At 72.2% G+C, this 451,154-nt stretch carries 406 protein-coding genes, 6 pseudogenes and 1 riboswitch (2 of these 413 cut by a window edge); of the genes and pseudogenes, 181 read left to right on the top strand and 231 right to left on the bottom strand.

Annotation, left to right across the window (positions count from 1 at the left end):
• The 8 genes from ACRRSS_RS16760 to ACRRSS_RS16725 all read right to left on the bottom strand — a co-directional run.
• Positions 1-71 carry the beginning of an alpha-hydroxy-acid oxidizing protein gene (locus tag ACRRSS_RS16760; protein WP_435971942.1) on the bottom strand. 1,102 nt of this gene lie to the left of the window's left edge, so the window shows 71 of its 1,173 coding nt (coding positions 1-71); the start codon lies at positions 69-71; its stop codon lies off the left edge, out of view.
• Positions 72-229: 158 nt separating this feature from the next.
• Entirely contained in the window at positions 230-1,300 is a 1,071-nt protein-coding gene (locus ACRRSS_RS16755; RefSeq protein WP_435971941.1) for a hypothetical protein, read from the bottom strand.
• A 315-nt stretch (positions 1,301-1,615) separates the two neighbouring features.
• The gene (locus ACRRSS_RS16750; RefSeq protein WP_435971940.1) at positions 1,616-2,290 is read right to left on the bottom strand and encodes a GntR family transcriptional regulator; all 675 of its coding nucleotides are present in this window, start codon (positions 2,288-2,290) and stop codon (positions 1,616-1,618) included.
• Between the two features lie 47 nt (positions 2,291-2,337).
• The gene (locus ACRRSS_RS16745) at positions 2,338-3,723 is read right to left on the bottom strand and encodes an aldehyde dehydrogenase family protein (protein WP_435971939.1); all 1,386 of its coding nucleotides are present in this window, start codon (positions 3,721-3,723) and stop codon (positions 2,338-2,340) included.
• A gap of 243 nt (positions 3,724-3,966) precedes the next feature.
• Entirely contained in the window at positions 3,967-4,875 is a 909-nt protein-coding gene (locus ACRRSS_RS16740) for a dihydrodipicolinate synthase family protein (RefSeq protein WP_435971938.1), read from the bottom strand.
• Between the two features lie 87 nt (positions 4,876-4,962).
• Positions 4,963-6,453 carry an NAD(P)/FAD-dependent oxidoreductase gene (locus ACRRSS_RS16735; protein ID WP_435971937.1) on the bottom strand — a complete coding sequence of 497 codons (1,491 nt, stop codon included), beginning with the start codon at positions 6,451-6,453 and terminating at the stop codon, positions 4,963-4,965.
• A complete protein-coding gene (locus ACRRSS_RS16730; protein WP_435971936.1) occupies positions 6,434-6,748 on the bottom strand; it encodes a (2Fe-2S)-binding protein in 315 nt (104 codons plus the stop codon). Before ACRRSS_RS16730 ends, ACRRSS_RS16735 begins: the two co-directional genes overlap by 20 nt.
• Positions 6,749-6,798: 50 nt before the next feature.
• Complete coding sequence (locus tag ACRRSS_RS16725; protein ID WP_435971935.1) at positions 6,799-7,992, bottom strand: NAD(P)/FAD-dependent oxidoreductase; 1,194 nt, start codon at positions 7,990-7,992, stop codon at positions 6,799-6,801.
• A gap of 200 nt (positions 7,993-8,192) precedes the next feature.
• Between ACRRSS_RS16725 and ACRRSS_RS16720 the strand changes: the two genes are divergently transcribed.
• The 5 genes from ACRRSS_RS16720 (at position 8,193) to ACRRSS_RS16700 (ending at position 13,900) form a co-directional block, all read left to right on the top strand.
• Complete coding sequence (locus tag ACRRSS_RS16720; RefSeq protein ID WP_435971934.1) at positions 8,193-9,938, top strand: ABC transporter substrate-binding protein; 1,746 nt, start codon at positions 8,193-8,195, stop codon at positions 9,936-9,938.
• 14 nt (positions 9,939-9,952) lie between these two features.
• The gene (locus ACRRSS_RS16715) at positions 9,953-10,897 is read left to right on the top strand and encodes an ABC transporter permease (RefSeq protein ID WP_435971933.1); all 945 of its coding nucleotides are present in this window, start codon (positions 9,953-9,955) and stop codon (positions 10,895-10,897) included.
• Complete coding sequence (locus ACRRSS_RS16710; protein WP_435971932.1) at positions 10,894-11,880, top strand: ABC transporter permease; 987 nt, start codon at positions 10,894-10,896, stop codon at positions 11,878-11,880. The genes ACRRSS_RS16715 and ACRRSS_RS16710 overlap by 4 nt, the downstream gene beginning before the upstream one ends.
• Complete coding sequence (locus ACRRSS_RS16705; protein WP_435971931.1) at positions 11,880-12,884, top strand: ABC transporter ATP-binding protein; 1,005 nt, start codon at positions 11,880-11,882, stop codon at positions 12,882-12,884. The genes ACRRSS_RS16710 and ACRRSS_RS16705 overlap by 1 nt, the downstream gene beginning before the upstream one ends.
• 80 nt (positions 12,885-12,964) lie before the next feature.
• Entirely contained in the window at positions 12,965-13,900 is a 936-nt protein-coding gene (locus tag ACRRSS_RS16700) for an ABC transporter ATP-binding protein (RefSeq protein WP_435975348.1), read from the top strand.
• Between the two features lie 55 nt (positions 13,901-13,955).
• Here ACRRSS_RS16700 and ACRRSS_RS16695 read toward each other — a convergent pair whose 3' ends face one another.
• The 10 genes from ACRRSS_RS16695 to ACRRSS_RS16650 all read right to left on the bottom strand — a co-directional run bounded on the left by ACRRSS_RS16695 (position 13,956) and on the right by ACRRSS_RS16650 (position 27,129).
• Positions 13,956-14,891 carry an ornithine cyclodeaminase family protein gene (locus tag ACRRSS_RS16695; protein WP_435971930.1) on the bottom strand — a complete coding sequence of 312 codons (936 nt, stop codon included), beginning with the start codon at positions 14,889-14,891 and terminating at the stop codon, positions 13,956-13,958.
• Positions 14,888-15,904 carry a proline racemase family protein gene (locus tag ACRRSS_RS16690; protein WP_435971929.1) on the bottom strand — a complete coding sequence of 339 codons (1,017 nt, stop codon included), beginning with the start codon at positions 15,902-15,904 and terminating at the stop codon, positions 14,888-14,890. The genes ACRRSS_RS16695 and ACRRSS_RS16690 overlap by 4 nt, the downstream gene beginning before the upstream one ends.
• 128 nt (positions 15,905-16,032) lie before the next feature.
• Complete coding sequence (locus tag ACRRSS_RS16685) at positions 16,033-18,402, bottom strand: collagenase (RefSeq protein ID WP_435971928.1); 2,370 nt, start codon at positions 18,400-18,402, stop codon at positions 16,033-16,035.
• 228 nt (positions 18,403-18,630) lie between these two features.
• Complete coding sequence (locus ACRRSS_RS16680; RefSeq protein WP_435971927.1) at positions 18,631-19,677, bottom strand: LacI family DNA-binding transcriptional regulator; 1,047 nt, start codon at positions 19,675-19,677, stop codon at positions 18,631-18,633.
• Positions 19,678-19,742: 65 nt separating this feature from the next.
• Positions 19,743-21,704 (bottom strand): glycoside hydrolase family 36 protein, encoded by a 1,962-nt coding sequence (locus ACRRSS_RS16675; RefSeq protein ID WP_435971926.1) that lies wholly within the window; start codon positions 21,702-21,704, stop codon positions 19,743-19,745.
• A 5-nt stretch (positions 21,705-21,709) separates the two neighbouring features.
• Positions 21,710-22,525, bottom strand: coding sequence for a carbohydrate ABC transporter permease (locus ACRRSS_RS16670; RefSeq protein WP_435971925.1), 816 nt, complete (start codon positions 22,523-22,525; stop codon positions 21,710-21,712).
• A complete protein-coding gene (locus ACRRSS_RS16665) occupies positions 22,522-23,496 on the bottom strand; it encodes a carbohydrate ABC transporter permease (RefSeq protein WP_435971924.1) in 975 nt (324 codons plus the stop codon). Before ACRRSS_RS16665 ends, ACRRSS_RS16670 begins: the two co-directional genes overlap by 4 nt.
• 2 nt (positions 23,497-23,498) lie before the next feature.
• Positions 23,499-24,830: an extracellular solute-binding protein gene (locus ACRRSS_RS16660; RefSeq protein WP_435971923.1), complete on the bottom strand. Its 1,332-nt coding sequence runs from the start codon at positions 24,828-24,830 to the stop codon at positions 23,499-23,501.
• Entirely contained in the window at positions 24,815-25,981 is a 1,167-nt protein-coding gene (locus ACRRSS_RS16655; RefSeq protein ID WP_435971922.1) for an aminotransferase class V-fold PLP-dependent enzyme, read from the bottom strand. The genes ACRRSS_RS16660 and ACRRSS_RS16655 overlap by 16 nt, the downstream gene beginning before the upstream one ends.
• Positions 25,982-26,361: 380 nt before the next feature.
• Positions 26,362-27,129: an NPP1 family protein gene (locus ACRRSS_RS16650; protein ID WP_435971921.1), complete on the bottom strand. Its 768-nt coding sequence runs from the start codon at positions 27,127-27,129 to the stop codon at positions 26,362-26,364.
• 448 nt (positions 27,130-27,577) lie between these two features.
• On the opposite strand from ACRRSS_RS16650, the gene mgt reads away from it, so the two are divergent.
• From mgt to ACRRSS_RS16635, 3 genes are all read left to right on the top strand, one after another.
• A complete protein-coding gene (gene mgt / locus ACRRSS_RS16645; RefSeq protein WP_435971920.1) occupies positions 27,578-28,774 on the top strand; it encodes a macrolide-inactivating glycosyltransferase in 1,197 nt (398 codons plus the stop codon).
• Between the two features lie 380 nt (positions 28,775-29,154).
• The gene (locus ACRRSS_RS16640) at positions 29,155-29,724 is read left to right on the top strand and encodes a PadR family transcriptional regulator (protein WP_435971919.1); all 570 of its coding nucleotides are present in this window, start codon (positions 29,155-29,157) and stop codon (positions 29,722-29,724) included.
• Complete coding sequence (locus ACRRSS_RS16635; RefSeq protein ID WP_435971918.1) at positions 29,721-31,487, top strand: sulfatase; 1,767 nt, start codon at positions 29,721-29,723, stop codon at positions 31,485-31,487. Before ACRRSS_RS16640 ends, ACRRSS_RS16635 begins: the two co-directional genes overlap by 4 nt.
• 318 nt (positions 31,488-31,805) lie before the next feature.
• On the opposite strand, the gene secD is transcribed toward ACRRSS_RS16635, so the two are convergent.
• Positions 31,806-34,106: a protein translocase subunit SecD gene (secD, locus tag ACRRSS_RS16630; protein ID WP_435971917.1), complete on the bottom strand. Its 2,301-nt coding sequence runs from the start codon at positions 34,104-34,106 to the stop codon at positions 31,806-31,808.
• Between the two features lie 951 nt (positions 34,107-35,057).
• On the opposite strand from secD, the gene ACRRSS_RS16625 reads away from it, so the two are divergent.
• The 8 genes from ACRRSS_RS16625 to ACRRSS_RS16590 all read left to right on the top strand — a co-directional run bounded on the left by ACRRSS_RS16625 (position 35,058) and on the right by ACRRSS_RS16590 (position 43,699).
• Entirely contained in the window at positions 35,058-35,726 is a 669-nt protein-coding gene (locus ACRRSS_RS16625) for a lysophospholipid acyltransferase family protein (protein WP_435971916.1), read from the top strand.
• Between the two features lie 165 nt (positions 35,727-35,891).
• Positions 35,892-36,695, top strand: a complete 804-nt coding sequence (locus ACRRSS_RS16620) for a cupin domain-containing protein (RefSeq protein ID WP_435971915.1) — start codon at positions 35,892-35,894, stop codon at positions 36,693-36,695.
• Complete coding sequence (locus tag ACRRSS_RS16615) at positions 36,692-37,750, top strand: hypothetical protein (protein WP_435971914.1); 1,059 nt, start codon at positions 36,692-36,694, stop codon at positions 37,748-37,750. Before ACRRSS_RS16620 ends, ACRRSS_RS16615 begins: the two co-directional genes overlap by 4 nt.
• Positions 37,747-38,850, top strand: a complete 1,104-nt coding sequence (locus ACRRSS_RS16610; protein ID WP_435971913.1) for a hypothetical protein — start codon at positions 37,747-37,749, stop codon at positions 38,848-38,850. Before ACRRSS_RS16615 ends, ACRRSS_RS16610 begins: the two co-directional genes overlap by 4 nt.
• A complete protein-coding gene (locus ACRRSS_RS16605; RefSeq protein ID WP_435971912.1) occupies positions 38,847-39,785 on the top strand; it encodes a hypothetical protein in 939 nt (312 codons plus the stop codon). Before ACRRSS_RS16610 ends, ACRRSS_RS16605 begins: the two co-directional genes overlap by 4 nt.
• A gap of 43 nt (positions 39,786-39,828) precedes the next feature.
• A complete protein-coding gene (locus ACRRSS_RS16600) occupies positions 39,829-40,374 on the top strand; it encodes a hypothetical protein (protein WP_435971911.1) in 546 nt (181 codons plus the stop codon).
• A gap of 63 nt (positions 40,375-40,437) precedes the next feature.
• Positions 40,438-42,213: an asparagine synthetase B family protein gene (locus tag ACRRSS_RS16595; protein ID WP_435971910.1), complete on the top strand. Its 1,776-nt coding sequence runs from the start codon at positions 40,438-40,440 to the stop codon at positions 42,211-42,213.
• Positions 42,214-42,325: 112 nt separating this feature from the next.
• The gene (locus ACRRSS_RS16590; protein WP_435971909.1) at positions 42,326-43,699 is read left to right on the top strand and encodes an aldehyde dehydrogenase family protein; all 1,374 of its coding nucleotides are present in this window, start codon (positions 42,326-42,328) and stop codon (positions 43,697-43,699) included.
• Between the two features lie 15 nt (positions 43,700-43,714).
• Here ACRRSS_RS16590 and ACRRSS_RS16585 read toward each other — a convergent pair whose 3' ends face one another.
• The 7 genes from ACRRSS_RS16585 to ACRRSS_RS16555 form a co-directional block, all read right to left on the bottom strand.
• Positions 43,715-44,182 (bottom strand): NUDIX domain-containing protein, encoded by a 468-nt coding sequence (locus ACRRSS_RS16585; protein WP_435971908.1) that lies wholly within the window; start codon positions 44,180-44,182, stop codon positions 43,715-43,717.
• An 84-nt stretch (positions 44,183-44,266) separates the two neighbouring features.
• Complete coding sequence (locus tag ACRRSS_RS16580) at positions 44,267-45,190, bottom strand: glutaminase (RefSeq protein ID WP_435971907.1); 924 nt, start codon at positions 45,188-45,190, stop codon at positions 44,267-44,269.
• Positions 45,187-46,281: an enoyl-CoA hydratase/isomerase family protein gene (locus tag ACRRSS_RS16575; protein ID WP_435971906.1), complete on the bottom strand. Its 1,095-nt coding sequence runs from the start codon at positions 46,279-46,281 to the stop codon at positions 45,187-45,189. Before ACRRSS_RS16575 ends, ACRRSS_RS16580 begins: the two co-directional genes overlap by 4 nt.
• Before the next feature lie 351 nt (positions 46,282-46,632).
• Positions 46,633-47,316 carry a GNAT family N-acetyltransferase gene (locus tag ACRRSS_RS16570; RefSeq protein ID WP_435971905.1) on the bottom strand — a complete coding sequence of 228 codons (684 nt, stop codon included), beginning with the start codon at positions 47,314-47,316 and terminating at the stop codon, positions 46,633-46,635.
• A 287-nt stretch (positions 47,317-47,603) separates the two neighbouring features.
• A complete protein-coding gene (locus ACRRSS_RS16565; RefSeq protein ID WP_435971904.1) occupies positions 47,604-48,320 on the bottom strand; it encodes a ribonuclease H family protein in 717 nt (238 codons plus the stop codon).
• Between the two features lie 125 nt (positions 48,321-48,445).
• On the bottom strand, positions 48,446-49,360 hold the full coding sequence (locus ACRRSS_RS16560) for an AAA family ATPase (protein ID WP_435971903.1): 915 nt from the start codon (positions 49,358-49,360) through the stop codon (positions 48,446-48,448).
• 2 nt (positions 49,361-49,362) lie between these two features.
• Positions 49,363-50,571: an RNA ligase gene (locus ACRRSS_RS16555; RefSeq protein WP_435971902.1), complete on the bottom strand. Its 1,209-nt coding sequence runs from the start codon at positions 50,569-50,571 to the stop codon at positions 49,363-49,365.
• A 189-nt stretch (positions 50,572-50,760) separates the two neighbouring features.
• Here ACRRSS_RS16555 and ACRRSS_RS16550 point away from each other — a divergent pair, with 189 nt between their 5' ends.
• From ACRRSS_RS16550 to ACRRSS_RS16540, 3 genes are all read left to right on the top strand, one after another.
• Complete coding sequence (locus ACRRSS_RS16550; RefSeq protein ID WP_435971900.1) at positions 50,761-51,072, top strand: hypothetical protein; 312 nt, start codon at positions 50,761-50,763, stop codon at positions 51,070-51,072.
• Between the two features lie 136 nt (positions 51,073-51,208).
• Positions 51,209-51,790, top strand: a complete 582-nt coding sequence (locus tag ACRRSS_RS16545; protein ID WP_435971899.1) for a dienelactone hydrolase family protein — start codon at positions 51,209-51,211, stop codon at positions 51,788-51,790.
• Between the two features lie 210 nt (positions 51,791-52,000).
• Positions 52,001-53,158, top strand: coding sequence for a hypothetical protein (locus ACRRSS_RS16540; protein ID WP_435971898.1), 1,158 nt, complete (start codon positions 52,001-52,003; stop codon positions 53,156-53,158).
• Positions 53,159-53,164: 6 nt separating this feature from the next.
• On the opposite strand, the gene ACRRSS_RS16535 is transcribed toward ACRRSS_RS16540, so the two are convergent.
• Positions 53,165-53,734 carry an NADPH-dependent FMN reductase gene (locus ACRRSS_RS16535; RefSeq protein WP_435971897.1) on the bottom strand — a complete coding sequence of 190 codons (570 nt, stop codon included), beginning with the start codon at positions 53,732-53,734 and terminating at the stop codon, positions 53,165-53,167.
• 107 nt (positions 53,735-53,841) lie between these two features.
• Positions 53,842-55,422 (bottom strand): aspartate:alanine exchanger family transporter, encoded by a 1,581-nt coding sequence (locus ACRRSS_RS16530; protein ID WP_435971896.1) that lies wholly within the window; start codon positions 55,420-55,422, stop codon positions 53,842-53,844.
• Between the two features lie 58 nt (positions 55,423-55,480).
• Between ACRRSS_RS16530 and ACRRSS_RS16525 the strand changes: the two genes are divergently transcribed.
• A complete protein-coding gene (locus ACRRSS_RS16525; RefSeq protein ID WP_435971895.1) occupies positions 55,481-56,863 on the top strand; it encodes an NAD(P)/FAD-dependent oxidoreductase in 1,383 nt (460 codons plus the stop codon).
• A gap of 64 nt (positions 56,864-56,927) precedes the next feature.
• On the opposite strand, the gene ACRRSS_RS16520 is transcribed toward ACRRSS_RS16525, so the two are convergent.
• Entirely contained in the window at positions 56,928-57,737 is an 810-nt protein-coding gene (locus tag ACRRSS_RS16520; RefSeq protein WP_435971894.1) for a L,D-transpeptidase family protein, read from the bottom strand.
• A gap of 254 nt (positions 57,738-57,991) precedes the next feature.
• Here ACRRSS_RS16520 and ACRRSS_RS16515 point away from each other — a divergent pair, with 254 nt between their 5' ends.
• Positions 57,992-59,071 carry an NAD(P)H-dependent amine dehydrogenase family protein gene (locus ACRRSS_RS16515; RefSeq protein ID WP_435971893.1) on the top strand — a complete coding sequence of 360 codons (1,080 nt, stop codon included), beginning with the start codon at positions 57,992-57,994 and terminating at the stop codon, positions 59,069-59,071.
• Entirely contained in the window at positions 59,068-59,556 is a 489-nt protein-coding gene (locus tag ACRRSS_RS16510) for a carboxymuconolactone decarboxylase family protein (RefSeq protein ID WP_435971892.1), read from the top strand. Before ACRRSS_RS16515 ends, ACRRSS_RS16510 begins: the two co-directional genes overlap by 4 nt.
• Positions 59,557-59,752: 196 nt before the next feature.
• Here the strand turns inward: ACRRSS_RS16510 and ACRRSS_RS16505 are convergent, their stop codons facing one another.
• Complete coding sequence (locus ACRRSS_RS16505; protein WP_435971891.1) at positions 59,753-61,399, bottom strand: GMC oxidoreductase; 1,647 nt, start codon at positions 61,397-61,399, stop codon at positions 59,753-59,755.
• 181 nt (positions 61,400-61,580) lie between these two features.
• Positions 61,581-62,696 (bottom strand): asparaginase, encoded by a 1,116-nt coding sequence (locus ACRRSS_RS16500; protein WP_435971890.1) that lies wholly within the window; start codon positions 62,694-62,696, stop codon positions 61,581-61,583.
• Positions 62,697-62,814: 118 nt separating this feature from the next.
• Between ACRRSS_RS16500 and ACRRSS_RS16495 the strand changes: the two genes are divergently transcribed.
• The 6 genes from ACRRSS_RS16495 (at position 62,815) to thpD (ACRRSS_RS16470) (ending at position 67,887) form a co-directional block, all read left to right on the top strand.
• Entirely contained in the window at positions 62,815-63,279 is a 465-nt protein-coding gene (locus ACRRSS_RS16495; RefSeq protein WP_435971889.1) for an Lrp/AsnC family transcriptional regulator, read from the top strand.
• Positions 63,280-63,478: 199 nt separating this feature from the next.
• Positions 63,479-64,282, top strand: coding sequence for an endonuclease I family protein (locus ACRRSS_RS16490; protein ID WP_435971888.1), 804 nt, complete (start codon positions 63,479-63,481; stop codon positions 64,280-64,282).
• 332 nt (positions 64,283-64,614) lie between these two features.
• Entirely contained in the window at positions 64,615-65,133 is a 519-nt protein-coding gene (gene ectA, locus ACRRSS_RS16485; RefSeq protein ID WP_435971887.1) for a diaminobutyrate acetyltransferase, read from the top strand.
• Positions 65,134-65,185: 52 nt separating this feature from the next.
• Complete coding sequence (ectB, locus tag ACRRSS_RS16480; RefSeq protein ID WP_435971886.1) at positions 65,186-66,457, top strand: diaminobutyrate--2-oxoglutarate transaminase; 1,272 nt, start codon at positions 65,186-65,188, stop codon at positions 66,455-66,457.
• A gap of 59 nt (positions 66,458-66,516) precedes the next feature.
• Positions 66,517-66,936, top strand: coding sequence for an ectoine synthase (locus ACRRSS_RS16475; RefSeq protein WP_435971885.1), 420 nt, complete (start codon positions 66,517-66,519; stop codon positions 66,934-66,936).
• A gap of 54 nt (positions 66,937-66,990) precedes the next feature.
• Positions 66,991-67,887: an ectoine hydroxylase gene (gene thpD, locus ACRRSS_RS16470; RefSeq protein ID WP_435971884.1), complete on the top strand. Its 897-nt coding sequence runs from the start codon at positions 66,991-66,993 to the stop codon at positions 67,885-67,887.
• 79 nt (positions 67,888-67,966) lie between these two features.
• Here the strand turns inward: thpD (ACRRSS_RS16470) and ACRRSS_RS16465 are convergent, their stop codons facing one another.
• Positions 67,967-68,851, bottom strand: coding sequence for an RNA polymerase sigma factor SigF (locus tag ACRRSS_RS16465; RefSeq protein WP_435971883.1), 885 nt, complete (start codon positions 68,849-68,851; stop codon positions 67,967-67,969).
• Between the two features lie 190 nt (positions 68,852-69,041).
• Here ACRRSS_RS16465 and ACRRSS_RS16460 point away from each other — a divergent pair, with 190 nt between their 5' ends.
• Positions 69,042-69,467: an ATP-binding protein gene (locus ACRRSS_RS16460; RefSeq protein ID WP_435971882.1), complete on the top strand. Its 426-nt coding sequence runs from the start codon at positions 69,042-69,044 to the stop codon at positions 69,465-69,467.
• Between the two features lie 127 nt (positions 69,468-69,594).
• Here ACRRSS_RS16460 and ACRRSS_RS16455 read toward each other — a convergent pair whose 3' ends face one another.
• Positions 69,595-69,819 (bottom strand): DUF6458 family protein, encoded by a 225-nt coding sequence (locus ACRRSS_RS16455; protein ID WP_435971881.1) that lies wholly within the window; start codon positions 69,817-69,819, stop codon positions 69,595-69,597.
• A 103-nt stretch (positions 69,820-69,922) separates the two neighbouring features.
• A complete protein-coding gene (locus tag ACRRSS_RS16450; protein WP_435971880.1) occupies positions 69,923-70,531 on the bottom strand; it encodes an HPP family protein in 609 nt (202 codons plus the stop codon).
• Between the two features lie 204 nt (positions 70,532-70,735).
• Between ACRRSS_RS16450 and ACRRSS_RS16445 the strand changes: the two genes are divergently transcribed.
• From ACRRSS_RS16445 to ACRRSS_RS16435, 3 genes are all read left to right on the top strand, one after another.
• Positions 70,736-71,002 carry a DUF6296 family protein gene (locus ACRRSS_RS16445; protein WP_435971879.1) on the top strand — a complete coding sequence of 89 codons (267 nt, stop codon included), beginning with the start codon at positions 70,736-70,738 and terminating at the stop codon, positions 71,000-71,002.
• A 483-nt stretch (positions 71,003-71,485) separates the two neighbouring features.
• Entirely contained in the window at positions 71,486-72,202 is a 717-nt protein-coding gene (locus ACRRSS_RS16440) for a flavodoxin family protein (protein ID WP_435971878.1), read from the top strand.
• 582 nt (positions 72,203-72,784) lie between these two features.
• A complete protein-coding gene (locus ACRRSS_RS16435; RefSeq protein ID WP_435971877.1) occupies positions 72,785-74,077 on the top strand; it encodes a cellulase family glycosylhydrolase in 1,293 nt (430 codons plus the stop codon).
• A gap of 59 nt (positions 74,078-74,136) precedes the next feature.
• Here ACRRSS_RS16435 and ACRRSS_RS16430 read toward each other — a convergent pair whose 3' ends face one another.
• On the bottom strand, positions 74,137-74,637 hold the full coding sequence (locus ACRRSS_RS16430) for a hypothetical protein (RefSeq protein ID WP_435971876.1): 501 nt from the start codon (positions 74,635-74,637) through the stop codon (positions 74,137-74,139).
• A 143-nt stretch (positions 74,638-74,780) separates the two neighbouring features.
• Between ACRRSS_RS16430 and ACRRSS_RS16425 the strand changes: the two genes are divergently transcribed.
• Positions 74,781-75,812: a LacI family DNA-binding transcriptional regulator gene (locus ACRRSS_RS16425; protein WP_435975347.1), complete on the top strand. Its 1,032-nt coding sequence runs from the start codon at positions 74,781-74,783 to the stop codon at positions 75,810-75,812.
• A 74-nt stretch (positions 75,813-75,886) separates the two neighbouring features.
• Here ACRRSS_RS16425 and ACRRSS_RS16420 read toward each other — a convergent pair whose 3' ends face one another.
• The 3 genes from ACRRSS_RS16420 to ACRRSS_RS16410 all read right to left on the bottom strand — a co-directional run bounded on the left by ACRRSS_RS16420 (position 75,887) and on the right by ACRRSS_RS16410 (position 79,180).
• Positions 75,887-76,762 carry a carbohydrate ABC transporter permease gene (locus ACRRSS_RS16420; protein ID WP_435971875.1) on the bottom strand — a complete coding sequence of 292 codons (876 nt, stop codon included), beginning with the start codon at positions 76,760-76,762 and terminating at the stop codon, positions 75,887-75,889.
• The gene (locus ACRRSS_RS16415) at positions 76,759-77,775 is read right to left on the bottom strand and encodes a carbohydrate ABC transporter permease (protein WP_435971874.1); all 1,017 of its coding nucleotides are present in this window, start codon (positions 77,773-77,775) and stop codon (positions 76,759-76,761) included. Before ACRRSS_RS16415 ends, ACRRSS_RS16420 begins: the two co-directional genes overlap by 4 nt.
• Positions 77,776-77,854: 79 nt before the next feature.
• Entirely contained in the window at positions 77,855-79,180 is a 1,326-nt protein-coding gene (locus tag ACRRSS_RS16410) for an ABC transporter substrate-binding protein (RefSeq protein ID WP_435971873.1), read from the bottom strand.
• 275 nt (positions 79,181-79,455) lie between these two features.
• On the opposite strand from ACRRSS_RS16410, the gene ACRRSS_RS16405 reads away from it, so the two are divergent.
• Both ACRRSS_RS16405 and ACRRSS_RS16400 read left to right on the top strand, forming a co-directional pair.
• Positions 79,456-81,855 (top strand): glycoside hydrolase family 2 protein, encoded by a 2,400-nt coding sequence (locus tag ACRRSS_RS16405; RefSeq protein WP_435971872.1) that lies wholly within the window; start codon positions 79,456-79,458, stop codon positions 81,853-81,855.
• Positions 81,852-82,898: a LacI family DNA-binding transcriptional regulator gene (locus ACRRSS_RS16400; protein ID WP_435971871.1), complete on the top strand. Its 1,047-nt coding sequence runs from the start codon at positions 81,852-81,854 to the stop codon at positions 82,896-82,898. Before ACRRSS_RS16405 ends, ACRRSS_RS16400 begins: the two co-directional genes overlap by 4 nt.
• Before the next feature lie 164 nt (positions 82,899-83,062).
• Here ACRRSS_RS16400 and ACRRSS_RS16395 read toward each other — a convergent pair whose 3' ends face one another.
• The 4 genes from ACRRSS_RS16395 to ACRRSS_RS16380 form a co-directional block, all read right to left on the bottom strand.
• Positions 83,063-84,370: a cellulase family glycosylhydrolase gene (locus ACRRSS_RS16395; protein ID WP_435971870.1), complete on the bottom strand. Its 1,308-nt coding sequence runs from the start codon at positions 84,368-84,370 to the stop codon at positions 83,063-83,065.
• Between the two features lie 338 nt (positions 84,371-84,708).
• Complete coding sequence (gene manA, locus ACRRSS_RS16390) at positions 84,709-85,899, bottom strand: mannose-6-phosphate isomerase, class I (protein WP_435971869.1); 1,191 nt, start codon at positions 85,897-85,899, stop codon at positions 84,709-84,711.
• A gap of 130 nt (positions 85,900-86,029) precedes the next feature.
• Positions 86,030-87,055: an ROK family protein gene (locus ACRRSS_RS16385; RefSeq protein ID WP_435971868.1), complete on the bottom strand. Its 1,026-nt coding sequence runs from the start codon at positions 87,053-87,055 to the stop codon at positions 86,030-86,032.
• Between the two features lie 835 nt (positions 87,056-87,890).
• Positions 87,891-88,451, bottom strand: coding sequence for a TetR/AcrR family transcriptional regulator (locus tag ACRRSS_RS16380; RefSeq protein WP_435971867.1), 561 nt, complete (start codon positions 88,449-88,451; stop codon positions 87,891-87,893).
• Between the two features lie 117 nt (positions 88,452-88,568).
• Between ACRRSS_RS16380 and ACRRSS_RS16375 the strand changes: the two genes are divergently transcribed.
• From ACRRSS_RS16375 to ACRRSS_RS16365, 3 genes are all read left to right on the top strand, one after another.
• Positions 88,569-89,261 (top strand): SDR family oxidoreductase, encoded by a 693-nt coding sequence (locus tag ACRRSS_RS16375; protein WP_435971866.1) that lies wholly within the window; start codon positions 88,569-88,571, stop codon positions 89,259-89,261.
• Positions 89,262-89,538: 277 nt separating this feature from the next.
• Positions 89,539-90,543 carry an NADP-dependent oxidoreductase gene (locus ACRRSS_RS16370; RefSeq protein WP_435971865.1) on the top strand — a complete coding sequence of 335 codons (1,005 nt, stop codon included), beginning with the start codon at positions 89,539-89,541 and terminating at the stop codon, positions 90,541-90,543.
• Between the two features lie 89 nt (positions 90,544-90,632).
• Entirely contained in the window at positions 90,633-91,256 is a 624-nt protein-coding gene (locus ACRRSS_RS16365; protein ID WP_435971864.1) for an alpha/beta fold hydrolase, read from the top strand.
• 6 nt (positions 91,257-91,262) lie between these two features.
• On the opposite strand, the gene ACRRSS_RS16360 is transcribed toward ACRRSS_RS16365, so the two are convergent.
• The 6 genes from ACRRSS_RS16360 to ACRRSS_RS16335 form a co-directional block, all read right to left on the bottom strand.
• Complete coding sequence (locus tag ACRRSS_RS16360; protein WP_435971863.1) at positions 91,263-91,679, bottom strand: (R)-mandelonitrile lyase; 417 nt, start codon at positions 91,677-91,679, stop codon at positions 91,263-91,265.
• 182 nt (positions 91,680-91,861) lie between these two features.
• A complete protein-coding gene (locus tag ACRRSS_RS16355; protein ID WP_435971862.1) occupies positions 91,862-92,638 on the bottom strand; it encodes an SDR family NAD(P)-dependent oxidoreductase in 777 nt (258 codons plus the stop codon).
• Positions 92,639-92,679: 41 nt separating this feature from the next.
• Positions 92,680-93,942, bottom strand: a complete 1,263-nt coding sequence (locus ACRRSS_RS16350) for an MFS transporter (protein WP_435971861.1) — start codon at positions 93,940-93,942, stop codon at positions 92,680-92,682.
• Positions 93,943-93,980: 38 nt separating this feature from the next.
• The gene (locus ACRRSS_RS16345; protein ID WP_435971860.1) at positions 93,981-94,508 is read right to left on the bottom strand and encodes a cyclophilin-like fold protein; all 528 of its coding nucleotides are present in this window, start codon (positions 94,506-94,508) and stop codon (positions 93,981-93,983) included.
• Between the two features lie 16 nt (positions 94,509-94,524).
• Positions 94,525-94,671: a hypothetical protein gene (locus ACRRSS_RS16340; RefSeq protein ID WP_435971859.1), complete on the bottom strand. Its 147-nt coding sequence runs from the start codon at positions 94,669-94,671 to the stop codon at positions 94,525-94,527.
• 42 nt (positions 94,672-94,713) lie between these two features.
• Positions 94,714-95,730, bottom strand: a complete 1,017-nt coding sequence (locus ACRRSS_RS16335; protein WP_435971858.1) for a zinc-dependent alcohol dehydrogenase family protein — start codon at positions 95,728-95,730, stop codon at positions 94,714-94,716.
• A gap of 215 nt (positions 95,731-95,945) precedes the next feature.
• Here ACRRSS_RS16335 and ACRRSS_RS16330 point away from each other — a divergent pair, with 215 nt between their 5' ends.
• The 4 genes from ACRRSS_RS16330 (at position 95,946) to ACRRSS_RS16315 (ending at position 100,926) form a co-directional block, all read left to right on the top strand.
• The gene (locus tag ACRRSS_RS16330) at positions 95,946-96,875 is read left to right on the top strand and encodes a helix-turn-helix transcriptional regulator (protein ID WP_435971857.1); all 930 of its coding nucleotides are present in this window, start codon (positions 95,946-95,948) and stop codon (positions 96,873-96,875) included.
• A gap of 714 nt (positions 96,876-97,589) precedes the next feature.
• On the top strand, positions 97,590-98,570 hold the full coding sequence (locus ACRRSS_RS16325) for an acetylxylan esterase (RefSeq protein ID WP_435971856.1): 981 nt from the start codon (positions 97,590-97,592) through the stop codon (positions 98,568-98,570).
• A gap of 242 nt (positions 98,571-98,812) precedes the next feature.
• On the top strand, positions 98,813-100,087 hold the full coding sequence (locus tag ACRRSS_RS16320; protein ID WP_435971855.1) for a VWA domain-containing protein: 1,275 nt from the start codon (positions 98,813-98,815) through the stop codon (positions 100,085-100,087).
• A complete protein-coding gene (locus ACRRSS_RS16315) occupies positions 100,087-100,926 on the top strand; it encodes a hypothetical protein (RefSeq protein ID WP_435971854.1) in 840 nt (279 codons plus the stop codon). The genes ACRRSS_RS16320 and ACRRSS_RS16315 overlap by 1 nt, the downstream gene beginning before the upstream one ends.
• Positions 100,927-101,097: 171 nt before the next feature.
• Here ACRRSS_RS16315 and ACRRSS_RS16310 read toward each other — a convergent pair whose 3' ends face one another.
• A complete protein-coding gene (locus ACRRSS_RS16310; protein ID WP_435971853.1) occupies positions 101,098-102,327 on the bottom strand; it encodes an MFS transporter in 1,230 nt (409 codons plus the stop codon).
• A gap of 63 nt (positions 102,328-102,390) precedes the next feature.
• On the opposite strand from ACRRSS_RS16310, the gene ACRRSS_RS16305 reads away from it, so the two are divergent.
• On the top strand, positions 102,391-102,783 hold the full coding sequence (locus ACRRSS_RS16305; RefSeq protein WP_435971852.1) for a MerR family transcriptional regulator: 393 nt from the start codon (positions 102,391-102,393) through the stop codon (positions 102,781-102,783).
• Positions 102,784-102,840: 57 nt separating this feature from the next.
• Here the strand turns inward: ACRRSS_RS16305 and ACRRSS_RS16300 are convergent, their stop codons facing one another.
• The 3 genes from ACRRSS_RS16300 to ACRRSS_RS16290 all read right to left on the bottom strand — a co-directional run bounded on the left by ACRRSS_RS16300 (position 102,841) and on the right by ACRRSS_RS16290 (position 106,191).
• On the bottom strand, positions 102,841-103,320 hold the full coding sequence (locus ACRRSS_RS16300; protein ID WP_435971851.1) for a (2Fe-2S)-binding protein: 480 nt from the start codon (positions 103,318-103,320) through the stop codon (positions 102,841-102,843).
• Positions 103,321-103,343: 23 nt separating this feature from the next.
• Positions 103,344-105,731 carry a molybdopterin cofactor-binding domain-containing protein gene (locus ACRRSS_RS16295; RefSeq protein WP_435971850.1) on the bottom strand — a complete coding sequence of 796 codons (2,388 nt, stop codon included), beginning with the start codon at positions 105,729-105,731 and terminating at the stop codon, positions 103,344-103,346.
• Positions 105,732-105,837: 106 nt separating this feature from the next.
• Positions 105,838-106,191 carry a hypothetical protein gene (locus ACRRSS_RS16290; RefSeq protein ID WP_435971849.1) on the bottom strand — a complete coding sequence of 118 codons (354 nt, stop codon included), beginning with the start codon at positions 106,189-106,191 and terminating at the stop codon, positions 105,838-105,840.
• A gap of 242 nt (positions 106,192-106,433) precedes the next feature.
• On the opposite strand from ACRRSS_RS16290, the gene ACRRSS_RS16285 reads away from it, so the two are divergent.
• Complete coding sequence (locus ACRRSS_RS16285) at positions 106,434-106,871, top strand: OsmC family protein (protein ID WP_435971848.1); 438 nt, start codon at positions 106,434-106,436, stop codon at positions 106,869-106,871.
• A gap of 45 nt (positions 106,872-106,916) precedes the next feature.
• Here the strand turns inward: ACRRSS_RS16285 and ACRRSS_RS16280 are convergent, their stop codons facing one another.
• Positions 106,917-107,609: an RraA family protein gene (locus tag ACRRSS_RS16280; protein ID WP_435971847.1), complete on the bottom strand. Its 693-nt coding sequence runs from the start codon at positions 107,607-107,609 to the stop codon at positions 106,917-106,919.
• A 118-nt stretch (positions 107,610-107,727) separates the two neighbouring features.
• Here ACRRSS_RS16280 and ACRRSS_RS16275 point away from each other — a divergent pair, with 118 nt between their 5' ends.
• Positions 107,728-109,224, top strand: coding sequence for an APC family permease (locus ACRRSS_RS16275; RefSeq protein ID WP_435971846.1), 1,497 nt, complete (start codon positions 107,728-107,730; stop codon positions 109,222-109,224).
• 1 nt (position 109,225) lies between these two features.
• Positions 109,226-109,642, top strand: a complete 417-nt coding sequence (locus tag ACRRSS_RS16270; RefSeq protein ID WP_351903064.1) for a universal stress protein — start codon at positions 109,226-109,228, stop codon at positions 109,640-109,642.
• A 7-nt stretch (positions 109,643-109,649) separates the two neighbouring features.
• On the opposite strand, the gene ACRRSS_RS16265 is transcribed toward ACRRSS_RS16270, so the two are convergent.
• The 3 genes from ACRRSS_RS16265 to ACRRSS_RS16255 all read right to left on the bottom strand — a co-directional run bounded on the left by ACRRSS_RS16265 (position 109,650) and on the right by ACRRSS_RS16255 (position 115,046).
• Entirely contained in the window at positions 109,650-111,887 is a 2,238-nt protein-coding gene (locus ACRRSS_RS16265; RefSeq protein WP_435971845.1) for a sulfatase-like hydrolase/transferase, read from the bottom strand.
• Positions 111,888-112,213: 326 nt separating this feature from the next.
• Complete coding sequence (locus tag ACRRSS_RS16260; RefSeq protein WP_435971844.1) at positions 112,214-113,659, bottom strand: carboxylesterase/lipase family protein; 1,446 nt, start codon at positions 113,657-113,659, stop codon at positions 112,214-112,216.
• Between the two features lie 151 nt (positions 113,660-113,810).
• Positions 113,811-115,046, bottom strand: coding sequence for an MFS transporter (locus ACRRSS_RS16255; RefSeq protein WP_435971843.1), 1,236 nt, complete (start codon positions 115,044-115,046; stop codon positions 113,811-113,813).
• A gap of 409 nt (positions 115,047-115,455) precedes the next feature.
• On the opposite strand from ACRRSS_RS16255, the gene ACRRSS_RS16250 reads away from it, so the two are divergent.
• Complete coding sequence (locus ACRRSS_RS16250) at positions 115,456-115,821, top strand: hypothetical protein (RefSeq protein WP_351903076.1); 366 nt, start codon at positions 115,456-115,458, stop codon at positions 115,819-115,821.
• Here the strand turns inward: ACRRSS_RS16250 and ACRRSS_RS16245 are convergent.
• The 9 genes from ACRRSS_RS16245 to ACRRSS_RS16205 all read right to left on the bottom strand — a co-directional run bounded on the left by ACRRSS_RS16245 (position 115,812) and on the right by ACRRSS_RS16205 (position 126,621).
• Complete coding sequence (locus ACRRSS_RS16245; RefSeq protein WP_435971842.1) at positions 115,812-116,228, bottom strand: DUF4440 domain-containing protein; 417 nt, start codon at positions 116,226-116,228, stop codon at positions 115,812-115,814. The genes ACRRSS_RS16250 and ACRRSS_RS16245 overlap by 10 nt on opposite strands.
• 68 nt (positions 116,229-116,296) lie before the next feature.
• On the bottom strand, positions 116,297-118,642 hold the full coding sequence (locus ACRRSS_RS16240; RefSeq protein WP_435971841.1) for an arylsulfatase: 2,346 nt from the start codon (positions 118,640-118,642) through the stop codon (positions 116,297-116,299).
• Positions 118,639-119,457 carry a formylglycine-generating enzyme family protein gene (locus ACRRSS_RS16235; RefSeq protein WP_435975346.1) on the bottom strand — a complete coding sequence of 273 codons (819 nt, stop codon included), beginning with the start codon at positions 119,455-119,457 and terminating at the stop codon, positions 118,639-118,641. Before ACRRSS_RS16235 ends, ACRRSS_RS16240 begins: the two co-directional genes overlap by 4 nt.
• Before the next feature lie 107 nt (positions 119,458-119,564).
• On the bottom strand, positions 119,565-121,526 hold the full coding sequence (locus tag ACRRSS_RS16230) for a dipeptide ABC transporter ATP-binding protein (protein ID WP_435971840.1): 1,962 nt from the start codon (positions 121,524-121,526) through the stop codon (positions 119,565-119,567).
• The gene (locus ACRRSS_RS16225) at positions 121,523-122,398 is read right to left on the bottom strand and encodes an ABC transporter permease (RefSeq protein ID WP_435971839.1); all 876 of its coding nucleotides are present in this window, start codon (positions 122,396-122,398) and stop codon (positions 121,523-121,525) included. The genes ACRRSS_RS16230 and ACRRSS_RS16225 overlap by 4 nt, the downstream gene beginning before the upstream one ends.
• A gap of 2 nt (positions 122,399-122,400) precedes the next feature.
• On the bottom strand, positions 122,401-123,345 hold the full coding sequence (locus tag ACRRSS_RS16220; protein ID WP_435971838.1) for an ABC transporter permease: 945 nt from the start codon (positions 123,343-123,345) through the stop codon (positions 122,401-122,403).
• Position 123,346: 1 nt separating this feature from the next.
• A complete protein-coding gene (locus ACRRSS_RS16215; protein ID WP_435971837.1) occupies positions 123,347-124,939 on the bottom strand; it encodes an ABC transporter substrate-binding protein in 1,593 nt (530 codons plus the stop codon).
• 301 nt (positions 124,940-125,240) lie between these two features.
• Positions 125,241-125,312: a putative leader peptide gene (locus ACRRSS_RS16210; protein WP_327166350.1), complete on the bottom strand. Its 72-nt coding sequence runs from the start codon at positions 125,310-125,312 to the stop codon at positions 125,241-125,243.
• A 76-nt stretch (positions 125,313-125,388) separates the two neighbouring features.
• Positions 125,389-126,621: an ROK family protein gene (locus ACRRSS_RS16205; RefSeq protein ID WP_435971836.1), complete on the bottom strand. Its 1,233-nt coding sequence runs from the start codon at positions 126,619-126,621 to the stop codon at positions 125,389-125,391.
• Between the two features lie 674 nt (positions 126,622-127,295).
• On the opposite strand from ACRRSS_RS16205, the gene ACRRSS_RS16200 reads away from it, so the two are divergent.
• Entirely contained in the window at positions 127,296-128,240 is a 945-nt protein-coding gene (locus tag ACRRSS_RS16200) for a TauD/TfdA dioxygenase family protein (RefSeq protein WP_435971835.1), read from the top strand.
• A 153-nt stretch (positions 128,241-128,393) separates the two neighbouring features.
• Here the strand turns inward: ACRRSS_RS16200 and ACRRSS_RS16195 are convergent, their stop codons facing one another.
• Positions 128,394-128,765: a cupin domain-containing protein gene (locus tag ACRRSS_RS16195; protein ID WP_435971834.1), complete on the bottom strand. Its 372-nt coding sequence runs from the start codon at positions 128,763-128,765 to the stop codon at positions 128,394-128,396.
• A gap of 372 nt (positions 128,766-129,137) precedes the next feature.
• Between ACRRSS_RS16195 and ACRRSS_RS16190 the strand changes: the two genes are divergently transcribed.
• The 3 genes from ACRRSS_RS16190 (at position 129,138) to ACRRSS_RS16180 (ending at position 131,583) form a co-directional block, all read left to right on the top strand.
• Positions 129,138-129,497, top strand: a complete 360-nt coding sequence (locus tag ACRRSS_RS16190; RefSeq protein WP_435971833.1) for an SPW repeat protein — start codon at positions 129,138-129,140, stop codon at positions 129,495-129,497.
• A 189-nt stretch (positions 129,498-129,686) separates the two neighbouring features.
• On the top strand, positions 129,687-130,040 hold the full coding sequence (locus ACRRSS_RS16185; RefSeq protein ID WP_435971832.1) for a DUF805 domain-containing protein: 354 nt from the start codon (positions 129,687-129,689) through the stop codon (positions 130,038-130,040).
• A gap of 253 nt (positions 130,041-130,293) precedes the next feature.
• Positions 130,294-131,583 (top strand): ATP-binding protein, encoded by a 1,290-nt coding sequence (locus ACRRSS_RS16180; protein WP_435971831.1) that lies wholly within the window; start codon positions 130,294-130,296, stop codon positions 131,581-131,583.
• Here ACRRSS_RS16180 and ACRRSS_RS16175 read toward each other — a convergent pair.
• The gene (locus ACRRSS_RS16175) at positions 131,561-132,499 is read right to left on the bottom strand and encodes a carbohydrate kinase family protein (protein ID WP_435971830.1); all 939 of its coding nucleotides are present in this window, start codon (positions 132,497-132,499) and stop codon (positions 131,561-131,563) included. The two genes, ACRRSS_RS16180 and ACRRSS_RS16175, sit on opposite strands and share 23 nt — an antisense overlap.
• 107 nt (positions 132,500-132,606) lie before the next feature.
• On the opposite strand from ACRRSS_RS16175, the gene ACRRSS_RS16170 reads away from it, so the two are divergent.
• Positions 132,607-133,185 carry a YdeI/OmpD-associated family protein gene (locus tag ACRRSS_RS16170; RefSeq protein WP_435971829.1) on the top strand — a complete coding sequence of 193 codons (579 nt, stop codon included), beginning with the start codon at positions 132,607-132,609 and terminating at the stop codon, positions 133,183-133,185.
• Between the two features lie 19 nt (positions 133,186-133,204).
• On the opposite strand, the gene ACRRSS_RS16165 is transcribed toward ACRRSS_RS16170, so the two are convergent.
• Positions 133,205-133,765: a GNAT family N-acetyltransferase gene (locus tag ACRRSS_RS16165; RefSeq protein WP_435971828.1), complete on the bottom strand. Its 561-nt coding sequence runs from the start codon at positions 133,763-133,765 to the stop codon at positions 133,205-133,207.
• Between the two features lie 121 nt (positions 133,766-133,886).
• Here ACRRSS_RS16165 and ACRRSS_RS16160 point away from each other — a divergent pair, with 121 nt between their 5' ends.
• Positions 133,887-134,543 carry an NADPH-dependent F420 reductase gene (locus tag ACRRSS_RS16160; RefSeq protein WP_435971827.1) on the top strand — a complete coding sequence of 219 codons (657 nt, stop codon included), beginning with the start codon at positions 133,887-133,889 and terminating at the stop codon, positions 134,541-134,543.
• A gap of 80 nt (positions 134,544-134,623) precedes the next feature.
• Here ACRRSS_RS16160 and ACRRSS_RS16155 read toward each other — a convergent pair whose 3' ends face one another.
• Positions 134,624-134,749, bottom strand: a complete 126-nt coding sequence (locus tag ACRRSS_RS16155; RefSeq protein ID WP_435971826.1) for a hypothetical protein — start codon at positions 134,747-134,749, stop codon at positions 134,624-134,626.
• Between the two features lie 39 nt (positions 134,750-134,788).
• Entirely contained in the window at positions 134,789-135,970 is a 1,182-nt protein-coding gene (locus ACRRSS_RS16150) for a hypothetical protein (RefSeq protein WP_435971825.1), read from the bottom strand.
• Positions 135,971-136,152: 182 nt separating this feature from the next.
• Between ACRRSS_RS16150 and ACRRSS_RS16145 the strand changes: the two genes are divergently transcribed.
• Positions 136,153-137,622: a PP2C family protein-serine/threonine phosphatase gene (locus ACRRSS_RS16145; protein WP_435971824.1), complete on the top strand. Its 1,470-nt coding sequence runs from the start codon at positions 136,153-136,155 to the stop codon at positions 137,620-137,622.
• Between the two features lie 183 nt (positions 137,623-137,805).
• Here ACRRSS_RS16145 and ACRRSS_RS16140 read toward each other — a convergent pair whose 3' ends face one another.
• Positions 137,806-139,299 (bottom strand): DNA-binding protein NsdB, encoded by a 1,494-nt coding sequence (locus tag ACRRSS_RS16140; RefSeq protein WP_435971823.1) that lies wholly within the window; start codon positions 139,297-139,299, stop codon positions 137,806-137,808.
• A 233-nt stretch (positions 139,300-139,532) separates the two neighbouring features.
• Here ACRRSS_RS16140 and ACRRSS_RS16135 point away from each other — a divergent pair, with 233 nt between their 5' ends.
• The 3 genes from ACRRSS_RS16135 (at position 139,533) to ACRRSS_RS16125 (ending at position 145,283) form a co-directional block, all read left to right on the top strand.
• The gene (locus tag ACRRSS_RS16135) at positions 139,533-140,660 is read left to right on the top strand and encodes an aminoglycoside phosphotransferase family protein (RefSeq protein ID WP_435971822.1); all 1,128 of its coding nucleotides are present in this window, start codon (positions 139,533-139,535) and stop codon (positions 140,658-140,660) included.
• Positions 140,661-141,004: 344 nt separating this feature from the next.
• Positions 141,005-142,924, top strand: a complete 1,920-nt coding sequence (locus ACRRSS_RS16130) for an N-acetylmuramoyl-L-alanine amidase (protein ID WP_435971821.1) — start codon at positions 141,005-141,007, stop codon at positions 142,922-142,924.
• Between the two features lie 160 nt (positions 142,925-143,084).
• On the top strand, positions 143,085-145,283 hold the full coding sequence (locus ACRRSS_RS16125; RefSeq protein ID WP_435971820.1) for a terpene synthase family protein: 2,199 nt from the start codon (positions 143,085-143,087) through the stop codon (positions 145,281-145,283).
• Between the two features lie 75 nt (positions 145,284-145,358).
• On the opposite strand, the gene ACRRSS_RS16120 is transcribed toward ACRRSS_RS16125, so the two are convergent.
• The 7 genes from ACRRSS_RS16120 to ACRRSS_RS16090 form a co-directional block, all read right to left on the bottom strand.
• A complete protein-coding gene (locus ACRRSS_RS16120) occupies positions 145,359-145,724 on the bottom strand; it encodes an RNA-binding S4 domain-containing protein (RefSeq protein WP_435971819.1) in 366 nt (121 codons plus the stop codon).
• 17 nt (positions 145,725-145,741) lie between these two features.
• A complete protein-coding gene (locus ACRRSS_RS16115) occupies positions 145,742-146,242 on the bottom strand; it encodes a hypothetical protein (RefSeq protein ID WP_351903148.1) in 501 nt (166 codons plus the stop codon).
• Between the two features lie 167 nt (positions 146,243-146,409).
• Positions 146,410-146,802, bottom strand: a complete 393-nt coding sequence (locus ACRRSS_RS16110) for an ACT domain-containing protein (RefSeq protein ID WP_435971818.1) — start codon at positions 146,800-146,802, stop codon at positions 146,410-146,412.
• Positions 146,803-146,836: 34 nt separating this feature from the next.
• Entirely contained in the window at positions 146,837-148,003 is a 1,167-nt protein-coding gene (locus ACRRSS_RS16105) for a thiolase domain-containing protein (RefSeq protein WP_435971817.1), read from the bottom strand.
• A complete protein-coding gene (locus tag ACRRSS_RS16100; protein WP_435971816.1) occupies positions 147,996-149,054 on the bottom strand; it encodes a thiolase domain-containing protein in 1,059 nt (352 codons plus the stop codon). Before ACRRSS_RS16100 ends, ACRRSS_RS16105 begins: the two co-directional genes overlap by 8 nt.
• Positions 149,051-150,010, bottom strand: coding sequence for a Zn-ribbon domain-containing OB-fold protein (locus tag ACRRSS_RS16095; RefSeq protein WP_435971815.1), 960 nt, complete (start codon positions 150,008-150,010; stop codon positions 149,051-149,053). The genes ACRRSS_RS16100 and ACRRSS_RS16095 overlap by 4 nt, the downstream gene beginning before the upstream one ends.
• A gap of 138 nt (positions 150,011-150,148) precedes the next feature.
• The gene (locus tag ACRRSS_RS16090; protein WP_435971814.1) at positions 150,149-150,949 is read right to left on the bottom strand and encodes a crotonase/enoyl-CoA hydratase family protein; all 801 of its coding nucleotides are present in this window, start codon (positions 150,947-150,949) and stop codon (positions 150,149-150,151) included.
• A gap of 185 nt (positions 150,950-151,134) precedes the next feature.
• Between ACRRSS_RS16090 and ACRRSS_RS16085 the strand changes: the two genes are divergently transcribed.
• Together ACRRSS_RS16085 and ACRRSS_RS16080 are read left to right on the top strand one after the other, a co-directional pair.
• Positions 151,135-152,811, top strand: coding sequence for an acyl-CoA synthetase (locus ACRRSS_RS16085; RefSeq protein ID WP_435971813.1), 1,677 nt, complete (start codon positions 151,135-151,137; stop codon positions 152,809-152,811).
• A 258-nt stretch (positions 152,812-153,069) separates the two neighbouring features.
• Positions 153,070-153,900 (top strand): pentapeptide repeat-containing protein, encoded by an 831-nt coding sequence (locus ACRRSS_RS16080; RefSeq protein WP_435971812.1) that lies wholly within the window; start codon positions 153,070-153,072, stop codon positions 153,898-153,900.
• A gap of 38 nt (positions 153,901-153,938) precedes the next feature.
• On the opposite strand, the gene ACRRSS_RS16075 is transcribed toward ACRRSS_RS16080, so the two are convergent.
• The gene (locus ACRRSS_RS16075) at positions 153,939-154,805 is read right to left on the bottom strand and encodes a GNAT family N-acetyltransferase (RefSeq protein ID WP_435971811.1); all 867 of its coding nucleotides are present in this window, start codon (positions 154,803-154,805) and stop codon (positions 153,939-153,941) included.
• Positions 154,806-155,002: 197 nt separating this feature from the next.
• Between ACRRSS_RS16075 and ACRRSS_RS16070 the strand changes: the two genes are divergently transcribed.
• From ACRRSS_RS16070 to ACRRSS_RS16055, 4 genes are all read left to right on the top strand, one after another.
• Entirely contained in the window at positions 155,003-156,142 is a 1,140-nt protein-coding gene (locus ACRRSS_RS16070; protein ID WP_435971901.1) for an AMP-binding protein, read from the top strand.
• Positions 156,143-156,465: 323 nt separating this feature from the next.
• The gene (locus ACRRSS_RS16065; RefSeq protein ID WP_435971900.1) at positions 156,466-156,777 is read left to right on the top strand and encodes a hypothetical protein; all 312 of its coding nucleotides are present in this window, start codon (positions 156,466-156,468) and stop codon (positions 156,775-156,777) included.
• 136 nt (positions 156,778-156,913) lie between these two features.
• The gene (locus ACRRSS_RS16060) at positions 156,914-157,495 is read left to right on the top strand and encodes a dienelactone hydrolase family protein (RefSeq protein WP_435971899.1); all 582 of its coding nucleotides are present in this window, start codon (positions 156,914-156,916) and stop codon (positions 157,493-157,495) included.
• A gap of 210 nt (positions 157,496-157,705) precedes the next feature.
• Entirely contained in the window at positions 157,706-158,863 is a 1,158-nt protein-coding gene (locus tag ACRRSS_RS16055) for a hypothetical protein (RefSeq protein WP_435971898.1), read from the top strand.
• 6 nt (positions 158,864-158,869) lie between these two features.
• Here the strand turns inward: ACRRSS_RS16055 and ACRRSS_RS16050 are convergent, their stop codons facing one another.
• A complete protein-coding gene (locus ACRRSS_RS16050; protein WP_435971897.1) occupies positions 158,870-159,439 on the bottom strand; it encodes an NADPH-dependent FMN reductase in 570 nt (189 codons plus the stop codon).
• 107 nt (positions 159,440-159,546) lie between these two features.
• Positions 159,547-161,127 carry an aspartate:alanine exchanger family transporter gene (locus tag ACRRSS_RS16045; protein WP_435971896.1) on the bottom strand — a complete coding sequence of 527 codons (1,581 nt, stop codon included), beginning with the start codon at positions 161,125-161,127 and terminating at the stop codon, positions 159,547-159,549.
• A gap of 58 nt (positions 161,128-161,185) precedes the next feature.
• Between ACRRSS_RS16045 and ACRRSS_RS16040 the strand changes: the two genes are divergently transcribed.
• On the top strand, positions 161,186-162,568 hold the full coding sequence (locus tag ACRRSS_RS16040; protein ID WP_435971895.1) for an NAD(P)/FAD-dependent oxidoreductase: 1,383 nt from the start codon (positions 161,186-161,188) through the stop codon (positions 162,566-162,568).
• 27 nt (positions 162,569-162,595) lie between these two features.
• Here the strand turns inward: ACRRSS_RS16040 and ACRRSS_RS16035 are convergent, their stop codons facing one another.
• A complete protein-coding gene (locus ACRRSS_RS16035) occupies positions 162,596-163,405 on the bottom strand; it encodes a L,D-transpeptidase family protein (protein ID WP_435971894.1) in 810 nt (269 codons plus the stop codon).
• Between the two features lie 254 nt (positions 163,406-163,659).
• On the opposite strand from ACRRSS_RS16035, the gene ACRRSS_RS16030 reads away from it, so the two are divergent.
• Together ACRRSS_RS16030 and ACRRSS_RS16025 are read left to right on the top strand one after the other, a co-directional pair.
• The gene (locus ACRRSS_RS16030; RefSeq protein WP_435971893.1) at positions 163,660-164,739 is read left to right on the top strand and encodes an NAD(P)H-dependent amine dehydrogenase family protein; all 1,080 of its coding nucleotides are present in this window, start codon (positions 163,660-163,662) and stop codon (positions 164,737-164,739) included.
• Entirely contained in the window at positions 164,736-165,224 is a 489-nt protein-coding gene (locus ACRRSS_RS16025; protein WP_435971892.1) for a carboxymuconolactone decarboxylase family protein, read from the top strand. Before ACRRSS_RS16030 ends, ACRRSS_RS16025 begins: the two co-directional genes overlap by 4 nt.
• A 196-nt stretch (positions 165,225-165,420) precedes the next feature.
• Here ACRRSS_RS16025 and ACRRSS_RS16020 read toward each other — a convergent pair whose 3' ends face one another.
• Complete coding sequence (locus tag ACRRSS_RS16020) at positions 165,421-167,067, bottom strand: GMC oxidoreductase (protein WP_435971891.1); 1,647 nt, start codon at positions 167,065-167,067, stop codon at positions 165,421-165,423.
• A 181-nt stretch (positions 167,068-167,248) separates the two neighbouring features.
• Positions 167,249-168,364, bottom strand: coding sequence for an asparaginase (locus ACRRSS_RS16015; protein ID WP_435971890.1), 1,116 nt, complete (start codon positions 168,362-168,364; stop codon positions 167,249-167,251).
• Between the two features lie 118 nt (positions 168,365-168,482).
• Between ACRRSS_RS16015 and ACRRSS_RS16010 the strand changes: the two genes are divergently transcribed.
• The 6 genes from ACRRSS_RS16010 to thpD (ACRRSS_RS15985) all read left to right on the top strand — a co-directional run bounded on the left by ACRRSS_RS16010 (position 168,483) and on the right by thpD (ACRRSS_RS15985) (position 173,555).
• Positions 168,483-168,947, top strand: a complete 465-nt coding sequence (locus ACRRSS_RS16010) for an Lrp/AsnC family transcriptional regulator (RefSeq protein WP_435971889.1) — start codon at positions 168,483-168,485, stop codon at positions 168,945-168,947.
• Between the two features lie 199 nt (positions 168,948-169,146).
• On the top strand, positions 169,147-169,950 hold the full coding sequence (locus ACRRSS_RS16005) for an endonuclease I family protein (protein ID WP_435971888.1): 804 nt from the start codon (positions 169,147-169,149) through the stop codon (positions 169,948-169,950).
• A gap of 332 nt (positions 169,951-170,282) precedes the next feature.
• Positions 170,283-170,801: a diaminobutyrate acetyltransferase gene (gene ectA / locus ACRRSS_RS16000; protein WP_435971887.1), complete on the top strand. Its 519-nt coding sequence runs from the start codon at positions 170,283-170,285 to the stop codon at positions 170,799-170,801.
• 52 nt (positions 170,802-170,853) lie between these two features.
• Positions 170,854-172,125, top strand: a complete 1,272-nt coding sequence (gene ectB / locus ACRRSS_RS15995; protein WP_435971886.1) for a diaminobutyrate--2-oxoglutarate transaminase — start codon at positions 170,854-170,856, stop codon at positions 172,123-172,125.
• A gap of 59 nt (positions 172,126-172,184) precedes the next feature.
• Positions 172,185-172,604 (top strand): ectoine synthase, encoded by a 420-nt coding sequence (locus ACRRSS_RS15990; RefSeq protein WP_435971885.1) that lies wholly within the window; start codon positions 172,185-172,187, stop codon positions 172,602-172,604.
• Between the two features lie 54 nt (positions 172,605-172,658).
• Positions 172,659-173,555: an ectoine hydroxylase gene (thpD, locus tag ACRRSS_RS15985; protein WP_435971884.1), complete on the top strand. Its 897-nt coding sequence runs from the start codon at positions 172,659-172,661 to the stop codon at positions 173,553-173,555.
• Between the two features lie 79 nt (positions 173,556-173,634).
• Here the strand turns inward: thpD (ACRRSS_RS15985) and ACRRSS_RS15980 are convergent, their stop codons facing one another.
• Positions 173,635-174,519, bottom strand: coding sequence for an RNA polymerase sigma factor SigF (locus ACRRSS_RS15980; protein WP_435971883.1), 885 nt, complete (start codon positions 174,517-174,519; stop codon positions 173,635-173,637).
• 190 nt (positions 174,520-174,709) lie between these two features.
• On the opposite strand from ACRRSS_RS15980, the gene ACRRSS_RS15975 reads away from it, so the two are divergent.
• Positions 174,710-175,135, top strand: coding sequence for an ATP-binding protein (locus ACRRSS_RS15975; RefSeq protein ID WP_435971882.1), 426 nt, complete (start codon positions 174,710-174,712; stop codon positions 175,133-175,135).
• A 127-nt stretch (positions 175,136-175,262) separates the two neighbouring features.
• On the opposite strand, the gene ACRRSS_RS15970 is transcribed toward ACRRSS_RS15975, so the two are convergent.
• Both ACRRSS_RS15970 and ACRRSS_RS15965 read right to left on the bottom strand, forming a co-directional pair.
• Positions 175,263-175,487, bottom strand: coding sequence for a DUF6458 family protein (locus ACRRSS_RS15970; protein ID WP_435971881.1), 225 nt, complete (start codon positions 175,485-175,487; stop codon positions 175,263-175,265).
• A 103-nt stretch (positions 175,488-175,590) separates the two neighbouring features.
• Entirely contained in the window at positions 175,591-176,199 is a 609-nt protein-coding gene (locus tag ACRRSS_RS15965) for an HPP family protein (protein ID WP_435971880.1), read from the bottom strand.
• Between the two features lie 204 nt (positions 176,200-176,403).
• Between ACRRSS_RS15965 and ACRRSS_RS15960 the strand changes: the two genes are divergently transcribed.
• The 3 genes from ACRRSS_RS15960 to ACRRSS_RS15950 all read left to right on the top strand — a co-directional run bounded on the left by ACRRSS_RS15960 (position 176,404) and on the right by ACRRSS_RS15950 (position 179,745).
• Positions 176,404-176,670 carry a DUF6296 family protein gene (locus ACRRSS_RS15960; protein ID WP_435971879.1) on the top strand — a complete coding sequence of 89 codons (267 nt, stop codon included), beginning with the start codon at positions 176,404-176,406 and terminating at the stop codon, positions 176,668-176,670.
• 483 nt (positions 176,671-177,153) lie between these two features.
• Positions 177,154-177,870, top strand: coding sequence for a flavodoxin family protein (locus tag ACRRSS_RS15955; RefSeq protein WP_435971878.1), 717 nt, complete (start codon positions 177,154-177,156; stop codon positions 177,868-177,870).
• 582 nt (positions 177,871-178,452) lie between these two features.
• Complete coding sequence (locus tag ACRRSS_RS15950; protein ID WP_435971877.1) at positions 178,453-179,745, top strand: cellulase family glycosylhydrolase; 1,293 nt, start codon at positions 178,453-178,455, stop codon at positions 179,743-179,745.
• A gap of 59 nt (positions 179,746-179,804) precedes the next feature.
• Here the strand turns inward: ACRRSS_RS15950 and ACRRSS_RS15945 are convergent, their stop codons facing one another.
• The gene (locus ACRRSS_RS15945; RefSeq protein WP_435971876.1) at positions 179,805-180,305 is read right to left on the bottom strand and encodes a hypothetical protein; all 501 of its coding nucleotides are present in this window, start codon (positions 180,303-180,305) and stop codon (positions 179,805-179,807) included.
• Positions 180,306-180,448: 143 nt separating this feature from the next.
• Here ACRRSS_RS15945 and ACRRSS_RS15940 point away from each other — a divergent pair, with 143 nt between their 5' ends.
• A complete protein-coding gene (locus tag ACRRSS_RS15940) occupies positions 180,449-181,480 on the top strand; it encodes a LacI family DNA-binding transcriptional regulator (RefSeq protein ID WP_435975347.1) in 1,032 nt (343 codons plus the stop codon).
• Positions 181,481-181,554: 74 nt separating this feature from the next.
• Here the strand turns inward: ACRRSS_RS15940 and ACRRSS_RS15935 are convergent, their stop codons facing one another.
• The 3 genes from ACRRSS_RS15935 to ACRRSS_RS15925 form a co-directional block, all read right to left on the bottom strand.
• On the bottom strand, positions 181,555-182,430 hold the full coding sequence (locus ACRRSS_RS15935) for a carbohydrate ABC transporter permease (RefSeq protein WP_435971875.1): 876 nt from the start codon (positions 182,428-182,430) through the stop codon (positions 181,555-181,557).
• On the bottom strand, positions 182,427-183,443 hold the full coding sequence (locus tag ACRRSS_RS15930) for a carbohydrate ABC transporter permease (protein WP_435971874.1): 1,017 nt from the start codon (positions 183,441-183,443) through the stop codon (positions 182,427-182,429). Before ACRRSS_RS15930 ends, ACRRSS_RS15935 begins: the two co-directional genes overlap by 4 nt.
• A 79-nt stretch (positions 183,444-183,522) precedes the next feature.
• Entirely contained in the window at positions 183,523-184,848 is a 1,326-nt protein-coding gene (locus ACRRSS_RS15925; protein WP_435971873.1) for an ABC transporter substrate-binding protein, read from the bottom strand.
• Positions 184,849-185,123: 275 nt separating this feature from the next.
• Between ACRRSS_RS15925 and ACRRSS_RS15920 the strand changes: the two genes are divergently transcribed.
• Both ACRRSS_RS15920 and ACRRSS_RS15915 read left to right on the top strand, forming a co-directional pair.
• Entirely contained in the window at positions 185,124-187,523 is a 2,400-nt protein-coding gene (locus ACRRSS_RS15920; RefSeq protein ID WP_435971872.1) for a glycoside hydrolase family 2 protein, read from the top strand.
• Positions 187,520-188,566 (top strand): LacI family DNA-binding transcriptional regulator, encoded by a 1,047-nt coding sequence (locus tag ACRRSS_RS15915; protein ID WP_435971871.1) that lies wholly within the window; start codon positions 187,520-187,522, stop codon positions 188,564-188,566. Before ACRRSS_RS15920 ends, ACRRSS_RS15915 begins: the two co-directional genes overlap by 4 nt.
• A gap of 164 nt (positions 188,567-188,730) precedes the next feature.
• Here the strand turns inward: ACRRSS_RS15915 and ACRRSS_RS15910 are convergent, their stop codons facing one another.
• From ACRRSS_RS15910 to ACRRSS_RS15895, 4 genes are all read right to left on the bottom strand, one after another.
• Entirely contained in the window at positions 188,731-190,038 is a 1,308-nt protein-coding gene (locus tag ACRRSS_RS15910) for a cellulase family glycosylhydrolase (RefSeq protein WP_435971870.1), read from the bottom strand.
• Between the two features lie 338 nt (positions 190,039-190,376).
• Positions 190,377-191,567 carry a mannose-6-phosphate isomerase, class I gene (gene manA / locus ACRRSS_RS15905; protein ID WP_435971869.1) on the bottom strand — a complete coding sequence of 397 codons (1,191 nt, stop codon included), beginning with the start codon at positions 191,565-191,567 and terminating at the stop codon, positions 190,377-190,379.
• A gap of 130 nt (positions 191,568-191,697) precedes the next feature.
• A complete protein-coding gene (locus tag ACRRSS_RS15900; RefSeq protein ID WP_435971868.1) occupies positions 191,698-192,723 on the bottom strand; it encodes an ROK family protein in 1,026 nt (341 codons plus the stop codon).
• A gap of 835 nt (positions 192,724-193,558) precedes the next feature.
• Positions 193,559-194,119, bottom strand: a complete 561-nt coding sequence (locus ACRRSS_RS15895) for a TetR/AcrR family transcriptional regulator (protein ID WP_435971867.1) — start codon at positions 194,117-194,119, stop codon at positions 193,559-193,561.
• A gap of 117 nt (positions 194,120-194,236) precedes the next feature.
• Between ACRRSS_RS15895 and ACRRSS_RS15890 the strand changes: the two genes are divergently transcribed.
• The 3 genes from ACRRSS_RS15890 (at position 194,237) to ACRRSS_RS15880 (ending at position 196,924) form a co-directional block, all read left to right on the top strand.
• Positions 194,237-194,929, top strand: coding sequence for an SDR family oxidoreductase (locus ACRRSS_RS15890; protein WP_435971866.1), 693 nt, complete (start codon positions 194,237-194,239; stop codon positions 194,927-194,929).
• Positions 194,930-195,206: 277 nt separating this feature from the next.
• Positions 195,207-196,211, top strand: a complete 1,005-nt coding sequence (locus tag ACRRSS_RS15885; protein WP_435971865.1) for an NADP-dependent oxidoreductase — start codon at positions 195,207-195,209, stop codon at positions 196,209-196,211.
• An 89-nt stretch (positions 196,212-196,300) separates the two neighbouring features.
• Positions 196,301-196,924: an alpha/beta fold hydrolase gene (locus tag ACRRSS_RS15880; protein WP_435971864.1), complete on the top strand. Its 624-nt coding sequence runs from the start codon at positions 196,301-196,303 to the stop codon at positions 196,922-196,924.
• Positions 196,925-196,930: 6 nt separating this feature from the next.
• Here the strand turns inward: ACRRSS_RS15880 and ACRRSS_RS15875 are convergent, their stop codons facing one another.
• From ACRRSS_RS15875 to ACRRSS_RS15850, 6 genes are all read right to left on the bottom strand, one after another.
• Positions 196,931-197,347: a (R)-mandelonitrile lyase gene (locus ACRRSS_RS15875; RefSeq protein WP_435971863.1), complete on the bottom strand. Its 417-nt coding sequence runs from the start codon at positions 197,345-197,347 to the stop codon at positions 196,931-196,933.
• A gap of 182 nt (positions 197,348-197,529) precedes the next feature.
• Complete coding sequence (locus ACRRSS_RS15870; RefSeq protein ID WP_435971862.1) at positions 197,530-198,306, bottom strand: SDR family NAD(P)-dependent oxidoreductase; 777 nt, start codon at positions 198,304-198,306, stop codon at positions 197,530-197,532.
• 41 nt (positions 198,307-198,347) lie between these two features.
• Complete coding sequence (locus tag ACRRSS_RS15865) at positions 198,348-199,610, bottom strand: MFS transporter (protein WP_435971861.1); 1,263 nt, start codon at positions 199,608-199,610, stop codon at positions 198,348-198,350.
• Positions 199,611-199,648: 38 nt separating this feature from the next.
• The gene (locus ACRRSS_RS15860; RefSeq protein ID WP_435971860.1) at positions 199,649-200,176 is read right to left on the bottom strand and encodes a cyclophilin-like fold protein; all 528 of its coding nucleotides are present in this window, start codon (positions 200,174-200,176) and stop codon (positions 199,649-199,651) included.
• A gap of 16 nt (positions 200,177-200,192) precedes the next feature.
• Entirely contained in the window at positions 200,193-200,339 is a 147-nt protein-coding gene (locus tag ACRRSS_RS15855; RefSeq protein ID WP_435971859.1) for a hypothetical protein, read from the bottom strand.
• A 42-nt stretch (positions 200,340-200,381) separates the two neighbouring features.
• Complete coding sequence (locus ACRRSS_RS15850; protein WP_435971858.1) at positions 200,382-201,398, bottom strand: zinc-dependent alcohol dehydrogenase family protein; 1,017 nt, start codon at positions 201,396-201,398, stop codon at positions 200,382-200,384.
• A gap of 215 nt (positions 201,399-201,613) precedes the next feature.
• On the opposite strand from ACRRSS_RS15850, the gene ACRRSS_RS15845 reads away from it, so the two are divergent.
• From ACRRSS_RS15845 to ACRRSS_RS15830, 4 genes are all read left to right on the top strand, one after another.
• Entirely contained in the window at positions 201,614-202,543 is a 930-nt protein-coding gene (locus ACRRSS_RS15845) for a helix-turn-helix transcriptional regulator (protein WP_435971857.1), read from the top strand.
• Positions 202,544-203,257: 714 nt separating this feature from the next.
• Complete coding sequence (locus ACRRSS_RS15840) at positions 203,258-204,238, top strand: acetylxylan esterase (protein ID WP_435971856.1); 981 nt, start codon at positions 203,258-203,260, stop codon at positions 204,236-204,238.
• 242 nt (positions 204,239-204,480) lie between these two features.
• Entirely contained in the window at positions 204,481-205,755 is a 1,275-nt protein-coding gene (locus ACRRSS_RS15835) for a VWA domain-containing protein (RefSeq protein ID WP_435971855.1), read from the top strand.
• The gene (locus ACRRSS_RS15830; RefSeq protein WP_435971854.1) at positions 205,755-206,594 is read left to right on the top strand and encodes a hypothetical protein; all 840 of its coding nucleotides are present in this window, start codon (positions 205,755-205,757) and stop codon (positions 206,592-206,594) included. The genes ACRRSS_RS15835 and ACRRSS_RS15830 overlap by 1 nt, the downstream gene beginning before the upstream one ends.
• Before the next feature lie 171 nt (positions 206,595-206,765).
• Here ACRRSS_RS15830 and ACRRSS_RS15825 read toward each other — a convergent pair whose 3' ends face one another.
• Entirely contained in the window at positions 206,766-207,995 is a 1,230-nt protein-coding gene (locus ACRRSS_RS15825) for an MFS transporter (RefSeq protein WP_435971853.1), read from the bottom strand.
• 63 nt (positions 207,996-208,058) lie between these two features.
• Between ACRRSS_RS15825 and ACRRSS_RS15820 the strand changes: the two genes are divergently transcribed.
• Positions 208,059-208,451, top strand: coding sequence for a MerR family transcriptional regulator (locus ACRRSS_RS15820; protein WP_435971852.1), 393 nt, complete (start codon positions 208,059-208,061; stop codon positions 208,449-208,451).
• A 57-nt stretch (positions 208,452-208,508) separates the two neighbouring features.
• Here the strand turns inward: ACRRSS_RS15820 and ACRRSS_RS15815 are convergent, their stop codons facing one another.
• From ACRRSS_RS15815 to ACRRSS_RS15805, 3 genes are all read right to left on the bottom strand, one after another.
• Entirely contained in the window at positions 208,509-208,988 is a 480-nt protein-coding gene (locus ACRRSS_RS15815; protein ID WP_435971851.1) for a (2Fe-2S)-binding protein, read from the bottom strand.
• Between the two features lie 23 nt (positions 208,989-209,011).
• Positions 209,012-211,399 (bottom strand): molybdopterin cofactor-binding domain-containing protein, encoded by a 2,388-nt coding sequence (locus ACRRSS_RS15810; RefSeq protein ID WP_435971850.1) that lies wholly within the window; start codon positions 211,397-211,399, stop codon positions 209,012-209,014.
• Between the two features lie 106 nt (positions 211,400-211,505).
• The gene (locus ACRRSS_RS15805) at positions 211,506-211,859 is read right to left on the bottom strand and encodes a hypothetical protein (protein ID WP_435971849.1); all 354 of its coding nucleotides are present in this window, start codon (positions 211,857-211,859) and stop codon (positions 211,506-211,508) included.
• Between the two features lie 242 nt (positions 211,860-212,101).
• On the opposite strand from ACRRSS_RS15805, the gene ACRRSS_RS15800 reads away from it, so the two are divergent.
• Positions 212,102-212,539, top strand: coding sequence for an OsmC family protein (locus tag ACRRSS_RS15800; RefSeq protein WP_435971848.1), 438 nt, complete (start codon positions 212,102-212,104; stop codon positions 212,537-212,539).
• A 45-nt stretch (positions 212,540-212,584) separates the two neighbouring features.
• Here the strand turns inward: ACRRSS_RS15800 and ACRRSS_RS15795 are convergent, their stop codons facing one another.
• Complete coding sequence (locus tag ACRRSS_RS15795; protein ID WP_435971847.1) at positions 212,585-213,277, bottom strand: RraA family protein; 693 nt, start codon at positions 213,275-213,277, stop codon at positions 212,585-212,587.
• A gap of 118 nt (positions 213,278-213,395) precedes the next feature.
• Between ACRRSS_RS15795 and ACRRSS_RS15790 the strand changes: the two genes are divergently transcribed.
• Both ACRRSS_RS15790 and ACRRSS_RS15785 read left to right on the top strand, forming a co-directional pair.
• Positions 213,396-214,892: an APC family permease gene (locus tag ACRRSS_RS15790; protein ID WP_435971846.1), complete on the top strand. Its 1,497-nt coding sequence runs from the start codon at positions 213,396-213,398 to the stop codon at positions 214,890-214,892.
• Between the two features lies 1 nt (position 214,893).
• A complete protein-coding gene (locus ACRRSS_RS15785; RefSeq protein ID WP_351903064.1) occupies positions 214,894-215,310 on the top strand; it encodes a universal stress protein in 417 nt (138 codons plus the stop codon).
• Between the two features lie 7 nt (positions 215,311-215,317).
• Here the strand turns inward: ACRRSS_RS15785 and ACRRSS_RS15780 are convergent, their stop codons facing one another.
• The 3 genes from ACRRSS_RS15780 to ACRRSS_RS15770 form a co-directional block, all read right to left on the bottom strand.
• Positions 215,318-217,555, bottom strand: a complete 2,238-nt coding sequence (locus ACRRSS_RS15780) for a sulfatase-like hydrolase/transferase (RefSeq protein WP_435971845.1) — start codon at positions 217,553-217,555, stop codon at positions 215,318-215,320.
• Positions 217,556-217,881: 326 nt separating this feature from the next.
• Positions 217,882-219,327, bottom strand: a complete 1,446-nt coding sequence (locus ACRRSS_RS15775) for a carboxylesterase/lipase family protein (RefSeq protein ID WP_435971844.1) — start codon at positions 219,325-219,327, stop codon at positions 217,882-217,884.
• A gap of 151 nt (positions 219,328-219,478) precedes the next feature.
• Entirely contained in the window at positions 219,479-220,714 is a 1,236-nt protein-coding gene (locus ACRRSS_RS15770; protein WP_435971843.1) for an MFS transporter, read from the bottom strand.
• A gap of 409 nt (positions 220,715-221,123) precedes the next feature.
• Here ACRRSS_RS15770 and ACRRSS_RS15765 point away from each other — a divergent pair, with 409 nt between their 5' ends.
• On the top strand, positions 221,124-221,489 hold the full coding sequence (locus ACRRSS_RS15765; protein WP_351903076.1) for a hypothetical protein: 366 nt from the start codon (positions 221,124-221,126) through the stop codon (positions 221,487-221,489).
• On the opposite strand, the gene ACRRSS_RS15760 is transcribed toward ACRRSS_RS15765, so the two are convergent.
• The 9 genes from ACRRSS_RS15760 to ACRRSS_RS15720 all read right to left on the bottom strand — a co-directional run bounded on the left by ACRRSS_RS15760 (position 221,480) and on the right by ACRRSS_RS15720 (position 232,289).
• Entirely contained in the window at positions 221,480-221,896 is a 417-nt protein-coding gene (locus tag ACRRSS_RS15760; protein WP_435971842.1) for a DUF4440 domain-containing protein, read from the bottom strand. The genes ACRRSS_RS15765 and ACRRSS_RS15760 overlap by 10 nt on opposite strands.
• A 68-nt stretch (positions 221,897-221,964) precedes the next feature.
• Positions 221,965-224,310, bottom strand: a complete 2,346-nt coding sequence (locus ACRRSS_RS15755) for an arylsulfatase (protein ID WP_435971841.1) — start codon at positions 224,308-224,310, stop codon at positions 221,965-221,967.
• On the bottom strand, positions 224,307-225,125 hold the full coding sequence (locus tag ACRRSS_RS15750; protein WP_435975346.1) for a formylglycine-generating enzyme family protein: 819 nt from the start codon (positions 225,123-225,125) through the stop codon (positions 224,307-224,309). The genes ACRRSS_RS15755 and ACRRSS_RS15750 overlap by 4 nt, the downstream gene beginning before the upstream one ends.
• A 107-nt stretch (positions 225,126-225,232) precedes the next feature.
• The gene (locus ACRRSS_RS15745; RefSeq protein ID WP_435971840.1) at positions 225,233-227,194 is read right to left on the bottom strand and encodes a dipeptide ABC transporter ATP-binding protein; all 1,962 of its coding nucleotides are present in this window, start codon (positions 227,192-227,194) and stop codon (positions 225,233-225,235) included.
• The gene (locus tag ACRRSS_RS15740; RefSeq protein WP_435971839.1) at positions 227,191-228,066 is read right to left on the bottom strand and encodes an ABC transporter permease; all 876 of its coding nucleotides are present in this window, start codon (positions 228,064-228,066) and stop codon (positions 227,191-227,193) included. The genes ACRRSS_RS15745 and ACRRSS_RS15740 overlap by 4 nt, the downstream gene beginning before the upstream one ends.
• Before the next feature lie 2 nt (positions 228,067-228,068).
• Positions 228,069-229,013 carry an ABC transporter permease gene (locus tag ACRRSS_RS15735; RefSeq protein WP_435971838.1) on the bottom strand — a complete coding sequence of 315 codons (945 nt, stop codon included), beginning with the start codon at positions 229,011-229,013 and terminating at the stop codon, positions 228,069-228,071.
• 1 nt (position 229,014) lies between these two features.
• Entirely contained in the window at positions 229,015-230,607 is a 1,593-nt protein-coding gene (locus tag ACRRSS_RS15730) for an ABC transporter substrate-binding protein (RefSeq protein WP_435971837.1), read from the bottom strand.
• 301 nt (positions 230,608-230,908) lie between these two features.
• Positions 230,909-230,980, bottom strand: coding sequence for a putative leader peptide (locus ACRRSS_RS15725; RefSeq protein ID WP_327166350.1), 72 nt, complete (start codon positions 230,978-230,980; stop codon positions 230,909-230,911).
• A gap of 76 nt (positions 230,981-231,056) precedes the next feature.
• Positions 231,057-232,289: an ROK family protein gene (locus ACRRSS_RS15720; RefSeq protein ID WP_435971836.1), complete on the bottom strand. Its 1,233-nt coding sequence runs from the start codon at positions 232,287-232,289 to the stop codon at positions 231,057-231,059.
• 674 nt (positions 232,290-232,963) lie between these two features.
• Between ACRRSS_RS15720 and ACRRSS_RS15715 the strand changes: the two genes are divergently transcribed.
• Entirely contained in the window at positions 232,964-233,908 is a 945-nt protein-coding gene (locus ACRRSS_RS15715; RefSeq protein WP_435971835.1) for a TauD/TfdA dioxygenase family protein, read from the top strand.
• Between the two features lie 153 nt (positions 233,909-234,061).
• Here ACRRSS_RS15715 and ACRRSS_RS15710 read toward each other — a convergent pair whose 3' ends face one another.
• The gene (locus ACRRSS_RS15710; protein WP_435971834.1) at positions 234,062-234,433 is read right to left on the bottom strand and encodes a cupin domain-containing protein; all 372 of its coding nucleotides are present in this window, start codon (positions 234,431-234,433) and stop codon (positions 234,062-234,064) included.
• Between the two features lie 372 nt (positions 234,434-234,805).
• Here ACRRSS_RS15710 and ACRRSS_RS15705 point away from each other — a divergent pair, with 372 nt between their 5' ends.
• The 3 genes from ACRRSS_RS15705 (at position 234,806) to ACRRSS_RS15695 (ending at position 237,251) form a co-directional block, all read left to right on the top strand.
• Entirely contained in the window at positions 234,806-235,165 is a 360-nt protein-coding gene (locus ACRRSS_RS15705) for an SPW repeat protein (protein WP_435971833.1), read from the top strand.
• Positions 235,166-235,354: 189 nt separating this feature from the next.
• Positions 235,355-235,708: a DUF805 domain-containing protein gene (locus ACRRSS_RS15700; protein WP_435971832.1), complete on the top strand. Its 354-nt coding sequence runs from the start codon at positions 235,355-235,357 to the stop codon at positions 235,706-235,708.
• A 253-nt stretch (positions 235,709-235,961) separates the two neighbouring features.
• On the top strand, positions 235,962-237,251 hold the full coding sequence (locus ACRRSS_RS15695) for an ATP-binding protein (RefSeq protein ID WP_435971831.1): 1,290 nt from the start codon (positions 235,962-235,964) through the stop codon (positions 237,249-237,251).
• On the opposite strand, the gene ACRRSS_RS15690 is transcribed toward ACRRSS_RS15695, so the two are convergent.
• Positions 237,229-238,167 (bottom strand): carbohydrate kinase family protein, encoded by a 939-nt coding sequence (locus ACRRSS_RS15690; RefSeq protein ID WP_435971830.1) that lies wholly within the window; start codon positions 238,165-238,167, stop codon positions 237,229-237,231. The two genes, ACRRSS_RS15695 and ACRRSS_RS15690, sit on opposite strands and share 23 nt — an antisense overlap.
• Positions 238,168-238,274: 107 nt before the next feature.
• Here ACRRSS_RS15690 and ACRRSS_RS15685 point away from each other — a divergent pair, with 107 nt between their 5' ends.
• Positions 238,275-238,853, top strand: a complete 579-nt coding sequence (locus ACRRSS_RS15685) for a YdeI/OmpD-associated family protein (RefSeq protein WP_435971829.1) — start codon at positions 238,275-238,277, stop codon at positions 238,851-238,853.
• A gap of 19 nt (positions 238,854-238,872) precedes the next feature.
• Here ACRRSS_RS15685 and ACRRSS_RS15680 read toward each other — a convergent pair whose 3' ends face one another.
• On the bottom strand, positions 238,873-239,433 hold the full coding sequence (locus ACRRSS_RS15680; protein WP_435971828.1) for a GNAT family N-acetyltransferase: 561 nt from the start codon (positions 239,431-239,433) through the stop codon (positions 238,873-238,875).
• 121 nt (positions 239,434-239,554) lie between these two features.
• Here ACRRSS_RS15680 and ACRRSS_RS15675 point away from each other — a divergent pair, with 121 nt between their 5' ends.
• Positions 239,555-240,211, top strand: a complete 657-nt coding sequence (locus ACRRSS_RS15675; RefSeq protein WP_435971827.1) for an NADPH-dependent F420 reductase — start codon at positions 239,555-239,557, stop codon at positions 240,209-240,211.
• 80 nt (positions 240,212-240,291) lie between these two features.
• On the opposite strand, the gene ACRRSS_RS15670 is transcribed toward ACRRSS_RS15675, so the two are convergent.
• Complete coding sequence (locus ACRRSS_RS15670) at positions 240,292-240,417, bottom strand: hypothetical protein (protein ID WP_435971826.1); 126 nt, start codon at positions 240,415-240,417, stop codon at positions 240,292-240,294.
• A gap of 39 nt (positions 240,418-240,456) precedes the next feature.
• Positions 240,457-241,638, bottom strand: coding sequence for a hypothetical protein (locus ACRRSS_RS15665; RefSeq protein ID WP_435971825.1), 1,182 nt, complete (start codon positions 241,636-241,638; stop codon positions 240,457-240,459).
• Positions 241,639-241,820: 182 nt separating this feature from the next.
• Between ACRRSS_RS15665 and ACRRSS_RS15660 the strand changes: the two genes are divergently transcribed.
• Positions 241,821-243,290, top strand: a complete 1,470-nt coding sequence (locus ACRRSS_RS15660) for a PP2C family protein-serine/threonine phosphatase (protein WP_435971824.1) — start codon at positions 241,821-241,823, stop codon at positions 243,288-243,290.
• Positions 243,291-243,473: 183 nt separating this feature from the next.
• On the opposite strand, the gene ACRRSS_RS15655 is transcribed toward ACRRSS_RS15660, so the two are convergent.
• The gene (locus tag ACRRSS_RS15655) at positions 243,474-244,967 is read right to left on the bottom strand and encodes a DNA-binding protein NsdB (RefSeq protein WP_435971823.1); all 1,494 of its coding nucleotides are present in this window, start codon (positions 244,965-244,967) and stop codon (positions 243,474-243,476) included.
• A 233-nt stretch (positions 244,968-245,200) separates the two neighbouring features.
• Here ACRRSS_RS15655 and ACRRSS_RS15650 point away from each other — a divergent pair, with 233 nt between their 5' ends.
• From ACRRSS_RS15650 to ACRRSS_RS15640, 3 genes are all read left to right on the top strand, one after another.
• A complete protein-coding gene (locus ACRRSS_RS15650) occupies positions 245,201-246,328 on the top strand; it encodes an aminoglycoside phosphotransferase family protein (protein WP_435971822.1) in 1,128 nt (375 codons plus the stop codon).
• Between the two features lie 344 nt (positions 246,329-246,672).
• Positions 246,673-248,592 carry an N-acetylmuramoyl-L-alanine amidase gene (locus tag ACRRSS_RS15645; RefSeq protein ID WP_435971821.1) on the top strand — a complete coding sequence of 640 codons (1,920 nt, stop codon included), beginning with the start codon at positions 246,673-246,675 and terminating at the stop codon, positions 248,590-248,592.
• 160 nt (positions 248,593-248,752) lie between these two features.
• Positions 248,753-250,951, top strand: coding sequence for a terpene synthase family protein (locus tag ACRRSS_RS15640; protein WP_435971820.1), 2,199 nt, complete (start codon positions 248,753-248,755; stop codon positions 250,949-250,951).
• Between the two features lie 75 nt (positions 250,952-251,026).
• Here the strand turns inward: ACRRSS_RS15640 and ACRRSS_RS15635 are convergent, their stop codons facing one another.
• The 7 genes from ACRRSS_RS15635 to ACRRSS_RS15605 all read right to left on the bottom strand — a co-directional run bounded on the left by ACRRSS_RS15635 (position 251,027) and on the right by ACRRSS_RS15605 (position 256,617).
• On the bottom strand, positions 251,027-251,392 hold the full coding sequence (locus tag ACRRSS_RS15635; protein WP_435971819.1) for an RNA-binding S4 domain-containing protein: 366 nt from the start codon (positions 251,390-251,392) through the stop codon (positions 251,027-251,029).
• 17 nt (positions 251,393-251,409) lie between these two features.
• Positions 251,410-251,910 carry a hypothetical protein gene (locus tag ACRRSS_RS15630; RefSeq protein WP_351903148.1) on the bottom strand — a complete coding sequence of 167 codons (501 nt, stop codon included), beginning with the start codon at positions 251,908-251,910 and terminating at the stop codon, positions 251,410-251,412.
• Between the two features lie 167 nt (positions 251,911-252,077).
• Positions 252,078-252,470: an ACT domain-containing protein gene (locus ACRRSS_RS15625; protein ID WP_435971818.1), complete on the bottom strand. Its 393-nt coding sequence runs from the start codon at positions 252,468-252,470 to the stop codon at positions 252,078-252,080.
• Positions 252,471-252,504: 34 nt separating this feature from the next.
• On the bottom strand, positions 252,505-253,671 hold the full coding sequence (locus ACRRSS_RS15620) for a thiolase domain-containing protein (protein ID WP_435971817.1): 1,167 nt from the start codon (positions 253,669-253,671) through the stop codon (positions 252,505-252,507).
• Positions 253,664-254,722, bottom strand: a complete 1,059-nt coding sequence (locus tag ACRRSS_RS15615) for a thiolase domain-containing protein (RefSeq protein ID WP_435971816.1) — start codon at positions 254,720-254,722, stop codon at positions 253,664-253,666. The genes ACRRSS_RS15620 and ACRRSS_RS15615 overlap by 8 nt, the downstream gene beginning before the upstream one ends.
• Entirely contained in the window at positions 254,719-255,678 is a 960-nt protein-coding gene (locus tag ACRRSS_RS15610; RefSeq protein WP_435971815.1) for a Zn-ribbon domain-containing OB-fold protein, read from the bottom strand. Before ACRRSS_RS15610 ends, ACRRSS_RS15615 begins: the two co-directional genes overlap by 4 nt.
• Positions 255,679-255,816: 138 nt before the next feature.
• Entirely contained in the window at positions 255,817-256,617 is an 801-nt protein-coding gene (locus ACRRSS_RS15605) for a crotonase/enoyl-CoA hydratase family protein (RefSeq protein ID WP_435971814.1), read from the bottom strand.
• A gap of 185 nt (positions 256,618-256,802) precedes the next feature.
• On the opposite strand from ACRRSS_RS15605, the gene ACRRSS_RS15600 reads away from it, so the two are divergent.
• Both ACRRSS_RS15600 and ACRRSS_RS15595 read left to right on the top strand, forming a co-directional pair.
• Complete coding sequence (locus tag ACRRSS_RS15600; RefSeq protein ID WP_435971813.1) at positions 256,803-258,479, top strand: acyl-CoA synthetase; 1,677 nt, start codon at positions 256,803-256,805, stop codon at positions 258,477-258,479.
• Positions 258,480-258,737: 258 nt separating this feature from the next.
• The gene (locus tag ACRRSS_RS15595) at positions 258,738-259,568 is read left to right on the top strand and encodes a pentapeptide repeat-containing protein (RefSeq protein WP_435971812.1); all 831 of its coding nucleotides are present in this window, start codon (positions 258,738-258,740) and stop codon (positions 259,566-259,568) included.
• Positions 259,569-259,606: 38 nt separating this feature from the next.
• Here ACRRSS_RS15595 and ACRRSS_RS15590 read toward each other — a convergent pair whose 3' ends face one another.
• On the bottom strand, positions 259,607-260,473 hold the full coding sequence (locus tag ACRRSS_RS15590) for a GNAT family N-acetyltransferase (protein WP_435971811.1): 867 nt from the start codon (positions 260,471-260,473) through the stop codon (positions 259,607-259,609).
• A gap of 197 nt (positions 260,474-260,670) precedes the next feature.
• Between ACRRSS_RS15590 and paaK the strand changes: the two genes are divergently transcribed.
• Entirely contained in the window at positions 260,671-261,963 is a 1,293-nt protein-coding gene (paaK, locus tag ACRRSS_RS15585) for a phenylacetate--CoA ligase PaaK (protein WP_435971810.1), read from the top strand.
• Positions 261,964-262,077: 114 nt separating this feature from the next.
• Here the strand turns inward: paaK and ACRRSS_RS15580 are convergent, their stop codons facing one another.
• The 5 genes from ACRRSS_RS15580 to ACRRSS_RS15560 all read right to left on the bottom strand — a co-directional run bounded on the left by ACRRSS_RS15580 (position 262,078) and on the right by ACRRSS_RS15560 (position 268,186).
• Complete coding sequence (locus ACRRSS_RS15580; RefSeq protein ID WP_435971809.1) at positions 262,078-263,607, bottom strand: fatty acyl-CoA synthetase; 1,530 nt, start codon at positions 263,605-263,607, stop codon at positions 262,078-262,080.
• 147 nt (positions 263,608-263,754) lie between these two features.
• Positions 263,755-264,852: a calcium:proton antiporter gene (locus ACRRSS_RS15575; RefSeq protein WP_435971808.1), complete on the bottom strand. Its 1,098-nt coding sequence runs from the start codon at positions 264,850-264,852 to the stop codon at positions 263,755-263,757.
• A 42-nt stretch (positions 264,853-264,894) separates the two neighbouring features.
• Positions 264,895-265,299, bottom strand: coding sequence for a MarR family winged helix-turn-helix transcriptional regulator (locus ACRRSS_RS15570; RefSeq protein WP_435975345.1), 405 nt, complete (start codon positions 265,297-265,299; stop codon positions 264,895-264,897).
• A gap of 215 nt (positions 265,300-265,514) precedes the next feature.
• On the bottom strand, positions 265,515-267,065 hold the full coding sequence (locus ACRRSS_RS15565) for an acyl-CoA synthetase (protein ID WP_435971807.1): 1,551 nt from the start codon (positions 267,063-267,065) through the stop codon (positions 265,515-265,517).
• A complete protein-coding gene (locus ACRRSS_RS15560) occupies positions 267,062-268,186 on the bottom strand; it encodes an NAD(P)H-dependent flavin oxidoreductase (RefSeq protein ID WP_435971806.1) in 1,125 nt (374 codons plus the stop codon). Before ACRRSS_RS15560 ends, ACRRSS_RS15565 begins: the two co-directional genes overlap by 4 nt.
• Before the next feature lie 116 nt (positions 268,187-268,302).
• On the opposite strand from ACRRSS_RS15560, the gene ACRRSS_RS15555 reads away from it, so the two are divergent.
• Both ACRRSS_RS15555 and ACRRSS_RS15550 read left to right on the top strand, forming a co-directional pair.
• A complete protein-coding gene (locus tag ACRRSS_RS15555) occupies positions 268,303-270,192 on the top strand; it encodes a serine hydrolase (protein ID WP_435971805.1) in 1,890 nt (629 codons plus the stop codon).
• Between the two features lie 242 nt (positions 270,193-270,434).
• Positions 270,435-272,474, top strand: coding sequence for an exo-alpha-sialidase (locus ACRRSS_RS15550; protein ID WP_435971804.1), 2,040 nt, complete (start codon positions 270,435-270,437; stop codon positions 272,472-272,474).
• A gap of 76 nt (positions 272,475-272,550) precedes the next feature.
• On the opposite strand, the gene ACRRSS_RS15545 is transcribed toward ACRRSS_RS15550, so the two are convergent.
• The 7 genes from ACRRSS_RS15545 to ACRRSS_RS15515 form a co-directional block, all read right to left on the bottom strand.
• Positions 272,551-273,459: a LysR family transcriptional regulator gene (locus tag ACRRSS_RS15545; protein WP_435971803.1), complete on the bottom strand. Its 909-nt coding sequence runs from the start codon at positions 273,457-273,459 to the stop codon at positions 272,551-272,553.
• A gap of 37 nt (positions 273,460-273,496) precedes the next feature.
• Complete coding sequence (locus tag ACRRSS_RS15540; RefSeq protein ID WP_435971802.1) at positions 273,497-274,696, bottom strand: glycine C-acetyltransferase; 1,200 nt, start codon at positions 274,694-274,696, stop codon at positions 273,497-273,499.
• Positions 274,697-274,699: 3 nt separating this feature from the next.
• A complete protein-coding gene (gene tdh, locus ACRRSS_RS15535; RefSeq protein WP_435971801.1) occupies positions 274,700-275,734 on the bottom strand; it encodes an L-threonine 3-dehydrogenase in 1,035 nt (344 codons plus the stop codon).
• A gap of 292 nt (positions 275,735-276,026) precedes the next feature.
• Positions 276,027-277,595, bottom strand: a complete 1,569-nt coding sequence (locus tag ACRRSS_RS15530) for a phytoene desaturase family protein (RefSeq protein ID WP_435971800.1) — start codon at positions 277,593-277,595, stop codon at positions 276,027-276,029.
• A 46-nt stretch (positions 277,596-277,641) separates the two neighbouring features.
• A complete protein-coding gene (locus ACRRSS_RS15525; protein WP_435971799.1) occupies positions 277,642-279,900 on the bottom strand; it encodes a tetratricopeptide repeat protein in 2,259 nt (752 codons plus the stop codon).
• Positions 279,882-280,790: an oxygenase MpaB family protein gene (locus ACRRSS_RS15520; RefSeq protein WP_435971798.1), complete on the bottom strand. Its 909-nt coding sequence runs from the start codon at positions 280,788-280,790 to the stop codon at positions 279,882-279,884. The genes ACRRSS_RS15525 and ACRRSS_RS15520 overlap by 19 nt, the downstream gene beginning before the upstream one ends.
• Positions 280,791-280,862: 72 nt before the next feature.
• On the bottom strand, positions 280,863-281,270 hold the full coding sequence (locus ACRRSS_RS15515) for a MerR family transcriptional regulator (protein ID WP_435971797.1): 408 nt from the start codon (positions 281,268-281,270) through the stop codon (positions 280,863-280,865).
• A gap of 50 nt (positions 281,271-281,320) precedes the next feature.
• Here ACRRSS_RS15515 and ACRRSS_RS15510 point away from each other — a divergent pair, with 50 nt between their 5' ends.
• A complete protein-coding gene (locus ACRRSS_RS15510) occupies positions 281,321-282,214 on the top strand; it encodes an NAD(P)-dependent oxidoreductase (RefSeq protein WP_435971796.1) in 894 nt (297 codons plus the stop codon).
• 43 nt (positions 282,215-282,257) lie between these two features.
• Here ACRRSS_RS15510 and ACRRSS_RS15505 read toward each other — a convergent pair whose 3' ends face one another.
• Positions 282,258-283,628: an FAD-binding oxidoreductase gene (locus tag ACRRSS_RS15505; protein WP_435971795.1), complete on the bottom strand. Its 1,371-nt coding sequence runs from the start codon at positions 283,626-283,628 to the stop codon at positions 282,258-282,260.
• A 250-nt stretch (positions 283,629-283,878) separates the two neighbouring features.
• Between ACRRSS_RS15505 and ACRRSS_RS15500 the strand changes: the two genes are divergently transcribed.
• Positions 283,879-284,160 carry a pyrimidine/purine nucleoside phosphorylase gene (locus ACRRSS_RS15500; RefSeq protein WP_435971794.1) on the top strand — a complete coding sequence of 94 codons (282 nt, stop codon included), beginning with the start codon at positions 283,879-283,881 and terminating at the stop codon, positions 284,158-284,160.
• A gap of 34 nt (positions 284,161-284,194) precedes the next feature.
• Here the strand turns inward: ACRRSS_RS15500 and ACRRSS_RS15495 are convergent, their stop codons facing one another.
• Entirely contained in the window at positions 284,195-285,385 is a 1,191-nt protein-coding gene (locus ACRRSS_RS15495; protein WP_435971793.1) for an acyl-CoA dehydrogenase family protein, read from the bottom strand.
• Between the two features lie 197 nt (positions 285,386-285,582).
• Positions 285,583-285,783: a hypothetical protein gene (locus ACRRSS_RS15490; RefSeq protein WP_435971792.1), complete on the bottom strand. Its 201-nt coding sequence runs from the start codon at positions 285,781-285,783 to the stop codon at positions 285,583-285,585.
• A 348-nt stretch (positions 285,784-286,131) separates the two neighbouring features.
• Here ACRRSS_RS15490 and ACRRSS_RS15485 point away from each other — a divergent pair, with 348 nt between their 5' ends.
• The gene (locus tag ACRRSS_RS15485) at positions 286,132-288,216 is read left to right on the top strand and encodes a SpoIIE family protein phosphatase (RefSeq protein ID WP_435971791.1); all 2,085 of its coding nucleotides are present in this window, start codon (positions 286,132-286,134) and stop codon (positions 288,214-288,216) included.
• 10 nt (positions 288,217-288,226) lie between these two features.
• The gene (locus tag ACRRSS_RS15480; protein WP_435971790.1) at positions 288,227-289,252 is read left to right on the top strand and encodes a PHP domain-containing protein; all 1,026 of its coding nucleotides are present in this window, start codon (positions 288,227-288,229) and stop codon (positions 289,250-289,252) included.
• Between the two features lie 141 nt (positions 289,253-289,393).
• Here ACRRSS_RS15480 and ACRRSS_RS15475 read toward each other — a convergent pair whose 3' ends face one another.
• Positions 289,394-290,791, bottom strand: a complete 1,398-nt coding sequence (locus tag ACRRSS_RS15475; protein WP_435971789.1) for an NADP-dependent succinic semialdehyde dehydrogenase — start codon at positions 290,789-290,791, stop codon at positions 289,394-289,396.
• Between the two features lie 143 nt (positions 290,792-290,934).
• Entirely contained in the window at positions 290,935-291,603 is a 669-nt protein-coding gene (locus ACRRSS_RS15470; RefSeq protein WP_435971788.1) for a ThuA domain-containing protein, read from the bottom strand.
• Positions 291,604-291,879: 276 nt separating this feature from the next.
• On the opposite strand from ACRRSS_RS15470, the gene ACRRSS_RS15465 reads away from it, so the two are divergent.
• Positions 291,880-292,686 (top strand): class II aldolase/adducin family protein, encoded by an 807-nt coding sequence (locus ACRRSS_RS15465; RefSeq protein ID WP_435971787.1) that lies wholly within the window; start codon positions 291,880-291,882, stop codon positions 292,684-292,686.
• On the opposite strand, the gene ACRRSS_RS15460 is transcribed toward ACRRSS_RS15465, so the two are convergent.
• Entirely contained in the window at positions 292,650-293,303 is a 654-nt protein-coding gene (locus tag ACRRSS_RS15460; protein ID WP_351903247.1) for a TetR/AcrR family transcriptional regulator, read from the bottom strand. The genes ACRRSS_RS15465 and ACRRSS_RS15460 overlap by 37 nt on opposite strands.
• Positions 293,304-293,405: 102 nt before the next feature.
• Between ACRRSS_RS15460 and ACRRSS_RS15455 the strand changes: the two genes are divergently transcribed.
• From ACRRSS_RS15455 to ACRRSS_RS15440, 4 genes are all read left to right on the top strand, one after another.
• Complete coding sequence (locus tag ACRRSS_RS15455) at positions 293,406-296,045, top strand: FHA domain-containing protein (RefSeq protein ID WP_435971786.1); 2,640 nt, start codon at positions 293,406-293,408, stop codon at positions 296,043-296,045.
• Positions 296,046-296,049: 4 nt separating this feature from the next.
• Positions 296,050-296,874 carry a hypothetical protein gene (locus tag ACRRSS_RS15450; RefSeq protein ID WP_435971785.1) on the top strand — a complete coding sequence of 275 codons (825 nt, stop codon included), beginning with the start codon at positions 296,050-296,052 and terminating at the stop codon, positions 296,872-296,874.
• Positions 296,874-297,863, top strand: a complete 990-nt coding sequence (locus tag ACRRSS_RS15445) for a serine/threonine-protein kinase (RefSeq protein WP_435971784.1) — start codon at positions 296,874-296,876, stop codon at positions 297,861-297,863. The genes ACRRSS_RS15450 and ACRRSS_RS15445 overlap by 1 nt, the downstream gene beginning before the upstream one ends.
• Before the next feature lie 187 nt (positions 297,864-298,050).
• Complete coding sequence (locus ACRRSS_RS15440) at positions 298,051-298,209, top strand: hypothetical protein (protein ID WP_435971783.1); 159 nt, start codon at positions 298,051-298,053, stop codon at positions 298,207-298,209.
• Positions 298,210-298,236: 27 nt separating this feature from the next.
• Here the strand turns inward: ACRRSS_RS15440 and ACRRSS_RS15435 are convergent, their stop codons facing one another.
• Positions 298,237-299,586: a streptophobe family protein gene (locus ACRRSS_RS15435; protein WP_435971782.1), complete on the bottom strand. Its 1,350-nt coding sequence runs from the start codon at positions 299,584-299,586 to the stop codon at positions 298,237-298,239.
• A gap of 110 nt (positions 299,587-299,696) precedes the next feature.
• Between ACRRSS_RS15435 and ACRRSS_RS15430 the strand changes: the two genes are divergently transcribed.
• Entirely contained in the window at positions 299,697-301,133 is a 1,437-nt protein-coding gene (locus tag ACRRSS_RS15430) for a DUF6777 domain-containing protein (RefSeq protein ID WP_435971781.1), read from the top strand.
• On the opposite strand, the gene ACRRSS_RS15425 is transcribed toward ACRRSS_RS15430, so the two are convergent.
• On the bottom strand, positions 301,118-301,375 hold the full coding sequence (locus tag ACRRSS_RS15425; protein WP_435971780.1) for a hypothetical protein: 258 nt from the start codon (positions 301,373-301,375) through the stop codon (positions 301,118-301,120). The genes ACRRSS_RS15430 and ACRRSS_RS15425 overlap by 16 nt on opposite strands.
• Before the next feature lie 101 nt (positions 301,376-301,476).
• Here ACRRSS_RS15425 and ACRRSS_RS15420 point away from each other — a divergent pair, with 101 nt between their 5' ends.
• Entirely contained in the window at positions 301,477-302,946 is a 1,470-nt protein-coding gene (locus ACRRSS_RS15420) for a PLP-dependent aminotransferase family protein (protein WP_435971779.1), read from the top strand.
• A gap of 74 nt (positions 302,947-303,020) precedes the next feature.
• Positions 303,021-303,524, top strand: a complete 504-nt coding sequence (locus tag ACRRSS_RS15415) for an FBP domain-containing protein (protein WP_435971778.1) — start codon at positions 303,021-303,023, stop codon at positions 303,522-303,524.
• Between the two features lie 120 nt (positions 303,525-303,644).
• Here the strand turns inward: ACRRSS_RS15415 and ACRRSS_RS15410 are convergent, their stop codons facing one another.
• Positions 303,645-304,847: an acyl-CoA dehydrogenase family protein gene (locus ACRRSS_RS15410; protein ID WP_435971777.1), complete on the bottom strand. Its 1,203-nt coding sequence runs from the start codon at positions 304,845-304,847 to the stop codon at positions 303,645-303,647.
• A gap of 136 nt (positions 304,848-304,983) precedes the next feature.
• On the opposite strand from ACRRSS_RS15410, the gene ACRRSS_RS15405 reads away from it, so the two are divergent.
• The 6 genes from ACRRSS_RS15405 (at position 304,984) to ACRRSS_RS15380 (ending at position 311,228) form a co-directional block, all read left to right on the top strand.
• Positions 304,984-306,171 carry a CaiB/BaiF CoA transferase family protein gene (locus ACRRSS_RS15405; protein ID WP_435971776.1) on the top strand — a complete coding sequence of 396 codons (1,188 nt, stop codon included), beginning with the start codon at positions 304,984-304,986 and terminating at the stop codon, positions 306,169-306,171.
• A gap of 82 nt (positions 306,172-306,253) precedes the next feature.
• Positions 306,254-306,937, top strand: coding sequence for a GntR family transcriptional regulator (locus tag ACRRSS_RS15400; protein ID WP_435971775.1), 684 nt, complete (start codon positions 306,254-306,256; stop codon positions 306,935-306,937).
• Positions 306,938-306,979: 42 nt separating this feature from the next.
• A complete protein-coding gene (locus ACRRSS_RS15395; protein ID WP_435971774.1) occupies positions 306,980-307,558 on the top strand; it encodes an exonuclease domain-containing protein in 579 nt (192 codons plus the stop codon).
• Between the two features lie 55 nt (positions 307,559-307,613).
• Positions 307,614-308,207 carry a TetR/AcrR family transcriptional regulator gene (locus ACRRSS_RS15390; protein WP_435971773.1) on the top strand — a complete coding sequence of 198 codons (594 nt, stop codon included), beginning with the start codon at positions 307,614-307,616 and terminating at the stop codon, positions 308,205-308,207.
• A 158-nt stretch (positions 308,208-308,365) separates the two neighbouring features.
• Positions 308,366-310,432, top strand: coding sequence for a galactose-binding domain-containing protein (locus ACRRSS_RS15385; protein ID WP_435971772.1), 2,067 nt, complete (start codon positions 308,366-308,368; stop codon positions 310,430-310,432).
• 136 nt (positions 310,433-310,568) lie between these two features.
• A complete protein-coding gene (locus ACRRSS_RS15380) occupies positions 310,569-311,228 on the top strand; it encodes a CBS domain-containing protein (protein WP_435971771.1) in 660 nt (219 codons plus the stop codon).
• Positions 311,229-311,374: 146 nt separating this feature from the next.
• Here the strand turns inward: ACRRSS_RS15380 and ACRRSS_RS15375 are convergent, their stop codons facing one another.
• From ACRRSS_RS15375 to ACRRSS_RS15365, 3 genes are all read right to left on the bottom strand, one after another.
• A complete protein-coding gene (locus ACRRSS_RS15375) occupies positions 311,375-311,674 on the bottom strand; it encodes a DUF1876 domain-containing protein (RefSeq protein ID WP_435971770.1) in 300 nt (99 codons plus the stop codon).
• A gap of 499 nt (positions 311,675-312,173) precedes the next feature.
• Positions 312,174-313,517: a diaminopimelate decarboxylase gene (gene lysA, locus ACRRSS_RS15370; protein WP_435975344.1), complete on the bottom strand. Its 1,344-nt coding sequence runs from the start codon at positions 313,515-313,517 to the stop codon at positions 312,174-312,176.
• 29 nt (positions 313,518-313,546) lie between these two features.
• Positions 313,547-314,059 carry an SAV_915 family protein gene (locus ACRRSS_RS15365; protein WP_435971769.1) on the bottom strand — a complete coding sequence of 171 codons (513 nt, stop codon included), beginning with the start codon at positions 314,057-314,059 and terminating at the stop codon, positions 313,547-313,549.
• Between the two features lie 504 nt (positions 314,060-314,563).
• On the opposite strand from ACRRSS_RS15365, the gene ACRRSS_RS15360 reads away from it, so the two are divergent.
• On the top strand, positions 314,564-315,259 hold the full coding sequence (locus ACRRSS_RS15360) for a type 1 glutamine amidotransferase domain-containing protein (protein WP_435971768.1): 696 nt from the start codon (positions 314,564-314,566) through the stop codon (positions 315,257-315,259).
• 110 nt (positions 315,260-315,369) lie between these two features.
• Positions 315,370-316,320 carry a LysR family transcriptional regulator gene (locus tag ACRRSS_RS15355; RefSeq protein ID WP_435971767.1) on the top strand — a complete coding sequence of 317 codons (951 nt, stop codon included), beginning with the start codon at positions 315,370-315,372 and terminating at the stop codon, positions 316,318-316,320.
• A 51-nt stretch (positions 316,321-316,371) separates the two neighbouring features.
• On the opposite strand, the gene ACRRSS_RS15350 is transcribed toward ACRRSS_RS15355, so the two are convergent.
• Positions 316,372-317,655, bottom strand: coding sequence for a preprotein translocase subunit SecY (locus tag ACRRSS_RS15350; protein WP_435971766.1), 1,284 nt, complete (start codon positions 317,653-317,655; stop codon positions 316,372-316,374).
• Positions 317,656-318,072: 417 nt separating this feature from the next.
• On the opposite strand from ACRRSS_RS15350, the gene ACRRSS_RS15345 reads away from it, so the two are divergent.
• The 7 genes from ACRRSS_RS15345 (at position 318,073) to ACRRSS_RS15315 (ending at position 326,087) form a co-directional block, all read left to right on the top strand.
• A complete protein-coding gene (locus ACRRSS_RS15345; protein ID WP_435975343.1) occupies positions 318,073-319,299 on the top strand; it encodes a cytochrome P450 in 1,227 nt (408 codons plus the stop codon).
• Positions 319,300-319,302: 3 nt separating this feature from the next.
• Positions 319,303-319,518, top strand: a complete 216-nt coding sequence (locus tag ACRRSS_RS15340; protein WP_435971765.1) for a ferredoxin — start codon at positions 319,303-319,305, stop codon at positions 319,516-319,518.
• Between the two features lie 177 nt (positions 319,519-319,695).
• Entirely contained in the window at positions 319,696-321,084 is a 1,389-nt protein-coding gene (locus tag ACRRSS_RS15335; RefSeq protein WP_435971764.1) for an AMP-binding protein, read from the top strand.
• A gap of 363 nt (positions 321,085-321,447) precedes the next feature.
• Complete coding sequence (locus ACRRSS_RS15330) at positions 321,448-322,302, top strand: helix-turn-helix domain-containing protein (RefSeq protein WP_435971763.1); 855 nt, start codon at positions 321,448-321,450, stop codon at positions 322,300-322,302.
• A 446-nt stretch (positions 322,303-322,748) separates the two neighbouring features.
• Entirely contained in the window at positions 322,749-324,062 is a 1,314-nt protein-coding gene (locus ACRRSS_RS15325; protein WP_435971762.1) for an ice-binding family protein, read from the top strand.
• A gap of 326 nt (positions 324,063-324,388) precedes the next feature.
• Positions 324,389-324,919, top strand: coding sequence for a DUF5819 family protein (locus ACRRSS_RS15320; protein ID WP_435975342.1), 531 nt, complete (start codon positions 324,389-324,391; stop codon positions 324,917-324,919).
• On the top strand, positions 324,909-326,087 hold the full coding sequence (locus tag ACRRSS_RS15315; protein WP_435971761.1) for an HTTM domain-containing protein: 1,179 nt from the start codon (positions 324,909-324,911) through the stop codon (positions 326,085-326,087). The genes ACRRSS_RS15320 and ACRRSS_RS15315 overlap by 11 nt, the downstream gene beginning before the upstream one ends.
• Before the next feature lie 55 nt (positions 326,088-326,142).
• Here ACRRSS_RS15315 and ACRRSS_RS15310 read toward each other — a convergent pair whose 3' ends face one another.
• Positions 326,143-326,910 (bottom strand): SDR family NAD(P)-dependent oxidoreductase, encoded by a 768-nt coding sequence (locus tag ACRRSS_RS15310; protein WP_435971760.1) that lies wholly within the window; start codon positions 326,908-326,910, stop codon positions 326,143-326,145.
• Positions 326,911-327,062: 152 nt separating this feature from the next.
• Positions 327,063-327,986: an NADP-dependent oxidoreductase gene (locus ACRRSS_RS15305; RefSeq protein ID WP_435971759.1), complete on the bottom strand. Its 924-nt coding sequence runs from the start codon at positions 327,984-327,986 to the stop codon at positions 327,063-327,065.
• Positions 327,987-328,133: 147 nt separating this feature from the next.
• On the opposite strand from ACRRSS_RS15305, the gene ACRRSS_RS15300 reads away from it, so the two are divergent.
• Positions 328,134-329,168: a GlxA family transcriptional regulator gene (locus ACRRSS_RS15300; protein WP_435971758.1), complete on the top strand. Its 1,035-nt coding sequence runs from the start codon at positions 328,134-328,136 to the stop codon at positions 329,166-329,168.
• A 111-nt stretch (positions 329,169-329,279) separates the two neighbouring features.
• Here ACRRSS_RS15300 and ACRRSS_RS15295 read toward each other — a convergent pair whose 3' ends face one another.
• From ACRRSS_RS15295 to ACRRSS_RS15285, 3 genes and pseudogenes are all read right to left on the bottom strand, one after another.
• On the bottom strand, positions 329,280-329,711 hold the full coding sequence (locus ACRRSS_RS15295) for a subtilase-type protease inhibitor (protein WP_435975341.1): 432 nt from the start codon (positions 329,709-329,711) through the stop codon (positions 329,280-329,282).
• Between the two features lie 385 nt (positions 329,712-330,096).
• Positions 330,097-330,357: pseudogene (locus ACRRSS_RS15290) on the bottom strand (DUF4394 domain-containing protein); the annotation flags it as partial.
• A gap of 233 nt (positions 330,358-330,590) precedes the next feature.
• A complete protein-coding gene (locus ACRRSS_RS15285) occupies positions 330,591-331,043 on the bottom strand; it encodes a MerR family transcriptional regulator (protein ID WP_435971757.1) in 453 nt (150 codons plus the stop codon).
• Between the two features lie 95 nt (positions 331,044-331,138).
• Here ACRRSS_RS15285 and ACRRSS_RS15280 point away from each other — a divergent pair, with 95 nt between their 5' ends.
• Positions 331,139-331,966 carry an oxidoreductase gene (locus tag ACRRSS_RS15280; protein WP_435971756.1) on the top strand — a complete coding sequence of 276 codons (828 nt, stop codon included), beginning with the start codon at positions 331,139-331,141 and terminating at the stop codon, positions 331,964-331,966.
• Positions 331,967-332,161: 195 nt separating this feature from the next.
• Here ACRRSS_RS15280 and ACRRSS_RS15275 read toward each other — a convergent pair whose 3' ends face one another.
• From ACRRSS_RS15275 to ACRRSS_RS15260, 4 genes are all read right to left on the bottom strand, one after another.
• On the bottom strand, positions 332,162-332,809 hold the full coding sequence (locus ACRRSS_RS15275) for a fasciclin domain-containing protein (RefSeq protein ID WP_435971755.1): 648 nt from the start codon (positions 332,807-332,809) through the stop codon (positions 332,162-332,164).
• Between the two features lie 88 nt (positions 332,810-332,897).
• Positions 332,898-334,484: a sulfite oxidase gene (locus ACRRSS_RS15270; protein ID WP_435971754.1), complete on the bottom strand. Its 1,587-nt coding sequence runs from the start codon at positions 334,482-334,484 to the stop codon at positions 332,898-332,900.
• Positions 334,485-334,550: 66 nt separating this feature from the next.
• A complete protein-coding gene (locus ACRRSS_RS15265) occupies positions 334,551-335,876 on the bottom strand; it encodes an MMPL family transporter (protein WP_435971753.1) in 1,326 nt (441 codons plus the stop codon).
• 264 nt (positions 335,877-336,140) lie between these two features.
• Entirely contained in the window at positions 336,141-336,380 is a 240-nt protein-coding gene (locus ACRRSS_RS15260; RefSeq protein ID WP_435971752.1) for a chaplin, read from the bottom strand.
• A gap of 389 nt (positions 336,381-336,769) precedes the next feature.
• On the opposite strand from ACRRSS_RS15260, the pseudogene ACRRSS_RS15255 reads away from it, so the two are divergent.
• Positions 336,770-336,895, top strand: a pseudogene (locus tag ACRRSS_RS15255) (RNA polymerase subunit sigma); the annotation flags it as partial.
• On the top strand, positions 336,892-337,248 hold the full coding sequence (locus tag ACRRSS_RS15250; protein WP_435971751.1) for a hypothetical protein: 357 nt from the start codon (positions 336,892-336,894) through the stop codon (positions 337,246-337,248). The pseudogene ACRRSS_RS15255 and the gene ACRRSS_RS15250, both read left to right, overlap by 4 nt.
• Positions 337,249-337,379: 131 nt before the next feature.
• Here ACRRSS_RS15250 and ACRRSS_RS15245 read toward each other — a convergent pair whose 3' ends face one another.
• Together ACRRSS_RS15245 and ACRRSS_RS15240 are read right to left on the bottom strand one after the other, a co-directional pair.
• Positions 337,380-337,988 carry a GNAT family N-acetyltransferase gene (locus ACRRSS_RS15245; protein WP_435971750.1) on the bottom strand — a complete coding sequence of 203 codons (609 nt, stop codon included), beginning with the start codon at positions 337,986-337,988 and terminating at the stop codon, positions 337,380-337,382.
• Between the two features lie 47 nt (positions 337,989-338,035).
• Entirely contained in the window at positions 338,036-338,932 is an 897-nt protein-coding gene (locus ACRRSS_RS15240) for an alpha/beta fold hydrolase (protein WP_435971749.1), read from the bottom strand.
• Positions 338,933-339,106: 174 nt separating this feature from the next.
• On the opposite strand from ACRRSS_RS15240, the gene ACRRSS_RS15235 reads away from it, so the two are divergent.
• Positions 339,107-339,334: a hypothetical protein gene (locus ACRRSS_RS15235; protein ID WP_435975522.1), complete on the top strand. Its 228-nt coding sequence runs from the start codon at positions 339,107-339,109 to the stop codon at positions 339,332-339,334.
• A 142-nt stretch (positions 339,335-339,476) separates the two neighbouring features.
• Positions 339,477-340,055, top strand: coding sequence for a fasciclin domain-containing protein (locus tag ACRRSS_RS15230; RefSeq protein ID WP_435971748.1), 579 nt, complete (start codon positions 339,477-339,479; stop codon positions 340,053-340,055).
• A gap of 62 nt (positions 340,056-340,117) precedes the next feature.
• On the opposite strand, the gene ACRRSS_RS15225 is transcribed toward ACRRSS_RS15230, so the two are convergent.
• The 6 genes from ACRRSS_RS15225 to ACRRSS_RS15200 all read right to left on the bottom strand — a co-directional run bounded on the left by ACRRSS_RS15225 (position 340,118) and on the right by ACRRSS_RS15200 (position 346,444).
• The gene (locus tag ACRRSS_RS15225; protein ID WP_435971747.1) at positions 340,118-341,002 is read right to left on the bottom strand and encodes a MurR/RpiR family transcriptional regulator; all 885 of its coding nucleotides are present in this window, start codon (positions 341,000-341,002) and stop codon (positions 340,118-340,120) included.
• Positions 341,003-341,120: 118 nt separating this feature from the next.
• Positions 341,121-342,410: a cyanophycinase gene (locus tag ACRRSS_RS15220; RefSeq protein ID WP_435971746.1), complete on the bottom strand. Its 1,290-nt coding sequence runs from the start codon at positions 342,408-342,410 to the stop codon at positions 341,121-341,123.
• Positions 342,411-342,562: 152 nt separating this feature from the next.
• Positions 342,563-343,777 (bottom strand): M20 family metallopeptidase, encoded by a 1,215-nt coding sequence (locus ACRRSS_RS15215; protein WP_435971745.1) that lies wholly within the window; start codon positions 343,775-343,777, stop codon positions 342,563-342,565.
• Positions 343,774-344,526, bottom strand: coding sequence for an amino acid ABC transporter ATP-binding protein (locus ACRRSS_RS15210; RefSeq protein WP_435975340.1), 753 nt, complete (start codon positions 344,524-344,526; stop codon positions 343,774-343,776). Before ACRRSS_RS15210 ends, ACRRSS_RS15215 begins: the two co-directional genes overlap by 4 nt.
• An 8-nt stretch (positions 344,527-344,534) precedes the next feature.
• Positions 344,535-345,497 carry an amino acid ABC transporter permease gene (locus ACRRSS_RS15205; protein WP_435971744.1) on the bottom strand — a complete coding sequence of 321 codons (963 nt, stop codon included), beginning with the start codon at positions 345,495-345,497 and terminating at the stop codon, positions 344,535-344,537.
• Between the two features lie 2 nt (positions 345,498-345,499).
• A complete protein-coding gene (locus ACRRSS_RS15200; protein ID WP_435971743.1) occupies positions 345,500-346,444 on the bottom strand; it encodes an ABC transporter substrate-binding protein in 945 nt (314 codons plus the stop codon).
• A gap of 342 nt (positions 346,445-346,786) precedes the next feature.
• On the opposite strand from ACRRSS_RS15200, the gene ACRRSS_RS15195 reads away from it, so the two are divergent.
• A complete protein-coding gene (locus tag ACRRSS_RS15195) occupies positions 346,787-348,217 on the top strand; it encodes a pre-peptidase C-terminal domain-containing protein (RefSeq protein WP_435971742.1) in 1,431 nt (476 codons plus the stop codon).
• 90 nt (positions 348,218-348,307) lie between these two features.
• On the opposite strand, the gene ACRRSS_RS15190 is transcribed toward ACRRSS_RS15195, so the two are convergent.
• Positions 348,308-349,705, bottom strand: coding sequence for an aspartate ammonia-lyase (locus tag ACRRSS_RS15190; RefSeq protein ID WP_435971741.1), 1,398 nt, complete (start codon positions 349,703-349,705; stop codon positions 348,308-348,310).
• A gap of 337 nt (positions 349,706-350,042) precedes the next feature.
• On the opposite strand from ACRRSS_RS15190, the gene ACRRSS_RS15185 reads away from it, so the two are divergent.
• The 3 genes from ACRRSS_RS15185 to ACRRSS_RS15175 all read left to right on the top strand — a co-directional run bounded on the left by ACRRSS_RS15185 (position 350,043) and on the right by ACRRSS_RS15175 (position 353,377).
• Entirely contained in the window at positions 350,043-350,921 is an 879-nt protein-coding gene (locus tag ACRRSS_RS15185; protein ID WP_435971740.1) for a MurR/RpiR family transcriptional regulator, read from the top strand.
• A gap of 595 nt (positions 350,922-351,516) precedes the next feature.
• A complete protein-coding gene (locus ACRRSS_RS15180) occupies positions 351,517-352,512 on the top strand; it encodes a MerR family transcriptional regulator (RefSeq protein ID WP_435975339.1) in 996 nt (331 codons plus the stop codon).
• Positions 352,513-352,729: 217 nt separating this feature from the next.
• Entirely contained in the window at positions 352,730-353,377 is a 648-nt protein-coding gene (locus ACRRSS_RS15175) for an RNA polymerase sigma factor (RefSeq protein WP_435971739.1), read from the top strand.
• A 74-nt stretch (positions 353,378-353,451) separates the two neighbouring features.
• Here the strand turns inward: ACRRSS_RS15175 and ACRRSS_RS15170 are convergent, their stop codons facing one another.
• A complete protein-coding gene (locus tag ACRRSS_RS15170; RefSeq protein WP_435971738.1) occupies positions 353,452-353,835 on the bottom strand; it encodes a DUF6479 family protein in 384 nt (127 codons plus the stop codon).
• 366 nt (positions 353,836-354,201) lie between these two features.
• On the opposite strand from ACRRSS_RS15170, the gene ACRRSS_RS15165 reads away from it, so the two are divergent.
• Entirely contained in the window at positions 354,202-354,444 is a 243-nt protein-coding gene (locus tag ACRRSS_RS15165) for a hypothetical protein (protein WP_435971737.1), read from the top strand.
• 274 nt (positions 354,445-354,718) lie between these two features.
• On the opposite strand, the pseudogene ACRRSS_RS15160 reads toward ACRRSS_RS15165, so the two are convergent.
• Both ACRRSS_RS15160 and ACRRSS_RS15155 read right to left on the bottom strand, forming a co-directional pair.
• Positions 354,719-354,886: pseudogene (locus ACRRSS_RS15160) on the bottom strand (deoxyribodipyrimidine photo-lyase); the annotation flags it as partial.
• Between the two features lie 130 nt (positions 354,887-355,016).
• The gene (locus ACRRSS_RS15155) at positions 355,017-357,113 is read right to left on the bottom strand and encodes a glycosyltransferase (protein ID WP_435971736.1); all 2,097 of its coding nucleotides are present in this window, start codon (positions 357,111-357,113) and stop codon (positions 355,017-355,019) included.
• A gap of 272 nt (positions 357,114-357,385) precedes the next feature.
• On the opposite strand from ACRRSS_RS15155, the gene ACRRSS_RS15150 reads away from it, so the two are divergent.
• The 3 genes from ACRRSS_RS15150 (at position 357,386) to ACRRSS_RS15140 (ending at position 360,151) form a co-directional block, all read left to right on the top strand.
• Complete coding sequence (locus ACRRSS_RS15150) at positions 357,386-358,738, top strand: glycosyltransferase (RefSeq protein ID WP_435971735.1); 1,353 nt, start codon at positions 357,386-357,388, stop codon at positions 358,736-358,738.
• Positions 358,739-358,954: 216 nt separating this feature from the next.
• Complete coding sequence (locus ACRRSS_RS15145; protein WP_435971734.1) at positions 358,955-359,470, top strand: SigE family RNA polymerase sigma factor; 516 nt, start codon at positions 358,955-358,957, stop codon at positions 359,468-359,470.
• A 3-nt stretch (positions 359,471-359,473) separates the two neighbouring features.
• A complete protein-coding gene (locus tag ACRRSS_RS15140) occupies positions 359,474-360,151 on the top strand; it encodes a hypothetical protein (RefSeq protein WP_435971733.1) in 678 nt (225 codons plus the stop codon).
• Between the two features lie 240 nt (positions 360,152-360,391).
• On the opposite strand, the gene ACRRSS_RS15135 is transcribed toward ACRRSS_RS15140, so the two are convergent.
• Complete coding sequence (locus ACRRSS_RS15135; protein ID WP_435971732.1) at positions 360,392-360,676, bottom strand: hypothetical protein; 285 nt, start codon at positions 360,674-360,676, stop codon at positions 360,392-360,394.
• A gap of 38 nt (positions 360,677-360,714) precedes the next feature.
• Positions 360,715-361,032 carry a hypothetical protein gene (locus ACRRSS_RS15130; protein ID WP_435971731.1) on the bottom strand — a complete coding sequence of 106 codons (318 nt, stop codon included), beginning with the start codon at positions 361,030-361,032 and terminating at the stop codon, positions 360,715-360,717.
• A 300-nt stretch (positions 361,033-361,332) separates the two neighbouring features.
• Between ACRRSS_RS15130 and ACRRSS_RS15125 the strand changes: the two genes are divergently transcribed.
• Positions 361,333-361,740, top strand: coding sequence for a hypothetical protein (locus ACRRSS_RS15125; protein WP_435971730.1), 408 nt, complete (start codon positions 361,333-361,335; stop codon positions 361,738-361,740).
• Between the two features lie 186 nt (positions 361,741-361,926).
• Complete coding sequence (locus ACRRSS_RS15120; RefSeq protein ID WP_435971729.1) at positions 361,927-364,473, top strand: NACHT domain-containing protein; 2,547 nt, start codon at positions 361,927-361,929, stop codon at positions 364,471-364,473.
• Between the two features lie 340 nt (positions 364,474-364,813).
• Here ACRRSS_RS15120 and ACRRSS_RS15115 read toward each other — a convergent pair whose 3' ends face one another.
• From ACRRSS_RS15115 to ACRRSS_RS15105, 3 genes and pseudogenes are all read right to left on the bottom strand, one after another.
• Positions 364,814-364,999, bottom strand: coding sequence for a hypothetical protein (locus tag ACRRSS_RS15115; protein WP_435971728.1), 186 nt, complete (start codon positions 364,997-364,999; stop codon positions 364,814-364,816).
• 245 nt (positions 365,000-365,244) lie between these two features.
• A pseudogene (locus ACRRSS_RS15110) lies at positions 365,245-365,460 on the bottom strand (hypothetical protein); the annotation flags it as partial.
• 182 nt (positions 365,461-365,642) lie between these two features.
• Positions 365,643-365,981, bottom strand: coding sequence for a MerR family transcriptional regulator (locus ACRRSS_RS15105; protein WP_435971727.1), 339 nt, complete (start codon positions 365,979-365,981; stop codon positions 365,643-365,645).
• 923 nt (positions 365,982-366,904) lie between these two features.
• On the opposite strand from ACRRSS_RS15105, the gene ACRRSS_RS15100 reads away from it, so the two are divergent.
• Together ACRRSS_RS15100 and ACRRSS_RS15095 are read left to right on the top strand one after the other, a co-directional pair.
• Positions 366,905-367,294, top strand: a complete 390-nt coding sequence (locus ACRRSS_RS15100; protein ID WP_435971726.1) for an ATP-binding protein — start codon at positions 366,905-366,907, stop codon at positions 367,292-367,294.
• Between the two features lie 351 nt (positions 367,295-367,645).
• Positions 367,646-368,005, top strand: a complete 360-nt coding sequence (locus ACRRSS_RS15095) for a hypothetical protein (RefSeq protein WP_435971725.1) — start codon at positions 367,646-367,648, stop codon at positions 368,003-368,005.
• A 74-nt stretch (positions 368,006-368,079) separates the two neighbouring features.
• Here ACRRSS_RS15095 and ACRRSS_RS15090 read toward each other — a convergent pair.
• The 13 genes and pseudogenes from ACRRSS_RS15090 to ACRRSS_RS15030 all read right to left on the bottom strand — a co-directional run.
• Positions 368,080-368,968, bottom strand: a pseudogene (locus ACRRSS_RS15090) (transposase); the annotation flags it as partial.
• A 479-nt stretch (positions 368,969-369,447) separates the two neighbouring features.
• Positions 369,448-370,959 (bottom strand): DEAD/DEAH box helicase, encoded by a 1,512-nt coding sequence (locus ACRRSS_RS15085; RefSeq protein WP_435971724.1) that lies wholly within the window; start codon positions 370,957-370,959, stop codon positions 369,448-369,450.
• A 249-nt stretch (positions 370,960-371,208) separates the two neighbouring features.
• The gene (locus ACRRSS_RS15080; RefSeq protein ID WP_435971723.1) at positions 371,209-371,412 is read right to left on the bottom strand and encodes a cold-shock protein; all 204 of its coding nucleotides are present in this window, start codon (positions 371,410-371,412) and stop codon (positions 371,209-371,211) included.
• Positions 371,413-372,037: 625 nt separating this feature from the next.
• Positions 372,038-372,310 carry a hypothetical protein gene (locus ACRRSS_RS15075; protein ID WP_435971722.1) on the bottom strand — a complete coding sequence of 91 codons (273 nt, stop codon included), beginning with the start codon at positions 372,308-372,310 and terminating at the stop codon, positions 372,038-372,040.
• Positions 372,311-372,715: 405 nt separating this feature from the next.
• On the bottom strand, positions 372,716-372,961 hold the full coding sequence (locus ACRRSS_RS15070) for a hypothetical protein (RefSeq protein WP_435971721.1): 246 nt from the start codon (positions 372,959-372,961) through the stop codon (positions 372,716-372,718).
• A 4-nt stretch (positions 372,962-372,965) separates the two neighbouring features.
• Positions 372,966-373,517, bottom strand: a complete 552-nt coding sequence (locus ACRRSS_RS15065) for a DUF5994 family protein (RefSeq protein ID WP_435971720.1) — start codon at positions 373,515-373,517, stop codon at positions 372,966-372,968.
• Between the two features lie 555 nt (positions 373,518-374,072).
• Positions 374,073-374,426, bottom strand: coding sequence for an STAS domain-containing protein (locus ACRRSS_RS15060; protein ID WP_435971719.1), 354 nt, complete (start codon positions 374,424-374,426; stop codon positions 374,073-374,075).
• Positions 374,423-375,727, bottom strand: a complete 1,305-nt coding sequence (locus ACRRSS_RS15055; RefSeq protein ID WP_435975338.1) for a PP2C family protein-serine/threonine phosphatase — start codon at positions 375,725-375,727, stop codon at positions 374,423-374,425. Before ACRRSS_RS15055 ends, ACRRSS_RS15060 begins: the two co-directional genes overlap by 4 nt.
• A complete protein-coding gene (locus ACRRSS_RS15050; protein WP_435971718.1) occupies positions 375,727-376,530 on the bottom strand; it encodes an alpha/beta fold hydrolase in 804 nt (267 codons plus the stop codon). Before ACRRSS_RS15050 ends, ACRRSS_RS15055 begins: the two co-directional genes overlap by 1 nt.
• 179 nt (positions 376,531-376,709) lie before the next feature.
• Complete coding sequence (locus ACRRSS_RS15045; RefSeq protein WP_435971717.1) at positions 376,710-377,108, bottom strand: STAS domain-containing protein; 399 nt, start codon at positions 377,106-377,108, stop codon at positions 376,710-376,712.
• Positions 377,068-378,135 (bottom strand): cobalamin B12-binding domain-containing protein, encoded by a 1,068-nt coding sequence (locus ACRRSS_RS15040; RefSeq protein ID WP_435975337.1) that lies wholly within the window; start codon positions 378,133-378,135, stop codon positions 377,068-377,070. Before ACRRSS_RS15040 ends, ACRRSS_RS15045 begins: the two co-directional genes overlap by 41 nt.
• 62 nt (positions 378,136-378,197) lie before the next feature.
• Positions 378,198-379,886 (bottom strand): SpoIIE family protein phosphatase, encoded by a 1,689-nt coding sequence (locus ACRRSS_RS15035; RefSeq protein WP_435971716.1) that lies wholly within the window; start codon positions 379,884-379,886, stop codon positions 378,198-378,200.
• Positions 379,887-380,085: 199 nt separating this feature from the next.
• Positions 380,086-381,276, bottom strand: a complete 1,191-nt coding sequence (locus ACRRSS_RS15030; protein WP_435971715.1) for a PP2C family protein-serine/threonine phosphatase — start codon at positions 381,274-381,276, stop codon at positions 380,086-380,088.
• A gap of 130 nt (positions 381,277-381,406) precedes the next feature.
• Here ACRRSS_RS15030 and ACRRSS_RS15025 point away from each other — a divergent pair, with 130 nt between their 5' ends.
• A complete protein-coding gene (locus ACRRSS_RS15025; protein WP_435971714.1) occupies positions 381,407-381,862 on the top strand; it encodes a MarR family transcriptional regulator in 456 nt (151 codons plus the stop codon).
• 485 nt (positions 381,863-382,347) lie between these two features.
• On the opposite strand, the gene ACRRSS_RS15020 is transcribed toward ACRRSS_RS15025, so the two are convergent.
• From ACRRSS_RS15020 to rhaI, 6 genes and pseudogenes are all read right to left on the bottom strand, one after another.
• Positions 382,348-382,980, bottom strand: coding sequence for a LutC/YkgG family protein (locus ACRRSS_RS15020; RefSeq protein ID WP_435971713.1), 633 nt, complete (start codon positions 382,978-382,980; stop codon positions 382,348-382,350).
• Positions 382,977-384,382: pseudogene (locus ACRRSS_RS15015) on the bottom strand (lactate utilization protein B). The gene ACRRSS_RS15020 and the pseudogene ACRRSS_RS15015 overlap by 4 nt, the downstream one beginning before the upstream one ends.
• On the bottom strand, positions 384,379-385,134 hold the full coding sequence (locus ACRRSS_RS15010) for a (Fe-S)-binding protein (RefSeq protein WP_435971712.1): 756 nt from the start codon (positions 385,132-385,134) through the stop codon (positions 384,379-384,381). The pseudogene ACRRSS_RS15015 and the gene ACRRSS_RS15010 overlap by 4 nt, the downstream one beginning before the upstream one ends.
• Before the next feature lie 74 nt (positions 385,135-385,208).
• The gene (locus tag ACRRSS_RS15005) at positions 385,209-386,672 is read right to left on the bottom strand and encodes a rhamnulokinase (protein WP_435971711.1); all 1,464 of its coding nucleotides are present in this window, start codon (positions 386,670-386,672) and stop codon (positions 385,209-385,211) included.
• A complete protein-coding gene (locus tag ACRRSS_RS15000) occupies positions 386,669-388,714 on the bottom strand; it encodes a bifunctional aldolase/short-chain dehydrogenase (protein WP_435971710.1) in 2,046 nt (681 codons plus the stop codon). The genes ACRRSS_RS15005 and ACRRSS_RS15000 overlap by 4 nt, the downstream gene beginning before the upstream one ends.
• Positions 388,715-388,790: 76 nt before the next feature.
• Positions 388,791-389,960 carry an L-rhamnose isomerase gene (rhaI, locus tag ACRRSS_RS14995; protein WP_435971709.1) on the bottom strand — a complete coding sequence of 390 codons (1,170 nt, stop codon included), beginning with the start codon at positions 389,958-389,960 and terminating at the stop codon, positions 388,791-388,793.
• Between the two features lie 180 nt (positions 389,961-390,140).
• On the opposite strand from rhaI, the gene ACRRSS_RS14990 reads away from it, so the two are divergent.
• Positions 390,141-391,151: a LacI family DNA-binding transcriptional regulator gene (locus ACRRSS_RS14990; RefSeq protein ID WP_435971708.1), complete on the top strand. Its 1,011-nt coding sequence runs from the start codon at positions 390,141-390,143 to the stop codon at positions 391,149-391,151.
• A 16-nt stretch (positions 391,152-391,167) separates the two neighbouring features.
• Here the strand turns inward: ACRRSS_RS14990 and ACRRSS_RS14985 are convergent, their stop codons facing one another.
• The 14 genes from ACRRSS_RS14985 to ACRRSS_RS14920 all read right to left on the bottom strand — a co-directional run bounded on the left by ACRRSS_RS14985 (position 391,168) and on the right by ACRRSS_RS14920 (position 404,196).
• Positions 391,168-391,614 carry a MarR family winged helix-turn-helix transcriptional regulator gene (locus tag ACRRSS_RS14985; RefSeq protein WP_435971707.1) on the bottom strand — a complete coding sequence of 149 codons (447 nt, stop codon included), beginning with the start codon at positions 391,612-391,614 and terminating at the stop codon, positions 391,168-391,170.
• 88 nt (positions 391,615-391,702) lie between these two features.
• Positions 391,703-392,566, bottom strand: a complete 864-nt coding sequence (locus ACRRSS_RS14980; RefSeq protein ID WP_435971706.1) for a fumarylacetoacetate hydrolase family protein — start codon at positions 392,564-392,566, stop codon at positions 391,703-391,705.
• Between the two features lie 39 nt (positions 392,567-392,605).
• Positions 392,606-393,643 carry a cupin domain-containing protein gene (locus ACRRSS_RS14975; RefSeq protein ID WP_435971705.1) on the bottom strand — a complete coding sequence of 346 codons (1,038 nt, stop codon included), beginning with the start codon at positions 393,641-393,643 and terminating at the stop codon, positions 392,606-392,608.
• 23 nt (positions 393,644-393,666) lie between these two features.
• Entirely contained in the window at positions 393,667-394,893 is a 1,227-nt protein-coding gene (locus ACRRSS_RS14970; protein ID WP_435971704.1) for an FAD-dependent monooxygenase, read from the bottom strand.
• A gap of 131 nt (positions 394,894-395,024) precedes the next feature.
• Positions 395,025-395,675 carry a CoA transferase subunit B gene (locus tag ACRRSS_RS14965; protein WP_435971703.1) on the bottom strand — a complete coding sequence of 217 codons (651 nt, stop codon included), beginning with the start codon at positions 395,673-395,675 and terminating at the stop codon, positions 395,025-395,027.
• Entirely contained in the window at positions 395,675-396,430 is a 756-nt protein-coding gene (locus ACRRSS_RS14960; protein ID WP_435971702.1) for a CoA transferase subunit A, read from the bottom strand. Before ACRRSS_RS14960 ends, ACRRSS_RS14965 begins: the two co-directional genes overlap by 1 nt.
• A 16-nt stretch (positions 396,431-396,446) precedes the next feature.
• A complete protein-coding gene (locus tag ACRRSS_RS14955; RefSeq protein WP_435971701.1) occupies positions 396,447-397,229 on the bottom strand; it encodes an SDR family NAD(P)-dependent oxidoreductase in 783 nt (260 codons plus the stop codon).
• On the bottom strand, positions 397,226-397,972 hold the full coding sequence (locus ACRRSS_RS14950) for an SDR family NAD(P)-dependent oxidoreductase (RefSeq protein WP_435971700.1): 747 nt from the start codon (positions 397,970-397,972) through the stop codon (positions 397,226-397,228). Before ACRRSS_RS14950 ends, ACRRSS_RS14955 begins: the two co-directional genes overlap by 4 nt.
• Positions 397,969-398,940 (bottom strand): fumarylacetoacetate hydrolase family protein, encoded by a 972-nt coding sequence (locus ACRRSS_RS14945; RefSeq protein ID WP_435971699.1) that lies wholly within the window; start codon positions 398,938-398,940, stop codon positions 397,969-397,971. Before ACRRSS_RS14945 ends, ACRRSS_RS14950 begins: the two co-directional genes overlap by 4 nt.
• Positions 398,941-399,119: 179 nt before the next feature.
• Entirely contained in the window at positions 399,120-400,061 is a 942-nt protein-coding gene (locus tag ACRRSS_RS14940; protein ID WP_435971698.1) for a VOC family protein, read from the bottom strand.
• Positions 400,062-400,074: 13 nt separating this feature from the next.
• Complete coding sequence (locus tag ACRRSS_RS14935) at positions 400,075-401,079, bottom strand: amidohydrolase family protein (RefSeq protein ID WP_435971697.1); 1,005 nt, start codon at positions 401,077-401,079, stop codon at positions 400,075-400,077.
• Entirely contained in the window at positions 401,076-402,206 is a 1,131-nt protein-coding gene (locus tag ACRRSS_RS14930; protein ID WP_435971696.1) for an FAD-dependent oxidoreductase, read from the bottom strand. Before ACRRSS_RS14930 ends, ACRRSS_RS14935 begins: the two co-directional genes overlap by 4 nt.
• A gap of 38 nt (positions 402,207-402,244) precedes the next feature.
• Positions 402,245-403,201: a cyclase family protein gene (locus ACRRSS_RS14925; protein ID WP_435971695.1), complete on the bottom strand. Its 957-nt coding sequence runs from the start codon at positions 403,199-403,201 to the stop codon at positions 402,245-402,247.
• Positions 403,198-404,196 (bottom strand): fumarylacetoacetate hydrolase family protein, encoded by a 999-nt coding sequence (locus tag ACRRSS_RS14920; protein ID WP_435971694.1) that lies wholly within the window; start codon positions 404,194-404,196, stop codon positions 403,198-403,200. The genes ACRRSS_RS14925 and ACRRSS_RS14920 overlap by 4 nt, the downstream gene beginning before the upstream one ends.
• 128 nt (positions 404,197-404,324) lie before the next feature.
• Between ACRRSS_RS14920 and ACRRSS_RS14915 the strand changes: the two genes are divergently transcribed.
• Positions 404,325-405,239 carry a LysR family transcriptional regulator gene (locus ACRRSS_RS14915; protein WP_435975336.1) on the top strand — a complete coding sequence of 305 codons (915 nt, stop codon included), beginning with the start codon at positions 404,325-404,327 and terminating at the stop codon, positions 405,237-405,239.
• A 234-nt stretch (positions 405,240-405,473) separates the two neighbouring features.
• The gene (locus ACRRSS_RS14910; RefSeq protein WP_435971693.1) at positions 405,474-406,706 is read left to right on the top strand and encodes an MFS transporter; all 1,233 of its coding nucleotides are present in this window, start codon (positions 405,474-405,476) and stop codon (positions 406,704-406,706) included.
• 199 nt (positions 406,707-406,905) lie between these two features.
• On the opposite strand, the gene ACRRSS_RS14905 is transcribed toward ACRRSS_RS14910, so the two are convergent.
• Positions 406,906-407,955 carry a LacI family DNA-binding transcriptional regulator gene (locus ACRRSS_RS14905; protein WP_435971692.1) on the bottom strand — a complete coding sequence of 350 codons (1,050 nt, stop codon included), beginning with the start codon at positions 407,953-407,955 and terminating at the stop codon, positions 406,906-406,908.
• Between the two features lie 249 nt (positions 407,956-408,204).
• Between ACRRSS_RS14905 and ACRRSS_RS14900 the strand changes: the two genes are divergently transcribed.
• The 5 genes from ACRRSS_RS14900 (at position 408,205) to ACRRSS_RS14880 (ending at position 416,970) form a co-directional block, all read left to right on the top strand.
• A complete protein-coding gene (locus ACRRSS_RS14900; protein WP_435971691.1) occupies positions 408,205-409,515 on the top strand; it encodes an ABC transporter substrate-binding protein in 1,311 nt (436 codons plus the stop codon).
• Positions 409,516-409,602: 87 nt separating this feature from the next.
• Positions 409,603-410,487, top strand: coding sequence for a carbohydrate ABC transporter permease (locus ACRRSS_RS14895; RefSeq protein WP_435971690.1), 885 nt, complete (start codon positions 409,603-409,605; stop codon positions 410,485-410,487).
• A gap of 5 nt (positions 410,488-410,492) precedes the next feature.
• Positions 410,493-411,392, top strand: coding sequence for a carbohydrate ABC transporter permease (locus ACRRSS_RS14890; protein WP_435971689.1), 900 nt, complete (start codon positions 410,493-410,495; stop codon positions 411,390-411,392).
• A gap of 44 nt (positions 411,393-411,436) precedes the next feature.
• Positions 411,437-414,016, top strand: coding sequence for a family 78 glycoside hydrolase catalytic domain (locus tag ACRRSS_RS14885; protein ID WP_435971688.1), 2,580 nt, complete (start codon positions 411,437-411,439; stop codon positions 414,014-414,016).
• A gap of 446 nt (positions 414,017-414,462) precedes the next feature.
• Positions 414,463-416,970, top strand: coding sequence for a glycoside hydrolase family 3 protein (locus ACRRSS_RS14880; RefSeq protein WP_435971687.1), 2,508 nt, complete (start codon positions 414,463-414,465; stop codon positions 416,968-416,970).
• A 183-nt stretch (positions 416,971-417,153) separates the two neighbouring features.
• Here the strand turns inward: ACRRSS_RS14880 and ACRRSS_RS14875 are convergent, their stop codons facing one another.
• Together ACRRSS_RS14875 and ACRRSS_RS14870 are read right to left on the bottom strand one after the other, a co-directional pair.
• Entirely contained in the window at positions 417,154-417,492 is a 339-nt protein-coding gene (locus tag ACRRSS_RS14875; RefSeq protein WP_435971686.1) for a MerR family transcriptional regulator, read from the bottom strand.
• Between the two features lie 688 nt (positions 417,493-418,180).
• Positions 418,181-418,828: a type III effector protein gene (locus tag ACRRSS_RS14870; protein ID WP_435971685.1), complete on the bottom strand. Its 648-nt coding sequence runs from the start codon at positions 418,826-418,828 to the stop codon at positions 418,181-418,183.
• Between the two features lie 133 nt (positions 418,829-418,961).
• Between ACRRSS_RS14870 and ACRRSS_RS14865 the strand changes: the two genes are divergently transcribed.
• From ACRRSS_RS14865 to ACRRSS_RS14855, 3 genes are all read left to right on the top strand, one after another.
• The gene (locus ACRRSS_RS14865; RefSeq protein ID WP_435971684.1) at positions 418,962-419,396 is read left to right on the top strand and encodes an Hsp20/alpha crystallin family protein; all 435 of its coding nucleotides are present in this window, start codon (positions 418,962-418,964) and stop codon (positions 419,394-419,396) included.
• A gap of 91 nt (positions 419,397-419,487) precedes the next feature.
• The gene (locus ACRRSS_RS14860; RefSeq protein WP_435971683.1) at positions 419,488-419,901 is read left to right on the top strand and encodes a DUF2267 domain-containing protein; all 414 of its coding nucleotides are present in this window, start codon (positions 419,488-419,490) and stop codon (positions 419,899-419,901) included.
• Positions 419,902-420,007: 106 nt separating this feature from the next.
• Positions 420,008-420,466: a DUF2267 domain-containing protein gene (locus ACRRSS_RS14855; protein ID WP_435975335.1), complete on the top strand. Its 459-nt coding sequence runs from the start codon at positions 420,008-420,010 to the stop codon at positions 420,464-420,466.
• 44 nt (positions 420,467-420,510) lie between these two features.
• Here the strand turns inward: ACRRSS_RS14855 and ACRRSS_RS14850 are convergent, their stop codons facing one another.
• A complete protein-coding gene (locus ACRRSS_RS14850; protein ID WP_435975334.1) occupies positions 420,511-422,466 on the bottom strand; it encodes an amino acid transporter in 1,956 nt (651 codons plus the stop codon).
• A 746-nt stretch (positions 422,467-423,212) separates the two neighbouring features.
• Between ACRRSS_RS14850 and ACRRSS_RS14845 the strand changes: the two genes are divergently transcribed.
• The gene (locus tag ACRRSS_RS14845) at positions 423,213-424,253 is read left to right on the top strand and encodes a magnesium and cobalt transport protein CorA (protein WP_435971682.1); all 1,041 of its coding nucleotides are present in this window, start codon (positions 423,213-423,215) and stop codon (positions 424,251-424,253) included.
• 121 nt (positions 424,254-424,374) lie between these two features.
• On the opposite strand, the gene ACRRSS_RS14840 is transcribed toward ACRRSS_RS14845, so the two are convergent.
• On the bottom strand, positions 424,375-424,548 hold the full coding sequence (locus ACRRSS_RS14840) for a CsbD family protein (protein WP_435971681.1): 174 nt from the start codon (positions 424,546-424,548) through the stop codon (positions 424,375-424,377).
• Positions 424,549-424,782: 234 nt separating this feature from the next.
• On the opposite strand from ACRRSS_RS14840, the gene ACRRSS_RS14835 reads away from it, so the two are divergent.
• Positions 424,783-424,944 carry a DUF5670 family protein gene (locus ACRRSS_RS14835; RefSeq protein WP_327166277.1) on the top strand — a complete coding sequence of 54 codons (162 nt, stop codon included), beginning with the start codon at positions 424,783-424,785 and terminating at the stop codon, positions 424,942-424,944.
• Positions 424,945-425,100: 156 nt separating this feature from the next.
• Complete coding sequence (locus tag ACRRSS_RS14830; RefSeq protein ID WP_435971680.1) at positions 425,101-426,318, top strand: phospholipase D-like domain-containing protein; 1,218 nt, start codon at positions 425,101-425,103, stop codon at positions 426,316-426,318.
• 157 nt (positions 426,319-426,475) lie between these two features.
• Here the strand turns inward: ACRRSS_RS14830 and ACRRSS_RS14825 are convergent, their stop codons facing one another.
• Positions 426,476-426,997, bottom strand: a complete 522-nt coding sequence (locus ACRRSS_RS14825; RefSeq protein ID WP_435971679.1) for a DUF6328 family protein — start codon at positions 426,995-426,997, stop codon at positions 426,476-426,478.
• A gap of 116 nt (positions 426,998-427,113) precedes the next feature.
• Positions 427,114-427,821 carry a class I SAM-dependent methyltransferase gene (locus ACRRSS_RS14820; RefSeq protein WP_435971678.1) on the bottom strand — a complete coding sequence of 236 codons (708 nt, stop codon included), beginning with the start codon at positions 427,819-427,821 and terminating at the stop codon, positions 427,114-427,116.
• 262 nt (positions 427,822-428,083) lie between these two features.
• Here ACRRSS_RS14820 and ACRRSS_RS14815 point away from each other — a divergent pair, with 262 nt between their 5' ends.
• From ACRRSS_RS14815 to ACRRSS_RS14800, 4 genes are read left to right on the top strand one after another with little or no spacing between them, the layout of a single operon-like run.
• Complete coding sequence (locus tag ACRRSS_RS14815) at positions 428,084-429,277, top strand: polyprenyl synthetase family protein (RefSeq protein ID WP_435971677.1); 1,194 nt, start codon at positions 428,084-428,086, stop codon at positions 429,275-429,277.
• Positions 429,274-430,818, top strand: a complete 1,545-nt coding sequence (locus ACRRSS_RS14810; protein WP_435971676.1) for a phytoene desaturase — start codon at positions 429,274-429,276, stop codon at positions 430,816-430,818. Before ACRRSS_RS14815 ends, ACRRSS_RS14810 begins: the two co-directional genes overlap by 4 nt.
• The gene (locus ACRRSS_RS14805) at positions 430,815-431,876 is read left to right on the top strand and encodes a phytoene/squalene synthase family protein (RefSeq protein WP_435971675.1); all 1,062 of its coding nucleotides are present in this window, start codon (positions 430,815-430,817) and stop codon (positions 431,874-431,876) included. The genes ACRRSS_RS14810 and ACRRSS_RS14805 overlap by 4 nt, the downstream gene beginning before the upstream one ends.
• Positions 431,873-432,865, top strand: coding sequence for a DUF5914 domain-containing protein (locus ACRRSS_RS14800; protein WP_435971674.1), 993 nt, complete (start codon positions 431,873-431,875; stop codon positions 432,863-432,865). Before ACRRSS_RS14805 ends, ACRRSS_RS14800 begins: the two co-directional genes overlap by 4 nt.
• Positions 432,866-432,926: 61 nt before the next feature.
• On the opposite strand, the gene ACRRSS_RS14795 is transcribed toward ACRRSS_RS14800, so the two are convergent.
• The 7 genes from ACRRSS_RS14795 to ACRRSS_RS14765 form a co-directional block, all read right to left on the bottom strand.
• Positions 432,927-434,486 (bottom strand): FAD-dependent oxidoreductase, encoded by a 1,560-nt coding sequence (locus ACRRSS_RS14795; RefSeq protein ID WP_435971673.1) that lies wholly within the window; start codon positions 434,484-434,486, stop codon positions 432,927-432,929.
• Positions 434,487-434,527: 41 nt separating this feature from the next.
• The gene (locus ACRRSS_RS14790) at positions 434,528-435,703 is read right to left on the bottom strand and encodes a lycopene cyclase family protein (RefSeq protein ID WP_435971672.1); all 1,176 of its coding nucleotides are present in this window, start codon (positions 435,701-435,703) and stop codon (positions 434,528-434,530) included.
• Positions 435,704-435,848: 145 nt separating this feature from the next.
• On the bottom strand, positions 435,849-436,640 hold the full coding sequence (locus tag ACRRSS_RS14785; protein WP_435971239.1) for an ABC transporter permease: 792 nt from the start codon (positions 436,638-436,640) through the stop codon (positions 435,849-435,851).
• A complete protein-coding gene (locus ACRRSS_RS14780; protein ID WP_435971671.1) occupies positions 436,637-437,794 on the bottom strand; it encodes an ATP-binding cassette domain-containing protein in 1,158 nt (385 codons plus the stop codon). Before ACRRSS_RS14780 ends, ACRRSS_RS14785 begins: the two co-directional genes overlap by 4 nt.
• Positions 437,795-438,099: 305 nt before the next feature.
• Entirely contained in the window at positions 438,100-438,426 is a 327-nt protein-coding gene (locus ACRRSS_RS14775) for a DUF1048 domain-containing protein (RefSeq protein WP_435971670.1), read from the bottom strand.
• 1 nt (position 438,427) lies between these two features.
• Positions 438,428-438,784, bottom strand: a complete 357-nt coding sequence (locus tag ACRRSS_RS14770) for a DUF1048 domain-containing protein (protein WP_435971669.1) — start codon at positions 438,782-438,784, stop codon at positions 438,428-438,430.
• Positions 438,781-439,107: a PadR family transcriptional regulator gene (locus ACRRSS_RS14765; RefSeq protein ID WP_248511387.1), complete on the bottom strand. Its 327-nt coding sequence runs from the start codon at positions 439,105-439,107 to the stop codon at positions 438,781-438,783. The genes ACRRSS_RS14770 and ACRRSS_RS14765 overlap by 4 nt, the downstream gene beginning before the upstream one ends.
• Before the next feature lie 378 nt (positions 439,108-439,485).
• On the opposite strand from ACRRSS_RS14765, the gene dhaK reads away from it, so the two are divergent.
• The 10 genes from dhaK (at position 439,486) to ACRRSS_RS14715 (ending at position 449,272) form a co-directional block, all read left to right on the top strand.
• The gene (gene dhaK / locus ACRRSS_RS14760; protein WP_435971668.1) at positions 439,486-440,478 is read left to right on the top strand and encodes a dihydroxyacetone kinase subunit DhaK; all 993 of its coding nucleotides are present in this window, start codon (positions 439,486-439,488) and stop codon (positions 440,476-440,478) included.
• A gap of 26 nt (positions 440,479-440,504) precedes the next feature.
• Positions 440,505-441,215 carry a dihydroxyacetone kinase subunit DhaL gene (gene dhaL / locus ACRRSS_RS14755; RefSeq protein WP_435971667.1) on the top strand — a complete coding sequence of 237 codons (711 nt, stop codon included), beginning with the start codon at positions 440,505-440,507 and terminating at the stop codon, positions 441,213-441,215.
• Positions 441,212-441,658 (top strand): PTS-dependent dihydroxyacetone kinase phosphotransferase subunit DhaM, encoded by a 447-nt coding sequence (locus ACRRSS_RS14750; RefSeq protein ID WP_435971666.1) that lies wholly within the window; start codon positions 441,212-441,214, stop codon positions 441,656-441,658. The genes dhaL and ACRRSS_RS14750 overlap by 4 nt, the downstream gene beginning before the upstream one ends.
• A gap of 112 nt (positions 441,659-441,770) precedes the next feature.
• A riboswitch (cobalamin riboswitch) is annotated at positions 441,771-441,977 on the top strand.
• Positions 441,978-442,006: 29 nt separating this feature from the next.
• Entirely contained in the window at positions 442,007-442,705 is a 699-nt protein-coding gene (locus ACRRSS_RS14745) for an energy-coupling factor ABC transporter permease (RefSeq protein ID WP_435971665.1), read from the top strand.
• Positions 442,702-443,238 carry an energy-coupling factor ABC transporter substrate-binding protein gene (locus ACRRSS_RS14740; RefSeq protein ID WP_435971664.1) on the top strand — a complete coding sequence of 179 codons (537 nt, stop codon included), beginning with the start codon at positions 442,702-442,704 and terminating at the stop codon, positions 443,236-443,238. Before ACRRSS_RS14745 ends, ACRRSS_RS14740 begins: the two co-directional genes overlap by 4 nt.
• Before the next feature lie 6 nt (positions 443,239-443,244).
• Positions 443,245-443,994 carry a cobalt ECF transporter T component CbiQ gene (gene cbiQ / locus ACRRSS_RS14735; protein ID WP_435971663.1) on the top strand — a complete coding sequence of 250 codons (750 nt, stop codon included), beginning with the start codon at positions 443,245-443,247 and terminating at the stop codon, positions 443,992-443,994.
• The gene (locus ACRRSS_RS14730) at positions 443,991-444,866 is read left to right on the top strand and encodes an energy-coupling factor ABC transporter ATP-binding protein (protein ID WP_435971662.1); all 876 of its coding nucleotides are present in this window, start codon (positions 443,991-443,993) and stop codon (positions 444,864-444,866) included. Before cbiQ ends, ACRRSS_RS14730 begins: the two co-directional genes overlap by 4 nt.
• 215 nt (positions 444,867-445,081) lie before the next feature.
• Entirely contained in the window at positions 445,082-447,097 is a 2,016-nt protein-coding gene (locus ACRRSS_RS14725; protein WP_435971661.1) for an FAD-dependent oxidoreductase, read from the top strand.
• Between the two features lie 95 nt (positions 447,098-447,192).
• The gene (locus tag ACRRSS_RS14720) at positions 447,193-447,729 is read left to right on the top strand and encodes a PadR family transcriptional regulator (RefSeq protein WP_435971660.1); all 537 of its coding nucleotides are present in this window, start codon (positions 447,193-447,195) and stop codon (positions 447,727-447,729) included.
• Between the two features lie 151 nt (positions 447,730-447,880).
• Positions 447,881-449,272 (top strand): FAD-dependent oxidoreductase, encoded by a 1,392-nt coding sequence (locus tag ACRRSS_RS14715; RefSeq protein WP_435971659.1) that lies wholly within the window; start codon positions 447,881-447,883, stop codon positions 449,270-449,272.
• A 96-nt stretch (positions 449,273-449,368) separates the two neighbouring features.
• Here the strand turns inward: ACRRSS_RS14715 and ACRRSS_RS14710 are convergent, their stop codons facing one another.
• Positions 449,369-450,709 (bottom strand): DUF2252 domain-containing protein, encoded by a 1,341-nt coding sequence (locus tag ACRRSS_RS14710; RefSeq protein WP_435971658.1) that lies wholly within the window; start codon positions 450,707-450,709, stop codon positions 449,369-449,371.
• A 185-nt stretch (positions 450,710-450,894) separates the two neighbouring features.
• On the opposite strand from ACRRSS_RS14710, the gene ACRRSS_RS14705 reads away from it, so the two are divergent.
• Positions 450,895-451,154, top strand: partial view of a GntR family transcriptional regulator gene (locus ACRRSS_RS14705; RefSeq protein ID WP_435971657.1) — the 5' end (the start) only. The gene runs 496 nt beyond the window's last position; the window shows 260 of its 756 coding nt (coding positions 1-260); its start codon is at positions 450,895-450,897; its stop codon lies off the right edge, out of view.

Genomic DNA, 451,154 nt, shown 5'->3' with positions numbered 1-451,154 from the left:
AGTGTCGGAAGGACACCGGAGAGTCCGTCGAAGTAGATCTCGTGCTGGTAGTCGCCGTACTGCTGGGGCATGGGAGGACTCGTCCCTTCCGGTTCCTGTCGGCCACCTGTCGGAGCCCTCGGAGCGCTCCGCGTGGTGCCCCCCATCGTGCCCGTCACGCGCGCGCGTGACCATGGAACGGCGGCCGGGAATCGGAACGGAGTGCGGTATCCGGCGGGACGGGGAACGGCTACGAGCGCGTCGCCGTCCCGCACCCGCCGTCGGCGCTCCCCACGCCCTCGGAGATCGGCGTGCTGCGGTCGTACGGGTCGACGGTCTCCCCGCCGGTCGAGCGGTCGGCGCCGCGTTCCGCACCGAACTCCGGGAGGAAGTAGCCGCTGTGGTCGTCGCAGCCGCCGTTGGTCATGTCGACCTTGTACGAGACGAGCGAGAAGGTTCCGGGCTCGGTGATGATCTTCGAAGGGTCGTCCCAGCTCATCACCACCTCGCGCCGCACGACGGTGCGCACTACCTCGTCGCTGCCCGCCTCCGCCCGGACCACCGGATACACGGAGGTGACGTCGGCGGTCACCTCCAGGGCGCCGCGCTCACCTTCCCGGTACGTGAGGCGGCCCCGGGTCTTCACGACGTCGCCGACCACGCGCGCGTGGGAGGCATCGAACCGGCTGAAGAGGAGCAGCGGGTCGTTCTCCGCACTCGGCGTGCGGAACGCGGCCGTCAGATACGTCTTCATGTCCGGCTGGTGCGGGTTGATCAGGGCGATGGCCCGGGTGGGGCGTTCACCGCGCAGCACGGCCGGGTCGAGGCCGGCCGCGGCGAGGAAGTCGCGGCTCTTCCGCAGGGACCGTGCCACCTGCGCCTTGTCCATCCAGCCGGTCGCCTGGGCGGCCGGGACCGTGATCCCGGCCGTACCGTCGGCCCAACGGGCCGCGGGTGAGCCCTTGAACGGGTCGTCGAGCGTGGGGCGTCCGCCCGGCTCCACGGGCGGCGCCTGGGTCGGCCGCCCCGACTCCTGGGCGAGCGGCGGCCCCGGCCGCCCCTCCCCGCCGGAGGAGCCGATCATGTCCCACGGGTCGAAGGCCGCCACCAGCAGGGCCACCGCGGCGAGCAGCCCGACCACGTACCAGCCCTTCCCCCGCCGGGGCGGGGGCGGTGTGTACGTACGCCAGCCCTGTTCCCCGGCAGGTTGGTCACCCAGCCGTCCCGCCACCGTCCGGGCCCGCGCCGACGGCTCCTTCGGCGCGTCCGGCACCCCGTCCACGGAGTCCCGCAGGAACTGCTCCCAGACGTCGTCCGGCACGGACGATCCATCCTTCTCCCCACCCGTGCGCACTGCTCGCCGCTCCCCGTCCCCGTCGTCGGACCGGCCCCTCCCCAGGGCCTTCTCATGATCGTATAGCGGCTCCCGAGCTGGGGGGACCGCCAGGACCGCCGGGGTCGCCGGGGTCGCCGGGGTCCAGGAGGACGGACGGTGAAGGTGTGGTCGACGGTCGCGTACGCGGGGTTGACGGGTTCCCTCCACGGCCACGGAAAGGCCGGTCGGATGTGACATTGCATCGATGCGCGGCCGTCGTCCGTCCACCGAAGGAAACCCGCCCCCCTCCGTAGTCCGGCGCTACCGCTCCCGCTTGCCCTCGGCCCACAGGGAGCGGACATGGCCCAGGTGCCGCGTCATGCACTGCTCGGCGCCCTCGGCGTCGCCGGCGATCATCAGGTCGAGCAGTTCCAGGTGCTCCTCCGCCGACGGGACGAGATCGCCGCTCCGGTCCAGGGCGGTGAGGCCGTACAGGCGCGACCGCTTGCGCAGGTCGCCGACGGTCTCGACGAGCCGTTCGTTGCCGGCGAGGCCGAGCAGCGTGAGGTGGAACAGCCGGTCGGCCTCCAGGTAGCCGATCAGGTCGTGCTCGCGGGCCGCGCGCACGATCTCCTCGGCGACCGGGCGGAGCGCCTCCAGGTCCTCGCGGGACGCGATCCCGGTGACCCTGCCGACCGTCGGGATCTCGATGAGGGCACGGATCTCGGTGTACTGGTCGAGGTCGCGCTCGTCGACCTCGGTGACCCGGAACCCCTTGTTGCGCACGGGCTCGACGAGTCCCTCTCGGGCCAGGTCGAGCATCGCCTCGCGGACGGGGGTGGCGGAGATGCCGAAGTCCTCGGCGAGGGTCGGCGCGGAGTACACCACCCCGGGACGCAGCTCTCCGGAGATCAGGGCGGCGCGCAGGGCATGGGCGACCTGGTCGCGGAGCCGTTCCCGGGAGGCGTTGAGGTCGCGGTGGGTCAGGTGCCCCATGACGGTGGTGATCCCTTCGGTCCGGTTGACATCACCACCGTACGATGTCACGTCGCGGCACCCGCCGGTGCCAGGGTGTACGTCCGGCCGGAGGTGTAGAACTCCAGGGCCGCCCGGCCCTGCTCGCGGGGCCCGTGGCCGGACTGTTTGGCGCCGCCGAACGGCAGGTGGAAGTCGACACCGGTGGACGGGGCGTTGATCCGGATCATCCCGGTGTCGAGCAGGTCGAGGCCGTTCAGGGCCGCGTTCAGGTCGGCCGTGTGCACCGAGGTGACGAGGCCGTACGGTACGGAGTTGGTGATCCGGATCGCGTGCGCGAGGTCGTCGGCGGCCAGCAGGGACGCGACCGGCCCGAAGACCTCCTCACGCAGGAGCGGATGCCCCGGGGCGACCTTCTCGACCAGGGTCGGGGCCGCGTACCAGCCGGGCCGGTCGGGCACCGTGCCGCCCGCGAGGACGGAGAGCCCCTGGCAGGCGTCGGCCACCTTGTCGCGGGCGCTCTCGTGGATGAGCGGCCCGCACACGGTGGCCGGATCCGCGGGATCGCCGACGGGGACGGCCCGCAGGGCTTCGGAGAGCGCCTCACGCAAGGGGTCGAGCGCGGTGCCGACCGCGACGACGCGGCTGGTGGCGGTGCACTTCTGGCCCGCGTACCCCGCGACGGAGGCGGCGATGTGCGCGGCCGCCTGCCCGATGTCCGCGTCGGGCAGGACGAGCGCGGCGTTGAGCCCGCCCATCTCGGCCTGGACGGGGATGCCCCGGGCGGTCGCGGCACGGACCACCGCCCGTCCGACGGGGGTGGAGCCGGTGAAGGAGACGACGTCGGCGGCGGAGACGAGCGCGTTGCCCTCGGTCGCCCCACCGGGCAGCACGGTGAACACCGCCTCCGGCAGCTCCCGCCGTACGATCTCCGCCAGCCGCCGGGCGCACGCCGTGGCCTCGGGGGCGGGCTTGAGGACGACGGTGTTCCCCGCCGCGAGGGCCGGGGCCGCCTTCCAGGTCGGGATGGCGAAGGGGAAGTTCCAGGGGGTGATCAGTCCGGCCACGCCGTGGGGTCGCCGCCGGGTGAGCAGCAGTCCGGGCCCCGCCGCGGTCTCGTGGACGGCGCCGGTGGCCTCGAACGGGGCCTGGGCGTAGTACCGCCAGATCGCCGCGGTGCGGGCCACCTCGGCCCGGGCCTCGGCAAGCGGCTTGCCGACCTCGCGCACGGCGAGCGCGGCCAGTTCCTCGGCCGCGGCCTCGATGCCGGAGGCGATCGCACCGAGGCCCGCCGAACGGGCGGCGGCTCCGCCGAGGAGCCAGCCGGGCTGGGCGGCCCGGGCGCGTTCGACGGTGTCGACGGCCGCGAAGGCGCCGGGCGCGGGGATCCGCAGGATGACGTCGGCCGGGTCGGCCGGGTTGCGGGAGGTGACGGTGGGAAGGGCGTCGGTCACAGGAGGAAGCCTCCGGGTAAGGGGTCGTACGGGTCGGGAGATACGGCGCGGAGGCCGACGCGCGGGCGGTGGACAGGAGCCCGACGCGCGGGGCGGTGGACGGGGGCGACGCCCGGGGCGGTGGACCGGGGGGGGCGACGCCGAGGCCGGCCCTGGTCTCCCGCCGCGCGCGGCCTCGCGCGCGGCTGCCTCGGTGGGGGCTCGCGTGCGCGGCCGGCTCGGTGCGGGCTCGCGCGGGTGTGGTCAGCGGTGGCCGTCGGCGACGGCCTTCTCGGTGGCGGTGCGTACGCCGCTCTCGATCGCTCCGGTGAGCGGGTGCCGGGGCGGACGGGTCGGGCCGCCCCGGCGGCCCGCGATGTCCATGGAGAGCTTGATGGACTGGACGAACTCCGTCTTGGAGTCCCAGCGGAGCAGGGAGTGCAGGGACCTGTACAGCGGCACGGCGGTGGCGAGGTCTCCCGCGACCGCGGCCTGGTAGAGCTCGGAGCAGCTCACGGGGAGGGCGTTGGGGTAGCCGGCGATCCAGCCGACCGCACCGGCGACGGCGAGCTCCAGAAGGACGTCGTCCGCGCCGATCAGCAGGTCGAGCTCCGGGGCGAGTTCGGCGATCTCGTAGGCGCGGCGGACGTCTCCGCTGAACTCCTTGACGGCGACGATGCTGCCGTCGGCGTGCAGGCGGGCCAGCAGGCCGGGGGTGAGGTCGACCTTGGTGTCGACGGGGTTGTTGTACGCGACGACCGGGATGCCGACGCCCGCCACCTCGGTGTAGTGGGCGCGGACGGCCCTCTCGTCGGCGCGGTAGGTGTTGGGCGGCAGGAGGAGGACGGAGCCGCAGCCGGCCTCGGCGGCCTGCTCGGCCCAGCGGCGGGACTCGGCGCTGCCGTAGGCGGCGACGCCGGGCATGACGCGGGCGCCGTCGCCGGCGGCTTCGACGGCGGTACGGACGACCTGGGCGCGCTCCTCGTCGGTGAGGGTCTGGTACTCGCCGAGGGAGCCGTTCGGCACGACGCCGTCGCAGCCGTTGGCGAGGAGCCAGGCGACGTGCTCGGCGTAGGCGTCGTGGTCGACGCTCAGGTCGTCCCGGAAGGGCAGGGTGGTGGCGACCATGATGCCGCGCCAGGGGCGGGTGGTGTTCCAGGTGGTGTCGGTCATGGCGACGGACCTTTCTGTAGAATGTGACATTTTATAGTTGCGTAAAGGGAGCTGCCGTGGCGTGGCCTTCTCCCCGTCGGCCCCGCTCTAGGGGGCGTCCTGGTGCCGCTCGCCGCTCGGGTCGACCGGATCGCCGAGCGCGGCGAGCGTCCCCAGGGGGACGGGCACGGCGAACGGACGCCGTTCGGCGGGCGGTTCGGCGGGGCCGCCGCGCGCCGCGAGGCATGCCACCGCCGTCCCGCACATCCGCCCCTGGCACCAGCCCATGCCGGCCCGCGTGAGGAGTTTGACCGTCCGCGCGTCGTGGGCACCGAGGTCGGCGGCCGCCTCGCGCACCCGCCCCGCGGTCACCTCCTCGCAGCGGCACACGTCCGTGTCGTCGTCCAGCCACCCGGGCCACCCGGGGCCGGGCGCGTGGGCCGCCGCCATCACGTCGGCGAAGGCGCGCATACGGTCCCGGCGGCGGCGCAGCCCGCCGGTCCCGCCGGTGGACTCCGCCCGGCGGCCCCGCAGCCGGGCGGCGATCGCGCGTCCCGCCAGCTCCCCTTCGGTCCGGGCGAGTCCGGCGCCTCCCACGCCACCGGTCTCGCCCGCCGCCCACAGTCCGGGTACCGAGGTCTCCTGGTCGCCGTCCACGGCGAGCCCCAGGGTCCCGTCCGGCAGCGGACGGGTGGCGCAGCCGAGGGCGGTGGCCAGCTCGATCTGGGGGACGAGGCCGTGCCCGACGGCCAGCGCGTCGCAGGCGATCCGGCGGCCCGTCCCGGGCACGGGCCGCCAGTCACGGTCGAGCCGGGTGACGGTGACGGCCGCCACCCGGTCGGTGCCGTGCACCTCGGTGACCGCGCTGCCCGGCAGCACCCGCACGCGGTGCCGGAGCAGTGCGGCCCCGTGTGTCAGGGCCTCGGCCGCCTTCGCGGGGTTGGTGACGAGCGCGCGGGGGCTGCGGGCGTACCGCAGATAGCCGGCTGCCTCGACCACGGCGGGCACCTTCGCCCCCGCCGCCGCGAGCGAGGAGGCGACGGCGAGCAGGAGGGGGCCGCTGCCGGCCACGACGATGCGGCGCCCGGGGAGCACGAGCCCGGACTTGAGCATGGCCTGCGCTCCCCCGGCGCCGACGACGCCGGGCAGGGTCCAGCCGGGGAAGGGCAGTTGGCGCTCGTACGCACCCGTGGCGAGCAGCAGGGTCCGGGCCCGGACCAGGGCGGGCCGTTCGGCGGTTCCGTCGGCGCCGGTGACCGCGTGCACCGCCCAGGTCCCGTCCGCTTCGCGTACCACCGACCACACGTGGTGCCCGGAGAGACGGGTGATGCCGCTCGCCGCCAGGCGACGGCGCAGATCGGAGAAGGCGGACCAGTCGTGATGAAGGGCCTCGGGCCGTACGGCTCCGAGCGCGGGCGCCGGATGCCGGTAGAACTGCCCGCCGGAGTGGGCGGAGGAGTCCAGCAACGCCACGGAGAGGCCGAGTTCGGAGGCGGCGACGGCGCCGGCGAGCCCGGCGGAGCCGGCGCCCACGACGGCGAGGTCGTACGGCTCGCCCGCCGCGCGCGCTCCGTCCGGCTCAGACGGCGAGGCGGCCATGGCCGTGTCCTTCCTGGGTGGTGATCGCGTCGCCGGGCCGGGCGGGGACCAGACAGGCACGGCGGTTGGGTTCGCCGTTGACGGTGGCCAGGCAGTCGTAGCACTGGCCGATGCCGCAGAAGACACCGCGCGGCCGGCCACCGTCCCGGGTGGTGCGCCAGGCGAGGATGCCGGCGCCCCACAGGGCGGCGGCGACGGTCTGTCCGGGCAGGGCGCTGACGCTCCGGCCGTCGAAGGTGATCTCGAACGGCGGATCGGGCTGTGCGCCGACCAGGTCGGCGGGGGTGCGGGCCACGGGCCCTCCTCTCGTGACGGTGACGGGGACGCTGACGGTACGGGCGCGCCTCAGCGCTCGGACGCGGCGGGGCTTCCGGGGGCGGTGGGGCTCTCGGGGGCGGCGAACCGGTCCGGACGGAACGGATCGATGTCGAGGGGCGGCCGGTCGCCGGTCAGGCAGGCCGCGATGATCCGCCCGGTCGCCGGTGCGAGCCCGATGCCCGCGCCTTCGTGTCCGCAGGCGTGCAGCAGTCCGGGGACGCGCGGGTCGGGACCGATCGCGGGCAGGTGGTCCGGCAGGTAGGGGCGGAATCCGAGGTAGGTCCGCATGGCGCGCACGGCGGCGAGGGCCGGGAACAGGGCGGTGGCTCCGGCCGCGAGGCGGCGCAGCACCTCGGTGGAGAGGCTCCGGTCGAAGCCGACCCGTTCGCGGCTGGCGCCGATCAGGACGGGCCCGGCCGGGGTGCCCTCGACGACCGCCGAGGTCTGCAGGGCCGCGGAGCCGCTGGCCACGTCGGCCACGTAGTCGGCGGCGTACACCTTGTGGCGGACCACGCGGGGCAGCGGTTCGGTGACGAGGACGAAGCCCCTGCGGGGCAGGACGGGCAGGTGCACGCCGGCGAGTCCGGCGAGGGCGCCGCCCCAGGTTCCGGCGGCGTTGACGACGTACGGGGCGTGGAGTTCCCCCGCGGTGGTCCGTACGCCGCGGATCTCTCCGGACGCGCCGGTGAGCAGGCCGACGACCTCCTCCCCCAGGCGCGGCCTGACGCGGTCGCCGCCGGTGCGCAGCAGGTGGGCGGCGGCGTGGGCGGGCATCACCTGGGCGTCCTGGGGGTAGCGGTAGCCGCCCGCCAGGCCGTGGGCGAGGTGGGGCTCCAGGTCGTGGAGCCGGTCCCCCGGTACCTCTTGGGCGGTGACGCCCGCCTTCTCCTGACGGGCCGCGAACTCCCGCAGGGCTCCCATCCCGGCCTCGTCCGCCGCGACGACGAGGCCGCCCTTGGCTTCGTACTCGACCCGCTCCTGGAGCTCTTCGGCGAGTTCCCGCCACAACGAGGTGGAGAGCAGGGCGAGTTCGAGCTCGGGTCCCGGTTCCTTGTCGGAGACCAGGAGGTTGCCCTCCCCGGCGCCCGTGGTTCCGCCGGAGACGGAACCACGGTCGACGACGGTGACGGTGAGGCCGGCGAGGGCGGCGTAGTGGGCACAGGCCGCGCCGACGACGCCGGCGCCGACGACGATGAGGTCCGAGGGTTTTCTCGTGGGCACAGCAGTAATATTTCACATGGCACTGAACCTTGCCAAGACCCCGAAGCGGAGCATTCCAGTCGACGGGAGGCCCACCTGGCGCCGCCCGGACACGGATGCGTAACGGAGGCCACGACACCTTGTCAGTGCAATTTCACATTACTATGTTACAGGTCACATTCCAGCCCTGGCTGTCCGACCGCTCTCTCGGAGTGACCTTCATGAACAAGCGCACGCGCACCCTGGCCACCGCCCTGGTGACGACCCTGGCCCTCGGCGCGACCGGCTGTGCCGGCGGCACGACGTCCGACAGCTCCACCCGGGACCGCGAGAACCCCGCGATCTCCAACAACGGCGCGGTCGTCGGCGGCACCCCGCAGAAGGGCGGCACCCTCACCATCCTGTCCAACCAGGACTTCACCCACCTCGACCCGGCCCGCAACTGGGTGATGGGCGACATGGACTTCGGCACGCGGCTGCTCTACCGCACCCTCCTCACGTACAAGGCCGAACCGGGCGCGAAGGGCGGGGAGCTCACCACCGACCTGGCCGAGGACCTCGGCGTCTCCTCCAACGGCGCCAGGACCTGGACCTTCAGGCTCAAGCCGGGGCTGAAGTACGAGGACGGCACCCCGATCACCGCCCAGGACGTCAAGTACAACGTGGAGCGGTCCTTCTCCCCGGACCTGCCCGGCGGCCCCGACTACGCCGCCCGCTACCTCGTCGGCGCCGAGGGCTACAAGGGCCCGGCGCAGGGTGGGCACCTCGACTCCGTGAAGACCCCGGACGAGCGCACGATCGTCTTCGAACTCCGCAAGCCCTTCGCCGAGTTCTCCTACGCGACCACGCTGCCGACCTTCAGCCCCGTCCCCAAGTCCCGGGACCAGGGACCGCGGTACGACAACCGGCCCTTCTCCTCCGGGCCGTACAAGATCGAGACGTACGCCCGGGACAAGCAGATCGTCCTCGTGCGCAACACCCACTGGAGCGCCTCCACGGACACCGTCCGCAAGGCGTACCCGGACCGGATCGTCGTCACGATGGGCCTCAAGGCCAACCAGGTCGACGACCGCCTCATCGCCTCCACCGGCCCCGACGCCTCCGCGGTGGCCTGGGCCTCGCTCCGCCCCGAGTCCACCCCCAAGGTGCTCACCGAGCCCGGCGTCAGGGCGCGCCTCCTCGCCGAGTCGACCAACTGCACCGAGATGGTGCAGATGCACACCGGCCGCGCGCCGTTCGACGACGTCAGGGTCCGCCGGGCCGTGCAGTACGCCCTGGACCGCGAGGCCCTTCTCACCGCCTCCGGCGGTCCCGCGCTCAACGACCCCGCCAGCGCGCTCATGCCCGGCTCCCTCTTCGGCGGCAAGCAGCCCGACACGCTGAGGATCCCGCTCACCGGCGACGTCGAGAAGGCCAAGCAGCTCCTGAAGGAGGCGGGCAAGGCCGACGGCATCACCACCAGCATCACCGTCTCCACCGGCGACAAGGCCATCGGCGAGGCGATCCAGCAGTCCCTGGGCCGTGCCGGGATCAAGGTCACCATCGAGACCGTCGACCCGTCCGCCTTCTACGACACGATCGGCGACACCAAGAACCGCACGGACCTCACGTACACCGGCTGGTGTCCGGACTTCCCCTCCGGCTCGACCTTCCTCCCCTTCGTCTTCGACGGCCGCTACATCAAGGAGAAGGGCAACTCCGGCAACCACTCTCTCTTCCGTGACGACGCCACGATGAAGCGCATGGACGAGATCGCCGCGATGACCGACGCCCGGCGGGCGAACAAGGCGTGGCAGGAGCTCGACGCCCAGATCCTCGCCAAGGCCCCGACCGCGCCCGGCGTCGTCGAGCGCAAGCCCCTGCTGATCGGCACCAACATCGCCGGCGCCTACGGCCACACCTCCTTCGGCGGACAGATCGACTACGCGACGGTCGGCCTCAAGGACCCCGCGAAGAGCGCGAGCTGAAGGAAGCCGCCCCGATGACCACCACGTCCACCACCACGCCCACGGCGCCGCCCGCGCGAACGGGCGGCGGTCCGTGGCAGCTCGTCCGCGCGGAGCTGCGCCGCCGCACCTCCGTGAAGCTGTCGCTCGCCGTCGTCGCCTTCTTCGCGCTCATGACCGTGGCCGCCCCGCTGATCAGCTCGCTGGGCGGCTGGGGCCCCGAGGAGTTCGACAAGAGCGCCGTCGACCCGTACCTGGGCGGCCTGCCCATCGGACCGCTCGGCGGCGTCTCGGCCGAGCACTGGCTCGGCGTCGAACCCGTCACCGGCCGCGACCTGTTCGCCAGGGTCGTGCACGGGGCCCAGGTCTCCCTGCTCATCGCCTTCTCGGCGACGGCGATCGTCGTCGTCGCCGGGACGGCGGCCGGCATCGCCGCCGGCTACTTCGGCGGCCGCACCGACACGGTGCTGTCCCGGCTGATGGACCTCACCATGTCCTTCCCCTCCCTCATCTTCATGATCGCGATGATGTCGGTGGCCCGGGACGTCAACCGGATCGTCCTGATGACGGCCGTCATCGGTCTCTTCGGCTGGCCCGGCATCGCCCGGGTCGTCCGCGGGCAGACCCTCTCCCTCAAGCACCGCGAGTACGTCGACGCCGCCCGCGTCGGCGGCTCGGGCCCCTGGCGGATCCTCGCCCGCGACATCCTGCCGGGGGTCGCCGGGCCGGTCATCGCGTACACGACGCTGATCGTCCCCGGGATGATCGCCACCGAGGCCGCCCTCAGCTACCTCGGCGTGGGCGTCCGGCCACCCACCCCGTCCTGGGGCCAGATGATCGCCGAGAGCGTGGCCTACTACGACACGGATCCCATGTACTTCCTCGTCCCGAGCCTCTGTCTCTTCCTCACCGTGCTCGCGTTCACCCTCCTCGGCGACGCGCTGCGCGACATCCTCGACCCGAGAGGCAGCGGCACGTGATCCTCTACCTCGGCCGCCGGCTCCTGGGCGTGCTCGGCGTCCTCGTCGCCATCGCCGCCGTCACCTTCACCATCTTCTACGTCCTCCCCTCCGACCCGGCGGCCGCCGCCTGCGGCAAGTCGTGCAGCACCGAACGCCTGGAGGCGATCCGCGCCCACATGGGCCTCGACGCCCCGCTGTGGCGGCAGTTCACCGACTTCGTCACCGGCATCTTCACCGGGCGCACCATGGGCAGCGGCCAGTACGCCCTGCACTGCGGCTTCCCGTGCCTCGGCTACTCGTACGAGAACAGCCAGAACGTCTGGGACCTGCTCGTGGACCGGCTGCCCGTCTCCGCCTCGCTCGCCCTCGGGGCCGCCGCCCTCTGGCTGCTCCTCGGGCTCTCGGCGGGGGTCACCGCCGCCCTCCACAAGGACACCCTCACCGACCGCGCCCTGATGGTCGGCGCCGTCGCCGCCGCCTCACTGCCCGTCTACTTCACGTCGGTACTGCTGATCTTCGGGCTGATCCGGGTCACCGGACTGCTGCCCTACCCGCAGTACGTGGCGTTCGGCGCCGACCCGCTCGCCTGGGCCGTCAACCTGCTGCTCCCCTGGCTGGCGCTCGCCGTCCTGTACGCCGCGATGTACGCCCGGCAGAGCCGGGGCGCGATGATCGAGAGCATGGCGGAGCCGTACATCCGCACCGCCCGCGCCAAGGGCCTGCCGCGCCGCACGGTCGTGGTCAAGCACGGGCTGCGCGCGGGCGTGACCCCGATCCTGACCATCTTCGGGATGGACCTCGGCGGGCTGCTGGCGGGCGCCGTGATCACCGAGTCCATCTTCGGACTGCCCGGCATCGGACGCCTCTTCTACGGGGCCCTGTCCACCGGGGACCAGCCGGTCATCCTCGGGGTCACCCTGCTCGCCGCCACCTTCATCGTCGTCGCCAACCTGGTCGTCGACCTGCTGTACGCCGTCGTCGACCCGCGAGTGAGGTACTGATGGCCGCCCCCGCCCCCCTCCTCTCGGTACGGGACCTGACGGTCACGTTCCCCACCCGCCACGGGCCCGTGCGGGCCGTCGACTCGCTCGCCTTCGACGTGCCGCCCGGGCGCACCCTGGGCCTCGTCGGCGAGTCCGGCTCGGGCAAGTCCGTGACCTCGCTCGCCGTCATGGGCCTGCACACCGGCGCCGAGGTCACCGGCTCCGTCACCCTCGGCGGGCGCGAGCTGATCGGTCTCCCCGAACGCGAGCTCAACGGGCTGCGCGGCCGGCGGATGGCCATGATCTTCCAGGACCCGCTGTCCAGCCTGCATCCGTACTACAGCGTCGGGGAACAGATCGCCGAGCACCACCGGGTCCACTTCGGCTCCCGCCGCGCGGCCGCCCGCGAACGGGCCGTGGAGGCGCTCGGCGAGGTCGGCATCCCCGAACCGCGCCGCCGGGTCCGCGAGTACCCCCACCAGTTCTCCGGCGGCATGCGTCAGCGCGTGATGATCGCGATGGCCCTGGTCTGCGAACCCGACCTCCTCATCGCCGACGAACCCACCACCGCCCTGGACGTCACCGTCCAGGCCCAGATCCTGGAGCTGATCGCCCGGATCCAGCAGGAGCGCGGGCTCGCGGTCGTCATGATCACCCACGATCTGGGCGTGGTCGCCCGCGTCGCCCACGAGGTCCTCGTGATGTACGGCGGACGGGCCGCCGAACACGCCCCGGTGGACGCCCTCTTCACCTCCCCGGCCCATCCCTACACCCGTGGCCTGCTCGACTCGCTGCCCCGGCTCGACGACCGGGACGACGGCCCGCTGCGGGCGATACCGGGCAGCCCGCCGTCCCTGCTCGAACCGGCGCCGGGCTGCGCGTTCGCACCCCGCTGCCCCCGCGCGGCCGTCGGCTCCGCGGAGGAGCGGGCGCGCTGCGCGGGCGAGCGCCCGCTCCTCCGCGGCCCGGACGGGCATCCGGCCGCCTGCCACTTCCCCGCGTACGAAGGGGTCGCCCCGTGACCACGACCACCTCCACCACGACGTCGTGCCCGGACACCGACGGCACCTCCGTGCCCCTGCTCTCCGTTCGGGACCTGACGATGACCTTCCCCGGGCGGCGCGCCCGCTCGGCACCGGTCCGGGCCGTGGACGGCGTCGGCTTCGACGTGGCCGCCGGCGAGACCCTGGGCCTCGTCGGCGAGTCCGGCTGCGGCAAGTCCACCACCGGCCGCATGATCGTGCGGCTCCTCGAACCGACCTCCGGTTCCGTCACGTACGACGGGCGGGACATCAGCCATCTGTCGCAGCGGGAGCTGAAACCGCTCCGCCGCGACCTGCAGATGGTGTTCCAGGACCCGCACTCCTCCCTGAACCCCCGGCAGACCGTGGCCCGGATCATCTCCGACCCCCTGCTGGTCCAGGGGAGTTCGGCGTCCGGGGCGCGCAAGCGGGCCGCGGAGCTGATGGAGCTCGTCGGACTCATCCCGGAGCACGTCGACCGCTATCCGCACGAGTTCTCCGGCGGCCAGGCCCAGCGCATCGGGATCGCGCGCGCCCTGGCCACCGGCCCCCGGCTCGTCGTCGCCGACGAACCCGTCTCCGCGCTCGACGTCTCCGTCCAGGCCCAGATCGTCAACCTCATGGAACGGCTCCAGCGCGAACTCGGCCTCGCCTACCTCTTCATCGCCCACGACCTCTCGGTCGTCAGACGGGTCTGCGACCGGGTCGCCGTGATGTACCTGGGGCGAATCGTGGAGATCGGCGTGAAGGAGCGGGTGTACGCGGCGCCCGCGCACCCGTACACCCGGGCGCTGCTGTCCGCCGTACCCCTGCCCGACCCGGCGGCCGAACGGGCCCGGGAGCGGATCACCCTGCTCGGCGATCCGCCGAGCCCGGCCGCTCCCCCGCCCGGCTGCACCTTCCACCCGCGCTGTCCCAAGGCGCGGGAGGTCTGCCGGACGGAGGCGCCGCCGCTGAGGATCGCCGCACCGGGAGAGGCCCGACAGGTCGCCTGCCACTTCCCCGAGACCGGCTGACGGCACGCCGAACGCCCCGGTCCCGCGCGCGCGGGGCCGGGGCGTTCGGCGTCGTTCAGCCGGCGAGGGCCGCCCGGTACAGGGCCACGGCGACGGCCAGGTCCTCCCAGGCCATGCCCACGCTCTTGAAGAACCGGGGGCGTTCGGCCGACGGGGTGCGGACGCCGGTCACGAGCTCGGCGAGGTTGCCCGCGATGTGGTCCTCCTCGATCGCCCCTTCGGCCGTCGGGACGAGCAGGTCGCCGGCCTCGCGCAGGGCCGCGGTGCGCGCCTCGACGTAGACCTCGGAGCGGACCACGAGCGCGGTGTCCGTCTCGCGGGCGGTCGGCTCGTGCGAGCCGACCGCGACGACGGCGGCTCCGGGGGCCACCAGGGTTCCGTCGAAGAGCGGTGTGCGGGCGGTGGTGCAGCAGACGACGAGGTCGGCCTTGCCCACGTCGTCGGGTGTGCCGGGGCGCGCGAGGGCGCCGAGCGTCCGCGCGTACCCCGCGAGGGCGCGTACCCCGGCCGGGTTGCGCCCGACGACGATCACCTCGGCGAGTTCGCGGACGGCGAGGACGGCCTCCAGATGTCCGTACGCCTGGGGTCCGGTGCCGAAGAGGACGAGGCGCAGCGGCCGGTCGCCCGGGGTGAGATGGCGGACGGCGAGCGCGGAGACGGCCGGGGTGCGCAGTTCGGTGAGGGCCGCGCCGTCGAGGAGGGCGAGCGGCCGCAGGTCGGAGCCGTCGAGCAGCAGGTAGGAGCCGGTGATGCGGGCCAGGCCGCGGGCCGGGTTCCCGGGGGCCACGCCGGCGATCTTCACGCCGACGTGGGCGGCGGTGGCCGCGGGCATGAGGAGGAGTTCGCCGGCGGGAACGGGCACGGCGGTGCGGGGCGGTCCGGCCTCGGGGTCGAGCCCGGCGCGCAGGACCTCGGCGAGGACGTCGGTCGCCGCCGCCGGGCCCAGCAGGCGCGCCGTGGTCGTGGCGTCGATCCGGAGCGGCCCGGTCACAGGAGGAACCCCGTCCCCAGGTCGTCGTGGGGGTCGAGGAGGAAGGTGTGGGTGCCGGTGCGGTACGCCGGGCCCGTGACCTCGGTGACTCCGCCGTCGAGCAGACGGCCGGTGAAGACGGTGCCGGCCACGGACTCGTGCGTCAGGGTGTCCCCCGGGCCGAGGCGCCCGTCCTCGCCGAGCAGGGCGAGGCGTGCGGAGGTGCCGGAGCCGCAGGGCGAGCGGTCGACCTGTCCGTCGGCGAAGACGGTGACGTTGCGCTGGCGGGGGCCGGTGGGGGTGTCGGGCAGCTCTTCGTACAGGACGACGCCGTACACCCCGGAGAGACGTGGGTCCTCGGCGTGCAGGGTGGCCGGGTGGCCGGCGAGCGCGGCACGGATGTCCTGTCCGGCGCGGAGGAGCGCGGGGAGGGAGGCCGGGGACGTGTCGAGGCCGAGGGTGCCGGCGGCGACGGAGGCGTAGCAGGCGCCGGAGTGGGCGAGGTCGACCTCGACGGCGCCGAAGGAGGTGGTGACCGGGACCTTGCGCGCGGCCACGCGGGTCGGGACGTTGCGGAAGGTGACGCCGGTGGTGCGCCCGGCCGAGCGGTGGACGGTGGCGGTGACGCGCCCCGAGGGCACGTCGATACGGACGGCGGCGGACCCGTCGGCCGGGGCCGGGACGCGTCCGGTGTCGACGGCCCAGGCTCCGAGCGCCATCGTGCCGTGCCCACAGGCGGTGGAGTACCCGTCCTTGTGCCAGAACAGCACGCCGAGGTGGGCGCCGTCGTCGTCGGGCGGCACGACGAAGCCCCCGTACATGCCCGCGTGCCCGCGGGGCTCCTGGACGAGAAGTCGGCGCAGCTCGTCGAGGGGTCCGGGGCGCGGGTCCGTGCCGCCGGGGCCGAGGGCGGTGGCGCGGCGCTCGGCGACGGTGTCGCCGGGGATCGGGGGGAGGTCCTCGTCGACGATCCTGAAGGGTTCGCCCGCGGCGTGATAGTCGCTGGTGCGGACGGAGTGCGGGGTGGTGCTCACGACGTACGGCCTCCGGTGGGCGGGTTCGGGGGAACGCGCGGGAAGGCTCCCGGGGACGGGGTCCCCGGGAGCGGCGGAAGCCGGGCCGGCCCCTCCCCCGTGGGTGGGGCCGGCCCGGACGGTAGGGGTCAGCTGCGCAGGGGGCCCTCACAGCTGAAGCTCGACGTGCCCGCGACCTTGTTGGTCCAGATCTCGACGGGGCCGAAGGAGCAGTTCATGTCGGCCAGGTTGTTCGAGGCGGCGCCCGCGCGGTCGAGGATGAAGTAGTCGACCGTCTCGGACATGTCCTTGAAGTTCTGGTCGGCGCTGGCCCAGTTGGACAGGTTCGCGGTGATGCGGCCGGTGCAGGTGAACCGGCGCTTGCCCGGGTCGCCGTTCTCGACGCAGTCGGGGGTGTTGTAGGTGGCGGTGGCGAAGGCGGACTTCACGTTCGCGAGCGCGGAGTCGCGCAGCTGGGCGTTGGGCGTGTAGGTGGTGTTCGGGACGTGGAGTTCGTCGACCTTGGCGATCTGGGTGTCGAGGAAACGGTCGTATTCGCGCTGGAGGTTGGCGTCGGAGCCGAGCCGGTTGCGCCAGGCGTCGTACGCCTGGACGTCGTTGGCCCGCAGGTGCGTGTACATCTCGCGGAGCAGCGACGGCTTCTGGATCCAGAGGAACTCGAAGAAGGTGCCGGCGTAGCTGTAGAAGCGGAAGCCGTCGCCGGCGTAGGTGGCGTTGAGGATCTGGTTCAGGTTCATCCGGGGGCCGCCGCCCGCGGTGTCGCCGATGATGCCGCGGACGAGGGACTTGCGGACGGCGATGCCGTTGTCGCGGGTGGCTCCGTCGAAGAACTCGGCCGTGCCCTCGTCCATGAACGTGGTGCGGTCGTTCTGGTACCAGGGGCCCTCGCCGAAGAAGCCGTGGACGGCGTACCGGCCGTTGAGGTAGTGGGTGTACTCGTGGCGGAAGAGCTCTTCCAGCGTGAGGGAGGAGTCCTGCGGGACGCGCCGCTGGTAGGTGTAGAAGGTGGCGCCGCGCTCGATGTAGATGCCGCCGTTGTTGGTGTCCATGCCGGTCAGGACGGGATGGTAGTTCTCGTAGTCCGCGCGGGAGGCGTACAGCACGATGTTCAGTGAGGTGTTGGGGTCGCCCGCGAGCGGCTGCTCGGTGCCGAGCACCCGGTGGAAGTGCGCCTTGACCTGCTTGCTCGCGTAGTAGAGCTGGTCGACGGTGGCGCGGTCGAGCCCGGTGCGGACCTTGATGGCCCCGTTGTCGTAGGTGTACGTGTACGGGAAGATCTGCCGCTCGATGTCGTCCTTGCACACGCCGTACGGCCGGCAGGCCTCGTAGAAGTTGAGCCACTCGACGACCTTGGCCCACTGCTGGCTGCCGCTGCCGAAGGTGCTCACGACCGTCCCGAGGAGGCCGCCGAGTCCGGCGACGATCTCCGTCTTCACGCTCGCGACCTGGCCGAAGCGGCCGTACTCGCCGAGGGCGTCACGGGCGACCCAGGCGTTGGCGGTGCCCTTGAGGTGTCCGTAGGTCGCGAAGGCCTTGAAGGCGGCGCGGTACGCCGGGTCGGCGGCGACGGCCGCGTGGAAGGCGGTGTCCTGGTTGCCGGGGTAGACGCCGAGGTAGTTCACCGAGAGCGCGGCGAGCGCGGCCCCGGCCCAGCCGGCGTCGAGGTGGGTGGCGGGGTGGGACGGGCCCATGGTGGCCAGGACCCGCTTGACCAGGCCCAGCTGGTGGTGGCGCAGGCCGGGGCCGCTCGCGGCGTAGAGGGCCTCGCGGAGGGTGTTCGCGTTGCTCTTGGTGACGTCGAAGGTGCGGGCGGCGTTGCCGAAGGCGGTGACGGCCTGGGTGATCGCGTTCACGGTGGGCGCGTCGGTGGTGTCGATCTCGCCGCGCGAGAAGTCGTGGTACACGACGGCGTGCAGGTACGTGAACATCTCCTCCAGATGGGAGGAGTTCCGGCCGTCGTGGGCGGCGGCCAGGCTCGATATGCGACGGGCGACGGCCTGGACGTGGCCGTCGGACATCACGGGGGCGAGGCGGGCGTCCCAGGTCCAGATGAGGCCGCTCAGACAGCCCTCGGCGGTGACCGCGGGGTCGGCGAGGAAGTCCGCGAACCGCTCGGGGGCGAGACCGGTGATGCCGTCGAGCGTGCAGGGCACGCCCGCCGCGGTGGTGCCGGCGGTCGCGGCGAGGGTCCGCGCGGTGGCCGGGGTGGCGGCGGCCTTGGCCTTGGCCTTGCCGGGAACGCGGCCGGTGGCGAGGCCGCCCGGCGCCGGGGCCGGTCCGAAGGTCTTGGCGGGGGCGGTGGCGAGGTGCTCGACCTCGTCGAACGGGTTGGCCTCGGGTCCGGCCTGCGGGCCGGCGGCGCCGGCCGCGGGGGCCGCCGGTGCGGCCCGGTCCTCGGCGTCGGCGGCGGAGACGGCGGTCTGGCCGGCGGAGGCCAGGAGGGTCACGGCGATGGCGGAGGCGAGCAGGGACGAGCGCACACGTCTGTGGAGGGACAACAGAACTCCTGCTGTTGAGGGGGGTGGGGGCGGGGATCTGCACAGCAACTGCGGTGGTTCGTACGGCGTATGACCGCGGTTCATCTCACCGTGTGCGCTGTAACATAGTAATGTGAAATTGCACTGACAACCCCTCTGGCACCCCCAGTTCCCCCGAGGACACCGCGCCCCTCCCGCAAGGAGGGGCAAACCACCCCAAGTGGACCGGACTTCGACCGCCTGACGGGTTCACACCCGCCCGACGGCCCCCTTCTCCGGAGTGCTGTCGCGCACGATCTGCTCCGCGGCGAGCAGCAGGCCGCTCCCCGGGGCGGCGGCCCGGTCCTCGACGGCGGTGACCAGCCGGTCGACGAGGGCGTGGGCGATGGCCGCCAGGGGCAGGCGCACGCTCGTGAGCGCGGGCTGCAACAGGGTGCAGAGCGGCAGGTCGTTGAAGCCGGTGACGGCGACGTCCTCACCGACGGTGAGACCCGCCGCGCGGACGGCCTGGTAGGCGGTCAGGGCGAGCCAGTCGCTCGCGCAGACCAGCGCCGTCGGAGGGTCACCTCCGGCGAGCAGTCGCCGCAGGGCCCGGGAGAGCGCGGCCGGGTCGTCGTCGGGCACGCCGACCTCGAAGGCGCCGTCCGGGGCGGCGGCCCCCGCGTGGAGGAATCCGGCTCTGCGGTCGGCGAGCCAGGGCAGGCGCGCGGCGGAGTTGACGTAACAGATCCGGCGGTGGCCCTGGGCGAGCAGCCGTCCGACCAGCTCCGCGGTGGCGGCGGCGGAATCGATGTCGACCCAGTTCTGCGGACGCCCGGGGGCGATGCGGCCGAAGGCGGCGAAGGGGAACCCGGCCTCGGTGAGCACGTCGACACGCGGATCGTCGTGGACCACGTCGGAGAGGACGAAGCCGTCGACCTGGCGGGCCGCGATCAGGCCGTTGAAGGACTTCGCCACCGCTCCGGCGCCCTGCCGGGGGTCGCAGCGGAACAGCAGGACGCGGTGGCCGACGGCGTCGGCGGCGGTCACGAGCGCCTGGAGGAAGCCGCCCATCAAGGGGTTGGGATCGGCGGGATTGTCGGCGGGGGCCGGATAGCCGATCACCCTGCGGGTGCCCGTGCGCAGGCTGCGGGCGGACTGGTCGGGCTGGTAGCCGAGTTCGTCGATGGCGGCGGTGACCCGGGCGAGGGTGGTGGCACGCAGCCGGTGGGGGGCGTTCAGCGCGTTCGAGACGGTCTGCCGGGAGACTCCGGCCGTGCGTGCGACGTCCTCGATGGTCACCTGTCGTGCGGTCATCGCTCCTCCGCGGGCGGTGGTCGGCGGGCTGGGGGCGGCCGGCGTCCTCCCCCAGCCCCCGGTCGTCAGCGTTCGCGGGTCAGGGTGAGAAGGCCACCGGTCGGCACGGTCACCGGGTTCACCCCTGCGACGACGTCGAGCACGGTCTCGGACAGGATCTCACCACGGCAGTCCTGGACACGGACGTGGGCCCGTTCCGGCCGCACCGCTGTCAGGAGCACCTCGGGGTCACCGTCCGCGTTGGCGACGAGCAGGGTCGCCGGGCCGTTCGCGCCGTCCCGGTCCGGGAGGGCGACGGGGAACGGCCCGTAGCGCGCGACCACGGTGGTGTCGTGGTCGCGGGCGCGGACCAGCGGGTAGCCGAGGTCCGGCCGCGCGGGTTCCAGGGTGCCGAGCTGGAGGACGTCGGCGTACCGGCGGAAGACACCGAGCCAGAAGCGCAGGGCGGCCAGCTGGTCGGGCGTCTGCGCGGCGAGGTCGACGGAGATCTGCGGCACCGAGAACAGGGCGTTGACGAGATGGACGGCGACGGCCTCGGGGGTCTCGGCCGCGTGCCACATGATCATGTCGGCGTGGACGGCGAGCGGGCCCGCGGTGAGCCGGCAGTCCACGGTGCGCTGGCGGTTCTCGGCGGGGCTCAGCGGGCAGTCGACGGCGCGGACCATCGAGGCGTACGGCCACAGCCCGGGGCCGACGTACGGCTGACGGTGTTCGACGATCACGTCCGGGCGGGTGCGGCGCAGCCGGGAGTCGAGGTCGGCGAGCAGTCGGCGCACCCCCTCGTGGACGGTCGCGTGGTCGGCGCCGGGCGGTGCGGGCGGCGGGTCGGCGACGGCGAAGCGGTCGAGGAAGTCGAGCTTCACCCCGTCCATGTCCCACTCCTCGACGGCGCGGCAGATCTTCTCGATCAGATACGTGCGGACCTCGGGGTGCCGAGGGTCGAGCACGGCCGCGTCCAGGTGGGGTTCCTCGCGCAGGATCACGTCCTTGAAGCGGTCCCAGGCGTCGTTGTGCCGGCCGATGAACGGCACGGCGTACCACAGGAGGTAGGCGAGGCCCAGCCGGTGGACCTCGGCGACGTGGCCCGCGAGGTCGGGGAAGGCCTCCGGGTTGGGCTCCCAGTCGCCGCAGTGGCCGTAGCCGCGGGCGCGGTCGGTGGTCTGCCAGCCGTCGTCGACGATGACGCTCCCGCACCCCACGGCCGCGGCGAGGGCGGCCTGGCGTTCGACGGCGGCACGGTCGACGTTCTGGTGGAGGCTGTACCAGGTGGAGTAGGCGGGCGTCCGCGCGGTGGGGGCGACGCCGGGGTGGCGCAGGCCCTCGGCCCACCACGCGGTGACGGCGTCCAGGGTGGCGGCGAAGTGCCGGCCGCTGAGGTCGATGCGCAGCCGCAGTGGCGGCCCGTCCGGGGTCAGGTCCTGCTCGACGGAGAAGAGGAACTCGCCACTCTCCTCCACCACACCTGCGCCGACGCGCACGGGGGCCGCCGTCTCCCCGGCGGCGGCGGTGCACAGGGCCCGGTCGTCGGCGCCGACGAGGCTGGCGACGGGGGCGCCCAGGGCGAGCGAGACGGTTCTGGGGGCGGCCCACGAGGGGGGCAGCCAGCGGGAGGCGTCGGTGTCCGGGGTCCAGTAGGCGGTGGCCCCGACGCAGGAGATCCGCCATTCGGCGCGGACGGTGGCCGTCGCCGCCGTCCTGACCTCGACGAGGGCCACGCCGTCGTCGACCGGGGTGACGGAGGTCTCCCAGCCTTCCTCTCCGGGGCCTGTGAGGTGGACGGCGAGCGGGGTTCCCGCGGAGTCGAGCAGACCGGTGGCGACGCGCCGGTGACCGGGGAGGTCGGAGGGGAGGTCGGCGGCGTCGCGGGGGCCGGTGGTGCCGGCCGGGGCGTTCGGGCGCCAGACGGGGACGGGCTGCCGCACCGGGTCGTCGAGCGGGGTGTCGTCGAGCGGGGTGGTGGCGTCCGGGAGGGGCTCGTGCGGTGCGGCGTCGTGGGGAGCGGGCTCGTGCGGGGCGGGCTCGGTCACGGGGGTCACTCCTTGGTGGCACCGGCCAGCAGGCCGGAGATGAACTGGCGTTGCAGGACGAGGAAGAGGGCCATCACCGGGACGGCGGCGATGGCGCTGGCGAGCAGCACCTGCGCGTAGTTGGTCGTCGAGAGGCCCTGGAGCGTGGCGGTGGCCACGGGCAGCGTGTACATCTCGGGGCTGCGCAGCGCGATCAGCGGCCAGACGAACTGGTTCCAGCCACCGAGGAAGACGAACAGCGCGAGCGCCGCGATGATCGGCCGGTTGACGGGGATGACGATCCGCCACAGAACCCGTAGCTCGCCCGCGCCGTCGACACGGGCCGCGTCCAGGAGTTCGTCGGGCATGGCGCGCAGTGCCTGCCGCATCAGGAAGATGCCGAACGGCGTGACGAGGCCGGGCAGGATGACGGACTGGTACGAGTCGATCAGGCCCAGGTCCATCATCATCTGGAAGATCGGGATCAGCATCACCGTGTCGGGGATGACCAGGGTGCTGAGCAGCAGCACGAAGAACAGGTTGCGTCCGCGGAACTCGAACTTGGCGAAGGCGTACCCGGCCAGGACGGAGACGGCGACCGCGCCGACGGTCTGGACCCCCGCCACCAGGACGGTGTTGAACAGGACCCTGGTGAGTCCGATGGACTCCTGGAGCCCCTGGAGGTTCTCCATGAGATGGCCACCGGGCAGCAGCTTCGGCGGCCAGGAGAACACGTCCTTGTCGTCCTGCGTGGCGGCGATGGCCAGCCAGTAGAAGGGAGCGACGCAGAGCCCGAAGGCGCCCGCGAGCAGCAGCGTGAGCAGGGGACCCCGTAGCCTCACCGGCGCTCCCCCATCAGACGGACCTGCAGGATGCCGAGGAGCGACACGATCAGCGCGAGCGCGTAGGCGAGGGCGGAGGCGTATCCGAAGTCGAAGTACGTGAAGCCGTTGTCGTACAGGTACATGGTGACCGTCAGGGTGGCGTTGTCGGGGCCGCCGCCGGTGAGGACGTACGGCTCGTCGAAGAGCTGGAGGGTTCCGATGGTGGAGAGCACCACCGTGAGGAGGAGGATCGGCCGCAGCTGGGGAAGGGTGATGGCGAAGAACCGGCGGACCGGGCCGGCGCCGTCGACCATGGCGGCCTCGTACAGCTCCTTGGGGATGCCCTGCAGTCCGGCGAGGTACATCACCGCGTTGTATCCGGTGTAGTGCCAGGTCAGGACGAGGACGATGGCGACGCGGGCCCAGAACGGACTGCCGAGCCAGTTCACCCGGTCGACGCCGAAGAGCGAGAGGACCCAGTTCAGGAGTCCGGCGTCGCGGTTGAGGATCACGGAGAACATGACGCCGGCGGCGACCAGGCCGGTCAGCGAGGGGACGAAGACGCCCAGCCGCCAGAGCGCCCGGAGCCGGACCTTGGTCGAGTTGAGGCCGAGGGCGACGAGCAGGGCGAGTCCGAGCATCAGCGGCACCTGGACGACCAGGATCAGCGCCGTGTTCTTCAGCGCGGTCCAGAAGAGCGGATCGTCCAGCAGACGGCGGTAGTTGGCGAGTCCGGCGAAACGCCGGTCGTCGCCGTTGCCGGTGGTGAGGCTGATCCAGAACGAGGCGGCGATGGGGTACGCCTTGAACGTCGCGAACCCCAGGACGGCGGGCAGGATCAGCAGGTACGGAACGGAGCCTCGGGTCAGCAGCCGGCGCCGGCCGGGGCGGGCGGCACGGCGGCGCCCGCGGGCGCCGCGCGGGGCCGGTACACCCCTACCACCGACGGTGCCGACGGCCGAGGCGCGTTCGGACGGGGCGAGGGACATGGTCAGGCCGCCTGCTGCCGACCGGTCTGCCGGGCCAGCTGCCCGGCGGCGGCCTTGAGGGCCTCGGCCGGGTCGGCGCCCTTGACGAGGACCTGACTCTGGGCGTCGCTGGCGAGCTTGAGGGCCCGGCTGTAGTCGCCGGTGAAGTTGGTCGCGCCGGACTCGGAGTCGAGCGAGTCGACGAAGGACCGCAGCACCTTCTGACCGCCGTAGAAGGGGTGCGGCGCACTGAACCTGGGGTCCTCGTACGCCTTCCTGAGCGCGGGGAAGACGCCTCCGGAGGTGAACATCCGGTTGATCTCGGCGGGCTTGGTGAGGGCGTACTCGATGAAGCGCCAGGCGGCCTTGCGACGCTTGCTGGTGGCGGAGACGGCCAGGTACGTGGAGTTGACGATGGCGCTGCGGCCGCCGCCGGGGACGGCGGCGGGCGGCTGCATGACACGCCACTTGCCGCTCTGCGCGGGGAACTTGGTGGCCAGGTACTCGACGGCCCAGGCGGGGTACGGGGCCGTGGCGAGCTTGCCCTGGCCGACGAGGCGCTTCCATGTGCCCTGGCCGGCGGTGTCGGCGAGCAGGCCGGCGTCGTTGAGCCGCTTGATCACGGTGAGGGCCTGGACGGCCTCGGGGGAGCCGAGTGTGACCCTGCCCTCGGCGTCGAAGTAGAAGGCGCCCTGGAGCTGCATCAGGTTCTGGAAGAAGTCCATGTCCTGGGTGGTGCCGGGTTTGTCGAGCCCGAGGAGCTGGGCTCCGGTGGCGGCGAGGACCTTCGGTCCGGCGGCTATCAGGTCGTCCCAGCTGCTGATGCCGGCGGGGTCGACGCCGGCCTTCTCGAAGTAGTCGTGGCGGTAGAACAGCCCCAGCGGGTTGACCTCCCACGGAAGGGCGTGCGCGGCGCCGTCCTTGCCCGTGCCGGTCGGCCACAGCCCCCGGGCGAAGGCCTCCTCGTGCCGGTCGGCGCCGAGCCGCGACAGATCGGCGAGGCCCTCGGGGAATTTCTCCAGGTAGCCGGGGAGGTAGTCCACCCCCAGGTGCAGGACGTCGGCGAGGCCCTTGCCGCCCGAGGCGAGACCGACCGTGATCTTGTCCCAGATGGCCGGGTTGCCGACGTCCTGGACGTCGACCTGGATGCCGGGGTTGTCCCGCTCGAAGGAGGGGACGACGCCCCGCAGGGCCTCGGCCGCGGTGGTCCAGCTCCACACGGTGATGCGGCCGCTGTCGCCGTCGCCGCCGGCGGAGTCGCCGCCCGATCCGCCGCCACAGGCGGTCAGGCCGAGACCGGCGGCGGAAGCGGTGGCGAGGTGGAGCAGCCGGCGGCGGCTCAGTCTGTGGGACACGTCGACTCCTGGAAGTGGGTGGTGCGGTGGGTGAGGGTGTGCAGCGCGTCGGCGAGCAGCTCCGCCGCGGCGGGTGGGGTGGAGGCATGGGGAGAGAGTCGGATCCAGGCACCGCGGCGCGTGGTGATGACGCCGGCCTCTTCGAGGGTGCGGTGGACGACGGCCGGGTCGTGGCCCGGCAGCCGGAAGGTGCCGATGCCGGCCCGCTCGGCGGGACCGAGCCCGTCGAGGAGGACGTCGGCGCCCGCGCCGCGCGCACGGTCGAGCAGTTCGGCGAGGGTCGCGCGGATCCTGGCTCCGACGGCGGCCGGCCCGCCCCCGTCGAGCAGGTCCTCGACGGCGGCACCCAGGGCCGCGGCGGCCGGGAAGTCCGGATTGGTGGCGAGGTGGGCGGCGGCACCGGGCAGCGGCGGAGCCGGGAACGGCTGGGCGAAGGGGTCCTCGACTCCGGCCCAGCCGCCGAGTCCGGGGACGAGGCGGTCGGCGCACCGGTCGCGGATCAGCAGGAACGCGGCGCCCCAGCCGGCCCGCAGCCACTTCTGGCCGCCGCTGACGAGGACGTCGGCGGCGTCCGCTTCCAGCGGGACCGCGCCGAGCCCCTGGATGGCGTCCACGATCAGCAGCCGGCCGGGCCCGAGGACCTCCTTGAGCTGGGCGAGCGGTGCCACATGACCGGTGAGCGAGTCGACGGCGCTGACCGCGAGGGCAGTGACGTCAGGAGTGAGGTGGCGGCGGAGCTGGGCGGGCGTGATGTGCCGCTGCCCGTCGGGGTCGACGAAGCGAACGGCCGGACCACCGCGGTCCGCGAAGCGGAGCCAGGGGTACTGGTTGGCGGGGAACTCCCCCGCCGGGACCAGGACGGTCCCGGGGCCGGAGAGCGCGGCCGCCACGGTGAACAGGCCGTTGCTGGTGGACGGGGCGATGGCGATCTCGTGCGGACGGGCGCCGAGGAGCCTGGCCGCCGACGCGCGAGCGGCGTCGGCCAGGGCGAACAGCCCGTGGAGGTCGGCCGGATCGGACCGGGCGGCCGACGCGGTCGCGGCGGCGAACGCGGCGGCCGCGGCCCGGGAGAGCGGGCCGACCCTGGCGTGGTCGAGATAACCCGTCGTCGGACCGTGGCGGTCCGGTTCGACATGGATTTGATCGTTCAAATTGCATCCCTCAAGAGACCAGGGACATGGCAACCCTGGAATTTGAAGGTTCACATTAGAGAGGCGAATGCGCCCCGGCAAGAGAAAAGTCGAAACCGGTCGCACAACTCCGGTCCCGGCGACCGCTGGACGGGCGGGACAGAGGGTACGGACGGACGGTACGGACGGACGGTACGGACGGTACGGACGGTACGGACGGTACGGACGGACGGACGGTACGGACGGTACGGACGGTACGGACGGACGGACGGTACGGACGGTACGGACGGTACGGACGGTACGGACGGTACGGACGGACGGACGGTACGGACGGACGGACGGACGGGAAGGGACCGGAAAGACGGGCGGGCGGGCGTCAACACCCGCCCGCCCGGGGCCGGTCAGGCGTACGGGTCGAAGGGAATCCCGGACGGCTTGGCCTTGGCCAGGTGAGGGGCGAAGTTCCCGTCCTTCAGGCCGAACGACGCGCTGCCGAAGTCGGCCCGGCTGAGCTTGTCGCGGAGTCCGGCCGGGTAGCCGTTCCAGCCGACCAGGCTGGGGAACTGCCAGGCGTGCTGGTGGTTCTCCGGCGGTTCGTCATTGGTGTTGGCGGGCCGGAAGCAGTGCGTGCCGATGCCGTCCTTGTGGTAGACGACCTTGGGGTGGGTGCCGTCCCAGCGGATCGAGTCCCGGCCGTAGGTGTTGAACTTGCCGTGGGCGGACGTGGAGACGTACTGCGCCTGGTTGTTCTGCACCCAGACCACGACGTGCTCCCAGTCGTGGCGGTGCCCCCCGAGGCCACTGCCGGCCACGGCCTGGTCCTTCTCGAAGTAGAGCCCGTAGATGATCGCGCACCAGCCGTTGTTGCACTTCGCGCGGGCGTAGCCGTTGGTCTGGGTGAGGTCCCAGGAGTCACGGCACTGGCCGTTGACGGCGCCGGACGGGTTGAGACCGCCGTTGATCGTGCCGTCGGGTCCGATCGCGGGCGTGGGGTAACAGCCGTCGGTGTCGTAGTCGAAGGCGGGCTGGAAGGTCTGCTCCAGGCCGTCGGCGTTGGCCGGCAGGGCGGGGGGCGGCGCCGCGAAGGCGCTGGCGGGCAGGGCGATGATCAACGTGAGGGCGCCGGCGAGGGCGAGCGCGCCCCGGGTGGCGTACGCCTGTGGATTCACTGAGTCCCCTGGGTCGAGCGGCGTGAGCGAGTGACAGGCGCCATCTTGGCATGCACAGTTCACGATCGAGAGGGCTCGATCGTGAACTCGACACAACGCCACGGCGACCGACCGACACCCCCCCGCGTCCGGGGCCGCCGAGTGCGGCTCGCGAGCCGGGCGGGTGTCGGGTGTCGGGCTAAGGACGTCAGGTGTCGGGCATCGGACGTCGGAAGCCAGACGCCGCCGGGCGTCAGGCATCAGGCATCAGGCGTGCATCGATGGAGAGCCGGCGGCTATCCGACCGGGGGCTGATCCGGAGGTCGACGGAGATGGCCGGAGAGGACGGCCGGGGAGCGGCCGGGGAGCGGCCGGGGTTGGCCCGGGCGGCCGGGAGGCGGCCCGGGGGCGACCAGGAGGTCCCGGAATCCAATAGACGAGACGTCTCGTCTCATCTAAGGTGGTCGCCATGACCACCACCGCGTCCCCCGCACACATCGCCATGTTCTCCATCGCCGCCCACGGCCACGTGAACCCCAGCCTGGAGGTCATCCGGGAGCTCGTGGCCCGTGGCCACCGCGTCAGCTACGCCGTGCCCGCATCCTTCGCCGAGAAGGTCGCGGAGACCGGGGCCACGCCCGTCGTCTACACCTCGACACTGCCGACCGACGACGACCCGGACGCCTGGGGCACGGAACTGATCGACAACATCGAGCCTTTTCTCGCCGACGCCGTGCAGGCGCTGCCGCAGCTCGCCGAGGCCTTCGACAAGGACCGACCCGACCTCGTGCTCCACGACATCACCGCCTATCCGGCCCCCGTCCTCGCCCACACCTGGGGTGTCCCCGCCCTCTCGCTCTGGCCGAACCTCGTGCCGTGGGAGGGGTACGAGGAGGAGGTCGCCGAGCCGATGTTCGCCGAGCTCAAGGCCTCGCCGCGCGGCAAGGCGTACTACGCGCGGTTCGAGGCGTGGCTCTCCGAGCACGGGGTGGACACCCACCCCGACCGGCTCATCGCCCGGCCGCGCCGCGCGGTCGTCCTCATTCCCAGGGCGCTCCAGCCGCACGCCGACCGGGTCGACGAATCCGTCTACACCTTCGTCGGCGCCTGCCAGGGCGAGCGCGCCGAGCAGGGCGAGTGGCGGCGACCGGCCGGCGCGGAGAAGGTGGTCCTGGTCTCGCTGGGCTCCTCCTTCACCAAGCAGCCGGACTTCTACCGGGCCTGCGTGGAGGCGTTCCGCACCCTCCCGGAGTGGCACGTCGTCCTCCAGATCGGGAAGTTCGTCGACCCGGCCACCCTCGGCGAGCTGCCGGACAACGTCGAAGTGCACTCCTGGGTACCCCAGTTGGCGATCCTCCGGCAGGCCGACGCCTTCATCACCCACGCGGGCGCGGGAGGCAGCCAGGAGGGCCTGGCCACCGCGACACCGATGGTGGCCGTCCCGCAGGCAGTCGACCAGTTCGGGAACGCGGACATGCTGCGGTCGCTGGGCGTGGCGCGGCACCTGCCGATGGAGGAGGTCACCGCGGAGCGGCTGCGCGAGGACGTGCTCGCGCTGGTCGGCGACCCCGAGGTGGCGCGCCGGGCCCGGGAGATCCGGGCTTCCATGGCCGCCGAGGGCGGCACCCCGCGCGCCGCCGACCTGATCGAGGCCGAGCTGGCCTGACCTCGGCGCCTCCCCTGCCCCAGCCCGGACCCCGGTGCCCGGGGTCCGACGGAATCCCCGTCGGACCCCGGGCACCGCCGCGTTCGGCCCCGCTGGCGACACCTCGGTTGGGACCGCTCCCGTCGGGTGAACGTCGTCGACAGGGACCGTCACGCCGGTGAACACCGCCGGCGGAGACCGCCCGTCAGTGAACGGCCTGACTATGACCGGCCCGGCGGTGAGCGGCCTGGTCGTGGGCGCGCCCCGGCGGTGACCGGCCCGATTGTGAACGCCTTGATAAGCCACGGGCGGACTCGTTGACCGCCTCCGCGCCGCGTCGATATGAATCGAGCCGCATAAGTGATTCTGCACATAGGGCCGCAGAGAGGTGACCAGGAGGCGTGACCGTGGAGTACGGGCTGCTCGCCCTGCTGTCGTTCCGGCCCCTCTCCGGCTACGACATCCTCAAGTGGGTCGAATCCGAGGGCCAGTTCATCCGCTCGCGGATCCATCACAGCCAGATCTACCGGCTCCTCGGCCGAATGGTCGCGGACGGACTGGTCGCCTACCGGGTCGATCCGCGCGAAGGCCGGCCGGACGCCAAGGTGTACCGGCTGACGGAGGTCGGCCGGGAGGCGCTGCTCACCTGGGTGCGTTCCCCGTACGACCCGCCGAGCCGGTTCCAGGACCCGGACTTCCTCACGCGGTTCGCGTTCGCGGTGCCTCTGGACCGGGAGGCGGCCGTCCGGCTGATCGAGACCGAACTCGCCCATCGGCGCGAGCAGATCGCCCGCAACCGGAACCGGGACCGGACCCTGCTCTTCGTGGATCCACTGCCCGAGGTGGACCAGGAGCTCACCCGGGAGGTCTTCGAGGAGATGCACCGGTTCGGGGCCGCCTCGGTCGACCGGTGGGTGGAGTGGCTGGAGCGGACGCACACGTTCCTTACCGAAGGGAAGTCCGTCCGATGAGGGCGATCATGGTGATGTTCGACAGTCTCAACCGGCGCATGCTGCCGCCCTACGGAGGTGACTGGACACACGCCCCGAACTTCGCGCGGCTCGCCGCCCGTACGGTGACCTTCGACTGGGCCTACGCGGGGTCGATGCCGTGCATGCCGGCCCGCCGCGAGCTGCACACCGGGCGGTACAACTTCCTGCACCGCGGCTGGGGACCGCTCGAACCGTTCGACGACTCGATGCCCGAACTCCTCAAGCAGAACGGCGTGTACACGCATCTGGCCAGCGACCATCCGCACTACTGGGAGGACGGCGGCGCCACGTACCACGGCCGCTACAACTCCTGGGAGTTCTTCCGCGGGCAGGAGGGCGATCCCTGGAAGGGGCAGGTGGCCGACCCGGAGCTCCCCGAGGACCTGAAGCGGATGCGTTCCGCGGTGTACCGGCAGGACTGGGTGAACCGCCCGCACATGGCGACCGAGGACCGTCACCCGCAGACCCTCACCTTCGACGCCGGGCTGGAGTTCATCCGTACCAACCAGGCCGAGGACCGCTGGTTCGTGCAGATCGAGACCTTCGACCCGCACGAGCCGTTCTTCAGCCACCAGCGGTACAAGGACCTCTACCCGCACGCGTACGAGGGGCCGCACTTCGACTGGCCCGACTACAAGCGGGTCGTCGAGACGGACGAGCAGGTGGCGCACGCCGGGTACGAGTACGCGGCCCTGCTCTCCATGTGCGACCACTCGCTCGGACGGGTCCTCGACGCCATGGACGAGCACGGGCTCTGGGACGACACCCTCCTGATCGTCAACACCGACCACGGTCTGCTGCTCGGAGAGAAGGGCTGGTGGGGCAAGTCGGTCCAGCCCTGGTACAACGAGCTGGTCCATCTGCCGCTGTTCGTCTGGGACCCGCGCTCCGGCGGCGCGGGCGAGCGCCGCGACACCCTCGTGCAGACCGTCGACCTGGCGCCCACGCTCCTGGAGTTCTTCGGCGTCGAGCGCCCGGCCGACATGCAGGGGGCTCCGCTGCCCGTCGCCGTCGGCGCACCCGCCGGCCGCGAGGCGGGGCTGTTCGGTATCCACGGCGGGCACGTGAACATCACCGACGGCCGGTACGTGTACATGCGCGCCCCCGTCGCCGCCTCCAACACCCCGCTGGAGGAGCACACCCTGATGCCGACGCACATGCGGGGCCGGTTCACGCCCGCCGAGTTGACGGGCCTGGAGCTCGCCGAGCCCTTCGGCTTCACCAAGGGCGTTCGCACCCTGCGGATGCCGGGGCGGACCTTCGTCAACCCGTTCCAGCACGGCACACTCCTCTTCGATCTGGAGACGGACCCCGAGCAGCTGGACCCGCTCGTCGACGACGCCCTCGAGCTGCGGCTCGCGACGCTGCTCGTGGAGCTGATGCGGAGCACCGAGGCGCCGCCCAGCCAGTACGAGCGGCTCGGTCTGCCCGCCGAGGGTCCGGTGACCGACGCCCATCTGCTGGTACGGGCCCAGCGCGAGCAGGCTCGGCGGGCCTCGCTGCCGCTGCCGCGCGCCGAGGAGTTCCCGGAGGGGCGCCTCTCCCTGCGGACGCCGGTCGCGGCGCTGATGGGCGATCCGGTGGCGGTGGAGATCCTCACGCGGCACCTGCCGGGGATCGCGGACTCGGAGCTCCTGCAGTTCCTCGGGCCCACGCCGCTGATCGACGTCGCCGCGATGGCGGGCGGCCTGCTGCCCGTCGAGAAGCTGCGGCTGGTCGCCGAGGAGCTCGCGAAGCTCTGACGCCGAGGATCCCGCGCAAGCGCACGGACCCCGTGGGCCGCGCAGCGCACGAGTCCACGAGCCCACGATGCTTCGCAGCGGAGGGCCGGTACGAAGGAAAGAGGTGAGGCGCGTCCGAGCGGTTTCGTCGGCGACTGGGCCGCCCGGCGCAGTCCGCGCCACGGTCTGGTCGCCGTCCTCCAGGGGCCCGGTTCGCCTTCGTCGGCGCCGCGTTCCGGACCTGCGCCGGGAACGGGCCCTGGGAGCCTCGGCGGCCTGATGCCCCGCGCCGGACGGCGGCCCGTCCCCCGGGAACGGGGGCAGGCCGCCGTGGCGTGGTCAGACGACGGCGCCGGTGCCCGCCCGCCGCCGTGGGACGGCGGCGGGAGCCGGTGCCGGGCGGCGGTTCTCCAGGGCGACGGCCAGCGGCATCGCGGTGAAGACGGTGGACGCCATCCCGAGCACGACCCCCGCGAGCAGCGCGACGGAGAAGTCGGTGAGGGAGTCGCCGCCCAGGACGGCGAGTGCCACCAGGACGAAGAGGGCGCCCATGCCCGTGTTGACGGTACGCGGGAGGGTCTGGGCGACGGCCCGGTCGGCGAGGTCCGCGAGCGGGACGCCCCCGCCGCGGCGGCGCAGCTCCCGCAGCCGGTCGAGGACGACGACGGAGTCGTTGACCGAGTAGCCGACGACGGTGAGGAGCGCGGCCAGGAAGACGCTGTCCACCGGCTTGCCGGACCAGGCGAAGAGGCCGATGACGAGCAGTACGTCCTGGGTCATGGCCGCCACCGCCGCCGTCGCGTACGTCCACCGGAACCGCACCGTCAGGTAGAGGAGCTGGGCCGCCACCGCGAGGCCGAGCGCGAGGAGGGCGTGGGTGCGGAGCTCCCCTCCGAGGCTCGGGCCGATCAGGTCGTCGCGCTCCACCTCCACCGGGCCCGCGACCTTCGTGAGCGCCTGCCGGATCTCGCCCTGTTCGGCGTCGCCCGTCTCCCGGACGCGTACCGACACGTCTCCGCCGTCGGCGGCGCCCGTGGTCTGCACGACCGCGTCCGGGAAGCCCGCCGCCGCGATCGCCGACCGGGCCGCGTCGGCGTCGACGGGGCGTTCCGCCGTGTACTGGACGACCCGGCCGCCGGTGAACTCGACCCCGAACTCCAGCCCGCGTACGCCGATTCCGGCGAGGGCCACCATGAGGAGGGCGGCGCAGGAGAGCAGCCAGCGGCGCCGGTGGGCCATCAGGCGCGGGACGCGCCGGGTCAGCCGGGTCCGCAGCCGGCCGAGCCCCGCCATGCCGGTGACCGCGGGCCGTCGGCGCACCGCGGGCAGGCGCAGTGCCAGGTCGGCGAGGAGCCGGGTGACCACCATCGCGGTGAGGAGCGAGGTGACGACGCCGACCGCCAGCGTCACGCCGAAGCCCTTGACCGGGCCGGTGGCGAAGACGAAGAGGAGGCCGGCCGCGAGCAGGGTGGTGATGTGGGAGTCGGCGACCGCGCTCCACACCTTCCCGAACGCGGTCGTCAGCGGTCGCCGCAGATCGCGCCCGCTTGTCCGGCCCAGGGCCGCGTACTCCTCCCTCGCGCGTTCGAAGACCAGGACGTTCGCGTCGACGGCGATGCCGATCGCCAGGACGAAACCGGCCAGACCGGGAAGGGTGAGTGTGGCCCCGAGGGCGACCACCGCCGCGTACGAGATCAGCCCGTACAGGAGGAGGGCGGCGGTCGCGAGGACGCCGAGGAGCCGGTAGACCACCATGACGAAGAGTCCGGTGCAGGCGAGGCCGATCACGGCGGCCAGGGCGCTCGCCCGGATCGCCTCGGCGCCGAGGGTCGGGCCCACGGTGCTCTGCTCGATCGTCGTCACCGGGACGGGCAGCGCGCCGCCCTGCACGAGGGCCGCGAGATCGCGCGCCTCGTGGGCGGAGAACCCTCCGGTGATCTGCGCGGTGCCGCCCCCGATGCCCGTGCCGCAGGGGACGCCGGACTGCATTCCGGGTGCGGAGACGATGCGGTCGTCGAGCACGATGGCGACCCTGCGCGCCGGATCTCCGGGGGCCGCGCAGGCGGCGTCCCCGGTCAGCCGTGCCCAGGTGTCGGCGGCGCGGTCGCGGAAGGAGAGGTCGACCGTCCAGCCGCGGCCGTTCGTGGTGTCGAGCACGGCTTCGGCGCTCTTGACGCCGTCACCGGTGAGCGCGGGTGCCGCCAGGGTGAGGTGGCCGCCGGGGGCGTCGGGGTCGGCGAGGACGCGCGTCCCGTCCTGGGCGGCGGGACCGGCGGGAGCCGGGGCCGCGCCGGTGACGGCGTGGAAGGTGAGCTGCGCGGTGCGGCCGATGACCTCGGCGGCCTGGCGCGGGTCGTTCAGTCCGGGGAGTTCGACGACGATGCGCCGTTCGCCGGAGCGGGCGAGTGAGGGTTCGGCGACGCCGAGGCCGTCGACCCGCTTGCGGAGCACCTCCACGGCCCGGTCGGTGGCGGCGGCGTCGGCGCGGGCGGTGGGCCCGTCCTCGGTCTGGAGGACGATGCGGGTCCCGCCGCGGAGGTCGAGTCCGAGACGGGGCGGGGTGGTCAGGGTGATCCAGAGGGAGAGCGCGACGACGGCGAGCGCGAGGAGCGCGCGCCAGAGCGCGGAACGAGAGGACATGGGTACGGACAACTCCACAGGCAGCGCACGGAGACGGCGGGCACCCCTCGCGGGGGCGGGCGCCGTCCGTGCCGGACGTACGGTCGGACACGCGTCGGTGACCGGTCCGGGGCATGCCGATGGCCCGGACGGCGACGCGGGAGAACGTCAGCTGTGCCGGGTGGCGGGAGGGCCGCGGGGATCGCGCGGGGACCGCGGGCCGCCGGGCGGCGCACGCTCGCGGCGGGGGTCGCCGGCGAGGAGGCCGCGCGCGGGTACGGAGAGGTCGGCGGGAAGGACGCCCGTGGTCACGGGTGTCACCGGGATCCGCACGGGGTTCTCGGCGGCGGGGAGGCGTACGACGGCGGTGGGCGCGAAGTGCGGCTCGGGCGACGTGGCGCGGTGCGGGGCACCGGGGGTGGTGGGGGCGGCCGGGGTCGAGGGCCCAGGAGTCGAGGACCCAGGAATCGAGGATCCCGGAGTCGAGGACCCAGGAATCGAGGGCCCCGGGGTGGAGGAAGCCGGGTTCGGGGTCGGGATCGTCGTCCGGATCGGTGTCGGCGCCGTGGCCCCTACCGGAGCCGGGACCGGGAGGCCCGCCACCCCTGTCGCCTGCGCCGCCGGTGCCGGGAGCACGAGGAGGGACCAGATCGCGCAGAGCACCGCGGGCAGGAGGGTCGCGAGTCGTCGCGCCGAACGTCCCACCGTCCCGCCCCTCCCCCTCGGTTCCGCCGGCCCCGGTCCCGGCCACCGGCGGAGACGCTGCCCCGTCGGCACCCAGCCCGGGGGTGTCTTGTCGATCACCCCGCGAGCCCAGCCTAGACCGGCCGGGGACGCTTCCCGCCACCGCGTACCCGCTCACCCCGCACGGTTGGGTACGGGAGCTGAGTACGCGTGCTCATGTGAGGTGCCGCGCGGTCTCGCACGATGAACGGGTCAGCTCGTCGTCCTCGGCTCCAGGGGGGCCCTCCCGTGCTCAGCCGCATCGCCGCCCACGTCGTCCCGTTCTTCGGGCGGCTGACCGTCACCACCGATCCCGGGGCCCGCCTCGAACCCGGCAGCATCCTGGTCGTGAACCACACCTCGACGGCCGACCCGGCGCTCGTCCTCGCCGCGCTCCGCCGGCGGTTGGCCGTCGAGCCCGTCCTGCTCGCGACCGCCGGGCTCTGGCGGATCCCCCTGCTCGGGCGGGCCCTGACCCGCGAGGGATACGTGCCCGTCCACCGGAACTCGGCCCGCGCGGCGGCCGCCCTCGACCACGCGGCGGTCGCGCTCGCCTCGGGGCGGCACGTGATGATGTACGCCGAGGGCCGCATCCCGTCGCGTCCGGACGCCGCCGAGAACCCGCCGGAGGCGTTCCGCACCGGGCTCGCGCGACTGGCCGGGGTGACCGGTGCGCCGGTCGTGCCGATCGGCCAGGCCGGTGCCCGCCGGATCACGTCGGGCGGGCGGGCGAAGCAGATCGCCGGGGTGCTCACGGCGCCCCTCCGCCGCCCCTGCCTGCACGTCCACATCGGGACCCCGATCCGGCTGCCCGACGACGTGACCGCCGCGACGGCGCTGGCCCACGGGGCGGTGACCGAGGCGTGGCGGACGGCCGCCGGGGCGCTCGGCGAACCGGCGGCGCACCGGACGTCCTGAACGGCGCGGTGGCGACCCGGGTGCGCGAGGCGCGTCCGGAAGCGACCGGCGTTCACCTCGGGGACCCCCCGGAGTCACGCCCAGGACTCCCGTAGTTGCCGAACGGCGATCTACCATGCGGTGGTTGTACGTGAACGCGTGCGACGGGCGTCAGGGGGAGGCGCGATGGCGGAACGAGCCGTGCGACCGCAGGACCGGATACCGGAGGACATGCCGAAGGGGGTCCCACGCGACCTGCCGGGCGGAGTGGAGCTGTACCACCTGAGGCCCGACGGCGGCATCCTGCTCGCCGACCGTGAGGGGCGCAGGGAGCTGGGACCGGAGCGGGAGTTCCTGCGGTTCATCGACGACGGGCAGTTCGCCCACTACCTGGTGGGGGACGCGGCGACCTCGCCCGAGCGGCCGTCCAACGCCACCGTCAAACTCGGGGTCGTGGGCCCGCGCAGCGCCTTCACGCCGCACGCGCACGGCGGCGAGCACTTCGTCCTGAGCCTGGGGCACGCCGCCTGCGGGCTCTACGACGCGGCCCGCGGACGCGTCACGGACGTGCCGCTCACGCCGGGCACGCTGATCCGGATCCCGGAGATGATGCCGCACTCCTTCGCCAACCGGGGCGACGCGCCGCTGACCATCCTCGCCGCGAACACCGGGTACGGGATCGACCACGAGGACTACGCGATCACCGCGGCCGAGGCCGAGCGACGCGCGCGGGCACCCCTCGGCGCCCCGAACGGCACGGGAGGACCGAGCGGTCCGGGCGGACCAGCGGGCCCGGGCGGCTCCGGCGGCACGGCCGCCCTGACCGCCGGGGCACTGACCGACTCCCGCACCGACTACCGGGCCCTGGCCGCCGCGCTCCGCGACATCGAGCACGCCCAGCGGACCCACGGCATCGCCGCCACCACGGTCCGGGAACGGCTGGCGTCCCGACTGCGCCGGGTGGCCGCCGCCCTGGAGGTGCCCCGGTGATCTGCCCGCACTGCGAGCGCAACCTGCTCCGCAGGGAACGCACCGGCAACCGCTGCTCCCACTGCAAGCGCGCCTACGCGCTGGACCCCAAGACCAACCCGCTCGGTCTCAACGACCTCCGGGTACGCCGGATCACCACCGCCCTGACCGAGGAGGGCCGGATCCGGATCGTCCCGGACCAGCTCTGGTACGCCCTGTCCCGCAAGCGCCTCCGCGACGGGGTGTACGCGCAGGGTTGTCTGGGCGCGGTGGTCGTGGTGGGCATCATGGCCACCGTCGCGGCGCTCGTCGCCGAGACCCCGTACCCGCTGCTCGTCACCGCCGCCATGGTCCTCACCGGCCTGGGGATCGGCCTCGCCCGCGCGTCGGGCGCGGGCAGGGGCCTCCCGCCCGTCACCCGCGAGGCCTTCCCGACGCAGGTGCTCGCCGCGTGGCGGACGGTGTACGGGACCCTGCCGCCCGGAGTGCTCGACACCGAGAGGTCCGCCGGCGGCACGGCGGCCGCGACCGGTGCGGCCGGCCCGACCGGGGTACTGGTCTGCCCCGACCGTGCCGTCGTCGCCTTCCTGGTCGCCGACGGACTGCCCGCCCGCTACGGCCTGGCCCTGGCCCGTACCCCGGAGGAGGCCCTCGCGGTCCCGTCCGGGGGTCCGGTGCTGGTGCTCCGCGACATCGACGCGGACGGCGAACTGCTCGTACGGCGGCTCAGAGACGCCCTGCCCGGCCGTACGGTCGTCGACGCCGGGCCGTCCCTGCGCACGGTGCGGTCCCTGCCGCAGGCCGTTCCCTACCGGGACCCGCGGCGGAGGCCCGATGCGGAGGCCGTGCGCCTCCTCGCCGGGCTCGGCACGTTCACGCCCGAGGAACTGAAGTGGCTCGGGCGGGGCTGGCGGTTCCCGCTCGTCGGTCTGCCGCCGGGCCGGCTGCTCGCCGTCGTCGAGCGGGTCGCCGCACAGGTCACCCGCGGGCTCGACCCCGACCGGCGGCGCGCCGCCGAACTCGGCTTCCTGACCTGGCCGGACGCGCCGGGCCCCGACCCGGTGGGTGACCGGTGATCTGCCCGCACTGCGCCGCCCGTCTGGCGGCCAAGGAGCGCACCGGGCAGGTGTGCGTGCACTGCACCCGCCGCTTCGCGCTGGACCCGAGGAGCCACGGCCGGGGCATGAACGACCTGCGGATCCGGCGGATCGCCGCGTCCGCCACCGACGGCGGGCGGCTGAAGGTGACCGTCACCCAGCTCTGGTACCTCGCCCGCACGTCCAGCCACGCCTACGGCCCGTCGCGCGCGTACGGCATCCGGGGCGTCGTCCGGTGGCTCGTCGCCCTGCCCGTCATCGCCCTCCTGGCCCTCTGCGTCGTCCTCGTCGACGGTCGGTGGGCGGCGTTGAGCGGTGCCGCCGCCGTCGCCGTCCTCGGAGCGGCCACGTTCATGAGGCACACGCCCGCGCGGCCGGGCGGCTCGTCCGTCTCCCCGCCCGAGCACGTGTTCAGGGGGCTGATGGCCGGCCGCTGGCGGACCGCGTACGGACAGCTGCCGCCGGGAGTGGTGGACGACGGCCCGCACGCCCGGCCGTCCCGCGAGCCCGTCGTGGGCGACCCCACGGCGGTCGTCCTCTGCACCGACCACGCGGTCGCCGTGTTCCTCCGGGTCAACGGCGTTCCCGCGCGGCTCAAGGTCCTCCTGGTCGAGGCCGAACCTGCGACGGCGCACGACGCGTTGGCGAACGTTCCCGACCGGCTCCCGGTGGTGGTCCTGCACGACGCGAGCGCCCTGGGGGTGCTGCTGGCCCCGCTGTTGCGGCTCGCCCACCCGGGCAGGGTCGTGGTGGACGCGGGACTGCCGGTCGCCGCGGTCCGTCGCAGGGATCGTGCCGTGCGCCGGTTCTCGGCCGTGCCCGCCGTCGACGCCGAACAGCTCCGTTCCGTCGCGGGCCTGCCCGAGGAGGACGCGGCCTGGCTGGCCGAGGGGTTCTGGAGCCCGCTCGCCGCCGTCCCGCCGCTCCGCCTCGAATCCGTCGTCACGGCGGCGGTGGGGCGGGCGCTCACCGCCCGGCCCGCCGGTCCACGGGCCACCGACGGCTTCCTGACCTGGCCGGCCGAGGCGCGGGCACCGGTCGGCGACACGTCCCGAACGAAAGGCACCCCGGCCGGATGAGCCAGCGACCCCTCCCGCCCCGGCGCACCGGCCGGACCGCCCGCCCCGGCACCCGCGCACCGACCGGGCTCACCGGGCTGAGCGACCGGGCCGTGACCGCGCTGACCGGCCGGGCGATCACCGTGGCCGCGGCGCGCGCCGCCGCACCCGGCGGGCTGCGCTTCACCGAGCGCCAGCTCTACTACGAGACCTGCCGGGTGCTGTCGCCCGGCCCGGCCCTCCTCCGCCGGATCCCCGGTACCCCGGCCCCGGTGCTCCGTCTACCCGTGTTCACCCGCGCACTGGAGGCGCGCGGCCGGGAGACCGTACCGGGACTGCTCCCACCGCCGCCCGCCCCCCGGCAGCGGACCGACGGCTCCCGGGCCGACACCTCGGAGCCCGACCTCTACGACTACGGGCTGCCCCGCCTGCTCCTCTGCCAGGACCGCTCGATCGCCGGGATGCTGCTCGCCAACCACGTGCACCTGGAGGCGGGCTGCCCGGTCCTCGCCGCCTCCGACGCCCTGCCCCTGGACCCGCGGCTGGTCGCCGCCCTGGAGCGGGCCGGCGGCGCCACCGTGCACGTCCTGCACGACGCGAGCCCGTCCGGGGTCGCGCTCCCCGCCCGCGTCCGGGCCGGTCTGGGGGCGGTGCCCGGTGTCCGGGTGGTCTCCCTGGGCCTGGTGCCCCGGCACGCGGCCGCCCTGCGCCTGGCTTCCGGGCGCGGCCCGGCACCCGGTCACGCCGTACTCGCCGCCCGGCCCGCCGCGCTGCGGACCCGGGAGGCTCAGTGGCTGGCGAGCGGAAGGTTCGCGCAGGTCGCGGCCGTGCCCCCGGCCCGCCTCGTGCGGACGGTCCTGCGCCTGACCAAGGGGCCCCGACCGCCCCGCGACACCCTCTGGAGCGGCCTGCGCGGACTGCGCGGGACCGGCTTCATGACCTGGCCCGCCGCGTGACCCGTCCCGGCGCCCCCTTCCACACACCCGAGGTACGCACACCATGATCCGTCCCGAAGAGATCGGCTACACGGACGAACTGCTCGCCGACGGCACCGTCCACCGCACCTACGAGGACGGCCTGGAGGAGTGGCGGCGCCGCACCCCCGGCCGGCCGCAGCTCGTGGGCTGGCACGACAACCGCGGCGGCTCGGGCACCGACGAGCTGATCGGCGACCGCATCATCAAACGGAGCCTCGCCGACGGCACCGCCACCTACGCCCGGGACATCGGCTACGGCCGCACCCTGTGGGCGCGCGGCGAGCGGGTCCTGGTCAACCGCAGCTCCTTCGGCGGCCGGATGGGCGCGCTGCTCACCGGCCTGGGAGTGGCGACGCTCGCCATCACCGCCGCCCAGCTGCCGCCGCTGAGCATGTCCCCCGAGCAGGAGGAGGCCCTGCGGCAGCAGCAGGCACAGGCCCAGTCCTCCTCCGGGGGTGACGGCGGCGGTGGCACGGCCACCGGTGACGACGGCTTAGGCGACGGGGACGACTGGGACGCGAACTGGGACGGCGACGAGGACGCCTGGAGCGACGACGACTTCGGCTGAGCCGGGCACCCGGCGACACCGCACCCCGACACACCCGGAGAACACGAGGAGAAGGAGCCGTACGTGGCACGACTCTGCGCCTGTCTGGCCGCCACCACCGGGCAGGCCCGTGCCCATCTCGACGCGATGGGAGCCCTCGGGCCCGGTCACGTCCCGGCCGGGGTCGCCGGCGCCGATCTCTCGCTGCTCGCCGGTGAACACGGCAGCGCCCGGGGCCCGTTCACCGCGTACGGGCGCACGGCGGTCGGAGAGGTCACCCTGCACAACCGGCCGGTGCTGCTCGCCGCCCTCGCGGAGCGGGCCTCTCCCCCGCCGCCCGGCTGCTCGGACGGCGAACTCCTCCTGCGTTCCTGGGCGTTGTTCGGGGACGCGGGGGTGGCGCGGGCCGAGGGCATGTTCGTCCTGGCCGTGCTCGACGGCCAGGACCTGGTGCTGATCCGCGACCACGTCGGCGCCCGCACCCTGTTCTACGCGCGGGCCGAAGGGGCCTGGGCCGCCTCCACCTCGCTGCGCGCCCTGCGCCGCTGGCCCGCGCTCGGCACCTCGATGGACCTGTCCGCCGTCCGCTCCTTCCTCACCTTCGCCTATCTCCCCGGGGAGGAGACCCTGCTGACCGGCGTACGGGAGCTGCTGCCCGGCCGGGTGCTCCGGCTGCGCCGCGACGGGACGTCCACCGAGACCGTCCACTGGGAGCCCCGGGAGCGGATCGAACAGCCCGTACCGGAGGACCCCGGCGGACATGTCCTGCGGCTGCGGGCCCTGTTGGAGCGGGCGACGGCGAGCCGCCTGCCCGACGCCGAGCCGGCCGCCGTGCTGCTCTCCGGCGGGATCGACAGCTCTCTCGTCACGGCGCTCGCGGCGAAACTCCACGGTCACCCGGTGCACACGTACTCCATCAGCTTCGGCGACGACCTGCCCAACGAGCTGGGCTACTCGGGCCTGGTGGCCACCCACTGCCACACCCGTCACCGGGTCCTGAACGTCTCGGGCGAGGCCGTCGCCGCCCGGCTCGCCGAGGCGGCCGCGCTGCTCGACAGCCCCGTCGGGGACCCGCTGACCGTGCCGAACCTGATGCTGGCCGAGGCCGTGGCCGCCGACGGCGCCTCCGTCGTCCTCAACGGCGAGGGCGGGGACCCCGTCTTCGGCGGGCCGAAGAACCTCCCCATGCTGGTCCAGGAGATGCAGCGGACGCCGGGCGCGCCCTGGGACGAGGACCGGGCGACCGCGTACCTGCGCTCGTACCGCAAATGCTGGACCGACCTTCCGGACCTGCTGACGGCACCGGCCCTGGAGGCCCTGCGGGACGCCCCACCCCTGGAACGGCACGTGGCGCCGTACCTGACGGCCGACGGCGGCGGCCCGTACCGGATGGGGCACCTCCTTAACCAGCTGCTCCACTGCAACCTGCGCACCAAGGGCGCCCACCACATCCTCACCAAGGTGGAACGGCTGACCTCCTCGCAGGGGGTGGAGGGCCGTTCCCCGCTCTTCGACCGGTCGGTCGTCGACCACGCCTTCGCGACCCCGCCCTCCTTCAAGCTCCGTGGCACGGCGGAGAAGTGGATCCTCAAGGAGGCGGTCCGGGACCTGCTCCCGGACACCGTGGTCGACCGTCCCAAGAGCGGGATGCGGGTCCCGGTCCAGCAGTGGCTGACGGGCCCGCTCCGTGACCTCGGCCAGGACCTCCTGCTCGGCCCCCGGTCCCGGCAGCGCGGGCTGTTCCGGCCGGAGACCGTCCGCGCCTGGCTGCGGGGCGAGGGCGCCCTGCTGCCCCGGCAGGGAGGCAAGTTGTGGCTGGTGCTCACCCTGGAGCTCTGGCTGCGGTCGTACGACGTGTGAACCACGCCCGGCGGACCGGACCGCCTGTACGCCGATCCACCCGTCCGCCGCGCCGCACCTCGGCTCCACCGATGCGGCGGCGCACCGAACCGTCGCTCCGTGAAAGGCCGTCATGAGCACCAGCTCCCCCACGCCTCCCGTCGACCTCACCGACCCCCGGACCGGCGCGCCGCGCGGCACCTCCGTCCGGTCCCGGCTGCCCGAGGTCCGGGCCGCCGTGTCCGCCGCCCGGTCCGCGCTCCCCGGCTGGCGCGCGCTGACCCCCAGGGACCGCGGGCGCCGTCTCGACCGGCTCGCGGGCCTGGTCGAGGAGCACGCGGCGGAGTACGCGGCCCGTGAACGGGCCGGGACGGGCAAGCCCGAGACGGAGGCGGTGGGCGAGATCGAGCAGGTCGTGGACCTGTTCCGGTTCTACGCGACGGCGGCCAGGACCCGCACCGCCCCGGCCGCGGGAAGTCTGGTCGAGGGCCACGAGAGCTGGGTGCGCTGGGAACCGGTCGGCGTGGTCGGCGCGGTGGTGCCCTGGAACTATCCGCTCCTCATGGCGGCCTGGCGCTGCGCGCCGGCCCTCGCCGCCGGGAACACGGTGGTGGCGAAGCCGGCCGAGACGACCCCGGACAGCCTCCTGCTCCTCGCCGAGCACGCCGGGTCGGCGCTCGGCGCGGACGTGCTCCGGTGCGTTCCGGGCGACCGGGAGACCGGCCGGCTCCTGGTCGAATCCGCGGTGGACATGGTGGCGTTCACCGGCAGCGGGCACGCGGGGGCGGACGTGGCCGGGCGCGCGGGGACCCGACGGGTCAGCCTGGAGCTGGGCGGGAACGCTCCCGCGATCGTCCTCCCCGACGCGCCCGCCGACACCTGGACGTCCCTCGCGGACGCCGTCACGTACAACGCCGGGCAGAGCTGCGCCGCCCCGGCCAGGGTGATCACCCTGGCCGAGAACCACGAGGCCGCCGTCGAGGGGCTGGCAGCCGCGCTGGCGGCCCGAGTGGCCGGCCGTGACTTCGGGCCGCTGAACAACCCGGACCAGGCGGAGCGTTACGACCGTCTGGTGGCCTCGTCGGGAGCCAGGCGGAACCTCGTCGCGGAGATCGCCCCGGCGCCGGGTGAGGAGGCCGGGCACTGGCGGCCCGCCCGTCTGCTCGCGGACGTCCCGGACGACGACCCGGCCGTCACCGAGGAGGTGTTCGGCCCGCTCCTCACCGTGCAGAAGGCGGACGGGGTGGAGGCGGCCCTGGCCCTCGCGAACGGCGTCCCGCAGGCTCTCGCGGCGAGCGTGTGGACCTCCGACCTGACGGCCGGCCTGCGGCTGGCCGCCGCCCTGGACGCGGGCGAGGCCTGGCTCAACTGCCACCTGGTGCAGACGGCGGAGCTCCCGCACGGCGGCCGGGGCGCCTCGGGCCACGGGACCGATCTGAGCGCCCTGGCGCTCCAGGAGTACCAACGGCCCAAGACGGTGACGGTCCGGCTGGCGCGTCCCTCCTAGCCCGCGGACGGACCGCTAGCGCGCCAGGTAGGACGCCCGGGGGATGTCACCGGAGGCCAGGAGCGCCAGATGGGCGCGGTAGCGGGGCGAGAGGGCTTCGAGGGAGGCGATCTTGTCGAGCGGGACCCAGTCGGTGCCGATCTGGTCGGTGTCCTGTGCGGTGCCGCCGCCGGTCTCGGGGCTGCCGACCACGGTGCACAGGAACACCACCTCGACGCGGTGGTAGTTCTCCGGGGCGAGGGGGCCGGGGCTCTCCATCCAGCCCTCCAGGACCCAGAGCAGCGGGCCTACCTCCACGGTCAGGCCGGTCTCCTCCCGCACCTCCCGGCGCACCGCGTCGGGCAGCAGTTCACCGGTCTCCTGGCCCCCGCCGGGGAGGAAGTACCCCTCCCTGCCGTTCCAGATGTTCCGGGTGAGGAGGACGGATCCCTCGTGGAGGACGACGGCCTTCGCCGAGGTGCGGATGCGGGTGGGGACGGTCATGCGGGGCTCTCCTCGGTGCGGGCGGGTCGGCCGACCCCGGCAGCCTGCCCACCGTGTCCCGCGCCATGCCCGCGGCCCGTGGGATCAGAAGACCGACAGGCCCGTGATGGTCGTGAACCGGTCGAGGGCGGTCACGCCGGCGACCGAGTTGCCCCGGCTGTCCAGGCCAGGGCTCCAGACGCAGAGGGTGCAGCGCCCGGGCACGACGGCGACCACGGCTCCGCCGACACCGCTCTTGCCCGGGAGGCCGACGCGGTAGGCGAACTCGCCGGCCGCGTCGTAGGTGCCGCAGGTGAGCATGACGGCGTTGACCTGCTTGGCCTGGCTGCGGGTCAGGAGCCGTGAGCCGTCGGCGCGGAGGCCGTGGCGGGCCAGGAAGCCGGTGGCGAGGGCCAGGTCGGCGCAGGAGGCTTCGAGGGAGCACTGACGGAAGTACTCGCGCAGCAGGTCGGGGACGGGCCCCGTGATGTTGCCGTAGGAGGCCATGAAGTGGGCGAGGGCCGCGTTGCGGTCGCCGTGGGCGGCCTCCGAGGCGGCCACGTCGGCGTCGAAGGCGAGGTTCGGGTTGCCGGTCTCCGCGCGCAGGAAGGCCAGCAGGCTGCCGGAGGCGTCGCCGGTGAGGCGGTGGAGGCGGTCGGTGACGACCAGGGCGCCCGCGTTGATGAACGGGTTGCGGGGGATGCCGTTCTCGTACTCCAGCTGGACGAGGGAGTTGAACGGGTCGCCGGAGGGCTCCCGCCCGACGTGGGCCCAGAGCGCGTCGCCCTCTCCGGCGAGGGCGAGCGCGAGGGTGAAGACCTTGGTGACGGACTGGGTGGAGAAGGGACGGCGCCACTCCCCCACCCCGTAGACGGTGCCGTCGAGTTCCGCCACGGCCATGCCGAAGTCGGCGGGGTCGGCGGCGGCCAGGGCGGGGATGTAGTCGGCCGGGGTGCCCCGGCCGGCGAGGGCGTCGATCTCCTCGGCGATGCGGTCGAGTACCGGCTGGAACGAGGTGTTCGCGCTCACGCGCCGGTCCGTGGTCCCTGGTCCCCGACGGCCCGGCGGGCGGCGGCGAGACCGAGGTCGCCACCGGCCGGCGCGGTGAAGTGGCGTGCGACGGCCTCCTCCGTGACCTCGGGGAGCGTGGCCGGGGTCCAGCGGGGGTTCCGGTCCTTGTCGACGACCTGGGCACGGATGCCCTCGACGAGGTCGGGGGTGGCCAGGGCGGCACAGGAGACCCTGAACTCCAGGTCCAGGACCTCTTCGAGGGTGGCGAGGGAGCGGGAGCGGCGCAGGGTGGCCAGGGTGGCCTTGAGCGCGCTCGGGGACCTCGTGAGGAGGGTGGTGGCGGCCTCCTTCGCGGCGGGCGCGCCGGTGTCGAAGAGGCGCTCGACGACGGTCTCGACGGTCTCGGCCCGGTAGCAGGGGTCGATCCACTCCCGCTGCTCGGTGAGGACGCCGGGCGGGGCCGTGGCGGCGTGGCGGGCGACGGCCTCCCGGGCCGGGAGCCGGGTCAGGTCATCGATCAGGGCGGGCAGTTCGGCGGAGGGGACGTAGTGGTCGGCGAGACCGGTGAGGATCGCGTCGGCGGCGCCTACCGGGCCGCCGGTGAGGGCGAGGTGGGTGCCGAGCTCGCCGGGGGCGCGGCCGAGGAGGTGGGTGCCGCCGATGTCGGGCACGAAGCCGATGCCGGTCTCCGGCATGGCGACCCGGGAGCGTTCGGTGACGACGCGGACGGAGCCGTGCGCGGAGACGCCGACGCCGCCGCCCATGACGATGCCGTCCATGAGGGCGACGTAGGGCTTGGGGTAGCGGGCGATCCGGGCGTTGAGCCGGTACTCGTCGCGCCAGAAGGCCTCGGACGCGGTGCCTCCGGCGCGTGCGTCGTCGTGGATGGCGCGGATGTCGCCGCCGGCGCAGAGACCGCGCTCGCCCGCGCCCTCGATGACGACCGTGTGGACGGCCGGGTCGTGTTCCCAGGCGGTCAGGGCCGCGTCGACCGCGAGGACCATGGGATGGGTGAGCGCGTTGAGGGCACGGGGTCGGTTCAGGGTGATGAATCCGGCCCGGCCCTCCGTCCGGAGGAGTACGTCGGCGGTTCCGGTCGGCACGATCACTCGGTCCCTTCGGGTGGCGCGGCTCGCTGTCCGGGTCACGGTACCGGGCGGCCCGGTCCGGGGCCGAGGTGGATCCGGGGACCGGCGCCGGCCGGCCGTCGAGGAGGTGGGAGTGGACGCGGGGGCCCGCGATGCCGGGGCCGCGTGACTCGACCGCGCCGTGGAGGTCCTGGCGCGGTGGGTCGAGGGCGGGAAGGAACCATCCGCTTCTCGCGGATCCTGATTGCGCGGTGCGCGGTCCTGTGACGGCCGCTACCCCGCGTCCTCATATGTCGGGTCCTTCCCGTCCCCTCCATGGAACCACCGCCCCGGCGGGGGCGCGAGCGCCGGACGGGGCGGTGGTGGACGGGCTCAGGCCGGGAGCAGGTCCTGGGGGACACGCACCTGGCGGGGGGTGGAGAGACGGAGCTCGATGATGTCCCGGACGGTCGGCCATTCCTCGTCGAGGATCGAGTAGAAGGCCGTGTCCCGGACGGCTCCGTCGAGGCCGCGGGAGTGGGCGCGACGGACGCCTTCGCAGCTCGCTCCGAGTCGCTCGATCGCGATTCTGGAGCGGGTGTTGCGGGCGTCGGCGCGCATCGTGATGCGGCGGACGCCCCAGGTTTCGAAGGCATGCCGGAGCATGAGGTATTTGGCCTCGGTGTTGACGCCGGTTCCGCGGGCGTCGCCGGCGATCCAGGTGTTGCCGATCTCGGCGGCGTCCGGCACGGAGGTCAGCGGATCTCCGTGGGGCATGCCGGGGACGGGCGGCCAGATCAGCGGCCCCCGCCAGTAGTCGAGTTCGAGGAACCGGGTCGATCCGATGACTCGCTCGTCGGCCGTACTGATCAGGGCGAAGGGCAGGCAGCGTCCTGCCGCCTGATCGGTCAGGGCGCGGGCGACATAGTCGAGGGCCGATTCGAAGCCGTCGGGTACGGGGGTGAAGGCGTAGGCCGATCGGTCCGCCCCGCCGGCCCGGGCGAGGGCTTCGGCGTGCCGCATCGCCAGCGGCTCCAGGCGCACGGAGCGCCCGGTCAGGAGAACAGGTACTGGCACGGAACCTCGGGTCTTTCACGGGCAGGGAAAGCTTCCGCCGAGGGGTGACCGCGGCGGCAGCAAGGGGGAGGTCCTCGCCGGTGCCGACCACGTCGTGAGAGCTACGAATGAGCAGGTGAAAACGGTTCGTCACCGGTGCGAGGAGGACAGTATGCAGCCACAGGCGCTCGGAGAACAGAACCCCGGGCGAACCCGGATACACGCGTGGGTGAAGCCTCGCGCGCACCCGGTTCGACCGGTCTCAAGCAACGGACGGAGCCGCCCGCCAGGCGGACGGCGGGGAGGGCTCAGACGCAGGTGGGATGGCCCCAGCCGTCGGGATTCCTGGCGATGGTCTCGCCCTTGTCGTAGGCCTTGCCACAGCGGCAGCGGCCGGAGAATCTCGCCTTGAGGGTGCCGCCGGACGGGCGTGTCCGACGCGCGGACGAGCCCTCGGAGGACCCGTCGGAGGAGCGGCCCGCGGAGCCGGACGGCGCTGAGGAGCGCGCGCGGGGCGCGGAGGCGCGCGTCGGGGCTTCCGGCGGCGGCAGCGGGGCGCCGGAGGCGGAGCCGGTGGGCTCCTGCGTGCGGGCGGTGTGGCTGGCCGCGCGGTCGGCCGCGTCGTTGAGGGGGTCGCCGTCGACCTGGTGCGCGGGAACGTAGACGAAGTCGACCCGCCGGCCGGTCAGGAGCGCGTCGATGCGGACGACCAGCTCCTTGTTGGCGACGGGGCTGCCGGAGGAGGTCTTCCAGCCCTTCCGGCGCCAGCCGGGGAGCCAGGTCGTGACGGCCTTCATGGCGTACTGGGAGTCCATGCGGACCTCGAGGGGCACCGCCGGGTCCAGGGCCTCCAGGAGGCGCTCCAGGGCCGTGAGTTCGGCCACGTTGTTCGTCGCCCGGCCGAGCGGGCCCGCCTCCCAGCGGTCGATCTCTCCTTCGGCGCCGCCGATGACCCATGCCCAGGCCGCGGGGCCGGGGTTTCCCTTCGACGCGCCGTCGCACGCCGCGATGATCTTTTCCACCATCCCACGATCCTGACACGGCGGCGGGGGTGGGCGGACCCACCCCCGCGGACCCACCCCCGCGCCTCCTCCACGCTGGCCCCTCCACGCAGCCCCGCCCCGAGGCCGCGTGGCCGGCCGTCCCGTGGTCAGAAGGCGCCGTAGTTGACCTGCCAGGTGGGCAGCCCCATCCGGCGCCAGAGCGCGACGACACGGTCGCGGTCGTCGAGCGAGACGCGGACGGCGTACCGGTGGCGGACGTGGGCGTCGAAGAGCTCGGCCTTCACGAGGTCGTCGCCGCGGCCGTCGCCGGAGGCGCGCATCCACAGTTCGTCGTACGGCACCTCGTGGCGGGCGAGCCAGCTCTCGGTCAGGGCGCGGTGGTCCTCGCTCCGGCCGGAGAGCAGGACGATCCTGTCCCGCTCGGCGTTCCGGAAGGCCCGCAGGGCGTCACGCACGGAGACGTTGAGCAGGTCGCGGTCGCAGCGGGTGAAGTCGTACGGGCCGCGGTCCACGCGCAGGGCGAGCGTGCCGTCGATGTCGCACATGACGGCGGTGGGGAGCGCCGGGTCGGGGACGTAGGGCTCGACGGCCGGGCGGTCGTTGAGCCAGTCCGCGGTGAGCCGCCAGCCGCCCCGGGTGGCCTTGGCGTGCTTCTCGGCGAGGATGCGGATGACCTCCTCGCCGACGGGCCGCTCGCGGGCGGCGTCGCGGCGGACGCACTCGTCGACGGTCACGGCGGTGAAGTCGTGGACGGCGAAGGTGGCCCGGCCCCCGACGGCGGCCTTCAGCCGCTTCGGGATGTGCGCGGTGAGGTGGGTGTTGTCGACGACGACGTCGAAGCCGTCGTCGACGGCCGCGCGGACGGCGGCGTCCTGGATGCCGAGCACGGTCTGCTCGTGCCCGCGGAAGTGGCCGCGGTCCGTCGGGGGGAGGTCGAGCATCGCGCGGAGGTCGTCGAGGTTGACGCGGCGTACGCGGCCCTCGGCGGCGGCCTGGAGGGCGCGGGCGGCCGTCGTCTTCCCGGAGGCCGGGAGGCCGGTCATGACATGGACGACAGGCACGTTCAGTTCTCCTGGTCGTGGGCGAAGGGGTCGGTGGCCTCGGGGCGGATCTGGCGCCAGACGAGGAGGTCGGTGGGGCGCTTGTCGAGGCGCAGGAAGAGGGCGGCGCGCAGGCCCCGGTCGGACTCGCTCGCGGCGGCGCGCGCGAACGCGCCCCGGTCGTCGGCAAGGTGGGCCAGGCGGGCGTACGCCTCGTCGACGACCCGCTCGCGGTCGGCGGCGGCCGTCTCGAGACCGGTGATCACCTCGCGCACCCAGGCGTCGAACTCGTCCGGGACCTGTTCGAGGAGGGCGTCCAGGGGCTTGCCGCCGGAGGCCTCGACGTCGGCGACGGCGCAGCCGAGGCCCTTGGCCAGCTCGCCCGCGGGGAGGGCGGCGAAGCGCTGGACGCCGTGGCCGCGCCAGATGTCGCGCTCGGTGACGCCGGTGAGCACCTTGTGGAGCCGGACGTACTCGGCGAGCTTGGCCTTGGCGCGCACCCCGGAGGCGAAGCGCAGGACGAAGCCCTCGGCGTCGGTGCCGGTGGCCCGCCGACCGCCGGGCAGGATGTTGGACTCGGTCAGGGCGACGAGGTCGGCGACGCTCGTGCCGGGCCAGGTGCGGACGGTCGAGCCGATGGGGTGCCAGCCGGTCGCGGCCTCGGCGAGCGGGGTCTCGGTGCCGTCGGGGCCGAAGGCGGCGAGCAGGACGAGGTCGCGGCGCTCGCCGTAGTTCACGACGATCCGGTTGCCGGGGTAGAGGATCTCCGCGAGGTAGGTGACGCCGGGGGTCAGCCCCGTGGTGTCGGCGGCGTCGACGCGGCGCTGGGCCCAGGTCGCCTGGGCGCTGGTGAAGGAGCCCTTGGAGGCGACGTGCCAGCGGTCGTCGTAGTGGAAGACCACGGCGAGACTGCCGTCGACCTTGTCGTACACCTCGAAGGGTTCGTCGGGCAGCGGCGGCGCGTAGGGGCGGCCGGTGGTGTGCTCGGAGACGTTGAAGAACTTGGGGAGGGGGAGCGCGACGATCCGGCCGGTGGTGTCGTCGGCGACGAGTCCGCGGCAGCGGGTGGTCGCCGTGTTCCAGTGCTGGGCGTACTGACACGCGCGCGTGTACGTGTAGATCGACAGCGGCAGCCGGGGGTGGCGCTTGCGTGTGACGTGCCCGCCGGCGAGCGCGGCGGCGAGTTCGCCGGACGGCATCAGATCGTGCAGAGTCAGGGTCGCCTGGCTCATGGGGTCCCTCCCGGTTGTTCGGTGATCCATTCTCGGCCGGATCGGCCCGGGAGCCCAGCGAATATCGGTTCGGGCGGGCCTCGCGGGGGTGGTGTCGGGCTCCCGATCCGGGGCGTGTCGGTGGTGCCCCGTAGACTCGCCGTCTCCCCGTCGGTGACGTAACCGGCGCAGACGAAGGAAGCGAACTCCATGAACCACGCGGACGGCACGGCACCGATCTACGCCGAGCTCATACGGGAGCGGGGGGATGTTCCGGGTGACGTCCGCCAGGTCGCCGAGGAGGTCCTGCGGGAGCTGAGCCGGGTCATCCAGGTGCCGCCGCAGGGTGCCGGGGGGCCGCAGGGCGCCGTCGTGCACGCGGGGCACCAGGGTGCGGTCGGGCACGCGGGACCCCAGGGAGCCGTCGTCCACGCGGGTGTCGGCGGGCCGATGGGTGTCGGCGGGCACGGGGGTGTCGTGGGCCAGGCGGGCGCGGTCATGCCGCACCGGCCGATGCGCTGACGGACGCCCGGAGCCGGAAGCCCGGAGCCGGTCCACCGGCATTCCGGGCGTTGTCGGTGCCGTACGCCATGCTGCTTCCCGAACGGCTCGTGCCGCGATGCGGACGGGCTCCGTACGGTGAACTGGGGATGATGACATGGCCGAGGTTCTGCTCTTCCACCACGCGCTCGGGCTGACCGAGGGCGTCGGCGCGTTCGCCGGGGAGCTGCGGCGGGCCGGGCACACGGTGCACGTGCCCGACCTGTACGAGGGGCGCACGTTCACGGACCTGGAGGCCGGGGCCGGGTACGCCCAGGAGGTCGGCTTCGGCACGATCGTGGCGCGCGGCGAGCGGGCCGCCGCGGAGTTGCCGGAGGAGATCGTCTACGCCGGGTTCTCGCTCGGTGTGCTGCCCGCGCAGAAGCTCGCCCAGACCAGGGCGGGGGCGCTCGGGGCCCTGCTGTTCAGTGCCTGTGTGCCGGTGACGGAGTTCGGCGCCGCCTGGCCGGCGGGCGTGCCGGCGCAGGTGCACGGGATGGACGCCGATCCGTTCTTCGTCGACGAGGGTGATCTGGCGGCGGCCCGTGCGCTGGTCGCGGACGCGCCGGACCGGAGACTGTTCCTGTACCCGGGGAGCGGGCACCTGTTCGCGGAGCGCGGTGGGTCGTCGTTCGTGCCCGAGGCGACCGCGCTGTGCGTGGAGCGGGTGCTCTGCCTCCTGGACGGCGTCGGCCGCTGAGTCTCCTCGACGGCCCCGGGCGCCGGGGCTCCCCCGGGGACGGGGCGGTCGGGGTCGACCGTTCGGCCGACCCCGGGGTCGGCCGTCCCGCTGCCGGCCGGGAGCCGGCCGTCGGACCGTGCGGGGCCGGGTCCGGGCGGAGGATCGGTGTGGGGTGCGGGCCCGTCTGGCGACGGGGCCGCCCGTGTCCGCCGTACCGAGGAGTCCGCCATGACCACGTTTCGTCGCCCGTTCCGTGCCGCTCGGGTGCTCCTGCCCGCCGGAGTGGCCGCCGCCCTGCTCGCCGGGTGCGCGCAGGGCTCCGGAGGGGCGGTCTCCGCCACGAGCCCGGCACCGCCCGTCGGAGCGTCGCCCACCGCCGCGCCGTCGACGGCCGGTTCCTCCACCGCGGTGCCCGCGCCGGGCACGCTCCTGGTCACCGATTTCGGCTCCGACACGGTCACCTTCGTCGACCCCGCGCGCGGTGCCACGGGTTCCGTGAAGGTGGGCACCGCTCCGTACGGTCTGGTGGCCGGTGAGGACGGGCGGGCCTGGGTGGCGACCGCCGAGGGCGTCGCGGTGGTGGACACGGCGGCCCGGAAGCCGCTCGCGCTCCTCCCGTACGAGACGGACTCCGGGCCCGTGACCACGGGCGAGTACCGGGGCGGCGGCATGGGCGTCGCGCTCGCGCCGGACGGACGGCGGGTGTACGTGGGGGTCAACGTTCCCGGGGGGAACGGCACGCTCGAGGTGATCGACACGGCGGCCCTGCGGGTCACGGACACGGTGCCGGTCGGCCGGCGGCCCTTCGACGTGGACGTGTCACGGGACGGCGCGGAGGTGTACGCGACGAACCACGACTCCTTCGACGTCACGATCGTCCCGGCGGGGACGCTGGAGCCGCGCCGGGTGGAGGTCGCCCCGTACGGCACGGAGGGCGGGCTCGGTTCCTGGCTCAAGCCGCACTACACGGCAGTACGGCCCTCGGACGGAAAGCTGCTGCTGCCCTTCGAGGGCGAGCGCCTCGCGGTGGTCGACCCCCGGACGGGCCGCACGACGATCGAGCCGATGACCGCGAACACCCACCAGCACGGCGCGACGGTGACCGCCGACGGGACGCTCCTGACGGTGGGCACCGGCCCGATCGACCCGGCCGAGGACCGCGGGCCGTCGCTCACGGTCCGGAGGCCCGGCGGCGCCGAGCGGGTGTACCCCCTGGAGGGGCCGCACGAGACCGTGGCCGTGTCGAAGGACGGGCGCACCGCCTATGTGACCGGTGGCTTCACCCGGGACGGCTCCTGGGACGGCCTGAGCGTCGTCGACCTCGACACGGGTGACACCCGTCGGCTGGCCGCCGGCTCGCGGCCGCTGGGGATCGTGGTCCTGTGATCCGGTTCAACGCTGGGGCAGGACGGTGAGGACCCGCTCGATGAAGGTCTTGAAGTCGGCCATGAAGTCGGCCAGGAACTGCTGGGTCGTCGGGTCGGTGACCTCGCCGTCCTCGGTGAAGAGCCCCGGGACGAACTGGATGTAGGCCTCGGGGGCGTTCATCTGCGGGGAGTTGCAGAAGCTCAGCACGGAACGGAGGCTCTGCTGGGCGACGGCGGTGCCGATCTTGCCCGGCGAGGCGCCGATGACGGCCGACGGCTTGTGGGTGAAGGAGTTGGTGCCCCAGGGGCGGCTGGCCCAGTCGATGGCGTTCTTGAGGCCGCCGGGGAGGGACCGGTTGTACTCGGGCGTCACGAAGAGGACGGCGTCGACCGAGGCGATGGCCTCCTTGAGGGCCCGGCCCTCGGGCGGGTAGTCGGCGTCGAAGTCGTGGTTGTAGAGCGGGAGGTCCTTGATCGGGATCTCCTGGAACTCCAGGCCCGGCGGCGCCACGCGGAGGAGGGCGCGGGAGAGGATCCTGTTGATGGACGTCGCAGAGAGGCTGCCGACGAAGTAGCCGACCTTGTACGTGGTCATGCGTGCTGTTCCGCCTTCCGGGAAGGTGCCCTGCGGCCGCGAGGCCTTCGGCAACGTAACCCGGCCCCCGCGTCCCTGCGACCGGAGCACTGGAGCACCGCCGGGTCTCAGAGGCCCACGATCAGCTGGATGCAGACGATCTTCACGAGGATGGCGAGGGCGAACAGGGTCGCGTAGCCGGTGTTGACCCGGCTGTCGGAGACGCGGCTGTTGGCGTAGGCCGTGATGGCCGGGTTGCCCACGTATCCGGCGAGCAGCCCCATCGTGCGGGGCCGGCTCTGGCCGAGGAGACGGGCGACGAGGAGCATCAGGGCGTAGCTGAGCACGGCGGCGACCAGGAGGACCGTGAGGAGCTTGAGGCCGAAGAGGGAGAAGGCCTCGCGGCGGAAGGCGTACCCCGAGGTGAGGCCGACGCAGGCGAGGAAGATCAGCAGGCCGATCTGGCGCAGGGTGAGGTTGGCGCGGGTGGGCAGGACCCAGACGAGGGGGCCGGTGCGCCGCAGCCGGCCGAGGACCATGGCCATGACGAGGGGCCCGGCGGCGGTGCCGAGGGAGAGGACCGTGGAGCCGATGGTCAGTTTCGGGATGCCGATGAGGAATCCGGCGGCGAGACCGAGGCCCATGCTGACGGCGCTGACCTCGCTGACCTTGGCCTCGGTGTCGCCGAGGTAGCCGGTGACCTCGGCGGTGCGTTCGCGGGGCATGACGACGCGGACCCGGTCGTCGAGCTGGAGGAGCAGGTCGTCGTGGGCCAGGAGGTCCTGGTCGCCGCGGCGGACGCGGGTGGCCCTGGCCCCGTAGCGGTCGCCCAGGCCGAGTTCGGCGACCGTGCGTCCGGCGAGGTCGGGGTTGGTGAGCAGGATGCGGCGGTAGTCGACCACGTCGCGCCGGTCGAGGAGGTGGCCTGCGGCCCGGGTGCCGAGCGCCTCGGTCCCCGCGGTGACGGCGTCGGGGCCGCCGACGAGGACGACCTGGTCGCCCGGGACGAGGGTGTCGAGGTCCTGGGCGACCCGGGGCGTGTCCCCGTGCGGGTGGTGGACGCTGGCGAGGAGCTGTCCGCCGGTGGCGCCGGGCACGTCGGCCCAGCGGACGGCCCGGGTGACGTCGACGGTGCGGGTGACGAGCTCCTTGGGGAGGCCGGTGCCGGGGTCGCGGCGGCCGGGCCAGTTGCGGGCGGAGGCGACGGCCGAGACGAAGAGGATGGTTACCACCACGGCGAGGGGGTAGCCGATGGCGTATCCGGTGGCCGGTTGTGCCGGATCGGAGGACCCGGCCTGGGCGGCGGCGAGGCCCGGGGTGGTGGTGCCGATGCCGGCGTAGCCGCCCGCGAGGTAGGGGCCGTCGATGCCGAAGACGGTACTGCCGAGAAGACCGACGGCGAGGGCGGTGACGACGAGTGCGGCGACGGCTCCGGTCATCACGGCCAGTTGCGGCCGGAGTTCGCGGAAGAAGGCCGGTCCGGCTTCGAGGCCGACGGTGTACACGTACAGGGCGAGGCCGAGGACGGAGAGTCCGGCGGGCACGGCCGGGCCGATGTCCGGGTCGAGCGCTCCGAGCAGCAGACCCACGAAGAGGACACCCGCGGCGCCGAGCTTGACCGGACCGAAGCGGACCATGCCGAAGAGCGATCCCGCCGCAATGACGATAAAAAGGGTGAACCACGGATAGTCAGCGAAAAATTGCCACATGGGCTCACTCAGCCATAAACCCAGGCATATTGCACGCTCATACGGAAGGGCGGACAGCGTGACTCGACCGAGGATTCTCGTGGTGGGCGCGGGATTCGCCGGAGTGGGCTGTGTACGGAGGCTCGAACGGCGACTGGCGGAGCGGGAGGCGCTGATCACGCTCCTCTCACCGTTCTCGTACCAGCTGTACCTCCCCCTGCTCCCCCAGGTGGCGGCGGGGGTGCTGACCCCGCAGTCGGTCGCGCTCTCGCTGCGGCGCAGCAGCCGGCACCGGACCCGGATCGTCCCCGGCGGCGTGGTCGGGGTGGACACGGCGGCCAAGGTCTGCGTGGTGCGGACCATCTCCGGCGAGTACGTGATGGAGCCGTACGACCATCTCGTCCTCGCGCCCGGCAGCGTGACCCGCAGCTTCGACATCCCGGGGCTCGCCGAGCACGCGCGCGGCATGAAGACGCTCGCGGAGGCCGTGTACATCCGGGACCACGTCATCGCCCAGCTGGATCTGGCGGACGCCAGCAACGACGACGAGGAGCGGGCCGCCCGGCTGCGGTTCGTGGTCGTCGGCGGCGGCTACGCGGGGACGGAGACGGCGGCCTGTCTCCAGTTGCTCACGCACAACGCGGTCAAGCGGTACCCGCGACTCGACCCCGACCTCATCAAGTGGCACCTGGTGGACATCGCGCCGAAGCTCATGCCGGAGCTGGGCGACAAGCTGGGCGCCGCCGCGATGGACATCCTGACCCGGCGGGGCATCGAGGTCTCCCTCGGCGTCTCGGTGGCCTCGGTGGACGAGAAGACGGTGACGCTCACCGACGGGCGGGTCCTGCCGAGCCGGACGCTGATCTGGACGGCCGGGGTCGCGGCGAGCCCGCTGATCGGCACCCTGGGCGCGGAGACCTTCCGCGGGCGGCTCGTCGTCTCGTCGGAGATGGCCGTTCCGGGGCTCGACGGGGTCTGGGCGCTCGGGGACGCGGCGGCGGTGCCCGATCTCGCCAAGGGCGAGGAGGGCGCGATCTGTCCGCCGACCGCCCAGCACGCGATGCGGCAGGGGAAGGCGGTCGCCGACAACCTGGTCTCCACGCTGCGGGGCGAGCCGACCCACTCCTACGTCCACAAGGACCTGGGTCTCGTGGTGGACCTCGGCGGGATGGACGGGGTGTCGAAGCCGCTGGGCGTGGAGCTGCACGGCATGCCGGCGCAGGCGGTGGCCCGCGCCTACCACTGGGCGGCGCTGCGGACCAACGTGGCCAAGACCCGGGTGATGACGAACTGGCTGCTGAACGCCGCCGCGGGCGACGACTACGTACGGACCGGGTTCCTGGCGTCGAAGGCGGGGACGCTGCGGGACTTCGAGTACACGGACGCGTATCTGACGCCGGAGCAGGTGCGGAGCCACACGGCCTCGTTCCGTGGGGCGGTCGGAGCCGGGGGCGGGAGCTGAGGTCACACGCGCGCGTGCCGGGGGCCGGTTTCCGGCCCCCGGCACGCGCGCGTGGGGTCCGGGGTCAACGGGTGAGTTCGGGTGTGGGTCCCATGACCACGACGGGGTCCCGGGCCGGGTCGAGGGCGCGGATCAGCTCGCGCAGCGCCTCGCGCTCCAGGGCGACGCAGGCCTGGGTGGGGCCGCCGTGGTCGACGTGGATCCAGACGCCGCCGCCCTTCTCGGAGCCGAGCGGCCGCTCCTTGTCGAGCGGGGTCCGGCCGGGCACCCGGTTGTAGTCGATGGCGACCACGTGGTCGAAGGAGCCCTCGAGGGGTTCGCCGGCGAAGCCCGTGCCGCTGATGGCGAACTCCTCGTCCTGGTCGTACGGGAGGCGGGTGCCGGGGTCGGGCAGCCGGCCGCCCGCGTCGCCGATCCGGAACACCCCGATGGGGGTGCGCAGGTCGCCCGCGTGGTGGTCGGAGGTCCAGCCCCGGAGCGCGTTGCGGGTGGGCCACGGTCCGGCGGTCGGGGTCCAGCGGCCGACCGGGTCCCGCGCGTAGAGGGTCGCGGTGGACAGGTTGTCGTCGGCGGTGGCGCCGGTCACGACGAGTGCCTGGGTGGTGTCGTCGGGGACGAGGGCCTGGGTGGCGGGGCCGACGCCGGGGAGGCGGGGGGCGGGGGCCGGTGCGGAGGAGAGGCTGTTCGCCGCCCGGCCGGGCGGGCCGGCCGCGGGGCGGTGCGGTACCGCCTCGGACCCCGCGTCACCGGCGGGGGTGGCCGCGGCGGATGTCGTGGGGGTGGGCGGCGTCGTGCTCGCGCACCCGCTGAGCAGCAGCGCGGCGCAGAGGGCGCCGACGCTCAACAGTGCGGGGGCGCCCTTGTGGACGGACATGGCGGATCCTCCTGGCCGGGGGCGGTGCGGCGATCCGTACCCGTTCGGCGCGCGCCGTTGCCGCGGTGCCGGTGCCCTCACCCGTACGGCCGCGCCCACCATGGCCGTACCAGGTCCGGAGGCGGTCCGGCCCGTGGGCGGCACGGGGCCGTTCGCGGCGCGGCAGCCGGTCCGCCCTCGCCGGATCTGACGATTCGTCAGATCATCGCGTCACAGGTCTGGGAACCTTCCGGGCCCGGCGCTACCCTCCGCGCATGATTCGGACGGTGGTGTGGGGTACCGGAAATGTCGGGCGGGCGGCGATCCGAGCCGTGGACGCCCATCCAGGGCTTGAACTTGCGGCCGTGCTGGTCTCGGATCCGGCGAAGGTCGGCCGGGACGCGGGACGGCTCGCCGGGCTCGGCCACGATCTCGGGGTGGTGGCCGTCGACGACGTCGGCGCGGTCCTCGACGGACGGCCGGGGGCGGTGGTGTACGCGGCCTCCGGCGACACCCGGCCCGACGGGGCGCTCGACGACGTGGCGCGCGCGGTGCGGACCGGAGCGGTGGTCGTCACCCCCGCGCTCTATCCGCTGTACGACCAGCGCAACGCGCCGCCCGAGTTCCGGGACCCGGTGCTCGCGGCCGTCGCCGAGGGGGGCGGTTCGCTCTTCGTGTCGGGGGTGGACCCGGGCTGGGGCAACGACGTGCTGCCGTTGCTCGTGAGCGGGCTCGGCAGCACGGTGGACGTGATCCGCTGTCAGGAGATCTTCGACTACTCGACGTACGAGCAGGAGGAGTCGGTCCGCGACCTGATCGGGATGGGCCGGCCCCTGGAGTACGAGCCGCCCATGCTGCTGCCGTCGGTGCCGACGATGGTGTGGGGCGGTCAGGTGCGACTGATGGCCCGCGCGCTCGGCGCCGAACTCGACGAGATACGCGAGACGGTGGACCGGCGCCCGCTGGAGTCCACCGTGAAGACCCGGACCATGGGCGTCTTCGAGGCGGGCACGCAGGGCGCGATCCGCTTCGAGGTCCAGGGGATCGTCGGCGGGGAACCCCGGATCGTGATCGAGCACGTGACCCGTATCCACCCCTCCTGCGCGCCGGACTGGCCGGTGCCGCCGGACGGCGCGGGGGCCCACCGGGTGATCGTCGAGGGCAGTCCACGCATCGAGGTGACGGTGGCGGCGACCGCCGAGGGCGAGAACCGGTCGGCGGGCGGGAACGCCACGGCGGTGGGCCGGCTCGTCGGGGCGATCGACTGGCTGGTGGCGGCGGAGCCGGGACTGTACGACGCGCTGGACGTGCCGTTGCGGCCGGCGGTCGGGAAGCTGGGAAGGAGACCACGGTGATCATCGACATTCCCGAGGGCCAGGAGCCGATCGGGTACGTGTGGGGCGACATGGTCCCGGAGATCGGGACGGCCGCGGCGAACTTCTCGCTGTCGGTGTACGCCCATACGACGCTGGGGCTGCGCGAGTTCGAGGCGGCGCGGCTGCGCATCGCGCAGATCAACGGGTGCGGCTTCTGTCTGGACTGGCGTACCGACCGGGACGGCGAGAAGGTCGAGGAGGGCTTCGACGAGGTCGTGGCGGCCTGGCGGGAGACGGAGGTCTCGGAGACCTTCGACGAGCGGACGCGGCTCGCGGCCGAGTACGCGGAGCGGTACGCGCTGGACCACCACGGGCTGGACGAGGAGTTCTGGGACCGGATGACGGCGCGGTACAGCCAGGCGGAGATCGTGGAGCTGACGATGAGTCTGGGCTCGTGGCTGGCGTTCGGTCGGCTCAACCGGGTGCTGGGCCTCGACACGGTCTGTGTGCTGCCGACGCACTGAGCCCCTTCTCCGGGCCGCCGGCGCACTGAGCCCCGTCTCTCGCGGGGCGGGCGTACGGCCGGGGAGCGCTTCCGGGGCGTACGGGCAGGGACCCGCTTCCAGGGGCCCGCTGTACGGCGCCGTACGGAGCGGCGTGACGTGCGGAAAGGGCCGACCGGGTCGTCGGTCGGCCCTCCCTCGCGGGTGGGCCCCGGGCTCAGAAGTCCTCGGCGACGATGCGTTCGATGTTGCGCTCGGCGAGGGCCGTGATGGTGACGAACGGGTTGACGCTGGCGTTGCCGGGGATCAGGGCGCCGTCGATGACGTACAGCCCGGAGTAGCCGTGGAGCCGGCCGTGGTTGTCGGTCGCGCGGCCGAGGACCGCGCCGCCGAGCGGGTGGTACGTGAGGTGGTCGCCCCAGATCTTGTACACCCCGAAGAGGTCGGTGCGGTAGATCGTGCCCTCCTTGCGGTTGATCTTGTCGAAGATGGTCTTCGCCGCGTCGATGGAGGTCTGCTTCCAGGCCCGGTCCCAGCTCAGGTCGACCTGGCCGGTAACCGGGTTCCAGGTGAACTCGGCCCGGTGGGGCGTCTTGGTGATGGAGAGGTAGAAGGAGGCGTAGGTCTCGATGCCGGTGGGCAGCGGGGCGACCTCGGCGAAGGCGCCGCCCGCGTCCCAGTTGTCGATGCCGGCGGTCGGCATGGCCGACTGGAGCTTGCCGGTCGGGTCCCACATGTGGTTGGCGCGCCCGCACATGACGTTGCCGTTGTCGCCCCAGCCCTTGCCGATCTCGTCGTTGAGGGCGGGGAGCGCGCCGGTGGCCCTGAGACGGGTGAGGAGCTTGCTCGTGCCGATGCTCCCGGCCGCGAAGAAGACCTTGTCGGCGGTGACGGTCTTGCTCGCGAGGGTGGCGCCGGTGGTGTCGATCTGGTCGATGGCGACGGTGTAGCCGCCGCCGGACGCCGGGGTGACGGAGGTGACCTTGTGCAGCGCCGAGACCGTGACGCGCCCGGTGGCCGCCGCCTGGGCGAGGTAGGTCTTCTGGAGGGTCTTCTTGCCTGCGTTGTTCCCGTAGATGACCTCGGCGTCGAGGGCCGACTTGGGGACGGCTCCGGCGGCCTCCTGCTTCATGTAGTCCCAGTCGTAGACGTTCGGGACGAAGACGAAGGGGAAGCCGGAGCGCTGGGCGTGCTTGCGGCCGACGCGCGCGTACTGGTAGCAGGCGGCGCTCTCCCACCAGGACTCGTCGACGGCGGTGACGCCGAGTCCCGCGTTGGCGCGCGGGTAGTACGTGGAGTACATCTCCGCCGCGTCGACGGTGGGCAGGATGGCGGCGAAGTTCTCGCGGCGCGGGGTGACGGCCATGCCGCCGTTGACGAGGGAGCCGCCGCCGACGCCCCGGCCCTGGTAGACGGTGATGCCCGCGAAGTCCTCGGCGTCGAGGATGCCGGTGTGGCGGGGGACGTCCTTGTCGAGCGGGAAGCCGAGGAAGTTGCTCAGGGGCTGCTTGGTGCGGGTCCGCAGCCAGAAGGAACGGTAGTCGGGCCGGGTGGTGTTGGCGAAGATCTTGCCGTCGGGCCCCGGGGTGTCCCAGGCCATGCCCATCTCGACCATGTGGACGTCGACGCCCGCGCGGGCCAGGCGGAGGGCGGCGACGGAGCCGCCGTATCCGGTGCCGATGACGAGAGCGGGGACACGGGTGCCGCTGGGGATGGGGGTGTTGGTGAGGCGGGGTTCGGCGGCCTGGGCCGGGGTGCTGTGGCCGATGAGGGCCGCGGCACCGAGAACAGAACCTGTTCCCGCGAGGAATCGACGGCGACTGACGCCACCCATTCCCCTTGTGGGCAGGGGGTGTTCACTCATGTGATGTTCCTCACTCGCGAGGGAATGGGAACATGTTCTACTGGCGCGGATCGGGGAAGTCACGAGAAACCGACGGGTAACTTCCCTGCGCCGGAACGGACGGGGACCCCGGAGATGGACGCCGGCTCGCGGGCGGGCTGGGGGGCGCCGCCCGCGAGCCGGGGTTCTGTGGTGCGCCGGGTCAGGCGCGGGCGGCCACGGCCGAGGCCGAGCGGGAGCCGCCGGTGGCGAGGGCCGGTTCCGCGCGGACCGGTCCGTCGAGGAGGCGGCGCAGGAGCGCCGTGCTGCGGGCGGGGTCGCCCGTGCCGCCGTCGGCGAGGAGCGTGGCGAGAACGGCGATCCGCGCCTGGGCGGCCCGGAGGGTGCCGGTGAGGAGCGCCCCGGCAGCGACGAGGTCGACGGCTCCGCCGCCGGTGTAGATCTCGGCCAGCGGTCCGGCCGGGACACGGGTGGTCACGGCGACGAGGACACCCTCGGCGACCGCGTCGGCGACGGCGGCCGCGATCTCGGGCGTGGCGTTGCCCGCACCGGTCGCGACGAGGACGATGCCCCGGGCACCGGCGGCGACGGCCGCGTTCAGGAGGAGGGGGTCGCCGTCGGAGTGGTGGGTGACGATGGCCACCCGGGGCAGCGTAAGGGCGTCGGGCCCGGTGCCGGCGGGGTCCGCCTTGTACGCGGCGACGGGGAGCGGCAGGGGCGTCGGGCGCTCCGGCTGCCGTTCGATGTCGACGCGGGAGAAGCCGACGCGGCCCAGGCGCTCGGCCGAGGGGTCGGAGAAGGCGTCGGCCGCGAGCGTCTGGGTCTTCACGGTGCCGCGGGCGGCGTGGACGCGTCCGTCGAAGACGACGAGGACGCCGAGGTCACTGACGGTGGAGGCGACCTGGAGCGCGTCGTACAGGTTGCCGGGGCCGTCCCCGTCGCCGGTGCCGAAGGGGCGCTGGGCGCCGGTGAGGACGACCGGGCGGGAGTCGGTGTGGTGGAGGTCCAGGAGGAAGGCGGTCTCCTCCAGGGTGTCGGTGCCGTGGGTGATCACGATGCCGTCGACGCCGGGGTCGGCGAGGGTCTCGTGCACGGTGCGCAGGAGAGCGAGCTGGTGGGCCGCGGTCACGCGGGAGCTGTTGACGTTGAAGAGGTCGACGACCTCGACGGTGACGCCCTCCGGGAGGGGCGCGGTGGCCAGGACGTCGCTGCCGGAGGCGTCGGCCGCGTACCCGGTGCCCTGCCAGCGGCTGGCGATCGTGCCACCGGTGCTGATGACGACGATCCGGCGCGCTCCTTCGTGGTTCGTCCGCTTCATCACTGCCACCCTCGCTCCGTACCGAAATCACCCTGCTTGGCAACGATAGGGCAGAATGCGCGCAAGGCGATTGCGAAGTCAGCCGCTGAAATGTTTCATCGTGGTAGATAATTGCGCCATGGACCGAATTGATCTCCATATCTTGCGCGAGCTCCAGAACGACGGACGGCTGAGCAATCAGGAGCTGGCCCAGCGGGTGGGGCTCAGCCCGTCCCCCTGTCTGCGCCGGGTGCGCCAGCTGGAGCAGGACGGGGTGATCCGGGGGTACCGGGCGATCATCGATCCGGAGGCGGTGGGGCGGGGCTTCGAGGTGCTCGTCTCGGTGGAGGTGCGGCGCGACCGGGAGACGGTGGAGGCCTTCGAGGAGGCCCTCCGGGGCGTGCCGGACGTCATCGAGGCGTACCGGCTGTTCGGAAGCCCCGGCTGCCTGCTGCGGATCGCGGTGGCCGACCTCGCGGCGTACGAGCGGCTGTGGATCGAGCGGCTGACGACCCTGACCGGGGTCACCGAGGTCAACTCCCAGATCATCATGAAGCGGATCAAGGAGCCGAAGGGGATGCCGGTGGACGTCCGGGGCGCCTGAACGCTCCGGAAGCGGGACCTTCGGGGCCGTTCGGCGACGCCATATGCGAGAACGTCACTGAACAGCCTCCTCCGCGTTACATGACAGGTACCTGTCGCATGCCACCCTCCCGGTGACACGAAGTCAACACGCGTAGACAGCGGGAGCCTTGAGCCGGTCCCCGCCGCCCGCGCGTACCGTCCCCGGGAAAGGGCCCCCCATGTCCGTTGTGCGGATCGACAGATGGAAGGTGTGGGCAGCGGCCGTGGCCGCCACCCTCGTCGGCGTCACGCTCCCCGCGGTCACCGCGACTCCCGCAGGCGCCACGACCACCGCGTACGACAGCACGTACTACAAGAACGCGATCGGCAAGACCGGCACGAGCCTCAAGTCCTCGCTGCACACCATCATCGGCAGCCAGAGCAAGATCTCGTACGACGCGGTCTGGAACGCGCTGAAGGTCGCCGACCAGGACCCCGACAACACCAACAACGTGATCCTGCTGTACAGCGGAACCTCGCGGAGCAAGAGCCTCAACGGAGGTGACGTCGGCGACTGGAACCGCGAGCACACCTGGGCCCAGTCCCACGGCAACTTCGGCACCTCGGCCGGCCCCGGCACCGATCTGCACCACCTGCGCGCGGCGGACGTCCAGGTCAACAGCATCCGCGGCAACAAGGACTTCGACAACGGCGGCAGCCCGGTCAGCGGCGCGCCCGGCAGCTACACGGACAGCAACTCCTTCGAGCCCCGCGACGCCGACAAGGGTGACGTGGCCCGGATGATCCTCTACATGGCCGTCCGCTACGAGGGCGACGACGCCTGGGCCGACCTGGAGCCCAACGAGTCGACCACCAACGGCAGCGTCCGCTTCCACGGCCGCCTCTCGGTCCTGAAGCAGTGGAACGAGCAGGACCCGCCGAGCGCGTTCGAGGAACGGCGCAACGACGTCATTTACACCTCGTACCAGGGCAACCGGAACCCGTTCATCGACCACCCGGAGTGGGTCGAGGCGATCTGGTAGTCCACCGTCCGCCCCTCACACGAGGCCGGGCCGGGCCCGATACCCGGCCCGGCTTCCGTGCGAGACCGACCCGTACGCATGACCGCTTCCGGAGCCCTCAAACGCGAAAGGGCGGATAGTCTCACGCTTTTGGCGAGACCGAACGACACACCTCCCATGCGTTACCTGTCCGTTATAAACGGTCAGTTCACCCTCTTATGTCCGCGTTTTCCGCGTGATCAAGCTCGCGTTTAACGTCCCGGGAGGCGTCGGTCCAATTATCACGTCCAAGCGCAGTGGACAACCCCTCTGGACCAGGAAGTTCCGAGATCGACTCGGTAGCTTCGGCGCCCATGACCACAGCCACGAGGACCACTGCCCGTACGACACCCCCGACGATCGCGGACGGCGCCGAGCTCTGGCGGATCGCACGCGGCTCGGGCGAACTCGACCTCAACTCGCCGTACAGCTATCTGCTGTGGTGCCGTGACTTCGCCGACACGACCGCCGTCGCCCGTGACACCTCCGGACGCCCGATCGGCTTCGTGACCGGCTATCTGAGGCCCGACGCGCCGGAGACGCTCTTCGTCTGGCAGATCGCCGTCGAGGATTCGCACCGCGGAAGCGGGGTAGCCGGGACCCTGCTCGACGCTCTGTCCGCACGGGTGGCGGCCGAGCACGGAATCAGCCGTGTCGAGGCGACCGTCACGCCGGGGAACCTGGCGTCCGACCGGCTCTTCCGGTCCTACGCACGCCGCCACGGCGCGCACCTGACGCAGGAGGTCCTCTTCCCGTCCGCCTCCTTCCCGTCGGCCGGGCACGAGTCCGAGGTGCTGTACCGCATCGGCCCCGTCGCCGCCCCGGCGTCCTGAGCTCCCTCGTCCGCGCTCCCCACGCCCCGAACCCACTCTGGAGAAGAGACACGTGACCCTGACCGACATCGCCGCCCCCTCCGTCTTCGAGACCCTCGAATCGGAGGTTCGCAGCTACTGCCGCGCCTGGCCCGTGGTCTTCGAACGCGCCAGCGGCACCAGGCTGTACGACGAGCAGGGGCGTCCGTACCTCGACTTCTTCGCCGGCGCGGGCTCACTCAACTACGGCCACAACAATCCGGCACTCAAGCGGGCCCTCCTCGACTACATCGCCGAGGACGGCGTCACCCACGGCCTCGACATGTCGACGACCGCCAAGCGCGCCTTCCTGGAGACCTTCCACGAGACGGTCCTGGAGCCCCGCGCCCTGCCCTACAAGGTGATGTTCCCCGGCCCCACCGGCACCAACGCCGTGGAGGCCGCCCTGAAACTCGCCCGCAAGGTCACCGGGCGGCAGACCGTCGTCTCCTTCACCAACGCCTTCCACGGGATGTCGCTCGGCTCACTCGCCGTGACGGGCAACGCCGCCAAGCGCGCCGGCGCGGGCGTCCCGCTGAACCACGCCATCCGCATGCCGTTCGACGACTACCTCGACGGGCGGACCCCCGACTTCCTCTGGTTCGAGCGGCTCCTGGACGACGCCGGATCCGGCCTCGACCACCCGGCGGCCGTCATCGTCGAGACCGTCCAGGGCGAGGGCGGCATCAACGTCGCCCGGGCCGAGTGGCTGCGCGAGCTCGCGAAGCTCTGCCGCCGGCACGACATGCTCCTGATCGTGGACGACGTCCAGATGGGCTGTGGACGCACCGGTGACTTCTTCTCCTTCGAGGAGGCGGGCATCACGCCCGACATCGTCACCCTGTCCAAGTCCATCAGCGGCTACGGCCTGCCGATGGCGCTCTGCCTCTTCCGGCCCGAGCTGGACGTGTGGCAGCCCGGCGAGCACAACGGCACCTTCCGCGGCAACAACCCCGCCTTCGTCACCGCCACGGCCGCCCTCGACGCCCACTGGCGTGACGGCGCCCTCCGCACGCGCACCCTGGCCCGGGCGGACCGGGTGGAGCGCGCCCTGCTCGACCTGTGCGGGGGCGACGGCCGCACCGGCCTCGCGGTCCGCGGCCGCGGTCTGGTGTGGGGCCTGGAGTTCGCCGACGGGGAGCGCGCCGACGCCGTGTGCCGGCGTGCCTTCGAGACCGGCCTGCTGGTGGAGACCTCGGGCCCGCGCGGCGAGGTGGTCAAGCTGCTGCCTCCGCTGACCGCGACGGACGACGAGCTCGACGAGGGCCTCGGCATCCTGGCCCGCTCCGTCCGCCACACCGCCTGACCCCGCCCCCGCACGCCCCGAAGCCCCCTGCGCCCACGAGAACCGAAAGGTCACAGCCCATGATCGTCCGTTCCTTCGACGAGCTGGAGAACACCGAGCGGCACGTGAGGGCCGCCTCGGGAACCTGGGAGAGCAAGCGCATCCTGCTGGCCCGCGAGCGGGTCGGCTTCTCCCTCCACGAGACGGTGCTGTACGCGGGCACCGAGACGTCCATGTGGTACGCGCACCACGTCGAGGCGGTCGTCTGCACAGAGGGCGAGGCCGAACTCACCGACCACGAGACGGGGCGTACGTACACGATCGTGCCCGGGACGATGTACCTGCTCGACGGTCACGAACGCCACACGCTCAAGGTCAAGCGGGACTTCCGCTGCCTCTGCGTCTTCAACCCGCCCGTCACGGGCCGCGAGGACCACGACGAGAACGGCGTCTACCCCCTGCTCACCGAGCCCGGCGAGTCCGTCCGGGACGACGCCTGAGCCACGGCACCCCCACCCACCGGGACCCGTCCGAGAAAGGAAGCGCACTCCCTCATGCCCTCCGCACCCACCCGCCCCGTCGACCTCTACCCCACCCGTGGCCCGAAGGAGGAACTGATCGGCCGCAAGGACCCCGTCGTGTGGTCCGAGCCCGGCACCCCTGGCCCCTTCTGGGCCCGTGAACTGGAGGAGTTCGACCGCGACGGGTTCGTCACGGTGGACGAGATCATCGCCCCGGACGAGGTCGACGTGCTCCGGGCGGAGCTGGACCGGCTCGTCACCGACCCCGCCCTCCGGGCCGACGAGCGGTCGATCGTCGAACCCCACTCCCAGGAGATACGTTCCGTCTTCGAGGTGCACCGGCTGAGCCAGGTCTTCGGCCGGCTGGCCGAGGATCCCCGGATCGTCGGGCGCGCCCGCCAGATCCTCGGCTCCGACGTCTACGTCCACCAGTCGCGGGTCAACGTCAAGCCCGGCTTCGGCGCCAGCGGTTTCTACTGGCACTCCGACTTCGAGACCTGGCACGCGGAGGACGGCCTGCCGCAGATGCGGACCGTCTCGGTGTCGATCGCGCTCACTCCGAACCACACCACCAACGGCAGCCTGATGATCATGCCGGGCTCGCACCGCACCTTCCTGGGCTGCGCCGGCGCCACCCCCAAGGACAACTACAAGAAGTCGCTCCGGATGCAGGACGCCGGCACCCCGTCCGACGAGGCGCTGACCACCTTCGCCGACGCCTGCGGCATCCGGCACTTCACCGGCCCCGCGGGGTCGGCCACCTGGTTCGATTGCAACGCCCTGCACGGGTCGGGCGACAACATCACCCCGTACCCCCGGAGCAACGTGTTCCTCGTCTTCAACAGCGTGGAGAACCGGCCGGAGGCACCCTTCGCCGCCCCGGTCCGGCGGCCCTCCTACATCGCAACACCCCCGGACCAGATCCTCTGAGAACGGGGAGGGGGTGGGATCCGGACTCCGCCGGATCCCACCCCCTCCCGGCCGTCGGCCTCCGCCGCCGGCCACGGGCTCAGCCGTCCGTACCCGGCTGGAGCATGCCTTCCCTCAGCCGGTTCAGGCTCCGGGCCAGGAGTCGCGAGACGTGCATCTGCGAGACACCGACGCGCTCGCCGATCTCGGTCTGCGTCAGCTCCTCGACGAACCGGAGGTGCAGCAGCAGCCGGTCGCGCGGGGCGAGCGCCTCCACGAGCGGGGCGAGGGTGTGGAAGTCCTCGAACAGTTCGAGCGCGGGGTCCTCCCGCCCGATCAGGTCGGCCAGGGCGGCGTCGTCGTCCTCGCTGTCCCCGCCGATGATCGCGGCGTCCAGGGAGGTCGAGTTGTAGCCGTTGGCGGCGACCTGGGCCTCGACCACCTCCTCCTCGGTCAGCTCCATGAGCGGCGCGAGCTCGGCAGTGCTGGGGGCCCGGCCGAGCCGCGAGCTCAGCTCGTCGGTCGCCTTCGCCAGCTCCACCCGCGCCTCCTGGAGCCGGCGCGGGACGTGCACCGCCCAGCTGGTGTCGCGGAAGAACCGCTTGATCTCGCCCACGATGTACGGCACGGCGAAGGTGGCGAACTCCACCTCGCGGGAGAGGTCGTAGCGGTCGATCGCCTTGATCAGGCCGACCATGCCGACCTGGACGATGTCCTCCATCTCGTCGCCGCGCGCGCGGAACCTCCTCGCCGCGTACAGCACGAGCGACATGTTCATCTCGATCAGGGTGTTCCGGACGTACTGATGTCCCTCCGTCCCCTCCTCCCGCACCGCCAGCTCGCGGAAGAACACCTTCGACAGCGCACGCGCGTCACGGGGCGGGAGCTCGTGGGGAGCGTCGAGCACGGGCAGGTCCTCACACGTGCCGTTCGTCACGTCCGTCGTCGTCGCGTACGTCGTCGTCTCGGCCGGTTCGGTTCGCACGGCGACAACCTCCTCTGCCTCAGGGTGCGTTCAGCGGTCCATTTCCGCGTACCCGTGCTTCCCATGAGCACTCCTCAGCCGTCGACGGCCGCTCCCGCCGCGGGTGGGACGCATCAGTCCGGGTCGAACGGGCAGGCGAAACACATCACGTGATGATGAACCAGGTGAAGCAGGAAGAAAGGGACCCACCATGAACACCCGGAGCGACACCCGGTCCCGGGCGCCCGGGACGGACCCGTGCGACACGCAGAACGCCGGGCCCTCCCCGGTCCGTACACCGGCACAGGCGCGGCAGGCCGTCCGCCACACGCTCGCGGGCCTCGGCCCCCTGCACCCCGCACAGATCGAGGACCTGCTCCTCGTCACCTCGGAGCTGGTCACGAACGCCCACCGGCACGCGGGCGGCGTCACCGGTTTCGGGCTGGGTATCGAGCGCGACCGCGTGACCGTGTCCGTGTCCGACGCCAGTACCGCGTCCCCGCTCTACGAGCTGCACGACGAGTTGCGTCCCGGCGGCTTCGGCTGGCCGATCGTGCTGCGGCTGTGCCGCGAGGTGAGCGTGGACACGCAGGCCGAGGGCAAGACGATCCACGCGGCGGTGAGGTTCGACCGCTGACGCGGGACGGAGCCGCCGGCTCGGGACGGAGAGGGACAGAAAGAGGAGGGGTGGCCACGCGGTTCGCGTGGCCACCCCTCTCGTGTGGTACCGGCCCGGGCGGTGAGGGACACCGTCCCTCAGGCCCTCAGAGCAGGTCCCGCCGGCCGTCGTCGGTCACCGTGGGGGCGACCGGCGGGACGACGACGCGACGGCGACGCAGGATGCTGGTGTAGACGGCCGTTCCGATGATGCCGACGGCCATGAGGATCAGACCGACCAGATCGAGGTTGACTCCGTCGAGTTGCCAGTCGGACGCGAAGGTGAGAATGGCTCCGACCGCGATCATGATGATGAACACACCCACGCCCATGGTTCCTCCTAGTGATTCGAATGGGCATCGGGTACCCCGGTCCGCCCGGCTCATCCCCCGCTCCGTGCCATGGAGTTGACGCGTGCGTGCCGGGCGGGCCGGGTCACCACCAGTAGGCCGGGTACCTCGGTGCTCCGCGCCGGACCCGGGACGCGGCGAACGCCGTCAGCACGAGCAGGAGCGTGGACCCGAACAGGAGGGGGACGAACCTGGCCGGCGCGGGTGCCTGGAGCACGATGACGACGGCCGTGGCGCAGGCCGGCGAGTGCGGGGTCCTGGCCAGGGTCGTGAGGGCGAGGGTGACACCGGCGGCGAGGGCGGCGGCCCAGGCGCTGCCGTGCGCGAGCGCCGCCACCGCGTACCCGGTGGCGGCGCCGAGGAGGTGGCCGACGACCACGCTGCGCGGCTGGGCCAGGGGGAGAGCGGGGGCGCAGTGCACGAGCGCGGCGCTGGCGGCGAGCGGCGGTATCAGCACCGGTTCGTGCAGGGCGGCGCCTATCGCGACGAGCGCTAGCAGGGCGGCCGTGGCGGCGCTGACGCTGTGGAGGGCGGCCGCGGGGGTGGGCCTCGCGGGGGCCCGGCCGGCCATCCGGGGCCACCACGGGCGGCGGCCCCCGCAGTCGGCGGGGTCGGCGGCGCCGGTGGTAGTAGCGGGGTCGGGGCGCAGGGCGGTGTCGGGGTTGGGGCGGCGCAGGGCGGTGTCGGTGCTCATGGGGGGTGCGTTTCCGGGGCAGGCGGCCGTGGGCCGGGCGAGGCGGGGTGGACGGTGGTGGTGCGGGACCCTGTGGTCGACAGTCGGCCCTGTCTCGCGCCCGACCCTGGTGCGGCGGCGCCACCTCCCACCACTCTAACCAGCGGTTTCACGGCGGCCCGGGCGGGGGGCGCGGCTCCGGCCCATCGGCGTAAAATAGGGCGAATGAGCACACTCAGGTACGAGCTGGTGTTCGCCGACGGCGCGGGTGCGACCCTGGACGTCGTGGTCGTCGAGCGCACCCTCTTCAAGGGCTCCGGCGGTCATCCGGTCTACGAGGACGCCTCGGGCATCATCCGGGCGGAGATCAGCGACCGGGACGAGGTCCGCATCCTCGCCTCGGGCGGGCACCAGGATCCGGCCCAGCGGGTGCTGGCCCGCCCCCTCCCGGACGCCGACCCGACGGGCGCCGCCGGCACGACGGCGTTCTGAGCGCGCGCCTGTCCTCTCCGCCCCTCCAGGCCCTCATGGCCCCACCGCGCGCTCACACGCTCCCCCGAGGTCAGCGACACCGAGGGGCTGATCGAGCGCGGCCGGTCGGTCATCGCGGCGCGGGGCGTGACGACCTCCCTCGTGCGAGCCGCCGACCTCGACATCGCGGCCGGGGTGTGGCCGGACATGAGGGAGCACGGCAGGGAGCCGGACGCCCGGCCCGCGCTGTACGAGCAGATGAGGGCCGCCGCCGTCCTCGTCCTGTACGGGCCGATTCGGCGATACCTGTCATGGCTGGGAGGCCACGCGGGTGATCGGGTAGCCACCTTCGACAGCACTGGCGTGGCGCTCGGTCATTCCGTCCCACGGGGGCGAGAGAGTAGGCGGGATTTCCGGCCGGCCCCACCCGGAGCCCCATCGAGGTCGGCAACCGGGCGTGTTCCGCCGCCCGACCCGCCCACTCGTCCGCAGGGGAACGCATCCATGACCGACACCGGCACGTCCTACCGTGGTCTCCGCGCCCTGGTGATCAATTGCACGCTCAAGCGTTCGCCGGAGCGGAGCCATACTCAGGGGCTGATCGACATCAGTAGCGGGATCATGGAGCGCCAGGGCGTCGAGGTCGAGGTGCTGCGAGCGGTGGATCTCGACATCGCGACCGGTGTGTGGCCCGACATGACGGAGCACGGCTGGGAGACCGACGAGTGGCCCGTCATCTATTCGAAGGTCATGGCCGCGGACATCCTTACCTTGGCTGGACCTGTGTGGCTGGGAGACAACTCCTCAGTCATGAAGAAGGTGATCGAGCGTCTGTACGCCTGCTCGTCGATCCTCAACGAGCGCGGCCAGTACGCCTACTACGGTCGGGTGGGCGGCTGCCTGATCACCGGCAACGAGGACGGCGCCAAGCACTGCGCGATGAACGTCCTCTACAGCCTCCAGCACCTCGGATACGTCATTCCGCCGCAGGCGGACGCGGGCTGGGTCGGCGAGGCCGGCCCGGGCCCGTCGTACCTCGATCCCGGCTCCGGCGGGCCGGACAACGACTTCACGAACCGCAACACGACCTTCATGGCCTGGAACCAGCTCCACCTGGCGAGGATGCTCAAGGACACCGGTGGCATCCCCGCCCACGGAAACCAGCGCTCCGAATGGGACGCCGGCTGCCGCTTCGACTTCGAGAACCCCGAGCACCGTTGAGCGCGGGCCGGAACGGGCGCGAGTCCGGTGGAAGTCAGCTCCGGATCAAGCAGGTCCACCAGGCGCCGGGTCGCCCCGTCCCGGCGGTGAAGGCACCGCTGCGGCACGGTAGGCGGGTCGTCTCCGTTCGGGTGATCTCCAGTGAGGACAGCCTTGGGGCTCGGCTCGGCCTTCAGCGCGCCTGCGCTTCGCCGTTGAGGCCCACCCGGCGAGGCCGGCGCTGACGGAGCGGAGGTGGCACGGACCTCCAGCGGCGCGAAGCCGCGCCGCGAGGACGAGCGCGACCTGTCACGGCGGTTCGGATCGGCGTGCCACGGTTCAGTAGACGAGCGACTGACACTCCGCGACAGAACCACAAGAACGTCTGCGCGTTCAGCGCGGGTTTACTGAACTGGCTTCACCGCCTCATCTCGTCGTCATCAAAGCGTCCTTGACGCTTGACATGGATCCGGCCGCGGGTGCCTCATGGTGGACACCCCGACGTGCACACCAGCGGCTCGGTCATAGAACTCTGACAACGTTGTCTAGGCGTCGGAGTTCTGCGCGGACGGGCTCCTTCCCCCACTTCTCCCGAGGAGAGGCATGACCAAGTCACCGCACCGGACGTGGCTCACGGCCGTCGGCAGCACCCTCGCCGGCGTCGCCGGGCTGCTGCTGCCCGTCTTCGGCACCGCCGGAGCCGCCCAGGCCGCCGACAGCGGCATCCACGTCAGCGACGGCCGCGTGTACGAGGCCAACGGCAGCGAGTTCGTGATGCGCGGGGTCAACCACGCGCACGCCTGGTACCCGACCGAGACCGGTGCCATCGCGGACATCGCCGCCAAGGGCGCCAACACCGTCCGGGTCGTCCTGTCCAGTGGCGACCGCTGGACGGAGACGAGCGCCTCCCAGGTGTCGTCGATCGTCGACGACTGCAAGACCAGCAAGGTCATCTGCGTCCTGGAGGTGCACGACACCACCGGGTACGGCGAGGACGGCGCCGCAGCCTCACTCGCCCAGGCCGCCGACTACTGGGTGGGCGTCAAGAGCGCCCTCCAGGGCCAGGAGGACTACGTCGTCGTCAACATCGGCAACGAGCCCTACGGAAACACCGGTTACACCGCTTGGACCGGCGCGACCAAGAGCGCCATCGGGAAGCTCCGGAGCGCCGGCATCGAGAACGCGCTCATGGTCGACGCCCCCAACTGGGGCCAGGACTGGTCGAACACGATGCGCGACAACGCCGCCTCGGTCTTCGCCTCCGACCCGCGCCGCAACACGATCTTCTCGATCCACATGTACGGCGTGTACGACACGGCCGCCGAGGTCCAGAACTACCTCAACCACTTCGTGAACAACAGACTGCCCATCGTCGTCGGCGAGTTCGGCGACAACCACAGCGACGGCAACCCGGACGAGAACGCCATCATGGCCACCGCCCGCTCGCTCCGCGTCGGCTACCTGGGCTGGTCCTGGAGCGGCAACGGCAGCGGCGTCGAGTACCTCGACATGGCCACCGGCTTCGACCCGAACGCGCTCACCGCCTGGGGCAACCGCTTCTTCAACGGCGCCGACGGGATCTCCGCCACCTCCAGCCGCGCCACGGTCTACGGCGGCGGATCCAACGGCGGCGGCACCGGCGGTACGGCCCCGAACGGCTACCCGTACTGCGCGAACGGCAGCTCCTCCGACCCCGACGGCGACGGCTGGGGCTGGGAGAACAGCCGCTCCTGCGTCGTCCGCGGCAGCGCCGCCGACACCGGGTCGGGCGGCGGTACGGCCCCGAACGGCTACCCGTACTGCGTGAGCGGCAGGACCTCCGACCCCGACGGCGACGGCTGGGGCTGGGAGAACAGCCGCTCCTGCGTCGTCCGCGGCAGCGCCGCCGACCGCTGAGGCACCGGGGTGCCCTCCCGTCCTCGGCGACGGGAGGGCACCCCGCGTCGCCCTGCGGGTCAGACCTTCAGGCGGGCGCAAGCAGAGCCGCGGCATCGCGTCGTCGACGTGCTCCATGCCGTGTAAGTGTCGTTCTCGCTGATGCTCCCCTCGAAATGGACGGACTCCCGGGGGACCACGGAGACGAATCCGCGGAAGCTCCGCAGGTCGAGTCCGGCCATGTCCTGCCCGTCGAGGAGGACCCGGCCGGGCGTGGGGCGGTGGCAGCCGCGTACGAGGTCGAGCAGGCTCGTGACGGCGCCGGTGAGGGTGGAGAGGTAGCGCTGAGCGTGACGGCCTCGCCCGGCGTGACCGATGCCCACCCGTAGTCGGCGACGAGCGCCGCGCCCGCGAGGCAGGCAGCAGCCGCTGGTGCGGCTGTGGAAGCCGATGGAGAGCTGCTGTGTCCGGGTCACGAGGGCGGACCGCCGGTCGCGGCCGAGCCGGCGTGTCGCCCCGTGCGTCCAGCGGACGTACAGCAGGTGCGGCGGCGGGTGCGGGAGGAGGACCGTGAGCATCACGGCGCGGTTCCACCACAGTTCGGAGACCGGCCGGTGCTCGACGACGACGTGCCGCCCCTTGCGCCCACGAAGACCTCCCGCCCGGAGCCTGACCTGGCGGTAGGGTCGGGGTGTCGAGGGTTCAGGATGGAGCTGGGGTGGCAGTGAAACGGCCGACGATGGCGGACATCGCGCGTCGGGCGGGTGTGTCAAAGGTGGCGGTCTCGTACGCGCTCAACGACCAGCCCGGGGTCTCGGAGGCCACCCGCGCCTCGATCAAGAGCATCGCCGAGGAGCTGGGCTGGCGGGCGAACAGCGCCGCCCGGGCGCTGACCGGCGGGCGGGCGCAGGCGGTCGGGCTGGTCGTGCGGCGGCCTGCGCGGACGCTCGGGGTGGAGCCCTTCTTCATGGAGTTCATCAGTGGTGTGGAGACGGTGCTCGCCCAGCGTTCGTACGCGCTGATGCTCCAGATAGCGGCCGACCAGGCGCAGGAGATCGAGGTCTGCCGGCGCTGGTGGGGCGAGCGGCGGGTCGACGGCGTCTTCCTCATGGACCTGCAGACCGAGGACGCCCGGTTCGACGCCGTGCGCGACATCGGCCTGCCCGCGGTAGCGATCGGCCCGCCGGAGGTGGCCGGGGGACTGCCGGCCGTCTGGTCCGACGACGGCGAGAGTGTCCACGAGATCGTGCGGTACCTGGCGATGCTGGGCCACCGGCGCATCGCCCGGGTGGCGGGCCCGGCCGGGTTCGCGCACACGGCGGTCCGCGACGCGGCGCTCGCGGCGGCATGCCGGGAGGCCGGGATCCCCGAGGCGGCGGTGGTCCACACCGACTACACCGGCGACGCGGGCGCGCGGGCCGCTCGGGCGATGCTGATCGCACCCGGGCGGCCGACGGCGATCGTCTTCGACAACGACATCATGGCGGTGGCCGCGCTGTCGGTGGCGCAGGAGCTGGGCCTGTCGATCCCCGCCGACGTGTCGATCGTGGCCTGGGACGAGTCTCCGCTGACCCAGGTGGTGCGCCCGATGCTGTCGGCGGTCACCCGGGACATCCCGGCGTACGGGGCCCGCTCCGCGACCGCACTGCTCGCCCTGATCGGCGGGGAGGACGTCGGCAGCGTGCGCGACGGGTACGCGCACTTCGTGCCCCGGGGCAGCACCTCTCCCCCGCCGCCGGAGCCGGGCCCGCGCTGATCACCCGTCCGCGGGGAGACCGTGCGGGGCCGGGTCGTCCCCTCGTACGGCCCGGCGCCGCGTCAGGGCACCCCCTACTTGGTGGCTCCCTGGGCGAAGCCGTTGTAGATCCACCGCTGAAGCAGCAGGAAGACGATCAGCGTCGGGACGATGACGAGGATCGCTCCGGCGGAGATGGCCTCCCAGTGGGCTCCGAAGGGGCCCTTGAAGCGGAAGAGGGCGGTGGAGATGGTCCCCAGGTCCTCGGAGTGCATGTAGAGGAAGGGGATGTAGAAGTCGTTGTAGGTGGTGATCCCCTTGATGATGACGACGGTGGCGATGGCGGGCTTGAGCAGCGGGAAGATGATTCTCCGGTAGATGGTGAAGGCGTTGGCGCCGTCGAGCCGGGCGGCTTCGTCCAGGGAGACCGGGATGCCGCGGATGAACTGCAGGAAGATGTAGACCGAGACGATGTCGGTGCCCATGTAGAGCAGGATCGGCGCCCAGCGGGTGTCGATGAGGCCGAAGCTGTTGATCACCTGGAAGGTGGCGACCTGGGTGGTCACGCTGGGCACCAGGGTGGCGACGAGGAAGCCCGCCATGACGAGCTTCTTGCCCCGGAAGTCGAAGCGGTCGACGGCGTACGCGGTCATCGAGCCGATGATCACCGTCCCGCCGATCGAGAACAGCAGGATGAAGGCGGTGTTCCCGAACGCCATCAGCATCTTGCCGTCGTTGAACGCGGTGACGTAGTTGTCGAGGTTGAACCAGTTGCCCGGCAGGGAGAGCGCGCTGCCGTCGCCCACCTCCTCCGAGGTCTTCAGCGAGGTCAGGAAGACGACCGCGAGCGGGAGGAGCACGACCACCGAGGCCGCGATCAGCGACAGGTAGGTCAGCACGCCGCCGACGGCCGGGCGGCGGCGCGCGGTGCGGGGCCGGTTCGTGGCTGTGGTGAGGGCGGGGGAGGTCATACGAGGTCCACCTTGTCGTCGGGCACGAGCCGGCGCTGGATCCAGGTGATCAGCAGGATGATCAGGAGCAGCACCACGGCCGCGGCCGAGGCCAGGCCGGTCTTGTTGAACTGGAAGGCGAGTTTGATCGTCTGGATGACGAAGGTCTGAGTGCCGGTGGCTCCGCCGGTCATGATGTAGGGGATCTCGAAGACCGACAGCGAGCCGGCGATCGCCAGGATCGCGCTGAGGCTGATCACGGGCTTGATGCTGGGGGCGATGATGTGCCGGAACTGCTGCCACTTCCCCGCCCCGTCCAGTTCGGCCGCCTCGTACAGCTCGCCGGGGATGGACTGGATGGCGCCGAGGAAGAGGACGAAGTTCAGTCCGGTGAAGCGCCAGACGGAGACGCCGGCGAGGGAGACGTTGGCGGAGGTCGGATCGCCCAGCCAGGGGTGGTCGGTGGTCACGCCCAGCCAGTCGAGCACCGAGTCGAGGGTGCCGCCGTCCTGGAAGAAGTACAGGAAGACGAAGCCGATGGCGACGCCGTTGATCAGATAGGGGAAGAAGAGGATCCCTTTGAAGAAGTTCCGGAAGCGCAGGTTGAAGCTGAGGATCACCGCGAAGTACAGCGCGACCACGATCTGGACCACGGACGCCGCGAGGTAGTAGCCGCTGACGAAGAAGACGCGGAAGAGCTCGGGCCGGGTGAAGATCTGGACGTAGTTGTCGAACCCCACGTTCTCCCGGTCCGGGCTCACCCCGTCCCAGTCGGTGAAGCTGTACGAGATCATGCTCGCGACGGGGACGTAGGTGAACGTGATCAGCAGGGCCAGTGGGGCCGCCAGGAAGAGCCAGGGCGTGATCCGCCGGAGCGGCGAGTCGCGCCAGGATCTCGTCCGTCCGGCGGCGGGGCCACGCCGGCGGCCCGCAGGGTGGCTTCGGCCGCTCCCTGTGTCGCCTTTACTCTGGTCCGTGCTGGATCGCCCTGTCATGGCGGCGCCCTCTGGTGCGGTGTCGGTGGTCTGGGTCATGTCGGCCTTTCGTGTCCGCTGCCGCGGAGGGTCCAGGGGCCCCGGCCGGTGTCGTACGGCCGGGGCCACTCCGTCGGTATCAGCTACCGACGGTCTTCGCCGCCTCGTCCCACCTCTTGTTCAGGTCGGCGAAGAAGTCCTCCAGGCTGCCCTTCGCGGCACCGCGGGCGGTGTCGATCAGCTTCTGGCGGTAGTCCTGCTTGTTGAGGCCGATCTCGGCCGCCTCGTCGATGTCGTTGACGATCGCGGTCTTCGCCTCGGAGCGGTCGAAGAACCTGACATCGTTGTCAACGAATTCCTTGAGCGTCGTCGGCATGGGGGCGGACTTGACCGCGGACACCACGCCCTCCTTCTCCGCGAAGCCCGACTTCTCGGTGAACCAGTCGATCCATGCGCGCGCGGCCGGCTTGTTCTCCGAGTAGACGCTCACGGCCTGCTGATAGTCCGAGACCAACGCCGCGCAGTGCTTTCCGTCCTTCTGTACGGGGAAGGGCATGAAGCCGATGTCGGACGCCCGACCGCCGGCCTCCACCGCCGCGGCCTGCATCTGCGTGATCGACCAGGAGCCGAGCATCATGGTGGCGATCCTGCCCTCACCGAGCAGCGCCTTGGAGGTCTCCCAGTTCGTCGTGGTCGGATCCTTCTCCGACAGACCCTGCTTGGCGATGTCGTACAGCAACGTGTCCGTGGTGTTCAGCTCGCTGCCGGCCTTCCAGGGGGAGACCGGGCCCGCGAGCGCGTTGCTCGCTCCCGCGTCACAGCCGGCCACGCCGAGGTTGCTGGTCCACTGGACCAGCGGCCAGCCGTCCTTGAAGTTGGTGTAGTACGGGGTGGCGTCCGTCTTCTCCTTGATCGCCTTCAGGCCGGCCAGGAACTCCTCCTGGGTCTTCGGCCACGCGGTGACGCCCGCCTGCTTCCAGAGCTTCCTGTTGTAGACGAAGCCGTTCGCCGTACCGAACTGCGCGATGCCGTAGACCTTGCCGTCCACCTCGGTCTTGTCGCCGAAGCGGTACTTCGACAGCTCGGCAGTCGTCCCGAGGGGGGCGAAGAACTTCGGGTAGTCGTTCTTGGCCACCGCGCCGGGGATGAAGAGCACGTCACCGTACTCCTTGGTGTTCATGCGGATCTTCACCTCCCCCTCGTAGTCGGTGATGCCGTCGAAGGAGACGTCGACCTTGGGGTAGACCTTCTTGAACTCGGCCGCGTACTGCTTCAGCACGCCGTTCTGCACGAGGTCGGTCCGCTGGGTCAGGACCCTGATCTTGCCCGAGACCTCCTTCGGGTCGGACGGAGGCGCGGCCACCTCCCCGGTGGCGCCACCCCCTCCACCACCACACGCCGACATCGTCAGCATCACGGCGGCCAGCACAGCGCCCGAGAGCGCGGTCGTCTTCTTGTTCCCCATGGCCCAACTCCTTCAAAGTCACGGCTCAGGTCATCGGTGGGATGACGGCACTATGTCAGCCAGTCGTGAACCGGTAAAGTGCCGATTTCCAGCGTGATGCCTAATCGTTACCCGGGCCAGCCGATTATCACGGGCCGATGAAGTCGTGCGTTCGTCGTGTTACGCGCCGCGCAGACCCGGCTTCACCGGTTCATGGACAGTTAAGTAGATGTACGGCTAACTTGTCGGCCCGTACACGCATCCCGCCCACTGCCAGGCGATTGGAGCCGCACACCATGAAGGACGTCACCCAGCTGCACGAGGGGTGGAGCCTGCGCCACGAGGGCGCACCGCTCCCCGCGCAGGTGCCCGGTTGTGTCCACACCGATCTGCTCGCCGCCGGGGTGATACCGGACCCGTTCCTCGGGCTGAACGAGACGGAGATCGCCTGGGTCGGGAGCCGGGCCTGGTCGTACGTGACGGACCTCTCCGCCGACAACGGCGGGCACGAACGGCGGGAGTTGGTCTTCGAGGGCCTGGACACCGCCGCCGAGATCCTGCTCGACGGCGAGTCCCTCGGTACGACCCGGAACATGCACCGCGTCCACCGCTTCGACGTCACGGGACGGGCCGGAGCGCTGGAGGTGCGCTTCGGCTCGGCGTACGACGAGGCCGAGCGAATCCGTGCGCTCACCGGCGACCGGCCCAACGTCTACCCCGAGCCCTTCCAGTACATCCGCAAGATGGCCTGCTCCTTCGGCTGGGACTGGGGCCCGACCGTCGTGACCGCCGGCATGTGGCGGCCGGTGCGGATCGAGCACTGGTCGACCGCGCGGCTCGCCGAGGTCCGCCCGCTGGTCACCGTGGACGGCACCACCGGGCACGTCGAACTGCGGATCCGGACCGCCCGCACCGAGAGCGGCACGGGCCGGCCGCTCACCCTGCGCGCCACGGTGGCCGGGGTGGTCGCCGAGACCTCCTTCGAAGGCGTGGAGACGGTGCTCCGCCTCGACGTGCCCGAGCCGGACCTGTGGTGGCCGCGGGGCTACGGTTCCCAGCCTCTGTACGGGCTCGACATCGAGCTCCTGGACGAGGACGGCGCGCCGCTCGACTCCTGGTCGCGGCGGATCGGCTTCCGTACCGTCACCGTCGACCGCTCCGCCGACGCGCACGGCACCGGCTTCACCTTCGTCGTCAACGGCGTCCGGATCTTCGCCCGTGGCGTCAACTGGATCCCCGACGACGTGCTGCCCTCCCGGGTCACGCCCGAGCGGTACCGCGCCCGCCTCACCCAGGCCGCCGAGGCCAACATCGACCTCGTCCGTATCTGGGGCGGCGGGATCTACGAGGACGACGCCTTCTACGACGTATGCGACGAACTGGGCCTGATGGTCTGGCAGGACTTCCTCTTCGCCTGCGCCGCCTACCCCGAGGAGCAGCCGCTGCGCGGAGAAGTGGAGGCGGAGGCGCGTGACAACGTTGTCCGCCTGATGCCGCACGCCAGCCTCGTCCTGTGGAACGGCAACAACGAGAACCTCTGGGGCTTCCGCGACTGGGACTGGGAGGCCCCGCTCGCCGGCGACTCCTGGGGCGAGGGCTACTACCTCGGGATCCTCCCCCGGATCGTCGCCGAGCTCGACCCCACCCGCCCCTACACCGCCGGCAGCCCCTGGTCCGGCTCCTGGGACCACCACCCCAACGACCCCCGGCACGGCACCCACCACTCATGGGAGGTCTGGAACCGGCAGGACTACGCCGAATACCGGGCCGATGTGCCCCGCTTCTGCGCCGAGTTCGGCTGGCAGGCCCCGCCCGCGATCAGCACCCTGCGGCGCGCCCTGCCCGGCGAGGACCTCTCCCCGGACTCCCCCGGCATGCTGCACCACCAGAAGGCCGAGGACGGCAACGGCAAGCTGAACCGCGGTCTCGAGCGCCACTTCGGGCTCCCCGAGGGCGACTTCGACCGCTGGCACTACCTCGCCCAGGTCGTCCAGGCCCGCGCGGTGGCGGCCGGCATCGAACACTGGCGCTCCCACTGGCCGGTCTGCGCGGGCACGGTCGTGTGGCAGCTCAACGACTGCTGGCCGGTGAGCTCCTGGGCCGCGATCGACGGCGACGGACACCTCAAGCCGCTCCACCACGAACTGCGCCGCGTCTACGCCGACCGCCTCCTGAGCCTGGTCCCAGCCGAGGAGGGCCCGGTGTTGGCCCTCGACAACCAGTCCGGCACCACCTGGCGCACCACCGTCACCCTGCGCCGCCTCGCCTCCGACGGCACCGTGCTGAAGGAGGCCTCACTGGACCTGGAGGCCGCCGCCCGAACGGTGGTGCGGATGGTCGTCCCGGCGTCGCTGCTGCCCGAGGCCGACTCCGGCAAGGAGCTGCTGGTCGCCGACGCGGACGGTCTGCGGGCGGTCCACCTCCCGGTCCTCGACAAGGAGTTCGCCTACCCGCTGCCCGTGTACGACGTCCTGGTCGAGCCGACCGGGGACGGCGACTCGGTCGTGACGGTCACCGCGCACACCCTGGTGCGGGACCTCCTGCTCCAGGCGGACCGGCTGGCCCCGGCGGCGGGCGCCGACCACGGGCTGGTCACCCTGCTGCCGGGCGAGGAAGTCCGGATCACGGTCCGCGGCTGGGCGGGCGACGACCCGGAGGCCGTACGGGGGGCCCTGTTCAGCGTGGGAGCGGTGTGAGCGCCCCAGCCTCTCGCGCCCCCGGCCGGCGCGTCACGATCAACGACGTCGCCGCGCTGGCCGGGGTGTCCAAAGGCGCCGTCTCCATCGCCTTCAACAACCGGCCGGGGGTGTCCCCGACGACCCGGGAGCGCATCTTCGCGGCGGCCCGGGAGCTCGGCTGGAGCCCGAACCAGACCGCGCGCAACCTCTCCGGCCAGCGGGCGGGCATCGTCGGCCTGGCGATCTGCCGGCCGGCCCGGCTCCTCGGCCTCGAACCCTTCTACATGGAGTTCATCTCCGGAATCGAGGACGTCCTCGCCGAGCGCTCCTGCTCTCTCCTCCTCCGGCTCGTCCGCGATCTGGACGAGGAGACCGCTCTCTACCAGGAGTGGTGGCGCGGCAGGACCGTCGGCGGGGCGATCCTCGTCGACTTCCACCAGGACGACCCGCGGATTCCGCCCCTTCGGGCCCTCGGCATGCCCGTGGTGGCCGTCGGGCACCCGTCGCTGACCGGCGGCTTCCCGTCGGTCTGGACCGACGACGCCTCCGCTGCCGCCGAGGCGGTGCGGTACCTGGCCGCGCTCGGGCACCGGCGGATCGCCCGCGTCGGCGGCCCCGCCGGCCTCGGCCACAGCGGCATCCGCGCCACTGCTTTCGAGGCCACCATGGCCGAGCTGGGCCTGGGCGGAGGTCGGCAGGTGGCGACCGGCTTCGCGGGAGAGGAAGGGGCCCGGGCCACCCGCAGTCTCCTCATGTCCCCGGACCGGCCGACGGCGATCGTGTACGACAACGACATCATGGCCGTCGCCGGGGCGGCGGTCGCCTCGGAGATGGGCCTCTCGGTCCCCGACGACGTCTCCCTCCTCGCCTGGGACGACTCGCAGTTGTGCCGGCTGACGCATCCGCCGCTGTCCGCGATGAGCCATGACGTACACCACTTCGGGGAGGAGGTCGCCCGCACCCTGTTCGGGATCATCGAAGGCACTCACGAGGGCGCCCGGCAGGTGCCCACCCCGTCCCTGACGCCGAGAGGGTCGACCGGCCCGCCCCGGCGTACGTAGGCGGTCAGGTACGACGTTGAGGGGCTGCCCGTGGGGGCAGCCCCTCAACGTCGTGCGTTCCCCTCAAGGAGGCGACGGTAGCGGGCAGGGAGCGGGTTCCGGGGCAGGGACGTGCCGGCGAACCCGCTCCTCTCGTACCCGGCGCGGCGAGTGCGGTACCGGGGTCAGCCCTTGGCGCAGGGAACGCCGTCGAGGCTGAAGGAGGCGGGCACGGCACCGGGGCCCGCGACGTTGACGCCGAAGCTCACGGCCCGACCGACCGGGACGGACTCGGTCCAGGACTCGTCGGTGGCGCGGACCTGCCGGCCGGTCTGGGTGACGGAGGCGTTCCAGGCGGAGTTCAGCGTGGTCCCGGCGGGGAGCTCGAAGTCCAGCTTCCAGCCCTTGAGGGGCTGTTCGCCGGTGTTGCGGACGGTGATGTCGGCGTTGAAGCCGGTGCCCCAGTCGTCGAGCCGGTAGGCGATGGAGCAGCCGCGCCGGTAGACGCCGGCCTCCTTCGAGGTCTGGCGGATGCCGTCGGGGCCGTGGAAGAGGCGCTCGCCCCAGGAGGTGAGCCGGTCGGCGTCGAAGCCGGTGGCGAGGTCGAGGTATTCGACGCCGCCGCCGTTGCCGCTCCAGGACCAGCCGAGGTAACCGAGTCCCAGCCTGCGGGCGGTGGCCATGACGGCGTCCTCGTCGGGGTTGCCGTCCGAGTGGTCGTGGCCGAACTCGCCCACGACGACGGGAAGTCCGCGGTCGACGAAGCTGCCGAGGTAGTCCTCGACCTCGGCGGCGGTGTCGTAGACGCCGTACATGTGGATCGAGAAGACGGTGTTGCGGTCGGGGTCGGAGGCGAAGACGGCGGGGGCGTTCTCGCGCATCGTGCCCGACCAGTCCTGACCCCAGTTGGGTGCGTCGACCATCAGGGTGTGGTCGAAACCGGCCGCACGCAGGCGGCCGATGGCGTCCTGGGTGTCCCGCGTCCAGGCGGTGTAGCCGGCGTTGCCGTGGGGCTCGTTGCCGAGGTTGACGATGACGTACTTCTCCTGCCCCTTGAGGGCGTTCGCCACCTCCAGCCAGTAGTCGACCGCCTCGGAGAGGGAGGCCGCACCACCCTGCTCGCCGTAACCGGTGGTGTCGTGCGACTCCAGGACGCAGACGAGCCGGTTGGCCTTGCACTGGGAGACGACGGCCGCGACGTCGGCGGCGTCGTTCCTCGTCCAGCGGGTGCCGGTGGAGAGCACCACCCGCACCGAGTTGGCGCCGAGTGCCTTCATGTCGGAGAGGGACCGCGCGGTGCGGTCCGGGTACCAGGTGTGGGCGTGGTTGACGCCGCGCAGGACGAAGTCCTTGCCGGTGGCGTCGAGGAGCCGTCCGTCCGCCACGCGGAAGCCGTCGGAGCGCTCGGCGGCCTGGGTGGTGACGGGGACCGAGGTGATCGTGGCGGCGAGGGCGAGCATCGTCGCTGCCGAGAAGACCCGTGTCCTGTTCATGTGGTGCTCCCAACTCGATGCCGTGCCCCCGGGAAGCGGGCGCGGCGGTACCTGACATGGGGTGGGATCGCGGCTGTCCGGGGTCGGTAGCCCGGGGCGGGCCCACGGGTGACGGGCGGACCGCAGCGGGGCCCCACTGCCCGGAGAATGCTGCGGCTCGATTCCGGGCAGTGGGGATTAACCGCAAGTTCGGTTCGGGTCATCGCCTTCGTCGATCAGCGAGTTCTCCTGCCGTTTCCTGGCGGCCGAGTTGAGGCTAGGGGCCGTGTGGGCCCCTCACAAGAGGCGGAACATAACCGGTTAAGTTTAGTGGATGGTTTTGTTGGCGTCCTCACCGTTCACCCGAGGCGTTCCGCGGTGCCCGTCGTGGCACGGAAGGCCATGCCGACACCCTCCAGTCCGGCCTCGGCGCCCGCGGGCACGTACACGGCCTGTCCGGGGCCGATGTCGATGCTCTCCTCAGACGAGGAGAGGGTCATGGTCCCGTTGGCGCAGAGGACGATCTGCGGGGCGTCCAGCGCCACGCGCCGCCACGGTGCGCCGGCATGGAGGAGGTACCGCGACAGGCGGAAGTCGTCCACCGGCGCCGGATACACCTGCTCGCCCTCTTCCTCCCGAGGGGTCAGGACGCGAGCCGGGGGTGCGTCGAAGCGGACGACCCGGGTCAGTTCCTCCGTGTCGACGTGCTTGGAGGTCAGTCCGCACCGCAGGACGTTGTCGGAGCTCGCCATGATCTCCACGCCGAGCCCGGAGAGATACGCGTGGGGGACTCCGGCGCCGAGGAACAGAGCCTCGCCGGGGGTCAGTTCGACGTACCGGAGCATGAGGGCGGACAGCAGCCCGGGATCGCCCGGACAGACCTGCGCGATGTGGTCGTAGGCGGCGATGTGAGCCTCCTCCGAGCCTGCCACCGCGACTGCCAGCGCTTGGGCGACGGCGTCGAGCAGGTCCGCCGACGGACGGAGGAAGGCCCCGAACACCTCCGCGAGTGCCTGGGGCTCGGGAACGGTGCGCAGAGTCTCGATGTACGGCCGCAACGCGGGCACCTTCAAGGAGTCGAGCAGGTCGGCGGTGTCCGCCGGGTACCGGAAGCCGCAGAGGCCCCGGAACGGGGTGAGGGCGACGATCATCTCGGGCTTGTGCTGGCCGTCCCGGTACGTGCGGTGCGGTGCGTCCAGGGGTACGCCGAGTGCGTTCTCCCTGGCGAACCCGGCCTGGGCCTGGGCGAGGTCCGGGTGCACCTGGACGGAGAGCGGTGCGTCGGCGGCCAGGAGCTTGAGCAGGAACGGGAGTCGGGGCCCGAATCGGCGTACGGTGACCCCTCCGAGTTCACCCTCCGGATCCTCGGCGACGACCCGGTCCAGCGGTGTCAGGACTTCACCCCTGAACACTCGGGAGGGCGCCGTCGGATGGGCACCCATCCAGAGTTCGGCCTGGGGTGCTCCGGTGGGCGGCACGCCCATGAGTTCCGGCAGCAGGGTGCGGGAGCCCCAGTCGTAGGGCTGGACGGTGTTGCGGAGGAGGTCCATGGTCATTTCCTGGAGTGCGTACGGTGAGGTGGAAGGTCGGGGCTCCGCCACGGCGTCCTGAAGGGCGCTCGGTGCCGGTGTACGCGAGCACGAGGAGAAGGCCCCGCCCGCATCCGGTGGAGGCCGGAGATCAGTGGGCCGTCCGCCCCCGACTGCCCGCTCCGGCGCGGGACAGCCCGGAGGCGGCGGCGCCGACGGTGGCAGCGCCGACGGCGGCCGCGGTGGCGGTGGCGGTGGCGGCGCCGACGGCGGCCGCGCCGATCAGTCCGGCGTCGAGGGCCAGCCCGGCGGGCACGACCGGAACGCCACGGGTGAAGTCGAGGACGGCGTACGACTTCAGGTGGTGCCGCAGCGGCGCGAACAACAGCTCGCCCGCCTGGGAGACCCCGCCTCCGACGACGACCAGGTCGAGTTCGACGAGCGCGGCCGTCGCCGCGATGGCGGCGGCCAGGGCGCGGCCGGCCCGGTCGAACGCGGCGAGCGCCCTCGCATCGCCGGCACGGGCCGAGACCTCGACCTCGCGGGCGGTGGCGGAAAGGCCGGCCGGGGGTGTCCAGCCCGATTCCAGTGCGTACGCCGCGATCGCCGTCCCGCTGGCGTAGCGCTCCACACATCCCTGGGCGCCGCAGGGGCACGCGGGGCCGTTCTGGTCGACGGTGATGTGCCCGATGTGACCGGCGTTCCCGGTCGTCCCCGCATGTACGGACCCTCCCAGGATCAGGCCGCCGCCGACGCCGGTCGAGACGACCATGCACAGGGCGTTCGCCGCGTCCTGCGCCGCACCGACCCAGCTTTCCGCCGCTGCCATGGCGACCGCGTCACCGACGAGCACCGGCTCGATGCCCGCCGGGACGGCGGGATGGCTCCGCACCCGCGCCACCAGAGGGAAGGAACGCCAGGCCGGGATGTTGACCGGGCTCACCATGCCCGCGAAGGTGTCCACGGGTCCGGCACTCCCGATCCCCAGGCAGAGCAGCGAAGCCCACTCGGGACGGGTGGCCAGTTCGTCCACGACCGAGGTCACCGCGGCCATCATCGCCTCGGCGGACTCGCGCGCGGGCGTCGGCCGCTGCGCCCGCGCCACCACGCGCCCCTCGGTATCGACCAGCGCCCCGGCGATCTTCGTACCACCGATGTCCAGCGCTCCGTACACCATCCGTCCCACCTCTCCAGAACCTTCCGAACTGTGCGGAGCACCACTCTGCCGTCGACTGACAACGTTGTCTAGAGAGGAACGGATCCGGTTAAGTCACATGACCGGCGCGAGACCTGAGGCGGACGCCTGCCGGGCCCGACGCCCCCCACCGCCCAGCGCCGCGCCGGCTTCACCAGCGCAGGAGGGCGGAGTCCGGGCGATGGGGCACCGTCCGACAGCCCGCCACCCCGGTGCGGGTCGACACCGCCGGGCCGGGCCATCCGGATCCAGGCCCCATCGTCTTCGCGGTTTCAGGGCGGTGGCAGCCCGCGGCATCACGTTTCAGGGCGGGGGCAGCCCGCGGCATCCATTTCAGGGCGATGCAGGCAGCGACATCCGCTTCAGGGCCATGGCAGCCAGCGGCATCCCCCGGCACCAACGATGCCGGGTCCGAGTCGTCGTTCGTCATCGGCACGAGACCCGAACGCCGTTGCGGGCACCACGGGGAGAGGCGCACGTCCCGCGCGGCAACGTACACGCGTTCGCCGCGCGTCAGCAGGTGCGGGCACAACGCCTTCGCCTTCCCCCGCGCCATCCGGTGAGACCGCCGGCGCCGGGCGGGACGGCGCGAGACGGTCTTCGGCCACCCCGCCGAGCCCGCCGAGCCCGCCACGGCGAAGCCTTCGCCACCCCCGCGCGCCCCGGGGAGGCATCTCCGCCGCGCCGGGACGAGCGGCTCGGCGCGAGTGATGCCGCGCCGCCGGCACCGGCCGTGCCCGCCCTGCTGTTCCTCGCGCCGGCGGCGAGCGTGGACGCCCGCGAGCGTGACCGACGTGCGCCTTCGCCGCGGCGCTGATCAGGCGGTTTCCGCCAAGGCGCCGCGGGCGGCGATCAGGATCTCCTCCGAGAGCGGGGAGCCCTCGGTGGCCCGGGACAGGACCAACGCGCCGAACAGGGTGCAGAGACGGACGATGCCGTCCTGGTCGTCACCGCTGAGGAAGTCGGCGAAGTCGGCCACCCCTTCGGTGTAGACACGACGGGCCTCATGCCCCCCGCCTTCGCGGGCGATGTCCGTGGCCAGCGCGGCGACCGGGCAGCCGCCCGCGGGGTCGTCGCGGTGTTCGACGGAGAGGTAGGCGTCGATCAGCGCCCGCTGGGCGGCGTCGTGCCGCCCTTCGTACCGTGCGAGCCCTGCGGAGTGAGCCCGGGCGAGCTCGCCGAAGGCGTGGGCGGTGGCCTCGTCGACGAGTGCTTCCTTGGAGGGGAACTGCTTGTAGAAGGCGCCGTGGGTCAGGCCGGCCGCCTTCATCAGGTCGGCGACGCTCACGTGAGTGCCCTGCTCGCGGAACAGCCGCGAGGCGGTGTCCACCACCCGCCTGCGGTTCTCCTCCGCCTGTGCCTTCGATACGCGGCCCATGGTCACCCTCCCATTTGGATGTCGACTGGCATCTATCGTAGACCCGTGTTTAGATTGGTTGCATAATCTAAAACGTGCGGGCAGCTCGACGGCGCCCGCCGAAGACCAGGAGCAGCCATGGAACTGAAGAACGCGGTCGCGGTCGTCACCGGAGCCAACCGGGGCCTCGGGCGGCACCTGGCCGCCCAGCTCGTGGAGCGCGGCGCGAAGGTGTACGCGGCGGCCCGCCGCCCCGAGACGGTCGACGTGCCGGGCGTGATCCCGCTGCGGCTCGACGTCACGGACGAGACGTCGATACGTGAGGCCGCCCGCGTCGCGTCGGATGCGACCCTGCTGATCAACAACGCGGGCATCTCCACCGGCGCGACGCTGATCGAAGGCGACACCGACGAGGTGCGCCGGGAGATGGAGACCAACTTCTTCGGCCCGCTCGCCGCGACCCGCGCCTTCGCCCCCGTCATCGAGTCCAACGGCGGCGGCGCCGTACTCAACGTCCTGTCCGCCCTCTCCTGGCTGCACCCGGCAGGACTCGGCTCCTACGCGGCGTCCAAGGCCGCCGCCTGGGCGCTGACCGGTGCGACCCGCGACGAACTGGCGCCTCGCGGGATCGCCGTCTCGGCGCTGCACGTCGGCTACATGGACACCGACATGGCCGCCGGCGTCCCCGCCGACCAGAAGACCGCCGCCTCCGACGTCGCGGCCCAGGCCCTGCACGGTATCGAGACGGGCCTGCCCGAGATCCTCGCCGACGAGACCAGCCGGTACGTCAAGCAGAGCCTGGCAGCCACGCCGCAGCCGAGCGCCGCCTGAGGCTCCCCTGGCCCGGGCACGAGTCTGAGCGAGGTCAGCGCGGTGCCACTCGGCGAGCCCCCGAAGGGATCGCCGCCTCCCTGGACCGCTTCCAGGGAGGCGGCGCCGATCGCGTGACCGCCCTGGTCGTGCCGGGGGCCTGCAGAGCGGACGCGGCCGAGTGAGCGGTACCCCCGCCCCGCAGTCAAGAGAACGCCACAAACTGTCTCGTACCGGGGGAAGCCCGGGACGAACGGAAACCCCGCCCTCCCTGGAGGGAGACGGAACGGAGACGACGATGAAGGCATTCCTGCTCGACAGGTACGGCGGCCCGGCCGAAACGCACGCAGCCGAGGTACCCGACCCGCAGGTGGGCGCCGAGGACGTCCTGGTCGAGATCCGGGCGGCCAGCGTCAACCCGCTGGACATCAAGCTCCGCGACGGGGCCTTCAAGGCGTTCCTGCCCTACCGTCTCCCGCTCGTCCTGGGTAACGACCTCGCGGGAAAGGTCATCCGTGTCGGCCCGTCCGTCACCCGCTTCGCGGTGGGCGACGAGGTCTACGCCCGGCCCGACAAGGACCGCATCGGCACCTTCGCCCAGTTCATCGCCGTCCACCAGGACGACCTGGCCCCCAAACCGGCCGGCCTCACGATGACCGAGGCCGCCTCCCTCCCCCTGGTCGCCCTGACCGCGTGGCAGGCGCTGGTCGAACGGGCACGTGTACGGCCGGGCCAGAAGGTCCTCATCCACGCGGGCGCGGGCGGCCTCGGCTCCATCGCCGTCCAGCTGGCCAAGTCACTGGGCGCGTACGTGGCCACCACCGCGAGCGCCGCCACGGCCGATCTGGTCAAGGAGCTCGGCGCGGACGAGGTCATCGACTACCGCACCCAGGACTTCGAGACCCTCCTCGACGGATACGACCTCGTCCTGGACAGCCTCGGAGGCGAGAACCTCGCCAGATCCCTGCGGGTCCTCAAGCCCGGCGGAATGGCCATCAGCGTCGCGGGCCCGCCCGACGCCGCCTTCGCCCGCGAACTCGGCGTCAACGCGGTCCTACGCCTGGCCATGAGCGCACTGAGCTTCACGACCCGGCGCAGCGCCAAGCGTCATGGGGTGACGTACTCGTTCCTGTTCATGAAGGCCAGTGGCGACCAGCTGCGCGAACTCACCCGCCTCGTCGACGCCGGAGAGATCCGCCCCGTCGTCGACACCGTCTTCCCGTTCGACGACACCCTCCAGGCCATGGAGTACGTCGAGAAGGGACGGGCCAGGGCCGGCAAGGTCGTCGTCGCGATGGCATGACGGCGGAATCGAGCCGACGCACCGGTCACCTCCGGCGACGAGAGATCCCGTTCACCCCACTCCCCCACACACCATCCGAGGACCCGGTCATGAGCGCAGCGCGCGGTTCCCCCGCCCCCACCCCGACGTCGTACGCGAACACGCCGACCCGTTCCGTCTCCGTGCGCGGCGTGGAATTCGTCTACCGGCAGCTCGGGCCGGACCACGGCGTACCGCTGATCCTCCTCAACCACCTGGCCGCGGTCCTGGACGACTGGGACCCCCGCGTCGTCGACGGGCTCGCCGCCCAGCGCCGGGAAATCACCTTCGACGCCAGCGGCGTCGGCGCGTCGGGCGGTTCCACGCCCGACACCATCGAGGCGATGGCCCGCGACACCGTGCTGTTCATCAAGGCCCTCGGGTACGACCAGGTCGACCTGCTCGGTCTGTCCATGGGCGGCTTCGTCGCCCAGGTCATCGCGGTGCGGGAACCCCGGCTCGTACGCAAGGTCGTCCTCGCGGGCACGGGTCCCGCCGGAGGACCCGGCATCGACAAGGTCACCCGACTCACCATCAAGGACACCCTCAGAGCCGTCCTGACCCGCAAGGACCCGAAGCAGTACCTCTTCTTCCCCGACACCGCTGTCGGTCGCCGTGCGGCCCACGCCTTCCTCGAACGGCTGAAGGAGCGGAGGGACGGCCGCGACGAAGCCATCTCTCTCCTGGTCGCGTGAGGTGGGTCAACCCCCGTTCGTGCCGTTGAGAGCGTGGGTGTACTGCTCGTCGGTGACGGGCTCCAGCCAGGTGGTGCCGTCGCTGTCGGCGTCGCCGACGACCATGGCGATGTGCGCCATCAGCGTGGTGTCGGTGCCGCCGTGCCAGTGCTCCTCACCGGCCGCGCACTTGACGGTCTGCCCGGCGCTGACGCGCACGACGTGGCCATCGCGGGTACCGACCAGACCGATGCCGTCGATGATGTAGAGGGTCTGGCCGTTGGCGTGGCTGTGCCAGTTGGTGCGGGCACCAGGGGTGAAGCGGACCAGGGCGCTGGCGAGGCGGGCGGGGGCGGTGGGGGCCTCGATCGGGTTGAGGTAGACGTCGCCGGTGAACCGCTCGGCCGGGGCCTTGGCCGTCGGGGTCGAGGTGATGTGCTCCATGGTCTTCATCCTTGTCCGATGGGGGCGTTGGGCGAGAGAGGAGGCAGGTTCAGGAAGAGCCGCGCTGGTCGGCGATCTTCCTGAGTTCGTTGACCGCTGTCATGGCGTGGGGCCGGCCCGCGTAGCAGGCGAGAGGGGTGATGGGGTCGGACAGTTCTGATGGTGTGGTGGAAGCCGAGCGGCTACTGGGCGGTGTAGCCGCCGTCGACGGGCAGGGCGACTCCGGTGACGTAGCCGGCGCCAGGGCTGGACAGCCACAGGACGGCCTGGGCGATCTCGTCGGCGGTGCCGAGCCGGTGGATGGCTTGGCCGGTCTCGGCCTGGGTGCGGTCGAGTTCTCCGCCTTCGACCATGGCGTCGACCATGGGGGTGCTGATGGTGCCGGGGCACACCGCGTTGATGCGGATGCCGCGGGAGCCGTATTCGAGTGCGGCGCTCTTGGTCAGGCCGATGACGCCGTGCTTGGAGGCGTGGTAGGCGGCGCGGCCGGGATTGCCGACGAGGCCACCGAGGCTGGAGCAGTTGACGATGGCGCCGCTTCCCTGGGTGCGCATGTGGCGTAGTTCGTGCTTCATCGCGGCCCAGACGCCGCGCAGGTTGATGTCCTGGACGCGGTCGAACTGATCGGCGCTTTCGTCGGCGGCGTCGGTGGGCGGGGGCATGATGCCGGCGTTGTTGTAGGCCATGTCGAGCCGTCCGAGGGTTTCCACGGTGCGGTCGATGGCGGCGGCGACCTGGTCCTCGTCGGTGACGTCGCAGACCAGAGCGAGAGCCTGGTGCCCGTTGTCGGTGAGTTCCTTCGCGGCGGCGGTGACAGCCTTCTCGTCGATGTCGGCGAGGGCGACGGCGGCGCCGGACGCGGCGAACGCCCGGGCGGCGGCCAGGCCCATGCCGGAGCCGGCGCCGGTGATGAAGGCGACCTGCCCGGTGAAGTCATAGGTGGGGCGCTTGAGGTCCATGAGGGCTCCAGATAGCTGGGGTGTGGGACGGCCGGACCGGTTCAGGTCCGCGCCGACGTCGCTTCAGCGGGCTTGCGCGCTGTCGGGACAGGCGCGTCGGGACCGCTGTGGGCGACGGTGCGCGTCGTCCCGCGCTTGGTCGTGACGGCCAGGGCGATCAGAGGCAGCAGGGTCAGGCCCGCGAAGACGGTGCCGATCAGGGCGGGGCCGGTCAGACCGAGGGAAGAGGCGAGGGCCTGCCCGGCGAGCGCGGAGCCGGCGGCGATGCCTGTGTTGTACGCGGACGTGGTCAGCGCGGAGGCGAGGGTGGGGGCGTCGCCGGCCACGCGGACCGCGAGGGCGGTGACAACCGGGTTGATCGTGAACCCGGCCAGGGCCATGAGGAAGATCAGGGTGATGGCGGCGGCCGGGGTGGTGGACAGCGGGATCAGCGCGAGCAGGATCAGCGCGGTCGCTGCGGCGGCCGTGATCGTGGTGGCCATCGGACGGCGGTCGCCGAACCGGCCGCCGATCGCGGTGCCTCCCAGCGCGCCGGCGCCGAACACGATCAGCACCAGCGGCACGGCACCGTCCGGGATGCCCGCACGGTCGGTCAGCAGGGGCGTGATGTAGGTGTAGACGGCCAGCACACCGCCCATGATCAGCACGGCAGAGGCCAGTGCCAGCCACAGGCGGCCGTGCCGCAGTGCCCGGATGTCGTCCCGGACGGAAACCAGGGCGCGTTGCTCCGTTCGGGGGATGAAGTACCCGATCACGGCGGCGGCGAGGGCGGCGAGTGCGGCCAGGGCCCAGAACAGACCGCGCCAGCCGGTGACGTGCCCGATGAGGGACCCGGCGGGGACCCCCACGACGTTGGCCAGGGTCAGGCCGCCCATCATCACGCTGACGGCCCGCGTGGCGTTCGCGGGCCCCGCGGCGGTGGTGGCGATGACGAATCCGACCGCCCAGAACGCGCCGGTGGCCAGCGCGGTGACGAATCGGGCGGCCAGGACGACGGTGAAGGAACTGGTGAGGGCTGCCACGACGTGCCCGGCGGCGAAGACCGCCAGGGCGATGACGAGGGTGAGGCGCTGAGGCAGGCGCAGGGTGGCCAGGGCCATGGTCGGACCGCCGACGATCATGCCGACGGCGAAGGCCGTGATCAGCAGTCCGGCGTGGGAGACGCCGGCGCCGAGGTCAGGGGCGATGTCCGGGAGGATGCCGGCGATGACGAACTCGGTGGTGCCCATCAGGAAGGTGCCGGCGGCGAGCACCCACACGACGAGGGGCGGCTTGCTGGGGGAGGTCCCGTCTGCGGCGGGCATCAAAGGCTTCCTTCCGTACGAGCGAGGGGTGGGGGCGGTCAGGAGGCGGTCTCGATGGTGATCCGCTCGGCCCTGGCCAGCTGATCGGCGTCGGCGTCGATATGGCCGAGGATGAGCAGGTCCGTGGAGGCGGAGGGGCCGTCCTGGTAGAAGAGGGCCAGGTTGCCCCACGGTGCGTAGTAGGCGATGTCGCCGACCCCGGGCGCGGCCGGCTCGGGGGCGCCGTCGGTGGTGAGCTTGCGTGGCGGCTCGCCGATCCGCTCGGTGCCGTGGAAGTCCTTCAGATCCACGGTGAGCGGGAGCAAGGTGGCCAGGTCGCGGGCGGCGGGGCTGGTGTTCAAGGTCGCGTCGACGGGCCGGCCGTCGAGGGTGACACGGACGTCCATGGCGGTGTTCCTGTCGGGTCCGGAGGGGGCGGGGGGCGCCGTGGTCTCCTGCCGTCCCGCCGCAGAGGAGGACGCGGACGGCGAGGTCGCGCCCGGAGCGTCGTTGGAACACGCGGCGAGCGCCAGCAGGGCGGCGGCCGGGGCGGCGCGGAGCAGAGTCCGTCGGGGTGTGGAGGGCATGGAGTAATGCGTCCCTTCACTCGGGCAGAGGCTCGGCGAGGTGCCGGAACCCGTCGCGTTCGGTGTGCATCGTGTACAGGCGCTCGGCCAGGACGGCGGGGCTGGGGTGCTCGGCGTCGGCGGCTACGGCGGCGGGGGCGGCGGCCGGCGGGAGCGCCCCCACAGGGCGCGGACAGGTGCGGTCCCGTGTGCGGCGAGGTGAGGGTCAGGGCTTCAGGAGGGCTTTGATGGCTCGGCGCTCGTCCATGGCCTGGTAGCCCTCGGCGACCTGCTCCAGGGGGAGGGTGAGGTCGAAGACCTTGCCCGGGTCGATACGGCCCGACTGGACGAGGTCGATGAGGTCGGGCAGGTAGCGGCGTACGGGGGCGGGGCCGCCGCGCAGGCCGACGTGGGAGAAGAACAGTTCCTGGCCGTCGACGGCGACGTCGTGGGGGACGCCGACGAAGCCGACGGTGCCACCCGGCCGGGCGGAGTGCAGGGCCTGCCGCATGGCCTCGCCGGTGCCGACGCACTCCAGCACGCTGTCGGCGCCGATCCCGCCGGTCAGCTCCTTGATCCGCTCGACGCCCTCGTCGCCGCGCTCGGTGACGATGTCGGTGGCGCCGAACTCGCGGGCCAGCTTCTGCCGGGAAGCGTGGCGGGACATGGCGATGATCCGGTCGGCGCCCCTCTCCTTGGCGGCGATCACCGCGCACAGGCCGACCGCGCCGTCCCCGACCACCACAGCGGTCGAGCCGGGCTTCACCTCGGCCGCGTCCGCGGCCCACCAGCCGGTGCCCATGACGTCGGAGACGGCCAGCAGGCCCGGCCACAGCTGCTCGCCCGGGATGTCGTCGGTGGCGACCAGGGTGCCCCGGGCGTTGGGGATGCGGACGTAGTCGGCCTGGCAGGTGGACATGAATTCGCGGTGCAGGCAGTTGGACTGGAAGCCGTTCCGGCAGTTCGCGCAGGTGTTGTCCGAGGTGGCGAAGGAGCCGATCACGAACTGGCCCGGCCTGACCGAAGTGACCTCGGAGCCGACCTCCTCCACGAAGCCGACGTACTCGTGGCCCATCGGGTGGGGCGCGTCGGTCGGCTCGGCTCCTCGGTAGGGCCACAGATCCGAGCCGCACACGCACGTCACCGCCGTGCGGATGATCGCGTCGGTGGGGTGAAGGATCTCGGGGTCGTCCAGCGTCTCGAAACGAATGTCGCCGGGAGCGTAGATCATCGCGCCGCGCATGAGAGGGGTTTCCTTCGCGAGCCGAGGCGCCGTACCGGAGGAGCGGCCGTCGCCGAGTGCAGGACCAGGTGGCCTTCCACCCGCCCGACTCACGGCCGAGCGAGAAGCACCACGTCATCCAGGTAACCCGCTCCTGGCGCGTGCGGCGAGGCACGGTCAAAGGGTGTACCGCCAGTGCGTCCCTTCCGCCGCGGGCTGGACGTACCGTCGAAGGCGTGGACAACCAAGCAGAGGTCCGCGAGTTCCTGACCTCGCGGCGAGCCAAGATCACTCCCGAGCAGGCGGGCCTGCCCTCCGGCAGCCGGCGACGGGTGCCCGGCCTGCGCAGGAGCGAGGTCGCGGCCCTGGCTGACATGAGCGTGGAGTACTACTCCAGACTCGAACGCGGCAACCTCGGCGGCGCCTCCCCCGCCGTCCTGGAAGCCCTCGCCCGCGCCCTCAAGCTCGGCGACGCCGAACGCGCCCACCTGCTGAACCTCGCCCACGCGGCGGACGGCTCCGACGCCCTCACCCGCCCCAGGCGGCGTAGCCCGCAGTGGAAGGCGCACCGCAGCCTGCAATGGGTCCTGGACGCCGTCACCGCCGGCCCGGCCTTCGTGCGCAACGGCCGCATGGACCTGCTCGCGACCAATCAGCTCGCCCGCGCGTTCTACGACGACGTCTACGCCACGCCCCACAACCAGGCCAACCTGGCCCGCTTCAACTTCCTCGACCCCGCCTCCCGGCGCTTCTACCCCGACTGGGACCAGGCCGCCGAGGTCGCCGTGTCGATCCTGCGCACCGAAGCCGGCCGCAACCCCCACGACAAGGGTCTGCACGACCTCGTCGGCGAGCTCTCCACCCGCAGCGACGACTTCCGCACCCGCTGGGGTGCCCACAACGTCCGCCACCACGGCACCGGCACCAAACGCTTCCACCACCACGCCGTCGGCGAGCTGACCCTCGCCTACGAAGGCCTGGAGATGGCCGCCGAACCCGGCCTCACCCTCACCATCTACACCGCCGAACCCGGCTCACCCTCCGAAGAGGGGCTGCGCCTCCTCGGTCGACAACTCGTGCTTCCACAAGAGGTGGAACAACACGGGCAGCGTCGCGATCCGGTATCCAGCAGCGTCAGTCCCAACCATCAGCGGCCCCGGTCGTGAGAAGGCCTCCATCAGCCGAGCTGCGTCCGGCTCCCGCCGGCAGCGCGGGTGACGGGAGCGCGACAGCCACCGGACGTTCGTCGGCAGCACCGCCTCCGGAGCCCCCGACCCGCTCGACCTCCCACCCGACTTCCTCGCGGGCCCCGCGCGTCGAGTCGACCGCTTCGGCGTCCCGCGGCGCGATCCGGTCGTCGGCACGGACCTCGACGACCACCGCCGCGCCATCCAGCCGACGCACGAAGAAGTCCGGGCCTTTCTGACCGGGGCGACCCCGTCGTTCCGGCCTTTCTGACAGTGAATCCAGTCGGAGGGGCGATCACGCTGGGGGTGTCGAATGTCGGTATCGAGAGGGGTGGAGAGCGCTGTGCCGTACGTCGAGGTGTCGTGTCGTGTGGACGGCAAGCGCGGGAGTATGCGGCGTGGTCCGCTGTCGGACTGCGCGACGGCCAGGTTCGAAGAGGCAGTGCCAGTCCGACCGTTCCGGTGGTCGCGGGGTGGGCGTCATTTCCCCGGGCCCCGGATGTACCGGGAAGGCTTTGCTGGACATCGTTGTCAAGAACGGGGCAGAGTGAGCTCGGCAGCCACTGTCGGGTTGTCACGGAGGGCGGAACGCGAGGGTCCACGGAGCACTCGACAGCGTTCCACCCCTCCCGTTGTCCGACGACGACCGCGCCCCGCTCCCGGCGCGGTCACCCCGTTCCGAGGAGAACCCCCATGCCGTACACCGACCTGCCCCTTGACCACCCGGCCGCCCGGGACGAACCGCCTGTCGAGCCGGACGGCTTCGACGCCTTCTGGTCCGAGTCCCTGCGGACGGCCCGCGAGGCCGGCCGCGCTCCGGAGGTACGTCCCGTGCGGGACTCCCCCCTGACCACCCTCGACACCTACGACGTACGGTTCTCCGGCTGGGGCGGCCACCCGGTCGCCGCCTGGCTAGTCCTCCCGTCGCAGACCGAGGGACCGCTGCCGACGGTGATCACCTACCTCGGATACAGCGGCGGACGGGGCCTGGTGACCGACCACCTCCTGTACGCCTCCGCCGGCTACGCCCAACTCGTCGTCGACAGCCGCGGCCAGGGCCACGACACCCCGGACCCCCACCCGGACGCGTACCCCCACTGGGTGCACGGCTACATGACCCGGGGGATCGAGGATCCCCACGACCATTACTACCGCCGCCTCGTCACCGACTGCGTCCTCGCCGTCGACGTCGCGCGCTCCCTCCCGCACGTGGACCCGGACCGGATCGTCGTCCAGGGAGCCAGCCAGGGCGGTGGCCTCGCCCTCGCCGTGGCCGGTCTGGCCGGCGACGGCATCGCCGGCGCCCTCCCCGACGTGCCGTTCCTGTGCCACATCCGGCGGGGCGCCGAGACCGCGACCGAGGGGCCGTACACGGAGATCGTCGACTACCTGCGCCGACACGCCCCGCACGCGGCCGAGCGGGCGTTCGGGACCCTCGCCCACTTCGACGGCGTGCACTTCGCACGACGGGCGACGGCCCCAGCCCTGTTCAGCTCCGGGCTGATGGACCCCATCTGCCCGCCGTCCACCGTACTGGCGGCCTACCGGAACTACGCGGGCGAGAAGGACATCAGGGAATGGCCCTTCGCCGATCACGCGGGCGGGAGGGGCGCGACGGCCGTCGAGCACCTGCGCTGGCTGAGCCTGCGGGGACTCGCCCCCACGGAGCGCTGAGGAACCGGGCCGCCACCGGTCCCCCGAAGGCCCGGCGGCATCGGACCGCGCACGCGCCTCCGGTGACGCCCCGCCGAGCATCGGAACGATGTCGGTGCCGTAGGCGTCGACCGTGGTGGGCTGTGGCCGATGCGTGGAAGGTCGGCACAGCGGACGGTGAGGCGGTAGCGGTGGCTCCGTGTGTCCGACCCCGGCCCCGTCCTCGTTTTGGATTGTCGGAGGATCATCAATACGATCCGGCGATGATCACGAGAAAACGGCTGGCGACCGGGGCCTGCGCGCTGCTCGCCGCCCTGAGCGTCGCGCTCCTGCCGACGAGCGCGACCGCGGACGGTCCGGCGCCGAAGGAATCCCCCAAGGTCGAGCTGGTCCTCGACGTCAGCGGCTCCATGCGGGCCAAGGACATCGACGGCAAGTCCCGCATGACGGCGGCCAAGCAGGCCTTCAACGAGGTCCTCGACGCGGTGCCCGAGGAGGTTCAGCTCGGCATCCGCACCCTGGGCGCCGACTACCCCGGCCAGGACCGCAAGCGCGGCTGCAAGGACACCCGGCAGCTCTACCCGGTGGGCCCGCTCGACCGGACCGAGGCCAAGACCGCCGTGGCCACCCTGGCGCCCACGGGCTGGACGCCGATCGGCCCGGCGTTGCTCGGCGCCGCCAAGGACCTGGAGGGCGGTGACGCCACCCGCCGGATCGTGCTCATCACGGACGGCGAGGACACCTGCGCCCCGCTCGACCCCTGCCAGGTGGCGCGGGAGATCGCGGCGAAGGGCATCCACCTCGTCATCGACACCCTGGGCCTGGTGCCGGACGCCAAGACCCGGCAGCAGCTCACCTGCATCGCGGAGGCGACCGGAGGCACGTACACCTCGGTCCACCGCACCGAGGACCTCTCCCGGAGGGTCCGTCAGCTCGTCGACCGCGCCGCGGACCCGGTCGTCACCCCGGTGGCCACCGAGGGCGCGGTGCGCTGCGCCGACGCGCCGCAGCTGAAGCCCGGCCTCTACACCGACCGCGAGTCCTTCGGCCAGCACCGCTGGTACCGGGTGGACCTGCTGCCCGGTCAGGAACTGCGCGCCTCCGTCAGCGTGTCGGCCGACCGTGCCGTCAACAACGACTACGGGGTGCTGCTGCGCGCCGTCACCCGGCACGGCCGGGAGATCGTCCGCGGCTCCGAGACGGGCGACGGACGTACCGACGTGATCTCGACCGGCCTGCGTTACCCGAAGCCGGAGCTCGACGACGGGCCGGGCGACGCCAAGCCGGCCGCGGAGACGGTCTGTCTCCAGGTCAGCAACTCGTTCTCCGCGCCCCCGTCGGTCAAGACGACGCCCGGCATGCCGATCGAGCTGACGGTCGACGTCGTCGACGGTCCTTCGACCGCCTCGGACGTGGCGTCGTTCGGCCTCGGCCGCGGCTGGTGGCTGCTGGGCGCGCTGGTACTCGTCGGCTTCGTGGCCGGTCTGCTCTGGGGCTGGCTGTCCCGCTGGCGCGTCGCTGTCTGGAGGACCCACTGATGCGTACCGTCCGCACGCTCACCACGGCCGCGCTCGCGGGCGCCGCCCTGCTCGGTCTCGCGGCCCCGGCGGCCTTGGCCGACTCCCCCTCCGCGACCGCGTCCCCCGACGAGGACACCCGGTCCACCGCCGGTCCGCTGGAGGCCGGGACCACCTTCCGTACCGCCGCGAGGTTCCTGCCCGGGCAGCGGGCGACCGCTCCGGCCGCCACGGGTGACTACCTCTACTGGGTGTTCCCGGCGGACACCGGGCAGCGCCCGACGGTGGACGCCACGGTCGACCTGCCCGACGCGGCCCTGCGGCACGGTCCCGCCACCTGGCGGATCGACGTGTACGACGGGCTGCGACGGCGTCAGCCGTGCATGTACGGGACGCAGTCGCGGACGGCGGCGAAGGAGGCCGACTCCGTGCGGCTGTCCTGTGTGCTGCGGCCGGTCCGCGCCTCGGCCGACGCCTGGGCGAACGACCCGCTGCCCGGCAGCTACTACGTGCGGCTCACCGTCACCGGCCTGCCGGACGAGGACCTCGGCCAGCCCTTCACCACCCAGGTCGGGGTGAGCGTCCGCGACCAGGGCGGCGCCCACGCCACAGACGGCTCGCTCGCCGCGCCGCTCGTGCCCGGGGCGACGACCGCCGACCAGGCGGAGGCCGACGCCGACGCCGGCCGGCCCTCGGCCGTCGAGGCCGCGGCCCCGGAGGACGGCTGGTCCTCCGGCTGGTGGTCCGACCGCTGGCTCTGGACCGGAGCGGGTGGCGTCCTCGCGGCCCTCGCGGGCATCGGCGGCTACGTGCTCACGCGCGGTACGGGACGCCCGCCCCGGGTCCCGCCGGCCGTCTGACCCCTCCGTGACGGACACGAAGGCCCCCACCCGCCTCGGTGGGGGCCTTCGTGCGTTCCGGCGGGACCCGCTGCTGCCCGGACACGGCGGGAAGTCGCGGCCTCGGGGCTCCCCGGACACGGCCGGGAGACGGGGACAGGTCAGCCGGACACGGCCCGGGGTCGGGCGGGTTCACCGGCGGGCGGGGAAGCCGTGGGCGCGGGCGCCCGCCACGACGGCCACGGTCGGGACCAGGAGGACGAGCACGCTCCAGGGCAGGGCCCCGGCGCCGAGGAGGTCGAGCAGGACCCCGCCCGCGAGGCCTCCCGCCGCCATGGCCGCGTTCCAGAGGCTGACCAGCATCGTCTGCGCGGTGTCGGCGGCGTCGCCGCCCGCGTCGGCGACGGCGGTCTGCAGGAGGGTGGGTGCGCCGCCCCAGCCGAATCCCCAGAGCACGGCGGCCGTCAGGACGAGCGCGGTGCTTCCGGACGGGACGGCGAGCACGGCGGCCGCCACGGCGAAGAGGATCGTTCCGGCCAGGGTCAGGATCCGGAGCCTGCGGTCGATCAGCCGGCCGGTGACCCAGATCCCGGCGAGCGAGGCACCGCCGAAGAGCAGCAGGACGAGACCGGTGGAGCCCGCGAGGCCGACATGGCCGAGGTAGGCGGCGACGTACGTGTAGAGGACGGTGTGGGCCAGGACGAGGGTGAACGTGACAGTCAGGACGGGAAGGACGCCGGGCACCTTCAGGGTCCGGGCGACCGGGGCCCGCCCGCCCCGCGCCTCCCCCGGCAGGTCGGGCACGGCGAGGGCGATCCAGCCGAGGAGCGCGACGGCGATCACGGTCATGGCGGTGAACGCGGCCCGCCAGCCCACCGCCTCGCCGAGGAAGGTGCCGGCCGGCACGCCGAGGGAGAGCGCCAGAGGGATGCCGGTCATGGCGACGGCGACGGCCCGGCCCTGGAGGTGCGGTGGGGCGATGCGGCGGGCGTAGCCGGCGAGCAGGGCCCAGGCGACGCCCGCGGCGACGCCGGCGAGGAACCGGGCGCCCATGGTGAGGGCGTACGAGGAGGAGACGGCGGTGACGGTGTTGGCGGCGGCGAATCCGGCGACCGAGGTGAGGAGCAGGCGTTTGCGGCGCCATCCGGCGGTGCGGGCGGCCAGGGGGACGGCGGTGAGGGCCGTACCGAGGGCGTAGACGGTGACCGACTGGCCCGTGGCGGCCTCGCCGACGCCGAGGTCGGCGCTCATGGCGGGCAGGACACCGGCGGGGAGGGTCTCGGTGAGGCTGGTGACGAAGACCGCGGTGGCGAGGGCGAGCAGGGCCGCGAGGGGCAGTCGGTCGGCGGAGGCGGGGACGGCGGGGTTCCCGGGTGCGGAGGGCGCGGCCGAACGGGCCGCCGGCGTGGTGTGGTTGGCCATGCGCCTATGCTTGAACCCTCACATTGATGTGAGGGTCAAGCGTGCATCTGAAGGGGGCGTCCCATGCGGATCGGGGAACTGTCGGAGCGCACCGGAACACCGCGCCGACTGCTGCGCTACTACGAGGAGCAGGGCCTCATCGTCGCGGACCGGCTGCCCAACGGCTACCGGGACTACGACGGTTCGAACGTGGACCGGGTGCTGCAGATCCGGGGCCTGCTGGAGGCCGGCCTGCCGACCCGGATCATCAAGCAGATCCTGCCCTGCCTGAACAAGCCCCGGATCATCCACTTCCCGGACGCCACCCCGGAGATGCTGGCGACCCTGGAGAACGAACGGGACCGGATGACCGAGCGGATCCGCTGCCTCACCCGCAACCGGGACGCGGTGGCGGAGTACCTGGACGTGGTACGGGAGAACCCGGCCGTGCCGTCGCCTGCGCCGTCCCCTCGGTAGGGCGGACGCCGGGGGCGGACGGCGGGGGCGGACGCCGAGGCCGGACGGACGCCGGGGTCACTCCGTCCTGCGGGCGCCCTCCAGGACGGCCTGGCGGATGCGGTGGTAGGTGCCGCACCGGCAGATGTTGCGGATCGTGTCGAGGTCGGCCTCGGTGATCTCCCGGCCGGCCTCCCTGGCGCGCCGGACCTCCGCCACCGCGCTCATGATCTGACCGGGCTGGCAGAAGCCGCACTGGGCGACGTCGAGGTCCAGCCAGGCCTCCTGCATCGGGTGGAGGTCGCGGCCCACCGTGTCGGGGAGGCCCTCGATGGTGGTGACCTCGTCCTGCGGGCCGAGGTCTTCGACCGGTACGGCGCAGGGCGTGAACGCCTTGCCGTTGAGGTGGCTCGTACAGGCGCGGCAGACGCCGACCCCGCAGCCGTACTTGGGCCCGGTGACGCCGAGGACGTCACGCAGGACCCAGAGGAGCCGGACGTCGCCCTCGACGTCGGCGGTGACGGCCTTGCCGTTCAGGATGAAGGTGTGCTGAGGCACGGGTACTCCAGGTCTCGGAGAGCTCAGAGGGCGCGGTCGCGGCCGTCGGTGGGCGAGGCGGGGACGGGCGGGACGGTCGGCAGCGGGATGAAGGCGAGCGGATCGGCGTGGTTGACGGGGAAGACCGTCGGCATCGTGCCGGTGGCCCGGCCGTAGGCGCAGGCGACGGCGGCCATGGCGCCGGCGACGGCCAGCTCCCCCGCACCGCCGGGCTTCTCGCCGGTCGACGGCATCACGATGATCTCCAGCTCGGGCGGGGTGTTCCACTGCCGGGTGTAGAAGTACTGGTCCCAGCTGCCTTCGAGGAAGTGTCCGTCGCGCAGGTGGAGGCCGGACGTCAGGGTGAGGGCGATGGCGTCGGAGATGCCGCCCATCATCTGGGCCTCCAGGCCGCGCGGGTTGACGGCGAGGCCGACGTCGACGGCGCAGACCACCTTGGTCACGCGGGGCCCGGTGACCGCGCCGGGGATCTGCCGCCCGGTGGTGGCGGGGCGGCAGTCGATCTCGGCGAGCACGGCGACGGCGGAGTGGTACTCGGTGTGGACGGCGATGCCCTGGGCGGTGCCGGCGGACATGGTCCGCCCCCACTCCCCCACCTCGGCGACCTTGTCGAGGACGGCGCGGGCGCGCGGGTCCTTCACCAGGCGGCGGCGCATCGCGTACCCGTCCTGGCCCATGCGGCTGGCCAGTTCGTCCATGACGAGCTCCTGTGCGCAGCGCACGTTGGGCGAGTAGATGTTGCGCATGGAGCCGGTGTTGAAGCCCTTGTCGGTCTCGGAGAGCAGCTGGGTGGTGACGCCCAGGTGGTAGGGGCTGATCTGGGTGAGCTGGAACATCGTCTGGGAGAAGGTGAGATCGGCGACGGGCAGCCGGGCCGCCTCCGCCGTGAGGAGCTCGCCGATGCCGTGGCCGAAGTCGGTGGCCACGGAGGTGTGGCGCTGCTCGTACGTGAGGACCTCGCCGAGCGTGTACGTGGCGCGGACCCGTGAGGTGGACATCGGGTGCGTACGGCCCTGGCGGAAGTCGTCGGTGCGGTGCCACATCAGTTTGACCGGCTTGCCCATGGCCCGGGAGACCTCGGCGGCCTCGTGGGCGGCGTCGTGGAAGAGCTTGCGGCCGAACGAGCCGCCGCCCTCGGTGACGTGGACGCGGACGGCGGAGACGGGCAGGCCGAGCGCGACGGCGATCTGCTCCCGCGCGACGATCGGGGCCTTGAGCGAGGCCCAGATCTCCGCGGAGTCCTCCCGGACGTCGGCGATCGCGCAGTTGGTCTCCAGGGCGGCGTTGCTGGCGAAGTGGAAGGTGAAGCGGGCGTCGACCGCCTTGGTGAGGAGCGGCAGCGGCGGTACCACCAGGGGGAGTTCGGCCCTGCGGAGCTCGCCGAGGACGGTGGCGTCGGAGGCGCCCTCGGCGGTGCCGGGCCCCCAGTCGACCCGAAGGGCGCGCACGGCGTCGATGCACTGGCCGAAGGTACGGCCGCGGACGGCGACGCCGGTGGAGACGGTGACGACGTCGGTGACGCCGGGCATGGCCCGGACCTCGGCGAGGTTGGCGACGGAGCGGACCGTGCCGTTGATGGTGGGCGGTCGGCAGACCATGGTGGGCAGGGCGTCCGGGACCTGGAGGTCCATCGCGAACCTCTTGCGGCCGGTGACCGCGTCGAGGGCGTCCACCCGGCGCTGCCCGGTGCCGATGACACGGAAGCGGGCGCTGTCCTTGAGGGTGACCGCGACGGCGGTGTCGGAGAGGGCGGCGGCCTTCACGGCCAGTTCGCCGTAGCCGAGCAGCGCCCCGGCCGGGGAGACGACGGCGCCGGCCTTGGTGGTGAGGGTGGCGACGGCCTCGCCGAGGACCAGGGAGGCGGCACGCAGGAGCCTGCCCCGGGCGACGGCGGCGGCGACGCGGATCGGGGTGTAGGTGGAGTAGGTCGTGTTGGAGCCGCCGGTCAGCTGGTTGAAGAGCAGCTCGGGGCGGGCGTCGGCGAGCGTCACCCTCACCTTGTCGAGGGGCAGGTCGAGTTCCTCGGCGACGATCATGGCGCTGGAGGTGGTGACGCCCTGTCCGACCTCGGCGCGCGGCAGGGCGAAGTGGGCGGTGCCGTCCGTGTCGAGGCGGATGGTGATGAGGTGGCTGGTGGGCAGGGCCGCGAGGGTGAGCAGCTCGTTGAGGTCGAGGAGTTCGGCCGGTCCCGGCAGTGAGGGGATGAGCGCCGGGGCCGCGGCGGCGGCCGTGCTCGGGGCGAGGGCCTCGGCGCCGAGCCGGGCGGCGACGGTGAGGGTGGGTGCGGCGAGGACGTACCCGAGGAACCGGCGGCGACCGGTGCCGGCTCCGGGAGCGCCGTCGCCGGGAGCGGCTCCGTCCCCGGTGCCGATCGTGGGGTGGTCGTCGCGCACGCGGTGCCGCCTGGCCATTCGGTGTGCCCTTCGTCCTGGTCCGGCGCTGCGCCCCGGGCTCTGCTCGGATGCGTTGATCATCGCTCATCCGGGGTGCGGCGGGGGGCCGTTCGTACCGGCGGTGTCAGGTCTCGGTCGACCGGCGCCGCCCGGCCGCGGTCCACGGCCGACGGGCGCTCGCGGGCCGCTCGACCGGGCCGGACCGGCGCGGCAGCGGAGCCGTACGGGAGCGCAGGGGCGTGCGGACTGACGACCGGGCGCGGGGACGGAGCCGGGTGCCCGAGCGGAGCTGCGCCCGGGAGATCCGGGCCCGCTGGCCGCCGCCCGCGATCAGGGCGTTGACGGAGACCATCGGGTCCCCGCCCACCGACCGGGCGAGCAGGGCGCCGAGCACCAGCGGGCCGAGGGCGACGGCGAGTGCCGTGCCGGTGGCGGTGACGTGCTGGAGGGGGCGGCTGCGCCCGGCTTCGGAGGTCATGGTCACAGTTCAGCAGCGGGCGGGCGGGCGGCGTATCGGTCGGCGTACTCAGCCGTGCGGACGGGGGTACTCAGACGCGCCGGCCCGGAGATCCTCCGGGGACGGCGCGGATCTCCCCGCCTCCCCCTGCCGGGGTGCGCGCGGAGCGGCGCGTCCGTTCGGACGGGCGGGGGTCGCGGGGGTGATCGGGTGGACGGCCGTACCGTACGAGCACGCACACCACGACGAAGGAGACCGCCGCCATGGCCGACTACCGGATCGAGACCGTACGCACCGGGTACCGGAACTGGACCGCCCGCAACGACCGGGGCGCGGAGGTACGGATGGCCGCCGCCGACGACGCCGACGCGCAGCCCTCGTTCACGCCCGTGGAGTTGCTGCTCGCGGCGATGGGCGGCTGCGGTGGCCTCGTCGTCGACCGGACGGCCCGGGCCGTGGACCACGACGACCTGAAGATCTTGGTGGAGTCGGTGTCGGGTCCCGAGGACGACGGCCGGGTGGGCCGGATCCGGGTCAGTTACGAGTTCGAGCTGCCGGACAACAACCCCAAGGCCGCCGAGGTGTTCGCCCGTGGGGTGCGTCTGACGCACGAGAAGTTCTGCACCGTGAGCCGGACCGTGGAGCACGGCGCCCGGGTGGAGGCGATCCTGCCGGACGGCACGGTCGGCTTCGAGGGCTGATCCCCTCCCACCGGGGGCCGGGGCCCGGACCGCGGCGGGCGGGGATCACTCCTCGATCGCGCCGCCGATCCGGCGCAGATGCCGCCGGAAGGTGTACGCGGGGTCCTCGGCGCGGCCCGCCAGATACGCGTCGAACCGGGTCTGGGCGCGGAGCGTGTCCCCCGCCCTGATGCGACGTGCCTGTTCGCGCTCGGTACGGAACAGGGCGCGGGCGGTCTCCAGCACCTCCGCCACCCGGGCGGCCGACACGAAGAGCACGCCGTCGTCGTCGGCGAACACGACGTCGGCGGCGGTCACCTCGTGCGCGCCGAACCGCGCCGTGCGCAGCGCGTCCGGGTCCCGGGGGTCGAGGCGTACGGGGCCGGGCGCGTGGCGGCCGTACGAGAAGACGGGCAGCCCGATCCCGACCAGGTCGGGGGTGTCCCGGTGCAGGCCCCAGACGACGACTCCGGCGACACCGGCCGCCTCGGCCTCCAGGACCGCGAGGTCGCCGACGCAGGCCTCGTCGCGGCGGCCGGCGTTGTCGATGACCAGGACGTCACCCGGCCGGGCGTCGGTGAAGGCCTCGAGGAAGACGTCGACGCTGCCGTAGTGCCGGACGGGGAGCGCCCGGCCTGCGACGCGCTGCCCCGGGACGACCGGCAGGACCCCGGCGGGGGCCGCGCGCAGCGGCTCCCCGAGGCGTACGCAGGCGTCGGCGACCAGGGGTGTGGAGAGGTCCGCGAATTCCTTCTGCATCGGGCGTTCCGTTCTGTGACGGGTGCGGTACGGCGGGCTGCGCGATGCTATCGCCGGAGTGCGGGCGGGGTCGGGCCTCCCTACGATGAAGGCATACCTCTCCCGGATCGAGGGACCCATGACCGCAGAGGATGCCGCACCCGAAGGACGACCCCCGGGTTTGAAGGCCAATGCGATCGGTTTCGTCGACGCCCTCGTCATCGGGCTCAACTCGACGTCCCCCGCGTACTCCCTCGCGGCCGTCATCGGCCCGATCGTCGCCCTCGCCGGGATCTACGCGCCCGGCGTGATGTTCGCGTCCTTCGTCCCGATGCTGCTCATCGCGTCGGCGTTCTACTACCTCAACAAGGTCGACCAGGACTGCGGTACGACGTTCTCCTGGGTCACCCGGGCCATGGGGCCGTGGGCCGGCTGGCTCGGCGGCTGGGCCATCGCGATGACCGGCGTACTGGTCGTCGGCTCGCTCGCGGACGTGGCCGTGAGCTTCGCGCTGCTCTCCGTCGGCCTGGACAGCTGGGTGGACAACGCCTTCGTGCGCCAGTCGCTCACCGTGCTGCTGATCCTGGTGATGACGGCCGTCTGCGTCATCGGCACCGAGCTGTCGGCCAAGGTGCAGAACGTCCTGATCCTGGCCCAGGTCGCCTTCCTGCTGATCTTCGTGGGCGTGGCGCTCTACAAGGTGTACGCCGGCACCAGCGCGTACGACTCCGTGGAACCCGCCCTCGGCTGGCTCAACCCGTTCGGCGCGGGCGGCGCGGCCCTCACCGGCGGTCTGCTGCTCGGCGTGTTCATCTACTGGGGCTGGGAATCGGCCGTCAACCTCACCGAAGAGGTCAAGGACTCCGCGACCGCCCCCGGCAAGGCGGGGCTCTGGTCGACCGTCATCCTCCTCGTCACGTACGTGTCCGTGGGCTTCGCGGTCGTCGCGTACGCCGGACCGACGTTCCTGGCGGAGAACGCGGGCGAGGAGGAGTTCATCTTCGCCCAGCTCGCCACCGACGTCCTGGGCGGCTGGGACTGGGTCCTGCTCCTTGCCGTGTCGACCTCCGCCATCGCCTCCACCCAGACGACCATCATCCCGGCCTCGCGCACGGCGCTCTCCATGGCGCGCCGCCGGGCCCTGCCCGCCCACTACGGACACATCAGCCCGCGCTTCCGCACCCCCGACGTGAGCACCTGGTGGGTCGCCGGCATCGCCATCGGCTGGTACCTCGTGGTGAACCAGATCAGCACCAACGCCCTCTTCGACTCCCTGACCGCGCTCTCCCTGCTCATCGCCTTCTACTACGCGCTCACGGGCATCGCATGCGCGGTCTACTACCGGCGGCACCTCCTGGAGAGCGTCCACAACTTCCTGCTGATCGGCCTCGGTCCGCTGATCGGGTCCGGGCTCCTGATCTGGCTCCTGGTGAGGTCGGTCTCCGACATGTCGGACCCGGAGAACTCGTACAGCGGTACGTCGTGGTTCGGTCTGGGCCCGCCGCTCGTCATCGGCATCGGCATCGCCCTCACCGGAGTGATCGTCATGATCGTGTGGCGCCTGCGGTCTCCCGCCTTCTGGGAGGAGCGCCCGAGCGTGGCCGACCCCGACATGGTCCACGGCAAGGAGCGCTGAGATGTCGGTCGTGCTGGGTTACGACGAGTCCCCCGGAGCCGCCCGCGCGCTGCGCATCGCGGTCGAGGTGGCCGCCGCGTTCGACGAGCGACTGGTGCTGGTCTACGGGGCGGCGGCCCCCGGGCCGACGGGCGAGGAGTACCGCTCGCACTACGAGGCCATCCGCCAGACGGGCCGCACCGGTCTGGAGCACGCGGTCACGGAGGCCGACCGGGCGGGCGTGCCGACCGTCGTCGAGGTGCTCGACGAGAAGCCGGCCCAGGCCCTGATCGACGCGGCGACCCGCCACGCGGCCCGGGTCATCGTGGTGGGCAGCTGGGGCGAGAGCCCCATGCGGGGCGCCCTCCTGGGCTCGACGCCCCACAAGCTCCTGCACATGTCGACGATCCCGGTGCTCTGCGTCCCGCCCGAGGACTGACGGCGCCTCACGCCCCCGGGAGGACCGTGACACGGGCCAGGGCCCAGGAGGTGTGGTCGAAGGACGTCCTGGCGTTGGCGTCCGCCACCTCCAGGCGCAGGACCCGCACGCCCCGCACGTCGACGTCCACCGGGACGGGGCCGCCGGCGGCGGTCAGGACGGGGCTGGTGAACAGGGCGCGGTCGTCGCCGTACACCGTGGCGCGGGTGCCGCCGGCGGAGCTCTGGCGGGCCGAGAAGTCGTCGATGCCGACGAGGGCGGTGAACCGGTCCCCGGCGCCGCCGAGGTGGAACGCCACGTCGCTGTGGGCGTGGACGCCGAGCCCCTTGGCGTAGGTGGTGCCGCCGAAGGCGATCGGGGTGCCGTCACCGGCGGCGTTCCTGCCGTTGGAGGAGTCGCGTTCGACGGGGCCCCAGCCGTTGACGGCATGGATCCAGGGCAGGTCGGAGAGGTGGCTGTCGCGGGTGGGCGCCGGGGGCGGGGTGGTGACGAGGCCCGTGTCCTCGTACCGTACGACGCCTCCCGGGGCGAGGGCGGTGCCTTCGGCGGTGAGGGTCCACGGGGTGGCGGCGGGGGCCCCGGCGGGCGGGGTGACCTGCCAGCCGGTCGTCAGCCGCCCGCCGGGGGCGAGCTGTCCGGCGGTGGTGGCCGTGGTGGCCCGTACGGTCCAGCCCGCGGGTGCGCGCAGGGTGACGGCGGGTGAGTTCCAGGGCCGCGCGGAGCCGTTGGCGAGCGCGGCGGTGACGGTGAAGGGCCGGCCCGGGACGGCGAGGGACGGCACGGTGAGGGTCGTACCGAACGCGGTCCGGGGGTACGTGTCCTGCCAGGAGGAGCGCATCAGCGCGACCAGTTCGGCGACCCGGGCGGGGTGGCGGGAGGCGAGGTCGGAGCTCTCGCCGGCATCGGTGGCCAGGTCGTACAGCTCGACCTGCCACTGGTCGTCGGGCAGGGCGTGGTCGCGGACCGGGGCGAACCGGACGGCCTTCCACCGGTCCTTGCGCAGCGCCTCGGCCAGCCAGGTGGCCCGCTGCTTGTCCTGGGCGTCGGCGCGGGAGGTGACACCGCGCTCGTCGCGGAACCAGTAGAGGTGGTCGTGGCGGGCGGCGTTCGTGCCACCGGCGAGCAGGGGCGCGACCGACAGACCGTCCACGTCGGCGGGGGCGGGAGCGCCGCCGAGTTCGGCGAGGGTGGGGAGGAGGTCGGTGAGCGGGGTCGGGCGGTCGCTCGTGCCGGTCCGGACCCGGCCGGGACCCCAGGCGATGAGGGGGACGCGGACGCCGCCCTCGTACAGGTTGCGCTTGTAGCCGCGCAGCGGGCCGTTGGAGTCGAACAGGTCGGGGTTGACCCCGCCCTCCTCGTGGGGCCCGTTGTCGCTGGTGACGAGGAGGATCGTGTCGTCCTCCAGGCCGAGGGCCCGCAGCCGGTCGACGACGTCGCCGACGAGGGCGTCGAAGAGGCTCACCTGGGCGGCGTGCCCCTTGTTGGCGGCGCTCCACGTCCGGGAGGCGTACGCGCCGTGGTCGGGGATGTCGCTGGGGGCGTGGGGCACGGTCGGGGTCAGCAGCAGGAGGAACGGTTCGGCCGCGTGACGGTCGAGGAAGTCGAGCGCCCGCCGTCGCAGCAGCTCCGGCGCGTAGGCGCCCTTGGCGCCGCCCACGTTGGCGGCGACGGGCTCCTTGACGCCGTTGTGCCACAGGTACGCGGGGTAGTACTGGTGGGCGTGGCCGTGGTCGATGTAGCCGTGGAACTCCTCGAACCCGCGGGCGTTGGGGTGACTGTCCTGACCGGCGCTCTCCGGCCCGAAGCCCCATTTGCCGATCACCCCGGTGCGGTATCCGCGGGCCCTGAGCACCTGGGCGAAGGTGGTGTCGGCGGCGGTCAGGGAGCCCTGTGCCCCGGACGGGTTGGCGCGGACGGTCGCGTGCCCGGTGTGCAGACCGGTGAGGAGCGAGCAGCGGGAGGGGGCGCAGACGGCGGCCGTGGAGTACGCGTCCGTGAACCGCAGCCCTTCCGCGGCGAGTCCGTCGAGGCGCGGGGTGGCGATGAGCTTCTGGCCGTACGCGCCGAGTTCGCCGTGTCCGAGGTCGTCGGCGAGCACGACGACGAGGTTCGGAGGGCGGGTCGGCTCCGCGGCGCTCCCGGCCGGTGCCGGTGCCGGCTGGGCCTCGGCGACGGCGGTCGCGGGGAGGGCGCCGAGGCCGAGGGTGGCGGCGGACCCGGCGAGGAAGCGGCGGCGGCTGGGCATGGCGGGCTCCTTGGGCGGGGAGGCGGTCGCGGGACGGCTGCGCGGGGGTGGGGGGCGCCGGCGACGTACGGCACGGGCGTGCCAGGGGCGAACGAGGGCCTGCCGTAGCGCCCCTGGCACGCAGTCGATCATCGGTGCGCCCGTACCGGCGGACCATGCACAGCGCATGAAAAGCGTGTGACGCGGGCCCGGCGCGCCCGACCGCCCGACCCCGGCCTTCCCCGGCCCCGCCGCTCGGGGTCCCGGGCAGACGGTCCCAGGGTGGAGAGTCCCAGGGTGGGCGGCGCCCTCCCGGGGCCGGCCACCCCGGGGCGGCCCGTCGCCGCTCAGTCGAGCCAGAGTTCGCGGACCCGGCGCGCGGGGTCGTGGGCGATCCGTGGCTCGGCGTCCCAGATCATCGTGGCGCGTCGGGCCGCGGTGTAGCGCGGCCAGTCGGCGCCGGGGTCCTGGTCGGTCACGAAGGCGACCCAGGCCCGGTGCAGGGCGTCGGCGAGCGCGCGCGGCGGCGCGTCCCCGGCGACGGCCGTGACCCCCTCGGCGTGGAGGAGGTCGAAGGCGAACGGCAGGTCCAGGCAGTGGAAGGCGAGCCCCGCGACGGGTGAGCGCCAGGTGAACTCGTAGAGCCAGGTGGGGCGGCCGCGCTCCGCCCGGGCGTCCGCGACGGCGAGGTTCGGGGCGCGGAAGGTCGCGTCGGTCAGGGCCTGGCCGAAGATCCGCTCCGGTCCGCCCTCGGCGTACGCCTCGGCGAGGGCGTCCGTCCTGCCGGGGTCGAGGCCGAGGCCGCCGAGCAGCACGGGCAGCGGGGGGCCTTCCGGGCCGGGGGCGGGGAACATCGTGAACTCGTGCTCGGTGAAGCCGAGCATCAGGGGCACGTCCGCGCCCGCCTCGCCGGTCGTGAGCGCCTCAAGGGCGGGCAGGGGGATCAGCTCGCCGTCGGCGAAGGGGGCGAGGGCGAGGAGCGGCGGCAGGCCCTCGCGGTCGGGGCCCGGTTCGGCCAGCCGGTCCTGGAGGGCGAGGATCTCGTCGTCGCCGAGGTCGCGGAGGGCCGCGGCGGTGGCGGGCACGCCGGTGCGGGAGGTGAGGAGCCGTGCGGCGGCGCGGCCGGCCTCGGGGCCGTCGGGCCGCGGGACGGCGCCCGAGACGGAGAGGGCGCCCCGGAAGAGGCCACGGGCCGCCGGGACCGCGAGCAGGGTCTGGACGGCGCCGCCGCCCGCCGACTGGCCGGCGACGGTGACCTTGGCGGGGTCTCCGCCGAAGGCCGCGATGGTGTCCCGGACCCACTCCAGGGCGGCGATCCAGTCCCGTACGCCCCGGTTGTCGGGGGCGTCCTCCAGGTGGAGGAAGCCCTCGATGCCGAGCCGGTAGCCGACGGAGACGAGGACGACGCCGTCGCGGTTGAACGCGGCCCCGTCGTACCAGGGGCTGGCGGCCGAGCCCGCGACGTAGCCGCCGCCGTGGATCCAGACGAGGACGGGCAGGGCGGCGGCCGGGGCGGTGTCGGGCGTGAAGACGTTCAGGTTGAGGATGCCGGCGCCCGGGACCGACGGCTCGGGGATCGTGGTGACCTCGGCGAAGGGGCGGCGCTGGGCCGTGGGGCCGTACGCGGTGGCGTCGAGCGGCTCCGTCCAGGGTTCCGGCGGCACGGGAGAAGCGAACCGCAGGTCGCCGACGGGCGGCCGCGCGTACGGGATCCCCAGGAAGCGGAGGCTGCCGTCGGCGCGGCGCTCGCCCCGGACGGGCCCTCGGGTGGTGGTGACGGTGATGCTGCTCATCGAGTGCTGCTCCTTCTGCGCGGGGGCGCACGAGGCCGGGGAGGGAGCCTGTCACCGTCAACTTACACGTGTCAATGCTCCGTGAGCAGCCGGCTCCCTCCCCGCCCTCGGGCGACTGCCTCCGTGACCTCCGCCGCCGTCCTCCCCGGCCTCAGCCGACTGCCTCCGTGGCCTCCGACGGCTCCCTCCGCGGCAGGAGCAGCGGGGTCGCGAGCAGCACGACACCGGCGAGGCCGATGGCGGCCCGGGGCCCGACGGCGGCGCCGAGGAGCCCCCAGAGCGCGGTCAGGGCCGCGACGGAGGCCTTCGTGGTGACCGACCAGGCGGTGAGGGTACGGACGACCCGGTCGGTCGCCGTCACGTCGAGACGGTGGGCGGCGAGCACCGGGGCGAAGACGGCCGAGCAGGTGATCAGGGCGAACTCGACCACCATCACGAGCAGGAGCCCACCGGCGCCGGGGTGGACGAGGACCAGCCCGACGGGCCAGCAGGCGCGCAGCACCCCCGAGGTCAGCAGGACCCGGTGCCGGCCGTAGCGCGCCACGAGCGGCCGGGCGAGCCGCGAGCCGACGAGTCCGCCGACGCAGGGCACCGCGAAGGCGAGCCCGTACTGCCAGGGGGCGAAGCCGAGCGGCCCCAGCATCAGGACGGCGAGGAGCGGCGCGGTCGCCATGATCAGGCCGTTGACCAGGACGGTGTTGAGGAACAGCGGACGCAGCAGGGGGTGGGCGAGGATGTGCCGCCAGCCCGCGAGGAGATCACCGGCGCGCAGGGGCGGCCGTTTCTCGCGGGCGGGGTCCGGCCAGGGCTCGCGCCCCCGGATCGCGCGGATGCCGACCGCCGAGAGGAGGTAGCTCAGGGCGTCGGCCAGGACCACCGCCACCGGGCCGAGCAGCGCGACCAGACCACTGCCGAGCGGCGGTCCCAGCACGGTCGCGGTCCATGTCGTGGATTCGAACCTGGCCTGGGCGACGAGCCGGTCCTCCGGCCCCAGGAGGGTCTTGAGGAAGGCGCCGGAGGCGGCGCCGAAGGTGATGTCGGCCGCCGCGACGACGACGGAGACGGCCAGGAGCTGGACGAAGGAGAGCCGGTCGAGCGCGTAGGCGGCGGCGAGGCTCAGCAGCGCCGCGCCCCGCGCGAGGTCCATGGCGATCATCACGGGCCGCTTGCGGCGGAACTCCACCCAGGGGCCGAGCGGCACGGCGACCGCCGACCCCACGGCGGCCCCCACGGCGGCGAGGGCGGCGACCTCGGCGGCGCCCTTGTGCAGCACGGTGATGGCGAGCAGCGGGAAGGCGTTGAAGGCGATCCAGGTGCCCAGGGTGCCGGCCGCGTACGCCGCCCACAGCCACCCGAAGTCGCGCCCCAGGGACGCCCTGCCCGTCATGCCGTACCCCTCTCGCCGACCGGCCACACAACCACGCGCCGACCCCCGACATCAAAACGGGTGGACGCCGGAGCGCACGCTCGGGACTTCCCGCCGGGCACACCGGAGCTCACGCTCGGGACTACAGGCCAGGCACACCGGACCGGACCACCTGGGGCCTCCGGCCCGGACCACCCGAGCCGCCGGACCGGAGGCCCCCGCCCGGACCACGGGCGTGCCCCGGCCCGGACCACGGGCGTGCTCCGGGCCGGGGACGCCCGGCGGGGCGTCCGGGCCCCTCGTCCGTTCCGTCCGCCGGGAGGCCGACATCCGGACACCCTCCCGGCGGACGGCCGCGTGAGGGGCGTCCCGAGCCCTAGACTCGGAAGGCCCGGACGGCCGGGCTGGTCCTGGGGGAAGGCGGCCGGCGATGAGGTGGGACCCCGATGCCGTGGTGGGGATGCTCGTGGTCCTGTTCGGTGCGCTGCTCGTGACCGCCGGTGTGCGCTGGAAGGGGCGGGCGGTACGCCCGTTCGCCGCCTCGCGGGCGCGTTCCGTGGCCCAGCGGGAGTACGCCCGGGACCTCCAGAGGGCAGCCGACCACGTGATCGCGGTGGCCCGACGGTCCGCCGGCGCGGGTGAACCGGCGATCGTCACCGTCGAGGCCGTGGTCCGGACGACACAGGACCGCTACGGGTACGCCGGGGTCGAACGGCGGCACGCGGCGGCGGCGCTGCGCCGCCGGTACGAGCAGGGACGGTGTGCGGTCGACTGCGTCACCGACGCCTACGGCTGAGGGCCCGTCTCGGGTACGGGCGTGGCCTGGTGGTAGTACATCCGCAGACGCGAACCGTCCGGCGCGGCGGGGTCGCGGCGCCAGAGCGAGCTGCGCCGGGCCCTGCGGCCGCCGTGGAGCGTCTCGTACGTGAGGTGGACGAGGCCGGGGGCGAGGGTGCTGCCGGTGAGGCCGGCGGGTTCGTACCGCTGCCCGTCCTCGGTGCTGCCGGCCATCTCGGGGAGCGCGGCGAGCATCTCCTCGTACGTCCAGCGCCGGCCGGAGGCACCGACCTCGACGAACTCAGGGTCGAGCAGTTCGGCGGCGAGCGACCGGGAGACGCGGACGGCCGGGTCCATGAGGCGCAGTTCCCCCGCGACGGCTTCGGCGACCTCGGGGTCCTGGGCGGCCTGATCCTGGAACGTCATACGGCCATGGTGACGCGGGCCCGCTCGGGCGGCCAGGGGTTTCGCCGCCCGCCCGCGCGCGGGCCGGACTACTCGAAGGCCGCCGCGGCCTCCTTGAGCGCGGCGGCGACGGCCTCGGGCGCGTCGGGGCCGGGGGCGCCGGGCCGGTAGGTGACGGAGCGCAGGCGGCCGGTGAAGCGGAAGGACCGGTGGCGTTCGTGGACGGGCCAGGAGACGGGCGACTTCCGGTCGACGCCGACGCTGATCCCCTGGAAGGGGGCCATGCCGATGAGCTGGTGGACGCTGTCGGGGGTGGCGCGGTGCTCGCCGTCCACGGTGACGGTGAACCGCCAGCGCAGTCCTTCCTCGGCGGCGGCGGTGAGGAGGATCTCGTGCGGGCCGGGGGCGAGGGGGCCGGCGTCGGTCTCGTGGAGGGTGCCGTACTCGTTGTACGCGAGGGTCAGCCGGCCGTTCTCGACGTACAGGCTGTAGCCGCCGCCCTGGTCTCCGTGGGAGACGAGGACACCGTCCCCGGCCTCGTCGACGGCCACGGTGATCTCGAAGGAGCGGAGGGAGACGAGCCGGGAGGAGCGGTACCGCTCCAGTTCCGGGGTGCCGGGCAGCAGGGTGAGGGGGCGGGCGAGCCGCTCCTCGGCGGGGTTGCGGCGGGCGAGGGCGCCGCTGTGGTCGGGCAGCGGGAAGACGCCGTTGCGCCGGGCGGCCTCCTCCCAGGCCTCGGAGAGCTCCTTGACGAGCGCGGGGTGTTCGGCGGCGAGGTCGTGGATCTCGGTGGGGTCGGTACGGATGTCGTACAGCGCCCATTCGGAGTCGTCGTAGGGGGCGCCGGGCCGGTGCAGGGTGACGAGCTTGTGGCCGTCGCGGTAGTGGCTGCGGTTGCCGGTCATCTCGCAGTACTGCTCGGGGTGGGTCGAGCCGTGGGCGGGGTCGGTGAGGACGGGGGTGAAGCTGACGCCGTCCGGTTCCTGGAGGGGGACGCCCCGGCGGGTCTCGGGCCGGGCGAGACCGGCGAGTTCGAGAAGGGTGGGGGTGATGTCGGTGACGTACTGGTACTGGGGGCGCAGCCCGGTGGCGAGGCGGCCGTCCCTGACCCCCTCGGGCCAGGAGAGGACGAAGGGCACGCGGACGCCGCCCGCGTAGGTGTGGCCCTTGTAGAGGCGGAACGGGGTGTTGGAGGCCATGCCCCAGCCCCGGGGGTAGTGGACGAGGCTGCGGGGGCCGCCGATGAGTTCGGGGTCGCGGTCGACGTCGGGGTCCCAGTCGCCGGGGAGGCGGGGGTGGTGGACGAAGCGGCTGAAGTAGGAGCGGGTGCCCTCCGCGCCGCCCTCGCCGGTGCCGCCGTTGTCGGAGGTGAAGACGATGATGGTGTTGTCGAGTTCGCCGAGGGCGTCGAGGGTGTCGGTGAGGCGGCCGAGGTTCTGGTCGATGTTGTCGACGAGGGCCGCGTACACCTCCATGTAGCGCGCGTAGAGCAGTCGCTGGTTTTCCGTCAGGGAGTCCCAGGCGGGGACGTCGAGTCCGGCCTCGCCGTTGCGGGCGGGGAGTTCGGTGCCGGGCGGGAAGAGGCCGGCGGCGATCTGGGCGGCGAAGCGCCGTTCGCGCAGGGCGTCCCAGCCCTCGTCGTAGCGGCCGCGGTGTCGGGCGATGTCCTCGGCCTTGGCCTGGAGGGGGCCGTGGACGGCGTTGTGGGCGAGGTAGAGGAAGAAGGGCTTGTCGGGCTCGTGGGCGCGCAGCGACTTCACCATGGAGATCGCCTGGTCGGTGATGTCGTCGGTGTAGTAGTAGTCGTCGGGGAACTCGTCGATGTCGAGGGGGCTGTTGTCCCGGACGAGCTGGTGCGGGTGGAAGAGGCTGGTGAGCCCTTCCAGGACGCCGTAGTACTGGTCGAAGCCCTTCTGGAGGGGCCAGTTGCCCCGGTGGTCGGACGCGTTGGAGGCGGAGTCGCGGACGAGGTGCCACTTGCCGACGGCGTAGGTGGCGTAGCCGGCGTCGTGGAGGAGTTCGGCGAGGGTGGGGATGTCGTCGGCGATCTCCATGCCGTAGCCGGGGAAGCCGGGGTCGGAGTTGGCGACCATGGCGTAGCCGACGCGGTGCGGGTTGAGGCCGGTGAGCAGGGCGGCGCGGGCGGGTGAGCAGAGCGGCATGGTGTGGTAGTTGGTGAGCCGCACGCCGTCGTCGGCGAGGCCGTCGAGGACCGGTGTGGGGATCTCGGAGCCGAAGGGGCCGATGTCGCTGAAGCCCATGTCGTCGACGAGGACGACGACGATGTTGGGGGCCTTGGCGGGCGGGGTGGTACGGGTGGGCCAGGCGGGTTCGGACTCGGCGAAGGTACGGCCGACGCGGCCGGCGAAGCCCTCGTAGGGGTCGCGGCGGGCGGGGCCGGGCAGGGGCGCGTCGCGGTGGGGGCCGGTGGTCATGCGGGAGCGGGTCCTTCCGGGGGCAGCGAGCGGGCGCAGCGGAATCCGCCGTGGCCGGTCGAGGAGTCGGGGGTGTTGTGGGAGCGGGCCGCGACCCGGTAGCGGTTGCAGTAGGAGGTGTGGCAGAGGTAGGAGCCGCCGCGGATGACGTGCTCGCCCGGGCCGAAGGCGTCCGCGCACCACTCCCAGACGTTGCCGGAGGTGTTGTACAGGCCGTGGCCGTTGGGCGCGTACGCGGTGACGGGGACGGTGCCGATGTATCCGCCGGGCCGCTCGGAGCGGTGCGGGAAGTCGCCGGTCCAGGTGTTGCACATCTCCCGGCCGCCCGGGGTGAACTCGTCGCCCCAGGGGTAGCGGGCGCCGTCGAGGCCGCCGCGGGCGGCGTACTCCCATTCGGCCTCGGTGGGGAGCCGGGCACCGGCCCAGGCGCAGTAGGCGAGGGCGTCGCCGTGACTGATGTGGACGACGGGGTGGTCGGCGCGGCCTTCGAGGTCGGAGCCGGGGCCCTCGGGGGCGTGCCAGGCGGCCCCGGCGACACCGAGCCACCAGGGGGCCTGCGGCACCCGGCCGAGGACGTGGCGGTCGGCGGCGGGGTGGACCAGGAGGTGGAAGACGAAGGAGGAGCCGAAGCGTTCGGCGTCGGTGCGGTGTCCGGTGGCCTCGACGAACTCGGCGTACCGGGCGTTGGTGACGGCGGTGGCGTCGATCGCGAAGGGCGCGACGGTCACCTCCCGTACGGGTCCCTCACGGTCGGCGGGGTATCCCTCGCCGAAGGAGTCGCCCATGCGGAAGGTTCCGCCCGGCAGCTCCACCATGGGGTGGGGCCTCGGGGTGGTCCGGGCGGTGGTCGGCGGAAGGAGCGGGAGGGTCTCCGGCTGTCCGCCGTCTTCCGTGCGGGCGCGGCCCGGGGTGCAGCAGGCGCTCACGCGGACACCGCCTCGGCCGCGACGGGGACGCGTGGGGGCGCGACCGGTGCGGGTTCGGGCGCGGCGGCGAGCAGCGCGCGCGTGTAGGGGTCGCGGGGGTGGTCGCACAGCTCGTCGGCGCCGCCGGTCTCCACGATCCGGCCCTCGTGCATGACGGCGATGCGGTGGCTGACCTGGCGGACGACGGCCAGGTCGTGGGCGATGAAGACGAGGGCGAGACCCAGGTCGCGCTGGAGGTCGGTGAGCAGGCCGACGATCTGGGCCTGGACGGAGACGTCGAGTGCGGAGACGGGTTCGTCGCAGATGAGGACGGACGGTTCGGGGGCGAGGGCGCGGGCGATGCCGATGCGCTGGCGCTGACCGCCGGAGAAGGAGCGCGGGGGCCGGTCGGCCGCGGCCGGGTCGAGGCCGACCCGGCGGAGGAGTTCCGCGACCCGCCCGGCCCGCTCCCCCGGGGCTCCGATGCCGAAGGCGCGCAGGGGTTCCGCGACGATCTCGCCCACGCTCATGCGGGGGTTGAGGGAGGCGTACGGGTCCTGGAAGACCATCTGGACGCGGCGGCGTACGGAGTGGAGCTCGGCGCGGCCGGGCCGGGTGACGTCCTGGCCTTCGAGGAGGATCCGGCCGGCGTCGGCCGGGTGGGCGTGGGCGAGGACCCTGGCGAGGGTCGACTTGCCGGAGCCGGACTCGCCGACGATGCCGAGGGTCTCGCCCGCCGCCAGGGTGAGGGAGACGTCGTCGAGGGCGGTGAAGGAGCGGCGGCCGCGTCCCCGGTACGTCTTGCGGATCCCTTCGGCGGTGAGGACGACGGCCCCGGGGGCGGGCCGGTCGGTACGGGCGGGCGGCGGGGGCGGCGGGAGCGGCTCGTCCCGTTCGGCGGCGGGCAGGCAGGCGGCGCGCACCGTGTCGGTGAGGGCGACCAGCGGGGGTGCGGCGGTGTGGCAGCGGTCCTCGGCGAACGCGCAGCGGGCGGCGAACGCGCAGCCGGCGAGCGGCAGGCCGAGGTCGGGCGGGGTCCCGGGGATGCCGGTGAGCCGGGTGCCGGAGGGGGCGGACAGACGGGGTACGGCGGCGAGGAGACCGGCGGTGTACGGGTGCCGGGGGTGGCTGAGGACCTCGGCGGTGGGCCCGTCCTCGACGACCGTGCCTCCGTACATGACGAGGACGCGGTCGCAGGCGCGGGCGACGACGCCCATGTTGTGGGTGATCAGGACGAGGGCGGTGCCGGTGGTACGGGTGAGGTCACCGAGGAGGGTGAGGATCTGGTCCTGGACGGTGGCGTCGAGGGCGGTGGTGGGTTCGTCGGCGAGGAGGATGTCGGGTTCGCCGGCGAGGGCCATGGCGATGAGGACGCGCTGGCGCTGACCGCCGGAGAACTGGTGCGGATGGTCGTCGAGTCGGCGCTCGGGGTCGGGGATGCCGACGAGGCGCAGGAGTTCGACGGCACGGGCGCGCCGGGCGGCCCTGTCACGGCGGGCGGGCTTGTCGCGGCCGGAGGTCGTGCCGGGGCGGTCGGTGGTCGTGCCGGGGCGGTCGGTCCCGGGGGGCCGGCCGGTGGTGTCGCGGCCGGTGGTGCGGTCCCGGCCCGCGTGGGCGCGGAGGACCTCGTCGAGGTGGCGGCCGACGGTGAGGACGGGGTTGAGGGCCGTCATCGGGTCCTGGAAGATCATGCCGACACGGACGCCGCGGACGGCCCGGAGCCGTTCCTCCCCCGCCGTGACGAGGTCCTCCCCGTCGAGGCGGACGGTTCCGCCGGCGACGCGGCCCGTGCCGGGCAGCATCCCGAGCAGGGCGAGGGCGGTGGTGGACTTGCCGGAGCCGGACTCGCCGACGACGGCGAGGGTCTCGCCCCGGCGGAGTGTGAAGGACACGTCCCGGACGGCGTGCAGCGTCCCTCCGTCGGGGGTGGTGAACTCGACGTCGAGGCCCTGGACGTCGAGGAGCGGTGGGGTGGTCATCGGCGTATCTCCCGGTTCAGTGCCTCGGCGGTCAGGGAGAGGCCGAGGACGAGCGCGGTCACGGTCACGAGCGGTCCGGCCGCGAAGTGCGGGGCCTGGGCGAGGTAGGGCATCGACTGGCTGAGGACCGCCCCGAGGGTGGGTTCGGGAGGCCGGACCCCCACCCCTAGGAAGCTCATCGCGCCTTCGATGAAGACGGCGACGGTGAGGGAGACGGCGATCTGGACGACGAGCGGGTCGGCGGCGTTGGGCAGGATGTGCCGGGTGAGGATCCGGCTGCCCGAGGTGCCGCCGACGCGGGCGGCCGTCACGTACTCCCGGCCGCGCTGGACGAGGATGCCGGTGCGCAGGAGCCGTCCGAAGACGGGGATCTCGGCGAGGGCGATGACGATGATCACGGGGAGCCTGCCGGGACCGAGGACGGCGGTGATGGCGAGCGCCAGGATCAGCCCGGGGAAGGCGAGGACCAGGTCGAAGACGCGCTGGACGACGGTGTCGGCGACCGGGTGCGCGGCGGCGGCCAGCGCGAACAGGCAGCCGAGGACGGCGCCGAGCGGGACGGCGACGGCGATGATGGCGAGGTCCGCGCGGATGCCGTGGAGCAGGCGGGAGAGCAGGTCGCGGCCGAGGTCGTCGGTGCCGAGCGGGTGGCCGGGGGTGCCGGGTCCGGCGAGCGCGAGGGCGCTCTGGTCGGTGGGGCCGTGTCCGGAGAGGAGCGGGGCGAGGAGCCCGGCCAGGACGACGAGCCCCACGAGGGCGAGTCCGGTGCGGCCGCGGACGGTGGCGAGGGCGGCCCGGTAGGGGTGAGGGGTCCTGCGGGCCGGGGTCGTTCCGGCGGTGGCCGGGGACGGCTTGACGGTGTGAGTCGGCATGGTCACTCCCACCTGATCCGGGGGTCGAGCCAGGCGTGGACGAGGTCGGTGAAGAGCTGGACGAGGACGAAGACGGTGACGAGGAGCAGCAGGAGGTCCTGTACGACGGGGTAGTCGCGGCGGACCAGGGCCTGTTCGGCGAGCTGGCCGAGGCCGGGCCAGGCGAAGATCGCCTCGACGAGGACGGCGCCGCCGAGGAGGTTGCCGGTCTGCATGCCGAGGAGGGTGACGACGGGCGGCAGGGCGTTGGGCAGGGCGTGCCGCCAGAGCAGGCGGCGGGGGGCGATGCCGGCGGCGGTGGCGGTGCGGACGTAGTCCTCGCCGAGGGCGCGTTCGATGCCGTCCTTGAGGTAGCGGCCGAGGACTGCGGCGCTGGGCAGGGCGAGGCAGAGGGCGGGCAGCAGCAGGTACTGGACGCCGAGGTCGGGGGCGGTGAGGAGCGGGACGCGGCCGCCCGGGGGCAGGACGCCGAGGAGGACGGAGAAGAGCAGGACGAGGAGGACGCCGGTGACGAACGGCGGGACGGCGAGCGCCCCGGTGGTGAGGATCCGTACGGTGCCGAGGATCCAGCGGTTGCGGGAGGTCGCCCCGAGGATGCCGAAGGCGGCGCCGAGGACGACGACGAGGAACAGGGCGCCGAGGGTGAGTTCGACGGTGGCGCCGAGGCCGTCGCCGATGAGGTCGGCGGTCTGCCCGCCGATCGCGTACGACGGTCCGAGGTCGCCGGTGACGAGGTCGCCGAGCCACTGGACGTACTGGGTGAGCAGGGGTGCGTCGAGGCCGAGGCGGGCCCGGATGGCCGCCTCGGTCTCGGGGCTCGCGTCGGGTCCGGCGAGGACGGCGGCGGGGTCGCCGGGGACGAGACGGAGGAGCGCGAAGACGAGGAAGGAGGCGACGAGGAGGACGAGGAGGGCGGAGGGGAGCCTCCGCAGCAGATAGCCGCGCATCTCAGCCCGCCAGGTAGGCGTCGTCGAGGTTGAGGTAGGCGAACTTGTTGAGGGTGACGCCGTGCAGTTTCTTCGAGGAGACCTGGACGGCACCCCGGATGACGAGGTCGATGATGAACGCCTCGTCGAGGAGGGTGTCGGTGATCTGCCGGCGCAGCGCGTTGGCACGGGCGCCGGTCTCGGGGCTGGTCCAGGCTTCGCGGACGACCTTCGTGTAGGCGGCGGAGCGGAACCTGGAGGTGTTCTTGGCCTCGTTGAAGGGGTAGGCGCTCACCGCGAGGGTGGAGGGCTGGACCTGGGCGAAGCCGTGACTCATGGTCCACAGGCCGGGCATGGACTGGGAGATGAGGTTCTTCTGGGCGGTGGCCGGGTCGGTGGGCTGGAGGGTGACCTGGACGCCGATCTGCTTGAGGTCGTACTGGATCGCCTCGGCGACGGCGGTGTCGCCGGGCAGGTTGATGTGGAGCAGCGGCAGGTCGAGCTTGGGGTGACCGGCGGACCTGAGGAGCTCGCGGGCCTTGCCGGGGTCGTACGTGTAGTGGGTGCGGCCGGCCTCGCTGAAGGCGGGCGAGGACTTGGGCCAGGGGGTGGCGGAGGCGAGTCCGTAGCCGCCGAGGACCTGCTTGAGGATGCGCTCGCGGTCGATGCCCCAGGCCAGGGCCTGCCGGACGGTCCTGTTGTTCAGCGGAGCCACGGTGGTGTTGACGCCGAGGTAGAAGGCTCCGCCTCCGGTGGTGTACTCGCTGATCGCGAGTTCGGGGGTGGAGGCGATGACGGGGAGGTTCCTGCCGGGGACGCTGAAGGAGAGCTGGGACTGGCCGGTGCGCAGCGAGGAGAGCAGGGCGTCCGCCTGCGGCACGACCCGGAACTCGACGGCGTCGAGGTAGGGGCGCTCGGGCTGCCAGTACTTCTCGTGGCGGGTGAAGCTGAGGCCGGTGCCGGGGCTCCACTTGGTGAGCTTGAACGGGCCGGTGCCGTTGAGCTTCTTGCCGGTGACGGCGTCCTCGACGCTGTTCCGGTCGGTGAGGATCATGAACTCGAAGAGGTCGAAGAGGTTGTTCACCGGATGGGCGAGCTTGAGGACGAGTTCGTGGTCGCCGCGCTTCTCGAATCCGGTGACGGCGGCGGCCGTGGCCCTCAACTGGGCTGCCCTGAGCGGGTTCTGCAGGTTCCTGACCGCGAAGACGACGTCGTCGGCGGTGAAGGGGCGGCCGTCGTGGTAGGTGACGCCGGTGCGGAGCTTGAGGGTGATGCTGCGGCCGTCCTCGGCGTACTCCCAGGAGGTGGCGAGTTCGGGCTGCGGCTTCAGCTGGTCGTCGTAGCGGGTGAGCGTGTTGTAGATCAGCCGCTGCTGGAGCGACTGGCCGCTCTGGGCGAAGAGCAGGCTGGGCGTGAAGTCCGAGTTGATGGCGACGGTGAGGGTGCCGCCGCGGCGGGGCCCGGTACCGGCCTTCGCGGCGGGCGCCTCGGTCTCGGAGACCGCCGAGCGGCAGCCCGTGAGGCCGAGACCGAGCAGCAGGGTGCCTCCGCCCGCGGCGCGCAGGGTGGTGCGCCGGGAGAGGGCGGTGGGTGTGGAGGGGGACAGCTCGGTCATCGGTGCCTGCCTGTGAAGGGAGAGCGGAGGCGCACGGGGCGCGTTGATTCGTTCCGCTGCGGAAGGAAAAGGAGGAGGAAAAAGCGGGAGGGAGCCGGAAGGGAGCTCGGGAGGTCGCCGGAGGTCCGGGCATGCGTGGCGCGGCAGATGGACGCGGGACGGCGCGTCGCGCGAAGGAGGCGACCGGTGCGGCGGCCGGGACGGCAGGGGCGCGGTCCGTCAGCGGAGCGCGGACGGGCGGCCCGCCCTCGGCGGAGCCGGAACGGGGTAGGCGTGGCCGGCGCGGTGGCCGGCGCCTGGGTCAGACGCGGACGGCACAGACCGCGCTGGCCTGTCGACAGAGGTCGACGTGCCTGCGGGAGATGAGGCTCATGTCCGGATTCACGGGAGCAATATGACAGCGGCTTCGCGGGGCGGTCAACCGCGCCTGACCGCATTCTGAGACGACATCACCTCTCGCCCTCCAGCGCGAGCAGCTCCTCGGTCGTCTCAAGAGGCCTTCTGAACAGCGGATTCAGCAGAACCGTGCCTGCCGCGACGGGCAGCGTGGCTGGTCCAGCATGTGGACTGACGATGCGTTCGGGATCGTCACAGACGTGCGAGAGGTCGATCGCGGCCCCCCGGATCTCCTCCAGGTACTCCGGTTCGAGGACGCTCGACTGCTCCGTCACGACGACCAGATCGGGGTTGAGGACGTCGAGCAGGAGGGCCACGGCGCGGCCCACCGCGCGGGCGCGCTCGCGCAGCAGACGGTCGGCCCGCCGGTCCCCCGCGGCCGCCGCGTCCACGACCAGGAAGGTGTCCGGCTCGGGCACGATCCCGCGCCGGACGGCGGTGCGGCCGAGGGCCGTGTTCGAGGCGGTCGCCTCCAGGCAGCCCGAACGCCCGCACGGGCAGGGGACCGTGGAGTCCGGTACGGGCAGGTGTGCCACGTCACCGGCCGCCGCCCCGGGCCCCTGGTGGACGATCCCGCCGAGCCCGACGGCCGCGTCGACGACGTTGCCGACGAAGAGGTGGACCAGGCTCCGGCGGGCGGCCGGGCGGCCGAAGAGGATCTCCGACTGGGCGATGGAACGGGCGTGGTTGTCCAGGCGCACGGTGCGCCCGCCGAGGCCGCGGGAGAGTTCGGCGGCAAGCGGACGGCGGCGCCAGCCCAGGGCCTGGTGGCGGACGACCACCCCCTCGGCGGGGTCCACCCAGCCGCCGACCGCGGCGCCGACGCCGAGCAGGGGGCGCCCTCGGGTGTGCGCGTCCAGGAATCCGCTCAGTTCGCGGGCGACGGCGCCGGGCAGCCTGTCCGGCGCGATGCCGTCGTGGGGGTACGTCCGGTGGGCCAGGACCTGTCCGCGGAGATCGACCAGGGCGAAGGTCGAGCCGGGGACACCGAGGTGGACGCCTCCGGCGACCGGCCCGCCGGAGGCGCCGATGTGCAGGTCGACGGGGATCTGGGGCCGCCCCACTCCCCCGCCTCCGGCCAGCTCGGGCAGCTCGCGCAGGAGGCCGAGCCGGGTGAGGTCGGTGGCCTGGCGCGAGACGGCGGCGGGACTGAGGCCGGAGAGCTTGGCGACGGCGCCGCGGGCCACCGGTCCGTGGTCGAGGACGGTGCGCAGGACGGTGGCGGCGTTGGCCTCGCGCCGGCCGTCGCCCGCCATCCGGGGAGCGTGGGGGGAGTTCCTCGTCATGGGTGCCTCTCTGGTCACTGGTTCCGGTCACTGTTGCGGCGATGTGAATTCCCGGGGCGGTCGCCGCCGGGACCGTCGGCCTGCCGCGCGCCCCGGCACCGTGCTCGGCCCGCCCCGCCCGTGGCGGGAAGACACCGCAGGTCAAGGCCGGTTGGGCGGGGCGCGGCGGACCGGGGTGGCCGGGCCGCGCAGGCGCCGATTCAACCATCGGTGGCGGTCGCCCGGGGAGCGGACGGGCGCTTGACGTCCGGTGGCGGCCGCTGCGAGTCTCCGGGACATGTTCGCGACCTCCTCCTGTACCGCCGTCTCCGGCGCCTGATCCTCGCGACCCCTCGCGTGATCGGCTCCCCCGGTCCCGCCTCCGCACCTCTCGCCCGATCCGCGGGGCTCCCCGCCCGCCGTTCGGCAGGTCACGTCCCGTCGGGGCCTCGCGGGCCTCGCCCCACCGCCTGACCCACCTCGACTCCGGTGACCCTCCGGAGAGACTCACGGCATCCCACCGATCTCTCGGGATCCCCCAGCCTCTCGGGATCCCACAGATCTCTCGGGACCACACGGATCGCGGTGGGTCCCGTCTGCCCCACGGGCCCCCACGGGACCCCGCACAGCTTCATTAATTCCGCTGCGAAATTAATTACGACCGGGCCCTCCCCGGCCCCACGAAAGGACCCGCCATGTCGACCGCGACCAGCACCCTCACCGTCCAGAAGGTCGGCGGACGCCTCGGCGCCGTCATCTCCGGCGTCCGCCTAGGCGGCGACCTGCCCGCCGAGACCGTGGCCGAGATCCGCGCGGCGCTCCTCGCCCACAAGGTCGTCTTCTTCCGCGACCAGGACCACCTGGACGAGGAGGCCCACGAGGCCTTCGGCCGGCTCCTCGGCACGCCCGTCGCCCACCCCACCGTCCCCTCCGCCGACGGCCGATACTCCTTCCCGATCGACTCGGACTACGGCGGCCGGGCCAACCAGTGGCACACCGACGTCACCTTCGTGCCCGCCTACCCCGCCTTCTCCATCCTGCGCGCGGTCGTCATCCCGCCGTACGGCGGCAACACCCTGTGGGCCAACACGGCGACCGCGTACGCGAACCTCCCCGAGCCGCTGCGCGCCCTCGCCGACAGCCTGCGCGCCGTGCACTCCAACGACTACGACTACGCCGCGCTGCGCCCGGGCGTCCTGCCCGAGCAGCTCGCACGCTTCCGCGAGATCTTCGCCTCGACGAAGTTCCTCACCGAGCACCCGGTCGTACGGGTCCACCCCGAGACCGGCGAGAGGACGCTGCTGCTCGGCAACTTCGTCCAGCGGATCAGCGGGCTGACGGGCGCCGACTCCCGCGCGCTCCTCGGCCTCTTCCAGTCGCACGTCGAGCGCCCGGAGAACACCGTGCGCTGGCAGTGGCAGGTCGGAGACGTGGCCATCTGGGACAACCGCGCCACCCAGCACTACGGCGTGGACGACTCCGACGACCACGTGCGCAAGCTGCGCCGCGTGACCATCGACGGTGACGTGCCGGTCGGCGTGGACGGCACGTCCTCGGTCCTGCTCGCCCCCGAGTCCGTCCCGGACCCGGCGTTCGGCATCGCCTCGGGCAGCTCCACGGAGGAGCCCGCCTCCGTGTGACGACGCCGAGCGCGCACCGCTGCTCCGGATCGGCGCGTGGGCGCCGACCCGGAGCGATGGCGACGCGCTGGGGCGGGTCGGCCCGGCGCTTCGGCCCCGGGCGGGTGCCGAGTCGCGGGTCGGCCCGGCGCTTCGGCCCCGGGCGTGGTGCCGTCAGGAGCCGGTCGGGCGCGCGTAGTCGACGAAGCCCGTCCAGTCCACGGCGACGCAGGGCTCGTCACCGATCACCCAGGCGTCGTGACCGGGCTTGACCTCCATGTAGTCCCCCGCCCCGAACTCCGTCGAGTCACCGTCGTCCATGACGACCTTCATCCGGCCGCTGACGACGTATCCGACGTGCGAGGCCTCGCAGCTGTCGGTGCCGGCGAGCGGTTTGATGTGCTTGGACCACTGCCAGCCGGGCTCGAACACCGCGCGCCCGACCGCGCCGCGCTCGCCGGTGACCAGGTCGAGCCTGCCCTTGCCGTCCTCGAAGGGGCGGGTCTCGTCCGCCGCGTCGAAACTCTTCTTCACAATGCCGGTCATCATCCGCTCCCGGCGGTGGAGGGGTCGGTCCCCGAGTCCACTTCCAGGCTACGCCTCGAACACCACTCGGCGCCGCGCATGACAATGCGTCGTTCCGTTCCCTTCCGCACCGCACTTTCTGTTGAACAGAGATCGCCTTTTGGTGGTTCCCCGCACATCCGAGGCTCGAATTCTGTGCGCACCCCTTAACGGGCAGACCTACACATAAAGGCCAGATAAGCGCACAATGAAGCAGCGGCATCATGTGCCGCACGTGCGCTCACAGGTGCATGACGCCAGAAGGAGGCGAGTCGTATGGCCGACGTCTCTCACCGTCCTGGTGATATCGCGGGACACCCGGACGCGCCGGAAATGCGGGACCGATATGCCCGTATGCTCCGGACCCGAGGTGTCACGGCTGTCGAGGAACTCGTGATCCTCGCCGGCATCTATGCCGCGATCTCCGCGTGGACGGTCCACTTCTCCGCGACCCAGCCCGCTCTCGCCATCAGCAACCTGGTCGTCGGTATCGCCCTCGCGGTCCTCGGCCTGTGCATGTCGCTGGTGCCGGAGCGGTCGCAGGACCTGAACTTCGTCGTCCTGCTGATGGGCGCGTGGCTGATCGTCGCCCCGTGGGTGGTCGGACAGAGTCCCGACACCGGCACCGTCCTCAGCAACGTGATCACCGGTGCGTGCGTCTGCCTGTTCTCGCTCACGGCCGGCGGACTGCTCATGAGCAAGAGAAGGACGTGATCTTCTGATCCTCTCCCGGAACGGCGGCCCTCCACTCCCGGAGGCGCCGCCGTTCGCTCTATACGGATCCGGAACGGGCACCGGCCGGTAACGAATTGACCCATGTGGTTTCAGCCACCTAAGTTCTGCGTAAAGCTTGCTCCACAGGGACAGGCTCCCGTACGCATACCCAGTCCTTGGGGGGACAAAGTGAACTGGTACCTCGACGTCATCAAGAAGTACGCGGTCTTCAGCGGCCGGGCGCGCCGCAAGGAATTCTGGATGTTCGAGCTGTTCAACATCATCATCGCGATCGTGCTCGCCGTGATCGGTGTGGCGCTCGACTTCTCGCTGCTGAGCACGCTGTACTCGCTGGCCGTCTTCCTGCCGTCCCTCGGTGTGACCATCCGCCGCCTGCACGACACCAACCGCTCCGGCTGGTGGATCCTCATCGGCCTGATCCCGCTGGTGGGCGCCATCATCCTCATCGTCTTCGCCGCCACCGAGGGCGACCAGCACGAGAACGAGCACGGCCCGAACCCGAAGCTGGCCCCGGCCTACTGACCGTCCCGGCCTGCCGAAGGCCCGGTCCGCCGAAGCCCCCGGGCTGTTGAACGCCCGGACCCCTGAGGCGTCGTTCGTACGCGGAAGGCCCCCGGAGGAAACTCCGGGGGCCTTCCGCGTTCCCCGGCACCGCTCCGCATAGAGCCGCCACGGCGCGTTCGCCCGTACCCCCTTGTGCAGGATGGCGCACGACCCGCGCCCGGGAGCCCGCCTAGCCTCGCCGCAACGGCACCAACGAGGGGCGGTACCACCGGTGAACTGGCACATCCACGACTACCGCGAGAGCGATCTCGCCGCCGTCGTCCATCTGATCGACACCACGGCCGAACTCGGCCAGGAGTCCGTGTTCTCGCTGGCCGAGTGCATCGGCGCCCTCACCAGCCGCCAGCCCGCCGTGGTCGCCGTCCACCAGGGCAAGCCCATCGGCGCCGCGCTCGCCTGCGTCTCCGGAGAACGAGCGTGGGTGATGCGCGTCGCGATCTCCTCCGCGTGGCGCGGCCGCGGTCTCGCCAGCGCCCTTCTCGTGGAGCTGGAACGGCGGCTCGTGGCCGCCAGGGTCGGGCGAATCGCGTACGTCCTCCCGGAGGAGGAGCTCCTCGGCGAGGGACTGCTCAACGCCGGGTACACACGTCAGCCCGCCGTCGCCTACTTCGAGAAGGTGGAGCCGCTGCACGGGCCTGCCGCCGGACTCCTCGACGAGCTGGGCGGGCGGCTGCTCCCGAGCGACCTGTGGTCCAAGGTCGCCGGGATGGAGCGGGAGAAGGACCTCATCGAGCGCCGGGTGGTGCTGCCGCTCGCCGAACCGGAGCGGGCCGGCCGGCACGGAGTGCGACCGCCGCGCGCGGTCTGCCTGTTCGGACCGCCGGGCACCGGCAAGACCACGTTCGCCCGCGGGATCGCCTCACGGCTCGGCTGGCCCTTCGTGGAGATCCTGCCCTCCCGCCTCGCCGACGAGGGGAACCTCGCCGCGGCCCTGCGGTCCGCGTTCGCACGGATCGCCGAGCTGGAGCGGGTGCTCGTCTTCATCGACGAGGTCGAGGAGATCGCCCCGGTGCGCTCGGAGCCCGCGCAGCCCGGCGGCATGCACGGGGTGACGAACGAACTCCTCAAGCTGATACCCGGGTTCCGGGAGCGGGACGAGCGGCTGCTCGTCTGTGCCACCAACTCCATCCGCTCCCTCGATCCGGCGTTCCTGCGGCCCGGGCGTTTCGACTACCTCATCCCGATCGGTACGCCGGACAAGGCGGCGCGAGCGGCGATCTGGTCCCGCTACACGGACGGCCGGACGGACGTCGACATCGACGAACTGGTCCTGGCGAGCGACCTGTTCACCCCCGCCGACATCGAGCACGCGGCCCGGATCGCCGCCCAGGCCTCCTTCGAGCGGGATCTCCTCGCGGCCGGCGGCCGGGGCGGTGACGGCGCAGCGCCCGGGGCGAGCACCGCCGACTATCTGGCGGCCATCGGCGAGTGCCGTCCGACGGTCACCCCCGAGCTGGTCGAGCAGTTCGCCTCGGACATCACGACGCACGCCCGGATCTGAGGCCGAACAAGGCTTCGGCCGCGTCCAGTTCGGACCGGTCGGGCGGCTGGGCACCGGCCCGGGACACGGTCACGGCCGCCGCCGCGCCCGCCCTCCGCAGGAGCCCCGCGAGGGACTCGGCGCCGAGGGCGCCGAGCTCCTCCCGCCCCCGCCCGGCGAGGGTGTCCAGGACGGCGGACATGAAGGAGTCGCCCGCGCCGACCGTGTCCACGACGGCGACCCGGGGCGCGTCCACGGTGACCTCCTCCCTCCGGGTGAGGGCGAACGAGCCTTCGGCGCCCCGGGTGACCAGGACGACGGCCGGGCCGAGGGCCAGCCAGCGGGCGGCGACCGCGCGCGGGTCCTCGCCGGGGTGGAGCCAGGCCAGGTCCTCGTCGCTCGCCTTGACGAGGTCGGCGAGGGCGACGCAGCGCTCGACGCGGGCGACGGCGGCGCCGTGCTCCCCCATCAGCGCGGGCCGTACGTTGGGGTCGTAACTGACGGTGGCCCGGTCCCGGAGCCGCTCCGTCTCGGCGAGGACCGTGTCCGCGCCGGGTGCGGTGACGGCGGCGACCGACCCGATGTGCACATGGTCGGGTGCGAGCCCGGCCGGCACGGGGGCCGCCAGGCTCCAGGCGATGTCGAAGGTGTACGTGGCCCGGCCGTCCGCGTCGAGGCCGACGACGGCCGACGGGGTGCGCACGGGGGCGCCGCCGATCTCCACCCGTACGCCCGCGCTCCGGAGATGGGCCCCGATCCGCCGTCCGGTGGGGTCGTCGGCGAGCTGGGTGAGCAGGGTGACATCCCGGCCGAGCCGCCCCAGACCGTAGGCGACGTTGGCGGGACTGCCACCGGGGTGGAGGCGGTCGGCGGCGCCGGAGCCCACCGGGGCACGGACGATGTCGGCGACGCACTCGCCGATCACCAGGAAGGACATGGGTCAGAGCTCCTTGACGTAGGTTCCGGCATCGTCGCAGGCCGAAGCGGGGTTTCGCGGGCGGCTGTCCATATCCTGGTCGCACGACGACGACAGGGGGAGCGGCGATGGAGCGGTACGACGGGCTTGAACTGATGACCGTCACGGAGACCGCGGAGCTGGAGGCGTGGCTGGAGACCCACCACGCCGACTCCTCCGGGGTGTGGCTGAGGATCGCCAAGAAGGACAAGGGGGGCGCGTCGCTGACGAATCCCGAGATCCTCGACTGCATGCTCTGCTTCGGCTGGATCGACGGGCAGCGCAAGGGCGGCGACGGCGCCTACTACCTCCAGAAGTACACGCCGAGGCGGGCGCGCAGCCTCTGGTCGCAGGTGAACGTCCGCAAGGTCGAGGCGCTGACGGCGGCGGGGCGGATGCGCGACCCGGGGCTCGCCGAGGTGCGGGCCGCGCGCGCCGACGGCCGGTGGGAGGCCGCGTACCCGTCGCAGGCGGAGGCGACCGTGCCGGACGACCTCGCGGCGGCGCTGGCTGCCGACGAGCGGGCGCGGACCTTCTACGAGGGGCTCGGGAGGACCGATCAGTACCTGGTGATCATGCGGTTGTGGCAGGCCCGCACGCCGAAGGGCCGGGCGGGACGGCTGGAGCGCATGGTGGCGAAGCTGGCGGCCGGCGAGAAGGTCCGCTGAGGGAAGAGGTTCGTGGGGCTCAGCGCCGGCGCCGGTAGAGGACCTGGTGGGCGTCGTACTCGACGAACGAGGCGGCATGGGTCATGCCGACCGCTTCGAGGAGCCGCCGGGAGCGGCGGTTCGCCCGCTGGGTCACCGCGACCACGCTGGGCGTGTCGCGGAGCGTGACGTCGAGGACGGCGGCGACGGCCTCGCGCGCGTAGCCGTTGCCCCAGTGCTCGGGCAGGAACTGGTACGACACCTCCGTCTCGCCCTCGCGCGCGCCGGGCTCCACGGAGACGAGCCCCAGCACCAGGTCGTCCTCGGCTCGGACCACGGCACGGAAACCGGGCGCGCCGACGATCCGCCGCCGCCGGATGAGGATGACGGGCTCGGTGACGGGACCGCCGAGGTGGCGCCGTACCTCGGGCTCGGTCCACAGCCGCGTCATGGCCGGGAGGTCGCCGGCGCGGACCGGGCGCAGCAGCAGGCGGTCGGTGGTGAGCGTCGCGTGCGGGGCGGGCGCCGCCGCCCCGGCCGGCTCCGGGCCCGGCGCCGGGGTCGGGGCCGGCTCCGGGGCCGAGGGCGGAACGGTGGTCATGCCTTCGATCATCTCAGCCCCGCCGCGGTCCGGCGGCACCCGGCCCTACGTCGAGAGACGGACGCGGGTGGGGTCTCCGGGCCGAGGCGCCGACCCGGCAGGGGGCGCCAGGATGACGGTCATGCGAATCGGAATTCTCGGTACGGGAAATGTGGGACGGGCTCTCGCGTCGGCGTGGGCGCTGTCCGGTCATGACGTGGTCGTCGGGTCGCGGCGGCCCGACGACGAGGAGCTCCTCTCGGAGCTGGGGGAACTCACGGCGGCGGGTGTACGGATCGTGGGCTCGGCCGAGGCGGCCGCGCACGCCGACGTACTGGTGAACGCCACCCCGGGTACCGTCTCGGTCGCCGTGCTCGAATCGATCGGGGCTCCGGCGCTCGCGGGGAAGACCCTCCTGGACGTCGGGGTGGGCTTCCTGGAGGACGGGACGCTCTCGCATCCGGTCGTCAGCCTCGGCGAGGAGATCCAGCAGGCCTTCCCGGAGACCCGGGTGGTGAAGACGCTCGCCACGGTCGACCGGAACGTGATGGTCGCGCCGGACTCCCTGGAGGGCCCCGGCACGGTGTTCCTCTCGGGGGAGGACGCGGAGGCGAAGAAGGTGGTGCGCGGTCTGGTCACCGACCTCGGCTGGCCCGACGACGCGCTGCTCGACCTGGGCGGCATCGCCACGGCGCGGGGCCAGGAGACCTTCGCCGTGCTCTTCATGGGCATCGCGGAGGCGACCGGTAGCTACGAGTTCGGCATCCGGGTCGTCCTCCCCGCCCGCGGCACGGCCTGATCGGCGAGGCCCCTCCCAGGGGTTCCCCGGCCCTCGCGTCCCGGCGGCCGTCGGGGCTGACGGACGGCGAGGACGCCCCGCTAGCTGTTGACCGCGCGGTCGATGGTGTACGCGGTGGTCGGCCCCATCGGGACGTGCGCGACGGGCACGCCGGTGCCGAGCGCCTCGGAGAGGGAGCCGGCCGCCGAGGGCGTGGCGGCATGCATGCGGGGGACGGAATCGGTGACTCGGGGAGTCGGATGGGTTCAGTCGGCCATGCGCCGTCGCAGTGCGGCCAGCGCCCCGGGGCGCTGGCCGGGGACCCGTTCCCGCAGGGAGATCAGGGCGGGGCCGAGGGCGCGGGCCCGTGCGGGGTCGCCGATCTCTCCCCACTGGTGGTGGGCCCGGTCCACTGCCCCTTCGACGTCGGGGTCGTCCGTCGGCTGCCGCAGGGCGAGCCGCGCCTCGGCGGCGGCGATCCACAGGGCGCAGCTGCGGGCGGGCTCCCCGGCGAGGCGGGCGAGATCGGCCCGTACCTCCGTCCAGTGGACGGCCTCCCCGGACCGGGGGCCGTGGCGGCGCAGGGCCTCGCTCTCCCAGGCCGCGGCCACCGCCGCCGCCTCCCCGTGCCGGCCCGCCATGGCGGCGGCCAGGATCGTCGGGTGCGGGTCCTGCTCCGGGGTCCGCGCGGGAGCGGGCGCGGGCGCCAGGAAAAGCGAGCCGGGCAGGGACGAGGCGGCGTGGGCGGCGGACTCGGCGTGGAGCGTGGCGTGCGGGAGCCGGGCGCCGGAGCGCCAGAGTTCGGCCCAGGAGCGCAGGTAGTCGGGGGCCAGGGGCTCTCCCCGGCGCGGGGCCGGGGAGACCCGTCCGTAGAGGACAGGTCCGGGCCCCAGGTGCAGGGAGGAGGGTGCGGCGGCGAGGCGTTCCCACACGGCGGCGTCGGCGGCGAGGTCCGCGACGACGGTCGTGGTGCCGGGGGCCCGTACGCCGAGTTCGCCGGCGAGCCAGTGCCAGGGCAGCGCCGTGTAGCGGAGCGCCGCCGGGGTGGTGCGGGCGAGTGCGAGGTGGGGCAGCTGCTGCCGGCGGTCGAGATGGAGCTGTCCCGCGAGGCAGAGGACCAGGGGCCCGGGGCTCGCCGCGGCGGCGCGCAGCCGGGTCAGGACGGTCTGCGGGTCGAGCGGATCGGCGAGTTCGACCACGGTGGCGGTGGTGGTGCCGGTGAGGACCCCGGGCGGCACGGCGGCGAGGGCGGGAAGGACGGAGGCGGCGTCCATGGCACGCCCGCGTCCGGCGGGCGCGGCCGCGAGGAGGAACGCGGTGCCCGTGGCGGTGGCCCCCGCCGGGCCTCTCCGTGCCTCGTCCGTCGTGCCCGTCCCCGTGCTCGTACCCGCCCCGCCCGTGACCGCCGTGCGCGTGCCCACCGTGCCCATTCCGTCGTCGTTCACCACCCCCGCACCGTAACGCGTCGCGGCCTGGCCGATAATCGCCGGGCCTTTGACATATGCCGGAAGCACCACCGGATCGAGTGTTGCCAAAGCCCTTACGGGCCGTCCCGCGCTGTGCAACAGTCGTATGCGGGCCTCCCTTTCACACCTGGCCTGGCCGTGCCGCGCCTGTATCGGAGTACGACATGCCGTCCCCACTGTTCGCGGACCGCCCCGCCCAGCAGCCGGAGCCGGGCGCGGTGGACGCGCTGATCTCACAGACCCGCCGTCTGCGCGGCGAGCTCGCCGCCGTGCGCCGGGACGCCGAGGTGAACGACGACGATCCGCAGCAGCGCTGGCAGCGTGCCCTCTGCGACCTGGCGGTCCACCAACTGGACGATCTCGGCGCGCACTTGGGGCAGCTCCGCGCGGGCGCTCCGGAGGAGGTCGCCACCGAGCCGGCGCCCGACCCCGTCGTCGACACGGCCCTCCCGACCGACCCCGGCACCGCGTACGGCGCGGAAGCCCCGCCGCGCACCGGATCGCTGCTCGCCCGTGTCGGCAGCGCCGAGTGGAACCTCCTGACCGACGAGGTCAGTTGGTCCGAGGAGCTGTACCAGATCTTCGGACGTACACGCGAGAGCGGCCCCATGTCGCTGGACGAGATGCCCACGATGGTCTTCGCCGAGGACCAGTCCGTCCTCCAGAGCATGGTGACGGACTGTCTGATCGACGGGAAGCCGATCGACGGCGAGTTCCGGATCGTGCGGACCGACGGCTGTGTGCGCACGGTGCACATGACCGGCGAGCCCGTGCTCGACGCCGACGGCTGCACCGCCTCGATGTGGGCCGTCCTCCGCGACGTCAGCGAACTCCGGCGCAGCGAGCGGGCGGTCCGCGAGAGCCGGGACACCCTGGAGCGCAGCCGTCACATCGAGCAGACCGAGCGACGGGTCGCCGTGGAGCTCCAGGAGGCGGTGCTCCCGCCGTGGCGCGGCTCGCTCAGCTTCGCGCACGGCGGCCCCGCCCCGCTCGACGTGGCCGCCCACTACCTCCCCGCCGCCAGCACCGGCCTGATCGGCGGCGACTGGTACGACGCGCTGGCCCTGCCCGACGGGGACGCGCTGCTCACCGTGGGCGACCTGACGGGCCACGGGGTCGCCGCGACCTCCTCCATGGCCATGCTCCTGGGCGCGCTGCGCGGCATGGCCGTGGCCGGAATCCGGCCCGCCGCGCTCATGGGCCATCTCAACCAGCTCCTGGAGACCTCCGTACAGCCGGCGCTCGGCAGCGCGATGTGCTGCCGCTACGACCCGGTCGCCCAGACGCTGACCTGGGCTCAGGCCGGCCACGCCGCCCCGCTGCTGTTCCGCGACGGGACGGGGCACGTCCTGCGGCGCCCCGAGGGTGTCCTCCTGGGGGCGACGACCGGGGCCGTGTACGGCGAGGCCGAGACCCGGCTGCGCCCCGGCGACCTGCTCGTGCTGCACACCGACGGGCTGACCCGGGGCAGCCGCGCGGACGACGACACGGGCAATCGGCGACTGCTCGCCCTGGGACACCGGCTCTCCGGGGCGAGGGACGCCCGGGACGGTGTGCGCGCGGTGGTGGAGGAGTTCGGTGAGGAACAGCGCGCGGACGACGCCTGCGTGATGGTGGTCCGGGTCGGGCACTGAACCACCCGGCAACGAGCGCCACTTGGCGCCTGCCGGTCCGGCCCGAGCCGCTCGGAAGCGGACCGTCCCGGGCCGGTCGGCCCCGTGGGCCTGCCCCGTGCTCGGTCGGTCGATCCCTGGTGCCCGTGTCGTCCTCGGCGGGTGCGCCGCGCGTGCCCGCACCGCCCCGGGCCGGTCGGCCCCTCAGGCCTGTCCCGTCCTCGGACGGTTGACCGGCGACCTCGGCAGGGCCTGCTCGATCTCCTCACGCAGGTGCTCGATCCTGGCGTAGCCGGCGTACTGCCCGGTGAGCCGGTACATCTGCCGCAGCCGGTCCCAGGTGCGGTGGGACGAGGTCTCCCCCATCGACATCAGGGCGAGCCTGGCGTACCGGTCGGCCTGCTCCGGGTCGTCGGCGATGAAGCAGGCGGAGGCGAGCGAGATGTGGTCGAAGAGCTTCGAGCGGTCGTGGCCGCCGCGCCGCAGTTCGATCGCCAGCTTGGCGTGGCGCTGCGCGGGGACCGCGGCCGTGGGGTCGTGGTCGGCGAGGGTCCGGTAGGCGAGGGCCTGCATGCCGTGCATGTCCGCCTCGTCGAAGTTCTGCATCCAGCTCGGCGTCCGCTCGTCGCGCCGGTCGGACACGAACAGGTCCTCGGCCTCTCCGAGGGTGCGGCGCATGGCCTGTCCGCGGCCCATCGAGGCCTGCGCCCAGGCCTCGATCGTGTGGAACATGGCCCGGGTCCGGGGCAGCACCCGCTCGCCGGAGCCGTCCTTGGCGAGCTTCATGAGGTCGAGCGCGTCGTCGGGCCGGCCCAGGTGCACCATCTGGCGTGCGGCGCGGGACAGGGCCTCACCGGCCCGGGGCCGGTCGCCGCCCTCGCGGGCCGCGTGGGCGGCGATCACGAAGTACTTCTGGGCCGTGGGTTCGAGGCCGACGTCGTGCGACATCCAGCCCGCGAGGACGGCCAGGTTGGCGGCGACGCCCCACAGGCGCCGCTGGAGGTGGTCGGCGTGGCGGTAGGCGAGCATGCCGCCCACCTCGTTGAGCTGGCCCACCACCGCCTTGCGCTGGAGGCCGCCGCCCCGGGAGGCGTCCCAGGCGCGGAACACCTCCACCGAGTGCTCCAGTGCCTCGATCTCCTCCGACCCGATGGGGGCGGCCTCGTAGCGGTCGAACCCGGCGGGGTCGGCGTGGAGGGGATCGGTGGCACGCTGGGGGGTGGACTGGCGTGCGGGGTCGGTCTGCAGCCAGTCGTGCATGGCGTTGCTGAGTACGGAGCCGGCGGCAAGCGCGGCACCCGCGCCCACCAGGCCGCGTCGGTTGAGCATGAGGTCCATTCCCGTGAATTCGGTGAGGACCGCCGCCGTACGATCGGGTGCCCAGGGCAGCCCGTCAGGGTTGTCCGTCTTCCTGACGTCCTGCCGCCTTCCGGCGCGCCCGTGTCGTACGAACCCGAGGTCCTCGATGGTCACGACACGGCCGAGTCGCTCGGTGAACAGTGCTGCCAGCACCCGGGGAACGGGATCGCGCGGGGTCTCACCGCGGTCGATCCAGCGCCGGACCCGTGAGGTGTCGGTCGCCAGCTGCGGGTGGCCCATGGCCGCCGCCTGCCGGTTGACGAGTCTCGCGAGTTCGCCCTTGGACCAGCCGGCCAGGCCGAAGAGGTCTGCCAGGCGGGTGTTGGTTTGTCCGGTCACGTCTAAGCCCCCAGGTTCTCGGCTGAGTTGACAGTAACCCCCTGTCATAGGGCTGGCGACTATTCGCCAGGGTTCGCCAGGGTGCGCCCGATGTTCCGCCACCCGCGCCCGGGTGTCAGGTAGGAAAGCGCCACCCCGCCCCGCCGACCGGCCCTCATTCCCCAGGGTGCGGACCGGGGGCGGGCGGGGCGACGCACGCAACTCGTCGGACCACGAAGGGATCTGTCACCTCCATGTACACAGCATCGTCCTCCGTGTCCGCCCCGCCCCGGCCGCAGCACCGCATCGTCCCGGCCGGCGCCGGGCCCTACCTCGCTCCCGCCCCTCAGGCCGTACGGCCGAGGCGCTGGGCGGCCGGGACGGGTACCCAGACGGTCAGCGGGAGAATCGATCTGTCCGGCCCCCAGGGGGCTCAGCTGAAGATGGCGATCGCCTCCGTCCACCGCATCTGCCCGGAGTTCAACCCGGTGCAGGTGCTGCGGCGCAGCGGGCGGTCGGTACTGATCGTCGGGACGACCGGGCGGACCACGGCGGTCGCGAAGTGTTTACTGGACCACTCCCCCGCGTGGGTCGAGCGGTTCCGGCACGAGATAGCTTCCTACCGCTCCTTCGTCCGCCACCGTCCGCCGGTGCGGGCGCCGCGGCTGATCGCGGCGGACCCGGAGAACTGCACGCTGGTGATCGAGCGGATGCCCGGGCGGGCCGCGGCGCTCTCGCGCCACCCCGTCGAGGCTCCGCCGCGGGCCGACGTCCGGGCCGCGCTCGGCGCGATCGCCCGGCTCAACGCCTGGCGGCCGCCGACCGGGACCTTCGACGCCCCGCTGGACTACGGCACCCGCATCGCCCGCTACCACGAGCTCGGGCTCTTCACCGACCGGGACCGGGACGACCTGCAGAAGCTGCTGCACGGTCTGGCCCACGCGGGTGGACGTCAGGGCATGGGGCAGTTCTGTCACGGTGACGCCCTGCTCTCCAACATCCTCCTCTCCCCCACCGGACCGGTCCTCGTCGACTGGGAGCACGCGGGGTGGTACCTGCCCGGGTACGATCTGGCGACCCTGTGGGCGGTCCTCGCGGACGCCCCGCTGGCCCGGCGGCAGATCAGTCAGCTGGCCCAGCAGGCGGGCCCGGCCTCCCGGGACGCCTTCCTGGTCAACCTGATGATCGTGCTGACGCGGGAGATCCGTACCTACGAGACGGCGGTGCACCGCACCATGAAGGAGGCTCCGCCGGCCGGTTCCGTGCCGGTGCCCACCGGGGCGCTCGCGCCCGGTGAGGAACAGCGGCTGCTTCTGAGGCGGCTGCACGACGACTGCGCCATGGCACGGCGGGCCGTGCGCGCGGCGGTCGGGACGCGCTGAACGGGCGGGCCCGACCGACGACACGGGGGAGGGTGCGCCGTGCGCCCGGTGCCGACACACCGGGCCGCGGCGCCCTCGCGTGTACGCCTCCGCCGCGTGTCCCGGAGCATGGCCACTGGTCCACTCCACTGACGCGTCCCAGGCCCGGGGCCCGTCGCCGCGAAACTCCGCCGGATGGCCTCCTTTCCCGCTCTGACGTGGGAACTTCTCTTTCCTGAGGCGTGATTGACGGATCGTCCGGGAGCCGATACCCCTGTACGGGTTCGGTCCCGCACGCCCCGGTGTCACCCCCGCCTCTGGAGGCTGCCTTGCCGCGTACGGCTTCACGTCGTCGCCCACGAACGGTGGTCGCCCTCGCGTCCGCCGCCCTGCTCCTGCCCCTGCTGTCGGCCGCTCCGCCGGCCGGTGCCGGCGTGCCCGCGTCCGGCTCCCTCCAGGGCCACTTCGCGCGGGCCGCCGCCCGCCACGGCGTACCCGAGAGCGTGCTGCTCGCCGTCTCGTACCTCCAGTCGCGCTGGGACTCCCACGGCGGTGCGCCGAGCGTGACCGGCGGTTACGGGCCGATGCACCTGACGGACGCGGTGACGGCGCTGACCGTGGCCGTCCCGCACCACTCGGAGGGCACGGAGGACGCGCGCGGCGACTCCTCCCGGGCCGCGCGCCCGGGCGGCCACACGGCGGTCCCGGCCGCCGGGGCGCTGCCCGCGCGGCTGCGCACCCTGGAGCGGGCGTCCGCCCTGTCCGGGATTCCGGGCGAGGAGCTGCGGACCGAACCGGCGGCGAACATCGAGGGCGGGGCGGCGCTGCTCGCCGCGGCGCAGCGGGAGGCCGGGCTTCCGGCGAGCGCGGACCCGGCCGCGTGGTTCGGGGCGGTGGCGCGCTACTCGGGCGCGGACGACTCGGCCACGGCGACGACGTACGCGAACGACGTGTTCGACGTGATCCGGACCGGGGAGTCCCGGACGACGGACAGCGGCCAGGTGGTGACGCTCCGGGCAGCGCCGGCGGTCGCGCCCGCCACGGGGCAGCTGGCCGCCCTCGGGCTGCGCCGGCCCGGGTCCGGTCCCGTGGAGTGTCCGCGCACGGTGGCCTGCGAGTGGATCCCCGCGCCGTACGAGGAGTTCGGCGACGGCGACTACGGCAACCACGACAAGGCGGACCGGCCCGCCGCCCAGTCGATCGACTACATCGTGATCCATGACACCGAGGCCGTCTGGGACACCACCCTGGACCTGGTGCGGGACCCGGCGTACGTGTCCTGGCAGTATTCGCTGCGCTCCTCCGACGGGCATATCGCCCAGCACCTGGCGCTCAAGGACGTCGGCTGGCACGCGGGCAACTGGTTCGTGAACGCCAAGTCGGTGGGGCTGGAGCACGAGGGCTTCCTGACGGCGCCCGACTCCTGGTACACGGAGGCGATGTACCGGACGTCGGCGCGGCTGGTGCGGTACCTCGCCGCCCGGTTCGACATCCCGCTCGACCGGCAGCACGTCCTGGGCCACGACAACGTGCCCGGCACGGTGACGTCCACGATCAAGGGCATGCACACCGACCCGGGGCCGTACTGGGACTGGGCGCACTACTTCCGGCTGCTCGGCCGTCCGATCACGCCGGGCGCCGGTCCCGGGGCCGGGGTGGTCACGATCCGGCCCGACTACGGCGACCACCGGCCGGTCTACACGGGCTGTGTGACGGCGGGGGTGGCGTGCGCGCCGCACGGGAGCGGGGCGGTGCGCCTCTACACCGGGCCGAGCCCGGACGCGCCCCTGGTGACGGACGTCGGTCTGCGGCCGGGCGGGGAGGCGTCGACCACCGGGGTCAACGACACCGGGGCGCGGGCCTCGACGGGGCAGAGCTACGCGGTGGCGGAGCGCCGGGGCGAGTGGACGGCGATCTGGTACCTCGGGCAGAAGGCGTGGTTCCACAATCCGCCGGAGGAGCCGACGGCCGTGAGCGTCCGGGGTCTCGTCCTGACGCCCCGCGAGGGGCTCGCGTCGGTCCCGGTGTACGGGCGGGCCTACCCGGAGGCCTCGGCGTATCCGGCGGGTGTGCCGGTGCAGGCGGTGTCGCCGCTGCCGTACCGGCTGCTCGCGGGGCAGCGGTACGTGGTGGGCGACCGGACCCCGGGCGAGTACTACTTCGCGCCGGTGTTCGACAGCAGGGGGCACCAGGTGGTGCGCGGCCAGGAGGAGTACTACCAGATCCAGTTCGGCCATCGGGTGGCCTTCGTCAAGGCGGCTGACGTGCGGGTTTCCCAGGCCTGACGGAGGCGTGGCCGAAAGGCGCGGGGGTGGTGCCGGACGGGCTGTCCGGCACCACCCCGTCGGCGTTCATAGGACTATTCGGAAGATCGCGTGCGCCGTACGGGCGACGGGTAAAGGTGGGCCCGACAACGACCTCGCTCACCGGAAGGCCCCCCAGCGCATGCCTCAGCCCTTCGTTATGCCGGATTTCTATGTTCCGTATCCGGCACGGCTCAACCCCCATGTGGAGGCCGCCCGCACGCACACCCGGGACTGGGCGCGGGAGATGGGGATGCTGGAGGGCTCGGGGGTCTGGGAGCAGCACGACCTCGACTCCCACGACTACGCGCTGCTCTGCGCGTACACGCATCCCGACTGCGGCGAGGAGGCCCTGAACCTCGTCACGGACTGGTACACCTGGGTCTTCTTCTTCGACGACCACTTCCTGGAGATCTTCAAGCGGACCCAGGACCGGGCGGGCGGCAAGGTGTACCTGGACCGGCTGCCGCTGTTCATGCCGGCGGACCCGGCGACGGGGATGCCCGAGCCGACCAACCCCGTCGAGGCGGGTCTCGCCGACCTCTGGCGACGCACCGTTCCCTCGATGTCCGAGGGCTGGCGGGTGCGGTTCGCGGAGGCGACGGAGCACCTGCTCAACGAGTCGCTCTGGGAGCTCGACAACATCAACGAGGGGCGCGTCGCCAACCCCGTCGAGTACATCGAGATGCGCCGCAAGGTGGGCGGGGCGCCCTGGTCGGCGGGGCTCGTCGAGTACGCGGCGGGGGCCGAGGTCCCGGAGCGGGTGGCCTACTCCCGTCCCCTGCGGGTGCTCAGGGACGCCTTCTCCGACGCCGTCCATCTGCGCAACGACCTCTTCTCGTACCAGCGCGAGGTGGAGGACGAGGGCGAGAACAGCAACGGCGTGCTCGTCCTGGAGCGGTTCCTGGGCTGCACGACGCAGGAGGCGGCGAACGCCGTCAACGACCTGCTGACCTCACGACTCCAGCAGTTCGAGAACACGGCCCTCACCGAAGTGCCGCTGCTCGCCGCCGAGAAGGGCCTCACGCCCGAGGAGTGCGCGGCCGTGGCGGCGTACGCCAAGGGGCTCCAGGACTGGCAGTCCGGCGGTCACGAGTGGCACATGCGCTCCAGCCGGTACATGAACGAGGGCATGGTCGGCGGCCCCTCGCACCTGGACGGGATCATCGGCACCTCCGCCCTCGACATCCGGAACCTGTTCGGACGGTCGGCCACCTCCCGGCTGCGGACCCTCACGCACGTGCCGCACCAGCACGTCGGCCCCTCGCTGCTGCCGGAGTTCGACCTGCCCTACCCGCTCTCCCTGAGCCCGCACCACCAGGAGGCGAAGCGGCTCTCCGAGGACTGGGCCGAGCGGATGGGGCTCCTGGACGACATCTGGGACCGGTCGCTGATGGACGGCTTCGACCTCGCGCTCTGCGCGGCGGGGATCGACCCCGACGCCACGCTGGAGGAGCTGGAGCTGAGCTCCGAGTGGCTCACCTGGGGAACGTACGGGGACGACTACTACCCGGCGGTGTTCGGCCGGCCGCGCAACCTCACCGGCGCGAAGGAGCAGACCGAGCGGTTCAAGGCCTGCATGCCGCTCGACGATCCGGCCCTGGGGGCGGCGCTCGCCGTCAACCCGCTGGAACGCTCGCTCGCCGACCTGTGGGCGCGGACGGCCGGTCCGATGGCACCGGACGCCCGCGCGCAGCTGCGGACCGCGCTCGACCTCATGCTGGACAGCTGGCTCTGGGAGCTGCACAACCAGGCCCAGCACCGGGTGCCCGACCCGGTCGACTACATCGAGATGCGCCGTTCCACCTTCGGTTCGGAGCTGACCACCCTGCTCTGCCGGCTGCGGCACTCCGAGGCGCTGCCGCCCGCGCTCTACCTCACGGGCACGGTGCGCTCCCTGGAGCGGTCGGTCATGGACTACGCGACGCTCCTCAACGACCTCTTCTCGTACCAGAAGGAGATCGAGGTCGAGGGCGAGGTGCACAACGGTGTGCTGGTGCTGCAGAAGTTCTTCGACTGCGACTATCCGACGGCGGTCGCGATGGTCGACGACCTGATGCGAGGCCGACTGCGCCAGTTCGAGCACGTCAAGAAGAACGAAGTTCCGTTGCTCTACGCGGACTTCGAGCTGGACGCCGGGGGCAGGGCGGCCTTCGAGGCGTATCTGCGCGAGCTGGAGGACTGGCTCGCCGGGATTCTCAACTGGCACCGGAACGTGCGCCGTTACCGGTCCGAGGACGTGCACACGGGCGCCGGCACTCCGCTGCTGCGGTACGGACCGACGGGGCTCGGCACCTCGGCCGCGCGGGTGGCCTCGCTGATCGGGTCCACCGTGCGCTGAGACGCGGACCGTGCGCCCTGGGGCGCGGGAGGCCGCCTCCGGGAGTCCCCGGGGGCGGCCTCGTACCGGTTCGTGTCAGGGGCGGCGGCCGCGCAGCCCGTCGAGCTCGCGGCGGTCCCGCTTGGTCGGTCGCCCGGCGCCCCGGTCCCGCACCGCGGCCACGGCGACGTGTTCGCGCGGCGGCGGGGGCGGGCTGTTGTCCACGAACGCCTCGGCGGCGACCGGCGGGCCGATCCGCTTGGTGTGCACCACCTTGACCTCGACGATCCGCTCCCGTCCGCCGTGGAAGAGCCGGACCTCGTCCCCGGGCTTCACCGGCTGGGCGGGCTTGGCCCGTTCGCCGTTGACCTTGACGTGTCCGGCCCGGCAGGCCGCGGCGGCCTGGGAGCGGGTCTTGGTCAGACGGACCGCCCAGATCCAGCTGTCGACGCGCGCGCTCATCGGCCCCCGCTCCCCCGTCAGCCCTGCTGGAACAGCTCGGCGGGCAGCGGCTTGAGCAGCGCGTAGAGGTCGTCGGTGATCGGCCGGTCCCAACTGGCGATCGTCACGAGGACGTTGTCGCTGCGGTCGAACTGGACGCAGGAGATGCGGCTCTCGGAGAGCTTGAGGCGGCGGACGATGAGGAGGTTGTCGCCCTGCATCACGGGGACGTCCTCGGTGTCGAGGACCTCGACCGGCTCGTCGTTCTCCAGGGCGGCGAGGAGCTGGGCCACCTCGAAGGGGATCTGGGTGTCGGCGAGCTCGCGCGCCGGCGAGCCCTCCGGCAGGTTGCCGATGATCATCGCGGGGCCGCGGCCGCCGAACAGGTCGTACCGGAGGAAGACGCCCTGGCAGGAGCCGTCGGGGGCGGGCAGCAGACCGGCGCCGAGGTTGCCGGGCCAGTCCCCCGGATCCATGGCCAGGACGTCGAAGTCCGGGCCCGCGGGAGTGGCGGCGCTACGGCGGCGGAGGAAGGACATACGGCCATGGTACGTGCCTCTGCGCGCGATGCGACGCGCCGGTCGGCGGGAGCCCCACGCCGCCCGGCGGGCGGGAAGACCTCGGCGGTCACCCGGAGCGGCCGACCGGTCGCGGAGGGCCCCCGCGGGACTCCGCGGGACTCCGCGCGGCGCGGTGCGTGGCCCCGTCAGCTCTCCGAGAGCCGCTCCAGGACCGTCAGCGCCTCCCTCGCACGCGCGTGCTCCACGAAGAGGTGGTCGTGGTGGAATCCGGCCACCACGTTGCAGCTCAGGCCCGCCTCGGCGAGCGCCCCGGCCACGGCGGCCGTCAGGCCGACCGCGTCGAGTGCGGAGTGCACCCGCAGCGTGATCCGGCCCGCCACGTAGTCGTACGGGAGGGCCGCGGCGTCCGCCTCCTCCTGGCGTACGACGAGGGTGAGCCCCTCGGGCTCGGCGACGGTGACCACCGGGGCGACCCCGTCCGGGGCGGGGCCGTCCACCGTGGTGAAGACGTAGCGGCCGGGGTCGAGCTCCGGCCGCATCCCGGCGAGGAGCCTGGTCAGATCACGTTCCGCGGTCATGGGCGCCAGGGTATGCGCCCCACGCGGTCGCCGGTCAGCCGGTGGGCGGGGTGTCTCCGACGAGCCACATGGCGAAGAACTGGGCGCCGCCCCCGTAGGCGTGGCCGAGGGCCCGGTGCGCGCCGTCGACCTGGTGCTCGCCGGCCTCCCCGCGCACCTGGAGGGCGGCCTCGGCGAAGCGGATCATCCCGGAGGCTCCGATGGGGTTGGTGGAGAGCACTCCGCCGGAGGGGTTCACGGGCAGGTCCCCGTCGAGCTCGGTCACCCCGGCCTCGGTGAGCTTCCAGCCCTCACCCTCCTCGGCGAAGCCCAGGTTCTCCAGCCACATCGGCTCGTACCAGGAGAACGGCACGTACATCTCGACGGCGTCGATCTCCCGGCGGGGGTCGGTGATGCCGGCCTGCCGGTAGACGTCGGCGGCACAGTCCCGGCCGGCCCGCGGGGAGACGAAGTCCTTGCCGGCGAAGAGGGTGGGTTCGCTGCGCATCGCCCCGCCGTGCACCCAGGCCGGGGGCCGGGGCGAACGGGCCGCGCCGGTACGGTCGGTGAGGACCATCGCGCAGGCGCCGTCCGAGGAGGGGCAGGTCTCGGAGTAGCGGATGGGGTCCCAGAGCATCGGGGAGGACTGCACCTTCTCCAGGGTGAGGTCGTGCTCGTGGAGATGGGCGTAGGGGTTCTTCAGGGCGTTGCGCCGGTCCTTGAACGCGACGAGGGAGCCGGTCGTGTCGGGGGCGCCGGTGCGGCGCATGTAGGCCCGGACGTGCGGGGCGAAGAACCCTCCGGCGCCGGCGAGCAGGGGCTGCTGGAATGGCACGGGCAGCGAGAGGCCCCACATGGCGTTGGACTCGGACTGCTTCTCGAAGGCGAGGGTGAGGACGGTCCGGTGGACGCGGGCGGCGACCAGGTTGGCGGCGACGAGAGCGGTGGAGCCGCCGACCGAACCGGCCGTGTGCACCCGGAGCATGGGCTTGCCGACGGCGCCGAGCGCGTCGGCCAGGTACAGCTCCGGCATCATCACGCCCTCGAAGAAGTCGGGGGCCTTGCCGATGACGACGGCGTCGATGTCCGCCCAGGTCAGCTCCGCGTCCGCGAGGGCCCGGACGGCGGCCTCGCGGACGAGTCCGGCGAGTGAGACGTCCCTGCGGGCGGCGACGTGCTTGGTCTGCCCTATGCCGACGACGGCTACTGGCTCTTTAGGCACGGGAGTCCCCTTCCAGGACGGCGACCAGGTTCTGCTGCAGGCAGGGGCCCGAGGTGGCGTGGGCGAGGGCCCGGTCGGAGTCGCCCCGGTGGATGCGGGCGGCTGCCTCGCCGAGCCGGATCAGGCCGGCGGCCATGACGGGGTTGGCGGCGAGGGCTCCGCCGGACGGGTTGACCCTCACCCTCTCGTCGAGGTGGAGGGCCTTGGCGAGCACGACCTCCTGGGAGGTGAAGGGGGCGTGGAGTTCGGCGGTGTCGACGGGCCGTTCGAAGGCTCCGGCGCGTTCGGCGGCGAGGCGGGTGGAGGGCGAGTCGGTGAGGTCGCGGACCCCGAGGGAGTGGGCCTCGACGCGATGGTCCAAGCCCCGGATCCAGGCGGGGCGGGCGCAGAGTTCGCGGGCCCGGTCCCCGGCGGCGAGGATGACGGCGGCGGCCCCGTCGCCGATGGGCGGGCAGTCCCCGGTGCGCAGCGGCCGGACGACGTAGTCGCCCTGGGGTCGGGCGCCGGGCAGTTGGGCGTGGGGGTTGTCCGTGGCGTCCCGCCGGCTGCGGGCGGCGATCGCGGCGAGGGCGGGTTCGTCGGTGTGCCCGGCGTCGACGAGCGCCTGCGCCTGGAGTGCGGCGAGGGCGACGGAGTCGGGCCAGAGCGGGGCGAGGTAGTACGGGTCGAGCTGGCGGGTGAGGACGTCGCGGACGGAGCCGGGCGAGGCCTTGCCGTAGGAGTACACGAGGGCGGTGTCGGCCTCGCCGGTGAGGAGCTTCACCCAGGCCTCGTAGAGCGCCCAGGCGCCGTCCATCTCGACGTGGGACTCGGAGATGGGGGGCCAGGCGCCGACGCCGTCGAGGGCCATGGTGAAGGAGAAGGCGCGTCCGGCGAGGTAGTCGGAGGATCCGGAGCAGGTGAAGCCGATGTCGGAGGTCTTCAGGCCGGTCCGTCGGAGGACGTCGTGCAGGACGGGCATGACCATCTCCACCTCGGAGAGGTCGTCGGTGCGTCGGCGGTGGTCGGTCTGGGCGAAGGCGACGATCGCCACCTCTCGGTCCGGCCTCACAGCAGCTCCTTGTAGGTGTCGTAGTCGGCGTCGGGCTCGCCGGTGGGCCGGTAGTGGTCGGGGTATCGGCCGTCCTCGCTCCACACCGGTTCGACGCGCAGGCCCATCCGGACCTGGTCGTAGGGGATGCCGGCGATGCGGCCGTGGAGGGCGAGCCCGGCGCCGTCGAGGGCGATGTGGGCGTAGACGTACGGCACGTCGATCTCGGCGTTCTTCGCCTTGATGTTGACGATGCAGAAGGTGGTGACGGTACCCGCGGGGCCGACCTCGACCTGGTCGGTGGTGGCGACGCCGCAGGTGGGGCAGGCACCCCGGGGTGGCACGTACACCTTGGTGCAGGAGGGGCAGCGTTCGCCGACGGTCCGGCGCTCGGCGAGCGCGTGCAGATAGCGGGTCTGGGCGCGGCCGGGGCTGTACGTGTAGTCGAGGCGCGCGGGCGCGACGATGCCGGTGACGGGATCGGCGAACAGGCCTTCGTGGGGCCGTGGTTCGGCCCCGGGGTCGCTGTCGTACGGCTCGAAGCAGGCGATGTCCGTGATGGCGCCGGAGCGTTCGGCGGCCCAGCGGACGCGGACCCTGAGGCCGGTGCGGACGGCTTCGGGACCGGGTGCGTCGAGGGCGTGCAGGAGGGCGGTGTCGGCTCCGTCGAGGCGGACGAGGACCCACGCGAAGGGGGTGGCGAGGGGCTGGTCCCGGCGGGGCTCGGGGTTCCAGGCCCAGGTGGTGACGGTGCCGGTGGCGGCGACCTCGACGAGGTCGCGGAGTTCGGCGGCGGTGGCGGGGTCGTACTCGACGGGCGGGACGAGCACCTCGCCGGCCTCGGTGCGCACCCCGAGGACGGTCCGTTCGCGCAGTCCGGTGAGGAAGGCGGACTGGACGGGGCCGAGGGAGCGGGTGAAGGGGAACTCCACGACGAGGGGGGCGCGGAGGGTCTCCGGCGGTGGGGTGGCGGTCATGTGCGGGCTCCTTGGTGGCGGTGGAGTGGGCGTGCGGTGGGGCCGCCGCGCGGGCCTTGTCCCGCGCCGCCGTGGTGCGGCCCGGCCGGCGTTCGGGGCGCGGGGGTCCGGGGCCGGTGCTCCGGCATCGGGAAGGCCTCACTCCCGGCGGTAGACCGCCGGCCGCTTCTCCGCGAACGCCCGCGCCCCCTCCTTCGCGTCCGCCGTGTCGAAGACCGGCCATCCCCGCTTGAGTTCGGCGGCCAGCCCCTCCGTCTCGGTCATCTCGGCGGTCTCGTAGACGGAGGCCTTGACGGCCTCGACGGCGAGCGGACCGCAGGCGTTGATCCGTTCGGCGAGGTCGAGGGCGGCGTCCAGTGCCGTGCCGTCGGGGACGACCCGTCCGACGAGGCCGATGCGGGCGGCCTCCTCCGCCGTGTACGGGCGGCCCGTGAGGAGCATTTCGAGGGCGTGGGTGCGGGCGATCTGGCGGGGCAGCCGGACGGTGGAGCCGCCGATGGGGAAGAGGCCGCGCCTGACCTCGAAGAGACCGAAGGTGGCGGAGGCGGCCGCGACCCGGATGTCGGTGCCCTGGAGGATCTCGGTGCCGCCCGCGACGCAGTACCCCTCGACGGCGGCGATGACGGGTTTGCGGGGCCGGTGGTGGCGCAGCATCGCCTTCCAGTGCAGGTCGGGGTCGGCCTTGAGCCGGTCCCGGTACCGCTCGCCCTCCATCCCCTGCCCGGCGAGGGCCTTGAGGTCCATGCCGGCGCAGAAGGTGCCGCCGGCGCCGGTGAGGACGACGGAGCGGATGCCGTCGTCGGCGTCGGCCTCCAGCCAGCCGTCGTAGAGGCCGACGAGCATCGGCAGCGAGAGGGCGTTCTTGGCGTCGGGCCGGTTCAAGGTGAGTACGAGCGTGGCGCCTTCGCGCCGTACGCCGAGGTGTTCGGTGCCACCCATGGGGGTCTCCCGTCTCCAGTTCTGGAACAGGTTGCAGGAGCCGGGGGTCCAGTTCAATACTTTTTCTGACACCCAGTCAGATTATTCCGCGCACCCTCTTCCTCTCGTAGCCGGTCGGCGCTCTAATGACCGCCGAGTCAGTGCGCACGCGTACGAGTCAGAGCGAACCGGGGTCAGGAGGAACGGTGGAGTACAACCTTGCCGACCTGTTCGAATCGGTCGTCGACGCGGTCCCCGACCGCGAGGCGCTGGTGTACGTCGACCATCCGGGGACGGGCGAGGAGCGCCGGCTCACCTACGCCGCACTCGACGCCGCCGCCAACCGGATCGCCCACCACCTCACCGACGCGGGCATCCGGGCCGGTGACCACCTCGGACTCCACCTCTACAACGGCGTCGAGTACCTGCAGACCGTCCTCGCCTGCCTCAAGGCGCGGATCGTGCCGGTCAACGTGAACTACCGGTACGTGGAGGAGGAACTCGTCTACCTCTACCGGGACGCCGACCTGGCCGCACTCGTCTTCGACGCCGAGTTCACCGACCGGGTCGCGGCGGCGCTGCCGCAGACGGAGAAGCTGCGGCACCTCGTGCGGGTGGGGACCCCGCCCGAGGAAGCCGCCGGCCTCGACTGCGTGCCGTTCACCGAGGCGGAGGCGGCCGGATCGCCGGAACGGGGCTTCGGCCCCCGCTCGGCCGACGACCTCTTCATCATCTACACCGGCGGCACGACCGGGATGCCCAAGGGGGTCCTGTGGCGCCAGGAGGACCTGTTCTTCGCCGGGCTGTTCGGCGGGGACCCCTCGGGCGAGGCGGTGAAGCGCCCCGAGGAGCTGGCCGAGCGGGTCGCGGCCGGCGGCGCCGGCATCACCTTCTTCCCCGCGCCGCCGCTCATGCACGGCACCTCCACCCTGACCGCGTTCATCGCCTTCAACTACGGGCAGCGGGTCGTCCTGCACCGCAAGTACGTCCCGGAGGAGGTCCTGCGCACCCTGGAGAAGGAGAAGGTCTCCAGCATCTCCCTGGTCGGGGACGCGATGCTGCGGCCGCTCGTCGACGCCCTGCGCGGGCCGCTGAAGGGCACGGACCTCTCGGCCCTGTTCAGCCTGTCCTCGTCCGGGGCGATCATGTCCGACACCGTACGGGCCCAGCTCCAGGAGCTGATGCCGAACGTCCTGCTCCTCAACAACTTCGGCTCCACCGAGTCCGGTTCCAACGGCCGCGCCACCGACGACTCCGGCCCCGCCAAGGGCTTCCGGCTGCACGTCAACGAACGCACCCAGGTCGTGGACCCCGCGACCCGCGTCCCCGTCGCCCCCGGCGACATCGGACGGCTCGCCCAGCGGGGCCACGTGCCGCTCGGCTACTACAACGACCCGGCGAAGACCGCCGAGACCTTCTTCGAGCGGGACGGGGTGCGCTGGGTGCTCCTCGGCGACATGGCGACCGTGGACGAGAGCGGGGTGGTCACCGTCCTCGGGCGCGGCTCCCAGTGCATCAACACGGGCGGCGAGAAGGTCTACCCGGAGGAGGTGGAGCAGGCTCTCAAGTCCCACCCCGACGTGTACGACGCGCTGGTCGCCGGAGTGCCCGACGCCCGCTGGGGCAACCACGTCGCCGCCGTCGTCCAGCTCCGCGCGGACGCCCCGCCGCTGGACCTGGAGTCGCTCCAGGCCCACTGCCGCCCCCGTCTCGCCGGATACAAGGTGCCCCGCCAGCTGGTCCTCGCCGACCGCATCCAGCGCTCCCCCAGCGGCAAGGCGGACTACCGCTGGGCCCGCTCGGTGGCGGTCGACGCGGACACGGCGGATCCGGCGGCGGACGCCGGCCGGGGCGTCTCCGCCGGATCGGGATCGGACGGGTAGGGCCTGTCCATCGGATCACGCCGGCCACGACTCAGGGCGCCCGGAGGCCGAACTCCCTGATCGCGGCGAGGAACGCGTCGGGCCGGTTCGTGTGGAGGAGGTGCCCAGCCTCGATCGTGACGAGGCGGGCGTCGGGGAGGGGGTCCGCCAGCCAGGTCGGGCGCCCGCGCGGTCCTCACCGGCTCCGGATGATCTTCGCAGACGGTTTGGCGGCGCGCGCGATACGGTGGAGGACCGTCCCCGACCAGCTGAGGAACCGTGTCCACCGTGACCGAGACCCCCGCCGCCGATGCCCTGCGCGGCGACTGCGCCAACTGCTTCGGTCTGTGCTGTGTGGCGCTGCCCTTCGCGAAGTCGGCCGACTTCGCCGTGGACAAGGCGCCCGGCGAGCCCTGCCGCAACCTGCAGGACGACTTCCGCTGCGGCATCCACACCCGGCTGCGGACGAGCGGCTTCCAGGGCTGCACGGTGTACGACTGCTTCGGCGCGGGCCAGCAGGTCTCCCAGGTGACGTTCGGCGGGGTGTCGTGGCGCGAGGCGCCGGAGACGGCGAGCCGGATGTACGACGTGTTCTACGTGATGCGCCAGCTCCACGAGCTGCTGCGCTACCTCACCGAGGCACTGGCCCGCCCGGCGGCCCGGCCCGTCCACGGGGAGCTGCGGACCGCTCTCGCCCGGGTCGAGGAGCTCACCGGAGGCTCGGCGGACGCGCTGGAGCAGCTGAGGGTGCCCGAGGTGCGCGCCGACGTGAACGGGCTGCTGCTGCGGACGAGCGAGCTGGTCCGCGCTGCGGCCGGCGGGAAGCCGAAGAGCAGGCGCGGGGCGGATCTGGTCGGGAAGCGGCTGCGCGGGGCGCGGCTGCGGGGCACGGACCTGCGCGGGGCGCTGCTGATCGCCGCCGACCTGACGGGCGCAGACCTGAGCCTCACGGACCTGATCGGCGCGGACCTGCGGGGCGCCGATCTGTCGGGCGCCGACCTGACGGGTGCTCTCTTCCTGACGCAGCCCCAGCTGAACGCGGCGCGCGGGAACGCCGAGACCCGCCTCCCGGAGGGTTTCGAGCGCCCCGCGCACTGGACGGCAGCCTGACGGGCGTCGTACGTGCGGCGCCCGACCGTCTCGGGCCGCTAACCGCCGTACGTGTACGGGGTCGTGGTGGAGAGTGTCAGGAAGCCGAGGCGCCGCAGGATCGGCCGGCTGGTCTCGGCCGCGTCGACGTGGACGTACCGGTGGCCCCGCTCCGCGGCGATGCGCGCGCGGTGGGAGACGAGGGCCCGGTAGAGGCCGCGGCCCCGCCACCCCTCGACGGTGCCGCCGCCCCAGAGGCCGGCGAAGTCGGTGCCGGAGCAGAGTTCGAGGCGGGCCGCGCTGACGGGTTCGCCCGCGGCGAGGGCGACGACGGCGGTGACGGTCTCCGGGTCGGCCGCGAGCCGGTCGAGGAGCTGGCGCCCGATGTCGGCGCTGTCGGCGCCGAAGGCGCGTTCGTGGACCTCGACCACCTGGCGGATCCCCGCCTCGTCGGTGACCGCGCGGAGTTCGACCCCCGCGGGCAGCGGTACGTCGTGGGGAAGCGCGGCGGCCTCGGCGACCATCAGGGTCTCGGGGTCCTCGGGCGTGAAGCCCGCGGCGAGGAGCCGGTGACCGAGGTCGGCGGGGGTGTCGTGCGCGAACAGCTTCCATTCGAAGGACAGGCCGGCGGCGCGGTAGTACGCGATCTGCTCGGCGATGACGCCGTCGCAGCCGGGGGCGTCGAGACCGGACCAGAGGACGCCGTTCCAGGCGTGCGCGGGTCCGGTCTGCCGGACGACGTCACCGACGCGCTCGACCCGGCAGCCGGGGCCGTCGGGCCGGGCCTCCCGGCGCAGCTGACGGTCGTAGAGGTCACGGAGGTGCCGGGTCTGCGGGGTCGGCTCGGTCGGCGGGTTCGGCCGGGTGCGCGGGCCGGGCTCGGTCCGGTGGCTTCGCTCGGTCCGGTGGCTCGGGTGGGTATCCATGCCGGTCACTCCAACACCCCTGCTCAGGGCCCGGCAACGGGATTTCCCGGACCGCCGCCGCCCGGGCGCCCGCGCGATCGGGGAAATGTTCCTCCGCCCCCTTGCCAAGCCCCGGGTCCCTCCGGATTTACTGGCCCGGAACGGGTCGACCGAATGATCGGTAGTCCGTTTTACGACCGTGGTGGAGGAGTGGCGCGATGACGGAACTGCTGGACAGCGGCGAACGGCTCGGTCGCGAGGAGCTGGCGGCACTCCAGCTGGAGCGGCTGCGCGCGACCCTGCGCCACGCCTACGAGAACGTGGACTTCCACCGGCGCTCCTTCGACGCGGCCGGTGTCACCCCCGACGACTGCCGCACGCTCGCGGACCTGGCCCGTTTCCCCTTCACCACCAAGGCGGACCTCCGCGACCACTACCCCTTCGGCATGTTCGCCGTCGACCAGTCACGCGTCCGGCGCGTCCACGCCTCCAGCGGCACCACCGGCCGGCCCACCGTCGTCGGCTACACCGAGGGCGACCTCGACCTGTGGGCCGACGTGGTGGCGCGCTCCCTGCGGGCGGCCGGGGCCCGGCCCGGACACAAGGTCCACGTGGCGTACGGGTACGGCCTGTTCACCGGTGGACTCGGCGCGCACTACGGCGCGGAGCGCCTCGGGTGCACGGTGATCCCCGCCTCGGGCGGCATGACGGCCCGGCAGGTCCAGCTCATCCAGGACTTCCGGCCCGAGATCATCATGGTGACCCCCTCGTACATGCTCACGCTGCTCGACGAGTTCGAGCGGCAGGGCGTGGACCCGCGGTCGACCTCCCTGAAGGTGGGCGTCTTCGGCGCCGAGCCGTGGACGGAGGCGATGCGGAAGGAGATCGAGGAGGCCTTCGCGATCGACGCGGTCGACATATACGGCCTGTCGGAGGTGATCGGCCCCGGGGTGGCACAGGAGTGTGTGGAGACCAAGGACGGTCTGCACATCTGGGAGGACCACTTCTACCCGGAGATCGTGGACCCGTTCACGGGCGAGGTGCTGCCCGACGGGGAGGAGGGCGAACTCGTCTTCACCTCGCTCACCAAGGAGGCCATGCCGGTCATCCGTTACCGGACCCGGGACCTGACGCGCCTGCTGCCGGGCACCGCACGGGTGTTCCGGCGGATGGAGAAGGTCACCGGGCGCAGCGACGACATGATCATCCTGCGCGGGGTGAACCTCTTCCCCACCGTGGTGTGCTCGGAGACGTTGAAGAACTTGGGGAGGGGGAGCGCGACGATCCGGCCGGTGGTGTCGTCGGCGACGAGTCCGCGGCAGCGGGTGGTCGCCGTGTTCCAGTGCTGGGCGTACTGACACGCGCGCGTGTACGTGTAGATCGACAGCGGCAGCCGGGGGTGGCGCTTGCGTGTGACGTGCCCGCCGGCGAGCGCGGCGGCGAGTTCGCCGGACGGCATCAGATCGTGCAGAGTCAGGGTCGCCTGGCTCATGGGGTCCCTCCCGGTTGTTCGGTGATCCATTCTCGGCCGGATCGGCCCGGGAGCCCAGCGAATATCGGTTCGGGCGGGCCTCGCGGGGGTGGTGTCGGGCTCCCGATCCGGGGCGTGTCGGTGGTGCCCCGTAGACTCGCCGTCTCCCCGTCGGTGACGTAACCGGCGCAGACGAAGGAAGCGAACTCCATGAACCACGCGGACGGCACGGCACCGATCTACGCCGAGCTCATACGGGAGCGGGGGGATGTTCCGGGTGACGTCCGCCAGGTCGCCGAGGAGGTCCTGCGGGAGCTGAGCCGGGTCATCCAGGTGCCGCCGCAGGGTGCCGGGGGGCCGCAGGGCGCCGTCGTGCACGCGGGGCACCAGGGTGCGGTCGGGCACGCGGGACCCCAGGGAGCCGTCGTCCACGCGGGTGTCGGCGGGCCGATGGGTGTCGGCGGGCACGGGGGTGTCGTGGGCCAGGCGGGCGCGGTCATGCCGCACCGGCCGATGCGCTGACGGACGCCCGGAGCCGGAAGCCCGGAGCCGGTCCACCGGCATTCCGGGCGTTGTCGGTGCCGTACGCCATGCTGCTTCCCGAACGGCTCGTGCCGCGATGCGGACGGGCTCCGTACGGTGAACTGGGGATGATGACATGGCCGAGGTTCTGCTCTTCCACCACGCGCTCGGGCTGACCGAGGGCGTCGGCGCGTTCGCCGGGGAGCTGCGGCGGGCCGGGCACACGGTGCACGTGCCCGACCTGTACGAGGGGCGCACGTTCACGGACCTGGAGGCCGGGGCCGGGTACGCCCAGGAGGTCGGCTTCGGCACGATCGTGGCGCGCGGCGAGCGGGCCGCCGCGGAGTTGCCGGAGGAGATCGTCTACGCCGGGTTCTCGCTCGGTGTGCTGCCCGCGCAGAAGCTCGCCCAGACCAGGGCGGGGGCGCTCGGGGCCCTGCTGTTCAGTGCCTGTGTGCCGGTGACGGAGTTCGGCGCCGCCTGGCCGGCGGGCGTGCCGGCGCAGGTGCACGGGATGGACGCCGATCCGTTCTTCGTCGACGAGGGTGATCTGGCGGCGGCCCGTGCGCTGGTCGCGGACGCGCCGGACCGGAGACTGTTCCTGTACCCGGGGAGCGGGCACCTGTTCGCGGAGCGCGGTGGGTCGTCGTTCGTGCCCGAGGCGACCGCGCTGTGCGTGGAGCGGGTGCTCTGCCTCCTGGACGGCGTCGGCCGCTGAGTCTCCTCGACGGCCCCGGGCGCCGGGGCTCCCCCGGGGACGGGGCGGTCGGGGTCGACCGTTCGGCCGACCCCGGGGTCGGCCGTCCCGCTGCCGGCCGGGAGCCGGCCGTCGGACCGTGCGGGGCCGGGTCCGGGCGGAGGATCGGTGTGGGGTGCGGGCCCGTCTGGCGACGGGGCCGCCCGTGTCCGCCGTACCGAGGAGTCCGCCATGACCACGTTTCGTCGCCCGTTCCGTGCCGCTCGGGTGCTCCTGCCCGCCGGAGTGGCCGCCGCCCTGCTCGCCGGGTGCGCGCAGGGCTCCGGAGGGGCGGTCTCCGCCACGAGCCCGGCACCGCCCGTCGGAGCGTCGCCCACCGCCGCGCCGTCGACGGCCGGTTCCTCCACCGCGGTGCCCGCGCCGGGCACGCTCCTGGTCACCGATTTCGGCTCCGACACGGTCACCTTCGTCGACCCCGCGCGCGGTGCCACGGGTTCCGTGAAGGTGGGCACCGCTCCGTACGGTCTGGTGGCCGGTGAGGACGGGCGGGCCTGGGTGGCGACCGCCGAGGGCGTCGCGGTGGTGGACACGGCGGCCCGGAAGCCGCTCGCGCTCCTCCCGTACGAGACGGACTCCGGGCCCGTGACCACGGGCGAGTACCGGGGCGGCGGCATGGGCGTCGCGCTCGCGCCGGACGGACGGCGGGTGTACGTGGGGGTCAACGTTCCCGGGGGGAACGGCACGCTCGAGGTGATCGACACGGCGGCCCTGCGGGTCACGGACACGGTGCCGGTCGGCCGGCGGCCCTTCGACGTGGACGTGTCACGGGACGGCGCGGAGGTGTACGCGACGAACCACGACTCCTTCGACGTCACGATCGTCCCGGCGGGGACGCTGGAGCCGCGCCGGGTGGAGGTCGCCCCGTACGGCACGGAGGGCGGGCTCGGTTCCTGGCTCAAGCCGCACTACACGGCAGTACGGCCCTCGGACGGAAAGCTGCTGCTGCCCTTCGAGGGCGAGCGCCTCGCGGTGGTCGACCCCCGGACGGGCCGCACGACGATCGAGCCGATGACCGCGAACACCCACCAGCACGGCGCGACGGTGACCGCCGACGGGACGCTCCTGACGGTGGGCACCGGCCCGATCGACCCGGCCGAGGACCGCGGGCCGTCGCTCACGGTCCGGAGGCCCGGCGGCGCCGAGCGGGTGTACCCCCTGGAGGGGCCGCACGAGACCGTGGCCGTGTCGAAGGACGGGCGCACCGCCTATGTGACCGGTGGCTTCACCCGGGACGGCTCCTGGGACGGCCTGAGCGTCGTCGACCTCGACACGGGTGACACCCGTCGGCTGGCCGCCGGCTCGCGGCCGCTGGGGATCGTGGTCCTGTGATCCGGTTCAACGCTGGGGCAGGACGGTGAGGACCCGCTCGATGAAGGTCTTGAAGTCGGCCATGAAGTCGGCCAGGAACTGCTGGGTCGTCGGGTCGGTGACCTCGCCGTCCTCGGTGAAGAGCCCCGGGACGAACTGGATGTAGGCCTCGGGGGCGTTCATCTGCGGGGAGTTGCAGAAGCTCAGCACGGAACGGAGGCTCTGCTGGGCGACGGCGGTGCCGATCTTGCCCGGCGAGGCGCCGATGACGGCCGACGGCTTGTGGGTGAAGGAGTTGGTGCCCCAGGGGCGGCTGGCCCAGTCGATGGCGTTCTTGAGGCCGCCGGGGAGGGACCGGTTGTACTCGGGCGTCACGAAGAGGACGGCGTCGACCGAGGCGATGGCCTCCTTGAGGGCCCGGCCCTCGGGCGGGTAGTCGGCGTCGAAGTCGTGGTTGTAGAGCGGGAGGTCCTTGATCGGGATCTCCTGGAACTCCAGGCCCGGCGGCGCCACGCGGAGGAGGGCGCGGGAGAGGATCCTGTTGATGGACGTCGCAGAGAGGCTGCCGACGAAGTAGCCGACCTTGTACGTGGTCATGCGTGCTGTTCCGCCTTCCGGGAAGGTGCCCTGCGGCCGCGAGGCCTTCGGCAACGTAACCCGGCCCCCGCGTCCCTGCGACCGGAGCACTGGAGCACCGCCGGGTCTCAGAGGCCCACGATCAGCTGGATGCAGACGATCTTCACGAGGATGGCGAGGGCGAACAGGGTCGCGTAGCCGGTGTTGACCCGGCTGTCGGAGACGCGGCTGTTGGCGTAGGCCGTGATGGCCGGGTTGCCCACGTATCCGGCGAGCAGCCCCATCGTGCGGGGCCGGCTCTGGCCGAGGAGACGGGCGACGAGGAGCATCAGGGCGTAGCTGAGCACGGCGGCGACCAGGAGGACCGTGAGGAGCTTGAGGCCGAAGAGGGAGAAGGCCTCGCGGCGGAAGGCGTACCCCGAGGTGAGGCCGACGCAGGCGAGGAAGATCAGCAGGCCGATCTGGCGCAGGGTGAGGTTGGCGCGGGTGGGCAGGACCCAGACGAGGGGGCCGGTGCGCCGCAGCCGGCCGAGGACCATGGCCATGACGAGGGGCCCGGCGGCGGTGCCGAGGGAGAGGACCGTGGAGCCGATGGTCAGTTTCGGGATGCCGATGAGGAATCCGGCGGCGAGACCGAGGCCCATGCTGACGGCGCTGACCTCGCTGACCTTGGCCTCGGTGTCGCCGAGGTAGCCGGTGACCTCGGCGGTGCGTTCGCGGGGCATGACGACGCGGACCCGGTCGTCGAGCTGGAGGAGCAGGTCGTCGTGGGCCAGGAGGTCCTGGTCGCCGCGGCGGACGCGGGTGGCCCTGGCCCCGTAGCGGTCGCCCAGGCCGAGTTCGGCGACCGTGCGTCCGGCGAGGTCGGGGTTGGTGAGCAGGATGCGGCGGTAGTCGACCACGTCGCGCCGGTCGAGGAGGTGGCCTGCGGCCCGGGTGCCGAGCGCCTCGGTCCCCGCGGTGACGGCGTCGGGGCCGCCGACGAGGACGACCTGGTCGCCCGGGACGAGGGTGTCGAGGTCCTGGGCGACCCGGGGCGTGTCCCCGTGCGGGTGGTGGACGCTGGCGAGGAGCTGTCCGCCGGTGGCGCCGGGCACGTCGGCCCAGCGGACGGCCCGGGTGACGTCGACGGTGCGGGTGACGAGCTCCTTGGGGAGGCCGGTGCCGGGGTCGCGGCGGCCGGGCCAGTTGCGGGCGGAGGCGACGGCCGAGACGAAGAGGATGGTTACCACCACGGCGAGGGGGTAGCCGATGGCGTATCCGGTGGCCGGTTGTGCCGGATCGGAGGACCCGGCCTGGGCGGCGGCGAGGCCCGGGGTGGTGGTGCCGATGCCGGCGTAGCCGCCCGCGAGGTAGGGGCCGTCGATGCCGAAGACGGTACTGCCGAGAAGACCGACGGCGAGGGCGGTGACGACGAGTGCGGCGACGGCTCCGGTCATCACGGCCAGTTGCGGCCGGAGTTCGCGGAAGAAGGCCGGTCCGGCTTCGAGGCCGACGGTGTACACGTACAGGGCGAGGCCGAGGACGGAGAGTCCGGCGGGCACGGCCGGGCCGATGTCCGGGTCGAGCGCTCCGAGCAGCAGACCCACGAAGAGGACACCCGCGGCGCCGAGCTTGACCGGACCGAAGCGGACCATGCCGAAGAGCGATCCCGCCGCAATGACGATAAAAAGGGTGAACCACGGATAGTCAGCGAAAAATTGCCACATGGGCTCACTCAGCCATAAACCCAGGCATATTGCACGCTCATACGGAAGGGCGGACAGCGTGACTCGACCGAGGATTCTCGTGGTGGGCGCGGGATTCGCCGGAGTGGGCTGTGTACGGAGGCTCGAACGGCGACTGGCGGAGCGGGAGGCGCTGATCACGCTCCTCTCACCGTTCTCGTACCAGCTGTACCTCCCCCTGCTCCCCCAGGTGGCGGCGGGGGTGCTGACCCCGCAGTCGGTCGCGCTCTCGCTGCGGCGCAGCAGCCGGCACCGGACCCGGATCGTCCCCGGCGGCGTGGTCGGGGTGGACACGGCGGCCAAGGTCTGCGTGGTGCGGACCATCTCCGGCGAGTACGTGATGGAGCCGTACGACCATCTCGTCCTCGCGCCCGGCAGCGTGACCCGCAGCTTCGACATCCCGGGGCTCGCCGAGCACGCGCGCGGCATGAAGACGCTCGCGGAGGCCGTGTACATCCGGGACCACGTCATCGCCCAGCTGGATCTGGCGGACGCCAGCAACGACGACGAGGAGCGGGCCGCCCGGCTGCGGTTCGTGGTCGTCGGCGGCGGCTACGCGGGGACGGAGACGGCGGCCTGTCTCCAGTTGCTCACGCACAACGCGGTCAAGCGGTACCCGCGACTCGACCCCGACCTCATCAAGTGGCACCTGGTGGACATCGCGCCGAAGCTCATGCCGGAGCTGGGCGACAAGCTGGGCGCCGCCGCGATGGACATCCTGACCCGGCGGGGCATCGAGGTCTCCCTCGGCGTCTCGGTGGCCTCGGTGGACGAGAAGACGGTGACGCTCACCGACGGGCGGGTCCTGCCGAGCCGGACGCTGATCTGGACGGCCGGGGTCGCGGCGAGCCCGCTGATCGGCACCCTGGGCGCGGAGACCTTCCGCGGGCGGCTCGTCGTCTCGTCGGAGATGGCCGTTCCGGGGCTCGACGGGGTCTGGGCGCTCGGGGACGCGGCGGCGGTGCCCGATCTCGCCAAGGGCGAGGAGGGCGCGATCTGTCCGCCGACCGCCCAGCACGCGATGCGGCAGGGGAAGGCGGTCGCCGACAACCTGGTCTCCACGCTGCGGGGCGAGCCGACCCACTCCTACGTCCACAAGGACCTGGGTCTCGTGGTGGACCTCGGCGGGATGGACGGGGTGTCGAAGCCGCTGGGCGTGGAGCTGCACGGCATGCCGGCGCAGGCGGTGGCCCGCGCCTACCACTGGGCGGCGCTGCGGACCAACGTGGCCAAGACCCGGGTGATGACGAACTGGCTGCTGAACGCCGCCGCGGGCGACGACTACGTACGGACCGGGTTCCTGGCGTCGAAGGCGGGGACGCTGCGGGACTTCGAGTACACGGACGCGTATCTGACGCCGGAGCAGGTGCGGAGCCACACGGCCTCGTTCCGTGGGGCGGTCGGAGCCGGGGGCGGGAGCTGAGGTCACACGCGCGCGTGGGGTCCGGGGTCAACGGGTGAGTTCGGGTGTGGGTCCCATGACCACGACGGGGTCCCGGGCCGGGTCGAGGGCGCGGATCAGCTCGCGCAGCGCCTCGCGCTCCAGGGCGACGCAGGCCTGGGTGGGGCCGCCGTGGTCGACGTGGATCCAGACGCCGCCGCCCTTCTCGGAGCCGAGCGGCCGCTCCTTGTCGAGCGGGGTCCGGCCGGGCACCCGGTTGTAGTCGATGGCGACCACGTGGTCGAAGGAGCCCTCGAGGGGTTCGCCGGCGAAGCCCGTGCCGCTGATGGCGAACTCCTCGTCCTGGTCGTACGGGAGGCGGGTGCCGGGGTCGGGCAGCCGGCCGCCCGCGTCGCCGATCCGGAACACCCCGATGGGGGTGCGCAGGTCGCCCGCGTGGTGGTCGGAGGTCCAGCCCCGGAGCGCGTTGCGGGTGGGCCACGGTCCGGCGGTCGGGGTCCAGCGGCCGACCGGGTCCCGCGCGTAGAGGGTCGCGGTGGACAGGTTGTCGTCGGCGGTGGCGCCGGTCACGACGAGTGCCTGGGTGGTGTCGTCGGGGACGAGGGCCTGGGTGGCGGGGCCGACGCCGGGGAGGCGGGGGGCGGGGGCCGGTGCGGAGGAGAGGCTGTTCGCCGCCCGGCCGGGCGGGCCGGCCGCGGGGCGGTGCGGTACCGCCTCGGACCCCGCGTCACCGGCGGGGGTGGCCGCGGCGGATGTCGTGGGGGTGGGCGGCGTCGTGCTCGCGCACCCGCTGAGCAGCAGCGCGGCGCAGAGGGCGCCGACGCTCAACAGTGCGGGGGCGCCCTTGTGGACGGACATGGCGGATCCTCCTGGCCGGGGGCGGTGCGGCGATCCGTACCCGTTCGGCGCGCGCCGTTGCCGCGGTGCCGGTGCCCTCACCCGTACGGCCGCGCCCACCATGGCCGTACCAGGTCCGGAGGCGGTCCGGCCCGTGGGCGGCACGGGGCCGTTCGCGGCGCGGCAGCCGGTCCGCCCTCGCCGGATCTGACGATTCGTCAGATCATCGCGTCACAGGTCTGGGAACCTTCCGGGCCCGGCGCTACCCTCCGCGCATGATTCGGACGGTGGTGTGGGGTACCGGAAATGTCGGGCGGGCGGCGATCCGAGCCGTGGACGCCCATCCAGGGCTTGAACTTGCGGCCGTGCTGGTCTCGGATCCGGCGAAGGTCGGCCGGGACGCGGGACGGCTCGCCGGGCTCGGCCACGATCTCGGGGTGGTGGCCGTCGACGACGTCGGCGCGGTCCTCGACGGACGGCCGGGGGCGGTGGTGTACGCGGCCTCCGGCGACACCCGGCCCGACGGGGCGCTCGACGACGTGGCGCGCGCGGTGCGGACCGGAGCGGTGGTCGTCACCCCCGCGCTCTATCCGCTGTACGACCAGCGCAACGCGCCGCCCGAGTTCCGGGACCCGGTGCTCGCGGCCGTCGCCGAGGGGGGCGGTTCGCTCTTCGTGTCGGGGGTGGACCCGGGCTGGGGCAACGACGTGCTGCCGTTGCTCGTGAGCGGGCTCGGCAGCACGGTGGACGTGATCCGCTGTCAGGAGATCTTCGACTACTCGACGTACGAGCAGGAGGAGTCGGTCCGCGACCTGATCGGGATGGGCCGGCCCCTGGAGTACGAGCCGCCCATGCTGCTGCCGTCGGTGCCGACGATGGTGTGGGGCGGTCAGGTGCGACTGATGGCCCGCGCGCTCGGCGCCGAACTCGACGAGATACGCGAGACGGTGGACCGGCGCCCGCTGGAGTCCACCGTGAAGACCCGGACCATGGGCGTCTTCGAGGCGGGCACGCAGGGCGCGATCCGCTTCGAGGTCCAGGGGATCGTCGGCGGGGAACCCCGGATCGTGATCGAGCACGTGACCCGTATCCACCCCTCCTGCGCGCCGGACTGGCCGGTGCCGCCGGACGGCGCGGGGGCCCACCGGGTGATCGTCGAGGGCAGTCCACGCATCGAGGTGACGGTGGCGGCGACCGCCGAGGGCGAGAACCGGTCGGCGGGCGGGAACGCCACGGCGGTGGGCCGGCTCGTCGGGGCGATCGACTGGCTGGTGGCGGCGGAGCCGGGACTGTACGACGCGCTGGACGTGCCGTTGCGGCCGGCGGTCGGGAAGCTGGGAAGGAGACCACGGTGATCATCGACATTCCCGAGGGCCAGGAGCCGATCGGGTACGTGTGGGGCGACATGGTCCCGGAGATCGGGACGGCCGCGGCGAACTTCTCGCTGTCGGTGTACGCCCATACGACGCTGGGGCTGCGCGAGTTCGAGGCGGCGCGGCTGCGCATCGCGCAGATCAACGGGTGCGGCTTCTGTCTGGACTGGCGTACCGACCGGGACGGCGAGAAGGTCGAGGAGGGCTTCGACGAGGTCGTGGCGGCCTGGCGGGAGACGGAGGTCTCGGAGACCTTCGACGAGCGGACGCGGCTCGCGGCCGAGTACGCGGAGCGGTACGCGCTGGACCACCACGGGCTGGACGAGGAGTTCTGGGACCGGATGACGGCGCGGTACAGCCAGGCGGAGATCGTGGAGCTGACGATGAGTCTGGGCTCGTGGCTGGCGTTCGGTCGGCTCAACCGGGTGCTGGGCCTCGACACGGTCTGTGTGCTGCCGACGCACTGAGCCCCTTCTCCGGGCCGCCGGCGCACTGAGCCCCGTCTCTCGCGGGGCGGGCGTACGGCCGGGGAGCGCTTCCGGGGCGTACGGGCAGGGACCCGCTTCCAGGGGCCCGCTGTACGGCGCCGTACGGAGCGGCGTGACGTGCGGAAAGGGCCGACCGGGTCGTCGGTCGGCCCTCCCTCGCGGGTGGGCCCCGGGCTCAGAAGTCCTCGGCGACGATGCGTTCGATGTTGCGCTCGGCGAGGGCCGTGATGGTGACGAACGGGTTGACGCTGGCGTTGCCGGGGATCAGGGCGCCGTCGATGACGTACAGCCCGGAGTAGCCGTGGAGCCGGCCGTGGTTGTCGGTCGCGCGGCCGAGGACCGCGCCGCCGAGCGGGTGGTACGTGAGGTGGTCGCCCCAGATCTTGTACACCCCGAAGAGGTCGGTGCGGTAGATCGTGCCCTCCTTGCGGTTGATCTTGTCGAAGATGGTCTTCGCCGCGTCGATGGAGGTCTGCTTCCAGGCCCGGTCCCAGCTCAGGTCGACCTGGCCGGTAACCGGGTTCCAGGTGAACTCGGCCCGGTGGGGCGTCTTGGTGATGGAGAGGTAGAAGGAGGCGTAGGTCTCGATGCCGGTGGGCAGCGGGGCGACCTCGGCGAAGGCGCCGCCCGCGTCCCAGTTGTCGATGCCGGCGGTCGGCATGGCCGACTGGAGCTTGCCGGTCGGGTCCCACATGTGGTTGGCGCGCCCGCACATGACGTTGCCGTTGTCGCCCCAGCCCTTGCCGATCTCGTCGTTGAGGGCGGGGAGCGCGCCGGTGGCCCTGAGACGGGTGAGGAGCTTGCTCGTGCCGATGCTCCCGGCCGCGAAGAAGACCTTGTCGGCGGTGACGGTCTTGCTCGCGAGGGTGGCGCCGGTGGTGTCGATCTGGTCGATGGCGACGGTGTAGCCGCCGCCGGACGCCGGGGTGACGGAGGTGACCTTGTGCAGCGCCGAGACCGTGACGCGCCCGGTGGCCGCCGCCTGGGCGAGGTAGGTCTTCTGGAGGGTCTTCTTGCCTGCGTTGTTCCCGTAGATGACCTCGGCGTCGAGGGCCGACTTGGGGACGGCTCCGGCGGCCTCCTGCTTCATGTAGTCCCAGTCGTAGACGTTCGGGACGAAGACGAAGGGGAAGCCGGAGCGCTGGGCGTGCTTGCGGCCGACGCGCGCGTACTGGTAGCAGGCGGCGCTCTCCCACCAGGACTCGTCGACGGCGGTGACGCCGAGTCCCGCGTTGGCGCGCGGGTAGTACGTGGAGTACATCTCCGCCGCGTCGACGGTGGGCAGGATGGCGGCGAAGTTCTCGCGGCGCGGGGTGACGGCCATGCCGCCGTTGACGAGGGAGCCGCCGCCGACGCCCCGGCCCTGGTAGACGGTGATGCCCGCGAAGTCCTCGGCGTCGAGGATGCCGGTGTGGCGGGGGACGTCCTTGTCGAGCGGGAAGCCGAGGAAGTTGCTCAGGGGCTGCTTGGTGCGGGTCCGCAGCCAGAAGGAACGGTAGTCGGGCCGGGTGGTGTTGGCGAAGATCTTGCCGTCGGGCCCCGGGGTGTCCCAGGCCATGCCCATCTCGACCATGTGGACGTCGACGCCCGCGCGGGCCAGGCGGAGGGCGGCGACGGAGCCGCCGTATCCGGTGCCGATGACGAGAGCGGGGACACGGGTGCCGCTGGGGATGGGGGTGTTGGTGAGGCGGGGTTCGGCGGCCTGGGCCGGGGTGCTGTGGCCGATGAGGGCCGCGGCACCGAGAACAGAACCTGTTCCCGCGAGGAATCGACGGCGACTGACGCCACCCATTCCCCTTGTGGGCAGGGGGTGTTCACTCATGTGATGTTCCTCACTCGCGAGGGAATGGGAACATGTTCTACTGGCGCGGATCGGGGAAGTCACGAGAAACCGACGGGTAACTTCCCTGCGCCGGAACGGACGGGGACCCCGGAGATGGACGCCGGCTCGCGGGCGGGCTGGGGGGCGCCGCCCGCGAGCCGGGGTTCTGTGGTGCGCCGGGTCAGGCGCGGGCGGCCACGGCCGAGGCCGAGCGGGAGCCGCCGGTGGCGAGGGCCGGTTCCGCGCGGACCGGTCCGTCGAGGAGGCGGCGCAGGAGCGCCGTGCTGCGGGCGGGGTCGCCCGTGCCGCCGTCGGCGAGGAGCGTGGCGAGAACGGCGATCCGCGCCTGGGCGGCCCGGAGGGTGCCGGTGAGGAGCGCCCCGGCAGCGACGAGGTCGACGGCTCCGCCGCCGGTGTAGATCTCGGCCAGCGGTCCGGCCGGGACACGGGTGGTCACGGCGACGAGGACACCCTCGGCGACCGCGTCGGCGACGGCGGCCGCGATCTCGGGCGTGGCGTTGCCCGCACCGGTCGCGACGAGGACGATGCCCCGGGCACCGGCGGCGACGGCCGCGTTCAGGAGGAGGGGGTCGCCGTCGGAGTGGTGGGTGACGATGGCCACCCGGGGCAGCGTAAGGGCGTCGGGCCCGGTGCCGGCGGGGTCCGCCTTGTACGCGGCGACGGGGAGCGGCAGGGGCGTCGGGCGCTCCGGCTGCCGTTCGATGTCGACGCGGGAGAAGCCGACGCGGCCCAGGCGCTCGGCCGAGGGGTCGGAGAAGGCGTCGGCCGCGAGCGTCTGGGTCTTCACGGTGCCGCGGGCGGCGTGGACGCGTCCGTCGAAGACGACGAGGACGCCGAGGTCACTGACGGTGGAGGCGACCTGGAGCGCGTCGTACAGGTTGCCGGGGCCGTCCCCGTCGCCGGTGCCGAAGGGGCGCTGGGCGCCGGTGAGGACGACCGGGCGGGAGTCGGTGTGGTGGAGGTCCAGGAGGAAGGCGGTCTCCTCCAGGGTGTCGGTGCCGTGGGTGATCACGATGCCGTCGACGCCGGGGTCGGCGAGGGTCTCGTGCACGGTGCGCAGGAGAGCGAGCTGGTGGGCCGCGGTCACGCGGGAGCTGTTGACGTTGAAGAGGTCGACGACCTCGACGGTGACGCCCTCCGGGAGGGGCGCGGTGGCCAGGACGTCGCTGCCGGAGGCGTCGGCCGCGTACCCGGTGCCCTGCCAGCGGCTGGCGATCGTGCCACCGGTGCTGATGACGACGATCCGGCGCGCTCCTTCGTGGTTCGTCCGCTTCATCACTGCCACCCTCGCTCCGTACCGAAATCACCCTGCTTGGCAACGATAGGGCAGAATGCGCGCAAGGCGATTGCGAAGTCAGCCGCTGAAATGTTTCATCGTGGTAGATAATTGCGCCATGGACCGAATTGATCTCCATATCTTGCGCGAGCTCCAGAACGACGGACGGCTGAGCAATCAGGAGCTGGCCCAGCGGGTGGGGCTCAGCCCGTCCCCCTGTCTGCGCCGGGTGCGCCAGCTGGAGCAGGACGGGGTGATCCGGGGGTACCGGGCGATCATCGATCCGGAGGCGGTGGGGCGGGGCTTCGAGGTGCTCGTCTCGGTGGAGGTGCGGCGCGACCGGGAGACGGTGGAGGCCTTCGAGGAGGCCCTCCGGGGCGTGCCGGACGTCATCGAGGCGTACCGGCTGTTCGGAAGCCCCGGCTGCCTGCTGCGGATCGCGGTGGCCGACCTCGCGGCGTACGAGCGGCTGTGGATCGAGCGGCTGACGACCCTGACCGGGGTCACCGAGGTCAACTCCCAGATCATCATGAAGCGGATCAAGGAGCCGAAGGGGATGCCGGTGGACGTCCGGGGCGCCTGAACGCTCCGGAAGCGGGACCTTCGGGGCCGTTCGGCGACGCCATATGCGAGAACGTCACTGAACAGCCTCCTCCGCGTTACATGACAGGTACCTGTCGCATGCCACCCTCCCGGTGACACGAAGTCAACACGCGTAGACAGCGGGAGCCTTGAGCCGGTCCCCGCCGCCCGCGCGTACCGTCCCCGGGAAAGGGCCCCCCATGTCCGTTGTGCGGATCGACAGATGGAAGGTGTGGGCAGCGGCCGTGGCCGCCACCCTCGTCGGCGTCACGCTCCCCGCGGTCACCGCGACTCCCGCAGGCGCCACGACCACCGCGTACGACAGCACGTACTACAAGAACGCGATCGGCAAGACCGGCACGAGCCTCAAGTCCTCGCTGCACACCATCATCGGCAGCCAGAGCAAGATCTCGTACGACGCGGTCTGGAACGCGCTGAAGGTCGCCGACCAGGACCCCGACAACACCAACAACGTGATCCTGCTGTACAGCGGAACCTCGCGGAGCAAGAGCCTCAACGGAGGTGACGTCGGCGACTGGAACCGCGAGCACACCTGGGCCCAGTCCCACGGCAACTTCGGCACCTCGGCCGGCCCCGGCACCGATCTGCACCACCTGCGCGCGGCGGACGTCCAGGTCAACAGCATCCGCGGCAACAAGGACTTCGACAACGGCGGCAGCCCGGTCAGCGGCGCGCCCGGCAGCTACACGGACAGCAACTCCTTCGAGCCCCGCGACGCCGACAAGGGTGACGTGGCCCGGATGATCCTCTACATGGCCGTCCGCTACGAGGGCGACGACGCCTGGGCCGACCTGGAGCCCAACGAGTCGACCACCAACGGCAGCGTCCGCTTCCACGGCCGCCTCTCGGTCCTGAAGCAGTGGAACGAGCAGGACCCGCCGAGCGCGTTCGAGGAACGGCGCAACGACGTCATTTACACCTCGTACCAGGGCAACCGGAACCCGTTCATCGACCACCCGGAGTGGGTCGAGGCGATCTGGTAGTCCACCGTCCGCCCCTCACACGAGGCCGGGCCGGGCCCGATACCCGGCCCGGCTTCCGTGCGAGACCGACCCGTACGCATGACCGCTTCCGGAGCCCTCAAACGCGAAAGGGCGGATAGTCTCACGCTTTTGGCGAGACCGAACGACACACCTCCCATGCGTTACCTGTCCGTTATAAACGGTCAGTTCACCCTCTTATGTCCGCGTTTTCCGCGTGATCAAGCTCGCGTTTAACGTCCCGGGAGGCGTCGGTCCAATTATCACGTCCAAGCGCAGTGGACAACCCCTCTGGACCAGGAAGTTCCGAGATCGACTCGGTAGCTTCGGCGCCCATGACCACAGCCACGAGGACCACTGCCCGTACGACACCCCCGACGATCGCGGACGGCGCCGAGCTCTGGCGGATCGCACGCGGCTCGGGCGAACTCGACCTCAACTCGCCGTACAGCTATCTGCTGTGGTGCCGTGACTTCGCCGACACGACCGCCGTCGCCCGTGACACCTCCGGACGCCCGATCGGCTTCGTGACCGGCTATCTGAGGCCCGACGCGCCGGAGACGCTCTTCGTCTGGCAGATCGCCGTCGAGGATTCGCACCGCGGAAGCGGGGTAGCCGGGACCCTGCTCGACGCTCTGTCCGCACGGGTGGCGGCCGAGCACGGAATCAGCCGTGTCGAGGCGACCGTCACGCCGGGGAACCTGGCGTCCGACCGGCTCTTCCGGTCCTACGCACGCCGCCACGGCGCGCACCTGACGCAGGAGGTCCTCTTCCCGTCCGCCTCCTTCCCGTCGGCCGGGCACGAGTCCGAGGTGCTGTACCGCATCGGCCCCGTCGCCGCCCCGGCGTCCTGAGCTCCCTCGTCCGCGCTCCCCACGCCCCGAACCCACTCTGGAGAAGAGACACGTGACCCTGACCGACATCGCCGCCCCCTCCGTCTTCGAGACCCTCGAATCGGAGGTTCGCAGCTACTGCCGCGCCTGGCCCGTGGTCTTCGAACGCGCCAGCGGCACCAGGCTGTACGACGAGCAGGGGCGTCCGTACCTCGACTTCTTCGCCGGCGCGGGCTCACTCAACTACGGCCACAACAATCCGGCACTCAAGCGGGCCCTCCTCGACTACATCGCCGAGGACGGCGTCACCCACGGCCTCGACATGTCGACGACCGCCAAGCGCGCCTTCCTGGAGACCTTCCACGAGACGGTCCTGGAGCCCCGCGCCCTGCCCTACAAGGTGATGTTCCCCGGCCCCACCGGCACCAACGCCGTGGAGGCCGCCCTGAAACTCGCCCGCAAGGTCACCGGGCGGCAGACCGTCGTCTCCTTCACCAACGCCTTCCACGGGATGTCGCTCGGCTCACTCGCCGTGACGGGCAACGCCGCCAAGCGCGCCGGCGCGGGCGTCCCGCTGAACCACGCCATCCGCATGCCGTTCGACGACTACCTCGACGGGCGGACCCCCGACTTCCTCTGGTTCGAGCGGCTCCTGGACGACGCCGGATCCGGCCTCGACCACCCGGCGGCCGTCATCGTCGAGACCGTCCAGGGCGAGGGCGGCATCAACGTCGCCCGGGCCGAGTGGCTGCGCGAGCTCGCGAAGCTCTGCCGCCGGCACGACATGCTCCTGATCGTGGACGACGTCCAGATGGGCTGTGGACGCACCGGTGACTTCTTCTCCTTCGAGGAGGCGGGCATCACGCCCGACATCGTCACCCTGTCCAAGTCCATCAGCGGCTACGGCCTGCCGATGGCGCTCTGCCTCTTCCGGCCCGAGCTGGACGTGTGGCAGCCCGGCGAGCACAACGGCACCTTCCGCGGCAACAACCCCGCCTTCGTCACCGCCACGGCCGCCCTCGACGCCCACTGGCGTGACGGCGCCCTCCGCACGCGCACCCTGGCCCGGGCGGACCGGGTGGAGCGCGCCCTGCTCGACCTGTGCGGGGGCGACGGCCGCACCGGCCTCGCGGTCCGCGGCCGCGGTCTGGTGTGGGGCCTGGAGTTCGCCGACGGGGAGCGCGCCGACGCCGTGTGCCGGCGTGCCTTCGAGACCGGCCTGCTGGTGGAGACCTCGGGCCCGCGCGGCGAGGTGGTCAAGCTGCTGCCTCCGCTGACCGCGACGGACGACGAGCTCGACGAGGGCCTCGGCATCCTGGCCCGCTCCGTCCGCCACACCGCCTGACCCCGCCCCCGCACGCCCCGAAGCCCCCTGCGCCCACGAGAACCGAAAGGTCACAGCCCATGATCGTCCGTTCCTTCGACGAGCTGGAGAACACCGAGCGGCACGTGAGGGCCGCCTCGGGAACCTGGGAGAGCAAGCGCATCCTGCTGGCCCGCGAGCGGGTCGGCTTCTCCCTCCACGAGACGGTGCTGTACGCGGGCACCGAGACGTCCATGTGGTACGCGCACCACGTCGAGGCGGTCGTCTGCACAGAGGGCGAGGCCGAACTCACCGACCACGAGACGGGGCGTACGTACACGATCGTGCCCGGGACGATGTACCTGCTCGACGGTCACGAACGCCACACGCTCAAGGTCAAGCGGGACTTCCGCTGCCTCTGCGTCTTCAACCCGCCCGTCACGGGCCGCGAGGACCACGACGAGAACGGCGTCTACCCCCTGCTCACCGAGCCCGGCGAGTCCGTCCGGGACGACGCCTGAGCCACGGCACCCCCACCCACCGGGACCCGTCCGAGAAAGGAAGCGCACTCCCTCATGCCCTCCGCACCCACCCGCCCCGTCGACCTCTACCCCACCCGTGGCCCGAAGGAGGAACTGATCGGCCGCAAGGACCCCGTCGTGTGGTCCGAGCCCGGCACCCCTGGCCCCTTCTGGGCCCGTGAACTGGAGGAGTTCGACCGCGACGGGTTCGTCACGGTGGACGAGATCATCGCCCCGGACGAGGTCGACGTGCTCCGGGCGGAGCTGGACCGGCTCGTCACCGACCCCGCCCTCCGGGCCGACGAGCGGTCGATCGTCGAACCCCACTCCCAGGAGATACGTTCCGTCTTCGAGGTGCACCGGCTGAGCCAGGTCTTCGGCCGGCTGGCCGAGGATCCCCGGATCGTCGGGCGCGCCCGCCAGATCCTCGGCTCCGACGTCTACGTCCACCAGTCGCGGGTCAACGTCAAGCCCGGCTTCGGCGCCAGCGGTTTCTACTGGCACTCCGACTTCGAGACCTGGCACGCGGAGGACGGCCTGCCGCAGATGCGGACCGTCTCGGTGTCGATCGCGCTCACTCCGAACCACACCACCAACGGCAGCCTGATGATCATGCCGGGCTCGCACCGCACCTTCCTGGGCTGCGCCGGCGCCACCCCCAAGGACAACTACAAGAAGTCGCTCCGGATGCAGGACGCCGGCACCCCGTCCGACGAGGCGCTGACCACCTTCGCCGACGCCTGCGGCATCCGGCACTTCACCGGCCCCGCGGGGTCGGCCACCTGGTTCGATTGCAACGCCCTGCACGGGTCGGGCGACAACATCACCCCGTACCCCCGGAGCAACGTGTTCCTCGTCTTCAACAGCGTGGAGAACCGGCCGGAGGCACCCTTCGCCGCCCCGGTCCGGCGGCCCTCCTACATCGCAACACCCCCGGACCAGATCCTCTGAGAACGGGGAGGGGGTGGGATCCGGACTCCGCCGGATCCCACCCCCTCCCGGCCGTCGGCCTCCGCCGCCGGCCACGGGCTCAGCCGTCCGTACCCGGCTGGAGCATGCCTTCCCTCAGCCGGTTCAGGCTCCGGGCCAGGAGTCGCGAGACGTGCATCTGCGAGACACCGACGCGCTCGCCGATCTCGGTCTGCGTCAGCTCCTCGACGAACCGGAGGTGCAGCAGCAGCCGGTCGCGCGGGGCGAGCGCCTCCACGAGCGGGGCGAGGGTGTGGAAGTCCTCGAACAGTTCGAGCGCGGGGTCCTCCCGCCCGATCAGGTCGGCCAGGGCGGCGTCGTCGTCCTCGCTGTCCCCGCCGATGATCGCGGCGTCCAGGGAGGTCGAGTTGTAGCCGTTGGCGGCGACCTGGGCCTCGACCACCTCCTCCTCGGTCAGCTCCATGAGCGGCGCGAGCTCGGCAGTGCTGGGGGCCCGGCCGAGCCGCGAGCTCAGCTCGTCGGTCGCCTTCGCCAGCTCCACCCGCGCCTCCTGGAGCCGGCGCGGGACGTGCACCGCCCAGCTGGTGTCGCGGAAGAACCGCTTGATCTCGCCCACGATGTACGGCACGGCGAAGGTGGCGAACTCCACCTCGCGGGAGAGGTCGTAGCGGTCGATCGCCTTGATCAGGCCGACCATGCCGACCTGGACGATGTCCTCCATCTCGTCGCCGCGCGCGCGGAACCTCCTCGCCGCGTACAGCACGAGCGACATGTTCATCTCGATCAGGGTGTTCCGGACGTACTGATGTCCCTCCGTCCCCTCCTCCCGCACCGCCAGCTCGCGGAAGAACACCTTCGACAGCGCACGCGCGTCACGGGGCGGGAGCTCGTGGGGAGCGTCGAGCACGGGCAGGTCCTCACACGTGCCGTTCGTCACGTCCGTCGTCGTCGCGTACGTCGTCGTCTCGGCCGGTTCGGTTCGCACGGCGACAACCTCCTCTGCCTCAGGGTGCGTTCAGCGGTCCATTTCCGCGTACCCGTGCTTCCCATGAGCACTCCTCAGCCGTCGACGGCCGCTCCCGCCGCGGGTGGGACGCATCAGTCCGGGTCGAACGGGCAGGCGAAACACATCACGTGATGATGAACCAGGTGAAGCAGGAAGAAAGGGACCCACCATGAACACCCGGAGCGACACCCGGTCCCGGGCGCCCGGGACGGACCCGTGCGACACGCAGAACGCCGGGCCCTCCCCGGTCCGTACACCGGCACAGGCGCGGCAGGCCGTCCGCCACACGCTCGCGGGCCTCGGCCCCCTGCACCCCGCACAGATCGAGGACCTGCTCCTCGTCACCTCGGAGCTGGTCACGAACGCCCACCGGCACGCGGGCGGCGTCACCGGTTTCGGGCTGGGTATCGAGCGCGACCGCGTGACCGTGTCCGTGTCCGACGCCAGTACCGCGTCCCCGCTCTACGAGCTGCACGACGAGTTGCGTCCCGGCGGCTTCGGCTGGCCGATCGTGCTGCGGCTGTGCCGCGAGGTGAGCGTGGACACGCAGGCCGAGGGCAAGACGATCCACGCGGCGGTGAGGTTCGACCGCTGACGCGGGACGGAGCCGCCGGCTCGGGACGGAGAGGGACAGAAAGAGGAGGGGTGGCCACGCGGTTCGCGTGGCCACCCCTCTCGTGTGGTACCGGCCCGGGCGGTGAGGGACACCGTCCCTCAGGCCCTCAGAGCAGGTCCCGCCGGCCGTCGTCGGTCACCGTGGGGGCGACCGGCGGGACGACGACGCGACGGCGACGCAGGATGCTGGTGTAGACGGCCGTTCCGATGATGCCGACGGCCATGAGGATCAGACCGACCAGATCGAGGTTGACTCCGTCGAGTTGCCAGTCGGACGCGAAGGTGAGAATGGCTCCGACCGCGATCATGATGATGAACACACCCACGCCCATGGTTCCTCCTAGTGATTCGAATGGGCATCGGGTACCCCGGTCCGCCCGGCTCATCCCCCGCTCCGTGCCATGGAGTTGACGCGTGCGTGCCGGGCGGGCCGGGTCACCACCAGTAGGCCGGGTACCTCGGTGCTCCGCGCCGGACCCGGGACGCGGCGAACGCCGTCAGCACGAGCAGGAGCGTGGACCCGAACAGGAGGGGGACGAACCTGGCCGGCGCGGGTGCCTGGAGCACGATGACGACGGCCGTGGCGCAGGCCGGCGAGTGCGGGGTCCTGGCCAGGGTCGTGAGGGCGAGGGTGACACCGGCGGCGAGGGCGGCGGCCCAGGCGCTGCCGTGCGCGAGCGCCGCCACCGCGTACCCGGTGGCGGCGCCGAGGAGGTGGCCGACGACCACGCTGCGCGGCTGGGCCAGGGGGAGAGCGGGGGCGCAGTGCACGAGCGCGGCGCTGGCGGCGAGCGGCGGTATCAGCACCGGTTCGTGCAGGGCGGCGCCTATCGCGACGAGCGCTAGCAGGGCGGCCGTGGCGGCGCTGACGCTGTGGAGGGCGGCCGCGGGGGTGGGCCTCGCGGGGGCCCGGCCGGCCATCCGGGGCCACCACGGGCGGCGGCCCCCGCAGTCGGCGGGGTCGGCGGCGCCGGTGGTAGTAGCGGGGTCGGGGCGCAGGGCGGTGTCGGGGTTGGGGCGGCGCAGGGCGGTGTCGGTGCTCATGGGGGGTGCGTTTCCGGGGCAGGCGGCCGTGGGCCGGGCGAGGCGGGGTGGACGGTGGTGGTGCGGGACCCTGTGGTCGACAGTCGGCCCTGTCTCGCGCCCGACCCTGGTGCGGCGGCGCCACCTCCCACCACTCTAACCAGCGGTTTCACGGCGGCCCGGGCGGGGGGCGCGGCTCCGGCCCATCGGCGTAAAATAGGGCGAATGAGCACACTCAGGTACGAGCTGGTGTTCGCCGACGGCGCGGGTGCGACCCTGGACGTCGTGGTCGTCGAGCGCACCCTCTTCAAGGGCTCCGGCGGTCATCCGGTCTACGAGGACGCCTCGGGCATCATCCGGGCGGAGATCAGCGACCGGGACGAGGTCCGCATCCTCGCCTCGGGCGGGCACCAGGATCCGGCCCAGCGGGTGCTGGCCCGCCCCCTCCCGGACGCCGACCCGACGGGCGCCGCCGGCACGACGGCGTTCTGAGCGCGCGCCTGTCCTCTCCGCCCCTCCAGGCCCTCATGGCCCCACCGCGCGCTCACACGCTCCCCCGAGGTCAGCGACACCGAGGGGCTGATCGAGCGCGGCCGGTCGGTCATCGCGGCGCGGGGCGTGACGACCTCCCTCGTGCGAGCCGCCGACCTCGACATCGCGGCCGGGGTGTGGCCGGACATGAGGGAGCACGGCAGGGAGCCGGACGCCCGGCCCGCGCTGTACGAGCAGATGAGGGCCGCCGCCGTCCTCGTCCTGTACGGGCCGATTCGGCGATACCTGTCATGGCTGGGAGGCCACGCGGGTGATCGGGTAGCCACCTTCGACAGCACTGGCGTGGCGCTCGGTCATTCCGTCCCACGGGGGCGAGAGAGTAGGCGGGATTTCCGGCCGGCCCCACCCGGAGCCCCATCGAGGTCGGCAACCGGGCGTGTTCCGCCGCCCGACCCGCCCACTCGTCCGCAGGGGAACGCATCCATGACCGACACCGGCACGTCCTACCGTGGTCTCCGCGCCCTGGTGATCAATTGCACGCTCAAGCGTTCGCCGGAGCGGAGCCATACTCAGGGGCTGATCGACATCAGTAGCGGGATCATGGAGCGCCAGGGCGTCGAGGTCGAGGTGCTGCGAGCGGTGGATCTCGACATCGCGACCGGTGTGTGGCCCGACATGACGGAGCACGGCTGGGAGACCGACGAGTGGCCCGTCATCTATTCGAAGGTCATGGCCGCGGACATCCTTACCTTGGCTGGACCTGTGTGGCTGGGAGACAACTCCTCAGTCATGAAGAAGGTGATCGAGCGTCTGTACGCCTGCTCGTCGATCCTCAACGAGCGCGGCCAGTACGCCTACTACGGTCGGGTGGGCGGCTGCCTGATCACCGGCAACGAGGACGGCGCCAAGCACTGCGCGATGAACGTCCTCTACAGCCTCCAGCACCTCGGATACGTCATTCCGCCGCAGGCGGACGCGGGCTGGGTCGGCGAGGCCGGCCCGGGCCCGTCGTACCTCGATCCCGGCTCCGGCGGGCCGGACAACGACTTCACGAACCGCAACACGACCTTCATGGCCTGGAACCAGCTCCACCTGGCGAGGATGCTCAAGGACACCGGTGGCATCCCCGCCCACGGAAACCAGCGCTCCGAATGGGACGCCGGCTGCCGCTTCGACTTCGAGAACCCCGAGCACCGTTGAGCGCGGGCCGGAACGGGCGCGAGTCCGGTGGAAGTCAGCTCCGGATCAAGCAGGTCCACCAGGCGCCGGGTCGCCCCGTCCCGGCGGTGAAGGCACCGCTGCGGCACGGTAGGCGGGTCGTCTCCGTTCGGGTGATCTCCAGTGAGGACAGCCTTGGGGCTCGGCTCGGCCTTCAGCGCGCCTGCGCTTCGCCGTTGAGGCCCACCCGGCGAGGCCGGCGCTGACGGAGCGGAGGTGGCACGGACCTCCAGCGGCGCGAAGCCGCGCCGCGAGGACGAGCGCGACCTGTCACGGCGGTTCGGATCGGCGTGCCACGGTTCAGTAGACGAGCGACTGACACTCCGCGACAGAACCACAAGAACGTCTGCGCGTTCAGCGCGGGTTTACTGAACTGGCTTCACCGCCTCATCTCGTCGTCATCAAAGCGTCCTTGACGCTTGACATGGATCCGGCCGCGGGTGCCTCATGGTGGACACCCCGACGTGCACACCAGCGGCTCGGTCATAGAACTCTGACAACGTTGTCTAGGCGTCGGAGTTCTGCGCGGACGGGCTCCTTCCCCCACTTCTCCCGAGGAGAGGCATGACCAAGTCACCGCACCGGACGTGGCTCACGGCCGTCGGCAGCACCCTCGCCGGCGTCGCCGGGCTGCTGCTGCCCGTCTTCGGCACCGCCGGAGCCGCCCAGGCCGCCGACAGCGGCATCCACGTCAGCGACGGCCGCGTGTACGAGGCCAACGGCAGCGAGTTCGTGATGCGCGGGGTCAACCACGCGCACGCCTGGTACCCGACCGAGACCGGTGCCATCGCGGACATCGCCGCCAAGGGCGCCAACACCGTCCGGGTCGTCCTGTCCAGTGGCGACCGCTGGACGGAGACGAGCGCCTCCCAGGTGTCGTCGATCGTCGACGACTGCAAGACCAGCAAGGTCATCTGCGTCCTGGAGGTGCACGACACCACCGGGTACGGCGAGGACGGCGCCGCAGCCTCACTCGCCCAGGCCGCCGACTACTGGGTGGGCGTCAAGAGCGCCCTCCAGGGCCAGGAGGACTACGTCGTCGTCAACATCGGCAACGAGCCCTACGGAAACACCGGTTACACCGCTTGGACCGGCGCGACCAAGAGCGCCATCGGGAAGCTCCGGAGCGCCGGCATCGAGAACGCGCTCATGGTCGACGCCCCCAACTGGGGCCAGGACTGGTCGAACACGATGCGCGACAACGCCGCCTCGGTCTTCGCCTCCGACCCGCGCCGCAACACGATCTTCTCGATCCACATGTACGGCGTGTACGACACGGCCGCCGAGGTCCAGAACTACCTCAACCACTTCGTGAACAACAGACTGCCCATCGTCGTCGGCGAGTTCGGCGACAACCACAGCGACGGCAACCCGGACGAGAACGCCATCATGGCCACCGCCCGCTCGCTCCGCGTCGGCTACCTGGGCTGGTCCTGGAGCGGCAACGGCAGCGGCGTCGAGTACCTCGACATGGCCACCGGCTTCGACCCGAACGCGCTCACCGCCTGGGGCAACCGCTTCTTCAACGGCGCCGACGGGATCTCCGCCACCTCCAGCCGCGCCACGGTCTACGGCGGCGGATCCAACGGCGGCGGCACCGGCGGTACGGCCCCGAACGGCTACCCGTACTGCGCGAACGGCAGCTCCTCCGACCCCGACGGCGACGGCTGGGGCTGGGAGAACAGCCGCTCCTGCGTCGTCCGCGGCAGCGCCGCCGACACCGGGTCGGGCGGCGGTACGGCCCCGAACGGCTACCCGTACTGCGTGAGCGGCAGGACCTCCGACCCCGACGGCGACGGCTGGGGCTGGGAGAACAGCCGCTCCTGCGTCGTCCGCGGCAGCGCCGCCGACCGCTGAGGCACCGGGGTGCCCTCCCGTCCTCGGCGACGGGAGGGCACCCCGCGTCGCCCTGCGGGTCAGACCTTCAGGCGGGCGCAAGCAGAGCCGCGGCATCGCGTCGTCGACGTGCTCCATGCCGTGTAAGTGTCGTTCTCGCTGATGCTCCCCTCGAAATGGACGGACTCCCGGGGGACCACGGAGACGAATCCGCGGAAGCTCCGCAGGTCGAGTCCGGCCATGTCCTGCCCGTCGAGGAGGACCCGGCCGGGCGTGGGGCGGTGGCAGCCGCGTACGAGGTCGAGCAGGCTCGTGACGGCGCCGGTGAGGGTGGAGAGGTAGCGCTGAGCGTGACGGCCTCGCCCGGCGTGACCGATGCCCACCCGTAGTCGGCGACGAGCGCCGCGCCCGCGAGGCAGGCAGCAGCCGCTGGTGCGGCTGTGGAAGCCGATGGAGAGCTGCTGTGTCCGGGTCACGAGGGCGGACCGCCGGTCGCGGCCGAGCCGGCGTGTCGCCCCGTGCGTCCAGCGGACGTACAGCAGGTGCGGCGGCGGGTGCGGGAGGAGGACCGTGAGCATCACGGCGCGGTTCCACCACAGTTCGGAGACCGGCCGGTGCTCGACGACGACGTGCCGCCCCTTGCGCCCACGAAGACCTCCCGCCCGGAGCCTGACCTGGCGGTAGGGTCGGGGTGTCGAGGGTTCAGGATGGAGCTGGGGTGGCAGTGAAACGGCCGACGATGGCGGACATCGCGCGTCGGGCGGGTGTGTCAAAGGTGGCGGTCTCGTACGCGCTCAACGACCAGCCCGGGGTCTCGGAGGCCACCCGCGCCTCGATCAAGAGCATCGCCGAGGAGCTGGGCTGGCGGGCGAACAGCGCCGCCCGGGCGCTGACCGGCGGGCGGGCGCAGGCGGTCGGGCTGGTCGTGCGGCGGCCTGCGCGGACGCTCGGGGTGGAGCCCTTCTTCATGGAGTTCATCAGTGGTGTGGAGACGGTGCTCGCCCAGCGTTCGTACGCGCTGATGCTCCAGATAGCGGCCGACCAGGCGCAGGAGATCGAGGTCTGCCGGCGCTGGTGGGGCGAGCGGCGGGTCGACGGCGTCTTCCTCATGGACCTGCAGACCGAGGACGCCCGGTTCGACGCCGTGCGCGACATCGGCCTGCCCGCGGTAGCGATCGGCCCGCCGGAGGTGGCCGGGGGACTGCCGGCCGTCTGGTCCGACGACGGCGAGAGTGTCCACGAGATCGTGCGGTACCTGGCGATGCTGGGCCACCGGCGCATCGCCCGGGTGGCGGGCCCGGCCGGGTTCGCGCACACGGCGGTCCGCGACGCGGCGCTCGCGGCGGCATGCCGGGAGGCCGGGATCCCCGAGGCGGCGGTGGTCCACACCGACTACACCGGCGACGCGGGCGCGCGGGCCGCTCGGGCGATGCTGATCGCACCCGGGCGGCCGACGGCGATCGTCTTCGACAACGACATCATGGCGGTGGCCGCGCTGTCGGTGGCGCAGGAGCTGGGCCTGTCGATCCCCGCCGACGTGTCGATCGTGGCCTGGGACGAGTCTCCGCTGACCCAGGTGGTGCGCCCGATGCTGTCGGCGGTCACCCGGGACATCCCGGCGTACGGGGCCCGCTCCGCGACCGCACTGCTCGCCCTGATCGGCGGGGAGGACGTCGGCAGCGTGCGCGACGGGTACGCGCACTTCGTGCCCCGGGGCAGCACCTCTCCCCCGCCGCCGGAGCCGGGCCCGCGCTGATCACCCGTCCGCGGGGAGACCGTGCGGGGCCGGGTCGTCCCCTCGTACGGCCCGGCGCCGCGTCAGGGCACCCCCTACTTGGTGGCTCCCTGGGCGAAGCCGTTGTAGATCCACCGCTGAAGCAGCAGGAAGACGATCAGCGTCGGGACGATGACGAGGATCGCTCCGGCGGAGATGGCCTCCCAGTGGGCTCCGAAGGGGCCCTTGAAGCGGAAGAGGGCGGTGGAGATGGTCCCCAGGTCCTCGGAGTGCATGTAGAGGAAGGGGATGTAGAAGTCGTTGTAGGTGGTGATCCCCTTGATGATGACGACGGTGGCGATGGCGGGCTTGAGCAGCGGGAAGATGATTCTCCGGTAGATGGTGAAGGCGTTGGCGCCGTCGAGCCGGGCGGCTTCGTCCAGGGAGACCGGGATGCCGCGGATGAACTGCAGGAAGATGTAGACCGAGACGATGTCGGTGCCCATGTAGAGCAGGATCGGCGCCCAGCGGGTGTCGATGAGGCCGAAGCTGTTGATCACCTGGAAGGTGGCGACCTGGGTGGTCACGCTGGGCACCAGGGTGGCGACGAGGAAGCCCGCCATGACGAGCTTCTTGCCCCGGAAGTCGAAGCGGTCGACGGCGTACGCGGTCATCGAGCCGATGATCACCGTCCCGCCGATCGAGAACAGCAGGATGAAGGCGGTGTTCCCGAACGCCATCAGCATCTTGCCGTCGTTGAACGCGGTGACGTAGTTGTCGAGGTTGAACCAGTTGCCCGGCAGGGAGAGCGCGCTGCCGTCGCCCACCTCCTCCGAGGTCTTCAGCGAGGTCAGGAAGACGACCGCGAGCGGGAGGAGCACGACCACCGAGGCCGCGATCAGCGACAGGTAGGTCAGCACGCCGCCGACGGCCGGGCGGCGGCGCGCGGTGCGGGGCCGGTTCGTGGCTGTGGTGAGGGCGGGGGAGGTCATACGAGGTCCACCTTGTCGTCGGGCACGAGCCGGCGCTGGATCCAGGTGATCAGCAGGATGATCAGGAGCAGCACCACGGCCGCGGCCGAGGCCAGGCCGGTCTTGTTGAACTGGAAGGCGAGTTTGATCGTCTGGATGACGAAGGTCTGAGTGCCGGTGGCTCCGCCGGTCATGATGTAGGGGATCTCGAAGACCGACAGCGAGCCGGCGATCGCCAGGATCGCGCTGAGGCTGATCACGGGCTTGATGCTGGGGGCGATGATGTGCCGGAACTGCTGCCACTTCCCCGCCCCGTCCAGTTCGGCCGCCTCGTACAGCTCGCCGGGGATGGACTGGATGGCGCCGAGGAAGAGGACGAAGTTCAGTCCGGTGAAGCGCCAGACGGAGACGCCGGCGAGGGAGACGTTGGCGGAGGTCGGATCGCCCAGCCAGGGGTGGTCGGTGGTCACGCCCAGCCAGTCGAGCACCGAGTCGAGGGTGCCGCCGTCCTGGAAGAAGTACAGGAAGACGAAGCCGATGGCGACGCCGTTGATCAGATAGGGGAAGAAGAGGATCCCTTTGAAGAAGTTCCGGAAGCGCAGGTTGAAGCTGAGGATCACCGCGAAGTACAGCGCGACCACGATCTGGACCACGGACGCCGCGAGGTAGTAGCCGCTGACGAAGAAGACGCGGAAGAGCTCGGGCCGGGTGAAGATCTGGACGTAGTTGTCGAACCCCACGTTCTCCCGGTCCGGGCTCACCCCGTCCCAGTCGGTGAAGCTGTACGAGATCATGCTCGCGACGGGGACGTAGGTGAACGTGATCAGCAGGGCCAGTGGGGCCGCCAGGAAGAGCCAGGGCGTGATCCGCCGGAGCGGCGAGTCGCGCCAGGATCTCGTCCGTCCGGCGGCGGGGCCACGCCGGCGGCCCGCAGGGTGGCTTCGGCCGCTCCCTGTGTCGCCTTTACTCTGGTCCGTGCTGGATCGCCCTGTCATGGCGGCGCCCTCTGGTGCGGTGTCGGTGGTCTGGGTCATGTCGGCCTTTCGTGTCCGCTGCCGCGGAGGGTCCAGGGGCCCCGGCCGGTGTCGTACGGCCGGGGCCACTCCGTCGGTATCAGCTACCGACGGTCTTCGCCGCCTCGTCCCACCTCTTGTTCAGGTCGGCGAAGAAGTCCTCCAGGCTGCCCTTCGCGGCACCGCGGGCGGTGTCGATCAGCTTCTGGCGGTAGTCCTGCTTGTTGAGGCCGATCTCGGCCGCCTCGTCGATGTCGTTGACGATCGCGGTCTTCGCCTCGGAGCGGTCGAAGAACCTGACATCGTTGTCAACGAATTCCTTGAGCGTCGTCGGCATGGGGGCGGACTTGACCGCGGACACCACGCCCTCCTTCTCCGCGAAGCCCGACTTCTCGGTGAACCAGTCGATCCATGCGCGCGCGGCCGGCTTGTTCTCCGAGTAGACGCTCACGGCCTGCTGATAGTCCGAGACCAACGCCGCGCAGTGCTTTCCGTCCTTCTGTACGGGGAAGGGCATGAAGCCGATGTCGGACGCCCGACCGCCGGCCTCCACCGCCGCGGCCTGCATCTGCGTGATCGACCAGGAGCCGAGCATCATGGTGGCGATCCTGCCCTCACCGAGCAGCGCCTTGGAGGTCTCCCAGTTCGTCGTGGTCGGATCCTTCTCCGACAGACCCTGCTTGGCGATGTCGTACAGCAACGTGTCCGTGGTGTTCAGCTCGCTGCCGGCCTTCCAGGGGGAGACCGGGCCCGCGAGCGCGTTGCTCGCTCCCGCGTCACAGCCGGCCACGCCGAGGTTGCTGGTCCACTGGACCAGCGGCCAGCCGTCCTTGAAGTTGGTGTAGTACGGGGTGGCGTCCGTCTTCTCCTTGATCGCCTTCAGGCCGGCCAGGAACTCCTCCTGGGTCTTCGGCCACGCGGTGACGCCCGCCTGCTTCCAGAGCTTCCTGTTGTAGACGAAGCCGTTCGCCGTACCGAACTGCGCGATGCCGTAGACCTTGCCGTCCACCTCGGTCTTGTCGCCGAAGCGGTACTTCGACAGCTCGGCAGTCGTCCCGAGGGGGGCGAAGAACTTCGGGTAGTCGTTCTTGGCCACCGCGCCGGGGATGAAGAGCACGTCACCGTACTCCTTGGTGTTCATGCGGATCTTCACCTCCCCCTCGTAGTCGGTGATGCCGTCGAAGGAGACGTCGACCTTGGGGTAGACCTTCTTGAACTCGGCCGCGTACTGCTTCAGCACGCCGTTCTGCACGAGGTCGGTCCGCTGGGTCAGGACCCTGATCTTGCCCGAGACCTCCTTCGGGTCGGACGGAGGCGCGGCCACCTCCCCGGTGGCGCCACCCCCTCCACCACCACACGCCGACATCGTCAGCATCACGGCGGCCAGCACAGCGCCCGAGAGCGCGGTCGTCTTCTTGTTCCCCATGGCCCAACTCCTTCAAAGTCACGGCTCAGGTCATCGGTGGGATGACGGCACTATGTCAGCCAGTCGTGAACCGGTAAAGTGCCGATTTCCAGCGTGATGCCTAATCGTTACCCGGGCCAGCCGATTATCACGGGCCGATGAAGTCGTGCGTTCGTCGTGTTACGCGCCGCGCAGACCCGGCTTCACCGGTTCATGGACAGTTAAGTAGATGTACGGCTAACTTGTCGGCCCGTACACGCATCCCGCCCACTGCCAGGCGATTGGAGCCGCACACCATGAAGGACGTCACCCAGCTGCACGAGGGGTGGAGCCTGCGCCACGAGGGCGCACCGCTCCCCGCGCAGGTGCCCGGTTGTGTCCACACCGATCTGCTCGCCGCCGGGGTGATACCGGACCCGTTCCTCGGGCTGAACGAGACGGAGATCGCCTGGGTCGGGAGCCGGGCCTGGTCGTACGTGACGGACCTCTCCGCCGACAACGGCGGGCACGAACGGCGGGAGTTGGTCTTCGAGGGCCTGGACACCGCCGCCGAGATCCTGCTCGACGGCGAGTCCCTCGGTACGACCCGGAACATGCACCGCGTCCACCGCTTCGACGTCACGGGACGGGCCGGAGCGCTGGAGGTGCGCTTCGGCTCGGCGTACGACGAGGCCGAGCGAATCCGTGCGCTCACCGGCGACCGGCCCAACGTCTACCCCGAGCCCTTCCAGTACATCCGCAAGATGGCCTGCTCCTTCGGCTGGGACTGGGGCCCGACCGTCGTGACCGCCGGCATGTGGCGGCCGGTGCGGATCGAGCACTGGTCGACCGCGCGGCTCGCCGAGGTCCGCCCGCTGGTCACCGTGGACGGCACCACCGGGCACGTCGAACTGCGGATCCGGACCGCCCGCACCGAGAGCGGCACGGGCCGGCCGCTCACCCTGCGCGCCACGGTGGCCGGGGTGGTCGCCGAGACCTCCTTCGAAGGCGTGGAGACGGTGCTCCGCCTCGACGTGCCCGAGCCGGACCTGTGGTGGCCGCGGGGCTACGGTTCCCAGCCTCTGTACGGGCTCGACATCGAGCTCCTGGACGAGGACGGCGCGCCGCTCGACTCCTGGTCGCGGCGGATCGGCTTCCGTACCGTCACCGTCGACCGCTCCGCCGACGCGCACGGCACCGGCTTCACCTTCGTCGTCAACGGCGTCCGGATCTTCGCCCGTGGCGTCAACTGGATCCCCGACGACGTGCTGCCCTCCCGGGTCACGCCCGAGCGGTACCGCGCCCGCCTCACCCAGGCCGCCGAGGCCAACATCGACCTCGTCCGTATCTGGGGCGGCGGGATCTACGAGGACGACGCCTTCTACGACGTATGCGACGAACTGGGCCTGATGGTCTGGCAGGACTTCCTCTTCGCCTGCGCCGCCTACCCCGAGGAGCAGCCGCTGCGCGGAGAAGTGGAGGCGGAGGCGCGTGACAACGTTGTCCGCCTGATGCCGCACGCCAGCCTCGTCCTGTGGAACGGCAACAACGAGAACCTCTGGGGCTTCCGCGACTGGGACTGGGAGGCCCCGCTCGCCGGCGACTCCTGGGGCGAGGGCTACTACCTCGGGATCCTCCCCCGGATCGTCGCCGAGCTCGACCCCACCCGCCCCTACACCGCCGGCAGCCCCTGGTCCGGCTCCTGGGACCACCACCCCAACGACCCCCGGCACGGCACCCACCACTCATGGGAGGTCTGGAACCGGCAGGACTACGCCGAATACCGGGCCGATGTGCCCCGCTTCTGCGCCGAGTTCGGCTGGCAGGCCCCGCCCGCGATCAGCACCCTGCGGCGCGCCCTGCCCGGCGAGGACCTCTCCCCGGACTCCCCCGGCATGCTGCACCACCAGAAGGCCGAGGACGGCAACGGCAAGCTGAACCGCGGTCTCGAGCGCCACTTCGGGCTCCCCGAGGGCGACTTCGACCGCTGGCACTACCTCGCCCAGGTCGTCCAGGCCCGCGCGGTGGCGGCCGGCATCGAACACTGGCGCTCCCACTGGCCGGTCTGCGCGGGCACGGTCGTGTGGCAGCTCAACGACTGCTGGCCGGTGAGCTCCTGGGCCGCGATCGACGGCGACGGACACCTCAAGCCGCTCCACCACGAACTGCGCCGCGTCTACGCCGACCGCCTCCTGAGCCTGGTCCCAGCCGAGGAGGGCCCGGTGTTGGCCCTCGACAACCAGTCCGGCACCACCTGGCGCACCACCGTCACCCTGCGCCGCCTCGCCTCCGACGGCACCGTGCTGAAGGAGGCCTCACTGGACCTGGAGGCCGCCGCCCGAACGGTGGTGCGGATGGTCGTCCCGGCGTCGCTGCTGCCCGAGGCCGACTCCGGCAAGGAGCTGCTGGTCGCCGACGCGGACGGTCTGCGGGCGGTCCACCTCCCGGTCCTCGACAAGGAGTTCGCCTACCCGCTGCCCGTGTACGACGTCCTGGTCGAGCCGACCGGGGACGGCGACTCGGTCGTGACGGTCACCGCGCACACCCTGGTGCGGGACCTCCTGCTCCAGGCGGACCGGCTGGCCCCGGCGGCGGGCGCCGACCACGGGCTGGTCACCCTGCTGCCGGGCGAGGAAGTCCGGATCACGGTCCGCGGCTGGGCGGGCGACGACCCGGAGGCCGTACGGGGGGCCCTGTTCAGCGTGGGAGCGGTGTGAGCGCCCCAGCCTCTCGCGCCCCCGGCCGGCGCGTCACGATCAACGACGTCGCCGCGCTGGCCGGGGTGTCCAAAGGCGCCGTCTCCATCGCCTTCAACAACCGGCCGGGGGTGTCCCCGACGACCCGGGAGCGCATCTTCGCGGCGGCCCGGGAGCTCGGCTGGAGCCCGAACCAGACCGCGCGCAACCTCTCCGGCCAGCGGGCGGGCATCGTCGGCCTGGCGATCTGCCGGCCGGCCCGGCTCCTCGGCCTCGAACCCTTCTACATGGAGTTCATCTCCGGAATCGAGGACGTCCTCGCCGAGCGCTCCTGCTCTCTCCTCCTCCGGCTCGTCCGCGATCTGGACGAGGAGACCGCTCTCTACCAGGAGTGGTGGCGCGGCAGGACCGTCGGCGGGGCGATCCTCGTCGACTTCCACCAGGACGACCCGCGGATTCCGCCCCTTCGGGCCCTCGGCATGCCCGTGGTGGCCGTCGGGCACCCGTCGCTGACCGGCGGCTTCCCGTCGGTCTGGACCGACGACGCCTCCGCTGCCGCCGAGGCGGTGCGGTACCTGGCCGCGCTCGGGCACCGGCGGATCGCCCGCGTCGGCGGCCCCGCCGGCCTCGGCCACAGCGGCATCCGCGCCACTGCTTTCGAGGCCACCATGGCCGAGCTGGGCCTGGGCGGAGGTCGGCAGGTGGCGACCGGCTTCGCGGGAGAGGAAGGGGCCCGGGCCACCCGCAGTCTCCTCATGTCCCCGGACCGGCCGACGGCGATCGTGTACGACAACGACATCATGGCCGTCGCCGGGGCGGCGGTCGCCTCGGAGATGGGCCTCTCGGTCCCCGACGACGTCTCCCTCCTCGCCTGGGACGACTCGCAGTTGTGCCGGCTGACGCATCCGCCGCTGTCCGCGATGAGCCATGACGTACACCACTTCGGGGAGGAGGTCGCCCGCACCCTGTTCGGGATCATCGAAGGCACTCACGAGGGCGCCCGGCAGGTGCCCACCCCGTCCCTGACGCCGAGAGGGTCGACCGGCCCGCCCCGGCGTACGTAGGCGGTCAGGTACGACGTTGAGGGGCTGCCCGTGGGGGCAGCCCCTCAACGTCGTGCGTTCCCCTCAAGGAGGCGACGGTAGCGGGCAGGGAGCGGGTTCCGGGGCAGGGACGTGCCGGCGAACCCGCTCCTCTCGTACCCGGCGCGGCGAGTGCGGTACCGGGGTCAGCCCTTGGCGCAGGGAACGCCGTCGAGGCTGAAGGAGGCGGGCACGGCACCGGGGCCCGCGACGTTGACGCCGAAGCTCACGGCCCGACCGACCGGGACGGACTCGGTCCAGGACTCGTCGGTGGCGCGGACCTGCCGGCCGGTCTGGGTGACGGAGGCGTTCCAGGCGGAGTTCAGCGTGGTCCCGGCGGGGAGCTCGAAGTCCAGCTTCCAGCCCTTGAGGGGCTGTTCGCCGGTGTTGCGGACGGTGATGTCGGCGTTGAAGCCGGTGCCCCAGTCGTCGAGCCGGTAGGCGATGGAGCAGCCGCGCCGGTAGACGCCGGCCTCCTTCGAGGTCTGGCGGATGCCGTCGGGGCCGTGGAAGAGGCGCTCGCCCCAGGAGGTGAGCCGGTCGGCGTCGAAGCCGGTGGCGAGGTCGAGGTATTCGACGCCGCCGCCGTTGCCGCTCCAGGACCAGCCGAGGTAACCGAGTCCCAGCCTGCGGGCGGTGGCCATGACGGCGTCCTCGTCGGGGTTGCCGTCCGAGTGGTCGTGGCCGAACTCGCCCACGACGACGGGAAGTCCGCGGTCGACGAAGCTGCCGAGGTAGTCCTCGACCTCGGCGGCGGTGTCGTAGACGCCGTACATGTGGATCGAGAAGACGGTGTTGCGGTCGGGGTCGGAGGCGAAGACGGCGGGGGCGTTCTCGCGCATCGTGCCCGACCAGTCCTGACCCCAGTTGGGTGCGTCGACCATCAGGGTGTGGTCGAAACCGGCCGCACGCAGGCGGCCGATGGCGTCCTGGGTGTCCCGCGTCCAGGCGGTGTAGCCGGCGTTGCCGTGGGGCTCGTTGCCGAGGTTGACGATGACGTACTTCTCCTGCCCCTTGAGGGCGTTCGCCACCTCCAGCCAGTAGTCGACCGCCTCGGAGAGGGAGGCCGCACCACCCTGCTCGCCGTAACCGGTGGTGTCGTGCGACTCCAGGACGCAGACGAGCCGGTTGGCCTTGCACTGGGAGACGACGGCCGCGACGTCGGCGGCGTCGTTCCTCGTCCAGCGGGTGCCGGTGGAGAGCACCACCCGCACCGAGTTGGCGCCGAGTGCCTTCATGTCGGAGAGGGACCGCGCGGTGCGGTCCGGGTACCAGGTGTGGGCGTGGTTGACGCCGCGCAGGACGAAGTCCTTGCCGGTGGCGTCGAGGAGCCGTCCGTCCGCCACGCGGAAGCCGTCGGAGCGCTCGGCGGCCTGGGTGGTGACGGGGACCGAGGTGATCGTGGCGGCGAGGGCGAGCATCGTCGCTGCCGAGAAGACCCGTGTCCTGTTCATGTGGTGCTCCCAACTCGATGCCGTGCCCCCGGGAAGCGGGCGCGGCGGTACCTGACATGGGGTGGGATCGCGGCTGTCCGGGGTCGGTAGCCCGGGGCGGGCCCACGGGTGACGGGCGGACCGCAGCGGGGCCCCACTGCCCGGAGAATGCTGCGGCTCGATTCCGGGCAGTGGGGATTAACCGCAAGTTCGGTTCGGGTCATCGCCTTCGTCGATCAGCGAGTTCTCCTGCCGTTTCCTGGCGGCCGAGTTGAGGCTAGGGGCCGTGTGGGCCCCTCACAAGAGGCGGAACATAACCGGTTAAGTTTAGTGGATGGTTTTGTTGGCGTCCTCACCGTTCACCCGAGGCGTTCCGCGGTGCCCGTCGTGGCACGGAAGGCCATGCCGACACCCTCCAGTCCGGCCTCGGCGCCCGCGGGCACGTACACGGCCTGTCCGGGGCCGATGTCGATGCTCTCCTCAGACGAGGAGAGGGTCATGGTCCCGTTGGCGCAGAGGACGATCTGCGGGGCGTCCAGCGCCACGCGCCGCCACGGTGCGCCGGCATGGAGGAGGTACCGCGACAGGCGGAAGTCGTCCACCGGCGCCGGATACACCTGCTCGCCCTCTTCCTCCCGAGGGGTCAGGACGCGAGCCGGGGGTGCGTCGAAGCGGACGACCCGGGTCAGTTCCTCCGTGTCGACGTGCTTGGAGGTCAGTCCGCACCGCAGGACGTTGTCGGAGCTCGCCATGATCTCCACGCCGAGCCCGGAGAGATACGCGTGGGGGACTCCGGCGCCGAGGAACAGAGCCTCGCCGGGGGTCAGTTCGACGTACCGGAGCATGAGGGCGGACAGCAGCCCGGGATCGCCCGGACAGACCTGCGCGATGTGGTCGTAGGCGGCGATGTGAGCCTCCTCCGAGCCTGCCACCGCGACTGCCAGCGCTTGGGCGACGGCGTCGAGCAGGTCCGCCGACGGACGGAGGAAGGCCCCGAACACCTCCGCGAGTGCCTGGGGCTCGGGAACGGTGCGCAGAGTCTCGATGTACGGCCGCAACGCGGGCACCTTCAAGGAGTCGAGCAGGTCGGCGGTGTCCGCCGGGTACCGGAAGCCGCAGAGGCCCCGGAACGGGGTGAGGGCGACGATCATCTCGGGCTTGTGCTGGCCGTCCCGGTACGTGCGGTGCGGTGCGTCCAGGGGTACGCCGAGTGCGTTCTCCCTGGCGAACCCGGCCTGGGCCTGGGCGAGGTCCGGGTGCACCTGGACGGAGAGCGGTGCGTCGGCGGCCAGGAGCTTGAGCAGGAACGGGAGTCGGGGCCCGAATCGGCGTACGGTGACCCCTCCGAGTTCACCCTCCGGATCCTCGGCGACGACCCGGTCCAGCGGTGTCAGGACTTCACCCCTGAACACTCGGGAGGGCGCCGTCGGATGGGCACCCATCCAGAGTTCGGCCTGGGGTGCTCCGGTGGGCGGCACGCCCATGAGTTCCGGCAGCAGGGTGCGGGAGCCCCAGTCGTAGGGCTGGACGGTGTTGCGGAGGAGGTCCATGGTCATTTCCTGGAGTGCGTACGGTGAGGTGGAAGGTCGGGGCTCCGCCACGGCGTCCTGAAGGGCGCTCGGTGCCGGTGTACGCGAGCACGAGGAGAAGGCCCCGCCCGCATCCGGTGGAGGCCGGAGATCAGTGGGCCGTCCGCCCCCGACTGCCCGCTCCGGCGCGGGACAGCCCGGAGGCGGCGGCGCCGACGGTGGCAGCGCCGACGGCGGCCGCGGTGGCGGTGGCGGTGGCGGCGCCGACGGCGGCCGCGCCGATCAGTCCGGCGTCGAGGGCCAGCCCGGCGGGCACGACCGGAACGCCACGGGTGAAGTCGAGGACGGCGTACGACTTCAGGTGGTGCCGCAGCGGCGCGAACAACAGCTCGCCCGCCTGGGAGACCCCGCCTCCGACGACGACCAGGTCGAGTTCGACGAGCGCGGCCGTCGCCGCGATGGCGGCGGCCAGGGCGCGGCCGGCCCGGTCGAACGCGGCGAGCGCCCTCGCATCGCCGGCACGGGCCGAGACCTCGACCTCGCGGGCGGTGGCGGAAAGGCCGGCCGGGGGTGTCCAGCCCGATTCCAGTGCGTACGCCGCGATCGCCGTCCCGCTGGCGTAGCGCTCCACACATCCCTGGGCGCCGCAGGGGCACGCGGGGCCGTTCTGGTCGACGGTGATGTGCCCGATGTGACCGGCGTTCCCGGTCGTCCCCGCATGTACGGACCCTCCCAGGATCAGGCCGCCGCCGACGCCGGTCGAGACGACCATGCACAGGGCGTTCGCCGCGTCCTGCGCCGCACCGACCCAGCTTTCCGCCGCTGCCATGGCGACCGCGTCACCGACGAGCACCGGCTCGATGCCCGCCGGGACGGCGGGATGGCTCCGCACCCGCGCCACCAGAGGGAAGGAACGCCAGGCCGGGATGTTGACCGGGCTCACCATGCCCGCGAAGGTGTCCACGGGTCCGGCACTCCCGATCCCCAGGCAGAGCAGCGAAGCCCACTCGGGACGGGTGGCCAGTTCGTCCACGACCGAGGTCACCGCGGCCATCATCGCCTCGGCGGACTCGCGCGCGGGCGTCGGCCGCTGCGCCCGCGCCACCACGCGCCCCTCGGTATCGACCAGCGCCCCGGCGATCTTCGTACCACCGATGTCCAGCGCTCCGTACACCATCCGTCCCACCTCTCCAGAACCTTCCGAACTGTGCGGAGCACCACTCTGCCGTCGACTGACAACGTTGTCTAGAGAGGAACGGATCCGGTTAAGTCACATGACCGGCGCGAGACCTGAGGCGGACGCCTGCCGGGCCCGACGCCCCCCACCGCCCAGCGCCGCGCCGGCTTCACCAGCGCAGGAGGGCGGAGTCCGGGCGATGGGGCACCGTCCGACAGCCCGCCACCCCGGTGCGGGTCGACACCGCCGGGCCGGGCCATCCGGATCCAGGCCCCATCGTCTTCGCGGTTTCAGGGCGGTGGCAGCCCGCGGCATCACGTTTCAGGGCGGGGGCAGCCCGCGGCATCCATTTCAGGGCGATGCAGGCAGCGACATCCGCTTCAGGGCCATGGCAGCCAGCGGCATCCCCCGGCACCAACGATGCCGGGTCCGAGTCGTCGTTCGTCATCGGCACGAGACCCGAACGCCGTTGCGGGCACCACGGGGAGAGGCGCACGTCCCGCGCGGCAACGTACACGCGTTCGCCGCGCGTCAGCAGGTGCGGGCACAACGCCTTCGCCTTCCCCCGCGCCATCCGGTGAGACCGCCGGCGCCGGGCGGGACGGCGCGAGACGGTCTTCGGCCACCCCGCCGAGCCCGCCGAGCCCGCCACGGCGAAGCCTTCGCCACCCCCGCGCGCCCCGGGGAGGCATCTCCGCCGCGCCGGGACGAGCGGCTCGGCGCGAGTGATGCCGCGCCGCCGGCACCGGCCGTGCCCGCCCTGCTGTTCCTCGCGCCGGCGGCGAGCGTGGACGCCCGCGAGCGTGACCGACGTGCGCCTTCGCCGCGGCGCTGATCAGGCGGTTTCCGCCAAGGCGCCGCGGGCGGCGATCAGGATCTCCTCCGAGAGCGGGGAGCCCTCGGTGGCCCGGGACAGGACCAACGCGCCGAACAGGGTGCAGAGACGGACGATGCCGTCCTGGTCGTCACCGCTGAGGAAGTCGGCGAAGTCGGCCACCCCTTCGGTGTAGACACGACGGGCCTCATGCCCCCCGCCTTCGCGGGCGATGTCCGTGGCCAGCGCGGCGACCGGGCAGCCGCCCGCGGGGTCGTCGCGGTGTTCGACGGAGAGGTAGGCGTCGATCAGCGCCCGCTGGGCGGCGTCGTGCCGCCCTTCGTACCGTGCGAGCCCTGCGGAGTGAGCCCGGGCGAGCTCGCCGAAGGCGTGGGCGGTGGCCTCGTCGACGAGTGCTTCCTTGGAGGGGAACTGCTTGTAGAAGGCGCCGTGGGTCAGGCCGGCCGCCTTCATCAGGTCGGCGACGCTCACGTGAGTGCCCTGCTCGCGGAACAGCCGCGAGGCGGTGTCCACCACCCGCCTGCGGTTCTCCTCCGCCTGTGCCTTCGATACGCGGCCCATGGTCACCCTCCCATTTGGATGTCGACTGGCATCTATCGTAGACCCGTGTTTAGATTGGTTGCATAATCTAAAACGTGCGGGCAGCTCGACGGCGCCCGCCGAAGACCAGGAGCAGCCATGGAACTGAAGAACGCGGTCGCGGTCGTCACCGGAGCCAACCGGGGCCTCGGGCGGCACCTGGCCGCCCAGCTCGTGGAGCGCGGCGCGAAGGTGTACGCGGCGGCCCGCCGCCCCGAGACGGTCGACGTGCCGGGCGTGATCCCGCTGCGGCTCGACGTCACGGACGAGACGTCGATACGTGAGGCCGCCCGCGTCGCGTCGGATGCGACCCTGCTGATCAACAACGCGGGCATCTCCACCGGCGCGACGCTGATCGAAGGCGACACCGACGAGGTGCGCCGGGAGATGGAGACCAACTTCTTCGGCCCGCTCGCCGCGACCCGCGCCTTCGCCCCCGTCATCGAGTCCAACGGCGGCGGCGCCGTACTCAACGTCCTGTCCGCCCTCTCCTGGCTGCACCCGGCAGGACTCGGCTCCTACGCGGCGTCCAAGGCCGCCGCCTGGGCGCTGACCGGTGCGACCCGCGACGAACTGGCGCCTCGCGGGATCGCCGTCTCGGCGCTGCACGTCGGCTACATGGACACCGACATGGCCGCCGGCGTCCCCGCCGACCAGAAGACCGCCGCCTCCGACGTCGCGGCCCAGGCCCTGCACGGTATCGAGACGGGCCTGCCCGAGATCCTCGCCGACGAGACCAGCCGGTACGTCAAGCAGAGCCTGGCAGCCACGCCGCAGCCGAGCGCCGCCTGAGGCTCCCCTGGCCCGGGCACGAGTCTGAGCGAGGTCAGCGCGGTGCCACTCGGCGAGCCCCCGAAGGGATCGCCGCCTCCCTGGACCGCTTCCAGGGAGGCGGCGCCGATCGCGTGACCGCCCTGGTCGTGCCGGGGGCCTGCAGAGCGGACGCGGCCGAGTGAGCGGTACCCCCGCCCCGCAGTCAAGAGAACGCCACAAACTGTCTCGTACCGGGGGAAGCCCGGGACGAACGGAAACCCCGCCCTCCCTGGAGGGAGACGGAACGGAGACGACGATGAAGGCATTCCTGCTCGACAGGTACGGCGGCCCGGCCGAAACGCACGCAGCCGAGGTACCCGACCCGCAGGTGGGCGCCGAGGACGTCCTGGTCGAGATCCGGGCGGCCAGCGTCAACCCGCTGGACATCAAGCTCCGCGACGGGGCCTTCAAGGCGTTCCTGCCCTACCGTCTCCCGCTCGTCCTGGGTAACGACCTCGCGGGAAAGGTCATCCGTGTCGGCCCGTCCGTCACCCGCTTCGCGGTGGGCGACGAGGTCTACGCCCGGCCCGACAAGGACCGCATCGGCACCTTCGCCCAGTTCATCGCCGTCCACCAGGACGACCTGGCCCCCAAACCGGCCGGCCTCACGATGACCGAGGCCGCCTCCCTCCCCCTGGTCGCCCTGACCGCGTGGCAGGCGCTGGTCGAACGGGCACGTGTACGGCCGGGCCAGAAGGTCCTCATCCACGCGGGCGCGGGCGGCCTCGGCTCCATCGCCGTCCAGCTGGCCAAGTCACTGGGCGCGTACGTGGCCACCACCGCGAGCGCCGCCACGGCCGATCTGGTCAAGGAGCTCGGCGCGGACGAGGTCATCGACTACCGCACCCAGGACTTCGAGACCCTCCTCGACGGATACGACCTCGTCCTGGACAGCCTCGGAGGCGAGAACCTCGCCAGATCCCTGCGGGTCCTCAAGCCCGGCGGAATGGCCATCAGCGTCGCGGGCCCGCCCGACGCCGCCTTCGCCCGCGAACTCGGCGTCAACGCGGTCCTACGCCTGGCCATGAGCGCACTGAGCTTCACGACCCGGCGCAGCGCCAAGCGTCATGGGGTGACGTACTCGTTCCTGTTCATGAAGGCCAGTGGCGACCAGCTGCGCGAACTCACCCGCCTCGTCGACGCCGGAGAGATCCGCCCCGTCGTCGACACCGTCTTCCCGTTCGACGACACCCTCCAGGCCATGGAGTACGTCGAGAAGGGACGGGCCAGGGCCGGCAAGGTCGTCGTCGCGATGGCATGACGGCGGAATCGAGCCGACGCACCGGTCACCTCCGGCGACGAGAGATCCCGTTCACCCCACTCCCCCACACACCATCCGAGGACCCGGTCATGAGCGCAGCGCGCGGTTCCCCCGCCCCCACCCCGACGTCGTACGCGAACACGCCGACCCGTTCCGTCTCCGTGCGCGGCGTGGAATTCGTCTACCGGCAGCTCGGGCCGGACCACGGCGTACCGCTGATCCTCCTCAACCACCTGGCCGCGGTCCTGGACGACTGGGACCCCCGCGTCGTCGACGGGCTCGCCGCCCAGCGCCGGGAAATCACCTTCGACGCCAGCGGCGTCGGCGCGTCGGGCGGTTCCACGCCCGACACCATCGAGGCGATGGCCCGCGACACCGTGCTGTTCATCAAGGCCCTCGGGTACGACCAGGTCGACCTGCTCGGTCTGTCCATGGGCGGCTTCGTCGCCCAGGTCATCGCGGTGCGGGAACCCCGGCTCGTACGCAAGGTCGTCCTCGCGGGCACGGGTCCCGCCGGAGGACCCGGCATCGACAAGGTCACCCGACTCACCATCAAGGACACCCTCAGAGCCGTCCTGACCCGCAAGGACCCGAAGCAGTACCTCTTCTTCCCCGACACCGCTGTCGGTCGCCGTGCGGCCCACGCCTTCCTCGAACGGCTGAAGGAGCGGAGGGACGGCCGCGACGAAGCCATCTCTCTCCTGGTCGCGTGAGGTGGGTCAACCCCCGTTCGTGCCGTTGAGAGCGTGGGTGTACTGCTCGTCGGTGACGGGCTCCAGCCAGGTGGTGCCGTCGCTGTCGGCGTCGCCGACGACCATGGCGATGTGCGCCATCAGCGTGGTGTCGGTGCCGCCGTGCCAGTGCTCCTCACCGGCCGCGCACTTGACGGTCTGCCCGGCGCTGACGCGCACGACGTGGCCATCGCGGGTACCGACCAGACCGATGCCGTCGATGATGTAGAGGGTCTGGCCGTTGGCGTGGCTGTGCCAGTTGGTGCGGGCACCAGGGGTGAAGCGGACCAGGGCGCTGGCGAGGCGGGCGGGGGCGGTGGGGGCCTCGATCGGGTTGAGGTAGACGTCGCCGGTGAACCGCTCGGCCGGGGCCTTGGCCGTCGGGGTCGAGGTGATGTGCTCCATGGTCTTCATCCTTGTCCGATGGGGGCGTTGGGCGAGAGAGGAGGCAGGTTCAGGAAGAGCCGCGCTGGTCGGCGATCTTCCTGAGTTCGTTGACCGCTGTCATGGCGTGGGGCCGGCCCGCGTAGCAGGCGAGAGGGGTGATGGGGTCGGACAGTTCTGATGGTGTGGTGGAAGCCGAGCGGCTACTGGGCGGTGTAGCCGCCGTCGACGGGCAGGGCGACTCCGGTGACGTAGCCGGCGCCAGGGCTGGACAGCCACAGGACGGCCTGGGCGATCTCGTCGGCGGTGCCGAGCCGGTGGATGGCTTGGCCGGTCTCGGCCTGGGTGCGGTCGAGTTCTCCGCCTTCGACCATGGCGTCGACCATGGGGGTGCTGATGGTGCCGGGGCACACCGCGTTGATGCGGATGCCGCGGGAGCCGTATTCGAGTGCGGCGCTCTTGGTCAGGCCGATGACGCCGTGCTTGGAGGCGTGGTAGGCGGCGCGGCCGGGATTGCCGACGAGGCCACCGAGGCTGGAGCAGTTGACGATGGCGCCGCTTCCCTGGGTGCGCATGTGGCGTAGTTCGTGCTTCATCGCGGCCCAGACGCCGCGCAGGTTGATGTCCTGGACGCGGTCGAACTGATCGGCGCTTTCGTCGGCGGCGTCGGTGGGCGGGGGCATGATGCCGGCGTTGTTGTAGGCCATGTCGAGCCGTCCGAGGGTTTCCACGGTGCGGTCGATGGCGGCGGCGACCTGGTCCTCGTCGGTGACGTCGCAGACCAGAGCGAGAGCCTGGTGCCCGTTGTCGGTGAGTTCCTTCGCGGCGGCGGTGACAGCCTTCTCGTCGATGTCGGCGAGGGCGACGGCGGCGCCGGACGCGGCGAACGCCCGGGCGGCGGCCAGGCCCATGCCGGAGCCGGCGCCGGTGATGAAGGCGACCTGCCCGGTGAAGTCATAGGTGGGGCGCTTGAGGTCCATGAGGGCTCCAGATAGCTGGGGTGTGGGACGGCCGGACCGGTTCAGGTCCGCGCCGACGTCGCTTCAGCGGGCTTGCGCGCTGTCGGGACAGGCGCGTCGGGACCGCTGTGGGCGACGGTGCGCGTCGTCCCGCGCTTGGTCGTGACGGCCAGGGCGATCAGAGGCAGCAGGGTCAGGCCCGCGAAGACGGTGCCGATCAGGGCGGGGCCGGTCAGACCGAGGGAAGAGGCGAGGGCCTGCCCGGCGAGCGCGGAGCCGGCGGCGATGCCTGTGTTGTACGCGGACGTGGTCAGCGCGGAGGCGAGGGTGGGGGCGTCGCCGGCCACGCGGACCGCGAGGGCGGTGACAACCGGGTTGATCGTGAACCCGGCCAGGGCCATGAGGAAGATCAGGGTGATGGCGGCGGCCGGGGTGGTGGACAGCGGGATCAGCGCGAGCAGGATCAGCGCGGTCGCTGCGGCGGCCGTGATCGTGGTGGCCATCGGACGGCGGTCGCCGAACCGGCCGCCGATCGCGGTGCCTCCCAGCGCGCCGGCGCCGAACACGATCAGCACCAGCGGCACGGCACCGTCCGGGATGCCCGCACGGTCGGTCAGCAGGGGCGTGATGTAGGTGTAGACGGCCAGCACACCGCCCATGATCAGCACGGCAGAGGCCAGTGCCAGCCACAGGCGGCCGTGCCGCAGTGCCCGGATGTCGTCCCGGACGGAAACCAGGGCGCGTTGCTCCGTTCGGGGGATGAAGTACCCGATCACGGCGGCGGCGAGGGCGGCGAGTGCGGCCAGGGCCCAGAACAGACCGCGCCAGCCGGTGACGTGCCCGATGAGGGACCCGGCGGGGACCCCCACGACGTTGGCCAGGGTCAGGCCGCCCATCATCACGCTGACGGCCCGCGTGGCGTTCGCGGGCCCCGCGGCGGTGGTGGCGATGACGAATCCGACCGCCCAGAACGCGCCGGTGGCCAGCGCGGTGACGAATCGGGCGGCCAGGACGACGGTGAAGGAACTGGTGAGGGCTGCCACGACGTGCCCGGCGGCGAAGACCGCCAGGGCGATGACGAGGGTGAGGCGCTGAGGCAGGCGCAGGGTGGCCAGGGCCATGGTCGGACCGCCGACGATCATGCCGACGGCGAAGGCCGTGATCAGCAGTCCGGCGTGGGAGACGCCGGCGCCGAGGTCAGGGGCGATGTCCGGGAGGATGCCGGCGATGACGAACTCGGTGGTGCCCATCAGGAAGGTGCCGGCGGCGAGCACCCACACGACGAGGGGCGGCTTGCTGGGGGAGGTCCCGTCTGCGGCGGGCATCAAAGGCTTCCTTCCGTACGAGCGAGGGGTGGGGGCGGTCAGGAGGCGGTCTCGATGGTGATCCGCTCGGCCCTGGCCAGCTGATCGGCGTCGGCGTCGATATGGCCGAGGATGAGCAGGTCCGTGGAGGCGGAGGGGCCGTCCTGGTAGAAGAGGGCCAGGTTGCCCCACGGTGCGTAGTAGGCGATGTCGCCGACCCCGGGCGCGGCCGGCTCGGGGGCGCCGTCGGTGGTGAGCTTGCGTGGCGGCTCGCCGATCCGCTCGGTGCCGTGGAAGTCCTTCAGATCCACGGTGAGCGGGAGCAAGGTGGCCAGGTCGCGGGCGGCGGGGCTGGTGTTCAAGGTCGCGTCGACGGGCCGGCCGTCGAGGGTGACACGGACGTCCATGGCGGTGTTCCTGTCGGGTCCGGAGGGGGCGGGGGGCGCCGTGGTCTCCTGCCGTCCCGCCGCAGAGGAGGACGCGGACGGCGAGGTCGCGCCCGGAGCGTCGTTGGAACACGCGGCGAGCGCCAGCAGGGCGGCGGCCGGGGCGGCGCGGAGCAGAGTCCGTCGGGGTGTGGAGGGCATGGAGTAATGCGTCCCTTCACTCGGGCAGAGGCTCGGCGAGGTGCCGGAACCCGTCGCGTTCGGTGTGCATCGTGTACAGGCGCTCGGCCAGGACGGCGGGGCTGGGGTGCTCGGCGTCGGCGGCTACGGCGGCGGGGGCGGCGGCCGGCGGGAGCGCCCCCACAGGGCGCGGACAGGTGCGGTCCCGTGTGCGGCGAGGTGAGGGTCAGGGCTTCAGGAGGGCTTTGATGGCTCGGCGCTCGTCCATGGCCTGGTAGCCCTCGGCGACCTGCTCCAGGGGGAGGGTGAGGTCGAAGACCTTGCCCGGGTCGATACGGCCCGACTGGACGAGGTCGATGAGGTCGGGCAGGTAGCGGCGTACGGGGGCGGGGCCGCCGCGCAGGCCGACGTGGGAGAAGAACAGTTCCTGGCCGTCGACGGCGACGTCGTGGGGGACGCCGACGAAGCCGACGGTGCCACCCGGCCGGGCGGAGTGCAGGGCCTGCCGCATGGCCTCGCCGGTGCCGACGCACTCCAGCACGCTGTCGGCGCCGATCCCGCCGGTCAGCTCCTTGATCCGCTCGACGCCCTCGTCGCCGCGCTCGGTGACGATGTCGGTGGCGCCGAACTCGCGGGCCAGCTTCTGCCGGGAAGCGTGGCGGGACATGGCGATGATCCGGTCGGCGCCCCTCTCCTTGGCGGCGATCACCGCGCACAGGCCGACCGCGCCGTCCCCGACCACCACAGCGGTCGAGCCGGGCTTCACCTCGGCCGCGTCCGCGGCCCACCAGCCGGTGCCCATGACGTCGGAGACGGCCAGCAGGCCCGGCCACAGCTGCTCGCCCGGGATGTCGTCGGTGGCGACCAGGGTGCCCCGGGCGTTGGGGATGCGGACGTAGTCGGCCTGGCAGGTGGACATGAATTCGCGGTGCAGGCAGTTGGACTGGAAGCCGTTCCGGCAGTTCGCGCAGGTGTTGTCCGAGGTGGCGAAGGAGCCGATCACGAACTGGCCCGGCCTGACCGAAGTGACCTCGGAGCCGACCTCCTCCACGAAGCCGACGTACTCGTGGCCCATCGGGTGGGGCGCGTCGGTCGGCTCGGCTCCTCGGTAGGGCCACAGATCCGAGCCGCACACGCACGTCACCGCCGTGCGGATGATCGCGTCGGTGGGGTGAAGGATCTCGGGGTCGTCCAGCGTCTCGAAACGAATGTCGCCGGGAGCGTAGATCATCGCGCCGCGCATGAGAGGGGTTTCCTTCGCGAGCCGAGGCGCCGTACCGGAGGAGCGGCCGTCGCCGAGTGCAGGACCAGGTGGCCTTCCACCCGCCCGACTCACGGCCGAGCGAGAAGCACCACGTCATCCAGGTAACCCGCTCCTGGCGCGTGCGGCGAGGCACGGTCAAAGGGTGTACCGCCAGTGCGTCCCTTCCGCCGCGGGCTGGACGTACCGTCGAAGGCGTGGACAACCAAGCAGAGGTCCGCGAGTTCCTGACCTCGCGGCGAGCCAAGATCACTCCCGAGCAGGCGGGCCTGCCCTCCGGCAGCCGGCGACGGGTGCCCGGCCTGCGCAGGAGCGAGGTCGCGGCCCTGGCTGACATGAGCGTGGAGTACTACTCCAGACTCGAACGCGGCAACCTCGGCGGCGCCTCCCCCGCCGTCCTGGAAGCCCTCGCCCGCGCCCTCAAGCTCGGCGACGCCGAACGCGCCCACCTGCTGAACCTCGCCCACGCGGCGGACGGCTCCGACGCCCTCACCCGCCCCAGGCGGCGTAGCCCGCAGTGGAAGGCGCACCGCAGCCTGCAATGGGTCCTGGACGCCGTCACCGCCGGCCCGGCCTTCGTGCGCAACGGCCGCATGGACCTGCTCGCGACCAATCAGCTCGCCCGCGCGTTCTACGACGACGTCTACGCCACGCCCCACAACCAGGCCAACCTGGCCCGCTTCAACTTCCTCGACCCCGCCTCCCGGCGCTTCTACCCCGACTGGGACCAGGCCGCCGAGGTCGCCGTGTCGATCCTGCGCACCGAAGCCGGCCGCAACCCCCACGACAAGGGTCTGCACGACCTCGTCGGCGAGCTCTCCACCCGCAGCGACGACTTCCGCACCCGCTGGGGTGCCCACAACGTCCGCCACCACGGCACCGGCACCAAACGCTTCCACCACCACGCCGTCGGCGAGCTGACCCTCGCCTACGAAGGCCTGGAGATGGCCGCCGAACCCGGCCTCACCCTCACCATCTACACCGCCGAACCCGGCTCACCCTCCGAAGAGGGGCTGCGCCTCCTCGGTCGACAACTCGTGCTTCCACAAGAGGTGGAACAACACGGGCAGCGTCGCGATCCGGTATCCAGCAGCGTCAGTCCCAACCATCAGCGGCCCCGGTCGTGAGAAGGCCTCCATCAGCCGAGCTGCGTCCGGCTCCCGCCGGCAGCGCGGGTGACGGGAGCGCGACAGCCACCGGACGTTCGTCGGCAGCACCGCCTCCGGAGCCCCCGACCCGCTCGACCTCCCACCCGACTTCCTCGCGGGCCCCGCGCGTCGAGTCGACCGCTTCGGCGTCCCGCGGCGCGATCCGGTCGTCGGCACGGACCTCGACGACCACCGCCGCGCCATCCAGCCGACGCACGAAGAAGTCCGGGCCTTTCTGACCGGGGCGACCCCGTCGTTCCGGCCTTTCTGACAGTGAATCCAGTCGGAGGGGCGATCACGCTGGGGGTGTCGAATGTCGGTATCGAGAGGGGTGGAGAGCGCTGTGCCGTACGTCGAGGTGTCGTGTCGTGTGGACGGCAAGCGCGGGAGTATGCGGCGTGGTCCGCTGTCGGACTGCGCGACGGCCAGGTTCGAAGAGGCAGTGCCAGTCCGACCGTTCCGGTGGTCGCGGGGTGGGCGTCATTTCCCCGGGCCCCGGATGTACCGGGAAGGCTTTGCTGGACATCGTTGTCAAGAACGGGGCAGAGTGAGCTCGGCAGCCACTGTCGGGTTGTCACGGAGGGCGGAACGCGAGGGTCCACGGAGCACTCGACAGCGTTCCACCCCTCCCGTTGTCCGACGACGACCGCGCCCCGCTCCCGGCGCGGTCACCCCGTTCCGAGGAGAACCCCCATGCCGTACACCGACCTGCCCCTTGACCACCCGGCCGCCCGGGACGAACCGCCTGTCGAGCCGGACGGCTTCGACGCCTTCTGGTCCGAGTCCCTGCGGACGGCCCGCGAGGCCGGCCGCGCTCCGGAGGTACGTCCCGTGCGGGACTCCCCCCTGACCACCCTCGACACCTACGACGTACGGTTCTCCGGCTGGGGCGGCCACCCGGTCGCCGCCTGGCTAGTCCTCCCGTCGCAGACCGAGGGACCGCTGCCGACGGTGATCACCTACCTCGGATACAGCGGCGGACGGGGCCTGGTGACCGACCACCTCCTGTACGCCTCCGCCGGCTACGCCCAACTCGTCGTCGACAGCCGCGGCCAGGGCCACGACACCCCGGACCCCCACCCGGACGCGTACCCCCACTGGGTGCACGGCTACATGACCCGGGGGATCGAGGATCCCCACGACCATTACTACCGCCGCCTCGTCACCGACTGCGTCCTCGCCGTCGACGTCGCGCGCTCCCTCCCGCACGTGGACCCGGACCGGATCGTCGTCCAGGGAGCCAGCCAGGGCGGTGGCCTCGCCCTCGCCGTGGCCGGTCTGGCCGGCGACGGCATCGCCGGCGCCCTCCCCGACGTGCCGTTCCTGTGCCACATCCGGCGGGGCGCCGAGACCGCGACCGAGGGGCCGTACACGGAGATCGTCGACTACCTGCGCCGACACGCCCCGCACGCGGCCGAGCGGGCGTTCGGGACCCTCGCCCACTTCGACGGCGTGCACTTCGCACGACGGGCGACGGCCCCAGCCCTGTTCAGCTCCGGGCTGATGGACCCCATCTGCCCGCCGTCCACCGTACTGGCGGCCTACCGGAACTACGCGGGCGAGAAGGACATCAGGGAATGGCCCTTCGCCGATCACGCGGGCGGGAGGGGCGCGACGGCCGTCGAGCACCTGCGCTGGCTGAGCCTGCGGGGACTCGCCCCCACGGAGCGCTGAGGAACCGGGCCGCCACCGGTCCCCCGAAGGCCCGGCGGCATCGGACCGCGCACGCGCCTCCGGTGACGCCCCGCCGAGCATCGGAACGATGTCGGTGCCGTAGGCGTCGACCGTGGTGGGCTGTGGCCGATGCGTGGAAGGTCGGCACAGCGGACGGTGAGGCGGTAGCGGTGGCTCCGTGTGTCCGACCCCGGCCCCGTCCTCGTTTTGGATTGTCGGAGGATCATCAATACGATCCGGCGATGATCACGAGAAAACGGCTGGCGACCGGGGCCTGCGCGCTGCTCGCCGCCCTGAGCGTCGCGCTCCTGCCGACGAGCGCGACCGCGGACGGTCCGGCGCCGAAGGAATCCCCCAAGGTCGAGCTGGTCCTCGACGTCAGCGGCTCCATGCGGGCCAAGGACATCGACGGCAAGTCCCGCATGACGGCGGCCAAGCAGGCCTTCAACGAGGTCCTCGACGCGGTGCCCGAGGAGGTTCAGCTCGGCATCCGCACCCTGGGCGCCGACTACCCCGGCCAGGACCGCAAGCGCGGCTGCAAGGACACCCGGCAGCTCTACCCGGTGGGCCCGCTCGACCGGACCGAGGCCAAGACCGCCGTGGCCACCCTGGCGCCCACGGGCTGGACGCCGATCGGCCCGGCGTTGCTCGGCGCCGCCAAGGACCTGGAGGGCGGTGACGCCACCCGCCGGATCGTGCTCATCACGGACGGCGAGGACACCTGCGCCCCGCTCGACCCCTGCCAGGTGGCGCGGGAGATCGCGGCGAAGGGCATCCACCTCGTCATCGACACCCTGGGCCTGGTGCCGGACGCCAAGACCCGGCAGCAGCTCACCTGCATCGCGGAGGCGACCGGAGGCACGTACACCTCGGTCCACCGCACCGAGGACCTCTCCCGGAGGGTCCGTCAGCTCGTCGACCGCGCCGCGGACCCGGTCGTCACCCCGGTGGCCACCGAGGGCGCGGTGCGCTGCGCCGACGCGCCGCAGCTGAAGCCCGGCCTCTACACCGACCGCGAGTCCTTCGGCCAGCACCGCTGGTACCGGGTGGACCTGCTGCCCGGTCAGGAACTGCGCGCCTCCGTCAGCGTGTCGGCCGACCGTGCCGTCAACAACGACTACGGGGTGCTGCTGCGCGCCGTCACCCGGCACGGCCGGGAGATCGTCCGCGGCTCCGAGACGGGCGACGGACGTACCGACGTGATCTCGACCGGCCTGCGTTACCCGAAGCCGGAGCTCGACGACGGGCCGGGCGACGCCAAGCCGGCCGCGGAGACGGTCTGTCTCCAGGTCAGCAACTCGTTCTCCGCGCCCCCGTCGGTCAAGACGACGCCCGGCATGCCGATCGAGCTGACGGTCGACGTCGTCGACGGTCCTTCGACCGCCTCGGACGTGGCGTCGTTCGGCCTCGGCCGCGGCTGGTGGCTGCTGGGCGCGCTGGTACTCGTCGGCTTCGTGGCCGGTCTGCTCTGGGGCTGGCTGTCCCGCTGGCGCGTCGCTGTCTGGAGGACCCACTGATGCGTACCGTCCGCACGCTCACCACGGCCGCGCTCGCGGGCGCCGCCCTGCTCGGTCTCGCGGCCCCGGCGGCCTTGGCCGACTCCCCCTCCGCGACCGCGTCCCCCGACGAGGACACCCGGTCCACCGCCGGTCCGCTGGAGGCCGGGACCACCTTCCGTACCGCCGCGAGGTTCCTGCCCGGGCAGCGGGCGACCGCTCCGGCCGCCACGGGTGACTACCTCTACTGGGTGTTCCCGGCGGACACCGGGCAGCGCCCGACGGTGGACGCCACGGTCGACCTGCCCGACGCGGCCCTGCGGCACGGTCCCGCCACCTGGCGGATCGACGTGTACGACGGGCTGCGACGGCGTCAGCCGTGCATGTACGGGACGCAGTCGCGGACGGCGGCGAAGGAGGCCGACTCCGTGCGGCTGTCCTGTGTGCTGCGGCCGGTCCGCGCCTCGGCCGACGCCTGGGCGAACGACCCGCTGCCCGGCAGCTACTACGTGCGGCTCACCGTCACCGGCCTGCCGGACGAGGACCTCGGCCAGCCCTTCACCACCCAGGTCGGGGTGAGCGTCCGCGACCAGGGCGGCGCCCACGCCACAGACGGCTCGCTCGCCGCGCCGCTCGTGCCCGGGGCGACGACCGCCGACCAGGCGGAGGCCGACGCCGACGCCGGCCGGCCCTCGGCCGTCGAGGCCGCGGCCCCGGAGGACGGCTGGTCCTCCGGCTGGTGGTCCGACCGCTGGCTCTGGACCGGAGCGGGTGGCGTCCTCGCGGCCCTCGCGGGCATCGGCGGCTACGTGCTCACGCGCGGTACGGGACGCCCGCCCCGGGTCCCGCCGGCCGTCTGACCCCTCCGTGACGGACACGAAGGCCCCCACCCGCCTCGGTGGGGGCCTTCGTGCGTTCCGGCGGGACCCGCTGCTGCCCGGACACGGCGGGAAGTCGCGGCCTCGGGGCTCCCCGGACACGGCCGGGAGACGGGGACAGGTCAGCCGGACACGGCCCGGGGTCGGGCGGGTTCACCGGCGGGCGGGGAAGCCGTGGGCGCGGGCGCCCGCCACGACGGCCACGGTCGGGACCAGGAGGACGAGCACGCTCCAGGGCAGGGCCCCGGCGCCGAGGAGGTCGAGCAGGACCCCGCCCGCGAGGCCTCCCGCCGCCATGGCCGCGTTCCAGAGGCTGACCAGCATCGTCTGCGCGGTGTCGGCGGCGTCGCCGCCCGCGTCGGCGACGGCGGTCTGCAGGAGGGTGGGTGCGCCGCCCCAGCCGAATCCCCAGAGCACGGCGGCCGTCAGGACGAGCGCGGTGCTTCCGGACGGGACGGCGAGCACGGCGGCCGCCACGGCGAAGAGGATCGTTCCGGCCAGGGTCAGGATCCGGAGCCTGCGGTCGATCAGCCGGCCGGTGACCCAGATCCCGGCGAGCGAGGCACCGCCGAAGAGCAGCAGGACGAGACCGGTGGAGCCCGCGAGGCCGACATGGCCGAGGTAGGCGGCGACGTACGTGTAGAGGACGGTGTGGGCCAGGACGAGGGTGAACGTGACAGTCAGGACGGGAAGGACGCCGGGCACCTTCAGGGTCCGGGCGACCGGGGCCCGCCCGCCCCGCGCCTCCCCCGGCAGGTCGGGCACGGCGAGGGCGATCCAGCCGAGGAGCGCGACGGCGATCACGGTCATGGCGGTGAACGCGGCCCGCCAGCCCACCGCCTCGCCGAGGAAGGTGCCGGCCGGCACGCCGAGGGAGAGCGCCAGAGGGATGCCGGTCATGGCGACGGCGACGGCCCGGCCCTGGAGGTGCGGTGGGGCGATGCGGCGGGCGTAGCCGGCGAGCAGGGCCCAGGCGACGCCCGCGGCGACGCCGGCGAGGAACCGGGCGCCCATGGTGAGGGCGTACGAGGAGGAGACGGCGGTGACGGTGTTGGCGGCGGCGAATCCGGCGACCGAGGTGAGGAGCAGGCGTTTGCGGCGCCATCCGGCGGTGCGGGCGGCCAGGGGGACGGCGGTGAGGGCCGTACCGAGGGCGTAGACGGTGACCGACTGGCCCGTGGCGGCCTCGCCGACGCCGAGGTCGGCGCTCATGGCGGGCAGGACACCGGCGGGGAGGGTCTCGGTGAGGCTGGTGACGAAGACCGCGGTGGCGAGGGCGAGCAGGGCCGCGAGGGGCAGTCGGTCGGCGGAGGCGGGGACGGCGGGGTTCCCGGGTGCGGAGGGCGCGGCCGAACGGGCCGCCGGCGTGGTGTGGTTGGCCATGCGCCTATGCTTGAACCCTCACATTGATGTGAGGGTCAAGCGTGCATCTGAAGGGGGCGTCCCATGCGGATCGGGGAACTGTCGGAGCGCACCGGAACACCGCGCCGACTGCTGCGCTACTACGAGGAGCAGGGCCTCATCGTCGCGGACCGGCTGCCCAACGGCTACCGGGACTACGACGGTTCGAACGTGGACCGGGTGCTGCAGATCCGGGGCCTGCTGGAGGCCGGCCTGCCGACCCGGATCATCAAGCAGATCCTGCCCTGCCTGAACAAGCCCCGGATCATCCACTTCCCGGACGCCACCCCGGAGATGCTGGCGACCCTGGAGAACGAACGGGACCGGATGACCGAGCGGATCCGCTGCCTCACCCGCAACCGGGACGCGGTGGCGGAGTACCTGGACGTGGTACGGGAGAACCCGGCCGTGCCGTCGCCTGCGCCGTCCCCTCGGTAGGGCGGACGCCGGGGGCGGACGGCGGGGGCGGACGCCGAGGCCGGACGGACGCCGGGGTCACTCCGTCCTGCGGGCGCCCTCCAGGACGGCCTGGCGGATGCGGTGGTAGGTGCCGCACCGGCAGATGTTGCGGATCGTGTCGAGGTCGGCCTCGGTGATCTCCCGGCCGGCCTCCCTGGCGCGCCGGACCTCCGCCACCGCGCTCATGATCTGACCGGGCTGGCAGAAGCCGCACTGGGCGACGTCGAGGTCCAGCCAGGCCTCCTGCATCGGGTGGAGGTCGCGGCCCACCGTGTCGGGGAGGCCCTCGATGGTGGTGACCTCGTCCTGCGGGCCGAGGTCTTCGACCGGTACGGCGCAGGGCGTGAACGCCTTGCCGTTGAGGTGGCTCGTACAGGCGCGGCAGACGCCGACCCCGCAGCCGTACTTGGGCCCGGTGACGCCGAGGACGTCACGCAGGACCCAGAGGAGCCGGACGTCGCCCTCGACGTCGGCGGTGACGGCCTTGCCGTTCAGGATGAAGGTGTGCTGAGGCACGGGTACTCCAGGTCTCGGAGAGCTCAGAGGGCGCGGTCGCGGCCGTCGGTGGGCGAGGCGGGGACGGGCGGGACGGTCGGCAGCGGGATGAAGGCGAGCGGATCGGCGTGGTTGACGGGGAAGACCGTCGGCATCGTGCCGGTGGCCCGGCCGTAGGCGCAGGCGACGGCGGCCATGGCGCCGGCGACGGCCAGCTCCCCCGCACCGCCGGGCTTCTCGCCGGTCGACGGCATCACGATGATCTCCAGCTCGGGCGGGGTGTTCCACTGCCGGGTGTAGAAGTACTGGTCCCAGCTGCCTTCGAGGAAGTGTCCGTCGCGCAGGTGGAGGCCGGACGTCAGGGTGAGGGCGATGGCGTCGGAGATGCCGCCCATCATCTGGGCCTCCAGGCCGCGCGGGTTGACGGCGAGGCCGACGTCGACGGCGCAGACCACCTTGGTCACGCGGGGCCCGGTGACCGCGCCGGGGATCTGCCGCCCGGTGGTGGCGGGGCGGCAGTCGATCTCGGCGAGCACGGCGACGGCGGAGTGGTACTCGGTGTGGACGGCGATGCCCTGGGCGGTGCCGGCGGACATGGTCCGCCCCCACTCCCCCACCTCGGCGACCTTGTCGAGGACGGCGCGGGCGCGCGGGTCCTTCACCAGGCGGCGGCGCATCGCGTACCCGTCCTGGCCCATGCGGCTGGCCAGTTCGTCCATGACGAGCTCCTGTGCGCAGCGCACGTTGGGCGAGTAGATGTTGCGCATGGAGCCGGTGTTGAAGCCCTTGTCGGTCTCGGAGAGCAGCTGGGTGGTGACGCCCAGGTGGTAGGGGCTGATCTGGGTGAGCTGGAACATCGTCTGGGAGAAGGTGAGATCGGCGACGGGCAGCCGGGCCGCCTCCGCCGTGAGGAGCTCGCCGATGCCGTGGCCGAAGTCGGTGGCCACGGAGGTGTGGCGCTGCTCGTACGTGAGGACCTCGCCGAGCGTGTACGTGGCGCGGACCCGTGAGGTGGACATCGGGTGCGTACGGCCCTGGCGGAAGTCGTCGGTGCGGTGCCACATCAGTTTGACCGGCTTGCCCATGGCCCGGGAGACCTCGGCGGCCTCGTGGGCGGCGTCGTGGAAGAGCTTGCGGCCGAACGAGCCGCCGCCCTCGGTGACGTGGACGCGGACGGCGGAGACGGGCAGGCCGAGCGCGACGGCGATCTGCTCCCGCGCGACGATCGGGGCCTTGAGCGAGGCCCAGATCTCCGCGGAGTCCTCCCGGACGTCGGCGATCGCGCAGTTGGTCTCCAGGGCGGCGTTGCTGGCGAAGTGGAAGGTGAAGCGGGCGTCGACCGCCTTGGTGAGGAGCGGCAGCGGCGGTACCACCAGGGGGAGTTCGGCCCTGCGGAGCTCGCCGAGGACGGTGGCGTCGGAGGCGCCCTCGGCGGTGCCGGGCCCCCAGTCGACCCGAAGGGCGCGCACGGCGTCGATGCACTGGCCGAAGGTACGGCCGCGGACGGCGACGCCGGTGGAGACGGTGACGACGTCGGTGACGCCGGGCATGGCCCGGACCTCGGCGAGGTTGGCGACGGAGCGGACCGTGCCGTTGATGGTGGGCGGTCGGCAGACCATGGTGGGCAGGGCGTCCGGGACCTGGAGGTCCATCGCGAACCTCTTGCGGCCGGTGACCGCGTCGAGGGCGTCCACCCGGCGCTGCCCGGTGCCGATGACACGGAAGCGGGCGCTGTCCTTGAGGGTGACCGCGACGGCGGTGTCGGAGAGGGCGGCGGCCTTCACGGCCAGTTCGCCGTAGCCGAGCAGCGCCCCGGCCGGGGAGACGACGGCGCCGGCCTTGGTGGTGAGGGTGGCGACGGCCTCGCCGAGGACCAGGGAGGCGGCACGCAGGAGCCTGCCCCGGGCGACGGCGGCGGCGACGCGGATCGGGGTGTAGGTGGAGTAGGTCGTGTTGGAGCCGCCGGTCAGCTGGTTGAAGAGCAGCTCGGGGCGGGCGTCGGCGAGCGTCACCCTCACCTTGTCGAGGGGCAGGTCGAGTTCCTCGGCGACGATCATGGCGCTGGAGGTGGTGACGCCCTGTCCGACCTCGGCGCGCGGCAGGGCGAAGTGGGCGGTGCCGTCCGTGTCGAGGCGGATGGTGATGAGGTGGCTGGTGGGCAGGGCCGCGAGGGTGAGCAGCTCGTTGAGGTCGAGGAGTTCGGCCGGTCCCGGCAGTGAGGGGATGAGCGCCGGGGCCGCGGCGGCGGCCGTGCTCGGGGCGAGGGCCTCGGCGCCGAGCCGGGCGGCGACGGTGAGGGTGGGTGCGGCGAGGACGTACCCGAGGAACCGGCGGCGACCGGTGCCGGCTCCGGGAGCGCCGTCGCCGGGAGCGGCTCCGTCCCCGGTGCCGATCGTGGGGTGGTCGTCGCGCACGCGGTGCCGCCTGGCCATTCGGTGTGCCCTTCGTCCTGGTCCGGCGCTGCGCCCCGGGCTCTGCTCGGATGCGTTGATCATCGCTCATCCGGGGTGCGGCGGGGGGCCGTTCGTACCGGCGGTGTCAGGTCTCGGTCGACCGGCGCCGCCCGGCCGCGGTCCACGGCCGACGGGCGCTCGCGGGCCGCTCGACCGGGCCGGACCGGCGCGGCAGCGGAGCCGTACGGGAGCGCAGGGGCGTGCGGACTGACGACCGGGCGCGGGGACGGAGCCGGGTGCCCGAGCGGAGCTGCGCCCGGGAGATCCGGGCCCGCTGGCCGCCGCCCGCGATCAGGGCGTTGACGGAGACCATCGGGTCCCCGCCCACCGACCGGGCGAGCAGGGCGCCGAGCACCAGCGGGCCGAGGGCGACGGCGAGTGCCGTGCCGGTGGCGGTGACGTGCTGGAGGGGGCGGCTGCGCCCGGCTTCGGAGGTCATGGTCACAGTTCAGCAGCGGGCGGGCGGGCGGCGTATCGGTCGGCGTACTCAGCCGTGCGGACGGGGGTACTCAGACGCGCCGGCCCGGAGATCCTCCGGGGACGGCGCGGATCTCCCCGCCTCCCCCTGCCGGGGTGCGCGCGGAGCGGCGCGTCCGTTCGGACGGGCGGGGGTCGCGGGGGTGATCGGGTGGACGGCCGTACCGTACGAGCACGCACACCACGACGAAGGAGACCGCCGCCATGGCCGACTACCGGATCGAGACCGTACGCACCGGGTACCGGAACTGGACCGCCCGCAACGACCGGGGCGCGGAGGTACGGATGGCCGCCGCCGACGACGCCGACGCGCAGCCCTCGTTCACGCCCGTGGAGTTGCTGCTCGCGGCGATGGGCGGCTGCGGTGGCCTCGTCGTCGACCGGACGGCCCGGGCCGTGGACCACGACGACCTGAAGATCTTGGTGGAGTCGGTGTCGGGTCCCGAGGACGACGGCCGGGTGGGCCGGATCCGGGTCAGTTACGAGTTCGAGCTGCCGGACAACAACCCCAAGGCCGCCGAGGTGTTCGCCCGTGGGGTGCGTCTGACGCACGAGAAGTTCTGCACCGTGAGCCGGACCGTGGAGCACGGCGCCCGGGTGGAGGCGATCCTGCCGGACGGCACGGTCGGCTTCGAGGGCTGATCCCCTCCCACCGGGGGCCGGGGCCCGGACCGCGGCGGGCGGGGATCACTCCTCGATCGCGCCGCCGATCCGGCGCAGATGCCGCCGGAAGGTGTACGCGGGGTCCTCGGCGCGGCCCGCCAGATACGCGTCGAACCGGGTCTGGGCGCGGAGCGTGTCCCCCGCCCTGATGCGACGTGCCTGTTCGCGCTCGGTACGGAACAGGGCGCGGGCGGTCTCCAGCACCTCCGCCACCCGGGCGGCCGACACGAAGAGCACGCCGTCGTCGTCGGCGAACACGACGTCGGCGGCGGTCACCTCGTGCGCGCCGAACCGCGCCGTGCGCAGCGCGTCCGGGTCCCGGGGGTCGAGGCGTACGGGGCCGGGCGCGTGGCGGCCGTACGAGAAGACGGGCAGCCCGATCCCGACCAGGTCGGGGGTGTCCCGGTGCAGGCCCCAGACGACGACTCCGGCGACACCGGCCGCCTCGGCCTCCAGGACCGCGAGGTCGCCGACGCAGGCCTCGTCGCGGCGGCCGGCGTTGTCGATGACCAGGACGTCACCCGGCCGGGCGTCGGTGAAGGCCTCGAGGAAGACGTCGACGCTGCCGTAGTGCCGGACGGGGAGCGCCCGGCCTGCGACGCGCTGCCCCGGGACGACCGGCAGGACCCCGGCGGGGGCCGCGCGCAGCGGCTCCCCGAGGCGTACGCAGGCGTCGGCGACCAGGGGTGTGGAGAGGTCCGCGAATTCCTTCTGCATCGGGCGTTCCGTTCTGTGACGGGTGCGGTACGGCGGGCTGCGCGATGCTATCGCCGGAGTGCGGGCGGGGTCGGGCCTCCCTACGATGAAGGCATACCTCTCCCGGATCGAGGGACCCATGACCGCAGAGGATGCCGCACCCGAAGGACGACCCCCGGGTTTGAAGGCCAATGCGATCGGTTTCGTCGACGCCCTCGTCATCGGGCTCAACTCGACGTCCCCCGCGTACTCCCTCGCGGCCGTCATCGGCCCGATCGTCGCCCTCGCCGGGATCTACGCGCCCGGCGTGATGTTCGCGTCCTTCGTCCCGATGCTGCTCATCGCGTCGGCGTTCTACTACCTCAACAAGGTCGACCAGGACTGCGGTACGACGTTCTCCTGGGTCACCCGGGCCATGGGGCCGTGGGCCGGCTGGCTCGGCGGCTGGGCCATCGCGATGACCGGCGTACTGGTCGTCGGCTCGCTCGCGGACGTGGCCGTGAGCTTCGCGCTGCTCTCCGTCGGCCTGGACAGCTGGGTGGACAACGCCTTCGTGCGCCAGTCGCTCACCGTGCTGCTGATCCTGGTGATGACGGCCGTCTGCGTCATCGGCACCGAGCTGTCGGCCAAGGTGCAGAACGTCCTGATCCTGGCCCAGGTCGCCTTCCTGCTGATCTTCGTGGGCGTGGCGCTCTACAAGGTGTACGCCGGCACCAGCGCGTACGACTCCGTGGAACCCGCCCTCGGCTGGCTCAACCCGTTCGGCGCGGGCGGCGCGGCCCTCACCGGCGGTCTGCTGCTCGGCGTGTTCATCTACTGGGGCTGGGAATCGGCCGTCAACCTCACCGAAGAGGTCAAGGACTCCGCGACCGCCCCCGGCAAGGCGGGGCTCTGGTCGACCGTCATCCTCCTCGTCACGTACGTGTCCGTGGGCTTCGCGGTCGTCGCGTACGCCGGACCGACGTTCCTGGCGGAGAACGCGGGCGAGGAGGAGTTCATCTTCGCCCAGCTCGCCACCGACGTCCTGGGCGGCTGGGACTGGGTCCTGCTCCTTGCCGTGTCGACCTCCGCCATCGCCTCCACCCAGACGACCATCATCCCGGCCTCGCGCACGGCGCTCTCCATGGCGCGCCGCCGGGCCCTGCCCGCCCACTACGGACACATCAGCCCGCGCTTCCGCACCCCCGACGTGAGCACCTGGTGGGTCGCCGGCATCGCCATCGGCTGGTACCTCGTGGTGAACCAGATCAGCACCAACGCCCTCTTCGACTCCCTGACCGCGCTCTCCCTGCTCATCGCCTTCTACTACGCGCTCACGGGCATCGCATGCGCGGTCTACTACCGGCGGCACCTCCTGGAGAGCGTCCACAACTTCCTGCTGATCGGCCTCGGTCCGCTGATCGGGTCCGGGCTCCTGATCTGGCTCCTGGTGAGGTCGGTCTCCGACATGTCGGACCCGGAGAACTCGTACAGCGGTACGTCGTGGTTCGGTCTGGGCCCGCCGCTCGTCATCGGCATCGGCATCGCCCTCACCGGAGTGATCGTCATGATCGTGTGGCGCCTGCGGTCTCCCGCCTTCTGGGAGGAGCGCCCGAGCGTGGCCGACCCCGACATGGTCCACGGCAAGGAGCGCTGAGATGTCGGTCGTGCTGGGTTACGACGAGTCCCCCGGAGCCGCCCGCGCGCTGCGCATCGCGGTCGAGGTGGCCGCCGCGTTCGACGAGCGACTGGTGCTGGTCTACGGGGCGGCGGCCCCCGGGCCGACGGGCGAGGAGTACCGCTCGCACTACGAGGCCATCCGCCAGACGGGCCGCACCGGTCTGGAGCACGCGGTCACGGAGGCCGACCGGGCGGGCGTGCCGACCGTCGTCGAGGTGCTCGACGAGAAGCCGGCCCAGGCCCTGATCGACGCGGCGACCCGCCACGCGGCCCGGGTCATCGTGGTGGGCAGCTGGGGCGAGAGCCCCATGCGGGGCGCCCTCCTGGGCTCGACGCCCCACAAGCTCCTGCACATGTCGACGATCCCGGTGCTCTGCGTCCCGCCCGAGGACTGACGGCGCCTCACGCCCCCGGGAGGACCGTGACACGGGCCAGGGCCCAGGAGGTGTGGTCGAAGGACGTCCTGGCGTTGGCGTCCGCCACCTCCAGGCGCAGGACCCGCACGCCCCGCACGTCGACGTCCACCGGGACGGGGCCGCCGGCGGCGGTCAGGACGGGGCTGGTGAACAGGGCGCGGTCGTCGCCGTACACCGTGGCGCGGGTGCCGCCGGCGGAGCTCTGGCGGGCCGAGAAGTCGTCGATGCCGACGAGGGCGGTGAACCGGTCCCCGGCGCCGCCGAGGTGGAACGCCACGTCGCTGTGGGCGTGGACGCCGAGCCCCTTGGCGTAGGTGGTGCCGCCGAAGGCGATCGGGGTGCCGTCACCGGCGGCGTTCCTGCCGTTGGAGGAGTCGCGTTCGACGGGGCCCCAGCCGTTGACGGCATGGATCCAGGGCAGGTCGGAGAGGTGGCTGTCGCGGGTGGGCGCCGGGGGCGGGGTGGTGACGAGGCCCGTGTCCTCGTACCGTACGACGCCTCCCGGGGCGAGGGCGGTGCCTTCGGCGGTGAGGGTCCACGGGGTGGCGGCGGGGGCCCCGGCGGGCGGGGTGACCTGCCAGCCGGTCGTCAGCCGCCCGCCGGGGGCGAGCTGTCCGGCGGTGGTGGCCGTGGTGGCCCGTACGGTCCAGCCCGCGGGTGCGCGCAGGGTGACGGCGGGTGAGTTCCAGGGCCGCGCGGAGCCGTTGGCGAGCGCGGCGGTGACGGTGAAGGGCCGGCCCGGGACGGCGAGGGACGGCACGGTGAGGGTCGTACCGAACGCGGTCCGGGGGTACGTGTCCTGCCAGGAGGAGCGCATCAGCGCGACCAGTTCGGCGACCCGGGCGGGGTGGCGGGAGGCGAGGTCGGAGCTCTCGCCGGCATCGGTGGCCAGGTCGTACAGCTCGACCTGCCACTGGTCGTCGGGCAGGGCGTGGTCGCGGACCGGGGCGAACCGGACGGCCTTCCACCGGTCCTTGCGCAGCGCCTCGGCCAGCCAGGTGGCCCGCTGCTTGTCCTGGGCGTCGGCGCGGGAGGTGACACCGCGCTCGTCGCGGAACCAGTAGAGGTGGTCGTGGCGGGCGGCGTTCGTGCCACCGGCGAGCAGGGGCGCGACCGACAGACCGTCCACGTCGGCGGGGGCGGGAGCGCCGCCGAGTTCGGCGAGGGTGGGGAGGAGGTCGGTGAGCGGGGTCGGGCGGTCGCTCGTGCCGGTCCGGACCCGGCCGGGACCCCAGGCGATGAGGGGGACGCGGACGCCGCCCTCGTACAGGTTGCGCTTGTAGCCGCGCAGCGGGCCGTTGGAGTCGAACAGGTCGGGGTTGACCCCGCCCTCCTCGTGGGGCCCGTTGTCGCTGGTGACGAGGAGGATCGTGTCGTCCTCCAGGCCGAGGGCCCGCAGCCGGTCGACGACGTCGCCGACGAGGGCGTCGAAGAGGCTCACCTGGGCGGCGTGCCCCTTGTTGGCGGCGCTCCACGTCCGGGAGGCGTACGCGCCGTGGTCGGGGATGTCGCTGGGGGCGTGGGGCACGGTCGGGGTCAGCAGCAGGAGGAACGGTTCGGCCGCGTGACGGTCGAGGAAGTCGAGCGCCCGCCGTCGCAGCAGCTCCGGCGCGTAGGCGCCCTTGGCGCCGCCCACGTTGGCGGCGACGGGCTCCTTGACGCCGTTGTGCCACAGGTACGCGGGGTAGTACTGGTGGGCGTGGCCGTGGTCGATGTAGCCGTGGAACTCCTCGAACCCGCGGGCGTTGGGGTGACTGTCCTGACCGGCGCTCTCCGGCCCGAAGCCCCATTTGCCGATCACCCCGGTGCGGTATCCGCGGGCCCTGAGCACCTGGGCGAAGGTGGTGTCGGCGGCGGTCAGGGAGCCCTGTGCCCCGGACGGGTTGGCGCGGACGGTCGCGTGCCCGGTGTGCAGACCGGTGAGGAGCGAGCAGCGGGAGGGGGCGCAGACGGCGGCCGTGGAGTACGCGTCCGTGAACCGCAGCCCTTCCGCGGCGAGTCCGTCGAGGCGCGGGGTGGCGATGAGCTTCTGGCCGTACGCGCCGAGTTCGCCGTGTCCGAGGTCGTCGGCGAGCACGACGACGAGGTTCGGAGGGCGGGTCGGCTCCGCGGCGCTCCCGGCCGGTGCCGGTGCCGGCTGGGCCTCGGCGACGGCGGTCGCGGGGAGGGCGCCGAGGCCGAGGGTGGCGGCGGACCCGGCGAGGAAGCGGCGGCGGCTGGGCATGGCGGGCTCCTTGGGCGGGGAGGCGGTCGCGGGACGGCTGCGCGGGGGTGGGGGGCGCCGGCGACGTACGGCACGGGCGTGCCAGGGGCGAACGAGGGCCTGCCGTAGCGCCCCTGGCACGCAGTCGATCATCGGTGCGCCCGTACCGGCGGACCATGCACAGCGCATGAAAAGCGTGTGACGCGGGCCCGGCGCGCCCGACCGCCCGACCCCGGCCTTCCCCGGCCCCGCCGCTCGGGGTCCCGGGCAGACGGTCCCAGGGTGGAGAGTCCCAGGGTGGGCGGCGCCCTCCCGGGGCCGGCCACCCCGGGGCGGCCCGTCGCCGCTCAGTCGAGCCAGAGTTCGCGGACCCGGCGCGCGGGGTCGTGGGCGATCCGTGGCTCGGCGTCCCAGATCATCGTGGCGCGTCGGGCCGCGGTGTAGCGCGGCCAGTCGGCGCCGGGGTCCTGGTCGGTCACGAAGGCGACCCAGGCCCGGTGCAGGGCGTCGGCGAGCGCGCGCGGCGGCGCGTCCCCGGCGACGGCCGTGACCCCCTCGGCGTGGAGGAGGTCGAAGGCGAACGGCAGGTCCAGGCAGTGGAAGGCGAGCCCCGCGACGGGTGAGCGCCAGGTGAACTCGTAGAGCCAGGTGGGGCGGCCGCGCTCCGCCCGGGCGTCCGCGACGGCGAGGTTCGGGGCGCGGAAGGTCGCGTCGGTCAGGGCCTGGCCGAAGATCCGCTCCGGTCCGCCCTCGGCGTACGCCTCGGCGAGGGCGTCCGTCCTGCCGGGGTCGAGGCCGAGGCCGCCGAGCAGCACGGGCAGCGGGGGGCCTTCCGGGCCGGGGGCGGGGAACATCGTGAACTCGTGCTCGGTGAAGCCGAGCATCAGGGGCACGTCCGCGCCCGCCTCGCCGGTCGTGAGCGCCTCAAGGGCGGGCAGGGGGATCAGCTCGCCGTCGGCGAAGGGGGCGAGGGCGAGGAGCGGCGGCAGGCCCTCGCGGTCGGGGCCCGGTTCGGCCAGCCGGTCCTGGAGGGCGAGGATCTCGTCGTCGCCGAGGTCGCGGAGGGCCGCGGCGGTGGCGGGCACGCCGGTGCGGGAGGTGAGGAGCCGTGCGGCGGCGCGGCCGGCCTCGGGGCCGTCGGGCCGCGGGACGGCGCCCGAGACGGAGAGGGCGCCCCGGAAGAGGCCACGGGCCGCCGGGACCGCGAGCAGGGTCTGGACGGCGCCGCCGCCCGCCGACTGGCCGGCGACGGTGACCTTGGCGGGGTCTCCGCCGAAGGCCGCGATGGTGTCCCGGACCCACTCCAGGGCGGCGATCCAGTCCCGTACGCCCCGGTTGTCGGGGGCGTCCTCCAGGTGGAGGAAGCCCTCGATGCCGAGCCGGTAGCCGACGGAGACGAGGACGACGCCGTCGCGGTTGAACGCGGCCCCGTCGTACCAGGGGCTGGCGGCCGAGCCCGCGACGTAGCCGCCGCCGTGGATCCAGACGAGGACGGGCAGGGCGGCGGCCGGGGCGGTGTCGGGCGTGAAGACGTTCAGGTTGAGGATGCCGGCGCCCGGGACCGACGGCTCGGGGATCGTGGTGACCTCGGCGAAGGGGCGGCGCTGGGCCGTGGGGCCGTACGCGGTGGCGTCGAGCGGCTCCGTCCAGGGTTCCGGCGGCACGGGAGAAGCGAACCGCAGGTCGCCGACGGGCGGCCGCGCGTACGGGATCCCCAGGAAGCGGAGGCTGCCGTCGGCGCGGCGCTCGCCCCGGACGGGCCCTCGGGTGGTGGTGACGGTGATGCTGCTCATCGAGTGCTGCTCCTTCTGCGCGGGGGCGCACGAGGCCGGGGAGGGAGCCTGTCACCGTCAACTTACACGTGTCAATGCTCCGTGAGCAGCCGGCTCCCTCCCCGCCCTCGGGCGACTGCCTCCGTGACCTCCGCCGCCGTCCTCCCCGGCCTCAGCCGACTGCCTCCGTGGCCTCCGACGGCTCCCTCCGCGGCAGGAGCAGCGGGGTCGCGAGCAGCACGACACCGGCGAGGCCGATGGCGGCCCGGGGCCCGACGGCGGCGCCGAGGAGCCCCCAGAGCGCGGTCAGGGCCGCGACGGAGGCCTTCGTGGTGACCGACCAGGCGGTGAGGGTACGGACGACCCGGTCGGTCGCCGTCACGTCGAGACGGTGGGCGGCGAGCACCGGGGCGAAGACGGCCGAGCAGGTGATCAGGGCGAACTCGACCACCATCACGAGCAGGAGCCCACCGGCGCCGGGGTGGACGAGGACCAGCCCGACGGGCCAGCAGGCGCGCAGCACCCCCGAGGTCAGCAGGACCCGGTGCCGGCCGTAGCGCGCCACGAGCGGCCGGGCGAGCCGCGAGCCGACGAGTCCGCCGACGCAGGGCACCGCGAAGGCGAGCCCGTACTGCCAGGGGGCGAAGCCGAGCGGCCCCAGCATCAGGACGGCGAGGAGCGGCGCGGTCGCCATGATCAGGCCGTTGACCAGGACGGTGTTGAGGAACAGCGGACGCAGCAGGGGGTGGGCGAGGATGTGCCGCCAGCCCGCGAGGAGATCACCGGCGCGCAGGGGCGGCCGTTTCTCGCGGGCGGGGTCCGGCCAGGGCTCGCGCCCCCGGATCGCGCGGATGCCGACCGCCGAGAGGAGGTAGCTCAGGGCGTCGGCCAGGACCACCGCCACCGGGCCGAGCAGCGCGACCAGACCACTGCCGAGCGGCGGTCCCAGCACGGTCGCGGTCCATGTCGTGGATTCGAACCTGGCCTGGGCGACGAGCCGGTCCTCCGGCCCCAGGAGGGTCTTGAGGAAGGCGCCGGAGGCGGCGCCGAAGGTGATGTCGGCCGCCGCGACGACGACGGAGACGGCCAGGAGCTGGACGAAGGAGAGCCGGTCGAGCGCGTAGGCGGCGGCGAGGCTCAGCAGCGCCGCGCCCCGCGCGAGGTCCATGGCGATCATCACGGGCCGCTTGCGGCGGAACTCCACCCAGGGGCCGAGCGGCACGGCGACCGCCGACCCCACGGCGGCCCCCACGGCGGCGAGGGCGGCGACCTCGGCGGCGCCCTTGTGCAGCACGGTGATGGCGAGCAGCGGGAAGGCGTTGAAGGCGATCCAGGTGCCCAGGGTGCCGGCCGCGTACGCCGCCCACAGCCACCCGAAGTCGCGCCCCAGGGACGCCCTGCCCGTCATGCCGTACCCCTCTCGCCGACCGGCCACACAACCACGCGCCGACCCCCGACATCAAAACGGGTGGACGCCGGAGCGCACGCTCGGGACTTCCCGCCGGGCACACCGGAGCTCACGCTCGGGACTACAGGCCAGGCACACCGGACCGGACCACCTGGGGCCTCCGGCCCGGACCACCCGAGCCGCCGGACCGGAGGCCCCCGCCCGGACCACGGGCGTGCCCCGGCCCGGACCACGGGCGTGCTCCGGGCCGGGGACGCCCGGCGGGGCGTCCGGGCCCCTCGTCCGTTCCGTCCGCCGGGAGGCCGACATCCGGACACCCTCCCGGCGGACGGCCGCGTGAGGGGCGTCCCGAGCCCTAGACTCGGAAGGCCCGGACGGCCGGGCTGGTCCTGGGGGAAGGCGGCCGGCGATGAGGTGGGACCCCGATGCCGTGGTGGGGATGCTCGTGGTCCTGTTCGGTGCGCTGCTCGTGACCGCCGGTGTGCGCTGGAAGGGGCGGGCGGTACGCCCGTTCGCCGCCTCGCGGGCGCGTTCCGTGGCCCAGCGGGAGTACGCCCGGGACCTCCAGAGGGCAGCCGACCACGTGATCGCGGTGGCCCGACGGTCCGCCGGCGCGGGTGAACCGGCGATCGTCACCGTCGAGGCCGTGGTCCGGACGACACAGGACCGCTACGGGTACGCCGGGGTCGAACGGCGGCACGCGGCGGCGGCGCTGCGCCGCCGGTACGAGCAGGGACGGTGTGCGGTCGACTGCGTCACCGACGCCTACGGCTGAGGGCCCGTCTCGGGTACGGGCGTGGCCTGGTGGTAGTACATCCGCAGACGCGAACCGTCCGGCGCGGCGGGGTCGCGGCGCCAGAGCGAGCTGCGCCGGGCCCTGCGGCCGCCGTGGAGCGTCTCGTACGTGAGGTGGACGAGGCCGGGGGCGAGGGTGCTGCCGGTGAGGCCGGCGGGTTCGTACCGCTGCCCGTCCTCGGTGCTGCCGGCCATCTCGGGGAGCGCGGCGAGCATCTCCTCGTACGTCCAGCGCCGGCCGGAGGCACCGACCTCGACGAACTCAGGGTCGAGCAGTTCGGCGGCGAGCGACCGGGAGACGCGGACGGCCGGGTCCATGAGGCGCAGTTCCCCCGCGACGGCTTCGGCGACCTCGGGGTCCTGGGCGGCCTGATCCTGGAACGTCATACGGCCATGGTGACGCGGGCCCGCTCGGGCGGCCAGGGGTTTCGCCGCCCGCCCGCGCGCGGGCCGGACTACTCGAAGGCCGCCGCGGCCTCCTTGAGCGCGGCGGCGACGGCCTCGGGCGCGTCGGGGCCGGGGGCGCCGGGCCGGTAGGTGACGGAGCGCAGGCGGCCGGTGAAGCGGAAGGACCGGTGGCGTTCGTGGACGGGCCAGGAGACGGGCGACTTCCGGTCGACGCCGACGCTGATCCCCTGGAAGGGGGCCATGCCGATGAGCTGGTGGACGCTGTCGGGGGTGGCGCGGTGCTCGCCGTCCACGGTGACGGTGAACCGCCAGCGCAGTCCTTCCTCGGCGGCGGCGGTGAGGAGGATCTCGTGCGGGCCGGGGGCGAGGGGGCCGGCGTCGGTCTCGTGGAGGGTGCCGTACTCGTTGTACGCGAGGGTCAGCCGGCCGTTCTCGACGTACAGGCTGTAGCCGCCGCCCTGGTCTCCGTGGGAGACGAGGACACCGTCCCCGGCCTCGTCGACGGCCACGGTGATCTCGAAGGAGCGGAGGGAGACGAGCCGGGAGGAGCGGTACCGCTCCAGTTCCGGGGTGCCGGGCAGCAGGGTGAGGGGGCGGGCGAGCCGCTCCTCGGCGGGGTTGCGGCGGGCGAGGGCGCCGCTGTGGTCGGGCAGCGGGAAGACGCCGTTGCGCCGGGCGGCCTCCTCCCAGGCCTCGGAGAGCTCCTTGACGAGCGCGGGGTGTTCGGCGGCGAGGTCGTGGATCTCGGTGGGGTCGGTACGGATGTCGTACAGCGCCCATTCGGAGTCGTCGTAGGGGGCGCCGGGCCGGTGCAGGGTGACGAGCTTGTGGCCGTCGCGGTAGTGGCTGCGGTTGCCGGTCATCTCGCAGTACTGCTCGGGGTGGGTCGAGCCGTGGGCGGGGTCGGTGAGGACGGGGGTGAAGCTGACGCCGTCCGGTTCCTGGAGGGGGACGCCCCGGCGGGTCTCGGGCCGGGCGAGACCGGCGAGTTCGAGAAGGGTGGGGGTGATGTCGGTGACGTACTGGTACTGGGGGCGCAGCCCGGTGGCGAGGCGGCCGTCCCTGACCCCCTCGGGCCAGGAGAGGACGAAGGGCACGCGGACGCCGCCCGCGTAGGTGTGGCCCTTGTAGAGGCGGAACGGGGTGTTGGAGGCCATGCCCCAGCCCCGGGGGTAGTGGACGAGGCTGCGGGGGCCGCCGATGAGTTCGGGGTCGCGGTCGACGTCGGGGTCCCAGTCGCCGGGGAGGCGGGGGTGGTGGACGAAGCGGCTGAAGTAGGAGCGGGTGCCCTCCGCGCCGCCCTCGCCGGTGCCGCCGTTGTCGGAGGTGAAGACGATGATGGTGTTGTCGAGTTCGCCGAGGGCGTCGAGGGTGTCGGTGAGGCGGCCGAGGTTCTGGTCGATGTTGTCGACGAGGGCCGCGTACACCTCCATGTAGCGCGCGTAGAGCAGTCGCTGGTTTTCCGTCAGGGAGTCCCAGGCGGGGACGTCGAGTCCGGCCTCGCCGTTGCGGGCGGGGAGTTCGGTGCCGGGCGGGAAGAGGCCGGCGGCGATCTGGGCGGCGAAGCGCCGTTCGCGCAGGGCGTCCCAGCCCTCGTCGTAGCGGCCGCGGTGTCGGGCGATGTCCTCGGCCTTGGCCTGGAGGGGGCCGTGGACGGCGTTGTGGGCGAGGTAGAGGAAGAAGGGCTTGTCGGGCTCGTGGGCGCGCAGCGACTTCACCATGGAGATCGCCTGGTCGGTGATGTCGTCGGTGTAGTAGTAGTCGTCGGGGAACTCGTCGATGTCGAGGGGGCTGTTGTCCCGGACGAGCTGGTGCGGGTGGAAGAGGCTGGTGAGCCCTTCCAGGACGCCGTAGTACTGGTCGAAGCCCTTCTGGAGGGGCCAGTTGCCCCGGTGGTCGGACGCGTTGGAGGCGGAGTCGCGGACGAGGTGCCACTTGCCGACGGCGTAGGTGGCGTAGCCGGCGTCGTGGAGGAGTTCGGCGAGGGTGGGGATGTCGTCGGCGATCTCCATGCCGTAGCCGGGGAAGCCGGGGTCGGAGTTGGCGACCATGGCGTAGCCGACGCGGTGCGGGTTGAGGCCGGTGAGCAGGGCGGCGCGGGCGGGTGAGCAGAGCGGCATGGTGTGGTAGTTGGTGAGCCGCACGCCGTCGTCGGCGAGGCCGTCGAGGACCGGTGTGGGGATCTCGGAGCCGAAGGGGCCGATGTCGCTGAAGCCCATGTCGTCGACGAGGACGACGACGATGTTGGGGGCCTTGGCGGGCGGGGTGGTACGGGTGGGCCAGGCGGGTTCGGACTCGGCGAAGGTACGGCCGACGCGGCCGGCGAAGCCCTCGTAGGGGTCGCGGCGGGCGGGGCCGGGCAGGGGCGCGTCGCGGTGGGGGCCGGTGGTCATGCGGGAGCGGGTCCTTCCGGGGGCAGCGAGCGGGCGCAGCGGAATCCGCCGTGGCCGGTCGAGGAGTCGGGGGTGTTGTGGGAGCGGGCCGCGACCCGGTAGCGGTTGCAGTAGGAGGTGTGGCAGAGGTAGGAGCCGCCGCGGATGACGTGCTCGCCCGGGCCGAAGGCGTCCGCGCACCACTCCCAGACGTTGCCGGAGGTGTTGTACAGGCCGTGGCCGTTGGGCGCGTACGCGGTGACGGGGACGGTGCCGATGTATCCGCCGGGCCGCTCGGAGCGGTGCGGGAAGTCGCCGGTCCAGGTGTTGCACATCTCCCGGCCGCCCGGGGTGAACTCGTCGCCCCAGGGGTAGCGGGCGCCGTCGAGGCCGCCGCGGGCGGCGTACTCCCATTCGGCCTCGGTGGGGAGCCGGGCACCGGCCCAGGCGCAGTAGGCGAGGGCGTCGCCGTGACTGATGTGGACGACGGGGTGGTCGGCGCGGCCTTCGAGGTCGGAGCCGGGGCCCTCGGGGGCGTGCCAGGCGGCCCCGGCGACACCGAGCCACCAGGGGGCCTGCGGCACCCGGCCGAGGACGTGGCGGTCGGCGGCGGGGTGGACCAGGAGGTGGAAGACGAAGGAGGAGCCGAAGCGTTCGGCGTCGGTGCGGTGTCCGGTGGCCTCGACGAACTCGGCGTACCGGGCGTTGGTGACGGCGGTGGCGTCGATCGCGAAGGGCGCGACGGTCACCTCCCGTACGGGTCCCTCACGGTCGGCGGGGTATCCCTCGCCGAAGGAGTCGCCCATGCGGAAGGTTCCGCCCGGCAGCTCCACCATGGGGTGGGGCCTCGGGGTGGTCCGGGCGGTGGTCGGCGGAAGGAGCGGGAGGGTCTCCGGCTGTCCGCCGTCTTCCGTGCGGGCGCGGCCCGGGGTGCAGCAGGCGCTCACGCGGACACCGCCTCGGCCGCGACGGGGACGCGTGGGGGCGCGACCGGTGCGGGTTCGGGCGCGGCGGCGAGCAGCGCGCGCGTGTAGGGGTCGCGGGGGTGGTCGCACAGCTCGTCGGCGCCGCCGGTCTCCACGATCCGGCCCTCGTGCATGACGGCGATGCGGTGGCTGACCTGGCGGACGACGGCCAGGTCGTGGGCGATGAAGACGAGGGCGAGACCCAGGTCGCGCTGGAGGTCGGTGAGCAGGCCGACGATCTGGGCCTGGACGGAGACGTCGAGTGCGGAGACGGGTTCGTCGCAGATGAGGACGGACGGTTCGGGGGCGAGGGCGCGGGCGATGCCGATGCGCTGGCGCTGACCGCCGGAGAAGGAGCGCGGGGGCCGGTCGGCCGCGGCCGGGTCGAGGCCGACCCGGCGGAGGAGTTCCGCGACCCGCCCGGCCCGCTCCCCCGGGGCTCCGATGCCGAAGGCGCGCAGGGGTTCCGCGACGATCTCGCCCACGCTCATGCGGGGGTTGAGGGAGGCGTACGGGTCCTGGAAGACCATCTGGACGCGGCGGCGTACGGAGTGGAGCTCGGCGCGGCCGGGCCGGGTGACGTCCTGGCCTTCGAGGAGGATCCGGCCGGCGTCGGCCGGGTGGGCGTGGGCGAGGACCCTGGCGAGGGTCGACTTGCCGGAGCCGGACTCGCCGACGATGCCGAGGGTCTCGCCCGCCGCCAGGGTGAGGGAGACGTCGTCGAGGGCGGTGAAGGAGCGGCGGCCGCGTCCCCGGTACGTCTTGCGGATCCCTTCGGCGGTGAGGACGACGGCCCCGGGGGCGGGCCGGTCGGTACGGGCGGGCGGCGGGGGCGGCGGGAGCGGCTCGTCCCGTTCGGCGGCGGGCAGGCAGGCGGCGCGCACCGTGTCGGTGAGGGCGACCAGCGGGGGTGCGGCGGTGTGGCAGCGGTCCTCGGCGAACGCGCAGCGGGCGGCGAACGCGCAGCCGGCGAGCGGCAGGCCGAGGTCGGGCGGGGTCCCGGGGATGCCGGTGAGCCGGGTGCCGGAGGGGGCGGACAGACGGGGTACGGCGGCGAGGAGACCGGCGGTGTACGGGTGCCGGGGGTGGCTGAGGACCTCGGCGGTGGGCCCGTCCTCGACGACCGTGCCTCCGTACATGACGAGGACGCGGTCGCAGGCGCGGGCGACGACGCCCATGTTGTGGGTGATCAGGACGAGGGCGGTGCCGGTGGTACGGGTGAGGTCACCGAGGAGGGTGAGGATCTGGTCCTGGACGGTGGCGTCGAGGGCGGTGGTGGGTTCGTCGGCGAGGAGGATGTCGGGTTCGCCGGCGAGGGCCATGGCGATGAGGACGCGCTGGCGCTGACCGCCGGAGAACTGGTGCGGATGGTCGTCGAGTCGGCGCTCGGGGTCGGGGATGCCGACGAGGCGCAGGAGTTCGACGGCACGGGCGCGCCGGGCGGCCCTGTCACGGCGGGCGGGCTTGTCGCGGCCGGAGGTCGTGCCGGGGCGGTCGGTGGTCGTGCCGGGGCGGTCGGTCCCGGGGGGCCGGCCGGTGGTGTCGCGGCCGGTGGTGCGGTCCCGGCCCGCGTGGGCGCGGAGGACCTCGTCGAGGTGGCGGCCGACGGTGAGGACGGGGTTGAGGGCCGTCATCGGGTCCTGGAAGATCATGCCGACACGGACGCCGCGGACGGCCCGGAGCCGTTCCTCCCCCGCCGTGACGAGGTCCTCCCCGTCGAGGCGGACGGTTCCGCCGGCGACGCGGCCCGTGCCGGGCAGCATCCCGAGCAGGGCGAGGGCGGTGGTGGACTTGCCGGAGCCGGACTCGCCGACGACGGCGAGGGTCTCGCCCCGGCGGAGTGTGAAGGACACGTCCCGGACGGCGTGCAGCGTCCCTCCGTCGGGGGTGGTGAACTCGACGTCGAGGCCCTGGACGTCGAGGAGCGGTGGGGTGGTCATCGGCGTATCTCCCGGTTCAGTGCCTCGGCGGTCAGGGAGAGGCCGAGGACGAGCGCGGTCACGGTCACGAGCGGTCCGGCCGCGAAGTGCGGGGCCTGGGCGAGGTAGGGCATCGACTGGCTGAGGACCGCCCCGAGGGTGGGTTCGGGAGGCCGGACCCCCACCCCTAGGAAGCTCATCGCGCCTTCGATGAAGACGGCGACGGTGAGGGAGACGGCGATCTGGACGACGAGCGGGTCGGCGGCGTTGGGCAGGATGTGCCGGGTGAGGATCCGGCTGCCCGAGGTGCCGCCGACGCGGGCGGCCGTCACGTACTCCCGGCCGCGCTGGACGAGGATGCCGGTGCGCAGGAGCCGTCCGAAGACGGGGATCTCGGCGAGGGCGATGACGATGATCACGGGGAGCCTGCCGGGACCGAGGACGGCGGTGATGGCGAGCGCCAGGATCAGCCCGGGGAAGGCGAGGACCAGGTCGAAGACGCGCTGGACGACGGTGTCGGCGACCGGGTGCGCGGCGGCGGCCAGCGCGAACAGGCAGCCGAGGACGGCGCCGAGCGGGACGGCGACGGCGATGATGGCGAGGTCCGCGCGGATGCCGTGGAGCAGGCGGGAGAGCAGGTCGCGGCCGAGGTCGTCGGTGCCGAGCGGGTGGCCGGGGGTGCCGGGTCCGGCGAGCGCGAGGGCGCTCTGGTCGGTGGGGCCGTGTCCGGAGAGGAGCGGGGCGAGGAGCCCGGCCAGGACGACGAGCCCCACGAGGGCGAGTCCGGTGCGGCCGCGGACGGTGGCGAGGGCGGCCCGGTAGGGGTGAGGGGTCCTGCGGGCCGGGGTCGTTCCGGCGGTGGCCGGGGACGGCTTGACGGTGTGAGTCGGCATGGTCACTCCCACCTGATCCGGGGGTCGAGCCAGGCGTGGACGAGGTCGGTGAAGAGCTGGACGAGGACGAAGACGGTGACGAGGAGCAGCAGGAGGTCCTGTACGACGGGGTAGTCGCGGCGGACCAGGGCCTGTTCGGCGAGCTGGCCGAGGCCGGGCCAGGCGAAGATCGCCTCGACGAGGACGGCGCCGCCGAGGAGGTTGCCGGTCTGCATGCCGAGGAGGGTGACGACGGGCGGCAGGGCGTTGGGCAGGGCGTGCCGCCAGAGCAGGCGGCGGGGGGCGATGCCGGCGGCGGTGGCGGTGCGGACGTAGTCCTCGCCGAGGGCGCGTTCGATGCCGTCCTTGAGGTAGCGGCCGAGGACTGCGGCGCTGGGCAGGGCGAGGCAGAGGGCGGGCAGCAGCAGGTACTGGACGCCGAGGTCGGGGGCGGTGAGGAGCGGGACGCGGCCGCCCGGGGGCAGGACGCCGAGGAGGACGGAGAAGAGCAGGACGAGGAGGACGCCGGTGACGAACGGCGGGACGGCGAGCGCCCCGGTGGTGAGGATCCGTACGGTGCCGAGGATCCAGCGGTTGCGGGAGGTCGCCCCGAGGATGCCGAAGGCGGCGCCGAGGACGACGACGAGGAACAGGGCGCCGAGGGTGAGTTCGACGGTGGCGCCGAGGCCGTCGCCGATGAGGTCGGCGGTCTGCCCGCCGATCGCGTACGACGGTCCGAGGTCGCCGGTGACGAGGTCGCCGAGCCACTGGACGTACTGGGTGAGCAGGGGTGCGTCGAGGCCGAGGCGGGCCCGGATGGCCGCCTCGGTCTCGGGGCTCGCGTCGGGTCCGGCGAGGACGGCGGCGGGGTCGCCGGGGACGAGACGGAGGAGCGCGAAGACGAGGAAGGAGGCGACGAGGAGGACGAGGAGGGCGGAGGGGAGCCTCCGCAGCAGATAGCCGCGCATCTCAGCCCGCCAGGTAGGCGTCGTCGAGGTTGAGGTAGGCGAACTTGTTGAGGGTGACGCCGTGCAGTTTCTTCGAGGAGACCTGGACGGCACCCCGGATGACGAGGTCGATGATGAACGCCTCGTCGAGGAGGGTGTCGGTGATCTGCCGGCGCAGCGCGTTGGCACGGGCGCCGGTCTCGGGGCTGGTCCAGGCTTCGCGGACGACCTTCGTGTAGGCGGCGGAGCGGAACCTGGAGGTGTTCTTGGCCTCGTTGAAGGGGTAGGCGCTCACCGCGAGGGTGGAGGGCTGGACCTGGGCGAAGCCGTGACTCATGGTCCACAGGCCGGGCATGGACTGGGAGATGAGGTTCTTCTGGGCGGTGGCCGGGTCGGTGGGCTGGAGGGTGACCTGGACGCCGATCTGCTTGAGGTCGTACTGGATCGCCTCGGCGACGGCGGTGTCGCCGGGCAGGTTGATGTGGAGCAGCGGCAGGTCGAGCTTGGGGTGACCGGCGGACCTGAGGAGCTCGCGGGCCTTGCCGGGGTCGTACGTGTAGTGGGTGCGGCCGGCCTCGCTGAAGGCGGGCGAGGACTTGGGCCAGGGGGTGGCGGAGGCGAGTCCGTAGCCGCCGAGGACCTGCTTGAGGATGCGCTCGCGGTCGATGCCCCAGGCCAGGGCCTGCCGGACGGTCCTGTTGTTCAGCGGAGCCACGGTGGTGTTGACGCCGAGGTAGAAGGCTCCGCCTCCGGTGGTGTACTCGCTGATCGCGAGTTCGGGGGTGGAGGCGATGACGGGGAGGTTCCTGCCGGGGACGCTGAAGGAGAGCTGGGACTGGCCGGTGCGCAGCGAGGAGAGCAGGGCGTCCGCCTGCGGCACGACCCGGAACTCGACGGCGTCGAGGTAGGGGCGCTCGGGCTGCCAGTACTTCTCGTGGCGGGTGAAGCTGAGGCCGGTGCCGGGGCTCCACTTGGTGAGCTTGAACGGGCCGGTGCCGTTGAGCTTCTTGCCGGTGACGGCGTCCTCGACGCTGTTCCGGTCGGTGAGGATCATGAACTCGAAGAGGTCGAAGAGGTTGTTCACCGGATGGGCGAGCTTGAGGACGAGTTCGTGGTCGCCGCGCTTCTCGAATCCGGTGACGGCGGCGGCCGTGGCCCTCAACTGGGCTGCCCTGAGCGGGTTCTGCAGGTTCCTGACCGCGAAGACGACGTCGTCGGCGGTGAAGGGGCGGCCGTCGTGGTAGGTGACGCCGGTGCGGAGCTTGAGGGTGATGCTGCGGCCGTCCTCGGCGTACTCCCAGGAGGTGGCGAGTTCGGGCTGCGGCTTCAGCTGGTCGTCGTAGCGGGTGAGCGTGTTGTAGATCAGCCGCTGCTGGAGCGACTGGCCGCTCTGGGCGAAGAGCAGGCTGGGCGTGAAGTCCGAGTTGATGGCGACGGTGAGGGTGCCGCCGCGGCGGGGCCCGGTACCGGCCTTCGCGGCGGGCGCCTCGGTCTCGGAGACCGCCGAGCGGCAGCCCGTGAGGCCGAGACCGAGCAGCAGGGTGCCTCCGCCCGCGGCGCGCAGGGTGGTGCGCCGGGAGAGGGCGGTGGGTGTGGAGGGGGACAGCTCGGTCATCGGTGCCTGCCTGTGAAGGGAGAGCGGAGGCGCACGGGGCGCGTTGATTCGTTCCGCTGCGGAAGGAAAAGGAGGAGGAAAAAGCGGGAGGGAGCCGGAAGGGAGCTCGGGAGGTCGCCGGAGGTCCGGGCATGCGTGGCGCGGCAGATGGACGCGGGACGGCGCGTCGCGCGAAGGAGGCGACCGGTGCGGCGGCCGGGACGGCAGGGGCGCGGTCCGTCAGCGGAGCGCGGACGGGCGGCCCGCCCTCGGCGGAGCCGGAACGGGGTAGGCGTGGCCGGCGCGGTGGCCGGCGCCTGGGTCAGACGCGGACGGCACAGACCGCGCTGGCCTGTCGACAGAGGTCGACGTGCCTGCGGGAGATGAGGCTCATGTCCGGATTCACGGGAGCAATATGACAGCGGCTTCGCGGGGCGGTCAACCGCGCCTGACCGCATTCTGAGACGACATCACCTCTCGCCCTCCAGCGCGAGCAGCTCCTCGGTCGTCTCAAGAGGCCTTCTGAACAGCGGATTCAGCAGAACCGTGCCTGCCGCGACGGGCAGCGTGGCTGGTCCAGCATGTGGACTGACGATGCGTTCGGGATCGTCACAGACGTGCGAGAGGTCGATCGCGGCCCCCCGGATCTCCTCCAGGTACTCCGGTTCGAGGACGCTCGACTGCTCCGTCACGACGACCAGATCGGGGTTGAGGACGTCGAGCAGGAGGGCCACGGCGCGGCCCACCGCGCGGGCGCGCTCGCGCAGCAGACGGTCGGCCCGCCGGTCCCCCGCGGCCGCCGCGTCCACGACCAGGAAGGTGTCCGGCTCGGGCACGATCCCGCGCCGGACGGCGGTGCGGCCGAGGGCCGTGTTCGAGGCGGTCGCCTCCAGGCAGCCCGAACGCCCGCACGGGCAGGGGACCGTGGAGTCCGGTACGGGCAGGTGTGCCACGTCACCGGCCGCCGCCCCGGGCCCCTGGTGGACGATCCCGCCGAGCCCGACGGCCGCGTCGACGACGTTGCCGACGAAGAGGTGGACCAGGCTCCGGCGGGCGGCCGGGCGGCCGAAGAGGATCTCCGACTGGGCGATGGAACGGGCGTGGTTGTCCAGGCGCACGGTGCGCCCGCCGAGGCCGCGGGAGAGTTCGGCGGCAAGCGGACGGCGGCGCCAGCCCAGGGCCTGGTGGCGGACGACCACCCCCTCGGCGGGGTCCACCCAGCCGCCGACCGCGGCGCCGACGCCGAGCAGGGGGCGCCCTCGGGTGTGCGCGTCCAGGAATCCGCTCAGTTCGCGGGCGACGGCGCCGGGCAGCCTGTCCGGCGCGATGCCGTCGTGGGGGTACGTCCGGTGGGCCAGGACCTGTCCGCGGAGATCGACCAGGGCGAAGGTCGAGCCGGGGACACCGAGGTGGACGCCTCCGGCGACCGGCCCGCCGGAGGCGCCGATGTGCAGGTCGACGGGGATCTGGGGCCGCCCCACTCCCCCGCCTCCGGCCAGCTCGGGCAGCTCGCGCAGGAGGCCGAGCCGGGTGAGGTCGGTGGCCTGGCGCGAGACGGCGGCGGGACTGAGGCCGGAGAGCTTGGCGACGGCGCCGCGGGCCACCGGTCCGTGGTCGAGGACGGTGCGCAGGACGGTGGCGGCGTTGGCCTCGCGCCGGCCGTCGCCCGCCATCCGGGGAGCGTGGGGGGAGTTCCTCGTCATGGGTGCCTCTCTGGTCACTGGTTCCGGTCACTGTTGCGGCGATGTGAATTCCCGGGGCGGTCGCCGCCGGGACCGTCGGCCTGCCGCGCGCCCCGGCACCGTGCTCGGCCCGCCCCGCCCGTGGCGGGAAGACACCGCAGGTCAAGGCCGGTTGGGCGGGGCGCGGCGGACCGGGGTGGCCGGGCCGCGCAGGCGCCGATTCAACCATCGGTGGCGGTCGCCCGGGGAGCGGACGGGCGCTTGACGTCCGGTGGCGGCCGCTGCGAGTCTCCGGGACATGTTCGCGACCTCCTCCTGTACCGCCGTCTCCGGCGCCTGATCCTCGCGACCCCTCGCGTGATCGGCTCCCCCGGTCCCGCCTCCGCACCTCTCGCCCGATCCGCGGGGCTCCCCGCCCGCCGTTCGGCAGGTCACGTCCCGTCGGGGCCTCGCGGGCCTCGCCCCACCGCCTGACCCACCTCGACTCCGGTGACCCTCCGGAGAGACTCACGGCATCCCACCGATCTCTCGGGATCCCCCAGCCTCTCGGGATCCCACAGATCTCTCGGGACCACACGGATCGCGGTGGGTCCCGTCTGCCCCACGGGCCCCCACGGGACCCCGCACAGCTTCATTAATTCCGCTGCGAAATTAATTACGACCGGGCCCTCCCCGGCCCCACGAAAGGACCCGCCATGTCGACCGCGACCAGCACCCTCACCGTCCAGAAGGTCGGCGGACGCCTCGGCGCCGTCATCTCCGGCGTCCGCCTAGGCGGCGACCTGCCCGCCGAGACCGTGGCCGAGATCCGCGCGGCGCTCCTCGCCCACAAGGTCGTCTTCTTCCGCGACCAGGACCACCTGGACGAGGAGGCCCACGAGGCCTTCGGCCGGCTCCTCGGCACGCCCGTCGCCCACCCCACCGTCCCCTCCGCCGACGGCCGATACTCCTTCCCGATCGACTCGGACTACGGCGGCCGGGCCAACCAGTGGCACACCGACGTCACCTTCGTGCCCGCCTACCCCGCCTTCTCCATCCTGCGCGCGGTCGTCATCCCGCCGTACGGCGGCAACACCCTGTGGGCCAACACGGCGACCGCGTACGCGAACCTCCCCGAGCCGCTGCGCGCCCTCGCCGACAGCCTGCGCGCCGTGCACTCCAACGACTACGACTACGCCGCGCTGCGCCCGGGCGTCCTGCCCGAGCAGCTCGCACGCTTCCGCGAGATCTTCGCCTCGACGAAGTTCCTCACCGAGCACCCGGTCGTACGGGTCCACCCCGAGACCGGCGAGAGGACGCTGCTGCTCGGCAACTTCGTCCAGCGGATCAGCGGGCTGACGGGCGCCGACTCCCGCGCGCTCCTCGGCCTCTTCCAGTCGCACGTCGAGCGCCCGGAGAACACCGTGCGCTGGCAGTGGCAGGTCGGAGACGTGGCCATCTGGGACAACCGCGCCACCCAGCACTACGGCGTGGACGACTCCGACGACCACGTGCGCAAGCTGCGCCGCGTGACCATCGACGGTGACGTGCCGGTCGGCGTGGACGGCACGTCCTCGGTCCTGCTCGCCCCCGAGTCCGTCCCGGACCCGGCGTTCGGCATCGCCTCGGGCAGCTCCACGGAGGAGCCCGCCTCCGTGTGACGACGCCGAGCGCGCACCGCTGCTCCGGATCGGCGCGTGGGCGCCGACCCGGAGCGATGGCGACGCGCTGGGGCGGGTCGGCCCGGCGCTTCGGCCCCGGGCGGGTGCCGAGTCGCGGGTCGGCCCGGCGCTTCGGCCCCGGGCGTGGTGCCGTCAGGAGCCGGTCGGGCGCGCGTAGTCGACGAAGCCCGTCCAGTCCACGGCGACGCAGGGCTCGTCACCGATCACCCAGGCGTCGTGACCGGGCTTGACCTCCATGTAGTCCCCCGCCCCGAACTCCGTCGAGTCACCGTCGTCCATGACGACCTTCATCCGGCCGCTGACGACGTATCCGACGTGCGAGGCCTCGCAGCTGTCGGTGCCGGCGAGCGGTTTGATGTGCTTGGACCACTGCCAGCCGGGCTCGAACACCGCGCGCCCGACCGCGCCGCGCTCGCCGGTGACCAGGTCGAGCCTGCCCTTGCCGTCCTCGAAGGGGCGGGTCTCGTCCGCCGCGTCGAAACTCTTCTTCACAATGCCGGTCATCATCCGCTCCCGGCGGTGGAGGGGTCGGTCCCCGAGTCCACTTCCAGGCTACGCCTCGAACACCACTCGGCGCCGCGCATGACAATGCGTCGTTCCGTTCCCTTCCGCACCGCACTTTCTGTTGAACAGAGATCGCCTTTTGGTGGTTCCCCGCACATCCGAGGCTCGAATTCTGTGCGCACCCCTTAACGGGCAGACCTACACATAAAGGCCAGATAAGCGCACAATGAAGCAGCGGCATCATGTGCCGCACGTGCGCTCACAGGTGCATGACGCCAGAAGGAGGCGAGTCGTATGGCCGACGTCTCTCACCGTCCTGGTGATATCGCGGGACACCCGGACGCGCCGGAAATGCGGGACCGATATGCCCGTATGCTCCGGACCCGAGGTGTCACGGCTGTCGAGGAACTCGTGATCCTCGCCGGCATCTATGCCGCGATCTCCGCGTGGACGGTCCACTTCTCCGCGACCCAGCCCGCTCTCGCCATCAGCAACCTGGTCGTCGGTATCGCCCTCGCGGTCCTCGGCCTGTGCATGTCGCTGGTGCCGGAGCGGTCGCAGGACCTGAACTTCGTCGTCCTGCTGATGGGCGCGTGGCTGATCGTCGCCCCGTGGGTGGTCGGACAGAGTCCCGACACCGGCACCGTCCTCAGCAACGTGATCACCGGTGCGTGCGTCTGCCTGTTCTCGCTCACGGCCGGCGGACTGCTCATGAGCAAGAGAAGGACGTGATCTTCTGATCCTCTCCCGGAACGGCGGCCCTCCACTCCCGGAGGCGCCGCCGTTCGCTCTATACGGATCCGGAACGGGCACCGGCCGGTAACGAATTGACCCATGTGGTTTCAGCCACCTAAGTTCTGCGTAAAGCTTGCTCCACAGGGACAGGCTCCCGTACGCATACCCAGTCCTTGGGGGGACAAAGTGAACTGGTACCTCGACGTCATCAAGAAGTACGCGGTCTTCAGCGGCCGGGCGCGCCGCAAGGAATTCTGGATGTTCGAGCTGTTCAACATCATCATCGCGATCGTGCTCGCCGTGATCGGTGTGGCGCTCGACTTCTCGCTGCTGAGCACGCTGTACTCGCTGGCCGTCTTCCTGCCGTCCCTCGGTGTGACCATCCGCCGCCTGCACGACACCAACCGCTCCGGCTGGTGGATCCTCATCGGCCTGATCCCGCTGGTGGGCGCCATCATCCTCATCGTCTTCGCCGCCACCGAGGGCGACCAGCACGAGAACGAGCACGGCCCGAACCCGAAGCTGGCCCCGGCCTACTGACCGTCCCGGCCTGCCGAAGGCCCGGTCCGCCGAAGCCCCCGGGCTGTTGAACGCCCGGACCCCTGAGGCGTCGTTCGTACGCGGAAGGCCCCCGGAGGAAACTCCGGGGGCCTTCCGCGTTCCCCGGCACCGCTCCGCATAGAGCCGCCACGGCGCGTTCGCCCGTACCCCCTTGTGCAGGATGGCGCACGACCCGCGCCCGGGAGCCCGCCTAGCCTCGCCGCAACGGCACCAACGAGGGGCGGTACCACCGGTGAACTGGCACATCCACGACTACCGCGAGAGCGATCTCGCCGCCGTCGTCCATCTGATCGACACCACGGCCGAACTCGGCCAGGAGTCCGTGTTCTCGCTGGCCGAGTGCATCGGCGCCCTCACCAGCCGCCAGCCCGCCGTGGTCGCCGTCCACCAGGGCAAGCCCATCGGCGCCGCGCTCGCCTGCGTCTCCGGAGAACGAGCGTGGGTGATGCGCGTCGCGATCTCCTCCGCGTGGCGCGGCCGCGGTCTCGCCAGCGCCCTTCTCGTGGAGCTGGAACGGCGGCTCGTGGCCGCCAGGGTCGGGCGAATCGCGTACGTCCTCCCGGAGGAGGAGCTCCTCGGCGAGGGACTGCTCAACGCCGGGTACACACGTCAGCCCGCCGTCGCCTACTTCGAGAAGGTGGAGCCGCTGCACGGGCCTGCCGCCGGACTCCTCGACGAGCTGGGCGGGCGGCTGCTCCCGAGCGACCTGTGGTCCAAGGTCGCCGGGATGGAGCGGGAGAAGGACCTCATCGAGCGCCGGGTGGTGCTGCCGCTCGCCGAACCGGAGCGGGCCGGCCGGCACGGAGTGCGACCGCCGCGCGCGGTCTGCCTGTTCGGACCGCCGGGCACCGGCAAGACCACGTTCGCCCGCGGGATCGCCTCACGGCTCGGCTGGCCCTTCGTGGAGATCCTGCCCTCCCGCCTCGCCGACGAGGGGAACCTCGCCGCGGCCCTGCGGTCCGCGTTCGCACGGATCGCCGAGCTGGAGCGGGTGCTCGTCTTCATCGACGAGGTCGAGGAGATCGCCCCGGTGCGCTCGGAGCCCGCGCAGCCCGGCGGCATGCACGGGGTGACGAACGAACTCCTCAAGCTGATACCCGGGTTCCGGGAGCGGGACGAGCGGCTGCTCGTCTGTGCCACCAACTCCATCCGCTCCCTCGATCCGGCGTTCCTGCGGCCCGGGCGTTTCGACTACCTCATCCCGATCGGTACGCCGGACAAGGCGGCGCGAGCGGCGATCTGGTCCCGCTACACGGACGGCCGGACGGACGTCGACATCGACGAACTGGTCCTGGCGAGCGACCTGTTCACCCCCGCCGACATCGAGCACGCGGCCCGGATCGCCGCCCAGGCCTCCTTCGAGCGGGATCTCCTCGCGGCCGGCGGCCGGGGCGGTGACGGCGCAGCGCCCGGGGCGAGCACCGCCGACTATCTGGCGGCCATCGGCGAGTGCCGTCCGACGGTCACCCCCGAGCTGGTCGAGCAGTTCGCCTCGGACATCACGACGCACGCCCGGATCTGAGGCCGAACAAGGCTTCGGCCGCGTCCAGTTCGGACCGGTCGGGCGGCTGGGCACCGGCCCGGGACACGGTCACGGCCGCCGCCGCGCCCGCCCTCCGCAGGAGCCCCGCGAGGGACTCGGCGCCGAGGGCGCCGAGCTCCTCCCGCCCCCGCCCGGCGAGGGTGTCCAGGACGGCGGACATGAAGGAGTCGCCCGCGCCGACCGTGTCCACGACGGCGACCCGGGGCGCGTCCACGGTGACCTCCTCCCTCCGGGTGAGGGCGAACGAGCCTTCGGCGCCCCGGGTGACCAGGACGACGGCCGGGCCGAGGGCCAGCCAGCGGGCGGCGACCGCGCGCGGGTCCTCGCCGGGGTGGAGCCAGGCCAGGTCCTCGTCGCTCGCCTTGACGAGGTCGGCGAGGGCGACGCAGCGCTCGACGCGGGCGACGGCGGCGCCGTGCTCCCCCATCAGCGCGGGCCGTACGTTGGGGTCGTAACTGACGGTGGCCCGGTCCCGGAGCCGCTCCGTCTCGGCGAGGACCGTGTCCGCGCCGGGTGCGGTGACGGCGGCGACCGACCCGATGTGCACATGGTCGGGTGCGAGCCCGGCCGGCACGGGGGCCGCCAGGCTCCAGGCGATGTCGAAGGTGTACGTGGCCCGGCCGTCCGCGTCGAGGCCGACGACGGCCGACGGGGTGCGCACGGGGGCGCCGCCGATCTCCACCCGTACGCCCGCGCTCCGGAGATGGGCCCCGATCCGCCGTCCGGTGGGGTCGTCGGCGAGCTGGGTGAGCAGGGTGACATCCCGGCCGAGCCGCCCCAGACCGTAGGCGACGTTGGCGGGACTGCCACCGGGGTGGAGGCGGTCGGCGGCGCCGGAGCCCACCGGGGCACGGACGATGTCGGCGACGCACTCGCCGATCACCAGGAAGGACATGGGTCAGAGCTCCTTGACGTAGGTTCCGGCATCGTCGCAGGCCGAAGCGGGGTTTCGCGGGCGGCTGTCCATATCCTGGTCGCACGACGACGACAGGGGGAGCGGCGATGGAGCGGTACGACGGGCTTGAACTGATGACCGTCACGGAGACCGCGGAGCTGGAGGCGTGGCTGGAGACCCACCACGCCGACTCCTCCGGGGTGTGGCTGAGGATCGCCAAGAAGGACAAGGGGGGCGCGTCGCTGACGAATCCCGAGATCCTCGACTGCATGCTCTGCTTCGGCTGGATCGACGGGCAGCGCAAGGGCGGCGACGGCGCCTACTACCTCCAGAAGTACACGCCGAGGCGGGCGCGCAGCCTCTGGTCGCAGGTGAACGTCCGCAAGGTCGAGGCGCTGACGGCGGCGGGGCGGATGCGCGACCCGGGGCTCGCCGAGGTGCGGGCCGCGCGCGCCGACGGCCGGTGGGAGGCCGCGTACCCGTCGCAGGCGGAGGCGACCGTGCCGGACGACCTCGCGGCGGCGCTGGCTGCCGACGAGCGGGCGCGGACCTTCTACGAGGGGCTCGGGAGGACCGATCAGTACCTGGTGATCATGCGGTTGTGGCAGGCCCGCACGCCGAAGGGCCGGGCGGGACGGCTGGAGCGCATGGTGGCGAAGCTGGCGGCCGGCGAGAAGGTCCGCTGAGGGAAGAGGTTCGTGGGGCTCAGCGCCGGCGCCGGTAGAGGACCTGGTGGGCGTCGTACTCGACGAACGAGGCGGCATGGGTCATGCCGACCGCTTCGAGGAGCCGCCGGGAGCGGCGGTTCGCCCGCTGGGTCACCGCGACCACGCTGGGCGTGTCGCGGAGCGTGACGTCGAGGACGGCGGCGACGGCCTCGCGCGCGTAGCCGTTGCCCCAGTGCTCGGGCAGGAACTGGTACGACACCTCCGTCTCGCCCTCGCGCGCGCCGGGCTCCACGGAGACGAGCCCCAGCACCAGGTCGTCCTCGGCTCGGACCACGGCACGGAAACCGGGCGCGCCGACGATCCGCCGCCGCCGGATGAGGATGACGGGCTCGGTGACGGGACCGCCGAGGTGGCGCCGTACCTCGGGCTCGGTCCACAGCCGCGTCATGGCCGGGAGGTCGCCGGCGCGGACCGGGCGCAGCAGCAGGCGGTCGGTGGTGAGCGTCGCGTGCGGGGCGGGCGCCGCCGCCCCGGCCGGCTCCGGGCCCGGCGCCGGGGTCGGGGCCGGCTCCGGGGCCGAGGGCGGAACGGTGGTCATGCCTTCGATCATCTCAGCCCCGCCGCGGTCCGGCGGCACCCGGCCCTACGTCGAGAGACGGACGCGGGTGGGGTCTCCGGGCCGAGGCGCCGACCCGGCAGGGGGCGCCAGGATGACGGTCATGCGAATCGGAATTCTCGGTACGGGAAATGTGGGACGGGCTCTCGCGTCGGCGTGGGCGCTGTCCGGTCATGACGTGGTCGTCGGGTCGCGGCGGCCCGACGACGAGGAGCTCCTCTCGGAGCTGGGGGAACTCACGGCGGCGGGTGTACGGATCGTGGGCTCGGCCGAGGCGGCCGCGCACGCCGACGTACTGGTGAACGCCACCCCGGGTACCGTCTCGGTCGCCGTGCTCGAATCGATCGGGGCTCCGGCGCTCGCGGGGAAGACCCTCCTGGACGTCGGGGTGGGCTTCCTGGAGGACGGGACGCTCTCGCATCCGGTCGTCAGCCTCGGCGAGGAGATCCAGCAGGCCTTCCCGGAGACCCGGGTGGTGAAGACGCTCGCCACGGTCGACCGGAACGTGATGGTCGCGCCGGACTCCCTGGAGGGCCCCGGCACGGTGTTCCTCTCGGGGGAGGACGCGGAGGCGAAGAAGGTGGTGCGCGGTCTGGTCACCGACCTCGGCTGGCCCGACGACGCGCTGCTCGACCTGGGCGGCATCGCCACGGCGCGGGGCCAGGAGACCTTCGCCGTGCTCTTCATGGGCATCGCGGAGGCGACCGGTAGCTACGAGTTCGGCATCCGGGTCGTCCTCCCCGCCCGCGGCACGGCCTGATCGGCGAGGCCCCTCCCAGGGGTTCCCCGGCCCTCGCGTCCCGGCGGCCGTCGGGGCTGACGGACGGCGAGGACGCCCCGCTAGCTGTTGACCGCGCGGTCGATGGTGTACGCGGTGGTCGGCCCCATCGGGACGTGCGCGACGGGCACGCCGGTGCCGAGCGCCTCGGAGAGGGAGCCGGCCGCCGAGGGCGTGGCGGCATGCATGCGGGGGACGGAATCGGTGACTCGGGGAGTCGGATGGGTTCAGTCGGCCATGCGCCGTCGCAGTGCGGCCAGCGCCCCGGGGCGCTGGCCGGGGACCCGTTCCCGCAGGGAGATCAGGGCGGGGCCGAGGGCGCGGGCCCGTGCGGGGTCGCCGATCTCTCCCCACTGGTGGTGGGCCCGGTCCACTGCCCCTTCGACGTCGGGGTCGTCCGTCGGCTGCCGCAGGGCGAGCCGCGCCTCGGCGGCGGCGATCCACAGGGCGCAGCTGCGGGCGGGCTCCCCGGCGAGGCGGGCGAGATCGGCCCGTACCTCCGTCCAGTGGACGGCCTCCCCGGACCGGGGGCCGTGGCGGCGCAGGGCCTCGCTCTCCCAGGCCGCGGCCACCGCCGCCGCCTCCCCGTGCCGGCCCGCCATGGCGGCGGCCAGGATCGTCGGGTGCGGGTCCTGCTCCGGGGTCCGCGCGGGAGCGGGCGCGGGCGCCAGGAAAAGCGAGCCGGGCAGGGACGAGGCGGCGTGGGCGGCGGACTCGGCGTGGAGCGTGGCGTGCGGGAGCCGGGCGCCGGAGCGCCAGAGTTCGGCCCAGGAGCGCAGGTAGTCGGGGGCCAGGGGCTCTCCCCGGCGCGGGGCCGGGGAGACCCGTCCGTAGAGGACAGGTCCGGGCCCCAGGTGCAGGGAGGAGGGTGCGGCGGCGAGGCGTTCCCACACGGCGGCGTCGGCGGCGAGGTCCGCGACGACGGTCGTGGTGCCGGGGGCCCGTACGCCGAGTTCGCCGGCGAGCCAGTGCCAGGGCAGCGCCGTGTAGCGGAGCGCCGCCGGGGTGGTGCGGGCGAGTGCGAGGTGGGGCAGCTGCTGCCGGCGGTCGAGATGGAGCTGTCCCGCGAGGCAGAGGACCAGGGGCCCGGGGCTCGCCGCGGCGGCGCGCAGCCGGGTCAGGACGGTCTGCGGGTCGAGCGGATCGGCGAGTTCGACCACGGTGGCGGTGGTGGTGCCGGTGAGGACCCCGGGCGGCACGGCGGCGAGGGCGGGAAGGACGGAGGCGGCGTCCATGGCACGCCCGCGTCCGGCGGGCGCGGCCGCGAGGAGGAACGCGGTGCCCGTGGCGGTGGCCCCCGCCGGGCCTCTCCGTGCCTCGTCCGTCGTGCCCGTCCCCGTGCTCGTACCCGCCCCGCCCGTGACCGCCGTGCGCGTGCCCACCGTGCCCATTCCGTCGTCGTTCACCACCCCCGCACCGTAACGCGTCGCGGCCTGGCCGATAATCGCCGGGCCTTTGACATATGCCGGAAGCACCACCGGATCGAGTGTTGCCAAAGCCCTTACGGGCCGTCCCGCGCTGTGCAACAGTCGTATGCGGGCCTCCCTTTCACACCTGGCCTGGCCGTGCCGCGCCTGTATCGGAGTACGACATGCCGTCCCCACTGTTCGCGGACCGCCCCGCCCAGCAGCCGGAGCCGGGCGCGGTGGACGCGCTGATCTCACAGACCCGCCGTCTGCGCGGCGAGCTCGCCGCCGTGCGCCGGGACGCCGAGGTGAACGACGACGATCCGCAGCAGCGCTGGCAGCGTGCCCTCTGCGACCTGGCGGTCCACCAACTGGACGATCTCGGCGCGCACTTGGGGCAGCTCCGCGCGGGCGCTCCGGAGGAGGTCGCCACCGAGCCGGCGCCCGACCCCGTCGTCGACACGGCCCTCCCGACCGACCCCGGCACCGCGTACGGCGCGGAAGCCCCGCCGCGCACCGGATCGCTGCTCGCCCGTGTCGGCAGCGCCGAGTGGAACCTCCTGACCGACGAGGTCAGTTGGTCCGAGGAGCTGTACCAGATCTTCGGACGTACACGCGAGAGCGGCCCCATGTCGCTGGACGAGATGCCCACGATGGTCTTCGCCGAGGACCAGTCCGTCCTCCAGAGCATGGTGACGGACTGTCTGATCGACGGGAAGCCGATCGACGGCGAGTTCCGGATCGTGCGGACCGACGGCTGTGTGCGCACGGTGCACATGACCGGCGAGCCCGTGCTCGACGCCGACGGCTGCACCGCCTCGATGTGGGCCGTCCTCCGCGACGTCAGCGAACTCCGGCGCAGCGAGCGGGCGGTCCGCGAGAGCCGGGACACCCTGGAGCGCAGCCGTCACATCGAGCAGACCGAGCGACGGGTCGCCGTGGAGCTCCAGGAGGCGGTGCTCCCGCCGTGGCGCGGCTCGCTCAGCTTCGCGCACGGCGGCCCCGCCCCGCTCGACGTGGCCGCCCACTACCTCCCCGCCGCCAGCACCGGCCTGATCGGCGGCGACTGGTACGACGCGCTGGCCCTGCCCGACGGGGACGCGCTGCTCACCGTGGGCGACCTGACGGGCCACGGGGTCGCCGCGACCTCCTCCATGGCCATGCTCCTGGGCGCGCTGCGCGGCATGGCCGTGGCCGGAATCCGGCCCGCCGCGCTCATGGGCCATCTCAACCAGCTCCTGGAGACCTCCGTACAGCCGGCGCTCGGCAGCGCGATGTGCTGCCGCTACGACCCGGTCGCCCAGACGCTGACCTGGGCTCAGGCCGGCCACGCCGCCCCGCTGCTGTTCCGCGACGGGACGGGGCACGTCCTGCGGCGCCCCGAGGGTGTCCTCCTGGGGGCGACGACCGGGGCCGTGTACGGCGAGGCCGAGACCCGGCTGCGCCCCGGCGACCTGCTCGTGCTGCACACCGACGGGCTGACCCGGGGCAGCCGCGCGGACGACGACACGGGCAATCGGCGACTGCTCGCCCTGGGACACCGGCTCTCCGGGGCGAGGGACGCCCGGGACGGTGTGCGCGCGGTGGTGGAGGAGTTCGGTGAGGAACAGCGCGCGGACGACGCCTGCGTGATGGTGGTCCGGGTCGGGCACTGAACCACCCGGCAACGAGCGCCACTTGGCGCCTGCCGGTCCGGCCCGAGCCGCTCGGAAGCGGACCGTCCCGGGCCGGTCGGCCCCGTGGGCCTGCCCCGTGCTCGGTCGGTCGATCCCTGGTGCCCGTGTCGTCCTCGGCGGGTGCGCCGCGCGTGCCCGCACCGCCCCGGGCCGGTCGGCCCCTCAGGCCTGTCCCGTCCTCGGACGGTTGACCGGCGACCTCGGCAGGGCCTGCTCGATCTCCTCACGCAGGTGCTCGATCCTGGCGTAGCCGGCGTACTGCCCGGTGAGCCGGTACATCTGCCGCAGCCGGTCCCAGGTGCGGTGGGACGAGGTCTCCCCCATCGACATCAGGGCGAGCCTGGCGTACCGGTCGGCCTGCTCCGGGTCGTCGGCGATGAAGCAGGCGGAGGCGAGCGAGATGTGGTCGAAGAGCTTCGAGCGGTCGTGGCCGCCGCGCCGCAGTTCGATCGCCAGCTTGGCGTGGCGCTGCGCGGGGACCGCGGCCGTGGGGTCGTGGTCGGCGAGGGTCCGGTAGGCGAGGGCCTGCATGCCGTGCATGTCCGCCTCGTCGAAGTTCTGCATCCAGCTCGGCGTCCGCTCGTCGCGCCGGTCGGACACGAACAGGTCCTCGGCCTCTCCGAGGGTGCGGCGCATGGCCTGTCCGCGGCCCATCGAGGCCTGCGCCCAGGCCTCGATCGTGTGGAACATGGCCCGGGTCCGGGGCAGCACCCGCTCGCCGGAGCCGTCCTTGGCGAGCTTCATGAGGTCGAGCGCGTCGTCGGGCCGGCCCAGGTGCACCATCTGGCGTGCGGCGCGGGACAGGGCCTCACCGGCCCGGGGCCGGTCGCCGCCCTCGCGGGCCGCGTGGGCGGCGATCACGAAGTACTTCTGGGCCGTGGGTTCGAGGCCGACGTCGTGCGACATCCAGCCCGCGAGGACGGCCAGGTTGGCGGCGACGCCCCACAGGCGCCGCTGGAGGTGGTCGGCGTGGCGGTAGGCGAGCATGCCGCCCACCTCGTTGAGCTGGCCCACCACCGCCTTGCGCTGGAGGCCGCCGCCCCGGGAGGCGTCCCAGGCGCGGAACACCTCCACCGAGTGCTCCAGTGCCTCGATCTCCTCCGACCCGATGGGGGCGGCCTCGTAGCGGTCGAACCCGGCGGGGTCGGCGTGGAGGGGATCGGTGGCACGCTGGGGGGTGGACTGGCGTGCGGGGTCGGTCTGCAGCCAGTCGTGCATGGCGTTGCTGAGTACGGAGCCGGCGGCAAGCGCGGCACCCGCGCCCACCAGGCCGCGTCGGTTGAGCATGAGGTCCATTCCCGTGAATTCGGTGAGGACCGCCGCCGTACGATCGGGTGCCCAGGGCAGCCCGTCAGGGTTGTCCGTCTTCCTGACGTCCTGCCGCCTTCCGGCGCGCCCGTGTCGTACGAACCCGAGGTCCTCGATGGTCACGACACGGCCGAGTCGCTCGGTGAACAGTGCTGCCAGCACCCGGGGAACGGGATCGCGCGGGGTCTCACCGCGGTCGATCCAGCGCCGGACCCGTGAGGTGTCGGTCGCCAGCTGCGGGTGGCCCATGGCCGCCGCCTGCCGGTTGACGAGTCTCGCGAGTTCGCCCTTGGACCAGCCGGCCAGGCCGAAGAGGTCTGCCAGGCGGGTGTTGGTTTGTCCGGTCACGTCTAAGCCCCCAGGTTCTCGGCTGAGTTGACAGTAACCCCCTGTCATAGGGCTGGCGACTATTCGCCAGGGTTCGCCAGGGTGCGCCCGATGTTCCGCCACCCGCGCCCGGGTGTCAGGTAGGAAAGCGCCACCCCGCCCCGCCGACCGGCCCTCATTCCCCAGGGTGCGGACCGGGGGCGGGCGGGGCGACGCACGCAACTCGTCGGACCACGAAGGGATCTGTCACCTCCATGTACACAGCATCGTCCTCCGTGTCCGCCCCGCCCCGGCCGCAGCACCGCATCGTCCCGGCCGGCGCCGGGCCCTACCTCGCTCCCGCCCCTCAGGCCGTACGGCCGAGGCGCTGGGCGGCCGGGACGGGTACCCAGACGGTCAGCGGGAGAATCGATCTGTCCGGCCCCCAGGGGGCTCAGCTGAAGATGGCGATCGCCTCCGTCCACCGCATCTGCCCGGAGTTCAACCCGGTGCAGGTGCTGCGGCGCAGCGGGCGGTCGGTACTGATCGTCGGGACGACCGGGCGGACCACGGCGGTCGCGAAGTGTTTACTGGACCACTCCCCCGCGTGGGTCGAGCGGTTCCGGCACGAGATAGCTTCCTACCGCTCCTTCGTCCGCCACCGTCCGCCGGTGCGGGCGCCGCGGCTGATCGCGGCGGACCCGGAGAACTGCACGCTGGTGATCGAGCGGATGCCCGGGCGGGCCGCGGCGCTCTCGCGCCACCCCGTCGAGGCTCCGCCGCGGGCCGACGTCCGGGCCGCGCTCGGCGCGATCGCCCGGCTCAACGCCTGGCGGCCGCCGACCGGGACCTTCGACGCCCCGCTGGACTACGGCACCCGCATCGCCCGCTACCACGAGCTCGGGCTCTTCACCGACCGGGACCGGGACGACCTGCAGAAGCTGCTGCACGGTCTGGCCCACGCGGGTGGACGTCAGGGCATGGGGCAGTTCTGTCACGGTGACGCCCTGCTCTCCAACATCCTCCTCTCCCCCACCGGACCGGTCCTCGTCGACTGGGAGCACGCGGGGTGGTACCTGCCCGGGTACGATCTGGCGACCCTGTGGGCGGTCCTCGCGGACGCCCCGCTGGCCCGGCGGCAGATCAGTCAGCTGGCCCAGCAGGCGGGCCCGGCCTCCCGGGACGCCTTCCTGGTCAACCTGATGATCGTGCTGACGCGGGAGATCCGTACCTACGAGACGGCGGTGCACCGCACCATGAAGGAGGCTCCGCCGGCCGGTTCCGTGCCGGTGCCCACCGGGGCGCTCGCGCCCGGTGAGGAACAGCGGCTGCTTCTGAGGCGGCTGCACGACGACTGCGCCATGGCACGGCGGGCCGTGCGCGCGGCGGTCGGGACGCGCTGAACGGGCGGGCCCGACCGACGACACGGGGGAGGGTGCGCCGTGCGCCCGGTGCCGACACACCGGGCCGCGGCGCCCTCGCGTGTACGCCTCCGCCGCGTGTCCCGGAGCATGGCCACTGGTCCACTCCACTGACGCGTCCCAGGCCCGGGGCCCGTCGCCGCGAAACTCCGCCGGATGGCCTCCTTTCCCGCTCTGACGTGGGAACTTCTCTTTCCTGAGGCGTGATTGACGGATCGTCCGGGAGCCGATACCCCTGTACGGGTTCGGTCCCGCACGCCCCGGTGTCACCCCCGCCTCTGGAGGCTGCCTTGCCGCGTACGGCTTCACGTCGTCGCCCACGAACGGTGGTCGCCCTCGCGTCCGCCGCCCTGCTCCTGCCCCTGCTGTCGGCCGCTCCGCCGGCCGGTGCCGGCGTGCCCGCGTCCGGCTCCCTCCAGGGCCACTTCGCGCGGGCCGCCGCCCGCCACGGCGTACCCGAGAGCGTGCTGCTCGCCGTCTCGTACCTCCAGTCGCGCTGGGACTCCCACGGCGGTGCGCCGAGCGTGACCGGCGGTTACGGGCCGATGCACCTGACGGACGCGGTGACGGCGCTGACCGTGGCCGTCCCGCACCACTCGGAGGGCACGGAGGACGCGCGCGGCGACTCCTCCCGGGCCGCGCGCCCGGGCGGCCACACGGCGGTCCCGGCCGCCGGGGCGCTGCCCGCGCGGCTGCGCACCCTGGAGCGGGCGTCCGCCCTGTCCGGGATTCCGGGCGAGGAGCTGCGGACCGAACCGGCGGCGAACATCGAGGGCGGGGCGGCGCTGCTCGCCGCGGCGCAGCGGGAGGCCGGGCTTCCGGCGAGCGCGGACCCGGCCGCGTGGTTCGGGGCGGTGGCGCGCTACTCGGGCGCGGACGACTCGGCCACGGCGACGACGTACGCGAACGACGTGTTCGACGTGATCCGGACCGGGGAGTCCCGGACGACGGACAGCGGCCAGGTGGTGACGCTCCGGGCAGCGCCGGCGGTCGCGCCCGCCACGGGGCAGCTGGCCGCCCTCGGGCTGCGCCGGCCCGGGTCCGGTCCCGTGGAGTGTCCGCGCACGGTGGCCTGCGAGTGGATCCCCGCGCCGTACGAGGAGTTCGGCGACGGCGACTACGGCAACCACGACAAGGCGGACCGGCCCGCCGCCCAGTCGATCGACTACATCGTGATCCATGACACCGAGGCCGTCTGGGACACCACCCTGGACCTGGTGCGGGACCCGGCGTACGTGTCCTGGCAGTATTCGCTGCGCTCCTCCGACGGGCATATCGCCCAGCACCTGGCGCTCAAGGACGTCGGCTGGCACGCGGGCAACTGGTTCGTGAACGCCAAGTCGGTGGGGCTGGAGCACGAGGGCTTCCTGACGGCGCCCGACTCCTGGTACACGGAGGCGATGTACCGGACGTCGGCGCGGCTGGTGCGGTACCTCGCCGCCCGGTTCGACATCCCGCTCGACCGGCAGCACGTCCTGGGCCACGACAACGTGCCCGGCACGGTGACGTCCACGATCAAGGGCATGCACACCGACCCGGGGCCGTACTGGGACTGGGCGCACTACTTCCGGCTGCTCGGCCGTCCGATCACGCCGGGCGCCGGTCCCGGGGCCGGGGTGGTCACGATCCGGCCCGACTACGGCGACCACCGGCCGGTCTACACGGGCTGTGTGACGGCGGGGGTGGCGTGCGCGCCGCACGGGAGCGGGGCGGTGCGCCTCTACACCGGGCCGAGCCCGGACGCGCCCCTGGTGACGGACGTCGGTCTGCGGCCGGGCGGGGAGGCGTCGACCACCGGGGTCAACGACACCGGGGCGCGGGCCTCGACGGGGCAGAGCTACGCGGTGGCGGAGCGCCGGGGCGAGTGGACGGCGATCTGGTACCTCGGGCAGAAGGCGTGGTTCCACAATCCGCCGGAGGAGCCGACGGCCGTGAGCGTCCGGGGTCTCGTCCTGACGCCCCGCGAGGGGCTCGCGTCGGTCCCGGTGTACGGGCGGGCCTACCCGGAGGCCTCGGCGTATCCGGCGGGTGTGCCGGTGCAGGCGGTGTCGCCGCTGCCGTACCGGCTGCTCGCGGGGCAGCGGTACGTGGTGGGCGACCGGACCCCGGGCGAGTACTACTTCGCGCCGGTGTTCGACAGCAGGGGGCACCAGGTGGTGCGCGGCCAGGAGGAGTACTACCAGATCCAGTTCGGCCATCGGGTGGCCTTCGTCAAGGCGGCTGACGTGCGGGTTTCCCAGGCCTGACGGAGGCGTGGCCGAAAGGCGCGGGGGTGGTGCCGGACGGGCTGTCCGGCACCACCCCGTCGGCGTTCATAGGACTATTCGGAAGATCGCGTGCGCCGTACGGGCGACGGGTAAAGGTGGGCCCGACAACGACCTCGCTCACCGGAAGGCCCCCCAGCGCATGCCTCAGCCCTTCGTTATGCCGGATTTCTATGTTCCGTATCCGGCACGGCTCAACCCCCATGTGGAGGCCGCCCGCACGCACACCCGGGACTGGGCGCGGGAGATGGGGATGCTGGAGGGCTCGGGGGTCTGGGAGCAGCACGACCTCGACTCCCACGACTACGCGCTGCTCTGCGCGTACACGCATCCCGACTGCGGCGAGGAGGCCCTGAACCTCGTCACGGACTGGTACACCTGGGTCTTCTTCTTCGACGACCACTTCCTGGAGATCTTCAAGCGGACCCAGGACCGGGCGGGCGGCAAGGTGTACCTGGACCGGCTGCCGCTGTTCATGCCGGCGGACCCGGCGACGGGGATGCCCGAGCCGACCAACCCCGTCGAGGCGGGTCTCGCCGACCTCTGGCGACGCACCGTTCCCTCGATGTCCGAGGGCTGGCGGGTGCGGTTCGCGGAGGCGACGGAGCACCTGCTCAACGAGTCGCTCTGGGAGCTCGACAACATCAACGAGGGGCGCGTCGCCAACCCCGTCGAGTACATCGAGATGCGCCGCAAGGTGGGCGGGGCGCCCTGGTCGGCGGGGCTCGTCGAGTACGCGGCGGGGGCCGAGGTCCCGGAGCGGGTGGCCTACTCCCGTCCCCTGCGGGTGCTCAGGGACGCCTTCTCCGACGCCGTCCATCTGCGCAACGACCTCTTCTCGTACCAGCGCGAGGTGGAGGACGAGGGCGAGAACAGCAACGGCGTGCTCGTCCTGGAGCGGTTCCTGGGCTGCACGACGCAGGAGGCGGCGAACGCCGTCAACGACCTGCTGACCTCACGACTCCAGCAGTTCGAGAACACGGCCCTCACCGAAGTGCCGCTGCTCGCCGCCGAGAAGGGCCTCACGCCCGAGGAGTGCGCGGCCGTGGCGGCGTACGCCAAGGGGCTCCAGGACTGGCAGTCCGGCGGTCACGAGTGGCACATGCGCTCCAGCCGGTACATGAACGAGGGCATGGTCGGCGGCCCCTCGCACCTGGACGGGATCATCGGCACCTCCGCCCTCGACATCCGGAACCTGTTCGGACGGTCGGCCACCTCCCGGCTGCGGACCCTCACGCACGTGCCGCACCAGCACGTCGGCCCCTCGCTGCTGCCGGAGTTCGACCTGCCCTACCCGCTCTCCCTGAGCCCGCACCACCAGGAGGCGAAGCGGCTCTCCGAGGACTGGGCCGAGCGGATGGGGCTCCTGGACGACATCTGGGACCGGTCGCTGATGGACGGCTTCGACCTCGCGCTCTGCGCGGCGGGGATCGACCCCGACGCCACGCTGGAGGAGCTGGAGCTGAGCTCCGAGTGGCTCACCTGGGGAACGTACGGGGACGACTACTACCCGGCGGTGTTCGGCCGGCCGCGCAACCTCACCGGCGCGAAGGAGCAGACCGAGCGGTTCAAGGCCTGCATGCCGCTCGACGATCCGGCCCTGGGGGCGGCGCTCGCCGTCAACCCGCTGGAACGCTCGCTCGCCGACCTGTGGGCGCGGACGGCCGGTCCGATGGCACCGGACGCCCGCGCGCAGCTGCGGACCGCGCTCGACCTCATGCTGGACAGCTGGCTCTGGGAGCTGCACAACCAGGCCCAGCACCGGGTGCCCGACCCGGTCGACTACATCGAGATGCGCCGTTCCACCTTCGGTTCGGAGCTGACCACCCTGCTCTGCCGGCTGCGGCACTCCGAGGCGCTGCCGCCCGCGCTCTACCTCACGGGCACGGTGCGCTCCCTGGAGCGGTCGGTCATGGACTACGCGACGCTCCTCAACGACCTCTTCTCGTACCAGAAGGAGATCGAGGTCGAGGGCGAGGTGCACAACGGTGTGCTGGTGCTGCAGAAGTTCTTCGACTGCGACTATCCGACGGCGGTCGCGATGGTCGACGACCTGATGCGAGGCCGACTGCGCCAGTTCGAGCACGTCAAGAAGAACGAAGTTCCGTTGCTCTACGCGGACTTCGAGCTGGACGCCGGGGGCAGGGCGGCCTTCGAGGCGTATCTGCGCGAGCTGGAGGACTGGCTCGCCGGGATTCTCAACTGGCACCGGAACGTGCGCCGTTACCGGTCCGAGGACGTGCACACGGGCGCCGGCACTCCGCTGCTGCGGTACGGACCGACGGGGCTCGGCACCTCGGCCGCGCGGGTGGCCTCGCTGATCGGGTCCACCGTGCGCTGAGACGCGGACCGTGCGCCCTGGGGCGCGGGAGGCCGCCTCCGGGAGTCCCCGGGGGCGGCCTCGTACCGGTTCGTGTCAGGGGCGGCGGCCGCGCAGCCCGTCGAGCTCGCGGCGGTCCCGCTTGGTCGGTCGCCCGGCGCCCCGGTCCCGCACCGCGGCCACGGCGACGTGTTCGCGCGGCGGCGGGGGCGGGCTGTTGTCCACGAACGCCTCGGCGGCGACCGGCGGGCCGATCCGCTTGGTGTGCACCACCTTGACCTCGACGATCCGCTCCCGTCCGCCGTGGAAGAGCCGGACCTCGTCCCCGGGCTTCACCGGCTGGGCGGGCTTGGCCCGTTCGCCGTTGACCTTGACGTGTCCGGCCCGGCAGGCCGCGGCGGCCTGGGAGCGGGTCTTGGTCAGACGGACCGCCCAGATCCAGCTGTCGACGCGCGCGCTCATCGGCCCCCGCTCCCCCGTCAGCCCTGCTGGAACAGCTCGGCGGGCAGCGGCTTGAGCAGCGCGTAGAGGTCGTCGGTGATCGGCCGGTCCCAACTGGCGATCGTCACGAGGACGTTGTCGCTGCGGTCGAACTGGACGCAGGAGATGCGGCTCTCGGAGAGCTTGAGGCGGCGGACGATGAGGAGGTTGTCGCCCTGCATCACGGGGACGTCCTCGGTGTCGAGGACCTCGACCGGCTCGTCGTTCTCCAGGGCGGCGAGGAGCTGGGCCACCTCGAAGGGGATCTGGGTGTCGGCGAGCTCGCGCGCCGGCGAGCCCTCCGGCAGGTTGCCGATGATCATCGCGGGGCCGCGGCCGCCGAACAGGTCGTACCGGAGGAAGACGCCCTGGCAGGAGCCGTCGGGGGCGGGCAGCAGACCGGCGCCGAGGTTGCCGGGCCAGTCCCCCGGATCCATGGCCAGGACGTCGAAGTCCGGGCCCGCGGGAGTGGCGGCGCTACGGCGGCGGAGGAAGGACATACGGCCATGGTACGTGCCTCTGCGCGCGATGCGACGCGCCGGTCGGCGGGAGCCCCACGCCGCCCGGCGGGCGGGAAGACCTCGGCGGTCACCCGGAGCGGCCGACCGGTCGCGGAGGGCCCCCGCGGGACTCCGCGGGACTCCGCGCGGCGCGGTGCGTGGCCCCGTCAGCTCTCCGAGAGCCGCTCCAGGACCGTCAGCGCCTCCCTCGCACGCGCGTGCTCCACGAAGAGGTGGTCGTGGTGGAATCCGGCCACCACGTTGCAGCTCAGGCCCGCCTCGGCGAGCGCCCCGGCCACGGCGGCCGTCAGGCCGACCGCGTCGAGTGCGGAGTGCACCCGCAGCGTGATCCGGCCCGCCACGTAGTCGTACGGGAGGGCCGCGGCGTCCGCCTCCTCCTGGCGTACGACGAGGGTGAGCCCCTCGGGCTCGGCGACGGTGACCACCGGGGCGACCCCGTCCGGGGCGGGGCCGTCCACCGTGGTGAAGACGTAGCGGCCGGGGTCGAGCTCCGGCCGCATCCCGGCGAGGAGCCTGGTCAGATCACGTTCCGCGGTCATGGGCGCCAGGGTATGCGCCCCACGCGGTCGCCGGTCAGCCGGTGGGCGGGGTGTCTCCGACGAGCCACATGGCGAAGAACTGGGCGCCGCCCCCGTAGGCGTGGCCGAGGGCCCGGTGCGCGCCGTCGACCTGGTGCTCGCCGGCCTCCCCGCGCACCTGGAGGGCGGCCTCGGCGAAGCGGATCATCCCGGAGGCTCCGATGGGGTTGGTGGAGAGCACTCCGCCGGAGGGGTTCACGGGCAGGTCCCCGTCGAGCTCGGTCACCCCGGCCTCGGTGAGCTTCCAGCCCTCACCCTCCTCGGCGAAGCCCAGGTTCTCCAGCCACATCGGCTCGTACCAGGAGAACGGCACGTACATCTCGACGGCGTCGATCTCCCGGCGGGGGTCGGTGATGCCGGCCTGCCGGTAGACGTCGGCGGCACAGTCCCGGCCGGCCCGCGGGGAGACGAAGTCCTTGCCGGCGAAGAGGGTGGGTTCGCTGCGCATCGCCCCGCCGTGCACCCAGGCCGGGGGCCGGGGCGAACGGGCCGCGCCGGTACGGTCGGTGAGGACCATCGCGCAGGCGCCGTCCGAGGAGGGGCAGGTCTCGGAGTAGCGGATGGGGTCCCAGAGCATCGGGGAGGACTGCACCTTCTCCAGGGTGAGGTCGTGCTCGTGGAGATGGGCGTAGGGGTTCTTCAGGGCGTTGCGCCGGTCCTTGAACGCGACGAGGGAGCCGGTCGTGTCGGGGGCGCCGGTGCGGCGCATGTAGGCCCGGACGTGCGGGGCGAAGAACCCTCCGGCGCCGGCGAGCAGGGGCTGCTGGAATGGCACGGGCAGCGAGAGGCCCCACATGGCGTTGGACTCGGACTGCTTCTCGAAGGCGAGGGTGAGGACGGTCCGGTGGACGCGGGCGGCGACCAGGTTGGCGGCGACGAGAGCGGTGGAGCCGCCGACCGAACCGGCCGTGTGCACCCGGAGCATGGGCTTGCCGACGGCGCCGAGCGCGTCGGCCAGGTACAGCTCCGGCATCATCACGCCCTCGAAGAAGTCGGGGGCCTTGCCGATGACGACGGCGTCGATGTCCGCCCAGGTCAGCTCCGCGTCCGCGAGGGCCCGGACGGCGGCCTCGCGGACGAGTCCGGCGAGTGAGACGTCCCTGCGGGCGGCGACGTGCTTGGTCTGCCCTATGCCGACGACGGCTACTGGCTCTTTAGGCACGGGAGTCCCCTTCCAGGACGGCGACCAGGTTCTGCTGCAGGCAGGGGCCCGAGGTGGCGTGGGCGAGGGCCCGGTCGGAGTCGCCCCGGTGGATGCGGGCGGCTGCCTCGCCGAGCCGGATCAGGCCGGCGGCCATGACGGGGTTGGCGGCGAGGGCTCCGCCGGACGGGTTGACCCTCACCCTCTCGTCGAGGTGGAGGGCCTTGGCGAGCACGACCTCCTGGGAGGTGAAGGGGGCGTGGAGTTCGGCGGTGTCGACGGGCCGTTCGAAGGCTCCGGCGCGTTCGGCGGCGAGGCGGGTGGAGGGCGAGTCGGTGAGGTCGCGGACCCCGAGGGAGTGGGCCTCGACGCGATGGTCCAAGCCCCGGATCCAGGCGGGGCGGGCGCAGAGTTCGCGGGCCCGGTCCCCGGCGGCGAGGATGACGGCGGCGGCCCCGTCGCCGATGGGCGGGCAGTCCCCGGTGCGCAGCGGCCGGACGACGTAGTCGCCCTGGGGTCGGGCGCCGGGCAGTTGGGCGTGGGGGTTGTCCGTGGCGTCCCGCCGGCTGCGGGCGGCGATCGCGGCGAGGGCGGGTTCGTCGGTGTGCCCGGCGTCGACGAGCGCCTGCGCCTGGAGTGCGGCGAGGGCGACGGAGTCGGGCCAGAGCGGGGCGAGGTAGTACGGGTCGAGCTGGCGGGTGAGGACGTCGCGGACGGAGCCGGGCGAGGCCTTGCCGTAGGAGTACACGAGGGCGGTGTCGGCCTCGCCGGTGAGGAGCTTCACCCAGGCCTCGTAGAGCGCCCAGGCGCCGTCCATCTCGACGTGGGACTCGGAGATGGGGGGCCAGGCGCCGACGCCGTCGAGGGCCATGGTGAAGGAGAAGGCGCGTCCGGCGAGGTAGTCGGAGGATCCGGAGCAGGTGAAGCCGATGTCGGAGGTCTTCAGGCCGGTCCGTCGGAGGACGTCGTGCAGGACGGGCATGACCATCTCCACCTCGGAGAGGTCGTCGGTGCGTCGGCGGTGGTCGGTCTGGGCGAAGGCGACGATCGCCACCTCTCGGTCCGGCCTCACAGCAGCTCCTTGTAGGTGTCGTAGTCGGCGTCGGGCTCGCCGGTGGGCCGGTAGTGGTCGGGGTATCGGCCGTCCTCGCTCCACACCGGTTCGACGCGCAGGCCCATCCGGACCTGGTCGTAGGGGATGCCGGCGATGCGGCCGTGGAGGGCGAGCCCGGCGCCGTCGAGGGCGATGTGGGCGTAGACGTACGGCACGTCGATCTCGGCGTTCTTCGCCTTGATGTTGACGATGCAGAAGGTGGTGACGGTACCCGCGGGGCCGACCTCGACCTGGTCGGTGGTGGCGACGCCGCAGGTGGGGCAGGCACCCCGGGGTGGCACGTACACCTTGGTGCAGGAGGGGCAGCGTTCGCCGACGGTCCGGCGCTCGGCGAGCGCGTGCAGATAGCGGGTCTGGGCGCGGCCGGGGCTGTACGTGTAGTCGAGGCGCGCGGGCGCGACGATGCCGGTGACGGGATCGGCGAACAGGCCTTCGTGGGGCCGTGGTTCGGCCCCGGGGTCGCTGTCGTACGGCTCGAAGCAGGCGATGTCCGTGATGGCGCCGGAGCGTTCGGCGGCCCAGCGGACGCGGACCCTGAGGCCGGTGCGGACGGCTTCGGGACCGGGTGCGTCGAGGGCGTGCAGGAGGGCGGTGTCGGCTCCGTCGAGGCGGACGAGGACCCACGCGAAGGGGGTGGCGAGGGGCTGGTCCCGGCGGGGCTCGGGGTTCCAGGCCCAGGTGGTGACGGTGCCGGTGGCGGCGACCTCGACGAGGTCGCGGAGTTCGGCGGCGGTGGCGGGGTCGTACTCGACGGGCGGGACGAGCACCTCGCCGGCCTCGGTGCGCACCCCGAGGACGGTCCGTTCGCGCAGTCCGGTGAGGAAGGCGGACTGGACGGGGCCGAGGGAGCGGGTGAAGGGGAACTCCACGACGAGGGGGGCGCGGAGGGTCTCCGGCGGTGGGGTGGCGGTCATGTGCGGGCTCCTTGGTGGCGGTGGAGTGGGCGTGCGGTGGGGCCGCCGCGCGGGCCTTGTCCCGCGCCGCCGTGGTGCGGCCCGGCCGGCGTTCGGGGCGCGGGGGTCCGGGGCCGGTGCTCCGGCATCGGGAAGGCCTCACTCCCGGCGGTAGACCGCCGGCCGCTTCTCCGCGAACGCCCGCGCCCCCTCCTTCGCGTCCGCCGTGTCGAAGACCGGCCATCCCCGCTTGAGTTCGGCGGCCAGCCCCTCCGTCTCGGTCATCTCGGCGGTCTCGTAGACGGAGGCCTTGACGGCCTCGACGGCGAGCGGACCGCAGGCGTTGATCCGTTCGGCGAGGTCGAGGGCGGCGTCCAGTGCCGTGCCGTCGGGGACGACCCGTCCGACGAGGCCGATGCGGGCGGCCTCCTCCGCCGTGTACGGGCGGCCCGTGAGGAGCATTTCGAGGGCGTGGGTGCGGGCGATCTGGCGGGGCAGCCGGACGGTGGAGCCGCCGATGGGGAAGAGGCCGCGCCTGACCTCGAAGAGACCGAAGGTGGCGGAGGCGGCCGCGACCCGGATGTCGGTGCCCTGGAGGATCTCGGTGCCGCCCGCGACGCAGTACCCCTCGACGGCGGCGATGACGGGTTTGCGGGGCCGGTGGTGGCGCAGCATCGCCTTCCAGTGCAGGTCGGGGTCGGCCTTGAGCCGGTCCCGGTACCGCTCGCCCTCCATCCCCTGCCCGGCGAGGGCCTTGAGGTCCATGCCGGCGCAGAAGGTGCCGCCGGCGCCGGTGAGGACGACGGAGCGGATGCCGTCGTCGGCGTCGGCCTCCAGCCAGCCGTCGTAGAGGCCGACGAGCATCGGCAGCGAGAGGGCGTTCTTGGCGTCGGGCCGGTTCAAGGTGAGTACGAGCGTGGCGCCTTCGCGCCGTACGCCGAGGTGTTCGGTGCCACCCATGGGGGTCTCCCGTCTCCAGTTCTGGAACAGGTTGCAGGAGCCGGGGGTCCAGTTCAATACTTTTTCTGACACCCAGTCAGATTATTCCGCGCACCCTCTTCCTCTCGTAGCCGGTCGGCGCTCTAATGACCGCCGAGTCAGTGCGCACGCGTACGAGTCAGAGCGAACCGGGGTCAGGAGGAACGGTGGAGTACAACCTTGCCGACCTGTTCGAATCGGTCGTCGACGCGGTCCCCGACCGCGAGGCGCTGGTGTACGTCGACCATCCGGGGACGGGCGAGGAGCGCCGGCTCACCTACGCCGCACTCGACGCCGCCGCCAACCGGATCGCCCACCACCTCACCGACGCGGGCATCCGGGCCGGTGACCACCTCGGACTCCACCTCTACAACGGCGTCGAGTACCTGCAGACCGTCCTCGCCTGCCTCAAGGCGCGGATCGTGCCGGTCAACGTGAACTACCGGTACGTGGAGGAGGAACTCGTCTACCTCTACCGGGACGCCGACCTGGCCGCACTCGTCTTCGACGCCGAGTTCACCGACCGGGTCGCGGCGGCGCTGCCGCAGACGGAGAAGCTGCGGCACCTCGTGCGGGTGGGGACCCCGCCCGAGGAAGCCGCCGGCCTCGACTGCGTGCCGTTCACCGAGGCGGAGGCGGCCGGATCGCCGGAACGGGGCTTCGGCCCCCGCTCGGCCGACGACCTCTTCATCATCTACACCGGCGGCACGACCGGGATGCCCAAGGGGGTCCTGTGGCGCCAGGAGGACCTGTTCTTCGCCGGGCTGTTCGGCGGGGACCCCTCGGGCGAGGCGGTGAAGCGCCCCGAGGAGCTGGCCGAGCGGGTCGCGGCCGGCGGCGCCGGCATCACCTTCTTCCCCGCGCCGCCGCTCATGCACGGCACCTCCACCCTGACCGCGTTCATCGCCTTCAACTACGGGCAGCGGGTCGTCCTGCACCGCAAGTACGTCCCGGAGGAGGTCCTGCGCACCCTGGAGAAGGAGAAGGTCTCCAGCATCTCCCTGGTCGGGGACGCGATGCTGCGGCCGCTCGTCGACGCCCTGCGCGGGCCGCTGAAGGGCACGGACCTCTCGGCCCTGTTCAGCCTGTCCTCGTCCGGGGCGATCATGTCCGACACCGTACGGGCCCAGCTCCAGGAGCTGATGCCGAACGTCCTGCTCCTCAACAACTTCGGCTCCACCGAGTCCGGTTCCAACGGCCGCGCCACCGACGACTCCGGCCCCGCCAAGGGCTTCCGGCTGCACGTCAACGAACGCACCCAGGTCGTGGACCCCGCGACCCGCGTCCCCGTCGCCCCCGGCGACATCGGACGGCTCGCCCAGCGGGGCCACGTGCCGCTCGGCTACTACAACGACCCGGCGAAGACCGCCGAGACCTTCTTCGAGCGGGACGGGGTGCGCTGGGTGCTCCTCGGCGACATGGCGACCGTGGACGAGAGCGGGGTGGTCACCGTCCTCGGGCGCGGCTCCCAGTGCATCAACACGGGCGGCGAGAAGGTCTACCCGGAGGAGGTGGAGCAGGCTCTCAAGTCCCACCCCGACGTGTACGACGCGCTGGTCGCCGGAGTGCCCGACGCCCGCTGGGGCAACCACGTCGCCGCCGTCGTCCAGCTCCGCGCGGACGCCCCGCCGCTGGACCTGGAGTCGCTCCAGGCCCACTGCCGCCCCCGTCTCGCCGGATACAAGGTGCCCCGCCAGCTGGTCCTCGCCGACCGCATCCAGCGCTCCCCCAGCGGCAAGGCGGACTACCGCTGGGCCCGCTCGGTGGCGGTCGACGCGGACACGGCGGATCCGGCGGCGGACGCCGGCCGGGGCGTCTCCGCCGGATCGGGATCGGACGGGTAGGGCCTGTCCATCGGATCACGCCGGCCACGACTCAGGGCGCCCGGAGGCCGAACTCCCTGATCGCGGCGAGGAACGCGTCGGGCCGGTTCGTGTGGAGGAGGTGCCCAGCCTCGATCGTGACGAGGCGGGCGTCGGGGAGGGGGTCCGCCAGCCAGGTCGGGCGCCCGCGCGGTCCTCACCGGCTCCGGATGATCTTCGCAGACGGTTTGGCGGCGCGCGCGATACGGTGGAGGACCGTCCCCGACCAGCTGAGGAACCGTGTCCACCGTGACCGAGACCCCCGCCGCCGATGCCCTGCGCGGCGACTGCGCCAACTGCTTCGGTCTGTGCTGTGTGGCGCTGCCCTTCGCGAAGTCGGCCGACTTCGCCGTGGACAAGGCGCCCGGCGAGCCCTGCCGCAACCTGCAGGACGACTTCCGCTGCGGCATCCACACCCGGCTGCGGACGAGCGGCTTCCAGGGCTGCACGGTGTACGACTGCTTCGGCGCGGGCCAGCAGGTCTCCCAGGTGACGTTCGGCGGGGTGTCGTGGCGCGAGGCGCCGGAGACGGCGAGCCGGATGTACGACGTGTTCTACGTGATGCGCCAGCTCCACGAGCTGCTGCGCTACCTCACCGAGGCACTGGCCCGCCCGGCGGCCCGGCCCGTCCACGGGGAGCTGCGGACCGCTCTCGCCCGGGTCGAGGAGCTCACCGGAGGCTCGGCGGACGCGCTGGAGCAGCTGAGGGTGCCCGAGGTGCGCGCCGACGTGAACGGGCTGCTGCTGCGGACGAGCGAGCTGGTCCGCGCTGCGGCCGGCGGGAAGCCGAAGAGCAGGCGCGGGGCGGATCTGGTCGGGAAGCGGCTGCGCGGGGCGCGGCTGCGGGGCACGGACCTGCGCGGGGCGCTGCTGATCGCCGCCGACCTGACGGGCGCAGACCTGAGCCTCACGGACCTGATCGGCGCGGACCTGCGGGGCGCCGATCTGTCGGGCGCCGACCTGACGGGTGCTCTCTTCCTGACGCAGCCCCAGCTGAACGCGGCGCGCGGGAACGCCGAGACCCGCCTCCCGGAGGGTTTCGAGCGCCCCGCGCACTGGACGGCAGCCTGACGGGCGTCGTACGTGCGGCGCCCGACCGTCTCGGGCCGCTAACCGCCGTACGTGTACGGGGTCGTGGTGGAGAGTGTCAGGAAGCCGAGGCGCCGCAGGATCGGCCGGCTGGTCTCGGCCGCGTCGACGTGGACGTACCGGTGGCCCCGCTCCGCGGCGATGCGCGCGCGGTGGGAGACGAGGGCCCGGTAGAGGCCGCGGCCCCGCCACCCCTCGACGGTGCCGCCGCCCCAGAGGCCGGCGAAGTCGGTGCCGGAGCAGAGTTCGAGGCGGGCCGCGCTGACGGGTTCGCCCGCGGCGAGGGCGACGACGGCGGTGACGGTCTCCGGGTCGGCCGCGAGCCGGTCGAGGAGCTGGCGCCCGATGTCGGCGCTGTCGGCGCCGAAGGCGCGTTCGTGGACCTCGACCACCTGGCGGATCCCCGCCTCGTCGGTGACCGCGCGGAGTTCGACCCCCGCGGGCAGCGGTACGTCGTGGGGAAGCGCGGCGGCCTCGGCGACCATCAGGGTCTCGGGGTCCTCGGGCGTGAAGCCCGCGGCGAGGAGCCGGTGACCGAGGTCGGCGGGGGTGTCGTGCGCGAACAGCTTCCATTCGAAGGACAGGCCGGCGGCGCGGTAGTACGCGATCTGCTCGGCGATGACGCCGTCGCAGCCGGGGGCGTCGAGACCGGACCAGAGGACGCCGTTCCAGGCGTGCGCGGGTCCGGTCTGCCGGACGACGTCACCGACGCGCTCGACCCGGCAGCCGGGGCCGTCGGGCCGGGCCTCCCGGCGCAGCTGACGGTCGTAGAGGTCACGGAGGTGCCGGGTCTGCGGGGTCGGCTCGGTCGGCGGGTTCGGCCGGGTGCGCGGGCCGGGCTCGGTCCGGTGGCTTCGCTCGGTCCGGTGGCTCGGGTGGGTATCCATGCCGGTCACTCCAACACCCCTGCTCAGGGCCCGGCAACGGGATTTCCCGGACCGCCGCCGCCCGGGCGCCCGCGCGATCGGGGAAATGTTCCTCCGCCCCCTTGCCAAGCCCCGGGTCCCTCCGGATTTACTGGCCCGGAACGGGTCGACCGAATGATCGGTAGTCCGTTTTACGACCGTGGTGGAGGAGTGGCGCGATGACGGAACTGCTGGACAGCGGCGAACGGCTCGGTCGCGAGGAGCTGGCGGCACTCCAGCTGGAGCGGCTGCGCGCGACCCTGCGCCACGCCTACGAGAACGTGGACTTCCACCGGCGCTCCTTCGACGCGGCCGGTGTCACCCCCGACGACTGCCGCACGCTCGCGGACCTGGCCCGTTTCCCCTTCACCACCAAGGCGGACCTCCGCGACCACTACCCCTTCGGCATGTTCGCCGTCGACCAGTCACGCGTCCGGCGCGTCCACGCCTCCAGCGGCACCACCGGCCGGCCCACCGTCGTCGGCTACACCGAGGGCGACCTCGACCTGTGGGCCGACGTGGTGGCGCGCTCCCTGCGGGCGGCCGGGGCCCGGCCCGGACACAAGGTCCACGTGGCGTACGGGTACGGCCTGTTCACCGGTGGACTCGGCGCGCACTACGGCGCGGAGCGCCTCGGGTGCACGGTGATCCCCGCCTCGGGCGGCATGACGGCCCGGCAGGTCCAGCTCATCCAGGACTTCCGGCCCGAGATCATCATGGTGACCCCCTCGTACATGCTCACGCTGCTCGACGAGTTCGAGCGGCAGGGCGTGGACCCGCGGTCGACCTCCCTGAAGGTGGGCGTCTTCGGCGCCGAGCCGTGGACGGAGGCGATGCGGAAGGAGATCGAGGAGGCCTTCGCGATCGACGCGGTCGACATATACGGCCTGTCGGAGGTGATCGGCCCCGGGGTGGCACAGGAGTGTGTGGAGACCAAGGACGGTCTGCACATCTGGGAGGACCACTTCTACCCGGAGATCGTGGACCCGTTCACGGGCGAGGTGCTGCCCGACGGGGAGGAGGGCGAACTCGTCTTCACCTCGCTCACCAAGGAGGCCATGCCGGTCATCCGTTACCGGACCCGGGACCTGACGCGCCTGCTGCCGGGCACCGCACGGGTGTTCCGGCGGATGGAGAAGGTCACCGGGCGCAGCGACGACATGATCATCCTGCGCGGGGTGAACCTCTTCCCCACCCAGATCGAGGAGATCGTCCTCCGTACGCCGGCCGTCGCCCCGCACTTCCAGCTGCGGCTCACCAGGGAGGGCCGCCTCGACGCCCTCACGGTACGGGCGGAGGCCCGGGCGGGCGCGACGGAGGAGCAGCGGGCGGAGGCGGCCCGGGCGATCGCGGCGGCGGTCAAGGACGGGATCGGGGTGTCGGTCGGGGTCGAGGTGGTCGACCCGGAGACGCTGGAACGCTCGGTGGGCAAGATCAAGCGGATCGTGGATCTGCGGGGAGCGGGGGCCTGAGGCTCTTGGGCTGCCACCTGGTCTCGGCAGGCCCGGGGGCAGCCCCGCAGGCCCGCGCGGCCCGCCAGTCCCGCGCCGTCGCACAGTCCCGCGCCCTCACACCGTCCCGCGCCCTCACACCGTCCCGCCGCCGCTCGTCCCCGCGCCGCCGAACCGGTCACGCAGTTCGCGCTTGAGGATCTTTCCGCTCGCGTTGCGGGGCAGTTCGGGGGTGAAGTGCACGCGCTTCGGGGCCTTGAAGTGGGCGAGGCTCTCCCGCGCGTGGGCGAGGAGTTCGGCCTCGGTGACCTCGCCGCGCGGGACGACCACGGCCGTGACCGCCTCGATCCAGCGCTCGTCGGGGAGGCCGATCACGGCCACCTCGGCGACGCCGGGGTGGGTGTACAGCGCGTCCTCCACCTGCCGTGAGGCGACGAGCACTCCCCCGGAGTTGATGACGTCCTTCACCCGGTCGACGATGGTGAGGTAGCCCTCGGCGTCGCGGACGGCGAGGTCGCCCGAGTGGAACCAGCCGCCCCGGAAGGCCGCCTTGGTCTCCTCGTGCTTGCGCCAGTACCCCTCGCAGAGCTGCGGTGAGCGGTAGACGATCTCGCCGGGCGTGCCGTCGGGCACGTCCCTGCCGTCCTCGTCGACGACCCGGGCCTCGACGTGACGGACGGGACGGCCGCAGGAGTCCATCCGGCCCTCGTGCTCGTCGGGGCCGAGGACGGTGGCGAGCGGGCCGATCTCGGACTGGCCGAAGCAGTTGTAGAAGCGCAGCTCCGGCAGCCGGGCGCGGAGCCGTTCCAGGACGGGTACGGGCATGATCGAGGCCCCGTAGTAGGCCTTGCGCAGGGCGGACAGGTCCCGGTCGGCGAAGCCCGGGTGGTTGGCGAGGCCGATCCAGACGGTCGGCGGGGCGAAGAGGGTGTCGGCTCGGCCCGTCTCGATGAGGTCGAGGAGGACGGCCGGATCGGGCCCGTCGACGATGGTGTTCTCGGCGCCGACGGCGAGGTAGGGCAGCAGGAAGACGTGCGTCTGCGCCGAGTGGTAGAGCGGCAGGGCGTGCACCGGCCGGTCGTCCTCGTGCAGGTCGAGGGCCTCGATCGCGCTCGCGTACTCGTGGACGAGGGCCCGGTGGGTCATCATCGCGCCCTTGGGCAGGGCGGTGGTGCCGGAGGTGTAGAGCAGCTGGACGAGGTCGCGGGCGTCGCGGTCGGTGTCGTACGTCTCCGGAACGGCGAGCGCGTCGAGGAGCGAACCGGACGCGTCGCGCAGCGCCCTGACCGCGTAGCCGTCGGGGACGCGGTCCGCGAGACCGGGGTCGGCGAGGACGAGGGAGGTCTCCGACTGCTCCAGGAGGTACGTGAGGTCCTCACCGGTCAGGTGGTGGTTGACCGGCACGTGGATCAGGCCCGCCCGGGAGCAGGCGAGGAACGCGATGAGGTAGGCGTCCGAGTTGTGGCCGTAGGTCGCGACCCGGGCGTACTCGGGCAGGCCGAGGTGGTGCGGCTCCCGCAGGACGGCCGCGGCGGTGGAGACGGCCGTGTCGAGCTCGGCGTACGTCCAGGTCCGGTCGGCGTAGCGGACGGCGACCCGGTCGGGGACGCGCTGGGCGCTCACGCGCAGGACGCCGTCGACGGCGCGGCTGAGGAGTCGGTCCATGGGGTGATCCTCGGCGCGCCCGAACGGCAGGGTCAAGCACTTTGCGGCGCGCCGTCGCCCGCCCGGACGACGCGCGCGCGGAGCCGACCGTCAGGAGCGGACGTCAGGGCGGGCCACCCGGCGCTCGCGGGCGGTGCGGGGACGTCGTCAGGGGCTGAACGACAGGAAGACGAAGGCGGCGAAGATCGCGAGGTGGACGCCGCCCTGGAGGAGGGTGGCCCGGCCGGGGACCACGGTCAGCGCGCTCACCACACCGGTGAGGACGAGCAGGACCATGTGGAGGGGGTCGAGACCGAGGAGCAGGGGTCCGGGCAGCCAGATCGAAGCGAGCGCGATCGCCGGGATCGTCAGGCCGATGCTGGCGATCGCGGAACCGTAGGCGAGGTTGAGGCTGGTCTGCATCCGGTCCCGGCGGGCAGCGCGGACGGCGGCGAGGGTCTCGGGCAGCAGCACCATCAGGGCGATGACGACACCGACGACCGCCTTGGGGAGGCCCGCCGACTGGACGCCGTCCTCGATCGTGGGCGAGATCAGCTTGGCGTTGCCGACGACGGCGACGAGGGCGACGACGAGGAGGCCGAGGCTGGTCCAGGCGTCGCGCCGGGTCGGCGGGTCGGCGTGGTCGTCCTCCGACTCCTGGCCGGGGCGCGGCACGGGCAGGAAGTAGTCCCGGTGACGGACGGTCTGGACGCCGACGAACACGCCGTACAGGCAGATGGAGGCGACGGCGGCGAAGGCGAGCTGGACGCCGGAGAACTCGGGGCCCGAGTGGCTGGTGGTGAAGGACGGCAGGACGAGCGTCATCGTCGCCAGGGTGCAGACGGTGGCGAGCGCGCCGCCGGATCCCTCGGCGTTGAAGACGGCGACCCGGTTGCGGAGCGCGCCGACGAGGAGGGACAGGCCGACGATGCCGTTGCAGGTGATCATGACCGCGGCGAAGACGGTGTCGCGGGCGTACGTCGAGGTCTTCTCGCCGCCTCCCACCATCAGGGTGACGATGAGTCCGACCTCGATGACGGTGACCGCCACGGCGAGGACGAGGGAGCCGTAGGGTTCGCCCACGCGGAGGGCGATGACCTCCGCGTGGTGGACCGCCGCGAGGACGGCGGCGAGGAGGCAGAGGGCGATGAGTCCGACGGCGAAGCCCGGCAGGTCGCGGCCCCAGGCCGCGACGAGCACAAGCGCCGCCACCACCGGCCCCCAGGTGGTCCACTGCCGTGTCAATGACACCGTGCTCGAACTCATGATCAGCATCCTGCCACACAGGGGGCTTTCGCCCCGGTTCGGTCAATCCAGGGGGTCACCGAGGCCGTGCTCGTACGCGGTGAGCGTCTCCAGGAACATCCGTCGCTGCTCCGCGTCGAGCGGGGCGAGCGCCGCGCGCCAGGCGGCGGCGCTGCGGCCGAGCCAGCCGTCGATCGCCGCGCTGTGCGCCGGCGCGATCGAGACGATCTTGCGCCTGCGGTCGGCGGGGTCCTCGACCCGTTCCAGTACGCCCTTCTTCGCCAGGTCCCCGACCATGAGGCTCACGGTCGTGGGGGCGACCTCCAGCCGGGCGGCGAGCTCGTTGACGCCGAGCGGTCCGTCGTAGAGGAGGTAGGCGAGCAGGGAGAGGTGGCGGGGCGCGAGGGTGAGCGACTGGAGCTCGTCGGGGATCCGGATCCGCTTGGCCCGCCCGACCATGCGGGGCATGAGCAGCAGCAGCGTACGGACGGCCTCGTCAAGGTCCGGCCGTTCGGGGGGCTCGTCTTCCTCGCGTGCTGTCGGCACCGCGCGCTCCCTCCCGTTGATTTTGCTTTCAAAGCAAAGGTATCTACGGAAGAGATGCTACCGGATGACAGCGACATGTCCGGTTCCAGACCTGCTGGGACCGGACATGTCCTGGAATGAGGCCGGAACTACCGGAACTAGAGGGGGCGCTGGTGGCCCTCCCAGTACGGGTCCCGCAAACGGCGCTTGTACAGCTTGCCGTTGGGGTCGCGGGGCATGGCCGTGACGAAGTCGACCGACTTCGGGCACTTGAAGCCGGCGAGCCGGTCCGCGCAGTGGGCCAGGATCTCGGTGGCGAGCGCCGCCCCCGGCGCGTACCCCTCTGCCGCCTCGACGACGGCCTTGACCTCCTCGCCCCAGTCGGCGTGCGGGATGCCGAAGGCGGCGGCGTCGGCGACGGCCGGATGGGCGAGGAGAGCGGCCTCGATCTCGGCCGGGTAGATGTTGACCCCGCCGGAGATGATCATGTCGATCTTGCGGTCGCGGAGGAAGAGATAGCCGTCCTCGTCGAGGACGCCGAGGTCCCCGACGGTGAAGAAGTCACCGATGCGGTTCTTCGCCGTCTTCGCCTCGTCCTTGTGGTACTGGAAGCCGCCGGTGTTCATCTTCAGGTAGACGGTGCCGAGTTCACCCGGCGGCAGCCGGACCCCGTCGTCGTCGAAGACGGCGAGTTCGCTGATCGGCCACGCCCTGCCGACGGTGCCGGGCTTCTTCAGCCACTCGTCGGCGGTCGCGAAGGCACCGCCGCCCTCGCTCGCGGCGTAGTACTCCTCGACGCACCCGCCCCACCAGTCGATCATCGCCCGTTTGACGTGCTCGGGGCAGGGCGCGGCACCGTGGATGGCGTGCCGCATGGAGGAGACGTCGTACCGCTCCCGCACCTCCCCCGGGAGGGAGAGCAGCCGGTGGAACTGGGTGGGGACCATGTGGGTGTGGGTGCAGGCGTACCGGTCGATCAGCCGGAGCATCTCCTCCGGCGCCCACCGGTCCATCAGGACGAGGGGGTGTCCGATGTGCAGGGCGGCTGCGGCGAACTGGAGCACGGCGGTGTGGTAGAGCGGCGAGCAGACGAGGTGGACGTTCCCGCCGCCCGGCCGGATGCCGAAGATGCCGAGGAAGCCGCCGAGAGGGGTCTCCTCGGGGAGCCGGCCGGGGAGCGGGCGCCGGATGCCCCGGGGCCGGCCGGTGGTGCCGGAGGTGTAGTTCATGACCCAGCCGAGGGTGCGGTCGGCGGGCGCGTCCCCGTCCCGCCCTTCGAGCAGCTCGGCGTAGGGGCGGAAACCGGTGATCGCCCCGACGGCGTACCGGTGGGTGGCGGCGAGACCGGCCTCGTCGGCGGCGAGGGTCACGGCCTGTGCGAACCGCTCGTGGGCGAGGAGGACCTTCGCCCCGGAGTCGGCGACGATCCAGGCGATCTCGGGGCCGACGAAGTGGTGGTTGACGGGGACGAGGTAGAAGCCGGCCTGGGTGGCGGCGAGATGGGCGGCGAAGAACTCCGGGCCGTTGGGGAGGACCACGGCGAAGGCGTCGCCCCGCTCCAGACCGGCCGCCCGCAACCCGTGGACCAGCCGGTTCGCCTCGATGTGCAGCCGGCCGGCGGTCCACTCCTCGCCGTCGGGCGCCACCAGGACCGTACGGCCCGGGTCGGCGGCGGCCTGCGCCCAGAATCCGGGGGTCGTCCCACTCATCCCTCGCTCCTTCCGGCGATGCGGTTGACACGGTCGACGGCCTTCTCGAAGCCGCGGGTGAGCTCGTCGACGACCTGCTGGACGCTGCGCTCGGAGTTCATGCGGCCGACGATCTGCCCGACGGGGGTGCCGAGGAGCGGATCGACCTCGTACCGCTGGATACGGGAGACGGCCTCGGCGACGAGGAGTCCCTGGAGCGGCATGGGGAGCGTGCCGGGGCCCGCCGGGTCGTCCCACGCGTCGGTCCACTCGGTGCGGAGCTGCCGGGCGGGCTTGCCGGTCAGGGCGCGGGAGCGGACGGTGTCACCGGAACCGGCGGCGAGGAGCTTGGCCGTGAGGGCGCGGGAGTGCAGCTCGGCCTCGGTGGTCGTGAGCCAGATCGAGCCGAGCCAGACGCCCTGCGCGCCGAGCGCGAGTCCGGCGGCGATCTGCTCGCCGCTGCCGATGCCGCCGGCGGCGAGCACGGGCAGCGGGGAGACGGCGTCGACGACCTCGGGGGTGAGGACCATGGAGGCGATCTCGCCGGTGTGGCCGCCCGCCTCGTACCCCTGGGCGACGACGACGTCGATGCCGGCCTCGGCGTGGTGGCGGGCGTGGCGGGCGCTGCCGGCGAGGGCCGCGACGAGGACGCCGTGGTCGTGGGCGCGGGCGACGACGTCGGCCGGTGGGGAGCCGAGGGCGTTGGCGAGCAGCTTGATCGGGTAGTCGAAGGCCACGTCGAGCTGGTTGCGGGCGACCTGCTCCATCCAGCCGGTGATGCGCCAGCCGGAGGCCTCGCCCTCGGCGAGTTCGGGCACGCCGTGTCTGGCGAGGGTGGCGCGGACGAACGCCCGGTGCTCCTCCGGGATCATGGCCTCGACGTCGGCCTCGGTCAGTGTCCGGCCTCCCGGGGCCTCGGCCTTCCTGGCGGGCATCACGACGTCGAGCCCGTAGGGCAGACCGTCGGTGTGCTCCTGCATCCAGTCGAGGTCGCGGGCGAGGTCGTCGGGGGCGGTGTAGCGGACCGCCCCGAGGACGCCGAACCCGCCGGCTCTGGTGAGTGCGGCGGCCACCGCGGGAAAGGGCGTGAAGCCGAAGATGGCGTGCTCGATCCCCAGGGTGCGACTCAGCTCCGTCTTCATGGGCGGCAGGATGCCGCAGCGACGTGCCGGAGGGAAGAGGTTTTCTGATGCATCGTCAGATTCTTTGCGACGGCAGGTCGACGTTTCACCGCGGCCCGCGGTGGGAGAGGGTGGGCATGACGGAGGACGCGGCACGAGACGGACGGCTGAGCCGCCGCGCGTTCGGCGGCGGGGTACTGGCCCTGGGAGGTGCGGTGATGATCGGTGCGGTGCCGGGGGCCGCGGCCGCCCCGGGGCCCGGCTCGGGACCGGGACCGGCATCGGGACCGGGATCGGAATCGGGATCGGGGCTTCCGGGCGAGGGAGCCGGGTCCGCCTCCTCGGCCGGTCCAGGTGCGCGGCGGACCACGCTGCGGCGCGGCTCGGCCCGGCGGGCCGGGCTGCTCGCCCCGCACCTGGACCGGCTCGTGAGGGAGGCCGAGAGCTTCCTCGGCCCCTCCCCCACCCATCCCTGGTACGCGGGCGCGGTGCTGCTCGCCGGGCGCGGCGGGACCGTCGCCCTGCACCGGGCGATCGGCTCGGCCGTGCGGTACGCGGCCTACGACGAGAAGACGGACACCGGGATCGAGCTGCCGCCCGAGCTGCGGGTCCCCATGACCGAGCGGACCGTCTTCGACCTGGCCTCGGTCTCCAAGCTGTTCACCTCGATCCTGGCGGTGCAGCAGATCGAGCGCGGCGCCCTGGACCTGGAGGCGAGGGTCACCGCGTACCTGCCGGAGTTCGGCGGCGGCGGGAAGCGGGACGTCACGGTCCGTCAGCTGCTCACCCACACCTCCGGGTTCCGGTCCTGGATCCCGCTGTACCGGGAGCCGACGCGGGAGGGAAAGCTGCGGCTGCTCTGGGGCGAGGTCCTGGCGAATCCGCCGGGCTCGACGTACCTCTACTCCGATCTGAATCTGATCTCCCTTCAGCTGATCCTGGAGGAGATCACCGGTCTCGGTCTGGATGTCCTGCTCCGCGACGAGATCACCGCTCCGCTCGGGATGCACCGCACGCGGTTCAATCCCCCGCTCTCCTGGCGGCCGGAGATCGCGGCCACCGAGGACGCCCGGCCACCCTGGTCCGGCCTCGACCGGGGCATGGTGCGCGGCGAGGTCCACGACGAGAACGCCCACAGCATGGGCGGTGTCGCGGGCCACGCCGGGATCTTCTCCCGCGCCTGGGACCTCGCGGTCCTCGCCCGCACCCTGCTCAACGGCGGGGCGTACGGACGGGCCCGCATCCTCTCCCCCGCCTCCGTGGAGCTGATGTTCACCGACTTCAACACCGCCTTCCCCGGCGACGAGCACGGCCTCGGCTTCGAGCTCTACCAGCACTGGTACATGGGCGCGATGGCCACGCCCCGGACGGCCGGCCACACCGGCTTCACCGGCACCAGCCTCGTCCTGGACCCGACGACCGACGCGTTCCTGATCGTCCTCGGCAACTCCGTCCACCCCGTGCGCTCCTGGCGCTCGGGCTCGGCGCCCCGCGTGGCCACCGCGAACGAACTGGCCAGGGCCGTACCCGTACGACCGGCCCGGGGCCGTACGGCCCCCGCGCTCCCGGCCTCGCTCCAGCGGCGGAAACCCCCGTGGTTCGCCGGAATGGCGAGCGCCACGACCGCCACGCTGACGCTGCCCCGTGTGACGGGCGCCGCCCGCCTGGAGTGCGCGCTGTGGTGGGACACCGAGCCGGGCGCGGACCCGGTCGTCCTGGAGGCCTCCGGGGACGGCGGCGCGACCTGGCGGCCGGTGCCCTTCACCACCGACGGGCGCACCGCACACCCGACGGGCACGGTCGGCGGCTGGTCCGGCCGGGTCTGGCACACCGTCACCGCGGCGCTGCCCGGGGCGGACGCGCTTCTGCGCTGGCGGTACACCACCGACCAGCGGTACGTGGGGCGGGGCGTGTACGTGGACGGGTTGCGGCTGCTCGACGGGGCGGGGCGCCGGGTGTTCGACGAGGCACGGCCGGCGGACGGAGGGCGGATCGAGGCGAACGGCTGGGCCAGGTCGGCCGATTGAGCACACCCGGTCGGACCACGGCACGGACTGCGCACACGTGATCACATGAGGTACCGTCCCGAACGGGAGATCTCACCGGGGGGATGGGACGAACGCGGAGGCGAGCGTCTGTCGTGTCGCCCGTTCGCGGTGCTCTTCCGGACCGCGGGGGTCGCCGCAACCGACCCGCCGACGAGCGGCACGACCGCTTCCAGGCCCCGCCGCTCCCACGCCCTTCGCCCTTCGTATCGAGGTGTTCCTTCGTGTCGTCCCCGTCCGAGCGCCGCCCACCGGGCGCGCGCCGCTTCGCGCTGCCCGCATGGGTGTGCGCGCTCTCCCTCGCCGTCCTGGCGGCGGTCGTCCTCACGGTCACGCCGCCGACGCGCGCGGCCGCGTCCACGAACACGGCCACGGCCACGGCCACGGCCGCCGGCACGGCGTCGGTCCCGACGCAGGTGCTCACCACGCTGTTCAAGGCGCGCGAGAACTACTTCTGCACGCGGATCCCGGCCGTCGTCACCACGCCGACGGGCGTCGTCCTCGCCTTCGCCGAGGGCCGCACGCGGCTGGACACGACCGGCTGCAACGACGTCGGCGACAACGACATCGTGCTCAAGAGGTCGCTCGACGGCGGCAGGACCTGGGAGCAGGGCCCCAGGGTCGTCGTCGGCGCGGGTGACGTGCTGGCGCACGGCAACCCCGCCCCCGTCGTGGACGCGGCCACCGGCCGGATCACGCTCCTGTACTCCAGCAGCGACTGGAACCGCGACGCGGCCGCCCCTTCGCGGAAGGGATTCCCCCGCACCGTCCACGCCGTGCACAGCACGGACGGCGGAGCGACCTGGTCATCGAGCGTCGCGCTGCCGCAGCTCAAGCCCGCCGGATGGAACTGGGTGTCCACCGGCCCCGGCCACGGCATCCAGCTCGACCGCGGCCCGCACCAGGGCCGGCTGATTGTGCCGGGCGACCACACGGCGGGGGGCGACACGACCGCGGGGGCCCAGCTGTACTACAGCGACGACGGCGGCCTGAGCTGGAGCCTTGGCGCCACCACCGACCCCGTGTCCAAGACCGGTGCGTTCCCCGGGGAGCTGACCGTCGCCCAGACCACCGACGGCGCCGTGTACGTCAACGCGCGCAACTCCGAACCCACCCGCTGCCTCACCAACGAGCACCGGCTGGGGACCACGAGCGCCGACGGCGGCGCCTCCTTCGCCGCGCCCTTCACCCCGGTGGCCAACCTGGACACCTCCCCGACGTTCGGCTCGCTGCTGCGGCTGCACGCGGAGGATCGCGACGGCAAGCCCGACCAGCTCCTCTACTCGGGTCCCTCCCGACTGGGCCCGAGCGCGCTGGAGGACCGGCGTGAGCTGGCCGTCCGCTCCTCGTACGACGAGGGCAGGACGTGGAAGACCGTCGGCACCCTGGTCTCGGCGGCCCGCACCGGCTACTCCGATCTGACGCTGCTGCCGGACCGCTCCATCGGCATCCTGTACGAGACGGCCGGCAACATCCCCCACGGCAACGTCGTCTTCGCCTCCTTCACCGAGACGGCGATGAACGGGGCCGCCACCGAGCTGCGGCGCCCGCGCACCGCCGACACCCGCGAGCGGGCCCCCGGCGCGCCCGGCAACCACGCCGTCATCCACGGCGGAGCCGTCCTCGGAGCGCGCGGCAGCGGCAAGGCCATGGAGTTCGACGGCACGGACGACTACCTGCGCCTCGTCTGCTCGCCGTCCCTGCGGGTCGACGACAAGAACTTCACCGTCACGGCCTGGTTCCGGCACTCGGCGACCACCGGCACGCTGCCGATCGTGTGGGCGTACGGGATGCCGGGCACCGACCCGCTGAAGAAGGGCCGGCACTTCTCGGTCCGCGCAGAACCCGGCGTGGGCAACGTCCTGCGCGCCACCGTCGGCACGGACATCGGCTCCACGGAGGTGACGCTCCCCTCCTCGTTCAACGACGGCGGGTGGCACCACGTCGTGTTCACCCGTGACGGCCTCACCCTCCGCCTCGCCGTGGACGGCGGCGCTCCGGCGACCGCCGTCATGCCTGCGGGGAACTCCGCGACGGACCGGAACCTCACCCCCGCCTCCGAGTTCAACATCCACATCGGTGCGCGGCCCGACTTCCCCAACCAGCCGGCCGGGGTCGCCCAGCTCTTCCGCGGCACCCTGGACGACGTGCGCCTCTTCGGGAAGGCGCTGACCCCGGAGGAGGCCGCTCTGGTGCGGGGCGGCTCGCTCGCCGTGGCCAAGGAGGACGAACGTCTCCGTCTCGGTTTCTTCACCATCTGGTAGCCGGGGCGGCCACCGGTCGGCGGGCTCACCCCCCGTCGGCCGTGGGCGTGGACACCCGTCGGCCGTCCCGCGCGTCTCAGGCGCCGGGCTCCGCGGCCGTGCGCAGGGCGGTCAGTACGGGGCTGATCAGCGGGTGCTCCTCCGCTCCGCGCCGGACGGCGGCGAAGACCCGTCGCGTCGGGGCCACGCCGTCGATCGGGCGGACCTCCACGCCCGTGAGCTCCGTCCCGCGCAGGGCCGAACGCGGCACGAGCGCCACGCCCGCGCCCGCCGCCGCGAGGGCGACGACCGCGCGGAAGTCGTCGGACGAGTGCTCCGGGCGCAGCGCGAAGCCCGCGTACTCGCAGGCCAGGACGGTCACGTCGTGGCAGGGGTTGCCGGTGGACTGCCCGATCCAGGCGTCCTTGGCGAGGTCGGCGAGCGCGACGCGCTCCTCGTGCGCGAGCGGGTGGCCGGGCGGCAGGACCGCGTCGAAGGGCTCCGCGTAGAGCGGGACGCGGGTGAGGCGGGCGTCGTCCTCGCCCGGAGCGCCCCGGTACTCGACGGCGACGGCCACGTCGACCTGCCGGTCGAGGACCATGAGCAGGCTCTCGTCGCCCTCGGCGTCGCGCACCCGGACCCGGATGCCGGGCGCGGTGCGGGCCAGGGCCGTGAGAGCCGGGGCCACCACCAGGCCGATGCCGGTGGCGAAGGCGGCGACCGTGACCGTGCCGGCCTCGCCGGAGCTGTAGGCGGCGAGTTCGGACTCGGCGCGCTCCAACTGGGCCAGGACGGCGTTGGCGTGGCTGAGCAGGATCTCGCCGGCGGGGGTGAGCCGGGCTCCTCGGGCGCTGCGGTCCACCAGACGGTGGCCGGTCTCCTGCTCCAGGGCCGCGAGCTGCTGGGAGACGGCGGAGGGGGTCAGATAGAGCGCGGCGGCCGCTGCCGTGACCGTGCGGTGGTCGGCCACCGCACGGAGGATGTGCAACCGCCGCGCTTCGATCATTCCCCCAGTCTCGCAGGCCGCGAGACCGCTCCTCGCCTCAGCCGCGCAGGGCGGCGCGGGCGTCGACGAAGGCGTCCACGGCCCGGTTCACGTCGTCCGTGGAGTGGGCGGCGGAGAGCTGCACGCGGATCCGGGCCTGGCCCTGCGGCACGACCGGGTACGAGAAGCCGATCACGTACACGCCGCGCTCCAGGAGGAGCTCGGCCATGCGGCCGGCCTCGGACGCGTCGCCGATCATGACGGGGGCGATGGCGTGGTCGCCGGGGAGGATGTCGAAGCCCTCCGCCGTCATACGGGTCCGGAACAGCTCCGTGTTGGCGCGCAGCCGGTCGCGGAGGTCACCGGCGGACTCCAGGAGGTCGAGGACCTTGAGGGAGGCGGCGGCGATCACCGGGGCGAGGGTGTTCGAGAAGAGGTACGGGCGGGAGCGCTGGCGCAGCAGGGCGACGATCTCGGCGCGGGCCGCGACGTAGCCGCCGGAGGCTCCGCCGAGGGCCTTGCCGAGGGTGCCGGTGATGATGTCGACACGGTCCATGACGCCGTGCAGCTCGGGGGTGCCGCGGCCGCCGGGGCCGACGAAGCCGACGGCGTGCGAGTCGTCGACCATGACCATGGCGTCGTAGCGCTCGGCCAGGTCGCAGATCTCGTCGAGCGGGGCGACGTAGCCGTCCATGGAGAAGACGCCGTCGGTGACGATGAGCCTGCGCCGCGCGCCGCCCTCCGTGGCCTCCTTCAGCCGCTGCTCCAGATCGGCCATGTCACGGTTGGCGTAGCGGAAGCGGCGGGCCTTGGAGAGGCGGATGCCGTCGATGATCGAGGCGTGGTTGAGGGCGTCGGAGATGACGGCGTCCTCGGGGCCGAGGATCGTCTCGAAGACACCGCCGTTGGCGTCGAAGCAGGAGGAGTAGAGGATCGTGTCCTCCTGGCCGAGGAAGGAGGACAGGCGGGCCTCCAGCTCCTTGTGCACCTCCTGCGTGCCGCAGATGAAGCGGACGGACGCCATGCCGTAGCCCCAGCGGTCGAGCGCCTCGTGAGCGGCGGCGACCACGTCGGGGTGGTCGGCGAGGCCCAGGTAGTTGTTGGCGCAGAAGTTGAGCACCTCGCCGGGACGGCCCCCCGAGGTGACGGCCACCGTGGCCGACTGGGGGGTGCCGATGACGCGTTCGGGCTTGTGCAGTCCGGCCTGCCGGATCTCGTCGAGGGTGGCACGGATGTCGTCGCGTACGGAATCGAACATGGGTCAGGCTCCCGCAGTCCAGTCGAGGATGATCTTGCCGCTCTTGCCGGAGGCCGCGTCGTCGAAGGCGGCCTCGAAGTCGGTGTACGCGTAACGCCCGGTGATCACGGGGGCGAGGTCGAGACCGCCCTCCAGGAGCACCGACATCGCGTACCAGGTCTCGAACATCTCGCGGCCGTAGATGCCCTTGACCGTGATCATGGAGGTGACGATCTTCGCCCAGTCGACGGCGAAGTCCTCGCTGGGCAGGCCCAGCATGGCGATCCTGCCGCCGTTGGTCATGTTGGCGACCATGTCGCGCATCGCGCGCGGGTTGCCGGACATCTCCAGGCCGACGTCGAAGCCCTCCTTGAGCCCGAGGGCGCGCTGGCCGTCGGCGATGGTCTGCTCGGCGACGTTGAGGGCGAGGGTGACGCCCGTCTTGCGCGCCAGGGCCAGGCGCTCCTCGCTGACGTCGGTGATCATGACGCTGCGGGCGCCGGCGTGCTTGGCGACGGCGGCGGCCATGATGCCGATCGGGCCCGCGCCGGTGACGAGGACGTCCTCGCCGACGAGGGGGAAGGAGAGCGCCGTGTGCACGGCGTTGCCGAAGGGGTCGAAGATCGCGGCGACGTCGAGGTCGACGGGGACGCGGTGCACCCACACGTTGGACGCGGGCAGGGCCACGTACTCGGCGAAGGCCCCGTCCCGGCCCACGCCGAGGCCGATCGTGGCGCGGCAGAGGTGGCGGCGGCCGGCCAGACAGTTGCGGCACTTGCCGCAGACGAGGTGGCCCTCGCCGCTCACCAGGTCGCCGACGGCGATGTCGGACACGTCACGGCCGACGGAGACGACCTCGCCGACGAACTCGTGGCCGACGGTCAGCGGCGTCGCGATCGTCTTCTGCGCCCAGCCGTCCCAGGACCGGATGTGCAGGTCGGTCCCGCAGATCCCGGTCCGCTTGACCTGGATGAGTACGTCTCCGGGGCCGGTCTCCGGCTCGGGCACGTCCGTGAGCCAGAGTCCCGGCTCCGCCTTCAGCTTGACCAGCGCCTTCAATGCAACGGCTCCCGACGTGCGTGTCCTGTGATGTGCGGGGTCCGGGCGCGGCTGCGCGCCCAAGATCCCCGGAAGAGAATCTTCCGTACGGAGCGCCCGCGGTCCATCGAGGATTTCTTAAGCGCGCTCGCAGATCAGCTTCACACCACAGGCGAGGGCGGGGCGACGTCAACGCGCCCGAACGGAGAGGCCACCGTCGGGGCGGTGGCGGTGGCGGACGGGCAGGTCGGGAGGCCGGGGCGAGGCGGCCGGGGCCGGGAACGGAGGCACCGGCGGCGGGGGCGTACCTCCGTCACCGTCCCAGGGCCGCCATCGCCGCGTTGTGGCCGGGGATGCCGCTCACTCCCCCGCCCCGGACCGCGCCCGCTCCGCACAGCAGCACGTTGGCGTGCCGGGTCTCCACGCCCCAGCGGCCCGTGCCCTCCACCGCGTACGGGAAGGAGAGGTCGCGGTGGAAGATGTGGCCGCCGGGAAGGCGCAGTTCACGTTCGAGGTCGAGGGGGGTCTTCGCCTCGACGCAGGGGCGGCCGTCGGCGTCGAGGGCGAGGCAGTCGGCGATCGGCTCGTCCAGATGGGCGTCGAGCTGGGCGAGGGTCGCCTTGAGGAGCGCGGCCCTGACGCCGTCGTTGTCGGCGGTGAACAGCCGGGCGGGGGTGTGCAGCCCGAACAGGGTGAGGGTCTGGTGGCCCGTGGCGGCGAGCTCGGGTCCCAGGATCGTCGGGTCGGTGAGCGAGTGGCAGTAGATCTCGGAGGGCGGGGCGGAGGGCAGCCGGCCGGCGGCGGCCTCGGCGTGGGCGGTGGCGAGCTGCCCGTACCCCTCGGCGATGTGGAAGGTGCCGGCGAAGGCCTCGCGCGGGTCGACGGAGCGGTCGCGGAGCCTCGGCAGCCGGGTGAGCAGCATGTTCACCTTGAGCTGGGCGCCCTCCGGGGCGGGCGGGGGCGGCTCGCCGAGGAGGGTGGCCAGGTCGCTGGGCGAGGCGTTGACGAGGACCCGGTCGGCCTCGACGGCGCCCTCGCCGTCGGCGGTGCGGTACCCGATCGAGGCCCGCCGCCCGTCGGTCTCGATCCGGGTGACCTCGTGACCGGTGAGGAGGTGCGCCCCGGCGGCGCGGGCCGCGTCGGCGAGGGCGTCGGTGAGCGCGCCCATGCCGCCGACGGGCACGTCCCAGTCGCCGGTGCCGCCGCCGATGACGTGGTAGAGGAAGCAGCGGTTCTGCGGGAGCGTCGGGTCGTGGGCGTCGGCGAAGGTGCCGATGACGGCGTCGGTGAGGACCACACCGCGGACGAGGTCGTCGGCGAACTCCCGCTCGACGGTGACGCCGAGGGGCTCCTCGAAGAGCATCCGCCAGGTCTCGGGGTCGTCGACGCGGGCACGGAGCGCGGCGCGGGTGGGGAGCGGCTCGGTGAGGGTGGGGAAGACACGGCGGGCGGCCCGGCCGGTGCGCTCGTAGAAGGCCTGCCAGGCCTCGTACTCGCGGTCGGAACCGGTCAGCGCGGCGAAGGAGGCGCGGGTGCGGTCGGGGCCGCCGCCGACGAGCAGGCCTCCGTCGCCCTTCGGGGTGTACGAGGAGACGGACCGTTTCCGCACGGCGAACCGCAGCCCCAGCTCGCGCACGATCTTCTCCGGGAGGAGCGAGACGAGGTACGAGTACCGGGAGAGGCGCGCGTCGACCCCGGCGAAGGGGCGGGTGGACACGGCGGCCCCACCGGTCGAGCCGAGCCGTTCGAGGACGAGCACGGAACGCCCGGCGCGGGCCAGGTAGGCGGCGGCGACCAGGCCGTTGTGGCCGCCTCCGACGACGACGGCGTCGTAGGAACGGGCGGCGGCCGGGCCGCCGGGAGACGGTGCGGGGACGGTCATGGCTCATGCTCACACGGCGGGCGAGCCGGGGAAAGGGGACGGTGGATCAAGGCCGCGGTGGTGTCGCCGCCCTCAGCAGGAGGGCCGCCGCCTCGGCGTGGTGGCCCAGGCGCTCCAGACAGTGGGCCTCGTCCTCCAGGGCGGCGACCGTGTCGGGGTGGGCGGGTCCGAGGAGGCGGGTGCGGACGGCGCCGATCGCGCGGTGCGACGCCAGGGCCTCCTCCCAGCGGCCGAGCCGGCCGAGGGCCACGGCGGCCTCCCGGCGGCTCTGCAGGGTGTCGGGGTGGTCCGCTCCCAGGACCCGGTCGCGGTCGGCGTGGACGCTCTCCGACTCGGCGAGCGCCTCCGGCCAGCGCCCGAGCCGGCCGAGGTTGACGGCGAGGGCGTGCCGGGCGCGGAGGGTCTCGGGCCCGTCGGCGCCCTGCGCGCGGGTGCGGGCGGCGACGAGGTCGCGGCAGACGTCCAGGGCGTCGGCGGCCTGGCCGAGCCGGCCGAGGAACACCCCGGTCTCGTAGCGGGCGGCGAGGGTCTCCGGATGGTCGGGGCCGAGGGCCGCGGCGCGCGCGGCGGCGACCGCCCGGTACTGGACGAGCGCCTCCTCGCCGCGCCCCAGGCGCCCGAGGGTGTACGCCACCTCGCGCCGGGTCACGAGGGTGTCCGGATGGTCCTCGCCGAGCAGCCGGGCGCGGGCCTCGGCGACCTCGTGGGCCGTGCGGTACGACTCCTCAAGGCGGCCGAGGCGGGCCAACGTGAACGCCAGGTTGTGGCGGCAGCGCAGGGTGTCGGGGTGGTCGGGGCCGACGGTGCGCTCGCGTGCGGCGAGCACGGTGACGTACACCTCGTACGCCTCGGGATGCCGTCCGAGGCGGCCGAGCGCGTACGCCCGCTCCTGCCGGGCGGCCAGGGTGTCGGGGTGGTCCTCGCCGAGGACGCGCGCGCGGGCCGCGGCGACCCGGTCGAAGACCCGCAGGGCGTCGGCGGGGCGGTCGAGCCGGGCGAGGGCGAAGCCGACCTCGTACTGGCTGGCCAGGGTGTCCGGGTGGTCGTCGCCGAGGGCCGCCGAGCGGTGTGTGGCGACGGACCGGTGCACGGACTCGGCCTCGTCCCAGCGGCCGAGGCGGCCGAGCCCCATGCCCGCGCGGTACCGGCCGGCGAGCACCGCGACCAGTTCGGCGGAGGGGGCGACGCGCGGCGGCGCGGGCGCCTCCGGTGGGGCGGTGGCGGCGGTGGTCCACTCGGTGGTGAGCACGGCCGCGGCGGGGTCGTGCGCGGCGGGGCGGGGCGCGGTGGTGGCCTCGGCGGGCCGGTGCCCGCCGGTGATCCCCCGGAGCCACGCGGGGGCGGGCAGGGGCACGGGGGGTGCGGCGGGGCCGGGTCCGGGGACGACCGTGCCCCCGGAGACCGCCGCCCCGGGAAACGGACCGCCGGGCAGCATTCCACCGGGCAGCGACAGCGAGACCCGCCCCGAGACGATCCGGCGGCGCAGGTCGCCCGCGTCGGCCGGCCGCTCCTCCGGCACCTTCGCGAGCAGGTCGACGACGATCCGGTCGAAGTAGTCGGGGAGTTCGGCGCGGTGGGCGCGCGGCGGACTCGGCACGGTGTCCCGGTGTCCGATGAGGATCGCCCAGGAGTCGCCGAGGTCGAAGGGCGGGACGCCGGTGGCCAGTTCGTACAGCACGCAGCCCAGCGAGTAGAGGTCGCTGCGGTGGTCGATCTCGCCGCCGCCGATCTGCTCGGGCGACATGTAGTGGGGCGTGCCCATGGCGATGCCGGTCCCGGTGAGGCGGGAGGTGAACCCCATGTCGGCGCCGAGGCGCGCTATACCGAAGTCGCAGATCTTCACCGTCCCGTCCCGGAGCCGCATGATGTTCGCGGGCTTCAGGTCGCGGTGCACGATGCCCTGGCGGTGGGTGTACGCGAGGGCGTCGGCGACCTGGTCGGCGATTTCGACGAGGTCCTGGACGGGCAGCGGGTGCTGGGCGTTGGCGGCGAGGAGCTGGCTGAGGTTGCGCCCTTCCAGGAGCTCCATGACGAGGAACAGCACGCCGTCGTACTCGCCGAAGTCGTGCACGACGGTGATGCCCCGGTGCTGGAGCGCGGCGGCCACCCGGGCCTCGCGCCGGAAGCGCTCGCGCACCACGGTGAGGACCTGGGGGTCCTGCTGCGGTCCGAGCGGCTTGAGGCACTTCACGGCCACCCCGCGGCCGAGCGCCTCGTCGGTGGCGCGCCAGACCTCGCCCATGCCCCCGCGACCGATCACCTCGTGCAGGCGGTACCGGCCCTGGATCAGTCTCGACTCCCCCATCGTGTGCCGCCGCCCCCGTCGATCTCCTGCGCCTTCTCCGGCTTCTCCAGTATGGACGCCGGTTCGGACAGTGGGTACGGGGCGGGGTACGCGTAAGGGTCGGGTCGCGTCTCCGGCCCGAGCCGGTCCACGGCGCGGAGGATGTGCCGCGGCGGTAGCCGCCAGCGCAGGCGGGCGGGCACGCAACGGAGGAGGTTGGCCGTGGCGACGAGCCGGTGGGTGACGGTCTCGGGCGGCGGGGCGGGGCGTCCGTAGAGCGCGTGGGCGTACGGGGGCAGGGTGTCGTACGCGAGTGCCGTGACGCGCCGCCAGATCACCTCGCGCGCCGGTACGAGGACGGGTTTCACGGGCGGTCTGCGGAGGAAGTCCTCGACGGTGCGGGCGTCGGGTCCGGCGGCGAGCCGGGGACGTACGGCGTCGAAGTAGGCGGCGAGCTCGGCGGTGGATCCGGGGACGGTGGCCGGGTCGAGTCCGACGAGCCGGGCCGAGGTGCGGTGCTCGTCGACGTACCGGTCGGCCCCGGCGTCGTCGAGCGGGATGCCGGAGCGGCGTGCGACGGAGAGGTAGGAGTCGGTCTCGGCGCAGTGCACCCAGAGGAGCAGCTCGGGGTCGTCCACGCCGATGAGCCGGTGGATCCCGCGCACCCGTGCGCCGGCCGCCTCCGCCGCCTCGGTGGTCCCGTAGCTCAGGGTCCCGACGAAGTTCGCGGTCCGCATGAGCCGGCCCCAGGGGTCCTCCTGGAAGCTGCTGTTGATCATGACGCCGCGCACCGCGACGGGGTGCAGCGCCTGGAGCCACAGCGCTCGGACGCCGGCGATCCACATGACCGGGTCGCTGTGCAGCCGCCAGGTGACGGAGCGGGGGCCGAACAGCCCGGGGTCGGCACTCATGAAGCGTCCTCCCTCATGCCGTTCAGGCTACGCCGGAACGGGCCCCGGCGAACCGGTCGCGCACCCGGCGGCTCAGGACGGGACGGACGCGAGACCGGCGTCGTCGAAGGGCGGATACCTCTCGGCGCCCGTGCGTTCGGCCGCGTCGATGTAGACGGCGAGGGCGTCGCGGGACCGGGCCAGTGCGGCCATCTGGTCGTCGAGCCGGCCCATCCGCGACCGCATCGCGGCGAGCAGTTCGGGGCACCCGACCAGTTCCGGGCCCTCGCCGACCGCGCAGGGCAACAGGTAGGCGATGTCCTCGGAGGACAGTCCCGCGCCGAGCAGGTGCCGGATCTGCTTGACCCTCAGCACGGCGCCCTCGTCGTACGCGCGGTATCCGTTCGCGCGGCGCTCCGCCTGCAGGAGGCCCTGGGCCTCGTAGTAGCGCAGCTGATGGGTGTGGACACCCGTCAGGCGACTCAGTTCCCCGATCCGCATCGACAACCTCGCTTGACCTTCACACCGGTATGAACGTCGACGATGCTGCCATGACCAACCGAACCACCGCACCCGTGACCGTCATCGGACTCGGACTGATGGGCCAGGCGCTCGCCGCCGCGTTCCTGAAGGCCGGGCATCCCACCACCGTATGGAACCGTTCGGCCGCCAAGGCCGACGCACTCGTGGCCCAGGGCGCGCGCCTGGCGCCCTCCGTCGCCGCCGCGATCCAGGCGAGCCCCCTGACGATCCTCTGTGTCACGGACTACCGGGCCGTGCGTGAACTGCTCGACGCGGACGGCGCCGGGCTCGACGGCGCGACGCTGATCAACCTGACCTCGGGCTCCTCGACCCAGGCCCGCGAGACCGCCCGCTGGGCCGAACAGCACGGCGCCCGTTACCTGGACGGCGCCCTCATGGCCGTACCGCCGGTGATCGGCACGGCGGAGGCGCTCGTCCTGCAGAGCGGGCCGCCGGAGGACTTCGAGGCGCACAAGACCACCCTGGAGGCGCTCGGCACCGTCACCCACCTCGGCTCCGATCCCGGGCTCGCGTCCCTGTACGACGTGGCCGGCCTCGCCATGATGTGGAGCGTCCTCAACGCCTGGCTCCAGGGCACGGCCCTGCTCAGGACGGCCGGTGTCGACGCCACGACGTTCGCGTCGTTCGCACGGCAGATGGCGGCCGGAGTGGCCGACTGGCTGCCCGGCTACGCCGAGCAGGTCGACAGGGGCGCCTTCCCCGCCGAGGTGGCGACCCTGGAGACCGACGCGCGTGCGATGACCCACCTCATCGAGGAGAGCGAGGCGCTGGGGGTCAACGCCGAACTCCCGAAGCTGTTCAAGGTGCTGGCCGACCGCGCGATCGCGGCCGGGCACGGCGGGGAGCAGTACCCGGTGCTGATCGAGGAGTTCAGCAGGCCCGGGCCGCCCGACGCCGGCTGACGGCGACGGACGGGACGGGGAGGTTCGGGGCGCGGAGGGGGCCTCAGGGCTGGATGTTCTGGTTCAGGTGGAACAGGTTCCCCGGGTCGTAGGCCCGCTTGACCTCGACCAGGCGGTCGTAGTTCGCGCCGTAGTTGGCCCTGGTCCGGCTCTGGTCGTCGTCCGACATGAAGTTGACGTAGCCGCCCTCCTCCGAGTGCGGGGCGGTCGCCGCGTAGTAGTCGCGGACCCAGGCGATGTTGGCCTCGTTGGCGGAGGGGTCGGGCCACATCCCGGCGATGACGGTGGCGAACGAGGCGTCCCGGTAGGCGAAGGCCGTGGCCTCCGGCGCGACGCGGTGGCAGGCTCCGTCGATCGGGTAGATGTGGACCGTCGAGTTCACGGCGGGCAGCCCGGCGGCGTGCTCCACGTGCGCCTCGATCGCGGCATCGGTGAGCTCGGTGACGAAGTTGGCCTTCCAGTAGTGCTGGAGGCCGGGCGGTACGAGCGCGTCGAACGCGCTGTTGAGCGCCGGGTACGGCATGGGTCCGACGTGCTCGGCGACCACCGGCGCGAAGTCGTGGAAGGGCTGGAGGGCGCGCTCCCCCTCGTCGAGCGGTCCGGTCCAGCACGCCACGACCAGGACGAAGGTGTCACCGTGCCGGTCCTCCGGGATGAACGGGAGCGGCGGGGCGATCTGGAAGGCGGGGAACCCGCCCAGTTCCTCCGGCGCGTCGGCGATGTAGTCGGCGAAGGAGCGCACGACGGTGGCGGCGTCCTCCAGTTCGAAGAGCATCGGTCCGCCGTAGATGTCCTTGACGGGGCTGAGCCGGTACTCGAACGAGGTCACGGCGCCGAAGTTGCCCCCACCTCCGCGCAGGGCCCAGAAGAGGTCGGCGTTCTCCTCCTCGCTCGCGACGAGGAGCCGGCCGTCCGCGGTCACGACATCGGCCGAGATCAGGTTGTCGCAGCTCAGGCCCGCACCGCGGGCGAGATAGCCGATGCCGCCGCCGAGGGTGAGTCCGCCGACGCCCGTGGTGGAGATGATCCCGCCGGTGGTGGCGAGCCCGAAGGGGTAGGTCGCCGCGTTGAAGTCGCCCCAGGTCGCCCCGCCCTCCGCGCGGGCGGTCCGCCGCTGGGGGTCGACGCGGACACCGCGCATCCCGGAGAGATCGGCCACGACCCCGTCGTCGCAGGTCCCGAAGCCGGGCACGCTGTGCCCACCGCCTCGGACCGCGAGGTCGAGCCCGTTCTCGCGGGCGAAGTCGACCGCGGCGATGACGTCGCCCGCGTTGACGCAGCGCACGACGACGGCGGGTCTCCTGTCGATCATCGCGTTGTGCACGGCGCGCGCCTCGTCGAAGGCATCGTCGTCGGCCGTGACGACCGTCCCGCGTACCCGTTCGCGCAGCTGGTCGTTCGAGAGCTTGCCCATGGCCACCGCTCCTCGTTCGAATCAGTTCCACGCTACGCCGATGGCACCGAGCCTCAACTTGAGCCGTGTACGGGGCGCGCTGCCCGCGGCGTTGCGCGGCGGCCCCGGTTCGTGTCCCCGGACACGGCGCCGGCTCGCTCCGTCCAGCAGGTGAGCCGCCGACCCGTCGGCTCCCCGGGCGCCACTAGGGTTCCCCCTACCCGCGGCCGGTACGCGATGACCCGGCCGCCCCATGCCCATGAGGATGCACATGTTTACGGTCAACGAGTACTTCGACGGCTCGGTCAAGTCGATCGCGTTCACGCGGGAGCAGGGCCCGGCGACCATCGGCGTCATGGCCCCCGGAGCATACGAGTTCGGCACCGCCGCTCCGGAGATCATGCACGTGGTCAGCGGCGCCCTGACGGTCAGCCTGCCCGGTGCCACCGCGTGGGAGACCTTCGCGGCCGGGGACCGCTTCGAGGTCCCCGGCGACAGCCGGTTCCGGATCGAGGTCGCGGTGGAGACCGCCTACCTCTGCGAATACCGCTGATCAAGGCGCCGCCGGCGCGCGGGGCCCGGGGGCGCTAGCGGCGGACGCGGGGCATGCCCAGGCCGATCCAGGAGATGATCTCGCGCTGGATCTCGTTGTTGCCGCCGCCGAAGGTGAAGATGACCGCCGAGCGGTAGCCGCGTTCGAGTTCGCCGTGGAGGACCGTGCCCGCCGAGCCCTCCTTGAGGGCGCCCGCCGCGGCGACGACCTCCATCAGGGCCGCGTAGGCGTCGCGGCGGGCCTCGGAGCCGTACACCTTCACGGCGGAGGCGTCCTGGGGGGTGAGGGTGCCGTGCTGGACGGCGTTCACCATCTGCCAGTTGAGGAGCTTCATCGCGTCGAGCCGGGCGTGGGTGCGGGCGAGGGTGCGGCGGACCCACGGCAGGTCGATGACGCGGCGGCCGTCGGCGAGCGGGGTGTCGGCGGCCCAGCGCTGTACGTCGTGGAGCGCGCGGATGGCCATCGTGCCGTGTGCGGCGAGGGTGACGCGTTCGTGGTTGAGCTGGTTGGTGATGAGCCGCCAGCCCTTGTTCTCCTCGCCGACGCGGCGTGCGGCGGGGACGCGCACGTTGTCGTAGTAGCTGGCCGTGGTGTCGTGCGAGGCCAGGGTGTTGATGATCGTGCAGGAGTACCCGGGGTCGCTCGTGGGGACCAGCAGCATCGTGATGCCCTTGTGCGGCGGGGCGTCCGGGTCGGTGCGGACCGCCAGCCAGACCCAGTCGGCGGTGTCGCCGTTCGTGGTCCAGATCTTCTGGCCGTCGACCGTGTACGTGCCGGTGCTCTCGTCCCCCTCCCGCACCGCCCGGGTCTTCAGGGCCGCGAGGTCGGTGCCCGCGTCGGGCTCGCTGTAGCCGATGGCGAAGTCGATCTCGCCGGAGAGGATCCCGGGCAGGAAGAAGGCCTTCTGCTCCTCGGTGCCGAACCGCATGATCGTCGGCCCGACCGTGTTCAGCGCCATGAGGGGCAGCGGCACGCCCGCCTGCGCCGCCTCGTCGAAGAAGATGAACTGCTCCATCGGGGTCAGCCCGCGTCCCCCGTACTCGGTCGGCCAGCCGACCCCGAGCCAGCCGTCGGCGCCGAGCCGGCGCACGGTCTCGCGGTAGAAGCGCTTCTGCGCGGCCGGGTCCGCGTAACGGGTGTGGACGTCCTCCGGCACCAGCTCGGCGAAGTACGCACGCAGCTCGGCGCGCAGGCTGTTCTGCTCGGGCGTGTATTCGAGGTGCATGGGGCCCTCCCGTGGCGGCGGTCCTGCGGCGTCCTCGGTGCGGTGCGACGCGTGACGGCGGCCACGGTAGAACGTGTTCCACAAATGCGGAAGCCTCGGGGCGGCCCCGGACGGACCGGGGCCCCGGTCCGGGGGTGCCGGACCGGGGCCTGCGGGGTACTGAGGGGAGGATCTCCGGGGACCGGGCTCGGCCGGTCCTACGGCAGAAGCTCGTCCATGGATGCGCGGCCCTTCTCCGCCATACGGCGTTCCGCCCAGGCCAGGCTCTTCGGATTCACGTCACGGCCGGAGGCGAGGACCAGGTCCTCCGCCGTGAAATCGCCCTCCGACCCGGCGTGCAGCAGCCGGTCGGGCGTCGGGAAGTCCCCCACGGACGTCTTGTCGGGCTCAGCGTTCATGCCGCCTCCTACGTGTTCTTCCGGCACTGGCCATTCTCGTGTCCGGCCACCGGGAGCGCATCCGGGCGGGACGCGGGTGCGGGTCAGGAGTCCGGGGTGCCCTGGTGGCGGCGGAGGAGCGCGGCGGCGGCCCGGTGGCACCGGAGCCGGGCCCCGGTCCCCGCGTCGCCCGGTCCGTCCCGCCCGCCGAGGGGCCGCGCCGCCGTCGCGAACCGGACGACCACCAGGCACGGGGCGACCGGGAGTCGCCCCCGGACCCCCGCCCGCGTGACCTCCGCCGAGGCGAACTCGCGCCACGCCGTGTCATCGCCATGGCGTCCGAGGGGTGCGGGTTCGACAATGGGGGGGATGACCGACGAAGACCGGCGTACGCGCAACGGCGAGATCGGGCCCGCCGAGTGGCTCGCCATGAACCGGACCGGCAGTTTCGACTGGGATCTCGACACGGGCACGATCGATGTCGACGAGTCGGGGCTCCGGGTCTTCGGGCTGGCCCCGGACGGCTACGACGGCCGCCCGGTGTCGCTCCTCGCCCGTCTCGCCCCCCAGGAACGGGGCAGGCTGGAGGGCGTCGTACGGCAGGCGGTCAAGAGCGGGGAGGTGTCGTACACCGCCCACTTCCCCATCCCGCAGGACGACGGACCACCCCACTGGACGCACGTCCAGGCGCGGATCCTGCGCTCGCCGGACGGGCGGGCCCGGCGGATCGTCGGCGTCGTACGGGACACGACCGCCGAGGTGACGCGCTTCGCCTTCGTCCAGGAACTGGAGAAGCGGCGCGAGGTCCAGACGAGCATCGTCGAGCGGACGACGAACGCGCTGTCGCGCGCGGTGACGGTGGACGACGTGACGGCGGCCCTGACCGGCCCCGGCGGGCTCGCCCGGCTCGGCGCCGACGGGCTGGCGCTCGGACTCGTCGAGAACGGCTCGCTCAACATCATCGCCCTCAGCGGCGAGACCCTGGACGTCCTCGACGACTTCCGTGTCCGGCGCCTCGACCGGGGGCTGCCGCTGGCCGAGGCGGTCCTCAGCGGGCGGCCCCGGTTCGTCTCCTCGTTCCAGTCCCTGGGGCGGGACTTCCCCGAACTCGCCCCGTACCTGGCGAGGCTGGACTTCCGGGCCGCCTGCTACCTGCCGCTGGTCGCCCAGGCGCGTTCCCTCGGCGGCATGGCCCTGTTCTACCGGGGCCGCACCTCCTTCAACGCCGACGAGCGCAACCTCGCGCTCGGGCTCGCGGCGATCGTCGCCCAGTCGCTCCAGCGGGCGATCCTCTTCGACGAGGAGCGGGAGCTGGCCACCGGGCTCCAGGCGACGATGCTGCCGCGCCGGATCCCCCGGATCACCGGCGGCGAGATCGCGGTGCGGTACCACGCGGCCTGGAGCGGCCGGCAGGTCGGCGGCGACTGGTACGACGTGATCGCGCTGCCCCGGGGCCGGGTGGGGATCGTCGTGGGCGACGTCCAGGGCCACGACACCCACGCCGCCGCCATCATGGGACAGCTGCGGATCGCCCTGCGGGCCTACGCCGGCGAGGGACACGCGCCGTCGACGGTCCTGGCCCGCGCCTCCCGCTTCCTCGCCGAGCTGGACACCAACCGCTTCGCCACCTGCACCTACGCCCAGGTGGACCTGGGGAGCGGCACCCTGCGCGCCGTCCGGGCCGGGCACCTCGGGCCGCTGATCCGGCACACCGACGGCCGGGTCGGGCAGCCCAACCTGCGGGGCGGGCTGCCGCTCGGTCTCGCGACGGTGTTCGGGGACGAGGAGTTCCCGGAGACCCGGCTCGACCTCGTGCCCGGCGAGACGCTCGTCCTCTGCACGGACGGTCTCGTCGAGCAGCCGGGCAGCGACATCGAGACCGGTCTCGCCGCGCTGTCGGAGGCCATCAGCAGCGGCCCGCCGCAGGCGGAGGCGCTCGCCGACCACCTCTCCGAACGGCTCTGGGAACGCTGGGGCTCGGGTGACGACGTGGCGCTCCTGGTGCTGCGGCGCAGCCCCGACCCCGGCACGCCGAGGGCGCCCCGCATCCACCAGTACATCCACCAGGCCGATCCGCAGGGCCTCTCGGACGCGCGGGCCGCCGTGGGGCAGGCGCTGCGCGACTGGGGCATGCCGGAACTGGCCGACGACGCCGAGCTGTTGACCGGCGAGCTGCTCGTCAACGTGCTGCTGCACACCGAGGGCGGTGCCGTGCTGGCCCTGGAGGTGCTGCCCGAACCGGTGCGGCGGGTCCGGCTCACGGTGCAGGACCGGTCGAGCGCCTGGCCCCGGCGGCGTACCCCCGGCGAGGCCGCAACCTCGGGACGGGGACTGCTGCTGCTCGACGCGCTGGCCTCCCGGTGGGGGGTCGAGCCGCGCGGCGAGGGGAAGGCGGTCTGGTGCGAGATCGGCCCGATCACGGTGCCGGCGGACTCCACGGCGCACGGAGCCTGAGGCGGATGTCATGGACCCTGTGGCCGCTCTGAACCGGATCGCTTTCCTGCTGGAACGGGCGCAGGCGCCGAGGTACCGGGCGCAGGCCTTCCGCACGGCCGCCACCGCCGTCGCCGCCCTCCCTGAGGGCGAGGCGGAGCGGCGCGCGACGGCGGGCACCCTGGAGTCCTTGAAGGGGCTCGGGCCCAAGACGGCGGCGGTGGTGCGCGAGGCGCTGGCGGATCGGGTGCCGGAGTACCTGGCGCGGCTGGAGGCGGAACTGGAGGAGTCCCTGCGGACGGCGGAGCCGGGGAGCGGCGGCGAGGCGCTGCGGGCCGCCCTGCGCGGCGACTGCCACCTCCACTCGGACTGGTCCGACGGCGGTGCCACGATCGAGGACATGGGCCGTGCGGCGGCGACTCTCGGCCACGAATGGGCGGTCCTCACCGACCATTCGCCCCGGCTCACGGTGGCGCGGGGCCTGTCTCCGGAGCGGCTGCGGGAGCAACTGGACGTGGTGGCGCGGCTGAACGAGGAGTGGGCGCCGTTCCGCCTGCTCACCGGGATCGAGTGCGACATCCTGGAGGACGGCTCGCTCGACCAGGAGCCCGAGCTGCTCGACCGTCTCGACCTGGTGGTGGGTTCGGTGCACTCGAAGCTCCGGATGGAGGCCGGGGCGATGACCCGCCGCCTCGAACGGGCGGTCCGCGACCCGCTGATGGACGTCCTCGGGCACTGCACGGGCCGGCTGGTGGCGGGCGGGCGGCTGCGGCCGGAGTCCGAGTTCGACGCGGAGCGGGTGTTCGCCGCGTGTGCCGAGTCCGGGACGGCCGTCGAGATCAACAGCCGCCCGGAACGGCTCGATCCGCCACGGCGGCTGCTGCGGCTCGCGGTGGCGGCGGGGACGTACTTCGCCGTGGACACGGACGCGCACGCGCCGGGCCAGCTGGAGTGGCAGATCCTCGGCTGCGCGCGGGCGGAGGAGTGCGGAGTGCCGGAGGAGCGGGTGATCAACACCTGGCCGGCGGAGCGCCTGCTGGAGTGGACACGGGAGTAGGGCCGTGGGTGCCGGGCGGCGGGAGTCGGGCTGCGGGAGTGTGCCTGGGACCAGGGACACGCAGCCGCGTCCGGCCCGGCCCCGACCGGCCCCGACCGGCCGTCACGGGGGCTGCCGGGCTGCCGGGCTGCCGGGCCAGTGTCAGGCGCGCTGCCAGACCGTGGTCGCGTTGCAGAACTCGCGGATGCCGTGGCCGGAGAGCTCGCGGCCGTACCCCGAGCGCTTGATCCCCCCGAAGGGGAGGGCGGGGTGCGAGGCCGTCATGCCGTTGACGAAGACGCCGCCGGCCTCGAGGTCACGGACGAAGAAGTCGACGTCCTGCGGGGAGCGGGTCCAGACGTTGGAGCTGAGGCCGAACGGGGAGTCGTTGGCGACGGCCACGGCCTCCTCGATGTCGCTGACCGGGTAGACCGTGGCGACCGGCCCGAAGGCCTCCTCGTGGTGGATCCGCATGTGCGGGGTGATGCCGGTGAGGACGGTGGGCCGGTAGTACCAGCCGTTCCCGAGCTCGGGCTCGTCCGGACGACGGCCGCCGCACAGGGCGGTGGCGCCCCGCCGTACCGCGTCGTCGACGAGCTCCTCCAGGTCGGTCCTGCCCTGCTCCGTGGCGAGGGGGCCGACGTCGGTGGACCCGTCGAGGGGGTCGCCGACCGTGAGGGCGTTCATGGCGGCCGTGAACCGCTCGGAGAAGTCGTCGTACACGTCCCGGTGGACGATGAACCGCTTGGCGGCGATGCAGGACTGTCCGTTGTTCTGCACCCGCGCGGTGACGGCCGTCTTCACGGCCGCGACGATGTCGGCGGAGGGCATCACGATGAACGGGTCGCTGCCGCCGAGTTCCAGGACGGTCTTCTTGACCTCGTCGCCCGCGACGGCGGCGACGGCCCGGCCGGCCGGTTCGCTGCCGGTGAGGGTGGCGGCGACGACCCTGGGGTCCCGGAGGACGCGCTCGACGTCGGCGGAGCCGATGAGGAGGGCCTGGAAGCAGCCTTCGAGGTATCCGGCGCGGCGGAAGAGGTCCCCGAGGTAGAGCGCGGTCCTCGGCACGTTGGAGGCGTGCTTGAGGAGGCCGGTGTTGCCCGCCATGAGCGCGGGCGCGGCGAAGCGGATCACCTGCCAGAGCGGGAAGTTCCACGGCATCACGGCGAGGATCGGGCCGAGGGGCCGGTAGTGGACCCGGGCCACGTCCGCGCCGGAGTCCTGGACGTCGCTCTCGGCCGGGTGCTCGTCGGCGAGCAGCGCCTCGGCGGTACGGGCGTACCAGCGCATGGTCTTGGCGCACTTGGCGGCCTCCGCACGGGCGGCGGCGATCGGCTTGCCCATCTCGACGGTCATCGTGCGGGCGATGTCCTCGTTGTCCTCGTCGAGGAGGGCCGCGGCGGCGCGCATGAGACGGGCGCGTTCGGAGAAGGACGTGGTGCGGTACTGGCGGTACGCCTCGTGCGCGGCGGCGATCCGCCGCTCGACCTCCTCGGGCCCGTGGGCCTCGTAGGTGCGCAGCGTCTCGCCGGTCGCGGGGTTCACGGTGGCGATGCCCATGACCTGTCTCCTCCTGCCATCGGCCCCCGTCCGACGTTTCCGCCAAGCGCGGTCCGGCGCAACAGGGACGGGGCGGTGGGGTGACGGGGGGATCTGGGGTGACGGGGGGGGGAGGGAGTGACGAGGGAGGTGGCGCGACCGCCTCAGTCGGTGAGCCAGGTGAGCGCGCCGGAGAGGTGCGCGCGGAAGACAGGGTCGCGGTACGCCTCCGGGGCGTGACCGAGCGCGGTGAAGAAGGCGCGCCCCCGGTCCACCTCACGGCACCAGACCAGCGGGTGGTCGGCTCCGTGGGTGCCGCCGCGGTAGGCGGTCTCGTCGGCCCGCGCGAGGACCCGTACGCCGGCGCCTCCGTTCCCGCGCGGGTCGGACGTGAAGTTGTACCACTCGTCGGTCCACTCCCAGCGCTCCGGGAGCGGGGCGGTCGCCGGGTGGTCGTGCGCGTCGACGAGGACGACTCCGGGCTGGACCTCGGGGTGGCCGTCGAAGCGGGTGCCGAGCAGCTCGCCGTAGAAGGGCCAGTCAGGTTCGGCGTTGGCCGCCGCGTGGACGGCGAGGAGGGCGCCGCCGCCCCTGAGGTACGCCTCGAAGGCGGCGCGCCCCTCGGGTGTCAGGACCGTGCCGGTCGTGGACAGCAGCACGACGACGGCGCACCCGGCCAGGCGTCCGGGGGTGAAGGCGCCCGGGTCCTCGGTGACCTCGGCCGTCCGCCCGAGGCCGCGGGCCAGCTCCGTGAGAGCGGCGGCGCCGTCGGGGATCGACGCGTGGCGGTAGCCCGCGGTGCGGGTGTAGATCAGGACGTCGGCGGTGGGCACGCGAGGGCTCCAGGGGAGGGGGAAAGCGCTTACTGGCCAGCGTCGACCGTAGCCAACGGGAAACCGGGCCCGCAAGCCCCGCCGGACCGTTGCCGTATCCGATACATCTCTGTATCTTTTGGCGCGCCGCGGCCGCCCGAGCGCGAGCCCGAACCCACCGTTCCCGCCCGAGGCCGATCCCGCCATTCCCGCCCGAGGCCGATCCCGCCGGCCCGGCCCCACCACCCACCCGCTCCCTCACTCGCTCTTCCGCTCACCCGCTCACGAGGAGCCGCCATGAGCACCGTGCCGCCCGCGCTCGCCGCCGCCGTCGGGCCGCTGCCCGACGGGGTCGTCCTGCCGCTGCCGCCCACCTTCGTCTCCGTCGAGGAGGAACGCCGCCACCGCAAGGAGCAACTCGCCGCCGGGTTCCGGATCTTCGGGCGGTTCGGCTTCTCGGAGGGGGTCGCCGGGCACATCACCGTCCGCGATCCCGGCGACCCGAACGCCTTCTGGGTCAACCCCTTCGGAATGAGTTTCGGCCAGATCAAGGCCTCCGACCTGATCCTGGTGGACCACGAGGGGACCGTGCTGGAGGGGCGCAGGCCCGTCAACCGGGCCGCGTTCGTCATCCACTCGCGGGTCCACGCCGCCCGGCCCGACGCGATCGCCGCCGCGCACTCCCACTCCCTGCACGGCAAGGCCTTCTCCAGCCTCGGCATCCCGCTCGACCCGATCACCCAGGACGCCTGCGCGTTCTTCGAGGACCACGGGATCTACGACGACTACCGGGGCGTGGTGAACGAGGCCGAGGAGGGCGAGCGGGTCGCCAAGGCCCTGGGCGCGTACAAGGCGGTCATCCTCAAGAACCACGGACTCCTCACCGTCGGCCACTCCGTCGCCGAGGCCGTCTGGTGGTTCGTCACCATGGAGCGCTCCTGCCAGGCGCAGCTCCTCGCGATGGCCGCGGGCACCCCGCAGCTCATCGACCGCGAGACGGCCCTGCTGACCCGCGGACAGGTCGGCGGGCACCTGGCCGGGTGGTTCCAGGCGCGCCCGCTGTGGGATCAGATCACCGCGTCCGACCCGGACCTCTTCGACTGAGGCCGCCCGGGCAGCTCCCTCGTCGACACCTCCAGGAGCGGGGCCAGGAACTCCCGCTCCAGACTGCCCGGCGGCAGCTCCGCCGGTTCGACGTAGCTCTGCGCGAGACCGCCCTCGCGCAGGGCGATGAGGAGCCGCGCGAACCGGTCGGCGTCGACGGTCAGTTCACGCCCCGCCCGGCGCAGGACGAGGGTGAGGCCGCGGGCGATCTCGGCCCGCAGCCGCTCGTCGTGGCGCGCGAGGACCCAGGCGGTCTGCGGGTCGCGGATGGCGTGCAGGGTGAACTCGGTGGTGACCAGGTACCAGTCCCGCTCGTCCGGTTCGACGCGGGCTGCGAGCTCCGCGAGCCGGGTCAGGGTGTACTCCTCGGCGGTCAGCGCGTCGATCGCCTCGGCGAGCCGCCGTACGGTCCGGTCGCTGTGCTCGTCGAAGAGGGCGAGGAAGAGCTCTTCCTTGCTGGCGAAGTTCGAGTAGTACGCGCCCCGCGTGTACCCGGCGCGCTCGCAGATCTGCTCGATCGTCGTCGCGTGGAAGCCGTGCTCGGCGAAGGTCTCCAGGGCTGCCTTGAGGAGCGCCGCGCGGGTACGGGGCCGCCGCCTGGTGACACCTTTCGGCACGGGTGGTCCCTCCTCCGTACGGGCCGCGTCCTGCGGCGGACGCCCACGATACCGGCGCCCGCAACTCGGGCGGGGACGAGTGGCGGCGGATAAAATTCACGCATGGGAGAGCGACCCGTCGCGCCCGCGGCGCCTGACCTGGTTCTCGAGATCGACGGGGACGTGACACGCCTGAAGCCAGGCCGCGTCTACCGCGTCGGGCGGGACCCCACCAGCGAGATCGTGCTCTCGGACGCGCGGGCCTCCTGGCATCACGCGGTGCTCAGCGCCGCCGACGGCCACTGGATCCTGGCCGACGAGGCCAGCACGAACGGCACCTTCACCGACGGCCTGCGCGTGGCCGGGGTGCGGGAGGTGGGCGACGGGACGGTCGTACGGTTCGGGCATCCGGAGGAGGGCCCGCGCGCGGTGTTCTCGACGGGCGCGCGGACCGGCGAGGGCGAGCGGTCAGCCGGTCCGGCCGAGCCGTCGGGTGCTGCCGAGCACCCGGTCCAAGCCGAGCCGTCGGGCGTCGCCGAGCCCTTGAACGAGGCCGAGCCGCTCGTCGTCGCGGAGCCCTCGAACGAGGCCATGGCACAGCCGCCTGTCTCCGCCGCAGCCGGTCCGCCCGTCGTCGCCGAGCACCCCCACGTCACCGAGCCGCCTGTGGCCGCCGAACCCTCCGTCGTACGGGAGTCGCCGCCGGCGCCACCACCGGCGAGCCACGAGTCCGCGCCGCCCCGGCCGCCCTCCGTCTCGTACCCGGCCGCCACGGGTGCCTTCCGGCGGCCCACCTCCGTGCGACCGCTGCCCACCCACAGCATCAGGATCGGCCGCGCTCCCGACAACGACGTGGTCGTGTCCGATCTCATCGTCTCCCGGCGCCACGCCGAACTGCTGGCCCAGCCCGACGGCACGTACCGGATCCACGACCTCGGCAGTCACAACGGCACCTTCCTCAACGGCAGCCCCGTCGTCGACGCCCGCGTGACACCGGACGACATCATCGGCATCGGCCACTGCGCGTTCTGTCTGATCGGCGGCCAGCTCGTCGAGTTCACCGACACCGGTGAGGTGTCCCTCGACGTCCAGTCGCTCGCCGTCACCGTCGACCACGGGCGCAAGACGCTCCTCGACGAGGTGTCGTTCCCGGTGGGCCAGAAATGTCTGCTCGGGGTCGTCGGGCCGTCCGGCGCGGGCAAGTCGACGCTCCTGGGCGCGCTCACCGGCCAGCGGCCCGCCGACCGGGGCACGGTGCTCTACGACGGCCGCGACCTCTACCGGGACTACGCCGAGCTGCGGCAGCGCATCGGGCTCGTCCCGCAGGACGACATCCTGCACCTCCAGCTCACCGTGCGCCGGGCCCTCGGCTACGCCGCCGAGCTGCGGTTCCCCGAGGACACCGTGCCCGCCGAGCGGCGGGCCCGGGTGGACGAGGTGATCCGGGAGCTGGGCCTCGTCGAGCGCGCCGAGCAACCGATCCACAGCCTCTCCGGCGGGCAGCGCAAGCGGGTGAGCGTCGCTCTCGAACTGCTGACCAAGCCGTCGCTCCTCTTCCTCGACGAGCCGACCTCCGGCCTCGACCCGGGCATGGACCGGTCCGTGATGCACATGCTGCGCGGACTCGCGGACGACGGGCGGACGGTGGTCGTGGTCACGCACAGCGTGCTCAGTCTCGACGTGTGCGACCGGCTGCTCGTGCTCGCGCCCGGCGGCCGGGTCGCCTACTACGGACCGCCCGGGGACAGCCTCGGCTTCTTCGGGTACACGCAGTGGCCGGAGGCCTTCGAGGCCTTCGAGAACGACCGGGACCGCGACTGGGCCGGTCAGTTCCGGTCGTCCCCCTTCCAGCGCCGGTACATCACCGACGCCTCGGCCCGCCCGAACGTCCCCCTCCCGGTGGACGGCTCCGCCCCGGCCGTCGCGGAGCCGGCGCCGCCGCCGAAGGCGCAGAGCTGGGGCTCCCAGCTGCGGACGCTCGTACGGCGTTACGCGGCGGCGCTCTCCGCCGACCGCACCTTCATCGCCATCATGATCGCACTGCCGTTCGTGATGGGGGCGATGGCCCGGGCCCTGTCCGAGGGCAGTCTCAACGCCGAGTCCTCGCTGAACGTGCTGCTCATCCTGTGTGTGGGCGGTGTCCTCACAGGAGCGGCGAACGCCGTGCGCGAACTGGTCAAGGAACGCACGATCTACCGGCGCGAGAGAGCCGTCGGCCTCTCCCGCTCCGCGTACCTCGCCTCCAAGGTGGTGGTCCTCGGCCTGATCACGGTCGTGCAGGCGGTCGTCCTGACGCTGGTGGCCCTGATCGGCGTGCCGCTGAACGTGCCCGGCGGGAAGGGCGTCCTGATGCCTCCGCTCGTGGAGATCACCCTCGCCGTCGCGCTCCTGTCCTTCACGGCGATGATGCTGGGCCTGCTCGTCTCGGCCCTGGTCCGCAAGGAGGAGGTGACGATGCCGCTGCTCGTCCTCCTCGCCATCGTGCAGGTGGTGTTCTGCGGGGCGCTCCTGACCGTGCGGGGCACGCTCGTCCTGGAGCAGCTGGCCTGGCTGGTGCCCTCGCGGTGGGCGTTCGCGGCGATGGGCGCGACGATCGACATCGGGAAGGTCGCGCCCACCGACAAGACGACGGATCCGCTGATGCGGCACACGGCGGAGGCCTGGCTGTTCGACATGGGCATGATGGTGGTGCTCTGTCTCGTCCTCGGCCTGGTCGTGGCCCGGCTGCTGCGCCGGCACGAACCGGTCGTCATGCGGAGGTAGGCCTGTGAGCGTCCCCGTACCCGAGTACGTGCCGGACTTCCGGCCCACCCATGTCGTGCCCCGCGCCGGCCTCTCCGCCTGGGAGGCGCCGGACCCGGGGCTGGAGACGACGTCGCTCGACGCGTTCCTGCCGGTGCGCCTGGAGGAGCGGGCCGGTGACTGGGGGCGGATCCTGTGCTCCAACGGCTGGACGGCGTGGGTCGACGCGCGGCTCCTCGTCACCGTCCCGGACGATCCCCCGGCGGCGGGACAGCCACTCACCAGGACCGCCGATCCACGGCCCCTGATCGCCCGCGCCGAGGACGCGCTCGGCCGCTACCGGCGGGCGGCGGAGGCGCTGGGGGCGGGCCGCGTCGACGGCGAGAACTTCCGGCTGCGGACGCGTGGCCTGCGGGTGGGCATGGTCGTCGACGGCGAGTCGGTCTGGCTGTACGACGCGGAGCACGAGCGGTGGGTGTACTGCGACGGCGTGGGGCTGAGTACGTACGCGGCGTCCTCGGCGCCGTCGGCCGCCGCCGCCACCCCTCCCCCGGGCGTCCCCTCACCGGCTGTCGAGTCCGCGCCGCCGCCCGAGGAGGCCGAGGACCTCGACCAGGTCGAGGAGGCCGAGCACCCCGAGGAACCGCCGGAGCCCCAGGAACCCGAGGAACCTCAAGGATCCGAGACATCCGAGGCACCCGGCGGCGAGCGGGACTCCGGCGCGGCGCCCCCCTCCCACGCGCCCACCCAGGTGGTGCCTCAGGTGGTGCCCCGGGTCGACCCGTCCGCCGCCGGGCCGCCGCCGACGCAGATCGTGAAGCGACCGCCCGGAACGACCGGTGAGAGCTGATGGCCGGCGGTGCGCACGAGGACCCGGACCTGCCCGCGGGCCGTCCCTCGGGGCTCCTCGGCAAGGAGGTCGCGGGCTACCGCGTCGAGCGCGAGATCGGGCGCGGCGGGATGGCGGTCGTGTACCGGGCGCGGGACCTGCGGCTCGACCGGACGGTGGCGCTCAAGCTCCTCGCCCCCGAGCTGGCCCGTAACGACACCTTCCGCAAGCGCTTCGCGCACGAGTCGCGGGTCGCGGCCTCGATCGACCATCCCCACATCGTGCCGGTCTTCGACGCGGGCGAGACGGAGGGGGTGCTGTACATCGCCATGCGGTACGTGGCGGGGCAGGACCTGGCGGCCCTGCTCTCCCGCGAGGGCCCGCTGCCGCCCGTGAAGGCGGGACGGATCGCCGTGCAGGTGGCCTCGGCCCTGGACGCGGCGCACGCGCACGACCTGGTCCACCGGGACGTGAAGCCCGGCAACATCCTGGTCGCCGAGGGCACCGACCGCGACCACCCGGAGCACGTGTACCTCACGGACTTCGGGCTGACGAAGAAGTCGCTGTCGCTGACCGGCTTCACCACGGTGGGCGAGTTCGTCGGCACGCTCGACTACGTGGCGCCCGAGCAGATCTCGGGGAAGCCGGTGGACGGCCGCTGCGACGTGTACAGCCTGGCCTGCGTGGTGTTCGAGACCCTGGTGGGGGCCCCGCCGTTCCGCCGTGACACCGACTGGGCGGTGCTGTGGGCGCAGCAGTACGATCCTCCGCCGCCGCTCTCGGAGGTGCGGCCGGGGTTGCCCGAGGCGGCGGACGCGGTGTTCACGAGGGCGCTGGCGAAGACGCCGGAGGAGCGGTACGGGACGTGTCTGGAGTTCGTCGCCCAGCTGCGCGCCGCCCTGGCCACGGGCGGCGAGGGCGGCGGGCCGGTCGTCGCGAGGGGGCCGGAGCCGCTCGCCCCGCCACGTGACCCGCCGGCGTGGGCGAGGGCCGTGTTCCGGGAGTTGTAGGTCCGGGAGTCGCGGTTCCGGGAGCGAGAGGAGGAACCGGGCGTTCCCGCCCCGTCTCTGAGTACGTGGCCCCCGTCGCTGAGTACGGGACCCCACTCCTGTGCCGGACCGGGCGTGCGAGAGTACGTCCAGGCAGGGCCGGGGGGCCCGCGCGGGGGACCGCCTGGGGGCGGGAGAGGGGATGGACATGGACCTGTTCGACGGCGAGCTGGGCGGCCGGGAGGAACACCACGTCGGCGCCGAGGGCAGTGGCTGCTTCTGGGGCTACGTGGTCCTCATCGGGCTCGGGATCCTGGTGGTGGTGACGTTCAACTGGCTCGTCGACCTCGTCAAGGGCCTGTTCTGACGGAGCCGCCGTCCCTCAGACGTCGGGCTACGGCCGCTGCTTCGGCTTCGGCTCGTCGACCTCGCCCCTGCGGTGCACCCGGGCGGCGAGCAGACCGCCGAGGAAGCCGAGGACGAGGCCCCAGAGCAGGGCGAAACCGGCCGTCTTCCAGACGTGGGGCCGCAGCACCACCTCGCCGCCGAGGGAGTCGAGTTCGCCGATGCCGAGGACCGAGAGGCCGAGGCGGGCCTCGACCAGGGTCAGCGGCGCCGCGACCAGCATGGTCAGCGCGAACGCGACGCCGAGGTGCAGGGAGTGCTGCCAGAGCCGCACCCGGGCCGGGGAGCGGACCGCCGCGACGAAGGCCACGGCGAGGACCAGGACGGCGGCGATCGGCAGCAGCCACCACGCCCGTCCGTCCTGCGCCGCGAGCGAGTTCAGGTCGATGGTCGAGAGGTCCGTGCTGTCGCCGTCTCCGCCGCCCTGGCGCAGGACGGCGTCGAGGACCTGCGGCATGGGCAGTCCGAAGGGACCGTCGACCCTGCCCTCCCAGGAGCCGCCGATGCCCACGCCGAGGGCGAGCCAGGTGACGTTGGGCAGGCCGAGCAGGAGGACGGCGAAGGTCTCGGCGGGGTGGCCCTTGGTCGCCGCGACGACCACGCCGATGACGAGGCCCGCGACCACGTACGCCAGGAGCAGGAGCAGCATCGCGTACGCGGCGGGCCTGACGGGTTCCTGGTAGCGGACGAGCCGGGACGGCAGCGGGGTCCTGCGGGAGACGAGGAGGGCGACCACGATCACGCCGAGGATCCACAGGAGCCCGTAGAAGAGGGTGGGCCCGATGTCGGTGCGGAAGCCGACGGTGGGGTTCACGGCGTCGAGGAGCTCGCCGAAGAGGTCCTCGATGGATCCCGTCTGCTCCCCGCCGCCGATGGAGATGCGGAAGTCGTGCCGGGCGAGCGCCGAGAGGCCCGCGAGGGCCACCAGCCACAGGACGACGGTGGTCGCGGCGCGCAGCAGGAGTTCGCGGGATCCGGTCACGGCGTGGTGGCGCAGGGGCCGCAGGAAGAGATAGCCGGTGACCAGTGCGCCCACCAGGGTGACGGTGAGGGGCATGGCGGTCAGTTCGGCCTGGGTTCCGGCGAGGGCCCCGGCGTCGCCGGAGAGTTCGATCGTGCCGCCCGCGGCCATGACGACGACGGCTGCGAGGACGGCGGCGAAGCCGCCGGGCAGGTCGCCGGCGCCCGCGGCCCAGAGGCCGAGGCCCGCCGTGACGCCCATCGCGACGAACCCGGCGACCACCGCCGCCAGGGACTGGAGGCCGATGCGGGCGAGGAGCCCGTTGGGGGTCGCCGCGGGGCGTGTGGGGGTGGGGAGCCGACTGCTCACGCTGACCACGCTAGTACCGGAGACGGTCGGCCGCTTGCGGGACGCCCTCCGCGCGCTCTCGTCCGGGGACGCCCCTCCGGGTGCTTCCGCTTGCGGACGGGCACCGTTCGGCGCACACAATGGGCCCGGAACGGAAGAAAGGGAAAAACGTGACTTCCCACCCGCCGTCCGGCCCGCCGTCGGTTCCTCCCGCAGGTCCCCCCTCCGGCCCGCTCTCGGGCCCGAGCACACGCCCGGGAGTCGGTGGCCCGCCCACGCCCCCCGGACCACCCCACGGCGGTACGGGGGGCGGTTCGGGCGGCGGCGGTTCGTCGGGCGGCTCGGGTGGCGGTGACTCCGGCGGCGGTCCGGGGAACGGCGGAGCCGGTGACGGCGGATCGGGCGCTCCCGGCAAGGGCCCCGGCAAGGGCCCCTGGTGGCGCTCCGTCCCCAAGGTCGCCTCCGTGACCGCCGTGCTCGTGGCGGCCGCCGCCCTGGCCGTCGTCCTCACCAACCGCCCCGACGGCAACGGCGACACCGCCGGATCGGGTGGCGGCGAGGTCTTCCTCCAGAACGCGGCCGCGACCGGGCCCGACCCGTTCACCCCGTCGACGGCGCGCAACGACGCGGCCTCCGCCTCGCCGGCCTCGCTGCCCCCCCGTACCGGCTCGGCGACCCCCGAGGTGTCGGGGTCGACGCCCGGCCTCTACGGCGGTACGCGGTCGGTGGCCAGCTGCGACGTCGAGCAGCAGGTGCGCTACCTCTCCGGCGAGCCCGCGAAGAACGCGGCCTTCGCCTCGGTCCTGGGCATCTCCGCCGACGAGGTGCCGGGCTACCTGCGCTCCCTGACCCCGCTTCAGCTCCGTGCCGACACCCGGGTGACGAACCACGGCTTCCGGAACGGTGCCGCCACCACGTACCAGGCGGTGCTGCAGGCCGGGACCGCCGTCATGGTCGACGGCCGGGGCGTGCCCAGGGTGCGCTGCGCGTGCGGCAACCCGCTGACCGATCCGGTGGCGCAGAAGTCACCGCGGACGACGGGCACACCGTGGCAGGGATACAGCTCCGAGCAGGTCGTCGTGGTGGCGCCCTCGGTGACGGTCGTGAACGTCTTCGTGGTGTACGACCCCGAGAGCGACAGCTGGTTCGGGCGGACGCACGGCGACACGGGCGGGAAGGACAAGCCGACCCCGCCGCCTCCCCCGCCGCCCAACGTGTCCCCGTCGACCTCGGCGCCGACCTCCGCGTCCCCGTCCACCTCGGCCTCCACGTCCCCGCCGCCCTCGGAGTCGGCGTCCTCCCCGTCGACGTCCACCTCCGACACGCCCCCGTCGGCCGACACGGTCTCGCCCGACACGGTCTCGCCGGACACGTCACCCGACTCCCCCGACTCCTCGCCCGCCGCGCCGCCGGAGTCGCGGTCCGCGCCCGTCACGGACGATTCGGCGGGTTCGACCGTCAGCGGACCGGCCGACGGTTCGGCCCCCGGGTCGGACTCCGCCTCGCCTCCGGCCCCCGGTCCGGCAGCGGCACCGTGGTCCCGGTCCGCCGCCTCCGCCCCTCAGCCCGTGGCCTGATCCAGGCCATCGCGGCCACCCGTACCTCCGTGCCCGACCGGTCCCCTTCGACCGGGCACGGAGGTACGGGCGTTCCGGCGCGGGACACGGGCCTCGCCCGGGAACGGCGTGGGCGCGGGCGCCCGCCCCGCCTTGGTGCGAAGGGCGCGCAGCAGGGCCGCGACCGGCAGGGGCCGGGCCGCCCGGTCCTCCGCTCGCAGCTGCCACATCCGCTCGTCGCGGTCGGTGAAGTGTCCGGACATCGGTCGTCTCCTTTCCCTCGGGGAGGGTGGCAACCAGGCCACTGGACCGGAGTCTGTACTCTGATTGGCCCGGACAGCAGAGCCAATGAGGAGTGATTGGCATGGCAGTGGCACGCGTCGTCCACACAGCGGACCGGACCCTGACGGGCCGCCAGCTCGCCTCGCTCCTCACCCCGCCCCCCGAGGGCCGGTTCGGCTACCGGGAGCTCGCTCGGGCCGTACGGGAGGCGCTGCTCGACGGGCGGGTGGCCCTGCGGCTGCGGCTGCCCGCCGAGCGAGAACTCGCCACGGTGCTCGCTGTGAGCCGGACGACGGTGACCGGGGCGTACGACCTGCTCCGGGAGAGCGGTTACGCCCACAGCCGGCGCGGGGCGGGCACCTGGACCGCGCTCCCCGACGGTCAGGCCCCGACCTCCCTCGGCGCCTTCCACGACGACGCCGGGGCGACCGTCGACCTCGCGCTCGCGGCGCCGGAGGCCCCGGCGGAGGAGTTCTCCGCCGCGCTCGCCGCCGCCGCGGCCGAACTCCCCCGCTACACCGGTACGCAGGGCTACCACCCGTACGGGCTGCCCGCGCTGCGCGCCGCCGTCGCCGCGCGCTACACGGCACGGGGCCTGCCGACCCTCCCGGAGCAGATCCTCGTCACCACGGGCGCGCAGCAGGCGCTCTCCCTGGTGCTCGCGATGCTCGGCCGGCCCGGTGACCGGGTGCTGGCCGAGAACCCCTCGTACACCAACGCCCTCGACGCGATGCGGGGCCGCATGCTCCGGGTCACCCCGGTGCCGGTCACGGAGACCGGTTGGGACACCGGGCTCGTCGACGCGGCGCTCCGGCAGACCGCGCCCCGCCTGGCCTATCTGATCCCGGACTTCCACAACCCGACCGGGCACCTGATGCCGCAGGAGCAGCGGCGGGACCTCGCCCGGTGCGCGCGGGCCACCGGGACCTGGCTGGTGGTGGACGAGACGCTGACCGACATCGCCCTGGACGTGCCCGTCCCGCCGCCTTTCGCGGCGACGGCCGCCGGGGGCGACGGCGAGCAGATCGTCTCCGTCGGCTCGCTGAGCAAGAGCTGCTGGGGCGGGCTGCGGGTCGGCTGGGTGCGGGCCGCGTCCCGGGTCGTGACCGAACTGGCCCGGGTGCGGATCACGGCCGATCTGTCCGGTTCCGTACTGGACCAGCTGGTCGCCGTCGCCCTGATGGACCGGCTCGACGTGATCCTGCCCCGCCGCGTCGAGGAGCTGCGGCTGCGCCGGGACGCGCTGGTCACGGCCCTGGCCCGGCACGTGCCGGAGTGGCGGTGGACGGTGCCGCCCGGCGGGATGTGCCTGTGGGTCGACCTGGGCCGCCCGGTCGCCTCCTCCCTCGCGGCCCGCGCCCTGCGGCACGGGGTGCGGGTGGAGGGCGGGGCCCGGTTCGGGGTGGACCCCGGCACGCACGAGCACCGGCTGCGGCTCCCGTACACGCTGCCGGAGGACGTGTACGAGCCGGCGGCGGAGCGGCTCGCGGCGGCCCTCGACGGGGCGCCGGGCGGCTTCGGCCATCCGGCGCTGCCGGACTGGGTGGCCTGAGGGCCGGGTACGGGCCCGCCCCGCCACCCATATTCGGATGCCCGCCCGCCCGGGGTCCGTGTACGGTCCACCGAGTGGAACCATTGACCGACAAACAGATCCGCTCGTCCTTCGTGAACTGCACCAAGGGCGAGGCGGCACGTCTGAAGCTACCGCTCGACTTCACCGAACTCCCCTGGGAGGACCTGGACTTCCTCGGCTGGGTCGACCCGGGTGCGCCGCTCCGCGCGCACCTGGTCGTCCCCGGTGCCGACGGCCCGGTCGGCGTGACCCTGAGGGTGCCGGCCGCCGGCCGGACCAGCGCCATGAAGTCGAGCATGTGCCAGGTCTGCCTGACCGGGCACGCCTCCTCAGGCGTCACCCTGCTCGTGGCCCCGCTCGCCGGGAGCCGCGGCCGTGAGGGCAACACGGTCGGGATCTACCTCTGTGCCGACCTGGCCTGCTCCCTGTACGTCCGGGGCAGGCGGGAGCCGAAGCTGCGCGGCCGGCGCCACGAGGAGTCCCTCACGCTCGACGAGCAGGTCGCCCGCCTGACGGGCAACCTGGCCGCCTTCGTGGGCCGGGTGACAGCGGGCTGAGGCCGCTGCCGGGCCCAGGAGGGGCGGTGACTGCCGGGCTGAGGCCGCCGCGAGCCTCAGGGCCGGCGGGAGGCCCGCCGCGGCCCCTCCGGTCCGGCGAGGCCGCCGCGGCCCGCAGGCTCAGCGGAAGGCCTGTTCGCCCGTGAGCGCCTTGCCGATGACCAGGGAGTGGACCTCGCTCGTACCCTCGTAGGTGAGCACCGACTCCAGGTTGTTGGCGTGGCGCAGCACGGGGTACTCCAGGGTGATGCCGTTGGCGCCCAGGATCGTGCGGCACTCGCGGGCGATGGCGATGGCCTCGCGCACGTTGTTCAGCTTGCCCACACTGACCTGCTCGGCGGTGAGCGCGCCCGCGTCCTTGAGCCGCCCCAGGTGGAGGGCGAGCAGCATGCCCTTGCCGAGTTCGACGGCCATGTCGGCGAGCTTCTGCTGGGTCAGCTGGTAGGAGGCGAGCGAGCGGGCGAAGACGATCCGGTCGCGGGCGTACGAGATGGCCGTCTCCAGGCAGTCGCGGGCCGCGCCGAGCGCGCCGAAGACGATGCCGAAGCGGGCCTCGTTGAGGCAGCCGAGCGGCCCGGAGAGGCCCCGGGCCTCCGGCAGCATCGCGTCGGCCGGCAGGCGCACGTCCTCCAGGACGAGTTCGCTGGTGACGCTGGCCCGCAGCGAGAGCTTCTGCTTGATCTCCGGGGCGCTGAAGCCGGGGGTGCCGGCCGGGACGAGGAATCCGCGGACGCCGTCCTCGGTACGGGCCCAGACGACGGCGACGTCGGCCACGGAGCCGTTGGTGATCCACATCTTGGTGCCGTTGAGGACCCAGTCCGAGCCGTCGCGCCTGGCGTGGGTCCGCATGGCGCCCGGGTCCGAGCCGGCGTCGGGCTCGGTGAGGCCGAAGCAGCCGATGTACTCGCCCGTCGCCATCCTCGGCAGCCAGCGCCGCTTCTGCTCCTCGGAGCCGTACTTCCAGATCGCGTACATGGCGAGGGAGCCCTGGACGGAGACGAGGGAGCGCAGGCCCGAGTCGACGGCCTCCAGCTCCAGACAGGCGAGGCCGTACGCGACGGAGTTGGTCCCGGCGCAGCCGTAACCCTCCAGGTGCATCCCGAGCACACCGATGCCGCCGAGCGTGCGGGCGAGTTCGCGGGCGGGGATCTCGCCCTTCTCGAACCAGCCGGCGACGTGCGGGCGCAGCTCGCGGTCGGCGACGGCGCGCACGGTGCGGCGGATCTCGCGCTCCTCGTCGGTCAGCAGTCCGTCGACGGCGAGCAGGTCGAAGGGGTGGACGGGTGCGGAGCTGGACTGCGTCGACGACTGCGGCGACTTCACGGACGGCCTCCTGGCGGCTGTGGCGACTCGGCGAGCCGAAGCGTAGCGTCAGACCGGATATTGGATCCAGTATTGAAAATCCGATACCCGAACCGTACGGTGCGACCGAATCCGATCGCCAGTGAGGGAGAGCGGAATGCGCGCAGCTCAGCCGGGGACGACCACGGCGGGTGCCCTGGCCGGGATCGTCGTCGCCGACTTCGGCCGTGTCCTCGCCGGGCCGTACATGACGATGCTCCTCGCCGATCTGGGCGCGGACGTGATCAAGATCGAGCGGCCCGGTTCGGGCGACGACACGCGCGCGTGGGGACCGCCGTTCGCCGACGGCGAGGCCACCTACTTCCTCGGGGTGAACCGCAACAAGCGGTCCGTCGCGCTCGACCTCACCGACACGGCGGATCTCGCGGCGGCGCGGGCGATCGTGGACCGGGCGGACGTCCTCGTGGAGAACTTCCGCCCGGGCACCATGGAGAGGCTCGGCCTCGGGTACGAGGAGGTCCGGGCGGCCAACCCGGGGCTCGTCTACTGCTCGGTGACCGGTTTCGGGACCGGTGAGGGCGCCCGGCTTCCCGGCTACGACCTGCTCGTCCAGGCCATGGGCGGCCTGATGAGCGTCACCGGCGAACCGGACGGTCCCGGTACGAAGGCCGGCGTCGCCCTGGTCGACGTCGTCACCGGGCTCCACGCGGGCCTCGGCATCCTCGCCGCCCTCCGGCACCGCGAGCGGACCGGCGAGGGCCAGCGGGTCGAGGTCTCCCTGCTCTCCTCGCTCCTCTCGGCGCTCACCAACCAGGCGTCCGCCCACCTGGGGGCCGGCGTCGTGCCGCGCGCGATGGGCAACCGCCACCCGAGCATCGCCCCGTACGAGGTGTTCGAGGCGCGGGACCGGCCGCTGGTCCTCGCCGTCGGCAACGACCGGCAGTTCCGGGCCCTGTGCGCGCGGCTCGGCCTGCCCGGGCTCGCCTCCGACCCCCGTTTCGCGACCAACACGGCCCGGGTCGCCCACCGGGAGGAGCTGGTCGCGGCCCTCGCCGGGCCGCTCTCCACCCGTACCGCCGACAGCTGGTTCGAGGAGCTGACCGGGGCCGGTGTGCCGTGCGGGCCGATCAACGACCTGGCCGCCGCCTTCGACCTCGCCGACCGGCTGGGGCTCGCGCCGCGGGTCCCGGAGTCCGCGGCCGGCCCCGGCCAGGTCGCCCACCCGATCCGGCTCGGCGCCACCCCGGCCACCTACCGAGCCGCTCCCCCGCGCCTGGGCGAACACACGGAGGACGTGCTCACGGCGGGGGACGGCACGGACGCGGCCGCCGCACGGAGCAGGTAGCCCCGCGCGCGTAGGAAGATGGTCGGCACCGGGTGCGGCGACGCGCCGGTGGGCAACGCGAGGGAACGGAAGGTCACAGGCGATGAGCAGCGCGGTGCAGAGGCGGCGGCCGCAGACCGCACAGCAGTTCGTCCTGGAGGAACTGCGGCGCGCCATCACCAGCGGGGAGCTCAGGCCCGGCGGGCAGATCCGCCAGGACGCCCTCGCGGCGCGGTTCGAGGTGAGCCGGGTGCCGCTGCGCGAGGCCCTGAAGGCCCTGGAGGCCGAGGGTCTGGTCGTCCATCACATACACCGGGGGTACTTCGTCGCGGAGCTGTCGCTCGCGGACCTGGAGGAGATCTACCGGATTCGTGAGCTGCTGGAGACGGAGGCCGTCCGGGTGGCCGTACGCCGCATGCCGGAGGACACGGTGGCCACGCTCGAACGCGTCCAGCGCGAGGTGGAGCGGGCCGCCGACCTGGGCGACGTGCCGGCGATGGCCGCCGCGAACCGGCTCTTCCACTTCACCCTCGTGGAGGCGTCGGGCATGCCGCGCCTGGTCCGCCTCATCGCGACCCTGTGGGACTCGACCGACGCGTACCGCTCGCTGTACTACACCGAGGGCAGCCACCGGAAGCAGGCCGTGCGGGAGCACCGCGCCGTCATCTCGGCCCTGCGCCACGGCGACGAGGAGGCCACCGTCCACTGGCTCGACCAGCACCGGGCCCACGCGGTGGCGGCACTCCGCGACGTCCTGGCTCCGGAGCGGGACCGAGACCTCCCGTAAATCCGGATGCCGGGCACCGGGCCCCCCTCGTAGGCTCCCGGCATGCATCACGGGGGTTTGATCAACATCGTGGACGTCGAGGCGACCTGCTGGGACGGTGTGCGACCGCCCGGCGCGGTCAGCGAGATCATCGAGATCGGGTTGACCGTGGTCGACCTGGAAGCCGGTGAGCGGGTCTCCCGGCACCGCGTCCTGGTCCGGCCGGCCCGTTCGCGGGTCAGCGCGTTCTGCACCGAACTGACCGGTCTCACCCAGGAAGAGGTGGACACCGGCCTGGAGTTCGCCGCCGCCTGCCGGCTCCTCGCGACCGCCTACGAGGCCGGCGCGCGCCCCTGGGCGAGCTGGGGCGACTACGACCGCAACCAGTTCACCCACCAGTGCCGGGTCACCGGCACCCCGTACCCCTTCGGCCGGCACCACACCAACGCCAAGGCCGTCTTCACCGAGTCGTACGGCCTGCCCAGGCGTCCCGGCATGGCCCGCGCCCTGGAGGTCGCGGAGCTGCCGCTGGAAGGGCGTCATCACCGGGGCGAGGACGACGCCTGGAACATCGCGGCCCTCGTCCTGCGGCTCGCGGCACGCGGCGCCTGGCCCACGGGCGGGGCCGGGGCGGTTCCCTAGGCGGCTCCGCCGCCCCGGGCTGCGGTTACCCTGGCGCCGGACCCGAGGAGGAACCATGGGGCGGATGCCGTCGGCCGAACGACGCAGGCAGCTGGTCGAGGCGGCGATCAGGGCGATGACCAGGGACGGCGTCGCCCGGACCACGACACGGTCGATCTGCGCCGAGGCGGGGGTCTCGCTGAGCGTGTTCCACTACTGCTTCGAGTCCAAGCAGGCCCTCCTGGAGGCCGCGATCGAGACGATCACCGGCAACTACGTGGCGCGGGTGATGTCGGCGGTGGAGCCGGGTGCCACCCTGCGCGCGACCGTGCGGGGCGCGCTGCAGACGTACTGGGACCACGTCACGGCGCATCCGGGGGAGCACATGCTGACGTACGACCTCACCCAGTACGCCCTGCGGGAGCCGGGGTTCGAGCACCTGGCCCGCGCGCAGTACGAGCAGTACGTGGTGTCGGCGGGCGCCCTGGTCGAGCAGGTCCGGGCGCTGCGCGGGTTCGAGCCGAGGGTGCCGGTGGAGACGATCGCCCGGTACCTGGCGGCGGTGATCGACGGTCTCACCCTGCAGTTCCTGGTCCTCGGTGACGAGAAGAACGCCGCGACGCAGCTCGACCTGACGGCCGATCAACTGGTGCTCCTCATCGAGGGATGACCACCGATCGGGCCATGCGCCCGAACGGAGACGCTCCTTCCGGCGGGGCTCTCGCCCCCGTCAACAGGTCATCCGTCCCGGACTATTGACTCACTCCGTCAACACCGCGATCCTCGGGGCGCCCGGTACACCCCCACCGACCGGAGGCATCGCTGACCATGACTCGACCCCTCTCGCGCGGGACCGGCGGCAGATCCGCCCTCCTGGCGTTGTTCCTCGCCCTGGCCGCCGTCCTCTTCGGCTCCGGTCCCGTCCCGGCCGCCGCCGCCTCCGGTTCGTGGTGGGATCCCGCCTCCCGCCCCGCGGCCGACTCACAGATCAACGTCACGGGCGCGCCGTTCACGGGAACGGACGCGCAGGGCAAGGTGCGCGGCTTCGTCGACGCGCACAACCACCTGATGTCCAACGAGGGCTTCGGCGGCCGGCTCATCTGCGGCCAGACGTTCTCCCCCGCGGGCGCCGCCGAGGCGCTCAAGGACTGTCCCGAGCACTACCCGGACGGCTCGGGCGCGCTGTTCGAGAACCTCACCGGCGGCGCGAACGGCACGCACGACCCGGTCGGCTGGCCGACGTTCAAGGACTGGCCGGCCCACAACTCCCTCACCCACCAGCAGAACTACTACGCCTGGGTGGAGCGCGCCTGGCGCGGCGGGCAGCGGGTCCTCGTCAACGACCTGGTGACGAACGGCCTCATCTGCTCGATTCTGCCCCGGGACCGCAGCTGCGACGAGATGACCTCGATCCGCCTCCAGGCCAGGAAGACGTACGAACTCCAGGAGTACGTCGACGGGATGTACGGCGGCCCCGGAAAGGGCTGGTTCCGTATCGTCACCTCCGCCGCGCAGGCCCGCTCGGTGGTCGAGCAGGGCAAGCTCGCGGTCGTCCTCGGCGTGGAGACCTCGGAGCCGTTCGGCTGCAAGCAGATCCTCGACGTCGCCCAGTGCGGCAAGGAGGACATCGACCGGGGCCTGGACGAGCTGTACGGGCTCGGGGTGCGGAGCATGTTCCTCTGCCACAAGTTCGACAACGCGCTCTGCGGAGTCCGCTTCGACTCTGGGACGATCGGCGCCGCGGTCAACATCGGCCAGTTCCTGTCGACGGGCACCTTCTGGGCCACGGAGAAGTGCACGGGCCCGCAGCACGACAACCCCATCGGGCTCACGGCCACACCGGCGATGGCGGCCAAGCTGCCGGCGGGGGTGAGCGCCCCCTCGTACGCCTCCGACGCGAAGTGCAACACCCGCGGTCTGAGCCGGCTCGGCGAGTACGCCCTGCGCGGCATGATGGACCGCGGCATGATGCTGGAGCTCGACCACATGAGCGTCAAGGCCGCCGGGCGGGCGCTCGACATCCTGGAGTCCGAGGAGTACCCGGGCGTCCTCTCCAGCCACAGCTGGATGGACCTCGACTGGACCGAGCGGCTCTACCGCCTCGGCGGTTTCGTCGCCCAGTACATGCACGGCGCGGAGGGCTTCGTCGGCGAGGCGGGCCAGAAGGCCGCGCTGCGCGCCAAGTACAAGGTAGGTCTCGGCTACGGCACCGACATGAACGGTGTCGGCGGCTGGCCGGGACCGGTCGGGACCGGGGCGCCGAACTCGGTGACGTACCCCTTCCGCAGCTTCGACGGCGGCTCGGTGATCGACCGTCAGGTGACCGGTCAGCGGACCTGGGACCTGAACACCGACGGGGCCGCGCACCACGGCATGGTCCCCGACTGGATCGAGCAGGTACGGCTCACCGGCGGCGGTCCGTCGGTCGTGAACGAGCTGGCCGACGGCGCCGAGTCGTACCTGGGCACCTGGAAGGCGACCGAGAACCACGAGCCCGGCGTCAACCTCGCGGCGGGAGCCGCCACTTCGGCCAGTTCTTCGGAGTGGAACCCCTTCACGAGCCACGCCCCGGGCCGTGCCGTCGACGGCGACGTCGGCACGCGCTGGGCCAGTGACTGGTCGGACGACCAGTGGATGGGCGTGGACCTCGGCGCCGTGCGCCGGGTGGGCAGGGTCACCCTCGACTGGGAGCGCGCGTACGCGCGCCAGTACCGGATCGACGTGTCGGAGAACGGCACGGACTGGCGGACGGTGTGGTCCACGGACGCCGGGGACGGCGGGTACGACACGGCGGAGTTCGCGTCGACGCCCGCCCGGTACCTGCGCGTCCACGGCGAGCGGCGGGCGACCAAGTGGGGCTACTCGCTCTACGAGGTCGCGGTGCACAGAGCCTGACCGTCGCGGACGGTGGCGGGGCCGGGTGGATCACCGGACGATCCACCCGGCCCCGCTGTCCGGACGCCCCGTCGTCCCACTCCCGCCCCCGGTGCGAGATCATGGGATCCGGAACCCAGAAGGGACGGAACGGACGATGAGGCACCGCAGTGTCGCCGACCTGATGACGCCGACCGCGGTGGCGGTGCAGCCGGGGACGTCCTTCAAAGAGATCGCCAGGCTGCTCGACGAGTACGGCATCACCGCCGTCCCCGTCGTCGACGAGGAGAACCGGCCGGTGGGCGTCGTATCCGAGGCCGACCTGCTGCGGCGGCACACCGCCAAGGACGGGCCGAGTTCGGCGGAGGCGATGATGTCCAGCCCCGTCGTCACCGCACGGCCCTCCTGGACCGCGGTCGAGGCGGCCCGCCTGATGGAGCGGCACCGGGTCAAGCGGCTGCCGGTGGTGGACACGGACGGCCGGTTGATCGGCGTGCTGAGCCGGAGCGATCTGCTCCAGCTGTTCCTGCGGCGCGACCGGTCGATCCAGGAGGAGATCCGCGAGGACGTCGTCATCCGAATCCTGCGCCTCTCCCCCTCCGCCGTGCACATCGACGTCGACGAGGGCCGCGTCACGCTGAGCGGCACGCTCGACCGCCCGGGGCTCGGCCCGGTCATCGTCCGGCTGTGCGAGACGGTGGACGGCGTCGTAGAGGTGACGGACCGGCTGACGTACGAGGAGAGCCGGGCCGAAGCGGGCGGAGAAGGCCGAGAGGGCCAGGGAGAGGCCGAGGGCGAGGACGTGGTCCGCGGGTAGGGGTGCGGGCGTCGCCCTCCGGTCCGCCCAGCGGCGGGTGTACGGGGCCTCACGGCGTCCTTCGCCGCCGCCCGGCGGCGGGTGGTGGTTCGCCGACCTCCGCCGGGGTGGTGGTCCGCCGGGCTCCGCCGGGGGTGGTGGTCTCGTCAGGAGACCGCCTCCGGCCAGCCGTACCCGGGTCCGGTGTGCTGGGGAACGGTTCCGGCGCCCACCGCCTCCATCTCCCGGTTGGCCTCCCGCATGAGCTTGCCGGCCAAGTCCTTCATCGCCCGGCTCGCGGCGAGTTCGTCGCCGATCGCCGGGACGTCCGCGTCGGCCGGGTTGCAGCGGGCCGAGCCGTGACCCGTGAGGGTCGAGGTGCCGGTGGTCAGTCGGGCCTCGGCCTTGGTCCTGCCGCCGTCCTCGACCAGTTCCACGCCGACCGTCCATTCCAGGGTGCGGGTCATGGTCCGCCTCCTCGCACGCTTCCGATACCTCCAGGATCCATCGGCCGGGGCCGGGGCGCACGGGGACGGGGAGGCGATGCCCGCCGGGTCTCAGGGGGCGCGGAAGAGACGCGGAGGCGCGGGGCGAGCCAGGGACTGCGTCCCCAGCCGAGCGCCTTGCCCCGGGCCCTCCCGGGCCAGGGGTCGATCCGGCCCAGGGCGAGGAGGAGCCGAGGACGGCCGGGCGCCAGGCGCCGAGCGGGGTGGTCAGCGGCTCGCCGCGCCACGGCGAGCTCCTCGGCCGTCCTCCCGTATCACCTCGGCGAGAACGTCGGGAAGCACCCGTTCCCGTACCCCGCCCGCTTCTCGGACCATGCTCCGCCCCTCCACCGACTCCCGACCGCCCCACGCGGAGCACCAGCCGGTCAGGTGCCGTACCAGCGAGTAGATCCGTCGGCACCGGTCGCGGCCGTGAGGATTTCCGGCAACCGGCGACGGTCGCCCCTCCGGGCGCGCGGAGTCACAGGCCGACGTCCCGTGCCCGGAGGTCCGCCGGTGTCTCCCGGCGCACCAGGAGGCGGGCGCGGCCGTCGCGCACGGCGACCAGCGGCGGGCGGCCGACGAGGTTGTACGTGGAGGCCATCGACAGGTGGTACGCGCCGGCCACCGGTACCGCGAGCAGGTCGCCGGGGTGGGTGTCGGCGGGCAGCGGCACGTCGTCGGCCAGGACGTCACCGGCCTCGCAGTGACGGCCGACCACCGTCACGCGCTCGGCTTCGGCGGACGAGCCGCGGCCGATCAGACGCGGGGCGTACCGCACGCCGTACAGCGCGGGCCGCGGGTTGTCGCTCATGCCGCCGTCCACCGCCACGAAGGTCCGCGTGGGCGTGCGCTTCACGGCGAGGACCCGGTAGACGGCGACTCCGGCGGGGCCGGTGACGGCGCGGCCCGGTTCGATGATCAGACGCGGGACGGGGAGCCCGGCCGCCGCGCAGCTCCCGGCCAGTTCGGCGCGGACCTTGCGGGCGAGCGTGGTGAGGTCGAGGGCGGGTTCTCCCGGGCGGTAGGCGATGCCGTGGCCGCCGCCGAGGTCGAGCTCCGGGAGGGTGACCCCGTGGGAGTCCCGGATCCTGGCCATGAGGCCGACGATCCGCCGTACGGCCACCAGGTACGGCTTGACGTCCGTGATCTGCGAGCCGAGGTGGCAGTGGATTCCGGTGAGTTCGAGGGACGACTGGTCGAAAATGCGGGCGATGGCGTGCTGGGCGTGGCCGTCCCTGAGGGAGAGGCCGAACTGCTGGTCATCGGAGCCGGTACGGATCTTCCGGTGGCCGCCCGCGCTGATCCCCGGCACCACCCGGACCATGACCTTCTGGCGGCCTCCGGGGCCGACGGCGGCGGCGATCCGGGCGATCTCGGCGGGGGTGTCGATGACGATCCGGCCCACGCCGAGACGGAGTGCGGTCTCCAGGTCCTGCGGCGACTTGGCGTTGCCGTGGAGCAGGATCCGGTCGGCGGGGAAACCGGTGGTGACGGCGAGTTCCAGCTCGCCCGCGGAGCAGACGTCGAGGCCGAGTCCCTCCTCCTCGACCCAGTGGGCGAGGGCGCGGCACAGGAAGGCCTTGGCCGCGTAGTGGATCTCGGCGTCGGGGAAGGCGCTGCGGTAGGTGCGGCAGCGTTCGCGTACCTCGGCCTCGTCCAGGACGTACACGGGGGTGCAGTGGCTCTCGGCGACCTCGGCGAGGGGCACGCCGCCGACGAGGAGTCGGCCGTGGGGCTGCTCGGTGGTGGTCGCGGGCCAGACGGAGAGCGCGTCGCCGGTCGTGGTGCGGGCCGGGGCGGGGGCCGTGGAGACGGCCGCCACGGGGTGAGTGGTCACCTCTGGGTCTCCCTTCAGCTCGCGAGGACGGTCAGGGCGCGCGAGCGCGGCCGGGGGGCCGGCCGGGCCTGCGGCTGCGGCACCGGCTCACGCTGTGCCCGCGACACCGGCTGCGGCTTCGGCTGGGATTCGGGCTGCGGCAGCGGTACCGGCAGCGGCTTCGGTTCGAGCTGCGCCCGCCGTCGCGGACTGTGCGCCGACACCGGCTGCGGCTGACGCTCCGTCGCCCCGGCGGTGACCGGCGCCGGTGCCGTGAGGAGCGGGTCGATCCTCAGCTCCCGGACGTCCAGCGGCTCCAGGAGCGCCCTCAGCGCGGGCTCGGCCAGCCGGATCCAGGGCTGGTCCGCCCCCAGGACGGCCCGCAGCCTCTCCGGGTCGGTGAACGCGACGGCGGTCCGGCCGCCGACCGGCGTGCGGAACAGGCGGGTGACACAGCCGCAGGTGCCCGGCCGGACGGGGACGCAGAGGCGTCCGGCCGGGACCGGTTCCGCAGGTTCCGGGTCGTCTCCGTACAGGGCGTCCGCCATGGGTTCCTCCCGAGGAACGAAGCAGGGTCCCGGCACGGTCGCGCCGGGGTGTGTCCTCGACGCTATGCCCGGTGATCACCGCTCCCCGGTCCCTCCTGACGCCCCCCTGACGCGCGCGGGCCGCATGCATACACCCCTCTGACGCCGAGGGCCCACTCGCGACCGCGCGGCGGGCCCCTCATGGCACCGGGACCGCGCCGCGCCGCCGTCTCCATGCCGCCATCGTGGTGACTCCCCTGGCCTGTCGGCGTACCTTCCAGGGCACGGCGACGAGGGGACCCAGGCGGCGGCCGCCCGGGCTTTCCGCAGGCCAGGGCCGTGTGGATATTCCCGCGGACCCATCGGAGTTCCCATGGCACCCATTGGTTTCCTCATTGGAAAGCTCTCGCGGACAGGGCTACGTTCGAGGACATCGCCGCACCGACGGTCCCGGACCGGGGCGCTCGGTGCGCGATCACCGCCTTTCGGGCCGGACCCTGGCCCGTACCTCCCGGGAGACCCCACATGCCCAAGATCCTTTTCGTGATGACCGGCGCCGACGTCTGGACCCTGGCCGACGGTACGAAGCACCCGACCGGCTTCTGGGCCGAGGAGGCCGCCGCCCCGTACGAGGCGTTCACGGCCGCCGGGTACGAGGTCGTCGTCGCCACCCCCGGCGGTGTCGTCCCCACCGTCGACCGGAGCAGCCTCGCCCCCGAGTTCAACGGCGGACAGGAGGGCGCGGACAAGGTCGCCGCCACCCTCGCCTCGATGAGCGAGGTCCAGCGACCCCTCCGCCTCGAGGACGTGGACCTGGCCGACTACGCGGCCGTGTTCTACCCGGGCGGCCACGGCCCCATGGAGGACCTCGCCGTGGACACGACGTCCGGCGGGCTGCTGGTCGACGCCCTGAACTCGGGGAAGCCGCTGGCCGTGGTCTGCCACGGTCCGGCCGCGCTCCTCGCCGCGACGGACGCCGACGGCAAGAACGCCTTCGCCGGCTACCGGGTCGCCGCCTTCACCAACGAGGAGGAGACCCAGTCCGGCTTCGCCGACAAGGCGAAGTGGCTTCTGGAGAGCCGCCTCGTCGAGGCCGGCGTCGACGTCCAGGTCGGCGAGCCGTGGATGCCGAACGTGGTCGTCGACCGCAACCTGATCACCGGCCAGAACCCCGCCTCCTCCGCCCCGCTCGCCGCCCAGGTCCTGAAGACGCTGGGCTGACGACACCACCCACCGGGCGCCCGTACAGCGTGGCGCCCGGCCCCCCGCGACGAGCCCGGCCCGGCGCGACTCCGCCCGAGCCGGCCATAGGCGACGAGTAGGCTTCCCTCGTGAGGCATACGGATCCTGATGGCCAGGTCGGCGGGGCGCGGCCGGGCGCGGCACCCCCGGCGGACCTGAACCTGCTGCGTACCTTTCTCGCGGTCTACCGCTCCGGCTCGTTCACCGCCGCCGCCGGGCTCCTGGGCCTGTCGCAGCCCACGGTGACCACCCAGATCCGCGCCCTGGAGCGGCACACCGGGCGGGAGCTCTTCGAACGCCTGCCGCGCGGAGTCGCCCCGACCGCCGTCGCCCACGACCTGGCGACCCGTGTCGCCACGCCGCTCGACGCGCTCGCCGCCGCGACCGGCCACGAGACCGCTCCCCACGAGCGGGCCGCCCCCGTGCACCTGGCGGGCCCCGCCGAGCTGCTCTGCACCCGCGTCCTGCCGGCCCTGGCGCCGCTGACGGCCGGAGGAGTGCGGCTCCGCGTCACTCCGGGCCTCACCGAGCCGCTCCTCGACGAACTCCGCGCCGGCCGCCACGACATGGCGATCGCGACCTTCCGGCCGCGCGGGCGCGCCCTGGTGGCCGTACCGCTGATGGACGAGGAGTTCGTGCTCGTCGCCGCCCCGTTCTGGGCCGACAGGGTCACGGAGCGGCTGGCCGAGGAGGGAGCGGCGGCGCTGCACACCGTGCCCCTGATCACGTACGCGGAGGACCTGCCGATAGCCCGCCGCTACTGGCGTCATGTCTTCGGGACCCGGCTGTCCTGCCCCGCCGCCGTCACCGTCCCCGACCTGCGCGGTGTCCTGGCGGCGGTCGCCGCCGGCGCGGGTTTCACCGTGGTGCCGCGCTACCTCTGCGAGGCCGAACTGGCCTCGGGCGCCCTCGTTCCCCTCCACCTCCCGGACGACCCGCCCATCAACACGGCGTACCTCGTCCAGCGCCCGGGCCGCCCCGCGAACCCCGACGTCACCCGCGTCCGGGACCTGCTGATCGAGGCGGGACGGGGGTGGTGACGCCGGGGCGGCCACGGCCGGACGGCCGGGTCCGCCGGGGGCCGGTGGGTGTCAGCGGAGGAACGGCGCGTAGGTGTGCAGCGCGGCCTGTGTCTCCCACTGCTTCGCGGCCGGGAGCGCGGTCCCCACGGCGGCGCTCGCGACGATCAGCAGGGTCGTCGCGCTGAGGGCGAAGCGGTCGGCGGGCCCGTCGAGCGCGGTGAGCGCCAGCACGGGGATCAGGGCGACGACCGTCATGCAGAGAGCGGCGGGCAGAGCGATCCGGGACTGGACGTAGCCGATGTACTCGGCGGTCGGCCGGCCCATCCGGATTCCGGGGATGAAAAGGCCCGACCGCTCCAGGCGACGGGCGAGGTCGTCGGCGCCGGGGGCGATGCCCGCGCGGAGCCAGGCGTGCGCGAAGACGACCAGGACGTACGCGGGCAGGAGCCAGGACCCCACCGGCGCGGGGACGAGGAGCAGGAGCGACGCCGGGATCATCACGGCGAACCCGCCCTGCCCTCCCCTGACGGGCACGTACGTCGGAGTGGGCCCGAAGGCGCGGCGGCCGATCATCCGCTTGGCCTGCTGGACGGGGATGCGCCGCTCCCCCTGCACCACGGTGACGACCACCGCCGTCATGAGCACGAGGGCGAGGACGACGGCGAGCACGACGAGCGTGCCCCGGCCGCCTCCGACCTCCCGGACCGCGTCCGCGACCTGGTCGGGGACCACCGCGGCGAGTTGGGCGAGGAAGAGCATCGAGAGCCCGTCGCCGATCCCTCGGGACCTGATCAGGCCACTCAGCAGAAGGACGGCCGTCGTGCCCGCCGCCATGCAGACCACCAGGGCGACCGCCATGAGCGGGCCGTCCGCGCCGTCGTACAGCAGGCCCTGGTCCCGGGGGGCGCAGACGCCGGTGAGCGGGACGCATCCGCCGTCCCCCACCGCGGCCACCACCACCGCTCCGCACACCAGGGTCAGGAGGACCGCGAGCGCCCGGGTCAGGCGCGCGACGGCGGCGGCGCCCTGGTCGCCGGCCGCGGCGAGGAGCCGTACGCGGGGCACCAGCGGGCCGACGAGTTCCATGACCAGCCGGGCGGCGAGGAAGGGCGCGATCCCGAACGTGAGGACGGAGAGGTGCCCGAGTCCGTCGCCGGTCAGCAGTTCGACGAGCCCGTACAGGCGCTGTCCTCCCCCGTCGTGGTCCCCCGCCGACGCCTCGGCATCCGTCGGCGCGCCGGCGCGTACCCCCGGCAGGGGCAGGTTCTGCCCCAGCCGGAAGAGCGCGACGGCGAGCAGTGTCCAGAGCAACCTCTTGCGCAGCGCGGGTACGCGCAGCACTCGTGCGAGCATGACCGACTCCCCCGTCCGTCCCACTGCCACGGGGCGGACCTCCGCCCCCACCGAACGCTCGCTCCTGTTGGACACGGAGTCAACTCCCTTTCAGGGACGTGACGGAGGAGAGGCGAGGAGTTCGGGCCGTGTTCACGAGGCCGCCACCGACCCGGCGGGGCGCGGGAGGGGCCCGACCGTGCCACATGGCGCCATGCATACTTGCAATGGCGCCATTACGATGCCACCATGACCGCATGGACCCGACGCCCCACGTCGATCCCGTCCGCCATGACCACCTGGCAGCGCATGACGGCGAACCTGCCCCACGCTCGGACGCCACCGGCGCCACAGGTGGCGCCACGCTCGGCGGACCAGGACGGCGACGAGGGCGGCACGGTCGTCGCACGCGACACGTCACTCTCCTCGGAGGACACCATGCAGCACGCCCCGTCACCCCGCCCCGGGACCGGCGAGCCCGTCACGTTACCCACCGACCGCGCCGCCGGCTGCCCCTTCGACCCGCCCGCCGGACTGGCGGAGCTGCGGGAGGAACGGCCGCTGGCCCGGATGACGTACCCCGACGGGCACGTCGGCCACCTGGCCACCGGCTACTCCACGGTCCGCGCGATCATGGGGGACAGCCGCTTCAGCTCGCGGTACGAGCTGCTGCACTACCCCTTCCCCAGCGGCCCCGAAGGCCCGCTCCCGCCCGCGCCCGTCGGTGACATGACCGGGATGGACGCACCGGAGCACACCCGCTTCCGGCGGCTCCTCACCGGCAGGTTCACCGTCCGCAGGATGCGGCAGCTCTCCGACCGTGTCACGGAGATCACCACCGAGCACCTGGACGCGATGGAAAGCGGCGGGCCCGGCACCGACCTGGTCGAGGCCTTCGCCCGGCCGCTCCCCGCCCTGATCATCTGCGAGCTGCTCGGGGTGCCCTACGCCGACCGCGAGCGCTTCCAGGACCACGCCCACACCCTCATGTCCACGGACGTGACGCCGGAGGTCCAGCAGGCCGCCTTCGCCGGATTCCTGTCGTACATGGCCGAACTGGTCGCCACCAAGCGCGCCGCACCCGCCGACGACCTGCTCGGCGACCTGGCCCGGGACTCCGACCTCACCGACGAGGAACTGATCGGCGTCGGGGGCTTCCTGCTGGCCGCCGGGCTCGACACCACCACCAACATGATCGCCCACGGTACGTTCGCGCTCCTCTCCCACCCGGAGCAGGCCGAGGCCCTGCGAACGGACCCCGACCTCGCTCCCCAGGCCGTCGAGGAGCTGATGCGCTACCTGACCGTCGCCCCCACCGTGGTGAAGTCCGCTCTGGAGGACGTCGAGCTGGACGGGCAGCCGATCAGGGCGGGCGAGACCGTCACCCTCTCCCTGGAGGCCGCCAACCGGGACCCGGAGCGGTTCCCCGACCCCGACGCCCTCGACCTGCGCCGCAAGGCAACCGGCCACCTCGGCTTCGGACACGGAATCCACCAGTGCCTCGGCCAGCAACTGGCCCGCGTCCAGATGACGGTGGCCCTGCCCGCGCTGCTGAGGCGGTTCCCCACGCTGCGCCTCGCCGTGCCGGCCGAGGAGATCCCGCTGCGCACGCGGATGAACGTCTACGGCGTGCACCGGCTGCCGGTCACCTGGGACGAGGACTGATCCATGGACGTCCACATCGACCGCGACCGGTGCCTCGGGGCCGGGATGTGCGCCCTGACCGCCCCGCGCGTCTTCGACCAGGACGAGGACGAGGGCCTGGTCGTACTGCTCGACGCCCGGCCGCCGCGGGAGGACCGGGCGGCGGTGCGCGTCGCCGCCGGCGTCTGCCCGGGGTCGGTCATCACGCTCACGGAGCCGGGCCCCTCCCCCGCGTCGTGACGGTGACTCCCCTGGTCAGCCGTGTTCCTTGGACGTTCCGCCGACGCGATCGCGCGGCGCTGGTCGGGACGGCGCATTGCGGGGCTCGGAGTCGGCGGACTTGACTGCCCGCGTGAGGACCGCGCCCCCCGACCGCCGGTTCGGGCACGGGTGCGGGACCGGTGCGGAAGGACGTCCATGACATCCCTGCTCGACGGCTGCACACCCTGGCCCGAGGAGTTCGTCGACCGCTACTGGGCGGCGGGGCACTGGCGCGGCAACACCCTGGACAACCTGCTGCGCGGCTGGGCCCTGGACCACGGGCCGCGGACCGCGCTCGTCCACGGCGACACCCGCGTCACGTACGCGGCGCTGAACCGACGGGTGGACCGCATGGCGGCGGGATTCCGGCTGCGTGAACTCCGGCCCAGGCACCGGGTCGTCGTCCAGCTGCCGAACGTCCCCGAGTTCGTCGTCACCGTGTTCGCGCTGATGCGGGCCGGCCTGGTCCCCGTACTCTGCCCGGTCTCGCTCCGCACGCCCGCGGTCTCCCACGTCGTGCGGGTCAGCCAGGCCGTCGGCTACGTCGGCCCGTCGACGTACCAGGGCTTCGACCACGCGGCGATGGCCAGGGAGATCGCGGCCGGAGGTCCTTTCCTGCGGCGGGTGTTCACCCTTGAGGCGCCGGGCGCCTCGTCCCCGTACGGCGGATTCACCGCCGACGCCTCCGGGTGCCTCTCCTTCCCGCTGGGCTCCGTCGACTCCCCGCCCGGGCCGACGCTCGCGCAGAGCGCCGACCAGGTGGCCCTCCTGATGCTCTCCGGCGGCACGACGGCGGCGCCCCGGCTCGTTCCGCGCACCCACAACGACTACACCTGTCAAGTGCGGGCCGCCGCCGAGCTCGTGTCGCTGACCCAGGACGACGTGTACCTGGCCGCGCTGCCGGCCGAATCCCCGTTCGCCCTCGGCTGCCCCGGCATCGTCGGCGCCCTCTCCGTCGGCGGCACCGTCGTCCTGGCCGAGGACCCGGCACCCGCCGCATGCCTGCGGACCGTCGCCCGCGAACGGGTCACCCTGACCTCCGTGACGCCGGCCGTCGCCGACCGCTGGCTCGACGCCCTGCCCACGACCGGGGCCGACGTGAGCAGTCTGCGGCTCGTCCAGATCGTCGGCGCGCCCGCGCCCCGGGCGACGGCCGAACGGATCGGCACCGAACTGGGCTGCCGCCCGCAGCAGGTCCACGGCGCGCCCGAGGGACTGCTGACCCTCACCCGGCCGGACGATCCGGACGAGACCGTGCTCACCACCCAGGGCCGCCCCCTCTCGCCCGACGACGAGATCCGCCTCGTCGGCGCCGGCGGCGAGGAGGTGCCCGAAGGTGAACCCGGCGAACTCCTCGTCCGCGGCCCGTACACCCCGCGGGGCTACTACCGGGCATCCGACCACGACGCGCGCGCCTTCACCGCGGACGGCTACTTCCGCACCGGCGACCTCGTACGGCGCACCCCGGACGGCGATCTGGTGGTGACCGGGCGGCTCGGGGACGCCTCCCGGCTGCCCGAGTACGAGGATCGGTCCGGCGCCTGACGGGCGGGCGGGCCCCCCGTCGCGCCCGTGACGGCGAGAGCGGGCCGATCCGTCCGGATCACGACGGGCAGGGCGGGCCGTCGTGCCTGGTGATCCGCACGTGACCTACGCCGTCGCACGACGGACCAAGGTGCCGGAGGCGGCGCTCTCGCGCCCTTGGGCCCCGGGCAGCCAGTTCGCGACGGGCCGCTGCGAACGGACCCGAGGCCATGGCTCGGACACCCGGCACCGCACGGCAAATTACCCCGTCACAATCCTTTTTCCCGCCGAACGGCATCGACGGCACGGCGTGTGATCAACAGCCGGTGGTCCATGCCAGTCTGCTCGGGCACGAAGTGGCTTGGAGCCGGAGGTACACCGCCCATGGCGGCGAACAACAACCCCACCGTCACAGGACGACGACTGGGAGCAGAGCTGCGCCGGCTCCGTCGGGACAGCGGCCTGACCGGCACGCAGGTGGCGGCGCGACTGCTGATCTCCCAGGCCAAGGTCAGTCATATGGAGACCGGCCGCCGTGCCGTCAGCCCCCGTGACGTGCGCGACCTCTGCAGGCTCTACGGTGTCGCCGAACAGCCTGTCGTCGACCGACTGACAGCGCTGGCCAGGGAGACGACCCGGCAGGGCTGGTGGCATGCCTACGGCGACATTCCCCACAGCGTCTACGTCGAGCTGGAGGCGGTCGCCTCCTCCATTCGCTCGTACGAGTCCATGGTGGTCCCCGGCCTGCTGCAGACCCCCGCCTACGCTGCCTCGATCATCGAGGAAACGATCCCTCTGCTCACGGTGGACCAGGCCGCCGCGCAGCTGAAGGTGCGACTTCGCCGTCAGTACCGGATCTACGATCCCGCCCGCCGGTTGCACCTGCGGGTCGTCCTGGACGAATCAGCCCTGCGCCGTGTCGTCGGCAGCCGGGAGATCATGCGCGAGCAACTGGAGCACCTGCACGCGCTGAGCACCGAGCCCCACATCGCTGTGCACGTCCTTCCTCACAGCGCAGGCGCTCACCCGGGCCTCTCGGGACAGTTCTCCGTCCTGGAGTTCCCCGACAGCCGCGAGGCGGTGGTGTACGTGGAGCGGTTCACCAGCGGCCTCTGCCTGGACAAGCCGTCCGACGTGCGGCAGTACGGCGTGACTCACGCCCACCTGACGGCCCGGGCCCTCACCCCGGAGCGCAGCCGTCACCTCCTCACCGACGCCATCAAGGCCTCCACAGCATGAGCACCGGGGGACGGCGCTCCAGGCTCTGACGGCGACCGGTACGCCACCAGGCGGAATCGCGGGCAACCGCCCGAGCACATGGACACGATCGACAGGGCTCCGTGCGGTGCGCCACGCCCACTCGGCGAAGTTCCTGATTTAACCCGGTCGGCCGTACATCCGTGTTCGCATCGGATCCGGTTCTCTGGACAGATGTGCGGAGCCCGCGCGTGTGAGCCGACCAGGTCCACTCATCAAGTGGCGTTCCGGATCACCGACAGCGGAAGGTCGCATATTTTCATCCCGCCCGGTGAATTCGAATGTGTTTATATCAATCCCCCCTCTCCGTTCCTCCTCGGCGTTGGTGCGTGGAAATTCCTGCGTAATATGCGGCGACAGCTAGAAGGCTTTCCGGGTGATCGGTAGGGCCCGGCAGGCCATGGCCCCCCACAGAAATTGGCCTCTTGATGAAGCTGCACATCCCTCGAACAACTCAGCGTCGCCTTATGTCCGGCGGGCTGGCTTCGGCCCTCGCCGCGACGGTCGCGGGCGTCATGGTAGCCGTGACCTCGACACAGGCACTGGCCATCGCGACGCCCGTGCCCCTGGGCACCACCGCCGGCTACTCCGTCCTGGCGGGCCAGGGAGTCACCAACACCGGCAACTCGGTGCTCGACCACGACCTTGGGACGCACCCGAACCCGGCCATCACCGGATTCCCGCCCGGCCTGGTACTCGGCGCGGTGCACCCCGCGGATGCCGCGGCCGCCCAGGCCAAGAGTGATCTGATCGTGGCGTACAACAACGCGGCCGGCCAATTGACGGGCCAGGCACCGGACTTCCCGCTCGCCGCGGGAATCGGCGGCGGTCAGGAACTGCTTCCCGGCGTCCACAGGGCCACCTCCGGTGTCGGCCTCACCGGTGACCTGATCCTGAACGCCGGAGGGAACCCCAACGCGGTCTGGGTCTTCCAGATCCCCGAAGCCCTGACGACGGCCTCCAGCAGCCGGATCCTCCTCACGAACGGCGCCTCGCCGTGCAACGTCTACTGGCAGATCGGGAGTTCGGCGACCCTCGGCACCACCTCCACCTTCGTGGGCACCATCATGGCGCTGACCTCGATCTTCGTGAACCAGGGGGCGAGCGTCGAGGGCCGGGCGCTGGCCCGTAACGGCGAGGTGACGCTCAACAACAACAGGATCTTCCTCGGCGGGTGCGCCACCGGTGGAACGACGACCGGAACGACGACCGGCACAACGACCGGGACGACGACCGGGACGACGACCGGCACGACGACCGGCACGACGACCGGCACCACTCTGGGCCTGATCGGCGGCAGCCTCATCGGCGGCCCGAGCGTCAACCTGGTCGGCGGCGGCACCTCCGGGAACATCGCCGGCAACACCTCCGGGAACACCGCGGGCAACACCGCCGGGAACACCACGGGCGGAGACACGTCGGGCAACACCGCCGGAAACACGACCGGCGGGTCCATCACCGGGGGGAACGTCGCCGGTGCGAACGGCGGCAAGCCCGGCGGGCCGGGCCACGGCGACAAGCCCGACCACGGCCGGCCGAACCACGGCGGACCCGACCACGGGCCCGACCACGGCGGACCCGACCACGGGCCCGACCACGGCGGACCCGACCACGGGCCCGAGCACGGCGGACCCGGCAACGGACACGGCGAGGGCCCCGGCAAGCCGGGTCACGGTGAGCACCCCGCCGGGCACTACGGCTACGCCGACAAGCCTGCGGGCCATGAAGGCCACGAGGGCTAGACAGCAGGCTGCACGAAGCCCGTTCACCGGGTGCCGGTGCGCGGCGGAATCCTCATCGAATCCGCCGCGCACCGCGTGCCCGGTGCGCGTCGCGGAGACCTCAGGCGTGAACAGCACATACGAGAAGGACAGGGTGGGCGGTGTCGCGGACAACCGATTCAGCGGCGGTGAAGGAACTTCGGCAGTCCGATTCCGAAACGGCCCCCTGGCCACGAGATGACGGGACGATCCCCCCGGACAGATGGCCCCTGGCCGCTCGCGCGCTGAGAACGGGGCTGTACACCACCGTCGTCCTGTGTCTGGTGACGACGGTGGTCCACGTCGTCATGGTGTTCCTTCACGTGGCCCCGCCCAACCCCGTGTCGAAGCGGTACGGCCCACAGGTCAACGGATGGGTGTACCCCTTCTTCGAACAGAATTGGCGGCTCTTCGCCCCGGATCCCGATTCCTTCAACCGGCAGGTCCTGGCGAGAACCGCACACACGGATTCCGACGGAAACGTGCGGGTGAGCCCTTGGCTCGATCTCACCGCCGCGGACAATTCCGCTGTCGAGAACTCCGCTTTCCCGAGCCACACGGCTCAGAACCTTCTGCGCCGCGCCTGGAGCTCCTACGTGGATACTCACGGAGGAAGCGACACGGCGCGCTCGGAAAGGGCTCGGATGCTGCAGAAGTATCTGAGCAACATCGCCAGGGACCGCACCGCCGACCACAACGGCGCCGACGCGTTCGAGTTCATCCAGCTCCGTGTCGTCACGCTGCCCATCGCTCCCCCCGGCACGGCCGGGGGCCGCAAGCCGGTGCCCACCGAGGACCGGCTCCTGCCCTGGTGGAAGGTGACCTCCCGTGGAAACTGAGCAGGCCCCCCGAGTCCCCCCGAAGGCAGCCGCACCACACGGCGCCGCGGACCGGGAGACGTCACTCGCCGCCCTGGCCCACCGATGGCTCTCCGACCGGATCGGCGCTCTGTGGGCACTTCTCACCGCCCGGCCGCTGTCCCTGTACGCCACCGCGGTTCTGCGCATCGGCTACGGGCTGCTCTACCTGATCTTCCTGCTCCGCGAGTTCCCGCACCGTGACGAGATCTGGGGCCCCGGCTCTCCCTGGACGCCCGCGCTGGCGGAACAGCTCTTCGATCAGACGGGCTGGAACAGCGTTCTGGTCCTGTCCGAGAGCCGCGTGTACTTCGAACTCTGCTACGTGATGGCCCTCGTCACGTCGATGCTGTTCACGCTGGGCTGGCGGACCCGCCTCATGTCCGTCCTCTTCGCCGTCATGGTGGTCTCGTTCCACGCGAGGGCGATCTTCATGACGGACGGGGGCGACAACCTGATCCTGCTGATGTCGCTGTATCTCGTTCTCACCGCGTGCGGTCGGCGCTGGTCCCTGGACGCCCGCAGAAAAGGGCTCAGGGCGGCTCGCGCGGCCCACGCTCCGCAGCCGGCGAAGGGCTTCCACGCACAGCGACTCTCGGACGCCTGGGTCACGTTGACCACGGTTGTACACAACTGCGGCGTCTTCGTCATCGCCGCACAGGTCTGCTTCCTCTACGGATCGGCCGGTCTGTACAAGGTCCAGGGTTCCACCTGGGGCGGCGGCACCGCTCTCCACTACGCGCTGAACCTCGAACTGTTCCAGCCCTGGCCCCTGCTCTCCCACCTCGTGGACGCGTTCCCCACGGTGATCGCGATCGCCAGTTACGTGACGGTCCTCGTGCAGGTCGCCTTCCCGTTCGTGCTCTTCGGCAGGCTCAAGTATCCCGTTCTGGCCGTACTGCTCGGCATGCACATCGGTATCGCCGTTCTCATGGGGCTGCCCCTCTTCTCCGGCGCCATGATCGTCGCGGACGCCGTCTTCCTCCCCGACCGCTTCTACACCGTCCTGCCTCGCCTGTGGCGAGGCGCGGTACAGCGCACCGGGGCGCGGCGGCCCGAACCCGGCCGAGCGGCGGAGTCGGCATCCGTACCCGTGCAGGGCGGACCAGAGGCACCCGCCCCTCAACATCGGGCCGTTCCGGGGAGGTAGATACGCCGACGCTGCCGCCGGACGCGGACCGTCCGGAGTTCGCGGGTCGACGTACTCAACTCCGCAGGTACGAAGCTCCGTTGAGGTCGAGAATCGTGCCGGACGACCATTCCGCCACGGGAGAGGCGAACCACAGCACCGCCGCCGCGATCTCTGCGGGGTCGGCCACCCGGCCGAAGGGGCTCTGGGAGCGGATCGCGGCTCCCTCGGGCCCCTCCAGCCGGGACGAGACACGCTCCGTGGCGAAGAATCCGGGTGCCACCGAGGCGACGGCGATCCGGTACGGGGCGAGCGAGACCGCCAGCGACTGCCCGAGCGCGTGGACAGCGGCCTTGGTCGCCCCGTAGGCCGGGTGGTCGGGTTCGCCTCGGAAGGCGCCCCGGGAGCCGATGTTGACGATCCGGCCGCCCGAACCCTGGTCGATCATCCGCCGCGCCGCGAGATGGCTCAGGTTCGCGGTGGCCAGCAGGTTCACGGACACGTGACGCTGCCATACCGCCACCCACTCCTCGTACGGGGTCTCGGCGAGGGGGTGGCGGAGGTTCACGGCGGCGTTGTTGACCAGCACGTCGATCCCGCCCAACTCCTCGGCGACAGCGTCGACCACGGCCACGGCCCCCTCCGGGTCCGCGAGGTCCCCTCCGATCAGGGTGTGCCCCGTCCCGTCAAGGGAGTCGAGGGTCGCACGGGCGTCCTCGGCGCGCGACCCGTAGTGGACGGCGACCCGGTCGCCGTTGGCGGCGAAAGCCTGGGCGACCGCCCGACCCAGGCCCCGGGAGGCGCCGCTGACGAGGACGCGACGGCCTGATGCGGGCAGGTTCATGCGGGTGCCTTCCGTTCGGGGTACGTACCGCCAGGCATTCTGCACCCCTGCCGCCGTGCCCCCGGGGAGCCGGTTCCGTCATCGGGCCGGGGCGTCGGTCCGGGCTACGGCTCCGGGGCCCGCGGGCCTCGGCCCGGGGCGCGGGCCTCGGATCAGACGACCGTCAGGACGATCTTCCCCGTGGTGCGGCCCCGCTCTCCGATCGCATGGGCCTTCGCCGCTTCGGCGAGCGGCAGGACGAGGTCGACCACCGGCCTCAGCTTTCCGTCCTCCACCAGGGCCGCGATCTCACGCAGGCCGAGGTGATCGGGTTCGACCAGGACCCAGGCCGCCCGCACACCGTCCGGAGCGGCGGGGACGTCGTCCGGGCCCGGCAGGGTGATCAGCCTGCCACCGTCGCGGAGGACCTTCAGGGAGCGCTCGGCCGTCTCCCCTCCGAGGGCGTCCAGCACCACGTCCACCTCGGAGACGACGTCCTCGAAGCGGGCCTCCCGGTAGTCGACCATCTCGTCCGCACCGAGCTCCCCCACCAGGTCGTGCTTGGCGGCACTGGCGGTGCCGATGACGTACGCCCCGCGCGCCTTGGCGATCTGCACGGCCAGATGTCCGACCCCACCCGCGGCGGCGTGCACCAGCACCCGTTCCCCGGGGCGGACGTCGGCGGTGTCGACGAGGGCCTGCCAGGCGGTCAGCGCGGCCAGCGGCAGCGCGGCGGCCTCCACATGGGTCAGGGAGGCGGGCTTGGGGGCGAGGTGCCGGGCCGGGGCCACCACGTACTCGGCGTATCCGCCGGCCTGCCGGGGGAACAGCGGCATGCCGAAGACCTCGTCGCCGGGCCGGAAGATCCCCACGCCGGGGCCCACGGCCTCCACCGTGCCCGACACGTCCCAGCCGACGGCCGGGACGGCGCCCCACTCGATGAGGGCCCCACCGGCCCGGGTCTTCCAGTCCACCGGGTTCACTCCGGCCGCGTGGACCCGCACCAGGACCTCGTTGAGGCCGGGCTCGGGGCGCTCCACGTCGCGCTCGACCAGGTTCTCGGGTCCGCCCCACTGCTCCACGACCACCGCACGCATGCTGTCCGCCTCATTCCTTCTCGTTCCGCACGCCCCCGGAACCCTTCCGGCGGCGACGAGTCCACGATCCGGTACCCGGGTCTCACACGGTGTTGGCTGTCTGGCCAGTATGTGTCAGGATCTGGCCAGGAGTGGAAGGGTGGCCGGATGCCGGAGAACGAGCGGGAAAAGAAGCGGGCGACACCGCACGGGGTCGCCGTGCTCGCGCTGCCCGGGGTACCTCCGTTCGAACTCGGCATCCCCTCCCGGGTGTTCGGCAGCGCCGTTGACGCGGAAGGCCACCCTCTGTACGAGGTCACGATCTGCACGGCCGACGGCGCCCCCGTGCTCAGCGACGCGGGCTTCACCGTGCAGCCCGCGGCCGGACCCGAGGCCCTCACCGCCGCGGACACCGTGGTGGTGCCGCCGACGCACGCCATGCCCGAACTCGGTCTGGGCGGCCCGCTGTCGCCGGAGGTCGCCGCCGCCATCGCCGGCATCCGGCCGGGCACCCGCCTGGTGTCCATCTGCACGGGCTCCTACGTCCTCGCCGCCGCCGGCCTCCTCGACGGACGGCCGGCCACCACCCACTGGAACCTGGCGCCCGAGTTCCGCCGGGCCTTCCCCCAGGTCAAGGTCGACGAGGACGTCCTCTTCGTGGACGACGGGGATGTGCTGACCTCCGCGGGCGTCGCGGCGGGTGTCGACCTGTGCCTGCACATGATCCGCCGCGACCACGGCGCCGCGGCCGCGAACCGCGCCGCCCGTATGTGTGTCGTGCCTCCCTGGCGGGACGGCGGGCAGGCGCAGTTCATCGACCGGCCCGTCCCGGAGGTCGCCGTGGCCAGCACCACCGCCACCCGGGCCTGGGCCCTGGAACACCTCGCGGAACCGCTCACCCTCGCCCGGCTCGCCGAGCACGCCCGTATGAGCCTGCGGTCCTTCACCCGCCGGTTCCGCGACGAGGCCGGCATGACCCCCGTGCAGTGGCTCACGGCACAGCGCCTCGAACTGGCCAAGCAGCTGCTGGAGACGACCGAGCTCCCCGTGGACCTCGTCGCCCATCGCGCCGGGCTCGGCTCCGGGAACTCCCTGCGCGCCCACATGCGGGCGGCCTTCGGCACCTCTCCCGCCGCCTACCGCCGCGCCTTCGGCACCGGCGCACCGCGGGGCCCGGGAACGGAGGGGGAACAGCAGAGGTGAAAGGGCGCCCGACCGCGGGGTCCGGTCGGGCGCCCTGCTCCCCGGGTGCCGGTCAGGGCACGTCCATCCCGCCTCCGGGTGCCTGTCAGGGCACGTCCGTCACGGGGGCGGTCAGAACGCGAAGGCCGCCCCACCGTTCAGGGTGACCCCCATGGCGCACGAGTTGGCGAAGGTGTACCGCCACGAGGCGCGCGCCCCCTCCCATACGCCGTCCACGGTGACGGTGACGGGGTCGAAGTGCTGCGGACACATGCGGTCCGGGTTCGGGGAGGCCAGCAGCCCGTCGAAGGTGCCGCCCAGGGAGGTCGCCTTGAGTTCGGCACAGGCGGCTTCGGGGTCGGGGTGCGTTCCCTCGGCGGTCGGCGCGCAGCTGAGCGTGACCGCGCGCAGGACGGTGGACGAGCTCACGTCGGCGCCCTTGCCGATGCTCAGCACGACGGCGGAGGGCGCGTACAGGCTGTCGGTCCCGGCTTCCGCGACACCGGAGGTGGCGGCGGCACAGAGGAGAGCGGACGCGGAGACCGCAGCGAAACGACGAAACACGAGGGACACTCACTTTCGATTCGAAGAGTTGAAGCGGCATCTACCTTCCGATCGCCGCCCCGCTTGCGCTTCGGAGTGTGTCTGACACGCAGAGCGACCGCACCTTCGCCGTCGCTATCCGGACACGCGCGCCCGCATGCCGGTGATCGAAAGAATGTTCAGCAGGTCAGGACCGCCGTCCGCGCCCCCGGACCGCCCCCCGCGCTCCTCCCTCCCGGGCGCCACGGCGGCTCTCGGCCTGGCCAAGGACACGTCAGGTTTACCGAACGGTCGTTCAGTACGACCGATTAACGATGCTCACGTCACCGAGGCGCATCCATGGCCGGGCCCCTGCCCGCCCAGGAGTCGCGGCTCGGGCATTCCGGGTTGGCTGCGTGCCTCAAGGGCCCTGGAGGGCCACGGTCAGCTGGGAGACCTTGACGGCCTTGGCGTTGCTGTCGACCGTGTAGATGCCGCCCTTGTCGCCGACGCCGTACAGCTTGCCGTTCTGGACGCGGAAGTCGATCCCGACCAGCTTGCCGTCGCCCTGGAGGCCGTTGATCTTGCCGAGGGACCAGCTCCGGGCCGGGTCGTGGACGTCGAAGCCGACGAGGCGCTGGTCCGAGGTCAGACCCACGCTGATCAGAGCGGCACGTCGAGTACGCACAACAGGGCTCCGGTCGGTTTGCGAGCCTCCACCGTGAGGCACGTCTGCCGCATCCTTCGACGCCCCGCAAGGCGGAGATGCCCGCCCTACGCGACAACCCCTCCAACAGCCCGCAAAAGTCCTAGCGCCACGCCCACCCGCCAACCAATCGCCGCTTCCGGCCGACCCTCTTCCCCGCTGCCCGTCACGCGGTAGATGTCGCGGCCCACTCCACACGTGTCGTCACCGGACGATCACGTGTCCTCTGGTGGATGGCATACCTGGCGAGCGCCGGCCTGTGCGGCATCCGCGTGGGACGGATTCCAGAGCCGGTCGGCTTCACCGCGGGCGACATGGTCCTCGTAGATTCGCACTTTGTGCCGCATCACGTCCAGGGTGTCCCGCAGCTCGCGGATCTGCGTCTCCACATGGTTTTCGTGTTGGCGCAGCAGCTGAAGGCGCTCGTGTTCGTTGCCCGGACCCTGACGGGCCAGCTCGATGTACTGCCTGATCATCGCCAGGGACATGCCGGAGGAGCGTAGCTTCGTGCAGATGGCCAGCCACTCCAGGTCTTCCTCGTGATAGATCCGGCGGCCGTTGGGCAGGCGGCGCACCGGGTTGGCGAACAGGCCCTCCCGCTCGTAGAACCGCAGCGCGTGCACGCTCAGCCCACTGCGTCGTGCCACCTCACCGATGCCCAGGTCCATGAACGTCCCTCCCTCACATAGCTGTTGATCTAGACACGACTCTAGGTTCTAGCGTCGGGTTGTCGGCCCATCGGGCCATCGGAACTGGGGAGAACATGAGCGTTTGGTTTGTCACCGGGGCATCGCGAGGGCTTGGCGCGGAAATCACTCGGGAGGCGCTGGACCGAGGGCATGGCGTGATCGCTACGGCGAGGGATGCCTCAGCGGTGCTCCGGACGTACCCGCAGGAGCCGGACGGACTGCTGGCGGTGAACGCTGACGTGACCGAGCCGGAGCAGCTGATGGCTGCGGTGGAGGCCGGCCTGGCGAAATTCGGCAGGATCGACATCGTGGCCAACAACGCCGGTTACGGCCTCATCGGCGCGATCGAGGAGGTCTCCGACGAAGCCGCCCGGGCATTGTTCGACGTCAACGTCTTCGGCGTGCTCAACACGTTGCGCGCGACCCTGCCGGTGTTGCGCGCCCAGCGGACCGGACACGTCCTGAACATCGGCTCCGTGGGCGGCTTCGCCACCGCTCCGGCGGCGGGCTTGTACGGCGCGTCGAAGTTCGCCCTCGAGGGCATCTCCGAGGCGCTGCACGGCGAGCTGGCCCCGCTCGGCGTCCGCGTCACGATCGTGGAGCCGGGCGGGTTTCGCACCGACTTCCTCAGCGACTTGAGCATGCGGGTCGAACCGGCCTCCATCGCTGACTACGTCGCCGGCGCGGGACCGGTGCGCAAGGCACTGGCTGAGCACGACGGCCGCCAGCCAGGCGATCCGGTGAAGGCGGCGAAGGCCATCGTCGACATCACCGAGGTCGCCGAGCCGCCGCTGCGCCTGCAGCTGGGGGCGGACGCGATCGAGCGCGTCGAGGCGAAACTGGATCTGGTGCGACGCGAACTCGACCAATGGCGCCACGTAGCCCTCTCCACCGGAGCCTGAGCGGCCACCCTCCTACCAGGCTGTCGGCTCGAACGCGGTTGCCTGACCAGGTGATTGCGCCGAGAGTATGACCGCGCTGGTCACTGCGCCGCGTGCGGGCGCACGGTGGCCTGGGGCCTCCGTTCTCGGAGGGTCCCAGGCCACCGGTCGCTCTCTCGCGTTACGTACTCGTCGTGCTTTCCCTTGCCAGGGCTGCTACTTGGGCATCAGGACGGTGTCGACGATGTAGACGGTGGCGTTGGCGGTCCTGACGTTGCCGCAGACCACGCTGGACGTGTCGTTGACCTTGTAGGCCTCGCCGGAGCCGGCGGTGGTGACCATGCCCTTCTGGAGGGTCTCGAAGGAGCCGTTCTCCAGCTGCTTCGGGGTGAGCTTCTGGCCGACGACGTGGTAGGTGAGGATCTTGGTCAGGGTGGCCTTGTCGGCCAGCACCTTGTCCAGGTCGGCCTTCGGGATCTTCGCGAAGGCCTCGTTGGTCGGGGCGAACACGGTGATGTTCTGCGCGTTGTTCAGGGTGTCGACCAGGCCGGCCTTCTTCACGGCGGCGACCAGGGTGGAGAGGGCCGGGTTGTTGGAGGCGGCGGTGGCGACGGGGTCCTTGGCCATGCCGTCGAAGGAGCCCGCGCCCTCCTTGGGGACACCCGCGCAGGCCGGGCCGAACGGCTGGTCGTCGGTCATCGCGTCCTCCGTCGGAGTGGCCTCGGTCGTGGCCGTGTCCTGGGCGGTGCTGGGAGCCGCGGCCTTGGTGTCGTCGCTGGATTCGGAGCAGGCGGCCAGCGAGAAGGGCAGCAGCGCGGCAGCGGTGACGGCGAGCGCGGTACGGCGGATACGCAGGTTGTTCATGATGGTTTTCTCCTTGAATCAGCTGATATGTGATGGATCAGAGGGCTGGTGGTGCTGCCGGGCCGGCCCGTGGGCCGGCCCGGTGGTCTCAGGGGACGGTGACGAACACGCTGTGCCGGCCGCTCGCCCCGTCGGGGACGGTCCGGGCGCGCTGTTCGGTCTGCACCTGGCCGGTGCCGTCGGTCGCGCGGACGGTGAGGGTGTGTCCGCCCGGGGTGGTCCGCCAGCGGAAGGACCACTGGCGCCAGGTGTCGCGGGTGTCCTGGGCGGCGAGTTCGGCGTCCTGCCAGACGCCGTCGTCGACCCGGACTTCGACGCGGCTGATGCCGCGGTACTGCGCCCAGGCGACTCCCGCGACCATCACGGTTCCGACCTCCGGACGGGCGAAGGGCTTGGGGGTGTCGATGCGGGCCTGGGTCTTGATGGGCGCCTCGCGGGCCCACTTCCGCTTCACCCAGTAGGGGTCGTAGGCGTCGAAGGTGGTGAGCTCGATGTCCTCGATCCACTTGCAGGCGGAGACGTACCCGTAGAGGCCGGGGACGAGCATGCGGACCGGGAAGCCGTGCTCGAAGGGGAGCGGCTCGCCGTTCATGCCGACGGCGAGCAGCGCGTCGCGGCCGTCCATGACGTCCTCCACCGGAGATCCCAGCGTCATGCCGTCGACCGACCTGGCCACCAGCTGGTCCGCCGGACCGCCCTCCGAGGGGGGCTTCACACCGCACTCGGTCAGCAGATCGGCCAGGCGTACGCCGAGCCAGCGGGCGTTGCCCACGTACGGCCCACCGACCTCGTTCGACACACACGTCAGCGTGATGTCGCGTTCCACCAGGGGCCGCGACAGCAGGTCGTCGAGGGTGTACGTGCGGGGGCGGGCGACGCCCTTGCCGTGGATCCGCAGCCGCCAGGTGTCGGCGTCGACCTTGGGGACGACGAGGGCGGTGTCGACGCGGTAGAAGTCCCGGTTGGGCGTGGTGAACGGGCTGATCCCGGCCACCTTGACCTGTACGCCCCCCGGAAGAGCGGGCGCGGGCGAGGCAGGAGCGGGCAGGACGAGAGCGGCACGGGAGGCGACGGCGCCCCTGCCGTGCCGCGCGGTGAGCGCCCGGCCCAGCACTCCGGCGCCGGTCGCGGCGGCGGCGGTCACCGTAGCCGCGGTGAGGAACCCCCGCCGGCTCCAGGTGCTCGTGGGACCCTCCTCACCCGTCGGTGGCCGGACGGGTGCCGTCCTGCCCGCCAGGAGGTAGAGGACCGCGGCGCCGGCCACCGCGCCCACCACCGAGGGCAGGGCGTCCGCGACGCCCGCGCTGCCGGGCCTGCTCAGGGCAGCGACACCACCGAGGATCCCGAACAGCAGCACTCCGGCCGCCCCCGCCCGGCGGTGGCGCAGGGAGAGGACGCCCAGGCAGGCGGCGAACAGTCCCAACAGGACGAGGATGCCGAGCTGGAGGACGAACTTGTCGTCCTCCCCGAACGTGCGGATCGCGAAATCCTTCACCGGCGCCGGGGTCCGGTCGATGACCGCGCCACCCACCACCGTCACCGGACCGGCCGCAGGACGGACCAGGGCGGCGGCCAGCTCGGCCACGGCCAGCGCGGTGAATCCGGCCAGCAGGCCGGCCGACGCTCCGAGACAGGCTCGGCTGAGAGTGTTGCGGAAGCTGCTCACACCGGGCATTCGGCGACGCCCACCCGGCGGATGGGTCCATCACTCGAAAGAATGAGAAAGGTGTGTCCTGAGGGGTCAGGGCTTGCGCACCGTGGCCACCCGCGAGACGGCGTCGTCCGCGATCTCGCGGCCTGGCTGCGGCAGACGGCGCGAAGTGGCGGCATCGCGGGGCAGGATGGCCGGCCACCAGGTGCGTTGCCCCAGGTCGAGGATGAGGGCGGGGACGAGGAAGAGGCGCACCAGGAGTGCGTCGATGAGGACTCCGGCGGCAACGATGAAGCCGATCTGCGCGAGGTAGAGCAACGGCATGACGGTCAGTGAGGCGAAGGTGGCGGCCAGGATGAGGCCGGGGTGGAGATCGTGCGGCACCGCGGTCTGTCCTCCCACGAGAGCGTCGGTGCCGTCGAGTCGGCCTCGCAGCCGCTCGACGACATCTCTGGCCTCTTCGCTGTCGGGGGCGTGAGTGAGCGTCGCGAGAACCTGCGCCTGGCCCGCTGCCCTCAGAGCCGGGGCGGTGACAGCGTGTGCCACCCCCGGTGTCGTGGCGGTGGCGGCCAGCACGGCGGCCTCCTGGACGGACGGGGTGACGATCAGCAGCGGGCTCGCGGTGCCGGCGGGGAAGCGCCGGGCCAATGTCTCCTGCCCGGCCGTCGAGGCGGAGCCTGCCGGGAGGGCCTGGTGCAGGGGGACTCCTCCTTGCGAGAGAAGGGGAGTGGACGCGGCGCCCGCGATCAGCACGGCGAGGCAGGCCGGCCAGAGCCGGCACGGCCGGAGTTCGACCAGGCGGGAGAGTCGGTCCCAGATGCCGCTGACCGCGAAGCGGGCCGGGCGCGGCCAGAACACCCGGTGGCCGCACAGCAGCAGAGCCGCCGGCAGGAACGTCAGCGATGCCGCGGCGCAGCAGGCCATGGCCACGGCCACCGCCGGGCCGAGGGCCTGGTGGGACGGCAGGGCGCTCAGGGTCAGCGCCGTCATGGCGGAGGCCACCGTCGCGGCGCCGGCAAGGACGGGAGCGACCGTTGCTCTGCACGCTGCCGCCACGGCTTCTGCCGTGTCGGCACGTCGCGCGAGTTCTTCTTGGTAGCGGGCGGCAAGGAGCGGCGCGTAGTCGGTGCTCGCGCCCATGACGATGACGAACACGATGCCCTGGCCCCGGCCGTCGACGACCAGCCACCCAGCCCTGGCGGAGGCGTAGAGCAGAGCACCCGCGGTCGCGAGAGCGAGTAGGGCGGCAGCGGTCACCAGCAACGGCATGAGGACGCTGCGGTAGACCAGTGCGAGGATCAGCAGCACACCGGCGAGGGTGACCGCCAGCAGGCTGCCGTCCACGTGGGCGAAGGCATCATCCAGGTCTGCCTGCGCGGCAGCGGGCCCGGCCAGCCTCGCGGTACCGCGCCTCACTGCCGACGTGAGCGGCCTTGACGGCCGCCGTCGGTTGCCTCCAGGGCGGCGTCGGATCAGCGCCGGGCGAGCCGACCCCGACGATCACGGTCGGCTCAGATGAGAGCCGCGGGTGGCTGTGCCGGCAGCCACCCGCACCCGACCTGACCGGAACGCGGCTCTGCGTGCCTGAAACGCCTGATGCGCTCCCTGCCCGCGGCCGGTCAGGTCACCGGTCCGTGCCACCCGACGGCAGCGGACCGGAGCCTCTCAGCGCTGCCTGGTTCAGACGTTGACGCAGGTGTTGCCGAACGTCGGGTTCAGCAGACCGATGACGCTGACCGTGTTCCCGCAGGCGTTCACCGGAACGTGGACCGGGATCTGGATCAGGTTGCCCGAGCCGACGCCGGGCGAGTACGCGGCCACGCCCTGCGCCCCCGCATCGGCCGCCGCGAACGACGCTCCACCGAACACCACCGCACCAGCCGCCGCAGCGACCGCCAGACCCTTACAGACTCGAACCATCGAACTGCCTCCAGAAGAAGAGCTGCCCGGCCGTACGGAAGTCCCTGACGGCCGGCGAGGAATCCGGTGACTACCTCCCGGCCCCTCACCTCCTCCTTCGTCGCCCCGAAGCCGACGGCCGGGTCACCACCCCGCAGTTCACTCGCGCGAGGGAACGGGCTGCGCGCGGGTGACGAAGTGCGTCCGCCCATCCGCAGGCACCTCGGCTACGAAGAACCGCCAAGACACCGCCCCCTGGCTCTGCTCCCGGACGGCACCGGACGTCGCGGTCCGCGGCCCCACCAGCGATGAAGGACCCGCATGCGATGGACACCCTCTTCCTGACGGCCGCCTCGGGCCTCCACTCCGGCTGGTCGCCACGGCCGGAGCCCGGCCGGTGAACCAGCCCCAGCTACTACCGGGGACTCACCTACCGTGAAGTCGCCGAATCCCTGCGCGCACCGCCTCACACGATCAGGACACGCACGCGCGACGGGCTCATCCGGCCGCGCGACCGCATGGGGGTGACCACATGAACCAGCACACAGACGTCCACGCCCTCGCCGCGCCCTACTCCCTGAACGCCCTCGACCCGACCGAGCACACGGCGTTCGGCAGCCACCTTCAGCACTGTGCGGGCTGCCATCAGGAAGTGGCGGATTTCCAGGCCACAGCCGCACGGCTGGCCGCCGCCGCGGCCCAGGCCCCGCCCGCCGCCATGAAGCAGCGGACGGTGGCCGCCATCTCCGGCGTGCGCCAGTTGCCACCACGGGCGGCGACCACCCTGCCCACGAAACGGTTCGGTGTGCCGCGCGCACCGTCCACGGCAGGACGCCCCTCGAACCCATGGAAGGATCCGCACAGCCCACCACCACTCCCCTCCTGCTGATGCCCCTGTCGACCTGAGGAGGGGGCTGAACGCCCAGCCTGGTCGACTGGGCGAGGCTCAAGGGGAGTTGTTCGTGCGGTGACAGCAAGGCCACACGTGGGGGTACGTAGGGGACAGTCACCGCACGAGGATCACGAGTACAGGACTTCGTTGACGTGGGGCGTCACCCTGTCGGGAACCCGCCGCTGAGGCGGGGGCTTGCGCCGGGCTTCCCAGTGGGGTGCGAGCCAGTCGAAGATCAGGTGGTTGTGCCAGCGGCCTTCCTTGAAATCGACCTCGCGGAAGAGACCCTGCTGCTGCATTCCGAGGGCGAGGTAGAGGCGCCTGGCTCTGGTGTTGTCCTCTCTGCACATGCACCAGAACCGGTGCAGCCCGAGTTGCTCGAAGCAGAACGCCGCTGTGAGCTGGGCGGCGTCAGCCCCGGCGAGGGCCAGGTTCCGTGCCCGCGGGTGCAGGACGAACGAATGAACGTACGCGCTGCTCTTGCCTTCCAGGTTCACGGCCACGCTGCCGATGAGCGTGTCGTCGTCGTGCTGGGCGATCCCCAAGTGGTACGTCCGGCGAGGGGACGACGCCGCCGACCGCACCGCGTGGCTCAGTGCCTCTGCGGCCCTCTGCCGGTCCATCGGGTCTGCCGTGAGGTACCGCGTGGCATCAGGATCGCCCCAGATCTCCGCCGCCTGGTCCAGGTCGGCCGGCGCCAGCTCCCGGAGCACCACGAACCGTCCGGGCCGGTGCACGGCCGCCCTATCCACGGGCAACACACCCGCGGAACCGAGGAGTCGCGTCATGTGAGCTGTGCCTGCCGTTCCGATTCGTCGAGCGGGCGGCAGTGGGGCACGGCTTCGGTGCGGTGGCTCAGGAAGGAGGCCACGATCTGCCCGTACTCGTCGGGACGTTCGATGTGGATCATGTGGCCCGCGTCCTCGACGACGGCGAACCTCCCCCGCGGGTAGCTCATGGCCAGCCGGTGGGCCTCGCTGGGCGGGGTCAGGATGTCGTTGACTCCCGTGAAGACCAGTACCGGCGCTTCGGGCGGGGCCGACACCGGGAGCCCGGCCGGGAACCAGTCACGGTAAAGATGGCTTCTGAGATCTTCCAGAACCCCGGGGTCAAGCGATCCGATCCTCTCCCTGAACTGAGGAACAGGGCCCTGGTCCGCTCCCGCGCCGTCCCCCGCTGCCGTACCGAAGAACAGGCGCGTCGCCACCTCCAGCAGGGTGGCGCGGTCACCGCGGTCGCTGGCGACCTCGGCGCTCTGGAGTCGGGCCCGCAGCTGCGGGCCGGGCCAGGGGTCCGCGGACACTCCGGAGAGGACGACTCGGCGGACACCCGGCCGGGGCTGCCGCAGCATCTGCTGCACCACGAACCCGCCCAGGCACTGCCCGACAAGGTCGTACCGCGTGAAGCCCAGGCTGTCCACGGCCTTCCAGGCCGCCTCGGCCAGGAAGGAAGCGTCGTGGACCTGGGGCAGCGGGTCGGCCGCGCCGAACCCAGGGAGGTCGACGGTGACGACCGTGGTCCGGGAAGGGAGTGCTTTCTCCAGCCTTCGCGCCCATCCGTGGTTGCGATGCAGCGCACCGCCGAAGAGAAAGACGGGCGGCCTGGCGCTCTCGGTCTGCCGATTGACGCGACACGAGTAGCCGAATCCCTCATGCGTCAGCCGCAGGATCTCCTCGCTCACATGGTCTCCCGGAGCGCGGAGACGACGGGGGCACCGACCGGCCCATGCCGGTGGCCGGCCGGATCGCAGGATGCCGCCGACGGAGGGGCGGTGCGGAAAAGCCGCGTCGGTGTACAGATCACGCCAGAGATGTTCATGCAACCCCAACGAACCTGATCCGGCAACGAAACGGGCATGTCCGGTCCTCGCCACGCTCTGGAACCGACGCAGCCCAAGCCGCAGGCCACACGCCGGACCGCGCCGGCCGAGGCGAGCACCGGTGACCCGCCTTGGGCGTACCGCGGTCCAAAGGGGTTCTTCCGGCTCGCCGGAAGGCCCCGGGTGACCGGTCTGTGGTCCCAGGCCGGCGCCGTCGCCCGGTTCGAAATCGAGGACGCCCGCGAGCGCGAGTCGGCGGCCTGACACCCGGCCCCACACAAACCCGTTCCGAAGAGAATCGGCTTTCGCACATCCGCATGCCCCCGCCGACCCGAATACCCGGGTGAGAGGACAACCGATCCACGGCCGCCGCCCGTCTGTGGCCGGCCGGTGGAAGGAGCACGCCATGAACCACACGCATACCCGACGTCGCGTCGCGGCCGCCCTCGCCGCCGCGGCTCTCTCGGTCTCGTTGGGAACCGCACTGGCGCCGCAGGCATCGGCCGACGACAGCACCCCGTTCGGCCCCGGCTGCGCTTCGGTACCCCAGGAGGGTTCGGGTTCGTTCGAAGGTATGGCGGACGACCCTGTGGCGACAGCCGCGTCGAACAACCCGGCTCTGTCGACTCTGGTCACCGCGGTGAAGAAGGCCGGCCTGGTCGACACCCTGAACAACGCGAAGGACATCACGGTGTTCGCGCCGACGAACGACGCCTTCGCCAAGATCCCGAAGGCCGATCTCGACAAGGTCCTCGCCGACAAGGACACGCTCACCAAGATCCTCACCTACCACGTGGCCGATGAGCCGGTGGCGAAGGCGGATCTGGCGGACGGCTCGTTCAAGACGCTGGAAGGCGGCACGCTGACCACATCCGGATCCGGGGACACGTACAAGGTCAATGACACCGCCACCATCGTCTGCGGTGACGTGAAGACCTCCAACGCGACCGTGCACGTCATCGACACCGTTCTCATGCCGAAGTGAGGGGCGCGGCAGGCTTCGGGCCCGGCAGGGGCCGGGCCCGGCTTCCGCGCGTCCGCACCGCGTCAGACCAGATTGATCCGGCGGGCGACGTCCTCGCTGTGCTTCATGTGCTCATGGGCGTCGGTGCCGAGGGTGCCGACGAGTCCGGCGACGATCGTCTCGACGACGGCGAGCGTGGGAACGAGGCTGTCGTAGGGAGAGGGGCTGTCGACCCGGCTGGAGAGGACGACCTCGGCGTGGGTGGTGGCCGGCGACAGCCACGTATCGGTGAAGACGATGACCTTCCCGCCGCTCTCCTGCGTCAGCTGGGCGACAGCCAGGTTGGTCTCCTCGTAGCGCCGGTGGTCGAAGACGACGACGACGTCTCTCCGGCTCAGGGCGGCGAGGGTGGCCGTTCGCTCGACGTCACGGTCGGGCAGGAAACGGACGTCTCGGCGGAGCTGCATGAGGTGCAGGCCCAGGTACTGGGCCAGCAGGTGGGTGAAGCGGCCGCCGAGCAGGGTGATACGGCGCTTCCTGTCGGACAGGAGCGCGACGGCGGTCCGCAGGTCGTGGGGTGGTACCTCGGCGAGGGTCTTGACGAGAGCACCGCTCAGGAGCTCGCTGGTACGGCTGATCAGTCCGTCGGCGGAGTCCGCGGAAGAGGAATCCCCCGTGGCCTCGTAGAGCGAGAGGGGCGAGGCGTTACGTGCGTCGAGCTCCCGGCGGAGGGCGCTCTGGAAGTCGGGGAAGCCGGTGAAGCCGAGACGGCCGACGAATCGGAGGACGGTGGGGGCGCTGACGCCCGCTCGTTCGGCGATCGCGGCGACGGTCTCGAAGCCGGCGGAGGGGTAGGCGGCGAGCAGCACTCGGGCCACGCGGCGTTCCGCCGGGCTGAGGGTGCCGAGTCTCAGCCGGATGTCGTCGGCGAGCGGGCGTTGGGCCATGCGGAATGTCGTCCGTTCCATGCGGGAGGGCGTCCGGGCGTTCGGAGGCCGGGGGCCGGGTACCCCGCCGCGCCGTACGGTGCGGCGGGGTACTGCCCCGTGGGATCGGCACGACCGTTCCCACGGAGCACGGCGGCGGCTACTCGGGCGCGATGTCGATACGCAGTCCGATCAGGGTCTGCGGGCTGCCGGCGGTGTCGGACCAGGCCGTGAACCCACGCGGCTCGGTGAAGGTGACGGTGAAGCCGGGCTGGGTCTCGTACGTCGTCGCCGTGGCCCGGGTCTGGAGACGGGCGGCGAGTTCACGGGCGGTGGTGCGGAAGGAGTAGGGCCTGCCGTCGGGGTTGGCGGCCGAGTGGAAGACGTCGGTGTTGGCCGGCACGGGGGTGGTGTCGCGCGGGATCAGGGGCTTCTTGCCGGGGGCCGGGAGGGGGGTTCCGGTGCGGGCCGCGTACCGGTCGCCGTGGGTGAGGTAGGTGTAGCGGGCGTTGCTGAGGGACCAGCCGGCCGTGGTCGTGCGGGCATGCGCACGGCGGAGGTCCAGGACGGCGACGCCGTTGGGGCCGAGGACGGACAGGCGCTCGTCGGTGCTGCCGGGGTTGTCGACGACGAGGGCGGTGTTCTCCTCAAGGGCGTAGACCCGGTCGTGGCGGGTGTCGCCGGCCAGTCGCAGCGCACGTCCCTCGCGGCCGTAGGCGCCGGTGTGGGTGTCGACGAGCCCGGAGCGCAGGAAGCCGAAGCCGCCCCGGGGGATGTATCCGAGCCGGGTCGGGTCGTCGAAGTAGCCGGGGCCGCTGCCGTCGCGGAGGGCCTCGTAGGACTCGCCGCCGCTGACCATGTCGGGTCCGGAGGCGATCTGGGCGCCGGCGGAGGATCCGGCGACGACGGCTCCCCGGGCGAGCTTGGCGCGGATGGCGGCGAGGACCTTGGAGTCGGTGTGCCGGTCACCGTTGAGGAGCGTGGTGACGTAGCGGTACTGGTCCCCGCCTCCGAAGAAGAAGCCGGTCATGGCGTTGACCTGGGCGACGACGGTGTCGGAGTCGGCGTTCGCGATGTGGTCGAGGTCGATGGGGACCCACTGGGCGTCGGCGGCTCCGTGCTTCTCGAAGAGACGCGCGTAGTAGGCGCCGTTGCAGGCGGAGTTGCTGCAGCGTTCCGGGTCGCCGGCGTCAGGGTCCTGGCTCTCGGGCACGGACGCGGCGGTGATGACACCGATGCGGGCCTTCGCTCCACCGGCGCGCTTGATGATCTCGCCGTAGACCTGGCTGTTGTCGTCCTTGAGCCCACCGCCCACCAGAACGAGCGAGCCGGGGTGGTGCGGACCGGCGGGGACGGCCTGCGCCGCGGGAGTGGCGGCGAGGAGACCGAGTACGAGTGCGGTGCTGCCGGCAAGGACGACGCGGCGTGCGGATCCGGGGTGTGCGCGCATGATGCCTCCGTGGGCGGGTCGGGTGGGGTGGGACCAGGGCCCCGCGGCTGTCGGCCGGGAGGCCCTGGTCGGTGCCCCGGCAGGGCGAGGGGAAGGACTGCCGGGGAGTCGGCGGGAAGGTCGACTCTGCTGGGCCCGGCTTGTCGCACGGGTCAGGAGTCGTTGCCCGCGCTGCCGAGCGAGGCGATCAGAGAGGCCAGCATCGCGACGCGGTGCGCGACGCTGGAGGTGTCGAGCCATTCGCCAGGGGTGTGGTCGGCCCCTCCCACGGGGCCGAGGCCGTCGAGGGTGGGCACTCCCGCACCGGCGATGAGGTTGGCGTCGCCGACTCCTCCGGTGGCGGCCGCTCCCAGCCGCAGGCCGTAGGCGGAGGCGGCCTTGCGCGCCGCTTCGAGGACCCGTCGTGAGGCGGGAGTGTCCTCCATCGGGGGGCACAGGTCGATCTGCTCGACGGTGACGGCGGTTCCGGGCACGGCGGGGCAGGCAGCGGCCTGACGGATGGCTCGGGTGGCACGCCTCATGTCGGCCGAGGTGGCGGCGCGGACTTCGATGTGCAGTTCGGCTTCGGCACACACGATGTTGGGGCGGGTGCCCGCGCGGACGACTCCGACGTTGATGGTGACGTCGTCCCAGTGTCCGTTGAGTCCTTGCAGTTCCACGGTGAGATGGGCGGCGGCCAAGGCCGCGTTGGCACCGCGCTCCGGCTCGATGCCGGCGTGCGCGGCACGGCCGGTGACCGTCAGCCGGAAGTCGGCGACGCCCTTGCGGGCGACGACGAGGTCGCCGTTCTCCCGGGCGCACTCGAGGCCGAGGCCGTAGTGCATGCCCCGCGCGGTCCGTTCGATCAGCGGTCTGCTGACCTGAGAGCCGATCTCCTCGTCGGGGGTGGCGAGGAACACGAGCTCGCCGAAGTCCTGGACGGAGGCCTCCTGGAGGATTTCCAGGGCGGTGAGGCCGGCCAGCAGGCCGCCCTTGTCGTCGCTGACTCCGGGACCGTAGGCGATGGCTCCGTTCATGTGGAACGGTCGGTCGTCCGCGGTGCCGTCGTCGAAGACGGTGTCCATGTGTGCGGCGAGGAGGATCCTGCGGCCGTCCGCGGCGGGGTCGAGTCCGCCACGCTTGCGCCCGATGACGGCGTCACCGGCCTGGTAGCGGTGGTCGGCCGGGAAGCGGACCCGCTCGACGTCGAATCCGATGCGGAGGAGGCGCTGCTGCACCCAGTCGGCGACCTTGTTGACGCCGTCCGGGCTGTAGGAGCCGGAGTCGATCGAGACGAGGTCGCGAAGATCCGTCAGGTACTGGGTGTGGCGGGCGCGCGCCAGGGTCAGCAGCTCCGCGCTGAGCAGCTGACGAGGGGGCGCGTTCACAGGACCTTGGACAGGAAGGCGCGGGTACGCTCCTGCTCCGGGTCGACGAGGACCTGTCGCGGGTCGCCCGCTTCGACGACGACGCCCTGGTCCATGAAGACGGCGGTGTCGCCGACCTCGCGGGCGAAGCCGATCTCGTGGGTGACGACGACCATGGTCATGCCGTCGGCGGCGAGTCGGCGCATGACGTCCAGGACGTCGCCGACGAGCTCGGGGTCGAGGGCGGACGTGGGCTCGTCGAACAGCATGAGCTTGGGCTTCATCGCGAGGGCTCGTGCGATGGCCACGCGCTGCTGCTGCCCACCGGACAGCTGGGCCGGGTAGTGTCCGGCGCGATCGCCGAGGCCTACCTGCTCCAGCAGGTGACGCGCCTGTTCGCGGGCTGCCGCTCTCGATACCCCGCTCACCTTGACCGGGGCCTCGATGACGTTGTCGAGCGCGGTCATGTGGGGGAAGAGGTTGAAGCGCTGGAAGACCATGCCGATGTCTCGGCGGCGCTCGGCGACCTCCCGCTCGCGCAGCTCGTGCAGCTTGTTGCCGTGCTGCCGGTAGCCGACGAGCTCGCCGTCGACGGTGAGCTTGCCGCCGTCGACCTTCTCCAGGTGGTTGATGCACCGCAGGAAGGTGGACTTCCCGGAGCCCGAGGGCCCCAGGAGGCAGCACACCTGCCCACGCTCGACCGTGAGGTCGATCCCCTGGAGGACCTCGAGCTTTCCGAAGTGCTTGCGCACGCCCTCGGCGCGCACCATGGGGGCGTTCATCGGGCCGTCTCCTTGTTCTTCCTGCCGATCAGCCCCGTGGCTCCCCCCAGCATCCGCTGCAGCGGGGACACGTGGCCGGCCTGGGCGGTGCCCCGTCCGTACCGCCGTTCCAGCCATGCCTGGGGGATGCTGAGCAGGGTGACGAGCGCGAGGTACCAGAGGCTGGCGACGACCAGCATGGGGATGACCTGGTAGTTCTGCGCGTACACGTCCTGGATGTTCGACATGAGGTCGTGGGCGGAGATGACCGAGACGAGGGCGGTCATCTTGAGCATGTTGATGGTCTCGTTGCCCATCGGCGGGATGATGACGCGCATGGCCTGGGGCAGCACGATCCGTCGCATGGTGAGTGCGGGCCGCATGCCCAGGGAGTGCGCGGCTTCGGCCTGTCCGTGGTCGACGGACTGGATGCCCGCGCGGACGATCTCCGAGGCGTACGCGGCCTCGTTCAGGCCGAGCGCGAGCAGGGCCGCGATGGCGGGGGTGAGGAGGGCGTTCGTCTCGGCCTGGAGGAAGGTGATGTCGGTGAAGGGGACACCGATCTTCACGTACTTGTAGAGGGCCGCGGCATAGCCCCAGAAGATGATCTGGACGAGGAGCGGGGTGCCGCGGAACACCCAGACGAAGGCGTTCGCGAGTCCGTAGAGCACGGGGCTGGTGGACAGCCGCATCACCGCGATGAGGGTGCCGAGACCGAGGCCGAGGGCCATGGCGGCGGCGGTGAGCCAGAGGGTCGTGGCGAGGCCGTCGAAGATCAGGTCGGCGAAGAGGTACTTCGCGACGACGTCCCAGTGCAGGTTGTCGTTCTTCGCCAGGGAGCCGATCAGTCCGACGAGCGCCAGGATCGACGCCGTGGCGGCGATCCAGCGTCCGTAGTTGCGGACGGGGACCACTTCGAGGTCCTGTGCGGCCGGCTCGGGCGGGGAGATGGTCTTGGGGGTGGTCGTGGTGTCGGTCATCTTCAGTCGACCGCCGCGTTCCTGGTGGCTTCCTTGACGGCGATCGAGGCGACGCCGTACTTGGTGTAGATCTTGGTGACGGTGCCGTCGTCGATGAGGGCCTGGAGGGCCTTCTGGATCGCGTCGGTGAGTTCGGGCAGCTGCTTGCTCACGGCGATGCCGTTGGGTGAGGCGTTGTAGCCGCCGGGCGCGGCCGGGTCCTCGACCAGGTCGAAGGCCTTGCCTCCGTCCGCGGTCTTGGCGACCCAGCCGGCGGCCGGCTTGGTCAGGACCTGGGCCACGACCTTGCCGGAGCGCAGCGCGAGCTGGGCGTCGGAGTCCTTGGGGAAGGTCTGGATCTCCATGGCCCCCGTGCCGGCCTTCGAGCACGTCGCCTGGTGGCTCTTGAGGAGGTCGAGCTGGTTGGTCGCGGTCTGGACCGCGACCTTCTTGCCGCACAGGTCGTTCAGCTCGGCGATCTTGGCGGGGTTGTCGTTGCCGACGAGGATGCCGGATCCCGACTGCGAGTAGTCGACGAAGTCGACGACCTGCTGACGCTCCTTGTTGTCGGTGATGGCCGACATGGCGACGTCGAACTTGCCGGCCTGGATCGCGGGCACGATGCCGTCGAACTTCTGCGGTGTGAAGGCGAACGTCACGCCGAGCTTTCCGCCGAGGGCCTGACCCAGGTCGTAGTCGAGCCCGGTCAGAGCGGTCTCGCCCTCCTTCACGAACATCTCGAAGGGCGGGTACGGCACGTCGGTGGCGACGCGGACCTTCCCCGCCTTCTTGATGCCGTCCGGCAGCATCGCGTGGAGGGCGGGGTCCTTCTTGATCTGGACGCCGCCGACGGTGACCGTTCCGCCCGCGGCGGGGGCGGGATCGGCGTCTCCGCACGCGGCGAGCGTCGCAAGGGCCGTGGTCGTGACAACGGCAGCCGCAAGGCAGCGGGTAACACGAGCGTTCATCGGGGTCGAACCTCTCGGGGATTTCGGCCGACGGATTCAAGCCGCCGGTCACAGCACGGAAGTTACAGAACAAACAACACGTTGGCTAGATGTACCGCGCGTTACGTTGATGTAACGGCGCCGCCTCCTCGCATGTCGCGACTCTTTACCCAGTTCAGACCGCATTTACGGCGGTCGTGAACCTAAGAAGAGAGAAATCAGGCCGTACATCTTCCGCCAGAGCCGAACTATCTGTAAGTTCCGCTACCAACTCGGAGCCCCGGGGTAGCACGCTGCCGAACCGTCACTTCCGCAGTCGGCACCCCCGCACCGCCACCATCCCCCTGCCCCATGGAGCGCATCATGGCGTCACCCGCCACCCGCAGATCCACCCCGGCGCTGGCCGTCACCCTGCTGACCCTGGCGATGTCCCTCACCACGCAGCAGCCCGCTCACGCGGCCGCCGACCGCGTCCGGCTCGGTTCGGCCGCGGACGTCAGCCGTACCTCGTGGAACGGCCCCGCCTTCACGATGAACGGCGCCGGTGCCGTCGTGCCCGCCTCCATGAACAGGGCCATCGCGGAGATCCGCGGCGGAACCGGAAGCATCGACGTCGTCGTCCTCGGCGGCTCGGCCCCGACCTCGGGCAGCAAGACACCCGAATGCGACACCGTCATGACCCTGACGGGGGTCAACTCCTGCACGACCTGGACGCTCACCGCGGCCGCCGACGGCAACAACAGCCAGGTGAACACCGACGTGCGGAACGCCGAGTTCGTGTACTTCGCCGGCGGCGACCAGTGCCGGTACGCCGCATGGAAGGGAACCGCGCTCGAAGCCTCCGTGGAGTCCGTGGTGGCCAAGGGCGGCGGATCGGGCGGAGGCAGCGCGGGCCATCACATCAACAGCCCCCTGGTGTACGACGCCTGCAACGGCAGCGTCACCACCAGCGAGGCACTGGCCAATCCCTACGACCGTTACATCAGCTTCACCACCGGCATGTTCCAGTGGGCCCACTACGGCGGGGTCATCAACGACTCCCACTTCGTGACCCGCGACCGCATGGGCCGCAGCATGGCGTTCGTGGCCCGGGCGGTGAAGGACGGGCTCACCACGGGGGGCGCCGCCTGGGCCGTCGGGGTCGAGGAGGGCGGCGGCTCGCTGTTCATCGACCGCAACGGCATGGCGACCGAGTACGGCAAGGACGCCTATGTCGTCCTCGCCGACCATCAGCCCGAGCAAGCCGCGGACCGTAAGCCCCTGACGTACTCGAACTTCAAGATCTGGCGCCTCACGCCGGGTTCGACGTTCGACTTCAAGAACCGCCCCACGTGCGGCTACTACCTGCGCAGCGTCACCAACGGGGTCCCCGACGCCAACCTCTACAACGGCACCCCCGTGACGAACTGCGGCGCCGCGTCCGGCGGCAGCCTCACGGAGACCGAACCGAACGACACCCGTGACACCGCGAACGACGCCACCGGCCTCTCCTCCCCCACCGCCCTGAGCGGCACCATGAAGTCGACCAGCGACCGCGACTACTTCAAGGTCACCCTCGGGTCAGGACAGAACGCGTCCGTGCAGTGCGCCGTCCCGGGTGCTTACGACGCCGATCTCTACTGGGTCGACTCCTCCGGCAGCACGCTCGAGCGCTCCGTCAACAACGGCGCCGGCACCGACGAATCCCTCACCTTCACGAGGACCGCCTCCGGGTCGGGCACGTACTACGTGGACATCGAGGCCTACAGCGGCTCCGGCTCCTCCCCCTACACCTGCACCCTGACCAAGAACTGACCGGCTGAGGCCACTCCCGCACAGCGGGCCAGGCATCTCGCACTCCCCGGCTCCGGAGCCCGCCGAGGGCTCCGGAGCCGGGGCCGCGGATCAGAGCTCCGGACGCACCAAGCGGCCATGATCGAGGAGCACGTCGATCTGCTCGTCGCTCAGCAGCCCCGACTCGCGAGCCAGCTCCCTCACGGTCCGGCCTGTGAGGAGGGACCGACGAGCCAGATCGGTCGTCCGCCGGTACCCGAGCACCGGGTTCAGAGCAGTGGCCAGACCGGCCGACCGCTCGACGAGGTCACTCAAGCGTTCCTCGTTCGCCTCGATTCCCAGCACGCAACGCTCAGCGAGAACACGGCAGGCGGAGTCGAGCCGGTTCAGCGAATTCAGCAGCAGGTGCGCGATCAGCGGCTCGAACGCGTTCAGTTGGAGCTGGCCGGCCTGGGCCGCCATGGACACCGCGGCGTCGGCGCCGAAGACGTCGAAGCAGACCTGGTTGACCGCCTCAGGCACCACCGGGTTGACCTTCCCGGGCATGATGCTCGACCCGGCCTGAAGCGCTGGAAGCCGTATCTCACCCAGCCCCGCCGTCGGCCCCGAACTCAGCAGCCGCAGGTCGTTGCAGATCTTGGAGAGCCTGAGCGCGAAGTGGCGCACGGCGCCGGAGAGCTGCAGGAAGGCACCCACCCCCTGCGTGCTCTCCATCAGGTTGCGCGCCTGGTGGACCGGAGTACCCGTCACAGCGGCCAGGTGCGCGACGACGGCCCGCCCGAACCCGGGATCGGCGTTGAGGCCGGTGCCGATCGCGGTGCCCCCCAGGTTCACCTCGCACAGCGCCCCGGTCGCGTGCTGGACATGGGCGGCATCGTCGCGGACGGTGAGAGCGAACGCGTCGAACTCGTGCCCCAAGCTCATCGGCACAGCGTCCTGCAGCTGCGTCCTGCCGAGTTTGCAGGTCTTCGCGAAGGCTCCGCCCCGGTCGGTGAAGGCGTCGGCAAGGACGGTCATCCCGTCCAGGAGTCGGCCTGCGGCCTCCCTCAACGCGATCTTGACCGCGGTGGGGTAGACGTCGTTCGTGCTCTGCCCACGATTGACGTCATCGTTGGGGTGCAGGAATTCGTAGGCGCCGCGGGGGTGACCGAGGAGCTCCAGAGCCCGGTTCGCGATCACCTCGTTGGCGTTCATGTTCGACGACGTCCCCGCGCCGCCCTGGAGTACGTCGACGACGAACTGGTCGCGCAACCCCCCGCCACGGATCTCTCGGCAGGCCGCCACGATGGCCATGGCACGCGGTTCGGGCAGGGTGCCCAGCTCGGCATGGGCCAGGGCGGCCGCCTCCTTGACGCTCGCCAGTGCGGTCACGAGCTCAGGGTGAGCGGACAACAGGACGCCGGTGAGGGGGAAGTTCTCTCGCGCCCGCAGCGTGTGGATGCCGTAGTAGACGTCCTGGGGCACGTCCCGACTGCCGATCAGATCGCTCTCTTCACGTCGGACGTTCATCGGCGCGCACCTCCGTGCGGTTTCGGCATCACGTACAGCGGTCCACAGCGACCACCATCCGAGTATCGTTCATTACATTCACTCAATACAAGCTGTTTCTGAAATGAATGTTACGCCAACTGGGGCAGTCCAACGGCTGGTGCGTCGCCCGGGTATCGCCTCAGGGCAGGGGCTTCCGTACGCTCCACACCGAGCGTGGCCCTCTGGACGCACCGAGCAGGCCCCCGCGCCCCGCACGTAACAGGCGGTACATTTGGCCAAGAAGTGAGCATTGCCTGGTCGCGGCTGGTGGCAGCGGCAGATCGCCGTGACCGGACCACACCGGGGAGGAAAGCCGATGAGCCCTACGCTGGCCGACGAGATGCGCAAACGACTGGGAGATCTGAGTCCGGCCGAACGCAAGGTCGCACGGGTCCTGCTGGCCGGATACCCGGCTGCCGTCTTCGAGACGGTCGCCACCATCGCGGAGCGAGCATCGGTCTCCGCTCCCACGGTGCTGCGCTGCGCTTCCCGCCTGGGCTTCAAGGGCTTCCCGGACCTGCAGGCGGCTCTGCGCTCCGAACTCGACGCGCGCACGGCCTCCCCCATCACCCTGTACGAGCACTCGGGATCACCACGGCGCGGCGGGGCGACCCGGTCCGAGGGGACGTCCGATCCCCGGCTCGGGGCAGCTCTTTCGCTCGTGCAGCAGGCCGTGTCGCAGACGTTCGACGAGGTCGCTCCGCACGAGTTCTACGACGCGGTGAATCTGTTGAGCGATCCCCGCCGCCGCGTACACGTCGCCGGCGGCCGGTTCACCCACCTCCTGGCCCAGTACCTGGGTCTGCACCTCACGCAATTCCGTGACCAGGTGCATTTCCTGCCCGACAGGGATGTGGAACGGACCTCCTTCCTCACACAACTCGCACGCCGTGACGTCACCGTGGTGTTCGACTACAGGCGCTACGAACCCGACAAGACCGTCATTGCCGAACTGGCCCGCGAACGTGGCGGGAAGGTCATCGTCTTCACCGACCCGTGGCTGTCGCCGGCAGCGGCCCACGCGGACGTCGTCCTCACCACCCAGGTGACGTCCGACTCCCCGTACGACAGTCTCACGCCTGCCCTGGCTCTCGTGGAGTCCTTGGTCGCCGCGGTCCTCGACCGGATCGGCGACGAAGGACACGAGAGGATGAAACTCTCCGAAAGTGTCGCGAAGCGCACCGGCCTGATCTGACCCGCGGGGTGCGCTCGTAGCCCCTCGCACCGTGCTGTCGTCGACGGCGGCGTGCGCGTCCATGAAGCGTTCGTGCCACAGGCGCGGTGTTTTGGCGTAACCCCTTGTCTCACGGCCCCGTCGCGTTCCTGAGGAGCCTTCGTCATCGGTTCTCGGCTCACGGCCTCGCCGGATGGGGACGAGTTCGGCGTCCCCGAGATCAGAGGTGAACAGAGCGACAGCCCCACCGCGCGGTGGCCTCCGGGCCGTTCCGATCGGTCCGCGACGTCCTGCCGTGTCTCTTGGCGGCGGAGATTTCGCCTCTGGCGCATCCGCGCGCATGGCGCCGCCCGAACCACCCGTACATCCGTCGCTTCGCGGGAGGCCGCGGTGCTCGTTCTGATCGGAGTGATCGTCGTCGCCGTCCTGACCGACGCGTTCGTCGTCGGGACCAAGGTCCGCGACGAGGGGACCCCGCCGTCCGGAGACGTCACCGGTGTCAGCGGAGAAGGGGTCGGCTCGCGTCGACGGCGCTTCTGCCGGAGGTCGAGCCGACCTTCCGGATCGTGCAGCGTTCGAGGGTTACGCAGCGTCTACGCATCCTGAGGTGGGTCGCATGGCCGATACGACTCCGGGAATCACCACGGGGGCCCTGGCCCGGCGCCTGGGGGTGTCTCCGACCACCGTCCGTTCCTGGGAGCAGCGCTACGGCATCGGGCCGGCGATCCGCGCGGACGGCAAGCACCGGCGCTGGTTCCCCTCCGATGTCGCGATGCTCGAGGAGATGTGTCGTCTCACCGCGTCGGGCATTCCCCCGGCCGAAGCGGCTCGGGCCGCCCGGAGCGACCGCCCGGATTCGGACGGCATGGCCGGGGACCTCCCCGGCCGGACCGCGTCCGACGCCGATCCCTCCCCGGGCCGCAGGCCGGTCGGGGGCGGCGGACTGCCCCTGGGGGATGTGCGACAGGAGTGCCGGGGTCTGGCCCGGGCGGCCGTCCGGTTGGACGCTCCGGCGATGGAGACTCTGCTGGAGCAGGTGATCTCCGACTACGGCCTCGTGACGGCCTGGGAAGAAGTGATGGCTCCCACGCTGCACGCGGTCGGCCGTAAATGGGAGTCCTCGAACGACCGCTATGTCGAAGTCGAGCACCTGCTGTCCTGGCAGGTCTCGACCGCTCTTCGCCGCGCCGCCATCGCCGCCGTCGGCAGGCCGAGAACGCCGGTGCTGCTGGCGTGCGTGCCGTCAGAGCCCCATACCCTTCCGCTCGAAGCACTGGCCGCGGGTCTGTCCGAGCGCGGCCTCGCGACCCTCATGTTCGGCGGCGCCGTCCCCGCGGAGGCGCTGGACGCGGCGGTGCGCAGGTGCGGTCCGGCCGCGGTCGTGCTGTGGTCTCAAGCCCGTGCGACGGCGAGCCACGCGCTGGCACGCCATGTGGCGGGCATGACGTTCGGTCTGCGCGGCGCCCGCACTACGCCTCTGGTGCTGCTGGCGGGTCCCGGCTGGGCGGGGCGGACACCCGACTCCGGCCTGCAGCGGCCTCGGGGGCTGCGGGAGGCTCTCGACGCCATTTCCCGCGTCTACGGCGAGCCCGTGCCGGGATCGGAACACTGATCCGTCGCCGCCAAGCCGAAGCCCCTCGCCACAGGCCGCTCGCCCGCGCCCCCGTCGGGCAGGGCAGGGGCGGTCCCGCTCTGCCCTCGGCCCCAGGCACACCGATCACGCGCAGGGGGCATTCCCTTTCGATGCACCATCAATGCGTCTTGCCGCGGTGCGTCGATTCGACGGACGGTGTGAGGGACGGTGCATTCCCGTGCCATAGGAGCAAGCCATGGTCTCCGCCCCCTCCTCGTCGTCTGTTCGAGGCCGCCGACCGGCGCCGCTCGCGGCCCCCACCCGGGCGGTGCGGGCGGCCGGCCGTTCCACCGTGCTCGACGCCTCGGAAGCAGAGCTGGCGACGCGGTTCGCGAGCGGTGATCCGTCCGCGTTGGCCGCGCTGTACGAGCAGCACGCCCCTCTGGTGCACTCGCTCGCCCGTCGTGCGCTGGGCAACACTCAGGACGCGGAGGACGTCACGCAGCAGGTGTTCATCGCCGCCTGGCGCGGCCGCGCCGGATACCGACCGGAGCGGGGTGCTCTCGGCGGCTGGATCGTCGGCGTCGCACGACACGTCATCCTGGACGCGCGTACGGCACGGACACGGCGAACCGACCTCCAGCGGGTACTGACGGATCAGCACGCGCAGGTGGTCCGCACCTACAGCCGGGACGAGTCCGAACAGGCGCTGAACCGCGTTCTCGTGCTGCAGAAGCTCGGTCTCCTCTCTCCCGTCCAACGGCGTCTGGTGGGAATGTCGATCTACGGTGACATGACCCAGACGCAGATCTCGGAGGAGACCGGACTTCCTCTCGGCACGGTCAAGAGTCACATCCGGCGGGCTCTGCACGCCCTTCGCCGTGCCATGGAACCCCCGGTCTGAGACGCTCACGCCAGAGCGGCGTCAGGACCGCCCGTCTCCAGGATCGGTTGTCGTGGGACAACCGATCCTGCCGATCAGTCCCCGTGACCGGTGCCACCGCTGCCGAAACCACCGCTGGAGATGCCGCGCCACTTGCGCTTCTCCTCGCTCGGCGTCTCCGTGTCGGCCTCGCCGGAGCTGTTCAGGTTGTACGGCATGAGGCGGTGCTCGCCGTCCGTCCGCGGCACCTCGGAGGGCTTGCGGTACTCAGAGACCTCACCGGGCAGTTGGCCGGTGTCGGGGCGGTGCGGCTGGGACTCCGGGTCCGGGGGAGGAAGCTCCCTGTTCATGACCCGGATGCCCAGCACGAATGCTCCGATGAGCAGGGCTACCACGATCAGCCCGCCCAGCACCTGAGCGAGACCCGACTGCCAGACACCCGCCGCGAGCACCGGCGTCCCGAGAAGATCTGTGTGCATGGTTGCGCTCCGTTCGTCGGCCCCCTCCGTCACGAGACGACGAGACCCTGCGACCTCGCATACGCCGTCGTCATCAGCGGTTTCGGACTTGGGTACGGCGACGGATGCACACGTTCGTGAAGGATCCGCCATCCCTCTTCGCCGTGCCGCGAGCCGGTGAACGGCAGTGCGGGGCCGTACGGGTCAGGGTCGATGCATCCATGAACGCGAAGAATGCGAAGTATGAGGCGAAGCAGGTGAGTGTCAGCGGCATCAGCGCTGAGTACCTGCCGTCGGATTGCTGACTTCATCTCACAGCGGACGGTCCTGACCATCCTGAGGAGCGGTCACCGTGGCGCTGTCGGCTCAACGGAAGCGAGAGAGACGATGATTGTCAAGAAGCTGCACGACGCGGGAGTGAGCAGTGAGCACGCCTACCTCGCGGCATTCGGCTCGATCGGGCTGTCACTTGCTTCGTGGCTCACGTCGCGGCGAAGCGAGAACCTGGAAAGGGCCGACCGGTGGGGCATCTTCGTCGGTGAGTGGGCGCCCACGTTCTTCGCCCTGGGACTGGCGCTGGCGAACTACGAACGAGAAGAAGTGCCGGAAGGCCTCGTCGGCGTCAGCTGACCCTCCGACCGTCCCGAACGGTTCGCCCCTGGCAGGCCTGCCAGGGGCGAACACCTTGTTCCTGAGCGGCGGCACCGACGCCGGTGCGGGCCCTCTCGCCTGCTCGGACGGCGGCGGCCTCATCTTCAAGCGGCCCCCCGCGCTCGCCGATGGGGCTCCGGAGCATCACCGAGGTCAAGGAGCCGCTCAGGGTAGTCAAAGGACGCTCGGGCAGACCTGGCGACCCTCCAGGGTTCGTGGACGGCCGGTCCGCCGAGACCTGAGAGCGGTCGAGGTCCGCGAGGAAGGTGAGACGGTCGAGTGCAGCGAAGCCGGCACGGTCGACGGCGGGGTCGCGGACGAACAGCGGGACCACCTCGTGCGCACCCTCGAGCGCCGCCCGCGACGGCGGATGGTCGTGGACCCGGAGGTCGGAGGTGAACAGGACGACGGAGACGGTCATGGCACCTTCCAGAAACCGGCCGCCGTCCCCGTCGGCAGGGGCGGCGGCCCAGGGACGCGGTGGTACATACGCTTCCGAGAGCGCGCCCGGTAAATGCACCACGCGCGGGCGCCGAAGCGCCCGGGACGGGTCAGGCGGGCACCCACCCGCCCGGCTCCGATGACGGAGTGCGTTCCGCTCCTCGGCCTCGCGGCGCCACGTCCGCGTAGTGGACCGCGAGAGCCTGAGCCATGGCGGCCGCCGAGTACCTGGTGCGAACGAGATGCCGTGCTCGCCGGGCCATGGCCTCCGCGGCCTCGTCGTCCAGGCCCACCAAGCGCCGCAGTCCGTGGCCCAACGCCTGCGATGTCGAGGTGTCCAGGAGCAGGCCGTTGATCCCGTCGTCCAGATAGTGCGGTACGCCGCCGCGCTCGGGCCCGGCCACGACCATCCCCGCTTCCATGGCTTCGAGGACCGCGAGGCCGAACTCCTCCTTCGTACTCGGACACACGTAGCGTGCCCGGAACCGGTGAGCGGGGTCGGTCAGCGCGCGTTCGAGCGACCGTACGTCGGCGTTGGAGAGCGCGGGGAGAAGGAGCAGGCGTTCCCGGGCTTCCGGCTCGCCGAGGGTCGCCGCGTGGATCCGTTCGCGTATCAGGGATTCCTGGCGGTCCGGCGCACGTGTGCTTCCGCCGACGAGCACCAGAACCGATTCGCGGTGGCATCCTGACTCGATCCACGCACGGACCAGGACGTCCTGCTGCTTCACCGGGTGCAGACGGCCGACGCTCAACAGCACCGTTCGCCTGGACTCCTCGGCGGGTCCGGCCAGGCCACCGATCCTGTCGATGAGGAGTCCGCATCGCTTCGCCGCGCCGGGCGGCGGCTCGTAAGGCGCCACGCCTTCCGGCGGGGCGCTCAGTTGCCGTGTCCTGTATCCACGGGCGAGCTGTGGGAAGTGGTGGAGCAGTTCCGCCGTTCCGCCGCGACCGGCGATTCCCACCACACGATCGGCTCGGTCGACCAAACGGTCGGCGAGGAACACCCGGTGCAGGTCCAGGCGCACGTGGTCGGGATCCGCGTCCGGGTGGTCGAGTCGCTCGCTCATCTGGCGATGTGGATCGGGGGTCGCGGTGAAGACCAGCCCGGCACCGACTCTTCGGGCTGCCTCGGCCAGCGCGAGCGAACCGTCGTCGGCGTATCGCACATGGAGGACGTCGAGCGGCCGTCCGAGCGCGGACAGCAGCGTGGTGGCCCACCAGGCGAGGGCTTCACGATGCTCCCCCATGTCCTGCGGGCCGGCCGGACGATCGCTGTCCACGGGAAGCCGCAGGATCCAGTGACCGGGGCTCCGCCGGCGAAAGAGCACACGATCGTCTTCGAGGTCGGGGCGACAGGCGGTGACCACGGTGAGAACGCCCGCGATGCCGTCGGTCGAGGCGAGCGCCGCCCCGACGGAGTCGAGGAGCACGCTGAGGCCGCCGCTCAGGCCCTCACCCGGCCGGTCGAACCGCCCCATCAGCATGGACTGTGCGACGAGGAGCCCCGATGAGGGCGGAGAACACCCGGCTCCTCTGGGCGGCTTGTGCCGCAGGGTCTCCAACAGGAGGCGCTCGTAGGTGTCCGCGGACTCCACCGCCCTGAGCCCGTTCTCCCCTCGGAGCCCGTACCGGGCGAGCAACAGCCACGCCGCGTGCCGCACGCGGCGAGAGCCTCCGTGGGCAAGCCGAAGGACGCTGTCCCCGGGGAGGGGCCGGAGGCCGACCGCGGCCGCGAGGTGGAGCAGCATGGCCGTCGTCGCGGGGTCCTGAGCTACCCGGAAACCGGAGTGCAGCGATCTTGTGGCCCGGGGCCTTCCGTGGAGCCGTACGACCTCGGGCCACGCCTCGAAGACCGCTCCGCGTGCTCCGTCTCCCTCGGCGACGAGCCGCACGCACTCCTCCGGGCCGGGCATCCGTCCCGCCCTCACCCGGTTCCGCAGGCGGGCGACCGCGACGTCCCGAGCGGTGACCAGGGCGTGCTGCCGGTGGTGCGCCGCACCGCTGTCGGCTCCGTACTCCGCTTCCACCAGCCGGGAAAGGAGACTGCGGGAGGAAGAGGGCGAGCCCGCCGGGTCGGAGGACGCCGTCGCACCCTCGGACCGGGTCCAGAAGGCGCGCCGTGCCGCCGTGAAAGCGTCACGCTTCCCGTCCGCGGCGGTGAAACCGTAGGGACCCGGCGCCGCCAGGTCCGGAACAGAGTTTTCCATGGGGACTCCTGGTGGGATACATCCGACCAGCATGCTTTCGTCGTCTCCTCACGACGTGGATGCACCCTGGGCGAAGCGTCTCCGTCCCGGAGCCCCGAGTGGGGGCCCGTCCGTGGCGTCGTGGGACACGGCCGGTGGTCGCTCGTGAACGGCGCGCACAGCGCCTGCGGAGGGCCTCGGCCAGAGACTCGATCGAAGGGCGACGAACGCGCATCCGCTTCGACGTTCCGGGGCGAAGGACAGGACGGAGTGTCCCTGCCGAAGGAGGTCGGATGCCGCGCGTCGTGGTGATCAGTCCACCCTTCCAGTCGCATGCCCAACCCCTGTCGGTGCTGGCGGGCGCTCTCGCCCGGGCGGGCTCCGACGTCACCTTCGCGTGCGCACCCCCCTTCGCTCAGCTGGCCGAAGAGGCCGGCGCGCGCTTCGTTCCGCTGACCGTGTCACGCAACGCGAACACCGGTGTCGCCCGGAGCACGAGACAGGGCGTACGGGAGTCGGAACGGCTCGAGGAGTTCCTCAGCTCCACACGCGAGGGGGCGATCGCCGCGCTGCTCACGCAGTCCCGTCACCGCGGCGAGGACATGCTCGCCGGCCCTGAGAAGGTCCTCGCCGAGGTTCGGGACCTCCAGGAGCGGCTGGCTCCCGACTGGTTCGTGGTCGACCAGCTGAGCTACTCGGTGACGCTCGCGCTTCACTGCCTCGGACTCCCTTTCGCCACGTTCTGTCCAGGGCATCCGACGTACCTGCCGCACGGCCCGGAGGCCCTGTTCGGTGTCCCCTACGCCTGGCCCCGGGCCGTCCGTCCTGCGGCCTGGGAGCTCGCCGAACTGAGGCAGGCCGCCTTGGGCAACGATCGCGCGTTCACCGAGCGCTTCGCCGCGGTCGCACGCCGGTACGCGCCGCGGGCCCCGGCGCCCGGCCGAGCGTTCGCCCTCGCCTCCCGGCACGCGGTCGTCTTCAACTACCCGCGGTTCGCCTGGTTGCCGAGACACCAGCCGTCCGGCGTGCGCTTCCTGCACGGAGGCCATTGCGTGTCCCCGGAGGAGAAGGGACCCGGCGAGGAGTGGGAGGGAGTGGTCAGGCGGCTCAGGTCCGGTGCCAGGCGCCTGGTGCTGATCGCACTCGGCACCTTCCTGTCCGCGCGCGACGACGTACTGGCGCTGCTGATCCGGGGCATCCTCTCGCACTGTCCGGACGTGGCGGTCGTGGTCGCCGCGGGCGAAGGTGCGCCCACATTGGCGGGACTCGCCGGACCCAGGGTGCACGTCGCACGTGTCGTCCCTCAACGATGGCTGCTGAGCCGGGTCGACGCCATGGTGCACCACGGAGGCAACAACTCGTTCACCGAGTGCGTGGCATCCGGGACTCCGGCGCTGATCCTGCCCTTCTCCAGCGACCAGTTCTCCATCGCTCACGACGCCGAGCGCGCACGGCTGGCCACGTGCCTGAACCCGGCGACGTTGACCGAGGACGACGCGGGTGCCGCTGTACGCGATCTCCTCGACCACGTCCCCGAGGGGCTTCCGCGCTGGTCGGAAGCGCTCCGCCGGCGCGGGCCCCAATGGACCGCCCGCCGCCTGCTCGACGCCATGGACCGGCGGTGCGCTTCGTCCGCGTCACAGTGACAGTGTGTCGGGGGCGCCCACGTCTTGGCACGCCCGAAATGCCCAGGTCATCGGTGTGCCGACAGGCCCGGGCAGAGCAGGCCCCGTTCGCGGTCAGCACGTGCTGACGGACGCCGATCGCGAACGCTCGCCGGCCCCTGTGGAACCCTCTTCGCCGTCCCGGTCCTCTGTAAGGATGACGGGCCCGGACGGCGGGCCGGTGAGGGAGTGAAACGGATGCGCCACGGCAGGGACGAGGCATTCACGGCGTTCATGGCCGCGCGCTACCCCTCGATACTGCGGACAGCCAGGCTACTGACCGGCGGCGGACCTCAGGCCGAGGATCTGGCCCAGGAGGCGTTGCTGCGCAGTTACCGCGCTTGGCACCGGATCGGGCGGCTGGAAGCCGCGGAGGCGTACACGCGCACCACGATGGTCCGGTTGCTGGTCAAGGACCGCCGACGAAGGTGGCACGCCGAGATCCCGGCCGAGCAGGTGCCGGAGGTCGCCCTGGCGGGCCACGAGGATCAGACAGCGACCGGCGTGGCCGTACGCAAGGTGTTACAGCTCCTCCCGCCGGCTCAACGCGCGGTGCTCGTACTGCGCTACTACCACCAGCTCAGCGAGGAAGAGATCGCCGGTGTGCTGGGCTGCTCACGCGGAACCGTGAAGAGCCGCGCGGCCCGTGCGCTGACCGCCCTGCGTGAAGAGGGCGTCCTGGCCGCCGTCTCGTTCGACTGTGACAGGAGCTAGACCGTGACTGACCAACGGCATGACGGAGACGAGCAGGTGCGGCGGCTGCTCGCCGCCGCCGCGGAGCCGCCGGAGGGCCCGGCCGTACCCGGCGCCGACTTCACCGCCCGGGCGCGCCGTGGGCTGGCGCGCCGGCGGCTGGGCGCCGCCGTGGGTGCCGCCGTCGTGGTCCTCGCGACCGCCGTGGGCGCCCCCGCCCTGCTCAAGGGCGGCAGCGGCACAGGGCGGGGGGAACCGTACGCGGCGGCCTCGGCGCAATGCCTGCGGAACACGGCCCGCAACCTCGGAGACGGCAGGCAAGCGGGCTTCCAGGTCGTCTACGGGGAGCTACGGGCGGGCGTCATCCCCATGGACGACGGCATCACCGAGGGCTCGGCCTTCCGCTTCGACATCGACGGCACCCTTGCGGGCAGCGACAGCGCCCCCTCCTCCGGCCCCGCCCTTGTCTGGTACCCGGTATCCCAGACGCAGCTCCCTCAGCCCGGCCGATATGTGCTGCTGCTCGCGCAGGCGGAGCGTCCCGCGACGAACGGCCGGGCTCTCTTCGAGTTCAGGCCTGACGATGTGCTGCCCCTCGGTACCGAGGGCCTTGTGCGGCTGCCTTGCGCGGGAGACGAGCCGGGCAGCGTGGACCTGGAACGCCTGCGGGCCGCGGTGGCCGACCGTTTTCCCCTGCGATGAACGACCGTCCATGGCGCTCAGAGCCGAGGCTCGGCGGGGTATGTCAGCCGATGGGGCCGACGTGGATGACCACGACGGTGAGGGTGGTCTCGGTGCTCTCGTACGGGACTCGGCAGGGTCCGACGCGGATTCCGTGCGGGTCCGCGGAGCCTCGACGGCCTGGCGCCTCCGTTCGCGGACTCCCTCCGGTGGTGTCGGCGCCTCATCCTCCGGTCCTGCTCGAGGTCGGGGAAGAGCCGTTCAGCAGAACCAGCCGTTCTGGACCCAGCCCCGGCGGTTGATGTTCCCGTAGGCGAAGCCGTAGACCCAGTCACCGCCGCCTTGTTCGACGAGGAAGGTCTGTCCTCGGTAGAGCGTGCCCATCCATGCTCCGTGCGGGGCCGTGACCCGGACGAAGAGGTCCTGGGCGCAGACGGTCTCCCGCTGGCCGACCGTGCCGTTGGCTGAGGTGGCGGGGGTGATGGTCATGGCGGTTGCCGCGGCGAGAGCCAGGGCCAGGGTGGCGAACCTGCTGGCGCGGGTCATGTACGGGTCCTCTCCGTCGTCTTGTCGTTGGGCCTCGCTCACCAGGAACCGAAGCCTCCCAGGCACTCGTGCCTGACGAAGCCCCAGTCGTTGGGGCCGAAGTCGAAGGTGGCCGCCCAGCCGTTGTAGACCGGGTGAGCGCCGCGGGTGTGCCCGACCTTGTCACCGCGGAACAGGGTCCGCTTCAGACCGACCGGCCCTGACGCGCTGTCGTAGTTCGCGTAGAAGCTGGCACTGTCGCAGACGATGACGGCATGTTCCGGCACGGTTGGCCCCGCCTGCGCGACACCGGCGGTGCCCAGGGTGAGAACGGCCATCACGGAGAGGACGACACCCGCCTTGCGAGTCGAGTTCATGACAAGAAGGGTGGCGGAAGGTCTCCGCACCGTCCAGAGGGCGGCCCCGTGAGCGGACCCCCTGCCCGCGGCGTCGACGTCCGCTCCCTCTTACGAGGGCCACCTCTTCAAGGTCGACGGCCGAGAGCGCAGCGACGACGCCCCCGGCGAGGAGCTGAGCGTTGCAGCAGTTCCCCGGCACGGAGGTTCGAGGGCCGGGAGATCCGGGCAGATACCGTTCGGGTAGCGCCCCCTCCGCCGGGCCCAACTCCGTTGTAGGAAAAGGCGTTTGGGGGGCGCAACGGGGGACGGGGGGGGTCCATGGAAGCGATCACGGCCGAGCTCCTCACGGCGCTGGCCAGTGGCACGGCGGGCGCGGCGGGGCAGCAGGCATGGATGTCGCTGCGCGACCTCGTGCGGCGCCGCACCGAACAAGACGGGGTGCCCGGCGCACCCGAGGATGTCCCGTCAGGGGAGGAAGAACTCGTGGCCCTGGACGAGCAGGCCGAGAACACGGAGCGGGCGCGAGCGCTCGCCCGCGTGCTGGCGCTGCGGGCCACGTACGACGACGCGTTTCGCCACGATCTCACAGCCTGGCGGAGCACCGCGGAAGACGCCGCGGCGCGAACCGGTGCCGGTGATGTCGACAACCGCATCACGGGCGGCAGGCAGGGCACCGTCATCATGGGGCGGGATTTCCACGGCCCCATCACCTTCGACCAGCCATGACGCGGCACCACTCCTGCCGTGATGGAGCGTCCTGACGTGGCGTCACCGGTCCGCCTCCATGAGTCCGTACGACCGGAGGCGCGCCGCACCCGATATCGGAGCGGCAGGAGCGCGGAGTCGGACGAGACGGGGATGTACAAGATGAAGCTTTCCTGTAGGCCGCGGACAGAGACCGGCTGAGCGGCCATGTCGGAGCAGGCACAGGGCGACGTGCACAACGTGTTCTCAGGCAATGCGACGTACGTGATTCAGGGCCGGGACTTCAGCGCCGTTCACCTGCATCTGCCGTTGCCCCAGACGTCGCGGGACCGCGCCGCCGCCGAATTGGCGCGCGTGGTGCTCGCTCAGTGGCGGGACGAGGCGGGGGCCCTCGGCCTCGCCGGAAGCGCCAGGCTGGCGGTGGGTTGGCGAGCCGACTGGTCGGTCGCCGATCACCGTGAGCACATCGGGGCGGACGTGGCGGGCAGCACCGCGGGCCTCGCCGAACTCGCCGCCGCCTTCCAGGCTCTGCCCGCCCAGCGTCTGGTGATCATCGGCGGTCCCGGCACGGGCAAGACGTCCCTGGCGATCCTGCTCGCGCTGCAGTTGCTGAGCCTGCAGGATGTGACGAGGCCCGTCCCCGTACCGCTCCTGGTGTCCTCCTGGGACGCGCGCAAGGAACACTTCGACGTGTGGCTCGCGCGCCGCATCCACGAGGAGTACGTCGGCCTGAGCAGGGATCTCGACCGAGCCCGGATCCGCGAACTGGTGCGCGACCGGCGGGTACTTCCGGTTCTCGACGGCCTGGACGAACTGCCGCGTCCACTTCGGTCAGCGGCGCTGGCCGGGCTCAACAAGACGGGCGCCGACAGCGCGCCGCTCATTCTCACCTCCCGCACGACGGAGTACGCCGAACTCGTCGAAGAGGAGACCGTGCTCCAGGCGGCGGCGGTGATCAAGGCACAGCCGGTGGAAGGGGCCGCGGCGGCCGTGTACCTGCGCGGCTCGTCGCATCCCCAGCGCACCCAGCGCTGGCAGGGGCTCCTGGACCACATCACCCACCATCCCCAAGCCGTGTCGGCCAGGGCCCTCTCATCCCCACTCATGCTGTGGCTGGCCCGCACGGTGTACGCCCGCGCGGACGCCGATCCCGGCGAGCTCGCCGACGAATCCCGCTTTCCCGACGTCGTGGCCATCGAACGGCACCTGCTCGACTCCATCGTTCCGGCGGCCTTCCCCTCCGGACCGGCCTCGCCCCACCAGCCCCATCCCGTACGCGAGTGGGAGCACGCGCAGGCGCAGCGTGCCCTTGGCTTCCTGGCCGCCCATCTCACCGCGGCAAAGACCAAGGAGCTCGCTTGGTGGGAGCTGCACCGAGCGAAGGCGCCGACGTTCCTCAAGGCGCCGGCCCTGCTCGTCGGCTACGTCATGCTGACGGTGGGTTCTTCGTGGTTCCAGGACCGGATCACCAGAGGCGACGCGTTTCAAGCCTTCCAGATCGCCGCGGGAGCCTGGGCCGCCACGATGTTCGGGGTGACGGGAGGCCTGTTCCTGCTGCTCTCGCAGTTGTGGAAGGGGTCTCTGCCCCGTCGGCTCGCGATGTTCGGCAGGCACCGCTCGCGTATCCCAGGTCTGTTCTGGCTTCTTGTGTTCCTGGCACCGATCATCCTGCTCCTGGCACAGGACGAGCCGTTCATGGCGCTGGGCTTCATCGTTCCGCCGCTGTTCATGATGGTCGTCGGCGCGCCCGCCGACACCGCACAGACCGTCGGACCGCGGGCCCTGCTGAGCGGCGAGCGCGCCAGCACCGTGCTCATGGTGCTCGGTGTCGCCCCGGTGATCGGAGCCATCGGCACCCTCAGCCTCGTCCACGTCCCCGACCGCACCGTGCTCTTGGGTAGTTGGATCTCCGGAACCGCGGGGGCAGCCGCGGTGATCGTGGCGCTCAGCCCCTGGACGCAGTGGCTGCTCGCGAAGGTGACTCTCGCCGCTCTGGGAACGTTGCCATGGTCGACCATGGCGTTCCTCGAGGACGCGCGCCGGGTGGGCCTGCTGCGACAGGTCGGCGGCGTCTACCAGTTCCGCCACGCCCAGATCCAGGCGGGCTTCGCGGCCCATCAGCGCGGCGGCGCCCCGACGTGTCGGCGGCGCGCCCGCACCCGCGTGCCCTGGCCGGTCCGTCCGCTGCCCGCGGCGAGCAGCACCCCACAGTCCGCACGCATCCCCGCCTACATCGGGCCGCGGCTCACCAGAGGGCAGCCGGCCATGTACGTGGGGCTGTGGACGATGGCGCTGGTGTGGGTCGGCTTCATCACCTTCGAGGGCGGCTGGCAGGATCCCGAGGCCTGGCAGACCGTCGGCCTCTTCGTGGCGCTTCCCCTCGCCATCGACCTGCTGCTCCCGCCCCTCACGTGGCGGCGCGCCGAGTTGCGCCTGGACGAGAACGGGATCGAGTTCGCAATGAGAAAACGGACGTTCCGCTTCGATTGGCGGGAGGTCGCGGATGTCGCGCCGCGCCTGTTCGAACCGCCGCTCGGCGAGAATGACGACGGCACCGTCATGCTTCACCTGCGGCTCACTGCCGAGGCCACTCCCGGGCCGGCGATCCGTGTCAACAGCACGGGCTGGATCGCCCTCTGGCCGCTCGACTGCCCCACCGGAGACCCGGACGACGCGACGATCCGACCCGAATTGGATGACGCGCTCGTACGCTTCGCCGGCGCACGATGGCCGCGGCCTCCGGCGGGGATATGACGGGCCGACACCCGCTGCGGCGACTGTCCGCGGGGCCCTGAACAAGGCGGCGCGGTAACGGACCACAACCGGCTGGAACCGACTGGAGCGCCAGTTCGGCTCCGCGCTCCCCTCCCCCGGCGACAACGAACGGATCCAGGGGCTGGTCCAGGTCGACCGGGCTCTGACTGGGGCGAGTACGGCCCGATGCGAATGACGGCGGCCTGGGGACGCGCACAAGCCGACGTGAGGGCCAAGTTCTCTGAGCAGCTTGTTCCAAGGCCCAGTCGGGGGCGGAACCGTAGAAGCGGTCGCCAGGGCGAGCTCCGGCCCCGCCGGACACGTCATCGCCTCGGTTCGCTCAATGCGTCGGGTGATTCTGCGGTCGCCTCAAGTGGATGACACGTCGGACGCCCTCGACAACGAGACCGGTTCCGGCCATGACGGCGAAGATCGAGTAGGGGATCGTGGTGATGACGTCGGCCAGGTAGAGCGCGAGAAGCGCCACACCGGCCGCGATCGCTCCGTACGCCGTCCATTTGTTCACGATGGTTCCTTGAGTGGGTGCGGGGGTGAAAGGGAGGCAGTGACGCACGGTCCCTGCCTCCGACACGTAATCAGTTCATGGTCCGCCAGAGCCTCATGTTCCTGCTTGGACGCCGTCTGGGTCCAGGTGGAGCCGCCGCCGGTCTCGGTCTTGAACGAGCGGAAGCGGTGGGCGGCGTCCAGCTGCCGCGTCTGGCGGCGCCCGTTCGCGGTCTGCTGGCAGGCCAGGTCGTTGGCGTAGGTGCGGGAGGAAGCACGGGAGACCAAAAGGCCGAAGGCAAAAGCGTCTTCGGCGGACAGCGCGTGGTCGCCCGTCAGCAGATTGACCGAACCGGGGCCGATCTCGTCGGTGGCCGCGCCGCTCGCCGCGCGGTCGACGATGACGGACAGTGGTCGGGTCGCGCCGGAGGCACCGAGGCCGGTGAAGTCGGCCTTGATCCGGACGGTGCCGTCGGGGTCGACGGCGCCCACAACGCCGACTGACGCGCGACGAGCGTGGCGCGGGCCGGGTGTACGGCATCTACCAGGCCACACGCAGTGCTCACATGGGGGCAGGCCTCGCTCGGGCATTTGGTCGTGAGAAATCCTCCACCGAGCCTTCGCGTCGCGCCCGTCGGTCGGTGCCGGCGGCGGGCGAACTCACCTCAGGCCACGGCCGACGGCTCGGCCGCTTCGGTGGCGCGGCGGTGTTCGGCGTTGATGCGCTGGGCCTCTTCGAGCTGGTCTTCCAAGACGATGATGCGGCAGGCGGCCTCGATCGGCGTGCCCTGGTCGACGAGTTCGCGGGCGCGGGCGGCGATGCGCAACTGGTAGCGAGAGAAGCGGCGGTGGCCGCCCTCCGAGCGCAGCGGAGTGATCAGGCGGGCTTCGCCGATGGCCCGGAGGAATCCTTGTGTGGTGCCGAGCATCTCGGCGGCCCTGCCCATCGTGTAGGCGGGGTAGTCGTCGTCGTCAAAACGGCCGTACGAGTCGTCTGCTGTCATCTGCACCTCTCCCTGGAACGCGTGGAGGGGCCCTGGTGCCGTACTGGCACCAGGGCCCCGAAGGAACTACTACACCACGTGCGGCCCTCATACTGCGCCGACGTTCTGTTTCCGCCTACCGACCCAGTCGCTGCCGGGAGTGCGGGGATCGCGGTTGCTTGACCGGAGACCACCTCACTATCGATGTCCTGCGGTACCCGGGTTCAAGACATCCGCCCGGGCGATCCTGATGGTGCTTCGTTCCTCCGTTCTTCCTCGGCAATCAACTACTTAACTACTGGTACTGCTCTACTGCGGGTACTGCTGGTGATGCGAACTGCTCAGTGGCCTGTGACAGCGCCACTCTCCGGCAGCCAGCCCCGTTGCCCGTCCTGCGTCTGCTCTGGCTTGGAACCCCACTGCCGGACTTCCCGGTGCGCGCGTCCGCAGCCGACGCCTTCACCAGGGGTGCTACTCATCACTTCACTGCTGGGCACTGCGTACTGCGTACTGCACTCACGGGTACCGCACCTGACATGGCCGCGGTCCCGCACACGGCGGCCCCTGATCACTGCGGGCCACCCGGTCCGGCCGTCAGTCCCGTCGCCGTCCTGCAACATCCCTGGCTTCGAAACTCCACCGCCGCACCGCCCTGCGAACTGCACCTACCTGTACTGCCTGTACTGCTGATACCGCTGCCCGGCAGTTCATCTCTGCCGGGCCCTGCTGTCTCTCTGGGCTACGAGAGAAACCATAGCCACGCCACCGCCCAATGTCTACTCCGGCCGATACAGATTTCCGCGTGTCCGATGGACAGGTAATCGACCTCGAACAAGGACACGGAGGTCGTGGAGCGGCTGCCGCCTGGTTGCCCACCGCATATCCGGGCACACGCCACGGACAGGTAGAGACCGGTACTGACGATCACAGACCAGGGGGACCTGATGGACACGATGAGCGTCGACGTCGCGACCGACCACCCCGCAGGTTCCGTCGCCTTGGCACGCGACAGCGCCCGGAACTTCCTCGAAAAACTCGTACCAGCGCCCGCGCCCGAGGCCGCCGACACCGTGATCCTCGTCGTCTCGGAACTCGTCACCAACGCCCTGCGCCACGGCGGCGGCACCTGCACCCTGGACCTGACCGCCCACCCGGACGGCATCAAGGTGGCCGTGCACGACCCCAGCCCTCAAACCCCGCGCATGCGCACCCCTGACCTCAACGGCGGCACCGGAGGCTTCGGCTGGCCCATGGTCAACCGACTCGCCACAGCGACCTCGGTCACCCACCAGCCAGCCGGAGGAAAGTCCGTAACCGCCCGGCTCCCCCGGTAGGCCGCCCCGCGCTACTGGTGCCGCCTGGTGCAGGGATCAGCATCAGTGCAGCTCAGCGCAGCCGATGGACGGCGGTGGGGCAGCCTGTTCCGTGGCTTATGGGAGCGGGGGTGCCAGACGGCAGAGGTTCAGCGTCTTGTGAGGGCAGGTTGTCGACGCGTGTGGCCAGGTCGGGTCGGCAGGGGTAGATGGGCGGGCACGTGCGACGGGTTCGAGGCCCGTGGTCGCCCGGCGGGCAGGCGGGCTCGGTCACGCGGCGTACTGCTGCTGGCAAGGCGGTGACGGCCCGTCCCGCCCCGGTGGCACGACCGGTTGAGGGGATGGGACGGCCACTGAATAAGATTGGTTCTCATGTCGAAGCTTGACGAGCTGCTCGTTGACGTTGCCACGCTGGTGGAGTCCGGGCAGAGCAATCAGATGTCCCTGACGGTGGTCACCGGTGGCGCTGTCATCACCGGTCGGCTGGCGCCCGAAGCGGTGTGGAGGCAGCGGGTGTCGGAGGTCCTGGCGGACTCCGCCCGCCTGGGAGAGTTCTCCGCCGTCTTCACCGCACCGACCCGGAGGGACGGGCCGCCCGCCTATCTGCACTTCCACATGGCGCGGATCCTCCAGGGCACGGTGGGGATCCCCGAGACGGGCGGGATGTACCGCGTCGCGATCGCGGACATCAGCGCCTGGACCATGGGCGACTTCAGCTACTCCGATCACTGACCCCGCACCCTTGGGGAGCCCAACCCCCGACAGCCGAGAGGACCCGACCGGCGGGTGCCGAGGCTGTTGGCGAATTCTTGGGGCCCCTGGCTTCGCCCCGCCGGTTGGCCGACGGGGCGAAGTGCTGCCAGGTGGGAGGTTCGGGTGCGGGCTCGGGGTGTTGAGTGAGCCAGGCGTCGATACAGGTCAGGCTGATGGCCGCTCCGGTCAGCTGGTGCCGGAGGCTTCTTGGGCGGGCCGCGATAGCGAGACCTGCGCAGGCCGAACGCGAGGACGGCCTGGGAGACGGTTCCTCCCTCGATCCCGGCGCGGGCCTGGTAGCGCTTCTTCCACTCGTCGGTCTGCTGGAGAGCTCTGGCCCGCCGGGCCGCTTCGTACTCGTCCCGGTGGCGCAGGCTGATCTCCCGCCGCTCGGCTTTCGGCGAGCTCACGCAGTCCCGCAGGGCGGGACAGGGGCGGCAGTCGGCCGGGGAGAACCGGACCCGGATGACGGGCGGTCCCCGCTGGGACTTCCCGTCGCGCCACTGGGTGCTGGTGACCCCGTGGGGGCTGGTGACCTGCTGCGTCTCCTCCCCGGCGCCGCACCACCTCCTCGACCACCTCGAAGTGCTGCACCCACACCCGTCGCAGGATCTCCACCGACTCAAGCGACCGCACCTCCGGCGGCGCGTGGTCCGAGGCCGAGGGCGCACTTCCGGTCGATCCGGGCCCTGACCGCCTCAGCCGCCTACCGGCCGGTCGGACCTTCCGCGAACTGGAGCACCGCCACCCGTGCCAGCCGGCCCCGCGACCACGCGGGCTTGCCCCCTGCGCGGGAACACCGCGGCGAAGTCCTCATCACGGAACAACACCCCCAGCTCGTCCCGGACCCGGATCGCCAGACTCACCCCTGGGAAACGCCCGCCGGGCCACCCGGACCGTCCCAGCCGGGATCTCACCCGGCTCCGCCACCCGCAACGACACGGACGCCCTCCCCAAACACAGCGTCGGCCTTCACGACCACAACCAGGTCATGAAGGCCGACTTCACACACAGAGCCGGGATTCGCCGACAGCGTCGGCGTGCCGGTCGGGCCCTCTCGCTTGCCCGGATGTCAGCTCACGTTCGCCCGCGGGTCGCGGACAGGCCGCGGCTGGGGCGCCGAGCATCGCGGAGGCGTGCTGGAGCGGGTCGAGGGTGCGGACGGGCGCGGCGGCCTGGAGAGGGAGGCTCCGGCAGGTGAAGCCGAGCTAGGTCATCACCCCGAGGACTTCACCGGCGCTGAACTCGCGGCGGTCCCGGGGACCGCCGAGGATGTCGCGCAGCCGGAGGCGGAGCGGGGCTGCGTCTGGACCGTGGTCACGTCGTGCCCCTCCTGCGGAGATGGGCAGACCTCCTGGTCACGTACGGCTCGGGCCGCCGCCGGTCTCGTACGGCTCGGGCCGTACGAGACCGCGTGGTGCTCAGGCGGCCGTGTCGGTGGCCGGGCGGCGTCCGCCGGTGCGCCGGGCGGCCGAGGCGGTGCTGCGGCGGCCGCGGGTGGTGGTGCGCTTGCGCTGCTCGGTGGCGGGTGCGGTGATCGTCACCGGGATGCCGGAGGGGGTCCGCGCGCCGGTGATCCGGGTCAGTGCCTCCTCGCCGGAGCGGACCTCGGTGGTCTGGGGCACGATGCCGGCGGCTGTCATCAGACGGGTCATGTCACGGCGCTGGCCGGCGGTGACCAGGGTGACGACGCTGCCGGACTCGCCGGCCCGCGCGGTACGCCCACCGCGGTGGAGGTAGTCCTTGTGGTCGGTCGGCGGGTCCACGTTGACCACCAGGTCGAGGTTGTCGACGTGGATGCCACGCGCGGCGACGTTCGTCGCGACCAGGACGGTGACATGCCCGGTCTTGAACCGGGCCAGGGTCCGGGTGCGCTGCGGCTGGGTCTTCCCGCCGTGCAGGGCGGCGGCCCGGACGCCGGAGTTGAGGAGGTCCTCGGTGAGCCGGTCCACCGCGTGCTTGGTGTCCAGGAACATGATCACCCGGCCCTCGCGCGCCGCGATCTGCGTCGTCAGCCGCTGCTTGTCGCCGCCGTGCACGTGCAGGACGTGGTGCTCCATGGTGGTGACCGCGCCCTGGGAGGGATCCACCGAGTGGACGACGGGGTCGGTGAGGTAGCGGCGGACCAGGAGGTCGACGTTACGGTCCAGGGTCGCGGAGAACAGCATGCGCTGACCCTCGGGGCGGACCTGGTTCAGGAGCGCGGTGACCTGCGGCATGAAGCCCATGTCGGCCATCTGGTCGGCCTCGTCCAGGACGGTGACGCCGACCTGGTTGAGCCGGCAGTCGCCGCGGTCGATGAGGTCCTTGAGCCGGCCCGGGGTCGCCACGACGACCTCGGCGCCGCTGCGCAGCGCGTTCGCCTGACGGCCGATCGGCATCCCGCCGACGACGGTGGCCAGGCGCAGCTTCACGGCGCGGGCGTAGGGCGTGAGGGCGTCGGTGACCTGCTGGGCGAGTTCCCGGGTGGGGACCAGGACCAGCGCCAGCGGCTGGCGGGGCTCGGCGAGCTGTCCGGCGGTGCGGGCCAGCAGCGCCAGGCCGAAGGCGAGGGTCTTGCCGGACCCGGTCCGGCCCCGGCCCAGGACGTCACGGCCCGCCAGCGAGTTCGGCAGCGTCGCGCCCTGGATCGGGAACGGTACCGACACGCCCTGCGCGGTGAGCGCGGCCAGCAGCGTCTTGGGCATGTCGAGATCGGCGAACGCCTCGACAGCGGGCAGCGCCGGAGTGATCGTCTGCGGCAGGGCGAACTCGCCCTGCACCGCCGCGGGCCGCCGGCCGGAACCGCCCGAACGCTTCGGACCACCCGACCGGCTCGGCGCGGACGAACCGAAACGGCCGCCCCGCACCGGACCCCCGGCGGAGGAGTCATAGGAGTGACCCCCGGTGCGACGGGACCGGGAAGAACGGCTGTTGGTACGTGTGGGGTTCATTCAGAACCTTCCTCGATACGGCACGCATCGAGGAATTCCCGCGCGGCGAAACAGCGCGGGTAATCACAGGTACGGGCCGGGTGAAATGCGAAAGCGGGCGGCTTGGCTCAGGACAAAAGAATTGTCGGCACAAGCAGGCGTGAAAGAAATGCGAGATCCGCAGGTGCGCGTGAGGGCCCTGCGAAACGCATGCAGCTGGGGCCCGCACCCCGAGGGATGCGGGCCCCAGCTACGTTTTACGCGTCAGCGTCAGGCGGAAACGATGTTCTCGGCCGTCGGGCCCTTCTGGCCCTGCGCGATGTCGAAGGAGACCTTCTGGCCCTCCTGGAGCTCGCGGAAGCCGGAGGCGGCGATGTTCGAGAAGTGGGCGAACACGTCAGGGCCGCCACCGTCCTGCTCGATGAAGCCGAAACCCTTTTCCGCGTTGAACCACTTCACGGTGCCAGCAGCCATGTCATATCTCCTTGGGGCAGTACGCCGGCATCCGTACCGTACGGATGCCGTGTCGCCGCGATGATGCCCTGCCCGGAAATGACCGGAAATACAAAGCGCTTCCGTACGGCACGCGGCCGGCCGGAGGCGCTTGAAGTTTTTGGGTACCAAAACTGCAACTGAGATCGACAGTAGCACGTCGCCGTAGCCCGCGTGCGGCGAATATTTCCCCCTGTGTGTCGCCGACAAAAACCCTCTCCGCGATGGCCGTTAAAATCTCAGGCCGCGAACACAGGTATTCACGCACTCCGTAATGAGGTGTTTCGGAAGAAAGACGTCAACCGGCTGCGGCGTCGGCAGGTCATCGGAACCTGCGTTCTGCGGGGCGTAGGCCGGCGAGTCCTCTCCCTGAGACACACCCATGCCCGTCCCCGTCCTCGGACCGGACCTCGTAAAAGCTAGCCCGGCGACATGGGGTGTCAGGTGCGCGCGCCAATGGCGGCGGTCGTCACAACGGCCCCAGCGCATTCACTCCGCCGAGGCCGCCCTTCCGGATCGTCACACGTGAGCGTGCCGGATCCGTCTCCATTGTACGACTGCGGGCCGGACGGGCAGGGAGGGAGAGCGGGCCGGGGGGCGGTCCGGCTCAGCCGCGTGCTTCCTCTTCGGCTTCCATCCGGCGGATGCCCTGGTGGGTGAGGGCGACCATCGCGGGTGTGTTGCCCGGTTCCCAGTCGATGGTGATCAGGTCCTCGCCGGAGAGGTAGGTGCAGGCGGCGGCCAGGTCTTCCTCCGGGATGCGCAGGTCGTTCCGCAGCTTCCGCCCCGGGACTCCGAGAAGTCGGTTGCCTTCGACGGCTTCGTAGAGAGCGGTCAGGACCCGTTCGCGGTAGACCTGTCGCTCGCGGAGTGTCGCCATGATCGAGTCCTTCGGTTCATACGGAGACCCGCTGCGGCTCGGGCTTCGTCGGCGTGGGCGCCGGTGCGGGTGGAGGGTCTGCTGGTGGTGAGCCAGGAGAGGGCAGGGTCGCGGCGCATTCGGTGTCGACCGTGAGGTGGAGCCGGGCGCCGCCGTCGGGGACGGGGCAACTGCGCCGTTCCGTCCGGCGAAGGAGCCGCGGACCACTTCGGCGACCGCGCGGGCGGCTTCGGCGGTGGCGGCGCCGGTGCGGATCTCGTGTGTCCGGCCGAGGTCAGGATCGCGGGTCGATGGGGTACACGGGGCGTGGCCCCTTCACGGGCGAGCGAGAGGCCGGCGGGTGGGTTGTCCCGGGTGTCGGGTGCCCCACCTACCGCCTTCGGTCGGAGGAGTGGTCCGAGGTGGTCAGGGCCCGGTGCTGGTGAGCCTGCTGCGGGAGGCTTGCCCTGCCGACGCACCTTGCCCTGCCGACGCACCTTGCCTTGTCGCCGTGAGGTGACGGTAGCCGGCCGGCCGGAAAATGGCAGGAAAGGGGTCGCTGAAGTGGTGGGCCGCGATGCGTGCGTCGTGCTGGGCGTTGAGCCGGTGGATGAGGTGCGTGCCGAGCGCGATCAGCAGGGCGACTGCCGCGAGCGCGATCATGGTCTCCATGACGTCACCTCCGCGGGTTCCCCGGCATGGGGATCATCCGTGCGCCGGCGACTGGGTGCCGGAGCGGCATCACGGCTCCGCCGTCGGTCTCCCAGGCGTTTTCGCTGCTTCGGGCGCCGCGCATGCGGCGACCGGCCGCGGCCTCGTCGAACATCAGGGCACCTGCGGTGATGCTGCTGCCGCGGAGGGCGGCAGCCGTCATGAGCCGGGCGGCTGCGGCGGGTTCGGTCTCGGGTGGGATCACCAGCAGGTCACAGCGGCCGACGGTGGAGGCGAGAAGAATAATCTTGTCGGGGTCCTGTTCGGTGAACCAGCCGACATGGACGGTGTGCCCGGTGGCGGGAACCTTGTGCGGTACGACGGGCCAGCGGGTGGGGTTCACGGTGACGCGTGTGACGCGTCCGCAGTGCTCTTCCAGCGCGTCGACCAGGGACGGCAGTTGGGCGGCGAGATCACGCGAACGCGGCCACCAAGAGCCGTCCAAGAGACCAGGGAGTGCGGTCTTCCGCGTCAGCGACAGGCGCGCCGAACGCAGGGGTGCGAGGGTGGTGGTCATCACCGCGGACCCGTCCCCAGGCCGCCCTGCAGGGCGGCCTAGTGTCTTGATCGCCGGAAACGACGTCCGCGTGGGAGCGGGTGTTCGAGTTACTCCCGGTATCTTCAGCGTACTCCGCCCTGCGGCCGGACGAGCCGTCTGACCAGGGGCGAGACTGGTGGGTCCGCATGTTCCGGTGTCGCGCATTCGGGGCGCGTGCCAAGAATGGGCCTGTGTGACCGTCGGATGCTGGGCGCCGTGGAGAAGGACGGTCACGGGCTGGAGTCGTCTTGGCGGCTCACGTCCGCGACCAGCGGTTGATCGATCTCACGGCCATGAACGCCTCCTACCATTGCGGAAGGCAGCAGCCGGATCTGGAGCACAGGATGCCGATCGGTGAGCCATGGGTGCCTGGCTCGACCTGCGACCTCCTGCTGATCAGCCTGCCCTGTCTCCACGGACCTGATCTTGAGCACTGTCCCTTGCCCGGAGGGAGAGATCGACCTCCGCACACGGCTCCAGGTCCAGCCCCACCCGAACGCCGCACTCCCCGGCTGACGGCCGCACGGGGCAGGATCAGCGGGCGGCGGAGCTGCCGGCGGTGGCCGTCGCTGCGTTCGGGTGGATGGTGAAGACCTGGTCCAGACCGACGAGGCCCAGGATGCGGGCGGTGTTGGCGGGGACCGCCGCGAGGGCTATGGCGCCGCCCTGCTCGACCGTCAGGCTCCGGGCCGAGAGCAGAGCGCTGATTCCGCTGGAGTCGCAGAAGGCCAGACCGGCGAGATCCAGAACCAACAGCCGCCCCGGGGCAATCGTCAGGCCGCCTACGGCCTTGCGCAGTTCGGGTGCCGTCGCGTGGTCGAGCTCACCGGTGATCTCCAGTACGGGACCGGTGGCGGCATCTCGGGCGGTGATCGTCAGTGGGCTCATGTCAGCTTGTCACTCACGGTGGTGGGGAGTGGGGCGGGTACGCCGAGGGCGAGCAGTGCGGTGTCGTCGTCGAGCCCGTCGCCGAAGGAGGCGAGCAGCCCGCTCAGGGCGGTGATCAGGGCCCGCGGGCCCGCCGGCGGCTGGGCGGTGGTGAAAGCACGCAGGGCGTCCTCGCCGTACAGCTCACGGTCCGGCCCGGTGCGTGCCTCGGTGAGGCCGTCGGTGTACAGGAGCAGGGTGTCGCCGGGCAGCAGCCGGGCGCGGGCGGCCGTGAACGGGGCCTCCGGCAGGACGCCGACGAGCAGCCCGCCCGGAGTGGGGAGGTAGTCGGCGCTGCCGTCCGCGCGCTGGATCAGCGCGGAGGGGTGTCCGCCGGAAGCCAGGTGCAGACCGACATGGCCCTCCTCGGGTTCCAGGACCCCGAATATGGCGGTGCAGTAGCGGCCCTCGCCGCTGGCATACCGCTCGTGCAGCACCGTGTTCAGGGTGGTGAGCACGGTGACCGGGTCGGCATCGTGCAGGGCGGCGGCGCGCAGGGTGTAGCGGGCCAGTGAGGTGACCGCGGCGGCCTGGGGGCCCTTGCCGCACACGTCCCCGAGGAAGAACGCCCACCGGTCGCCGCCCAGGGGGAACAGGTCGTAGAAGTCTCCGCCCAGCAGATCCGGGGAGGCCGTGTGGTAGTAGGAACCGGCTTCCAACCCCGGCACCGCGGGCAACTGCGAGGGCAGCAGGCTCTGCTGGAGGACGGCGAGCGCCTCTTGGAGCCGGACGCGGTCAGCCTCCGCGCGCCGGCCGGCCGCTTCAGCCTGCCGGCGGGCTTCCTCAGCCGCCTTGCGGCCGCGCAGCAGCTCCGCCTCGTAGGCGCGGCGGTCGCGGGCGTCGAAGACAGTGGTGCGGATCAGCAGGGGCTCGCCGTCTTCGCTGGTCTTCACCTTCGAGGTGACCAGCACTGGCATCCGCTGCTTGCCGGCAGCCTTGATGTCCAGGGCGATTCCGCTGACCTCGCCCTTCATCTGCAACAGCGGCGCGAAGTGCGTCTCGTGGTAGAGCTTGCCGCCCACGGTGAGCAGGTCGGTGAACCGCATCCGCCCCACCACCCGGGACCGTTCCAGTCCCAGCCATTCCAGCAGCGTCGCGTTGATCTTCGCGATGGTGCCGTCCATCAGCGTCGACAGATATCCGCACGGGGCCTGCTCGTACAGCTCCTCCGCGCTGTCCTCCAGCAGCGAGGTGAACACCACGTCCGTGGCGTCCACGTCCTGCTCCTCACCCGGCTCGGGCGCCTGGCCGGTCCGGCACATCACGGGCTGGTCTCGATGAACTCGATGATCGCGCCCGCGGTGGCCCGTGGTGCGCTCAGCTGCGGGCAGTGCCCCGTCGCGTCCAGCGTGACCAGGCGGCTGCCGGGGATCGCCGCGTGGACGTAGGCGCCGACCTCACGGGGAGCGATCACATCCTGCTTGCACTCCAGGACCAGCGTCGCCGTCGTGACTGTCCTGAGGTCGGTGCGGCTGTCGGACAGGAACGTCGTGCGGGCGAAGACCCGGGCCATGTCCGGGTCGGTCGCGCAGAACGAGGTGGTCAGCTCCTGCCCGAGTTCCGGCCGGTCCGCGTTCCCCATGATCACCGGGGCCATCGCCGCCGACCAGCCCAGATAGTTCGACTCCAGCGACTCCAGCAGCTCGTCGATGTCGTCCGCGCTGAACCCGCCCCGGTAGCCGTCGTCGTCGATGTAGCGGGGCGAGGGCGCGACCATCACCAACCGGGAGAACCGCTGCGGCGCCTTCGCTGACGCGAGGACGCCGACCATCGCGCTGACCGAGTGCCCCACGAACGTCACATCCCGCAGGTCCAGCTCCTCGCAGACCTCCAGCACATCCTGGGCGTAGCCCTCCAGCAAGCTGTATCGCCGTTCGTCCCAGGCGGACGGGTCCGCCCGGCCCGAGCCCACGTAGTCGAAGAGCACCACCCGGTAGTTCTCGGCCAGCGGGGGAACCACCAGGCGCCACATGTTCTGATCACAGCCGAACCCGTGCGCCAGCAGGAGCACCGGCCCGTCCGTACAGCCTGTGACGGTGACGTTGTTCCTACGACGGATATCCATACCCGCCAGTTTCCCATCCCCCGACGCACCCGGATGCAGAGGCCTGGCGCCCGGGGTTCCGCAGGGCTACGACCGCCCCCGCTCAGCGACGCACCGCTCATCGCCTCGCACGCCGAATCAAAGATCACCGGCCTGGTGTCAACCGCTGTACCGCTGTCCCCCGGGGCCGTACGAGCTCCTCAGTCCTGAGGGGCATGCGGCGGCGAGGGGTTGCCGGAGAGGGCCTGCTCTTCCTTCTGGAACGCGCACGACGACGAGAAGAGGTGCCGGACTCCGGTGGTGTTCAGGATGCGGTCGAGAAACGCGGGCTGGTTGTCCAGATGAAGCCCTATGTTCCGGGCCGTGGTCTTGCGGTGGATCATCAGCAGTGCCGAGATCCCCATGGTGTCGCAGAAGCGGAGCCTCGTGCAGTCGAGACGCAGATCGCGCAGGTCCGGGTGCGCGTCCAGGCACCGGTCGGCGTGTTGGGCCAGTTCGTCGCTGGTGTCGTGGTCGAGGTCACCGGCGAGGTAGAGATATGCGGTGCCCGAGCCGGCTTCAACGGTGACGGTGAAGGGGGATTGGGGCAGGCGGGTCATGCGGGAGCTCCGAGTGGTGTTCCGGCTGTTCCGGATGCGCCGTCAGGGCGAGGCGCGCCCGGTCGAGAATCCGGGTGGATCGGGGGAAGTCCTTGAGCTGGGAGGCCAGGATGTTCAGGACGGGATGGAGGGAATCGGCGGGAACGTGGCGGGTGGTGAGTATGCGGGCGGTCCATGTGATGAACGTGGTGAACAGGTCGTCGTCGTCGGTGTAGAGCGCGGCCCCCAGGAATTCGGCGATGTGTGCGATGTCTTCGGCGGTGCGCTCGTGCTGCCGCGCGCTGTAGGTGGCCATCGCCGGGAACTCTCCTCTCAGTTGCGTGAGGACTTCCCTGACGAGCTGGCCCTGAGAGCGGACGACGAACGTGTACTCCTGATCGGAGAGGTGGGGCAGGTCGTCGGTCTGATGCCGCGCGGGGGTGGGGTTGTGCCGGGGGATTCGGGTCGCGAGCCTCTCGGCCGCCTGGCGGGCGTCAGGAGCCCAGGCGTCGGCACCGAGGAGGCGGGCGTAGCGGCCGTCCGCCCCGAAGGCCGCTCCACCGGCAAGGACTGGGATCCCGATGGCCTGGCACGCGGTGATCGCGGTATGGGCGGTGGGCAGCCGGGTGGGGATCGACGAGGAGAGCGCGACGGCGTCCGCACCATGGGTGTGGAGGTGGGTGATGAGGTGAGCGGTGGGGACCTGGGCGCCCAGGAAGTCGACCTGCCAACCGCGCAGGGTGAGGACCTCGGCGAGGAGGCGGGCCGGCAGGGCATGCCATTCCCGGTCCACGCACGCCACGGTGATCCGCCCGAGGGTCGGTGGGGTGCGTGTGGTGGGGTGGTGGGCGACTGCCGTGATGAGGCGTTCGGCGATGGCGCTGGCGGCGTGTTCCTGCGCGACGTTGAGGCGGTTGGCCGCCCACTCCGTTCCGATCTTCGCCTGCATCGGTGCGATGAGATCGAGCAGGACGGTCTCCGCGCCCAGGGCGCTCTCCAGCGCGGCGAGAACGACGCCCGTGGCCTGGAATTCGTCGTTGCTGGTCATGGCCGACCACAGCTCGCCCCGCAGGTCCTGGATGGTCCCGTCGCCGGGCGGGATACCGGTGATCACGAGGTGTACCTGCCCCTGGTGTGACCGTCCACGGCGCTCAGGTGGTTGGTGGGAGGGGCGCTGATGGCGATGACGGCCATGTCGTCATGGCTGCCGTCGCGGAGCCACTGCGAGGCGAGCATCTGGATCCGCTCGATGACGGCTTCCCCGGGCAGGCCGACACACTCGGACAGAGCGTGTTTGAGTCGTTCCTCTCCGAACAGTTCGTCGCCGAACGGTCCGCCACGGGCCTCGGTGAAGCCGTCGGTGTAGAGCAGGCAGGTCTCACCCGGGTGCAGTACGGCCTCGACGGACTGGACGCTGATCGTCTGGAGGGCACCGATGAGAGTGCCCTGCGTGGGGACCTCCTCGACACTGCCGTCCATACGGACGATGAGGGGAGCGGGGTGGCCGGCGGAAGTGAGGCGCAGCCGGACGTGGCTGTCCGCGCGCTGTATCGAGACCATGACCAGTGTCGCGAAGCGGGTGTTGTGGGAGTTCAGGAGGGCTCCGTTGAGGAGCTCCAGCATGCGCCCGTGGTCGTCGGCCATGGGCAGCAACGCCTGCAGGGTGTTGCGGATCTTACCGGTGAGGACCGCTGCCTCCAGGCCCTTTCCACACACGTCGCCCAGGACCACCAGGGAGGCGTCCGTCGGGGTGCTGCCGGGGTGTACGTCGTAGAAGTCACCGCCGACCCGCTCGTCGGCCTCGGCGGGCCGGTAGCCGCCGGCGATCTCCACCCCGTTGAGCCGGCGCAGCGGGGGAGGAAGCAGTTCACGCATCAGGGTCCGGGTTGTGGCGCTCTGGTCGCTGTAGAGGCGGGCCGAAGCCAGGGTCGCGCCGGCTCTGGCAGCGAACAGGCGGGCGAAGATCTCCTCGTTCTCACTGAACTGGGCACGGTCGGAGCGGCGCAGGAGGATCAAGGCTCCCGCCGCCGCTCCGAATCCGGGGAGGGAGGTGATGACGACCGAACCGACTGTGCCGGTGAACCCCTGCGGGACGATCCAGTCCGGCAGAGCCGCGGGGTCGATCCAGCGGGTGGGCACGGGCGGGAAGCCCTGCAGGGCCTCGCTGAGGCCGGGCACCTGAGAGGGGTCGGCGGTCAGCAGAACGCGGGTGGCCTCCTGCCCCGTGAGAGCCCACGCGACGGGCAGTCTCCTCCCGGAGGGTGCGGTGATCACGACCGCGGCGTCCGCGAAGTATCCGGCGGCCAGTTCGGCCGCGGTAGCCATGCAGCGGTCGGTGTTCAACGAGGCCGCGAGGAAGTTGGACGCTTCTGCCAGGAATCTGGTGCGTGCGCGCTCGGCGACGAGGGCGTCCTCGGCGAGCCGCCGGTCCGTGTCGTCGATCAGCCACCACACCACGTTCCCCTCCTGGCTCAGGGTGGGATGCGCCTCGAAGCTGTACGCGGCGATCCGCCCCGTCACGGGAAGAAGAGCACCGCGCCCACCTTCCGCACGCCCTTGGGCGATGAGTCGCCTGTGCAGGACCGCTTCCCGATGGGCCCGCGCCAGCCAGTCGGGAACCGCGTCCGGCATGCTCGCTCCGGCTACGGCGCTCTTCATGAGCTGGGTGGCGGCCGGGTTCGCCTCCACGACGGTGCCGCTCTCGTCAGCCATGATCACGGGATAGGGCGCGAGAGCCCACAGGCCGGGCGCGGAGCACTGCTCGGATCTCGTGATGGAGACCCCCTCGGTCGAGCTCATGGGGAGGGTCCGCCTCGGGCGGACCGCACCACCTTCCCGCTGGAGAATTATTTGCCGTGCGGCAAGCATTGCCCGGCTGTGCCTCCGATAGCAACCCGACCCCGGGTCTCCATCGTCCGGAAGAGGTGTGCCACGCGTGCCTCTCACACAAAAGCCGCATGACCTTCACAGGAAGGTCATGCGCGCGACGTGCGGCGGGCTATCGCTCCCCTCCTGGGGAAGAACGGCCGTACCAGTCCAGGCACATCACCAGGGAGTCGTCTGCGGCCGGGCCGGGTCCGCGATGCCCCAGCAGCTCCTGCAGCATCGCTCTGGGCACCTGCGGGGCAGGAAGAAGCCGCGTGCTGTTGATCGACGCGGCCAGTGCGTGCAGGCTGTACTTCTCGCCTGCCGGTGACAGGGCGTCGTAGACGCCGTCGCTGATGAAGAGCAGCCGATCACCGGGTTCGACCTGGAAGTGCTGGGGAACGTAGGAGGTGTCCTCGAACATGCCCAAGGGCATCTGCGCCTCCAGTTCGATCGCTTCGACCTTGCCCTTGCGCACGCGCCACACGCGCGGCGAACCGGCATCGATGATCTCCACGCTCCCCGTCGGCAGGTGGAAGCGGAGGAGCAGGGTCGACAGGAACTGGCTCCCCCCGTGCTGCCCGTGAATCGCCTGATCGGCAAGGTAGGCCTGGGCGCCCAGGTCCAGGCCGGCCCGGCGGGCGTTACGCAGGGCGTTGATGGCGAGATTGGTCAGCAGCGCCGCGTTGATCCCCTCGCCCATGCCGTTGCTCACGGTCACGTACAGGTCGTCGGCCGAGGCTGACCAGTCGAAGCTGTCGCCGAAGATGGCGTAGGCGGGTTCCAGCTGGGCGCCGAGACTGTATTCCGGCCTCTCGCAGGAGCGCCCCGGCAGCAACTGCCATTGCATCTCGGCCGCCAGGGTCAGCCGTTCCACCCGTCGCGCCTGCAGGAACAGATCGGTGTCCCGCTCCGCGACGACCACCTCATGCGCCAGCGCGTTGGCGCACTGCTGAAGATCCTCCAGAACGCCCGGAGGCAGTTTGCCGTCCTCGACTTGTACAGTGACTGCCAAAACCCCCAGCCGGTCGCCTCGGACGCTGACCGGCAGGTACACGGCGACCGTGGAGCCGGCGCCGTCGTACACACAGTGCGGTTCCTGGGCGCCGAACGCACGGCCAGGAGCACTGCCGTGGACCGAAACCGGCTGACGGGTGTGCGGCAGTACGCCCACGGGTTGCAGCACCGTCATGGCGTAGTCGGCCATGAGCAGCTCCACCGCCGACGCGTCATGGCGACGCTGGATGAGGGAGCGGGTCACGTCGAAGATCTCGTGGGGCGCGGCCTCGCGCAGAGAGCGCTCGACCGCACTGGGTCTGTCCATCGGTACCGTACCTACTTTCCTTCACATATCTTCGTCTATGCGACGGTCCACATCGACCAGTCGGAGCAGGCACGGAAAGCCCACTCGGGAGTGTCACATGCGCGAGGTCTCCGCCCCTTACCAACAGCAGATGTCTCACGCCGTGCCAGAGATCAGCGAAGTCCTGGAGCTGCTCGAAGTCGCCTGGGAGCACGGCCGCGGGTCCCTCGGCACCGCGCCGCTGTCCCCCGCTCAGACACGGGTGATGTACATCATCAAGCGGGATCCCGGCATCACCCTGACCGCGCTGGGCCGTCGCCTCTCCGCCGCCGCTCCGTCTGTCACCCGCCTCTGCGACCGCCTTCAGGCCGCGGGGTTCCTCCGCCGGACCCCGCCCCCTCAGGACCGCCGTGAAGTACGGCTGGAACTCACCGACAGCGGCATAGCGCACCTGCACCAGATCAGGCGCCGCCGGGAGCAGGCCCTCCGCCAGGCCATGAGCCGGATGAGTCCCGACGCTCAGCAGGCCCTCGCCATCGGACTCACAGCACTGTGCGGCGCGGTCGCCGAACCCGCAGAGGCCAACCCGCACCACGAGTCCGCGTGAGCCGACCCCGCGGGAGACTCTGCTGTCATGGGTGGTGCGCGTAGAGGAGCCCCACCGCCGGACGGCACCAGGGTCTCGAAGGCCCTCCCCCCTTCGGCCCCGCTTCTGAGACGCCCCTCGCATGGCGGGGCCGGAAGCCCGGGCGCCGCCGAGGTGCGCCCTTTGCGTCGCCGCCCGATGTGCTCGCGCGGCGGCAGGTCCGATCCGCGGACCGTCAGCCCGGGGCAAGGTACGACGGCTCTCCGGGGCGGGCGCTGCCACAGCTTCCCCCCACCGCGGTCAGCAGCCTGACTCAGTGCCCACAGCTCCCGGCGGGGTCCTGTCCCTCCTGCCGCGCGTCCCGGCGGTTGGGCTGCCGGGACGCACGAACGCCGCAACGCGGCTCCCGACGCCGATGCCGAACTCGGTGGCCGGCCGCGCTTGGTGTCCGCGCACCACAGGTGGGCGACGACGAGCTGCCGTGCGGCACACAGCTGGAATCACGATCAGGAGACGATCACCACGTCGAGACTTCTGGGGCCGTGGACGCCTTCGACTCTGTCGAGTTCGATGTCGCTGCTGGCCGAGGGGCCGGAGATCCAGGTCATGGGCCGGGTGGGCGAGAGGCGTTCGATGGCCTGCGGGACTGATCCGACGATCTGCTGGGGGTGGACGACGCAGATGTGGTGGTCGGGTACGAGGCTGATGCGTCGGCTTCCCTGGTCGGGTCCGGCGTCCAACACGATCGTGCCGGTCTCGGCGATGGCGAGCGCGCAGCCCGTGATCACGCTGTCGAAGGCGTCGAGGTCGGCGGCGCTGAGCTCGGCCCGTTCGCGGTGGACCTCCGCCTTGACAGCGGCGAGTACGTCGCCGGGCAGCCCCCGCGGCACGATCACCCTGGCAGCGCCCCGCTGCTCCAGGAGGTGTGCGACGAGTCCGGGCAGGTGAGCGGCGCTGCTGCGGTGGACGCCGGCTCGGTACTCCCGCACTGTCTCTGCCAGGAGATCGGCCGTCTCCCGCGCGGTACGGGTTCCGTGTTCCTGCGCGTAGGCGCGGGTCACCGTGTGATCGATACCCTCCGGCGATGGCGTGCCTATCGCGTCTCGGATGCGGGAGAGCATCCGCTGTCGGCTGTTCACCGGGTGTCCTTTCCTGCCTGCTGCTTCCACCAGGTGCGGAAGGGTTGGTCGGGGATGGCGGGCAGATCACGGCTGTCGGTCCACGCGCGTCCTGCCCCCGGCAGACGGGAGGGATGCAGGTGGCGTGTGAGGGAGGCTGCGCGCTGGCCGGCGGCGAGGACAGCGGGGTGGTCGAACGCCCAGGCTGCGGCGTTCATGGCGGCCTTCTCGATGCGGTGTCCGCTCTCCCCGGCCACCTTCTCGCGCAGGTGGACCAGTACCTCGGGGATGTCGATGGCGACCGGGCACACGTCGAGGCGTAGGGCAGGGAGGCGTCGATCTCGCTCGTCGTGCCCCGTAGCTGGGGGGTGAGGATCGCGCCGATCGGTCCGGGGTAGACGGAGCCGTACGCGTGCCCGCCGGCCCGTTCGTACACCGGGCAGACGTTGAGACAGGCCGAGCAGCGGATGCAGCGCAGGGCCTGGCGGCCGACCTCGTCGGCGAGGGCGTCGGTACGCCCGTTGTCGAGCAGGACCAGGTGGAAACGGGAGGGCCCGTCGTCGTCGCTCGTGCCGGTCCACATGCTCGTGTACGGGTTCATCCGCTCGGCCGTCGAGGAGCGGGGCAGCGTCTGGAGGAACACCTCCAGGTCCCGCCAGGACGGCACCACCTTCTCGATGCCGACGACGGAGATGAGGGTCTCGGGCAGGGTCAGGCACATGCGGCCGTTGCCCTCGGACTCGACGACGACGAGGGTGCCGGTCTCGGCGACCATGAAGTTCGCCCCCGAGATCCCGACCCTGGCCCGCAGGAACTTCTCCCGCAGGTGCAGCCGGGCCGCATCGGCGAGCTCGGCCGGGGTGTCGCTCAGCCCCTCGGGCGCCGGACGCCCCCAACTCACCATCTTCTCCAGGAAGATGTCCCGGATCTCGGCCCGGTTGCGGTGGATCGCCGGGACCAGGATGTGCGAGGGGCGGTCGTCGCCGAGCTGCACGATCAGCTCCGCGAGATCCGTCTCGTAGGCGGCGATGCCCTCGGCCTCCAGATGCTCGTTGAGCCCGATCTCCTGGGTGGCCATCGACTTGACCTTGACCACCTCCGTCTCGCCGGTGGCCCTCACGAGGCCGGTGACGATCCGGTTGGCCTCGGCCGCGTCGGCGGCCCAGTGCACGGTGCCGCCCGCCGCCGTCACCGCCCCCTCCAACTGCAGCAGGTAGGTGTCCAGGTTGCGAAGGACGCCGTCCTTGATCTGCTTGCCGGCCTCGCGCAGGGCCGCCCAGTCATCCAGTTCGGCGACGGCTTTCACTCGCTTGTCGCGGATGGTGTGGGTCGCGTTGCGCAGGTTCGCGCGCAGGGTGGTGTTGCCGACTGCTTCCCGTGCGGCTTGGGGGAAGGCAGGCATGCCGAGGTAGGTGCCGCTCATGTCAGGGGGTCTTCTTCCGTGCCGGCGAGGATCTCTGCGATGTGCAGGGGGCGGATGTCGTGATCCAGGCGGCGGATGATGCCGCCGATATGCATCAGGCAGGAGTTGTCCGCGGTGCACAGGGCGGACGCGCCGGTGGCGACGGCGGCCCTGACCTTGTCGGTGCCCATCGCCGCCGACACGTCCGGGTTCTTCACCGCGAACGTACCGCCGAAACCGCAGCACTCCTCGGCACCCGGCAGCTCCACCAGTTCGAGGCCCTTCACCGCCTCCAGAAGCCGCCTGGGTCGTTCACCCAGTCCGAGGCTGCGCAGGCCGTGGCAGGTCGGGTGGTAGGTGACCTTGTGCGGAAAGTACGCGCCGACGTCGGTCACCCCGAGTACGTCGACGAGGAACTCGGTGAGTTCGTAGGTCCGGGGCACGACGGCGGCGGCCGCCCGGGCCAGGGTGTCCCCGCGGCCTTCGGACCGGGCCCGTTCACCCATCCGCGGGTAGAGCTCACGGACCATCGCCGCGCATGAGCCGGAGGGGGTGACGATGGCGTCGTAGCCGGCGAACACCTCGGCGAACCGGTGGAGGAGCGGTTCCGCCTGCTTGCGGTAGCCGGTGTTGTAGTGCGGCTGGCCGCAGCAGGTCTGGCCTGGTGGGAAGTCGACGTCGACGCCGAGGCGGTTCAGCAGCCGCAGCACGGCACGGCCCGTGTCCGGGTAGAGCGTGTCGTTGACACAGGTGAGGAAGAGAGCGACACGCATCGCGGGGTCCTTCGCTTCGTTCGGTAGGGCTCCGGGCGGGACACGTCTGTCAGGTCCGTGCCCGCCCGGAGGTTCTAGGTGCCGGCCGGGCCGGCGATGTGGCGTGCGGCGGCGTCCCACGCAGCCCGGTTTCCGGCAGGTTCGTAGCGCCGCATCGGCTGGCTGTGGGACACCAGTTCGCGCATCCGGGCATGCTCGCCGGTCAGCCCGTGGGCCCGGGCCTGGACCAGTACGTTGCCGAGTGCGGCGGCTTCCACGGGTCCGGCGATCACCGGCAGGCCGCAGGCGTCGGCGGTCAGCTGGCACAACAGCGCGTTGCGCGCGGCGCCGCCGACGACGTACACCACGTCGACGTGGCGGCCGGACAGTTCTTGGGCCTGCTCGATGGCATGGCGGTGGGCCAGAGCGAGGGAGTCGAGAACGCACCGGGTGATCTCCCCGCGCGTCGACGGCACGGCCTGGCCCGTCTCGCGGCAGGCTTCGGCGATCCGCCGCGGCATCTGTCCGGGCTCCAGGAACCTGCCGTCGGAGGCATCCACGACGGAGCGAAGCCCCTCGACCGCGGACGCCTCCCGCAGAAGGGTCACGACGTTGTCCTCGTCCCAGCTGCGCATGCACTCCTGCAGCAGCCACAAGCCCATGATGTTGCGCAGATAGCGGATGGTGCCGTCGATGCCGAGTTCGTTGGTGAAGTTCGCGCGGCGGCTCGCTTCGGTCAGTACCGGAGAGGAGAGCTCCAGGCCCGCCAGCGACCAGGTACCCGTGCAGATGTAGGCGAAGTGCTCATCCTGTCGGGCGGGAACGGCCGCGACGGCGGACGCGGTGTCATGGGACGCGACCGTGGTCACGGGCACGACGGGCTTCCAGCCGAGGTGTTCGCGCACGTGCGGCAGCAGGAATCCCGCCAACTCCCCCGGACGGCGCAGGGGCGCGAACAGGCTCAGATCGATTCCGAGCGGCTGAGCGACGTCCGCTGCCCAGACCCCCGATCGGGGGTCGATGAGCTGCGTCGTCGACGCGTTGGTCACCTCCGTCCCCTGTACACCTGTCAGCCAGTACGTGAGCAGGTCGGGGATCAACAGCAGGCGGCGGGCAGCATCTGCCTGCGGTGTGCCTTTCGCTGCCACGAGCTGGAACAGGGTGTTGAACGGCGCGTGCTGGATGCCGGTCCGGGTGTAGAGACGTTCGGGTGAGACGGTCTGCCAGACCTTGTCGGCCACACCTTTCGTGCGCGCGTCCCGGTAGTGCACGGGTGCCCCCAGCAGGCGGCCCTCGGCGTCGAGCAGGCCGTAGTCCACCGCCCAGCTGTCGATCCCTATGGAGTCCACCGGCCCGAGGTCGCGGAGGCCGTCCAGGATCCCGGTGTACAGGGCGTGGATGTCCCACCGGAGTCCTTCGGGGAGGCGGACCGGCCGGTTGGGGAAGCGGTGGACCTCGGTCAGGTCGAGGGTGGTGCGGGTGACGCGTCCGGCCATGACGCGGCCGCTGCCGGCGCCGAGGTCGATGGCGGCGAACACCGCGCTGTCGGGCTCGCTCATCGCAGGAATGCCGCGGCGACGCCCGCGTCGACCGGGATGTGCAGTCCGGTGGTGTGGCTGAGGTCGCCTCCGGTGAGAGCGTAGACGGCGTTGGCCACGTGCTCGGGAAGCACCTCGCGCTTCAGCAGGGTGCGCTGGGCGTAGAACTCTCCGAGCCTGCCCTCCTCGATCCCGTAGGTCGCGGCCCGCTGGGCTCCCCAGCCGCCCGCGAAGATGCCTGAGCCGCGCACCACACCGTCGGGGTTGACGCCGTTGACGCGGATGCCGTGCTCGCCGAGTTCGGCCGCGAGGAGGCGGACCTGGTGTGCCTGGTCGGCCTTGGTGGCGGAGTAGGCGATGTTGTTCGGGCCGGCGAAGACGGCGTTCTTGGAGGCGATGTACACGATGTCGCCGCCGAGCCGCTGGTCGACCATGATCCGCGCGGCCTCGCGGGAGACGAGGAACGATCCGCGGGCCATGATGTCGTGCTGGAGGTCCCAGTCGCGTGCGCTGGTCTCCAGCAGTGGCTTGGAGATCGAGATGCCCGCGTTGTTGACGACCAGATCGATGCCGCCGAAGGCGATGACCGCCTCACGGAACGCGGCGGCGATCTGCTCCTCGCTGGTGACGTCCACGGCGACGGCGAGCGCGTGGTCCGGTCCGCCGAGCTCTTCAGCGACGGCTGCGGCGTTGTCGGCGTTCAGGTCCGCGATGACGACGCAGGCCCCCTCGGCGGCCAGGCGGTGCGCGATCGCCTTGCCGATGCCGCTGCCGGCACCGGTGACGAGGGCGACCCGGGTGGCGAGGGGCTTCGGCTTCGGCATCCGCCGGAGCTTGGCCTCCTCCAGCTCCCAGTACTCGATGCGGAACTTCTCCGATTCCTCGATCGGCGCGTACGACGAGATCGCTTCCGCGCCGCGCATGACGTTGATGGCGTTGACGTAGAACTCGCCCGCGACGCGGGCGGTCTGCTTGTCCTTGCCGAAGGAGAACATTCCGACGCCCGGAACGAGCACGATCGCCGGATCGGCGCCGCGCATCTCAGGGGACTGGTCCGTGGCGTGCCGCCGGTAGTAGGCGGCGTACTCCTCCCGGTAGGCGTCGTGGAGCTCCTTCAGCCGGGTCACGGCCTCCTCCAGCGGTGCGGCCGGCGGCAGGTCGAGGACGAGGGGGCGGACCTTGGTGCGCAGGAAGTGGTCCGGGCACGACGTGCCGAGGGAGGCCAGGCGCGGGTGCTCGGCACGGGCGACGAAGTCCAGGACGGTGTCGCTGTCGGTGAAGTGCCCGATCTGGGGCCGGTCCGTGGACGCGAGGGCACGGATGTGGGGGGCCAGCGCCGCGGCACGTTCCCGGCGGGCGGCCTGCTCCAACGGCTCGCAGCCCTCGATCACCGGCCCGAACGGCTCGGGGCGGCCTCGCTCGGTGATGAATGCCTCGGCGGTGCGGATGATGTACAGGGAGTTGGCCTCGCACTCCTGCGAGGTGTCACCCCAGGCGGTGATGCCGTGGCCGCCGAGGACGCAGCCGATCGCCTGCGGGTGGGCCTTCTTGACAGCGGCGATGTCCAGGCCGAGCTGGAAGCCGGGACGCCGCCACGGGACCCACACCACACGGTCGCCGAAGCACTCGGCCGTCAGCTTCTCCCCGTCGGCGGCGCAGGCGAGCGAGATGCCCGAGTCGGGATGCAGATGGTCGACGTGCGCCGCCTCCACCAGGCCGTGCAGGGCGGTGTCGATCGACGGAGCCGCCCCGCCCTTCCCGAACGCGCAGTGGTCGAAGGCGGCGACCATCTCGTCTTCGCGTTCCACACCCGGGTAGACGTCCCGCAGGGCGCGCAGGCGGTCGAGGCGCAGCACGGCGAGACCGCTCTCGGTCAGGGTGCCCAGGTCGCCACCCGACCCCTTGACCCACAAGAGGTCCACCTCCGCACCGGTGACGGGATCCGTGCCGGTTCCCTGCGCCGAGGTGTTCCCGCCGGCGTAGTTGGTGTTGCGGGGGTCGGCCCCCAGTCGACGGGAGCGCGCCAGCAGTTGTGCGGACTCAGGGAGGGAAGCGGTAGACATGGAACATCCTTCGAAGGAGCTCGGACGGGAAGGGCCGGGGTCGCGGTGTTGTCGGGGCACGGGGGAATCCAGGAGGTCAGGCGCCCCAGCCGGCCTGCTCGCCGCCGACGCGCGCGGCAGCCGTCTTCTCCGACCAGCCGGACGCGGCGTAGGCGGCGACGGGGTCCGCGGCCAGGCCCATCTCCTCGCGCACCTCTCGCAGCAGCGGCCGCACGTCACTGGCGTAGGCGTCCATCAGCACGGCGTTCGCGGCGAGCACGTCGCCCGAGCGCTGGGCGGCCGTGAGAGCGTCGGTGTCGACGAGCAGTGCCTTGGCGGTGGCCTCCTGGACGTTCATCACCGAGCGGATCACCGCCGGGATCTTCGCCTCGATGTTGTGGCACTGGTCGAGCATGAACGCGATGCCCGTCTCGGGGGCCAGGCCTCCGCCCCGGACGACCTCGTGCATGATCCGGAAGAGCTGGAAGGGGTCGGCCGCACCGGCCATCAGGTCGTCGTCCGCGTAGAAACGGGAGTTGAAGTCGAAGCCCCCGAGCCTGCCCTCGCGCAGCAGGAGCGCGACGATGAACTCGATGTTCGTGCCCGGGGCGTGGTGTCCGGTGTCCACGACGACCTGCGCCTTCGGCCCCAGCTTCAGGCAGTGGCTGTAGGCGGTGCCCCAGTCCGGGACGTCGGTGGAGTAGAAGGCGGGCTCGAAGAACTTGTACTCCAGCAGGATCCGCTGCCCTTCGCCGAGCCGCGCGTAGACCTCCGCCAGGGACTCCGCGAGCCGCTCCTGACGTGCGACGACATCGTCCTGGCCGGGGTAGTTCGTGCCGTCCGCGAACCACAGCTTCAGGTCGCGCGATCCGGTCGCGTCCATGATGTCGACGCAGGCCAGCAGATGCTCGACCGCCTTGCGGCGCACCGCGGCGTCCGGGTGACAGACGCTTCCGAGCTTGTAGGAGTCGTCCTGGAAGGTGTTGGAGTTGATCGCTCCGAGCTCCAGACCACGTTCCCTCGCGTACGCGCCGAGCGCGGCGTAGTCCTCCACCTGGTCCCACGGAATGTGCAGGGACACCTTCGGCGCCACTCCGGTGAACGTGTGGACCTGCGCGGCGTCGTCCAGCTTCTCCCACGGTGTCCGCGGGACACCGGGCTGGGCGAAGACCTTGAAGCGGGTTCCGGAGTTTCCGTAGCCCCACGAGGGGGTCTCGATGCTCTGGGCCTTGAGCGCGGCCTTCACGGCGTCCCGCACGACAGTCATGGTCCAACCTCGGAGCTCGGGCTGCGCACCCGCGCCGCCATTGAATCGTTTCAGGTGCACGAAAACACTTACTGGAGCCCCCGGTCAAGATGTGGAGACGAAGAGATTGAAACGATTCATTAGTGGAGGGGAGCCGACTAGGATGGCTGGGCTCTGGTCCTAGTGAACGGATGGTCGGCTGTGGTGGGGATCAAGGAGGTGGCCCGGGAGGCCGGCGTCTCCGTGGGGACCGTGTCCAACGTCCTGAACAGGCCCGACCAGGTGTCCGAGCAGGCACGCGCGCGTGTCCATGCGGCGATCGACTCCCTCGGCTACGTCCGCAGCGAGTCCGCGCGCCAGCTGCGGGCGGGGCGGAGCCGCATGCTGGGGGTCCTCGTGATGGACACAGGCAACCCCTTCTTCGCCGCCCTGGCGCGCGGCACGGAACAGGCCGCGGCCCGGGCGGGGCTCGGCGTCATGCTCTGCAACAGCGCCGAGAGCGCGTCCGCCGAACAGGGCTACCTCTCGCTGTTCGCGGAACAGCGGCTGCGCGGTGTCCTGCTCGCCCCGGTCGATGCTCACGGGACGCCCTGGCAGACGCTGCGCAACCAGGACATTCCCTGTGTCGTCGTCGACCGGTCGGTCGATCCTCAGCAGGCCTGCTCGGTGGCAGCCGACGACGTACTCGGCGGACTGCTGGCAGGCAGGCACCTCCTGCGGGCCGGACACCGTCGCATCGCCTACGTACGCGGTCCGGACCGGCTGCGGCAGGTACGCGACCGGCGGGACGGGCTGCTGCGGGCGGTCGAGGAAGCGGGGCTGGGCCCCCACACGGTCGTCGATGTGCCGACGGAGCGACTGGACGTAAGGGACGGCCGGGACGCGGCCTCCCGTCTGATCGGGATCAGCCCCCGTCCCACGGCCGTGTTCTGCGCCAACGACCTGCTGGCACTGGGCGTCATGCAGACCGCCTTCGCGGCCGGCCTTCGGGTGCCGGACGACCTCGCCGTGGTCGGCTATGACGACATCGAGTTCGCCGAGGCCTGCCTCATCCCCCTGACATCGGTGCGCCACCCCGCCGGCGAGATCGGTCGCCTCGCCGCCGAGCTGCTTCTTGAGGAACTCGACACCTCGCCGGAGACCCACCAGCACGAAGCCGTCGTGCTCCAGCCCGAACTCGTGGTCCGCCGCTCCAGCCTCCCCGCGCCCTGAACCCCGTCCACCGCGCTCAGAGCTCCCCCACGGCACCTGCCTCCAGGTCCGCCAGGCTCATCAGCAGACGCATGACCTCGGCCTGCTCTTCTGGAACGAAGACGGCCAGGAGCCAGTCGTTGATCCTCTGCGCGGGCGGCACCAGAGAGGGGTGCAAGGCGACGCCCTGGTCGGTGAGCGCGAGAAGAGTCCTTCTCCGATCGTCCTCGTCCCGCCTCTGCCGGATGCAGAGCCGCCCTGTCAGCCGCCGGACGATGAGATGCGTGGTCGAGCGGTCCAGAGAAGTCAGCCTGGCGACGGTGGACTGGTCGATGTCCGCCTCGGCACGCAGGGCGTTGAGCACGGCGAACTGCTGCGAGGTGACATCGCTGGAGACGTGCCGGGTCCACAGCGCGGTGTGGACCTGCTCAGCACGCCGGATCAGGTGACCGGCATGCCGGTCCAGGTCAAGCGGTGCGGCCACCTCGCCCTCCTCCCTTCTCGCCTCGTACCGCGCGGAGTGGCGCCCGCGGCCGATGGCATGCGGCACCACTCCGCGCGGGCGTTCCAGGTCAGCCGCGGCGATGCCCCGGCCGGTCGTCGTAGGGGGTGGCACGGGAGCCGTCCACGCCCACCTCAAGCCGCCCGATCCGCTCGATCTCGACCACGATACGGTCGCCGTCACCGAGCGGGCCGACGCCGGCGGGCGTTCCCGTCGCGATCACGTCACCCGGGTGCAGGGTCATCACCGACGACGCGTAGGCGACCAGCTCACGTACGCCGAAGATGAGGTGGGCGGTGTTGGTGTGCTGACGCGTCTCGCCGGCCACGTCGCAGCGCAGGTCGAGACGGTCGGGGTCGGGGATCTCGTCGGCGGTCACCACCCACGGCCCGATGGGGGTGAAGGTGTCGAACGACTTGCGGGTGGAGCGGTCTTCCCCGGAGCGCACGGTGATGTCGAGCAGACAGGTGTAGCCGAAGACGTGGTCGAGGGCGTCGTCGGCGCTCACCGCTGTGGCGGTCCGGCCGATGACGACGCCCAGTTCGCCTTCCTGGTCGGTGCGCTTGTCGGAGTAGGGAAGGACGACGTCCTGGCCCGGGCCGATCACCGACGAGTTCGCCTTCAGGAAGACGCCCAGGTCGGCGATGGACGTGGGGTAGTCCATCTCCGCCTTGTGGTCCAGGTAGTTGACCGGTGCTCCGATGATCTTGCCGGGGCGGGGCAGCGGAGCGTCGAGGGTCGCCTGAGCCAGGGGTACGCGACGGCCACGCGCCGGATCCAGCGCCGCGGCGGTGCCGGTGGAGACCTTTTCGATGAAGTGATGAAGCGCACCGGCAGCGCCGGCGGGGGGAAGGGTGACCTGGTCGGTCACGTCGGTGATCGTGTCGCCGTCGACGACGCCGAGCCGTCCCTTGTCGAACAGGGCCAGACGCATCATGGCCTCCTTGCGGGGTGTCGGAGAAACGAGGGGGGATCAGGCGCCGGGGTCGGCGTTCTCGGTGCGGTACAGGCCCAGGGAGCGCATGACGGGTTCGTCGCTGTAGGAGAACAGGACCGCGTCGCGGGAGCCTGAGGTGTTCAGGTGGCGGTAGGAGGCCCAGCCGGGGATGGCGAAGGTGTCGTTCTCGGTCCACTCAAGGCGCGTACCGTCGACGACGGTGGCGCCTTCGCCGCGGACGACGCTGAAGATGGTCGACGCGGTGTGCCGACGGCCCGCGCCCTCGAAGCCCGGGCGCAGCCGCTGGACTCGGCAGCCGATGGTGGGCATGACGGGTCCGCCCGTCCACGGGTTGGTGTACTCCAGGACGATGCCGTCGGCGTCGCTCCCCTCGGCGGTGTCCGCGATGGCCTCCAGCGCGCGCTCGGTCTCCTGCCAGGTGTAGCGGGTGACCGGGGAGTTGGGGCCGTCCGGAGTGATCCAGGCCGGGGTCAGGCGTCCGTGGAGGAACTGGCGCGACCCGGCGTCGTCGGGGCGGGTGACGGGCTGGAGGCGCTGGGGGTACTTCTCGTAGAAACCCGCTTCCAGGGCGTTGACGAGGGGGTAGTCCAGGGCGTCGAGCCAGATCATCGGCGCGTCGCCCTCATGGGTGTGGTCGTGCCAGTGCCAGCCGGGGGTCAGCAGGAGGTCGCCCGGGGCCATGAAGACGCGCTCGCCGTTGACGGTGGTCCACGCGCCGTCTCCTTCGAGGATGAAGCGGAAGGCGTTGGAGGTGTGCCGGTGGGCCTGCGCGGTCTCGCCGGGAAGGATGATCTGCAGTCCCGCGTACAGGGTGTTGACCGTCGCGGGCGGGTCGGTCAGGCCGGGGTTGACGAGCATCAGCACACGCCGCTCCGCCTCCTCCAGGGACAGGGCCTGGGAGAAGTGCAGGAGATGGGGCCGCAGCTCCTGCCAGCTCCACCGGTAGGGGACGGCGCGGCTGCTGGGCTGGGCGGGGAACAGGTTGCCGTAGAAGCGCCACAGCGGTGCGGCGCCGAGCTCGCCGAGGGCCTTGTAGGCGGGGTCGTCGGTCATGGTCTCTCCTCGCGGTCGTGTGCTCACTGAGCGGGCGGTGCTGTGGCTGCCGCGGTGGTGGCCGGGGTCCACACCCAGGCGATGTCGTCGAAGTCCTCGGGGGTGCGGGAGGCGAGCAGCTGGTTGCGCAGTGCGGCGCCCATGCCCTCCAGGTGGCAGATCTCGCCGAACCGGCGGGCGTTGGTCTGGATGGCGGCGGCCCGGTCACGTCGCCGGTCGGCGAAGGTCGTGAAGGCCTGCGCGGGGTCGGCCTCCTGGCGCAGCGCGTCTCCGAGCGCGACGGCGTCCTCCAGGGCCTGGCAGGCGCCTTGGGCGAGGTACTGCAGCATGGGGTGGGCGGCGTCGCCGAGGAGCACGATCCGGCCGTGGGCCCAGTCGATGAGGGGAAGCCGGTCGAACAGGGGCCAGCGCCGGTCCCGTGAGACCAGCGGCAGCGCGTCCCGTACGGCCTGGCAGGTGCCGGCAAAGCGTTCCTCGAGTTCCGCCTCGGTTCCCCACGCGTCGGAGTCGGGGGTGTAGTGGTCGCTTTCGAAGACGGCGACCTGGTTGTAGAGCTCGCCCCGGCGGACGGGGTACTGCACGAGGTGCATGCGCGGTCCGGCCCATACGATGACCGATTCCGAGGAGGCGTGGCGGGACATGGCGCCCGTCATGCCGCTGACCGGCAGAGCCCCGCGGAAGGCGACATAGCGGGAGCACACGGGCTCGCCGTCGCCGATGAGGATCTGTCGCAGCCGTGAAGAAAGGCCGTCCGCGGCCACCACGGCGTCCGCCGTGAGCCGGTCCGGTGTCTCCGCGAAGCGCAGGCGCACTTCAGCCGAGGTCTGCACGGCGTCCGTCACGGTGTGACCGGTGCGAAGGTCGATCGAGGGGTGCTTCTGGCAGGCGGTGAGCAGCGCTCCGTGCAGGTCGGTGCGGTGGGTGACGAGGTAGGGGTGCTTGAAGCGGCTGCGGAAGGCGTCGCCGCGCAGGTCGAGGGCGGTGACCTGTTCGCCGCTGAGCGCGTCCATCATGACGAGCCGCGGCGGCGCGACGGCGGCGTGTTGTACGGCGTCCAGGACGCCCAGTTCCTCCAGGGCCAGGGAGGCGTTCGGGGCCAGCTGCAGGCCGGCCCCGATCTCGGCGAAGCGCGCGGCGCGCTCCACCACGGTCACGCGGTGGCCCGCCCGGGCGGTCGCGAGAGCGGCGGCGAGTCCGCCGATGCCGCCTCCGACCACGGCGATGTGCAAGGGCGCGGAAGTCACAGGCACCAGGCCTCCTTGAGGATTCTCGATCCGTCGTCTCGGCTCAGCGGCGTCCGCTTCGGGATCATTGGTGTACGGAACATGGGGAAGGCGCGGGTCGGGTGGAGAGGCCTTCCGGGTGGTGTCGCCGGCACGGTTCAGCAGGCGGCCGCAGCGCTGTCCACGTGGACGGGTGCGTCGGTGTGCGCGAGGAGCTCTTCGACCGAGACGCCGGGCGCGACTTCGACCAGCGCCAGTCCGCGTTCGGTGACGTCCAGGACGCCGAGGTCGGTGATGACGCGGTGCACGCAGGCCCGGCCGGTCAGGGGCAAGCCGCAGTCCTTGACGATTTTCGGGGTGCCGTCCTTGGCGGTGTGTTCCATCAGCACGATGACCCGGCGGGCGCCGTGGACGAGGTCCATCGCTCCGCCCATGCCCTTGACCATTTTGCCGGGGATCATCCAGTTCGCCAGGTCTCCCTCGGCGGACACCTGCATGGCGCCCAGCACGGCGGTGTCGATGTGACCGCCGCGGATCATCCCGAAGGACAGCGCGGAGTCGAAGAACGACGCGCCGGGAAGGACGGTGACGGTCTCCTTGCCGGCGTTGATCAGATCGGGATCGATGTCGTGCTCGCCGGGGTAGGGTCCGGTGCCCAGGATCCCGTTCTCCGAGTGCAGCACGACATGGATGCCGGCGGGGACGAAGGCGGGGATCAGTGTCGGCAGGCCGATGCCGAGGTTCACGTACGAGCCGTCCGCCAGTTCGGCGGCCGCCCGGGAGGCCATCTGGTTACGGGTCCAGGCCATCAGCCGCGCACCGTCCTCTTCTCGATCTGCTTGTCCGCCGCCTGGGCGGGAGTGAGCGGCACGACGCGCTGGACGAAGACTCCCGGCAGGTGGACCTGGTCCGGGTCGAGGCTGCCGGCCTCGACGAGCTCCTCGACCTCCGCGATCGTCGTCCGTCCGGCCATGGCGGCCAGCGGATTGAAGTTGGCGGCCGCGCGACGGAAGACGAGGTTGCCGTGCCGGTCGCCTCGCCAGGCGCGCACCAGCGCGAAGTCGGTGGTGATGCCGTGTTCGAGGACGCAGGTGCGGCCGCTGTACTCGCGGGTCTCCTTGGGCGGTGAGGCGACGGCGACACCGCCGTCGCCCGCGTACCGCCAGGGCAGGCCTCCGTCGGCGACCTGGGTGCCGACTCCGGCCGGCGTGTAGAAGGCGGGGATGCCGCAGCCTCCGGCTCGCAGGCGTTCGGCGAGCGTTCCCTGGGGCACGAGTTCGACTTCGAGTTCACCGCTGAGGTACTGGCGTGCGAACTCCTTGTTCTCGCCGACGTAGGAGCCGGTGACCCGGGAGATCCGGGCGGCGGACAGCAGCACTCCCAGGCCCCGGCCGTCCACACCGCAGTTGTTGGAGACGACCTTGAGGCCGGTGGCGCCCTGGAGGTGAAGGGCGTTGATCAGAACGTCGGGGATGCCGCTGAGCCCGAAGCCGCCGACGGCGAGCGAGGCGTGGTCGGGGATGTCGGCGACGGCGTCCGACGCCGTGGGGATGACCTTGTCCATGGTTCGGTTGCTCCTCTCAGTGGGTGGGGCCCGGCAGCACGACGGACCAGCCGCCGTCGACGACGAGGTTGGCTCCGGAGATGTACGAGGCGTCGTCGGAGGCGAGGAAGACGGCCGCGGCGGCGACGTCCTGGGGTGCTCCCAGCCGGCCGAGGGGAAGGCGCTGGTGGGTGTCTCGCATGGGGTGGCCGTCGGCGAGGAGATGGGCGCGTGCGCCGTCGGTGCCGATCAGGCCGGGGCTGACGCGGTTGGCTCGGATGCCGTGCCTGGCGCCTTCGGCGGCGAGCTGCCGGGTCAGCGCGATCACGCCGCCCTCGGCCGCGGTGTGGGCGGTGCGGTAGCCGGTCACCGAGCCGGTGAGTCCGGCGGTCGAGCCGACGGTGATGACGCAGCCCCGTGAGCGCGTCAGGTGCTGCCAGGCCGCCTGGGCGGTGAGCCGTACGGAGTCGAGCTCCGCCCGCACCGTCAGGGCATAGTCCTCGTAGGGCTGTTCGGCCGTCGGGCCGAAGCGCACAGTCGCGGCATGGGTGCAGCAGATGTCGATGCCGCCGAAGGCGCCGACCGCCTCCTCCACCCAGCGGGCGACGGAGTCGGGTGAGGTGACGTCCAGGGGACAGGGGGTCAGTACGGTGCCTCCGGCCCGGGCGATCATCCGCTGGGTCTCGACGGCCTCGTCGTGCGGCAGGTCGCCGCCGACGACCAGCGCGCCCTCCTCGGCGAACCTGAGGGCGGCCGCCCTGCCCAGTCCGTGGGCGGTGCCGGAGATCAGAGCGACCTTCCCTTCGAGCCGTCTCCTCATGGCCCGGCCCCCGGGAGCAGCGCGTCGGACACGGACTTCACTCCCCCGTGTGAGGTGAGGCCGCCGTCGACCGGTATCTCGGCGCCGGTGATGAACGACGACTCGTCCGAGAGAAGGAACGCCACCAGCGGGGTGACCTCGTCGACGCTGCCGACCCTGCCCAGCGGGGTCTCACGGATGTTCGCCTCGCGGAAGGCCGGAGCCGCTGACGCGGTCATCTCGGTCTCGATGAAACCCGGATGGATGGTGTTCACCCGGATCCCTCTCGGTCCGAGCTCCAGCGCGGCCGTCTTCGACAGCCCTCGCAGGGCCCACTTGCTCGTCGTGTACGCCACCGGGTAGTGAGCCGTCAGCGCGGCCGAGGAGCCCACGTTCACGACGGACGAACCGGGTGGCATCAGCGGCGTCAGATGCTGGATGCCCAGCAGGGGGCCGTTGACGTTGACGGCGTGGACACAGCTCATGTCCTTCGCGGTGACTTCCCCGAGCCGCGCCCGCCAGGTGATGCCGGCGTTGTTGACCAGGCCGTGGATCTCTCCGTGTGTCTGGCGCAGGTGTCCGGCGAGGTCGGCCCAGTCGTCGGCGAGGGTGACGTCGAGGCGCCGTACGCCGTGGCCACCGCGCACGTCGGTGGCCACGACCGTGGCACCCTCCCGCTGCAGTGCGACCGCCTCAGCGGCGCCCTGGCCGCGTGCGGCGCCGGTGACGACGATGACCTTTCCCGCCAGACGCCCGCCGATCACGGCCGATCCCGATCGCGTCGGCGCGCCCGGGGAAGCTCGACCGGTGCGGTGCCGGGGACGACCCGGGTGGTGAGGGACCCGATGCCCTCGACGGTCAGGGTGACCGTGTCGCCGGGGGCGAGCGGTGGGGGGTCGTGCCGGCCGGATCGGCCCCACAGTTCGGCCAGGCAGCCGCCGTTGCCGCAGGTTCCGGACCCGAGGACGTCGCCGGCGACGATCCGGGTGCCGCGCGAGGCGTAGGCGGTCATCTCCTCGAAGGTCCAGCTCATGTTGGACAGGAGGTCGGATCCGACGGTCTCGTCGTTGACCTGGGCGGTCAGGGCGAGTCGGAGGAATCCGTCGGCGTCGCGGTAGGGCTCAAGCTCGTCCGCCGTGACCAGGTAGGGGCCCAGGGTGGTGGCGGAGTCCTTGCCTTTGCAGGGCCCGAGACCGACCTGCATCTCGGCGGCCTGCAAGTCCCGCGCGGACCAGTCGTTGAAGATCGTGTACCCGACGATGTGGTCCCTGGCCTGCTCGGGGGTCAGGTCGCGGCCGTCCCGTCCGATGACGGCCGCCACCTCCAGCTCGAAGTCGAGCACGTTCGATCCGGGGGGCATGGGCACGTCGTCGTGGGGGCCGAAGATGGCGTGGGGGTTGGTGAAGTAGTACGTCGGCGCCTCGTACCACCGCGCCGGGACCCCGGCCTCGCCGCTCACCGAGCGGCGTACGCCCTCGACGTGCTCCTCGAAGGTGACGAAGTCCCGTACCGAGGAGGGTTGCAGAGGGGAGAGCAGCCGGACGTGGGAGACGTGCGGCCCGGGCGGTACGTCCAGAGCGGCCTGTCCGGCCGCGAGCAGCCCGGCAAGGCCGCCCGTTTCACGGATCAGGTCGGTCAGCGAGGTGACCCCCGGCAGCGGGAACAGCGTGCCGTCGGTTTCCACGACGGCGACACGGGTCCGGTGCCGGTACTCGAAGGCGGCGAAGCGCATGGCGGCTCCAAGGAGTGAGGAGGAACGTCGGACACGGGGCCGGGGCCTGCCCTGCACGGAGAGGAACCACCGGGTGGCGGATCCTCGGGGCGAGGGCCCGGCCTCGTGAGCCGTGGCCGGGGCGCGGCGGCTGTCGTCAGGGCGGGACACGGCCGCCGCGCCCCGGGGACTGGGCCGGACTAGACCGGCGGGGCGACGAAGCAGCCACGGTCGGGGTCGTTGAAGGACTCCTTGGCGACGAGCTCGTTCATCGGGTTCGCTGTGCCCCACTGGTCGGTGACCTCGGGCTTCGAGAAGTCGTAGACGTGGGGGTGCCAGGTGTCCTCGTCGAGTTCTTCGAGCTCGGTGGTGTACTCGACGGTGTTGCCGTGCGGGTCGAGGAAGTAGGTGAAGGTGTTGTCACCCGCCATGTGCCGTCCCGGGCCCCAGAGCTTGGTGTGGCCGGCGCGGATGACCCGTCCGGTGCCGCGCATGTACTCGTCGATGCCTCGCATCTCGAAGGAGATGTGGTGCAGCGAGGTGTGCGGGCCCTTGGCCAGCGCCATGGAGTGGTGCTGGTTGCTGATCCGCATGAAGTGCATGACGTCGCCCATGTGGGGCGAGCTGAGCGAGTCCGACAGGCGGAAGCCGAGGTGCTGCTCGTACCAGGCGCGGGTGCGCTCCAGGTCGGGGGAATTGAGGACGACGTGCGACAGCTTGACCGGGATGGCCTCCTTCTCCTCGATCTTGCGGTGCCGGCGGACCTCGACGTCGGCGGAGACCTCGATGGGCCGGCCGTCGATGTCGAAGAACCGGAAGCCGTAGCCGCCGCCGGGGGTGTCGACGGTGCCGGGCCGGGTGATCAGCTGAACGCCCCCGGCGAGGAGCTGTTCGGCGAGCGTGTCCACGTCCGCCGGGGTGGCGGCGCCGTAGGAGACCAGGTCCAGACGCTTCTCGTCGGCCTTGCGCAGCCGGACCACGTACTGTTCCGGGCTTCCCTCGGCGGCGAGGAAGGAGATTCCGGAGTCCTCCGTGACCTTGGTCAGGCCCCAGACACCGGCGTAGAAGTCGAGCTGCTTGTCGTAGTCGGGCACGGCGAGATCCACGTGCCGCAGGTGGGTGAGCAGGCGGTTCGTGCTCATGTCGGTTGCCTCCTCAGGCGGGGGAAAGGTTGAGCAGCGAGGTGGCGTTGCCGCCGCGGACGGCCTCGAAGTCGGCTTCGGGCAGGCCGGCCGACCGCAGTGCGGCGACGGGGTCGCCCGTTCCCATGTCGAAGGGGAAGTCGGACCCGAGCAGCACTCGGTCGGCGCCGACGGCGTCCACCAGCGTTCGCAGTACGGCCGGGTCGTGGACGAGGGAGTCGAAGTAGAGGCGCCGCAGGTAGCTGCTGGGTTCCCGGGCGCAGCCCGCCGACGCGTCGCTGCGGGCCCGCCAGGCGTGGTCGCTGCGTCCGATGTGAGTGGGCAGGTAGCCGCCGCCGTGAGCGGCGATGATCTTCAGCCCGGGGTGCCGGTCGAGGACGCCGGAGAAGATGAGGTGGGACAGGGCTACGGCGTTCTCGGTGGGCTGGCCGACGGTGTTGGACAGGTACCACTGGTCGAGGCGCTCGTCGAGCGTGCATCCGAACGGATGCAGGAAGATGACGGCCCCCGTCTCCTCGGCGCGGGACCACAGGGGCTCGTAGGCGGGATCGGACAGTTCCCGGCCCGGCGCGTGGCTGGAGATCTCCACGCCGGCCAGGCCCTGGTCCAGTGCGTGGTCGAGGGCGTCGACGGCCAGCGCGGGGTGCTGCAGCGGCACCAGACCCAGTCCGCGGAGCCGCTCCGGAGCCTGGGCGCAGTGGGCCGCGGTGGCCTCGTTGGCGAGCCGGCAGACCTTCTCGGCCGTCGGAGCGCCGGCCCAGTAGTGGTAGTGCGAGGGCGACGGACTGACCAGCTGGACATCGACTCCCTGCGCGTCCATGTCGGCCAGGCGCACCGTCACGTCGGTGAGGCTGGCGATCCGGTCCCGGACCATCGGGCCGCTGACCGCGAGTGCGGCGGGCCCGTTGCGGCGGGCGTCGAGCTCCTTGGCGAGCGCGTAGCCGGCCTGGTCGGCGACGAGGGCCTCGATCCGCGGGAGGAGGACGTGCGCGTGCACGTCCACGGTGGGTGAGGTCACGGCAGTTCCCTGAGCATCGTCATGGTGCGGCCCATCAGGCCGGGAACGTCGGCGTCACGGACACCGTCGAGCTGCCACTGGCCGATCTGGACGGACGCCTCCACCACCGGTCGGACCCTCGCCATCCGCCGCTCGTAGTAGGCCTGCAGCAGTTCCTCGTCCCAGGTCGCGGACTCGGTCAGCAGCTGTGCGAGGACCCATGCGTCCTCCAGCGACAGCGCTGCTCCCTGCGCGAGTGTGGGCGGGCAGCAATGGGCTGCGTCACCGGCCAGGACGACCCGTCCGCGATGCCACGAGCCTTCGACCAGCAGCCGGTCGAACCAGGTGTAGTTGACCTTGGACGGATCAGTGATCGAAGCGGTGATGGCCGGCCAGGCACCCCCGTACGCGGAGGCGATCCGGCGCATCTCCCGCGCGTAGGAATCGGCGGGTATGGAGGCCCGGTCGCGGTTGGCCTCGACCACGTACGCGTACAGGGTGGTGGGGCTGGTGGGGCAGTAGCCGGCGATGAAGGCCGGGCCCCCGTAGGCGAGGTCGGTGCGCTCGACGCCCAGGGGCCGCGGGGCGGCAACGCGCCAGATGGCCATGCCCGTGGGCTCGGGCTTGTCCGTGATCCCGATCTGTGCGCGGGTGGCCGAGCCAAGTCCGTCGGCGGCGATGACCAGGTCGTAGCGGTGGGTGCTGCCGTCGCTCAGAGCGACGGACACTCCGGTCGCGTCCTGGTCCTGGACGGTGGCGGTCGTGCCCAGTCGGATGGTCGCGCCGCTGGCTCGGACGGCTTCGATGAGGATCTGCTGCAGCCGCGGCCGCTGCATGCCCACTGTCGCCGGAAGGTCGTCGCCACCGGTGCGCAGGTCACGGTGGACGTGCAGGACGTCTCCGCCGGGAGTGGTGATCCCGACCGATCCGAATCCGAATCCGGAGGCTTTGACCTCCTCCCAGACGCCCAGCTCGCGCAGCACCCGCAGGGCGTTGCCCTGAAGCGTGATGCCTGATCCGGCGGTGGCGTTCCAGTCGTCCTTGGCCTCGACCAGGTCGATGTCGACGCCGGCGCGGCGCAGCAGGATCGTGACGGCGTTTCCGGCAGCCCCTCCGCCGATGACCAGGACTCTGCGGGGTGTGCTCATGGGGAACTCCCTTGTTCCTCGGGCTGTGGGCCCCGGGACTACTTGACGGCGACGGGGTTGACGGGCGACCCGACGGCGCCGGTGATGGGCAGGGGGGCGGCGGTGAGCCAGAACTCGTACACGCCGTCGGCGGCGCAGTCCTCCGCGAGGGCTTCCAGGTCCCACATCTCGCCGATGAGCAGCCCGATGTGGGGGATGACGACCTGGTGCAGCGGCTGGAAGGCGTGGTCGAACTCGTTGGGCCGCACCTCGAAGCCCCACGTGTCGGTCGCGATCGCCGCGATCTCGCTCGTGTGCAGCCAGGAAGCCGTGGTGAACGACAGGCCCGGGGCGGCTCCGCCGGCGTAGTCGCCCCACCCGTCCCTGCGTACCCGGGCGAGCTGCCCGGTCCGTACGAGGACGATGTCACCGCGGCCGACCGTGACTCCGTGTGCCGTGGCCGCGGCCGTCAGGTGCTCTTCGGTGATGGCGAACCCGTCGGGCAGCTCGCCGTCCGTTCCGGCGGTCCGGCCGACGTCCAGGAGGACGGCGCGTCCGGCGATGTCCGCGGCCATGTGCTCGATGCCGGTGATCTGGTCGCCGTCGGAGGTGACGACCTGCTCGGCAGGGCGGCCGTTCCATGCCTTGCCGTGGTCGAAGATGTGGCCCAGGCCGTCCCACTGGGTCGAGCACTGCAGCGGCATGGCGATCACGTCGTCGGCGCCGCCGATGCCGTGGGGCAGTCCCTGGTTGCCCAGGGCGGCGTCCGTGCCGGTGTCGAGCATGGTGTGGACGGGGTTCGTCCGGCGCCGCCAGCCCTTCTGCGGCCCGTTGATGTCGAAGCGCTGGGAGAGCGAGAACGTCACGCCCCGGTGGATGAGCTGGGCGCCCTGTCTGCGCTTGGACGCGTCGAGGAAGTTCACTGTCCCCAGGCGGTCGTCTTCGCCCCAACGGCCCCAGTTGGAGCATTCCTCGGCGGCCTGCGCGATCGCGCCCGCCGGGTCGGTGCGGTTCATGCTTCCTCCGCGAGACATCGGGTGCGCTGTGCGCCGAGGCCGGTGATCGAGGAGTCCATGACGTCGCCGTCCTGGAGCAGGCGTCCCCAGTGCATTCCGTTGCCCGCGGGGGATCCGGTGAGCACGAGGTCGCCGGGCAGAAGACGCGCGCTCTGGGAGGCGTAGGACACCATGCGTGCCACGTCGAAGATCATGTCCTTCGTGGACTCGTCCTGCATGACCTCGCCGTTGAGCTTCAGCGTCAGCCGCAGGTCGCAGGTGTCGCCGACGGACTCGGCGGGGACGATCCACGGTCCCAGGGGAGTGAAGCCGGGAGCGTTCTTGCTGCGCAGCCAGTCCGTGCCGATCTGCGGCATGTCCCTGCGGAACACCGTGGCCCGGTCGGTCAGGTCGTTGGCGATGGTGTAGCCGGCGACGTGGTCGAGGGCCTCCGCGCTGGATACCCGGAAGGCCGGGCGGCCGATCACCACGGCCAGCTCCAGCTCCCAGTCCGGCTTGGCCGCCCACGTGGGCAGGGTGACGTCGTCGTAGGGTCCGGTGACCGCGCTGGGCAGGCCGATGAACACATACGGAAGGTCTTCGGCGGCGCGCCGGTCCATGATCTCGGCCGCCTCGGCGCGCGCCTCTTCCTCGGAGCGTCCGTCGGCCGGGTCCCGATGGGCGACGTGCAGGTCGATGACGTGCTGGCGGTAGTTGGCGCCCGACTGGAAGATCTGGCGGGGCTCCACCGGGGCCAGGACGCGGAAGTCCGACAGCGGGCGCCACGCGAGCGCCGCGTCGCCCGCGAGGGCGTGCAGCCGGGGCAGGACGCCCGGCCACTGCTCCAGCAGCCCGCGCATGGTCAGCGACGGATCGGCCAGTGCCGCCCGCAGGTCGAGAGCCCGGCCTTCGGGGTCGACGAGCGCGGGGAAGGCCGGGCCGTCGACGGTGGAAAGAGTGCCGAGAGCGAAGGGCCCGGCGAATAGGTCGGAAGCGGATTCAGGTTTCACCGACATGTCCTCCTGATTGCGATGGGACTAATCTGAACCCGTCCCCAGCAATCAGGGAAATTGATTATATGGATTACTGTCATCCATTGAACAAATAGCACCTGGCCATGCCGCGCTTGAAGGGAACAGACCCGGTGAACCTCGCCCGACTCGACCTCAACCTGGTCGTCGCACTCCGTGCCCTGCTCGAAGAACGCAACGTCACCAAGGCGGGGCAGCGGGTAGGCCTCAGCCAGCCCGCCATGAGCGCCGCACTGGGCCGGCTGCGCCGGCACTTCGGCGACGAGCTCCTCTCCCGCGTCGGCAGCCAGTACGAACTCACCGCCCTCGGGCAGGTTTTGCTGGACCGGACGTCCACCGCCTACGACGTCCTTGAGCGCCTGTTCGCCAGTCAGGCGACCTTCGACCCCGCCACCGAGACCCGGGAATTCCGCCTCGTCGCCTCCGACTACGCCGTCGACGTCTTCGGTGTGGAACTCGCCCGCGTCATCCACGAGGAGGCCCCGGGGATCCGCCTCCGCTTCACCCGCACTCCCATCACCGTCGTCGATGACACGGCCAGCCTGCTCAGCGCCACCGACGGCCTGCTCATGCCGCATGGCGTCATCAGCGATTTCCCCGCCACCGACCTCTACGACGACCGGTGGGTCTTCGTCGTCGCCGACGACCACCCCAGCGTCGACGACCGCCTCACCCGCCAGGACCTCGCCCGGCTGCCCTGGGTCACCTACCAGCGCACCTACGACGCCCCCGCCGTACGCCAGCTCGGCATGCTCGGCATCGAGCCCCGCGTCGAAGTCTCCGTGGACAGCTTCCACGCCCTGCCCGCTCTCGTGGCCAACACCCGCCGGATCGCCCTGGTCCAGGCCCGCCTCGCCCGGCTGCTCGCTCCCGGGACCGCCGTGCGCATCCTCGAACCGCCCTACGAAGCGGTCCCGCTGCGCGAGGCGCTCTGGTGGCACCCCGTCCACACCCACGACGCCGCCCACATCTGGCTCCGCGAGACCGCGGCCAGGGTCGGCAGGCGAATCGCCGAGACGGACATCTGATCCCGGAACCCGTCCCACCGACACCGGCATCCCAGGAATGCAGCGCCTTTCCTGCCATCCACCCCGTGGATGGGACGCATCGTGAAACCGGATGACGCGAAGGGTGGGCAGCACGCCCGGCGACCCGCATAGTCGAGGGCACCTCCCGCCCCGCTCCCCCGCCCGCCCCGCTCAGGCCGGCCGTCCGCGGACCGGGCGCCCCGTATCCTCACCCTCGCGCTCTGGAGTGCCGTCATGCCCGCACCCGCCGCCAAGTCATCCCCCGGTCAGGTCCCCACCCACGCCGGACGGCTCCCCGCCGTCACGCTCATGGCCGGCAGCTGCCTGCCCGTCCTGGGGGCCGTCCTTCTCGCGCCCGTACTGCCCCGCATGCAGGACCACTTCGCCGACGTCCCCGGCAGCGCGGCGCTGGTGCCCGTCATGCTGACCATCCCCGCCCTGGCCCTGGCCGTGCTCGCCCCCTTCGCCGGTGTCATCGTCGACCGCCTCGGCCGCAAGCACCTCCTGGTGGCTGCCACCGCCCTGTACGCGGTGTTCGGAACCGCCCCGCTCTGGCTGGACTCCCTCCACGCCATCCTCGTCAGCCGCATCCTCGTCGGTGTCACCGAAGCCGCCATCATGACCGCCTGTACGACCCTCATCGGCGACTACTACAGCGGTGAACTCCGCGACCGCTACCTCGCCCTTCAGACCATGTGCGCGTCCGCGTCCGCCACCGTCTTCTTCGTCGTCGGAGGCGCTCTGGGCGCGGCGAACTGGAAAGCCCCGTTCTGGCTCTACGGCGTCGGCCTGCTCCTCGCCCCGCTCATGGCCCGGCTCCTTCCGGCCGGCCTTCCGGCGAGGCAGGAAGACACGAAGCGCCCGGAATCACCGCGGCGTCCCTTCCCCGTACGCCGTATGGCGGGAATCTGCCTCCTGACCGTCTTCGGAGCCCTCGTCTTCTACACGGTTCCGGTCGAGATGGCGTACCTCCTGGACGACGTCGGCGTCGACTCCACCGGCGCCATCGGCGCCGTCACCGCGGTGGCCAGCGCCGCCACCGTCGTCGGCTCCGTCATCTTCACCCGCCTCTCCCCGCGCCAGCGGCACCGGCTGCCCGCCATGCTCGGCCTGTGCGCCGTCGGATTCCTGCTCATGGGCCTCGCCGACAGCCTCCCGCTCCTGGTCATCGGAGCGGTCGTCAACTGCGTCGGCACCGGCATGCTGCTGCCCTCACTGGTGACCCGCGCCATGTCCCGGCTCAGCTTCGCCGACCGCGGGCGTGGCATGGGGTTGTGGACCGCGGCCTTCTTCCTCGGGGAGTTCCTCTGCCCGCTGGTGCTGCTGGGAGGCAAGAGCGCGGCCGGCAGCCTCGCGGTCGCCGTCGCCCTCCTGGGCGGAGCCACCGCGGCCATGGCCGCGGCGCTCCTTCCCGCCGCCCGCCGGGGGGTCGTGCCCGCGGGCCCACTCCCGGGTGACCGGCCATGACACCCTGTGGCCTCCCGACGCCGCGCCGTTCGCCCGCCCCGGACGTCCGCGCTCCGTGAACCGGGACAGGAATCGCACTCGGGGCCGTGTGCTCGGCGAGCACACGGCCCACAGGTCTGCCGGTCCGCGCGGGAGAACCAGGGGAACCCCGGGCGCGCGCGGCCGCGTCCCTGCCGCAACCGGCGCCGACGGGGTGCCGCTACCGGGAGCGGGGCGCGGCGGTGCTGCGCCGCACGATCAGGCGCGGGGTCATCGTCGTCCGGACGGCCCGGTCGCGCCGTCCTTCCACCCGCTCGATGAGCATCCTGGCCGCTGTCGCCCCCATGGTGTGCCCTGCCTGGTCGACGCTGGTCAGCCGCACGGGGGCGAGGGCGGCGACCGCGGTGTTGTTGTAGCCGACGAGCGATACATCGCCGGGAACGGTGAGTCCCAGATCGTCCGCGGCCCGGTAGACGCCCATGGCCGCCACGTCGGCGCCCGTCAGGACGGCTGTGGGCCGCCTGTCGCCGGACAGCAGGATCAGGCCGGCCGCGTGGCCGCCGTCGTCGGAGTAGGCGGCGCGGTGAACCAGAGCCCGGTCGGCCAGACCGTGGTGCTCCATGGCGCGCAGGTATCCATCGGTCAGCGCGGTCTCCGGCGGCCGTTGCCAGCGTCCGGCCCTGTTCCCGGCCGCCGATACCAGGGCGATGTCCTGGTGTCCGAGCTGGACGAGATGGTCCACCACCAGGGCTGCCCCGAGATCGTCCGCGTCGATGACCGAGTCGTGCAGGTCGGAGCTGTCGTGGTGTCCGATGACCACGGTGGGTGTCTCCGCGGCCGTGGCCAGGACCTCGGAGCGCGGGGTCGCCGGGGCGATGAGGATCAGGCCGTCCATCTGACGGTCCACCATCGAGCGGGTGACGCGCGCCTGTTCCTCGGCGCCGAAGCCGGCCGCGCCGATCAGCACCGTGTACTCGCTGTCCTTCAGCTCGTCGCGGATCCCGTCGAGGACGTCGGCGAAGAACGGGTTGCGGACGTTGTCGAGCAGGACCCCGATCGTGTACGTGCGTCCTCGCATGCCCCTGGCCGCGGCGTGGGGGCGGTAGCCCAGCTCCGCCATGGAGGAGCGGACCCGTTCCTGCATGGCGGGGCTCACGCCGTAGGCGTTGCGCATGACTTTGGACACGGCGGCGGTCGACACCCCCGCGTGGCGGGCGACATCGGTGATGGTCACCCGCTTGGTGTTCCTGGACGAGCTGTCCGCGGCCATGAGAGCTCCGATCTCCTCACTCCGAGTGCAACGTTCTACGTATCGGTCGGCACATGGATTGAATCACTCGACCAGACAACGCTGATGTTACGCGTCTGTGTCTTGACGTTGCCAGAGGGATGGCGTCATGGTGTTGCCAGTTCGGATGGAGAACGTTCTACACGACTCTATCTCTGCGCGGCCGCTCTTCCCGCCGCCCCTCGCGCCCGCTGAGCGCCCCTTCTTCTCTCACGATCCCTGGGAGTCCCAGTGCCCCACCGCACGATCCGCGCCCGTCGGCTGACCTTCGTCACGGCCAGCGTCATGTCCATGGCCGTTCTCGCCACCGCCTGTGGCGGCAGCGGCGGGGGCACCTCCGCGGCGTCCAAGGAATTCAAGTACCTCAGCGTCACCGAGAACACGACCACGCGCACGGCGCTGACCACACTCTCCACGAGCACCTGCAAGACCGAGAACGCCGCACTGCCGCTGAAGGTCGAGACCGTCCCCCAGGCCCAGCTGGACCAGAAGCTCCAGCTGCTCGCCGGCCAGGACGCGCTGCCCGCCCAGTTCGCCGCCGGAAACGCCCCCGCGCTGACCAAGCAGCTCGCCAAGAGCGGCAAGGTGGCGGACATCCAGATGGAGCTCGACCGTCTCGGAGTCCTCGACCAGCTGGAGCCGGCAGCGGTCTCCACCATCAAGGCCCTGTACGGCGGCAAGCTGATGGCTCTGCCGTACGAGTACAACATCGAGGGGATCTTCTACAACAAGAAGCTCTTCCAGGAGAACGGCATCGCCGTCCCCGGCACGTGGGACGAGCTGCTGGCCGCCGCGGACAAGCTCAACGCCAAGGGCATCCAGCCCTTCTCGGCGTCCGGCGCGCAGGGCTGGCCGCTCACCCGCCTCATCAGCGGCTACCTCTACCGCAGCCTGGGCCCCGACGCCCTCGACAAGGTCGACGCCGGCACGGCGAAGCTGACCGACCCCCAGTACGTCAAGGCGGCCGAGGAGATCGCAGCCCTCGGCAAGAAGGGCTACTTCGGCAAGGGCGTCGGCTCCATCGACTACGACACCGCGATGAACCAGTTCCTCACCGGCAAGTCCGGCATGTTCTACATGGGCAGCTGGGCCCTGGCCAACATCGCCGATCCCAAGCAGAACAAGGTCGGTGCCGAGAACGTCGGCTTCATGCCCTTCCCCGCGGTCAAGGGCGGCGCCGGCTCCGTCGACCAGTACCCCTCCAACATCGGTCTGGCCGTCACCCTCGGCTCGAAGAGCTTCGACAAGAAGACCGGCGCCTGGGTCGGCTGCATCGCCGAGAACTACGGCGCCACCGCCCTGAAGGACCACGGCACCATCTCCGGCTTCAAGGTCAACGCCCAGGTCAAGGACGCCAACGAGGTCGCTGCCACAGTCCGCAGGACCATCAGCTCCTCCCAGCGGAACGTCCTGTGGTTCGAGGCCCTCTTCAGCACCAAGGCGACCACCATCAGCAACACCACCGCCACCGGACTCGTCAACGGCAGCGTGAGCCCCCAGAAGTTCATGGAGACCGTCCAGGCCGCGCTCGGCAGCCAGTAACCCTCTGACGGGCGGCCCGCCGGCACCCGGCGCGCCGCCCGTCACCGCCTGGCCAGCCCTCCACCAGAAACGAAGTGGACACCACTCATGCACCGCGTACTCGGTGACCGCAGGGCGATCGCGATCCTGCTCGGTCCCGCACTCCTCGTCTACACACTGATCATGCTCGTCCCCATGGTGTGGTCGCTCGGGTACTCCTTCACCAAGGGCAACTCCATCGAGGGCTTCACCGGCAACGGCCTGGCCAACTTCACCCGGCTCTTCGATGACCCAGCCGTCCACGACGCCCTCTGGTTCACCCTCAAGTACGCGGTCATCGTCACCGCCGGCCAGGTCGTCGCCGGCTACCTCCTGGCCCTGCTCTACGTCTTCTTCCTCAAGAGGGCCTCCGCGCTCATCCGCACCCTGGTCTTCTTCCCCGTCATCCTGCCCACCGTCGCCGTCGGCCTGCTCTTCCAGAAGCTCTTCCAGGTCGCCCCCCAGCCCGGACCGGTCAACTCCCTCCTCAACGCCGTCGGCCTGGAATCCATCGACTTCTTCGGCAACGCCGGCAGCGCCTTCTGGGTCCTGATCATCATGGACATCTGGCGCTCCATGGGCTTCTACGCCGTCCTGCTGTTCGCCGGCCTCGTCGACATCCCCGACGAGGTCCTCGAATCCGCCCGCCTCGACGGCGCCTCCGGCTTCCGCCTCATCCGCCACATCGTCCTGCCGCTGTCCCTGCCCGTCCTGATGTCCTCCCTGATCTTCAGCGTCAACGGCACTCTCAAGGTCTTCGACTCCGTCGTCGCCCTCACCAACGGCGGGCCCGGCAACGGCACCACCCCGCTGACCCTGTACATGTTCCAGTCGTCGTTCACCTACAGCGAGTACGGCTACGGCAGCACCATCGCGCTGCTGCTCACCGTCGTCTGCCTGATGGTGAGCCTGGCGGTCTACCGCGTCTCGCGGCGCGACAACACGGAGAGCTGAACGCCATGGCCATCGACACCCCGCTGAAGACCACCAGCACCGGCCACCGGCGGACCAGGCAGTCCACACGCCCCGCGCGCAAGGCCGGCGGCCGCGTGTGGATCCGGCTCGCCGTCGCCGTCCTGCTGGTCATCGAGGTCTACCCGCTGATCTGGATGTTCCTGACCTCGCTGAAGTCCAACAGCGACTACCTCGACAACTCCACCTGGAGCCTGCCCACCACCTGGGAGTGGGGCAACTACGCCGAAGCCTGGACCACCGGCAACATCGGCCTCTACCTCAAGAACAGCCTCCTAGCCGTCGCTCCCTCCCTCGCCCTCATACTCCTCCTGGGCACCGCGGCGGGCTTCGCCCTGCAGATCATGGTCTGGAAGGGCCGCAACCTCACCCTCCTGGTCTTCCTCGCCGGCATGATGATCCCCCCGCAGATGATCCTGCTGCCGCTGTTCACCATCTACTTCCAGACCGGCCTCTCCGGCACCCTGTGGCCGCTCGTCCTCACCTACACAGGCACAGGCCTGCCGCTGACCGTCTTCATGATGGCCACCTACTACAAGAGCGTTCCCCGCGAGCTCTTCGAAGCCGCCACACTCGACGGCGCCGGCATCCTGCGCGCCTTCTGGACCATCAGCGTCCCCATGGTCCGCAACGCCCTGCTCACCGTCGGCCTGGTGCAGTTCTTCTTCATCTGGAACGACCTGCTCGTCGCCCTCACCTTCACCAACAGCCAGGACCTGCGCACCATCCAGGTCGGCCTGCTGAACTTCACCGGCGACTTCGGCGCCACCCAGTACGGCCCGCTGTTCGCGGCCATCTGCATCAACGTCTTCGGCACCCTCGTGATCTACCTCTTCCTCAACCAGAAGGTCATGAAGGGCCTCACCTCGGGAGCGGTCAAGGGCTGACCAGCCCGCGCCCCACCCTCCCGAGCCCACGAAAGGCCCCTCCCTTGCAGCCCTCCCAGCCCTCCCCGGTGCGCTTCGAGCACCTCCCGGACGGCCTCGGCATCGGAACCGGCACCCCCCGGCTGTCCTGGACCAATCCCAGCGACTACGGCGACCAGCACGCCTACGAAGTCGAAGTACGGCGCGACCGCCGGACCCACCGAACCGGCCCCGTCACCACCTCCGACCACGTCCTCGTACCCTGGCCCGGCGAACCGCTCGCCTCCCGTGAAGACGCGGTCGTCCGCGTGCGCACCTGGCGGACAGCCGACGCCACGCACTCCGCGTGGAGCGCGCCCCGCGCCGTCGAGGCCGGCCTCCTCGCACCACAGGACTGGTCCGCTGTTCCCGTCGCGGCCGCCTGGGACGAAGACCCCGGCACGGAGCGCCGCCCGGCCCGGGTACGCAAGCACTTCCAGGCCGACGGCAAGCCGATCGAGCGTGCCCGGCTCTACATCACCGCCCACGGCCTGTACGAAGCCGAGATCAACGGCACGCGAATCGGCGACGAGACCCTCGCCCCGGGCTGGACGGTCTACCCCCATCGCCTTCGGTACCGCACCCACGACGTCACCACGCTCCTGACGACCGGAGCCAACACCATCGGAGCCTGGCTGGCGGACGGCTGGTACCGCGGCAAGTACGGCTTCGACGGCGGCACCCGCGACATCTACGGCACCGACCAGTCCCTCATCGCCCAGCTGGAGATCACCTACACCGATGGCGCCACCACCGTGGTCGCCACCGATCACACCTGGGACGCCGCCTTCGGCCCGATCCTGACCAGCGGACTGTACGAGGGAGAGACCTTCGACGCCCGTTCGCACGATCCGCGCTGGGCCACCCCGGGCGCGCCACGGGACGGTTGGACCCCCGTACGCACCGGCAGCAGAGACCCCGGGACCCTCGTCGCGCCCGAAGGCCCTCCGGTCCGCTGCACCGAGGAACTCGGCCCGGTCTCCGTCACGCGCACCGCCGACGGCCGCCACCTGCTCGACTTCGGGCAGAACCTCGTGGGCCGACTGCGCATCACCGCCGACGGGCCCGCGGGCACCACCCTCACCCTCAGGCACGCCGAGGTCCTCCAAGACGGAGAACTCGCCACCCGCCCCCTGCGCGAAGCGCGTGCCACCGACACCCTCGTCCTTCCCGGAAGCGGGCCGTACACCTGGGAGCCCCGCTTCACGCTCCACGGTTTCCGATACGCCGAGATCACCGGCTGGCCCGGCGAGCTCGACCCGCGGAACGTGACCGCACGCGTGTATCACACGGACATGCGCCGTACCGGCTGGTTCGAGTGCAGCGACCCGATGGTCAACCGCCTGCACGAGAACGTGCTGTGGAGCATGCGCGGCAACTTCGTCGACATCCCCACCGACTGCCCCCAGCGCGACGAACGCCTCGGCTGGACCGGAGACATCCAGGTCTTCGCCCCCACCGCGAGCTTCCTCTACGACTGCGCCGGCATGCTCGACTCCTGGCTCGCCGACGTCGGACTCGAACAGCTGCCGGACGGCACCATCCCCTGGTACGTCCCCGTCATCCCCGGCGAACCGATGTGGACCCCCATCCAGCCCGGAGCTGCCTGGGGCGACGTCGCCACCCTCACCCCCTGGGTCCTCTACCAGCGGTTCGGAGACCTCGAACTCCTGCGGCGTCACTACCCCATGGGCAGAGCCTGGGTGGACCTCGTCGAGAAGCTCGCAGGACCCGACCGGATCTGGGACGCCGGCTTCCAGCTCGGTGACTGGCTCGACCCCGCGGCCCCGCCGGACGACCCGGCCGCCGGCCGCACCGACCGCCACCTGGTCGCCACCGCCTACTTCGCCCACTCCGCACGCCACCTCGCCCGTGCCGCCACCGAACTGGGCAACACCGGCGACGCCACTCACTACGACACCCTGGCCAACGAGATCGCCACGGCCTTCCAGCGCCGCTACGTCCACGCCGACGGCCGCATGACCAGCGACAGCCCCACCGCCTACGCCCTCGCCATCACCTTCGACCTCCTCGACCCCCACAGACGCCAGGCTGCCGGTCGCCGCCTGGCCGAACTCGTCGAACAGGACGGCGCCCGCATCGCCACCGGCTTCGTCGGCACCCCCCTCATCTGCGACGCGCTGACCGACACCGGACACCTCGACACGGCCTACCGGCTGCTGCTGCAGACCCGATGCCCTTCCTGGCTCTACACCGTCACCATGGGCGCCACCACCATCTGGGAACGCTGGGACAGCATGCGTCCCGACGGCACCCTCAACCCCGGCGGCATGACCTCGTTCAACCACTACGCCCTCGGCGCCGTCGCGGACTGGCTCCATCGCGTCGTCGGCGGTATCGAAGTCACCGCCCCCGGCGCCCGAGCCCTCACCTTCCGGCCCCGGCCGGGGGGCGGCATCACGTGGGCCCGCACCCGCTACGACACACCCCACGGATCAGCCTCCCTGTCCTGGGAAGCCACGGCGGACGGCATTCGGGCCGACATCACGGTGCCCCCGAACTGCACGGCCATCGTCGAGCTGCCGGGGCGCGAACCCATCGGGCTCACTCCCGGAACACACACCCTCATCTCCACTGAAGAATAGTTTCCCATAAATCAACCGTCCCGCGATTGCCCGACATGGAGGAGATGCCATGCCGGGCACTCCCCTATCAAGAGAAATTCCTCGACCCATCCACCGGACAGATTAAAGCCATCGAATCTTTGTATGCGAACCTTGCCGAACCGGTTATCAGGCAGGGAGCGTTTCACGCTTCACCAAGAAATACGGCCCGAATCATTGCAGGTGGAAGCCTGTCAGGGTGATTTCAATGGACACAAAGGGTTGACCGGGAGCATTACCCGTCGTAGTTTCTCGGTTCGCGTGAGGTGCCGAAATCAGGGCGCCTGGAAGACTCCTGAAGGTGTTCGCGGGACGCGGAGAACCTCCAGGGAAACGCCGAAGAAACCGGCCCATTCCCCTAAGGCCGGACAAGCAGAATCCAATTCGGCGGGTCTCACCCCGCCGCCCCCACTGTCCGGAGAGTCGCCGTGAACCGACGTATCTTCCTGTCCTCCGCCATAGCCGTCGCTGTCGCCGCCGGCACGGCACCCACCGCGACGGCCCGGGCGGCCGACGCCCGCACCGCCGCAGCCCCGGACCCGCAGGCCCACCAGCGAGCCGCCGCCCTCCTCGCACGGATGACGGCAGCCGAGAAGGAAGCGCTCGTCCGCTGCGACTTCGCCGTTCTCGGCCACCTCGGCATCCCCGCCCTCACCATGATCGACGCCTCGGCCGGACTCCGCGGCGAGCAGAACGTCACCGCCTTCCCCGTGCCACTCGCCCAGGCCGCAGCCTTCGACGACGACCTGGCCCGCCGCATCGGTGTAGCCATCGGTACGGAGGGGCGTGCCAAGGGCTACAACAACCTCCTCGGCCCCACCATCGACCTCACCCGCACCTGGCACTTCGGCCGACAGGCCGAAAGCCTCGGCGAGGACCCGCTGCTCGCCGGCCGCATCGGAGCAGCCCTCACCACAGGCATGCAGAGCCGTCAGGTCACCGCCACCATCAAGCACTTCGCCGCCTACACCCAGGAAGCGAACCGCTTCTTCACCGACACCCTGGTATCCGACCGCGCCATGCACGAGATCTACCAGGCGCCGTTCCGCCGCGTGATCGCCGCCGCCCCCACCACCTCGGTGATGATGGCCTACCCGAAGATCAACGGCATCTTCGCCACCCAGAACCCGGCCCTCTTCGACGACGTCAAGCACCGTCTCGGCCTCCAGGGCTACACGGTCCCCGACTTCTGGGCCGGCGACGACGCGGTCGCCGCCGCCAAGGCCGGCATGGACCTCGCCGGACTCGGCCCCGGCGGAGTCAGGCTGGCCCCCGGAGACCTCACGAACGGCTCCGTCTCCCCCGCCCGTCTCGACGACGCGGCCCGCCGCGTCCTCGTCACGATGTTCGCCAACGGTCTCGTCGACAACCCCGTCCCCGCCCCTGCCCAGGACGTCAGCACCCCCGCGCACCAGAGCCTCGCCCACGAGGCGGCCCTCGCCTCCACGGTCCTGCTCACCAACACCTCATCGGCCCTGCCACTGCCCGCAACGCTCCGGTCTCTCGCCGTCATCGGACCCGCCGGAACGGACGTCCTCACTGGCGTCGCCGGCTCCACCTACGTCGACCCCGGGACCTGGACCACGCCACTCCAGGCCATCAGGAACCGGGCCGGCAGCACCATCACCGTGACCCATGCCCAGGGCACCACCGGCGACGTCCCCCTCACCACCGTCCCCGCCACCGTCCTGCGCACCACCGGCGGCGCTCCTGGCCTCACCGGCCGCTACTACGCCTCCGCCCAGCCGACCGGCACCCCGGTCATCACCCGCACCGACAGTGTCATCGACTTCACCAGCGCACCGGCCGGCTCCCTGCCCGCGACCTGGTCCGCGACCTGGTCGGGCACCCTGACCCCGACCCACACGGGCCTGCACCGCTTCTCCCTCCTGCCCGCCGGCACCACCACCCTGAAGATCAACGGAGTCACCGTCGTCTCCGGCTTCCGGGGCACCCGCAGGTTCTTCCTCGGCACCTACGACTACCCCCTTCAGGGCACCTGCGAGCTCACCGCCGGTCGGAGCGCCACCATCGAGGTGACCTACAGCAACGCCCTCGCCGACCCGGACGCCACCGGCCAGAGCACCTGCGGCCTCACCCTCGGCTGGCAGCCGGCCTCCCTCATCCCGGCCGCGGTGCAAGCCGCCCGTACCGCCGATGCCGCCGTCGTCTTCGTCAACCGCATCGCCGGCGAAGCGATGGACCACGACCAGCTCACACTCCCCGGCGACCAGAACCAGCTCATCACCGCCGTCGCCGCGGTCAACCCGCGCACCATCGTCGTCCTGAACACCGACGGCCCCATCGCGATGCCCTGGCTCAACGACGTCGAAGCAGTCGTACAGGCCTGGTACGGCGGCCGCGGCATGGGCACCGCGCTCGCCGCGGTCCTCTTCGGCGACAGCGACCCCTCCGGCCGACTGCCCCTCACCTTCCCCGCCGGCACCGCCCAGGGCCCCGGCACCAGCACCTCGACCTATCCCGGCAAGAACGCCACCGTCGCCTACGACGAGGGAACCCTCATCGGCTACCGCTTCTACGACGCGAACGGGCAGACGCCACGCTTCCCCTTCGGGCACGGCCTGTCCTACACGACCTTCGCCCACGGCTCCCTCGAAGCCGCCTACGACGCCACCGCCAAGGCAGTGACCCTCTCCGTCACCGTCACCAACAGCGGCAACCGCCAGGGCACCGAGGTCGTCCAGATCTACGCCACGCTCCCGGCTGCGGCGGTGGCGGAACAGCGCCGCCTCGTCGCATACCGAAAGCTCACGCTCGCTCCCGGAGCGAGCCAGCGCATCACCTGCACGATTCCCGCCGATGACCTGACCATCTGGAACTCCGGTTCCTGGACCCTCGTCCCCGGCCTCTACACCTTCGCCGCCGCCCGCGACTCCCGAGCCATGACAGCACAGAGGGCGGTCACCATCAGCTGACCGAGCCATGCGGCGTCTCTGACGGCGAGGACCGTCAGGAGGGTGCCAGTCCCGTCGCCTCGGGGAATGACGGGACTGGCAGCAGCCCCAGGCGACTCGTCCCGAGAGGTGTCCCGTACGGACCAGACGGACGTATATGTGTCCGAGGGAGGGGCCCGCCGGTGCCCGGCGGGCGGCCTCACCTCAAGCCGAGGCCGGTGGCGCGTCGGATGGGGCGGCGCGGCGGTGTTCGGCGTTGATGCGCTGGGCCTCTTCGAGCTGGTCTTCCAAGACGATGATGCGGCAGGCGGCCTCGATCGGCGTGCCCTGGTCGACGAGTTCGCGGGCGCGGGCGGCGATGCGCAACTGGTAGCGAGAGAAGCGGCGGTGGCCGCCCTCCGAGCGCAGCGGGGTGATCAGGCGGGCTTCGCCGATGGCCCGGAGGAATCCTTGTGTGGTGCCGAGCATCTCGGCGGCCCTGCCCATCGTGTAGGCGGGGTAGTCGTCGTCGTCAAGACGGCCGTACGAGTCATCTGCTGTCATTTGCACCCCTTTGTGAAACGCATGGAGGGGCCCTGGTGCCGTACTGGCACCAGGGCCCCGAAGGAACTACTACACCACGTGCCGGCCCTCATACTGCGCCGACGTTCTGTTTCCGCCTACCGACCCAGTCGCTGCCGGGAGTGCGGGGATCGCGGTTGCTTGACCGGAGACCACCTCACTATCGATGTCCTGCGGTACCCGGGTTCAAGACATCCGCCCGGGCGATCCTGATGGTGCTTCGTTCCTCCGTTCTTCCTCGGCAATCAACTACTTAACTACGGGTACTGCTCTACTGCTGATACTGCGGGTACTGCTGGTGATGCGAACTGCTCAGTGGCCTGTGACAGCGCCACTCACGGGTACCGCACCTGACATGGCCGCGGTCCCGCACACGGCGGCCCCTGATCACTGCGGGCCACCCGGTCCGGCCGTCAGTCCCGTCGCCGTCCTGCAACATCCCTGGCTTCGAAACTCCACCGCCGCACCGCCCTGCGAACTGCACCTACCTGTACTGCCTGTACTGCTGATACCGCTGCCCGGCAGTTCATCTCTGCCGGGCCCTGCTGTCTCTCTGGGCTACGAGAGAAACCATAGCCACGCCACCGCCCAATGTCTACTCCGGCCGATACAGATTTCCGCGTGTCCGATGGACAGGTAATCGAGTGCGGCGATCCGCATCCGGCTGGCCCTATTCCGCGTCCGGGGAGTGGGCACGGCGTTGGTCGCTCTGGTCGCGGAGGTCTTCGGTGCGACGGGTCAGGTCGTCGACGCGTGTGGCCAGGTCGGGCTGGAGGGGGGCGAGGTGGGTGTGGGTGCGCGCGAGCGGTTCGAGGAGCAGGGTGGGGTCGCTGTCCGCGAGGGCCGCGGAGAGGTCGGCCCGTGCCTCCGGGGGCAGGGTGTCGAGGGCGGTGATCTGTCCGGCGAGTTGTCGCAGGTCGGCGGCGTTCGATCGGGCCCAGGCCGTGACGGTGCGGTCGGCGGCGCGGCGGTCGCGGATCGTCTGGACGCGTTGTTCTCCCGTAGTGCCGGGGTTGCCTGGGCGTACGCGGAGATAGCGGCGTTCGGCGGCCTGGCGACTGGTGACACCGAGAGGGTGGGCGAGGTCGGCCCAGCTGGCGCCGGCGTCCCGGGCGGCCTCGATGAATCCGGGTTCCCACGCGGCCAGCTGCTCGCGCAGCTCACGCAGGAGCAGGAGGGCGGCGAGCGCCTCCTCCGAGGAGCCGTGCGGTGCCGTGGCGGGGGTGGCCGCGGACCGGGCTTCCCGTACCGCTTCGTCGATCGCGGCCAGGGCGGCGACGGCCGCGGGGAAGGTGACCGGCTGGTCGGCTCCTGTCACAGGATCACATCCTCTTCGGCATGTCGTCCACTCGATGACACTCAACTTGTCGTCGTTCGGATGACATGCTACAACGGATGGCAGATGCAGCGCATTGGCAGTCACTGCCTGATCACACTGGAGGTGTTTCGCGATGTTGATGCGCACCGACCCGTTCCGCGAGCTCGACCGTCTCGCCCAGCAGATGACGGGTACGGCCGGCACCTGGTCACGGCCTTCCGCGGTGCCGATGGACGCCTACCGCGAGGGTGACGTCTACGTCATCGCCCTCGACCTTCCCGGCGTCGCACCGGACGCGATCGACATCGACGTCGAACGGAACATGCTGACGGTGAAGGCCGAGCGCCGCCCCGTCGCGAAGTCCGACGACGTCCAGATAGAGCTGTCCGAGCGGCCCCTCGGCGTCTTCTCCCGGCAGCTGATGCTGGCCGACACCCTCGACACCGAGAAGATCACGGCCGACTACGAGGCGGGCGTGCTCACGCTGCGCATCCCGATCGCCGAGCGTGCCAAGCCCCGCAAGATCACCGTCGGCCGGGGCGACGACCGCAGGCAGATCAGCGGCTGAGCCGTAGTAAGAGCCGGGAGCGGAGGGCGGAAGCCTTTCCCCCTCCTCCGTCCTCCGCTCCCCGCATCCGCGTATGCGAAAGGGGGTCGTGATGAGACCGCGATGGCAGACGTTCCTCGACCAGGTCCAGGAACGCGGCGACTACAGCTCGCCGCAGGAGGCCGAACGCGCCGCCCGCACCGTACTGGCGCTGCTCGGCGCCCATCTGGTCGGCGATGCGCGGGCCGCACTCGCCGCCCGCCTGCCGGAGACCTTCGCCCTGATCCTCCTCAACCCGCTCCAGGCCAGAGAACCCCTCTCACCGGAACGCTTCGTACGCGCGACGGCCGCCTGGATCGAAGGAGCCACCGAACGGACCGCGGCCTGGGACGTCAGCGCCGTCCTCAGCGTCGCCGCCGACGCGGCCGGCGAGGAACTGACCGACCGGATTCTCCTGCAGCTCCCACCCGGCTACGACCTCCTCTTCGGCCGGCCGCACCACCCCCGGTGGGCCGGCACCCCCTGACACGTGTTCGCTCCGCCCGGCCCACGGACCGGGCCCGAAGAGAACGGCGATCTCCACCGGCATGACTCTTCAGACCGAGACCACGACAGCCCCCGCCCACGGGAGCATGACCAGCGCGGCGCCCTACTCCCAGATGCTCGAGCGCGTGCGCTACGAGGGCGCCTACCCGACCCTCGAACGCGCCGACGAAGTCGTCCACCGCGTACTCGCCGCGCTGGGACGCCAGCTCGTCGGCGACGAACGCGTCGACCTCGCCGCGCGTCTCCCCGTCGAGGCCGCCCTCGTCCTCACCGCCCAGGTCCCCGCCGTCACCCCCCTCACCGGATGGGAGTTCGTCAAGGATCTCGCCCAGCGCACCGGGAGCACACCCGCCACCACCCGCTGGAACGTCGGCGCCGTCCTCGCCGCCGTGTCCCAGCTCGCCGGACCCGAACTCCTCGACCGCATCATCGACCAACTCCCCTCCGGCTACGCCCTTCTCTTCGGCAAGGCCGAACTCCATCAGCCACGGCGCAGGACAGCCCCCTTCCGACCACACCCGCACCTCGGGTCCGTCGTCGGGTGATCGGCTGAGGCCTGGAGCCGGGGCGTTGCCGGCGGAGACGGTGGTCAGCCGCCGACGTGGATGCCGGGTCGGCGGTCGGGGTCGGGTTCGTGCTTGCGGATGATCTCGCGGGTGACGGGGGCGGTGTCGCCGCGGCCGAGGAGGAAGTAGCGCAGCATGTGCTTCAGCGGGCTGCCTTCGGCCCAGGCGAAATAGCAGTGCGGCTTGACGCCTGTGCTGTCGCGCAGGGCGAGGAGGATCGCGGCGATGGCGTTCGGGGCGGCCGGAGCCTCGGCCCGCAGAATCCGGTATCCGTCGACCTCGACGCCCCGCACGGTCAGGACCTCGCTGAACTCGGAGGGGTCGATCACGTCGATCTCCAGGAACACCACGTCCGCGGGACCGGGGACCGGGTTGGTGCCGCGCTGCTCGCGTTCCTTGTCGCGGTACTCGGCCATGTCGCCGGCCTGGCGGCGGTTGGCGATGATGTTGATGGCGTCGTCGTGGGCCAGGGTGTCGGCGATGAACCTGCGGGCCGCCTCGTCGAAGACGAGGCTGTCGGCGCGCAGTTCCGTGGTGCGTGACACCCGGGATATCAGCGACACCAGGATGATGCCGGCGATGAAGAACCCGGAGATGGTGATGCCGTCGGGCTTGTCGATGACGTTGTAGACCAGGGCGTAGAGCAGTACCAGCGTGAGCAGCGCGAACCCGGTGGCGACCGCCCCGCGCCCCCGGCGGGCCACGGAGACGGTGACGGCGAAGGCGCCGGAGACCATCATGGCCAGGATTCCGGTGGCGTACGCGCCGGCCTGGGCGTCGACGTCGGCGTCGAAGGCGATGGTGATGAGGACGCACAGGGCGGTGTAGACGAGGACCACGGGCCTCACCGCGCGTCCCCATTCGGGGGCCATCCCGTACTCGGGCAGGTAACGGGGCACGATGTTGATCAGACCTGCCATGGCCGAGGCGCCGGCGAACCACAGGATGAGGATCGTGCTGATGTCGTAGACGGTGCCGAACGCCTCCCCGACGTGCTCGTGGGCCAGCCAGGCCAGGGCCCGGCCGTTGGCCGCGCCGCCGGGCTGGAACTCGTCCTCGGGGATGAGGACGGTGGTGACGAAGCTGGAGGCGAGCAGGTAGACGCTCATGACGAGCGCGGCGGTGGTCAGCAGCCTGCGGGTGTTGCGGACACGTGAGCGCAGCCGTTCCCCGGCGTCGGCGCCGTGGGCGGACACCAGCGGCATCATGCTGACTCCGGTCTCGAAGCCGGACAGGCCGAGCACGAGCAGCGGGAACGCGAGGAGCGCGGGCGTCATCAGGTCACCGAATCCGGCGCCGCCCGCCACGAGCGCGTCCGTCCAGGCCGAGAACGCGCCCGGTGTGGTGATCACGTGGACCAGGCCGACGCCGATGACGACCGCGTTCAGCACGAGAAAGATCGCGACCAGGGGGATGGCGACGCTGACGGCCTCGCTGAAGCCGAGCAGGAAGACGGCTCCGAGGACCAGCAGCAGCGCCACGGTGAGGGCCACCTCGTGGCCGTGGAGGGCCTCGGGGAAGAAGGGGTTCTCCACCACGTGGACGGAGGCGTCCGCGGTCGACAGGGTGATGGTGATGATCCACGAGGTGGCCACGAAGCCGAGCAGGACCAGGACGAACAGCTTGCCCCACCAGAAGGGCAGCAGGTCCTCCAGCATCGCCACCGAGCCCGCACCGTGCGGGCTCGCCTTCGCCACCCGCCGGTACATCGGCAGCATGCCGAGCAGGGTCAGCGCCACGATCAGCAGCGTCGCCAGCGGGGAGACCGCACCGGCCGCGAGCGCGGCGATGGCCGGCACGTAGGCGAGGCTGGAGAAGTAGTCGACTCCGGTCAGGCACATCACCTTCCACCAGGCATGCGACTCGGCCTGCCCGGCACCGGCCGCTCCGGCGGGCTGCACCTGGTGGCGCAGCATCCAGCGCGCCAGCCGCCCGGTCGGCTGCGACCGCAGCGCGGGGCTGTCCACCGCCTCGGGCATCACGGTCGGGACCTTCGCGTCCTCCATGTCCCCCATCGACTTTCCTCACTCCCGCCCTTCAGGGCCCGCCACCGCACTCGCGGCGACGCGACCACCGAGTATGGGACCTCCAGGCAGCCCGTCCGACCCGCACGGGAACGCTTCACGCGTCCCCGTGCGGTGTGGTGCCGACGAGCCCGGCGACCGTACGGGGAGGCGGGTCCGGTGGAGATGAAGCGTTCCACCGCGGCGCGCGCCGGTCGGGCCCCCGGCTTCAGGAAGCCGCACCGCGCCGTCGGCCGGAAGGCGACGGTGCCCGCCACGGGCAGCGCTCCGTGGGGCAGGAACACGTCCCACTCCGACCAACATGGCTTCCCCACCTGGGCTGTCGCGCCGGCGGGGCGCTAAGGGCGCCGGATCAGGTCTCCCGCGACAGCCGCCATGAACAGCCACGCGCCGACCCCCAGCAGCCACAACGCGCCAAAGGCAGCCCCCAGCGCGATCAGGCACACACCCACCACGGCGAGGGCGTACACAGCTCGCCGCACGCCACGGTCAGGGCCCCAGGAATCAGCCACACCAGGGAGGCTCCCGGCACCTCACCGCCCCAGGGTCCGCGGCGCGATTCCTATCGCGTTCTTAACGCGGGCTTCCCATTCGAAGCGGCGCGGAGACCGCTCGGGGCGGACCCGAGCGGCCCAGGGGAATGCCTCTCGGCGCGCACGAGTAGGTTGCCCCTACACATTGCGAGGACTAGGGGCCGACACATGGATACGGAGCGTGACGATCAGGGTGACGCCGTCGGGCTGCCGCCGGCGGTCGTGGACTGCGCCCTGTACGAGGACGGCCGCAGGCTGCCCGGCCAGGTGAGCCTGGAGAAGATACTGGAGCGGATAGATCCGCAGGCGGGCCGCTTCGCGTGGATCGGCCTGTACGAGCCCACGGCCGAGCAGCTTCAGACAGTCGCGGACGCCTTCGGCCTGCACCCGCTCGCCGTGGAGGACGCTGTCCATGCCCACCAGCGGCCCAAGCTGGAACGCTACGGCGACATACTCTTTCTGGTCCTGAAGACCATCGTGTACGTCGACCACGAGAAGATCACCGCGACCAGCGAGATCGTCGACACCGGCGAGATCATGGTCTTCGCCGGCCCCGGGTTCGCCATCACCGTCCGCCACGGCAGCGCACCGCCCCTGGACAGCGTGCGCCGATGGCTCCAGGACGACCCGGAGCAACTGGGGTGCGGACCGGCGGCGGTCCTGCACGCGGTCGCCGACATGGTCGTCGACCGCTACATCGACGTCGCCGACGCCTTCGCCGGAGACGTCGACACCCTGGAGAACGAGGTCTTCTCCCCCGACCTCCCGGTCGACGCCGCCCGCATCTACCAGCTCAAACGAGAACTCCTCGAATTCAAGCGGGCGGTCACACCTCTCACCTCCGCCCTCCAACGCCTCAGCGAGGGAACCATCCCGCAGATCCCTCCGCAGGTGTCCGCCTACTTCCGCGACGTCGCGGACCACCATCAGCGCGTCAGCGAACAGATCGTCACCTTCGACGAGCTCATCACCGGCATGCTCAGCGCCAGCATCGCTCAGCTCGGCGTGCAGCAGAACGCCGACATGCGCCGCATCAGCGCGTGGGCGGCCCTCGTCGCCGTACCCACCATGGTCGTAGGCATCTACGGCATGAACTTCGACTACATGCCGGAACTGAGGTCCCCCTACGGCTACCCGGCGGTCCTCACCGTCATCGCCGTCGCGTGCACCGTCATCTATCGCGCCTTGAGCCGCAACAAGTGGCTCTAGAGTCCAGGCCACCTCCCAGCTCTCCCCGGCCACCGCGCCGGCTGTACCGCCCTGTGAGGCCCGGGACGCGGCTGGGCCCCGACCCAAGGGGGAGGTCGGGGCCCAGCCGTGCGAGGGGCGGTCAGTGCCGGAAGGTGTCCTTGACGTCTTCCTTGGACTCACGGGCCCTGCCCTTGGCCTGGTCCGCGTTGCCCTCGGCCTTCATGCGGTCGTTGCCGACCATGCGGCCCATGGCCTCCTTGGCCTTGCCCTTGGCCTGCTCGACCTGCGCCTTGCTCTTCTCCGTGCCCGACATCGGGACCTCCTCCTGAATGAACCGGATTGGTCTTGACCGACGCCTGCTCCCGATCGTCACGCTCAAACCTGATTCCGCCTCCGACGACCGGGCGACACGATTCCTCTCCGTTCACGCCACTACGGGCTGGGCCGAGCCGACGCCGCCTGCCACGTGCCACCCGAAAAACCCCGTGAACATCGCACGCATGAGCGAAAGGTGGTGGGGCATACGGCGCCTCGGAGGTTGATAACGATGGTTCCCCTGCTTCTCGTCCTACTGCTCGTGCTCGTCCTGTTCGGCGCCGGCTTCGCGCTCAACGCCCTGTGGTGGGTCGCGGTCGTGCTGCTGGTCCTGTGGCTGCTCGGATTCGTCGCCCGCCCCAAGGGCGGCAGCGGCCGTTGGTACCGCTGGTAGCACCCTCACCGATACCCGAACGGCATGACCGTGGGCCCACCACCTGACGAGTGGTGGGCCCACAGCCCGTGTCCCGCCCGTGACTCCGGGATCCGGCCGAGGACTTCGACGCCCTCGGAGGTCCCGCATACCCATGACCCGAACGAGGAGTGCCGCATGACCTACGGACAGCAGTCATTCGCCAGTACCACGGACACCGCCGCCGGACAGGGAGCGGCGGACGAGAGAATTCACCGCATCCGCAGACGTCTGGAGCGGCTCATCGGCATCGCGGCCACCGAGGGAAACACCGTGCGTCCCCTGCGTAACGGGGACGAGATCTTCACCGCGATGCTCGACGCGATCGGCGGCGCACGCCACACCGTCGACATGATGACCTTCGTCTACTGGCGGGGCGAGATCGCGCGGCGCTTCGCGGACGCCCTGACCGACCGGGCGCGGGCCGGGGTGAGAGTGCGCCTGCTGCTGGACGGCTTCGGCAGCCGTCTGATCGAGCGGGACCTGCTGGACCGGATGAGCGACGCCGGAGTGGAGGTCGCCTGGTTCCGCAAACCGCTCTACCTGTCACCCCTCAAGCAGAACCACCGCTGCCACCGCAAGGTCCTGGTGGTCGACGAGCAGACCGCCTTCACCGGGGGCGTCGGGATAGCCGAGGAATGGTGCGGCGACGCACGCAACCCGGGCGAGTGGCGGGACACCCACGTCGAGGTCCGAGGGCCCGCCGTCGACGGCGTCGCCGCGGCCTTCGCGCAGAACTGGGCCGAATGCCACGCGGAGCTCTTCGACGACCGCGACCGGTTCGTCAGCCACGAGCCGAGCGGGGGCGCCATCGTGCAGGTGGTCCGCGGCTCGGCCAGTTTCGGCTGGCAGGACATGCAGACCCTGATGCGCGTGATCCTCGAATCGGCCGAGGAACGGGTCCGTCTGGCGACCGCCTACTTCGCACCCGACGCCTACTTCGTCGAGCTGCTGTGCGCCACGGCCCGGCGCGGCGTGACGGTCGAGATCCTGCTGCCCGGCCCCCACACCGACAAGCGCGTGTGCCAGCTGGCCGGCCAGCACCACTACGAGGCGCTGACCGCCTGCGGTGTACGCATCCACGAGTACCAGCCGACCATGATGCACGCGAAGGTGATGACCATGGACGGGGTCGTATCCCTGATCGGCTCCACCAACTTCAACCGCCGCTCCCTCGACCACGACGAGGAGGTGATGCTCGCCGTCATGGACACCGGGTTCACCTCCACTCTCGACGCGCACTACGACGAGGACCTCCGGGCCAGCGAACTGATCCGTCCGGACCGCTGGAAGCGGCGCTCGCTGCTGCGGCGCGCCGGGGAGACCGCGGTACTCCCCATCCGCCGCTACCTGTAGCAGGAAGCGGCGGACACGGTGCTCCGGTGCCGTCGGCGCGGGGCCGTGCTGTTCTCCAGAACCCTCGAACGGCGGCGCTGGTGAAGGAAGGACCCGCATTCCTCCTTCACCAGCGCCGCCGTCCGAACCGTCCTACGGCGTGAGGCGGGTGCCGTGGTCAAGCCTTGTCGCGGCTCGCGTGCCGGAAGCGCACCCAGAGGGGCAGCACGAACCAGCAGCACAGATACCAGGCCACGACTCCGGCCACCAGCCACGGTACGTAGTGGTCGTGCGTCGCCACGCGCAGGATCAGGAAGAGCGAGGACGTCAGAGTGGCGAGCAGCAGCACGAGGCCGGTGAAGGTGAGCCGCGAGGCCCAGGCGACGCCGTGAGGCTTGACGTTCCGTCCCGACAGGATGCGATGGAGCGCCACCGGTGCGATGAGGGCTCCCGTCGCCAGGGAACCGAGCACGACCGTGGTGAGGTAGATCGTCTTGTCGGTCTGTCCCAGGCCCTGGAAGGTCGGGGTGAAGACCACGGTGAGCAGGAAGCCCAGCATGATCTGCACTCCGGTCTGCGCGACCCGTATCTCCTGCATCAGCTCCGTCCACCGGCGATCCGCACGTTCCTCGTGCGTCTCGTCCCGCGCGGTTCTCTGACCGTCCGTACCGCTCACACTCGTCTCCTCCGTCGCAACCATGGCGCCCTCCTGCCCCGGACTACGACACACATTCGTAGCTGCGTTCGAGGGATGTGGAGAACCTGGCTGCGGGATGTCGGAACAGACGCTTCTGAGGGCCGGGACGACGAGGGGTCTCAGTCGCGCGTCGCGAGGAAGGTGTGGGTGATGCCCGTCTGCCAGCCCGGCAGCGGCAGCACCTGGACGTCGACGAACCCCGCGCAGCGGAGGCGGTCGGCGAACTGAGGTGCCGTATCGAAGTCGAGCACGCTGCGGCGGAGGTGCCGGTAGAGGGCTGCGTCGCCGTGCAGCCGGCCCCAGGGCACGACGAGGCCGCTCATCACCGCGTTCCACACCGTCCGGTGGACGGCTCGGCCACTGAGCGTGTACTCGTGGACCGCGAGTCGCGCCCCGGGGCGCAGGAGATCGCGAACGGTGCGGAGTACGGCGTCGGGGTCGGTGACGTTGCGGAACAGGTACGCGGCGAAGACGGCGTCGTACGGCCCTGCGGCCCCGGTCGAACCCACGGCCTCGGCCGGTGCGTGCACGAAGGAGACGGAGGGCGGCCAGGTCTTGGCCCGCGCCTCCTCCAACATTCCCGCCGAGGCGTCCACACCGGTGAGGGTGGCGCGGGGCGCGGCGTGCAGCAGAGCGCGGGTCGAGGAGCCCGTTCCACACCCCAGATCGAGGACGGACAGGCCGGAGCCTTCGCCCGGCAGGCGGAGACGGCGGACGGAGCGTCTCAGGTGCCCGTGGTAGCCGGGGCTTGCGGCGGTCATGCGGTCGTACGAGGAAGCGGCGCGGTCAAAGGCCGCGGCGAGGTCGTCATCGCGGAGCAGGGTCATGGGGGTCCTCCCGGTCGGGTCCAGCGTGGGGCTGTCCCGCCCGGCGCTCCGTGTGCCACGCCGTGGGGTCCGGGTGCCTTTCGCCGGGCTCGCGGACCGGTCCGGGTGCGGCTGCTCGGCGCCGGGCGTCACGCGCAGGGGTCGTCCTGACCGGAAGTGTTGATCCTTACGGCGTAAGGCCGGATGCCCGGGGGCTCCGCCGCGGTACGCATCCGCCGAGCGAAGCCGGTTCTCCCGGCAACCGGCGGTGAAGGGCAGCCCCATGCGCACAGTGGACCCGCTCCATGTCGACGAGGACGTGGTGTCGGCCGTGGACAGAGTGTTGGCGACGATGCTCGAACGTCGGCTGGAGGAGGCCGTGACGCTGGATCCGCTGTTCGCCACGGACGTGGCGGGTCGGGTCGCGCGCCTCACCCTTCAGGGCGGACGGCGGATGCGTCCGCAGTTGTGCTGGTGGGGCATGCGCGCCGCGGGCGGTGGGGCCTCGCGGGCGGAGGCGGCCCTCGGGGTCGCCTCCGCTTTGGAGCTCGTCCAGACGTGTGCGCTGATCCAGGACGACGTGATGGACGGTTCGCCGCTCCGGCGGGGCGGTCCGACCGTGCACGTCGAGTTGGACGAGCAGTACGCGACGCAGCGACGTGACCGGCCGTGCGGCACGTTCGGCGGGGCGGGCGCCGTGCTCGCCGGCGATCTCGCTCTGGTGTGGGCCGACGACGCCTTCGCGGAGGCGACGGCGGGGTCCTCGGTGGCGGTGCCGGGGGCTGCCGTCTGGCGTTCCCTTCGTACGGAGATGGTGGCCGGCCAGTATCTCGATCTGCACGCGCAGGCGACGGCCGACTGGTCCTCGGCGCGGGCGGTGCGGTCCGCCGTGCTGAAGACCGCCCTGTACTCGGTGGAACGTCCGCTGGTTCTCGGCGCCACGCTCGCCGGCGCGTCGGCGGATGTCCTCGCGGCGCTCCGGAAGGCGGGCCGCTTCGCGGGGGTGGCCTTCCAGCTCCACGACGACCTGCAGGGCGCGTTCGGGGACCCCGCCTCGACGGGGAAACCGGTGGGCGAGGACCTGCGCGAGGGCAGGCCGACGTATCTGGTCGCGGTGGCCCGGGAGCGCTGCGCGGCGGCCGGGGACCGTGCCGGGACGCGTGTCCTGGACGAGGTGGTCGGTGCCCGGTGCGGGGCGGCCGAGGCGGACGTCCGGCGGGCGCGGGAGGTGCTGGACGCGAGTGGGGCGCGTGAGCAGGTCGTCGCCCAGGTGGAGCGGCTGAGCCACCGGAGCGAGGAGGTGCTCGCGGGGGCGTCGCTCGACGGGGCCGCCGCGGCCCGTCTCGTGAGGTTGTTGCGCGATGCCTGTGGCCGTACGGGCGACGGGGAGCGGAGCCGGGCGGTCGCGTCGGCGGCGGAACCATGGCTGGACGCGGTGGCGGCGTTCGACGACGTGCCGGCCGGAGGTCCGCGATGAAGGCGCTGTCAGGTCGGACCGATCATGTCGTCGTGGTGGGGGCCGGTCTGGCCGGTCTCTCCGCGGCGCTGCACCTGCTGGGGGCTGGGCGGCGGGTGACGGTGGTGGAGCGTGACGCGCGGGCGGGCGGCCGGGCGGGGCGGATCGAGCGGGGCGGGTATCTGATGGACACGGGCCCCACCGTGCTCACGATGCCGGATCTGCTCGCCGAGACCTTCGCGGCGGTCGGCGCCCGGATGCGGGACCACGTCGAACTGGTGGCGCTGCACCCGGCCTACCGGGCACGGTTCGCGGACGGGAGCCACCTCGACGTCCACACCGACGCCGACGTCATGGCGGCGGAGGTGGAACGGTTCGCCGGGGCCCGGGAGGCAGCCGGGTACCGCCGCCTGCGCCGGTGGCTGACCAAGCTCTACGACGTGCAGATGGGTCGGTTCATCGACGCGAACTTCGACTCGCCGTGGCAGCTGCTGCATCCCGATCTGGCCCGGCTGGCCCTGATGGGCGGCTTCGGGCCGCTCGACCGGGCGATCGGCCGCTTCCTCGGGGACGAGCGGCTGCGGAGGGTCTTCTCCTTCCAGTCGCTGTACGCGGGTGTGGCGCCGTCCCGGGCCCTCGCCGCGTACGCGGTGATCGCCTACATGGACACGGTCGCGGGCGTGTACTTCCCTCGGGGCGGCATGCACGCCGTGCCCGCCGCGATGGCCCGCGTGGCCGGTGACGCGGGTGCGGAACTGCGGTTCGGCGAGACGGTGCACGCCCTGGAGCGGCGGGGAGAGCGGGTGACCGCGGTCGTCACCGCTTCCGGCCGGATCGCCTGCGACGCGGTGGTCCTGACCCCCGATCTGCCGGTCGCCTACCAGTTGCTCGGACGCCGTCCCCGGCGTCCTGCCCGGCTGCGGCACTCCCCCAGTGCGGTCGTGCTCCACGCCGGAACCGACCGGACGTGGCCGCAGCTGGGGCACCACACCATCTCGTTCGGAGACGCCTGGGACGGCACGTTCCGCGAGCTGACCCGTGCCGGGCGGCTGATGAGTGATCCCTCGCTGCTGATCACCCGTCCGACGGCCACCGATCCGTCGCTGGCCCCGCCCGGCCGTCATCTGCACTACGTCCTGGCCCCGTGTCCGAACACCGAAGTGGGTCCTGACGCGGTGCACTGGGGTGAGCTGGGTGCGCGGTACCGGGACTCGCTGATCGGTGAGCTGGAGCGGCGCGGCCTGCACGGGCTGGGTGACGCCATCGACGAGGAGTGCCTGGTCACGCCTGCCGACTGGGCGGCGCGCGGGCATGCGGCGGGCACGCCGTTCTCGGTGGCGCACACGTTCGCCCAGACCGGTCCGTTCCGGCCGCGCAATCTCGTCCGCGGCACGGCGAACGCCGTGCTGGCGGGATGTGGCACGACTCCAGGGGTGGGTGTGCCGACGGTGCTGGTCTCGGGCAAGCTCGCCGCCCTGCGGATCACCGGTGCGCCGGACCGCCGCGTCCGCCGCGCGAACCCGGCCCCGCCGGCCGTGAACCGGCAGGAGGCAGCGAGGTGACGGCCCGCGAGCTCGACGCGGCGGGCATCCTGGACGCCGGGCTGCGCGCCGACTACACAGCCTGCCGCCGGCTCAACGCGCGTCATGGAAGGACCTACTTCCTCGCCACGAGGCTCCTTCCGGCGGACCGGAGGTCCGCCGTCCATGCTCTGTACGGGTTCGCGCGCCATGCCGACGACATCGTGGACGACCTGGGAAGTACAGTCCTGCTCGCCGAGCGGGAGGCGGCGCTGGACACACTGGAGGCGCAGTGGTCGAAAGCGCTCGACGGGGGGTGGGTGGAGGAGCCCGTGGTCCGGGCGGTCGCTGACACCCGGGCCCGCTACGGTATTCCGGCGAGCCATTTCACGGACTTCCTGGCCTCGATGCGCAGCGACCTGTCGGTCACGGACTATCCGACGTACGACGACCTGGCCGCGTACATGCACGGTTCGGCCGCCGTGATCGGACTGCAGATGGTGCCCGTCCTGGGCACGGTCGCACCGCGCGCCGAGGCCGAGCCGCAGGCCGCCGCGCTGGGAGTGGCGTTCCAGCTCACCAACTTCCTGCGGGACGTCGGGGAGGATCTCGACCGGGGCCGGATCTACCTGCCCGCCGATCTGCTGGGCGCCTACGGCGTGGACCGTTCCCTGCTGCTGTGGAGCCGTACGACCAGGCGACACGACCGGCGCGTCACCGAGGCGCTCAGGGCCGCCGCCTCTCTCACGCGTCACGTCTACCGCGCGGCGGAGCCCGGCATCGGCCAGCTCCACCCGGTGTCGGCGCCCTGCGTCCGGACGGCGTTCGTGCTGTACCGCGACATCCTCCAGGCCATCGAGGACGACGGTTTCTCCGTGCTGCACCGGAGGGCCGTCGTGGGCAGGCGACGGCGGCTGGCGGTGGCCGGGCGCGGCTTCGTCCGCGCCCTCGCGGCCCGCAGAGGGTGGCCGGTCTTTCGGCGGTCTCCCGGGAGCGAGCCGGACCGGCCCCGGGGAGCGCACGTCTCACCGGTGCCGGCGAGGCTCCCCGAATCGGCCTGGGTGCCGCGTGCCTCAGGGGCCGGAGGTGAGGAACGGTGAGCGGGATTCCGTTGCGGTGGCGGAGGGAGGCGGTCGCCTGGGAGCGGCAGCGGCCGACGTGGCGCGAGGCGCGGCCCGCGTCGATCGCGGCCGCCCTGCGCCGGGCACAGGCCCGTGCGTCGGGCAACTGGTACGTCGTCGCGGACAGTCGCGACGTGCGGTCCGACCGGCCGCTCGGCCGCTGCGTCGGCGGGGTCGAGATGGTGCTCTGGCGCGATGCGGACGGGGCCGCGGTGGCCGGCCCGGGAGCGTGTCCCCACCTGGGCGCGCCCCTGAAGGACGCTGCCGTCCGGTGCGGGACGCTGATCTGCCACTGGCACGGCATGAGTCTGGACGGGCGTCCCTTCGCCGGCTGGGATCCGTGGCCGGTCCATGACGACGGGCTGCTGGTGTGGGTGCGCTTGGACGCGCTGGGCGGGGAGGCGCCCACGGAGCGGCCCGTGGTGCCGGAGCGTGCGAGCGACGGCGAAGCGGTGAGCGCTGTCTACACCGGGGTGGGGGTGTGCGAGCCGGAGGACGTCGTGGCCAACCGTCTGGACCCCTGGCACGGCGCGTGGTTGCACCCGTACTCGTTCGTGGACCTCAAGGTGCTGAAGGTTCCGTCCGAGGACGCGGTCGACGCGGAGGACGCCTTGGTGGTGGACGTGGCGTTCAAGGTGGCGGGGCGCGCCGTCGTCCCGGTACGGGCCGCCTTCACCGCGCCGGAACCCCGTACGGTCGTGATGCGGATCGAGGCGGGAGAGGGCGCGGGATCGGTGGTGGAGACACATGCCACGCCGTTGACGGCGGCCGGGTCGGACCGCCCCCGCACGGCCGTGGTCGAGGCGGTCGTGGCCGTCTCGGACCGGCGCGGCTTCGCCGTCGCCAGGGCGACGGCGCCACTGCTCCGGCCGGCGATCCGCGCGGCGGCCGGCCGGTTGTGGCGGGACGATCTGGCGTACGCGGAGCGGCGCTGGTCGTTGCGCCGCCAGGGGCGGTTCCCGGGCTGACGGGGTTCGTGGCATTCCCCCGGCGGTCGGTACATGCGGGGCAGGTCTGTCGGCGTGCGGTTCACGGGCTGTCCGCGAAGGCGGCGAGGCGGCGCGGGAGCGCGGACCGGCCGCGCCGGGGGACGGTCCAGAGGGTCTGGCCGCGCAGACCCCAGCGGCGTAGGTGCGCGTTGGCGGCCACGAAGCCCGTGGTGGCCGCGCGCTCCATCAGGGCTACGGGCAGGTCGCTGCGGACGAGGTCGCCGGCGACGGTCACCGTGGGGTCCGGCGTGTCGACCGTGGGGCGGTCGGCGGCGGTACCGACGGCGAACAACGGGCAGTCGGCGCGCCACAGTCGGCGCTCGTCGACGACCCGGGCCGAGCGTGTTTCGGGGTATACGCGGTGGAGCTCGGCCAGGAGGGAGCGCGAGAGCGTCTCGGGGTCGGCCGACGGCGCGGCCGCGTAGGCGTGAAGTTCGACGACGGATCCGCCGGACTTCCGCGCCCAGCGCATGGCTTCGCCCTCCCACCGTTCCAGGACGCTGATGTTGTCCAGCGGCCCGTAGCCGCTGGTGCCGAGGAAACCGGTCCGGCAGGCGTTGACGGGCCGGTCGAGCCAGATCCGGTGGACCAGGAAGGGCGGCGCGGAGGCGAGGCGGCCGATCCGCGCGCGCCACGCTTCGTCGCAGAGGGCGGGAGAGTTCCTCACCAGGGAACGCAGCCCTCTCGCGTCGAGGGCCAGGACCAGGGCGTCGGCGCGGTCTGTCCCGTCCCCGGTGACGAGGGTGTGCCCTCCGTGCGGGTCGGGTTCCACGGCGTGGACGGGTGTGCCGGTGCGGATCCGGACGCGGTGTCCGTCGAGGTAGCGCGCGAGGGGGTCCCACATTGCCTGCGGATAGGGCTCGTCCGGCACGTCGAAGAGGAGGCCCTCCGAGGATCCGAGGAAGTAGATGTGGAACATCAGCGCGAGTTCGGCCGCGGAGAGCTCGCCCGGGTCGGCGAAGAAGCTGCGGGAGAAGACCTCGAAGGCGAGGTGCTGGGCAGCCTCGGGGAAGCGGATGCGTTCCAGGAGTGTGCGGGCGCTGATCCGGTCGTAGCGGTCGTACAGGTCGGGCAGCCGGACGTCGAGGAGAGGCAGGGCCGCCCGCGCGTCGAGACGGCGCAGGTCGCGCCAGCCGAAGCTGGGGCTGCGGGCGGCGAAGCCCAGGGCGTTCCACGGCGGGGTGCGCGGGACGCGGGCGAAGCTGTCGTAGAGGCCGGCCGCGTGCTGGAGGGGGTAGTCGCCGATGCCTCGCAGGCGTTCCAGTCCGGGATCCACGCGCCGGAGGAGGCCGCGCAGGTTGTAGTACTGCCGGAAGAAGGCGTGGAAGCCGCGGCTCATGGTGACCGCCGAGCCGTCGGCGAGTTCGACCGGCCACCCGGCGAGACGCCCGCCGAGCGAGGCCTCCCGTTCGTACAGGGTGACGTCGACGCCGCGCTCGGCAAGCAGGGTCGCCGCCGCGAGGCCCGCGATCCCTCCCCCGACGACCGCACAGCGTGGCGCCCCTCCTCCCGCGTGCCGGGCACGGCCTTCGTGGGCGGGTACGACTTCGGCCTTCCGGTCGCGTCCCCGGCGTGCTGCCCGTACGGGCTGAGGGCTCATCTGACGGCCTTTCTGGGGTCCTGTGGCGGGAAGGGTGCGGATCAGCGGGGAGTGCGAGCGAGGAACGGGAGGCCTGCGGCGGATCGCAGCATCGGCAGGACGGGGGTACGCAGCCCGATCAGCACGTCCTCGGCGGGGCGCGTCTCGCCGTCGAGGAAACGCAGAAGGCGTTCGGCCGGGACGGTACGGAAGAGGCGGCTGAAGAACGACGCGCCCTGCACCCGGCCGGTCGCGAGACCGCGCAGCAGGATCGCGTCCATGGCAAGGTGGCGGGCGGTGTAGGCGGCGGGCGGAACGGGTGTGCGGTGGTGGTGGACGGCGGCCGCGACGGCGCGGGTCTGGCGCTGGATCGCCGAGAACGCGTAGCCGGTGGAAGGACGGATCGCTCCGCCGGCCGCGCCGATCCGGAAGACGTGACGCCCGGCACGGGGAGCGTGGCGGGCATCGGTCAGGGGGATGACACCCTGTTCCCGGGCGAGGACATCGTGGGGGCCGAGGCGGAGCACGTCCTGGGTGTACTGGCGAAGCGCGGCCTCGTAGGCCTGCTCCGTGAGGGCGGCCGGGCCGAACTCCGTGTACTCGACCAAAGCCTCGCGCGGACTCGTGGGCAGCACGTAGCCGAAGGACAGGCCGTGCCGGGGCTGTGGTGTACGGAAGTCCATCAGCTCCACGACGTCCGGCTGGAAGACGGGCCCCCGCGTACGGACGAACCATCCGCTGAAGTGCTGGAGGAGCGCGGTTCTGGCGGGCGCGGGCGCGGGCGGACGGGAGTCGAAGACCCAGCGCGCCCGCACGGACATCGGCGCCCCGCCGGACGTACGGCAGACGATTGCGGCGCCGTCGTGCCTGTCCTCGATCCTCTCCACGACAGCCTCGACACGTTCCAGGGATCCGAGGCGCGGGACCAAGCCCTCCGCGAAGGCGGGCGAGCGCAGCATCTTGTAGCGGAACCGTCCCAGGCTTCGGGTGATGGAGGGGCCGTCGGCAGCCCGTACCCGAAGGTGGCCCCAGGTGGCGGTCACCAGGTCGTCGTACTCCCCAGGCCCGTCTTCCCAGAAGCACCAGGTGCGTTCAGGCGGACGCAAGGAGCCTGGCGGGGCGTCGACCAGGACCACCGAGGGGACGGGGACACCGGCGGGAGGGCTGAGCAGGCGCCAGGCGAGCGACAGTCCGGCCGCGCCGGCCCCGACGATGGCCACGTCGCTCCGTGACGCCACGTGTCCTCCTCCGGCCAGGGATACGCCGGGGCACCAGGTGCCGCGCGGCGCCGCACGCGGTGATCGTATGCCGCCCCGGTCGGCAAGCCGGTCGACCACTCCCGGCGTTTCGCGGCCACGCGGTTTCGGTGCCGACGTGTCCGGGTCATTTCGGGTCGCGGTTGAAGATCGACTTGGACCAGGAGTAGCCGAGGGCGGTGAGGGCGAGGCACCAGGCGAGGGCGAGCCAGCCGTTGTGGCCGATCTCGGTGCCGAGGAGGAGGCCGCGGAGGGTCTCGATGGCGGGGGTGAAGGGCTGGTACTCGGCGATGGGCCGGAACCAGCCGGGCATCGTCTCGGCCGGGATGAAGGCGCTGGAGATGAGGGGGAGGAGGATCAGCGGCATGGCCATGTTGCTGGCCGCCTCCGGGTTCGGGCTGGCCATGCCCATCCCGACCGCGATCCAGGTGAGCGCCAGGGCGAACAGCGCGAGGAGCCCGAAAGCGGCCAGCCATTCGAGCGCCGTGGCGTCGGTGGAGCGGAAGCCGATGGCCACGGCGACGGCGCCGACGAGGACCAGGCTGGCGAGCACCTGCAGCACGCTGCCGACGACGTGCCCGATGAGCAGGGAGCCGCGGTGGATGGCCATGGTGCGGAAGCGGGCGATGAGCCCTTCGTTCATGTCCATGGAGACGGAGATCGCGGCTCCGATCACGGTGCTGCCGATGGTCATCATCAGCAGGCCCGGGACGAGGTAGGCGATGTAGTCGGAGCGGTCCGCGCCGCTGCCGCCGATGCCCGCGCTCATCACGTCTCCGAAGATGTAGACGAAGAGGAGCAGCAGCATGATCGGCGTCAGCAGCAGGTTGAGGGTCATGGACGGGTAGCGGCGGGCGTGCAGCAGGTTGCGGCGCAGCATCGTCGCCGAGTCGCGGACGGCGAGGGAGAGGGAGCTCATCGGGCGTCCTTCCTGAGCTGGTCGGGGACGTTGCCTCCGCCGGTCAGGGCGAAGAACACGTCGTCGAGGTCGGGGGCGTGGACGGTCAGTTCGTCCGCCTCGATGCCGGCGGAGTCCAGCCAGTCGAGAAGGGAGCGCAGTTCGCGCTGACTGCCGTCGCTGGGGATGGACAGCGTCAGCGCTTCGTCGACGGGGGTACCCCCTGCACGAGCGGAGCCGAGCGCTTGGATGGGGGTACCCCCTGCACGAGCGGAGCCGAGCGCTTGGATGGGGGTACCCCCTGCACGAGCGGAGCCGCGCGCTTGGATGGGGGTACCCCCTGCACGAGCGGAGCCGCGCGCTTGGGGGAGGGTGGCCTCGCGCAGGGCGTCGGCTGCGGACTGGTACGCGACCGGGTCGGTGAAGCGGAGCCGGATGTGCCCGCCCGGGACGAGCCGCTTGAGCTCTTCGGCGGTGCCCTCGGCGGCGATCCTGCCGTCGTTCAACACAGCTATGCGGTCGGCGAGTTCGTCGGCCTCCTCCAGGTACTGGGTGGTGAGGAAGACGGTGACGCCGGTGGTGACGAGTTCGCGGATGATCTGCCACATGGTGTGGCGGGAGCGCGGGTCGAGCCCTGTCGTCGGCTCGTCGAGGAAGATGATCCGCGGGCTGCCGACCAGCGTCATCGCGAGGTCGAGACGGCGCTTCATACCGCCGGAGTAGGTCGAGGCGAGCTTCCTCGCCGCGTCCACCAGGTCGAAGCGTTCCAGGAGTTCGGCGGCGACCCTCCGCCCCTCGCGCTTGGGCAGGTGGTGCAGGTCCGCCATGAGGAGCATGTTCTCCTCGCCGGTGATCAGGCTGTCAACGGCGGAGAACTGACCGGTGACACCGATCGCGGCACGGACCGCCTGCGGGTCGGCGGCCAGGTCGTACCCGCCGACGCGCAGTTCGCCGGCGTCGGCGGTGACGAGGGTGGAGAGGATCTTGACGGCGGTGGTCTTGCCGGCGCCGTTCGGGCCGAGCAGTGCGAACACGGACCCGGCCGGGATGTGCAGATCGATACCGTCCAGGACGAGCTCGTCGCCGAATGACTTGCGTAGCCCGACGGCGGAGATCGCGGTCGTCGACAGGCGACCGTCACCCTGCCTGGATGTGGGCATGACAGATGAAGGCATGGAGACCACCTTTCGGAGGCTGAGGACACAGGGGGACTGTTTCGCAGCTCGGATCGAGCGACGGCCGGCGGCCACACGCCAGGTCGCGCCGTAGTGAGGAAGGGTGCCGAGCGGCCAGCCGCCGGAGACCTGCTCACCGGGGGCGTCGGCAGGGCCGAGCCAGGTCTCGCCGGCGTGCTCGACCACCGTGGTGAACAGGGTCTGCGGCGGCTTCCGATGGCCGGTCGATCCACGCCTCTTCGCGCCGCGTCGAGGCGAACGAACCGCGCGTGCGGGTCACGCCCGTCGACATGAGGCGGGGGGTGCTACTTCTGGGCCGTGCCGGCTTCCCCGCTGATGGACCCCTGGTAGGCGTCCGCGTAGGTGGGCGAGTCCTTGATCAGGTCGTCGCAGAACGCGGCGACGTCGTTGCCGATGAGCTCCAAGACCCCCCTGCCCGAGGCGACGCCCTCCTCGAAGAACTCGACGATTCCGGGGAGCAGGGGCCCGTCAGCCAGGTCGACCGGTCCGACCTTGAAGAAGTACTTCCGCATCTCCCTGTAGACGATCTGGTAGTCCGGCGGGAGCGCCTTGACCCGAGCCGTGTGCGCACGCCACTGCTTCTTGCCCTGGATGATGTCCTGGATTCCCACGTCAGCCTCCCAGCCGGCTCAGTTTCCTAGCGACGTTCCTGTTCAACTGCTCGCGCCACCGGTCTCGATAGGTGCGAGCCCCTTCTCCGCCGGCCAGCGCCGCGCAGAAGCCTCGGATGTCGTCGCCGAGCACCTCGTGGACGCTCTGCCCGTCCACCGCCGCCTCTTCGAGCAGCCCCAGGGCGCCGTCGAGGATCGGCATCAGGTTGCGGCCGGTGAAGTCCCCGTGGGGGAAGAGGTGGGCCTTGATCTGCGCCCACGCCGCCCGGTAGTCGGCCGGCAGGGCCGCGGCCCGGGCTTCGAACGTCTTCCATTCCCTGGTGAGATCACTGCCTGTGATGGTCTCCCAGAAGTTCATCTCCCGCCCTCCTTGAGCCTGTCGATGCGTGATGAGACGTACTGCCATTTCGCCCAGAACTTCGCGAGCTCCTCGCGTCCGGCGTCGTTGAGCGCGTAGAACTTGCGCGGCGGCCCGACCCCGGACGGTCGCTTCGTCACCTGGACGAGCTTGTTCCTCTCCAGGCGCAGCAGGATGGTGTACACCGTCCCCTCGACGACGTCGGCGAAGCCGAGCTCGTTCAGTTGACGGGTGATGGCGTACCCGTAGGTTTCCTCGCTGCCGATGATCTCGAGCACGCACCCTTCGAGCGTGCCCTTCAACATCTCCGTCAGGTCATCCATCACGAGTCCTCTTCGGCCCTAGCGGTACTGTGTAGTACCGAATACCACTACACAGTATCACCGAGTAGTGGAGTTGGGAGCGGCCTCCTGGCGCCATCCGGTGCGGCGGGAAGACACTCGCGGGAATCAGTCTTGCCCACACGCTCTCCGTGGCGGCAATGTCGATATCGTCCGAGCCGGGAGCCTCCATCACCTCCCATCAAGTCGATACACAGATCTGACGCACCATCGTGAAAGTCGCCATCAGGTCAGCGCCAGCACCGGCAGAAGGCACCACGAGCCGCCGATCGACGTCAAGATCATCCACCTCGGGAACGCCACCTGAACTGCGAAGACACCAGCCAAAGGCCCTTCCGCCAGAACCCCAAGGAGACACCCATGAGGATGCTCATCAACGTTCCCGAGACCGTCGTCGCCGACGCGCTGCGCGGGATGGCCGCCGCCCACCCCAAGCTCACCGTGGACGTGGAGCGGCGGGTGGTGGTGCGGCGGGACGCGCCCGTGGCGGGGAAGGTGGCGCTGGTGTCCGGCGGCGGGTCCGGGCACGAGCCGCTGCACGGCGGGTTCGTCGGACCCGGGATGCTCGCGGCGGCGTGTCCGGGAGAGGTGTTCACCTCGCCGGTGCCCGACCAGATGGTACGGGCCGCGGCCGCCGTCGACAGCGGCGCCGGGGTCCTGTTCGTGGTCAAGAACTACACCGGTGACGTCCTGAACTTCCAGATGGCGGCGGAGCTCGCCGAGGACGAGGGCGTCCGGGTCGCCAGGGTCCTGGTCGACGACGACGTCGCCGTCACGGACAGCCTGTACACGGCCGGCCGGCGCGGGACCGGCGGCACCCTCTTCGTGGAGAAGATCGCGGGCGCCGCCGCCGAGGAGGGCGCGCCGCTGGATCGAGTGGAGGCCGTCGCCCGCCGGGTCAACGAGCGCTGCCGGTCCTTCGGTGTGGCCCTGGGCGCGTGCACCACCCCCGCCAAGGGCAGCCCCACCTTCGATCTCCCGCCGGGTGAGCTGGAGTTGGGCATCGGCATCCACGGTGAGCCGGGCCGTGAGCGGCGGCCGATGATGACCTCCCACGAGATCGCGGACTTCGCCGTCGACGCCGTCGTCGACGACCTCCGTCCCACCGGCCCGGTGATCGCCCTGGTGAACGGGATGGGCGCGACCCCGCTCCTGGAGCTGTACGGCTTCACCGCGGAGGTGCAGCGCGTGCTCGGTGAGCGGCGCGTGCCGGTGGCCCGTACCCTCGTCGGGAACTACGTGACCTCGCTGGACATGGCCGGCTGCTCGGTGACCCTCTGCGAGGTGGACGAGGAGCTGCTCCGCCTGTGGGACGCGCCGGTGGAGACGCCCGCGCTGCGCTGGGGCCGGTGAGACGAGCCAGGGAAGAGGAGAGCGACATGACGGAGACCTTCGGCGCGGAGTTCCTGGTGCGCTGGCTGGCCGCGATGGCCGAGGCCGTCGACCGCGAGGCGGACCGGCTCACCGAACTCGACTCGGCCATCGGCGACGCCGACCACGGCACCAACCTCAGGCGGGGGTTCGCCGCCGTGACCGAGATCCTGGCCAAGGAGCCGCCGGCCACACCGGGCGCCGCCCTCACCACCGCCGGACGGCAGCTGATCTCCACGGTGGGGGGCGCGTCGGGACCGCTGTACGGCACGCTGCTGCGCCGGACCGGCAAGACGCTGGGCGACGACGGGCGGATCAGCCGGGCGCAGCTCGCCGAGGCGCTCTCCTCCGGCGTGTCCGCCGTGTCCCAGCTGGGCGGCGCCCAGGCGGGCGACAAGACGATGCTGGACGCGCTCGTACCGGCTGTGGAGGGGCTGCGGGTCTCGTTCGCGGCCGCCCGCACCGCCGCGGAGGAGGGCGCCCTCGCGACCGTACCCCTGCGGGCCCGCAAGGGCAGGGCCAGCTATCTGGGCGAGCGGTCGGTCGGGCACCAGGACCCGGGGGCCACGTCCTCGGCACTGCTCTTCGCGACGCTCGACGAGACCGCGCGCGCGGAGAGTTCGGGTACGTCGGGCTCGGAAGCGGAGGGCCGGGGCGCGGAGACCTCGGGTACGGAGACCGCGGGCACGTCGGGCTCGGGAGCGGAGGGGGCGGCGTGACGGGCATCGGTGGTGAGGGCGGTGTGACGGCCGTGAGGGGTGGGGGTGGCGTCGGGATCGTGCTCGTCTCGCACAGCGCGGCCGTCGCGTCGGCCGTGGCCGAGCTGGCGCGGGGGCTCGCCGGCGGCGGCGACCTGGCACCGGTCCGGCCGGCCGGCGGGACCCCGGACGGTGGTCTGGGGACGAGTTCCGAGTTGATCGCCGAGGCGGCGCGGGCCGTGGACCGGGGCGCGGGCGTGGCGATCCTGGTCGACCTCGGGAGCGCGGTGCTCACCGTGAAGGCTTTGCTCGCCGAGGGCGACGAACTGCCCGAGGGAGCCCGTCTGGTGGACGCTCCCTTCGTGGAGGGCGCGGTCGCCGCGCTCGTCACGGCGAGCGCGGGCGGGGACCTCGACGCGGTGGCGGCGGCGGCCGGGGAGGCGTACGCCTACCGCAAGGAGTGAGCGGGTGAGGCGGGGGTGGCGAGAGCCCGTGGAGCGGACACGGACGACCGCGCGCCGTGGCCGGAAGGCCGCGCCCGGTAGCGGCCGTGTTGTGATCCAGCAGGTCAACGCACTAGTGTCACAGCGCCTTGGTGTACGGGAAACCGGTGCGAAACCGGTGCGGCCCTCGCCACTGTGATCGGGAGGTCCGGCTCCACCCCCGCTGGGAACGCCCCAGGGGAAGCCACTGGACCGCGTCGGGAGACCGTCGTGGTGTGGGAAGGCGGAGTCGGACGGCATGACCGTCAGCCAGGAGACCGGCCAGGGTGCGTTGTCCATCCACGAGGTGCTGGAGAGGGTCTCCCAACCATGCATATAGCCGAGGGGTACCTACCCCCTGCGCACGCCGTCGCCTGGGGCGTCGCGGCCACGCCGTTCGTCGTCCACGGAGCCCGCGCGCTCACCCGCGAGGTGCGGTCGAACCCCGAGTCCACCCTGCTCCTGGGCGCGGCCGGCGCCTTCACCTTCGTCCTGTCGGCACTCAAGCTGCCCTCGGTGACGGGTAGTTGTTCCCATCCGACCGGTACCGGTCTGGGCGCGATCCTGTTCAGGCCGCCCATCATGGCGGTCCTGGGCACGATCACCCTGCTCTTCCAGGCCCTGCTGCTCGCCCACGGCGGGCTGACGACGCTCGGCGCGAACGTCTTCTCCATGGCGATCGTCGGTCCCTGGGCGGGGTACGGGACGTACCTGCTGGCGCGCCGGTTCGGCACTCCCCTGATGGTGGCCGTCTTCTTCGGCGCGTTCGTCGCCGACCTGTCCACGTACTGCGTCACCAGCGTGCAGCTGGCGCTCGCCTTCCCGGACCCGGGCAGCGGCATCCCCGGCGCGCTCGCGAAGTTCGGCGGGATCTTCGCCCTCACACAGATTCCGCTCGCGGTCAGCGAGGGCCTGCTCACCGTGCTCGTGATGCGGCTGCTCACGCAGTCGAGCAAGGGCGAACTGACCCGGCTCGGCGTCCTCGCCGGGCGCGGGACCGAGCGACGCGAGGAGGCGGCCGCGCGATGAGCCGGAACGCGAGGATCAACGCCCTGCTGCTGCTCGTCGTCGCCGCGCTCGCGGTGCTTCCGCTGGCGCTGGGGCTCGGGGACCACAAGGAGGAACCGTTCGCCGGGGCGGACGCGGAGGCGGAGACCGCGATCACGGAACTCCGGCCCGACTACGAGCCGTGGTTCAGTCCGCTGTACGAGCCGCCGTCCGGGGAGATCGAGTCCGCGCTCTTCGCCCTCCAGGCCGCCCTGGGCGCCGGTGTCCTGGCGTACTACTTCGGCCTGCGGCGCGGCCGCCGGCAGGGCACGGCGCTCGCGGAGGCGGCCGGGGCCGCCACCGGGCCCGGGGCCGGGTCCCCCACCGGGTCCGGGGCCGAGTCCGCCTCCGGGTCCGGGTCCGCCACCGGTGGCGGTTCGGAAACCGGTGGCGGTTCGGACGCCGGTGCCGACGCCAAGCCCACCCGTGGGCCCGGTCCCGATTCCGGGTCCAGCTCTGGACCCGGCTCCGGTCCCGGTTCCGGCTCCGGTTCCGTCGGTGGGCGGGACGCGTAGCCGCCGATGCTGCCGATCGACGCGGCGGCGCACAGCAGTCGCTGGCGCCACCGTCATCCCGCCGAGAAGGCGCTGCTCGGTTTCGGTCTGACGCTGTGCGCGGTCGGTCTGCCGCCGTGGCCGGGCGCGGTCCTCGTCGCGGCGGCCACGCTCACGGTGCTGCTCGGTCCGGCCGGTGTGCCGGGCCGGGCGCTGTGGCGGGCGTTCCGGATCCCGCTCGGGTTCTGTGTCACGGGCGCGATTCCGCTGCTCTTCGAGGTGGGCGGCGCCCGGGGGCTCGTGGCTCTCGCGCCGGACGGTCCGACGCACGCGGGCGCGTTGCTGCTGCGGACCGCCGCGGCCTCGCTCGGGGTGCTGCTCTTCGCGTTCACGACGCCGGTGTCCGACGTGCTGCCCCGGCTGGCACGGGCCGGGGTGCCGGGGCCGGTGGTGGACGTGGCGCTGGTGATGTACCGGATCATCTTCCTGCTGCTCGACGCGATGTCCAGGATCCGGCAGGCCCAGGCCGCCCGGCTCGGGCACACCACTCGGGCCGCGACCTGGCGTTCGCTGGCCGGCCTGGGTGCGACGACGTTCGTCCGGGCCTTCGACCGGGCGCAGCGCCTGCAGTCGGGGCTCGCGGGGCGCGGGTACGACGGGACGCTGCGGGTCCTGGTGCCCGCGTGTGCGCTCTCCCGCCCGTTCCTCGCGGCGACGGGCGTGCTGCTCGCCGGACTCGTCGCCCTCACCCTCGTACTGGAAAGGCTCCTTCCGTGACGTCTCCGACCCCTGTCGTGGAACTGGCGCAGGCCGGCTTCGCCTACGAGGACGGGCCCCCGGTCCTCTCCGGCGTGGACTTCACCGTCGCCGAGGGGCGGGCGGTCGCGCTGCTCGGACGCAACGGCAGCGGCAAGACGACCTTGCTGCGGCTGCTCAGCGGCGGGCTGCGGTGCGGGAGCGGCTCACTGCTCCTGGACGGCGCGGAGGTGGCGTACGACCGGAAGGGGCTGACCCGGCTCCGGACCACGGTGCAGTTGGTGGTGCAGGATCCGGACGACCAGCTGTTCGCCGCCTCGGTGGGCCAGGACGTGTCGTTCGGTCCGATGAACCTGGGGCTGCCGGAGGAGGAGGTACGGCTCCGGGTGCGGGAGGCGCTGGAGGCGCTGGACATCGTGGCGCTCGCGGACCGGCCGACGCATCTGCTGTCGTACGGGCAGCGCAAGCGGGCGGCGATCGCGGGCGCGGTGGCCATGCGGCCCCGGGTGCTGATCATGGACGAGCCGACGGCGGGCCTCGACCCGCACGGGCAGGAGCGGCTGCTCGAAGCGCTCCGGGGGCTGCGCGAGACCGGCACGACGGTGCTGATGGCGACGCACGACGTGGATCTGGCGCTGCGCTGGGCGGACGAGGCGGCGGTGCTGTCCCCTTCGGGGCTGCGGACCGGGCCGGTCGCGGAGCTCCTCGCGGACGACGAGCTGCTCGACGCGGCCCGGCTGCGGCGCCCGTGGGGCACGGCGGTGGCCCGTCTGCTCCGTGCCCATGGTCTGCTCGGGCCGGACGCTCCCGAGCCGCGTACGCCGGAGGACCTGGAGGGCTGGACCGCCGCGGCTCCGACCGCGGTTCCCCACGCCGCCGAGCAGGGGCGCTGACGTCCACCGCGGGGATGTCCACCGCGGAGACGCCCGGTTCGGAGAGGTCCGGTTCGGAGACGTCCGCTTCGGAGGCGTCGTTCCGGAGGCGTCGCTCCGGAGGGGTTTGCTACTGAGTAGTAGACATCACGCGCCAGATCTTCTGCAACTAGTTGCATAACGGGAAGGGGTCCCCTACAACTGAGGTCGACGTTCCTGCGCGAGGAGGCGCCCGCATGACCCCGTACCCGCACCTGCTGAGCCCGCTCGACCTCGGGTTCACCACCCTGCCCAACCGGGTGATCATGGGATCGATGCACGTCGGCCTCGAAGAGACCGAGCACGGCTTCGAGCGCATGGCCGCCTTCTACGCCGAGCGCGCCAGGGGCGGCGTGGGCCTCATCGTCACCGGCGGCATCGCGCCCAACGACGCCGGGCGCCCCTGGGACGGCGGGGCCAAGCTCACCACCGCCGAGGAGGTCGCCGAGCACCGGCAGATCACCGACGCCGTGCACGGGGCCGGCGGCCGGATCGCGATGCAGATCCTCCACTTCGGCCGGTACGCGTACCACCCCGCGCTCGTCGCGCCCAGCGCCCTCAAGGCCCCCATCAGCCCCTTCGTACCGAACGAGCTGACCGACGCCGAGGTCGAGCAGACCGTCGAGGACTACGCCCGCTGCGCCGAGCTCGCCAAGGAGGCCGGATACGACGGCGTCGAGGTGATGGGCTCCGAGGGCTACCTCATCAACGAGTTCATCGCGGCCGCCACCAACCAGCGCACCGACCGCTGGGGCGGTTCCTACGAGAACCGTGTCCGCTTCCCCCTGGAGATCGTCCGCCGCATCCGCGAGCGGGTCGGCGAGGACTTCATCCTCGTCTACCGCCTGTCCATGCTGGACCTCGTGCCCGGCGGCTCCACCCTGGAGGAGGTCGTCCAGCTCGCCAAGGAGATCGAGGCCGCCGGCGCCACCATCATCAACACCGGTATCGGCTGGCACGAGGCCCGGATCCCCACCATCGCCACCTCCGTGCCGCGCGGCGCCTACACCTGGGTGACGAAGAAGCTGATGGGCGCGGTCTCCGTTCCGCTGGTCACCAGCAACCGCATCAACACCCCCGAGGTCGCCGAGGAGATCCTCGCCGACGGCCGCGCCGACCTGGTCTCGCTGGCCCGCCCCTTCCTCGCCGACCCGGACTTCGTCGCCAAGGCCACCGCCGACCGCGCCGACACCATCAACACCTGCATCGGCTGCAACCAGGCCTGCCTCGACCACACCTTCAACCTGAAGATCACCTCCTGCCTGGTCAACCCGCGCGCCTGCCATGAGACCGAGCTGGTCCTCTCCCCCACCCGCCGGGCCAAGCGGATCGCCGTCGTCGGCGCGGGCCCGGCCGGGCTCTCCTGCGCCGTGTCGGCCGCCGAGCGCGGCCACGCCGTGACCCTCTTCGACGCCGCCGCCGAGATCGGCGGCCAGCTGAACGTCGCCAAGCGGGTCCCCGGCAAGGAGGAGTTCGACGAGACGCTGCGCTACTTCCGCGTCCAGCTCGCCGAGCGCGGGGTCGACGTCCGCCTGAACACCCCGGTCGCCGCGGGCGACCTCGACGGCTTCGACGAGGTCGTCGTCGCCACCGGCGTCTCCCCCCGCACCCCCGGCATCGCGGGCGTGGACCACCCGAGCGTCGTCAGCTACCTCGACGTGCTGCGCGACGGCGCGCCCGTCGGCGAGCGCGTCGCGATCATCGGCGCGGGCGGCATCGGCTTCGACGTCGCGGAGTTCCTCACGGACGGCGGCGAGGGCGCGAGCCAGGACCCCGAGACGTACTTCCGCCAGTGGGGCGTGGACACCTCGTACGAGAGCCGGGGCGGACTGCGCGCCCCCGAGCGCCCCGCGCCGCCGCGCCAGGTGCACCTGCTCCAGCGCAAGGAGTCCAAGGTCGGCGCCGGCCTCGGCAAGACCACGGGGTGGATCCACCGCACCGAGCTCAAGCACCGGGGCGTCGCGATGGTCGCGGGCGTGTCGTACGACCGGATCGACGACGAGGGCCTGCACGTCACCATCGGCGGCGAGGCGCAGCTGCTTCCGGTCGACACCGTCGTCCTCTGCGCCGGCCAGGAGCCGCGCCGCGACCTGTACGAGGAGCTGGTGGCGGCGGGCCGCGTGGCGCACCTGATCGGCGGCGCGGACGTCGCGGCCGAGCTGGACGCCAAGCGGGCCATCGACCAGGGCACCCGCCTCGCGGCCGCCCTGTGATCACCGCGGCCGGCCCTTCCGAGGCCTTCCCGGGCGGCGTCGTCGGCGTCCTCGGCCGCCGCGGCGCCGTCGCCGGCCGCTTCTAGGATGCGTCCATGTCCCTCCCGCACGCGATCCTGACCGCGCTGCTCGAGAAGCCGTCCTCCGGCCTCGAACTGACGCGCCGCTTCGACCGGTCGATCGGCTACTTCTGGTCGTCCACGCACCAGCAGATCTACCGCGAGCTGGGAAAGCTGGAGCAGGCGGGGCACATCCGCGCCCTGCCCGCCCCGGTGCCCGTACGGGGGCAGCGCAAGGAGTACGAGGTACTGCCGGCCGGCCGCGCCGAACTCGGCGCCTGGGTGGCGAGGTCGGAGGACCCGAAGCCGATGCGGGCCGCCCTGCTACTGCGGATGCGGGCGGCCGCGGTGGTCGGCCCGGCGGGCCTCCGTGCCGAGCTCTCCCGCCATCTCGCCCTGCACCAGGAACAGTTGGACGAGTACCTCGCGATCGAGACCCGCGACTTCCCGCCGGAACGCCGCGGCACGGAGCCCGACCGGCTGCGCCACCTCGTCCTGCGGGGCGGGATCGACATGGAGCGGTTCTGGGTGGAGTGGCTGACGGGGGCGCTGGGGGAGCTCGGGACGGAGTGACGTCCCGGGCAGTGCCCCCGGGGCGGGCCGGTGCGAGGCCACGGGTGGCGTCCCGGGTCCCGGGCGGCCGAAAGCGTATGGCCGTCACACCGTTTCGCGCGGGGTGGCGTGATACTGGGTCGTTGGAGTCCGACGACACGAAGGGGCCGGTATGGCCGACGACTTGGGGCACCGTGTGACGCGTCACGCGGTGGTCATCGGGGGAAGTCTCGCTGGGCTGCTCGCCGCTCGGGTGCTGGCCGAGCACGCGGAGAAGGTGACGGTCGTCGAGCGCGACCGGCTGCCCGAGGGGCCGGAGGCACGGGCGGGGGTCCCGCAGGGCCGGCACCTGCACGTGCTGATCGAGGGAGGGCAGCAGGCACTCGACGAGCTGCTCCCGGGCGTGCTGGACGAGTTGTCCGCACTCGGGGCGCCGAAGGTGGGCGCCCCTTCCGACATCGTCCAGTGGCAGAACGGCAAGTGGTTCCGCCGCACCCCCGCGACCACCCACCACTACACCGGGCCGCGCCCGCAGCTGGAGTGGCTGGTGCGGCAGCGAGTGCTCGCCGATCCCCGTATCGAACTCGTCGAGGGCACCGAGACCGTGGGCCTGGTCGGTGACTCCTCGCGGGTCAGGGGCGTTCGGCTGCGGGAGCGCGGTACGGGGGCCGGCAAGGAGCCCCGTACGCTCACCGCCGATCTGGTGGTCGACGCCTCCGGGCGGTCCACCAAGTCCGCCGACTGGCTGGCGGGGATCGGCGCGGAGGCCCCGCACGAGGAGACCCTGGACACGGGCCTCGCGTACAGCACCCGGGTGTACCGCGTCCCGGTCGCGGACCCGGACACCGACGCCGTCGGCTGCTACATCGTGCCCAACCCCGCCCAGACGTACGGCGGGGTGGTGCTGCCCCTCGGCGACGGGCACCACCTGGTGACCCTGTCGGGGCTGCGCGGTGAGGAACCGCCCACCGAGGAGGGCGCGTTCGAGGAGTACGCCAAGCGGCTGCCGCACCCGATGATCAGTGACTGGCTGGCGCGGGCCGAGCCGGTCTCCCCGGTGTACGGCTTCCGCAGGACCGCCAACATCCGGCGCCGGTACGACCGTCCGGGCCGCCGCCCGGCCGGCTTCCTCGCCACCGGCGACGCGCTCTGCGCCTTCAACCCGATCTACGGGCAGGGCATGGCCGTCGCCGCGCTCAGCGCGGTCGCGCTGCGCCGGGCGCTCGCCGACACCCGGCGCACCCCCACCACCCGTGCCGTGCAGCGGGCCCTGCTCGACGCCTCCCGGCAGGCCTGGGACATCTCCGCGGGCGCCGACAAGAAGATGCCGGGCGCGACCGGCGACGCGGTGCGGCCGGGTCCGGCGGACCGGGTCGTCGGCTGGTACCTGGGCCGGGTGGTGGAGCGGGCCGCCGGCGATCCGGCCGTGGGCGCGCCGTTCCGTGCGGCGATGACCCTGACCGCCCCCCTGACGAGTCTGTTCGCCCCGTCGGTGGCGCGGGCGGTGCTCTTCGGGCCGGTCCCCGAGACGCCGTCGGATCCGCCGTCGCGCCGCGACGCGTAGGCGGTGGCGGGAGCGCGGGAGGGGGCGGCGCGTGCGGCGCCGGGCCGGGCCTCCGGGGCCGCTCCGGCGCCGGGCGGCCCCCTGCCGGGCCCGTTCTCAGGCTCCCGGCGCCGCCGTCACCATGCCCGCCGCGATGGCCGCGCCGAGGGCCGCGTAGTCGTCGGCGTTCTGGCCGGCGTAGGCCAGGGCGAAGTCCGCGACGGAGCGGTCGAAGACGTCGGAACCGCCGAGGTAGGCGGCGATCGCGATCCGGTCGCCGGAGCGGGCGTGGGCACGGGCCAGGGCCCGGCCGCAGAGCCGCGCGTAGTCCCGCAGCATGGCCGGGGACATGCTCTCGACCTCGGCGGAGCCCTTCATGTCGCGGAGTTGGCGCCAGTAGAAGTGGCGCTGTTCGGGTCCGGTCATCCAGCCGAGGAAGATGTCGCTCGCGGCCTGTGTGAGGCGCTGGCCGCAGACGACACGCCGTCCCTGGTGGGGGTATGCGCTCGGCGCCAGGTACGGCTCCAGGACGGACGGGACGGCCTCCTTGATCTGGAGGATGAGCGGGTCCCCGTCGTCCCGGCCTTCGAGGAGGAGGACGAAGCAGCGGGTGCCGACGCTGCCGACCCCGACGACCTTGCGGGCGGCGTCGCGGAAGCGGTAGCGGTCGAGGAGGACGCGTCGTTCCTCGGTGAGGGAGCTGCGGTAGTCGCTGAATATCTTGCCGAGGGAGACCCGGTCGACGTCCGTGGTCCGTTCGAGGAGCGGGGGGTCGTCGACGATGTGCCGGGCGCCGGTCGCGTCGGCCTCGGTGAGCTTGCCGAGGGCGTGCAGGCTCGTACGGCGGCGGGCGCGGGCGAGCCGGTTGACGAACCGGGCGCGTTCCTCGCGGCGCACGAGGGGGACGAGGTCGTCGGCGGCGATCCGTTCGTACCAGACGTCGAGCTCGCCCAGCTCGGCGAGGTGGCGGACGGTCGTCCGGTACGACTCGGTGGCGACGAGGGCCGCGCGGTGGGCCTTGGGCTTGGTGCTGCCGTTCTGGAGGGCGGCGACGGTGACGCTGGCCGCGAGCCGCTTCACGTCCCACTCGAAGGGGCCGGGGAGTGTCTCGTCGAAGTCGTTCACGTCGAAGAGAAGGGTCCGTTCGGGTGAGGCGAAGACCCCGAAGTTGAGGAGGTGGGCGTCGCCGCAGAGCTGGACGGTGAGTCCGGTGTGGCGCTGGGCGCCGAGATCGGCGGCCATGACGGCGGCGGCGCCGCGGAGGAAGGCGAAGGGAGAGGCGACCATGCGGCCGTACCGCAGGGGCACGAGGTCGGGGAGCCGGTCGAGCGACTGGCGTTCGAGCACGTCGATGGGGTCGGGGCGCTGCGAGCTGGGGATCCAGCGGCCGTGGGAGGAGCGGGGGACGCTCTTGCGGGCCGCTCTGCCGCGCGCGGCGCGCTCCGACGATGTCATCATCCGGCCTCGCCCGCCCTCCTCCGCCGCCGCGGTCTCGCCCCCGTCACCTGGTACCTCATTACAAGGCGCCTCGTTCGTTTCGGCCACTCTGCCCGAGCGGTCTGGCAAAATGGTTTAGACCAATGGTAGAAATTGATCACCCACACGACCCGTGCGGTCACGCTGAGCGAAGAGAGGGTTTGATCATGGCCGAGCCCGATTCCGAGGTGGCGGCGGAAGCGCCGCTCTATCTCCGGGTCGCCTCCGCACTGCGCGAGGACCTCGCCCACCGGCGCATCTCCCCCGGTAGCAGGCTCCCTTCCGAACGATCCCTGTCCCAGCGCTACCACGTCAACCGGCAGACCGTACGCAGCGCGCTCCAACTCCTGCGGGAGGAGCGGCTCGTGGTCACCGACCGGCGCGGCACCTTCGCCGCCGCCGGAGCCGGCGGCGAACCCGTCGTCCC

It is taken from the genome of Streptomyces sp. Qhu_M48, from assembly GCF_051305195.1.
Lineage (GTDB): Bacteria > Actinomycetota > Actinomycetes > Streptomycetales > Streptomycetaceae > Streptomyces.
This window is presented reverse-complemented; position numbering and strand designations above follow the sequence as displayed.

Excerpts from the sequence above, each read along its gene's own strand:
- ACRRSS_RS16750 (WP_435971940.1), bottom strand. The coding sequence starts at position 2,290 with ATGGGGCACCTGACCCACCGCGACCTCAACGCCTCCCGGGAACGGCTC.
- ACRRSS_RS16740 (WP_435971938.1), bottom strand. The coding sequence starts at position 4,875 with ATGACCGACACCACCTGGAACACCACCCGCCCCTGGCGCGGCATCATG.
- ACRRSS_RS16735 (WP_435971937.1), bottom strand. The coding sequence starts at position 6,453 with ATGGCCGCCTCGCCGTCTGAGCCGGACGGAGCGCGCGCGGCGGGCGAG.
- ACRRSS_RS16720 (WP_435971934.1), top strand. The coding sequence starts at position 8,193 with ATGAACAAGCGCACGCGCACCCTGGCCACCGCCCTGGTGACGACCCTG.
- ACRRSS_RS16715 (WP_435971933.1), top strand. The coding sequence starts at position 9,953 with ATGACCACCACGTCCACCACCACGCCCACGGCGCCGCCCGCGCGAACG.
- ACRRSS_RS16705 (WP_435971931.1), top strand. The coding sequence starts at position 11,880 with ATGGCCGCCCCCGCCCCCCTCCTCTCGGTACGGGACCTGACGGTCACG.
- ACRRSS_RS16700 (WP_435975348.1), top strand. The coding sequence starts at position 12,965 with ATGACCTTCCCCGGGCGGCGCGCCCGCTCGGCACCGGTCCGGGCCGTG.
- ACRRSS_RS16680 (WP_435971927.1), bottom strand. The coding sequence starts at position 19,677 with ATGACCGCACGACAGGTGACCATCGAGGACGTCGCACGCACGGCCGGA.
- ACRRSS_RS16665 (WP_435971924.1), bottom strand. The coding sequence starts at position 23,496 with ATGTCCCTCGCCCCGTCCGAACGCGCCTCGGCCGTCGGCACCGTCGGT.
- mgt (WP_435971920.1), top strand. The coding sequence starts at position 27,578 with ATGACCACCACCGCGTCCCCCGCACACATCGCCATGTTCTCCATCGCC.
- ACRRSS_RS16635 (WP_435971918.1), top strand. The coding sequence starts at position 29,721 with ATGAGGGCGATCATGGTGATGTTCGACAGTCTCAACCGGCGCATGCTG.
- secD (WP_435971917.1), bottom strand. The coding sequence starts at position 34,106 with ATGTCCTCTCGTTCCGCGCTCTGGCGCGCGCTCCTCGCGCTCGCCGTC.
- ACRRSS_RS16620 (WP_435971915.1), top strand. The coding sequence starts at position 35,892 with ATGGCGGAACGAGCCGTGCGACCGCAGGACCGGATACCGGAGGACATG.
- ACRRSS_RS16605 (WP_435971912.1), top strand. The coding sequence starts at position 38,847 with ATGAGCCAGCGACCCCTCCCGCCCCGGCGCACCGGCCGGACCGCCCGC.
- ACRRSS_RS16600 (WP_435971911.1), top strand. The coding sequence starts at position 39,829 with ATGATCCGTCCCGAAGAGATCGGCTACACGGACGAACTGCTCGCCGAC.
- ACRRSS_RS16590 (WP_435971909.1), top strand. The coding sequence starts at position 42,326 with ATGAGCACCAGCTCCCCCACGCCTCCCGTCGACCTCACCGACCCCCGG.
- ACRRSS_RS16585 (WP_435971908.1), bottom strand. The coding sequence starts at position 44,182 with ATGACCGTCCCCACCCGCATCCGCACCTCGGCGAAGGCCGTCGTCCTC.
- ACRRSS_RS16565 (WP_435971904.1), bottom strand. The coding sequence starts at position 48,320 with ATGGTGGAAAAGATCATCGCGGCGTGCGACGGCGCGTCGAAGGGAAAC.
- ACRRSS_RS16555 (WP_435971902.1), bottom strand. The coding sequence starts at position 50,571 with ATGAGCCAGGCGACCCTGACTCTGCACGATCTGATGCCGTCCGGCGAA.
- ACRRSS_RS16550 (WP_435971900.1), top strand. The coding sequence starts at position 50,761 with ATGAACCACGCGGACGGCACGGCACCGATCTACGCCGAGCTCATACGG.
- ACRRSS_RS16545 (WP_435971899.1), top strand. The coding sequence starts at position 51,209 with ATGGCCGAGGTTCTGCTCTTCCACCACGCGCTCGGGCTGACCGAGGGC.
- ACRRSS_RS16540 (WP_435971898.1), top strand. The coding sequence starts at position 52,001 with ATGACCACGTTTCGTCGCCCGTTCCGTGCCGCTCGGGTGCTCCTGCCC.
- ACRRSS_RS16535 (WP_435971897.1), bottom strand. The coding sequence starts at position 53,734 with ATGACCACGTACAAGGTCGGCTACTTCGTCGGCAGCCTCTCTGCGACG.
- ACRRSS_RS16530 (WP_435971896.1), bottom strand. The coding sequence starts at position 55,422 with ATGTGGCAATTTTTCGCTGACTATCCGTGGTTCACCCTTTTTATCGTC.
- ACRRSS_RS16520 (WP_435971894.1), bottom strand. The coding sequence starts at position 57,737 with ATGTCCGTCCACAAGGGCGCCCCCGCACTGTTGAGCGTCGGCGCCCTC.
- ACRRSS_RS16515 (WP_435971893.1), top strand. The coding sequence starts at position 57,992 with ATGATTCGGACGGTGGTGTGGGGTACCGGAAATGTCGGGCGGGCGGCG.
- ACRRSS_RS16505 (WP_435971891.1), bottom strand. The coding sequence starts at position 61,399 with ATGAGTGAACACCCCCTGCCCACAAGGGGAATGGGTGGCGTCAGTCGC.
- ACRRSS_RS16500 (WP_435971890.1), bottom strand. The coding sequence starts at position 62,696 with ATGAAGCGGACGAACCACGAAGGAGCGCGCCGGATCGTCGTCATCAGC.
- ACRRSS_RS16495 (WP_435971889.1), top strand. The coding sequence starts at position 62,815 with ATGGACCGAATTGATCTCCATATCTTGCGCGAGCTCCAGAACGACGGA.
- ACRRSS_RS16490 (WP_435971888.1), top strand. The coding sequence starts at position 63,479 with ATGTCCGTTGTGCGGATCGACAGATGGAAGGTGTGGGCAGCGGCCGTG.
- ectA (WP_435971887.1), top strand. The coding sequence starts at position 64,615 with ATGACCACAGCCACGAGGACCACTGCCCGTACGACACCCCCGACGATC.
- ACRRSS_RS16475 (WP_435971885.1), top strand. The coding sequence starts at position 66,517 with ATGATCGTCCGTTCCTTCGACGAGCTGGAGAACACCGAGCGGCACGTG.
- thpD (WP_435971884.1), top strand. The coding sequence starts at position 66,991 with ATGCCCTCCGCACCCACCCGCCCCGTCGACCTCTACCCCACCCGTGGC.
- ACRRSS_RS16460 (WP_435971882.1), top strand. The coding sequence starts at position 69,042 with ATGAACACCCGGAGCGACACCCGGTCCCGGGCGCCCGGGACGGACCCG.
- ACRRSS_RS16455 (WP_435971881.1), bottom strand. The coding sequence starts at position 69,819 with ATGGGCGTGGGTGTGTTCATCATCATGATCGCGGTCGGAGCCATTCTC.
- ACRRSS_RS16450 (WP_435971880.1), bottom strand. The coding sequence starts at position 70,531 with ATGAGCACCGACACCGCCCTGCGCCGCCCCAACCCCGACACCGCCCTG.
- ACRRSS_RS16445 (WP_435971879.1), top strand. The coding sequence starts at position 70,736 with ATGAGCACACTCAGGTACGAGCTGGTGTTCGCCGACGGCGCGGGTGCG.
- ACRRSS_RS16440 (WP_435971878.1), top strand. The coding sequence starts at position 71,486 with ATGACCGACACCGGCACGTCCTACCGTGGTCTCCGCGCCCTGGTGATC.
- ACRRSS_RS16435 (WP_435971877.1), top strand. The coding sequence starts at position 72,785 with ATGACCAAGTCACCGCACCGGACGTGGCTCACGGCCGTCGGCAGCACC.
- ACRRSS_RS16420 (WP_435971875.1), bottom strand. The coding sequence starts at position 76,762 with ATGACCTCCCCCGCCCTCACCACAGCCACGAACCGGCCCCGCACCGCG.
- ACRRSS_RS16415 (WP_435971874.1), bottom strand. The coding sequence starts at position 77,775 with ATGACCCAGACCACCGACACCGCACCAGAGGGCGCCGCCATGACAGGG.
- ACRRSS_RS16410 (WP_435971873.1), bottom strand. The coding sequence starts at position 79,180 with ATGGGGAACAAGAAGACGACCGCGCTCTCGGGCGCTGTGCTGGCCGCC.
- ACRRSS_RS16405 (WP_435971872.1), top strand. The coding sequence starts at position 79,456 with ATGAAGGACGTCACCCAGCTGCACGAGGGGTGGAGCCTGCGCCACGAG.
- ACRRSS_RS16395 (WP_435971870.1), bottom strand. The coding sequence starts at position 84,370 with ATGAACAGGACACGGGTCTTCTCGGCAGCGACGATGCTCGCCCTCGCC.
- manA (WP_435971869.1), bottom strand. The coding sequence starts at position 85,899 with ATGGACCTCCTCCGCAACACCGTCCAGCCCTACGACTGGGGCTCCCGC.
- ACRRSS_RS16385 (WP_435971868.1), bottom strand. The coding sequence starts at position 87,055 with ATGGTGTACGGAGCGCTGGACATCGGTGGTACGAAGATCGCCGGGGCG.
- ACRRSS_RS16380 (WP_435971867.1), bottom strand. The coding sequence starts at position 88,451 with ATGGGCCGCGTATCGAAGGCACAGGCGGAGGAGAACCGCAGGCGGGTG.
- ACRRSS_RS16375 (WP_435971866.1), top strand. The coding sequence starts at position 88,569 with ATGGAACTGAAGAACGCGGTCGCGGTCGTCACCGGAGCCAACCGGGGC.
- ACRRSS_RS16370 (WP_435971865.1), top strand. The coding sequence starts at position 89,539 with ATGAAGGCATTCCTGCTCGACAGGTACGGCGGCCCGGCCGAAACGCAC.
- ACRRSS_RS16365 (WP_435971864.1), top strand. The coding sequence starts at position 90,633 with ATGAGCGCAGCGCGCGGTTCCCCCGCCCCCACCCCGACGTCGTACGCG.
- ACRRSS_RS16360 (WP_435971863.1), bottom strand. The coding sequence starts at position 91,679 with ATGGAGCACATCACCTCGACCCCGACGGCCAAGGCCCCGGCCGAGCGG.
- ACRRSS_RS16355 (WP_435971862.1), bottom strand. The coding sequence starts at position 92,638 with ATGGACCTCAAGCGCCCCACCTATGACTTCACCGGGCAGGTCGCCTTC.
- ACRRSS_RS16350 (WP_435971861.1), bottom strand. The coding sequence starts at position 93,942 with ATGCCCGCCGCAGACGGGACCTCCCCCAGCAAGCCGCCCCTCGTCGTG.
- ACRRSS_RS16345 (WP_435971860.1), bottom strand. The coding sequence starts at position 94,508 with ATGCCCTCCACACCCCGACGGACTCTGCTCCGCGCCGCCCCGGCCGCC.
- ACRRSS_RS16335 (WP_435971858.1), bottom strand. The coding sequence starts at position 95,730 with ATGCGCGGCGCGATGATCTACGCTCCCGGCGACATTCGTTTCGAGACG.
- ACRRSS_RS16325 (WP_435971856.1), top strand. The coding sequence starts at position 97,590 with ATGCCGTACACCGACCTGCCCCTTGACCACCCGGCCGCCCGGGACGAA.
- ACRRSS_RS16320 (WP_435971855.1), top strand. The coding sequence starts at position 98,813 with ATGATCACGAGAAAACGGCTGGCGACCGGGGCCTGCGCGCTGCTCGCC.
- ACRRSS_RS16315 (WP_435971854.1), top strand. The coding sequence starts at position 100,087 with ATGCGTACCGTCCGCACGCTCACCACGGCCGCGCTCGCGGGCGCCGCC.
- ACRRSS_RS16310 (WP_435971853.1), bottom strand. The coding sequence starts at position 102,327 with ATGGCCAACCACACCACGCCGGCGGCCCGTTCGGCCGCGCCCTCCGCA.
- ACRRSS_RS16305 (WP_435971852.1), top strand. The coding sequence starts at position 102,391 with ATGCGGATCGGGGAACTGTCGGAGCGCACCGGAACACCGCGCCGACTG.
- ACRRSS_RS16295 (WP_435971850.1), bottom strand. The coding sequence starts at position 105,731 with ATGGCCAGGCGGCACCGCGTGCGCGACGACCACCCCACGATCGGCACC.
- ACRRSS_RS16290 (WP_435971849.1), bottom strand. The coding sequence starts at position 106,191 with ATGACCTCCGAAGCCGGGCGCAGCCGCCCCCTCCAGCACGTCACCGCC.
- ACRRSS_RS16285 (WP_435971848.1), top strand. The coding sequence starts at position 106,434 with ATGGCCGACTACCGGATCGAGACCGTACGCACCGGGTACCGGAACTGG.
- ACRRSS_RS16280 (WP_435971847.1), bottom strand. The coding sequence starts at position 107,609 with ATGCAGAAGGAATTCGCGGACCTCTCCACACCCCTGGTCGCCGACGCC.
- ACRRSS_RS16275 (WP_435971846.1), top strand. The coding sequence starts at position 107,728 with ATGACCGCAGAGGATGCCGCACCCGAAGGACGACCCCCGGGTTTGAAG.
- ACRRSS_RS16270 (WP_351903064.1), top strand. The coding sequence starts at position 109,226 with ATGTCGGTCGTGCTGGGTTACGACGAGTCCCCCGGAGCCGCCCGCGCG.
- ACRRSS_RS16265 (WP_435971845.1), bottom strand. The coding sequence starts at position 111,887 with ATGCCCAGCCGCCGCCGCTTCCTCGCCGGGTCCGCCGCCACCCTCGGC.
- ACRRSS_RS16260 (WP_435971844.1), bottom strand. The coding sequence starts at position 113,659 with ATGAGCAGCATCACCGTCACCACCACCCGAGGGCCCGTCCGGGGCGAG.
- ACRRSS_RS16255 (WP_435971843.1), bottom strand. The coding sequence starts at position 115,046 with ATGACGGGCAGGGCGTCCCTGGGGCGCGACTTCGGGTGGCTGTGGGCG.
- ACRRSS_RS16250 (WP_351903076.1), top strand. The coding sequence starts at position 115,456 with ATGAGGTGGGACCCCGATGCCGTGGTGGGGATGCTCGTGGTCCTGTTC.
- ACRRSS_RS16245 (WP_435971842.1), bottom strand. The coding sequence starts at position 116,228 with ATGACGTTCCAGGATCAGGCCGCCCAGGACCCCGAGGTCGCCGAAGCC.
- ACRRSS_RS16240 (WP_435971841.1), bottom strand. The coding sequence starts at position 118,642 with ATGACCACCGGCCCCCACCGCGACGCGCCCCTGCCCGGCCCCGCCCGC.
- ACRRSS_RS16235 (WP_435975346.1), bottom strand. The coding sequence starts at position 119,457 with ATGGTGGAGCTGCCGGGCGGAACCTTCCGCATGGGCGACTCCTTCGGC.
- ACRRSS_RS16230 (WP_435971840.1), bottom strand. The coding sequence starts at position 121,526 with ATGACCACCCCACCGCTCCTCGACGTCCAGGGCCTCGACGTCGAGTTC.
- ACRRSS_RS16225 (WP_435971839.1), bottom strand. The coding sequence starts at position 122,398 with ATGCCGACTCACACCGTCAAGCCGTCCCCGGCCACCGCCGGAACGACC.
- ACRRSS_RS16220 (WP_435971838.1), bottom strand. The coding sequence starts at position 123,345 with ATGCGCGGCTATCTGCTGCGGAGGCTCCCCTCCGCCCTCCTCGTCCTC.
- ACRRSS_RS16215 (WP_435971837.1), bottom strand. The coding sequence starts at position 124,939 with ATGACCGAGCTGTCCCCCTCCACACCCACCGCCCTCTCCCGGCGCACC.
- ACRRSS_RS16205 (WP_435971836.1), bottom strand. The coding sequence starts at position 126,621 with ATGACGAGGAACTCCCCCCACGCTCCCCGGATGGCGGGCGACGGCCGG.
- ACRRSS_RS16200 (WP_435971835.1), top strand. The coding sequence starts at position 127,296 with ATGTCGACCGCGACCAGCACCCTCACCGTCCAGAAGGTCGGCGGACGC.
- ACRRSS_RS16195 (WP_435971834.1), bottom strand. The coding sequence starts at position 128,765 with ATGACCGGCATTGTGAAGAAGAGTTTCGACGCGGCGGACGAGACCCGC.
- ACRRSS_RS16190 (WP_435971833.1), top strand. The coding sequence starts at position 129,138 with ATGCTCCGGACCCGAGGTGTCACGGCTGTCGAGGAACTCGTGATCCTC.
- ACRRSS_RS16175 (WP_435971830.1), bottom strand. The coding sequence starts at position 132,499 with ATGTCCTTCCTGGTGATCGGCGAGTGCGTCGCCGACATCGTCCGTGCC.
- ACRRSS_RS16170 (WP_435971829.1), top strand. The coding sequence starts at position 132,607 with ATGGAGCGGTACGACGGGCTTGAACTGATGACCGTCACGGAGACCGCG.
- ACRRSS_RS16165 (WP_435971828.1), bottom strand. The coding sequence starts at position 133,765 with ATGACCACCGTTCCGCCCTCGGCCCCGGAGCCGGCCCCGACCCCGGCG.
- ACRRSS_RS16160 (WP_435971827.1), top strand. The coding sequence starts at position 133,887 with ATGCGAATCGGAATTCTCGGTACGGGAAATGTGGGACGGGCTCTCGCG.
- ACRRSS_RS16155 (WP_435971826.1), bottom strand. The coding sequence starts at position 134,749 with ATGCATGCCGCCACGCCCTCGGCGGCCGGCTCCCTCTCCGAGGCGCTC.
- ACRRSS_RS16145 (WP_435971824.1), top strand. The coding sequence starts at position 136,153 with ATGCCGTCCCCACTGTTCGCGGACCGCCCCGCCCAGCAGCCGGAGCCG.
- ACRRSS_RS16135 (WP_435971822.1), top strand. The coding sequence starts at position 139,533 with ATGTACACAGCATCGTCCTCCGTGTCCGCCCCGCCCCGGCCGCAGCAC.
- ACRRSS_RS16125 (WP_435971820.1), top strand. The coding sequence starts at position 143,085 with ATGCCTCAGCCCTTCGTTATGCCGGATTTCTATGTTCCGTATCCGGCA.
- ACRRSS_RS16120 (WP_435971819.1), bottom strand. The coding sequence starts at position 145,724 with ATGAGCGCGCGCGTCGACAGCTGGATCTGGGCGGTCCGTCTGACCAAG.
- ACRRSS_RS16115 (WP_351903148.1), bottom strand. The coding sequence starts at position 146,242 with ATGTCCTTCCTCCGCCGCCGTAGCGCCGCCACTCCCGCGGGCCCGGAC.
- ACRRSS_RS16110 (WP_435971818.1), bottom strand. The coding sequence starts at position 146,802 with ATGACCGCGGAACGTGATCTGACCAGGCTCCTCGCCGGGATGCGGCCG.
- ACRRSS_RS16095 (WP_435971815.1), bottom strand. The coding sequence starts at position 150,010 with ATGACCGCCACCCCACCGCCGGAGACCCTCCGCGCCCCCCTCGTCGTG.
- ACRRSS_RS16090 (WP_435971814.1), bottom strand. The coding sequence starts at position 150,949 with ATGGGTGGCACCGAACACCTCGGCGTACGGCGCGAAGGCGCCACGCTC.
- ACRRSS_RS16075 (WP_435971811.1), bottom strand. The coding sequence starts at position 154,805 with ATGGATACCCACCCGAGCCACCGGACCGAGCGAAGCCACCGGACCGAG.
- ACRRSS_RS16070 (WP_435971901.1), top strand. The coding sequence starts at position 155,003 with ATGACGGAACTGCTGGACAGCGGCGAACGGCTCGGTCGCGAGGAGCTG.
- ACRRSS_RS16065 (WP_435971900.1), top strand. The coding sequence starts at position 156,466 with ATGAACCACGCGGACGGCACGGCACCGATCTACGCCGAGCTCATACGG.
- ACRRSS_RS16060 (WP_435971899.1), top strand. The coding sequence starts at position 156,914 with ATGGCCGAGGTTCTGCTCTTCCACCACGCGCTCGGGCTGACCGAGGGC.
- ACRRSS_RS16055 (WP_435971898.1), top strand. The coding sequence starts at position 157,706 with ATGACCACGTTTCGTCGCCCGTTCCGTGCCGCTCGGGTGCTCCTGCCC.
- ACRRSS_RS16050 (WP_435971897.1), bottom strand. The coding sequence starts at position 159,439 with ATGACCACGTACAAGGTCGGCTACTTCGTCGGCAGCCTCTCTGCGACG.
- ACRRSS_RS16045 (WP_435971896.1), bottom strand. The coding sequence starts at position 161,127 with ATGTGGCAATTTTTCGCTGACTATCCGTGGTTCACCCTTTTTATCGTC.
- ACRRSS_RS16035 (WP_435971894.1), bottom strand. The coding sequence starts at position 163,405 with ATGTCCGTCCACAAGGGCGCCCCCGCACTGTTGAGCGTCGGCGCCCTC.
- ACRRSS_RS16030 (WP_435971893.1), top strand. The coding sequence starts at position 163,660 with ATGATTCGGACGGTGGTGTGGGGTACCGGAAATGTCGGGCGGGCGGCG.
- ACRRSS_RS16020 (WP_435971891.1), bottom strand. The coding sequence starts at position 167,067 with ATGAGTGAACACCCCCTGCCCACAAGGGGAATGGGTGGCGTCAGTCGC.
- ACRRSS_RS16015 (WP_435971890.1), bottom strand. The coding sequence starts at position 168,364 with ATGAAGCGGACGAACCACGAAGGAGCGCGCCGGATCGTCGTCATCAGC.
- ACRRSS_RS16010 (WP_435971889.1), top strand. The coding sequence starts at position 168,483 with ATGGACCGAATTGATCTCCATATCTTGCGCGAGCTCCAGAACGACGGA.
- ACRRSS_RS16005 (WP_435971888.1), top strand. The coding sequence starts at position 169,147 with ATGTCCGTTGTGCGGATCGACAGATGGAAGGTGTGGGCAGCGGCCGTG.
- ectA (WP_435971887.1), top strand. The coding sequence starts at position 170,283 with ATGACCACAGCCACGAGGACCACTGCCCGTACGACACCCCCGACGATC.
- ACRRSS_RS15990 (WP_435971885.1), top strand. The coding sequence starts at position 172,185 with ATGATCGTCCGTTCCTTCGACGAGCTGGAGAACACCGAGCGGCACGTG.
- thpD (WP_435971884.1), top strand. The coding sequence starts at position 172,659 with ATGCCCTCCGCACCCACCCGCCCCGTCGACCTCTACCCCACCCGTGGC.
- ACRRSS_RS15975 (WP_435971882.1), top strand. The coding sequence starts at position 174,710 with ATGAACACCCGGAGCGACACCCGGTCCCGGGCGCCCGGGACGGACCCG.
- ACRRSS_RS15970 (WP_435971881.1), bottom strand. The coding sequence starts at position 175,487 with ATGGGCGTGGGTGTGTTCATCATCATGATCGCGGTCGGAGCCATTCTC.
- ACRRSS_RS15965 (WP_435971880.1), bottom strand. The coding sequence starts at position 176,199 with ATGAGCACCGACACCGCCCTGCGCCGCCCCAACCCCGACACCGCCCTG.
- ACRRSS_RS15960 (WP_435971879.1), top strand. The coding sequence starts at position 176,404 with ATGAGCACACTCAGGTACGAGCTGGTGTTCGCCGACGGCGCGGGTGCG.
- ACRRSS_RS15955 (WP_435971878.1), top strand. The coding sequence starts at position 177,154 with ATGACCGACACCGGCACGTCCTACCGTGGTCTCCGCGCCCTGGTGATC.
- ACRRSS_RS15950 (WP_435971877.1), top strand. The coding sequence starts at position 178,453 with ATGACCAAGTCACCGCACCGGACGTGGCTCACGGCCGTCGGCAGCACC.
- ACRRSS_RS15935 (WP_435971875.1), bottom strand. The coding sequence starts at position 182,430 with ATGACCTCCCCCGCCCTCACCACAGCCACGAACCGGCCCCGCACCGCG.
- ACRRSS_RS15930 (WP_435971874.1), bottom strand. The coding sequence starts at position 183,443 with ATGACCCAGACCACCGACACCGCACCAGAGGGCGCCGCCATGACAGGG.
- ACRRSS_RS15925 (WP_435971873.1), bottom strand. The coding sequence starts at position 184,848 with ATGGGGAACAAGAAGACGACCGCGCTCTCGGGCGCTGTGCTGGCCGCC.
- ACRRSS_RS15920 (WP_435971872.1), top strand. The coding sequence starts at position 185,124 with ATGAAGGACGTCACCCAGCTGCACGAGGGGTGGAGCCTGCGCCACGAG.
- ACRRSS_RS15910 (WP_435971870.1), bottom strand. The coding sequence starts at position 190,038 with ATGAACAGGACACGGGTCTTCTCGGCAGCGACGATGCTCGCCCTCGCC.
- manA (WP_435971869.1), bottom strand. The coding sequence starts at position 191,567 with ATGGACCTCCTCCGCAACACCGTCCAGCCCTACGACTGGGGCTCCCGC.
- ACRRSS_RS15900 (WP_435971868.1), bottom strand. The coding sequence starts at position 192,723 with ATGGTGTACGGAGCGCTGGACATCGGTGGTACGAAGATCGCCGGGGCG.
- ACRRSS_RS15895 (WP_435971867.1), bottom strand. The coding sequence starts at position 194,119 with ATGGGCCGCGTATCGAAGGCACAGGCGGAGGAGAACCGCAGGCGGGTG.
- ACRRSS_RS15890 (WP_435971866.1), top strand. The coding sequence starts at position 194,237 with ATGGAACTGAAGAACGCGGTCGCGGTCGTCACCGGAGCCAACCGGGGC.
- ACRRSS_RS15885 (WP_435971865.1), top strand. The coding sequence starts at position 195,207 with ATGAAGGCATTCCTGCTCGACAGGTACGGCGGCCCGGCCGAAACGCAC.
- ACRRSS_RS15880 (WP_435971864.1), top strand. The coding sequence starts at position 196,301 with ATGAGCGCAGCGCGCGGTTCCCCCGCCCCCACCCCGACGTCGTACGCG.
- ACRRSS_RS15875 (WP_435971863.1), bottom strand. The coding sequence starts at position 197,347 with ATGGAGCACATCACCTCGACCCCGACGGCCAAGGCCCCGGCCGAGCGG.
- ACRRSS_RS15870 (WP_435971862.1), bottom strand. The coding sequence starts at position 198,306 with ATGGACCTCAAGCGCCCCACCTATGACTTCACCGGGCAGGTCGCCTTC.
- ACRRSS_RS15865 (WP_435971861.1), bottom strand. The coding sequence starts at position 199,610 with ATGCCCGCCGCAGACGGGACCTCCCCCAGCAAGCCGCCCCTCGTCGTG.
- ACRRSS_RS15860 (WP_435971860.1), bottom strand. The coding sequence starts at position 200,176 with ATGCCCTCCACACCCCGACGGACTCTGCTCCGCGCCGCCCCGGCCGCC.
- ACRRSS_RS15850 (WP_435971858.1), bottom strand. The coding sequence starts at position 201,398 with ATGCGCGGCGCGATGATCTACGCTCCCGGCGACATTCGTTTCGAGACG.
- ACRRSS_RS15840 (WP_435971856.1), top strand. The coding sequence starts at position 203,258 with ATGCCGTACACCGACCTGCCCCTTGACCACCCGGCCGCCCGGGACGAA.
- ACRRSS_RS15835 (WP_435971855.1), top strand. The coding sequence starts at position 204,481 with ATGATCACGAGAAAACGGCTGGCGACCGGGGCCTGCGCGCTGCTCGCC.
- ACRRSS_RS15830 (WP_435971854.1), top strand. The coding sequence starts at position 205,755 with ATGCGTACCGTCCGCACGCTCACCACGGCCGCGCTCGCGGGCGCCGCC.
- ACRRSS_RS15825 (WP_435971853.1), bottom strand. The coding sequence starts at position 207,995 with ATGGCCAACCACACCACGCCGGCGGCCCGTTCGGCCGCGCCCTCCGCA.
- ACRRSS_RS15820 (WP_435971852.1), top strand. The coding sequence starts at position 208,059 with ATGCGGATCGGGGAACTGTCGGAGCGCACCGGAACACCGCGCCGACTG.
- ACRRSS_RS15810 (WP_435971850.1), bottom strand. The coding sequence starts at position 211,399 with ATGGCCAGGCGGCACCGCGTGCGCGACGACCACCCCACGATCGGCACC.
- ACRRSS_RS15805 (WP_435971849.1), bottom strand. The coding sequence starts at position 211,859 with ATGACCTCCGAAGCCGGGCGCAGCCGCCCCCTCCAGCACGTCACCGCC.
- ACRRSS_RS15800 (WP_435971848.1), top strand. The coding sequence starts at position 212,102 with ATGGCCGACTACCGGATCGAGACCGTACGCACCGGGTACCGGAACTGG.
- ACRRSS_RS15795 (WP_435971847.1), bottom strand. The coding sequence starts at position 213,277 with ATGCAGAAGGAATTCGCGGACCTCTCCACACCCCTGGTCGCCGACGCC.
- ACRRSS_RS15790 (WP_435971846.1), top strand. The coding sequence starts at position 213,396 with ATGACCGCAGAGGATGCCGCACCCGAAGGACGACCCCCGGGTTTGAAG.
- ACRRSS_RS15785 (WP_351903064.1), top strand. The coding sequence starts at position 214,894 with ATGTCGGTCGTGCTGGGTTACGACGAGTCCCCCGGAGCCGCCCGCGCG.
- ACRRSS_RS15780 (WP_435971845.1), bottom strand. The coding sequence starts at position 217,555 with ATGCCCAGCCGCCGCCGCTTCCTCGCCGGGTCCGCCGCCACCCTCGGC.
- ACRRSS_RS15775 (WP_435971844.1), bottom strand. The coding sequence starts at position 219,327 with ATGAGCAGCATCACCGTCACCACCACCCGAGGGCCCGTCCGGGGCGAG.
- ACRRSS_RS15770 (WP_435971843.1), bottom strand. The coding sequence starts at position 220,714 with ATGACGGGCAGGGCGTCCCTGGGGCGCGACTTCGGGTGGCTGTGGGCG.
- ACRRSS_RS15765 (WP_351903076.1), top strand. The coding sequence starts at position 221,124 with ATGAGGTGGGACCCCGATGCCGTGGTGGGGATGCTCGTGGTCCTGTTC.
- ACRRSS_RS15760 (WP_435971842.1), bottom strand. The coding sequence starts at position 221,896 with ATGACGTTCCAGGATCAGGCCGCCCAGGACCCCGAGGTCGCCGAAGCC.
- ACRRSS_RS15755 (WP_435971841.1), bottom strand. The coding sequence starts at position 224,310 with ATGACCACCGGCCCCCACCGCGACGCGCCCCTGCCCGGCCCCGCCCGC.
- ACRRSS_RS15750 (WP_435975346.1), bottom strand. The coding sequence starts at position 225,125 with ATGGTGGAGCTGCCGGGCGGAACCTTCCGCATGGGCGACTCCTTCGGC.
- ACRRSS_RS15745 (WP_435971840.1), bottom strand. The coding sequence starts at position 227,194 with ATGACCACCCCACCGCTCCTCGACGTCCAGGGCCTCGACGTCGAGTTC.
- ACRRSS_RS15740 (WP_435971839.1), bottom strand. The coding sequence starts at position 228,066 with ATGCCGACTCACACCGTCAAGCCGTCCCCGGCCACCGCCGGAACGACC.
- ACRRSS_RS15735 (WP_435971838.1), bottom strand. The coding sequence starts at position 229,013 with ATGCGCGGCTATCTGCTGCGGAGGCTCCCCTCCGCCCTCCTCGTCCTC.
- ACRRSS_RS15730 (WP_435971837.1), bottom strand. The coding sequence starts at position 230,607 with ATGACCGAGCTGTCCCCCTCCACACCCACCGCCCTCTCCCGGCGCACC.
- ACRRSS_RS15720 (WP_435971836.1), bottom strand. The coding sequence starts at position 232,289 with ATGACGAGGAACTCCCCCCACGCTCCCCGGATGGCGGGCGACGGCCGG.
- ACRRSS_RS15715 (WP_435971835.1), top strand. The coding sequence starts at position 232,964 with ATGTCGACCGCGACCAGCACCCTCACCGTCCAGAAGGTCGGCGGACGC.
- ACRRSS_RS15710 (WP_435971834.1), bottom strand. The coding sequence starts at position 234,433 with ATGACCGGCATTGTGAAGAAGAGTTTCGACGCGGCGGACGAGACCCGC.
- ACRRSS_RS15705 (WP_435971833.1), top strand. The coding sequence starts at position 234,806 with ATGCTCCGGACCCGAGGTGTCACGGCTGTCGAGGAACTCGTGATCCTC.
- ACRRSS_RS15690 (WP_435971830.1), bottom strand. The coding sequence starts at position 238,167 with ATGTCCTTCCTGGTGATCGGCGAGTGCGTCGCCGACATCGTCCGTGCC.
- ACRRSS_RS15685 (WP_435971829.1), top strand. The coding sequence starts at position 238,275 with ATGGAGCGGTACGACGGGCTTGAACTGATGACCGTCACGGAGACCGCG.
- ACRRSS_RS15680 (WP_435971828.1), bottom strand. The coding sequence starts at position 239,433 with ATGACCACCGTTCCGCCCTCGGCCCCGGAGCCGGCCCCGACCCCGGCG.
- ACRRSS_RS15675 (WP_435971827.1), top strand. The coding sequence starts at position 239,555 with ATGCGAATCGGAATTCTCGGTACGGGAAATGTGGGACGGGCTCTCGCG.
- ACRRSS_RS15670 (WP_435971826.1), bottom strand. The coding sequence starts at position 240,417 with ATGCATGCCGCCACGCCCTCGGCGGCCGGCTCCCTCTCCGAGGCGCTC.
- ACRRSS_RS15660 (WP_435971824.1), top strand. The coding sequence starts at position 241,821 with ATGCCGTCCCCACTGTTCGCGGACCGCCCCGCCCAGCAGCCGGAGCCG.
- ACRRSS_RS15650 (WP_435971822.1), top strand. The coding sequence starts at position 245,201 with ATGTACACAGCATCGTCCTCCGTGTCCGCCCCGCCCCGGCCGCAGCAC.
- ACRRSS_RS15640 (WP_435971820.1), top strand. The coding sequence starts at position 248,753 with ATGCCTCAGCCCTTCGTTATGCCGGATTTCTATGTTCCGTATCCGGCA.
- ACRRSS_RS15635 (WP_435971819.1), bottom strand. The coding sequence starts at position 251,392 with ATGAGCGCGCGCGTCGACAGCTGGATCTGGGCGGTCCGTCTGACCAAG.
- ACRRSS_RS15630 (WP_351903148.1), bottom strand. The coding sequence starts at position 251,910 with ATGTCCTTCCTCCGCCGCCGTAGCGCCGCCACTCCCGCGGGCCCGGAC.
- ACRRSS_RS15625 (WP_435971818.1), bottom strand. The coding sequence starts at position 252,470 with ATGACCGCGGAACGTGATCTGACCAGGCTCCTCGCCGGGATGCGGCCG.
- ACRRSS_RS15610 (WP_435971815.1), bottom strand. The coding sequence starts at position 255,678 with ATGACCGCCACCCCACCGCCGGAGACCCTCCGCGCCCCCCTCGTCGTG.
- ACRRSS_RS15605 (WP_435971814.1), bottom strand. The coding sequence starts at position 256,617 with ATGGGTGGCACCGAACACCTCGGCGTACGGCGCGAAGGCGCCACGCTC.
- ACRRSS_RS15590 (WP_435971811.1), bottom strand. The coding sequence starts at position 260,473 with ATGGATACCCACCCGAGCCACCGGACCGAGCGAAGCCACCGGACCGAG.
- paaK (WP_435971810.1), top strand. The coding sequence starts at position 260,671 with ATGACGGAACTGCTGGACAGCGGCGAACGGCTCGGTCGCGAGGAGCTG.
- ACRRSS_RS15580 (WP_435971809.1), bottom strand. The coding sequence starts at position 263,607 with ATGGACCGACTCCTCAGCCGCGCCGTCGACGGCGTCCTGCGCGTGAGC.
- ACRRSS_RS15575 (WP_435971808.1), bottom strand. The coding sequence starts at position 264,852 with ATGAGTTCGAGCACGGTGTCATTGACACGGCAGTGGACCACCTGGGGG.
- ACRRSS_RS15570 (WP_435975345.1), bottom strand. The coding sequence starts at position 265,299 with ATGCCCCGCATGGTCGGGCGGGCCAAGCGGATCCGGATCCCCGACGAG.
- ACRRSS_RS15565 (WP_435971807.1), bottom strand. The coding sequence starts at position 267,065 with ATGAGTGGGACGACCCCCGGATTCTGGGCGCAGGCCGCCGCCGACCCG.
- ACRRSS_RS15560 (WP_435971806.1), bottom strand. The coding sequence starts at position 268,186 with ATGAAGACGGAGCTGAGTCGCACCCTGGGGATCGAGCACGCCATCTTC.
- ACRRSS_RS15555 (WP_435971805.1), top strand. The coding sequence starts at position 268,303 with ATGACGGAGGACGCGGCACGAGACGGACGGCTGAGCCGCCGCGCGTTC.
- ACRRSS_RS15545 (WP_435971803.1), bottom strand. The coding sequence starts at position 273,459 with ATGATCGAAGCGCGGCGGTTGCACATCCTCCGTGCGGTGGCCGACCAC.
- ACRRSS_RS15540 (WP_435971802.1), bottom strand. The coding sequence starts at position 274,696 with ATGTTCGATTCCGTACGCGACGACATCCGTGCCACCCTCGACGAGATC.
- ACRRSS_RS15530 (WP_435971800.1), bottom strand. The coding sequence starts at position 277,595 with ATGACCGTCCCCGCACCGTCTCCCGGCGGCCCGGCCGCCGCCCGTTCC.
- ACRRSS_RS15525 (WP_435971799.1), bottom strand. The coding sequence starts at position 279,900 with ATGGGGGAGTCGAGACTGATCCAGGGCCGGTACCGCCTGCACGAGGTG.
- ACRRSS_RS15520 (WP_435971798.1), bottom strand. The coding sequence starts at position 280,790 with ATGAGTGCCGACCCCGGGCTGTTCGGCCCCCGCTCCGTCACCTGGCGG.
- ACRRSS_RS15515 (WP_435971797.1), bottom strand. The coding sequence starts at position 281,270 with ATGCGGATCGGGGAACTGAGTCGCCTGACGGGTGTCCACACCCATCAG.
- ACRRSS_RS15510 (WP_435971796.1), top strand. The coding sequence starts at position 281,321 with ATGACCAACCGAACCACCGCACCCGTGACCGTCATCGGACTCGGACTG.
- ACRRSS_RS15505 (WP_435971795.1), bottom strand. The coding sequence starts at position 283,628 with ATGGGCAAGCTCTCGAACGACCAGCTGCGCGAACGGGTACGCGGGACG.
- ACRRSS_RS15500 (WP_435971794.1), top strand. The coding sequence starts at position 283,879 with ATGTTTACGGTCAACGAGTACTTCGACGGCTCGGTCAAGTCGATCGCG.
- ACRRSS_RS15495 (WP_435971793.1), bottom strand. The coding sequence starts at position 285,385 with ATGCACCTCGAATACACGCCCGAGCAGAACAGCCTGCGCGCCGAGCTG.
- ACRRSS_RS15490 (WP_435971792.1), bottom strand. The coding sequence starts at position 285,783 with ATGAACGCTGAGCCCGACAAGACGTCCGTGGGGGACTTCCCGACGCCC.
- ACRRSS_RS15485 (WP_435971791.1), top strand. The coding sequence starts at position 286,132 with ATGACCGACGAAGACCGGCGTACGCGCAACGGCGAGATCGGGCCCGCC.
- ACRRSS_RS15480 (WP_435971790.1), top strand. The coding sequence starts at position 288,227 with ATGGACCCTGTGGCCGCTCTGAACCGGATCGCTTTCCTGCTGGAACGG.
- ACRRSS_RS15475 (WP_435971789.1), bottom strand. The coding sequence starts at position 290,791 with ATGGGCATCGCCACCGTGAACCCCGCGACCGGCGAGACGCTGCGCACC.
- ACRRSS_RS15465 (WP_435971787.1), top strand. The coding sequence starts at position 291,880 with ATGAGCACCGTGCCGCCCGCGCTCGCCGCCGCCGTCGGGCCGCTGCCC.
- ACRRSS_RS15455 (WP_435971786.1), top strand. The coding sequence starts at position 293,406 with ATGGGAGAGCGACCCGTCGCGCCCGCGGCGCCTGACCTGGTTCTCGAG.
- ACRRSS_RS15445 (WP_435971784.1), top strand. The coding sequence starts at position 296,874 with ATGGCCGGCGGTGCGCACGAGGACCCGGACCTGCCCGCGGGCCGTCCC.
- ACRRSS_RS15440 (WP_435971783.1), top strand. The coding sequence starts at position 298,051 with ATGGACCTGTTCGACGGCGAGCTGGGCGGCCGGGAGGAACACCACGTC.
- ACRRSS_RS15430 (WP_435971781.1), top strand. The coding sequence starts at position 299,697 with ATGGGCCCGGAACGGAAGAAAGGGAAAAACGTGACTTCCCACCCGCCG.
- ACRRSS_RS15425 (WP_435971780.1), bottom strand. The coding sequence starts at position 301,375 with ATGTCCGGACACTTCACCGACCGCGACGAGCGGATGTGGCAGCTGCGA.
- ACRRSS_RS15420 (WP_435971779.1), top strand. The coding sequence starts at position 301,477 with ATGGCAGTGGCACGCGTCGTCCACACAGCGGACCGGACCCTGACGGGC.
- ACRRSS_RS15405 (WP_435971776.1), top strand. The coding sequence starts at position 304,984 with ATGCGCGCAGCTCAGCCGGGGACGACCACGGCGGGTGCCCTGGCCGGG.
- ACRRSS_RS15400 (WP_435971775.1), top strand. The coding sequence starts at position 306,254 with ATGAGCAGCGCGGTGCAGAGGCGGCGGCCGCAGACCGCACAGCAGTTC.
- ACRRSS_RS15395 (WP_435971774.1), top strand. The coding sequence starts at position 306,980 with ATGCATCACGGGGGTTTGATCAACATCGTGGACGTCGAGGCGACCTGC.
- ACRRSS_RS15390 (WP_435971773.1), top strand. The coding sequence starts at position 307,614 with ATGGGGCGGATGCCGTCGGCCGAACGACGCAGGCAGCTGGTCGAGGCG.
- ACRRSS_RS15385 (WP_435971772.1), top strand. The coding sequence starts at position 308,366 with ATGACTCGACCCCTCTCGCGCGGGACCGGCGGCAGATCCGCCCTCCTG.
- ACRRSS_RS15380 (WP_435971771.1), top strand. The coding sequence starts at position 310,569 with ATGAGGCACCGCAGTGTCGCCGACCTGATGACGCCGACCGCGGTGGCG.
- ACRRSS_RS15375 (WP_435971770.1), bottom strand. The coding sequence starts at position 311,674 with ATGACCCGCACCCTGGAATGGACGGTCGGCGTGGAACTGGTCGAGGAC.
- ACRRSS_RS15365 (WP_435971769.1), bottom strand. The coding sequence starts at position 314,059 with ATGGCGGACGCCCTGTACGGAGACGACCCGGAACCTGCGGAACCGGTC.
- ACRRSS_RS15360 (WP_435971768.1), top strand. The coding sequence starts at position 314,564 with ATGCCCAAGATCCTTTTCGTGATGACCGGCGCCGACGTCTGGACCCTG.
- ACRRSS_RS15350 (WP_435971766.1), bottom strand. The coding sequence starts at position 317,655 with ATGCTCGCACGAGTGCTGCGCGTACCCGCGCTGCGCAAGAGGTTGCTC.
- ACRRSS_RS15345 (WP_435975343.1), top strand. The coding sequence starts at position 318,073 with ATGCAGCACGCCCCGTCACCCCGCCCCGGGACCGGCGAGCCCGTCACG.
- ACRRSS_RS15340 (WP_435971765.1), top strand. The coding sequence starts at position 319,303 with ATGGACGTCCACATCGACCGCGACCGGTGCCTCGGGGCCGGGATGTGC.
- ACRRSS_RS15335 (WP_435971764.1), top strand. The coding sequence starts at position 319,696 with ATGACATCCCTGCTCGACGGCTGCACACCCTGGCCCGAGGAGTTCGTC.
- ACRRSS_RS15330 (WP_435971763.1), top strand. The coding sequence starts at position 321,448 with ATGGCGGCGAACAACAACCCCACCGTCACAGGACGACGACTGGGAGCA.
- ACRRSS_RS15325 (WP_435971762.1), top strand. The coding sequence starts at position 322,749 with ATGAAGCTGCACATCCCTCGAACAACTCAGCGTCGCCTTATGTCCGGC.
- ACRRSS_RS15320 (WP_435975342.1), top strand. The coding sequence starts at position 324,389 with ATGGTGTTCCTTCACGTGGCCCCGCCCAACCCCGTGTCGAAGCGGTAC.
- ACRRSS_RS15310 (WP_435971760.1), bottom strand. The coding sequence starts at position 326,910 with ATGAACCTGCCCGCATCAGGCCGTCGCGTCCTCGTCAGCGGCGCCTCC.
- ACRRSS_RS15305 (WP_435971759.1), bottom strand. The coding sequence starts at position 327,986 with ATGCGTGCGGTGGTCGTGGAGCAGTGGGGCGGACCCGAGAACCTGGTC.
- ACRRSS_RS15300 (WP_435971758.1), top strand. The coding sequence starts at position 328,134 with ATGCCGGAGAACGAGCGGGAAAAGAAGCGGGCGACACCGCACGGGGTC.
- ACRRSS_RS15285 (WP_435971757.1), bottom strand. The coding sequence starts at position 331,043 with ATGGACCTGGGCATCGGTGAGGTGGCACGACGCAGTGGGCTGAGCGTG.
- ACRRSS_RS15280 (WP_435971756.1), top strand. The coding sequence starts at position 331,139 with ATGAGCGTTTGGTTTGTCACCGGGGCATCGCGAGGGCTTGGCGCGGAA.
- ACRRSS_RS15275 (WP_435971755.1), bottom strand. The coding sequence starts at position 332,809 with ATGAACAACCTGCGTATCCGCCGTACCGCGCTCGCCGTCACCGCTGCC.
- ACRRSS_RS15270 (WP_435971754.1), bottom strand. The coding sequence starts at position 334,484 with ATGCCCGGTGTGAGCAGCTTCCGCAACACTCTCAGCCGAGCCTGTCTC.
- ACRRSS_RS15260 (WP_435971752.1), bottom strand. The coding sequence starts at position 336,380 with ATGGTTCGAGTCTGTAAGGGTCTGGCGGTCGCTGCGGCGGCTGGTGCG.
- ACRRSS_RS15250 (WP_435971751.1), top strand. The coding sequence starts at position 336,892 with ATGAACCAGCACACAGACGTCCACGCCCTCGCCGCGCCCTACTCCCTG.
- ACRRSS_RS15235 (WP_435975522.1), top strand. The coding sequence starts at position 339,107 with ATGTCCGGTCCTCGCCACGCTCTGGAACCGACGCAGCCCAAGCCGCAG.
- ACRRSS_RS15230 (WP_435971748.1), top strand. The coding sequence starts at position 339,477 with ATGAACCACACGCATACCCGACGTCGCGTCGCGGCCGCCCTCGCCGCC.
- ACRRSS_RS15225 (WP_435971747.1), bottom strand. The coding sequence starts at position 341,002 with ATGGAACGGACGACATTCCGCATGGCCCAACGCCCGCTCGCCGACGAC.
- ACRRSS_RS15220 (WP_435971746.1), bottom strand. The coding sequence starts at position 342,410 with ATGCGCGCACACCCCGGATCCGCACGCCGCGTCGTCCTTGCCGGCAGC.
- ACRRSS_RS15210 (WP_435975340.1), bottom strand. The coding sequence starts at position 344,526 with ATGGTGCGCGCCGAGGGCGTGCGCAAGCACTTCGGAAAGCTCGAGGTC.
- ACRRSS_RS15205 (WP_435971744.1), bottom strand. The coding sequence starts at position 345,497 with ATGACCGACACCACGACCACCCCCAAGACCATCTCCCCGCCCGAGCCG.
- ACRRSS_RS15200 (WP_435971743.1), bottom strand. The coding sequence starts at position 346,444 with ATGAACGCTCGTGTTACCCGCTGCCTTGCGGCTGCCGTTGTCACGACC.
- ACRRSS_RS15195 (WP_435971742.1), top strand. The coding sequence starts at position 346,787 with ATGGCGTCACCCGCCACCCGCAGATCCACCCCGGCGCTGGCCGTCACC.
- ACRRSS_RS15190 (WP_435971741.1), bottom strand. The coding sequence starts at position 349,705 with ATGAACGTCCGACGTGAAGAGAGCGATCTGATCGGCAGTCGGGACGTG.
- ACRRSS_RS15185 (WP_435971740.1), top strand. The coding sequence starts at position 350,043 with ATGAGCCCTACGCTGGCCGACGAGATGCGCAAACGACTGGGAGATCTG.
- ACRRSS_RS15180 (WP_435975339.1), top strand. The coding sequence starts at position 351,517 with ATGGCCGATACGACTCCGGGAATCACCACGGGGGCCCTGGCCCGGCGC.
- ACRRSS_RS15175 (WP_435971739.1), top strand. The coding sequence starts at position 352,730 with ATGGTCTCCGCCCCCTCCTCGTCGTCTGTTCGAGGCCGCCGACCGGCG.
- ACRRSS_RS15170 (WP_435971738.1), bottom strand. The coding sequence starts at position 353,835 with ATGCACACAGATCTTCTCGGGACGCCGGTGCTCGCGGCGGGTGTCTGG.
- ACRRSS_RS15165 (WP_435971737.1), top strand. The coding sequence starts at position 354,202 with ATGATTGTCAAGAAGCTGCACGACGCGGGAGTGAGCAGTGAGCACGCC.
- ACRRSS_RS15155 (WP_435971736.1), bottom strand. The coding sequence starts at position 357,113 with ATGGAAAACTCTGTTCCGGACCTGGCGGCGCCGGGTCCCTACGGTTTC.
- ACRRSS_RS15150 (WP_435971735.1), top strand. The coding sequence starts at position 357,386 with ATGCCGCGCGTCGTGGTGATCAGTCCACCCTTCCAGTCGCATGCCCAA.
- ACRRSS_RS15145 (WP_435971734.1), top strand. The coding sequence starts at position 358,955 with ATGCGCCACGGCAGGGACGAGGCATTCACGGCGTTCATGGCCGCGCGC.
- ACRRSS_RS15135 (WP_435971732.1), bottom strand. The coding sequence starts at position 360,676 with ATGACCCGCGCCAGCAGGTTCGCCACCCTGGCCCTGGCTCTCGCCGCG.
- ACRRSS_RS15130 (WP_435971731.1), bottom strand. The coding sequence starts at position 361,032 with ATGAACTCGACTCGCAAGGCGGGTGTCGTCCTCTCCGTGATGGCCGTT.
- ACRRSS_RS15125 (WP_435971730.1), top strand. The coding sequence starts at position 361,333 with ATGGAAGCGATCACGGCCGAGCTCCTCACGGCGCTGGCCAGTGGCACG.
- ACRRSS_RS15120 (WP_435971729.1), top strand. The coding sequence starts at position 361,927 with ATGTCGGAGCAGGCACAGGGCGACGTGCACAACGTGTTCTCAGGCAAT.
- ACRRSS_RS15105 (WP_435971727.1), bottom strand. The coding sequence starts at position 365,981 with ATGACAGCAGACGACTCGTACGGCCGTTTTGACGACGACGACTACCCC.
- ACRRSS_RS15100 (WP_435971726.1), top strand. The coding sequence starts at position 366,905 with ATGGACACGATGAGCGTCGACGTCGCGACCGACCACCCCGCAGGTTCC.
- ACRRSS_RS15095 (WP_435971725.1), top strand. The coding sequence starts at position 367,646 with ATGTCGAAGCTTGACGAGCTGCTCGTTGACGTTGCCACGCTGGTGGAG.
- ACRRSS_RS15085 (WP_435971724.1), bottom strand. The coding sequence starts at position 370,959 with ATGAACCCCACACGTACCAACAGCCGTTCTTCCCGGTCCCGTCGCACC.
- ACRRSS_RS15080 (WP_435971723.1), bottom strand. The coding sequence starts at position 371,412 with ATGGCTGCTGGCACCGTGAAGTGGTTCAACGCGGAAAAGGGTTTCGGC.
- ACRRSS_RS15075 (WP_435971722.1), bottom strand. The coding sequence starts at position 372,310 with ATGGCGACACTCCGCGAGCGACAGGTCTACCGCGAACGGGTCCTGACC.
- ACRRSS_RS15070 (WP_435971721.1), bottom strand. The coding sequence starts at position 372,961 with ATGGAGACCATGATCGCGCTCGCGGCAGTCGCCCTGCTGATCGCGCTC.
- ACRRSS_RS15065 (WP_435971720.1), bottom strand. The coding sequence starts at position 373,517 with ATGACCACCACCCTCGCACCCCTGCGTTCGGCGCGCCTGTCGCTGACG.
- ACRRSS_RS15060 (WP_435971719.1), bottom strand. The coding sequence starts at position 374,426 with ATGAGCCCACTGACGATCACCGCCCGAGATGCCGCCACCGGTCCCGTA.
- ACRRSS_RS15055 (WP_435975338.1), bottom strand. The coding sequence starts at position 375,727 with ATGTGCCGGACCGGCCAGGCGCCCGAGCCGGGTGAGGAGCAGGACGTG.
- ACRRSS_RS15050 (WP_435971718.1), bottom strand. The coding sequence starts at position 376,530 with ATGGATATCCGTCGTAGGAACAACGTCACCGTCACAGGCTGTACGGAC.
- ACRRSS_RS15045 (WP_435971717.1), bottom strand. The coding sequence starts at position 377,108 with ATGACCCGCCTGCCCCAATCCCCCTTCACCGTCACCGTTGAAGCCGGC.
- ACRRSS_RS15040 (WP_435975337.1), bottom strand. The coding sequence starts at position 378,135 with ATGACCAGCAACGACGAATTCCAGGCCACGGGCGTCGTTCTCGCCGCG.
- ACRRSS_RS15035 (WP_435971716.1), bottom strand. The coding sequence starts at position 379,886 with ATGAGCTCGACCGAGGGGGTCTCCATCACGAGATCCGAGCAGTGCTCC.
- ACRRSS_RS15030 (WP_435971715.1), bottom strand. The coding sequence starts at position 381,276 with ATGGACAGACCCAGTGCGGTCGAGCGCTCTCTGCGCGAGGCCGCGCCC.
- ACRRSS_RS15025 (WP_435971714.1), top strand. The coding sequence starts at position 381,407 with ATGTCTCACGCCGTGCCAGAGATCAGCGAAGTCCTGGAGCTGCTCGAA.
- ACRRSS_RS15010 (WP_435971712.1), bottom strand. The coding sequence starts at position 385,134 with ATGCGTGTCGCTCTCTTCCTCACCTGTGTCAACGACACGCTCTACCCG.
- ACRRSS_RS15005 (WP_435971711.1), bottom strand. The coding sequence starts at position 386,672 with ATGAGCGAGCCCGACAGCGCGGTGTTCGCCGCCATCGACCTCGGCGCC.
- ACRRSS_RS15000 (WP_435971710.1), bottom strand. The coding sequence starts at position 388,714 with ATGTCTACCGCTTCCCTCCCTGAGTCCGCACAACTGCTGGCGCGCTCC.
- rhaI (WP_435971709.1), bottom strand. The coding sequence starts at position 389,960 with ATGACTGTCGTGCGGGACGCCGTGAAGGCCGCGCTCAAGGCCCAGAGC.
- ACRRSS_RS14980 (WP_435971706.1), bottom strand. The coding sequence starts at position 392,566 with ATGCGTCTGGCCCTGTTCGACAAGGGACGGCTCGGCGTCGTCGACGGC.
- ACRRSS_RS14975 (WP_435971705.1), bottom strand. The coding sequence starts at position 393,643 with ATGACCGACGACCCCGCCTACAAGGCCCTCGGCGAGCTCGGCGCCGCA.
- ACRRSS_RS14965 (WP_435971703.1), bottom strand. The coding sequence starts at position 395,675 with ATGGCCTGGACCCGTAACCAGATGGCCTCCCGGGCGGCCGCCGAACTG.
- ACRRSS_RS14960 (WP_435971702.1), bottom strand. The coding sequence starts at position 396,430 with ATGGACAAGGTCATCCCCACGGCGTCGGACGCCGTCGCCGACATCCCC.
- ACRRSS_RS14955 (WP_435971701.1), bottom strand. The coding sequence starts at position 397,229 with ATGAGGAGACGGCTCGAAGGGAAGGTCGCTCTGATCTCCGGCACCGCC.
- ACRRSS_RS14945 (WP_435971699.1), bottom strand. The coding sequence starts at position 398,940 with ATGCGCTTCGCCGCCTTCGAGTACCGGCACCGGACCCGTGTCGCCGTC.
- ACRRSS_RS14940 (WP_435971698.1), bottom strand. The coding sequence starts at position 400,061 with ATGAGCACGAACCGCCTGCTCACCCACCTGCGGCACGTGGATCTCGCC.
- ACRRSS_RS14930 (WP_435971696.1), bottom strand. The coding sequence starts at position 402,206 with ATGAGCACACCCCGCAGAGTCCTGGTCATCGGCGGAGGGGCTGCCGGA.
- ACRRSS_RS14925 (WP_435971695.1), bottom strand. The coding sequence starts at position 403,201 with ATGAACCGCACCGACCCGGCGGGCGCGATCGCGCAGGCCGCCGAGGAA.
- ACRRSS_RS14920 (WP_435971694.1), bottom strand. The coding sequence starts at position 404,196 with ATGTCGGTGAAACCTGAATCCGCTTCCGACCTATTCGCCGGGCCCTTC.
- ACRRSS_RS14910 (WP_435971693.1), top strand. The coding sequence starts at position 405,474 with ATGCCCGCACCCGCCGCCAAGTCATCCCCCGGTCAGGTCCCCACCCAC.
- ACRRSS_RS14905 (WP_435971692.1), bottom strand. The coding sequence starts at position 407,955 with ATGGCCGCGGACAGCTCGTCCAGGAACACCAAGCGGGTGACCATCACC.
- ACRRSS_RS14895 (WP_435971690.1), top strand. The coding sequence starts at position 409,603 with ATGCACCGCGTACTCGGTGACCGCAGGGCGATCGCGATCCTGCTCGGT.
- ACRRSS_RS14890 (WP_435971689.1), top strand. The coding sequence starts at position 410,493 with ATGGCCATCGACACCCCGCTGAAGACCACCAGCACCGGCCACCGGCGG.
- ACRRSS_RS14875 (WP_435971686.1), bottom strand. The coding sequence starts at position 417,492 with ATGACAGCAGATGACTCGTACGGCCGTCTTGACGACGACGACTACCCC.
- ACRRSS_RS14865 (WP_435971684.1), top strand. The coding sequence starts at position 418,962 with ATGTTGATGCGCACCGACCCGTTCCGCGAGCTCGACCGTCTCGCCCAG.
- ACRRSS_RS14860 (WP_435971683.1), top strand. The coding sequence starts at position 419,488 with ATGAGACCGCGATGGCAGACGTTCCTCGACCAGGTCCAGGAACGCGGC.
- ACRRSS_RS14855 (WP_435975335.1), top strand. The coding sequence starts at position 420,008 with ATGACCAGCGCGGCGCCCTACTCCCAGATGCTCGAGCGCGTGCGCTAC.
- ACRRSS_RS14850 (WP_435975334.1), bottom strand. The coding sequence starts at position 422,466 with ATGCCCGAGGCGGTGGACAGCCCCGCGCTGCGGTCGCAGCCGACCGGG.
- ACRRSS_RS14845 (WP_435971682.1), top strand. The coding sequence starts at position 423,213 with ATGGATACGGAGCGTGACGATCAGGGTGACGCCGTCGGGCTGCCGCCG.
- ACRRSS_RS14840 (WP_435971681.1), bottom strand. The coding sequence starts at position 424,548 with ATGTCGGGCACGGAGAAGAGCAAGGCGCAGGTCGAGCAGGCCAAGGGC.
- ACRRSS_RS14835 (WP_327166277.1), top strand. The coding sequence starts at position 424,783 with ATGGTTCCCCTGCTTCTCGTCCTACTGCTCGTGCTCGTCCTGTTCGGC.
- ACRRSS_RS14830 (WP_435971680.1), top strand. The coding sequence starts at position 425,101 with ATGACCTACGGACAGCAGTCATTCGCCAGTACCACGGACACCGCCGCC.
- ACRRSS_RS14825 (WP_435971679.1), bottom strand. The coding sequence starts at position 426,997 with ATGGTTGCGACGGAGGAGACGAGTGTGAGCGGTACGGACGGTCAGAGA.
- ACRRSS_RS14820 (WP_435971678.1), bottom strand. The coding sequence starts at position 427,821 with ATGACCCTGCTCCGCGATGACGACCTCGCCGCGGCCTTTGACCGCGCC.
- ACRRSS_RS14815 (WP_435971677.1), top strand. The coding sequence starts at position 428,084 with ATGCGCACAGTGGACCCGCTCCATGTCGACGAGGACGTGGTGTCGGCC.
- ACRRSS_RS14810 (WP_435971676.1), top strand. The coding sequence starts at position 429,274 with ATGAAGGCGCTGTCAGGTCGGACCGATCATGTCGTCGTGGTGGGGGCC.
- ACRRSS_RS14795 (WP_435971673.1), bottom strand. The coding sequence starts at position 434,486 with ATGAGCCCTCAGCCCGTACGGGCAGCACGCCGGGGACGCGACCGGAAG.
- ACRRSS_RS14785 (WP_435971239.1), bottom strand. The coding sequence starts at position 436,640 with ATGAGCTCCCTCTCCCTCGCCGTCCGCGACTCGGCGACGATGCTGCGC.
- ACRRSS_RS14780 (WP_435971671.1), bottom strand. The coding sequence starts at position 437,794 with ATGCCTTCATCTGTCATGCCCACATCCAGGCAGGGTGACGGTCGCCTG.
- ACRRSS_RS14770 (WP_435971669.1), bottom strand. The coding sequence starts at position 438,784 with ATGAACTTCTGGGAGACCATCACAGGCAGTGATCTCACCAGGGAATGG.
- ACRRSS_RS14765 (WP_248511387.1), bottom strand. The coding sequence starts at position 439,107 with ATGGATGACCTGACGGAGATGTTGAAGGGCACGCTCGAAGGGTGCGTG.
- dhaK (WP_435971668.1), top strand. The coding sequence starts at position 439,486 with ATGAGGATGCTCATCAACGTTCCCGAGACCGTCGTCGCCGACGCGCTG.
- dhaL (WP_435971667.1), top strand. The coding sequence starts at position 440,505 with ATGACGGAGACCTTCGGCGCGGAGTTCCTGGTGCGCTGGCTGGCCGCG.
- ACRRSS_RS14745 (WP_435971665.1), top strand. The coding sequence starts at position 442,007 with ATGCATATAGCCGAGGGGTACCTACCCCCTGCGCACGCCGTCGCCTGG.
- ACRRSS_RS14740 (WP_435971664.1), top strand. The coding sequence starts at position 442,702 with ATGAGCCGGAACGCGAGGATCAACGCCCTGCTGCTGCTCGTCGTCGCC.
- cbiQ (WP_435971663.1), top strand. The coding sequence starts at position 443,245 with ATGCTGCCGATCGACGCGGCGGCGCACAGCAGTCGCTGGCGCCACCGT.
- ACRRSS_RS14725 (WP_435971661.1), top strand. The coding sequence starts at position 445,082 with ATGACCCCGTACCCGCACCTGCTGAGCCCGCTCGACCTCGGGTTCACC.
- ACRRSS_RS14720 (WP_435971660.1), top strand. The coding sequence starts at position 447,193 with ATGTCCCTCCCGCACGCGATCCTGACCGCGCTGCTCGAGAAGCCGTCC.
- ACRRSS_RS14715 (WP_435971659.1), top strand. The coding sequence starts at position 447,881 with ATGGCCGACGACTTGGGGCACCGTGTGACGCGTCACGCGGTGGTCATC.
- ACRRSS_RS14710 (WP_435971658.1), bottom strand. The coding sequence starts at position 450,709 with ATGATGACATCGTCGGAGCGCGCCGCGCGCGGCAGAGCGGCCCGCAAG.